Source organism: Haemophilus parainfluenzae T3T1, from assembly GCF_000210895.1.
GTDB classification, from domain to species: domain Bacteria; phylum Pseudomonadota; class Gammaproteobacteria; order Enterobacterales; family Pasteurellaceae; genus Haemophilus_D; species Haemophilus_D parainfluenzae_A.
Genome location: NC_015964.1, coordinates 1,114,665 through 1,576,037 on the forward strand (window position 1 = coordinate 1,114,665; position 461,373 = coordinate 1,576,037).

Annotated in this window: 430 protein-coding genes, 12 tRNA genes, 3 rRNA genes, 3 other RNA genes, 5 pseudogenes, 1 riboswitch and 1 other annotated feature (2 of these 455 running past the window's edge); of the genes and pseudogenes, 232 read left to right on the top strand and 221 right to left on the bottom strand. The window is 39.1% G+C overall.

The annotated features are described in order from the left end of the window. The 4 genes in view from PARA_RS05635 to iscX are tightly spaced (at most 45 nt apart) and all read left to right on the top strand, a layout consistent with a single transcriptional unit that may run on beyond the window. A protein-coding gene (locus PARA_RS05635) for a DUF2625 domain-containing protein (RefSeq protein ID WP_014064924.1) crosses the window boundary here: on the top strand, nucleotides 1-22 show its final stretch. It extends 665 nt beyond the left edge of the window; only the last 22 of its 687 coding nucleotides appear in the window; its start codon lies off the left edge, out of view; its stop codon occupies nucleotides 20-22. A 40-nt stretch (nucleotides 23-62) separates the two neighbouring features. Next, nucleotides 63-1,919, top strand: coding sequence for a Fe-S protein assembly chaperone HscA (gene hscA / locus PARA_RS05640; protein WP_014064925.1), 1,857 nt, complete (start codon nucleotides 63-65; stop codon nucleotides 1,917-1,919). 45 nt (nucleotides 1,920-1,964) lie between these two features. After that, nucleotides 1,965-2,306, top strand: coding sequence for an ISC system 2Fe-2S type ferredoxin (gene fdx, locus PARA_RS05645; protein WP_005696659.1), 342 nt, complete (start codon nucleotides 1,965-1,967; stop codon nucleotides 2,304-2,306). Then, complete coding sequence (gene iscX / locus PARA_RS05650) at nucleotides 2,306-2,500, top strand: Fe-S cluster assembly protein IscX (protein WP_014064926.1); 195 nt, start codon at nucleotides 2,306-2,308, stop codon at nucleotides 2,498-2,500. Before fdx ends, iscX begins: the two co-directional genes overlap by 1 nt. A 35-nt stretch (nucleotides 2,501-2,535) precedes the next feature. Here iscX and PARA_RS05655 read toward each other — a convergent pair whose 3' ends face one another. The 5 genes from PARA_RS05655 to PARA_RS05675 all read right to left on the bottom strand — a co-directional run bounded on the left by PARA_RS05655 (nucleotide 2,536) and on the right by PARA_RS05675 (nucleotide 8,073). Continuing rightward, on the bottom strand, nucleotides 2,536-3,192 hold the full coding sequence (locus PARA_RS05655) for a class I SAM-dependent methyltransferase (RefSeq protein WP_014064927.1): 657 nt from the start codon (nucleotides 3,190-3,192) through the stop codon (nucleotides 2,536-2,538). Nucleotides 3,193-3,267: 75 nt separating this feature from the next. Beyond that, the gene (gene mglC, locus PARA_RS05660; RefSeq protein ID WP_014064928.1) at nucleotides 3,268-4,278 is read right to left on the bottom strand and encodes a galactose/methyl galactoside ABC transporter permease MglC; all 1,011 of its coding nucleotides are present in this window, start codon (nucleotides 4,276-4,278) and stop codon (nucleotides 3,268-3,270) included. An 18-nt stretch (nucleotides 4,279-4,296) separates the two neighbouring features. Then, on the bottom strand, nucleotides 4,297-5,811 hold the full coding sequence (gene mglA / locus PARA_RS05665; RefSeq protein WP_014064929.1) for a galactose/methyl galactoside ABC transporter ATP-binding protein MglA: 1,515 nt from the start codon (nucleotides 5,809-5,811) through the stop codon (nucleotides 4,297-4,299). 78 nt (nucleotides 5,812-5,889) lie between these two features. Next, the gene (gene mglB / locus PARA_RS05670; protein ID WP_014064930.1) at nucleotides 5,890-6,885 is read right to left on the bottom strand and encodes a galactose/glucose ABC transporter substrate-binding protein MglB; all 996 of its coding nucleotides are present in this window, start codon (nucleotides 6,883-6,885) and stop codon (nucleotides 5,890-5,892) included. A gap of 180 nt (nucleotides 6,886-7,065) precedes the next feature. Then, nucleotides 7,066-8,073 carry a substrate-binding domain-containing protein gene (locus PARA_RS05675; protein ID WP_014064931.1) on the bottom strand — a complete coding sequence of 336 codons (1,008 nt, stop codon included), beginning with the start codon at nucleotides 8,071-8,073 and terminating at the stop codon, nucleotides 7,066-7,068. Between the two features lie 215 nt (nucleotides 8,074-8,288). On the opposite strand from PARA_RS05675, the gene galT reads away from it, so the two are divergent. The 12 genes from galT to murA all read left to right on the top strand — a co-directional run bounded on the left by galT (nucleotide 8,289) and on the right by murA (nucleotide 18,950). Continuing rightward, the gene (galT, locus tag PARA_RS05680) at nucleotides 8,289-9,335 is read left to right on the top strand and encodes a galactose-1-phosphate uridylyltransferase (protein ID WP_014064932.1); all 1,047 of its coding nucleotides are present in this window, start codon (nucleotides 8,289-8,291) and stop codon (nucleotides 9,333-9,335) included. Between the two features lie 54 nt (nucleotides 9,336-9,389). After that, nucleotides 9,390-10,544 carry a galactokinase gene (gene galK / locus PARA_RS05685; protein ID WP_014064933.1) on the top strand — a complete coding sequence of 385 codons (1,155 nt, stop codon included), beginning with the start codon at nucleotides 9,390-9,392 and terminating at the stop codon, nucleotides 10,542-10,544. Then, nucleotides 10,538-11,563, top strand: a complete 1,026-nt coding sequence (gene galM / locus PARA_RS05690; protein ID WP_014064934.1) for a galactose-1-epimerase — start codon at nucleotides 10,538-10,540, stop codon at nucleotides 11,561-11,563. Before galK ends, galM begins: the two co-directional genes overlap by 7 nt. Nucleotides 11,564-11,708: 145 nt before the next feature. After that, nucleotides 11,709-12,605, top strand: a complete 897-nt coding sequence (gene corC / locus PARA_RS05695; protein WP_014064936.1) for a CNNM family magnesium/cobalt transport protein CorC — start codon at nucleotides 11,709-11,711, stop codon at nucleotides 12,603-12,605. 76 nt (nucleotides 12,606-12,681) lie between these two features. After that, entirely contained in the window at nucleotides 12,682-14,214 is a 1,533-nt protein-coding gene (gene lnt / locus PARA_RS05700) for an apolipoprotein N-acyltransferase (RefSeq protein ID WP_014064937.1), read from the top strand. A 71-nt stretch (nucleotides 14,215-14,285) separates the two neighbouring features. Then, the gene (gene mlaF, locus PARA_RS05705) at nucleotides 14,286-15,080 is read left to right on the top strand and encodes a phospholipid ABC transporter ATP-binding protein MlaF (protein ID WP_014064938.1); all 795 of its coding nucleotides are present in this window, start codon (nucleotides 14,286-14,288) and stop codon (nucleotides 15,078-15,080) included. Next, on the top strand, nucleotides 15,077-15,862 hold the full coding sequence (gene mlaE, locus PARA_RS05710; protein WP_005699256.1) for a lipid asymmetry maintenance ABC transporter permease subunit MlaE: 786 nt from the start codon (nucleotides 15,077-15,079) through the stop codon (nucleotides 15,860-15,862). Before mlaF ends, mlaE begins: the two co-directional genes overlap by 4 nt. A 12-nt stretch (nucleotides 15,863-15,874) precedes the next feature. Beyond that, nucleotides 15,875-16,381, top strand: coding sequence for an outer membrane lipid asymmetry maintenance protein MlaD (gene mlaD, locus PARA_RS05715; RefSeq protein WP_014064939.1), 507 nt, complete (start codon nucleotides 15,875-15,877; stop codon nucleotides 16,379-16,381). Between the two features lie 21 nt (nucleotides 16,382-16,402). Further along, nucleotides 16,403-17,050: a phospholipid-binding protein MlaC gene (gene mlaC, locus PARA_RS05720; RefSeq protein ID WP_014064940.1), complete on the top strand. Its 648-nt coding sequence runs from the start codon at nucleotides 16,403-16,405 to the stop codon at nucleotides 17,048-17,050. A 4-nt stretch (nucleotides 17,051-17,054) separates the two neighbouring features. Continuing rightward, a complete protein-coding gene (locus PARA_RS05725) occupies nucleotides 17,055-17,390 on the top strand; it encodes an STAS domain-containing protein (RefSeq protein WP_014064941.1) in 336 nt (111 codons plus the stop codon). A gap of 13 nt (nucleotides 17,391-17,403) precedes the next feature. Continuing rightward, nucleotides 17,404-17,661: a BolA family protein gene (locus tag PARA_RS05730; protein WP_014064942.1), complete on the top strand. Its 258-nt coding sequence runs from the start codon at nucleotides 17,404-17,406 to the stop codon at nucleotides 17,659-17,661. 8 nt (nucleotides 17,662-17,669) lie between these two features. Continuing rightward, complete coding sequence (gene murA, locus PARA_RS05735; RefSeq protein ID WP_014064943.1) at nucleotides 17,670-18,950, top strand: UDP-N-acetylglucosamine 1-carboxyvinyltransferase; 1,281 nt, start codon at nucleotides 17,670-17,672, stop codon at nucleotides 18,948-18,950. Nucleotides 18,951-19,006: 56 nt separating this feature from the next. On the opposite strand, the gene PARA_RS05740 is transcribed toward murA, so the two are convergent. Continuing rightward, entirely contained in the window at nucleotides 19,007-19,711 is a 705-nt protein-coding gene (locus PARA_RS05740) for a YggS family pyridoxal phosphate-dependent enzyme (protein WP_041918231.1), read from the bottom strand. Between the two features lie 164 nt (nucleotides 19,712-19,875). Next, nucleotides 19,876-19,990: a sequence feature (Thr leader region), on the top strand. Nucleotides 19,991-20,022: 32 nt separating this feature from the next. Here PARA_RS05740 and thrA point away from each other — a divergent pair. From thrA to thrC, 3 genes are all read left to right on the top strand, one after another. After that, the gene (gene thrA, locus PARA_RS05745; RefSeq protein WP_014064945.1) at nucleotides 20,023-22,470 is read left to right on the top strand and encodes a bifunctional aspartate kinase/homoserine dehydrogenase I; all 2,448 of its coding nucleotides are present in this window, start codon (nucleotides 20,023-20,025) and stop codon (nucleotides 22,468-22,470) included. A gap of 11 nt (nucleotides 22,471-22,481) precedes the next feature. Further along, nucleotides 22,482-23,426, top strand: a complete 945-nt coding sequence (gene thrB, locus PARA_RS05750; RefSeq protein WP_014064946.1) for a homoserine kinase — start codon at nucleotides 22,482-22,484, stop codon at nucleotides 23,424-23,426. Nucleotides 23,427-23,503: 77 nt separating this feature from the next. Next, nucleotides 23,504-24,778, top strand: coding sequence for a threonine synthase (gene thrC / locus PARA_RS05755; protein ID WP_014064947.1), 1,275 nt, complete (start codon nucleotides 23,504-23,506; stop codon nucleotides 24,776-24,778). Between the two features lie 80 nt (nucleotides 24,779-24,858). Here thrC and PARA_RS05760 read toward each other — a convergent pair whose 3' ends face one another. Beyond that, complete coding sequence (locus PARA_RS05760; RefSeq protein ID WP_014064948.1) at nucleotides 24,859-26,352, bottom strand: PTS transporter subunit EIIC; 1,494 nt, start codon at nucleotides 26,350-26,352, stop codon at nucleotides 24,859-24,861. Nucleotides 26,353-26,524: 172 nt separating this feature from the next. On the opposite strand from PARA_RS05760, the gene PARA_RS05765 reads away from it, so the two are divergent. The 4 genes and pseudogenes from PARA_RS05765 (at nucleotide 26,525) to PARA_RS05780 (ending at nucleotide 31,110) form a co-directional block, all read left to right on the top strand. Continuing rightward, entirely contained in the window at nucleotides 26,525-27,235 is a 711-nt protein-coding gene (locus tag PARA_RS05765; protein ID WP_041918232.1) for a 4'-phosphopantetheinyl transferase family protein, read from the top strand. A gap of 128 nt (nucleotides 27,236-27,363) precedes the next feature. Next, complete coding sequence (gene hflK, locus PARA_RS05770) at nucleotides 27,364-28,605, top strand: FtsH protease activity modulator HflK (protein ID WP_014064950.1); 1,242 nt, start codon at nucleotides 27,364-27,366, stop codon at nucleotides 28,603-28,605. Beyond that, a complete protein-coding gene (gene hflC / locus PARA_RS05775; protein WP_014064951.1) occupies nucleotides 28,605-29,492 on the top strand; it encodes a protease modulator HflC in 888 nt (295 codons plus the stop codon). Before hflK ends, hflC begins: the two co-directional genes overlap by 1 nt. A gap of 230 nt (nucleotides 29,493-29,722) precedes the next feature. Then, nucleotides 29,723-31,110: pseudogene (locus PARA_RS05780) on the top strand (cytochrome-c peroxidase). Nucleotides 31,111-31,215: 105 nt separating this feature from the next. On the opposite strand, the gene PARA_RS05785 reads toward PARA_RS05780, so the two are convergent. The 10 genes from PARA_RS05785 to mobH form a co-directional block, all read right to left on the bottom strand. Continuing rightward, nucleotides 31,216-32,520: an MFS transporter gene (locus PARA_RS05785; protein WP_155106203.1), complete on the bottom strand. Its 1,305-nt coding sequence runs from the start codon at nucleotides 32,518-32,520 to the stop codon at nucleotides 31,216-31,218. Continuing rightward, nucleotides 32,517-33,194, bottom strand: a complete 678-nt coding sequence (gene thiE / locus PARA_RS05790; RefSeq protein WP_014064954.1) for a thiamine phosphate synthase — start codon at nucleotides 33,192-33,194, stop codon at nucleotides 32,517-32,519. The genes PARA_RS05785 and thiE overlap by 4 nt, the downstream gene beginning before the upstream one ends. Nucleotides 33,195-33,204: 10 nt before the next feature. Next, on the bottom strand, nucleotides 33,205-34,014 hold the full coding sequence (gene thiD / locus PARA_RS05795) for a bifunctional hydroxymethylpyrimidine kinase/phosphomethylpyrimidine kinase (RefSeq protein ID WP_014064955.1): 810 nt from the start codon (nucleotides 34,012-34,014) through the stop codon (nucleotides 33,205-33,207). Next, entirely contained in the window at nucleotides 34,007-34,801 is a 795-nt protein-coding gene (gene thiM / locus PARA_RS05800) for a hydroxyethylthiazole kinase (RefSeq protein WP_014064956.1), read from the bottom strand. The genes thiD and thiM overlap by 8 nt, the downstream gene beginning before the upstream one ends. Nucleotides 34,802-34,816: 15 nt before the next feature. Next, on the bottom strand, nucleotides 34,817-35,464 hold the full coding sequence (gene tenA, locus PARA_RS05805) for a thiaminase II (protein WP_014064957.1): 648 nt from the start codon (nucleotides 35,462-35,464) through the stop codon (nucleotides 34,817-34,819). A 9-nt stretch (nucleotides 35,465-35,473) separates the two neighbouring features. Then, nucleotides 35,474-36,418 carry an ABC transporter substrate-binding protein gene (locus tag PARA_RS05810; protein ID WP_014064958.1) on the bottom strand — a complete coding sequence of 315 codons (945 nt, stop codon included), beginning with the start codon at nucleotides 36,416-36,418 and terminating at the stop codon, nucleotides 35,474-35,476. Between the two features lie 25 nt (nucleotides 36,419-36,443). After that, nucleotides 36,444-37,181, bottom strand: coding sequence for an ABC transporter permease (locus tag PARA_RS05815; RefSeq protein ID WP_014064959.1), 738 nt, complete (start codon nucleotides 37,179-37,181; stop codon nucleotides 36,444-36,446). Further along, a complete protein-coding gene (locus PARA_RS05820) occupies nucleotides 37,178-37,903 on the bottom strand; it encodes an ABC transporter ATP-binding protein (RefSeq protein WP_014064960.1) in 726 nt (241 codons plus the stop codon). Before PARA_RS05820 ends, PARA_RS05815 begins: the two co-directional genes overlap by 4 nt. Before the next feature lie 75 nt (nucleotides 37,904-37,978). After that, a riboswitch (TPP riboswitch) is annotated at nucleotides 37,979-38,070 on the bottom strand. A gap of 588 nt (nucleotides 38,071-38,658) precedes the next feature. Continuing rightward, nucleotides 38,659-39,501: a tyrosine-type recombinase/integrase gene (locus PARA_RS05825; RefSeq protein ID WP_014064961.1), complete on the bottom strand. Its 843-nt coding sequence runs from the start codon at nucleotides 39,499-39,501 to the stop codon at nucleotides 38,659-38,661. A gap of 61 nt (nucleotides 39,502-39,562) precedes the next feature. Next, nucleotides 39,563-41,455, bottom strand: coding sequence for a MobH family relaxase (gene mobH, locus PARA_RS05830; RefSeq protein WP_014064962.1), 1,893 nt, complete (start codon nucleotides 41,453-41,455; stop codon nucleotides 39,563-39,565). 236 nt (nucleotides 41,456-41,691) lie between these two features. Here mobH and PARA_RS05835 point away from each other — a divergent pair, with 236 nt between their 5' ends. After that, nucleotides 41,692-42,396 carry a phosphoribosyltransferase gene (locus PARA_RS05835; RefSeq protein ID WP_014064963.1) on the top strand — a complete coding sequence of 235 codons (705 nt, stop codon included), beginning with the start codon at nucleotides 41,692-41,694 and terminating at the stop codon, nucleotides 42,394-42,396. 314 nt (nucleotides 42,397-42,710) lie between these two features. Here PARA_RS05835 and PARA_RS05840 read toward each other — a convergent pair whose 3' ends face one another. The 4 genes from PARA_RS05840 to PARA_RS05855 all read right to left on the bottom strand — a co-directional run bounded on the left by PARA_RS05840 (nucleotide 42,711) and on the right by PARA_RS05855 (nucleotide 45,160). Continuing rightward, the gene (locus tag PARA_RS05840; RefSeq protein ID WP_231844647.1) at nucleotides 42,711-43,391 is read right to left on the bottom strand and encodes an ArsR family transcriptional regulator; all 681 of its coding nucleotides are present in this window, start codon (nucleotides 43,389-43,391) and stop codon (nucleotides 42,711-42,713) included. Nucleotides 43,392-43,697: 306 nt separating this feature from the next. Beyond that, nucleotides 43,698-43,985, bottom strand: a complete 288-nt coding sequence (locus tag PARA_RS05845; protein WP_041918233.1) for a hypothetical protein — start codon at nucleotides 43,983-43,985, stop codon at nucleotides 43,698-43,700. A 580-nt stretch (nucleotides 43,986-44,565) separates the two neighbouring features. Continuing rightward, nucleotides 44,566-44,832 (bottom strand): type II toxin-antitoxin system YafQ family toxin, encoded by a 267-nt coding sequence (locus PARA_RS05850; RefSeq protein ID WP_014064966.1) that lies wholly within the window; start codon nucleotides 44,830-44,832, stop codon nucleotides 44,566-44,568. After that, nucleotides 44,816-45,160, bottom strand: coding sequence for a type II toxin-antitoxin system RelB/DinJ family antitoxin (locus tag PARA_RS05855; protein ID WP_014064967.1), 345 nt, complete (start codon nucleotides 45,158-45,160; stop codon nucleotides 44,816-44,818). Before PARA_RS05855 ends, PARA_RS05850 begins: the two co-directional genes overlap by 17 nt. Nucleotides 45,161-45,803: 643 nt before the next feature. Between PARA_RS05855 and PARA_RS05860 the strand changes: the two genes are divergently transcribed. After that, nucleotides 45,804-46,394: a recombinase family protein gene (locus tag PARA_RS05860; RefSeq protein ID WP_014064968.1), complete on the top strand. Its 591-nt coding sequence runs from the start codon at nucleotides 45,804-45,806 to the stop codon at nucleotides 46,392-46,394. 261 nt (nucleotides 46,395-46,655) lie between these two features. Beyond that, complete coding sequence (locus PARA_RS05865; RefSeq protein WP_001352368.1) at nucleotides 46,656-47,864, top strand: IS4-like element ISVsa5 family transposase; 1,209 nt, start codon at nucleotides 46,656-46,658, stop codon at nucleotides 47,862-47,864. A 9-nt stretch (nucleotides 47,865-47,873) separates the two neighbouring features. On the opposite strand, the gene PARA_RS05870 is transcribed toward PARA_RS05865, so the two are convergent. Together PARA_RS05870 and gltS are read right to left on the bottom strand one after the other, a co-directional pair. Beyond that, nucleotides 47,874-47,999 carry a LysR family transcriptional regulator gene (locus PARA_RS05870; RefSeq protein ID WP_001303004.1) on the bottom strand — a complete coding sequence of 42 codons (126 nt, stop codon included), beginning with the start codon at nucleotides 47,997-47,999 and terminating at the stop codon, nucleotides 47,874-47,876. 230 nt (nucleotides 48,000-48,229) lie between these two features. Then, nucleotides 48,230-49,435 carry a sodium/glutamate symporter gene (gene gltS, locus PARA_RS05875; RefSeq protein WP_000599533.1) on the bottom strand — a complete coding sequence of 402 codons (1,206 nt, stop codon included), beginning with the start codon at nucleotides 49,433-49,435 and terminating at the stop codon, nucleotides 48,230-48,232. A gap of 443 nt (nucleotides 49,436-49,878) precedes the next feature. Here gltS and PARA_RS05880 point away from each other — a divergent pair, with 443 nt between their 5' ends. Genes PARA_RS05880 through PARA_RS05890 form a run of 3 tightly spaced genes read left to right on the top strand, consistent with a single transcriptional unit; the run spans nucleotide 49,879 to nucleotide 51,272 of the window. Next, nucleotides 49,879-50,199, top strand: coding sequence for an antibiotic biosynthesis monooxygenase family protein (locus PARA_RS05880; RefSeq protein WP_000562370.1), 321 nt, complete (start codon nucleotides 49,879-49,881; stop codon nucleotides 50,197-50,199). Beyond that, the gene (locus tag PARA_RS05885; RefSeq protein ID WP_000460651.1) at nucleotides 50,192-50,578 is read left to right on the top strand and encodes a hypothetical protein; all 387 of its coding nucleotides are present in this window, start codon (nucleotides 50,192-50,194) and stop codon (nucleotides 50,576-50,578) included. The genes PARA_RS05880 and PARA_RS05885 overlap by 8 nt, the downstream gene beginning before the upstream one ends. Nucleotides 50,579-50,585: 7 nt before the next feature. Then, nucleotides 50,586-51,272, top strand: a complete 687-nt coding sequence (locus tag PARA_RS05890; RefSeq protein WP_001284954.1) for an ArsR/SmtB family transcription factor — start codon at nucleotides 50,586-50,588, stop codon at nucleotides 51,270-51,272. On the opposite strand, the gene tetR(B) is transcribed toward PARA_RS05890, so the two are convergent. Beyond that, the gene (gene tetR(B), locus PARA_RS05895) at nucleotides 51,250-51,873 is read right to left on the bottom strand and encodes a tetracycline resistance transcriptional repressor TetR(B) (RefSeq protein WP_000088605.1); all 624 of its coding nucleotides are present in this window, start codon (nucleotides 51,871-51,873) and stop codon (nucleotides 51,250-51,252) included. The two genes, PARA_RS05890 and tetR(B), sit on opposite strands and share 23 nt — an antisense overlap. An 81-nt stretch (nucleotides 51,874-51,954) precedes the next feature. On the opposite strand from tetR(B), the gene tet(B) reads away from it, so the two are divergent. After that, a complete protein-coding gene (gene tet(B), locus PARA_RS05900; protein ID WP_001089068.1) occupies nucleotides 51,955-53,160 on the top strand; it encodes a tetracycline efflux MFS transporter Tet(B) in 1,206 nt (401 codons plus the stop codon). 112 nt (nucleotides 53,161-53,272) lie between these two features. Here the strand turns inward: tet(B) and tetC are convergent, their stop codons facing one another. Continuing rightward, nucleotides 53,273-53,866: a tetracyline resistance-associated transcriptional repressor TetC gene (tetC, locus tag PARA_RS05905; RefSeq protein WP_000428546.1), complete on the bottom strand. Its 594-nt coding sequence runs from the start codon at nucleotides 53,864-53,866 to the stop codon at nucleotides 53,273-53,275. Nucleotides 53,867-53,953: 87 nt separating this feature from the next. Between tetC and PARA_RS05910 the strand changes: the two genes are divergently transcribed. Next, nucleotides 53,954-54,370 carry a helix-turn-helix domain-containing protein gene (locus PARA_RS05910; protein ID WP_000275180.1) on the top strand — a complete coding sequence of 139 codons (417 nt, stop codon included), beginning with the start codon at nucleotides 53,954-53,956 and terminating at the stop codon, nucleotides 54,368-54,370. A 9-nt stretch (nucleotides 54,371-54,379) separates the two neighbouring features. On the opposite strand, the gene PARA_RS05915 is transcribed toward PARA_RS05910, so the two are convergent. The 7 genes from PARA_RS05915 to PARA_RS05940 form a co-directional block, all read right to left on the bottom strand. After that, nucleotides 54,380-55,588: an IS4-like element ISVsa5 family transposase gene (locus PARA_RS05915; protein ID WP_006250222.1), complete on the bottom strand. Its 1,209-nt coding sequence runs from the start codon at nucleotides 55,586-55,588 to the stop codon at nucleotides 54,380-54,382. Between the two features lie 563 nt (nucleotides 55,589-56,151). Further along, complete coding sequence (locus PARA_RS05920; RefSeq protein ID WP_014064969.1) at nucleotides 56,152-56,913, bottom strand: N-6 DNA methylase; 762 nt, start codon at nucleotides 56,911-56,913, stop codon at nucleotides 56,152-56,154. A 103-nt stretch (nucleotides 56,914-57,016) separates the two neighbouring features. Further along, nucleotides 57,017-57,970, bottom strand: coding sequence for an ArdC family protein (locus tag PARA_RS05925; protein WP_014064970.1), 954 nt, complete (start codon nucleotides 57,968-57,970; stop codon nucleotides 57,017-57,019). A gap of 130 nt (nucleotides 57,971-58,100) precedes the next feature. Beyond that, nucleotides 58,101-58,259: a hypothetical protein gene (locus tag PARA_RS10400; protein ID WP_014064971.1), complete on the bottom strand. Its 159-nt coding sequence runs from the start codon at nucleotides 58,257-58,259 to the stop codon at nucleotides 58,101-58,103. A gap of 3 nt (nucleotides 58,260-58,262) precedes the next feature. Then, the gene (locus PARA_RS05930; protein ID WP_005687602.1) at nucleotides 58,263-58,511 is read right to left on the bottom strand and encodes a hypothetical protein; all 249 of its coding nucleotides are present in this window, start codon (nucleotides 58,509-58,511) and stop codon (nucleotides 58,263-58,265) included. A gap of 2 nt (nucleotides 58,512-58,513) precedes the next feature. Beyond that, entirely contained in the window at nucleotides 58,514-58,747 is a 234-nt protein-coding gene (locus PARA_RS05935; protein ID WP_005653503.1) for a hypothetical protein, read from the bottom strand. Nucleotides 58,748-58,831: 84 nt separating this feature from the next. Continuing rightward, nucleotides 58,832-59,188 carry a hypothetical protein gene (locus PARA_RS05940; protein ID WP_005653504.1) on the bottom strand — a complete coding sequence of 119 codons (357 nt, stop codon included), beginning with the start codon at nucleotides 59,186-59,188 and terminating at the stop codon, nucleotides 58,832-58,834. A 380-nt stretch (nucleotides 59,189-59,568) separates the two neighbouring features. Here PARA_RS05940 and PARA_RS05945 point away from each other — a divergent pair, with 380 nt between their 5' ends. The 4 genes from PARA_RS05945 to PARA_RS05960 are packed head-to-tail and all read left to right on the top strand — an operon-like array spanning nucleotide 59,569 to nucleotide 63,378. Then, complete coding sequence (locus tag PARA_RS05945; RefSeq protein WP_005687600.1) at nucleotides 59,569-60,006, top strand: TIGR03757 family integrating conjugative element protein; 438 nt, start codon at nucleotides 59,569-59,571, stop codon at nucleotides 60,004-60,006. Further along, the gene (locus tag PARA_RS05950; protein ID WP_011271853.1) at nucleotides 60,003-60,944 is read left to right on the top strand and encodes a TIGR03756 family integrating conjugative element protein; all 942 of its coding nucleotides are present in this window, start codon (nucleotides 60,003-60,005) and stop codon (nucleotides 60,942-60,944) included. The genes PARA_RS05945 and PARA_RS05950 overlap by 4 nt, the downstream gene beginning before the upstream one ends. A 14-nt stretch (nucleotides 60,945-60,958) precedes the next feature. Beyond that, complete coding sequence (locus PARA_RS05955) at nucleotides 60,959-62,959, top strand: integrating conjugative element protein (RefSeq protein ID WP_005687597.1); 2,001 nt, start codon at nucleotides 60,959-60,961, stop codon at nucleotides 62,957-62,959. Nucleotides 62,960-62,970: 11 nt separating this feature from the next. After that, nucleotides 62,971-63,378 carry a hypothetical protein gene (locus PARA_RS05960; RefSeq protein ID WP_014064972.1) on the top strand — a complete coding sequence of 136 codons (408 nt, stop codon included), beginning with the start codon at nucleotides 62,971-62,973 and terminating at the stop codon, nucleotides 63,376-63,378. 44 nt (nucleotides 63,379-63,422) lie between these two features. Here the strand turns inward: PARA_RS05960 and PARA_RS05965 are convergent, their stop codons facing one another. Further along, nucleotides 63,423-63,602, bottom strand: a complete 180-nt coding sequence (locus PARA_RS05965) for a hypothetical protein (RefSeq protein WP_014064973.1) — start codon at nucleotides 63,600-63,602, stop codon at nucleotides 63,423-63,425. A 197-nt stretch (nucleotides 63,603-63,799) separates the two neighbouring features. Here PARA_RS05965 and PARA_RS05970 point away from each other — a divergent pair, with 197 nt between their 5' ends. Next, the gene (locus PARA_RS05970) at nucleotides 63,800-64,156 is read left to right on the top strand and encodes a hypothetical protein (protein ID WP_014064974.1); all 357 of its coding nucleotides are present in this window, start codon (nucleotides 63,800-63,802) and stop codon (nucleotides 64,154-64,156) included. A gap of 25 nt (nucleotides 64,157-64,181) precedes the next feature. On the opposite strand, the gene PARA_RS05975 is transcribed toward PARA_RS05970, so the two are convergent. The 29 genes from PARA_RS05975 to PARA_RS06115 all read right to left on the bottom strand — a co-directional run bounded on the left by PARA_RS05975 (nucleotide 64,182) and on the right by PARA_RS06115 (nucleotide 88,492). Then, a complete protein-coding gene (locus PARA_RS05975) occupies nucleotides 64,182-65,678 on the bottom strand; it encodes a conjugal transfer protein TraG N-terminal domain-containing protein (protein WP_005653512.1) in 1,497 nt (498 codons plus the stop codon). A gap of 8 nt (nucleotides 65,679-65,686) precedes the next feature. Beyond that, nucleotides 65,687-66,010 (bottom strand): hypothetical protein, encoded by a 324-nt coding sequence (locus PARA_RS05980; protein ID WP_014064975.1) that lies wholly within the window; start codon nucleotides 66,008-66,010, stop codon nucleotides 65,687-65,689. Nucleotides 66,011-66,019: 9 nt separating this feature from the next. Next, a complete protein-coding gene (locus tag PARA_RS05985) occupies nucleotides 66,020-66,463 on the bottom strand; it encodes a hypothetical protein (protein ID WP_005687593.1) in 444 nt (147 codons plus the stop codon). Next, complete coding sequence (locus tag PARA_RS05990; protein WP_014064976.1) at nucleotides 66,435-69,305, bottom strand: conjugative transfer ATPase; 2,871 nt, start codon at nucleotides 69,303-69,305, stop codon at nucleotides 66,435-66,437. The genes PARA_RS05985 and PARA_RS05990 overlap by 29 nt, the downstream gene beginning before the upstream one ends. Nucleotides 69,306-69,320: 15 nt before the next feature. Beyond that, nucleotides 69,321-69,728 carry a TIGR03751 family conjugal transfer lipoprotein gene (locus PARA_RS05995; protein WP_011271848.1) on the bottom strand — a complete coding sequence of 136 codons (408 nt, stop codon included), beginning with the start codon at nucleotides 69,726-69,728 and terminating at the stop codon, nucleotides 69,321-69,323. Between the two features lie 9 nt (nucleotides 69,729-69,737). Next, nucleotides 69,738-71,138, bottom strand: coding sequence for a TIGR03752 family integrating conjugative element protein (locus PARA_RS06000; RefSeq protein WP_014064977.1), 1,401 nt, complete (start codon nucleotides 71,136-71,138; stop codon nucleotides 69,738-69,740). A gap of 10 nt (nucleotides 71,139-71,148) precedes the next feature. Then, the gene (locus PARA_RS06005) at nucleotides 71,149-72,018 is read right to left on the bottom strand and encodes a TIGR03749 family integrating conjugative element protein (RefSeq protein ID WP_014064978.1); all 870 of its coding nucleotides are present in this window, start codon (nucleotides 72,016-72,018) and stop codon (nucleotides 71,149-71,151) included. Next, a complete protein-coding gene (locus PARA_RS06010; RefSeq protein WP_014064979.1) occupies nucleotides 72,018-72,662 on the bottom strand; it encodes a PFL_4703 family integrating conjugative element protein in 645 nt (214 codons plus the stop codon). Before PARA_RS06010 ends, PARA_RS06005 begins: the two co-directional genes overlap by 1 nt. Before the next feature lie 11 nt (nucleotides 72,663-72,673). Continuing rightward, entirely contained in the window at nucleotides 72,674-73,045 is a 372-nt protein-coding gene (locus tag PARA_RS06015) for a TIGR03750 family conjugal transfer protein (protein WP_014064980.1), read from the bottom strand. A gap of 19 nt (nucleotides 73,046-73,064) precedes the next feature. Beyond that, nucleotides 73,065-73,466 carry a DUF2976 domain-containing protein gene (locus PARA_RS06020; protein ID WP_005687585.1) on the bottom strand — a complete coding sequence of 134 codons (402 nt, stop codon included), beginning with the start codon at nucleotides 73,464-73,466 and terminating at the stop codon, nucleotides 73,065-73,067. Nucleotides 73,467-73,485: 19 nt separating this feature from the next. Continuing rightward, complete coding sequence (locus tag PARA_RS06025) at nucleotides 73,486-73,731, bottom strand: DUF3262 family protein (RefSeq protein ID WP_005687584.1); 246 nt, start codon at nucleotides 73,729-73,731, stop codon at nucleotides 73,486-73,488. 3 nt (nucleotides 73,732-73,734) lie between these two features. Next, nucleotides 73,735-74,055, bottom strand: a complete 321-nt coding sequence (locus PARA_RS06030) for an RAQPRD family integrative conjugative element protein (protein ID WP_041918234.1) — start codon at nucleotides 74,053-74,055, stop codon at nucleotides 73,735-73,737. A gap of 160 nt (nucleotides 74,056-74,215) precedes the next feature. Continuing rightward, entirely contained in the window at nucleotides 74,216-74,902 is a 687-nt protein-coding gene (locus PARA_RS06035; protein WP_005687582.1) for a TIGR03747 family integrating conjugative element membrane protein, read from the bottom strand. Further along, nucleotides 74,902-75,237 carry a hypothetical protein gene (locus PARA_RS06040; RefSeq protein WP_041918235.1) on the bottom strand — a complete coding sequence of 112 codons (336 nt, stop codon included), beginning with the start codon at nucleotides 75,235-75,237 and terminating at the stop codon, nucleotides 74,902-74,904. The genes PARA_RS06035 and PARA_RS06040 overlap by 1 nt, the downstream gene beginning before the upstream one ends. Then, nucleotides 75,221-77,470 (bottom strand): type IV conjugative transfer system coupling protein TraD, encoded by a 2,250-nt coding sequence (gene traD / locus PARA_RS06045; protein ID WP_014064983.1) that lies wholly within the window; start codon nucleotides 77,468-77,470, stop codon nucleotides 75,221-75,223. Before traD ends, PARA_RS06040 begins: the two co-directional genes overlap by 17 nt. Next, nucleotides 77,467-77,973, bottom strand: coding sequence for an integrating conjugative element protein (locus tag PARA_RS06050; protein ID WP_011271841.1), 507 nt, complete (start codon nucleotides 77,971-77,973; stop codon nucleotides 77,467-77,469). Before PARA_RS06050 ends, traD begins: the two co-directional genes overlap by 4 nt. 15 nt (nucleotides 77,974-77,988) lie before the next feature. Beyond that, a complete protein-coding gene (locus PARA_RS06055) occupies nucleotides 77,989-78,747 on the bottom strand; it encodes a transglycosylase SLT domain-containing protein (protein ID WP_014064984.1) in 759 nt (252 codons plus the stop codon). After that, complete coding sequence (locus PARA_RS06060; protein WP_014064985.1) at nucleotides 78,726-79,466, bottom strand: TIGR03759 family integrating conjugative element protein; 741 nt, start codon at nucleotides 79,464-79,466, stop codon at nucleotides 78,726-78,728. Before PARA_RS06060 ends, PARA_RS06055 begins: the two co-directional genes overlap by 22 nt. Nucleotides 79,467-79,470: 4 nt before the next feature. Then, entirely contained in the window at nucleotides 79,471-80,097 is a 627-nt protein-coding gene (locus PARA_RS06065; protein WP_014064986.1) for a lipoprotein, read from the bottom strand. A gap of 98 nt (nucleotides 80,098-80,195) precedes the next feature. Further along, nucleotides 80,196-80,870, bottom strand: coding sequence for a TraX family protein (locus PARA_RS06070; RefSeq protein ID WP_231844648.1), 675 nt, complete (start codon nucleotides 80,868-80,870; stop codon nucleotides 80,196-80,198). 147 nt (nucleotides 80,871-81,017) lie between these two features. Beyond that, entirely contained in the window at nucleotides 81,018-81,614 is a 597-nt protein-coding gene (locus tag PARA_RS06075; RefSeq protein ID WP_014064988.1) for a hypothetical protein, read from the bottom strand. 92 nt (nucleotides 81,615-81,706) lie between these two features. Then, a complete protein-coding gene (locus PARA_RS06080) occupies nucleotides 81,707-82,177 on the bottom strand; it encodes a JAB domain-containing protein (protein WP_014064989.1) in 471 nt (156 codons plus the stop codon). Nucleotides 82,178-82,316: 139 nt separating this feature from the next. Further along, the gene (locus tag PARA_RS06085) at nucleotides 82,317-82,958 is read right to left on the bottom strand and encodes a DUF3560 domain-containing protein (RefSeq protein WP_014064990.1); all 642 of its coding nucleotides are present in this window, start codon (nucleotides 82,956-82,958) and stop codon (nucleotides 82,317-82,319) included. A 107-nt stretch (nucleotides 82,959-83,065) separates the two neighbouring features. Next, nucleotides 83,066-83,500, bottom strand: a complete 435-nt coding sequence (locus PARA_RS06090) for an STY4534 family ICE replication protein (protein WP_014064991.1) — start codon at nucleotides 83,498-83,500, stop codon at nucleotides 83,066-83,068. Nucleotides 83,501-84,347: 847 nt separating this feature from the next. Beyond that, entirely contained in the window at nucleotides 84,348-84,794 is a 447-nt protein-coding gene (locus PARA_RS06095) for a type II toxin-antitoxin system VapC family toxin (RefSeq protein ID WP_014064992.1), read from the bottom strand. Further along, a complete protein-coding gene (locus tag PARA_RS06100; protein ID WP_014064993.1) occupies nucleotides 84,787-85,917 on the bottom strand; it encodes an AAA family ATPase in 1,131 nt (376 codons plus the stop codon). The genes PARA_RS06095 and PARA_RS06100 overlap by 8 nt, the downstream gene beginning before the upstream one ends. Before the next feature lie 67 nt (nucleotides 85,918-85,984). Further along, nucleotides 85,985-88,030 (bottom strand): DNA topoisomerase III, encoded by a 2,046-nt coding sequence (locus tag PARA_RS06105; RefSeq protein ID WP_014064994.1) that lies wholly within the window; start codon nucleotides 88,028-88,030, stop codon nucleotides 85,985-85,987. Nucleotides 88,031-88,043: 13 nt separating this feature from the next. Next, nucleotides 88,044-88,307: a hypothetical protein gene (locus tag PARA_RS06110; protein WP_231844649.1), complete on the bottom strand. Its 264-nt coding sequence runs from the start codon at nucleotides 88,305-88,307 to the stop codon at nucleotides 88,044-88,046. After that, complete coding sequence (locus PARA_RS06115) at nucleotides 88,304-88,492, bottom strand: hypothetical protein (protein WP_014064995.1); 189 nt, start codon at nucleotides 88,490-88,492, stop codon at nucleotides 88,304-88,306. Before PARA_RS06115 ends, PARA_RS06110 begins: the two co-directional genes overlap by 4 nt. Nucleotides 88,493-88,616: 124 nt before the next feature. Between PARA_RS06115 and PARA_RS06120 the strand changes: the two genes are divergently transcribed. Continuing rightward, nucleotides 88,617-89,297, top strand: coding sequence for a hypothetical protein (locus PARA_RS06120; RefSeq protein ID WP_014064996.1), 681 nt, complete (start codon nucleotides 88,617-88,619; stop codon nucleotides 89,295-89,297). A 551-nt stretch (nucleotides 89,298-89,848) separates the two neighbouring features. On the opposite strand, the gene PARA_RS06125 is transcribed toward PARA_RS06120, so the two are convergent. The 12 genes from PARA_RS06125 to PARA_RS06180 all read right to left on the bottom strand — a co-directional run bounded on the left by PARA_RS06125 (nucleotide 89,849) and on the right by PARA_RS06180 (nucleotide 98,687). After that, a complete protein-coding gene (locus tag PARA_RS06125; protein ID WP_014064997.1) occupies nucleotides 89,849-90,367 on the bottom strand; it encodes a lipoprotein in 519 nt (172 codons plus the stop codon). A 26-nt stretch (nucleotides 90,368-90,393) separates the two neighbouring features. Further along, complete coding sequence (gene ssb / locus PARA_RS06130) at nucleotides 90,394-90,816, bottom strand: single-stranded DNA-binding protein (RefSeq protein WP_014064998.1); 423 nt, start codon at nucleotides 90,814-90,816, stop codon at nucleotides 90,394-90,396. Between the two features lie 245 nt (nucleotides 90,817-91,061). Then, nucleotides 91,062-91,535 carry a DUF3158 family protein gene (locus tag PARA_RS06135; RefSeq protein ID WP_005653583.1) on the bottom strand — a complete coding sequence of 158 codons (474 nt, stop codon included), beginning with the start codon at nucleotides 91,533-91,535 and terminating at the stop codon, nucleotides 91,062-91,064. Nucleotides 91,536-91,549: 14 nt separating this feature from the next. Then, a complete protein-coding gene (locus tag PARA_RS06140; RefSeq protein WP_014064999.1) occupies nucleotides 91,550-92,305 on the bottom strand; it encodes a PFL_4669 family integrating conjugative element protein in 756 nt (251 codons plus the stop codon). A gap of 224 nt (nucleotides 92,306-92,529) precedes the next feature. After that, the gene (locus tag PARA_RS06145; RefSeq protein WP_014065000.1) at nucleotides 92,530-93,753 is read right to left on the bottom strand and encodes an STY4528 family pathogenicity island replication protein; all 1,224 of its coding nucleotides are present in this window, start codon (nucleotides 93,751-93,753) and stop codon (nucleotides 92,530-92,532) included. Between the two features lie 149 nt (nucleotides 93,754-93,902). Then, entirely contained in the window at nucleotides 93,903-94,454 is a 552-nt protein-coding gene (locus tag PARA_RS06150; protein WP_005653590.1) for a DUF2857 domain-containing protein, read from the bottom strand. Next, complete coding sequence (locus tag PARA_RS06155; RefSeq protein WP_014065001.1) at nucleotides 94,454-96,154, bottom strand: ParB family protein; 1,701 nt, start codon at nucleotides 96,152-96,154, stop codon at nucleotides 94,454-94,456. Before PARA_RS06155 ends, PARA_RS06150 begins: the two co-directional genes overlap by 1 nt. After that, the gene (gene dnaB, locus PARA_RS06160; RefSeq protein ID WP_014065002.1) at nucleotides 96,147-97,502 is read right to left on the bottom strand and encodes a replicative DNA helicase; all 1,356 of its coding nucleotides are present in this window, start codon (nucleotides 97,500-97,502) and stop codon (nucleotides 96,147-96,149) included. The genes PARA_RS06155 and dnaB overlap by 8 nt, the downstream gene beginning before the upstream one ends. Nucleotide 97,503: 1 nt before the next feature. Further along, nucleotides 97,504-98,340 (bottom strand): ParA family protein, encoded by an 837-nt coding sequence (locus PARA_RS06165; protein WP_005653598.1) that lies wholly within the window; start codon nucleotides 98,338-98,340, stop codon nucleotides 97,504-97,506. Nucleotides 98,341-98,415: 75 nt separating this feature from the next. Next, nucleotides 98,416-98,502: transfer RNA gene (locus PARA_RS06170), tRNA-Leu, on the bottom strand. Between the two features lie 28 nt (nucleotides 98,503-98,530). Further along, a tRNA-Cys gene (locus tag PARA_RS06175) sits at nucleotides 98,531-98,604 on the bottom strand. A gap of 7 nt (nucleotides 98,605-98,611) precedes the next feature. Next, nucleotides 98,612-98,687: transfer RNA gene (locus tag PARA_RS06180), tRNA-Gly, on the bottom strand. Between the two features lie 255 nt (nucleotides 98,688-98,942). On the opposite strand from PARA_RS06180, the gene PARA_RS06185 reads away from it, so the two are divergent. Both PARA_RS06185 and trxA read left to right on the top strand, forming a co-directional pair. After that, a complete protein-coding gene (locus tag PARA_RS06185; RefSeq protein ID WP_014065004.1) occupies nucleotides 98,943-100,052 on the top strand; it encodes a methionine biosynthesis PLP-dependent protein in 1,110 nt (369 codons plus the stop codon). A gap of 117 nt (nucleotides 100,053-100,169) precedes the next feature. Beyond that, complete coding sequence (gene trxA / locus PARA_RS06190) at nucleotides 100,170-100,493, top strand: thioredoxin (protein ID WP_014065005.1); 324 nt, start codon at nucleotides 100,170-100,172, stop codon at nucleotides 100,491-100,493. A gap of 53 nt (nucleotides 100,494-100,546) precedes the next feature. Here trxA and PARA_RS06195 read toward each other — a convergent pair whose 3' ends face one another. After that, entirely contained in the window at nucleotides 100,547-101,356 is an 810-nt protein-coding gene (locus PARA_RS06195; protein WP_014065006.1) for a DNA ligase, read from the bottom strand. A 200-nt stretch (nucleotides 101,357-101,556) separates the two neighbouring features. Here PARA_RS06195 and lpcA point away from each other — a divergent pair, with 200 nt between their 5' ends. The 10 genes from lpcA (at nucleotide 101,557) to PARA_RS06245 (ending at nucleotide 109,127) form a co-directional block, all read left to right on the top strand. After that, on the top strand, nucleotides 101,557-102,141 hold the full coding sequence (gene lpcA, locus PARA_RS06200; RefSeq protein WP_014065007.1) for a D-sedoheptulose 7-phosphate isomerase: 585 nt from the start codon (nucleotides 101,557-101,559) through the stop codon (nucleotides 102,139-102,141). A gap of 149 nt (nucleotides 102,142-102,290) precedes the next feature. Further along, complete coding sequence (gene artP / locus PARA_RS06205; RefSeq protein ID WP_014065008.1) at nucleotides 102,291-103,028, top strand: arginine ABC transporter ATP-binding protein ArtP; 738 nt, start codon at nucleotides 102,291-102,293, stop codon at nucleotides 103,026-103,028. Between the two features lie 11 nt (nucleotides 103,029-103,039). Next, on the top strand, nucleotides 103,040-103,759 hold the full coding sequence (locus PARA_RS06210; RefSeq protein WP_014065009.1) for an arginine ABC transporter substrate-binding protein: 720 nt from the start codon (nucleotides 103,040-103,042) through the stop codon (nucleotides 103,757-103,759). Between the two features lie 3 nt (nucleotides 103,760-103,762). Beyond that, entirely contained in the window at nucleotides 103,763-104,434 is a 672-nt protein-coding gene (gene artQ / locus PARA_RS06215; protein ID WP_041918238.1) for an arginine ABC transporter permease ArtQ, read from the top strand. Then, complete coding sequence (gene artM / locus PARA_RS06220) at nucleotides 104,434-105,117, top strand: arginine ABC transporter permease ArtM (protein WP_014065011.1); 684 nt, start codon at nucleotides 104,434-104,436, stop codon at nucleotides 105,115-105,117. The genes artQ and artM overlap by 1 nt, the downstream gene beginning before the upstream one ends. Nucleotides 105,118-105,209: 92 nt before the next feature. Beyond that, entirely contained in the window at nucleotides 105,210-106,160 is a 951-nt protein-coding gene (locus PARA_RS06225) for a WYL domain-containing protein (protein ID WP_041918321.1), read from the top strand. Between the two features lie 58 nt (nucleotides 106,161-106,218). Then, nucleotides 106,219-107,109 carry a 5' nucleotidase, NT5C type gene (locus PARA_RS06230; RefSeq protein ID WP_014065013.1) on the top strand — a complete coding sequence of 297 codons (891 nt, stop codon included), beginning with the start codon at nucleotides 106,219-106,221 and terminating at the stop codon, nucleotides 107,107-107,109. Nucleotides 107,110-107,112: 3 nt separating this feature from the next. Then, complete coding sequence (locus tag PARA_RS06235) at nucleotides 107,113-107,823, top strand: SIR2 family NAD-dependent protein deacylase (protein ID WP_014065014.1); 711 nt, start codon at nucleotides 107,113-107,115, stop codon at nucleotides 107,821-107,823. Nucleotides 107,824-107,901: 78 nt separating this feature from the next. Beyond that, nucleotides 107,902-108,396 carry an opioid growth factor receptor-related protein gene (locus tag PARA_RS06240; protein WP_014065015.1) on the top strand — a complete coding sequence of 165 codons (495 nt, stop codon included), beginning with the start codon at nucleotides 107,902-107,904 and terminating at the stop codon, nucleotides 108,394-108,396. A gap of 14 nt (nucleotides 108,397-108,410) precedes the next feature. Beyond that, complete coding sequence (locus tag PARA_RS06245; RefSeq protein WP_014065016.1) at nucleotides 108,411-109,127, top strand: hypothetical protein; 717 nt, start codon at nucleotides 108,411-108,413, stop codon at nucleotides 109,125-109,127. Between the two features lie 57 nt (nucleotides 109,128-109,184). Here PARA_RS06245 and rhuM read toward each other — a convergent pair whose 3' ends face one another. Next, the gene (rhuM, locus tag PARA_RS06250) at nucleotides 109,185-110,186 is read right to left on the bottom strand and encodes a RhuM family protein (RefSeq protein ID WP_014065017.1); all 1,002 of its coding nucleotides are present in this window, start codon (nucleotides 110,184-110,186) and stop codon (nucleotides 109,185-109,187) included. Nucleotides 110,187-110,410: 224 nt separating this feature from the next. On the opposite strand from rhuM, the gene PARA_RS06255 reads away from it, so the two are divergent. The 5 genes from PARA_RS06255 to PARA_RS06275 all read left to right on the top strand — a co-directional run bounded on the left by PARA_RS06255 (nucleotide 110,411) and on the right by PARA_RS06275 (nucleotide 116,054). Then, nucleotides 110,411-110,611, top strand: coding sequence for a DNA translocase FtsK (locus PARA_RS06255; RefSeq protein WP_041918239.1), 201 nt, complete (start codon nucleotides 110,411-110,413; stop codon nucleotides 110,609-110,611). Further along, entirely contained in the window at nucleotides 110,608-111,441 is an 834-nt protein-coding gene (locus tag PARA_RS06260; RefSeq protein WP_014065018.1) for an SIR2 family NAD-dependent protein deacylase, read from the top strand. Before PARA_RS06255 ends, PARA_RS06260 begins: the two co-directional genes overlap by 4 nt. An 11-nt stretch (nucleotides 111,442-111,452) precedes the next feature. Continuing rightward, nucleotides 111,453-112,202 (top strand): PP2C family protein-serine/threonine phosphatase, encoded by a 750-nt coding sequence (locus tag PARA_RS06265; protein WP_014065019.1) that lies wholly within the window; start codon nucleotides 111,453-111,455, stop codon nucleotides 112,200-112,202. Between the two features lie 48 nt (nucleotides 112,203-112,250). Continuing rightward, nucleotides 112,251-113,924: a DUF262 domain-containing protein gene (locus PARA_RS06270; RefSeq protein WP_014065020.1), complete on the top strand. Its 1,674-nt coding sequence runs from the start codon at nucleotides 112,251-112,253 to the stop codon at nucleotides 113,922-113,924. 78 nt (nucleotides 113,925-114,002) lie between these two features. Next, a complete protein-coding gene (locus PARA_RS06275; RefSeq protein ID WP_041918240.1) occupies nucleotides 114,003-116,054 on the top strand; it encodes an AAA family ATPase in 2,052 nt (683 codons plus the stop codon). A 43-nt stretch (nucleotides 116,055-116,097) separates the two neighbouring features. On the opposite strand, the gene PARA_RS06280 is transcribed toward PARA_RS06275, so the two are convergent. Continuing rightward, entirely contained in the window at nucleotides 116,098-116,331 is a 234-nt protein-coding gene (locus PARA_RS06280; RefSeq protein ID WP_014065022.1) for a zinc ribbon domain-containing protein, read from the bottom strand. Nucleotides 116,332-116,534: 203 nt separating this feature from the next. Here PARA_RS06280 and PARA_RS06285 point away from each other — a divergent pair, with 203 nt between their 5' ends. The 19 genes from PARA_RS06285 (at nucleotide 116,535) to pheA (ending at nucleotide 139,410) form a co-directional block, all read left to right on the top strand. Continuing rightward, the gene (locus PARA_RS06285) at nucleotides 116,535-118,109 is read left to right on the top strand and encodes a carbon starvation protein A (protein ID WP_014065023.1); all 1,575 of its coding nucleotides are present in this window, start codon (nucleotides 116,535-116,537) and stop codon (nucleotides 118,107-118,109) included. A gap of 208 nt (nucleotides 118,110-118,317) precedes the next feature. Beyond that, the gene (gene mraZ / locus PARA_RS06290) at nucleotides 118,318-118,776 is read left to right on the top strand and encodes a division/cell wall cluster transcriptional repressor MraZ (protein ID WP_005696540.1); all 459 of its coding nucleotides are present in this window, start codon (nucleotides 118,318-118,320) and stop codon (nucleotides 118,774-118,776) included. Between the two features lie 84 nt (nucleotides 118,777-118,860). Next, nucleotides 118,861-119,829: a 16S rRNA (cytosine(1402)-N(4))-methyltransferase RsmH gene (gene rsmH, locus PARA_RS06295; RefSeq protein WP_041918241.1), complete on the top strand. Its 969-nt coding sequence runs from the start codon at nucleotides 118,861-118,863 to the stop codon at nucleotides 119,827-119,829. A 1-nt stretch (nucleotide 119,830) separates the two neighbouring features. Next, a complete protein-coding gene (gene ftsL / locus PARA_RS06300; protein WP_014065025.1) occupies nucleotides 119,831-120,151 on the top strand; it encodes a cell division protein FtsL in 321 nt (106 codons plus the stop codon). Nucleotides 120,152-120,165: 14 nt separating this feature from the next. Then, on the top strand, nucleotides 120,166-121,986 hold the full coding sequence (locus tag PARA_RS06305; RefSeq protein WP_014065026.1) for a penicillin-binding transpeptidase domain-containing protein: 1,821 nt from the start codon (nucleotides 120,166-120,168) through the stop codon (nucleotides 121,984-121,986). Nucleotides 121,987-122,000: 14 nt separating this feature from the next. After that, nucleotides 122,001-123,470, top strand: a complete 1,470-nt coding sequence (gene murE, locus PARA_RS06310; protein WP_014065027.1) for a UDP-N-acetylmuramoyl-L-alanyl-D-glutamate--2,6-diaminopimelate ligase — start codon at nucleotides 122,001-122,003, stop codon at nucleotides 123,468-123,470. A gap of 9 nt (nucleotides 123,471-123,479) precedes the next feature. Next, on the top strand, nucleotides 123,480-124,850 hold the full coding sequence (gene murF, locus PARA_RS06315) for a UDP-N-acetylmuramoyl-tripeptide--D-alanyl-D-alanine ligase (RefSeq protein ID WP_014065028.1): 1,371 nt from the start codon (nucleotides 123,480-123,482) through the stop codon (nucleotides 124,848-124,850). Then, the gene (gene mraY, locus PARA_RS06320; protein WP_014065029.1) at nucleotides 124,844-125,926 is read left to right on the top strand and encodes a phospho-N-acetylmuramoyl-pentapeptide-transferase; all 1,083 of its coding nucleotides are present in this window, start codon (nucleotides 124,844-124,846) and stop codon (nucleotides 125,924-125,926) included. Before murF ends, mraY begins: the two co-directional genes overlap by 7 nt. A 62-nt stretch (nucleotides 125,927-125,988) precedes the next feature. Next, nucleotides 125,989-127,302 carry a UDP-N-acetylmuramoyl-L-alanine--D-glutamate ligase gene (gene murD, locus PARA_RS06325; RefSeq protein WP_014065030.1) on the top strand — a complete coding sequence of 438 codons (1,314 nt, stop codon included), beginning with the start codon at nucleotides 125,989-125,991 and terminating at the stop codon, nucleotides 127,300-127,302. A 15-nt stretch (nucleotides 127,303-127,317) separates the two neighbouring features. Beyond that, on the top strand, nucleotides 127,318-128,502 hold the full coding sequence (gene ftsW, locus PARA_RS06330; protein WP_014065031.1) for a putative lipid II flippase FtsW: 1,185 nt from the start codon (nucleotides 127,318-127,320) through the stop codon (nucleotides 128,500-128,502). Nucleotides 128,503-128,510: 8 nt separating this feature from the next. Continuing rightward, complete coding sequence (murG, locus tag PARA_RS06335; RefSeq protein ID WP_014065032.1) at nucleotides 128,511-129,563, top strand: undecaprenyldiphospho-muramoylpentapeptide beta-N-acetylglucosaminyltransferase; 1,053 nt, start codon at nucleotides 128,511-128,513, stop codon at nucleotides 129,561-129,563. Nucleotides 129,564-129,635: 72 nt separating this feature from the next. Further along, on the top strand, nucleotides 129,636-131,063 hold the full coding sequence (gene murC, locus PARA_RS06340; protein WP_014065033.1) for a UDP-N-acetylmuramate--L-alanine ligase: 1,428 nt from the start codon (nucleotides 129,636-129,638) through the stop codon (nucleotides 131,061-131,063). Nucleotides 131,064-131,121: 58 nt separating this feature from the next. Then, the gene (locus PARA_RS06345; protein WP_014065034.1) at nucleotides 131,122-132,042 is read left to right on the top strand and encodes a D-alanine--D-alanine ligase; all 921 of its coding nucleotides are present in this window, start codon (nucleotides 131,122-131,124) and stop codon (nucleotides 132,040-132,042) included. Beyond that, complete coding sequence (locus PARA_RS06350) at nucleotides 132,042-132,827, top strand: cell division protein FtsQ/DivIB (RefSeq protein ID WP_014065035.1); 786 nt, start codon at nucleotides 132,042-132,044, stop codon at nucleotides 132,825-132,827. The genes PARA_RS06345 and PARA_RS06350 overlap by 1 nt, the downstream gene beginning before the upstream one ends. 26 nt (nucleotides 132,828-132,853) lie before the next feature. Next, nucleotides 132,854-134,128 carry a cell division protein FtsA gene (ftsA, locus tag PARA_RS06355; RefSeq protein ID WP_014065036.1) on the top strand — a complete coding sequence of 425 codons (1,275 nt, stop codon included), beginning with the start codon at nucleotides 132,854-132,856 and terminating at the stop codon, nucleotides 134,126-134,128. An 86-nt stretch (nucleotides 134,129-134,214) separates the two neighbouring features. Beyond that, a complete protein-coding gene (gene ftsZ / locus PARA_RS06360) occupies nucleotides 134,215-135,522 on the top strand; it encodes a cell division protein FtsZ (RefSeq protein ID WP_014065037.1) in 1,308 nt (435 codons plus the stop codon). A 41-nt stretch (nucleotides 135,523-135,563) separates the two neighbouring features. Next, nucleotides 135,564-136,481 (top strand): UDP-3-O-acyl-N-acetylglucosamine deacetylase, encoded by a 918-nt coding sequence (gene lpxC, locus PARA_RS06365; RefSeq protein WP_014065038.1) that lies wholly within the window; start codon nucleotides 135,564-135,566, stop codon nucleotides 136,479-136,481. 122 nt (nucleotides 136,482-136,603) lie between these two features. Continuing rightward, a complete protein-coding gene (gene ushA, locus PARA_RS06370) occupies nucleotides 136,604-138,244 on the top strand; it encodes a bifunctional UDP-sugar hydrolase/5'-nucleotidase UshA (protein WP_014065039.1) in 1,641 nt (546 codons plus the stop codon). Between the two features lie 8 nt (nucleotides 138,245-138,252). After that, complete coding sequence (gene pheA / locus PARA_RS06375) at nucleotides 138,253-139,410, top strand: prephenate dehydratase (protein ID WP_014065040.1); 1,158 nt, start codon at nucleotides 138,253-138,255, stop codon at nucleotides 139,408-139,410. A 67-nt stretch (nucleotides 139,411-139,477) separates the two neighbouring features. Here pheA and PARA_RS06380 read toward each other — a convergent pair whose 3' ends face one another. Continuing rightward, entirely contained in the window at nucleotides 139,478-139,804 is a 327-nt protein-coding gene (locus tag PARA_RS06380; RefSeq protein WP_014065041.1) for a zinc ribbon domain-containing protein YjdM, read from the bottom strand. A gap of 111 nt (nucleotides 139,805-139,915) precedes the next feature. Between PARA_RS06380 and PARA_RS06385 the strand changes: the two genes are divergently transcribed. After that, a complete protein-coding gene (locus PARA_RS06385) occupies nucleotides 139,916-140,476 on the top strand; it encodes a YtfJ family protein (protein WP_014065042.1) in 561 nt (186 codons plus the stop codon). Nucleotides 140,477-140,509: 33 nt separating this feature from the next. Here PARA_RS06385 and PARA_RS06390 read toward each other — a convergent pair whose 3' ends face one another. Together PARA_RS06390 and PARA_RS06395 are read right to left on the bottom strand one after the other, a co-directional pair. After that, nucleotides 140,510-140,677: a zf-HC2 domain-containing protein gene (locus tag PARA_RS06390; protein ID WP_014065043.1), complete on the bottom strand. Its 168-nt coding sequence runs from the start codon at nucleotides 140,675-140,677 to the stop codon at nucleotides 140,510-140,512. Between the two features lie 11 nt (nucleotides 140,678-140,688). Further along, the gene (locus PARA_RS06395) at nucleotides 140,689-141,237 is read right to left on the bottom strand and encodes a sigma-70 family RNA polymerase sigma factor (RefSeq protein WP_041918242.1); all 549 of its coding nucleotides are present in this window, start codon (nucleotides 141,235-141,237) and stop codon (nucleotides 140,689-140,691) included. Nucleotides 141,238-141,349: 112 nt separating this feature from the next. Between PARA_RS06395 and PARA_RS06400 the strand changes: the two genes are divergently transcribed. Continuing rightward, nucleotides 141,350-141,541 carry a hypothetical protein gene (locus PARA_RS06400; protein ID WP_005696515.1) on the top strand — a complete coding sequence of 64 codons (192 nt, stop codon included), beginning with the start codon at nucleotides 141,350-141,352 and terminating at the stop codon, nucleotides 141,539-141,541. A 60-nt stretch (nucleotides 141,542-141,601) separates the two neighbouring features. On the opposite strand, the pseudogene PARA_RS10310 reads toward PARA_RS06400, so the two are convergent. The 7 genes and pseudogenes from PARA_RS10310 to cysS form a co-directional block, all read right to left on the bottom strand. Further along, a pseudogene (locus PARA_RS10310) lies at nucleotides 141,602-141,835 on the bottom strand (integrase core domain-containing protein); the annotation flags it as partial. Then, nucleotides 141,820-142,533: a DNA-binding domain-containing protein gene (locus PARA_RS06405; RefSeq protein ID WP_014065046.1), complete on the bottom strand. Its 714-nt coding sequence runs from the start codon at nucleotides 142,531-142,533 to the stop codon at nucleotides 141,820-141,822. The pseudogene PARA_RS10310 and the gene PARA_RS06405, both read right to left, overlap by 16 nt. Next, nucleotides 142,523-143,443: a DUF692 domain-containing protein gene (locus tag PARA_RS06410; protein WP_009501044.1), complete on the bottom strand. Its 921-nt coding sequence runs from the start codon at nucleotides 143,441-143,443 to the stop codon at nucleotides 142,523-142,525. Before PARA_RS06410 ends, PARA_RS06405 begins: the two co-directional genes overlap by 11 nt. A gap of 77 nt (nucleotides 143,444-143,520) precedes the next feature. Further along, nucleotides 143,521-143,808 carry a hypothetical protein gene (locus tag PARA_RS06415; protein WP_005696509.1) on the bottom strand — a complete coding sequence of 96 codons (288 nt, stop codon included), beginning with the start codon at nucleotides 143,806-143,808 and terminating at the stop codon, nucleotides 143,521-143,523. Between the two features lie 34 nt (nucleotides 143,809-143,842). Next, entirely contained in the window at nucleotides 143,843-144,283 is a 441-nt protein-coding gene (locus PARA_RS06420) for a DoxX family protein (RefSeq protein WP_005699852.1), read from the bottom strand. 233 nt (nucleotides 144,284-144,516) lie between these two features. Further along, nucleotides 144,517-144,753 (bottom strand): annotated as a pseudogene (locus PARA_RS06425) (integrase core domain-containing protein); the annotation flags it as partial. Between the two features lie 71 nt (nucleotides 144,754-144,824). Beyond that, nucleotides 144,825-146,204 (bottom strand): cysteine--tRNA ligase, encoded by a 1,380-nt coding sequence (cysS, locus tag PARA_RS06430; RefSeq protein WP_014065048.1) that lies wholly within the window; start codon nucleotides 146,202-146,204, stop codon nucleotides 144,825-144,827. Between the two features lie 111 nt (nucleotides 146,205-146,315). Here cysS and PARA_RS06435 point away from each other — a divergent pair, with 111 nt between their 5' ends. After that, nucleotides 146,316-146,825 carry a peptidylprolyl isomerase gene (locus PARA_RS06435; protein ID WP_005699853.1) on the top strand — a complete coding sequence of 170 codons (510 nt, stop codon included), beginning with the start codon at nucleotides 146,316-146,318 and terminating at the stop codon, nucleotides 146,823-146,825. Between the two features lie 58 nt (nucleotides 146,826-146,883). Next, nucleotides 146,884-147,672, top strand: coding sequence for a TatD family hydrolase (locus PARA_RS06440; protein ID WP_014065049.1), 789 nt, complete (start codon nucleotides 146,884-146,886; stop codon nucleotides 147,670-147,672). Here PARA_RS06440 and nrdG read toward each other — a convergent pair. Continuing rightward, entirely contained in the window at nucleotides 147,669-148,136 is a 468-nt protein-coding gene (gene nrdG, locus PARA_RS06445) for an anaerobic ribonucleoside-triphosphate reductase-activating protein (protein ID WP_005696501.1), read from the bottom strand. The two genes, PARA_RS06440 and nrdG, sit on opposite strands and share 4 nt — an antisense overlap. A 127-nt stretch (nucleotides 148,137-148,263) precedes the next feature. Between nrdG and ffs the strand changes: the two genes are divergently transcribed. After that, nucleotides 148,264-148,362, top strand: an RNA gene (ffs, locus tag PARA_RS10315) — signal recognition particle sRNA small type. Nucleotides 148,363-148,388: 26 nt separating this feature from the next. On the opposite strand, the gene cydC is transcribed toward ffs, so the two are convergent. From cydC to PARA_RS06475, 6 genes are all read right to left on the bottom strand, one after another. Beyond that, nucleotides 148,389-150,119: a heme ABC transporter ATP-binding protein/permease CydC gene (cydC, locus tag PARA_RS06450; RefSeq protein ID WP_014065050.1), complete on the bottom strand. Its 1,731-nt coding sequence runs from the start codon at nucleotides 150,117-150,119 to the stop codon at nucleotides 148,389-148,391. Next, a complete protein-coding gene (cydD, locus tag PARA_RS06455; protein WP_014065051.1) occupies nucleotides 150,119-151,879 on the bottom strand; it encodes a heme ABC transporter permease/ATP-binding protein CydD in 1,761 nt (586 codons plus the stop codon). Before cydD ends, cydC begins: the two co-directional genes overlap by 1 nt. A 145-nt stretch (nucleotides 151,880-152,024) precedes the next feature. Then, nucleotides 152,025-152,978 (bottom strand): thioredoxin-disulfide reductase, encoded by a 954-nt coding sequence (trxB, locus tag PARA_RS06460; RefSeq protein WP_005699879.1) that lies wholly within the window; start codon nucleotides 152,976-152,978, stop codon nucleotides 152,025-152,027. Between the two features lie 89 nt (nucleotides 152,979-153,067). Continuing rightward, nucleotides 153,068-153,925, bottom strand: a complete 858-nt coding sequence (locus PARA_RS06465) for a co-chaperone YbbN (RefSeq protein ID WP_014065052.1) — start codon at nucleotides 153,923-153,925, stop codon at nucleotides 153,068-153,070. A gap of 119 nt (nucleotides 153,926-154,044) precedes the next feature. Then, nucleotides 154,045-155,355 carry a nucleobase:cation symporter-2 family protein gene (locus PARA_RS06470; RefSeq protein ID WP_005696495.1) on the bottom strand — a complete coding sequence of 437 codons (1,311 nt, stop codon included), beginning with the start codon at nucleotides 155,353-155,355 and terminating at the stop codon, nucleotides 154,045-154,047. Nucleotides 155,356-155,489: 134 nt separating this feature from the next. Next, nucleotides 155,490-156,887, bottom strand: a complete 1,398-nt coding sequence (locus PARA_RS06475; protein WP_014065053.1) for a DASS family sodium-coupled anion symporter — start codon at nucleotides 156,885-156,887, stop codon at nucleotides 155,490-155,492. A 247-nt stretch (nucleotides 156,888-157,134) separates the two neighbouring features. On the opposite strand from PARA_RS06475, the gene PARA_RS06480 reads away from it, so the two are divergent. Both PARA_RS06480 and PARA_RS06485 read left to right on the top strand, forming a co-directional pair. Next, nucleotides 157,135-159,138, top strand: coding sequence for an N-6 DNA methylase (locus PARA_RS06480; protein WP_041918243.1), 2,004 nt, complete (start codon nucleotides 157,135-157,137; stop codon nucleotides 159,136-159,138). A gap of 56 nt (nucleotides 159,139-159,194) precedes the next feature. After that, on the top strand, nucleotides 159,195-160,580 hold the full coding sequence (locus tag PARA_RS06485; protein WP_041918244.1) for a restriction endonuclease subunit S: 1,386 nt from the start codon (nucleotides 159,195-159,197) through the stop codon (nucleotides 160,578-160,580). An 88-nt stretch (nucleotides 160,581-160,668) separates the two neighbouring features. Here PARA_RS06485 and PARA_RS06490 read toward each other — a convergent pair whose 3' ends face one another. The 3 genes from PARA_RS06490 to grpE form a co-directional block, all read right to left on the bottom strand. Continuing rightward, nucleotides 160,669-161,250 (bottom strand): uracil-DNA glycosylase family protein, encoded by a 582-nt coding sequence (locus tag PARA_RS06490; RefSeq protein WP_014065054.1) that lies wholly within the window; start codon nucleotides 161,248-161,250, stop codon nucleotides 160,669-160,671. Between the two features lie 74 nt (nucleotides 161,251-161,324). After that, a complete protein-coding gene (gene nrdD, locus PARA_RS06495; RefSeq protein WP_014065055.1) occupies nucleotides 161,325-163,451 on the bottom strand; it encodes an anaerobic ribonucleoside-triphosphate reductase in 2,127 nt (708 codons plus the stop codon). 265 nt (nucleotides 163,452-163,716) lie between these two features. Further along, nucleotides 163,717-164,292, bottom strand: a complete 576-nt coding sequence (gene grpE / locus PARA_RS06500; protein WP_014065056.1) for a nucleotide exchange factor GrpE — start codon at nucleotides 164,290-164,292, stop codon at nucleotides 163,717-163,719. 130 nt (nucleotides 164,293-164,422) lie between these two features. On the opposite strand from grpE, the gene PARA_RS06505 reads away from it, so the two are divergent. The 12 genes from PARA_RS06505 to PARA_RS06560 all read left to right on the top strand — a co-directional run bounded on the left by PARA_RS06505 (nucleotide 164,423) and on the right by PARA_RS06560 (nucleotide 175,653). Then, a complete protein-coding gene (locus PARA_RS06505) occupies nucleotides 164,423-165,313 on the top strand; it encodes an NAD(+) kinase (protein ID WP_014065057.1) in 891 nt (296 codons plus the stop codon). 78 nt (nucleotides 165,314-165,391) lie between these two features. Continuing rightward, nucleotides 165,392-167,068 carry a DNA repair protein RecN gene (recN, locus tag PARA_RS06510; protein ID WP_014065058.1) on the top strand — a complete coding sequence of 559 codons (1,677 nt, stop codon included), beginning with the start codon at nucleotides 165,392-165,394 and terminating at the stop codon, nucleotides 167,066-167,068. 179 nt (nucleotides 167,069-167,247) lie between these two features. After that, nucleotides 167,248-168,402 (top strand): methionine adenosyltransferase, encoded by a 1,155-nt coding sequence (gene metK, locus PARA_RS06515; protein ID WP_014065059.1) that lies wholly within the window; start codon nucleotides 167,248-167,250, stop codon nucleotides 168,400-168,402. Nucleotides 168,403-168,458: 56 nt separating this feature from the next. Beyond that, complete coding sequence (locus tag PARA_RS06520; protein ID WP_014065060.1) at nucleotides 168,459-168,971, top strand: SprT family zinc-dependent metalloprotease; 513 nt, start codon at nucleotides 168,459-168,461, stop codon at nucleotides 168,969-168,971. A gap of 53 nt (nucleotides 168,972-169,024) precedes the next feature. Continuing rightward, nucleotides 169,025-169,543 carry an opacity family porin gene (locus tag PARA_RS06525; RefSeq protein WP_014065061.1) on the top strand — a complete coding sequence of 173 codons (519 nt, stop codon included), beginning with the start codon at nucleotides 169,025-169,027 and terminating at the stop codon, nucleotides 169,541-169,543. Between the two features lie 154 nt (nucleotides 169,544-169,697). Next, nucleotides 169,698-170,042, top strand: coding sequence for an ArsC family reductase (locus PARA_RS06530; protein ID WP_014065062.1), 345 nt, complete (start codon nucleotides 169,698-169,700; stop codon nucleotides 170,040-170,042). A 78-nt stretch (nucleotides 170,043-170,120) separates the two neighbouring features. Further along, complete coding sequence (locus tag PARA_RS06535) at nucleotides 170,121-170,549, top strand: hypothetical protein (protein WP_014065063.1); 429 nt, start codon at nucleotides 170,121-170,123, stop codon at nucleotides 170,547-170,549. A 104-nt stretch (nucleotides 170,550-170,653) separates the two neighbouring features. Beyond that, nucleotides 170,654-171,103: a hypothetical protein gene (locus tag PARA_RS06540; protein ID WP_014065064.1), complete on the top strand. Its 450-nt coding sequence runs from the start codon at nucleotides 170,654-170,656 to the stop codon at nucleotides 171,101-171,103. An 86-nt stretch (nucleotides 171,104-171,189) separates the two neighbouring features. Next, entirely contained in the window at nucleotides 171,190-171,585 is a 396-nt protein-coding gene (locus PARA_RS06545) for a hypothetical protein (protein WP_014065065.1), read from the top strand. Nucleotides 171,586-171,763: 178 nt separating this feature from the next. Beyond that, on the top strand, nucleotides 171,764-173,719 hold the full coding sequence (locus tag PARA_RS06550) for a TonB-dependent copper receptor (RefSeq protein ID WP_014065066.1): 1,956 nt from the start codon (nucleotides 171,764-171,766) through the stop codon (nucleotides 173,717-173,719). 118 nt (nucleotides 173,720-173,837) lie between these two features. Continuing rightward, nucleotides 173,838-174,971: a succinyl-diaminopimelate desuccinylase gene (gene dapE, locus PARA_RS06555; protein WP_014065067.1), complete on the top strand. Its 1,134-nt coding sequence runs from the start codon at nucleotides 173,838-173,840 to the stop codon at nucleotides 174,969-174,971. 1 nt (nucleotide 174,972) lies between these two features. After that, nucleotides 174,973-175,653 carry a M15 family metallopeptidase gene (locus PARA_RS06560; RefSeq protein WP_014065068.1) on the top strand — a complete coding sequence of 227 codons (681 nt, stop codon included), beginning with the start codon at nucleotides 174,973-174,975 and terminating at the stop codon, nucleotides 175,651-175,653. A 40-nt stretch (nucleotides 175,654-175,693) separates the two neighbouring features. On the opposite strand, the gene rapZ is transcribed toward PARA_RS06560, so the two are convergent. From rapZ to yjgA, 6 genes are all read right to left on the bottom strand, one after another. Next, nucleotides 175,694-176,551: an RNase adapter RapZ gene (gene rapZ / locus PARA_RS06565; RefSeq protein ID WP_014065069.1), complete on the bottom strand. Its 858-nt coding sequence runs from the start codon at nucleotides 176,549-176,551 to the stop codon at nucleotides 175,694-175,696. Between the two features lie 31 nt (nucleotides 176,552-176,582). Further along, nucleotides 176,583-177,101, bottom strand: a complete 519-nt coding sequence (gene ptsN, locus PARA_RS06570) for a PTS IIA-like nitrogen regulatory protein PtsN (protein ID WP_014065070.1) — start codon at nucleotides 177,099-177,101, stop codon at nucleotides 176,583-176,585. A 3-nt stretch (nucleotides 177,102-177,104) separates the two neighbouring features. Beyond that, a complete protein-coding gene (gene lptB, locus PARA_RS06575) occupies nucleotides 177,105-177,830 on the bottom strand; it encodes an LPS export ABC transporter ATP-binding protein (protein ID WP_005696470.1) in 726 nt (241 codons plus the stop codon). Nucleotides 177,831-177,833: 3 nt separating this feature from the next. Further along, nucleotides 177,834-178,352, bottom strand: coding sequence for a lipopolysaccharide transport periplasmic protein LptA (gene lptA, locus PARA_RS06580; protein WP_005696469.1), 519 nt, complete (start codon nucleotides 178,350-178,352; stop codon nucleotides 177,834-177,836). Then, nucleotides 178,333-178,941: an LPS export ABC transporter periplasmic protein LptC gene (lptC, locus tag PARA_RS06585; protein ID WP_014065071.1), complete on the bottom strand. Its 609-nt coding sequence runs from the start codon at nucleotides 178,939-178,941 to the stop codon at nucleotides 178,333-178,335. The genes lptA and lptC overlap by 20 nt, the downstream gene beginning before the upstream one ends. A gap of 81 nt (nucleotides 178,942-179,022) precedes the next feature. Beyond that, nucleotides 179,023-179,559 (bottom strand): ribosome biogenesis factor YjgA, encoded by a 537-nt coding sequence (gene yjgA, locus PARA_RS06590; protein ID WP_014065072.1) that lies wholly within the window; start codon nucleotides 179,557-179,559, stop codon nucleotides 179,023-179,025. Between the two features lie 88 nt (nucleotides 179,560-179,647). On the opposite strand from yjgA, the gene pmbA reads away from it, so the two are divergent. Beyond that, nucleotides 179,648-181,003 carry a metalloprotease PmbA gene (gene pmbA / locus PARA_RS06595; protein WP_014065073.1) on the top strand — a complete coding sequence of 452 codons (1,356 nt, stop codon included), beginning with the start codon at nucleotides 179,648-179,650 and terminating at the stop codon, nucleotides 181,001-181,003. Nucleotides 181,004-181,205: 202 nt separating this feature from the next. Then, nucleotides 181,206-181,745 (top strand): hypoxanthine phosphoribosyltransferase, encoded by a 540-nt coding sequence (gene hpt / locus PARA_RS06600; protein ID WP_014065074.1) that lies wholly within the window; start codon nucleotides 181,206-181,208, stop codon nucleotides 181,743-181,745. Nucleotides 181,746-181,834: 89 nt separating this feature from the next. Here hpt and PARA_RS06605 read toward each other — a convergent pair whose 3' ends face one another. The 5 genes from PARA_RS06605 to dnaQ form a co-directional block, all read right to left on the bottom strand. Further along, nucleotides 181,835-182,923, bottom strand: coding sequence for a tetratricopeptide repeat protein (locus PARA_RS06605; protein ID WP_041918245.1), 1,089 nt, complete (start codon nucleotides 182,921-182,923; stop codon nucleotides 181,835-181,837). Between the two features lie 223 nt (nucleotides 182,924-183,146). Next, nucleotides 183,147-184,667, bottom strand: a complete 1,521-nt coding sequence (gene der, locus PARA_RS06610; protein ID WP_014065076.1) for a ribosome biogenesis GTPase Der — start codon at nucleotides 184,665-184,667, stop codon at nucleotides 183,147-183,149. Nucleotides 184,668-184,778: 111 nt separating this feature from the next. Continuing rightward, nucleotides 184,779-184,855, bottom strand: a tRNA-Asp gene (locus PARA_RS06615). 27 nt (nucleotides 184,856-184,882) lie between these two features. After that, a tRNA-Asp gene (locus tag PARA_RS06620) sits at nucleotides 184,883-184,959 on the bottom strand. 87 nt (nucleotides 184,960-185,046) lie between these two features. Next, entirely contained in the window at nucleotides 185,047-185,808 is a 762-nt protein-coding gene (dnaQ, locus tag PARA_RS06625) for a DNA polymerase III subunit epsilon (RefSeq protein ID WP_014065077.1), read from the bottom strand. A gap of 59 nt (nucleotides 185,809-185,867) precedes the next feature. Between dnaQ and rnhA the strand changes: the two genes are divergently transcribed. Continuing rightward, entirely contained in the window at nucleotides 185,868-186,329 is a 462-nt protein-coding gene (gene rnhA, locus PARA_RS06630) for a ribonuclease HI (protein WP_005699219.1), read from the top strand. A gap of 24 nt (nucleotides 186,330-186,353) precedes the next feature. Here rnhA and tesB read toward each other — a convergent pair whose 3' ends face one another. The 4 genes from tesB to PARA_RS06650 form a co-directional block, all read right to left on the bottom strand. Next, entirely contained in the window at nucleotides 186,354-187,214 is an 861-nt protein-coding gene (gene tesB / locus PARA_RS06635) for an acyl-CoA thioesterase II (RefSeq protein ID WP_014065078.1), read from the bottom strand. A gap of 58 nt (nucleotides 187,215-187,272) precedes the next feature. Then, nucleotides 187,273-188,364, bottom strand: a complete 1,092-nt coding sequence (ychF, locus tag PARA_RS06640; protein WP_014065079.1) for a redox-regulated ATPase YchF — start codon at nucleotides 188,362-188,364, stop codon at nucleotides 187,273-187,275. A gap of 67 nt (nucleotides 188,365-188,431) precedes the next feature. Next, the gene (gene pth / locus PARA_RS06645; RefSeq protein ID WP_014065080.1) at nucleotides 188,432-189,016 is read right to left on the bottom strand and encodes an aminoacyl-tRNA hydrolase; all 585 of its coding nucleotides are present in this window, start codon (nucleotides 189,014-189,016) and stop codon (nucleotides 188,432-188,434) included. Between the two features lie 60 nt (nucleotides 189,017-189,076). Continuing rightward, nucleotides 189,077-189,493: an EamA family transporter gene (locus PARA_RS06650; RefSeq protein WP_014065081.1), complete on the bottom strand. Its 417-nt coding sequence runs from the start codon at nucleotides 189,491-189,493 to the stop codon at nucleotides 189,077-189,079. An 81-nt stretch (nucleotides 189,494-189,574) separates the two neighbouring features. On the opposite strand from PARA_RS06650, the gene PARA_RS06655 reads away from it, so the two are divergent. From PARA_RS06655 to miaB, 6 genes are all read left to right on the top strand, one after another. Next, nucleotides 189,575-189,901 (top strand): RnfH family protein, encoded by a 327-nt coding sequence (locus PARA_RS06655; protein WP_005696455.1) that lies wholly within the window; start codon nucleotides 189,575-189,577, stop codon nucleotides 189,899-189,901. A gap of 4 nt (nucleotides 189,902-189,905) precedes the next feature. Further along, nucleotides 189,906-191,117, top strand: a complete 1,212-nt coding sequence (locus PARA_RS06660) for a cupin domain-containing protein (protein WP_014065082.1) — start codon at nucleotides 189,906-189,908, stop codon at nucleotides 191,115-191,117. Further along, nucleotides 191,117-192,436, top strand: coding sequence for an exodeoxyribonuclease VII large subunit (gene xseA / locus PARA_RS06665; protein WP_014065083.1), 1,320 nt, complete (start codon nucleotides 191,117-191,119; stop codon nucleotides 192,434-192,436). Before PARA_RS06660 ends, xseA begins: the two co-directional genes overlap by 1 nt. A 160-nt stretch (nucleotides 192,437-192,596) precedes the next feature. Beyond that, on the top strand, nucleotides 192,597-193,220 hold the full coding sequence (nudF, locus tag PARA_RS06670) for an ADP-ribose diphosphatase (protein ID WP_041918246.1): 624 nt from the start codon (nucleotides 192,597-192,599) through the stop codon (nucleotides 193,218-193,220). 7 nt (nucleotides 193,221-193,227) lie between these two features. Further along, nucleotides 193,228-194,052 carry a 3',5'-cyclic-AMP phosphodiesterase gene (gene cpdA, locus PARA_RS06675; RefSeq protein ID WP_014065085.1) on the top strand — a complete coding sequence of 275 codons (825 nt, stop codon included), beginning with the start codon at nucleotides 193,228-193,230 and terminating at the stop codon, nucleotides 194,050-194,052. A 150-nt stretch (nucleotides 194,053-194,202) separates the two neighbouring features. Continuing rightward, on the top strand, nucleotides 194,203-195,627 hold the full coding sequence (gene miaB / locus PARA_RS06680; protein ID WP_041918247.1) for a tRNA (N6-isopentenyl adenosine(37)-C2)-methylthiotransferase MiaB: 1,425 nt from the start codon (nucleotides 194,203-194,205) through the stop codon (nucleotides 195,625-195,627). Nucleotides 195,628-195,765: 138 nt separating this feature from the next. Here the strand turns inward: miaB and PARA_RS06685 are convergent. The 5 genes from PARA_RS06685 to PARA_RS06705 form a co-directional block, all read right to left on the bottom strand. Then, nucleotides 195,766-195,841, bottom strand: a tRNA-Lys gene (locus PARA_RS06685). 18 nt (nucleotides 195,842-195,859) lie between these two features. Beyond that, nucleotides 195,860-195,946, bottom strand: a tRNA-Leu gene (locus PARA_RS06690). Nucleotides 195,947-195,950: 4 nt separating this feature from the next. Beyond that, a tRNA-Gly gene (locus tag PARA_RS06695) sits at nucleotides 195,951-196,026 on the bottom strand. Nucleotides 196,027-196,180: 154 nt separating this feature from the next. After that, complete coding sequence (gene pgsA / locus PARA_RS06700; protein ID WP_014065087.1) at nucleotides 196,181-196,738, bottom strand: CDP-diacylglycerol--glycerol-3-phosphate 3-phosphatidyltransferase; 558 nt, start codon at nucleotides 196,736-196,738, stop codon at nucleotides 196,181-196,183. Between the two features lie 91 nt (nucleotides 196,739-196,829). After that, complete coding sequence (locus PARA_RS06705; protein ID WP_014065088.1) at nucleotides 196,830-197,432, bottom strand: peroxiredoxin C; 603 nt, start codon at nucleotides 197,430-197,432, stop codon at nucleotides 196,830-196,832. Nucleotides 197,433-197,573: 141 nt separating this feature from the next. Here PARA_RS06705 and metC point away from each other — a divergent pair, with 141 nt between their 5' ends. The 3 genes from metC to PARA_RS06720 all read left to right on the top strand — a co-directional run bounded on the left by metC (nucleotide 197,574) and on the right by PARA_RS06720 (nucleotide 200,792). Beyond that, nucleotides 197,574-198,764: a cystathionine beta-lyase gene (metC, locus tag PARA_RS06710; protein WP_014065089.1), complete on the top strand. Its 1,191-nt coding sequence runs from the start codon at nucleotides 197,574-197,576 to the stop codon at nucleotides 198,762-198,764. A 91-nt stretch (nucleotides 198,765-198,855) separates the two neighbouring features. After that, the gene (mpl, locus tag PARA_RS06715) at nucleotides 198,856-200,211 is read left to right on the top strand and encodes a UDP-N-acetylmuramate:L-alanyl-gamma-D-glutamyl-meso-diaminopimelate ligase (RefSeq protein ID WP_014065090.1); all 1,356 of its coding nucleotides are present in this window, start codon (nucleotides 198,856-198,858) and stop codon (nucleotides 200,209-200,211) included. A gap of 74 nt (nucleotides 200,212-200,285) precedes the next feature. Continuing rightward, nucleotides 200,286-200,792, top strand: a complete 507-nt coding sequence (locus PARA_RS06720) for a DUF2301 domain-containing membrane protein (protein ID WP_014065091.1) — start codon at nucleotides 200,286-200,288, stop codon at nucleotides 200,790-200,792. Between the two features lie 113 nt (nucleotides 200,793-200,905). Here the strand turns inward: PARA_RS06720 and PARA_RS06725 are convergent. Continuing rightward, nucleotides 200,906-200,982: transfer RNA gene (locus tag PARA_RS06725), tRNA-Met, on the bottom strand. A gap of 192 nt (nucleotides 200,983-201,174) precedes the next feature. Here PARA_RS06725 and mltA point away from each other — a divergent pair. From mltA to rlmKL, 4 genes are all read left to right on the top strand, one after another. Next, entirely contained in the window at nucleotides 201,175-202,302 is a 1,128-nt protein-coding gene (mltA, locus tag PARA_RS06730; protein ID WP_014065093.1) for a murein transglycosylase A, read from the top strand. Next, nucleotides 202,302-203,063 (top strand): tRNA cyclic N6-threonylcarbamoyladenosine(37) synthase TcdA, encoded by a 762-nt coding sequence (gene tcdA, locus PARA_RS06735; protein WP_014065094.1) that lies wholly within the window; start codon nucleotides 202,302-202,304, stop codon nucleotides 203,061-203,063. The genes mltA and tcdA overlap by 1 nt, the downstream gene beginning before the upstream one ends. Nucleotides 203,064-203,231: 168 nt before the next feature. Beyond that, nucleotides 203,232-204,230, top strand: coding sequence for a zinc ABC transporter substrate-binding protein ZnuA (gene znuA / locus PARA_RS06740; RefSeq protein WP_014065095.1), 999 nt, complete (start codon nucleotides 203,232-203,234; stop codon nucleotides 204,228-204,230). Between the two features lie 118 nt (nucleotides 204,231-204,348). Continuing rightward, a complete protein-coding gene (rlmKL, locus tag PARA_RS06745) occupies nucleotides 204,349-206,484 on the top strand; it encodes a bifunctional 23S rRNA (guanine(2069)-N(7))-methyltransferase RlmK/23S rRNA (guanine(2445)-N(2))-methyltransferase RlmL (protein WP_014065096.1) in 2,136 nt (711 codons plus the stop codon). 35 nt (nucleotides 206,485-206,519) lie between these two features. Here the strand turns inward: rlmKL and PARA_RS06750 are convergent, their stop codons facing one another. After that, nucleotides 206,520-208,424, bottom strand: coding sequence for a monovalent cation:proton antiporter-2 (CPA2) family protein (locus PARA_RS06750; protein WP_014065097.1), 1,905 nt, complete (start codon nucleotides 208,422-208,424; stop codon nucleotides 206,520-206,522). A 167-nt stretch (nucleotides 208,425-208,591) separates the two neighbouring features. On the opposite strand from PARA_RS06750, the gene PARA_RS06755 reads away from it, so the two are divergent. The 6 genes from PARA_RS06755 (at nucleotide 208,592) to dcuC (ending at nucleotide 216,924) form a co-directional block, all read left to right on the top strand. Further along, on the top strand, nucleotides 208,592-209,044 hold the full coding sequence (locus PARA_RS06755; RefSeq protein ID WP_014065099.1) for a DUF441 domain-containing protein: 453 nt from the start codon (nucleotides 208,592-208,594) through the stop codon (nucleotides 209,042-209,044). Further along, nucleotides 209,045-209,434, top strand: coding sequence for a DUF423 domain-containing protein (locus tag PARA_RS06760; protein ID WP_014065100.1), 390 nt, complete (start codon nucleotides 209,045-209,047; stop codon nucleotides 209,432-209,434). It begins immediately after the preceding gene. Further along, nucleotides 209,431-213,345 (top strand): ATP-dependent RNA helicase HrpA, encoded by a 3,915-nt coding sequence (gene hrpA, locus PARA_RS06765; protein ID WP_041918248.1) that lies wholly within the window; start codon nucleotides 209,431-209,433, stop codon nucleotides 213,343-213,345. Before PARA_RS06760 ends, hrpA begins: the two co-directional genes overlap by 4 nt. Before the next feature lie 275 nt (nucleotides 213,346-213,620). After that, entirely contained in the window at nucleotides 213,621-214,790 is a 1,170-nt protein-coding gene (locus PARA_RS06770; protein WP_014065102.1) for an AAA family ATPase, read from the top strand. After that, nucleotides 214,790-215,233, top strand: a complete 444-nt coding sequence (locus PARA_RS06775) for a type II toxin-antitoxin system VapC family toxin (protein ID WP_014065103.1) — start codon at nucleotides 214,790-214,792, stop codon at nucleotides 215,231-215,233. The genes PARA_RS06770 and PARA_RS06775 overlap by 1 nt, the downstream gene beginning before the upstream one ends. A gap of 332 nt (nucleotides 215,234-215,565) precedes the next feature. Beyond that, the gene (gene dcuC, locus PARA_RS06780; protein ID WP_014065104.1) at nucleotides 215,566-216,924 is read left to right on the top strand and encodes an anaerobic C4-dicarboxylate transporter DcuC; all 1,359 of its coding nucleotides are present in this window, start codon (nucleotides 215,566-215,568) and stop codon (nucleotides 216,922-216,924) included. Nucleotides 216,925-216,978: 54 nt separating this feature from the next. On the opposite strand, the gene folK is transcribed toward dcuC, so the two are convergent. The 3 genes from folK to dksA all read right to left on the bottom strand — a co-directional run bounded on the left by folK (nucleotide 216,979) and on the right by dksA (nucleotide 219,513). After that, nucleotides 216,979-217,482, bottom strand: coding sequence for a 2-amino-4-hydroxy-6-hydroxymethyldihydropteridine diphosphokinase (folK, locus tag PARA_RS06785; RefSeq protein WP_014065105.1), 504 nt, complete (start codon nucleotides 217,480-217,482; stop codon nucleotides 216,979-216,981). Beyond that, the gene (pcnB, locus tag PARA_RS06790) at nucleotides 217,482-218,741 is read right to left on the bottom strand and encodes a polynucleotide adenylyltransferase PcnB (protein WP_014065106.1); all 1,260 of its coding nucleotides are present in this window, start codon (nucleotides 218,739-218,741) and stop codon (nucleotides 217,482-217,484) included. The genes folK and pcnB overlap by 1 nt, the downstream gene beginning before the upstream one ends. Before the next feature lie 334 nt (nucleotides 218,742-219,075). Then, entirely contained in the window at nucleotides 219,076-219,513 is a 438-nt protein-coding gene (gene dksA, locus PARA_RS06795) for an RNA polymerase-binding protein DksA (protein ID WP_014065107.1), read from the bottom strand. 262 nt (nucleotides 219,514-219,775) lie between these two features. On the opposite strand from dksA, the gene PARA_RS06800 reads away from it, so the two are divergent. From PARA_RS06800 to PARA_RS06835, 8 genes are all read left to right on the top strand, one after another. Beyond that, nucleotides 219,776-222,178: a DNA internalization-related competence protein ComEC/Rec2 gene (locus tag PARA_RS06800; protein ID WP_041918250.1), complete on the top strand. Its 2,403-nt coding sequence runs from the start codon at nucleotides 219,776-219,778 to the stop codon at nucleotides 222,176-222,178. A gap of 37 nt (nucleotides 222,179-222,215) precedes the next feature. Continuing rightward, nucleotides 222,216-223,979: a lipid A ABC transporter ATP-binding protein/permease MsbA gene (gene msbA, locus PARA_RS06805; protein WP_014065109.1), complete on the top strand. Its 1,764-nt coding sequence runs from the start codon at nucleotides 222,216-222,218 to the stop codon at nucleotides 223,977-223,979. A gap of 53 nt (nucleotides 223,980-224,032) precedes the next feature. After that, nucleotides 224,033-225,013, top strand: coding sequence for a tetraacyldisaccharide 4'-kinase (gene lpxK / locus PARA_RS06810; RefSeq protein WP_014065110.1), 981 nt, complete (start codon nucleotides 224,033-224,035; stop codon nucleotides 225,011-225,013). Between the two features lie 17 nt (nucleotides 225,014-225,030). Then, on the top strand, nucleotides 225,031-225,210 hold the full coding sequence (locus PARA_RS06815; protein WP_014065111.1) for a Trm112 family protein: 180 nt from the start codon (nucleotides 225,031-225,033) through the stop codon (nucleotides 225,208-225,210). Nucleotides 225,211-225,219: 9 nt separating this feature from the next. Next, nucleotides 225,220-225,984: a 3-deoxy-manno-octulosonate cytidylyltransferase gene (kdsB, locus tag PARA_RS06820; protein ID WP_014065112.1), complete on the top strand. Its 765-nt coding sequence runs from the start codon at nucleotides 225,220-225,222 to the stop codon at nucleotides 225,982-225,984. A gap of 33 nt (nucleotides 225,985-226,017) precedes the next feature. After that, on the top strand, nucleotides 226,018-226,971 hold the full coding sequence (locus PARA_RS06825; RefSeq protein WP_014065113.1) for a hypothetical protein: 954 nt from the start codon (nucleotides 226,018-226,020) through the stop codon (nucleotides 226,969-226,971). Between the two features lie 61 nt (nucleotides 226,972-227,032). Next, nucleotides 227,033-228,859 (top strand): excinuclease ABC subunit UvrC, encoded by a 1,827-nt coding sequence (gene uvrC, locus PARA_RS06830; RefSeq protein WP_041918251.1) that lies wholly within the window; start codon nucleotides 227,033-227,035, stop codon nucleotides 228,857-228,859. 69 nt (nucleotides 228,860-228,928) lie between these two features. Then, entirely contained in the window at nucleotides 228,929-229,648 is a 720-nt protein-coding gene (locus tag PARA_RS06835) for a TerC family protein (protein WP_014065115.1), read from the top strand. Between the two features lie 36 nt (nucleotides 229,649-229,684). Here PARA_RS06835 and PARA_RS06840 read toward each other — a convergent pair whose 3' ends face one another. The 3 genes from PARA_RS06840 to PARA_RS06850 all read right to left on the bottom strand — a co-directional run bounded on the left by PARA_RS06840 (nucleotide 229,685) and on the right by PARA_RS06850 (nucleotide 233,358). Next, nucleotides 229,685-230,737: an ABC transporter ATP-binding protein gene (locus tag PARA_RS06840; protein WP_014065116.1), complete on the bottom strand. Its 1,053-nt coding sequence runs from the start codon at nucleotides 230,735-230,737 to the stop codon at nucleotides 229,685-229,687. 13 nt (nucleotides 230,738-230,750) lie between these two features. Continuing rightward, nucleotides 230,751-232,271, bottom strand: a complete 1,521-nt coding sequence (locus tag PARA_RS06845) for an ABC transporter permease (RefSeq protein WP_014065117.1) — start codon at nucleotides 232,269-232,271, stop codon at nucleotides 230,751-230,753. Nucleotides 232,272-232,359: 88 nt separating this feature from the next. Continuing rightward, on the bottom strand, nucleotides 232,360-233,358 hold the full coding sequence (locus PARA_RS06850; protein WP_005697230.1) for an iron ABC transporter substrate-binding protein: 999 nt from the start codon (nucleotides 233,356-233,358) through the stop codon (nucleotides 232,360-232,362). A 206-nt stretch (nucleotides 233,359-233,564) separates the two neighbouring features. Between PARA_RS06850 and gshAB the strand changes: the two genes are divergently transcribed. From gshAB to PARA_RS06870, 4 genes are all read left to right on the top strand, one after another. Continuing rightward, complete coding sequence (gshAB, locus tag PARA_RS06855; protein WP_014065118.1) at nucleotides 233,565-235,838, top strand: bifunctional glutamate--cysteine ligase GshA/glutathione synthetase GshB; 2,274 nt, start codon at nucleotides 233,565-233,567, stop codon at nucleotides 235,836-235,838. 98 nt (nucleotides 235,839-235,936) lie between these two features. Next, complete coding sequence (locus PARA_RS06860) at nucleotides 235,937-237,025, top strand: PhoH family protein (RefSeq protein ID WP_014065119.1); 1,089 nt, start codon at nucleotides 235,937-235,939, stop codon at nucleotides 237,023-237,025. A 1-nt stretch (nucleotide 237,026) separates the two neighbouring features. After that, entirely contained in the window at nucleotides 237,027-237,491 is a 465-nt protein-coding gene (gene ybeY, locus PARA_RS06865) for an rRNA maturation RNase YbeY (RefSeq protein ID WP_014065120.1), read from the top strand. A gap of 18 nt (nucleotides 237,492-237,509) precedes the next feature. Continuing rightward, nucleotides 237,510-238,295, top strand: a complete 786-nt coding sequence (locus PARA_RS06870) for a Cof-type HAD-IIB family hydrolase (RefSeq protein ID WP_014065121.1) — start codon at nucleotides 237,510-237,512, stop codon at nucleotides 238,293-238,295. A gap of 38 nt (nucleotides 238,296-238,333) precedes the next feature. Here the strand turns inward: PARA_RS06870 and tpx are convergent, their stop codons facing one another. The 3 genes from tpx to serC all read right to left on the bottom strand — a co-directional run bounded on the left by tpx (nucleotide 238,334) and on the right by serC (nucleotide 241,096). Continuing rightward, nucleotides 238,334-238,831: a thiol peroxidase gene (gene tpx / locus PARA_RS06875; protein WP_014065122.1), complete on the bottom strand. Its 498-nt coding sequence runs from the start codon at nucleotides 238,829-238,831 to the stop codon at nucleotides 238,334-238,336. A gap of 8 nt (nucleotides 238,832-238,839) precedes the next feature. Continuing rightward, nucleotides 238,840-239,949, bottom strand: a complete 1,110-nt coding sequence (hisC, locus tag PARA_RS06880) for a histidinol-phosphate transaminase (RefSeq protein ID WP_014065123.1) — start codon at nucleotides 239,947-239,949, stop codon at nucleotides 238,840-238,842. 64 nt (nucleotides 239,950-240,013) lie between these two features. Next, nucleotides 240,014-241,096, bottom strand: coding sequence for a 3-phosphoserine/phosphohydroxythreonine transaminase (gene serC / locus PARA_RS06885; protein WP_014065124.1), 1,083 nt, complete (start codon nucleotides 241,094-241,096; stop codon nucleotides 240,014-240,016). Between the two features lie 178 nt (nucleotides 241,097-241,274). Here serC and PARA_RS06890 point away from each other — a divergent pair, with 178 nt between their 5' ends. After that, nucleotides 241,275-241,628, top strand: coding sequence for a DUF496 family protein (locus PARA_RS06890; RefSeq protein ID WP_014065125.1), 354 nt, complete (start codon nucleotides 241,275-241,277; stop codon nucleotides 241,626-241,628). A gap of 76 nt (nucleotides 241,629-241,704) precedes the next feature. Here PARA_RS06890 and PARA_RS06895 read toward each other — a convergent pair whose 3' ends face one another. Then, on the bottom strand, nucleotides 241,705-242,202 hold the full coding sequence (locus PARA_RS06895) for a YbhB/YbcL family Raf kinase inhibitor-like protein (protein WP_014065126.1): 498 nt from the start codon (nucleotides 242,200-242,202) through the stop codon (nucleotides 241,705-241,707). 10 nt (nucleotides 242,203-242,212) lie between these two features. Next, on the bottom strand, nucleotides 242,213-243,205 hold the full coding sequence (gene rsmC / locus PARA_RS06900) for a 16S rRNA (guanine(1207)-N(2))-methyltransferase RsmC (RefSeq protein ID WP_014065127.1): 993 nt from the start codon (nucleotides 243,203-243,205) through the stop codon (nucleotides 242,213-242,215). A gap of 87 nt (nucleotides 243,206-243,292) precedes the next feature. Here rsmC and PARA_RS06905 point away from each other — a divergent pair, with 87 nt between their 5' ends. The 3 genes from PARA_RS06905 to rimI are packed head-to-tail and all read left to right on the top strand — an operon-like array spanning nucleotide 243,293 to nucleotide 244,740. Beyond that, a complete protein-coding gene (locus PARA_RS06905; protein WP_014065128.1) occupies nucleotides 243,293-243,886 on the top strand; it encodes a hypothetical protein in 594 nt (197 codons plus the stop codon). A 3-nt stretch (nucleotides 243,887-243,889) separates the two neighbouring features. Continuing rightward, a complete protein-coding gene (locus tag PARA_RS06910; RefSeq protein WP_014065129.1) occupies nucleotides 243,890-244,294 on the top strand; it encodes a DNA polymerase III subunit psi in 405 nt (134 codons plus the stop codon). 5 nt (nucleotides 244,295-244,299) lie between these two features. Continuing rightward, the gene (gene rimI / locus PARA_RS06915) at nucleotides 244,300-244,740 is read left to right on the top strand and encodes a ribosomal protein S18-alanine N-acetyltransferase (protein ID WP_014065130.1); all 441 of its coding nucleotides are present in this window, start codon (nucleotides 244,300-244,302) and stop codon (nucleotides 244,738-244,740) included. 55 nt (nucleotides 244,741-244,795) lie between these two features. On the opposite strand, the gene fdhE is transcribed toward rimI, so the two are convergent. Genes fdhE through fdnG form a run of 4 tightly spaced genes read right to left on the bottom strand, consistent with a single transcriptional unit; the run spans nucleotide 244,796 to nucleotide 250,509 of the window. Next, complete coding sequence (fdhE, locus tag PARA_RS06920) at nucleotides 244,796-245,704, bottom strand: formate dehydrogenase accessory protein FdhE (protein WP_014065131.1); 909 nt, start codon at nucleotides 245,702-245,704, stop codon at nucleotides 244,796-244,798. 60 nt (nucleotides 245,705-245,764) lie between these two features. Further along, on the bottom strand, nucleotides 245,765-246,481 hold the full coding sequence (locus tag PARA_RS06925; RefSeq protein WP_041918252.1) for a formate dehydrogenase subunit gamma: 717 nt from the start codon (nucleotides 246,479-246,481) through the stop codon (nucleotides 245,765-245,767). Beyond that, nucleotides 246,474-247,409, bottom strand: a complete 936-nt coding sequence (gene fdxH, locus PARA_RS06930; protein ID WP_014065133.1) for a formate dehydrogenase subunit beta — start codon at nucleotides 247,407-247,409, stop codon at nucleotides 246,474-246,476. The genes PARA_RS06925 and fdxH overlap by 8 nt, the downstream gene beginning before the upstream one ends. Before the next feature lies 1 nt (nucleotide 247,410). Continuing rightward, nucleotides 247,411-250,509, bottom strand: coding sequence for a formate dehydrogenase-N subunit alpha (gene fdnG / locus PARA_RS06935; RefSeq protein WP_155106196.1), 3,099 nt, complete (start codon nucleotides 250,507-250,509; stop codon nucleotides 247,411-247,413). A 275-nt stretch (nucleotides 250,510-250,784) separates the two neighbouring features. On the opposite strand from fdnG, the gene fdhD reads away from it, so the two are divergent. Next, nucleotides 250,785-251,594, top strand: coding sequence for a formate dehydrogenase accessory sulfurtransferase FdhD (gene fdhD / locus PARA_RS06945; RefSeq protein WP_014065134.1), 810 nt, complete (start codon nucleotides 250,785-250,787; stop codon nucleotides 251,592-251,594). 66 nt (nucleotides 251,595-251,660) lie between these two features. Beyond that, nucleotides 251,661-252,578 carry a glycosyltransferase family 8 protein gene (locus PARA_RS06950; RefSeq protein ID WP_014065135.1) on the top strand — a complete coding sequence of 306 codons (918 nt, stop codon included), beginning with the start codon at nucleotides 251,661-251,663 and terminating at the stop codon, nucleotides 252,576-252,578. Nucleotides 252,579-252,635: 57 nt separating this feature from the next. On the opposite strand, the gene PARA_RS06955 is transcribed toward PARA_RS06950, so the two are convergent. Further along, on the bottom strand, nucleotides 252,636-253,682 hold the full coding sequence (locus PARA_RS06955) for an ABC transporter substrate-binding protein (RefSeq protein ID WP_014065136.1): 1,047 nt from the start codon (nucleotides 253,680-253,682) through the stop codon (nucleotides 252,636-252,638). A gap of 148 nt (nucleotides 253,683-253,830) precedes the next feature. On the opposite strand from PARA_RS06955, the gene uvrD reads away from it, so the two are divergent. From uvrD to PARA_RS06980, 5 genes are all read left to right on the top strand, one after another. After that, the gene (uvrD, locus tag PARA_RS06960) at nucleotides 253,831-256,008 is read left to right on the top strand and encodes a DNA helicase II (RefSeq protein WP_014065137.1); all 2,178 of its coding nucleotides are present in this window, start codon (nucleotides 253,831-253,833) and stop codon (nucleotides 256,006-256,008) included. Between the two features lie 109 nt (nucleotides 256,009-256,117). Next, nucleotides 256,118-257,122 (top strand): ABC transporter permease subunit, encoded by a 1,005-nt coding sequence (locus tag PARA_RS06965; protein WP_014065138.1) that lies wholly within the window; start codon nucleotides 256,118-256,120, stop codon nucleotides 257,120-257,122. Nucleotides 257,123-257,134: 12 nt separating this feature from the next. Further along, nucleotides 257,135-258,031: an ABC transporter permease subunit gene (locus PARA_RS06970; protein ID WP_014065139.1), complete on the top strand. Its 897-nt coding sequence runs from the start codon at nucleotides 257,135-257,137 to the stop codon at nucleotides 258,029-258,031. Nucleotides 258,032-258,040: 9 nt separating this feature from the next. After that, entirely contained in the window at nucleotides 258,041-259,024 is a 984-nt protein-coding gene (gene dppD / locus PARA_RS06975; RefSeq protein ID WP_014065140.1) for a dipeptide ABC transporter ATP-binding protein, read from the top strand. Next, complete coding sequence (locus PARA_RS06980) at nucleotides 259,017-260,000, top strand: peptide ABC transporter ATP-binding protein (protein ID WP_014065141.1); 984 nt, start codon at nucleotides 259,017-259,019, stop codon at nucleotides 259,998-260,000. Before dppD ends, PARA_RS06980 begins: the two co-directional genes overlap by 8 nt. A gap of 45 nt (nucleotides 260,001-260,045) precedes the next feature. On the opposite strand, the gene PARA_RS06985 is transcribed toward PARA_RS06980, so the two are convergent. Genes PARA_RS06985 through udk form a run of 4 tightly spaced genes read right to left on the bottom strand, consistent with a single transcriptional unit; the run spans nucleotide 260,046 to nucleotide 263,649 of the window. Beyond that, nucleotides 260,046-261,224: a sugar transporter gene (locus PARA_RS06985; RefSeq protein ID WP_014065142.1), complete on the bottom strand. Its 1,179-nt coding sequence runs from the start codon at nucleotides 261,222-261,224 to the stop codon at nucleotides 260,046-260,048. After that, nucleotides 261,224-262,414 (bottom strand): AsmA-like C-terminal region-containing protein, encoded by a 1,191-nt coding sequence (locus PARA_RS06990; protein ID WP_014065143.1) that lies wholly within the window; start codon nucleotides 262,412-262,414, stop codon nucleotides 261,224-261,226. Before PARA_RS06990 ends, PARA_RS06985 begins: the two co-directional genes overlap by 1 nt. 3 nt (nucleotides 262,415-262,417) lie before the next feature. Continuing rightward, nucleotides 262,418-262,999: a dCTP deaminase gene (dcd, locus tag PARA_RS06995; RefSeq protein ID WP_005696382.1), complete on the bottom strand. Its 582-nt coding sequence runs from the start codon at nucleotides 262,997-262,999 to the stop codon at nucleotides 262,418-262,420. Between the two features lie 8 nt (nucleotides 263,000-263,007). Further along, complete coding sequence (udk, locus tag PARA_RS07000; RefSeq protein WP_014065144.1) at nucleotides 263,008-263,649, bottom strand: uridine kinase; 642 nt, start codon at nucleotides 263,647-263,649, stop codon at nucleotides 263,008-263,010. Between the two features lie 189 nt (nucleotides 263,650-263,838). On the opposite strand from udk, the gene PARA_RS07005 reads away from it, so the two are divergent. The 9 genes from PARA_RS07005 (at nucleotide 263,839) to PARA_RS07045 (ending at nucleotide 273,827) form a co-directional block, all read left to right on the top strand. Beyond that, nucleotides 263,839-264,879: an ABC transporter substrate-binding protein gene (locus tag PARA_RS07005; RefSeq protein WP_014065145.1), complete on the top strand. Its 1,041-nt coding sequence runs from the start codon at nucleotides 263,839-263,841 to the stop codon at nucleotides 264,877-264,879. A 135-nt stretch (nucleotides 264,880-265,014) separates the two neighbouring features. Beyond that, nucleotides 265,015-266,052, top strand: a complete 1,038-nt coding sequence (locus PARA_RS07010) for an ABC transporter substrate-binding protein (protein WP_005696379.1) — start codon at nucleotides 265,015-265,017, stop codon at nucleotides 266,050-266,052. A 66-nt stretch (nucleotides 266,053-266,118) separates the two neighbouring features. Then, nucleotides 266,119-268,176 carry an ABC transporter permease gene (locus tag PARA_RS07015; protein WP_014065146.1) on the top strand — a complete coding sequence of 686 codons (2,058 nt, stop codon included), beginning with the start codon at nucleotides 266,119-266,121 and terminating at the stop codon, nucleotides 268,174-268,176. 24 nt (nucleotides 268,177-268,200) lie between these two features. Then, nucleotides 268,201-269,253 carry a ferric ABC transporter ATP-binding protein gene (gene fbpC / locus PARA_RS07020; RefSeq protein ID WP_014065147.1) on the top strand — a complete coding sequence of 351 codons (1,053 nt, stop codon included), beginning with the start codon at nucleotides 268,201-268,203 and terminating at the stop codon, nucleotides 269,251-269,253. A gap of 146 nt (nucleotides 269,254-269,399) precedes the next feature. Continuing rightward, the gene (locus PARA_RS07025) at nucleotides 269,400-271,355 is read left to right on the top strand and encodes a site-specific recombinase (RefSeq protein ID WP_014065148.1); all 1,956 of its coding nucleotides are present in this window, start codon (nucleotides 269,400-269,402) and stop codon (nucleotides 271,353-271,355) included. Nucleotides 271,356-271,469: 114 nt separating this feature from the next. Further along, nucleotides 271,470-272,399, top strand: a complete 930-nt coding sequence (locus PARA_RS07030; RefSeq protein ID WP_014065149.1) for a LysR family transcriptional regulator — start codon at nucleotides 271,470-271,472, stop codon at nucleotides 272,397-272,399. A gap of 9 nt (nucleotides 272,400-272,408) precedes the next feature. Continuing rightward, nucleotides 272,409-273,134: an azaleucine resistance protein AzlC gene (gene azlC / locus PARA_RS07035; protein WP_014065150.1), complete on the top strand. Its 726-nt coding sequence runs from the start codon at nucleotides 272,409-272,411 to the stop codon at nucleotides 273,132-273,134. Beyond that, on the top strand, nucleotides 273,131-273,460 hold the full coding sequence (locus PARA_RS07040) for a branched-chain amino acid transporter permease (protein WP_014065151.1): 330 nt from the start codon (nucleotides 273,131-273,133) through the stop codon (nucleotides 273,458-273,460). The genes azlC and PARA_RS07040 overlap by 4 nt, the downstream gene beginning before the upstream one ends. Nucleotides 273,461-273,581: 121 nt before the next feature. Then, nucleotides 273,582-273,827 (top strand): YgjV family protein, encoded by a 246-nt coding sequence (locus PARA_RS07045; protein ID WP_014065152.1) that lies wholly within the window; start codon nucleotides 273,582-273,584, stop codon nucleotides 273,825-273,827. A gap of 21 nt (nucleotides 273,828-273,848) precedes the next feature. Here PARA_RS07045 and PARA_RS07050 read toward each other — a convergent pair whose 3' ends face one another. After that, nucleotides 273,849-274,781 (bottom strand): AEC family transporter, encoded by a 933-nt coding sequence (locus PARA_RS07050; RefSeq protein ID WP_014065153.1) that lies wholly within the window; start codon nucleotides 274,779-274,781, stop codon nucleotides 273,849-273,851. Between the two features lie 182 nt (nucleotides 274,782-274,963). Here PARA_RS07050 and PARA_RS07055 point away from each other — a divergent pair, with 182 nt between their 5' ends. Then, entirely contained in the window at nucleotides 274,964-275,995 is a 1,032-nt protein-coding gene (locus PARA_RS07055) for a S66 family peptidase (protein ID WP_014065154.1), read from the top strand. 119 nt (nucleotides 275,996-276,114) lie between these two features. Here the strand turns inward: PARA_RS07055 and guaA are convergent, their stop codons facing one another. From guaA to guaB, 3 genes are read right to left on the bottom strand one after another with little or no spacing between them, the layout of a single operon-like run. After that, nucleotides 276,115-277,674: a glutamine-hydrolyzing GMP synthase gene (guaA, locus tag PARA_RS07060; protein WP_014065155.1), complete on the bottom strand. Its 1,560-nt coding sequence runs from the start codon at nucleotides 277,672-277,674 to the stop codon at nucleotides 276,115-276,117. An 8-nt stretch (nucleotides 277,675-277,682) separates the two neighbouring features. After that, nucleotides 277,683-278,093 carry a hypothetical protein gene (locus tag PARA_RS07065; protein ID WP_041918255.1) on the bottom strand — a complete coding sequence of 137 codons (411 nt, stop codon included), beginning with the start codon at nucleotides 278,091-278,093 and terminating at the stop codon, nucleotides 277,683-277,685. A 17-nt stretch (nucleotides 278,094-278,110) separates the two neighbouring features. Then, the gene (gene guaB, locus PARA_RS07070; RefSeq protein ID WP_005697778.1) at nucleotides 278,111-279,574 is read right to left on the bottom strand and encodes an IMP dehydrogenase; all 1,464 of its coding nucleotides are present in this window, start codon (nucleotides 279,572-279,574) and stop codon (nucleotides 278,111-278,113) included. A gap of 127 nt (nucleotides 279,575-279,701) precedes the next feature. On the opposite strand from guaB, the gene birA reads away from it, so the two are divergent. Beyond that, nucleotides 279,702-280,622 (top strand): bifunctional biotin--[acetyl-CoA-carboxylase] ligase/biotin operon repressor BirA, encoded by a 921-nt coding sequence (birA, locus tag PARA_RS07075; RefSeq protein ID WP_167313615.1) that lies wholly within the window; start codon nucleotides 279,702-279,704, stop codon nucleotides 280,620-280,622. A 41-nt stretch (nucleotides 280,623-280,663) separates the two neighbouring features. Here birA and PARA_RS07080 read toward each other — a convergent pair whose 3' ends face one another. Then, complete coding sequence (locus tag PARA_RS07080) at nucleotides 280,664-281,485, bottom strand: DUF5718 family protein (protein ID WP_014065158.1); 822 nt, start codon at nucleotides 281,483-281,485, stop codon at nucleotides 280,664-280,666. 376 nt (nucleotides 281,486-281,861) lie between these two features. Here PARA_RS07080 and PARA_RS07085 point away from each other — a divergent pair. The 9 genes from PARA_RS07085 (at nucleotide 281,862) to mfd (ending at nucleotide 294,526) form a co-directional block, all read left to right on the top strand. Then, nucleotides 281,862-283,401, top strand: a 16S ribosomal RNA gene (locus tag PARA_RS07085). 82 nt (nucleotides 283,402-283,483) lie between these two features. Beyond that, nucleotides 283,484-283,560 (top strand) — tRNA-Ile (locus PARA_RS07090). Nucleotides 283,561-283,613: 53 nt separating this feature from the next. Continuing rightward, a tRNA-Ala gene (locus PARA_RS07095) sits at nucleotides 283,614-283,689 on the top strand. 232 nt (nucleotides 283,690-283,921) lie between these two features. Further along, a 23S ribosomal RNA gene (locus tag PARA_RS07100) occupies nucleotides 283,922-286,819 on the top strand. A 147-nt stretch (nucleotides 286,820-286,966) separates the two neighbouring features. Beyond that, nucleotides 286,967-287,082, top strand: a 5S ribosomal RNA gene (rrf, locus tag PARA_RS07105). The 16S, 23S and 5S rRNA genes sit together here with 2 tRNA genes alongside, the layout of an rRNA operon. A 102-nt stretch (nucleotides 287,083-287,184) precedes the next feature. Then, nucleotides 287,185-288,951: an ATP-binding protein gene (locus PARA_RS07110; protein WP_014065159.1), complete on the top strand. Its 1,767-nt coding sequence runs from the start codon at nucleotides 287,185-287,187 to the stop codon at nucleotides 288,949-288,951. 3 nt (nucleotides 288,952-288,954) lie between these two features. Then, nucleotides 288,955-290,799 carry a tRNA(Met) cytidine acetyltransferase TmcA gene (locus PARA_RS07115; protein WP_014065160.1) on the top strand — a complete coding sequence of 615 codons (1,845 nt, stop codon included), beginning with the start codon at nucleotides 288,955-288,957 and terminating at the stop codon, nucleotides 290,797-290,799. Next, the gene (locus tag PARA_RS10405) at nucleotides 290,796-290,969 is read left to right on the top strand and encodes a DUF5363 family protein (protein WP_014065161.1); all 174 of its coding nucleotides are present in this window, start codon (nucleotides 290,796-290,798) and stop codon (nucleotides 290,967-290,969) included. The genes PARA_RS07115 and PARA_RS10405 overlap by 4 nt, the downstream gene beginning before the upstream one ends. Nucleotides 290,970-291,088: 119 nt before the next feature. Then, nucleotides 291,089-294,526, top strand: coding sequence for a transcription-repair coupling factor (gene mfd, locus PARA_RS07120; RefSeq protein WP_041918256.1), 3,438 nt, complete (start codon nucleotides 291,089-291,091; stop codon nucleotides 294,524-294,526). Between the two features lie 79 nt (nucleotides 294,527-294,605). Here the strand turns inward: mfd and PARA_RS07125 are convergent, their stop codons facing one another. Together PARA_RS07125 and argR are read right to left on the bottom strand one after the other, a co-directional pair. After that, nucleotides 294,606-295,490: a TIGR01777 family oxidoreductase gene (locus PARA_RS07125; protein ID WP_014065163.1), complete on the bottom strand. Its 885-nt coding sequence runs from the start codon at nucleotides 295,488-295,490 to the stop codon at nucleotides 294,606-294,608. After that, a complete protein-coding gene (gene argR, locus PARA_RS07130) occupies nucleotides 295,490-295,945 on the bottom strand; it encodes a transcriptional regulator ArgR (RefSeq protein ID WP_014065164.1) in 456 nt (151 codons plus the stop codon). Before argR ends, PARA_RS07125 begins: the two co-directional genes overlap by 1 nt. 186 nt (nucleotides 295,946-296,131) lie before the next feature. Here argR and mdh point away from each other — a divergent pair, with 186 nt between their 5' ends. After that, on the top strand, nucleotides 296,132-297,067 hold the full coding sequence (gene mdh / locus PARA_RS07135) for a malate dehydrogenase (RefSeq protein ID WP_014065165.1): 936 nt from the start codon (nucleotides 296,132-296,134) through the stop codon (nucleotides 297,065-297,067). Nucleotides 297,068-297,389: 322 nt separating this feature from the next. Here mdh and PARA_RS07140 read toward each other — a convergent pair whose 3' ends face one another. The 7 genes from PARA_RS07140 to PARA_RS07170 form a co-directional block, all read right to left on the bottom strand. Then, the gene (locus PARA_RS07140; RefSeq protein ID WP_014065166.1) at nucleotides 297,390-298,337 is read right to left on the bottom strand and encodes a ribose-phosphate pyrophosphokinase; all 948 of its coding nucleotides are present in this window, start codon (nucleotides 298,335-298,337) and stop codon (nucleotides 297,390-297,392) included. A gap of 1 nt (nucleotide 298,338) precedes the next feature. Next, entirely contained in the window at nucleotides 298,339-299,262 is a 924-nt protein-coding gene (gene ispE, locus PARA_RS07145) for a 4-(cytidine 5'-diphospho)-2-C-methyl-D-erythritol kinase (RefSeq protein ID WP_014065167.1), read from the bottom strand. Next, a complete protein-coding gene (gene lolB, locus PARA_RS07150) occupies nucleotides 299,262-299,885 on the bottom strand; it encodes a lipoprotein insertase outer membrane protein LolB (RefSeq protein ID WP_014065168.1) in 624 nt (207 codons plus the stop codon). Before lolB ends, ispE begins: the two co-directional genes overlap by 1 nt. Nucleotides 299,886-299,949: 64 nt before the next feature. Further along, nucleotides 299,950-301,194, bottom strand: coding sequence for a multifunctional CCA addition/repair protein (locus PARA_RS07155; protein ID WP_014065169.1), 1,245 nt, complete (start codon nucleotides 301,192-301,194; stop codon nucleotides 299,950-299,952). 61 nt (nucleotides 301,195-301,255) lie between these two features. Continuing rightward, the gene (locus PARA_RS07160; RefSeq protein WP_014065170.1) at nucleotides 301,256-301,864 is read right to left on the bottom strand and encodes a TIGR04211 family SH3 domain-containing protein; all 609 of its coding nucleotides are present in this window, start codon (nucleotides 301,862-301,864) and stop codon (nucleotides 301,256-301,258) included. Between the two features lie 74 nt (nucleotides 301,865-301,938). After that, complete coding sequence (locus PARA_RS07165; RefSeq protein ID WP_014065171.1) at nucleotides 301,939-303,201, bottom strand: inorganic phosphate transporter; 1,263 nt, start codon at nucleotides 303,199-303,201, stop codon at nucleotides 301,939-301,941. Nucleotides 303,202-303,236: 35 nt separating this feature from the next. Then, nucleotides 303,237-303,917, bottom strand: coding sequence for a TIGR00153 family protein (locus tag PARA_RS07170; RefSeq protein ID WP_014065172.1), 681 nt, complete (start codon nucleotides 303,915-303,917; stop codon nucleotides 303,237-303,239). A 138-nt stretch (nucleotides 303,918-304,055) separates the two neighbouring features. Here PARA_RS07170 and PARA_RS07175 point away from each other — a divergent pair, with 138 nt between their 5' ends. From PARA_RS07175 to PARA_RS07200, 6 genes are all read left to right on the top strand, one after another. Further along, a complete protein-coding gene (locus tag PARA_RS07175) occupies nucleotides 304,056-305,078 on the top strand; it encodes an inorganic triphosphatase (protein WP_014065173.1) in 1,023 nt (340 codons plus the stop codon). 26 nt (nucleotides 305,079-305,104) lie between these two features. Then, complete coding sequence (gene radA, locus PARA_RS07180) at nucleotides 305,105-306,484, top strand: DNA repair protein RadA (protein WP_014065174.1); 1,380 nt, start codon at nucleotides 305,105-305,107, stop codon at nucleotides 306,482-306,484. A gap of 81 nt (nucleotides 306,485-306,565) precedes the next feature. Beyond that, nucleotides 306,566-307,045: a leucine-responsive transcriptional regulator Lrp gene (gene lrp, locus PARA_RS07185; RefSeq protein WP_005695827.1), complete on the top strand. Its 480-nt coding sequence runs from the start codon at nucleotides 306,566-306,568 to the stop codon at nucleotides 307,043-307,045. A 2-nt stretch (nucleotides 307,046-307,047) separates the two neighbouring features. Continuing rightward, nucleotides 307,048-309,837: a DNA translocase FtsK gene (locus tag PARA_RS07190; RefSeq protein WP_014065175.1), complete on the top strand. Its 2,790-nt coding sequence runs from the start codon at nucleotides 307,048-307,050 to the stop codon at nucleotides 309,835-309,837. Nucleotides 309,838-309,873: 36 nt separating this feature from the next. Continuing rightward, a complete protein-coding gene (lolA, locus tag PARA_RS07195) occupies nucleotides 309,874-310,500 on the top strand; it encodes an outer membrane lipoprotein chaperone LolA (protein ID WP_005695829.1) in 627 nt (208 codons plus the stop codon). Nucleotides 310,501-310,553: 53 nt separating this feature from the next. Continuing rightward, on the top strand, nucleotides 310,554-311,894 hold the full coding sequence (locus tag PARA_RS07200) for a replication-associated recombination protein A (protein WP_014065176.1): 1,341 nt from the start codon (nucleotides 310,554-310,556) through the stop codon (nucleotides 311,892-311,894). A 74-nt stretch (nucleotides 311,895-311,968) separates the two neighbouring features. Here the strand turns inward: PARA_RS07200 and PARA_RS07205 are convergent, their stop codons facing one another. From PARA_RS07205 to potA, 4 genes are all read right to left on the bottom strand, one after another. Beyond that, nucleotides 311,969-313,051: an extracellular solute-binding protein gene (locus PARA_RS07205; RefSeq protein ID WP_014065177.1), complete on the bottom strand. Its 1,083-nt coding sequence runs from the start codon at nucleotides 313,049-313,051 to the stop codon at nucleotides 311,969-311,971. 134 nt (nucleotides 313,052-313,185) lie between these two features. Beyond that, on the bottom strand, nucleotides 313,186-313,956 hold the full coding sequence (gene potC / locus PARA_RS07210) for a spermidine/putrescine ABC transporter permease PotC (RefSeq protein ID WP_014065178.1): 771 nt from the start codon (nucleotides 313,954-313,956) through the stop codon (nucleotides 313,186-313,188). Next, nucleotides 313,956-314,816 (bottom strand): spermidine/putrescine ABC transporter permease PotB, encoded by an 861-nt coding sequence (potB, locus tag PARA_RS07215; protein WP_014065179.1) that lies wholly within the window; start codon nucleotides 314,814-314,816, stop codon nucleotides 313,956-313,958. The genes potC and potB overlap by 1 nt, the downstream gene beginning before the upstream one ends. Then, nucleotides 314,800-315,915: a spermidine/putrescine ABC transporter ATP-binding protein PotA gene (potA, locus tag PARA_RS07220; protein WP_014065180.1), complete on the bottom strand. Its 1,116-nt coding sequence runs from the start codon at nucleotides 315,913-315,915 to the stop codon at nucleotides 314,800-314,802. The genes potB and potA overlap by 17 nt, the downstream gene beginning before the upstream one ends. 277 nt (nucleotides 315,916-316,192) lie before the next feature. Here potA and pepT point away from each other — a divergent pair, with 277 nt between their 5' ends. Further along, entirely contained in the window at nucleotides 316,193-317,428 is a 1,236-nt protein-coding gene (gene pepT, locus PARA_RS07225) for a peptidase T (RefSeq protein WP_014065181.1), read from the top strand. Between the two features lie 165 nt (nucleotides 317,429-317,593). Here pepT and PARA_RS07230 read toward each other — a convergent pair whose 3' ends face one another. The 5 genes from PARA_RS07230 to proQ all read right to left on the bottom strand — a co-directional run bounded on the left by PARA_RS07230 (nucleotide 317,594) and on the right by proQ (nucleotide 323,218). Further along, nucleotides 317,594-318,223: an MBL fold metallo-hydrolase gene (locus PARA_RS07230; protein WP_014065182.1), complete on the bottom strand. Its 630-nt coding sequence runs from the start codon at nucleotides 318,221-318,223 to the stop codon at nucleotides 317,594-317,596. A gap of 64 nt (nucleotides 318,224-318,287) precedes the next feature. Continuing rightward, the gene (locus tag PARA_RS07235) at nucleotides 318,288-318,848 is read right to left on the bottom strand and encodes a YcbK family protein (RefSeq protein ID WP_014065183.1); all 561 of its coding nucleotides are present in this window, start codon (nucleotides 318,846-318,848) and stop codon (nucleotides 318,288-318,290) included. Between the two features lie 76 nt (nucleotides 318,849-318,924). After that, the gene (locus PARA_RS07240) at nucleotides 318,925-320,394 is read right to left on the bottom strand and encodes a L,D-transpeptidase family protein (protein WP_014065184.1); all 1,470 of its coding nucleotides are present in this window, start codon (nucleotides 320,392-320,394) and stop codon (nucleotides 318,925-318,927) included. A 78-nt stretch (nucleotides 320,395-320,472) separates the two neighbouring features. Beyond that, entirely contained in the window at nucleotides 320,473-322,542 is a 2,070-nt protein-coding gene (prc, locus tag PARA_RS07245; protein WP_014065185.1) for a carboxy terminal-processing peptidase, read from the bottom strand. Between the two features lie 28 nt (nucleotides 322,543-322,570). Then, entirely contained in the window at nucleotides 322,571-323,218 is a 648-nt protein-coding gene (gene proQ / locus PARA_RS07250) for an RNA chaperone ProQ (protein ID WP_014065186.1), read from the bottom strand. 170 nt (nucleotides 323,219-323,388) lie between these two features. Between proQ and PARA_RS07255 the strand changes: the two genes are divergently transcribed. Beyond that, complete coding sequence (locus PARA_RS07255; protein WP_014065187.1) at nucleotides 323,389-324,642, top strand: PqiA/YebS family transporter subunit; 1,254 nt, start codon at nucleotides 323,389-323,391, stop codon at nucleotides 324,640-324,642. Continuing rightward, a complete protein-coding gene (locus tag PARA_RS07260) occupies nucleotides 324,626-327,283 on the top strand; it encodes a PqiB family protein (RefSeq protein WP_014065188.1) in 2,658 nt (885 codons plus the stop codon). The genes PARA_RS07255 and PARA_RS07260 overlap by 17 nt, the downstream gene beginning before the upstream one ends. 80 nt (nucleotides 327,284-327,363) lie before the next feature. Here the strand turns inward: PARA_RS07260 and PARA_RS07265 are convergent, their stop codons facing one another. Both PARA_RS07265 and PARA_RS07270 read right to left on the bottom strand, forming a co-directional pair. Continuing rightward, entirely contained in the window at nucleotides 327,364-327,909 is a 546-nt protein-coding gene (locus PARA_RS07265) for a KdsC family phosphatase (RefSeq protein ID WP_014065189.1), read from the bottom strand. Further along, a complete protein-coding gene (locus tag PARA_RS07270) occupies nucleotides 327,909-328,844 on the bottom strand; it encodes a KpsF/GutQ family sugar isomerase (protein WP_014065190.1) in 936 nt (311 codons plus the stop codon). Before PARA_RS07270 ends, PARA_RS07265 begins: the two co-directional genes overlap by 1 nt. A 124-nt stretch (nucleotides 328,845-328,968) precedes the next feature. Between PARA_RS07270 and rnpB the strand changes: the two genes are divergently transcribed. Beyond that, an RNA gene (gene rnpB / locus PARA_RS10195) (RNase P RNA component class A) lies at nucleotides 328,969-329,345 on the top strand. Nucleotides 329,346-329,429: 84 nt separating this feature from the next. On the opposite strand, the gene dinB is transcribed toward rnpB, so the two are convergent. Together dinB and PARA_RS07280 are read right to left on the bottom strand one after the other, a co-directional pair. Continuing rightward, nucleotides 329,430-330,497, bottom strand: coding sequence for a DNA polymerase IV (gene dinB, locus PARA_RS07275; protein WP_041918257.1), 1,068 nt, complete (start codon nucleotides 330,495-330,497; stop codon nucleotides 329,430-329,432). A 109-nt stretch (nucleotides 330,498-330,606) separates the two neighbouring features. Beyond that, on the bottom strand, nucleotides 330,607-331,104 hold the full coding sequence (locus PARA_RS07280) for a hypothetical protein (RefSeq protein WP_014065192.1): 498 nt from the start codon (nucleotides 331,102-331,104) through the stop codon (nucleotides 330,607-330,609). A 107-nt stretch (nucleotides 331,105-331,211) separates the two neighbouring features. On the opposite strand from PARA_RS07280, the gene ssrA reads away from it, so the two are divergent. Both ssrA and PARA_RS07285 read left to right on the top strand, forming a co-directional pair. After that, nucleotides 331,212-331,577: a transfer-messenger RNA gene (ssrA, locus tag PARA_RS10320) on the top strand. Nucleotides 331,578-331,777: 200 nt separating this feature from the next. Continuing rightward, nucleotides 331,778-332,356, top strand: a complete 579-nt coding sequence (locus PARA_RS07285) for an NAD(P)H-dependent oxidoreductase (protein WP_014065194.1) — start codon at nucleotides 331,778-331,780, stop codon at nucleotides 332,354-332,356. Between the two features lie 191 nt (nucleotides 332,357-332,547). Here PARA_RS07285 and PARA_RS10510 read toward each other — a convergent pair. Beyond that, nucleotides 332,548-332,694: pseudogene (locus PARA_RS10510) on the bottom strand (helix-turn-helix domain-containing protein); the annotation flags it as partial. 99 nt (nucleotides 332,695-332,793) lie between these two features. Here PARA_RS10510 and PARA_RS07290 point away from each other — a divergent pair. Both PARA_RS07290 and PARA_RS10495 read left to right on the top strand, forming a co-directional pair. Then, nucleotides 332,794-333,432 carry a hypothetical protein gene (locus PARA_RS07290; protein ID WP_014065195.1) on the top strand — a complete coding sequence of 213 codons (639 nt, stop codon included), beginning with the start codon at nucleotides 332,794-332,796 and terminating at the stop codon, nucleotides 333,430-333,432. A 239-nt stretch (nucleotides 333,433-333,671) separates the two neighbouring features. Continuing rightward, nucleotides 333,672-333,806, top strand: coding sequence for a hypothetical protein (locus PARA_RS10495; protein WP_014065196.1), 135 nt, complete (start codon nucleotides 333,672-333,674; stop codon nucleotides 333,804-333,806). Between the two features lie 696 nt (nucleotides 333,807-334,502). On the opposite strand, the pseudogene PARA_RS10330 reads toward PARA_RS10495, so the two are convergent. Next, nucleotides 334,503-334,945: pseudogene (locus PARA_RS10330) on the bottom strand (IS1595 family transposase); the annotation flags it as partial. Nucleotides 334,946-335,544: 599 nt separating this feature from the next. Here PARA_RS10330 and PARA_RS07310 point away from each other — a divergent pair. From PARA_RS07310 to lolE, 11 genes are all read left to right on the top strand, one after another. Continuing rightward, nucleotides 335,545-336,834, top strand: coding sequence for a DUF2931 family protein (locus tag PARA_RS07310; RefSeq protein ID WP_014065198.1), 1,290 nt, complete (start codon nucleotides 335,545-335,547; stop codon nucleotides 336,832-336,834). Between the two features lie 648 nt (nucleotides 336,835-337,482). Continuing rightward, nucleotides 337,483-337,926 carry a hypothetical protein gene (locus tag PARA_RS07320; RefSeq protein ID WP_014065199.1) on the top strand — a complete coding sequence of 148 codons (444 nt, stop codon included), beginning with the start codon at nucleotides 337,483-337,485 and terminating at the stop codon, nucleotides 337,924-337,926. 241 nt (nucleotides 337,927-338,167) lie between these two features. Beyond that, on the top strand, nucleotides 338,168-338,704 hold the full coding sequence (locus tag PARA_RS07325) for an elongation factor P hydroxylase (protein WP_014065200.1): 537 nt from the start codon (nucleotides 338,168-338,170) through the stop codon (nucleotides 338,702-338,704). A 97-nt stretch (nucleotides 338,705-338,801) separates the two neighbouring features. Further along, the gene (gene prfA, locus PARA_RS07330) at nucleotides 338,802-339,884 is read left to right on the top strand and encodes a peptide chain release factor 1 (RefSeq protein WP_014065201.1); all 1,083 of its coding nucleotides are present in this window, start codon (nucleotides 338,802-338,804) and stop codon (nucleotides 339,882-339,884) included. Then, nucleotides 339,884-340,762 (top strand): peptide chain release factor N(5)-glutamine methyltransferase, encoded by an 879-nt coding sequence (prmC, locus tag PARA_RS07335; protein ID WP_014065202.1) that lies wholly within the window; start codon nucleotides 339,884-339,886, stop codon nucleotides 340,760-340,762. The genes prfA and prmC overlap by 1 nt, the downstream gene beginning before the upstream one ends. Then, nucleotides 340,762-341,565 carry a SirB1 family protein gene (locus PARA_RS07340; RefSeq protein ID WP_014065203.1) on the top strand — a complete coding sequence of 268 codons (804 nt, stop codon included), beginning with the start codon at nucleotides 340,762-340,764 and terminating at the stop codon, nucleotides 341,563-341,565. Before prmC ends, PARA_RS07340 begins: the two co-directional genes overlap by 1 nt. A 12-nt stretch (nucleotides 341,566-341,577) precedes the next feature. Continuing rightward, nucleotides 341,578-342,432, top strand: coding sequence for a 3-deoxy-8-phosphooctulonate synthase (kdsA, locus tag PARA_RS07345; RefSeq protein WP_014065204.1), 855 nt, complete (start codon nucleotides 341,578-341,580; stop codon nucleotides 342,430-342,432). A 67-nt stretch (nucleotides 342,433-342,499) separates the two neighbouring features. Next, nucleotides 342,500-343,447 (top strand): 2-hydroxyacid dehydrogenase, encoded by a 948-nt coding sequence (locus tag PARA_RS07350; protein ID WP_014065205.1) that lies wholly within the window; start codon nucleotides 342,500-342,502, stop codon nucleotides 343,445-343,447. Continuing rightward, complete coding sequence (locus tag PARA_RS07355; protein ID WP_014065206.1) at nucleotides 343,447-344,628, top strand: lipoprotein-releasing ABC transporter permease subunit; 1,182 nt, start codon at nucleotides 343,447-343,449, stop codon at nucleotides 344,626-344,628. The genes PARA_RS07350 and PARA_RS07355 overlap by 1 nt, the downstream gene beginning before the upstream one ends. 3 nt (nucleotides 344,629-344,631) lie before the next feature. After that, nucleotides 344,632-345,315, top strand: a complete 684-nt coding sequence (lolD, locus tag PARA_RS07360) for a lipoprotein-releasing ABC transporter ATP-binding protein LolD (RefSeq protein WP_014065207.1) — start codon at nucleotides 344,632-344,634, stop codon at nucleotides 345,313-345,315. Continuing rightward, a complete protein-coding gene (gene lolE / locus PARA_RS07365; RefSeq protein ID WP_014065208.1) occupies nucleotides 345,315-346,565 on the top strand; it encodes a lipoprotein-releasing ABC transporter permease subunit LolE in 1,251 nt (416 codons plus the stop codon). Before lolD ends, lolE begins: the two co-directional genes overlap by 1 nt. 59 nt (nucleotides 346,566-346,624) lie before the next feature. Here lolE and PARA_RS07370 read toward each other — a convergent pair whose 3' ends face one another. Both PARA_RS07370 and PARA_RS07375 read right to left on the bottom strand, forming a co-directional pair. After that, a complete protein-coding gene (locus PARA_RS07370) occupies nucleotides 346,625-347,035 on the bottom strand; it encodes a YhcB family protein (protein WP_014065209.1) in 411 nt (136 codons plus the stop codon). A 90-nt stretch (nucleotides 347,036-347,125) separates the two neighbouring features. Beyond that, entirely contained in the window at nucleotides 347,126-347,476 is a 351-nt protein-coding gene (locus tag PARA_RS07375; protein WP_014065210.1) for a RidA family protein, read from the bottom strand. A gap of 111 nt (nucleotides 347,477-347,587) precedes the next feature. On the opposite strand from PARA_RS07375, the gene PARA_RS07380 reads away from it, so the two are divergent. Beyond that, nucleotides 347,588-348,304 (top strand): YwiC-like family protein, encoded by a 717-nt coding sequence (locus PARA_RS07380; RefSeq protein ID WP_014065211.1) that lies wholly within the window; start codon nucleotides 347,588-347,590, stop codon nucleotides 348,302-348,304. 1 nt (nucleotide 348,305) lies between these two features. Continuing rightward, on the top strand, nucleotides 348,306-348,980 hold the full coding sequence (locus PARA_RS07385) for a tetratricopeptide repeat protein (RefSeq protein WP_014065212.1): 675 nt from the start codon (nucleotides 348,306-348,308) through the stop codon (nucleotides 348,978-348,980). A gap of 33 nt (nucleotides 348,981-349,013) precedes the next feature. Here the strand turns inward: PARA_RS07385 and mnmC are convergent, their stop codons facing one another. After that, nucleotides 349,014-351,023 carry a bifunctional tRNA (5-methylaminomethyl-2-thiouridine)(34)-methyltransferase MnmD/FAD-dependent 5-carboxymethylaminomethyl-2-thiouridine(34) oxidoreductase MnmC gene (mnmC, locus tag PARA_RS07390; RefSeq protein WP_014065213.1) on the bottom strand — a complete coding sequence of 670 codons (2,010 nt, stop codon included), beginning with the start codon at nucleotides 351,021-351,023 and terminating at the stop codon, nucleotides 349,014-349,016. Nucleotides 351,024-351,205: 182 nt separating this feature from the next. Between mnmC and fabB the strand changes: the two genes are divergently transcribed. The 3 genes from fabB to ilvN all read left to right on the top strand — a co-directional run bounded on the left by fabB (nucleotide 351,206) and on the right by ilvN (nucleotide 355,012). After that, a complete protein-coding gene (gene fabB / locus PARA_RS07395; protein ID WP_014065214.1) occupies nucleotides 351,206-352,426 on the top strand; it encodes a beta-ketoacyl-ACP synthase I in 1,221 nt (406 codons plus the stop codon). 370 nt (nucleotides 352,427-352,796) lie between these two features. Continuing rightward, nucleotides 352,797-354,521, top strand: coding sequence for an acetolactate synthase 3 large subunit (locus PARA_RS07400; protein WP_014065216.1), 1,725 nt, complete (start codon nucleotides 352,797-352,799; stop codon nucleotides 354,519-354,521). Continuing rightward, nucleotides 354,521-355,012 carry an acetolactate synthase small subunit gene (gene ilvN, locus PARA_RS07405; RefSeq protein ID WP_014065217.1) on the top strand — a complete coding sequence of 164 codons (492 nt, stop codon included), beginning with the start codon at nucleotides 354,521-354,523 and terminating at the stop codon, nucleotides 355,010-355,012. Before PARA_RS07400 ends, ilvN begins: the two co-directional genes overlap by 1 nt. Before the next feature lie 93 nt (nucleotides 355,013-355,105). Here ilvN and yedE read toward each other — a convergent pair whose 3' ends face one another. The 9 genes from yedE to PARA_RS07450 form a co-directional block, all read right to left on the bottom strand. Then, nucleotides 355,106-356,167 (bottom strand): YedE family putative selenium transporter, encoded by a 1,062-nt coding sequence (yedE, locus tag PARA_RS07410; RefSeq protein WP_014065218.1) that lies wholly within the window; start codon nucleotides 356,165-356,167, stop codon nucleotides 355,106-355,108. 208 nt (nucleotides 356,168-356,375) lie between these two features. Then, nucleotides 356,376-357,434, bottom strand: coding sequence for an ABC transporter ATP-binding protein (locus PARA_RS07415; RefSeq protein ID WP_014065219.1), 1,059 nt, complete (start codon nucleotides 357,432-357,434; stop codon nucleotides 356,376-356,378). Nucleotides 357,435-357,451: 17 nt separating this feature from the next. Continuing rightward, complete coding sequence (locus PARA_RS07420; RefSeq protein WP_014065220.1) at nucleotides 357,452-359,146, bottom strand: ABC transporter permease; 1,695 nt, start codon at nucleotides 359,144-359,146, stop codon at nucleotides 357,452-357,454. An 11-nt stretch (nucleotides 359,147-359,157) separates the two neighbouring features. Beyond that, nucleotides 359,158-360,228: an ABC transporter ATP-binding protein gene (locus PARA_RS07425; protein ID WP_014065221.1), complete on the bottom strand. Its 1,071-nt coding sequence runs from the start codon at nucleotides 360,226-360,228 to the stop codon at nucleotides 359,158-359,160. Nucleotides 360,229-360,247: 19 nt separating this feature from the next. Next, nucleotides 360,248-361,243 carry an ABC transporter substrate-binding protein gene (locus tag PARA_RS07430; protein ID WP_014065222.1) on the bottom strand — a complete coding sequence of 332 codons (996 nt, stop codon included), beginning with the start codon at nucleotides 361,241-361,243 and terminating at the stop codon, nucleotides 360,248-360,250. A gap of 163 nt (nucleotides 361,244-361,406) precedes the next feature. Beyond that, complete coding sequence (locus tag PARA_RS07435) at nucleotides 361,407-362,072, bottom strand: DUF484 family protein (protein WP_014065223.1); 666 nt, start codon at nucleotides 362,070-362,072, stop codon at nucleotides 361,407-361,409. 65 nt (nucleotides 362,073-362,137) lie between these two features. After that, complete coding sequence (gene purA, locus PARA_RS07440) at nucleotides 362,138-363,436, bottom strand: adenylosuccinate synthase (RefSeq protein WP_005695883.1); 1,299 nt, start codon at nucleotides 363,434-363,436, stop codon at nucleotides 362,138-362,140. A gap of 129 nt (nucleotides 363,437-363,565) precedes the next feature. Further along, on the bottom strand, nucleotides 363,566-364,918 hold the full coding sequence (lysC, locus tag PARA_RS07445) for a lysine-sensitive aspartokinase 3 (protein WP_014065224.1): 1,353 nt from the start codon (nucleotides 364,916-364,918) through the stop codon (nucleotides 363,566-363,568). A gap of 166 nt (nucleotides 364,919-365,084) precedes the next feature. Then, nucleotides 365,085-365,783, bottom strand: coding sequence for a SanA/YdcF family protein (locus PARA_RS07450; protein ID WP_041918261.1), 699 nt, complete (start codon nucleotides 365,781-365,783; stop codon nucleotides 365,085-365,087). Between the two features lie 157 nt (nucleotides 365,784-365,940). On the opposite strand from PARA_RS07450, the gene metX reads away from it, so the two are divergent. Further along, nucleotides 365,941-367,026, top strand: a complete 1,086-nt coding sequence (metX, locus tag PARA_RS07455; RefSeq protein WP_014065226.1) for a homoserine O-acetyltransferase MetX — start codon at nucleotides 365,941-365,943, stop codon at nucleotides 367,024-367,026. Between the two features lie 40 nt (nucleotides 367,027-367,066). On the opposite strand, the gene PARA_RS07460 is transcribed toward metX, so the two are convergent. Continuing rightward, a complete protein-coding gene (locus tag PARA_RS07460; protein ID WP_014065227.1) occupies nucleotides 367,067-367,621 on the bottom strand; it encodes a nitroreductase family protein in 555 nt (184 codons plus the stop codon). Between the two features lie 114 nt (nucleotides 367,622-367,735). On the opposite strand from PARA_RS07460, the gene sppA reads away from it, so the two are divergent. Continuing rightward, nucleotides 367,736-369,598 (top strand): signal peptide peptidase SppA, encoded by a 1,863-nt coding sequence (gene sppA / locus PARA_RS07465; protein WP_014065228.1) that lies wholly within the window; start codon nucleotides 367,736-367,738, stop codon nucleotides 369,596-369,598. A gap of 60 nt (nucleotides 369,599-369,658) precedes the next feature. Here the strand turns inward: sppA and PARA_RS07470 are convergent, their stop codons facing one another. From PARA_RS07470 to PARA_RS07495, 6 genes are all read right to left on the bottom strand, one after another. Then, nucleotides 369,659-370,591: a bile acid:sodium symporter family protein gene (locus tag PARA_RS07470; protein ID WP_014065229.1), complete on the bottom strand. Its 933-nt coding sequence runs from the start codon at nucleotides 370,589-370,591 to the stop codon at nucleotides 369,659-369,661. 95 nt (nucleotides 370,592-370,686) lie between these two features. Further along, the gene (locus tag PARA_RS07475; RefSeq protein ID WP_014065230.1) at nucleotides 370,687-371,490 is read right to left on the bottom strand and encodes an ATP-binding cassette domain-containing protein; all 804 of its coding nucleotides are present in this window, start codon (nucleotides 371,488-371,490) and stop codon (nucleotides 370,687-370,689) included. Continuing rightward, nucleotides 371,490-372,545, bottom strand: coding sequence for an oligopeptide/dipeptide ABC transporter ATP-binding protein (locus PARA_RS07480; RefSeq protein ID WP_014065231.1), 1,056 nt, complete (start codon nucleotides 372,543-372,545; stop codon nucleotides 371,490-371,492). Before PARA_RS07480 ends, PARA_RS07475 begins: the two co-directional genes overlap by 1 nt. A gap of 3 nt (nucleotides 372,546-372,548) precedes the next feature. Continuing rightward, nucleotides 372,549-373,436 (bottom strand): ABC transporter permease subunit, encoded by an 888-nt coding sequence (locus tag PARA_RS07485; protein ID WP_014065232.1) that lies wholly within the window; start codon nucleotides 373,434-373,436, stop codon nucleotides 372,549-372,551. Continuing rightward, complete coding sequence (locus tag PARA_RS07490; RefSeq protein ID WP_014065233.1) at nucleotides 373,426-374,391, bottom strand: ABC transporter permease; 966 nt, start codon at nucleotides 374,389-374,391, stop codon at nucleotides 373,426-373,428. The genes PARA_RS07485 and PARA_RS07490 overlap by 11 nt, the downstream gene beginning before the upstream one ends. After that, nucleotides 374,391-376,091: an ABC transporter substrate-binding protein gene (locus PARA_RS07495; RefSeq protein ID WP_014065234.1), complete on the bottom strand. Its 1,701-nt coding sequence runs from the start codon at nucleotides 376,089-376,091 to the stop codon at nucleotides 374,391-374,393. Before PARA_RS07495 ends, PARA_RS07490 begins: the two co-directional genes overlap by 1 nt. Nucleotides 376,092-376,179: 88 nt before the next feature. Between PARA_RS07495 and PARA_RS07500 the strand changes: the two genes are divergently transcribed. Both PARA_RS07500 and sodC read left to right on the top strand, forming a co-directional pair. Continuing rightward, nucleotides 376,180-377,589 carry a YcjX family protein gene (locus PARA_RS07500; protein ID WP_014065235.1) on the top strand — a complete coding sequence of 470 codons (1,410 nt, stop codon included), beginning with the start codon at nucleotides 376,180-376,182 and terminating at the stop codon, nucleotides 377,587-377,589. Nucleotides 377,590-377,698: 109 nt separating this feature from the next. Continuing rightward, nucleotides 377,699-378,259, top strand: a complete 561-nt coding sequence (sodC, locus tag PARA_RS07505) for a superoxide dismutase family protein (protein ID WP_005695896.1) — start codon at nucleotides 377,699-377,701, stop codon at nucleotides 378,257-378,259. Between the two features lie 62 nt (nucleotides 378,260-378,321). Here the strand turns inward: sodC and PARA_RS07510 are convergent, their stop codons facing one another. The 3 genes from PARA_RS07510 to PARA_RS07520 are packed head-to-tail and all read right to left on the bottom strand — an operon-like array spanning nucleotide 378,322 to nucleotide 380,053. Then, nucleotides 378,322-378,600 carry a heavy-metal-associated domain-containing protein gene (locus tag PARA_RS07510; protein ID WP_014065236.1) on the bottom strand — a complete coding sequence of 93 codons (279 nt, stop codon included), beginning with the start codon at nucleotides 378,598-378,600 and terminating at the stop codon, nucleotides 378,322-378,324. Nucleotides 378,601-378,609: 9 nt separating this feature from the next. Continuing rightward, nucleotides 378,610-378,972: a mercuric transporter MerT family protein gene (locus tag PARA_RS07515; protein WP_005695901.1), complete on the bottom strand. Its 363-nt coding sequence runs from the start codon at nucleotides 378,970-378,972 to the stop codon at nucleotides 378,610-378,612. Then, nucleotides 378,947-380,053: a transglutaminase-like domain-containing protein gene (locus PARA_RS07520; RefSeq protein ID WP_014065237.1), complete on the bottom strand. Its 1,107-nt coding sequence runs from the start codon at nucleotides 380,051-380,053 to the stop codon at nucleotides 378,947-378,949. The genes PARA_RS07515 and PARA_RS07520 overlap by 26 nt, the downstream gene beginning before the upstream one ends. Nucleotides 380,054-380,233: 180 nt before the next feature. Here PARA_RS07520 and PARA_RS07525 point away from each other — a divergent pair, with 180 nt between their 5' ends. Continuing rightward, nucleotides 380,234-381,301 (top strand): TIGR01620 family protein, encoded by a 1,068-nt coding sequence (locus tag PARA_RS07525; RefSeq protein WP_014065238.1) that lies wholly within the window; start codon nucleotides 380,234-380,236, stop codon nucleotides 381,299-381,301. Nucleotides 381,302-381,352: 51 nt separating this feature from the next. Here PARA_RS07525 and prfB read toward each other — a convergent pair. Both prfB and PARA_RS07535 read right to left on the bottom strand, forming a co-directional pair. Next, a protein-coding gene (gene prfB / locus PARA_RS07530; RefSeq protein ID WP_155106197.1) for a peptide chain release factor 2 occupies nucleotides 381,353-382,451 on the bottom strand; the annotation gives its coding sequence in 2 pieces (ribosomal slippage) (nucleotides 381,353-382,375 and nucleotides 382,377-382,451; 1,098 coding nt in all). Between the two features lie 135 nt (nucleotides 382,452-382,586). Beyond that, nucleotides 382,587-383,054 (bottom strand): hypothetical protein, encoded by a 468-nt coding sequence (locus PARA_RS07535; protein ID WP_014065240.1) that lies wholly within the window; start codon nucleotides 383,052-383,054, stop codon nucleotides 382,587-382,589. A 197-nt stretch (nucleotides 383,055-383,251) separates the two neighbouring features. Between PARA_RS07535 and dsbC the strand changes: the two genes are divergently transcribed. The 11 genes from dsbC (at nucleotide 383,252) to yciH (ending at nucleotide 392,645) form a co-directional block, all read left to right on the top strand. After that, a complete protein-coding gene (gene dsbC / locus PARA_RS07540) occupies nucleotides 383,252-383,938 on the top strand; it encodes a bifunctional protein-disulfide isomerase/oxidoreductase DsbC (protein WP_014065241.1) in 687 nt (228 codons plus the stop codon). A 103-nt stretch (nucleotides 383,939-384,041) separates the two neighbouring features. After that, nucleotides 384,042-385,766: a single-stranded-DNA-specific exonuclease RecJ gene (gene recJ / locus PARA_RS07545; protein ID WP_014065242.1), complete on the top strand. Its 1,725-nt coding sequence runs from the start codon at nucleotides 384,042-384,044 to the stop codon at nucleotides 385,764-385,766. Nucleotides 385,767-385,814: 48 nt separating this feature from the next. After that, nucleotides 385,815-386,486 (top strand): thiol:disulfide interchange protein DsbA/DsbL, encoded by a 672-nt coding sequence (locus tag PARA_RS07550; protein WP_155106205.1) that lies wholly within the window; start codon nucleotides 385,815-385,817, stop codon nucleotides 386,484-386,486. After that, nucleotides 386,486-387,175 carry a 5'-methylthioadenosine/adenosylhomocysteine nucleosidase gene (locus tag PARA_RS07555; RefSeq protein ID WP_014065244.1) on the top strand — a complete coding sequence of 230 codons (690 nt, stop codon included), beginning with the start codon at nucleotides 386,486-386,488 and terminating at the stop codon, nucleotides 387,173-387,175. The genes PARA_RS07550 and PARA_RS07555 overlap by 1 nt, the downstream gene beginning before the upstream one ends. A 10-nt stretch (nucleotides 387,176-387,185) precedes the next feature. Continuing rightward, entirely contained in the window at nucleotides 387,186-387,863 is a 678-nt protein-coding gene (gene cmk / locus PARA_RS07560) for a (d)CMP kinase (protein WP_014065245.1), read from the top strand. A gap of 96 nt (nucleotides 387,864-387,959) precedes the next feature. Then, nucleotides 387,960-389,609 (top strand): 30S ribosomal protein S1, encoded by a 1,650-nt coding sequence (gene rpsA / locus PARA_RS07565; RefSeq protein ID WP_014065246.1) that lies wholly within the window; start codon nucleotides 387,960-387,962, stop codon nucleotides 389,607-389,609. 151 nt (nucleotides 389,610-389,760) lie between these two features. After that, complete coding sequence (locus tag PARA_RS07570; RefSeq protein ID WP_005695916.1) at nucleotides 389,761-390,045, top strand: integration host factor subunit beta; 285 nt, start codon at nucleotides 389,761-389,763, stop codon at nucleotides 390,043-390,045. Between the two features lie 92 nt (nucleotides 390,046-390,137). Next, nucleotides 390,138-390,431 carry a LapA family protein gene (locus tag PARA_RS07575; RefSeq protein ID WP_014065247.1) on the top strand — a complete coding sequence of 98 codons (294 nt, stop codon included), beginning with the start codon at nucleotides 390,138-390,140 and terminating at the stop codon, nucleotides 390,429-390,431. Then, nucleotides 390,431-391,609 carry a lipopolysaccharide assembly protein LapB gene (lapB, locus tag PARA_RS07580; RefSeq protein ID WP_014065248.1) on the top strand — a complete coding sequence of 393 codons (1,179 nt, stop codon included), beginning with the start codon at nucleotides 390,431-390,433 and terminating at the stop codon, nucleotides 391,607-391,609. The genes PARA_RS07575 and lapB overlap by 1 nt, the downstream gene beginning before the upstream one ends. A 21-nt stretch (nucleotides 391,610-391,630) precedes the next feature. Continuing rightward, nucleotides 391,631-392,323, top strand: a complete 693-nt coding sequence (gene pyrF, locus PARA_RS07585; protein ID WP_014065249.1) for an orotidine-5'-phosphate decarboxylase — start codon at nucleotides 391,631-391,633, stop codon at nucleotides 392,321-392,323. Nucleotide 392,324: 1 nt separating this feature from the next. Next, nucleotides 392,325-392,645, top strand: coding sequence for a stress response translation initiation inhibitor YciH (yciH, locus tag PARA_RS07590; RefSeq protein WP_014065250.1), 321 nt, complete (start codon nucleotides 392,325-392,327; stop codon nucleotides 392,643-392,645). 47 nt (nucleotides 392,646-392,692) lie between these two features. Here the strand turns inward: yciH and PARA_RS07595 are convergent, their stop codons facing one another. From PARA_RS07595 to ettA, 3 genes are read right to left on the bottom strand one after another with little or no spacing between them, the layout of a single operon-like run. Further along, nucleotides 392,693-393,049: a SirB2 family protein gene (locus PARA_RS07595; RefSeq protein WP_014065251.1), complete on the bottom strand. Its 357-nt coding sequence runs from the start codon at nucleotides 393,047-393,049 to the stop codon at nucleotides 392,693-392,695. Between the two features lie 47 nt (nucleotides 393,050-393,096). Then, entirely contained in the window at nucleotides 393,097-393,642 is a 546-nt protein-coding gene (locus PARA_RS07600; RefSeq protein WP_014065252.1) for a hypothetical protein, read from the bottom strand. A 54-nt stretch (nucleotides 393,643-393,696) separates the two neighbouring features. After that, a complete protein-coding gene (gene ettA, locus PARA_RS07605; protein WP_041918263.1) occupies nucleotides 393,697-395,367 on the bottom strand; it encodes an energy-dependent translational throttle protein EttA in 1,671 nt (556 codons plus the stop codon). Nucleotides 395,368-395,714: 347 nt separating this feature from the next. Here ettA and zevA point away from each other — a divergent pair, with 347 nt between their 5' ends. Together zevA and zevB are read left to right on the top strand one after the other, a co-directional pair. After that, entirely contained in the window at nucleotides 395,715-396,347 is a 633-nt protein-coding gene (gene zevA, locus PARA_RS07610) for a zinc transporter binding subunit ZevA (protein ID WP_014065254.1), read from the top strand. A gap of 3 nt (nucleotides 396,348-396,350) precedes the next feature. Continuing rightward, a complete protein-coding gene (gene zevB, locus PARA_RS07615; RefSeq protein ID WP_014065255.1) occupies nucleotides 396,351-397,328 on the top strand; it encodes a zinc transporter permease subunit ZevB in 978 nt (325 codons plus the stop codon). A gap of 41 nt (nucleotides 397,329-397,369) precedes the next feature. Here zevB and PARA_RS07620 read toward each other — a convergent pair whose 3' ends face one another. The 7 genes from PARA_RS07620 to PARA_RS07650 all read right to left on the bottom strand — a co-directional run bounded on the left by PARA_RS07620 (nucleotide 397,370) and on the right by PARA_RS07650 (nucleotide 405,749). Beyond that, complete coding sequence (locus tag PARA_RS07620; RefSeq protein ID WP_014065256.1) at nucleotides 397,370-398,032, bottom strand: NAD(P)H-dependent oxidoreductase; 663 nt, start codon at nucleotides 398,030-398,032, stop codon at nucleotides 397,370-397,372. A 48-nt stretch (nucleotides 398,033-398,080) separates the two neighbouring features. Then, nucleotides 398,081-398,824, bottom strand: a complete 744-nt coding sequence (locus PARA_RS07625) for a YdcF family protein (protein WP_014065257.1) — start codon at nucleotides 398,822-398,824, stop codon at nucleotides 398,081-398,083. Next, nucleotides 398,824-399,780, bottom strand: coding sequence for a polysaccharide pyruvyl transferase family protein (locus tag PARA_RS07630; protein WP_014065258.1), 957 nt, complete (start codon nucleotides 399,778-399,780; stop codon nucleotides 398,824-398,826). The genes PARA_RS07625 and PARA_RS07630 overlap by 1 nt, the downstream gene beginning before the upstream one ends. Then, entirely contained in the window at nucleotides 399,777-401,300 is a 1,524-nt protein-coding gene (locus PARA_RS07635) for a lipopolysaccharide biosynthesis protein (protein ID WP_014065259.1), read from the bottom strand. Before PARA_RS07635 ends, PARA_RS07630 begins: the two co-directional genes overlap by 4 nt. A 134-nt stretch (nucleotides 401,301-401,434) precedes the next feature. After that, the gene (locus PARA_RS07640) at nucleotides 401,435-403,195 is read right to left on the bottom strand and encodes an ABC transporter ATP-binding protein/permease (protein ID WP_014065260.1); all 1,761 of its coding nucleotides are present in this window, start codon (nucleotides 403,193-403,195) and stop codon (nucleotides 401,435-401,437) included. Between the two features lie 64 nt (nucleotides 403,196-403,259). Then, the gene (locus PARA_RS07645; RefSeq protein WP_041918324.1) at nucleotides 403,260-405,503 is read right to left on the bottom strand and encodes a TonB-dependent siderophore receptor; all 2,244 of its coding nucleotides are present in this window, start codon (nucleotides 405,501-405,503) and stop codon (nucleotides 403,260-403,262) included. Nucleotides 405,504-405,672: 169 nt separating this feature from the next. Further along, nucleotides 405,673-405,749 (bottom strand) — tRNA-Val (locus tag PARA_RS07650). A 228-nt stretch (nucleotides 405,750-405,977) separates the two neighbouring features. Here PARA_RS07650 and pyk point away from each other — a divergent pair. The 4 genes from pyk to pgi all read left to right on the top strand — a co-directional run bounded on the left by pyk (nucleotide 405,978) and on the right by pgi (nucleotide 411,780). Continuing rightward, complete coding sequence (gene pyk / locus PARA_RS07655) at nucleotides 405,978-407,414, top strand: pyruvate kinase (RefSeq protein ID WP_014065262.1); 1,437 nt, start codon at nucleotides 405,978-405,980, stop codon at nucleotides 407,412-407,414. A 147-nt stretch (nucleotides 407,415-407,561) separates the two neighbouring features. Continuing rightward, on the top strand, nucleotides 407,562-408,968 hold the full coding sequence (locus PARA_RS07660; protein WP_014065263.1) for a replicative DNA helicase: 1,407 nt from the start codon (nucleotides 407,562-407,564) through the stop codon (nucleotides 408,966-408,968). Between the two features lie 23 nt (nucleotides 408,969-408,991). Then, entirely contained in the window at nucleotides 408,992-410,074 is a 1,083-nt protein-coding gene (alr, locus tag PARA_RS07665; RefSeq protein ID WP_014065264.1) for an alanine racemase, read from the top strand. 56 nt (nucleotides 410,075-410,130) lie between these two features. Beyond that, on the top strand, nucleotides 410,131-411,780 hold the full coding sequence (gene pgi / locus PARA_RS07670) for a glucose-6-phosphate isomerase (protein WP_014065265.1): 1,650 nt from the start codon (nucleotides 410,131-410,133) through the stop codon (nucleotides 411,778-411,780). Between the two features lie 53 nt (nucleotides 411,781-411,833). Here the strand turns inward: pgi and PARA_RS07675 are convergent, their stop codons facing one another. The 9 genes from PARA_RS07675 to PARA_RS07715 all read right to left on the bottom strand — a co-directional run bounded on the left by PARA_RS07675 (nucleotide 411,834) and on the right by PARA_RS07715 (nucleotide 421,728). Continuing rightward, nucleotides 411,834-413,006 carry an MFS transporter gene (locus PARA_RS07675; RefSeq protein WP_014065266.1) on the bottom strand — a complete coding sequence of 391 codons (1,173 nt, stop codon included), beginning with the start codon at nucleotides 413,004-413,006 and terminating at the stop codon, nucleotides 411,834-411,836. 72 nt (nucleotides 413,007-413,078) lie between these two features. Then, a complete protein-coding gene (locus PARA_RS07680; protein WP_014065267.1) occupies nucleotides 413,079-413,696 on the bottom strand; it encodes a dual specificity protein phosphatase family protein in 618 nt (205 codons plus the stop codon). 9 nt (nucleotides 413,697-413,705) lie between these two features. After that, on the bottom strand, nucleotides 413,706-415,160 hold the full coding sequence (locus PARA_RS07685) for a glycoside hydrolase family 32 protein (RefSeq protein ID WP_014065268.1): 1,455 nt from the start codon (nucleotides 415,158-415,160) through the stop codon (nucleotides 413,706-413,708). Between the two features lie 61 nt (nucleotides 415,161-415,221). After that, nucleotides 415,222-416,148 (bottom strand): aminoimidazole riboside kinase, encoded by a 927-nt coding sequence (locus PARA_RS07690; protein WP_014065269.1) that lies wholly within the window; start codon nucleotides 416,146-416,148, stop codon nucleotides 415,222-415,224. A 75-nt stretch (nucleotides 416,149-416,223) separates the two neighbouring features. Continuing rightward, nucleotides 416,224-417,411: a tyrosine--tRNA ligase gene (gene tyrS, locus PARA_RS07695; RefSeq protein WP_014065270.1), complete on the bottom strand. Its 1,188-nt coding sequence runs from the start codon at nucleotides 417,409-417,411 to the stop codon at nucleotides 416,224-416,226. Nucleotides 417,412-417,548: 137 nt separating this feature from the next. Further along, complete coding sequence (locus tag PARA_RS07700; RefSeq protein WP_014065271.1) at nucleotides 417,549-418,928, bottom strand: rhodanese-like domain-containing protein; 1,380 nt, start codon at nucleotides 418,926-418,928, stop codon at nucleotides 417,549-417,551. 17 nt (nucleotides 418,929-418,945) lie between these two features. Continuing rightward, a complete protein-coding gene (locus tag PARA_RS07705; RefSeq protein ID WP_014065272.1) occupies nucleotides 418,946-419,938 on the bottom strand; it encodes a YeeE/YedE family protein in 993 nt (330 codons plus the stop codon). A gap of 235 nt (nucleotides 419,939-420,173) precedes the next feature. After that, nucleotides 420,174-420,890, bottom strand: coding sequence for a DNA/RNA nuclease SfsA (gene sfsA / locus PARA_RS07710; protein WP_014065273.1), 717 nt, complete (start codon nucleotides 420,888-420,890; stop codon nucleotides 420,174-420,176). A 91-nt stretch (nucleotides 420,891-420,981) separates the two neighbouring features. Then, nucleotides 420,982-421,728, bottom strand: coding sequence for an SIMPL domain-containing protein (locus PARA_RS07715; protein ID WP_014065274.1), 747 nt, complete (start codon nucleotides 421,726-421,728; stop codon nucleotides 420,982-420,984). Nucleotides 421,729-421,969: 241 nt separating this feature from the next. Here PARA_RS07715 and PARA_RS07720 point away from each other — a divergent pair, with 241 nt between their 5' ends. From PARA_RS07720 to odhB, 4 genes are all read left to right on the top strand, one after another. Next, on the top strand, nucleotides 421,970-422,632 hold the full coding sequence (locus tag PARA_RS07720; RefSeq protein WP_014065275.1) for a Bax inhibitor-1/YccA family protein: 663 nt from the start codon (nucleotides 421,970-421,972) through the stop codon (nucleotides 422,630-422,632). Nucleotides 422,633-422,756: 124 nt separating this feature from the next. Next, the gene (locus PARA_RS07725) at nucleotides 422,757-423,461 is read left to right on the top strand and encodes a ComEA family DNA-binding protein (protein WP_014065276.1); all 705 of its coding nucleotides are present in this window, start codon (nucleotides 422,757-422,759) and stop codon (nucleotides 423,459-423,461) included. 149 nt (nucleotides 423,462-423,610) lie between these two features. Then, entirely contained in the window at nucleotides 423,611-426,418 is a 2,808-nt protein-coding gene (gene sucA, locus PARA_RS07730) for a 2-oxoglutarate dehydrogenase E1 component (protein ID WP_014065277.1), read from the top strand. 57 nt (nucleotides 426,419-426,475) lie between these two features. Next, nucleotides 426,476-427,702, top strand: coding sequence for a 2-oxoglutarate dehydrogenase complex dihydrolipoyllysine-residue succinyltransferase (gene odhB / locus PARA_RS07735; protein WP_014065278.1), 1,227 nt, complete (start codon nucleotides 426,476-426,478; stop codon nucleotides 427,700-427,702). A 101-nt stretch (nucleotides 427,703-427,803) separates the two neighbouring features. Here odhB and cytX read toward each other — a convergent pair whose 3' ends face one another. Continuing rightward, on the bottom strand, nucleotides 427,804-428,982 hold the full coding sequence (gene cytX, locus PARA_RS07740) for a putative hydroxymethylpyrimidine transporter CytX (RefSeq protein WP_014065279.1): 1,179 nt from the start codon (nucleotides 428,980-428,982) through the stop codon (nucleotides 427,804-427,806). A gap of 143 nt (nucleotides 428,983-429,125) precedes the next feature. Between cytX and sucC the strand changes: the two genes are divergently transcribed. The 5 genes from sucC to cysB all read left to right on the top strand — a co-directional run bounded on the left by sucC (nucleotide 429,126) and on the right by cysB (nucleotide 433,948). Continuing rightward, nucleotides 429,126-430,292: an ADP-forming succinate--CoA ligase subunit beta gene (sucC, locus tag PARA_RS07745; RefSeq protein ID WP_014065280.1), complete on the top strand. Its 1,167-nt coding sequence runs from the start codon at nucleotides 429,126-429,128 to the stop codon at nucleotides 430,290-430,292. 2 nt (nucleotides 430,293-430,294) lie between these two features. Continuing rightward, on the top strand, nucleotides 430,295-431,164 hold the full coding sequence (sucD, locus tag PARA_RS07750; RefSeq protein ID WP_014065281.1) for a succinate--CoA ligase subunit alpha: 870 nt from the start codon (nucleotides 430,295-430,297) through the stop codon (nucleotides 431,162-431,164). A 122-nt stretch (nucleotides 431,165-431,286) separates the two neighbouring features. Next, nucleotides 431,287-431,910 (top strand): L-threonylcarbamoyladenylate synthase, encoded by a 624-nt coding sequence (locus PARA_RS07755; RefSeq protein WP_014065282.1) that lies wholly within the window; start codon nucleotides 431,287-431,289, stop codon nucleotides 431,908-431,910. 40 nt (nucleotides 431,911-431,950) lie between these two features. After that, nucleotides 431,951-432,961 (top strand): 23S rRNA pseudouridine(2605) synthase RluB, encoded by a 1,011-nt coding sequence (rluB, locus tag PARA_RS07760; RefSeq protein WP_014065283.1) that lies wholly within the window; start codon nucleotides 431,951-431,953, stop codon nucleotides 432,959-432,961. A gap of 15 nt (nucleotides 432,962-432,976) precedes the next feature. Further along, entirely contained in the window at nucleotides 432,977-433,948 is a 972-nt protein-coding gene (gene cysB, locus PARA_RS07765) for an HTH-type transcriptional regulator CysB (RefSeq protein ID WP_014065284.1), read from the top strand. A 56-nt stretch (nucleotides 433,949-434,004) separates the two neighbouring features. Here the strand turns inward: cysB and PARA_RS07770 are convergent, their stop codons facing one another. Both PARA_RS07770 and prmB read right to left on the bottom strand, forming a co-directional pair. Continuing rightward, nucleotides 434,005-435,069 (bottom strand): MFS transporter, encoded by a 1,065-nt coding sequence (locus PARA_RS07770; RefSeq protein WP_014065285.1) that lies wholly within the window; start codon nucleotides 435,067-435,069, stop codon nucleotides 434,005-434,007. Nucleotides 435,070-435,167: 98 nt separating this feature from the next. Next, on the bottom strand, nucleotides 435,168-436,112 hold the full coding sequence (gene prmB / locus PARA_RS07775) for a 50S ribosomal protein L3 N(5)-glutamine methyltransferase (protein ID WP_014065286.1): 945 nt from the start codon (nucleotides 436,110-436,112) through the stop codon (nucleotides 435,168-435,170). Between the two features lie 84 nt (nucleotides 436,113-436,196). On the opposite strand from prmB, the gene smrB reads away from it, so the two are divergent. Beyond that, nucleotides 436,197-436,706 carry an endonuclease SmrB gene (gene smrB, locus PARA_RS07780; RefSeq protein ID WP_005695969.1) on the top strand — a complete coding sequence of 170 codons (510 nt, stop codon included), beginning with the start codon at nucleotides 436,197-436,199 and terminating at the stop codon, nucleotides 436,704-436,706. Between the two features lie 34 nt (nucleotides 436,707-436,740). On the opposite strand, the gene argS is transcribed toward smrB, so the two are convergent. Continuing rightward, entirely contained in the window at nucleotides 436,741-438,474 is a 1,734-nt protein-coding gene (gene argS / locus PARA_RS07785) for an arginine--tRNA ligase (RefSeq protein WP_014065287.1), read from the bottom strand. 88 nt (nucleotides 438,475-438,562) lie between these two features. On the opposite strand from argS, the gene PARA_RS07790 reads away from it, so the two are divergent. The 4 genes from PARA_RS07790 to dapD all read left to right on the top strand — a co-directional run bounded on the left by PARA_RS07790 (nucleotide 438,563) and on the right by dapD (nucleotide 440,896). Then, nucleotides 438,563-439,132 carry a VOC family protein gene (locus tag PARA_RS07790; protein ID WP_014065288.1) on the top strand — a complete coding sequence of 190 codons (570 nt, stop codon included), beginning with the start codon at nucleotides 438,563-438,565 and terminating at the stop codon, nucleotides 439,130-439,132. Nucleotides 439,133-439,136: 4 nt separating this feature from the next. Continuing rightward, nucleotides 439,137-439,436 (top strand): hypothetical protein, encoded by a 300-nt coding sequence (locus PARA_RS07795; protein ID WP_014065289.1) that lies wholly within the window; start codon nucleotides 439,137-439,139, stop codon nucleotides 439,434-439,436. 23 nt (nucleotides 439,437-439,459) lie between these two features. Then, on the top strand, nucleotides 439,460-439,924 hold the full coding sequence (locus PARA_RS07800; protein WP_014065290.1) for a glycine zipper 2TM domain-containing protein: 465 nt from the start codon (nucleotides 439,460-439,462) through the stop codon (nucleotides 439,922-439,924). Between the two features lie 144 nt (nucleotides 439,925-440,068). Beyond that, nucleotides 440,069-440,896, top strand: coding sequence for a 2,3,4,5-tetrahydropyridine-2,6-dicarboxylate N-succinyltransferase (dapD, locus tag PARA_RS07805; RefSeq protein ID WP_014065291.1), 828 nt, complete (start codon nucleotides 440,069-440,071; stop codon nucleotides 440,894-440,896). 71 nt (nucleotides 440,897-440,967) lie between these two features. On the opposite strand, the gene tehB is transcribed toward dapD, so the two are convergent. Next, nucleotides 440,968-441,828, bottom strand: a complete 861-nt coding sequence (gene tehB / locus PARA_RS07810; protein ID WP_014065292.1) for an SAM-dependent methyltransferase TehB — start codon at nucleotides 441,826-441,828, stop codon at nucleotides 440,968-440,970. Nucleotides 441,829-441,932: 104 nt separating this feature from the next. Continuing rightward, nucleotides 441,933-443,981 (bottom strand): methionine--tRNA ligase, encoded by a 2,049-nt coding sequence (metG, locus tag PARA_RS07815; protein ID WP_014065293.1) that lies wholly within the window; start codon nucleotides 443,979-443,981, stop codon nucleotides 441,933-441,935. A gap of 161 nt (nucleotides 443,982-444,142) precedes the next feature. On the opposite strand from metG, the gene apbC reads away from it, so the two are divergent. After that, on the top strand, nucleotides 444,143-445,255 hold the full coding sequence (gene apbC / locus PARA_RS07820) for an iron-sulfur cluster carrier protein ApbC (RefSeq protein ID WP_014065294.1): 1,113 nt from the start codon (nucleotides 444,143-444,145) through the stop codon (nucleotides 445,253-445,255). 73 nt (nucleotides 445,256-445,328) lie between these two features. Here the strand turns inward: apbC and PARA_RS07825 are convergent, their stop codons facing one another. The 4 genes from PARA_RS07825 to PARA_RS07840 all read right to left on the bottom strand — a co-directional run bounded on the left by PARA_RS07825 (nucleotide 445,329) and on the right by PARA_RS07840 (nucleotide 450,592). Continuing rightward, nucleotides 445,329-445,958, bottom strand: coding sequence for a histidine phosphatase family protein (locus tag PARA_RS07825; protein WP_014065295.1), 630 nt, complete (start codon nucleotides 445,956-445,958; stop codon nucleotides 445,329-445,331). 53 nt (nucleotides 445,959-446,011) lie between these two features. After that, the gene (gene tdeA / locus PARA_RS07830; protein WP_014065296.1) at nucleotides 446,012-447,379 is read right to left on the bottom strand and encodes a toxin/drug exporter TdeA; all 1,368 of its coding nucleotides are present in this window, start codon (nucleotides 447,377-447,379) and stop codon (nucleotides 446,012-446,014) included. Between the two features lie 84 nt (nucleotides 447,380-447,463). After that, nucleotides 447,464-449,395: a MacB family efflux pump subunit gene (locus PARA_RS07835; protein WP_014065297.1), complete on the bottom strand. Its 1,932-nt coding sequence runs from the start codon at nucleotides 449,393-449,395 to the stop codon at nucleotides 447,464-447,466. 18 nt (nucleotides 449,396-449,413) lie between these two features. Further along, complete coding sequence (locus PARA_RS07840) at nucleotides 449,414-450,592, bottom strand: efflux RND transporter periplasmic adaptor subunit (RefSeq protein WP_014065298.1); 1,179 nt, start codon at nucleotides 450,590-450,592, stop codon at nucleotides 449,414-449,416. Between the two features lie 223 nt (nucleotides 450,593-450,815). On the opposite strand from PARA_RS07840, the gene glnS reads away from it, so the two are divergent. The 7 genes from glnS to glgA all read left to right on the top strand — a co-directional run. Then, nucleotides 450,816-452,489, top strand: coding sequence for a glutamine--tRNA ligase (gene glnS, locus PARA_RS07845; protein ID WP_014065299.1), 1,674 nt, complete (start codon nucleotides 450,816-450,818; stop codon nucleotides 452,487-452,489). A gap of 66 nt (nucleotides 452,490-452,555) precedes the next feature. Next, nucleotides 452,556-452,996, top strand: a complete 441-nt coding sequence (locus PARA_RS07850) for a YcgN family cysteine cluster protein (RefSeq protein WP_014065300.1) — start codon at nucleotides 452,556-452,558, stop codon at nucleotides 452,994-452,996. A gap of 138 nt (nucleotides 452,997-453,134) precedes the next feature. Beyond that, on the top strand, nucleotides 453,135-455,231 hold the full coding sequence (malQ, locus tag PARA_RS07855; protein ID WP_014065301.1) for a 4-alpha-glucanotransferase: 2,097 nt from the start codon (nucleotides 453,135-453,137) through the stop codon (nucleotides 455,229-455,231). An 11-nt stretch (nucleotides 455,232-455,242) separates the two neighbouring features. Next, nucleotides 455,243-457,432, top strand: coding sequence for a 1,4-alpha-glucan branching protein GlgB (glgB, locus tag PARA_RS07860; RefSeq protein ID WP_014065302.1), 2,190 nt, complete (start codon nucleotides 455,243-455,245; stop codon nucleotides 457,430-457,432). 17 nt (nucleotides 457,433-457,449) lie between these two features. Further along, nucleotides 457,450-459,441: a glycogen debranching protein GlgX gene (gene glgX / locus PARA_RS07865; protein ID WP_014065303.1), complete on the top strand. Its 1,992-nt coding sequence runs from the start codon at nucleotides 457,450-457,452 to the stop codon at nucleotides 459,439-459,441. 16 nt (nucleotides 459,442-459,457) lie between these two features. Further along, nucleotides 459,458-460,756, top strand: a complete 1,299-nt coding sequence (gene glgC, locus PARA_RS07870) for a glucose-1-phosphate adenylyltransferase (RefSeq protein ID WP_005699011.1) — start codon at nucleotides 459,458-459,460, stop codon at nucleotides 460,754-460,756. 90 nt (nucleotides 460,757-460,846) lie between these two features. Continuing rightward, on the top strand, nucleotides 460,847-461,373 hold the 5' portion of the coding sequence (gene glgA / locus PARA_RS07875) for a glycogen synthase GlgA (RefSeq protein ID WP_014065304.1). 913 nt of this gene lie beyond the right edge of the window; only the first 527 of its 1,440 coding nucleotides appear in the window; the start codon lies at nucleotides 460,847-460,849; its stop codon lies off the right edge, out of view.

A 461,373-nucleotide genomic window follows, 5' to 3' on the forward strand; every position in this document is an offset into this window, starting at 1 on the left:
ACAAGCTTATTCAGTGGCATAACGAGCCCTTAACGAATTAATTATTAGAGATAAAAAGAGATATGGCATTACTCCAAATTGCAGAGCCAGGACAAACGGCCGCACCCCATCAACATCGTCTTGCGGTAGGGATTGATTTAGGTACAACAAACTCTTTAGTTGCTGCTGTACGTAGCGGTCAAGCAACCATTTTAAATGATGAACAAGACAGAAGCCTTGTCCCTTCGGTCGTTTATTATGGTGAAAATGAAAAACTTGTGGGTACCGAAGCATTTGCCAAAGCTGCAATTGATCCTAAAAATACGATTATTTCGGTTAAACGTTTGATTGGTCGTAGTCTTGGTGATGTGCAAGCTCGTTATACCAATTTGCCGTATGAATTTGTAGCAAGTGAAAATGGGTTGCCATTATTGATCACGCATCAAGGCAAAAAAAGCCCGATTGAAGTCTCTGCGGATATTTTATCTCGTTTAAATCATATTGCAGAACAACGCCTTGCAGGTGAGCTTTCTGGCGTGGTGATTACCGTACCTGCTTATTTTGATGATGCTCAACGCCAAAGTACGAAAGATGCAGCACGCCTTGCAGGGTTGAATGTATTACGTTTATTAAATGAACCCACTGCTGCAGCAGTCGCTTATGGCTTAGATAGCGGAAAAGAAGGCGTCATTGCTGTGTATGACTTAGGTGGCGGTACCTTTGATATCTCAATTTTACGCTTATCTAAAGGTGTATTTGAAGTTTTAGCAACGGGTGGGGATACTGCCTTAGGTGGTGATGATTTTGACCATTTAATTGCCGATTGGATTGTTGAGCAAGTAGGTATTCAACCACAAAATGTGAATGAGCAACGTGAGCTTTTAAGCTTAGCGACTCAAACTAAAATTGCCTTAACAAGTGCACAAAGTGCGGTCATTTCTTGGCGCGGATTTGAAGGTGAGTTAAGTCGTGAGCAATTCAATGAATTAATCCACCCATTGGTAAAACGCTCTTTATTAACCTGTCGTCGTGCATTGAAAGATGCGCATGTTGAAGATGAAGATGTACAGGAAGTGGTTATGGTTGGTGGTTCAACTCGCGTGCCTTACGTACGTGAGCAAGTGGGTGAATTCTTTGGTAAAACCCCATTAACCTCGATTGACCCAGATAAAGTAGTGGCCTTAGGTGCAGCAATTCAAGCGGATATTTTAGTGGGCAACAAGAATGACAGTGATATGTTGTTACTCGATGTTGTGCCGCTTTCTTTAGGTATTGAAACCATGGGCGGTTTAGTGGAGAAAATTATTCCACGTAACACTACGATTCCTGTGGCTCGTGCGCAAGAATTTACCACCTTTAAAGATGGTCAAACTGCGATGACGGTACACGTGGTACAAGGGGAACGTGAATTAGTAGATGATTGCCGTTCTTTAGGTCGTTTTACATTGCGAGGCATTCCGCCAATGGTAGCGGGGGCGGCACATATTCGTGTAACTTATCAAGTGGATGCAGACGGCTTATTAAGTGTGACAGCCATGGAAAAATCCACTAAAGTCCAAGCATCGATTCAAATTAAGCCTTCTTATGGTTTAACGGATGAAGAAGTAACGGCAATGATTAAAGCTTCTTTTGATAATGCACAAGATGATATGCAAGCCCGTGAATTAGCTGAACAACGTGTTGAGGCTGACCGTGTGATTGAAAGCGTGATTGTGGCATTACAACAAGATGGGGCGGAATTATTGACCGAAGCCGAATTCCACCACATTGAAAATGCATTGAAACAGTTAATGGATGTAAAAGAAGGTACAGATCGTCATGCTATCGTTCAAGGGATCAAAATCCTTGATGTCGCGACTCAAGAATTTGCGGCAAGACGAATGAATAAATCCATTAATCAAGCGCTTACAGGTAAATCTGTATCAGATATTGAGCAATAAAGTGCGGTTATAAATAAACGAGTTTTTTATATTGAGGAAAGTAATATGCCAAAAGTGATTTTTTTACCGAATGAAGAATTCTGTCCCGAGGGTATGGTAGTGGATGCAGCAGCAGGCGACAACTTATTAGAAGTGGCACATAATGCGGGTGTAGAAATTCATCACGCTTGCGATGGTTCCTGTGCTTGTACAACATGCCACGTAGTTATTCGTGAAGGGTTTGATTCATTAAATGAAGCAAGCGATCAAGAAGAAGATATGTTGGATAAAGCATGGGGCTTAGAAATGGATAGCCGCCTTTCTTGCCAATGTGTTGTGGGTGATGAAGATTTAGTGGTGGAAATCCCTAAATATAATATTAACCATGCGAATGAGGCGGCTCACTAATGAAATGGACTGATGCCCAACTTATTGCAGAAGAGCTTTATGATCGTAATCCAGATTTAGATCCTAAAACGGTACGTTTTACGGATTTGCATAAATGGATTTGTGAACTAGACGATTTTGATGATGATCCAATGAAATCTAACGAGAGTATTCTTGAAGCAATTTTATTGAAATGGTTAGATGAATACGAATAAGCCTGATTACACAGGCTTATTATATTTTTAATTAGTTAATCTGATAGTTTTTGTATATAAAGTTGGTAAACTGGTAACATTTGTAAAACATGGAGTTTTTGCTGATAGATATTGACATAAGCATCAACAGCAGGTTTTACTAAGTGGTAGTAGTTTTGTTTTCCATTTTCTTCTGGGCTCCATAAATAGTCATCAAAAGCAATAATCCCATTATTTTTTACTAATTTATGGGCTAAAATAGCATCGAACAGTACATCTGGGGCTTCATGAGAACCATCTACATAGATAAAATCAAATTTTCCAGCTTCTCCTTTTGCTAATAGTTCAATCATTTTAGTATGGGAATATCCTTTATGTTTGATAATGTTAAGGGATTTTCCGCATTGTTTGGCATAAATCATTAATGTTTGAATATTCTCATTGAAAGATTGCTCAACAGAACCCATATCCCACTTTCCTTGATGCTCTAATCCACCTTCCCAAGAATCAATACAATGAATCTCTATTTCATTATGGTATTTAAGCATTTCCTCAGTAAAAAAATGAGTTGAACGCCCTTCAAATGAACCAATTTCTAAGATTCTTTGAGGTGTAAATTGTTCAAAAATATAGGATAGAGAAGGGATATTATGAGTAAACCAGTCAGTACTGAAATTGACAGTTAAATTATCTTTAGTTATGTTGTTTGACATTTTAAATCCTTAGATTGATTAAATATAAACCGCACTTTATTACTAAAGTGCGGTTATTTTTATCGTTGTTTTTAATTATTTTTTCTTCGCGTATTTTAAGGAGTCGATAGCAACCGCGAGGATGATAATACTACCTTTAATGATATATTGCCAGTAAGGGTTTACGCCGATATAAGTTAAACCGTAGTTAATAACGGTGAAGATGATCACACCTGTGATTACACCGATAACAGTACCCACACCACCAGCGAAAGATACACCACCTACTACGCAGGCAGCAATCGCATCTAATTCATACATGAAACCGAGGTTGTTGGTAGCACTACCGATACGGCCTGCTTCTAACATACCACCGAATGCATAGAACATACCTGCAATCATGTAAATCACAACAAGGTTACGCGCCACGTTTACGCCAGATACTTTTGCTGCTTCAGGGTTACCACCGATAGCAAAGATATTTTTACCGAAGCGTGTTTTATTCCACATTATCCATACTAAGAATGCACAAACTGCGGCATAAATAGTGATGTAGGATAATTTGAATGAACCGAGTCTGAAGAAGCCTTGTGCGAAGTTTGAGAAAGATTCGCTGAAGCCAGCAATTGGTGAACCCCCCACGCCATCATAATAAAGTGAGTTAAAACCGTAAACGATGATCATGGTACCCATAGTTGCAATGAACGGGGTTACATTGAGGTAAGCGATAACTAAACCATTCACTAAGCCGATTACAGCACCTACCGCACAAACAGTCAGGATAACTACTGGAATAGGAATTTCACCTAAATCCGGGAATACACGGTTCATGTTTTCCATTGATTGTAAGAGGGTAGCAGAAATAACCGCTGCTAAACCTACTTGGCGACCGGCTGATAAGTCGGTACCTTGAGTGACAAGCAAGCCTGCAACACCTAGGGCGATAATAAGACGGACGGATGATTGAGTTAAAATGTTACTAAAGTTGCGAACATTCAAGAATGTTGGATCTTGTGCGATGATGATGCCAAGTAAAATCAACAACACAAAATAAATCGCATTTTGTTTTAAGAAATCGAATGATTTATTTTTTGGTAAGGCACTCATAATTTGTTCCTTTATGATTTATAAATATTTTGCGGCAAGTTGCAAAATTTCTTCTTGAGACGTTTTTGCTGTTTCAACGATGCCGGCAACACGACCATTACTCATGACCAAAATTCGGTCTGTTACGCCTAATAATTCCGGCATTTCTGATGAAATCATAATGATGCCTTTATCTTTTTTAGCGAGTTCTTGAATGAGCTGATAAATTTCAAATTTTGCCCCAATATCAATACCACGAGTTGGTTCGTCGAGCATTAAGATATCTGGTTGGGTTAAAAGCCAACGGCCGATAATGACTTTTTGTTGGTTACCACCAGAAAGCGATCCAATCGTTGTTTTGTGAGAAGGTGTTTTCACGTTCATCGCATCAATCACCCATTGTGTATCGCTTGCCATTTTTTTGTTGCTGAGCAATTTCCATGGGGTGAGATAAGATTTCATATTTGAAATCAAAGAGTTAAATTCAATACTTAGGTTTGAATAAATCCCGGTTGAACGACGTTCTTCAGTCACCAAAGCAAAACCGTGGTTAATCGCCTCAAGTGCGGTATGATTTTTCACGATTTTTCCGTTGAGCTTGATCGTCCCTTCTTTTAATTCGCGTACACCAAAAATGGCTTCCACAATATCGGTTCGTTTTGCACCAACAAGACCTGCGATACCTAAAATTTCACCTTTGCGTAAATTAAAGGAAACATCTTGAATAGAAGGTTGGTTAACTGCTGTTAAATGTTCCACTTCAAGCGTGACTTCTTTTGGTACGTTAGTTTTTTCAGGGAAACGTTGTGTTAATTCACGGCCAACCATCATTGAAACAATTTCTTCCATGGTGGTGCCTTTAACTTGAACGGTATTGATCCATTTACCATCACGAAGAATGGTGATTTCATCACAAATTTTGAAGATTTCATCCATTTTGTGTGAAATATAGATAATGCCACAACCGCGATCTTTTAATTTTTGAATAATTTTGAAAAGATGCTCCACTTCTTTTTCTGAAAGTGAGGATGTTGGCTCATCCATAATTACGATTTTAGCGTTATAAGAGAACGCTTTCGCAATTTCGATCATCTGCATTTGTGAAACGGAAAGTTTGGCCACTTTTTCTCTTGGATCAACATCAATATCCAATTCATCGAAAATCGCTTTGGTATCACGATACATTTTGGCGTGATCCACAAAAGGACCTTTAAGTGGGTAGCGACCCAACCATAAGTTATCCATTACACTAGTTTGACGCACCAAGTTAAGTTCTTGGTGAACCATTGAAATCCCATTTTCAAGGGCTTCTTTTGATGTTTTAAAATTAACAGGCTTGCCTAAGAATAAAATTTCACCTTCGTCTTTTGCATAAATTCCGAAGAGGCATTTTAATAATGTCGATTTACCCGCCCCGTTTTCGCCCATCAAGGCGTGAACAGAGTGAGAACGAACTGTTAGATTGGCGTGATCAAGGGCTTTTACACCGGGGAAAGACTTACTGACATCCGTCATCGTCAGTAGTACATCACTGTCTTGGGTTTGAGTTGTCATATCCAACCTCATCAAAAAGGGGGAAAGGGAATTTGGGTTTCCTTTCCCCCTAAAATTAAAGAAAAGCAATAGATTTTCTTATTTTAAGAATTCACTTAGGTTATCTTTATCCACACCAACATAAGGGATACGTACCACACGGTTTTCTAATTTCCATTGTGTACCTTCTGTTGCTGCTTTACCGTTAGCAAGGTTTGCAGAAAGTTGAACAACTGCTTTACCTTGGTTAACACCATCGTTTAACACAGTACCAGCAATTTCGCCTTTCTTAATTAATTGAAGTACTTCTGGTAATGCATCTACACCAAAGATTGGTAATTTTTTACCGTGTGCTTTGGTTGCTTCTAATGCACCTAACGCCATACCGTCATTGTTTGAAATAATCATTTCAATTTCGTTAGCTTTAGAGCTAGATAACCATGCATCCACTTTATCTTTAGCCATTGCTGCATCCCACATACCGGTATCAATAAATAATTGTTCGGTTTGGATACCTTTAGCATTTAATTGCTCAATTACATATTTAGTACGTGCTTCTGCGTCTGGGTGGCCTGGCTCACCTTTTAATAATACATATTGGATTTTACCATCTTTGTTTAAGTCGAAGGCTGGCATTGCTTTCCATTGTTTCGCAATTAAGTCACCTTGGATTAAACCAGATTCTTTTGGGTCTGTACCAACATAGTAAGCGTGATCGTAGCTACCAATTGCTTTTGCACCTGGGTCTTTATTGAAGAAAACAACAGGAATGTCATCTTGTTTAGCTTTCTTGATAACAGTTGAAGCTGCTGCTGGGTCTACTAAGTTAATCGCTAAAGCTTTTACACCTTTAGAAAGCAAACCATCCACTTGGTCATTTTGAATAGATTGTGCATTTTGAGAGTCATTCATTAATAACTCAATGCCACCAAGCGCTTTCGCTTCTTTATCGATTTCTTTACGCATTAATGACATGAAGTTGTCATCATATTTATAAATGGTAACACCAATGCGGTTATCGGCTGCGAAACCTGAAGTTGCTGAACCTAAACCGATTGCTAAAGCGACTGCACTTAATACTGCTGTTTTTTTCATAAAAACGCTCCTATGTAGAGAAAGAGATTTTATTGTTGATTTTTTATATATCAAATAGAGGAATGTTGCGTACATCTATTGCAACTGAATCCATCATAACGAAATCAAAACCGTTAATCTGTGATCAAACTCACATAAATGAAAACGATTACATAGCAATGTTTAAATTTGTGATCTCCATCACGGTTTTATTGCATTTTCTACGGAAAAACGTCTCACCAATGTTGGATTAAATTGAACAACAGTCGGTGTGACAATAGATGAATCGACTAAACTTAATGCCAGTTTTGCTGCATAATTTGCCATTAAATCAATTGGATAGCGAACGGTAGTGAGCTTTGGAATTAAATATCGAGCAATCGGCATATCATCAAATCCCACAATGGAAAATTGTTTCGGAACTTTGATATTGTTTTCATTTAAAACAGAAATTGCACCGGCTGCCATCGTGTCGTTATAGGCTACCACAGCGGTTAAATTGGAGTTGTAGCTCAATAAATCAATCATGGCTTTTTCACCGCCTTCAAAATCAGGTGAATTATGCACAATGGCTTGCTCTACAATGGGGAAGTTATGCGCTTCTAAGGCCTCTAAGTAGCCTTCTTTACGTTCTGTTTCATCTAAGATGCCGTGATTGGAACCAATATAGGCGATTTGCTTATGGCCATAACGAATTAGCATTTCAGTGGCAAGATAGGTACCTTGGCGGTTATCAAGGCTGACGCAACGATTTTCATAGCCTGCAATCACACGGTTAATTACCACCATACCGGGTACATTTTCTAAATAATGTTGTAACTCTTCGTCAGAAAGGGCTTTGGAATGAACAACCAGGCAGCTACAACGCTTACGTAGCAAGGTATCAATGGCTTCACGCTCTTTTTCTGCATGATGGTATCCAATGCCGATCAAAATCGTTTTTTGATGCTCTTCAGCAACTTTATCGACCGATTTAACCAAGATAGCAAAGAACGGATCCGTTACATCGGTAACCACCACGCCAATGGTATCGGTATTTTGCACGGCCAGAGCTTGTGCGTTTGCATTGGGTTGATAATTTAAGACTTCCATTGCACGTTGTACCGAATAACGGGTTTTTTCACTCACAGATGGGGAGCGATTAATCACCCGAGAAACAGTGGCAACCGACACGCAAGCTAATTCAGCAACATCTCGAATTGTAGGCATAACAGGGCTCTCATTCATTTTTTCATAGCAATTATCATAGTAAATTTGAATAAAATTGAAAGCGGTTACTTTCAAAAATGCTACATTCGTCACAAAAAAGTGATTGGATGAGCGGCTTATTTCCTGATTTTGTGATAATGATCACGGTTTATTTTTTTTAATTTGTTATCTTATGAGAAAATTTTTTGTAATCGTTTACATTTTGGAGCAAAAATATGAGCGAAACCGTATTTGAACCGACAGATCATCCGCATCGTCGTTATAATCCGTTAATTGACCAATGGGTTTTAGTCTCACCACATCGTGCTAAACGTCCATGGCAGGGGCAACAAGAAAAAGTGAGTGAGGAACAAAAGCCAAGCCACGATCCAAATTGTTATCTTTGCCCGCGTAATAAACGTATCACTGGCGAACCTAATCCGGATTACCATAAACCTTATGTATTCAAAAATGATTTCTCGGCTTTATTAGAAAATACACCCGCGCCAGAGCAATCAGCCGATCCTCTTTTCCAAATGAGCCAAGCTCGTGGTGAAAGTCGTGTTATTTGTTTTTCACCAGATCACAGCAAAACCTTGCCATTATTGACCGCACTTGAAATTGAAGAAGTGATTAAAGTGTGGCAAGCGCAATTGCGTGAACTGGGTCAAAAATATCAATGGGTACAGATTTTTGAAAACAAAGGCGCAGCAATGGGATGTTCCAATCCACATCCGCACGGACAAATTTGGGCAAATAGCTTTTTACCAAATGAAGTCGCACGTGAAGATGTTGCTCAACGAAATTATTATGAAAAACACGGTTCGGTGCTTTTAGTGGATTACGTTCAAAAAGAATTAGAGAAAAAAGAACGTATTGTGGTGGAAACTGAGCATTGGGTTGCGGTGGTGCCTTATTGGGCGGTGTGGCCGTTTGAAACCCTGTTGTTGCCTAAAGTACATGTAAAACGCTTAACAGAATTAACTGAAGCTCAAGCTAAAGATCTTGCCGTGATATTGAAAAAATTAGCAACGAAATACGATAACTTATTTGAAACCTCTTTCCCTTATTCGATGGGCTTCCATGCTGCACCATTTAATGGTGAAGATAATGAACATTGGCAGCTTCATGCGCATTTTTATCCACCGTTGTTGCGTTCTGCTACGGTTCGCAAATTTATGGTGGGTTATGAAATGTTAGGTGAAAGCCAACGTGACCTCACCGCAGAACAAGCCGCAGAAAGATTACGTGCGTTAAGCGAAGTGCATTATAAAGAACGTTAAGCAATAATTTCTCTCTTGAGTTAAGAGGGAGTGTGAAAGATAAAGGAAAATAATATGACTCCAGTCCAAAAATCCCAACACATTTTTACGCAAAAATATAACAAGCAACCTGAACTGACTGTGTATGCGCCAGGTCGTGTAAACATTATCGGCGAACATACGGATTACAATGATGGCTTTGTGATGCCTTGTGCGATCAATTATGGTACAGCCATTGCGGGATCAAAACGTGCTGATCATATTTGGAATGTTTATGCCGCAGATCTTGATCTTGAGGATACCTTTTCTCTTGATGAAGATTTCCCTCAAAGTGAGCAAAAATGGGCGAATTATGTGCGTGGTGTCGTAAAATTTATTCAAGAACGTTGCCCACAATTTAAACAAGGCGCTGATTTGGTCATTTCTGGCAATGTGCCTCATTCTTCCGGTTTAAGTTCTTCTGCAGCGCTTGAAGTGGCGACGGGTAAGTTTTGCCAACAATTGAGTGATTTACCTTTAACACATACAGAGATTGCTTTAATTGGTCAAAAAGCTGAAAACAAATTTGTAGGCGCAAATTGCGGAAACATGGATCAATTGATTTCCGCTTTAGGACAAAAAGATCATCTCTTAATGATTGATTGCCGTAGCTTAGAAACACAACCAACGCCTGTGCCGAAAGATGTTGCTGTTATTATTGTGAACTCAAATGTACCACATGATTTGGTCACGGGTGAATACAACACACGCCGCTGGCAATGTGAAAAAGCCGCAGAGTTTTTTGGCGTAAAAGCGTTACGTGATGTGTCAGTAGAAGAATTCCAAAAAAGAGAAGCAGAATTGACCGCACTTAATGCTTTAGTGGCTAAACGTGCACGCCATGTGGTGACTGAAAACCAACGTGTACTTGATGCTGTTGAAGCATTAAAACATAACGATTTAACAAAATTAGGCGAATTAATGGGGCAATCTCACGAATCAATGCGTGATGATTTTGAGATTACCGTGCCGCAAATCGATTATCTTGTTGAGCTCGCTCAATTAGTCATTGGTAAAACCGGTGGTGCGAGAATGACCGGCGGTGGTTTCGGTGGTTGCATTGTTGCCCTTGCGCCTCATGATAAAGTCGAAGCCGTGCGTAAAATCATTGCCGATAATTATGAAAAACAAACTGGCTTAAAAGAAGATTTCTACGTTTGCACTGCCTCACAAGGAGTGAGTTTATGCTAGAAAAAACGGCGTTCAATGCACCAGATGGACAGCCTTATCAACTTGTTCAACTCACCAATTCAAATGGCATGACCGTGCAATTTATGGATTGGGGAGCCACTTGGCTTTCATGTAAAGTCCCTGTGAATAGCGAGTTGCGAGAAGTGTTACTCGGCTGCAAAGTGGAAGATTATCCTCATCAAACTGCTTATTTGGGCGCAAGCATAGGACGCTATGCGAACCGTATTGCTAACGCTCAATTTGAATTGGGTGAGCGAACAATCCAGCTGGTTGCAAATCAAGGCAAACATCAATTACATGGTGGTAAAGAAGGCTTTGATAAACGCCGTTGGAAAGTCGAAGAGTGTGGTCAAAATTCTGTGCGCTTTTCCCTTGTGTCTCCCGATGGTGATCAAGGTTTTGAAGGTAATGTACAAGTTAATGTGCTTTACACACTGACTGATGAAAATAGTGTAAAAATTGAATACGAAGCAGAAAGCGATAAAGATACCGCACTTAATTTAACGAACCACGCTTATTTCAATTTAGAAAATGCTGAGCTGGGCAGTGATGTACGAAATCATACACTACGCCTTAATGCGGATTTTTATCTGCCGGTTGATGGCGAAGGTATCCCTAATTCACCACTTAAACATGTGGTGAATACTAGCTTTGATTTTCGTGTAGCAAAACCCATCGCACAAGATTTCCAACAAGGCGATCAAGTGGTGACAAAAGGTTACGATCATTCTTTTATCGTCAATAAAGCATGGCAAAAGCCTTGTGTATTATTGACTTTCCCTAATGAAGATTTAAGCCTTGAAGTGCTTACTTCCCAAGCTGCATTACAGGTTTATACGGGAAACTATCTTGCAGGTACTCCAACTCGTGAAGGTGGCACTTATCAAGATTTCAGCGGCATCGCACTTGAAACTCAATGCCTACCCGATACCCCAAACCATCCAGAATGGCAAAATTATGGCGGTATTCAAAAAGCTGGTGAACGCTATTACCAGTGGACAGAGTTTAGGTTCAAATAATTAATCTGGTAATAAAAGTGCGGTTAAAAATGTTGGTGTTTTTAACCGCACTTTATTTTCAGCTATTTAGCTTAAGTTTTTTGCGATTTTTGTCAAAATATGCTACTTTTTACACAGTCAATCCGACAGTAACACATTTAATTTTATGAACGAAGAACATTCGAGTAATCAAACTGAAACAACTAAAAAATCTTTTTTCCAATCACTTATTGGCCGATTTTTCCAAGGTGAGCTGAAAAACCGTGAAGAACTCGTGGAAGTGATTCGCGATTCAGAACAAAATGATTTAATCGATCAAAACACTCGTGAGATGATTGAAGGGGTAATGGAAATCGCCGAGCTTCGTGTACGCGATATCATGATTCCTCGCTCACAAATCGTATTTATTGAATCAAATCAAGATCTTGATGCTTGCTTGAATACGATTATTGAATCGGCCCACTCTCGTTTTCCTGTGATTGCAGATACAGATGACCGCGATAATATTGAAGGTATTTTGCACGCAAAAGATTTGCTTAAGTTTTTACGTGAAGATGCAGAAGAATTCGAGCTTTCCAAGTTGTTACGTCCAGTTGTGATTGTGCCAGAAAGTAAACGTGTCGATCGTATGTTAAAAGATTTCCGTTCAGAGCGTTTCCATATGGCGATTGTGGTGGATGAGTTTGGTGCGGTATCAGGTTTGGTGACCATCGAAGATATTCTCGAACAAATTGTTGGTGATATTGAAGACGAATTTGATGAGGAAGATGTCGCGGATATTCGTCAGCTTTCTCGTCACACTTATGCTGTGCGTGCGCTAACGGACATTGATGATTTTAATGCGCAATTTAATACGCATTTTGATGATGAAGAAGTAGATACCATTGGTGGTTTAATCATGCAAGCCTTTGGGTATTTGCCTAAACGCGGTGAAGAAATTACCTTAGAAAATATTCAATTTAAAGTGACTTCTGCCGATAGTCGCCGTTTAATTCAGGTACGTGTAACCGTGCCAGATGAGCATTTATCGGATATGGAAGGCGTGGAAGAACAAGCTGAGTAAGTTGCTCAGTTTGACCGTGTTCTTAGCCCCCCCTCTTTACTAAAGAGGGGGAATATTTTTTTGTAGTATTGATAAAATGAATAAATTAGTCGTTTATCTTATAGCCTTGATTTCTGGTGTGATTGGCGTATTTGCTTTTTCGCCGTTTGATTATTGGGGATTAGCCTATGTATCGTTGGGTGGATTGCTTTTTGTCGCAAAAAATGCCAAAAAATCAACCGCACTTTTTGCTACTTTTTTGTGGTCGATGGGCTTTTTCTGTTTTGGTGTAAGTTGGTTAAATGTCAGCATTCATCAATTTGGTGGTGCTTCCCTTGGTGTGAGCTATCTCTTGGTGGGCTTACTTTCGGCCTACCTTGCACTTTATCCAATGCTTTTCACTTATTTAGTGCAGCGTTTTCAGGTGCAAAGTGCAGTCATTTTTGCCGCGATTTGGACATTGACTGAATTCTTGCGCGGTTGGGTGTTTACCGGTTTTCCTTGGTTACAATTTGGTTATACCCAAATTGACAGTCCATTTTTCGGCATCGCGCCGATCTTTGGTGTCACGGGGCTGACATTCTTTACTGTTTGGGCAAGTGCGGTCATTTTTAATCTTATTTTTGCACTATCGAAAAAACAATGGAATTTAGTCAGTGTGAATGCATTGCTATTATTGGTTGTGGGTGGATTAAGTGCTTATGCAGGTAAGGTGAATTTTGTTCAACCAAAAGAAGATAAAGGGCTAACCGTTACACTTGCACAAGGCAATATTGAGCAAAATTTAAAATGGGATCCTGAATACCTTTATGCCACAGTGGATATCTATCAAAAACAAATTTTGGCGCATTTAGGCAAGTCTGATTTGATTATTTTGCCTGAGTCGGCATTGCCAACTTTGGAAAATGCGATTACGCCATTTTTTGAAGCTTTAGATAAAGTCGCGAAAGAGAAAAACACGGAAGTGATGATTGGCACCGTATATCGTGATGAGCAAAGCGGTAAATTATTAAATTCCATTGTAACGGCAGGGAATCCTGATTTCCCTTATGAATTAACGACAAAAAATCGTTACAGCAAACATCATCTCGTGCCATTTGGTGAGTACGTGCCGTTAGAAAGTTTGTTGCGTCCACTTAATTCCGTATTTAATTTGCCAATGTCTGCATTCCAAAGTGGCGATGCGGTACAGCCATCTTTTATGACAAAACAACATGCTTTTGCACCGGCTATTTGTTATGAAATTATTTTTGGTGAGCAACTTCGTGAAAATCTGAAAAAAGAAACCGATTATTTGCTGACTATTTCTAATGATGCCTGGTTTGGTGATAGTATTGGCCCTTGGCAGCATTTACAAATGGCTAGAATGCGCGCGCTCGAATTAGGCAAACCATTAATTCGTGCAACGAATACGGGTATTTCAGTGTTTATTGATGCAAAAGGCAACATTGAAGCGCAAGCGCCTCAATTTGAGGAAACAACGCTGACCCATAAAATGGTGCCAACAGAAGGCAAAACGCCTTATGCAGCATTAGGTAATTTACCTATTTATGTGTTGTCATTGATTTTTGTGTTATTACGTGGCTTCACGACGTTATTAAAACGTCGCTTGAACCTTTCACAAAAATAGCAGTCAAAACGACCGCACTTTTTTAACGTGAGAAAAAATAAATTTCTTCTTATAAAACCAATGAGATTTTAATGAATAAAAATCTAATCGAAGTCAAAAACCTGACCTTTAAACGAGGTGAGCGTGTGATTTACGATAACCTGAATTTAAAAGTCCAACAGGGCAAAATTACGGCCATTATGGGGCCATCAGGGATCGGGAAAACCACGCTACTAAAATTAATCGGTGGTCAGTTGCACCCTGAACAAGGCGAGATTTTGTTTGATAGACAAGATATTTGTCGTCTTTCAAATCGAGAGCTTTATGAAGTGCGTAAACGCATGGGAATGTTATTCCAATCAGGTGCATTATTTACGGATATTTCAACGTTTGATAACGTGGCATTTCCGATTCGCGAGCATACTCGCTTGCCAGAAAGTCTAATTCGTCAAATTGTGTTGATGAAATTAGAAGCGGTGGGCTTACGCGGTGCGGCAGATTTGATGCCTTCAGAGCTTTCTGGGGGGATGGCGCGTCGTGCTGCATTAGCGCGTGCGATTGCACTTGACCCAGATTTAATCATGTTTGATGAGCCATTTACGGGGCAAGATCCAATCAGCATGGGTGTAATCGTGAGTTTAATTAAACGCTTAAATGAGGCGCTGAATTTAACCTCTATCGTGGTTTCCCATGATGTGAATGAAATATTAAGTATTGCAGATTATGCCTATATTATTGCGGATAAGCATGTGATTGCTGAAGGAACATCAGAACAACTGCTCGCGAGTCAAGATCCTCAAGTGGTGCAGTTCTTAAAAGGCGAAGCGGATGGACCGGTGAGATTCCATTATCCAGCAAAAGATTATGTGGAGGAATTATTTAAATGATCGTTGATATGATTTCTTCACTTGGACGAAGCGTAATCAAATTTTTCCGTGCATTAGGCCGTTCAGGCTTTATGTTGTTTGGTGCGTTAGTCGGTAAACCACAAATTCGTAAGCATTTTCCTTTATTAGTGAAGCAGTTATACGCATTAGGTGTACAGTCTTTATTAATTATCCTGCTTTCAGGTTTATTTATTGGGATGGTGTTAGGCTTACAAGGCTATGTGGTCTTGGTGGATTTTTCTGCAGAAACCAGCCTTGGACAACTTGTGGCGCTGTCTTTATTACGGGAATTAGGCCCAGTAGTGACCGCACTTTTATTTGCGGGGCGTGCAGGTTCAGCGTTAACGGCTGAAATTGGCTTAATGAAAGCCACAGAACAACTTTCCAGCCTTGAAATGATGGCAGTCGATCCACTACGTCGTGTGATTGCCCCGCGTTTTTGGGCGGGCGTGATTGCGATGCCAATTCTTGCGATTCTCTTTACCGCGATTGGTATTTGGGGAGGCTCGCTTGTTGGCGTGGATTGGAAAGGTGTGGATGCAGGTAGCTTCTGGTCTGTGATGCAAAATGCCGTCAGCTGGAGCTATGACATTCTAAACGGATTTATTAAAAGCGTATTTTTCGCCATTGCGGTGGTGTGGATTGCGTTATTCAATGGTTATGATTGTATTCCAACATCTGAAGGTATCAGTCAGGCTACAACCAGAACGGTTGTCCACGCATCACTTGTGGTACTTGGGCTCGATTTCATCTTAACTGCCATTATGTTTGGGGCAGGCTAATAGGGTATTTTTATGCGACAAACAATTAAATATGAATTTTGGGTAGGCTTATTTTTACTACTCGGTATCTCCGCGTTAGTGTTTCTAGGCTTACGCGTAGCGAATGTACAAGGTTTTGGTGAAACAAAATCTTACACAGTGACTGCAACTTTTGACAATATTGGTGGACTAAAAGTCCGTGCACCACTTAAACTTGGTGGGGTAGTCATTGGTCGCGTGTCTGACATTACGTTAGACGAAAAATCTTACTTGCCAAAAGTCAGTATTGCGATTAATGAAGAATATAAAGAAATTCCGGAAAACAGTTCGTTATCGATCAAAACATCGGGATTATTGGGCGAACAATATATCGCCTTAAGTATGGGCTTTGATGATGGTGAAACCGCGATGTTAAAAAACGGTAGCCAAATTCAAGACACTAAATCCGCAATGGTATTGGAAGATTTAATCGGCCAGTTCCTTTACGGTGATAAAAAAGCAGACGGTAATGCTGACAAAGCAGAATCAGATGTAAAATAATAATCTTTATTTAGGAGATTTATGATGAAATTTACTCAGTTTAAAAAATGGTTTAGCGTAATGGCATTTGCAGTGACCGCACTTTTTGTGACTCAAACTGTACGTGCAGAAACAAGCCCTTATGTGTTGATGCAACAAGCATCAGATAAGTTATTTGCCGATATCAAAAACAATCAGGCAAAAATTAAAAAGGATCCAAACTATTTACGTACCATCGTGCGTAACGATTTATTACCTTACGTGCAAGTAAACTATGCAGGTTCTTTGGTGTTAGGTTCACACTTTAAATCAACCACACCAGAACAACGTGAAAAATTCTTTAAAGCATTCAGTGATTTTATCGAACAAGCTTACGCACAAGTATTAACTGCTTACACCGATCAAAATATTCAAATTGAACCGGCCAAAGAAGTAGGCGACAAAAACCTTGTGAGCATTCGTGTAAACATCATGCAAAATGGTGGACAAGCGCCAATTAAATTAGATTTCAAATGGCGTAAAAACAGTAAAACGGGCGAATGGCAAGCTTATGATATGGTTGCTGAAGGCGTGAGCATGGTTGTCACCAAACAAAATGAATGGAGCGGTATCTTACGTCAACAAGGTATTGATGCATTAACTGCTCAAATTCAAAAATCTGCTGCTGCACCAGTGACATTGAGCAAATAAGCGAATGACTGCGTTAAAGTGGGATTTAATCCAAAATAATGATAAGATAGCTCTCCAATTATCGGGGGAGCTATCCCGCAACACGTTGTTACCATTATGGCAACAACGTGCTTCTTTTTTATCAGAAAAGCAAAACAATCAAAGTCTCATTGAATTTGATTTAACTGAAATCAATCGAATTGATTCTGCCGGTTTTGCATTATTGTGTGATTTTTTACATGATTGTGAGCAGTTACCAAATAAAAAAGTGCGGTTGATAAACCCTCCAGAACAGTTATTAACCCTTGCTGATTTAGTGAATTTATCTCATTGGATTAGCACTTTTATCGACCATAATTAAAACGGAAATCCGAATGGAACTGCAAGAAATTGAACATATTTTAAAAGAAAGCCTGAATGTAGATGAAGTTTATGCTCAAGGTGAAAATGCTCATTTTGGTGTGATTGTAGTAAGTGATGAAATCTCAGCACTTTCTAAATTAAAGCAGCAACAAACCATCTACGCGCCATTAATGCCTTATTTCCAAACTGGCGAAATTCACGCTTTAACTATTAAAACCTATACCACTGCAAAGTGGAAAATGGATCGTCTATTACATCAAGCAAGCTAGGATTTTCTATGGAAAAATTTCGTGTTTATGGCGGGCAATCTCGCTTAACTGGTACTGTAACCATCTCTGGTGCAAAAAATGCTGCACTTCCTATTCTTTTTGCCGCAATTTTGGCAACTGAGCCGGTTAAATTAACAAACGTACCAGAACTAAAAGATATTGATACCACTTTAAAAATCTTACGTAAACTTGGCGTTGTGGCAGAGCGTGATGCTGAAGGTGCAGTATTATTAGATTGTTCTAAAATTGATCATTTCGTTGCGCCGTATGAATTAGTAAAAACCATGCGTGCCTCTATTTGGGCATTAGCACCTTTGGTGGCTCGTTTTCATCAAGGTCAAGTTTCTTTACCTGGCGGTTGTTCAATTGGTGCACGTCCAGTCGATCTTCACATTAGTGGCTTAGAAAAACTCGGTGCGACCATTGAGCTTGATGAAGGTTACGTAAAAGCAGTTGTCGCAGATCGTCTTGTGGGTACACGTATTGTGATGGAAAAAGTGAGCGTTGGTGCAACTTTATCTATCATGATGGCGGCAACGCTTGCAAAAGGTACAACAATTATTGAAAACGCTGCTCGTGAGCCAGAGATCGTCGATACAGCAGATTTCCTCAATAAAATGGGCGCTAAAATTACAGGTGCCGGTACCGATCACATTGTGGTTGAAGGTGTTGAGCGTTTAACAGGCTGCGAGCACAGCATTGTGCCAGATCGTATTGAAACCGGCACATTCTTGATTGCGGGTGCCATTTCTGGTGGTCGCGTGGTATGTAAAAATACTAAAGCGGATACCATGGATGCGGTGATTGATAAACTTCGTGAAGCGGGTGCCGAAGTTGAAGTCACAGAAGATAGCATTACATTGGATATGCATGGCAATCGTCCGAAAGCCGTCAATATTCGTACTGCACCACACCCAGGTTTTCCAACAGATATGCAAGCGCAGTTCACCTTGCTAAACATGGTGGCAGAAGGCACCAGTATCATTACTGAAACCATCTTTGAAAACCGCTTTATGCACATTCCAGAATTAATTCGTATGGGGGGTAAAGCTGAAATTGAAGGTAACACCGCAGTTTGTCATGGTGTTGAGCATCTTTCTGGTGCAGAAGTGATGGCAACGGATTTACGTGCGTCAATTAGTCTTGTGTTAGCAGGATGTATCGCAAGTGGTGAAACTATCGTGGATCGTATTTATCACATCGATCGTGGTTATGAACACGTTGAAGATAAACTTCGTTGTTTAGGTGCGAAGATTGAACGTTTCTCTGAAAAGAGCGAAGAAGTTTAATGAAATCCAGATAAAAAAGAGCGGTCAATTTTGACCGCTTTTTTATTTTCTATTCATTATTTTTTCGAATAATCTCTCGCCCCAAAAATGGCTGTACCAATGCGTACCATCGTTGAGCCACATTTAATGGCACTTTGCATATCATCGGTCATCCCCATTGAAAGCGTATCAATTTGTTGATGAGGAAAAGCGATTTTCAATTGCTCAAATAATTGTTCCATTTGGTTAAAAGCCGCTTCTTGTTCAGCAATATTATCTGTTGGTGCAGGGATCGCCATTAATCCACGTAAACGTAAGTGCGGTAGATTTTCGATGTGTTTTGCAAGCTCAATCATTTCACTCGGTTGAATACCTGATTTACTGGCTTCATCACTGATATTAATTTGGATTAGAACGTTCAAAGGGGCTTTATTGGTTGGACGTTGTTCATTTAAACGATCGGCAATTTTTGCACGTTCTAGCGTTTGCATCCAATCGAAATGTTCAGCCACAAGACGCGTTTTATTGGATTGCAATGGGCCAATAAAATGCCATTCAAGCTGAATATTCTGTGCTTCAAAATACTGAATTTTATCTACACCTTCTTGAACATAGTTTTCCCCAAATGCTTTTTGTCCTGCGTGATAGGCTTCTAAAATCGCTTCATTGGGTTTAGTTTTAGAAACCGCTAATAAAGTGACCGCACTTTCAGGGCGATGAGCGAGTTGAGTGGAGGTTTGGATTTGTTGATGAATGGTTTCGAGTGCTTGTTGAATTGTCATCATTTTCTTCCTGAACAATGTAAAACTCGTTTTATTCTATACCAAAGTAATGATTTTTAGAAAAAAATCTTCATTTTTTCGATTTTATGTTTGACAAGCTCGCGCTTTTTCGGTATTTCTAAACACATCTTTTTTTCAAGGTAAAAATACGATGAAAAATAACCGCACTTTCACTATTACCACCATTATTATGACCATTACGACAATTAATGGGGCGGGTTAGTGCGTAGCAAACAGGATCAGGAAAACCCGCATTCAGTCTAGTGCGGGTTTTTTAATATTTAAAAATCACAACATCTGAGGATATTATCATGCGCGTATTAAAATTTGGTGGCACTTCATTAGCCAACCCTGAGCGTTTCTCGCAAGCAGCTCAATTAATCGAAAAAGCTCATTTAGAAGAACAAGCAGCCGGTGTGTTATCCGCTCCTGCTAAAATTACAAATCATCTTGTAGCCCTCTCTGAAAAAGCCGCATTAAACCAACCAACCGATACCCACTTTAACGAAGCCATTGAAATTTTCTATAACATCATTAATGGTTTGCACGCTGAAAATAATAAATTTGATCTTGCGGGTACCAAAGCCCTCATTGATGCAGAATTTGCCCAAATTAAAGGTTTATTAGAAGAAATCCGCCAAGCAGGCAAAGTAGAAGATAAAGTTAAAGCAACCATTGACTGCCGTGGTGAAAAATTATCGATTGCCATGATGAAAGCGTGGTTTGAAGCACGCGGATACAGTATTCACATTGTAGATCCAGTTAAACAATTATTAGCACAAGGCGGTTACTTAGAATCTTCAGTTGATATTGAAGAATCCACAAAACGCGTTGATGCGAAAAGTATCGGAAAAGATAAAGTTGTCTTAATGGCTGGTTTTACTGCTTGTAATGACAAAGGTGAATTAGTGTTATTAGGTCGTAACGGTTCTGATTATTCAGCCGCTTGTTTAGCTGCTTGTTTAGACGCATCTGTTTGCGAAATCTGGACTGATGTAGACGGCGTTTATACCTGTGATCCTCGTTTAGTACCAGATGCACGTTTATTACCAAGCCTTTCTTATCGTGAAGCGATGGAGCTTTCCTATTTTGGGGCGAAAGTGATCCATCCGCGTACAATTGGCCCATTATTACCAAAACAAATTCCATGTGTAATTAAAAATACAGGTAACTCATCTGCGCCAGGTTCTGTGATCGATGGCCATGTAAAATCTGAAGAGTTACAGGTGAAAGGAATTACTAACCTTGATAACGTGGCGATGTTTAACGTTTCAGGACCAGGTATGCAAGGTATGGTGGGAATGGCCGCTCGTGTCTTTTCTGCTATGTCAAAAGCAGGGATTTCAGTCATTTTAATCACTCAGTCTTCTTCTGAATACAGTATTAGTTTCTGTGTGCCAGTGAAATCGGCAGATGCAGCGAAAGCGATTTTAGAACAAGAATTTGCTGCAGAATTAAAAGCTCATGACTTAGAACCGATTGAAGTTGCAAAAGATCTTTCTATTATCTCTGTTGTAGGCGATGGTATGAAACAAGCTAAAGGTATCGCGGCTCGTTTCTTCTCTGCATTGGCTCAAGCGAATATCAGCTTAGTCGCGATTGCACAGGGTTCTTCTGAGCGTTCAATTTCAGCAGTTGTAGCACAAAATAAAGCAATTGAAGCTGTGAAAGCGACTCACCAAGCCCTTTTTAATAATAAGAAAGTCGTTGATATGTTTCTAGTCGGCGTTGGTGGTGTTGGTGGTGAGTTAATTGAACAAATCAAACAGCAAAAAGAGTACCTTGCAAAGAAGGATATTGAAATCCGTGTTTGTGCCTTAGCGAATTCAACAAAAATGCTTTTAGATGAAAACGGATTGAATTTAGATAATTGGAAAGCTGATCTTGAAAATGCAACCCAACCTTCTGATTTCGATGTGTTGTTATCTTTCATTAAATTACATCACGTGGTGAACCCAGTCTTTGTTGATTGTACAACGGCTGAATCAGTCGCAGGACTTTATGCTCGTGCATTAAAAGAAGGCTTCCACGTGGTAACCCCAAACAAAAAAGCGAATACTCGTGAATTAGCGTATTACCACGAATTACGTCGCAATGCACAAGCGAGCCAACATAAATTCTTATATGAAACCAACGTAGGGGCAGGCTTACCGGTTATTGAAAACTTACAGAATTTATTGGCGGCAGGTGATGAACTTGAGTATTTTGAAGGCATTTTATCTGGCTCACTTTCTTTCATCTTCGGTAAATTGGAAGAAGGACTTTCTCTTTCAGAAGTGACCGCACTTGCACGTGAAAAAGGCTTTACAGAACCAGATCCTCGTGATGATTTATCAGGTCAAGATGTGGCACGTAAATTACTGATTTTAGCGCGTGAAGCGGGGCTAGAACTTGAGCTTTCCGATGTAGAAGTGGAAGGTGTGTTACCGAAAGGCTTCTCTGAAGGTAAATCAGCCGATGAATTTATGGCAATGTTGCCACAGTTAGACACGGAATTTAAAGCACGCGTTGAAGCCGCGAAAGCAGAAGGCAAAGTATTGCGTTACGTAGGCCAAATTAAAGATGGCCATTGCAAAGTGTCAATCATTGCCGTGGATCAAAATAATCCATTGTATAAGGTAAAAGATGGTGAAAATGCCCTTGCGTTCTATACGCGTTATTATCAACCAATTCCGTTGTTATTACGTGGTTATGGTGCAGGTAACGCAGTGACTGCAGCCGGCATCTTTGCGGATATTTTAAGAACATTACACCACTAAAAGGACATAATATGTTAAGAATTTATGCTCCAGCATCAAGTGCAAATATTAGTGTAGGGTTTGACACATTAGGCGCAGCCATTTCACCGATTGATGGTTCATTATTAGGTGATGTCGTACAGATTGAGTCTATTCCAAGTGGTTTCGAGCTCGAAAGTGCGGGCTATTTTGTACGTAAATTGCCAAAAGAGCCGCAAAAAAATATCGTGTATCAGGCCTATGTACTGTTTAGTGAGCAATTAAAATTACGCAATGTGAGAGTTAAACCATTGCGTTTGACCCTTGAGAAAAATATGCCGATTGGTTCGGGATTAGGTTCAAGTGCGTGCTCTATCGTGGCTGCATTAGTGGCATTAAATAAATTCCACGATGAGCCATTCTCAAAAATGGAATTGTTAGAGATGATGGGGGAGCTAGAAGGTCGTATTTCAGGTTCAATCCATTATGATAACGTTGCGCCTTGTTATCTCGGTGGTGTGCAATTTATGGTACAATCCCTCGGTAACATTTGCCAAAAACTGCCATTTTTTGATAATTGGTACTGGGTTTTAGCTTACCCAGGCATTGAGGTTTCAACCGCTGAAGCGCGTGCAATTTTACCGAAAAGCTACACGCGTCAAGATGTGATTTCTCATGGTCGTCATTTAGGTGGCTTTGTGCACGCATGTCACACGCATCAAGAAAACCTTGCAGCGATGATGATGAAAGATGTGATTGCTGAACCTTATCGTGAGGCTTTATTACCCAACTTCGCAGAAGTGAAACAAGCTACTCGTGATTTAGGTGCATTAGCGACGGGAATTTCTGGTTCAGGCCCAACGATTTTCTCAATTGCACCTGATTTACAAACCGCAACAAAATTGGCCACTTATTTAGAAAATCATTATTTACAAAACAATGAAGGCTTTGTTCATATTTGTAAGGTCGATAATGATGGCGCGAGAGAGCTAGGTTAAATAACAAATCGCTTTATCCCCTCTTTTATAAGAGGGGAATAACATTTTATTAAAACTCTATAATTAACGGATATACAATGAATTTGTACAATATCAAACACCCTGAAGAACAAGTAAATTTTGCTCAAGCAGTACGTCAAGGGCTTGGCAAAGATCAAGGTTTGTTCTTTCCCGAAACGATCCCCGCTTTAACCAATATTGATGAGTTATTAGCCTTACCATTGGTTGAACGTAGCCAAAAAATTCTTGGCGCCTTAATCGGTGAAGAATTACCGAAAGCCACTTTGGATGCAATGGTGAAAAATGCGTTCACCTTTACGGCACCATTAGAAAAAGTGGAAGACAATATTTATGCGCTTGAATTATTTCATGGGCCAACTTTAGCATTTAAAGACTTTGGCGGTCGTTTTATGGCGCAGGCGCTCGCTGCAGTGCGTGGCGATGGCAAAATTACCATTTTAACAGCGACATCTGGAGATACTGGCGCAGCGGTTGCCCACGCATTTTACGGTTTGGAAAATATCAATGTGGTGATTTTATATCCGAAAGGCAAAATCAGCCCATTACAGGAAAAACTATTCTGTACTTTAGGTGGGAATATCCGCACTGTGGCGATTAATGGCGATTTCGATGCCTGCCAAGCGTTAGTCAAACAAGCGTTTGATGATGCAGAGCTACGTCAAGCGATTGGTTTAAACTCAGCAAACTCTATCAACATTAGCCGTTTATTAGCGCAAGTTTGTTATTACTTTGAAGCTGTAGCTCAATTACCAAAAGAAAAACGTGATAACGTAGTAGTTTCTGTACCAAGTGGTAACTTTGGTAACTTAACCGCAGGTTTAATTGCAAAAACATTAGGTTTACCAATTAAACGCTTTATTGCATCAACCAATGCGAACGATACTGTGCCGCGTTATTTAGAATCAGGTGACTGGGCACCTAAAGCAACTGTAGCCACGCTTTCTAATGCGATGGATGTCAGTCGTCCGAACAACTGGCCGCGTGTAGAAGAACTATTCAAACGCAATGGCTGGAATTTAGCTGATTTAGGTTCTGGTATGTTAAGCGATGGCGAAACAGAAGAAACCTTAAAAGCAATGTATGCAAAAGGTTATTTATGTGAACCACACGGTGCGATCGCATATCAAGTATTGAAAGACCAACTTAAAGCGGATGAAACTGGTATTTTCTTATGTACGGCACATCCTGCGAAATTTAAAGAGTCTGTGGAGCGTATTCTTTCGCTCGATCTTCCACTGCCAGAAGCGTTGGATAAACACAATAAATTGCCATTACTTTCTGATGAAATGGATAACGATTTTGCACAACTACGTGCATATTTGTTGAAATAATAAAAAAGTGCGGTTGATTTTGACCGCACTTTTATTTTGTCACTCAAAAGGGCGGGATAAACGCCCTTTATTTTTAGGAGTTAATCTTCTTTTCCTAAGATTTGATTCACTTCACTCTTATAGAGAACCGCTTTAGCACCGAAAATAGCCTGTACACCACCGCCGACTTCAAGCACATCAATCGCACCTAATTTTTTCAATGTGGCTTTATCAACGGCTTTGACATCTTTAACAGAAACGCGTAAGCGAGTAATACACGCATCCACGTTTTCAATATTTTCAGCGTTACCTAATGCTGCAATAATTTTATGTGCATTTTCAGTCAGTGAACTGGTTTCTTGTTCTACATTTTCTTCGGTTTCTTCACCACGTCCTGGCGTCATCACATTAAAGATGCGAATCAAGAAAACGAAAGAGAAATAATAGAGCAGTGCCCAAGGAATACCGACGAAAATGACACGCAACCAATGGGTGTTTTCATCACCTTGTAAGATACCGAAGAGCAAGAAATCAATAAAACCACCAGAGAAAGTATTCCCGATAGAGATATTTAAATAATCGGCAATAAAGAAAGACACACCATCTAAGAATGCATGGAATACATAAAGCCATGGTGCAACAAACAAGAACATAAACTCGATCGGTTCAGTAATGCCAGTAATGAAAGAGGTTAGAGCTGCACCAAGGAACAAGCCGCCAATTTGTGCACGACGTTTTTTCGGTACACAGTGATACATGGCTAAACAGGCAGCGGGTAAGCCAAACATCATAGTATCAAAACGGCCAGCAAAGAAACGGGTTCCTTCAGTAAATAAACCATGGTGATTTGGATCAGCTAATTGAGCGAAAAAGATTTTTTGTGCCCCAACAATCATCTCGCCATTGACCATTTCCACACCACCTAATTCAGAATACCAAAACAGCGGATAAATCATGTGATGTAAGCCAACCGCACCAGATAATCGCATTAAGAAACCATATAAGAATGTTCCAAAGGTTCCCATGGATGCGATACTTTTACCTGCAGATACGAGCCATTGTTGGAAAGTTGGCCAAATGAGGAAGAAAACTAATCCAACGAAAATAGCTGAAAAAGCCGTCACGATCGGCACAAAGCGAGAACCGCCAAAGAAACCTAATACTTGTGGTAATTGAATGTTGTGATAGCGATTGTGTAATTTAACGGTAATCAAGCCCATCACCAATGCACCAATCACTCCCGTATCGATACTTTTTACATCAGGAGAGAAAATCGGAATTAATGCAGTAATGGTACCCGTCATAATGAGATAACCAACAACCGCAGCGAGAGCGGCAACGCCTTTGTCACGTTTAGCTAAGCCGATACCTAAACCAATACACAATAATAAGGCTAAATTAGCGAACACCACGCTACCAGCCGCTGACATAATCTGAAATAGACCTTGTAGTGCCTCATTATTTAAAATTGGATAAGCTTGCACCGTTGCTTTATTGGAAAGCGCCCCACCGATCCCGAGTAAAAGACCTGCAGCAGGCAAAATAGCAATCGGCAACATGAATGCCTTACCGACTTGTTGAAGTTGTTTAAACATAGAACCTCCTGTGATTACTTTTTTGAAATGTAACGTATTTGAAGGGAAAAATCTGTGAAACCGCTCACAGTTTCAATCTAACACCTTGCTTTGATGAGTTTTAGCTTATGTTGGCGTGTGGTGGATTTCCTTTTATAATGCAATCAAACTGATATGTTTATTTATTATTTGTATGACAACTTTTATTGCCTACGCCAATATTCAACAACCTTTTCCTTTTGATAAAATTTCTAGGGAACTCGTCCCTGAGAATTTGCATACGGAACCGCAGGGAAATTCTCGGATAACGCAACGTCATCAATGTCGTCGATTAGCGCATTTTTTACTTTGGCAGTTGCTAAGAGTGGCGGAAAAATCAACCGCACTTTTAGGGCAAATTTATCGTACGCAAAGTGGCAGACCACAATCTCCTGTCGAGAATATCGATTTTAATATTAGTCACTCTGGCGATTGGGTTGCCGTATTGCTGCATATTAATGAATCAGAAAAAAGTGCGGTCGGTATTGATATTGAATTTTTGAAAAAACGGAATTTTTCTGCGCTCATGGCGCATTTCGCGCCACAAGCAGAACAAGAATGGTTTGCTAAACAGCCTGATGCAGAGCTGGCCTTTTATCGTTGTTGGTGTTTGCGTGAAGCGGTATTGAAATCACAAGGCGTAGGAATAGTGAAGTTATCAAGTGTGACGCATTTGCCAGAACAACTGCAGATCTTTTCAGATTATTGCCCGAAAGGTGCGTTGATCTTTACGAATGAATTGCCTTTTTACTTTGCGGCATTTATAAATCAGTCAAAAATCCAACCGCACTTTTATCACTGGGATGGAAAAAAATTACTCGAAAAAAATATAAAAAAATCCTTGATTTACCAAGTAAATGAATAAAAGAAAATCCTTGAAAATATTCAAGGATTTTTTATTTTATAAAACTTGATTCGTCACTTGTATTTTCATAGACTAACCCCATTTATTTCGATAAACTCATTAAAATTTTTAGACAAATGGAGAACGTAATGTCGCAAAACGGTCCAGATCAAGATCCTTGGGGTAAACCGGGACAGAGCAGCGGTCCAAAACAGTCAGATAATTCATCAGATAAGCAAAATGAAAATGGCTGGGGTTCGCGAGACAATAAAAATCAGGAGCAATCACCACCAGATATTGAAGAAGTATTCAATAATCTGTTGAAAAAATTAGGTGGGGGTAATAAAAAAGGCGGTTCAAATAATACTTCGCCGAATATACCTTCATTCAATTTAGGTAAAATTTTACCGATCGCCGCGGTGATCGGGGGAATTATTTGGGGTGCAAGCGGTTTTTACACCATCAAAGAAGCGGAACGTGGTGTGACGTTACGTTTTGGTGAGTTTCATTCTACCGTTCAACCGGGTTTGAACTGGAAACCGACTTTCATTGATAAAGTGGTTCCAGTGAATGTAGAACAAGTTCGCGAGCTTAAAACGCAAGGTGCAATGTTAACCAAAGATGAAAACATGGTTAAAGTGGAAATGACCGTACAATATCGCGTGCAAAATCCAGAAAAATACTTGTTTAGCGTGAGCAATGCAGATAATAGTCTCGGACAAGCGACGGACAGTGCGCTTCGTTATGTGATCGGCCATATGACCATGAATGATATTCTGACAACGGGTCGTGCAGTGGTGCGTGAAAATACTTGGAAAGCGTTGAACGATATTATCAAACCTTATGACATGGGGCTTGAAGTGATTGACGTGAACTTCCAATCCGCACGTCCACCAGAAGAAGTAAAAGATGCTTTCGATGATGCGATTAAAGCACAGGAAGACGAACAACGTTATATTCGTGAAGCAGAAGCTTATGCTCGTGAGAAAGAGCCAATCGCTCGCGGTGACGCACAGCGTATTATAGAAGAAGCGACCGCTTACAAAGATCGTGTTGTGCTTGATGCACAAGGGGAAGTGGAACGTTTACAACGTCTTCTACCTGAATTTAAAGCTGCGCCTGATTTGTTAAAAGAGCGTCTTTATATTCAAACCATGGAAAAAGTCATGGCAAATACGCCGAAAGTGATGTTAGATGCAAATAATGGTAACAATTTAACCGTATTACCATTGGAACAATTAATGGGTAAAAAAGCGGCTCAACCGACGACCACAACGCCTGAAAGTGCGGTTAGTTCTGCACCGGTTTCAACACAGGAACGTCGTGTAGAAACGCAAACGACCCAACCAGTTCAATCAAATGAAGGCATTCGCCAAGGGAGATTTAACTAATGCGTAAATTTTTACTTCCGATTATTGTGGTGATTGCTGCGGTGCTATATTCCAGCATCGTGGTTGTAACTGAGGGCACTCGTGGCATCATGTTGCGTTTTAACAAAGTACAACGTGATGCAGAAAACAAAGTGGCGGTGTATGAGCCAGGTTTGCATTTCAAATTGCCTTTAATTGATAGCATTAAAGTGCTTGATGCGCGTATTCGTACCTTAGATGGCTCAGCTACTCGTTTTGTGACAGTCGAGAAAAAAGACTTGTTGGTGGATTCCTATGTGAAATGGAAAATCAGCGATTTCGGTCGTTTCTATACTGCAACGGGTGGTGGCGATTATAACCAAGCTTCAAGCTTATTAAGCCGTAAAGTGAATGACCGTCTGCGTTCAGAAATTGGTACACGTACAATTAAAGATATCGTTTCTGGTACGCGTGGTGAATTAATGGCGGGGGCGAAAAAAGCGTTAAATTCAGGGCAGGATAGTACCTCTGAATTAGGGATTGAAGTTGTCGATGTTCGCGTAAAACAAATCAATTTACCGGATGAAGTTTCTTCTTCGATTTACCAACGTATGCGTGCAGAACGTGATGCGGTTGCCCGTGAACACCGTTCACAAGGTAAAGAAAAAGCAGCATTCATTCAAGCAGACGTGGATCGTAAGGTGACCTTGATCTTAGCGAATGCAAATAAAACTGCACAAGAATTACGTGGTAATGGTGATGCGGCAGCAGCGAAATTGTATTCTCAAGCTTTTGCTCAAGAACCACAGTTTTATAGCTTTATTCGTAGTTTAAAAGCGTATGAAAGTAGCTTTGAAGGTTCAGGTAATATGATGATCTTGAAACCAGACAGTGATTTCTTCCGCTTTATGCAAGCGCCAAAGAAATAAACGAGAGATAATAAAACGTAAAGTGCGGTTAGAAATAACCGCATTTTTTATTGCTGAATTTTAGGGAGATCTCTATTTATAAGTTAAAAACACCTGTAATGCAATCAATCGTATCCATAGCCAAATCAAATTAAATCCACATAAAATATAAGCCAATTTTTTGGCATAATCACCTTGCTTTTTAAGCTTTTTCTTTCTTTTTATATTTTATTGATCATTTGGAGGATTAGATGAAAAAACTGATTATTGGCGGAGCAGCCATTGCAGTATTAGGTTATTTGGGTGTTGTGGGGTATTACATCAATTTGATAAAGAGAACGCGACCCAACTTTTAATGGAAAATCACTATACGGGAGAACAAGAAAAAGTGGCAAAGGCGTTGTTTGATAACAGCTGCCAATATTGTCATAGTCCAAACACACCTCTTCCATTTTATTCAAAATTCCCGATTGTGGGTGACCAAATGCAATCGGATATTCAGAATGGGCTTCGTGCTTTCCGCTTAGATCGTTTAGTTGAAGGCTTAAAAGATCCGAGCAAATTATCCCAAGCTGATTTAGCAAAATTACAACGTGTACTTGAAAATAACGAAATGCCAATTGCTAAATTCAGACATCTTCACTGGGGAAGTAAACCAGATGAGCAAGAAAAAGTGGCGTTGCTTAACTGGATTCGTGAAGCTCGTAAAATGTCTTTACCAAAAGAAACACCAAATGTTGATGCCGATCGTTTAGTTCAACCGATTCCAGACAGCATTGAGACTGATAAAGCAAAAGTCGCGTTAGGTCATGATCTTTACTTTGATGGACGTTTATCAGGCGATGGTTCTATTCAATGTCATACTTGTCACCAATTAGACAAAGGTGGTGTGGATAGACTTGAAACCTCAACAGGGATTGAAGGTAAAAAAGGTCCAATTAACGCACCAACCGTATTTAATGCTGCGTTTAACTTTGTGCAATTCTGGGATGGCCGTGCAGCAGATTTAGCGGATCAAGCTAAAGGTCCTCCAACAAATCCGGTAGAAATGGGCTCACACTCTTGGGATGACATCGTGGCACGTTTTGAAATGGATGAAGAGTTCAAAAAAGAATTCTTAAAAGAATATCCACAAGTGACGAAAGAAACCTTAACTCACGCGATTGGTGAATATGAAAAAACATTAATTACGCCAAATAGTGATTTCGACCGTTATTTGAAAGGGGATAAAACAGCCTTGACCGAACAACAAGTTCGCGGTTATGAGTTATTCAAACAACATAAATGCGATACTTGTCATACTGGCGTAGCAATGGGCGGACAATCTTATGAATACATGGGACTCTACGGCGATTACTTTAAAGATCGTGGTACGCCATTAACTGATGCGGATGAAGGTCGCTTTGCACAAACTAAAGATCCTTTCGATATGCATCGCTTCAAAGTGCCAACTTTACGTAACATCGCACTTACTGCACCCTATTTCCATGATGCGTCAGCAAAAGAGCTAAAAGATGCTGTGAGTGCAATGTTGAAATACCAAAGTAACGTGAAACAGCCTGCTCAAAAAGATGTGGAGGACATCACCTCTTTCTTAGAAAGTTTGACAGGTGAATTTAAAGGTGAAAAATTGAAATAATCCTTTGATCTGTAAATAGAAACGACCGCAAGTGCGGTCGTTTTTTTATGTGTTTTATTTTGAGATTTACTATAAAACAAAACGATGAGTTTCTTTTCCCTTATTTTATGCTAAGTGTTTATCCTTTGTTTCCGTAATAAACCAAAGTCCAATCAAACTTAATACAGCATTTAAGGTTAGATAAATTCCAACACCTTTTAAGCCATAATTTGCATTCAGTGGTAACGCAATAATTGCTGCTACACTGGCACCGAATAAGCCTGAAATATTGTAGGTCAACGATGCACCGGAATAACGAGCATGTGTTGGAAACAATTCAGGTAAGAAACTCGCAAGGGGGCCGTATCCCATGCCAATTAACCCCATTCCTATCATCAAGAACCAAAATAAACTGGTAGTTGTTCCATTATCGAGAAAATATGGCAAGGCTAAGCCGAAAATAGCCACGCCAAAGGTTGTCCAAATTAACCAAATTCTTCGTCCAACGATATCGATATATTTGCCTGAAATAGCAATTGTAATGGCTAATGAAATCGCACTGCACATTAATAAAGCAGTAAAAATTTGTGGTGAGAAACCTAATCCCATTGCATAACCGGCTTCAGATACGGTTGGGGTAGATTTTGCATAAATTTGGCTGAAAGCGATCATAATATAAAAGAGCACATAGCCTGCAATGCAGATCGACATACCTAAGAAGAATGGTTTGAAATGAGTAACAATCACTTCCATCATCGGTAAAGCTTTAGGTTTAGGCTTGTTAAGTGCTGCAATAAATATTGTCGCTTCTGTAAGTTTTAATCGAACATACAACCCAATAGCAACTAATACAAAAGAGGAAAGAAATGGAATTCGCCATGCCCAGTCAGTCATTGCGGATTGTCCAAAAAGCGCGGTAATGAGTAAAAAGACACCATTGGCAAGTAGTAATCCTAGAGGAGCGCCTAATTGTGGAAAAGTGCCATACCAACCACGTTTCCCTTCAGGTGCATTTTCGATTGCCACTAATGCAGCGCCGCCCCATTCGCCACCTAAACCAATGCCTTGCCCGATACGGCATAAACAAAGTAAGATCGTAGCCCATATTCCGATACTGTCATAAGTTGGTAATAAGCCGATCACTACGGTTGAGATCCCCATTACTAACAGGCTCATAACAAAGGTATTTTTTCTTCCTAAGCGATCGCCAAAATGTCCGAATAATACCGCCCCCAGAGGACGAGCAATAAAAGTCAGTGCTAGTGTAGAAAGCGCAGCAATTTGTCCCGAAAGTGGGTCAGCTGCGTGGAAAAATTGATGATTGAAAACGAGCACTGCAGCCATGGTATAAATATAGTTATCGAAATATTCAATAGCGGTGCCAATCATTGTTGCCATTGCTACACTTTTCAAACTATTTGGCTTATTCAGTGGTTGCATCCGCTAGCTTCCTTTAATGCTTTGGTGCTTGCCTTTATATCTTTGGCTTGACTGATTGCGGTTATTACCGCGATACCATCTGCGCCGTATTTTCGCAACGTTTTCACATGCTCCAATTTCACGCCACCAATGGCTACAAGTGGTTTTGTGATACCTGCTTTTCTCAAGGTTTGAATAAACGCCATTCCTAGAGTAGGTTTAGGATTTTCTTTTGACTGAGTCGGAAAAATTGGACCAATACCGAAATAATCGATTTCAGATAATTCCTCTCCGATTTTGGCTTCGTCTAAACGATTGATGGACCAACCAATAATGAATGGTTTATGGGTTCTTGCTCGAATCGTTTTTACAGGCGTATCACTTTGTCCAACATGAATGCCATCCGCTTCAATTTCTAAAGCTAAATCAACGTTATCATCGACAATAAATGGCACATTATATTGACGACATAAGTCTCTGCACTTAATGGCTAAGGCTCGTTGTTCTGTTGGAGAATTTTCTAATGAGAATTTGCCTTTATCGCGAAATTGAAAACAGGTAATGCCTCCTTCTAAAGCTTGTCTAAGAACAGAAAGCAAGTTATCTGCTAGATTATCACCTAAATGTCGGCAATCTTGTGTACCTGCTACAAAATAGAGCGGTAAAATTTCTTGAATATTTTTCATCTTTCACTCCTTAAAGGCGACTGTAAGCCCAATGATTAGTCGGTCCATGTCCATGACCAATATTCAATGGATGAGATATGGCTGCCGTAATAAAATCTTTGGCTGTTTTGACCACACTTTTTAGAGGTGCCCCTTTGGCTAATTCTGCCGTTAAGCAAGCTGAAAAAGTACAACCTGTGCCATGAGTATGTGGGGTATTGAAACGTGGACTTTCCAAAACAAAAAGTTCACCATCTTGTAAAAGGATCCAATCTTGGCATTGCTCACTTTGTGAATTGAGTGAATGCCCGCCTTTAATAATCACATTCTTCGCACCTTGTTTTTGCAAGTCTAATGCGGTCTGTTGAATGCTTGTAGTATCAGAAATTTTGATGCCTGTTAACGCTTCTGCTTCAGGAATATTTGGGGTAATGACATCTGCGAGTGGCAATAAATGTTTGATTAATGCGGATACCGCTTGTTGTTGCAATAATGGCGCTCCACCTTTTGCAATCATGACAGGATCGATAACCAATGTGCCGAATGGACGATTTTTTAAGAAATCAGCAACGCATTCAATAATATCTGCTGTGCCAAGCATACCAATTTTGGCACTTGCAATCTGAAAGTCATTTTTTACCGCTTCCAGTTGTGCTTGAATTGTTTTCAGTGGAATAGGGTGAATATCAAATACGCCAAGTGTGTTTTGTGCGGTGACAGCTGTAATCACTGAGGTTCCAAATACACCTTGCATTTGAAAGGTTTTCAAATCTGCTTGAATGCCAGCGCCGCCGCCACTGTCCGAACCAGCAATAGTCAATGTTTGTGGAATGTTAGACATATTTCACCTCCGCGTTTTGTTCTATTAAATCAGGTGTTAAGGCTGCCAATTCATCAAGCAAGCGAATTTGGAACTGACCGACTTGCGTGGTTAAGTTTTTAGCCGCAATCTCCCCTGCAACGGTGTAAGCGGCACAGGCTTCGATTGTTGCTAAAAAATGTTTTCCTTCATCAACGGCTAAAAATGCTGCACATACTGCACTTAATAAACACCCCGATGCGGTGACTTTGGGGAATAATGGTGTGCCGTTATGGATGGTAGCTGTTTGCTTTCCATCACTGATGATATCGACTTCGCCACTAATTAATACCATGCAACTATAGCGTTGTGCTACACGTTGAGCGACTTCTTGTAGATTCGTTTTACCTTGTCCTGCATCCACGCCTTTTGCTTGCCAGTCTTCACCAGCAATCGTAGCTAGCTCACCTGCATTACCACGAATTAAGGCAAATTTCACTTCAGACAGTAACTGACGGATAGTTTCTCGTCGGTAGCTAGTGGCCCCCACTCCTACAGGATCAAGGACGACAGGAATGCCTATTGAATTAGCGGTTTTACCTGCTAATAACATAGCCTCTCGTTCTTTACCGATAAGCGTGCCGATATTGATTACCAATGCTTGGCTGATTTTGGGCACCTCAACCATTTCCTCTATGTTCGCTGACATCAATGGTGACGCACCTAATGCAAGTAAACCATTAGCACTAAAATTTGCCGCAACAATGTTGGTTATGTTATGAATAAGCGGGTTTTGCTCACGAATTTTTGATAAATAAATAGATTTCATTTCACGCCTTTATTTTTATGATAAATCCAATCCCATTTGCCAAAATCCGATTTCCATTCGGGTAGCCGTAGTAAAAATTTGTTGGATATGAGCGAATTGGGAATCATCAAGTGGCTCACAAAGTGCGGTAAGAAAATCAACCGTTTCTTGTGCCGTTTGTTGATATTCAGGCGATGAATATGCGTCAATCCATGCTTGATAAGGATTGCTTGGTAGTTTTGGATAATTTTCTGTGATGTAGCGGGCGACTTGTGCGTAACCTAAAGCACAAGGCGTAACGGCTGCATATAGCTCTGGTAAGCCGCCCGTCATTCCACAATCAAGCAAGTAGCGTGTATAGGAAATGCATGCCGCACTTTCTGGTGTTTGGAATATTTCCTGCTCACTAATTTCCCATTGACGACAGTAATCCAAATGTAATTGGATTTCTTGGCAAAGAATGTCGAGCGTTTTACGTGGCATTTCCATATCAGTGAAATTTTTTGCCTTGAAGACGCCCAAGGCAAAAGCACGGCTGTAATGGAAAAGATAGATGTAATCTTGTTTTAAATAGTGTTGAAAACAAGCTTTTGGCAAGGTGCCTTTTGCAAGTTGTTGCACAAATTCATGCTCAACATATTGCTTCCAATAAGGTTGCGCTTGCTGAATGAGTTGTTCAATCATCATTTTCCCTTACTGTAATTCGACAGCATAGTCTTTCAATTCAAGTGCTTTTGGAATCAAGCCTTTCTGATGCATAAATTCCGCCATTTGTTGATAACGTTTGGTATCTAATTGGTGAGGTTTGGTTGCTAATAAAGGCAGAGTATCTTTCCATGCTAATTGATTTAATTCCGTATTAAGTTCTTTTGGTTTATAGCTCACAAATGCTTGCCATGCGTCATTTGGATTGTTTTGTAGGTAGGTTGTAGCTTGTTCAAGTGCGGTCAAAAAATCAGAAATTTTTTTAGAAGCAAGACTGTTTTTGTTAGCCACTAAAATCAATTCATCATAAGCCGGCACACCATATTGTTCTGGGAAAAATGCTAGGCCTTCTTGTTTTTCTAAATGGATTTGATTGAGTTCAAAATTGCGGAAAGCCCCGATGACCGCATCAACTTGTCCCGTTAAAAGAGAAGGGGAAAGTGACCAATTCACGTTTACTAATTTTACGTCTTGGTTGCTGAGTCCAATAGAACGGAGCATTGTGTCGAGCAACACATCTTCAAAGCCACTGACTGAATAGCCTACCTTTTTCCCTTTCAGATCGGCAAGCGTTTTGATATTGCTATTTTTGAGCACTACTACGCTATTTAATGGGCTGGAAATCAGAGAGCCTACACGCACTAAAGGCAATCCTTCTGCGACTTGTTGATAAAGTTGAGGTTGATAATTAATAGCTAAGTCCACTTTTCCTGCAGCAACCAATTTAGGCGGTAATGATGGATCGGCTGGTTCGATAATCTCGACCTCTAAGTTATTTTTTTCAAAAAAGCCTTTTTGTTGTGCCACGATGATTGCTGCGTGGTCAGGATTCACATACCAATCAAGCATTAAGCTGATTTTCTCTTTTGCCAAGCTGGAAAAGCTAGTGGTGAGTCCAATTACAAGGCTGAAATAACGGATGATTTTCTTCATTTTTGTCTCCTTTTGTCATGAAATGTTAAACGTGCCAAATAAAACGACGTAGTAGCCAATCGATGCTGAAATATAAACAAAGTGAAATTGCCACTAATATCAGCAACGCGGCAAACATTAAATCCACCTGCATACGAGCGTTGGCGTGGATCATTAAATAGCCAAGCCCTTCAGATGAACCCACCCATTCTCCGATTACAGCGCCAATTGGTGCGACTGAAACAGCAATGCGAAAGCCTGATGCAAATGCGGGTAAAGCGGCTGGTAAACGTACTTTAAGTAATAAACGCCAAGGGGATGGCTTGAATGTTTTGGCGAGATCAATCCAAGCTTTAGGCGTATTGCGTAAGCCATCGTAACAAGCTGCCGTTACAGGGAAATAGATAATCAGAATAGCCATAACAATTTTTGATGGCATTCCATAACCTAGCCAAAGTACGAGTATCGGAGCGATAGCAAAAACAGGAATTGCTTGAGAAATCACTAAAACTGGTAACAGTAAGGATGATATTTTAGGCGAAAAAGAGAGTAATAGGGCTGATGACAATCCAAAAAGAAAACCCAGTAGCAGCCCTAAGCCAATTTCAATTAAGGTGATTAGTGTATGTTGCCAAAGTAGTTCTGAATGAGAAGTTAATTGCAGCCATACAGCTTGCGGAGAAGGAAATATGTAATGGGGAAAATCACCGAATACACCAATAAGTTGCCAAAGACAAAGCAATATAATTCCAACAAAGAGCGGTTTAAGAAGGCTAAGTTTCATCTTTTTCCCTCTAATAACTCGTTCAATAATTGCTGTTGGAGCATCCACAAATTGTTTTGGTTTAGATCTCGTGGTGCTTTACCTTCAGGTTTTATGACATCAGATAATGCTGGTTGATTAGGCTGCGGTGAGCGTAATACAAAAATACGCTGGCTTAAGCGTAATGCTTCTTGAGGATCATGTGTAACCAATAACACTGATTTATCTTTTAATAGTTCATGGGCCAAGTTTTGTAATTGGTAACGACTAATCGCGTCAAGGGCAGAGAAAGGTTCATCAAGTAAAACTAAATCAGCGTTTTGCATTAATACTCGAGCGAGAGCCACTCTTTGTTTCTGTCCTCCAGATAATTGAGCACAGCTTTTATGAATATGTTCTGACATGCCAACTTGTTCAAGTAGTGCTTTTGCTTGAAGAGTTGTTTTTGCAGATTTATTCCCGAATAGTACGTTTTCTAATTGGACGTTATCAATAATTGAAAGCCAGGGATAAAGAGTATCTTTTTGTGGTAGCCATGCCACTCGAATATTAGGATGAAAGATGATATTACCTTGAATCTTCCCTTGTATTTCAAGCCCTGCAATTAATCTTAAAAGCGTTGATTTACCTACACCAGAACAGCCAAGTAAACTTACCCACTCATTAGGCAAAAGCGTTAAGTCAAGGTGTTTAAATAGTACCTGCTTACCAAAAGCAAGACTAAGATCCTGAATATGCACCATAGTATTAACCTTACTGATTAATAACTAAAGGCTTTGAGAAAAAAAGGATTGAAAATAGATATGAAGAATGAAAAGTATTTTGGCATATTAGTTTCCTACGTCAGTGCTAACTGTTTCAGGTTCACGGGTATTATCTCAGCCACTTTGTGGCACCCCGACTAAAGTTGAAAACGATTGTATATCTCAATGTAGAATAAAACAAGAATAAATTTCATTTTATGAGAGATGTTCTCTTGTTTAGCGCTGATAACGCATACTTAATATGCTTGAATATAAAAAAGATATAGACCGGATCAAACTTAAGTTTGATCTTTTTGGCTTGGAATGAGAAGAGCAATATAAGAATAAAATAATTATATTTTCGTAGAAATACTTTCAGTATAAGAAATAACTAATAAAATAAGTTTTTAAAAATTAAAGTGAAAAATGAGATTGGATTTGGATTTGAAATTAAAATGGTGCCCGAAGCCAGACTTGAACTGGCACGCCTCGAAAGGCGAGGGATTTTAAATCCCTTGTGTACATCATTTAAGTTTGAAAACTATTTGTTTAGACCAATTCCGTGTACCTAGCCAATACACCATGATCTACCCACTAACGCTCTGTGGATAGGTTAGATCTTACACAAAAATACTAGTTTGTAAAGCCTGAATGTACTAATTTTAAAAATATTTTTATAAGGATGAATAAGCTGAGAATGAGCGATTTAAATTTATTTTGCAAGGAACCCCTTTAGATGCTCCTTGCATACCTATCTAAAGTAATTCTGTATATTCTCTTATTGAATCAATATTATCTTCAATATAACTCAATGTAACTTTGACATCTTTATGTCCTAGTAATTGTTTGGCTATATATAGGTTTTCAGGTTTTTTCATTAGATTTGTTGCTGCTGTATGCCTAAATCTGTGAGGGGAGCTAATAATTCCTGTATATTTTGAAATAACTTTGAAGATATAGCTCACCTGGTCATTGGTCATTTTCTCTCCCTTTCGTTTAACAGCATTTGAAAATAAATTAATGTTAAATAGTTGAGATTCTACAGGCTGATTCAATTTACTTAGTTCAGTTAATAATTTCTTTAGATAAGGATAAAGTGTAGTTGATATAGGAAGTATATGATACTCGTGATTTTTATTTATCTCAGATGGAATATGAATAACTTGATTCAGCAAATCTACATCTTTAATTCTTAATTTATTTAACTGAGAGCGTCGAATTGCCGTATAGCGGAAAGTCATAATTATGGTTTTAGTAAACCATAATGGGCGAAGAATAGAAGGAAGATGCTTTGATTCAGTGATTCCAAAGCTAAGTTTTTTTAAATCTGAAGAAGTATATACTTTCCTTTTCTTCTTTCCTTCTCTAATGAACAAACTATCGAAAGGGTTCTTTGTAAATGGAAGGAGTTGTTTTTCAATTCCAAATTTGAAAATAGTCTTTAGCTGACGAATATAGCTATTCCAAGTCACTTCAATGATAGATTGTCCAACAACTCTCTTTCTCCATTGGAGTATTAATGAGTCTGATATTTCATCAGGATATTGAATACTACAATTTTTCTGTAATTGTCTAATTGCTTTTTCATAGCTTTTAATAGTATCTATACGTAAATGACGGTATAAAAAAAAATTACTAAGTAACATATCAAATGTGGTTCTATTCACTTTCATTTTCCTCAATAAGTGATAAATGCAAATTATCAATTGGAATTCTATTACCGAAAAAATAGTCAGTTTTATCAATCAAATACCCAATCAATTGAGAGGTTCTTCTTGGGCCAATAACCTTACAGCGCCAAAAATTAATACTATCGTTGTTTGATTGACGGTATTTCTTGTGTAATTTAAGTTCTTGGAAACTATATTGCAAATTTTCGATATCTTTTTTAGTAAAGTTGGTAATGCCCTTACTATTGAAAAAGAGCTGAAAGATTCCAGGTGTTACAAGGAAAAGTTTGCCTTTGACTATATGTAATTTAGCATTTGAATTATTAATAGTTAGGGTATTCCCGATAATTCCGGATTTTAGCCATTCAACAAAAATCTCTCCTGAGACAGCCTCAGTTTCCTTTGTATCATCCCCCGTTGTTATAGATGGGGTAGAGGCGATTTTATTTATTTCGCTTTCTTGAGATAGTTTTTTATCAGTAGAGTCTTGAGATTCTTCTACAGGTGAAAATAAATTCATTACCAAATCAGTCATATCCGTCTCAGTTTCAAAATTTTGAGTATTTTGAGAGGGGATATTTTCAGATAAAGCGGGTTTATTCACTGTATCAGTTATTACGGGAAGTTTTACTTCAGATTCTGTAATTATTGAGTTTTCTTCTTTAATTTCTTCACCTGAACTTAATTGTTCTTCATTTTCAATATCGACTCGACCTAAAAATATACCTGGTCTGTCATTAAGATTTTCCCAAGCTACTTCCGGTTTAATTCTGAGTAAAGAAAATGCTTTAGGTGGGCACCAGCCTGAATCAGCTTTAATTCGACAGTGCCAAATTGCCGTACCGTCATTTGTACTTTCAATAATACCTAATGATTGCATTTCACTAAATAATTTAGGATTGTCAGATGGGGCGGAGATACCTTGCTCTAGTAAATAAGCTCGTATTTGGTCTGCAGTTGGCTTGCTCATTAACCATAGAGCATCCTCTGTAAGCCAGCCATCTGAAGGGCCTTTAGGGGTGTTAATTTTAAATTTATGTTGCAGTAAATGACGTAAAGCCATAACCAGTTGCTTCGCAAATGATGTTATAGGTTTTTGAGTTAATTTTGATACATCACCACCTAAAGCAAGCGTTACACTGTTTTGGTCTGCTTTTTGTACTATTTCAGATAGTAAACCTGATTTGTCTTTATGATCAGCCATCGCATACATTAATGATGAAAAAGCTTCCGGGTATTCAGCTAACCATGCAAACGCTTCTTTTGGTATTAAATAGTTTGCAAGGAAACTTCCCATAACAGGGTGAAGATCATAATCTCGCCCTTTAATGTATTTGAATTTATAAGGTTGAGTCGGGATTCCCAACCAAGGGAACCAACGAGAACCATCTTTTAATTGTATCTCTATATCAACAATAACTTTACCAATGTCATGAACCAATGCCGCATAAATAACAGCTGCAGTCCAAGCATCACGTTGCTTAGATTGTTCTTCCGGAGCAGCATTTTGTGGCAATACATAACTTTGTCGTAATTTAGCTGAAAATGAAAGAACTTCTAGGCCATGATCAAGCATACCACCTAAATGTGAGTGATGATGTGATTCTGAGGCAGGTAATAGTTGAACCATTTCAGCGTAGCGCTCGATAGGTTTTTTATAGAGCTCATTAAACATATCTTGCGTCATTGATACTTGTTGCCAAAGTAAATTTAAGTATTTTTGGCGTAATTCAGAATTGAGTAATTCTGACGCAGTAAAGGGGGTTATCCATCCCTCATCATCCACTTTGAATGTTGATAAATTAAGATTTTTTAGAGAGGATGTGATATTAAGGGAATCTTGTTTTTTCCCTCTGATTTTATGAAAAATAGATGAAAGCATAACTCAGAACCTTTTTTGTAAAAGAATATTGATTTATGCATCGATCTCAATAAATAAATAATTCTAAATCGGAGATAAATATTAAAGCCATTTTGAAAGCCTTTTGGCCTTTTCAGGTAAGACCTTTCCCTTGGAAAGGTTACCTTTATTACATTACCCTTAATCCCGTTAGGGATTCCTTTAACCTTTTGTTTTTTTTGCTACAATAATAACAATTACAAAAAAAGAAGAAAAATATGAAGTTTGAAATTAAAGATAACCAGGTTGTTATAGCTTCTTACCCTAGCAAAGAAACAATATTAAAACATAATGGAGAAATAACTATATACTCTATAATTAGGCGTTATAAAGAACGAAGAGGGAAATGCAGACCTATCGGCGATAATTGCCCTATGTTGTATGCCATGAAAGGAGATGAAGGGTTAACAACAGATATTGAAACTATCGATGCTGTATATGAATACGCTAAAAAACTGATTGATGAATATCCATTTGAAGAACATATCGAACAACCATTTGATGTGATCATACTCATGCCATCTAAACATAGTATTGGGCGTAATTTAGCTTGTTTATTGCAGCAAAAATTTAACATAAATATTATTGATAATTTTCTCAGAAAAAAAACGCCTCAAACATTGATTGAGGATGTTATAAGTGATAACACAATTCCCTCAGATAAAAAACAGTCCTTAATTACTGCATTAAAGAGAAGCGAAGGGGTATTCTCAATAAAAGACATAGCTCCGAAGAATAGATGCTATTTACATATTTTTTGTGGTGATCATGTAAAATTACCAGCTGATGCTAAACATGTATTACTCGTTGACGATATATCTTCTTCAGGAACAACATTTGAAAGCGCAGCAGCAGTGATTAGACAATATTGCAAACAAGTTGAAATGATCTCAGCAGTTACATTATTTGCACCGATTAAATGAGTTTTAAGTAACGATTAGCTATTGTCATTAATCATAAAATTAATCATAAGAATTAATCATAAGAGTTAATCATAAGAGTTAATCATAAGAGTTAATCATAAGAGTTAAAATTAGATTGACATTTAATTAGTAAATACTTAACATTAAGCACATCTAAGAGATTAGATTGACAGGGTAAATGTCCCCTCGGTCATAAAACATAGCAGGGACCCGCAGAGTGCAACTTCGGCCAGCTTATAATGAGCAAGTAGAAGGAGTTCTAGGCAGCGGCTAGAAAAATAATGAAACAATGGGGAGCTTGGCTCCCCATCATTTTATCTATTAGGATATATCAGTTCATTATAATTTTTTAGGTAATATTGGTTAGGTAAATTAACCTTCTCTCCATTAACCTTATCGTATCCTCTATCAATTCTGCTGAGTAGTTCATTTACCAGCATGAATGATAATGTCTTTTTTATAAACCCTTTTGGAATTCCTGTTTTTTCAGTTATCTTGAGATAAGATGCCATTGAATACTTAAACTTTTTATCTCTTATTGCAGAAAAATAAATGAATAATTTTAGTGCATACAATTCAATTTGTGAACGCAACGAGAAGCTTCTACAAAATATGCCTTCTAGCTCATGAATTGGGACTTTACACCACGTTTTATCTTCATTTTGATTCACTATATATTGGTTTGTTCTTCCAATTCTCTTAATTGAAATAATATTATTGGATTCCAATACTTTTAATCCCATGCTTATAGATTGCCTACTAATACCTAGACTCTCTGAAAATTCTTTATAAGTAAAATTTGTTATCAACTCATCATTAAATTCATCTTTTTGTGCCTTACTTACGATAATTAAAAACATCATTAATGCAGCAATATTTGCTGCATTCATTTGATTTTGGTTATTAGATGAGTATCTAAATTTTTTTAGACCACCGTCAATAACCCATCTACTCGGCATTTTGGACCAATATTTCATTTTTTTTTGTACACCCATAAAAATAGACTCATACATAAGAACATAAATCCAATACCAATTGAAAGATCGGTTAATTCAGTTACAAAGGTAGATAAATGATCTAAATTGAAGTTTGATAAAACGGTCATGATTAATGATAAAAATCTCTGTATTTGCATATTGATAAACTCCCATATAAATTTTTATACGGTATATTTATCTTTATATGACCCCAATATCTAGATATAGTTTTTATAAAATTCCTACAAAAATTTAATAAAATCAAATTGTTACTTATTAAAAATTAGTCTTTATTTTAAACTAATTAGTTCATAATGGATAGATTTATTCACTATACATTTCATCCGGGCTATCATAATCGCTATATTCATTCTCTGATTCAGTTGTATCTTCGTTTAATTCTGATTCTAATGTTCTTCGGTCTTCATCACCTAAAAATTTCCAGTAGTTACAAATCAACTCCTTTTCGCCATATTTTTCCCATACTCCTGGATAAAAGTATTCTGCTTCAACGTGACAAATCCCTCCTTCGTGAGGGTCTCTTATATTAGCTATAGATTCAAGGCTTTGAGTTGCAATAATACACGTGATATAGAGTAGATGGCGTTTCATAGTTGGGTCAGTATTTTAAAAATGACCAATTCTAAACATCCTATCCAATACTAAGTAGCTTTATTTAGAAACTCTCCTGAAGATAAAAATAAATTATCAATGATGATACAGAGCTAAATCTATATTATTTGTCTAGAAACTTTGATTTTGGTTTTTAGACAGTCTAAAAACTAGAGAAGGGTAAGATTTTAGACTGGCAATATTAGGTAGTCTAAAAAGTATTAAGTTTTGAATGTATAAGGAGATGAAAGTGTAAACTAGAATTTTTATCAATAGAAAATTTGCTGAATGTGATATAAGCAACTTAGAAATTTTAGTTAAAGGTAACATCCAAAACTTGAACGTAGGAATAAATGGCAGTCAAACTATAAAAATACTCCATACCTCTATGAGTAAAGGTTCCGTAGGTCAACAAGAAATGTAAGTGGCAATGTATTTGGTTCAGTCAAAAGTATGTCTTGAAATATCCAAGTATTAGGTAATATCCAAGGTAATGCTAGTTCAATGTCGGGTTCTATTTTTATAAACTAAAACGCCCAGCAAGGAATTTTGCTAGGCGTTTTAGTCTATTTGTATGAATTTATTTGAATAAGGCTGCGTGCGTTCCTATTCTGATTAATCTAAGTTCTTTTTTGTTTTCTTTCTCCAAAATTTGATAGATAAGTACAAGATCGTTAAGTATATGACAATCTCGGTAACCGTTCATCTCACCCCTTAAGGGATGATCTAAGTAATTTTCCGGTAGAGTGAGATCTCGTTGCAGTAAATACATGACCTCAGAAAATTGTGGTGAACAAAGTTGATTTGGTGCTAATTTTTTGATGTCTTTCCTAAACTCTTTTGTCATAGCGACTTGAAGTGTCGGACGCTGATGATTGTCCAAATTGGTCTCCTTTTACTTTTTGTAAAACCTCAACAATATTCTCATTTGAGTTAGCTGAGGTGATAATTTCTAATTCTCCGCTTTCAGCTTCTTGCATCGCATTAAGTGTTGTAGCATTTGGCTGTAAGTAAGAGAGGTTTAATGGAACTGTTTTTGTATTAACAATTTCAGTTAAAAATAAATTTAATGCTTGAGATGGGGTGAAACCATAATTTTCCAGAATATTGAACGCCTCCTGTTTTAAATCCCCAGCTAATCTAAAGCTGAAAGATGATGTGTTTGTGATAGCCATGATAATCTCCTTTAAGTTACTTACAGTTGGATAACCAACTAGATATGTCTTACATTGAAAGACAGCACCTATTATATGGAAGAATGTATTTCAATGCAAGACATTTGATTGAGGGTAAAAAGATTTTTAGATGTTTATATTGTTAAGCTTAAAATACATATAAGGATAAAAAATGATTAATAACGATAATAATGATAAAAAACTAAATGTAGAATTAATGCCAGTAGTTAAAAATAATGGAGCTAAAGGTGGAGATGATTAAGCTAAAGCTGGCGGGAATTATGGTAGCGTACAGATAAAATGCAAATATACTTTCAGGCTACGAAAGGTGAAGTAAATATTGCTCCATTACCACTAGTAAGTAGCTCCTAATCTGATTTAGAAACCTTTCAGCAAGAGTTTGGGTTAATAGAATGAAACAATTTAGAGGAGAAATTTCAGGAGTCTAGGTCAGAAATAGAAAAGGGCTCGAAGTTACGAAGATAATTCTTTACTTTAGATAAAAGCGAAAATGATTGTGAAGTAAATATAGATGAAATGGATATGTTTACAGATATCCATTTAAATGATTATTTTATTTTCACGAGTCAGAAGGGTTATATAAGAATGAATGATTTCCATTTTTCTAATTAAGGTGAGTGATATGGCATTAATAGGTTTCGCCAGGGTATCAACCCAGCAGCAGGATTTAAGTGAACAGATTCAAGCATTAAAAGAATATGGCTGCAAAAAAATTTTTTCAGGGAAGCATTCCGGTAAAGCTGAGAAAAATAAAGCGCAATTAAATGAATTACTAGATTACATTCGAGAGGGGGATGTTGTTGCAGTAACTAAGCTTGATCGCTTAGGAAGGAGTCTTACTCAGTGTTTGAATACACTTGAACTATTTAAGAATAAAAATATTGGTTTTGTTGCAATACAACAAGGAATAGATACCCGAACCCAAAACAATCCTATGGGGATGGCCTTAATTCAATTGTTAGGTATTTTTGCTGAATTGGAAAGAAGTTTTATTGTCGAGCGTACTCAGGAAGGGAAGCGAACAAAACTTGCTTCAGGTCATAAAAATGCATTAGGCGGCCGTCCACCTAAAGTGACAGATAAAATACGTAAAAAGATTTATGCGGATTTTAAAGCTGGTGATTCTATTTCAACAGTAATGAAACGATATGATTTATCTAAATCAACAGTGGCGAGACTAAAAGGTATTTATAACAGAGAGAATAAGAATTAACTAATAAATTCTTTTTTATGAAGAATTTAATGTAAAATATATTGTCTAAGCAGTTAGGATTTAAATAACTAGGAGTCAATTTATGACAAATTTCATTAAACTAAAAATTGAAAAAAAAATTAAAAATGATGCAGGTGAACTTAAAGGCCTTAAGCTGATGAATCCCCTAATGATTTTGGTAAAAATCATTAAGTTAAGGTGGATACACATCTTGTCATATGATCAAATGGTTTCGCGAAAAATCAATAATCAGACAACAAGATGTGCGAACTCGATATTTTACACGACTCTCTTTACCAATTCTGCCCCGAATTACACTTAAAACGACTCAACAGCTTAACGTTGGCTTGCCACGCATTACTTGACTGTAAAACTCTCACTCTTACCGAACTTGGCCGTAACCTGCCAACCAAAGCGAGAACAAAACATAACATCAAACGAATCGACCGATTGTTAGGTAATCGTCACCTCCACAAAGAGCGACTCGCTGTATACCGTTGGCATGCTAGCTTTATCTGTTCGGGCAATACGATGCCCATTGTACTTGTTGACTGGTCTGATATCCGTGAGCAAAAACGGCTTATGGTATTGCGAGCTTCAGTCGCACTACACGGTCGTTCTGTTACTCTTTATGAGAAAGCGTTCCCGCTTTCAGAGCAATGTTCAAAGAAAGCTCATGACCAATTTCTAGCCGACCTTGCGAGCATTCTACCGAGTAACACCACACCGCTCATTGTCAGTGATGCTGGCTTTAAAGTGCCATGGTATAAATCCGTTGAGAAGCTGGGTTGGTACTGGTTAAGTCGAGTAAGAGGAAAAGTACAATATGCAGACCTAGGAGCGGAAAACTGGAAACCTATCAGCAACTTACATGATATGTCATCTAGTCACTCAAAGACTTTAGGCTATAAGAGGCTGACTAAAAGCAATCCAATCTCATGCCAAATTCTATTGTATAAATCTCGCTCTAAAGGCCGAAAAAATCAGCGCTCGACACGGACTCATTGTCACCACCCGTCACCTAAAATCTACTCAGCGTCGGCAAAGGAGCCATGGATTCTAGCAACTAACTTACCTGTTGAAATTCGAACACCCAAACAACTTGTTAATATCTATTCGAAGCGAATGCAGATTGAAGAAACCTTCCGAGACTTGAAAAGTCCTGCCTACGGACTAGGCCTACGCCATAGCCGAACGAGCAGCTCAGAGCGTTTTGATATCATGCTGCTAATCGCCCTGATGCTTCAACTAACATGTTGGCTTGCGGGCGTTCATGCTCAGAAACAAGGTTGGGACAAGCACTTCCAGGCTAACACAGTCAGAAATCGAAACGTACTCTCAACAGTTCGCTTAGGCATGGAAGTTTTGCGGCATTCTGGCTACACAATAACAAGGGAAGACTCACTCGTGGCTGCAACCCTGCTTACTCAAAATCTATTCACACATGGTTACGTTTTGGGGAAATTATGAGGGGATCTCTCAGTGCTCAGCATGTTTGAGTGCTTTACTCGCCGCGGGTTGAGAAATATGTAAAACTTCAGCCGCACGCGTTAAGGAACCACAAGTCATTACAGCATAAAAGATATCGAGATGTCTTAATTTCATTCCATGTAGCCTACTGATTATTTATTTCTACGGACTATTCTAACGAATAAAGTATAAATAATCAGATATACTCGTCATAATTCAAATTTTGGTTTAGTTGTCACGAGAATTAATTCGTAAACGTGCAAGCTAAATAGATTGACTAGGGGAATATACGGGGTAAGAAAGCGGCTCGGCATACTGCCCTATAATAAATTGTTAGGAGAAGTACGCCGAGTAGTGTGTAGCTATTAGGTAAAGTATGTACCAATTTCAATAAATATTTTAATTAAGATACTGTTTGAAATATCAACAATAAAGGCACCGACCATAGGAACGACAAGGAAAGCTTTATGTGATGGTCCAAATGCTTTTGTGACTGTTTGCATATTCGCAATTGCTGTTGGTGTTGCTCCCATACCAAAGCCACAGTGACCCGCGCTGATCACGACAGCATCATAATCTTTGCCCATCATTTTGAAGGTGACAAAGCAGGCAAATAGCACCATGACAACAGTTTGTACAGCAATGATAATTAATACTGGCCCTGCCATGCTTGCCAATTGACCAAATTTTAATGACATTAACGCCATTGCCAAGAAAAGCGATAAAGCAACGCTACCTAATACATCGACGGTCGGCTCAAACACTTCGTGTTTAAATACATGAGTCAGTGTATTACGGATAATAATACCGACAAATAAACACCAGACAAAAGTAGGCAGTTGCAGAAAAGTATCTTTAAACAATGCACTGATATAGCCACCAACAACAATACAGATAATCAGCATTGAAATGGTTTCAATAACGTTATTTGCATTGATTTTTCTTTTGACGCTTGGTTGCTCAAAAGCTTCAACGATAGTGTCGCGCTCTTGCTCGGTTGTTTTAGGAATAGAGACCTTTTTCAAAAGATGACGGGCAACAGGGCCGCCAACTAAACCACCCAACACTAATCCAAGTGTTGCACAAGCCATCGCTAATTCAACGGCGCCTGTTACACCATATTTATCAGCGAGAATAGGGCCCCATGCTCCGGCATTACCATGACCACCTGTTAGAGTAATTGAACCTGCAATTAAGCCAATAAATGGACTTTCATTCATCATGACAGCCATACTCATGCCGACAGTATTTTGAATGGCGATTAGGATCGTTACTGCAATAGTTAATAGAACTAACGGCTTTCCTCCTTTAATCAGTCGAGAAAAGTCAGAACTTAGCCCGATAGAGGAAAAGAATGTGAGCATTAATAAACTTTGCAATGAAGCATCAAAAGTAAACGAATAACCTGATGTTTTATCAATAATTAACAGAACAATTGCAACAATAAAGCCACCAACGACGGCTTCTGGTATGTGGTTTTTTTGTAGGAACGGGGTAAATTTTACGACAAACATTCCTATGAGTAGCGCGATACATGCGACTAATAATGTATAACTGGCATCTAGGATCATTTTTTTACCTCTATTAGTTTACCAGAATTTTCACTATAACAATTTAACAATAGTGAAAAATGAAGTTACTTTGGTTAACTAATCTTTAACAATGAGTTTTATTAGGGTATCCATAACTTTTAGTTAATAGGGTCATAATTTTAGTGTGATCTTAATCATGAAATATTAAAAAGATTAAAATAACAACAATGGTATTTAATGATGGGTAAACCTAAATACCATGCGGGATCCGCACTATTTTCGGTGATAGCAAAAAATAAAAAAGTATAAATAATAAACAAAATTATAAGAGAAGGAGAACATGATAAGCGCAGGCCGAGCAATTTAAAGAAGTGTGATATACAACATAAAACAGCAGCATGACCTTTCTATATTTCGTTGCTTATCGAAGTGTTAATTTTCGGGTGGATTACTCTGTTTGTTGATTAATAACGGAGAAAAATATGATTGCTGTAATATTTGAGGTGCAAATACAACCCGACCAACAAACTCGCTATTTGACTTTAGCTGAGGAGTTAAGACCACTATTAAGTCATGTAGCTGGTTTTATTTCAATTGAACGTTTTCAAAGTCTAGCTACAGAAGGAAAAATGTTATCGCTATCTTGGTGGGAAAACGAATACGCAGTTCTGCAATGGAAAAATCATGTTTTACATGCGAAAGCTCAACAAGAAGGGCGAGAGTCAATATTTGATTTTTACAAAATTAGTATTGCTCATATTACTCGCGAATATTCATTTAAAAAGGACAAGGATAATGTTTGATGTTCACGTTGTTTTAGATAATCAAATAGGACAATTAGCATTACTAGGAAAAACATTAGGTAATAAAGGTATTGGATTGGAAGGGGGAGGGATATTTACGGTTGGTGATGAATGCCATGCTCATTTTCTTGTTGAACAAGGAAAGGAAGCTAAAATAGCGCTAGAGCAAGCTGGACTGTTAGTACTTGCGATCCGGACACCATTAATTCGTAAGTTAAAACAGGAAAAACCGGGGGAACTTGGCGAAATAGCACGAGTATTGGCGGAGAATAACATTAATATTTTAGTGCAATACAGTGACCATGCTAACCAACTGATATTAATAACGGACAATGATAGTATGGCTGCATCTGTTACGCTCCCTTGGGCAATAAAGTGAACTTGCGATGGCTAATTTAATACGAAAAGAGGTTACCTTTGAGTCCTCAATAGCCGCGATAGGGGCGGCTATGTCTGACATTTCACGAGTTAAAATACTCAGTGCTTTGATGGATGGGCGAGCTTGGACGGCCACTGAGCTAAGTTCTGTGGCGAATATATCAGCTTCAACGGCGAGCAGTCATTTATCTAAATTATTAGATTGCCAGCTAATCACAGTAGTAGCTCAAGGCAAGCATCGTTATTTTCGGCTAGCAGGAAAAGATATTGCTGAATTGATGGAAAGTATGATGGGGATCTCCTTAAACCATGGCGTACATGCCAAAGTTTCCACGCCAGTGCATTTACGAAAAGCACGTACTTGCTATGATCATTTAGCTGGCGAAGTTGCCGTTAAGATCTATGATTCCCTTTGTCAACAGCAATGGATCACTGAAAATGGTTCAATGATCACATTAAGTGGTATTCAATATTTTCATGAAATGGGAATTGACGTTCCTTCCAAACATTCACGTAAAATCTGTTGTGCGTGTTTAGATTGGAGTGAACGCCGTTTCCATTTAGGTGGGTACGTTGGAGCCGCATTATTTTCGCTTTATGAATCTAAAGGGTGGTTAACTCGACATCTTGGTTACCGTGAAGTTACCATCACGGAAAAAGGTTATGCTGCTTTTAAGACCCACTTTCACATTTAAGTTGTTTTTCTAATCCGCATATGATCAATTCAAGGCCGAATAAGAAGGCTGGCTCTGCACCTTGGTGATCAAATAATTCGATAGCTTGTCGTAATAATGGCGGCATACTATCAGTAGTAGGTGTTTCCCTTTCTTCTTTAGCGACTTGATGCTCTTGATCTTCCAATACGCAACCTAAAGTAAAATGCCCCACAGCGCTGAGTGCATATAATGCATTCTCTAGTGAAAAACCTTGTTGGCATAAAAAGGCTAATTGATTTTCGAGAGTTTCATACTGTTTTTCTGTAGGCCGTGTACCTAAATGTACTTTTGCTCCATCGCGATGACTTAGTAAAGCACATCTAAAACTTTTAGCGTTATTACGTAAAAAATCTTGCCAGCTTTCCCCTTCTAAAGGGCAAAAGTGAGTATGGTGCCTATCTAACATCTCAATGGCTAAGGCGTCGAGCAAAGCCCGCTTATTTTTTACATGCCAATACAATGTAGGCTGCTCTACACCTAGCTTCTGGGCGAGTTTACGGGTTGTTAAACCTTCGATTCCGACCTCATTAAGCAGCTCTAATGCGCTGTTAATCACTTTACTTTTATCTAATCTAGACATCATTAATTCCTAATTTTTGTTGACACTCTATCATTGATAGAGTTATTCTACCACTCCCTATCAGTGATAGAGAAAAGTGAAATGAATAGTTCGACAAAGATCGCATTGGTAATTACGTTACTCGATGCCATGGGGATTGGCCTTATCATGCCAGTCTTGCCAACGTTATTACGTGAATTTATTGCTTCGGAAGATATCGCTAACCACTTTGGCGTATTGCTTGCACTTTATGCGTTAATGCAGGTTATCTTTGCTCCTTGGCTTGGAAAAATGTCTGACCGATTTGGTCGGCGCCCAGTGCTGTTGTTGTCATTAATAGGCGCATCGCTGGATTACTTATTGCTGGCTTTTTCAAGTGCGCTTTGGATGCTGTATTTAGGCCGTTTGCTTTCAGGGATCACAGGAGCTACTGGGGCTGTCGCGGCATCGGTCATTGCCGATACCACCTCAGCTTCTCAACGCGTGAAGTGGTTCGGTTGGTTAGGGGCAAGTTTTGGGCTTGGTTTAATAGCGGGGCCTATTATTGGTGGTTTTGCAGGAGAGATTTCACCGCATAGTCCCTTTTTTATCGCTGCGTTGCTAAATATTGTCGCTTTCCTTGTGGTTATGTTTTGGTTCCGTGAAACCAAAAATACACGTGATAATACAGATACCGAAGTAGGGGTTGAGACGCAATCGAATTCGGTATACATCACTTTATTTAAAACGATGCCCATTTTGTTGATTATTTATTTTTCAGCGCAATTGATAGGCCAAATTCCCGCAACGGTGTGGGTGCTATTTACCGAAAATCGTTTTGGATGGAATAGCATGATGGTTGGCTTTTCATTAGCGGGTCTTGGTCTTTTACACTCAGTATTCCAAGCCTTTGTGGCAGGAAGAATAGCCACTAAATGGGGCGAAAAAACGGCAGTACTGCTCGGATTTATTGCAGATAGTAGTGCATTTGCCTTTTTAGCGTTTATATCTGAAGGTTGGTTAGTTTTCCCTGTTTTAATTTTATTGGCTGGTGGTGGGATCGCTTTACCTGCATTACAGGGAGTGATGTCTATCCAAACAAAGAGTCATCAGCAAGGTGCTTTACAGGGATTATTGGTGAGCCTTACCAATGCAACCGGTGTTATTGGCCCATTACTGTTTGCTGTTATTTATAATCATTCACTACCAATTTGGGATGGCTGGATTTGGATTATTGGTTTAGCGTTTTACTGTATTATTATCCTGCTATCGATGACCTTCATGTTAACCCCTCAAGCTCAGGGGAGTAAACAGGAGACAAGTGCTTAGTTATTTCGTCACCAAATGATGTTATTCCGCGAAATATAATGACCCTCTTGATAACCCAAGAGGGCATTTTTTACGATAAAGAAGATTTAGCTTCAAATAAAACCTATCTATTTTATTTATCTTTCAAGCTCAATAAAAAGCCGCGGTAAATAGCAATAAATTGGCCTTTTTTATCGGCAAGCTCTTTTAGGTTTTTCGCATGTATTGCGATATGCATAAACCAGCCATTGAGTAAGTTTTTAAGCACATCATCATCATAAGCTTTAAGTTGGTTCTCTTGGATCAATTTGCTGACAATGGCGTTTACCTTACCAGTAATGTATTCAAGGCTAATTTTTTCAAGTTCATTCCAACCAATGATAGGCATCACTTCTTGGATAGGGATAAGGTTTTTATTATTATCAATAATATAATCAAGATAATGTTCAAATATACTTTCTAAGGCAGACCAACCATTTGTTAAATCAGTTTTTGTTGTGATGTAGGCATCAATCATAATTAATTGCTGCTTATAACAGGCACTGAGTAATTGTTTTTTATTTTTAAAGTGATGATAAAAGGCACCTTTGGTCACCAACGCTTTTCCCGAGATCTCATCTATTGAAACAGCTTGATAGCCTTTTTCAACAAACAATATTCGTGCTGAGTTAACCAGTGATTGATAGGTACTCTTAAAATTTTCTTGTTGATGATTTTTATTTTCCATGATAGATTTAAAATAACATACCGTCAGTATGTTTATGGTATCATGATGATGTGGTCGTGACAATCTTAAGAACATTTAGGTTATTTTATGTATATTGAACAGCATTCTCGCTATCAAAATAAAGCTAATAACATCCAATTAAGATATGATGATAAGCAGTTTCATACAACGGTTATCAAAGATGTTCTATTATGGATTGAACATAATTTAGATCAGTCTTTACTGCTTGATGATGTGGCGAATAAAGCGGGTTATACCAAGTGGTATTTTCAGCGGCTGTTCAAAAAAGTAACAGGGGTCACACTGGCTAGCTATATTCGTGCTCGTCGTTTGACGAAAGCGGCTGTTGAGTTGAGGTTGACGAAAAAAACTATCCTTGAGATCGCATTAAAATATCAATTTGATTCCCAACAATCTTTTACACGTCGATTTAAGTACATTTTTAAGGTTACACCAAGTTATTATCGGCGTAATAAATTATGGGAATTGGAGGCAATGCACTGAGAGATCCCCTCATAATTTCCCCAAAGCGTAACCATGTGTGAATAAATTTTGAGCTAGTAGGGTTGCAGCCACGAGTAAGTCTTCCCTTGTTATTGTGTAGCCAGAATGCCGCAAAACTTCCATGCCTAAGCGAACTGTTGAGAGTACGTTTCGATTTCTGACTGTGTTAGCCTGGAAGTGCTTGTCCCAACCTTGTTTCTGAGCATGAACGCCCGCAAGCCAACATGTTAGTTGAAGCATCAGGGCGATTAGCAGCATGATATCAAAACGCTCTGAGCTGCTCGTTCGGCTATGGCGTAGGCCTAGTCCGTAGGCAGGACTTTTCAAGTCTCGGAAGGTTTCTTCAATCTGCATTCGCTTCGAATAGATATTAACAAGTTGTTTGGGTGTTCGAATTTCAACAGGTAAGTTAGTTGCTAGAATCCATGGCTCCTTTGCCGACGCTGAGTAGATTTTAGGTGACGGGTGGTGACAATGAGTCCGTGTCGAGCGCTGATTTTTTCGGCCTTTAGAGCGAGATTTATACAATAGAATTTGGCATGAGATTGGATTGCTTTTAGTCAGCCTCTTATAGCCTAAAGTCTTTGAGTGACTAGATGACATATCATGTAAGTTGCTGATAGGTTTCCAGTTTTCCGCTCCTAGGTCTGCATATTGTACTTTTCCTCTTACTCGACTTAACCAGTACCAACCCAGCTTCTCAACGGATTTATACCATGGCACTTTAAAGCCAGCATCACTGACAATGAGCGGTGTGGTGTTACTCGGTAGAATGCTCGCAAGGTCGGCTAGAAATTGGTCATGAGCTTTCTTTGAACATTGCTCTGAAAGCGGGAACGCTTTCTCATAAAGAGTAACAGAACGACCGTGTAGTGCGACTGAAGCTCGCAATACCATAAGCCGTTTTTGCTCACGGATATCAGACCAGTCAACAAGTACAATGGGCATCGTATTGCCCGAACAGATAAAGCTAGCATGCCAACGGTATACAGCGAGTCGCTCTTTGTGGAGGTGACGATTACCTAACAATCGGTCGATTCGTTTGATGTTATGTTTTGTTCTCGCTTTGGTTGGCAGGTTACGGCCAAGTTCGGTAAGAGTGAGAGTTTTACAGTCAAGTAATGCGTGGCAAGCCAACGTTAAGCTGTTGAGTCGTTTTAAGTGTAATTCGGGGCAGAATTGGTAAAGAGAGTCGTGTAAAATATCGAGTTCGCACATCTTGTTGTCTGATTATTGATTTTTCGCGAAACCATTTGATCATATGACAAGATGTGTATCTACCTTAACTTAATGATTTTGATAAAAATCATTAGGGGATTCATCAGGGCCTTAAGTGGGAAGAGGTTTATGTCAATGCAGATAATATATCCCATTTCAAAAAGGTCGAAAATACGTTATGCCCAAATAATAATGTAAAAGAAATACGTTTCGCGAGTCCGAAATATAAAGATTCTACTTATTATAGTCGGTTAGAAAAGTATCTATTAAAATCAAAGACACAAGATGCATTTCTAAAAGATGAATTTAGTGACTTTATTCAAAAGTATGGAAGGGCTGATGTTAGTGCTATTTTTGCTGGGGATATTATGTTTTCTGAGGCTATTGAGGTTTACTTTAAAGCGGGGGTTCATCCATTAGATAGTTCTGATAAAGAGCCTGTTATTTCATGTTGTGGTTTAGAAGAGCTTAGGATATTGGTCCCAAAGTAGAGCAAAGCAAAGTAGAGCTTAAATCTGTATAAATAAAAAAATGCACTTACTTTTAAAGTAAGTGCATTTTTTCTAATAAAACATAGGTTCATTTTCCCAATCAATGTCAAGCGGGGGTTCTTCTACTGGTTCAGGTTCAATAACTTGATATTCTGCTTCAGTATAGGAATCTGCACTCTCCAATTTTTTGTTCCAATTCCCCAATATGTGAGCTGGTGTGTATAAATGGTAATTCACCTCATCTTTAAGGGTGTTACCAATAATGACTTCTCCCGGTATGTGTAAGAGTGTCATTTGTATATAACACATTAATGCTGCAGTAAAATCCAAATCTCTTGCTTGAGCCCACATTTGTTGCTGAGGGTTGAAGTCCTCTTCGCGCAAATAATTATAAGCCTCAATAATCATTACGCCGGAGCCACAAGTTGGCTCTTGCAATGTCAAAAAACCACGTTTTTTAATTAAACTATGACAATCTGATAGAGTTACGGCTGCCATAAAGTGGGCAATGTGACCAGGCGTGAAATATTGAGCTTTATATTGATCACCTAAATCCAACGACATGAACACTGATCCTAGGAAATCATAGGTTTTATGCTCCAAAGCCTCAACAATAATGTTGAAAAGGCGACTGAGAGCTTGTTTTTCATCTTCATTATAATGCTCGCCAGCTGTCTGATAACGTTGTCTCAACGATTCATCTGCTTGTGCACCATATATAATGAGATAGAATTCCAGGGCAAAGATTGTAATAAAGTCGTAAAACACTTCTGAGCGTCGATATTGTGGTGCTATCGATTTAAAAAGTGCGGTAAATTTTTTCTCGAAATCCATAGATTACTCCTAAAATAACGGGAGTAATCCCCTTTGAGGATTACTCCCCAAAGGGTGGTTTATGAGAGCTCTAACAAAAAACGTTAGAATGGTTTAATAGAGGCTAAGCCGCTAATTTTGCTTCTTCATTCGATGTTAATTCGAGAGCATTTAACAAGAATTGTGTTGCTTCACGTGCTTGAGAAGATGCTCGGAAAATAGCTTTTTTATCGGCTTTTAATGCGTTAATCCAATGTTCAATATACGCTGCATTTTGTGAAATATTATTGCAAACATTCACGTGCGCACAGGTAAAGGCGCTTGTGAGTTCAGCTATTAATTCTTCAAATGCATATTGTTCAGAACCAAATTTATCAAATTTAGCTACACCGTCACGATTTAATCGGTCTTTATGCCCGGTGGCATGACCGCATTCATGCAGTAGAGTTGCATAGTAGTCGTCAGCTGTATTGAATTTTTTGAAATCCGGCATCACAATGCAATCTTTTCTCGGCATATAACAAGCACGATCTTGTGCTTTGTTATACAGCTGCATACCCATTTTATTGGGTAATACATCTAAATCCGGACGAGCTTGCATTTCAGAAGATTTTTCTGGTTCAGGATATTCTTCATAGTATTTTTCTAAGCCTTCACACTGTTCAATATTAAACACGTGATGACCACGAATAAATACAGATGACTTCATTTTCGGATCACCGTTTTCATCAAGTACAATGTTTCCGCTATCGTCTTTTTCTTCAAACATATTTTGTTTATAGAAAATAATAACTGTACTTTTCTCACCTGTTCGGACTTGGCCACCTAGATGATTTGCTCCTTGAAAAGTTACCCACTTGCGTTGAGTAAAGTTTTTTCTAATGGCGCTCATCCAAAGCAGAAGTACGTTGATCCCGGAGTATTGACGACCACTTTCACCGTTGCATGGAATAGCCATTTGTGGCCATCCACTATCCCAAGGTCTCTGCCATGGCATCACACCTTGCTCTAATGCTTCGAGGATTTGGTCTGTAATTTGTTGATATAAATCTTTGGCAGGTTGAGTTCTTTTTTTCATGGTTGTTCTCCAATAAAAAAAGGGAACAACCCCCCGAATGGGAAATTGCTCCCAGTCGGGTAAAAGAAAACCTTGAACACGCCAATGGCATGATCAAGGTTTGTTGTAAAGGTTGCAGGTATTAATTCAGTTATGAATTAACACCAATGGAATGTGTTTTTTTGCTTTGTGTTTTTTGCTCTTGTTGACGTTTTAATGATCGCACGCCAATAAAAGCAACTGTTCCCATAAAAAACAGTACAAAGACAATTGCAAAGAGGAACCCATTCCAGTTTAACGTAATATTCATACGTTACGCTCCGTCTGTCTCCATTAAGTTGTTGCAATATTTAGCTAACAACACACCACAGAACCAAGCTATTCCGCCAAATATCATAATGATAATGGCAAGAAGTAGCGGAATATTGTCATTCTGAACAAACATTGCGACAAACGCAATACCTAAGATGTAAGTGCCGATTTTACGAAAATCTTCAGAAACCAGCAGCATTGTTTTTTTGTCCCAATTGGAACTAACAAGCTTGAGTAAACGCTTAATCATGTTTACCCCCTTACACTTAACAAATCTTTACGGTTTGCGTATGGCGAAACTGTAAAGAAGTGATATTTCTGTCCGTATTGACTAGGGATATTCACCATAATACGAGTAGAAGATACATCTTTTCCTCGATTTTCCCAGGCATTTAATGCTTGAGTGCGAACTTCCTCTATTAGAGATTCTGAGTCATTATGTTTGGCTAGATAAGCTAAACAACTGTTATGTAATGTCACTTTCATAAGTTTTCTCCTACAGCAAGGGAAACCTTTACCTCTAAGGGTAAAAATTCCCCTTAGGGTTGAAAATGAATAGCTTATGCAATGTTAATGCATAAGGTAGTAAAGAGTACCCACTGTACCAACAATACCGACAATCAAAAATAAAATGCTAAATAACGTTGTTCGTTTTAACCACGTTCTTTGCACATCATCAATAATTGCCTCATATTCTTCCGCTTGGCTATCTAGCATCATTTGTAATTCGCAAAGCCGACGAGCTTCTTCGTCTTCAATGCTTTGATTGATACCAGATGTCACTTGTTTGTATTTATCGGTTGCTTTGTTTTTAGCTGCAACGAAAAAACGGCCCAAGTGTTTTCCCACACGAAATGAAAATGTTGGAGTTTCAAGAGGGTTACTTGATGGAACATCATAGTGTTCCAATTGAGTGGATGAGGACATAGTCATTCTCCTAATGTGAAATAAAAAATTCCTTGGAAAAATGACATGCCCGAAGGGAATCATTTTCCCTCGGAAGGTCTTTAAGGTGGCATTCCTACGATTGCGTAGAGTATCCTTTCAGAATGCTGGATAACATTTTGGCTATGATTCTACTTGCACTAAGGCAAGGCGTTGCTTCTCAAGAATCGTGCAACTTATAAGAGCTGTTTGCACAGCGACTTATCAAGTCCAATCATACTTAATAAGGCTGTCGAATCTCTATTAAAAATTGTTTTTTGGAAATGGAGAATTTATCTCAAAATCAAAAAGAATTTTTTATATATTCCCCCCTGTCATTTCGTTAATGTTTCAACTATCCAATTTCATCGTAAGGGATGGTTATGTCTATAAAAAAATCACTGTTTCTTTTCGGTTTGTTACCACTATCAGTGTTCGCCCAGGGGCCTAATCCCATAATTACTGTTTATTCAACACAAGATTATCCAATTCTTCACGCAGAGCTTGCAAGCCAGGTGTATTTACTTGATCAAGTTGAGCAATGGGAAAATTTGATTAGTCAGCGATTGAGTGCGAATCCTAGTGTAGCAGCTCAGCAAGCATCTCAGATTTTTCAGTCTGCTGAATGGAAACAGTCTGAAGAGCAATTAAAGCGTTCTTATCAGGGCCTTATAAGTGGTTGGCAAAATGGAATCAAGAAGGTGCCTGCAGTTTTATTTCAATATCCGGGAAAAGAGGATAGTGTCATATATGGTGAAACCAATATTGCTCAGGCATTAAGTTTATGGCAACGAGAGATTACAAAAGAGGGGACAAGATGAAATTGAAAAAAATGACATTATCCGGGCTTTGTATTGCAATTGCGTTGACCAGTATTTCAGGACAAGCTTCGGAGTCCGGTCAATCTTCTTTAAACACTGCATCGATTATGGCATCAAGCGCTTCGACAAGTTGTTTAGATTATAAGGTCGTTGGTACTTGTTTTTGGCTATTTTGTACAAAATTCGGCTGTAAAATCCGGACATCTACGAAAATAAAACACTATATTCCCGAGGTAGTGGTTTCAAGTTATAACCATCAGGCTCAAAATCCTTGGGTGGAAATGAATTTCCTTAGCAATGGGGTAAAAGGTGGAGATTATCAATCACCACACAAAGACTATACGCAAGCAACATTTAAAAATGTTGATGTAATCGGTCATCCGCAGGGAGCGATTAGTCAAATGCTTAATAGTACAGGGTATTACTGCAAAAGTCAGACAACGCCTTTTGTGCCTTATTACTTGAGTGGTTTGGACTTTTTAGCGTGGCGATTTGGTGTTCCGGAAATGGTTTATCCTGAAGCGCTTATTCCAGGTATGAGAGAAATTAGAGCAAATGGAGACACTTGGGGAAATATTTATCCACGAGCGGGTACAGTAACACAAGTTCATGACTATAAAGCTTCAGCTGTAACAGCGCATCGAGTAGCAGATGTTGTGACAAATACTTTCCAACCACATGTATATATACCGATTGCGAAAAAAGATAATCAATCGAATGGTGAGTGGTTTCCCCCTCCAGTGAAAGAAGGGGATGAAAAGACACATAAATGGCAACAGCTTCACCCGGTTACTTCACAGTCTTGTGCTATTTTCCCTGATAACCCGCCAAGTATGCTATCTGAAAATGGTAGTTATGCCTGGGCATTATGGCGCCCTTACAAGTGCTGTAAAAAACGCGGACAAACATTTTTGTATAGTATTGATTGGTCTAATTAATAAAGGAATTGAGTATGAAATTAAATCATGCACTGAAAGCATCTTATATTGCTATATCGTGCGCAATCTTATCCTCAACCATGCCAGTATCAGCTTCTAATAGTAATCCGTTTGGATTTAATAAAGCCGATTCTATTTTGTCTGATATGGTGTTTTATCAAATTGGGGGCGGTGTAGGTTATATGGCTCCCCCGAGTCGAGGTACGATTCCTGCAGCTGAATTTGGGATTGGTTGGAAAGCTAACTTGATGTGCGGTAATTTTGACATTAAGACGAGTATTAAAAATCAGTTAAATGGTTTAACTGAAGGATTTAAAGATCTTTATAGTAACGTTATCGAATCAGCCACAGGAGCTGTGGCGAGTTTACCTGCAATGGTTATTCAACGAGCAAATCCTCAGTTATACGATATTCTTACGAATGGTTTATATCAAGGTAAAATTGATTTTAATAGCTTAAAAACCAGCTGTGAAGAAATGTCTAAGAAGCTTGCAGACGCAACTTTAAATGGTCGTTGGTCTCAAAGTTCGGATATGGAATCCTTTAAAGACATTACTTCAACTGAACCAGATGCTACTCGAGCTAAAAAGAGACTTGAGGAATCTCAAGGTAAGGAAGGTAAAGAGTGGGTCGGGGGTAAAAAACGCGGTGGCCAAGGACAAGAACCAATCAAAATTGTTGAGGATGTTGCAAAAGCTGGCTACAACATGCAAAACAAGCGTAATGTATTAGAATCAGGTCGAATCTCCGGTAGTAGTTGTAGCGGATTACTTTGTCAAACTTGGGATAATCCTAAAGATATGACAGATTGGTTAACGAATGTGATCGGTGAGAAGCAATTAACTACTTGTAAAACAGATTGTGGTACTGCTAGTAGCTCTCGAGCTGGTGTTGGTTTAACACCTGAAATTGAAAAAGAAAATATTAAGACGGTAACTCAATTACAAAAAGCGCTTAACATGAGCACGCCTTCCGTTGAAGTACTTGCAGAATTAAGTTCTACAACAGTTCCTGTAACTCGTGGCTTAATTGAGTCTTTACGAGAAGATCCCGATGCTCAAGTATTAGGGCAGCGTTTAGCCAGTGAAATTGCTGTAGCTAAAACAATGGAGAAAATGCTTCTTGCACGTCGAGCTGTTTTAACGGGTATGCGTGAGCCAAATGTGGCCAACAATAAAGATGCTCAAGAAGAGTTAGAAAAGATCCTCACTTTAATTGACCGAGAAATAGGTCAAATTAGAATGGAGATTGATCTACAAAAATCACTTACCGGGAATTCCGCGGTGGCGATTCTACAAAATAAAGAGCTACGTGAATATAACACTGGAACTGGAAATGTTACACGTGACAGTGTAGATAAACGGATTAGCGATTTAGCTAATGGTACGAATAGCAATGCGGCTGAATTGGCAGATGCTGACAATATCAATATTCCTCGTAACAATGTCACTTTAGAAGTGCCTCAGATGTCAAACTCCCTGTCTTACACAGGGACTGGCGGTACATCCGGAAATAGTAGAGGTAACACTTCTTATTCATCAGTTCCAGCAATTAAAGGGACTGCACTTGATCAAGCAACAGGGTTGTTGAAAAAATTTGAAGGGTTTAGTGATAAAGCATATTGGGATGTCAATGCTTATCGCACCGGATATGGTTCAGATACTATCACAAAAGCGGATGGTACAATTGTCAAAGTAACGAAAGATACTGTAGTTAGTCGTGCTGACGCAGAGCGTGATTTAGCACGTCGCACACAAGAGTTTGCAAATAGAGCAAGAAATAACGTATCATCTTCAACATGGGATAAGTTACCACCAAATGCTCAAGCTGCATTAACATCTTATGCCTATAACTACGGGTCATTAACAAAAGATGTGATTGCCGCAGCCCAAGCATCTGCGCAATCAGGCGATATGAACGCACTAGCAAATGCAGTAAGAAATCGTCAAAATAACAATAATGGTGTAAATGCTAAACGTCGTAACCAAGAAGCAGATTACATTTTAGGAAAATAAAGGATATTTTTATGAAAAAATTACTCACTATTGCAGCGGTTGCTGTGTGTGCAACACCTGCATTTGCAGCTAATAATATTTTTTCTTGTACGGCAGAGAACGGAAGCCCGGTATCTGTAGTAAAGAATGGTTCAGACTATGAATTTACTTATGGCCAAGTTTCTTTTAAAAATCCGGTAAAACAAGTTTTTGCTAATCAGGATTCTTATGTAGCTACTGGTTCAGGGTTTATTACTAGCTCATTAGAAATGAGAAATAATGGCACAAGTTACACGATTCAATTTGTGCAACCACACAATAGTAACAGTATTGAAGAGCCAATGCTTTATATCACCAATGGCAGTAAAATGGATACGGTGAGCTGTAAAGCGGGTAGTGCAACTCAAAACTTTGAACGTCGCAGTATGAAAGTTTCATAAGCGTAAATAGAGATAAAATAAGCGGGATTTTCCCGCTTATTTTTTTAGTGGTATTCACTATCTTTAAAGATTTGTATTAAATTATTTAAAATCGCTTGTTCACATTCATTTCCGTTAATGATATTCAGTTCATCATCAAGATGAGTAAGCATTTCATCAATTCCTAATTCATTAAGCGCTACTTCGTTTAAACTGACCAGCCATTTTTTAAAACTAACTTTCATATCCCCCCCTATTTGAGCTATTTATTTGCGTTGTGTTATCAAGATACATTGAGGAGATAGATAAATCAGTAAAATGAGTAAAATTTGCGACGTGGATCGCAAAAATCACATTTTTCCTGCTTAAAACGAGGTTTTAATAAAAGAATAATAAGAGTACAATGAGAGTAAGTCAGAGTATTTTTGATAGGAGAGAGAATATGGATGCTCAAAAATTTGGCCATTCTGTCGGACAATTTTTTAAGAAAATTGACCGCACTTTATCATTTCTCCCAGGAAAGCCTCGTAAAGCTGTTGTGACAGCTGCGGCTCTTGCTGCGAGTCCAATTTTGGCCGGAGTTATAATTTCTAAAGCTAAATCCTTTAAAGAGACTGATTATGGCAGTGGTGCTGAGAATAAATCCATAATGAATACGTTGTTAGAATTTGAAGAACATGAGGATGGCTATCGAGATGGCCCTGAGGGGGTTGGTTTTTATTCTTTTGGAACAAGAATTGATGTTGAGGATGACGTAGATACATTTGAACACATGAATGAGTTTTATGAGATAAAATAAAAGGGGAATATAAATTCCCCTTTTATTATTTTAACTTGCTTTGAATTAACTCTCCGCCTTTTCCCCCTGCTGAACTAGCATGATTTGAACCTTGTTTTAACGCTTGAGACATAGCCCCGCCCATATTAATACCAGCCCAAGACATAGCGCCAAACCATAATGTTGGTAAGAATATAAACATACTTCCCATCACAAAATTAGAGATAATATCGTCTTGCGCATTCTCTAAAAAATTAATATTAAATGAGTTATGAGACGGTGAGCTGTACATAATCTCAATCATATATGAGTCTAACCATCGTGCCAATTCCCACCAAAACGTTGTTGTAATAAGTGCAAAATATACAAAGCTTAGTGTCACTACAGCTTTAATTGAAAAACCACTTAAAATCGTAATGACTGGAATTAAAACTATCAGAGCCATAATCATAAAGGATTGAACCATTGGCAAGGCTTGTCGCATTGCATCGAGACCAGGAAATATCGCTAAACTTCCTACTGCAGTTCCTACAGTTGAGGTGAGTCGAGTGATGGCATTCCAAAATCCAAATTCAACACTACCACCGTAACCTTGGTACATTTTCCCTTTTGAAACATCTATGTTTTCAGAACGTAAAAGTGTTCTCAATAAAGCTTCATCTTGATTGTCGATAGAATTAAAGAAATCACTCACCTGGGCAGATAAGTTTTGACGCATATCTGTAAGTAGGCGAGATTTTAATCCAGCTCCACCTTCATCCCACCATTGATCACAGCTTGGGAAACCACCTTTTCCCGAATTAGGTAATGCCGCATCTCGATTTGCATCATAAGGGAACGTGCTAATAGGTTGCTGAGCCCTAAAACGAGGGTAGAGCTCGCTGTTATTAATAAGCAATTTACCACCTAACCAGGATGTTTCGCGGATTTGTGCCGGACTCAAGGCAATTTGGCTTGTTTGTAATTTTTGACGAGCCGGGATATAGCATTGTTGCACAAATTGCTGTACTTCAGTTAATAATGCTGGGTTAGTGATTTTTTGATGTTGCACTTCAAATCTAACTTGACGTAAATCACGCTGGCAAGGCAATACTGCAGTCATACCATAAGTTAGACCTTTATCCACTTTGTGCATCAACATCCACCAAATAGGAATTCGGGCTTGTCTGTCTCCAAATGTTGTCGTAAATGGCGCATAGCCTGATTTATCCGGGGAAGCAGGAACTTTATAGCCACATTGAATAGATGAACGTTCATTGTATTCAAGGTTATTCAATGATACCGGGATAAGAGGGGCTAATGTCAAAACAACGATAAGCATTGCTGGAAGGAGTTCGATTGTGAGCCAGCGGATTAATAAATCCCCTTTCTCACCTTCATCATCCCCTTGTTTAGCTACGTCACGCCAAATTTTAAAGATCATTCCGATAAGCGGAAGAAGCCATAACCCTGTTCCAACAAATAACGCAAAAACTCCGTTATTAAGCAACCAACCAAGTAGAGTCAGGAAATATTCAAGATAACTGTCAACTGAGAATGTCATATTTCCCCCTAAGCTAAAGTAATCTGTGTAATCGCTTCAGCAAAAATTAAAATCATCGCAATTAACCATTTTGCTTTTGCCGGCATAGAAGATGGTTGGCGACGAGAAATGGAATAGACCATCAACATAATCGCACCATATAGTAATAATCGTATTGCAAACCATATCCACTGCGTTTTAATAAACCAAGCACGAATATCAACATTCTGAAGATATTGAGTTGCAAAGATGCCAATTGCAGTAAGGGCTAAAAATAAAAATAAAAGGATAGCAATAAAACGGAGTACATTTTTAAGCCATCCTCTTGATTGTGGCTTTTCACCTTGAGACATCAGCACTCCTTATTCATTACCCACAGTCTTATCCCCAAAAACTGGGGATAAGTCAGCAGGGGATTCCCAAATTGCAGCTAATTTCCAAAGCAAATATTGAATTAACCAATATGCATCAACGTGATCGGTTAATTCCACATTAAGTCTAGCTGGCCAGTTTTCGGAAGAAAACACAGGTAATTGGAAACGCCCGGAGATATTAAATAATAAATGCACTTCACCTTTATCTCCTTTAGCGTGTACTTTCCAACTTGATTGAGTAAATACACGCTGAGGAAATGCGCTTAATTGGCAGTTTGAACCAATTTTTGTCTTAATTTTTGCAATGAAATGCAGCACGTAGGCTTTCACCTCATCAGAGGTAAAAGCAAGTGATTGGATGCGAGGCCCAATGTCAAAAATACGATGAAAAGTCATATTAGGATTAGGCTGCGATTGAGTTAAGTTCGTCATTGACTGCAATCCCCCGTTTTTTGTCTAAGTCTTTAGCAACCATCAATGCCGCATCTAACTCAGTACAGTTATGTTCCATCATTAATTGTTTACGTTGTGCTTTCTCGTGTTTTTCAGTCATCCCTAGTGCTAAGTAAAGACTAGGTGGAACAACACGGAATAAGGCTTCCATATTGGTTGCGAGCACCACACCTTCAGTATATTTCTTATCTGCTTTTTTTGCAGATAACAACATCATTTTCTGAGCTTCAGATAAACGACGGAAACGGTTTACCTGTTCGACTTCATCATTAGAAAGGTTAAGTAATTCCCACCATTCAACCATGCTGAGTAATTTATCAGATTCATCAGGGAAGTCAGCCATATTCTGTGTAGCCAACCATAACCAAATACCCAATTTACGCCACATTTTAGAACCTTTAACCAGGAACTTCGCTAGAAGTGGATTTACGGTAATGATATGCGACTCATCCGTAATGTTCACGATAGGGCGGAAACTGTGTTGATATTTTTCACCTAAGGAGTTGATATGGTTAATTAGGGAAATATACGAAATCGCTAATTCAGCTTCATAGCCATCACGTGCAAACATCGCCAAATCGACGAGTGTAATATCAGCCTCTGGCCAAATTTCCCCTTCACGGTTAAAGAATCGACCATTTACCCCGGTACAGAAAATATCCATCGCTTCAGCCATATCAGCAAGGCGAGATGCGCGCTCAGGACGAATATCCGGGCGATGGCTTAATTCCTCAAGTGCGGCTTTAACATCCCCGGTTAATACTTGACGAGGCGGGGTTTCTTGTGAGGTTTTCTCCGCAGCTAATAAAATAGCCTGGCGAATGGCAGAGCGGTCAGCACGACTCATTTTCTCATCCTCTTTCGCTTCGCCACCGGTGATCATTAAGCGTGCAGTTAATTCCATTTCCGCAAGTAAGTCTCGTTGTTCCTCGCCTTCATCTTCATTATCGTCATCATCTTGAACTTCAAGATCGATATCCATTTCCAATAAACGATGCGCTTCAGAGAAGAGCGGTAAAGCGATGTTACTACTTGGCTCAAGAGATACCCGGTTAACCGTTAAACCGTAACGCTCCGCATAATCTGAAAACAATCCAAAAGAGTTACCCGCTTCTACAATAAACAAGCGAGGACGGTGCACAGCCATCAGTTGCGCCATTTGTGCGGTTAATGTTGCCGATTTACCTGAACCTGTAGGGCCTAAAATGAGCTTATGCGCATTTTTAGTCCGGTCTTTAGGGTTTAGTGGGTCAAAATCTAATGGGCTTCCACCGCGGTTAAAATAGGTGATCCCTGGGTGTCCCGTTCCTGTCTCACGGCCAAATACAGGTAACATATTCGCAATGTGTTGCACCCAATAATACTTGGTATAAAAACGAGATTTTGCATCTAATTGAGGATTAAAATTCATCGGTAGCCAGCGTAAATAGCTATTAAGAGGCGCAACTTCGTTACCTTCTTTTACCGGCACTAAATTATTACTGAGTAAAACCGTTCTTAATTCTCTTGAGCGAATGCGTAGCTCTTGATCGTCTTTCCCTCTTACATAGAAAACCATGCCAGCTTGATAAAGCTTGTGTCCGTCTTTTAAATATTCAGTCACTGTGAGGGCATCTTGTTTTAAATAGATAGACTCATAGTTATTACCGACAGCTCGACTACTTAATTTATCTAAATGCGCCTGTAATTTATCTTGAGGATGAATGACTACAGTGATAGCCATAATGGTTGATTCCGGCAATAAATCAAATAGTGCATTAATATTACGACCTCGAGTGACTTCGCCTGTCATGTGGCCAACATCCGGCTGCTTACGAATATTATCAACTACAATGACTTCGTGAGGTTGCTCATTAAAATACCAATAGCCATTTTTACTTTCCGGTGGCGTAAAAAAGAGATTTTCACTAAAATCTTGGTCTTGTAATGGTAGAGCGGACTCATCTTTAGAGAGTGATAAAAGATCATAGCAAGCTTTGTCATCGAGTCCGTTAAAATAGCGTGATGGATTTGGATTAAACCATTCTAATAACCAACGATGAATTTGTGTTTCATTTTGGCGCTCCATGGTTAATCCAGCTGTGATAAAAGCACTTTGAACACGATCACAAGCTGTATTTAATTTCTCGATTGTATCTGTCTCATTATTTCCAGCATAACGATAAATAACCATGCGTGTTTTACGCACTTTTCCAGCCCATGCCGTACTTGTTACCCGGTCATCAACAAAAAGCCCACCTGGTTTACCTACTGCTTTTAAGTGACGCTCCATTTCACCAAGCCACTGTTCTGTAAACGCACTACCGCTCGCTTCAGGTGAAGTGGTTTTAATATACTGTCTCAGATTCTCAACATAACCGCTTAAATCCTTATCATCCTGACAATAGAATTGTACGACGTAAGGATTGGTATCAAGTTCATCGAAACTATCTTGTAAAGCATCTTTAACCAACGTGCGAACACGATTAAGATAATCGCTACTTCTCCCCTCGGTTCCTATAGGTTTAATATCAAATACTGCACCCGCACTTTTAGCATCATCAAAAAGCATTACGCCTTCTTCTTCCAAATATTCCGCATAAGGAAGGTTGGAAATAAAAGAGGGATCGCGCCCATAAAGCATTTTAACATGTTGCTCTCTGGTCATTTTTCTATTACGCATAACAGGAGTGATTTCAATCGCCTCTTCTACGTTATTGGTATCATCCGGCTGTGCTTCTTCCGGTGCAATGGATGTTAGGATAGGTTCCTTTTTAGGTTGAGGCTTATCACCCTTTTTAGCCGGGAAGAAAGCCTCTAACACGTCTTGAAATAATGCCATCGTTTCTTACCTCATCTAGTACATTCTTGTACGCTCACCCGGTTGGGCATATTGCACACGACCATAAAATGGGATAACAGAAGAATACCCAGGTACAGGCATTTGCTCTGATGAATCAGTTAAGTGAGGGTAAACATACATCACTAAATCAGGATTGGGTAAACGAGGGAAAAGGTTTTTCACCTCGTTTTCTGCTGTGCGGGTATAGGTTTGTTGCTCACGAGATGAAACGTAATTTGGTGCATCAATAAGACGACCATTTGGTGTGCGATAAGATGTAATATTGCTATCATTACCACCTCTATTCCAAATATCTTTCATCGTTGCATCGCCTGTTGGCAATAAATCACCTTGAGACGTTGAGCAGCCAGTCAAAACACTACTTGCGGCTAAAATCACGCCCATCATCATTAAAACTTTCATTATTGCTCCTTAATCCAAGTTAGATTGTCTTGAGGCTTGTCCGTATTTCACTTTTCTAGACATGCGGTCATAATCAATATCAATTTGTTTTTCGATGTGTACAGCCACTTCTTTACCCGGTGGAACATATACCGCATCAAACATTTGGCCATAACGCTGGCGGAACCAGTCTGCAGTTTCTCTCAAACCGCCACCTAACGCTTGACCAAGAATATACTTACCGTTATTACCCGTTACCGCACCAATTACTGCACCGCCATCAACCACTGTTGTTGATTGAGATGATGATAAGCCTTGTGCAGCTGCGGAAGCCCCCGTTAAGAAAAAGTTGGTTGTTAGATATTCCGGAGCATTCGTTCTGCGTTCTCCAGGAATGCAAGGCACACCGTGCGGATCAGATAACCAGCCAATTTTATTGTTAGAATCATCCGTTGAAACAATGCGCCCATCGCTAAATACAAAAGTTAAGCTTTTCACATCACCACGTACACAAGATAGCGTCCAGTCACCGCTTGCGGTTCCAGAGACAATTGCGCCTTCAATATCCGGCAGTTCAATACCATTTGCAATTAAGTTATCTCGACCGATAAGCAATTTAAACGGATAAGGCTCGGTCACATTATTATCAATCGGCACACGCCCAACAAGCGCAGTCATTGCAACAGAATTAGTTAAGGTAGAGTTAGCTGCAATTGTGAAAAATGGTGTAGCGGTATTAAATATTGCATTATTACCGGTACTAGATTGCAACCCATCATTCGATTTTCGGATGTCATTCACATTGTTATCGAAGGTTTTGGGAAAACCGATTCCTGCACCATTTACACCAATACCTTGTAGAGCATTCCCTTGGCTGTCTGTAGTTGGCATATCACTAGGGTTCACCCAATTAATTCCCCCTCGAGTTTCAACCTGAGGGCCAGTTGTTGCTCCGTTTATTGGTAGAGGAGCATTGGGATTTGCCTGGGCATTTCCATTCCCTACAACTTGATTACCAGCTTGTACAACCTGATCTTTTAACGCATTAATCTCATTAATTAACGCCCCTGTTTCTGCTTGTACCGCCTGTTGAATTTGATAATCCGTATTATTTGCTTGATTTTTTAACTGCTCATTCTCTTTTACCAAGCGGTCATTTTGTAAAATCACTTCATCAAAGCGTTTGTTATTTTCCTTCACTTTACCAATAAGTGTTCTCACCGTATCTTTAGATGTATCACCCTCAAGCCCCATTGAGCGTAGCTCTTCCGGTGATAAATCTTTGAGAGAGAGATCTAAAGCATCTTCTTTTTTGGTTTCTGCTGTAGTTGTTGAGCTACTACCGGAGAAAAGAAATCCAGCCATCAGCGTCACGACAAGCGCGGTAATCCCACCAATAACATAGAACGCTTTATTTGCTTTCATTTGCATTGTTCTCTCCTTATTTCGTTTGAGTTGTCACTGTTGTGGTGACTTTTTTCAATTTTTTCGGTTTATATGAATTTGACTGAGGGATAACAGAATGATTAGGTGAACCTTCTGTCACAAGATATAACGTTGTGGTATCTTCAGGTGTACCATGCCCCCCAAGCCAATTATGCTGAAATGTTGCTGCATAAAATCGCCCTTGCAATTCTCGAGGATCTAAATCAATGCGAGATTGCCCCTGGTTTTGCAAGCGAACCGCAGTGACAACATACCCATCAAGTTGCCAGCTGAGTAATGGAGTAGCTCGCACAGGCAATGCAGGTAAGAGCGTTTTAAGCGGTGTAGGAAGGCGATGTGAAACTTGGCGCACACCTTCCAAAGGCTCAACTGTACGTAAAGGCGCATAAAACATTTGTGCGGCATAACGTGTTAATGCAGCTGGAGCGGGGAGTGCCGGACGCGCATTTGGCATTGGTTCGTTATATGCATTTGCATCTTGGCCATAAGCAGTTGTTTGTTTTTCAACTTTATTTTCATAAACAAAACGAATTGGCTCACTTGCATTGGCAACAGAATGCTTCGCTTGCACATCAAGTAAGATTATTTCTCCGGTTGCAACATCCATAAGCTGTAAGCGTGTTTTTGGGAAATCTGCAGTTGCTTTTAAATAAACCGCACCGCCAGTTGATTGAATGCGAAGTTTGCTATCTAATTCAGGTGGATAACCTACTTTTACATTTTTATCTACGAATAGAATACGTTCTTTTTCGATTTGTAAGTCAATAGGTAACGGTTTGCGTGCCCATTTCATTAACACATCGGCAGATGCCGTCATTGGTGAAAAGATAAAAGCCGCGCTCAGTAACAAAGTGAGTTTTTTCATTATTGGTTATCCCCTTCTTTAAATTCTTTGGCTTCTAAACGTAATGGAATTGAGCTGTAGCAGTTAAATCCCAATCCCCAAGGGTTGTGTTGTAAATCTGTTTCCATGCGCACGATATTGACCGGGAAGCGGGTTAAAACACGTTTTACTGGTTCATCTTTGAAATACTCATCTACACTTAAATCAAGATTAACCGTCCAGCTATCAGGGCTATGAACAATCACACTATTATCTTTAAATCCACGTCCCACAATTTCATAAACACCACGTGCACGTTCACGTAATTCACCGTTAGATAAACGGTCATAGTAGTCTTTCTTCAAAAATTCTTGGCAACTTGGCGTAATAAAGGCTTTATTTCTTTCAATATTTAATTTGTATTCTTCCTCGCCATTCTCCATCCAGCGGTTTAACTGCTGGAAGGTTTGATAAGCAAAGGCATAAACGGTTGATTTTGGCACTTCCCACCAAGGGCGTTGACTTCCCGCACGTAAATCCGGTGGGTTATAAATCATTAATCGACTTGGTGCGGTAAAAATAATGGCACATAGCACCAAACAAATCACAAGCAATGCACCGATAGCAATTCGCCCGGTCATGATTTCGCGATTTTTTTGATGAACAATCCCTTTTAAGTTACTCATAATAAACTCTCTTATCTTTTAACTCGGCGAATAGACCAAGTGCCTTGACGGGAGATAAAGCGATTCCCCCCTAATATTCCATCTAATTTAACCTCAATCATTCGATTCAAGTAGGCTTCCGGCTTACCTCGTTTAAGGCGCGCAATAATCACTTTGCCAATCACCACAGAAAGAATGCAAAACAACATGGCAAGAGACGGAATTAACAACCAAAAATCAAAGCCTAAGGCAAAACAACAAAGGAGGCCAAGCACTGCACCTAAGATAAATCCCATTGCTGCAGCCAACATAAATTCACTTACAGATAACCCGCCATACACACTCGATTCACGATTTAATCGAGTAGGAAGAAAGGGGATCGTTTGTTCTTTATCACTTGACATCTTGACCTCACAGAGATAATTAAAACAGACCGATAGCCAATTTCACCAACCAGAGGCTGAAGAAAATTAAAATGAAACCAAGAATAAGAGCGATAATAAATGGGCCCCATCCTTTTTTGTCATTTTCGTCAGTCGCTGCGTTATAGGTTTTAATTAATGCTTTAACCACTGTCATGATTGACCATGCTGCAAATAAAATTGCACACAAGGTTGCCAATGATTTAGCAACAAGATAGATAATTTCCATCGGGTCTTTGGTATTACTATCTACGCCTGGGATTTTAAAATCAGGGATTTTAGAGGCATTGATACCATTACCACCGCCTGTAGCAAACGCATTTTCAACGGATAACCAAAGTAAAGTTACTACCGCAAGAAAACGACTTGAAACATTCTGAAAGAAGGATTTAATCAACTTCATGAGATGTCCTTATGGTTTGTTAAATAAAAAAGCTGACAACACATATAATTAATGCTGCGCCCCATAGAATCAGTTTAAAGAATGACCAAATATCACCGTCGTTCACCATGCCTTTGTAGCCATGATTAGTTGCCCACATATACGCAAGCAATAATACGACAACCAAAATAATGGCCAGCATGATTTTCAGTTTTAGCGGGTCTAAACCACTTACAGTATAAAAACTGTCTAATGGTGAAACAGAAGGGAAATTAGCGTTACTCATCTGCTATTGACTCCGAAGATTGAGATAATCTTCTTTTAAGTTACGAATAGCTTTAGGATTTCTAGGGATTGCCCGGGAAGGGTTAATATATTGCTTAATCCCTGCCTGTACCGTAGCAATATCTTGATGTGCTGAAGCGTAATCAAAATATTCACGACTTTTCGCAGAAACCTTTGCACTTGCAGCTGCTCGCTGTAATGAGAGTTTTGCTGCATCCAACTGTTTAATTGCTTGCGCTAAATGCTCTTGCTCTGTTGCTTGAGCACTTATAGCGCCAAACAATACCCCTATTGCTAGAGATAAACTGAAAATATTTTTAGTCACGGAGAACTCCTTACTTGAAACAGATTCCAAGCAAAGAGTGCCAAAGAAGAGAGGGAAATTTAATGAGAAACTCTTTTTAAATTCAAAACAGTTTTTAGTGATAAAAAAGGGCGCTTATTCTTGGAAAAATAAGCACCCATAATGACAACATAGAGGAATATTAAAGGTATTTTTTAAAGCTTGCTGCCGTTACACAGATGGATAGGCCAAATAGAAATGCAGCTGGCACCAAAATTATATTCGGGTAAATAGAAATTGGGATAGAAAGATACAATACCCATGCCGACAACATAATCGGGCCAATTAATCGACGTGCATGATGATAAAGAAAACTAGACTCTCTGCCTGCACCAAATTTACGACGGTCACGCATCATTAACCCTTCAGTAAAGCCCGCAAATGCGGCTAACAAAAAGAGTGGGGAAGTAAAAACAATCACTACAAGTCGAATAACAAAGGTGATAAAAACATAAATCACTGACTCAATATATGCTCGCCCATAATGATACACCCACAAACCTACGCCACTATGCTCACGAGGGTTGGCTAACCAATCTTTTACACCTGTTTTCACAAAAAGCCATTCATGTAATGACAAAATAAGACCTTCAGCCAGCTCTTTTGGAGAATGATAGAAAAGACCTCTCGTTAGACTATCAGAAAGCCATCCAAGCTCAGTTAGCATCATTTTTTGACTGTGTAAATGACCTTCTTCAGGCCATAAAAATGCAATACCTAACCATTCAAGAATAATGCTCAAAATCAGGGAACCCAATAAGGCGGCTAATACCGCATTAATGTAGTAAAAAAGACCCTTTTTCTTTTTTTTGACTTGTTGTTCTGCCATTACTGTAATGTTCCCGCTGGAGATAATTTACAGTGAAAGAAAAGATAACCTTTTACTTCACCGTCTAAAAAAATTTGAATTGCCTGGATGCCATTTTCAGATTTTTTTACATCATTAGCCGTCCAAAGTGAGATGCCTTTATTCGCATACTTTTTCGCAAATTCATGTGTGGTATAACGCTGATTATTCCAATCTTCCAAATAAGGCAAAAAGTAATTAAGTAATTCATCTGCATTTTCTAGCCCACAAGAACAGCTAGTGACTGAATTGAAATCTACGCTCATATCCGGAATATCAAGCAAGTTCATATCCGGCTGATTAATCATCTGTGTCATCAAAATCATCCTCATCTGTATCATCATTCTGATCAATATCTTCATCTTCCATATCTTCAGCAACTGGAGTATCAACATCCCCGAAAAGCATTTCTTCTCCTGCGTGTGAAGGTGCTCGATTTAATGACATTGACTGAAAAGCGGTTGCTATATCTTGACTTGGCGCATAATCAGAAAATGCAGATTGCCACCAATTTGGAGAAATATGGTAGTTTTTACGCATGTAAGCTGTTAATTCTTGGAGTGACTCCGGCATCACATCATCTTTATCAACCGCAGGTAAAGGCATTCTTAATTTATAAAGCGTACTTCCCTCAAGAAGGGCAAATGCCTGACCTTTTGGTAGATTTGTAATATGTGCTGGCGATAACATTGGCACCATTTTTTCAGAAATACGTTCACCAGTATTAGACGTAAACGCCTTGCCATCATCCGGATTGCTGTTATCTGTCGTACTTGATGTCACCATGCTTTGATAAATTGTGACATCGTTGAGCTGACGCGTTAAAAACTCTGCAGTGGCCGGCTCTTTTACCCGGAACATTAAAAGTGTATTGAAGTTACCTGTTGTTTGTCCCGTTTTCGCTTTACTTCCAATACGAGCTTCAATATCTGAAAGTGTTTGAGTATAGGCTGTTACCTGCATTCCCGCACCACGACCTTTATTGATAAGGGGAATAAATTCATCACCCATTAATTCATTAAATTCATCGCAATGAAGGTTGATTTTAGGTGGTTTACTTTTAGTTTTAAATACATCCGGTAAACCCTCATCTACACCAAATTTATAAATATGACCAGCCATTGATACTAAATCAGCAAACATACTATTACCCACAGCTGCAGCCACGGTCGCATCGGATAATGCATCCAATCCAACATAGACAATTCCTCTTTTGCGAATAATAGATTCCCAATCAAAGATAGGGCGCTCATCATGAATATCAGTGTAATCAGGCGAGAGAAGCTCAGCAGTTTTACCTGTTGTGAGTTTTTCAAGTAACGGTAAAAGCGATGCCACAATTTTATCAAAATAGGTTTTATCGTAACGTACCGCACTTGATAACCCTTCAAGTACAGGGTCAAAAATCTTATTCTCTAAAATATATTGGTTAATAACAGCAATCAGTGGTCTATCTTTCATCGAGAACGGTAAGTTTTTTACATCTAAGTTAGCCGCAACCGAAGCCAAAGTTGGCCATATTTTCTTATCTATAGCATCGAAATGAAGTTTGGCATAATCTAAGAAAAGCGCATCAATATTTTGCACAAAACGAGAGATTTGCACATAATCCGGGCGTTTTCCCATTTCAACCAATGCACGGGAGACAATATTCACAAAACGCCACGCAAACTCTTTAAATGCTGCGCTATTTCCCGCACCACTTAATTGCCCGGAAATACGTCCTGCCACCTCTGAAATTCGACCAAATCGACCAACCGGGTTATAACGAGCAGATATTTCAGGATGACCTAGATGAAATACATAAAATTCATTTTCACGCCCCGCACGTTTCGCTTCGGCATACATTCGTTTTAACATATCTGGGTCGCCTTTCGGATCGAAAAAGACAACCACTTCACGCTCTTCAGGTGTTTTACCTCGATGTATATCTTGTGTCACAAGCACTTCAGCAAAACGCGTTTTTCCTACACCAGTCGTACCAAATACTAAGGTATGACCGCCACGGTCGCCTAATGGAAGCATAATATCGCGTTCATTCGGCTCTACACCATGCATTACTGGAATACCGCCAACTGGCGGTAGCGGTCTTACTGGATTTAATGGAGAGTCCATTGAAGTGAGTCGAGATAACCAATTATCATGCACTTTTTCATAATCACGAGCGGCTTTAAACCACTTTCCATTTTTCCAATAAATTTGCCCATTTGCAGAGAAGCAGTCATAAAGACGTTGCGTATGCTTAGGCTCCCATTCAAAGCCTCGCCCTAAGAACAAGGCTTTTTTACTTACAGGAATTTGACGACTGGTCAAGGCATAGTGTGGGAGTCTGCGTAAATTGCGGTGATAGCGTACAATTTCCATGCCTTGACGAAAACGCATAACTCCCATACCTGCGAAAGCTGCGCCTAATCCATATCCAATAAGAGGATTTAATGCGAGCGACCAAGGCGCACCGCAACAAACAAAAGCACAAGTACCATGGACGGCAGCTGGGAAAAACTCAACTGGCGGTCTAAGCAAGCCTTCTAAAACGTGTTTTTGACTCATTGCGACAATCCTTCTGAAGTCAATAAAGCAGGGTAGTGAGCAAGATTCAATCTTGAAGCTAAGTCATCCCCTGGCGTTGGCATTAAGGTTAAATCCGGTGCTAATTGGCGTAACTCACTTAATTCGTTTGTTGTTTTAACGCTTACTACAAGTCCCATTGCACCAATTTTTTTAAGGTAATTATAATTAGCGTGTAGCCAATTTTTAGATAAGTTATCTGTTCCAATAAGAAAAATAGGCAACATTCCAGGAAGATTCATTCGAACTGGTTGTATTTGGCCCGGTGTCATTCTATGTGAGATAACAGGTAAAATATCCGCTTCGGTCAATGTTGAAGGAACGCTATTAGGGTAGGCTTGAACCATTGATTCATCCGGTTGTAATGCTTCATAAAAACGGACTGCACTTTCTCCGCCAAAATCACCAATAACTTTTAATTCAGCTTGCGCCTGAACTACTGCTCCTAAGCAGACCAAAGAAAGGAAAAAGGATTTGTACTGCATAATTCTGTTCTCGTATTAATTGGTTGGATTTTGCCAACGAATAGCTTGTTGATTTGTTTGATTTGACGCTGGCTCAACCCAACGCATAGCGGTTTCTGTTGGAGAAACCCAATGTAAATTGGCTGGTAATGGTTTATTCTCAATTTGATAACGTGGTGATACTGAAGGGCGCTGGAAGTTAGCTATTTGTTTACTGACATTAAAACGCTCACTTTGATAAACAAGAAAGCCTTGTACCGACATTCCTTTTTTCATCCCGTTGCGCTTCATGTTTAGAATATCTTCACGTGTTGCTCTACCTTGTAGCGCTCGATGTAAACCATCTATACCGATATTATGAGCAAGATATAAATTTTCATGGGATGGTTTTATGCCTCGCTCAAAAAACTGATTAATATGCCATCTCGCATAAAGTGCGGTTGCTAAAGTGTTTATCTGATTATTTTTGCGCGGGTCAAAAGGCGTATCTCGATTATAACGGGTGATCAGCGTCATCCCTAAAGCACGTCCCTCATCTGTTGTGGCAAGCCAATTCCAAGTGCCCCGGGTAAATTGCCCCACACCGGTTGCCCCGGTTGGGGAAACATTTCCATACCACCCATCTTCAATTTTTACTAACCCACGTAGCATCGCTTCATCGACTTGGTAGCGATTAGATGCATCTTTAATATAGCCATCAATATCAGTTCCAAAGCCATTAAATGCAACGGAGTGAGTCGCAACTCCAAGACCGATTAAGCTAAATACGATTTTTAATAGACGATTTGTTGCCATTGCCCATCCTGTTGAATTTGGAATGCAGCAGGCATTTTGCCATCTGCATACTGTAACCAGGCTCCATTATCATGATTAAGGGTAATTAATTTTCTATTCACTTTATTTGGGTCGATGTTATGTTTTTTCGCCCAATTATAGATTTGGTCATTATTCTTCACGCCAACAAAATAAATATCTATAGGCGTTTTATCATTCACATATTGCAGTACACGATCAGCATTCGCTTCACATTTGTCACAATTTTCTAGGCGAGTAAAATAAATCACCCGTCCAAACCGCTCTGAAATATGAGGTTCAACCTTAAATGGTTGCTCATTTGGATACATTTCAGCAAATACGCGATCATAAGTGCGCTGGAACTGCAGCTCTCGCTCCATGCGGTCGTGCATTTTTTTTGCCAGTAGTCGAGCATAACGCTCTCTTTCCTGCTCATTTCGAGACTCCACACCAAGCGAGGTTAAAGGGTCAAGTCCTGGCGACCATATACCACGAGCACCTTGATTAAGCTCTTGATAGCGCTGCCATTCTTGTTCAGTCAACCCCCATTCCTGGGATTTCGCTAATAATTCTTGTTGATTTAATTTATTTGTCACCAAGTTTTGCTGGTTTAAGGATTGAGTAGCCAGCGTATTCGCTGCTGTGACATCAGCAAATACAGCAGTAGAAAACATCCCTAATATCATCGCCACATAGGATATTTTTTTGACATGATTCATTTACTTATTCCTCGATAATTTCCGTTGTGGTTGTTGTCGTTGTCGTAGTTTCTACTTTCGGCTTTTCCCCTGTAGCACGTTCCGGTACAGCTGGGCGTAATTTAAAACAAACGGTACGAGAAACATCATTGATAGTGATTTCATAAGCTGGCCCCGCTAACATTTGAAGGGCATCACGTAAAGCCATCGGGCCAAATTGGTAATGTACTTTTGGTAATGGACGGGAATAAAGTGTAGAAAGTGTTGGTTCATTCTGACCAAAGCCATGGCAAAGTGAAAGGCCCGTATCTTTTAATGTAGTACGTAATCCTTGTTCAACAGTTGCAGTCAAGGCACGTTTCTTTTTGCCTAACATATTGACGGAGACACTTTGGTCAAGAAGATATTTTTGACCTTCTTCCGGAGAAAAATTAATTAAAGTATAACGACCTTCACGTAACACTTCTGTACGTTCAGGTTGATAGTCTGTGTAAATATCCGGACGGACTATGCGATCTTCCGGTTGTAAGACTTGATGTTGACCTTGTTGAATACTTGGATTTTCTAATGCTTGTTGTTCATCGGCTGTTTGTCTGTGCGCACAACCTGAAAGCACAACCAATGCAAACGTGGTTAATAGAATTTTTTTCATGATGAGGCTCCAATTAAGGTATTTAAATAATGTCTTAATATGGATAACTCTCACCTGAATTTGAATAATTTATTCTTCTTGAAGTAAAGATAGAAAAATTAGCTGATAAAAATATATTTTATTCCAACAATAATTGTTAAATGAACTGGGTAAAAAAGGTAAAAGAAAGCCTTAGGCATACGAGAGATTGAGAGATTACATTGACGAAGGCCTTTAGGGTGAAGAATAAATATCATTGTGCCAATTACAACAGCGACGACACTAACTGTTTCAACAATAGTTTCCCCGAAATTATCAATAAAACTGTGATTGACGAAAAGTGCGAGCAATACACAGGTTAGCATCGTAATAAGATGATATTGAGTATCTTTTGTTTGCAAAAAGAGATAACAACCAATGCAATATAAAAGCCCAGGTAAACCATAATCAGAGAGTGCGGAAAGAATAATAAAAAAGCCCAATCCCAAAAACATGACCCAGCTATTTAAGTCTTGACGGTTTTTATATACCCATATTACCCCGATTACAGATAAGAACTGAAATAGGACATTTAAACGGTCATAATTAGGCTCGAAAAGCGTAAAACTGATTTCAGATAAAAATGCGGTTGCTATCATCCAAGTGAAATAACTTTTAAAGTTCACTTTATCTCGAGATAAATTAAGCGCGATGATAAATCCAAACGCCACGTAGGAAAATCGCCCTATCACCCGACACCAAGATAGGGCCGGGTAAGCATTTGAAAAAGCCACGCCAATATGATCAATAATCATTGTAATGAGTGCTAACCATTTTAGGCATTCAGTTTGAGAAGAGGTTAAATAAGGCATCGTTATACTATTAAAAAGAGTTTTATTTATCATACCCTAAAAAGGAAAAGCCTATCTACTTTATGTAGATAGGCTTTCAAGGTAAATAGATTAATATTCATATCCGAGCATAATCGTTGTAGAGCTACGATCTGCTTCAGTGATGATAAAAACACTTTCCCCATCAATAAAATGCTGGCTCACAATGCGTTTATCCTTCTCTACGGCATGATCGTTTTCAATCCAATCTTCAACGCTGGTAGCACCCCAATCATAACCTAATTGTTTTTCAATTAAGCGATGAATGGTTGGCATTCCCAATAACTGTTTAGCGCAGATAGTACACAAAACATTCCCTAACTTAAGTGGTGTTCTTTTTGATTGGCATATATCCCAATCAAAGTGTCCTCTTTGCTCATCTTCACTTTCATCAGAAAAAGAAATCTTAGTTGTTCGATTCCCGTCATCATCTACTGAAGTAGAGAGTTGAATGGTGTCTTTACCATTATCTGCTTGATAGAAATTCATGACAATTTCTGCAAGCGGATGTGGCGGTTTTTCAATCCAATCTTTATTCCCCAGCATGATAATGCAGCCATTTTTATGCCACGAGATGACCTCATTGATCTTTTCGGTAGTTAATTCCGCTAAGATACGACGAGAGACGAAGATTTTTCCAAGTTCTAAAATACGATTTTCCTTACACATAAGTGTTTCTCCTAAATTTTTAAAATGTAAAAAGTAAAGGGGATAACACTGCCATTGAGGGTGTTATCCCCCAATGGGTGAAAGGTTGTTAGCTACATAAGATGATTATCAGTAAAGCAAAAAGACGCAGAACCAGAAACGATAAAGTGATCAAGTAATTTAATTTCCATTAATTCACAAGCTTCCTTTAATCTCTTGGTTATATATTTATCAGCATCACTAGGCTCAACATTTCCAGTTGGATGATTGTGCCCAATGATAATTGCTGATGCATTTAGCTTTAATGCCTGTCGAATAATCTCCCGAATCGACACAGAAATTTCTGAAACAGATCCTTGAAACATCACCTCAGATTTAATCAATCTGTGGATTCTATCCAAGAAAAGTACCACGAAATTTTCTCTTTCTTCATTACCTATAATGGTTTGAAAATAGAGTTTAGCTATTGATGGAGCAGTAAATTCCTGCGCACCTTGGTAAAAGGGCTTTTCTTCCATCACTTTAGTTAAAATAACCTGTGCCTGTTCTAAAATAGCTTGTTGTTGCTCGTTTAATTTAAACATTCGATATTCCTTCTAAAATAGGGAATATCGCCCATAAGGGATATATCCCCTATGGGTGAAAGTGCGGTCAAATTAACACACACTTTAATGGTACATAGTTTTAATAGAGTCCACTTTATTTAAAAAGTCTGACTTGCATTTACGCCCAAAGTAATTCGGCTAATTTTACTTTTTTCTCAAGCTCATTGACTGCTTTTTTAGCATAAGTGAGAGAAAAAGCATGTGTTCGCAATTCAGGTTTATCTTTAAGCTCTTGGTGTTTTTCTTTGGCTTTTTCCAATTCAAACTTAAAGAACTCAAGACTTTCCGGCATGGATAAATCAATTTTCCCTGCCATCTGTTCCCAATAAGCGATTTTACCGTCATAACTTTCTGCTTTACGCATTTCTTCAACAGACTTATCCATGCGCCTTGCATTACGTTCAATCAAGGCTCTATGACGTTTTTCGCTATGATGACCGATTTTAATCGGTTCCCCCAAGCGAAGAAATTCACGGCCTTCATTAGCAGCTTCACAATATTGTTCACTGCGTTTTAATGCATTATTAGCTGCGTTTTGATAACGCTCAGCTTTTTGTTCTGCACGAACTTGACTATTCACTCCATCACACCGGGTGAAGGAATAAAAATACGCATCCTCAGAGGTTTTTACGAGATTATGAATCTCCACTTCAGTCTCTTTACCGTATTTACTGGTTAAGATGATAACGTCACCTTTTTGGTGAGCATCCGGACATTTAGCAACAAAAACATTAGGGCAAAATTTAGCGTAAGTATTCATAGGTTTCTCCTCAAATAGAAATAAAAAAGGAGAAACCACCCATAAGGGGAGTTTCCCCTTCAGGGTAAAGAAAAAGCCAACAAAATTTGTTGTTGGCTTTCATCGGTTTATAGGTTAGTCATTCCTTGCTCATCTTGGCGTTTTGCTTGATATTTCAACTCACCATCAACTTTAATAAAGTTAATACGGTAGAGTCGTCCTTTAATCGACACGCCAGTATCACCTTTTTTGTGATATTCACTGTCTTTTGAATAAGTGAATGTGTCATACCACAAATCACTCATTACAAAGGAAACTAAGACTTTTTTCTTAGCTTCAACAGCTTCTTGACAGCGTTTGATTAAATTTACAGTTTCTTCACCGGATACGTTCATATCAAAAAAACGATATTCCGGAGAATCGGAAGAACCTGTAAGAGCAGCAATTCGACAAGCCCAAAATGCATCTCCTTTTTTCGGTTTGATTTCGCGAATATCGCTTAAATAACCAATGCCGGAAGTATGAAGATTGAAGTAATTTGGTTTTGCGTTTGGGTTAGACATAATGTTTCTCCTAAGTAGTAAAAAAGCGGAGAAACATCCTTACCCAACACGGGAAAAATGTTTCCCGCCAAGGGTTAAATTGTGATTAAACTAGAATAAGTAATCTTATTTTAGGTTAAGGGTGGTTTAAGGTGGCACACCTACGAATTATTCGTAGATTCTCCTTTCAGTGTGCTGGAAAAAATTTTGGCAATGATTCTACTTGCGCTAAGGCAAGGCGTTGCTTCTCAAGAATCGTGCAACTTCTTAAAGGCTGTTTTCACAGCACCTTAAAAACTGTTGTTATTAAAATCTAAAGCAAACTTTAAATGTATAAAAAATTAAAAATTCTATTTGGAGATATTTTACTCAAAAGAAAAGGTCACCCAGTTTCCTGAATGACCTTATAGTTTTTGACTATAGATTGATTAAATAAAAGTTAAGTAGGCCAAATTAATTTGATTCATAAAAATACTGATACGTTCGTTACCATATACGGATTTTTACGACTCGCCTTATCCGATTACTTTGTGGCCATTAATCGGTTATATCTGTGGCATCAAATTGACACAAAGGGCACCCATTGTTTCACCGGTGGGCTCCGGTAAGGAGAAAGTAGCAAGCCATTGCGAATTTTCAAAATGCACTTTGCAATACACTTTAAAAATCCGCAATGGCCAGCGATTTGAAAAGTCGAGAGTAAATTGGGGCGTTACTCCATCATTACTCTGATTAACTAGGTGGCACACCTCACAAGGAGCGTTAATCAATGTGAGAAATTCCTTTCAGCGTGCTGGAATCATTTTGGGCTAGTGTGAATTGATAACCGACAATTCACGAACGGTCTTACGAAGGCTTTAGTATAACATTAATTTGCTTGGCTCGCTATTAACTCGGTATGTAGTTTTTCCCAGGCTTGAATATCTGCATCATTTGAAGCAATTTTCAATCCGTGAACCTTAGCCGTTGAAAAGTGCATAATATCGAAGTTGTGTTTATCTATTTTTTTCGATTGCTCTCCTCGAGAGGCTCGGTATTTTTTTTCAAACCTAACGAGTTCTGTTGCTTTATCTGCAATAGATTTATCAATATTGAGGTTACTGATTAAAGCAAGGGTACCTTTAAACTTGGTATGATTGTTAATATTGTCCCAATCTACACCGCGTAATACTTCATAGTAAATTAAAGGCGTAATATAAATAACAAGGTCATCACTCTCTAAATAATCAGTAAGTTGCTTGTACTCTTCGCTACTAGAATCTTCTAGTGCACGAATCAAGAAGTTCGCATCAAGTAAAATTTTATTGCTACTCATGTGAACCTCTTAATAAATAAAGTAATGCTTTTTTTACATCTGCTTGGCTTGCTGCCGTTGTATTTTCAATTCTGATTTTATTTAGGTTTACTCCAAAAGCTTCTTCTAATAAATCAATCAACGCAGATTGACCCGCATTAGGAATAAGTTTAGCTGTTACACGATCGTTTTCTTTAACAAGGTTATAAGCGGCTCCATTAATCAACTGCGTTAAAATTAAAGATGAATGAGTTGTGATAATAAAATAAGTATTAGGGAAAATATTAGTTAATAGCGGTAGAATTTTAGTTTGCCATTGGATGTGTAAGTGACTTTCGATCTCATCAATAAGCACATAACCTGCCACATTCTCAATATCATCAGCGTTAGTAAAAAATGAATAGCCTGCAACGATGGCTTGTACAATTTTTATTAGTGAGGCAAAACCACTACTTAGTTCATTAAGACGACGCTCTTCGCCATCTAATTTAAAGGAAACGGTTTTTCCCCCGATAACTTTAAAATCTTTCGGATCAGCACTTATCCGAGAATCAATTTTATTTAGTACTCGTAATACAGTGAGTAACTCAACTTCACGATTATCCGCTTTATCTTGATAAGCATTAGAGGATAATGCTCGCTGAATAAACCATTCTTCAATAGGCGAATCCATGTTTAATGTAGAGAAATGTGTCCCCATACTTGAGATAATATTCTCAAAGTATTTCTTCTGCCGTTCTTTGTACTCACCTAAAGGAGTAATATAACCATAATCATTCTGTTTTATTTCCCCTCTATTTTGCGCACCCAGATAAACAACAGGGCGATCATGTATAAAGAATTCTTTTACTAGATAGTTTATTCGATATCCAGTGTTTTCATTCTGAAATTTAGACATCTCAAAGATAACATCATCATTTATGTGTGAGGAGTTAAATGAAAAATTTTTTTTATATGCATAATATTCACCGTCTCTTATCATGTCATTGGTGAACAGTAATAGTGTGTATAAGCACTCCAGTGTTTTTGTTTTCCCCACACCATTTGTACCAATTAATACACTCATTCGCTTATCTGAGAGTTGAAGATCAATATGACCTACTCCTTTCACATCAAAAAATTCGATATGTTGATTTAATAACATCGAGCACCTACTAGTTTGTAATGTCTGAATATTGATTAGTGTATCACTGAATAAAAATGTTTTGCTACTAATTCAATAAGCTTCGTAAAGATGAAATTTGCTCGCTAACACTTTTACTCGATGTTTTCTTAGAACTTTTCGCGCCCTTAGTATTCTTTTTGCTATCAAAATTTTCAATATGTTGGCAATTTGGATAAGCAGAACACCCCAAAAAAGCCCCATTTTTACCATTTCTTTTAATCATTGGTGCACCGCACTTAGGGCATTTACGAATTTCAATATTCCCCAAACTCATTCCCTTTTTAAGGCAATCAGCCATCAAATGCCGCACAAAGACTTCTTGTTTTTGCATAAACACTTCTAGCGAAAGCGTTCTTTCAGCAATTTGATTGAGCGCTTGCTCCCAAAGTGCGGTTAAACCAGGATCTTTTAACATCTGAGGTAAATTATCAATTAGCGTCATTGCTTCATCTGTCGCTAATAGTGATTTACCTTTCTTTTTCAAGAAACCTTTATCAATCAAACCTTGAATCGTTCCCGCCCGGGTGGCTTCTGTACCAAGCCCTTCAGTTTCTCGTAAGCGTTGTTTTAAACGCTCATCAGTTACAAAGCGAGCTGCATTTTTCATTGCGGTGAGCAATGTGCCTTCCGTGAAGTGATTAGGTGGTGATGTTTGTAAGGTTTTTATTTCTGAATCAGAAATCTGACAGATTTGTCCTTGCTTTAACGTCGGCAAGGCTTGAGGTGCATCATCATCTTCATCAAGTGATTTGCCAAATAGAATTTTCCAACCTGGAGCAATAAGCACATTCCCACGTGCACTTAATATATGTTGACCGCACTTCAAAATAATTTGTGTCTTATCTGTTTCAGAAACAGGTAAGAATTGAGCTAAATAACGACGACGTATGAGATCATAGAGCTTTAATTCTTCATCAGACATTTTGCTAATATCAGCTTTAATCATAGTCGGAATAATGCCATGGTGAGCAGTAATTTTTTTATCATTCCAAACTCGTGATTTTTGATTAAGGTTTAACATACCTGCAAGGGGTTGTAATCGATTATCGGATTGCAATAAACATTGGATAATTTTAGGGGCTTCAGCAAACTGAGACTCCGGTAAATAACCACAATCTGTTCTAGGATAGGTTGTCGCTTTGTGAGTCTCATAGAGTGATTGAGCTATATCCAATACCCTTTGCGCACCCAGTCCATAAAGGCGGTTAGCTTCTGATTGTAAGTCACTTAATGCAAAGCAAAGTGGAGCATTTTGTCTTTCACGTTTAGTTTCAACTGATTCCATTTTCGCTTGGCCCAATTGACGAATTTGCTGATTTGCTGCTTGTATAACTTGGGCAGACAAACAAAGTCCATCAGGATCACAATATTGCTCCGGAATAACATATTGCGTAGCAAAATGCTGATTTCCATCAGAAAGCATTACTTGCAAAGCAAAATGTTGCTTAGGAATGAAGTTTTTTATCTCACGGTCACGATTAACAACCAGGCTTAATGTTGGAGTTTGTACCCGCCCAACACTTAAAGGTTTCCCTTGATACCCTTGTTGTTGCGCTAATAAGGTATAGATACGAGAGAAATTCATACCAATAAGCCAATCTGCTCGACTACGTGCAAGTCCTGCATAGTAAAGAGGGAGAGTCTCCTCATTATCTTTAAGCGCACCCAAGGCTTTACGAATACTGGCATCATCTAGTGCAGACAACCAAAGGCGTTTTATTTGCCCTCGAAATCCTGCTAAATCCAGCAATTCTCTTGCTATAGTTTCGCCCTCTCTATCAATATCGGTTGCAATGACAACAAGTTTAGCTTGTTTGATAAGTTTCATTACGACGTTGAACTGTTTTTTTGTTTCTTTTTTAGGTGAAAGCCCCCATTTACCCGGGATAATTGGCAAGGTCTCAAAAGCCCACTTTTTAAAGGCAGGATCATATTCTTCAGGATTAAATTGCTCTACTAGATGACCAATTCCCCAGGTAACTGTAAGCTGACCATCAGGTGTTGATAAACAACCTTCACCACGCTTTGTCGCGCCTAATATTTTTGCAATATCATTACCTTGTGATGGTTTTTCACATAAGAAAAGTTTCATGATTGGATATCTCTTAATCTTCTATGCACTCTAATGAATTTCGCCAATCTGTGCAGGCACTAAGACGCCAAAATTTAATATTATCTAGATTCCATCCATTAACATAAGAATTCCAATAACGATAGTCTGAAGGCTGTGGAGCAAGTGAAGGTTTTTCTTCAAAACCGTATACTTCTCCTGTGGGCTGAGTCACCACATAACGTACCCAATCCGGTACAATATATTCTTTATCTCGATAGATTATTTTTTTCTTTTTATCAATGAATTCTATCATCATTTACTCCCTTTTTTCTGTAACGCATACTGTCTCAATTCTTCAGTAGAGATATATTGCAATCCCTTCCTAATGATTTCCTGCAAGATGTCGGTTTCCTTAATCATCACTTTAGTTTGAATAATTGTTTCAACTGTTTTTGCCTCAATCTGTTGCCAGAGTTCTGTTTCAATGTGTTTAGTTGGCATAAATCCCCTTAATCTAAATATTGAGAATAGATATTGATATTTTTGAGTTTTTAGATTAAAAATTAATAAGAAGCCGAACAATGAAAAATTGTTTTTTGTTAAGAGATAAAAAATGGGAGGTTGTATGCCTGCAGATTTTAATTTAAATGGGTTACATACTGCATATAATGAAGCCATCCGTCGTGGTGATTTTACTTTTGCTTTTGAAATTTCTATGCCACCTGGACGGTTCATTTTTTTTATGTTTTTTGCAGAAAATGATAAAAAATCTAAAGATCTTCTGTATTTATACTTACAAAATACAAATAAGTTGGAAGAAATCAAATTATACGGTAATCATCAGAATGGAAACTTCGAGATTTATTTTAATGACAAGTTAAAAGAAGCTATCAGAGCTGAATTAGAAATAGTCAACGGAAGAAATGGACCTTTTAACCTCTATAATTTTTTTGAGGAGCTAAATAGGAATATACCTCAGCATTTACCTGCTCAAGCTCAAATAGCGATTTTAAGACAATATTATCCGAATATACAGACAGGAATACCAAAGATAGTAAATGATGAAGATAAAATCTACTGGATGGGGTTTATGCGCCCTCAAGGCGGTGTGCCAAGAGAACAGACTTTAAGAAAACTCTATATTCATACCGAATGTAATCATCAGCAGATAGACCGCTTATTGAAGGCCATAGCACCTTATGGATTAACGTTGAGATGGACGGATAATCCAGACAGAGCAAAAAATGTGGATTTTGCTTCTATGATTAATGAATTAAACCAATACAGAGCTCGAAATGTGAATTAATCGGCTATGTAAAAATTAATAGAAATCATATCAGCTTGTGCTTTACGCCAATGCATAGTGTCGTTAAAAAGTTTCTCTAACAATTGAGCGGTTTCAGGAGAGGCGTAGTCAATAGCATGTATTGGCTTGCTATTACAAAACCGGTAAACCTAATAAAATATATTCACTTCATCTCTATGGGATAAATGTAAACAGAGTTGTATTTGTTAAATTAATTGTTCAAATTAAGTTTGATAAGCAGGATTTATAGTAATGCGACAATTAGTATGATTTATATGGTAAAGGTGATTTTCCATGTGGTTGGCCCTAATAGTTATTTTCCGTAATTAAATAGAAACATTTAACAGCAAATAATAACTTATTTAATAATAAACGAGGAGAATTATGCAAAAAAGCTCCTTTCATCATGGGGCGAGAATATTAGTAAGATAGAGTCCAGGAGTAACTGAAAGGTTCTCAATGGAAACTATAGTTATAAGACGGGGTTCATTATAAAAAATCCTCAAAAAAGCTCCAACATACGTTGGAGCAACAAGGAGAATTCATCATTATTATTTTATTGCTTTTATCACTTCTGATTTAACAAATTGAGCAAAATCAGATTCATTTGAGGATGCAATCCAAGAAATTCTAACCTTGCCATCCTCTTTTGCAAGCGTTATGTCAATTTTTCGACCGCCAACATAGCTATTTGCCATGTGATAATAGACACCAGGAGTAGCTTCATGAGCATGTCCTTCTTCATCTAAAAGCGATTCGTAACGTTGACGCTCATACCCGGATAGCCCACTTAATGCTTCCTCCCGCGTTTTGAATTTTAAATTACGTTTAATTTTTACGTAAAGAGAGTCAATATTTTTAGATGATGTAATTGAATCCTCTACGTTATAGCGATGAGAACGAGAACTTTGGGTGTAAGCCACACCGGAAGAACTCGATGACTTATTTCCCCCGCCAAGAACACTGCTAAGTTGACCTGCAGCATGACCAACCGCATCATTCAATGAATTTAATTCAGCACAACCACTTAAAGCAGCGACTGCAGATAAAACAAAAATTATTTTTTTCATCACGATTAACCTTAATTATATTGAATTCAGAATGGTATTGAATCATTAAAAGCATTTGCCGATGCATCTTGTTGTGGCATTGGCTGAGGATTATTTGCACCATCTGTACTTTGAGGGCGAGTACCTAACATTTGCATTACATCACCTTGGATTTCCGTGGTATAACGATCTTGCCCGTTTTGATCTTGCCATTTACGAGTACGCAAGCGTCCTTCAATATAAACTTGCGCTCCTTTCTTGAGATATTGGCCGCAAATTTCAGCTAATTTGCGATAAAAAACGATTCGATGCCATTCAGTCACTTCACGACGTTCACCGGTGTTTTTATCCGCCCAAGCTTCGCTAGTTGCTACACTGATATTTGCAACTGCTTCACCATTCGGCATGCTTCGCATTTCAGGATCATTACCTAAATGTCCCACGATAATTACTTTATTAATTCCAGCCATATTGATTTCTCCTAAATCACAAAATTAACTGTCAAGATTGTGCATTTTTTACATCTAATCCTTAAGGGTAAATTCAGTAAAAAACACAGAGATTTTTTAACACAACCACGAAAGGCAAAGGCTTTTTTTCGTTAAGGTAAGGGGCTTGTCCCCTTACCTTTAAAAGGCCTTTTAGTGAGCCGATCACAAACTATATAAATTAGCCGATTACAAACTAGAAGATCCAACGTTCACAAATGTGAATGTTATAAATGATCTTCTATCTCTTTAATTTTATCTACCGCACTTGATACCTGTCTCATCATAAAATTTAGTACGGAGACCTGCAGATTAATCAAAATGCGTTCTTTCTCAGCTGAGACAAGTTTTTGTCGTAAGTCTGAAGATAACTGAGGATTATTAAATACCGGATTTAACACAGCATCACCAGTCTTAGAGGCTTGAAAACTGCGCCAGCGTAAAAACGTCCCACCGGATGATGATGCTTTATCTCGGATCATGTGAATAGGTAATACACTAAGTTCACTTTTACGAACGTTCTGCAACATTTCATTCTGCTGCAACATTAAAGCTTCACGGACTGTAGCAAGGGATTCAGCTAGTAATTCATACTGTTGCACTGAGTCTAACTCACTGAATAACTGTTTCAGCGAGTCATTAAGTGGGGTTGTGCGTCCTAATTGTTTATACATATCAGAAGGAATGAGCACGTTATCCATAATCCCAATCTCCATTATTCAGTTTTATTTGCTGTAATTTTGACTTCAACAGAGCCATTATCATCTGATTCAGCAAGTGATGATTTTTTAATTGTTGGAGCAAATGTTGCACGTGTTGTACCGGAAAGCACATCAGGCGTTAAGGTATATTTCATACGTTTTACAGCAGCTTGATAGCGAGCGTTATTTTCAAGCGCATCTTGGCGTGTAATACCGGAATTTCTGTAATTCTCAAGCACACCAAATGCACGACGAATTAATTTAGCACCGGATTCTAACCAATCATACGCATCATCTTTTGTAAGTAATGCAATATGTGAAGCGGTCATCACTGTACGAGCTAACGAATCAAAATCAGCCAAAAGATACAATAATTGATAACCCAGCTGAGTATTCACAAAAATAGGGTATTGAATCGGAGCAATATTGGCGCAACGCTCAATTTGAAAGTTTTCAGGGATTTTCTCACTGTAGAGATTAACCATTCTCCAGGTCATATCTTGCATTTCTTTACGAAACCCTAATACTTTTTGTTCAAAACGAAGAAGATAATCATCAGCATAAGGATCATCTTGTTCGGCAGCTTGCTGAATTTGACTCAATAGAGATAGAGCATTAGGAATACTGAGAATTGATGATGTAACGACTTCCCCGGCTTCATTTTTAACTAAGTCACGACCATTCCAAAGACGTGTTGCATACTGAGTATGAAGCGTAAATGTAATCTCACTGCGTAACGGCCCAAGCTGTTGGTTGTATGTTGTTGTCATGTTATGTCACCTTTTATCATTTGGTTAAAATTTGTACTTTGTCCAGCCCCTGGACAGTGGTTAATTTTTGTTCACTGTGCAACCCTAGCACAGTGGTTAATTTTTGTTCACTGTGCAGTCCCCGCACACTGGTTAAAATTTGTACTTTGTAAAGTCCCTTTACAGTGGTTAAATTTTGTACTTTGTAGAACCCTTCTACACTGTTCACTTTTTGTATAGCTAATTTAATTGCAAATTGAAGCCTTAAATTGTCGAATGCGATCAGCTCTCGCTTTTCGCTCTTCTTCAGATTGCACTCGCATTGGTTTTATTGCGCTATCGGCTTTCACATTATTAACTAAGCTAGTTTCATCATGTTGTGATAACCGATTTTTTGATGATAATGATTGTGCTTGTGTAGCCAAAAATTGTTCATACAAATACGGTTTAAATTCACCACGGTGTGCACGTTGGATTAATGTCACTACATAGCCTTGTGGTTTTTTCACTTCACCTTTTATCACACGCTGTTCAAGCTCAAATAAAATCGCTTTACAGATTCCTAAATCAAGTCCACGCATTGCTTGCATAATTGCTGTTTTTTCCAATGATGAAAACTGAATATTAGTCGGCCAGTCAATTTCATCCGCATTACCAGTACAGTACGTATTTATATAAATACTAGTACTTGTACTGTACTGTGAAAAACCTGAGTTCCCTTTTGGAACTAAGTCTGAAATCAATGATTTATCGTTGTTTTGGGCACTGAGTTCCCTTTTGGAACTCTGTTTGATTTTGCTGAGTTCCATTTTGGAACTAAGGTGATTTTTACTGAGTTCCCCTGTTTTTTCACAGAGTTCCTTATTGGAACTTAGTAGGTTTTCTTGAATAAATGTTGATTCTTCTTGCTCTGAAATATCCATTTTTGGACGTTTTTGATAGTCTTGAAGGCGAGCTCGCATCCAGTCAATGTGAGAAATATAATGCCACTGAGTATTATCCGAGAGCAGGTTTTCTACAATATGGTTTGCTACACCTCGCACAAAGTTATCTCGATGCTGAATGGATTTTTCAAGGAGTGCGATGTAATCATGGTTTAATTGAATCGTATCAATGATTGGCATAGGTTCATCATGAAGGATGTAAAAATTACCCAATACTTGACCTTGCTCATTACGTACAGTTTCACAAAGTGTTAGCCAACGAGTTAATCTAAGTAATAACAACGTTTGGCTAACTAGCTTACGCGAGAGTTCTGCTTCATCATAAGGTTTATCTGAAAGTAATTTTGCAAGCACTTCGTATGATGGGAACATGCCTGATTGAAATTCTCTTGCTTTGTATTTTATAAGTTGCCATGCCAATTTTGCTCTTGATGTTAAATAAGGATCAAATAGCAAACGGGTTGGAACTGTTTCATGCTGGTTGCCAAAAAAGAGCAACCCATGCTTTTGTAATTTTGTTTCCATAATTTAATTCTCTCTGAGAATATTTCATTTTTATTGTTGCAATGTGCTTAAACATCTTTACAATAGCCAATGAACTTTCCCAAGTTCCTTACTAACGATATGAATAACGCCCAACTTAACGTAACGCACTAGGTTGGGCGTTATGTTTTTTAAGCTGCATTCCAGCGGCTAACAAGTTTCCAGATTTCAGTTAAATTAATACCGGTTTCTTCCGCAATTAAAATTAACAGCTCTAGTCCTTCTGTTGATTCAATTGTTTGAACATCACCTTTATGCTCTTGCCATAAGTCCCAAATTAATTTTTCTTCCTCTTCGGTTGCAGCTGGCTTACGTCCCATTGGTTCTTGTTTTCCAAGTAGGCTACGACGAGCAGATACTTTTGAAGTGGTTAAGCCGAAGTAGGAATTGAGCATTTGGATGGATGCACCTAACATTAATGCGCGATCAATAAGGCGACGTTCTTGTGACGACATGCGTACTCGAGCCACTAATCGCCAAAATGCATCGTGATTAATTTCAACTTTGGCAAAGGGAGCTTTGGTGTTAGCCAGTTCATAAACTTCCTCTGTGCTGAGTTTTTCAATTTCTTGCAATTCTTGTTTTGAGAAACCATAGTTCCGGCAAACATTGATATTGCCTTCTTGTAAATTAACCAAAATCTCATTCAATACCACTTGGTTTAAATTGCTGAACATGCTCATTATGCATCTCCTTCTGAACGAATATAGCGAACGAGGCGAATTAAACGGAATAATTTAACTAGCGTGGTATCATCAATTTCTTGAGTATTGAGTAAATATTCCGGTAATAAGGTGAAAGATGTCTGTGGGTGCACATCTGTTTGTAATAAATTTAAGAAGTCATAACACATCTGTGCTACACCGCTCACATCTTTATCTAATGGTTTTACGCGGTAAGTGTAATCAACAGGCTCTTTTACTACATGTTCAATGTAGTCAGTTAATCCAACACTTTCCGCAATATCGAGTGCTAGTGAATAAGCTTCTACTTTATGCTGACGACCAGGATAAATTTTCCAAATATCATCAACTGGTTGACGGCCTACGCAAGCAAAGCCTAATCCATTTTCTTCTGCACGTTGTTGGCGTTGCTCCTGAATGCTCATGCCTGGAGTAATACCAAATTGTTGAGTTAAATTTTTAGCAAAATCAAAAGAAAGGCCATCTGAACTAGCATTAGTTTCATTAAACTCTTCATTTTCTGTTTTATCATCTGCTTCATTCTCAAATGAAGGAGAGATTTCAACACTTGCTTGCTTTAATACTGGCGCAGGTATTGATTTTTTTTCAGGGGTAGTCATTTTTGGAGTATTGACTACGCTAGGTTGAGATAATGTGTCTAATGCGGTTTCTTGTGGCTGTGGCGTATTAAACGCTTGAACATCTTGGATGCTTTCTTGTACGCTTTGTTGTATTTCGTGTTGTTTTTGCGCCATTTTCTTGAATTTTTGCTCATCGAGATCAATTTCAAGGTAAAGGACTTCATAACTAACACGATCGCCTAACATGGATGACATTTCATCAATGAGATGGTCTTGGAATACTTTGATATGAAACGATTGGTCATCATTACAACGAGCTAGGCTGTGTCCCCAAATTTCATCAAAGGACACTTCCAATTCAAATTGATAATTTTGCCAAATGGCTAAGGCGTTATTACGAATCGCAAGCAATTTATCAATTGGCGCATTACCTAAACCGTTAAAAAGTACATCCGGGATATAAGGATAAAGATACTCAATGCAACGTCCCATCTTCGCAATCATTGAAAATTGAATGATATACCCATCTTTTTCTAACTCACTTGAAAGCTCGCGAGCAGAAAGGGATTTTCCTAACTTTTTCTCGTAGTATTCTTTGGCTTGCTGAATACCTAAGGCTTTCTCAATAAAGGTTAAGTCTGCACGGGTATCATTTTCAATTAAATGACCAATAAGCAAATCTAATTCCGCTTCTACACTATCAGCACTTTCACCTTTCCAGGGTTTATATAAGCATTCAATAGACCAAAAACGTTGATCTTGAGTCTCTGTAAATAGTTCTTTTAATGCTTGAATACGAGTATTCCCACCGTCAGCAATGATATAGAAAGGTTCACCAGGTCGTTGAGTGATATTTGGTTTATGATCAAGACCACGACGACGAATTGACTCTTTAATCATTTCAAAGTTAGGATTACGTGTCTTACGAGGGTTGTGTTCATAAGGGCGTAATTTATCTAACGTAACGGTAATGTATTTAGATTGCGCAGGATAATGTGTTGCTGTTGTTGTTTGATAAGCAGCAGACTGATTATTAATAGGTTGAACATTTAATCCTTTCGCAATCGCGTCTAATTGACTTTGTTGTTTTTTATTTTTAGCAATAAATGGATTATTCATAATATCTATCCTGTGTCGTTAAATTCTCAAAAATGCTGTATTGACCTTGAAACAGTGTTTTTACTGTGGCTAACGGGCCATTACGCTGTTTACCAATGATGATTTCCGCAATGCCTTTATCTTCTGTGTCAGGGTTATAAATTTCATCTCTATAAAGATGAATGATGACATCAGCATCTTGTTCAAGAGAGCCGGAGTCACGTAAGTCGGCATTGATTGGACGCTTATTAGCTCGATTTTCTAAACTTCGGTTTAGTTGAGATAATGCATAAATTGGGCATCCAGTTTCTTTGGCTAATTTCTTTAAATCATTGGATATTTCGGCAAGTTCTAAATTGCGATTTTCAGTTTTACTTCCGGTTCTCATTAGTTGGATGTAATCAATGAAAATCGCTTTAGGTTTGCCGTATAGACGAGTGTTTTTACGTACTTTGGCGCGTAAACAATGAGGTGTTAAAGAAGCTTCATCATCAATTAACAAACGACCTTTCCAGTCTTTTTTAATTGTCCCCATTGCATTAGCAAGGCGAGTCCATTCTTCCTCTTCAAGCTCAGTCGCTTGACGAATAGATTGCAAGCTGACGCGAGAGCGCATTGCCATAAAACGTTCTAATAGTTGATCAGCTGGCATTTCTTGACTGTAAAATTGGATAGGGCTGTCTGGAAATTTATCTAACGTACTTGCGGCAATCGTTTGTGCAAAGGTTGTTTTACCCATTGCTGGACGAGCTGCAATAATGATAAGTTCTCCTGGTTGACCGCCTGTTGTTGCTCTATCTAATTCAATAATGCCTGTTGGTGTTCCACTAACTGGATCGGCATTAATAGAGGACGTTTCCATGCGAGAAAGGATTCGCTCGAAACTTGCATTAAGATCAGCAACACCATCCGTCTCTTGTTCGATGACAATATTGGTATATTGCTTATCAACACTTTCCTCAAAAGAAGTTAATTCAATTTCATCTTTTGAAGATTGCATTTCAGTTACAATAAACTGGCCCAGGGTCAAAAAACGACGTTGTTTGCTATAACGAGAAATAATCTCAGCATAGGCAGTGATATTTGATGCAGAAGGAGTATTGTGAATAACTTCTGCTAGATATGCTAATCCCCCTATCTGCTCAATCAGTTTTTTATCTTTGAAATACTGCTCCAAAGTTAAAATATCAGCGGGTTTTCCTTGTGTTAATAGATGGCTAACACCTTCAAACAATACTTTATGAGCTGAGACATAAAAATCATCAGAGCGCAGTAAAGTTGCGATCTCATCAAATTTGTCATTATCAATAATGAGAGCACCAATGACCGCACTTTCCGCTTCAATAGAAGCAATAAGTTTATCAGTCATATTAGCCTTCCTTTTTCATTGGTTTATCAAAAAGTGTTTTAAATTGAGGGAGTAACAAGCAACACAGTTCTTTGATAACAGGATATTCAGCTTGGCTATGGCGATAAACTGGCAATGAATAAGTTGCAGCTTCTCTATATGCCACATGCGCAGGGATTGAAAAATCAAGGAAGGTTTTGCTTTCATCAAAATTGGTTTCAAAGAGTACGTGTAATTGATTGAGTACAAATTTCACGTCATTAGTATTATCAACGCAATTTGCGATAGCTTTGAGAGGTGGTAATTTGAAGCCAAATGATTCAAAGGTTTCTAAATCTTGATACATTCCGATAGTTCCACGGATAAATTCTTTCGCAGAAAGAATGTGTGGAAGAATAGGGCAGAATAGGATGTCAGCTGCTAAGACAGACATATCGACAGTAATGTCTCTAGTACCTCGAGTATCAACCACAATAACATCATAATTATCAATGTTTTTAATTAAGTGACTAAATCGAATTGCACCATCAGGGGCATTACGTAGAGTTTGACTTACATTGTTTGATGGGTCATTTGATTGAATTAAATCCAAATTTGGAATGGATGTTTTTGAAATGATATGGGAAGGTTCAATATCACGACGGGTTAAAAACTCATAAATACCACCGGGAGCTTCTTCAGTTAAAGCATAATAAGAGCTTAAGGTTGGTTGAGTATCAGTATCAATAAGAAGAGTTCTTAAACCGTGGTCAGCGCAGAACGCCCCAATATTGGCAGCATTTGTACTTTTTGCAGAACCGCCTTTAGTACAAGCGACAGTAATAATATAAGGTTTTTTAGAAATAGAAGAGAAGTCCATAATTCCTCACCTAACGATAATTAAAAATTAAAGTTAAGTATTGGACTAGGTACTGATTATTGGTTTGGAATTAGATGGTGCCCGAAGCCAGACTTGAACTGGCACGCCTCGAAAGGCGAGGGATTTTAAATCCCTTGTGTCTACCGATTCCACCACTCGGGCATCGAGTGATTAACTAACTGCGTGGTTATGGAGGCGTGTCCCGGAGTCGAACCGAGCTACATGGATTTGCAATCCAGTGCATAACCGCTTTGCTAACACGCCGTTAGTTTGGAGCGGGAAACGAGGCTCGAACTCGCGACCCCGACCTTGGCAAGGTCGTGCTCTACCAACTGAGCTATTCCCGCATACGCTGTTAGTGCGGTGCATTTTACGGGAATTTGAAATTCTGTCAATCGAAGATCTTAAAAAAAAATTCAAATGTTGAAAAAATCTTCGTTTCGGTTGAAATTACAGCAAAATTTGGCACAAGAATATAATTTTCACAGAGTTTTCAATTTCTACTTTTATCGTGAGTGGCTTTATGACAAAATTGGAGCGTTTTGCTCGCCATTAAATAAAGAAAAGTGCGGTCAAGTTTTTGCATGTTTTAGAGGTAAATTATGACACAACAATATTCTATCGATACATTATTAGCCCAAGCGGGGAATCGCAGTGATGAGCGCACAGGTGCGGTTTCAACGCCAATTTATCTTTCAACAGCTTATGGCCATCATGGGATTGGTGAAAGTACGGGCTTTGATTATACCCGCACGAAAAACCCAACGCGTAGTGTTTTGGAAGATACAGTTGCAAAATTAGAGAATGGTGATCGTGGTTTTGCTTTTGCTTCTGGTATGGCGGCAATTCAAGTGCTGATGAATTTATTTAAAGGTCCAGATGAATGGATTGTATCAAGTGATGTATATGGTGGAACTTATCGTTTATTGGATTTTGCCTATAAAAATAACAACAGCGTAAAACCCATTTATGTGAATACCGCTTCTTTAGCTGAAATTGAAGCTGCGATTACAGTGAATACAAAAGCGATTTTTATTGAAACCCCATCAAATCCATTAATGGAAGAGTGTGATGTTGCAGAAATTGCGAAATTAGCGAAAAAACACAATTTATTAATGATTGTGGATAATACCTTCTTAACTCCTGTGCTATCTCGTCCATTAGATTTAGGGGCAGATATTGTAATCCATAGTGGCACGAAATATATTGCAGGTCATAATGATAGTTTAGTTGGCTTGATTATTGCAAAAGGACAAGAGCTTTGTGATCGTATCGCCTATATTCAAAATGGCGCAGGTGCCGTACTTTCGCCGTTTGATTCCTGGTTAACCGTGCGTGGAATGAAAACCCTTTCATTACGGATGAAACGCCATCAAGATAATGCGAAGGAGATTGCAGAATTTTTACGCGAACAGCCACAAATTGATAGTGTGTTATATCCAAACAAAGGCGGTATGCTGTCTTTCCGTTTGAAAGATGAAAATTGGGTCAATACGTTCTTAAAATCAATCAAGTTGATTACCTTTGCAGAAAGCTTAGGGGGAACAGAAAGCTTTATTACTTATCCAGCAACCCAAACCCATATGGATATTCCAGAAGCAGAACGCGTCGCTCGTGGTATTACAAACACATTATTGCGTTTTTCTGTTGGTTTAGAAGATGTAGAAGACATCAAAGCCGATTTATTACAGGCATTTGCACAACTTAAATAATTAGTTTTTATCAATCGGACTAATCTGTGCAATTCAATATGCCTTGTGCTATTATGCATAACATCAATTAACGCTAGGTGTTGATTTGTCAGCACCTTATTAAATAAGGAAACAAAAATGAGCGAAGTATTACATATTAATGATGCAGATTTTGAAACTGCGGTTGTGCAATCAGATATCCCTGTATTAGTGGATTTCTGGGCACCTTGGTGTGGCCCTTGCAAAATGATTGCGCCAATTTTAGATGAAATCGCACCTGAATTCGCAGGTAAAGCAAAAATCGTTAAAATCAACGTAGATGACAACCAATTAGTGGCAGGTCAATTTGGTGTACGTAGTATCCCAACTTTACTACTTTTCAAAAATGGCCAACTTGTTGCAACACAAGTGGGTGCGTTACCAAAAAATCAATTAGCAGCGTTTATTAATCAACACCTATAATTGAGTTATCAAATATAAAGAGCGGTCAAAAATAGCGATGTTTTTGACCGCTCTTATTTTTTCTCTCGCCAATAAGTAGCAAAACGAGGTTTTCCAGAATTAGTTAATCCTCGATATTTGTAGGTAATCGTGCTACCAATAGGCGGTGGATTTTCGCGCTCACTCAGATTAAATCCTGAACCAATTTTGAATTTTCCACGATGGTTTTCACAGGTGAGCGATCCGAGTATATTCTCAAATTGTCCTTTCCCTTTGTGATGTGCTATCACGGTGCATTCTTCATCATAAGTATTTTTTAACTTTAAAATTTGTGTACTGCGTTTTCTTTCGTAAGGCGCATTAGGATTACGTAACACAACACCTTCACCTTTTTTCCTTTCAATTTCATGTAAATACTCGAATAAATGCGTTTTATCTCGTATTGGAATTTGCGGAATAATCTTGATATAAGATGTAGGGTGATCTTTCAAATAATCTTCTAAGTTTTTGAGACGTTCAAAGAGATTTCCTGAGGCATTCGGTACATCAAAAACATAAAGTGTTAATTTTGCCCAATTATCACCTTTAAAGGATTTTGTGATAGAAGCAATTTCTTCAAATTGATTACGTTCACTAAATATCTCACCATCAATGGCAAAAGGCGGAAATTGAGCGGTAAAATAGGTCGGTGCGGGCAAGGGCAGTCCTTGACGACTTAATAATGTTTTGCCATCCCAATAACCTCGTACCCCATCTAATTTTTCTGACATTACCCAACCTTGAACATCTTGGTTTTCATAAGTGTCTAATAGCATTAAATCATGCTCATTCGCCCAGGTTATTTGGCTGAATAGGAGGCAAAGTAATAAGTAAATCGCTCTCATGATGTTTCCTTTTTAAATTTATTGAGTTTAAAAAGTGCGGTCATTTTTTACAGCGTTTTTAATTGAATCTGTGATTCGTATCGCAAAATAATGAGAAGTAAGCTGAAAAATAGAGAGATAAGAAAGAGCGCTAGATTATTTGAAATGAACGCTATACAATGCCAACGCGATTTCGAATTTTAATTTTTAAGGAGAATAAAATGTATTTTGATCAAATTAAAGCTGAGCTTGTGGAAGCACAAGACGTATTAAATAAGTTTGTTTCAGATGATAACAACATCAAACTCATTGAGAAAGCGGCTAAATTATTAGCAGAAAGCTTTAAAAATGGCGGTAAAGTATTATCTTGCGGTAATGGTGGTTCTCACTGTGATGCTATGCACTTTGCAGAAGAACTCACTGGTCGTTATCGTGAAAACCGCCCAGGTTATCCTGCGATTGCAATTTCAGATGTGAGTCATTTAAGCTGTGTAAGTAACGACTTTGGTTATGAATATGTATTCTCTCGCTTTGTTGAAGCCGTCGGTAAAGAAGGCGATGTTTTATTTGGATTATCAACATCAGGCAATTCTAAAAATATCTTAAATGCGATTGAAGCGGCAAAAGCAAAAGGCATGAAAGTGATTGCGATGACAGGTAAAGATGGCGGTAAAATGGCCGGCTTAGCAGATGTTGAAATTCGTGTGCCACACTTTGGTTATGCAGATCGTATTCAAGAAATTCACATCAAAGTGATCCATATTTTAATGATGCTAGTTGAATTTGAGATGGCGAAAGAGGCCTAATTCGCGACAAGTGCGGTTAAAAATTCAATGATTTAAGGATCCCAAAAAGTTTTTTGGGATTTTTTATAAAAAATACTTGCATAAATAATCACTAAAAAGTAATATTTATTCATTCTTACAGGTCAATCAAGGATAGCAGTAAACTTAAAATGGCGATTAGTGTTAAAAATTTGAATTTCTTTTATGGTTCATCACAGGCATTGTTTGATATCAATCTTGATGCACAAGAAGGCGATACCGTGGTGTTACTCGGACCAAGTGGTGCAGGAAAAAGTACGTTAATCCGTACATTAAATTTATTAGAAGTACCAACCTCTGGTGAATTACATATTGCGAATAACCACTTTGATTTGTCTCAGGCTAATAATAATCCGAAAGCCATTCGTCAACTGCGTCAAGATGTAGGTATGGTATTCCAACAATATAATCTTTGGCCACATTTAACGGTGATTGAAAACCTGATTGAAGCGCCGAAAAAAGTGTTAGGTATTAGCGAGGAAGAAGCGAAAAAAGATGCATTAGAACTTTTAAAACGTTTACGTTTAGAAGAGCATGCCGATCGTTTCCCACTTCACTTATCTGGTGGTCAGCAACAACGTGTTGCCATTGCTCGAGCATTAATGATGAAACCACAAGTGTTGTTGTTTGATGAACCAACGGCAGCACTGGATCCTGAGATTACAGCTCAAATTGTTGATATCATTAAAGAACTTCAGCAAACGGGCATTACTCAAGTGATTGTAACTCACGAAGTAAACGTGGCACAAAAAGTGGCGACAAAGGTCGTTTATATGGAACAAGGTAAGATTATTGAAATGGGCAGTGCAGATTGCTTTGATAATCCAAAAACCGAACAATTTAAACAATATCTTTCACACTCAGAATAAGGAAACACAACATGAAAAAATTACTTTTAAGCGCAATGTTAATGGGCTCAGCTTTTGCTGCAAATGCACAAGAAATCACTTTCGCGATGGAGCCGAGCTACCCGCCATTTGAAACAACAAATGAAAAAGGTGAAATTATCGGTTTTGATGTGGATGTAGCGAATGCAATTTGTAAGGAAATCCAAGCGACTTGTCATTTCAAAAGCCAATCTTTTGATGCATTAATTCCAAGCTTGAAAGCAAAACGTTTTGATGCAGCGATTTCAGCTATTGATATTACCGAAGCACGTGCAAAACAAGTAGCATTTTCTAATGCATATTATGATAGTTCTGCAAGTTATGTTGCGCTAAAAGGAAAAGCAGATTTAGCTTCAGCAAAAACAATTGGTGTTCAAAACGGAACAACATTCCAACAATATACTGCAGCAGAAACCAAGCAATATAATGCAAAATCTTATGCAAGCTTACAAGATGCGATCTTAGACTTAAAAAATGGTCGTATTGATATCATCTTCGGTGATACTGCTGTATTGTCTGATATGATTTCTAAAGAGCCTGAAATTCAATTTGTTGGCGAGAAAGTGACTGACAAAAAATATTTCGGTAATGGTTTAGGTATCGCGGTAAATAAATCAAGCAAAGAATTGCTTGAAAGCTTGAATAAAGGTTTGGAAGCGGTGAAAGCAAACGGCGAATACCAAAAAATCTATGATAAATGGATGACTAAATAATCTATGTTTTATGATTATCTTACATTAATTGGACACGCAGCCCTAATGACCTTAGGGCTTGCTATTTGCTCTCTGATTGTCGGTTTATTACTCAGCATTGTTTTTACCGCCTTAGAAGCCAATAAATATGCATTTATTGCAAAACCAACGGCGATTATCATTGCTTTATTACGTGGTTTGCCAGAAATCTTAGTCGTACTACTGATTTATTTTGGTTCAACCCAAGTCGTAGAAATGCTAACGGGCGAATATATTGAATTCAGCGCCTTTGGTTGTGGTGTATTTGCATTGTCTTTGATTTTTGCCTCTTATGCTTCACAAACTTTACGTGGTGCGATTCAAGCCATTCCAAAAGGGCAGTGGGAATCAGGTGCAGCTTTAGGCTTAAGCCGTCCTTATACCTTCATCAATTTAATTATGCCACAAGTATGGAGACATGCTTTACCGGGTTTAAGCAATCAATGGCTCGTGTTATTAAAAGATACCGCGCTGGTGTCGTTAATCGGGGTAGATGATTTAATGCGTCAAGCAGGATACATCAATACAAATACCCATGAGCCTTTCACTTGGTATGGTATTGCAGCATTGATTTATTTAGTGATTACCTTGATTAGCCAAGCAGGGATTCGCAAATTAGAATTACGTTTCACTCGATTTGAACGGGGAGTCGAATAATGTTTCAAGAGTATTTAGCAGTGATTGCTCAAGGCATTCCGACTAGCCTGTTGCTTACAGTCGTGTCTTTGTTTATTGCCTTTTTCTTAGCGTTAGGCCTAACCTTCTTACTTTCTATTGGCAATAAATTGGTGAAAAGTGCGGTCAATTTATTCCTTGTTTTATTTACAGGGACCCCGCTTTTAGTGCAATTTTTCTTAATTTATGCAGGCCCTGGCCAATTCCAATGGTTGGTGGACAGCCCATTATGGGGATTATTTTCCAATGCATGGTTCTGTGCTGCATTAGCTTTGGCTTTGAATAGTGCCGCTTATTCAACCCAATTATTCCATGGGGCAGTAAAAGCGATCTCTAAAGGTCAATGGGAAAGCTGTGCGGCATTAGGATTAAGTCGTCTGCAGACTTTAAAAATCCTGATTCCTTATGCGTTAAAACGTGCGCTCCCGTCTTATACCAATGAAATTATCTTGGTATTTAAAGGTACAGCATTAGCTTCTACCATTACGATCATGGATATCATGGGATATGCACGTCAACTTTACGGCACCGAATATGATGCACTCACTATCTATGGTATCGCAGGTGGTATTTATCTCATCATTACCGGTATTGCTACTTTATTACTCCGTCAGTTAGAAAATAAAGTGTTAGCATTTGAACGTATTGATACCGCCAAAGCATAAAGTGCGGTCAAAAATAGAAACAAATCGGGCAGTTTGAAAATTGCCCGATTTTTTATATGATTAAAGAAAATATTTTTATTTATGAGGCAATTATGTCCGAATCATCTTCTCTAAAATTCCACCTCGAACTATTACGTTTAATTCCGAAAAACTATTCCATTAGCTCATTAGAACTGCGAGAGAAATTGCTCGCATTAGGTATTGAGCGTGATTTACGCAGTATTCAGCGTGCATTGAATACATTATGTGAGCAGTTTGAAATTGATTGCAATACCAATGATAAACCCTATAGCTATCGCTGGAAGCCTGATGCAAAAGGCTTAGATATGCCGATTTTAAACGAACAGCAATCGTTAGTGTTGATGTTAGCAAAGCAATATTTAGCTGGCATTTTACCTGCCAATATTATGCAATCGATGGAGGGGTTCTTTAAACAAGCAGATTACAATCTTGCTTATGAACCGCATAAAAAAAGTGCTTCAGAATGGCTCAATAAAGTGGCTATTGCGCCAACTAGCCAGCCATTATTGCCTGCAAAAATTGATCCTGAAATTTTTAAGCAAATTAGTACCGCACTTTATCAAAACCGCTTTTTAAAAGTTCATTATCGTAGCATTCATGGCAAGAAACATAAGGCTAACGTTAAGCCTCTAGCCCTTGTTCAGCAAGGCCCTAGCAGTTATTTGGTGGCAGAATATGAACATGGCGATATTTTACATTTAGCCTTGCATCGTTTACTTGAAGTGAATGTCAGCACAATGCAATTTGAACGTCCGAAATTTAATCTAAAAGCTTATGTTGAAAGCCAAAAATTTGGCTTTAGCTCTGGTAGAAAGATTCGTTTAACTTTCCGTATTGATAAAAAAACAGGTGGCTTTTTGACAGAAACACCATTATCAACTGATCAAACTGTAAAAGATTGTGGCTGCGACTATGAAATTTCCGCGACCGTGATTGAGAGCGCTATGCTGGAGTGGTGGATTGCCCATTTTGGTGAAGATTACCAAGAAATTGACCGCACTTATTTAGACGAAAATACCTAACGACATAAATTGTCGCTTCATCTTTTATCATTAAGCCATCAACAGAGAGGGCATTAAAATGAAGAAAATTGTTTATATTGATATGGATAATGTGATGGTTGATTTTCCGTCTGGTATTGCAAAATTAGATGAGAAAACCAAGCAAGAGTATGAAGGTCGATATGATGAAGTCGAAGGTATTTTCAGCTTAATGGAACCCATGCCAAACGCGATTTCTGCTGTCCATAAATTGATGAAGAAATACCATATTTACGCACTTTCTACCGCTCCTTGGCATAATCCATCCGCTTGGAGCGATAAAGTAAAATGGATCCAGCATTATTTCGGCGAAGAAAAAGGCTCAGCATTATACAAGCGGTTAATTTTATCTCACCATAAAAACTTAAACCAAGGCGATTATTTAATTGATGATCGCACTAAAAATGGGGCGGATAAATTTGAAGGTAAACATTTGCATTTTGGTACTGAACAATTTGCTAACTGGAACTGTGTACTATCTTATTTGGACTGTGGCCCTTTTACGCCAAGTGATATTTTGCAAGATTGCTTGAAAAAGCCAGCCGCCCTCGTGCAAGTTGAAAATGAGGAGCAAAGTCGAATCATTGGTGCTTTTGCCGATCGCTATAAATGGCAAGTGTTTAATTTGGCATGTGTTTATGCAGATGAAACAGCAACCGAACAGAAAACGGTCTATTTAATTATCAGCCCTTATCTCAGTGATGAATTTAAAATGCGTATTGAAGCAATGAGTGCTCATATTCAAGCCGAATATGACGTGTTATTACGCTCAAAATCACAGCTAAAACAATATTTCCAACGCCTTTCAGATAAGCCATTCTTGCATATTGAAAGCTATAATTATCAACCACTTTATAAAGCAGGGAATATTTTTGGCATGATGGCGAGAGATAGACAGGTTGATGAAATTTTACGACAAAAAGGAGCGTGAAAAATGACTTTGGAAAAGAAACCAATTTGCGTGGTATTAACTGGGGCAGGAATTAGTGCTGAAAGTGGTATTCCTACTTTTAGAGCGGAAGATGGCTTGTGGGCAGGGCATAAAGTAGAAGAAGTTTGCACACCTGAAGCCTTAAAGAAAAATCGAGCAAAAGTATTGGCATTTTATAATGAACGACGTCGTAATGCTCAAGCGGCAGAGCCTAATGCTGCACACTTGGCTTTGGTTGAATTGGAAGCGTTTTATGAGGTTCATATAATTACTCAAAATGTAGATGATTTACATGAGCGAGCGGGAAGTACTAACGTACTCCATTTACATGGGGAATTGAATAAAGCTCGCAGCAGTTTTAATACCGATTACATTGTTCCATGTTTGGGTGATCAACTATTAGAGGATAAGGATAATCACGGTCATCCAATGCGTCCACATATAGTCTTTTTTGGGGAAAATGTACCCATGTTTCCTAAAGCAGAAAAGTTAGTGAAAAAGGCAGATATTGTGATTGTTATTGGCACTTCATTACAGGTTTATCCTGCTAATGGATTAGTAAATCTCGCTCCATATGGTTCACTTATCTATTTGATCGATCCCAATCCCAATACAGGATTTGTCCGTAAGAAAGTGATTGCAATCAAAGAAAAAGCGGGTGAGGGCGTTCCGAAGGTAGTAGCAGAGTTATTGGAGAAAATTAAAAAATCATAGAAAACTGACCGCACTTTTCACATAAATAGCGAGTTTTATATCGCTATACTGTATGACTGATGAATTAACGAGAAACGTATGCATCCAGTAATTGAATTTTATTTAGAACAAAGAAAAAGCCAACATAATTTATCTTTGCAAGATATGTGGGCAATGCCAAAAAGAATGGTTGGTGATGCTTATTTATATATTCCTTGGCTTTTACCCGTTACTGAAAGTTCCAAATGGAATCGTTCAGTGCCAGTTTTTAATGAGAAAGACCGAATATTTTTTATTGAAAATGAAGCTATTCAAAAGAAATTTTTATATTCTATTGATTTTATTCTGGATTACTTCTGTTTATATCGTGAAGATAATAAAATATTCCCAAAACCTGAATTGAGTGAACGTAAAGTTTGGCTACGTAATATCGGGCATGAAAGTAAGAAGATTTCTCGCATCATTCGTAGTTTAAATTATTGTGGTCATCCTGAGTTGGCTAAAAGTTTACAGCAACTGGCAATAAAATTAGGTCAAGAAAAAGGCGTAATTCAAGAAGAAACCATAGGGATTTGGACAAATCTACTTAAATAATGAGGATAAGAATAATGGTAACAGAAGAATTTAAAAAAATAGCGGTGTCTTTCGCGGGAGGTGATGGTGGAAATCCTAAATCAGAAGTATGGTTTTGTGGATTAGAATGGGGAATAGGTGATGAAAACTCGCCAGATGATTTTTATGAGAAATTTAGTTTAACCCCTAAATTAATACCGCATTCTTGGGTAGAGGATGATTTTGATGGTAGTTGGACTACTCAATATAACAGAAAAATATGTTGGTTTTTGTGGTACTACTACAATTTAGATTGGAAAAATGGAGAAAGTGCGGAGCATTTTGTTAAAAAATACGATGTGCTTTACCCACAAGGTATTGGTTTCAAATTAAATATGCTACCAATCAATTTTAAAAATAGATCATCAATTAAATGGAATGATCAATTCATTAAGATGACAGGATTTGAAACATTCAATGAATATAGAGAGTGGTGCGTTGAAAATCGTGGTGCTTTTTATCGTCAACTTATAGATGAATGTAATCCTAAAGTTATTATTTGTACGGGAGTCACTGAAAAAGATAACTTCTTTAAGTTTTTTACTGGAGAGGCCGTATATGAAACTAAAGCGTTGAAAGAGTTTAATATCTTCTATCGCAAGTACAATGATACTTTAATTTGTGTTTGCCCATTTTTTGGTGGCCCAAGTGGCATTAATTCTTACGACAAAATGGAAGCATTAGTAGAGTCAGTAAAAGAATTATGTAAATAATTTTTTTGTTAAGTTTAACGTTGATAGATAAATAGCGACTTCGGTCGCTATTTATCATTACTTATCTTGCTTATGTTTAAGCATATGCATAATAAGCCTAATAAGCGTTTCTTTTTGTTTCGGATCAGATTCAGCAACTAATAAAGTGAGTGCTGCAAGCCCCGTATCATTGATAACAGGGTGTCCATCATGATCAAACAAACGCCCATTTCTATGTAAGAAATCGACAAATAAAAATGCGCCACTGCGTTTATTACCATCTGAAAAAGGATGGTTCTTGACGACAAAATAAAGTAAATGCGCTGCTTTTGCTTCAATGCTTGGATAAGCGGGTTCACCAAATACACTTTGATCTAAATTGCCTAGAATCGCAGATAAGCCATTATCTCGTTCACGTCCAAACAGATCACTTGCTTCACCTTTTGCCATCAGCTGTAATTTTAACTCTGCTAGTGCAGAACAGGCCTCAATATAAGTCGGTAACGTACCGCCTTGCTGTGTTTGTGGTTCGGTAAGTAAACCTTCATCATATTGTTGTAGCCATAAAAAGGTATGCGTATAACGGCTGACAATATCCACTAATCCACGACCACTTTCTAGCGTTAATTCTGATGAGTTTGCCGTTTTTTGAATGAGTGCAAGTGCTTGTTCTAATTCGTGAGCATTTTGCTGTAAACGTTTTTGGTTAATGGTATAGCCTTGAGTCAGATATTCTTTTAAACGTGCCGTTGCCCAGATTCTAAAATTTGTTGCAGATTTAGACTTCACTCGATAGCCTACTGAAATAATAGCATCCAAATTATAATGTTTAACCTTACGAGTAACTTGTCTTTTCCCTTCTTGTCGAACTACCGAGAAATCCTCGGTAGTTAAATTTTCATCAAGTTCTGCTTCATTAAAAATATTTTTTAAGTGTAGGCTTATGTTATCTGAGCTAGTATCAAAAATATTTGCCATCTGCGCCTGAGAAAGCCAAACGGTATCATTTTCAAATCTTACTTCCACTTGTGTTGTGCCATCTTGAGCTTGGTAAATTTCAATCGGATTTTGGTTATTCATATTCTTTTCCTTAATAAGTTATATGTATATATAAACAGATAAATATACATATTGCAATAAGGATAATCTTATTTGTAAAAGATCTTCTAAAAATAACCGCTTGTAACATTCTCCAGCGACACGAAATGTCGCTTCCTTCCATATAATTTTTTCCATAAAAGAGAGTTTTTTACCTCTTACAACACGCTTAAGCCCTTTTATAGAAACAACACAGGAGAAAACTTATGGCAATGAAAGTCACTTTTAAACGAGATCCACTTTTTGAGGATGTAAAAAAATTCGTGCAACAAGAAAAATTTACATCTGGTTCACGGATTCAACGCAAATTTAGTTTAGGCTTTAATCGAGCTGCGAGAATTGTAGCGCAGCTAGAGGAAGCTGGGGTTATTTCACCAATGAAAAATGGACAGAGAAAAGTATTATGAAAAATGACTTAAATTATGCAGTGGAACTTATCCATAAGGCTGATGGCATTTTAATTACGGCCGGGGCAGGAATGAGCGTAGATTCAGGTTTGCCAGATTTTAGAAGTGTCGGCGGGTTTTGGAATGCTTACCCAATGTTTAAAGGCCGCAATATCAATTTTGAAGATATTGCGACGCCATTGGCTTATGAAACTCATCAAGAGTTAGCTTATTGGTTTTACGGGCATCGCTTATCGCAATATCGCGCAACAATCCCGCATGATGGCTACCAAATTTTAAAACGTTGGGCAGAAAGCAAACCGTATGGTTATTTTGTTTTTACAAGTAATGTGGATGGGCATTTTCAGAAAGCAGGGTTTGAAGAAGGGCGCATTTATGAAGTGCATGGCACACTAGAGCGTTTGCAGTGTGCGCATAATTGCCGCGATTTAAGTTGGTCTGCAAAAGAATTTCAACCTGTGGTGGATAACGAAAACTTGCGCTTATTGAGTGAGCCACCTCGTTGTCCTTATTGTCAGCGTTTAGCAAGACAGAATGTACTCATGTTTGACGATTATTTTTACAGCAGTAATTATCAAAATTTAAAACGAAATAAGCTCGATTTATGGTTAAAAGAAGTGCAAAATCTCGTCGTCATCGAACTGGGGGCGGGGAAAGCTATTCCAACTGTGCGTCGCTTTTCTGAACGTACGGCGAAAGCAAAAAAGGGTGGATTTATCCGTATTAACCCACAAGATGCAGGTGTGCCGAAAATGCACTTTTTAAGTCTAGAAATGAAGGCGTTAGATGCCCTAAAAGCGATTGATCGCCTGCTAAATCCTTCTCAATAAGCGGTTGAATAATGGAAAATTTTTGCGAAATTACCTTCTGCCAACAAATTGGCAGCAACAAGCGACACAACCAAGATGCCCTTTTTAATGGTGAGGCGGTGTTTCAATATAAACTCAAAACGGCTGAAAAACGCCTTGAAAACCGACCGCACTTTATTGTGGGCGTGGCAGATGGTATTTCCAATAGCAACCGACCTGAAAAAGCGAGCAAGTTGGCAATGCAATTATTAAGCCAAATGGAAAGCATAAGTAGTCAAACGATCTACGATTTACAATCTAGTTTATCTGCAGAATTAGCGGAGGATTATTTTGGCGCAGCAACCACTTTTGTTGCGGCTGAAATTGATCAAATAACCCGTAAAGCCAAAATTCTCAGCGTAGGCGATAGCCGTGCTTATTTAATTGATGCCCAAGGAAAATGGCAACAAATTACGCAAGATCATTCAATTCTGTCTGAATTATTGACTGATTTTCCCGATAAAAAAGAAGAAGATTTTGCCACGATTTATGGCGGTGTTTCTTCTTGTTTAGTCGCGGATTATTCCGAATTTCAAGATAAAATTTTTTATCAAGAAATTAAAATTCAACAAGGGGAAAGTTTATTACTGTGTTCTGATGGATTAACAGATGGACTTTCTGCTGAAGTAAGAGAAAAAATTTGGAAACAATATGATAATGATAAATCTCGATTGACGGTGTGTCGTAAATTAGTTGCGAAGCAAGTCTTTTATGATGATTTATCGATGGTTATTCTTAAATGAAACTTTTATAATTCACTTTGTGATTTAACATTCTAATAAGGAAAAATTATGTCTTACCAAGGAATCTCCATTCGTGAAGTTTTAGATAAAATTAATGCCAATACAAACGGTTGGTATTTGCCGGAAGTGCAACGCCAGTATGTTTGGGGAAATCGCAATAATTCTGAAGATTATGTGTGCTTATTATTAGATTCTTTATTGCAAGGTTATCCTATCGGCGGGATTGTTGTATGGGAAAATTCAGCTAAAGTACCTTTCCGACTATTCTTAACTGATTACGCATCAAATAAATTCAATAAGTCGGTTGAAGAAGGTAGATGGGGGCAAAGTAAATCGTTAGTTTATGATGGGCAGCAACGATTACAAACTTTATATTCTGTACTGAAATATACATTTAATGATCGGGTTTTACATTATGATTTATTTTTTGATGCTAAAAATGCAAATGCAGATGAAACAGGTTTCTTATTTAGAAATAAGGATGCAACCCCTGAATTACGTTATTTAAAGTTGACAGAGCTTTGTTCTATATCTTGTCCAGAAGCATCGGAAGAATCGGAAGCAAAATATACTATCGAAGATAGGTTAAAACCTTTGTATGAGCATGATAAAGAAAAAAGACCTATTGTTTGTCAAAATTTTGATAGATTATGGGATGTTTTTGTAAAAGATCATAAAAAACAAATTGCTTATTTCTCAATTAAAGCAAATAGTCCTGATACGGCAAATGAGGTTTTTCGTCGATTAAATATTGGAGGAGTTTCGTTGACTTCAGTAGAATTGGTTTTAAGTAAAATAAAGGCAAAATATTATGATTTTGAAGAGAAATTATGGGAGCTTTCTAATAAAATTAAAAAATATGATATTGAATTTTCTTCAGAACAGTTATTGCAATTACTTTATCTTTTGATTAAGGGGACAATTCGCGTAGATGATCGCTACTTCAAGGGAACTGATGAGGAACTTGATCTATTTAATAGTAAATTAGAAGATGTAGAGATTCCTCTTCTTGATTTTTTTAATTATTTAAGAAGCGAGTTTAATATAAACCATAATTATATCATACCTAGATGGGCAGCTATATTGCCAATGATAATTTATTTAATTAGACGAAACGAGATTAATCATAATTATAAATGGAGTGATAATTATAATGACGAACATAAAAAGCAAATGAAAGCTGTTCATCAATACTTTTTATCTTCACAAATTTTGGATTGGAATACGCAGACAATGGTCAACGAATTTTCTCGTTTGGCTACAGAAGCAGCAAAAAATCAACATGAATTTCCTCTAAGTGAAATCAAAGCATTTGCAGTATCCAAAAATCGTGTAGGTGAATTAAATGAAAGTAACTTTACTTGGCAGCCTTGGTTTGCTTTAAAAATGTTACAACCAGGAAGAGCATTTAATTTTACGGAAAATAAACCTCATATTGATCATATATTTCCAATGAATAGAGGTATTGATGATGAGATTTATCAAAATGAAGTTGATGTCTTATGGAATTTCCAAATATTACCTGCAGGTGTAAATCTTTATAAATGGAATAAATCTCCGAAAGAATTTTTATTGTCTCATCCAGAGCTTAAAGAAAAATTTGATTTTATTCCTGATTTGGATAGTGAAGTATGGAATAATTACATAGACTTTATCCAGTATCGTAAGAACTTAATGATAAAGTATTTAAAAGAACGATATGATATTTCTTTAAATTCCTAACGACATAATCCGTCGCTCTACTTCTTAAACTATGCTCAAACCTAATAGGTTTGAGCATTTTTTATTGGAGTGATGATTATGTCTAAATTCAAACTTAACCCCCCATCGGTTTCCCCTTATACCGAAAAATTAATGTTGCAACTTTTATTGGAATATCGAGGATTTGCAGAGGTTTTTCATGAAGATGTTTGGCACTATGACAATATTGCAGCGGCTTTAGGTTTACCGAGTGAAATGGAGCGTTGCGATGATTTTCGTGCGAAAGTAAAAAAATTATTACAAGCACGAAATAAAACGTTGCCAAAATTGACCGCTCTTTGCGTAAACGAGAATCCAATTATTCAACAAAATATTGATACGCTGACCCAATTATTATCATTGAATACTACTGAGCAGACGCTTTTCCGTTTATCGGTTCAGCTACGCTTAGATGAGCCATTGAAAAAATTGAGCGAGGTATTACCAAAATCTAATTTTGTAGGGGTAAGTGAGGTATTATCAAATTTATTTGGTTTGCCAAAATCGGACATTATTTCTGCCTTAAAAGATAAGGGAAAACTATTAGGCTATGGCTTGCTTGAACGAAACTATAATCCAGATAGCCTCCATGACTATTTGGATTGGGGAAAAATGTTAGATTTTGATGAATTCATCTCAGAACCATTAAATGAGCAGGTGTTATTAAAAGCTTGTACAAAACCAGCTATTGAACCTAGTTTGAGTTTAGACGATTTTGCTTATTTAAACGAGATGAAAACAATGATGCTGGATTATCTTCAGTCCTCATTCGCTACTCATAGAAAAGGTGTAAATATTTTAATTTATGGTGCACCAGGTACAGGAAAAACAGAGTTCGCAACGTTATTAGCAAAAGCAGTGAGTGTTTCGGCACATAATATTACTTATATGGATGAAAATGAGGAAGTGATCCGAGCGGAAGAGCGTTTGAATAAATGCCGTGTTGCACAAAAGATTTTAGAAGGGCAATCTTCGTTATTGATTTTTGATGAAATAGAAGATGTTTTTCGCGCTGGTTTTTTTGAGCGTTCAGTAGCGCAGAAAAATAAAGCTTGGATGAATCAATTATTAGAAAATAACAATGTGCCGATGATTTGGATATCTAATTCTGTTTTTGGCATAGATCCTGCTTTTTTACGCCGATTTGATTTTATTTTAGAAATGCCTGATTTGCCGTTGAAAAATAAGTCAGCATTGATTACGCAACTGACTGAGGGGAAATTAAGTTCGGCTTATGTGCAGCATTTTGCGAAAGTGCGGTCATTAACGCCGGCGATTTTAAGCCGTACAATTCGGGTGGCAAAGGAACTCAACACATCTAATTTTGCTGAGACTTTGCTCATGATGTTTAATCAAACCTTAAAATCGCAAAATAAACCGAAAATCGAACCGCTTGTTTTAGGCAAAGCCGACTATAACTTGGATTATGTGGCTTGTAATGACAATATTCATCATATTAGTGAAGGGTTAAAACGGTCGAAAAAAGGGCGAATTTGTTGCTATGGCCCGCCAGGAACAGGAAAAACTGCTTGGGCAGCATGGCTTGCTGAGGAGTTAGATATGCCACTGTTGTTAAAACAAGGCTCTGATTTACTTGATTCTTATGTGGGCGGAACAGAACGAAATATTGCACAAGCCTTTGAACAAGCGAAAAATGATAATGCGTTATTGGTGCTAGATGAAGTAGATACCTTCTTATTTTCTCGAGAAGGCGCAGACCGAAGTTGGGAACATTCACAAGTGAATGAAATGTTGACACAAATTGAACGTTTTGAGGGATTAATGGTGGTTTCAACAAACCTGATTGAAGTGCTTGATCCAGCAGCATTACGTCGCTTTGATTTGAAATTGAAGTTTGATTATTTAACACTGAAACAACGTTTAGATTTTGCTAAACAACAGGCTGAAATCTTAGGGTTGCCATCATTATCGGAAGAGGATTTAAGTCAGATTGAATCGCTTAATCTGCTGACGCCTGGAGATTTTGCTGCAGTGGCTCGTCGTCACCAATTTTCTCCTTTTCAAAAGGTGCAAGATTGGCTGAGCTCATTACAAGGTGAATGTGAAGTGAAACCAGCGTTTTCTTCAACGACACGACGGATTGGGTTCTAATTAAAGTGCGGTCAAAATTTTCATTATTTTTTGACCGCACTTTTTATTCTCCTGTCAGCCAACTTGCGAGCAAAATAACGATGGTGAAAATAGCGAACCAAATAAGGTGAAGTTTAGTGCTTTTTCGATTAATTTCGGCATTATGTTGGCGTCGTTCTTCGAGTTTTTGTTTGTAAATTTCAAGATCTTCTTCTTTAAAAGAAAAACCACAATTCGGACAAAATTGAGCGGATTCGCTGATTTTTTTACGACATTCAGGGCAGCGAGTAAGAGCCATTTATGATCCTTTTTTAATTATTTGAATTTATGAGCTTATTGTAAGTGAAAAAAGCGTAATGATAAACGTGATATAGATCACAAATTTGAAACATTGTAAAAATTAAAATTTTTGATTTTGAGAATTTTAACTTAGAATACCGCCGACGAAGTCTAGCATATGGCTAGATTTCGGTATTCATTTATTCCTGAGGAGTATTTTTTATGTTGTGGTTTTTCTTCTGCGTGGCGTTATTGCTTGCAGGTTATTTCTTTTATAGTCGAGTGATTGAGCGCATTTTTGTGATCAATCCAAATCGTCAAACGCCAGCGTATACCATGAATGATGGCGTTGACTATATGCCCATGTCTAAAACCAAGATTTGGTTAATTCAATTATTAAATATTGCTGGTACAGGCCCAATCTTTGGTCCGATTCTTGGTGCGTTATACGGACCAGTTGCTATGCTTTGGATCGTCGTTGGTTGTATCTTTGCTGGTGCAGTACACGATTATTTCTGCGGAATGTTAAGTGTGCGTAATGGCGGGGCATCTATGCCAAACCTTGCAGGTAAATACTTAGGTCGTCCAGTTAAAGCATTCATTAACGTATTAGCTGTTGTGCTTTTATTATTAGTGGGTGTGGTATTCGTTGCAAGTCCTGCTCAATTAATGGGTACGATCACTATGGACGTATTCGGTGCTGCTACAGGTAGCATTTCTATTAGCAATGCGGAAGAAATCCATCAAGCAGCTGAAGCGGGTGGTATTACCGTTTGGGGTATGGACAAAGCAACTGTTATCAATGTTTGGACTGCTATCATCTTCATTTACTATATTCTTGCGACATTACTTCCAGTTGATAAAATCATTGGTCGTATCTATCCGTTCTTCGGTGCATTATTGCTCTTTATGTCAGTAGGTATGGTATATGGTTTAGTCAGTGCAGATCTTAGCTCTGCGGATCCAATTTCTTTCTATCGTTCTGTGGACGGTATGTCTTTTGAGAAATTCTTCCAAAACTTTGAAACCCGTGCAGATCTACCATTATGGCCACTCTTGTTCTTAACAATCTCTTGTGGTGCATTATCAGGTTTCCACGCAACACAAAGCCCGTTAATGGCGCGTTGTACTGAAAACGAAAAAGAAGCTCGTTTCATTTTCTACGGTGCGATGATCGGTGAAGGTGTGATTGCATTAGTATGGTGTGCGGTTGGTTTAAGTTTCTATGATTCTTTACCAGATTTATTAGCAGCGATTAAAGCGGGTTCTCCTTCTAAAGTGGTTTATGATTCTTCTATCCACTTCTTAGGTCTTGTTGGTGGTATTTTTGCAGTATTAGGTGTGGTTGTTCTTCCAATTACATCAGGCGATACAGCATTCCGTGCGGCACGTCTTGTTATTGCAGAATTCTTCAACTTAGAACAAAAAACCTTAGCTAAACGTTTAATGATTGCTGTTCCATTATTTACGCTTGGTTTTATCGTATCAAAAATCGACTTCTCAATCTTATGGCGTTACTTCACTTGGGCAAACCAAACCACAGCGATGGTAATGTTATGGACTGCAGCAGCATACTTATACCGTTATAATAAATTCCACTGGGTATGTACAATTCCTGCGGTATTTATCAGTACAGTATGTTTCACTTACCTAGCATACAACAAAATTGGTTTCGGTTTAGACTATCAATTATCTGTTTATATCGGCTTAGGTTTAACAGCACTTTGTTTAGTATTATTCTTCACACAGCTTAAACCATTAGGTGCTCGTGACGAAGAAGCTTATGTAAATAACTAGTCAAATTGAGTTAAAAATTTAAAAACCGTTTGAGGAAAACCTCAAACGGTTTTTTTGTTTATTTTATTACCAAAATTTACCAATCTTTACGTTTTAATTGCTTGCAAGTTAAGGCTACAACCGATAAACTTACACAAAGTGGTGAAAAGTGGAATTTTGTGGAGAATTCTGCTAATTTTTCTAAAAATAAACGTTTAAAGGTAGAAAAATGTTTCGTGGTGCAGCAGCGGTAAATTTAGATGCGAAGGGGCGTGTAGCGATTCCTACTCGTTATCGTGCTGAAATCATGGAAAAGAACCAAGGCCAAATGGTTTGTACCGTTGATATTCGTCAGCCTTGTTTATTGCTTTATCCTTTAGATGAGTGGGAAAAAATCGAACAAAAACTACTTTCACTCTCCAACTTTGACCCAAATCAACGCCGTTTACAACGTGTTATGCTTGGTTATGCCACTGAATGTGAAATGGATGCGCAAGGTCGTATCTTATTAAGTGGTCCATTACGTCAACACGCAAAATTAGAAAAAGGCTTAATGTTGGTAGGGCAGTTGAATAAATTTGAAATTTGGAGTGATACCGAATGGTATGCACAAATTGATGAAGATATCGAAATTGGCTCAAGTGCTGAATTCGGTGCTTCTGAAGAACTAAAAATGCTGTCATTATAGAACAGCAGCACTAGCAGGATAAGCGGTGCTTGCGCCGCTCTATCTTCTCTTTATCGATTTTGATTTAACGTTTACTTTTTACTTATGACTATGCAAAATTCCTTTTCTGCACCTGAACATATCACAGTTTTGCTTCACGAAGCGGTGAATGGTTTGGCGTTGAAAGAAAACGGAATTTATATCGATGGTACCTTTGGTCGTGGTGGTCATTCTCGTCTTATTCTTTCCCAACTTTCTGAAAATGGTCGTTTAATTGCTATCGATCGCGACCCTCGTGCAATTGCTGAAGCTGAAAAAATTCAAGACCCTCGTTTTCATATTGAACATAATAGCTTTTCTCACATTCCAGACATCTGTCAAAAACTCGATTTAGTTGGTAAAATTGACGGTATTTTGCTGGATTTAGGGGTGTCATCTCCACAGCTTGATGAAGCAGACCGTGGTTTCAGTTTTATGAAAGATGGCCCGTTAGATATGCGCATGGATACCACACAAGGTTTATCTGCGGCAGAGTGGCTAAAGCAAGTATCTGTTGATGATTTAACTTGGGTGTTAAAAACCTTTGGTGAAGAGCGTTTTGCAAAACGAATTGCCACTGCCATCGTAGAATTTAATAAAAGTGCGGTTAAAAATGGCACAGAATGTTTGAGTCGTACTTCTCAGCTCGCTGAATTAATTGCTCAAGCCGTACCATTTAAAGATAAACATAAGCATCCGGCTACTCGTAGTTTCCAAGCCATTCGAATTTATATTAATGCAGAATTAGATGAATTAGAAAGTGTATTAAATTCTGCATTAGATATGTTAGCCCCTGAAGGGCGTTTATCGATTATCAGTTTCCATTCACTTGAAGACAGAATGGTAAAACATTTCATGCGTAAGCAAAGCAAAGGCGAGGATATTCCAAGAGGCTTACCACTACGTGAAGATCAAATTCAACGTAATCAAAAGTTAAAAATCATTGGTAAAGCTATTCAGCCGAGTGAGGCTGAAATTTCGGCAAATCCACGCTCAAGAAGTGCGGTTTTACGTATTGCGGAAAGGGTGAAATAAGATGTTAGAAAATAGCGAACGTTATCCTTTACAACATATTCTCGTTGAAGATATTTTTTCTTCTAATAAATTAGTTGTCGTCTTACTTTTATTAATTTTAGCTTCTGCAATGGGCACGATTTGGATGACCCACCAAACACGAGGCTTAATTTCTGAAAACGGGCAATTGGTATTACAACACCAAGCCCTTGAAAACGAATATCGCAATTTGCAATTACAAGAAGCAACCGAAAGTGATAATACAAGAGTTGAATCTATTGCAATTGGTACATTAAAAATGCAACGTGTTCAAAGTGAACAAGAAGTGGTTATTTTTGAATAGGAATTTTGAATAAAATGGTTAGATTTAATTCCTCTAAGAAACCAGGAAAGCCAAAGAAAACAATTAGAAAATTGGCTCAACCTGCGTCAGTAAAACCAAACAAACCGAAAATGGTGTTTGAGAAATGCTTCCTTCGTGGTCGTTATCTCATTGCGACAAGTTTTATTTTCTTAGGCTTAGGCGCATTAGTGGCTCGTGCTGCTTATGTGCAATCGGTTAATTCTGAAACCCTTTCTGGTGAAGCGGACAAACGTTCATTACGTAAAGATGATGTGCTTTCTGTTCGTGGTTCAATTTTAGATCGTAATGGCCAATTATTATCGGTGAGTGTGCCGATGAGCGCAATTGTGGCTGAACCTCGTTTAATGTTAAAAGAAAATGCATTAGAGGATAAAGAACGTATCAAAGCCCTTGCTAACGAATTAAATATGACACCTGCAGAGTTGGTGAAAAAAATTGAGAAAAATCCAAAATCAGGTTTCTTGTATTTAGCACGTCAAGTAGAGGCGGGCAAAGCAAATTATATCCGTGACCTCAAAATTAAAGGTATTTCATTAGAAACTGAACCTCGTCGTTTTTATCCACGTGTAGAAGAAGCGGCTCAATTAATCGGCTTTACCAACATTGATGGTAAAGGTATTGAAGGCGTTGAGGCGAGCTTTAACTCAATGCTAGTGGGGAAAGACGGTGCACGTGTTGTTCGTAAAGACAAACGTGGTAACGTGGTTGAGCATATTGCAGATGAGAAAAAATACGATGCACAAGATGTGACCTTAAGCATCGATGAAAAATTGCAATCAATGGTGTATCGTGAAATCAAAAAAGCGGTAACTGAAAATAAAGCAGAATCAGGTACAGCGGTATTGGTAGATGTGCGTACGGGTGAAGTGTTAGCAATGGCAACAGCGCCTTCTTACAACCCAAATAACTTGGCTAATGTAAAAGATGAATTAAAACGTAACCGTGCGATTACGGATACCTTTGAGCCAGGTTCAACCGTAAAACCTTTCGTTGTTTTGACCGCACTTCAACGTGGCGCAGCGAGACGTGATGAAGTGATTAATACAGGTTCATTTACTGTGAGTGGTAAAGAAATCGTGGACGTGGCACCTCGCCCACAACAAACCTTAGATGAAATTTTAATTAACTCCAGTAACCGAGGTGTGAGCCGTCTTGCGTTACGTATGCCACCTTCAGCATTGATGGAAACTTACCAAAATGCAGGTTTGGGTAAAGATACAGAGTTAGGCTTAATTGGTGAGCAACGTGGTGTATTAAATGCAAACCGTAAACGTTGGGCGGATATCGAACGAGCTACGGTAGCTTATGGTTATGGTATTACTTCAACACCATTACAAATTGCGCGTGCTTATGCCACTTTAGGCAGCTTCGGGATTTATCGTCCGCTTTCTATCACAAAAGTCGATCCGCCAGTCATTGGTCAACGTGTCTTCTCTGAAAAAATTACGAAAGACGTCGTGGGTATGTTAGAGAAAGTGGCAATCAAAAATAAACGTGCGATGGTTGAAGGTTATCGTGTTGGTGTGAAAACAGGTACGGCACGTAAAATTGAAAATGGTCACTATGTTAATAAATATGTGGCATTTACAGCGGGTATAGCACCAATTAGCGATCCACGTTATGCATTAGTTATTTTGATTAACGATCCGAAAGCCGGGCAGTACTATGGTGGTGCGGTATCTGCCCCGGTATTCTCTAGCATTATGGGTTATACCTTACGTGCTAACGGTATTGCACCAGATGCAGAACCAACAGAAAAAACAGCAAGACGTACTGTTCGCTTAAGCGATCAAAAATTTGAAAAAATGAATTAAGAAAAGGCAAAACAATGAAAAAATTGACCGCACTTTTTGATCTTCCGGTGCTTTCAGACATTAATGTGAAGGCGATGGTGTTAGATAGCCGCAAGGTTACCCAAGGTGATTTGTTTGTGGCAGTAAAAGGGCATCGTTTTGATGCGAGTCAATTTGTTCCTCAATCCATCTCTTCTGGCGCAAGTGCGGTCGTTTTAGAAACAGATTTAGAAAACGAGCATTTGAGCATCCAATGGCAAAATAATGTGCCAGTGATTCATTACTATCATTTATCTGCCAATCTTTCTGCATTGGCAGGTAAATTCTATGAACATCCTTCCGAAAAACTGACGTTAGTTGGTGTAACTGGAACAAACGGTAAAACCACCGTTTCTCAATTATTAGCTCAATGGGCAACGCTATTCGGCCATAAAGCAGCCGTCATGGGTACTATTGGTAATGGCTTGTTAGGTCAAGTTAAAGAAGCAAAAAACACCACAGGCTCAGCCGTTGAAGTTCAAGAAAACCTCGCTGATTTTGTAGAGAAAGGGGCTGGTTTTGCTTCTATCGAAGTGTCTTCACATGGTTTAGTTCAACACCGTGTTGAAGCCCTTAAATTTAAAGCCGCTATTTTTACCAATTTAAGTCGTGATCATTTGGATTATCACGAGACAATGGAAAAGTATGCAGAAGCTAAAAAACGCTTTTTCGTTGATTTAGCCCCCGAATTACAAATTCTTAATGCTGACGATCCTATTGGAGCTGCGTGGTTAAGTGAATTACCAAATGGTATTGCAGTCAGCTGTCGCCCGGATTTTCAACCAACTTCTAAACAATGGCTTTATGCAACACAGATTTGTTTTACTCACGAAGGTGCGGTGATTGATGTTGCTTCAAGTTGGGGTAATGGCACATTACATAGCCCATTAATTGGCGCCTTTAACGTGAGTAATCTGCTGTTAGCCACAGCCGTTTTATTGGCTTTAGGTTATTCTTTTGATGAACTTATCCGTACAGTTTCACAGCTAAAAGGGGTAAATGGAAGAATGGAATTGATTAAAAAAGCAGGCAAACCAACTGTTATCGTTGATTATGCGCACACTCCGGATGCATTAGAAAAGGCATTAAATGCCGCGCGTGAACATTGTAAAGGCAAACTTTGGTGTATCTTTGGTTGTGGCGGAGATCGTGATGCAGGCAAGCGTCCGCTGATGGCAAAAGCGGCTGAGCAGTTTGCAGATTTAGTGATCGTAACCCAAGATAATCCGCGTACAGAAGACCCAAATAAAATTGAAGCAGATATTCTTACTGGCTTTAGTCGAATGGAAGATGTTGGTGTGATTCCAGATCGCGAAGAAGCCATCAAATTTACCATTGAGAATGCAGTTGAAAATGATGTGATTGTGATTGCCGGTAAAGGTCATGAAAATTATCAAATCATTGGTGATAAAACACTTCATTTCTCCGATCAAGAAGTGGCTGAAGCTTATTTAACGAAAAAATAAAAAAATAGAATGATTAAACTAACTACCCAACAGCTTGCTCAAATTTTAAATGCTGATCTTACTGGAGATGAGCAGGCCGTTGTTGAAAATATCAATACGGATACACGTAGATCGGTATCTAACTCGCTTTTCTTTGCGTTAAAAGGTGAGCATTTTGATGCCCATCAATACTTAGATAAAGCCGTTGAGCAAGGTGCGGCAGCCTTAGTTGTGCAACAAGCTAACACCGAAATTGCAACGCCACAATTGGTTGTCGCAGATACGCGCTTAGCCCTTGGTCAATTAGCAAAATGGTTACGTGAAAAAATTAATCCTCGTACCGTGGCGATGACAGGTTCATCGGGTAAAACTACGGTGAAAGAGATGACTGCATCCATTTTGCAACAAACAGCTGGCAATCCTGAAGCCGTGTTATTCACAAATGGTAATTTTAACAATGATATTGGTGTACCATTAACGTTATTACGCTTAACCGAACAACATAAATTTGCCGTTATTGAATTAGGTGCCAATCATCAAGGTGAAATTGATTACACCACGCATCTTGCTCAGCCTGAGGCCGCATTAGTGAATAATGTAGCGGCTGCACATTTAGAGGGATTTGGCTCCATTGAAGGTGTAGCGCGTGCGAAAGGTGAAATCTATCGTGGTTTAACCCAAAATGGCGTGGCGATTATTAACAGTGAACATAATTATATTGAATTGTGGCAAAAAGAAATTGGTTCCCATGCTATTCAATATTTTAATGGTCGTGATTACAAAGCTGAAAATGTAAAACATTCACCTAATGGCTCAACCTTTACGTTAGTTTCACCAAAAGGTAGCATTGAAATTAATTTGCCTTATTTAGGTGAGCATAATGTAAAAAATGCCTTGGCAGCGACCGCACTTGCTATGAATGTGGGGGCGAGTCTTGCTGATGTAAAAGCAGGTCTTGAACATCGTTCTCAAGTAAAAGGAAGATTATTCCCGATTCAAGTGAATGAAAATCTACTTTTATTAGATGATACTTACAATGCGAATGTCGATTCTTTACAAGCAGCGATCGATGTTTTAAAAGGTTACGATGCTTTCCGTATTCTACTCGTGGGTGATATGAAAGAATTAGGCGAAGATAGTCTAAAATGTCATCAACAAGTGGGCGAACATGCAAAACAAGCGAAATTAGATTTAGTGCTTTCTTACGGAATAGAAAGTGCGGTCATTTCTGAAGCTGTTTTAGGAAAACATTTTACAGATAAAGCTGAATTGACAGCTTATGCGTTAGATATTATTAAACAGAAATTACAAGAAAACCAAAAAGTCGTCGTATTAGCGAAAGGCTCTCGCTCAATGAAAATGGAAGAGACGATTTATTCATTAAAGGATAGCTTATGTTAGTTTGGCTTGCTGAATACTTAGTTCGCTATGAAACGGCATTTAATGCCATTTCCTATATTACCGTACGTGCGATTTTGGCATTATTGACCGCACTTTTCATTTCTTTATGGATTGGTCCGAAAGTGATCAAACGCCTTCAAATTTTAAAATTTGGTCAAGAAGTGCGTAATGACGGACCTGAAAGTCACTTTGCGAAAAAAGGCACCCCAACCATGGGCGGTGTGATGATTTTATTCTCCATTGGTGTGAGTACTTTATTGTGGGCCAACTTAGCGAATCCTTATGTTTGGATTTGTTTGTTTGTATTGTTTGGTTATGGTGCAATTGGCTTTGTAGATGATTTCCGTAAAATTACACGTAAAAATACCGATGGTTTAATTGCGCGTTGGAAATATTTCTGGATGTCAGTAGTCGCATTAGTGGCGATCATTTGGTTGTATTGGTTAGGTCATGATACAGATGCAACTCGTTTAGTGATTCCATTCTTCAAAGATATCATGCCGCAATTAGGTCTATTCTATATTGTGTTGTCTTACTTTGTGATTGTGGGCACAGGCAATGCGGTAAATTTAACCGACGGTTTAGATGGTCTTGCCATTATGCCAACAGCTTTAGTGGCTGGTGCATTTGCTTTGATTGCATGGGCGACTGGTAACGTTAATTTTGCAGAATATTTACATATCCCTTATATCAAATATAGCTCAGAAGTCGTGGTGTTCTGTACCGCAATCGTAGGCGCAGGCTTAGGTTTCTTATGGTTTAATACTTATCCGGCTCAAGTCTTTATGGGCGATGTAGGCTCTCTTGCACTTGGTGGCGCACTTGGTGTTGTTGCCATCCTTGTTCGTCAAGAATTCTTATTAGTGATTATGGGTGGGGTATTTGTTGTTGAAGCCTTGTCTGTAATTTTACAAGTGGGTTCCTACAAATTAAGAAAACAGCGTATTTTCAGAATGGCACCAATTCATCACCACTTTGAATTGAAAGGCTGGCCAGAACCTCGGGTGATTATTCGGTTTTGGATTATTTCCTTGATGTTGGTGTTGATGGGGCTTGTAACGCTCAAACTAAGATAATTTTTGTAGGGTGCACTTGTTGCACCCTGTGTGATCCCAGAATACGAGAGAAGAAAAACAACATGACAACTCTATATCAAAATAAAACTATCACCATCATAGGCCTCGGAAAAACAGGCCTTTCTTGCGTTGAATATCTTCAATCTCAACAAGCTAATATCCGTGTGATTGATACACGCCAACATCCAGCTGGTGCGGATCAATTACCTAAAAATGTTCCTTTACACACGGGTAGTCTAAATCAACAATGGTTACTTGAAAGCGATATTATTGTCATTAGCCCGGGACTCGCAGTAAAAACACCTGAAATTCAGACCGCACTTTCAGCTGGCGTGGAAGTAATAGGAGATATTGAATTATTCTGCCGAGCAGCAACGAAGCCAATTATCGGGATTACTGGTTCTAACGGTAAAAGCACCGTGACAACATTGGTCTATGAAATGGCAAAAGCGGCGGGAATAAAAGTAGGAATGGGGGGAAACATTGGCATTCCTGCGTTGTCATTATTAAATGAAGATTGTGATCTTTATGTCTTAGAACTTTCCAGTTTCCAACTTGAAACTACTTATAGCTTGAAAGCAGCTGCAGCGACAGTGCTTAATGTGACTGAAGATCACATGGATCGTTATGTGGATTTAGAAGATTATCGCCAAGCCAAATTACGTATTTACCACAATGCGGAAACAGCGGTAGTGAATTTAGAAGATAAACTTACTTTTGGCGAAGGTGAAAATCAAGCTAAGAAGGTTGTGTCTTTTGCTGAAAATCAAGCGGATTACTGGTTGAAAACCGAAAACGGTAAACAGTACTTAATGGCGAAAGAGGAAGTGATTTTACCTTGTGATGAAGCCACCTTAGTTGGTCGCCATAATTATATGAATATTTTAGCGGCGACAGCGTTAGCACAGGCAGTAGGCATAAATTTAGAGGCAATTCGTACCGCACTTCGTCAATTTAAAGGCCTAGATCATCGTTTCCAATTAGCCCATCAAGCGAATGGCGTTCGTTGGATTAATGATTCTAAAGCCACAAATGTAGGTAGCACCGTTGCAGCATTAGCGGGTTTATATGTTGAGGGAACGTTACACCTTTTATTAGGTGGTGATGGTAAAGGCGCAGATTTTTCTGAACTCGCCGATTTAATCAATCAACCTCATATTTCAACGTATTGTTTTGGTCGTGATGGCAAACAACTTGCGGCACTATCAAGCCAAAGTCATTTGTTTGAAACCATGGAGCAAGCCATTTCATTTTTACGTCCACATTTAAAATCAGGTGATATGGTGTTATTATCTCCTGCTTGTGCAAGTTTGGATCAGTTTGCCTCTTTTGAAAAACGTGGCGAAGAGTTTACTCGTTTAGCAAAATTAGCTTAAAAAATTAGGGTAGTAATGGAATTTATCAATAAAATTAAACGAAATTATGAACAATGGGCGAGAGTGACTCCGCAGGGATTACTTTACGATCGCGCATTGTTTTGGCTTTTTGTCGTGCTATTGCTGATTGGTTTGGTGGCAGTAACTTCTGCATCGATGCCTTACAGTGCACGCGTATTTAATGATACATTCTATTTTGCTAAACGTGATGCCGTTTATGTCTTACTTTCTTTAGCAACCTGCTATTTAACCCTCCAAATTTCTTCCTCTCAATGGGAAAAATGGCATGCCAAAATTTTCTTATTGGCAATTGTGTTGTTGATACTAGTTCTTATGGTTGGAACCTCTGTTAACGGGGCAAAACGTTGGATTTCTCTAGGTATTTTAAATTTCCAGCCGGCAGAGTTTGCTAAGCTAGCTTTAACTTGTTTCCTCGCGAGTTATTTTACGCGTCGTTATGATGAGGTTCGTTCTAAACGCGCCAGTATTGGTAAACCCTTTATTGTTGTGTTTGCATTGGGTGCTTTTTTACTATTACAACCTGATTTAGGTAGTACAATAGTTCTTTTTGTCATTATGTCAGGGATGTTGTTTATTGTAGGGGCTCAACTTCTCCAATTCATCTTTTTGATGATTTTGGGTTTGGCGTTGTTTGCTTGGTTAGTTCTTACTGCCTCTTATCGTTTAAAACGTTTTACCGGTTTCTTAGAACCGTTTAAAGATCCTTACGGAACAGGGTTCCAGCTGACTAACTCTTTGATGGCGTTTGGTCGTGGTGAAATTAGTGGGGAAGGACTCGGTAACTCCATTCAAAAACTCGATTATCTTCCTGAAGCACATACTGACTTTATCATGGCGATTATTGGTGAAGAGTTCGGTTTTATTGGTATTTTGGTGGTTGTGATTCTCTTGGGGTTATTGATTTTCCGTGCGATGAAAATTGGACGTGAATCTCTCATATTAGAACAGCGTTTCCGTGGCTTTTTTGCTTTAGGTATTAGTTTCTGGATTTTCTTCCAAGGTTTCGTCAATCTTGGCATGGCCTTAGGAATGTTACCAACAAAAGGTTTAACTTTCCCATTAGTGAGTTACGGTGGTTCAAGTATCATTATTATGTCAGCAACTGTGGGAATTTTATTGCGTATTGACCATGAAAATAGATTACAACGTGGTGGTCAAGCACGTTTGAGAGATGATTAGGGATATTTATGAGTAAAAAATTATTAGTTATGGCGGGTGGTACTGGTGGACATGTTTTCCCCGCCATCGCGGTTGCTCAAACCTTACAAAAAGAAGGTTGGGAAATTTGCTGGTTAGGCACCAAAGATCGAATGGAAGCACAGCTTGTACCAAAACATGGCATTCCGATTCGTTTTATTCAAATTTCAGGGTTGCGGGGTAAAGGCATAAAAGCTTTACTTGGTGCGCCTTTTGCTATTTTAAGAGCGGTACTACAAGCTCGTAAAATTATTCAAGAATATCAACCTAATGCGGTATTAGGTATGGGCGGTTATGTATCAGGCCCTGGTGGTATTGCTGCAAAACTTTGTGGTGTGCCAGTTATTTTACATGAACAAAATGCCGTAGCGGGCTTAACCAATGAATGGTTGGCAAAAATTGCGACGCGTGTATTACAAGCTTTCCCAACGGCATTCAAAGATGCCGAAGTTGTAGGAAACCCAGTTCGCCAAGATTTATTTGAAATGCCATCACCACAAGCGCGTTTTTCAGAAAGAAGTGGAAAATTGAGAGTACTTGTCGTGGGTGGAAGCCAAGGGGCTCGCGTACTCAATCAGACTATCCCACAAGTGGTTGCTCGTTTGGCAGATAAACTAGAAGTGCGTCATCAAGTGGGTAAAGGTTCTGTTGAAAGTGTGACCGCACTTTATGGTGAACATGCAGACTCGGTCAAAATTACAGAATTTATTGATGATATGGCAGAAGCCTACGCTTGGGCGGATGTGGTGATTTGTCGCTCTGGTGCACTAACAGTATGCGAATTAGCTGCTGTGGGGACGCCTGCGATTTTTGTACCATTCCAGCATAAAGATCAACAACAATATTTAAATGCGAAATATCTTGCCGATGTAGGCGCAGCAAAAATTATTCAGCAAAATGAATTAAATGCGGATGTGTTGGTCGATTTCTTAGAAAAAACAGATCGTGAAATATTACTAGCGATGGCGATTAAGGCAAAAGAAATGTCGGCCCCGTTGGCAGCTAAACGTGTAGCTGATGTTATCGTAGAGAACGCGAAATAAGAACAGAGAAGTTGAGGGATAGTAAATAAACCCTTAACCTAAAAGTGCGGTTAAAAATAAAGGTGAAATAATATGAAACATATTTCGGACGAAATTAGAAAGATTATCCCTGAGATGCGTCGGGTTCAACAAATTCATTTCATTGGTATCGGCGGCGCCGGTATGAGTGGGATTGCCGAAATTTTATTAAATGAAGGTTATGATATCTCTGGTTCTGATATTGCAGATGGTGCCGTGACTCAACGTCTTGCTCAAGCTGGCGCAAAAATTTTCATCGGTCACCAAGCTGAAAATGTGCAAGGGGCGAGTGTGGTTGTGGTATCAAGCGCGATCCATGAAGATAACCCAGAATTAATCGCCGCTAAACAAAATCGTATTCCCGTGATTCAGCGAGCACAAATGTTAGCTGAAATTATGCGTTTCCGTCATGGTATAGCAGTTGCGGGGACCCATGGTAAAACCACAACAACAGCCATGATTTCGATGATTTATACTCAAGCGAAACTGGATCCAACTTTCGTTAATGGTGGTTTAGTTAAATCAGCTGGTAAAAACGCACATTTAGGTGCAAGCCGTTATTTAATCGCAGAAGCGGATGAAAGCGATGCCTCTTTCTTACATTTACAACCGATGGTTTCTGTGGTGACCAATATTGAACCGGATCATATGGATACCTATGAAGGTGACTTTGAGAAAATGAAAGCCACTTATGTAAAATTCTTACATAACTTGCCGTTCTATGGCTTAGCGGTGATGTGTGCGGATGATGCTGTGTTAATGGAGCTTGTTCCTCAAGTTGGTCGCCAAGTATTAACCTATGGCTTCAGTGAACATGCTGACTATCGTATCGAAGATTATGAACAAACCGGTTTCCAAGGTCATTACACTGTAGTTTGTCCAAGTGGTGAACGCATTAATGTGTTATTAAATGTACCAGGAAAACACAATGCGTTAAATGCGACGGCAGCACTTGCTGTAGCAAAAGAAGAAGGCATTGGTAATGAAGCGATTTTAGAAGCGCTTGCTGATTTCCAAGGTGCGGGCAGACGTTTCGACCAATTAGGCGAGTTTATTCGTCCAAATGGTAAAGTACGCTTAGTGGATGATTATGGTCATCACCCAACAGAAGTTGATGTAACAATTAAAGCGGCCCGTGAAGGCTGGGGAGATAAACGTATTGTCATGATTTTCCAACCTCACCGTTATTCACGTACTCGCGATTTATTTGATGAATTCGTGCAAGTATTATCCCAAGTGGATGCATTGATTATGTTAGACGTGTATGCGGCAGGCGAAGCGCCAATTGTCGGTGCAGATAGTAAAGCACTTTGTCGTTCTATTCGTAATCTAGGAAAAGTCGATCCAATTTTAGTTTCAGATACGGAACAACTTGGTGATGTGTTAGACCAAATTATTCAAGATGGTGATTTAATTCTTGCCCAAGGTGCGGGAAGTGTAAGCAAAATTTCTCGTGGTTTAGCTGAACGTTGGAAAGCATAAATACACCGAAAAATAACCGCACTTTTGACGAAGAATAAAAAGAAAACAGGATAAAACAATGAATTTAAAACAAGAAAAAATTGCCGTGTTGTTAGGCGGCACATCAGCTGAACGTGAAGTTTCTCTTAATTCTGGTGCAGCCGTGTTAAACGCCTTAGTAAGCCAAGGTTATAATGCTCACGGTATCGATCCTAAAGAATATAATGTCGCGAATTTAAAAGCAGATGGTTTTGATCGTGTCTTTAACATTTTACATGGTCGAGGTGGTGAAGATGGCACCATGCAAGGTTTATTAGAACAAATTGGCTTACCTTATACTGGTTGTGGCGTGATGGCTTCAGCATTAACCATGGATAAAATGCGTACTAAAATGTTATGGAAAGCCTTTGGTTTACCTGTTGCCGATATGGAGATCGTGACCAAAGAAAACGCTAACGAACTAAACCCACAAGCTGTGGTCGAAAAATTAGGTTTACCTTTGATGGTTAAGCCATCTCTTGAAGGTTCAAGTGTGGGTTTAACGAAAGTAAAAGCAGTCGAAGAATTAAAAAGTGCGGTCGATTATGCACTTAAATTTGATAACACCATTTTGATTGAAGAATGGTTAGCGGGCGATGAATTAACAGTGCCTGTTTTAGGTGGAGAGGTATTGCCAGCTGTTCGCATTGTGCCTGAAGGGGAGTTTTATGATTACGATGCGAAATATATTTCAGATAACACTCAATATTTTTGCCCTGCCGGTCTTTCAGTTGAACGTGAACAAGAATTAGCGAAATTAGTTAAACGTGCTTATGACGTTGTGGGGTGTCGTGGCTGGAGCCGTATTGATGTGATGACTGATGCACAAGGTAATTTCCGTTTAGTCGAAGTAAATACGAACCCAGGCATGACAAGTCACAGTTTGTTCCCTAAATCTGCGTCAACAGTCGGTATTTCATTTGAACAACTCGTTGTGAAAATTTTGGAGTTGAGTGCGTAATGAATGTAATTAAGCGCAAAAATACACCGCCAACGCAATTTGGTCGCTCATCTAATGGAGAAGGTAAATTCCGTTTTATGCTGCAGATTAAACTTGCTTTGGTGTTACTTTGTGCGGGGCTAGGGTATTTCGTTTATTCAAACTGGCAAAATTGGCTTGAAAGCTTAGACGGTGATAGAAAAATCACTGCCTATGCATTAGTGGGCCAAAATGAATTTACTACTTATCCGGATGTGCAAGACGTATTGCTTAAAATGGGTTCACTTAAGGGCTTCTGGGGACAAGACGTTAAGCAAATTCAAGAGCAGCTTGAAACGATTCCTTGGGTAAAAGGTGCGGTAGTTCGCAAAATTTGGCCAAATCGTTTAAGTATCTGGTTATCAGAATATCAGCCAGTCGCAATTTGGAACAAAACAGAGTTCGTCACAAAAGAGGGAACTGTTTTCCAATTACCGATGGATAAGTTAAAAGAAAAAGCTTTACCTTATTTAGGTGGCCCAGATTATCAAAGCTTGAAAGTATTAGAAGCTTGGAATCAAATTTTCGCTGATTTTAAAGCCAAAAATTTAGTTGTTAAAGGTGTTCGAATTGATGATCGCGGTGCGTGGCAAGTTACGCTAGATAATGATATAGTATTGAAACTTGGGCGCGGAGATTGGAAACCCAAATTAGATCGATTTGTAACGATTTACCCACAAATTGAAGTGCCTGAAGGTAAACGAATTGATTATGTAGATTTGCGCTATGCATCTGCATCAGCTGCGGTTGGATTGACAGAGAAATAAAATAATTCATTAGGTGTAATAAGAAAATGGGAAAAGAGTTGGAACCGAAAGTAATTGTAGGTCTTGAAGTTGGTACATCAAAAGTGGTTGCTGTCGTTGGGGAGGTGCTTCCTGATGGCGTCGTAAATGTACTTGGCGTGGGTAGTTGTCCATCGAAAGGGATTGATCGTGGCAGTATTACTGATTTAGATGCCGTTGTTAACTCTATCCAACGTGCTATTGAAGCGGCTGAATCAATGGCTGATTGCCAAATTATGAGTGTGACTCTTGCAATTACAGGTGAACATATTCAAAGCCTGAATGAGAGCGGTTTTGTTGCTATTTCTGAAAATGAAGTGACCCAAGAAGAGATTGATGATGCTTTACATACAGCAAGCTCAGTAAAATTACCTGAAGGTCTTTCTTTATTACACATTATTCCTCAAGAATACGCGGTAGATAAACAAGTTAATATTAAAAATCCATTAGGTCTACACGGTGTTCGTTTGAAAGCAAATGTACATTTAATCGCTTGTCACCAAGACTGGCAAAATAACTTGAAAAAAGCGGTTGAACGCTGTGGTTTACAAGTTGATAAAGTCGTGTTCTCCGGCTTTGCTGCAACACATTCTGTTTTAACTGAAGATGAAAAAGATTTAGGCGTGTGTTTAATCGATTTCGGCGCAGGTACTATGAATGTGATGGTTTATACCAATGGTTCATTACGCTTTAGCAAGGTTATTCCTTATGCAGGCAATATTGTCACGAATGATATTGCTCATGCATGTACTGTTTCTCGTGCAGAAGCTGAACGTATTAAAGTGAACTATGCAAGTGCATTGTATCCAGCTCGCCTACATGGCGATAAAAAAATTGAAGTGGCAAGTATTGGTGGTCGAGCGCCGCGCGCTTTAACAAAAAGTGATTTATCTTTAATCACTTCAGCAAGATATATTGAACTATTAGGCGTTGTTAAGGACGAATTAGATAAGCTTAAAGCAGATTTAGAAAGCAAACATATTAAATTTGAATTGATTGCTGGTGTCGTTATTACCGGTGGTGGTGCACAAATTGAAGACTTAAAAGATTGTGCTTCGAATGTATTTGGTTGCCAAGTGCGTATTGGTAGTCCATTGAATATTACAGGCTTAACGGATTATGTAAATCGCCCGCAATATTCAACTGTAGTCGGATTACTACAATATCATCATCAAAATAGTGATAATGATCCTGTTGATTCTGGTTACAGTGAAGAGGCGCTTTGCAAAAAAATCTGGAAAGGTGTAAAAAGTTTTTTCAATAAAGTGAAATCAGAATTTTGATAATTTTAGCGTTTTAATTTACAATAGAAAATATTTAACTTTTATTAATATGCTAACAGAGTATTAGCAGTAACGGAGAACAGCAAATGTTATACCCAGAGTATGGTGATTTTGAAGAGCAAACAGGTGCACTGATTAAGGTTGTCGGTGTTGGTGGAGGCGGCGGTAACGCAGTTAACCATATGGTTGCTAACATGGTGCAACAAGAATTCAATGGTAATTTCTTGGGCGAAAGTGCAATTGATAGCGATGAGCACGGTAAGATCGTATTCTATGCGGTGAATACCGATGCACAAGCATTACGCAAAAGCCAAGTTCAACAAACTGTACAAATTGGTGGGGCAACAACTAAAGGTCTTGGTGCGGGCGCAAACCCAAATGTAGGTCGTAAAGCGGCTGAAGATGACCAAGAAGAAATCCGTAAAATGCTTGAAGGTGCAGACATGGTCTTTATCGCTGCCGGTATGGGTGGTGGTACAGGTACTGGGGCGGCACCAATCGTTGCTAAAGTAGCGAAAGAATTAGGCATTTTAACTGTTGCTGTTGTTACTAAGCCATTTAGCTTTGAAGGCAAAAAACGTATGCAATTTGCTGAATTAGGGATTAAGGATCTTTCACAATATGTGGATTCAATGATCATCATTCCTAACCAACAAATTCAAAAAGTTCTCCCGAAAAATGCAACATTAATTGATGCTTTTGCTGCTGCAAATGACGTATTACGTAACTCTGTTATGGGCATCTCCGATATGATTACCTCTCCAGGTTTAATCAACGTGGACTTTGCTGACGTAAGAACCGTTATGTCCGAAATGGGCCAAGCGATGATTGGTTTTGGTTCTGCTCAAAGTGAGCCAGGTGCGGGTCGTGCGGAAGAAGCAGCACGTCTTGCAATTAAAAATGATTTATTAGAGAAAGTCGATCTTTCTAATGCTAAAGGTATCCTTGTTAATATTACCTCAGGCATGGATCTTGGCTTTGACGAATTTAACGTAGTGGGTGACACAGTAGGTAGCTTTGCATCAGAAGATGCGACTATCGTAGTAGGTACCAGTTTAGTTCCTGAAATGAGCAATGAAATTCGTGTAACGATCGTTGCAACAGGTTTAGGTGATGTAGTTTCAGCAGAGCCTGTAGTGATTGCTCGTCCTCAAGCGACAGTGCAACAAGCTCAAGTTCAACAACCTGTAGCGCAAGAAACGATTCAACCACAACCGCCAGTTGGTTTACATGGTTTAGATGCATTAAGACATAATCCACAACCAGAACCAGCACAGGAACAAAATTCGCAATACGGTAACTTAAATAAACCGCTTGATCCAAGTCGTTTAGAACAGTTAAGAAACAATCCTAATTTCTTCAATCCGGCATCATTTGGTCGTGATGAGAAATAAGAGTAAAAGTAATCTTGTTGTAAAGCAATAAGGTAAAAGAGATGATTAAACAAAGAACATTAAAACAAAGCATTAAAGTCACAGGTGTAGGCTTACATAGCGGTAAAAAAGTAACATTAACGTTGCGCCCGGCTATGCCGAATACTGGCGTGATTTACTGCCGTACTGATCTTAATCCGCCAGTGACTTTCCCTGCGAATGCGGATTCAGTGCGCGATACAATGCTTTGTACTGCACTTGTGAATGAACAAGGTGTGCGTGTTTCAACCGTAGAACACTTAAATGCAGCATTAGCAGGTTTAGGTATCGATAATATCATTATCGAAGTTGATGCACCTGAAATTCCAATAATGGACGGTAGTGCAAGCCCATTCATTTACTTGCTTTTAGACGCAGGTATTGAAGAACAAAATGCACCGAAGAAATTTATTCGTATTAAGAAAAATGTACGAGTAGAAGACGGTGACAAATGGGCAGAATTCAAACCTTATAATGGTTTCCGTTTAGATTTCACCATCGACTTTGATCATCCTGCGATTAGTAAAAATGTACGTAATTACGTGATGGATTTCTCAGCACAAGCATTCGTACATCAAATTAGTCGTGCAAGAACCTTTGGTTTCATGAAAGATATTGAGTATCTTCAATCTCAAGGTCTTGCATTAGGCGGTAGCCTAGATAATGCCATCGTATTAGATGATTATCGTATCTTAAATGAAGATGGGTTACGCTTCAGAGATGAATTGGTTCGTCACAAGATGCTTGATGCGATTGGCGATCTTTATATGTGTGGCTATAACATCATCGGTGATTTCAAAGCTTATAAATCTGGTCACGGTTTAAATAACAAGCTACTCCGTGCTGTACTTGCCGATCAGGAAGCGTGGGAATTTGTTACCTTTGAAGATAAGAAACAAGTTCCACAAGGTTATATTGCGCCTGCGCAGGTACTCATCTAACAATGTTTTGTTGAAAAGCTATACTTCTTTTGGGAGTATAGCTTTTTTATTTCCCATCTTGCTCTGTTATTTTTGTTTTCTGCGAAGGTAAAGAGCGGTCAAAAATAGAGGTGTTTTTTATTATGAAAAAATTATTTACCGTGCTTCCTCTTGTGCTAGCAACTTCTGCGGCAATGGCATATGAACAAGATAAAACCTATCAATTTACCATATTGCACACCAATGATACGCACGGACATTTTTGGCCGAATGCAAAAGGTGAATATGGCTTTCCAGCACACAAAACAATTGTTAATCGTGTAAAAGCAGAAGTGGAGCAAAAAGGTGGCTCACTCGTTTTATTAAATGCAGGTGATTTTAATACTGGTGTACCTGAGTCAGATATGCAAACGGCAGAACCTGATATTAAAGCAATGAACGCAATGGGCTATGAAGCAACCGTATTAGGTAATCACGAGTTTGATAATCCATTACAAGTGCTTGATATGCAAGAAAAATGGGCGAATTTCCCATTCTTATCTGCAAACGTGATTAATACTAAAACAGGTAAAACCTTAGTTAAGCCTTATACCATTTTAAATAAACAAGATCTTAAAATTGCCGTGGTAGGTTTAACCACCGAAGATACCGCAAAATTAGGTAACCCAGAATACCTTCACAATGTGAAGTTTGAAGATCCAACAACATCAGCAAAAGCCACATTAAAAGCGCTAAATGAAAAAGTTAAGCCCGATGTAAAAATCGCTTTAACACATATGGGCTATTACTATGATGCGAAACATGGGTCAAATGCGCCTGGTGATGTAAGTCTTGCACGTAATTTAGATAAAGGCGCATTCGATATGATTATCGGTGGTCACAGCCATGATCCGATTTGTGTGGATGACAAAGGTGTATGGATTAAAGATTATCAACCAACTCAGCCATGTAAACCAGATTTCCAAAATGGTACTTGGATTATGCAGGCCTTTGAATGGGGCAAATATGTTGGTCGTGCAGACTTTGAGTTCAAAAATGGTGAATTAAAATTAGTGAATTATCAATTAATTCCAGTGAACTTGAAGAAAAAAGTGAAAAAAGAAGACGGTAAAACAGAATATGTGAACTATGCCGAAGAGATTCCACAAGATCCAGAAATGGAAAAACTTTTAAAATCTTACCAAGATAAAGGTGATGCTTTATTAAGCCAAAAAGTGGGGAAATTAAACGGTAAGTTAGAAGGTGATCGTACCATTATTCGTTTTGAACAAACTAACCTTGGTCACTTAATTGCAGAAGCACAACGTCAAAAAGCGAAAGCAGACATTGGTATCATGAACTCAGGTGGTATTCGTGATTCTATCCAAGAAGGTGATGTAACTTATAAAGACATTTTAAAAATCCATCCATTTGGTAACATTGTGAGTTATTTCGAACTAACTGGTAAAGAATTACTGGATTATTTAAATGTGGTGGCATTGAAAGAAGTAGATTCTGGTGCCTATGCGCAATATTCAGGTATCAGCATGACAGTGAATCGTGCAGATAAGAAAGTTGAAAATGTGAAAATTCAAGGCAAACCATTGGATTTAAATAAAATTTACCGTATTTCTGTACCAAGCTATAATGCAGCAGGTGGAGATGGTTATCCAGTCATGACCAAAAATCCAACTTTTGTTAACACAGGTTTTATTGATGCGGATGTTTTAAAAGAATTTTTTGAGAAAAATTCACCTATTAATGCTGAAAAATACATCCCTCATAATGAAGTAACCTTTAAGTAAGGAATGAAATGGCATTAGATTTATCAGAAATTCGTCAGCAAATTACGCAAATTGATCGCAGCTTGTTAAAGCTGCTTTCAGAGCGTCATCGCCTGGCATATGATGTAGTAAGAAGCAAAGAAGTGACGCAAAAAGCGTTGCGCGATCTAGAGCGTGAGCAACAACTCTTACAAGAGCTTGTGCAATTTGCTGAAAGTCAAAATTATCAGCTTGAACCACAGTATATTACGTCAGTCTTCCAAAAAATCATTGAAGATTCTGTATTAACACAACAAGTGTATTTGCAGAAAAAGCTCAATGAGCAACGAGAAGAAACGTTACATATTGCTTTCTTAGGCAAGCGTGGTTCTTACTCTAATTTGGCTGCGCGTAATTATGCGGCTCGCTACCATCAACAATTTGCTGAAATCAGTTGTGATTCCTTTGCTCAAATTTTTGAAAAAGTTGAAAGTGGAGAAGCTGATTATGGTGTACTTCCTTTAGAAAACACCACATCTGGTGCAATTAATGAAGTTTATGATTTGCTTCAACATACCACCTTATCTTTGGTAGGCGAGTTGGCTTATCCTATCAAGCACTGTGTTTTAGTGAATGAGCAGGATGATTTAAGCAAAATTGATACACTTTATAGCCATCCACAGGTGATCCAGCAGTGTAGTCAATTTATTCAAAGTCTTGAGCGAGTGCATATCGAGTACTGTGAAAGTAGCTCTCATGCAATGCAGCTTGTATCAAGCTTGAATAAACCGAATATTGCGGCACTGGGCAATGAAGATGGCGGCAAGCTTTACGGCTTACATGTGTTAAAACATAATATTGCGAATCAAGAAAACAATATTACTCGTTTTATTGTAGTGGCAAAACAAGCTCGAGAAGTTTCACCGCAAATTCACACGAAAACTTTATTGTTGATGACAACATCGCAACAAGCGGGTTCTTTGGTGGATGCTTTACTTGTGTTTAAAAAGCACGGTATTAATATGACCAAGCTTGAATCTCGTCCTATTTATGGCAAACCTTGGGAAGAAATGTTCTATTTGGAGATTGAAGGAAACATTCATCATCCAGATACCCAAATTGCCTTAGAAGAGCTTAAGCAGTTCAGTAATTATCTGAAAGTGCTTGGTTGTTATCCAAGTGAAATTGTGAAACCTGCGAAGGTATAGCGAAAATAAAAAAGAGCGGTCAATTTTAAAGTTTTTTTAAATCGACCGCTCTTTTTATTGGGAATTCTTAAGCTTTTTTCAAGAACTCTGATTTCAACATGATTTTGCCACAATCGACATTGTGATCTCCGTTAACTAAACGGATATTTTTGAATTTCGTGCCTTTCTTTAACACTTCAGATGAACCTTTTAATTTTAAATCTTTAATTAAAAGCACATCATCACCATCGGCTAATAAATTACCGTTGCTGTCTTTAACAATCAGTTGATCTTCATCGGTTTCAACTGCTTCGTTACCATTCCACTCATTGCCACAATCAGGGCAAACAAAATTCACAGAATCGTGATAAACATATTCGCCTTTACATTTTGGGCAAGCTGGCATTTGATCCATTTCTTTTTCCTTCTTTATCTGATTTAAGCAAAGTATAATGCGCACGGAGTATAACAAAAAAGTGACTATTCGCCAAAAAATGGGCAATTTCACGGAATTTATGAGGTATTTATGAAAAAAATTATGTTTTTGAGTGCAGTGATGGGGAGTTTAATCTCAGTTAATGCATTCGCTCACAATATCCAACCTAACCAACTTTTAGCGAACGTAATGGTTTCAGATAAGGGCGAAATCACTTTAAATGGCAATGATGTGGCGTATAAATCATGGAGCTCAACAGCATTACCTGGCAAAGTACGAGTGATTCAACATATTGCAGGCAGAAGTGCAGCAAAAGAGAAAAATCAAGCGATGATTGAAGCTATCAAAGCAGCTCATTTTAACCAAGCTAAATATCAAACCACAACCATTATTAATGCTGATGATGCTGTTGTGGGCACGGGCATGTTTGTGAAAAATAGCGCAGAAAAAGGCAAAAAAGAAAATGCCCATAGCCAAGTGATTTTAGATGATAAAAGTGCGGTCAAAAATGCATGGGGATTACGTGAAAAAGACAGCGTGATTATTTTGCTTGATAAAACCGGCAAAGTGCAATTTGTGAAAGAAGGTAAATTGACGGATGATGAAATCAAAGAAGTCATTTCTCGTGCAACAGCGTTAATTGCGAAGTAATAGAGTAATAAGCGGAAGTTCTCTTCCGCTTTTTTATTCTCTGAAATCCTTCATTAATTTTCTCAATGTGCCACAATTTCGTTGAAATTTACGGCAATGTGTACAAATAGCAAGATGCACATTGAGCCCAATTTTTTCTTTAGTCATTAATGGGCGTTCTTGAGCATCTGAAATAAGTCGAGTCGCTTGACGACATTTCATAAAGTCACTCCTTAAAGTTTATGAGATAAGCAGTTTTGAAGTTGTAAGCGGGCACGATAGAGTGTTGTGTGCAAGTTACTTATGCTTAGTTGATTTTCTTGGCAAATTTCTTCAGAAGATAATTCCAAAAACTCTCTCATCATAAAAATCTTGGCTTGTTTGGCAGGTAGGCAAGTTAAGCAAGTTTCAAAAATCAGCCAAAACTCTTCGGAATAGACCGCACCTTCGCTCAGTTCGAGATCGAGTGGAGAATGTTCAGCTTTCCAGTGTCCCCCTTCATCAAAGAAATGATTGGTTTGTTCTTCATCTTCTATTTCGGTTTCAAGGACAAATTTGCCTTTCTGGCGAAGAAAATCGATGATTTTATTTTTTAAGATAGCAAAGACCCACGTTTTAAATGCGGCTTGTCGCTTAAAGTGCTCGAGATTGTTAAATGCACTCAAAAAACTTTCTTGAACCAAATCTTCAGCTAATACAGGATTACTCACCTGTAATGTGGCAAACTTCAGCATTTGCTCTCTAATTTGTATCAGTTCTTTATCGGAAATTCCGGTTTCCATATTTTTTCCTTGGAAAATGTGTAAGAAATAGGTTCTCATTCGTCTAATGATAATGAAAGGAAAAGACCTTTCTAGATCACGCTAATTATTCACAAATTAAGGAAGATTCAAAATGAAAAATATTACTGTAAAAACAACCTTTACTGCTATTGCTGCACTTTTCTTTGCAACCAGTCTTTATGCGATAGATATGAAATCCAATGAGATGTCAATGACAAAAGCTCCCATGCCTATGACCAAAGAGTCGATGCCGATGCAAAATGATAAAATGGCGGTATTATGTAGCAGTTGCACAAAGGTTTAACCGATTGAAAACCTTAAAATTACTATTGAAATTTTAACTCAATAGGGATGGAGTGATCAGCTAATTCAACAGTTCCCGATAGGTTGTTTTTGTTAAAACAGGTGGCAAACCTTGATTGTAACGATGTGGGCGAACAAAATTGTAATACATCACATAAACTCTCACATCGTCCATCGCTTGCCTCAAGGTTATATAGTCGCCCTCTTGCATCCATTCATATTTAAAGCTGCGAAACCAACGCTCCATTGGGGCATTATCCCAACAGTTACCTCGGCGACTCATACTTTGGGATAAAGCACTTCAGCATTAATCCAATTCACCCAGGTGTTTTCCAATAATGGAATTAAGGGAGTGCTATCTTCAACAACTGTATTTAAGGCAGATAATACCTCTTCTAAAGACGAAGGTTGTTCTTGTATATAACTTAATAGCCAAAAGTCAAGTTCAGATAAGCGTTGTTGCAGAATATTAAAATCGCTATCCCGCCATATAACAGCTTGCATAGGGTTTTCATCAAATTGTTTAAAATCGCTTGATAAAAAATCGACTTCATAGCTTTTTAAATAAGCGGCATCAGATAACTGCATTACGCTATACTTATTCCACTCAAATTTTTCAGGTACTTTTGCTAAAGAAACTTCTGCAAGTAATTGAGTATTTTCAAAATCCATCAATGCCAGTATATTGGCGTCAAAACTCTCTTTTTCTTGACAAAATAAGAGAAATTCTCCAGCAATATCTTGAAAATAAGGCGAATGTGATTTTCCTTTTAATACAAAAAATTCTTTTGTCTGAGACCAACTCTCAGCAGAAACGTGTTTAGGCGCTTCAACAAAACAACGGTCAATAAAACCAAAGATGTTATTTCGAACTAAACGAGCATAAACAGCAAGGCGATTCGGAGCATAACCATTTAGAGGTTGAGCATTAGCCAATCGAACTGCTGTGGCAAGTGCTTTTTGTGTTTCAATAAGCGAAGGTTTAGGCTGCATAGGATATTACCTCTTTTTGAGCATATTTTTGCTGTAGTTGTGCAATATGTTCAACTTCAGCATAAAGTTCTGCAAATGGAGGGAAATTGAAATCACGCTCTAATAATGTTGGCGGAATGACAGGTAGTCGTTGATAGGCATATTCTAATAAATCCCACACAGTACCTTTTACTGCCTCACCGTGCGTATCAATTAATAACTCTGGTAAATAGCGATATGCCCCTTTTATTTTATTAAATGATTCCCCTTCTAAATCCTCCACAACTTGTGCCGCAGAATGTTCTTCGTCGTGTCCTGCAATATGAATGTAATTGACACGTTTCACATCTACTTGATCTAAAAAAACATAAGGATCAAGTAAACCGTGATTGATGCCATTTACATAAATATTATTCACATCTAAATGAATACTACAATCCGCTTCTTGTGCAATAGCATTTAAAAATTCTACTTCATTCATTGTGCTGGTGGGAGAGTGTAAATAATAAGAGGTGTTTTCTAATGAAATTTGCAATCCTAAAAAATCTTGCACATAGCGGATTCTCTGTGCTACGTGTTTTACAGCTTCTTCAGTAAATGGCATAGGTAATAAATCATATAAATGCCCTTCACATTCACAATAACTCAAATGTTCAGAAAAAAATGTCGAATTATATTGAGTCATTAATGCTTTAGTATTTTTTAATAACTCGCGATCAAGTGGTGCTTGCCCGCCTAATGAAAGTGATAGTCCGTGTACCGCAAGTGGATATCTTTCAGCGGCTTGATCAAATTTATAACGAGCAGCTCCTCCCATTTTTACCCAATTTTCTGGAGCAACTTCCATAAACTGAATCGCATTATTTGATGATAAATTCAAAAAATCATCTGCTAAATCTCGACGATACCCTAATCCTGCACCTTGTAACATAATTATTTACTCCTTTTAATACAACACTGGCGTAAATTTACACCAGTGTTATGTATGGCATCTAGATTTAAATACGATTATTTAGAGCCACATTTACCTTCACCACATTTACCTTCTGCAGCTTTTGGTTTGCTCGCACCACATTTACCTTCACCACATTTACCTTCTGCGGCTTTCGTTTCGTTTGCACCACATTTGCCTTCTCCGCATTTACCTTCTGCAGCTTTTGTTTTCACACATTTATCACCTACACAAGGTGTTGCAGCTTTATCTGTACTGCTTGATTTTGGCTCAGCGTGTGCAACAGTAGCTACTGTCATCGTTAATGCTCCTGCTAATGCGGCTAAAGTGGATAATTTTTTCATTTAAATCTCCTAGAATTTGATATTGAATATATAGTTAGAGGAATTTCAACCAGCTTTTAGTTGGATAAACCTTCTTAATAAGCGTGTCTAAAGAGAGTTTCCCTGCTCCCTGCGTAATTAAGATTAATAAAGTTACCACATAAATTAAGGGTAATTTATAACCATTATCACAAACGTTATAACCTGAATCGGCGTGAATGCTATACCACGCGACAGAGATTAAAATCGTTAAACTTAATGCACTAAAACGTGTTAGCACCCCAAATATCAGCAAGAATGGGAAAATTAATTCAGATCCCATTGCAACGTGCCAATTAATATCGGCTGGAATAAGATTAAATGGAAAAGGAAAACGATCTTGTATTTCAGTAAACCAATTTTGACCATTCCATTTTTCTAACCCTGCCTCTAAAAATTCCCACGCAAGAAAAAAGCGTAGAATCAATAAACTCACGCCGCTGCTGATACCTTGCATCTTACAATCTTTCATTTTTTCCTCTGATTGATTACCTATTTTATGAAACTATTTAGTTCATTATGGTAGGAAATGCTTCCTAGTTATTCTATTAGTCGGAGATAAGCTTTTTTTCTTACACTTTTTTTCAAAAATTGAAAATATTATTTTTTGTAAAAATGCAGATAACATTAAGGGCAAAGATTCTAATAATCTTCGCCCTTTTATCTTTTACTGATTAATGTAGTGATCAGCTAATTTAACAGTCCCCGATAGGTTTTTTTTGTTAAAACAGGCGCCAAACCTTGATTGTAACGATGTGGGCGAACAAAATTGTAATACATCACATAAGCTCTCACATCGTCCATCGCTTGCCCCAAGGTTATATAGTCGCCCTCTTGCATCCATTCATATTTAAAGCTGCGGAACCAACGCTCCATTGGAGCATTATCCCAACAGTTACCTCGGCGACTCATACTTTGAGTTACCTGAATGAAGGTTGAGCGGAATAGCTACACCTTGAGTTTGAAAAAATGGAAAATTGATGTGAAAAATTGCGAGGTTATTGTTTACGCCACGTCGTGCCGTTAGGGCCGTCTTCTAACACAATTCCCATTGCAGTGAGTTCATTACGAGCCGCATCTGCAGCAGCCCAATCTTTAGCAGCACGCGCTTCGTTTCGTTGTTTGATAAGCGCTTCAATTTTTGCGACTTCATCATCGTCAGAACCAGCTTGTAAGAATTTTTCTGGATCTTGTTGAAGTAAACCTAAGATACCCGCTAATTCACGTAAACGAGCAGCAAGACCATTGGCTTTTTCTGCATCTTCAGTTTTCAATTTATTGATTTCACGCGCCATTTCAAATAAGACAGAAAGGGCATTCGGTGTATTGAAATCATCATCCATTGCCTCACGGAAGGCTTCCACAAAATTTTCACCGCCCAAAGCAACCGCACTTTGATCGGTGCCACGTAAAGCGGTATACAAACGTTCTAATGCACCTTGTGCTAAATTCAGGTTTTCTTCACTATAATTGAGTTGGCTACGATAGTGTGCCGTTAGTAAGAAATAACGCACCGCTTCTGCATTGTAGTGGTTTAATACATCACGAATAGTGAAGAAGTTGCCGAGGGATTTCGACATTTTTTCTTTATCTACCATGATCATGCCGGAATGGATCCAATAATTCACATATTGGCCGCCATGAGCACAGCAAGATTGCGCAATTTCATTTTCGTGATGCGGGAACATTAAATCAGAACCGCCACCATGAATATCAAAATGTTCGCCAAGTTGTTTGCAGTTCATTGCCGAACATTCAATGTGCCAACCTGGACGACCTGCGCCCCATGGTGATGGCCAGCTTGGTTCGTTTTCTTTTGACATTTTCCAAAGCACGAAATCCATTGGGTTTTTCTTGATTTCATTAATTTCAATACGTGCTCCAGCTTGTAATTGGTCGAGATCTTGGCGTGATAATTTGCCGTATTCCTTAAAGCTTTCTACATCAAACATCACGTCGCCATTGTCTGCAACATAAGCATGACCACGTGCAATCAGTTTTTCCACAATCTCAATAATTTCTGGAATATGATGCGTCGCACGAGGCTCAAAATCTGGACGTAGTACATTTAACGCATCAAAATCTTTATACATTTCTTGCACCATGCGATCTACAAGTTGATCGCAGGTTTCTTTGTTTTCTAATGCACGTTTAATGATTTTATCATCCACATCCGTGATATTACGCACATAAGTTAAATCGTAACCTAAAGAACGTAAATAGCGGGCAATCACATCAAAACATACAAAGGTACGGCCATGGCCAATATGGCATAAATCGTAAACGGTCACGCCGCACACATACATACCCACTTTTCCTTCATGGATAGGTTTGAATACTTCTTTTTCTCGAGTGAGGGTATTAAAGATCTTTAGCATATTTTTTCTCTTAGAACTGGTTGGAAAACGACCGCACTTTTTCTGCTCATTGTGGCACTTTCTCGCCATTTGTGGAATAATGAATGCCTTAATTTTCAAGAGGAAAACAACATGGTTACATTACACACAAATTTTGGCGATATTAAAATTAAACTTGATTTTGATAAAGCGCCAATCACTGCAGAAAACTTTTTAAATTATTGTAAAAACGGTTTCTATAATAACACAATTTTCCATCGTGTTATTGATGGATTTATGATCCAAGGCGGTGGTATGGAAAGCGGAATGCGTGAAAAAGCAACAAACGCACCGATCCAAAATGAAGCTAACAATCGTTTAAGTAACAAACGTGGCACAATCGCCATGGCGCGTACCTCTGATCCACATTCTGCAACGGCACAATTCTTCATTAACGTGGCAGATAATGACTTCTTAAACTACCGTTCAAAAGAGATGTTTGGCCGTGAAGTTGTGCAAGAATGGGGATATGCCGTATTCGGTGAAGTGGTTGAAGGCATGGATGTGGTTGATAAAATCAAAAAAGTAAAAACCGGTAATAAAGGTTTCCACCAAGATGTTCCAACAGAAGATGTCGTGATTACATCGGTGTCTGTAGAATAATTAATTCGGTGTGTGGATGCGTAATCTACACACTTTTTTTCTTAAGTGAAATAACGCAATGCCTTTCTTCGATACTCATACCCACCTCGATTATCTTCATCATGACACGGGAGAGCCATTAGCTCAGCTGGTGGATAATGCTAAGCAAGTTGATGTGCAAAAAATCTTGATTGTGGCGGTAAAAGAGCCGGATTTTAAAACGATCCAAAATATGACCGCACTTTTCCCTGAGCATCTTTATTGTGGGCTTGGGTTGCATCCTCTTTATATCAAAGAGCATCAAGAGCATGATTTAGAGATATTGGATGCGGCATTATCTGTTCGTAATCAAAATTGTACAGCCGTAGCAGAAATTGGCTTAGAATGTGCAATTCCTGATTTATTGACTGATGAATTATGGCAAAAGCAACAGCACTTTTTAGAAAGTCAGCTTTATTTAGCGAAGAAATACAATCTGTCGGTCAATTTACATAGTCGGAAATCCCACGAGCAATTATTCCGTTTTTTGAAACAGGCTAATTTGACAAAATGTGGCGTGGTGCATGGTTTTTCTGGAAGTTATGATCAAGCAAAACGATTTGTGGATTTAGGCTATAAAATTGGCGTAGGTGGTACCATCACTTATGAACGTGCGAATAAAACGCGCCAAGCAATTGCGAAGTTACCATTAGAGGCATTGGTATTAGAAACGGATACACCAGATATGCCGGTGTTTGGCTTTCAAGGACAACCTAATCGACCAGAGCGGATAGTTCACACCTTTGAGGCGTTATGCCGTTTAAGAAGTGAAAATGCTGAAGTGATTAAAGAAACGGCTTGGCAGAATAGCTTAACCTTATTCGGTTAAACCTTAAAACGATAAATCACTTGATTGGCTGAACCACGCCAAACCAAGCTTGGGTCAGCCTGTTCTTGTATAAATTTTCCATCAATAAGCACATCAATATAAGGCAACATTTGACGTTGATAATCATCAAGTTCATCCAGTTTATAACCCGTCCACACCCAAATATCCTTATCAGGGCATTCTTTTTTTACACGCTGTACAAAAGGAAGTAAGGCTTCAACATTACGAGGATGCATCGGATCTCCACCTGAAAGCGTGAGCCCTTGACGTTTAATGCGCGTATCTTTTAAATCATTGATGATCTGTTGTTCCATCGCTTCATCGAATAATACGCCATTATCAAAAGACCAGCTCTTTTGATTGTAACAACCACGGCAACCATGCGTACAGCCGCTCACGAAAAGGGTGCAACGGGTGCCTTCGCCATTTACAACATCTGTCGGGTAGTATTGGAGATAGTTCATGGTTTTGCCTTAAAAGTGCGGTTGATTTTCTCGTCAAATTCACCGAATTGATAAATTAACCTTTGCAATACAGGGCCAATTCTTGCATAATAGCCCACCTAATCGCATTGCGATATCAATGGAAATCTTCTCGGTCTCTCGCAACGGTGTCCGGTTTACTCGGTCAGGTTCGGAAGAAAGCAGCCAAAGTCGGAATTTCTGTGTGCCGAGAATCAGCTGGGAAGATTTCCACCCAACTTATCCTTTCTTATTTTACACTCGCTCAACTAATTGTTTGAAGAACCCTTTTTCTAATTGCAATAATTCTGCGTAAGTGCCTTTTTCAATTAGCTTCGCTTCATCAATCACACAAAGTTCATCAAATTGCTCAATCGCCGTTAAGCGGTGAGTCACCATAATTAAGGTTTTATTTTCAGCATGGGCAAGAATTAAACGCAGAATTTGGCGTTCAGTTTCGCGGTCTAAACCTTCGGTTGGCTCATCTAATAATAAAATTGGCGCATCATTAAGCAAAATACGTGCTAAGCCTAAACGACGTTGTTCTCCACCAGATAGTGGACGGCCGCCATCGCCTAGCCAAATATCTAGGCCTTGTTCTTGTTCCAACAATTTTCCTAAACCAACCTGATTTAACACCTCGATCATTTTTTCATCTGAAATATTGACCGCACTTGCGAATTGCAGATTTTGACGAAGCGTATCACTAAATACATGAACACGTTGTGTTAAAAAGCAGAATTGGCTGCGTAATGTGTCTTCTGCATAATCAGCAATTGGCTTGCCAGCAAGGAATAATTCTCCTTGGTTGGCATCATAATTACGCACTAAAAGCTGTAATAAAGTGGATTTTCCGCTACCTGTTTTACCTAAAATCGCGACTTTTTGGCCTTTTTGAATGGTTAAATTCAAACTCTCTAAAGCACGATTTTGACGTTCAGGATAAGTAAAAGAAAGATCTTTCGCTTCAATTAATGTTGTGGTGTTTTGATCGAATTCCGCTTTGCCATTAAAGGTCACTAATGGTTGCTGCTCGATAATATCTGTCACGCGTTCAGCTGAAGCAATTACTTGCCCGATATGTAAGAATGCCGAGCCTAATGGCATTAAGATTTCAAATGAAGCTAAAGCAGCAAAAGTGAAAAGCGCAATAAACGCCATACGGTATTCATCGTTGCCAAATTCCGCTTGTGAGCTAAACCACAACATGGCGGCAATAATCAAACCATTTAAGAAGAGTGACAGTGCGGTTGAAAATCCGCTTAAATTGGCTTCTTTTTGTTGGTCTGCTTGCCAGTTAGCTTCGGTTTTTGCCATGTTATTTTTCAATTTATCTTCGGCATTAAAGAGCAATAATTCCGCTTGTGCTTGGATAAATTCTAAGAATTGGGTGCGATAAAGCGCACGTGAATGCACAAGTTTATCGCCAAATTTTTTACCCAGTTGGTAGAAAACGGTTGGAATAACGAATACCAATAAAAGCAGGCTCGCACCTAGACCTAAGGCTAAAGGTACATTGACAAAACTTAGGCCAATACACATAGCTAGAATCACAAAAATAGCCGTAATAAATGGCGCAATTAAGCGAAGATAAAGGCTATCGAGTGTATCTACATCAGACACTAAGCGGTTTAATAAATCGCTGTTACGGTAGCGATTTAACACAGCTGGACTTAAGGGAATAATCTTCTCAAACACTTGTACGCGTAATTTAGCCAAAATACGGAAAGTCGCGTCGTGCGTCACCAACTTTTCAAAATAACGGAAAAGGGTGCGGCCAATGGCAAGCCCACGCACAGAAGCAGAAGGATAGAAGAAATTAAATAACGTGCCAAGACCCGCAATTGCTGTTGCAGCTAAAAACCAACCCGATGTGGTCAGCAAGCCTATGCTAGATGCAAGGCCGGTAATCATTAAAACCAAGCCTAAAAATAAAGACAACTTGGCGAATTTAAATAAACGTAAAAAGGGAAGTAAAGCACGCATTATTGAATATCCTCTTTTCGTTGAGCCAATAATTCGGCAAAGAAGCCTTGATCTTTTAATTGGTTGAAATGCCCTTGTTGAATAATTTCACCTTCTTGCATCACAAAAATATTGTCACATTGTTTTAGATCTTCAATACGGTGTGTGATCATTAAGGTCGTTTGGTTATGGCTCATTTCTGCAAGGGCTGCAAGTACCAGATTCTCTGACTGAGCATCCAGGCTAGCGGTTGGCTCATCGAGTAATAATAAATTGCCTTTGCGTAGTAAAGCGCGTGCGATAGCTAAGCGTTGAGCTTGACCTACGGATACTCCAATCCCACCATCTTTAATTTCGCTATCTAAGCCTAATTTCTCGGTAAACTCTTTCGCTTGCGCAGAAATCAAGGCTTGCTCAATTTGCTCATCAGTTGCTTGAATATCACCTAAAAGTAGATTTTCTTTGATGCTACCTTGTAGTAGTAATGGGTTTTGACCGACCCACGCAATTTGTTTACGCCAGTCGCTTAAACGGCTTTGATTAAGTTCTACACCGTTAATTTTTAAGCTACCTTCATAAGGCAAGAAACCGAGTAATACATTGATTAAAGAGGTTTTTCCTGCGCCACTTTGGCCGACAAGAGCAATATGGCTTTCTTTCGGAATATGGAACGAAAGAGGCTTCGTTAATGGTTGACCTTGTGGAGAAAGTGCCACTAAATTTTCAGCCTGAATTTCGACCGCACTTTGTGCTGGAATTTGTTCATTGCCTTGATGTGCAATTAAATAATCTGCTTCTAAGAAATCGACAATGGCATCAGCAGCACCAATACCTGCTGCACGATCGTGATAGTAAGTCCCGAGATCACGCAATGGTTGATAAAATTCTGGTGCAAGAATTAAGCAGAAAAAGCCGGTAAATAAGGTCAGCATGGTGCCATAAGTACCAAATTCGACTTGGCCTAAATAACTAAAACCAAAGTACACCGCCATTAAAGCAATGGAAATGGACGTGAAAAACTCTAACACGGCAGAAGAGAGAAACGCCATTTTAAGTACTGTCATGGTTGTTTCACGGAAGTCTTCTGTTGTATTTTCAATATGTTGTGTTTGTTCTGAAGTGCGGTTGAAAAGGCGCAAGGTTTCTAAACCGCGTAAGCGATCCAAGAATTGAGCACTTAAGCGAGAAAGGGTGGCCATATTTTTTTGGCTGCTATCTGCAGCTGCAATTCCTACTAGAATCATAAAAATAGGCACAAGCGGAGCCGTGACCATCAAAATCAATCCAGCCGCCCAGTTGAGTGGGAATACAGCAATTAAAATCACCATTGGTACAATGGCAGACAAACTTTGTTGTGGTAAGAAACGCGCATAGAAGTTATGCAGATTTTCCACTTGTTCAAGCATGATACTTGCCCAGCTTCCGGCGGGTTTGTTATTGATGGTTGCGGGACCAACTTGATGGATTTTGTCTAAGATCTTTTGGCGCATATGGTTGCGCAGTAATCGACCTGCTTTAAAGCCAATTTTTTCGCGTAGCCATAAAATAACCGCACGCAAAGCAAAAGTAATGATTAATGCAATAAAATATGGAACCAGCTCACCGCGATCGACATGTTGCATAATGAGCTTGTCGAGCAATGTCGCAAGAAAATAGGTTTGAGCCACAAGAATTAAGGAAGAAAGTGTGGCAAGGGCAACATTGGTGCGCATTAATTTTTTAACAGGTTGTTGCTGCGCACGAAGCCATTTTTGTAAATATTTTTGGCGAAGTTTGTCCATAGATTTGTAGAGTTAATATTTAAAAAGTTCTCCCTCTCTATTGAGAGGGAGTTTGAAGGGTGAATTTATTGATTCAGCATTGATTCTTTAAAATCTCCCTTACCCCCTCTTGGCTAAAGAGGGGAAAATAAATAAGGAAATTTATTTATTCTTGTGCATCTAAATAACGTTCAGCATCTAATGCAGCCATACAGCCTGTTCCAGCTGAAGTAATGGCTTGACGATAGTTGTGATCCATCACATCACCTGCAGCAAATACACCTTCCACAGAGGTCGCTGTTGCATTGCCTTCAAGACCAGATTTCACCACAATATAACCGTTATTAAGTTCAAGCTGACCTTGGAAGATTTCAGTATTTGGCGCATGACCGATGGCAATAAATAAACCGTCTAATTTCACGTCTTCTTTTTCGCCGGTTTTCACGTTTTCTAAACGTACACCGGTTACGCCCATATTATCGCCTAACACTTCATTCAAAGTGCGGTCAGTATGAAGCACGATTTTGCCTTCTTCGACTTTTTTGTATAAGCGATCGATTAAGATTTTTTCTGCACGGAAGCTATCGCGACGGTGGATTAAGTGCACTTCAGAAGCAATGTTAGCCAAGTAAAGTGCTTCTTCCACTGCGGTATTTCCGCCACCGACAACGGCAACCGGTTTATTGCGATAGAAGAAACCATCACAGGTTGCACAAGCTGAAACGCCACGGCCTTTATAAGCGGTTTCAGATTCCAATCCGATATAACGTGCTGATGCCCCTGTTGCGATGATTAATGCATCACATGTGAAGGTTTGCATATCGCCATAAAGTTTGAATGGGCGAGAAGATAAATCGACTTTATTAATATGATCAAACACGATTTCCGTTTCAAATTTTTCAGCGTGTTGCAACATACGTTGCATTAAACCTGGACCAGTGGTCATTTCAAAATCACCCGGCCAGTTTTCAATTTCGTCCGTGGTAGTAAGTTGGCCACCTTGTTGAAGACCGGTCACTAAAACAGGTTTTAAGTTTGCACGTGCGGCATAAATAGCGGCAGTATAACCTGCAGGGCCTGAACCTAAAATTAATAATTTGCTGTGTTTAACATCTGACATAAAGAATCCTTTGTTTATAAAATAAAGCATGAGGCTTTTGGAATTCGTTCATTATAAAGCCTTCATGCATAAAAAAATAGTTGATCGTATTAGTAAAGCAATGAATACAGCAATCGGCGATATTTATTGGTGATAGGATCCGCATTGCCAATGGCTGATAAAATAGATAAAAACTGTTGTTTCACTTCACCATTTTCCGCAGAAAGATCTTGTTTAAGAATGCTAAATAATAAATCCAATGCTTCTTCGTTTCGATTGGCTTGATGTAGCTGAACTGCCAATTTCAACGCAATTTCAGGTGTTGGATTTTTCGCATAATCCGCTTGTAATTGCTGAATTTCTGGCGTATCAGCCGCTTTAATTAAAAGTTCGATCTGTGCCTGTAAGCCATGCCAACGACTGTCACGATCCTGAATAGGGATTTGCGCTAAAATATCTGCCGCAGGTTCCGTTTTCTTCATGGCAATATAGGTTTCCGCATAAAGTAATGCGACATCGCTGTTTTTCTTATCTGAAAGTTCCCAGGCTTCTTTCAGTAATGGAAGGGCAGAGTCGTAATCTTCTACTTGTAAAAAATCCAAGGCTTTTTGGAATTTTAAATCTTCTTCTTTTGGCAAAATTGCACTCAAACGTTGTAATAAACTGGCTTCATCTAATGCACCAGGGAACGCATCTATTGCTTGAGCCTCTTTGAAAAGATAGGTCGTAGGCAATGCTTGAATACGAAATTGAGCAGCAATCATTTGTTCGGTTTCACAATTGACTAAGCCGAGAATAAATTGTCCTTGGTGTTGTTCAGCAACACGTTGGAGAACTTTTGCAAAATCAGCTGATTCTTTATGGCTTGGTGCATAAAAGTTAATGACAAGTGGTGTTTCCACCGAACGTTGCAACGTTTCAGTAAGATTTTGTTCGTTGAGCTCAACGAAGAAAGGTAAATCTGCCATTTTTATTCCTTCATAAATGGAAAATGATGCCTGATTTTAACAAAGTGCGGTCAGTTTTAGAAATGTTTTACAGGAAAAGAAAAGGGCAGCGTTAATCTGCCCTTAGTTGAGATGCATTTTTATTCTTTTGTTTCTTCCACTTTATCTTCTGGAAGGACTAGGTTAAGAATTAAGGCAAGTAATGAGCCTACTGTGATGCCTGAACCAAGCACCTCTTTGAAAAAGTGCGGTAATTTATCAAGCAATTCTGGACGAGTTGTCACCGCTAAGCCACAGCCAATAGAAATGGCGATGATTAAACCATTGCGTTTACTACGTGCGACTTTATCCAACATTTGAATACCCGCAGCGATAATCATCGCGAACATCATTAAGCCTGCACCGCCCAATACCGGTAATGGAATTGAAACAATTAATGCACCGAATACAGGGAATAAGCCCGCTAGCGCTAGAAGCACACCGGTTAGCGCAACCACGTGACGGCTTGCTACGCCAGTTAAGGAAATCACGCCGATATTTTGTGAGAATGACGAGAATGGCGTAGTGGACATAATGGCCGCTAAGGCAGATCCTAAACCATCGGCTAAAACCCCGCCGCGTAAATGTCTGCCAGTGATTTCGGTTTTGGTGGCATTACCTAGTGCTAAGAAGTTACCGCTTGATTCAACGATCGTCACTAAATAGGCGATAGACATACCGATAATGCCTGAAATAGGGAAGGCTAAACCAAAGTGTAGAGGTTGTGGAATCGCAAAAGTTTGTGCTTGTTTTACACCTTCAAAGCTCACCCAGCCCATCGCTAAACAGACGATATAACCAGTCATCATCCCAATAACGATGGCGGCTGCAGAGAAAATACCTTTACCCCATTGCACGAGAGCGACCACGATCACTAAGACAAAGCTCGCCATCATTAAATTTTCTGGCGTCGCATAATTCGCATCACCACGTTGACCACCTGCAAACCAGTCAACCGCAACTGGAATCAGGCTTAAGCCGATCATCATGACAACAGTCCCTGTCACAAGTGGTGGGAACAATTTACGAATATATGGCATGAAGAAACTGCCGATAATCATCACTAAGGAACCAATGAGAGAAGAGCCTAATATACCAGCGATGCCATATTCACTGAAACCGATGGCAAGTGCAGCAGCAACGAAAGTAAAACTGGTCCCCATTACACTTGGTAAACGAATACCCACAGGTCCTAATCCTTTACATTGGATAACCGTTACCACACCAGAAATCAAGAGTGCAGCATTCACTAGCGTAATGGTGTCTTCGGTAGGTAATTTTAAGACGTTACCAATGACTAATGGTACGGCAATAATTCCCCCTAGTGCGGCAAGTAAATGCTGTGCGGCAAGGAGTAAACTCAATCCGAAAGGTGGTTTGTCTTCCACCGTATAAAGCAGGTTGTTATTCATTTGGTTTCCCTAAGTAAAAAAATTGTGCGAATTATACGTTAATTTTTATTTCAGGCAAACGTTTGCGTAAATAAAATAAAAAAGTGCGGTTAAAAATCATCTTGTTTTTAACCGCACTTTTTCGGTTTTAAAGGTTACATCCAGAAGATATAAGCAATTGTCCCGATAATTAGCATACAGGTTAAATCAATAAATTTACCCACGCGGATCATTTCGGATTGTTTCACAAAACCTGTCGAGTACACAATCGCATTTGGTGGTGTCCCGACCGGCATCATAAAGGCACAAGATGCCCCTAGGCCAATAATCATCGCAAAACCAAGTGGTGGCATATTCAGTGCATTTGCAATAGAAATAAAGATTGGAACCAGTAAAGCAGCACTTGCTGTGTTTGAGGTAAACTCAGTTAAGCAGACAATAAAGGCGGCAACAATTAATGCCATCACATAGTAGTGCCCGCCTTCAATGATGAAGACGATACCATCCGCCATGATTTTGCTTGCACCAGAATGGGTAAGCACAGAACTTAAGGTTAAGCCGCCACCAAAAAGGAATAACACGCCCCATTCCGTATTGTCTTGTACTTCTTTCCAGCTTGCGATACCAGTTACACAAATGACGATTGCAGCCGATAGAGCAACCATACTGTCAAAACTGCCAATGGGTTTTGGTAAACCTAATAATTGAGAAAGAATTGGATTGATGTAACCACCAAAAATCCAAAGAATTGCCACGGTCACAAAGATAGTTAAGGTTAAAATACGTTTTTTCGTCATGTGAATTTTGGCAAATTCCGCATCAAAACGAAGGCCAAGTTTGGGTTTAAAAACAAGGTATAACCAACCAATAATTACAGGGAACAAAATTAACATGACTGGCGTACCATACATTAACCAGTCAGCAAAACCTAAATGAAGCTGAGAGGCAGCGATGGCATTAGGAGGGCTTCCCACAAGCGTACCCATCCCCCCAATAGTGGCACTGTAGGCAATACCCAATAACACAAATACATAAGTATTGTGATCTTTATTGCGGTCTAACTGACTTAAGATAGTCATTGAAAGTGGGATCATCATTGCAGCAGTAGCGGTATTGCTCATCCACATGGACAAAAATGCTGTTGCGACGAATAAATAGAGTACAGCAACAGATAACCGACCCCGCGCTAACTGCATGATTTTATTTGAAATCATTTGATCTATTTTTTGTACATTTAATGCGGTTGCAAGTGCAAAACCACCAAAGAATAAGAAAATGGTCGGATCCGCAAAGGCAACAAGCGCTTCACGACTATTAGCCAATCCTAACAGGACAGATAAAATGGGCACGAACAATGCAGTGATCGTTACACTGACGGCTTCGGTAAGCCATAAAATAGCTACAAATGCGAGTAAAGATAATCCTTTGTTTGCCGCAGGTTCAAAAGGAAGGGTATTAAGTAAAATAAAAAATAGCGCGACATCAAAGAGGAATATAATGGTTTGTTTATTCCATGCTTTTCGTTGAGAATTGGTGACGGGGATTGATTGCATATTTCTCCTTATATTTTTTATGGCCGCCGATTGTAGCACAAGAGTAATTAATCAGAAAATAATGCATACTAAAAATTGATTAGTATTAAAGCAAAGTGCGGTCAAGGTGAGGCGATTTTACATGATGATTTAATAGAGAGTTTTTTTAGTAAAATTATGCATTAAAAATTTGGGATGAGTATAAAACACAGTAGTAATTTGTTAGAATCTGAACAATCTTCTTATATAACTTCTAACGGACAATACAATGGACAATCAAGCAATTAGCCTAAGTGCAATCCTAAAAGATTCTAACTACAAACTTTCTCAATTTAGCCCTGAACAAGTGGCTAAACTTGAATCTCAAATCAGCGAAAAAATTGTTAAAGGCAAAACCCACTATTATCTGAATTGCCGCATCCGCAATAAAGAAATCAAGCTAACACCTGAAGAAATCGTCCGTCAGCTGTATTTGATGATTTTGATGGATGACTACGGTTATCCGGCAGAGCGTATTCAGTTGGAATATAGTGTTACCTTTGGTCGGGACGACAGTAAACGAGCAGATATTGTTGTATTTGATAAAGACAATCCGAATTCTGCCTATATCATTGTTGAGCTCAAAAAACCTAAACTCAAAGACGGTAAAGAACAGCTCAAATCCTATTGCAATGCCACAGGCGCACCAATCGGTGTATGGACGAACGGCGATTCCATTTCTTTTTATCATCGAAAAGACCCAAATTACTTTGAAGATATTCCCGCATTACCGAGAGTATCGGAAAAATTGTCTGATGTATTGAATGAAAAATACACTATTGATGATTTAATCCGAAAAGATAAGCTCGTCAATGAACGCAAGTCATTGAAAGATTTAATTTTAGAAATGGAAGATGAAGTCTTGGCAAATGCTGGCGTGGATGTATTTGAAGAGCTCTTTAAGCTGATCTTTACCAAACTCTATGACGAAATGGAGAGCGGCCGGAATAAAAAACGCTATTTAGTATTCCGTAATAGTGGTGATACCGAAATTGAATTAAAAAATAAAATCCAAGATTTATTTGAAAAAGCTTGTGAAAAATGGGAAGGGGTATTTTCCGAAGACAGCAAAATCCAGCTTACCCCTTCGCATTTGTCTGTCTGTGTTTCTTCACTGCAAGATGTTAAGCTGTTTAATTCCAATTTGGATGTGGTGGATGAAGCTTTTGAATACCTGATTAACAAATCCAGCAAAGGCGAAAAAGGACAATATTTCACGCCGCGCTATGTGATTGATATGTGCGTAAAAATGCTCAATCCGGCTGCGGATGAAACCATTATCGATACAGCTGCAGGCAGTTGTGGCTTTCCTGTTCACACAATCTTCCACGTATGGGAACAGATTCTAAAAGAGCAAGGCATGGAAAAAAGCCATTTGTTTACCAGCGAAGAAAAGCCTATTGAATGTACTGATTACGTTATCAAGAAAGTTTTTGCTATCGATTTTGATGAAAGAGCTGTACGCGTTGCACGTACGCTAAATCTGATTGCAGGCGACGGGCAAACCAACGTATTGCATTTAAACACGTTGGATTGGGAGCGCTGGGATGAAAAAACTAAAGACGAAAACTGGCTCGATACTTATGGCAACGGTTGGAAAGGTTTGCGCAAACTCAGAAAGCAAAAAGACAGCAACCGCGATTTCGGTTTCGACATTCTGATGGCGAATCCGCCGTTTGCAGGTGACATAAAAGAAAGCCGTATTTTGGCGAAATACGAACTGGGGAAGAAGCCCAACGGCAAAGCCCAAACCAAAGTTGGGCGCGACATTCTCTTTATCGAACGCAACCTGGATTTCTTAAAAGACGGCGGACGCATGGCAATCGTGTTGCCGCAAGGTCGTTTCAACAATAGCTCCGATAAAGCCATCCGCGAATTTATTGCAGAACGTTGTCGTATCCTTGCAGTAGTTGGTTTGCATGGGAATGTATTTAAACCACATACTGGCACCAAAACCAGCGTTTTATTCGTGCAAAAATGGCATGATGAACTTTGCCCGAAAGTCGAAGACTACCCGATTTTCTTTGCCACAATGCAGGAGCCGAGTAAAGACAACAGCGGCGATAAAATCTTTGTCCGTAATGAAGATGGTTCACCTGTACTGGATAGTCATGGACATTTAATCGTTAAGCACGACCTGTTTAACCACGACGGCAAAACTCAAGATGGGATAGCTGAAGCCTTTTTAGAATTTGCTAAAAAAGAAAAATTGTCTTTTGTGGGAAAGCCCTAAGCCCCTTTGATGCTGCGAAATACCAGCGACTGTTGGAGGGGCTGGAGGTAAAAGAAGTGCTATTTTCAGAAATCATATTAGATAATGAAAAGTTTAGAATAGATGATGAATTTTTTATGAAGGAATATATTTCCGCTTATAGAAAAATTAAATCTATTCCTAATATCGTACTAAAAGATGAGATTTCAGTATTGACTGATTTTCATGCAAATGGAAGTTATGAAGCTATATCTGAAGTTTTTGAGCTGTTAGATGAGCCTAATTTTGCTTATATGGTTAGAACGACAGACCTAGAAACAAATAATTTTTCAGATAATGTTAAATATATAACAAAAAAAGCCTATAACTTTTTATCTAAAAGCCAAGTTTTTGGTGGTGAATTGCTTATAAATAAGATAGGAACGCCAGGTAAATCTTATTTAATGCCATATTTAAATAGACCAACATCATTAGGAATGAATTTGTTCTTAATTAGAACAAATGAAAATTCATGTATAAATGAAAAATTTCTTTATATTTACTTTAATACAAATTTTGGTTTAAAAATTATCAATAGAAAAATTAATGGGACAGTTCCTTTAACAATTGATAAGGCTGCAATTAGAAGTTTATATGTTCCTAAATTTGAAAGTGACTTTATTTATGAAATTTCATCATTAGTAGATAAAGTATTTGATTTAGAACTTGAAGCTAAAAGTATGTATAGACAAGCAGAACTACTGCTACTAGACACTTTAAAATTAAAAGACTTCAATCCACCTTCACAAACGATCAATATCAAATCCTTTGCCGACAGTTTTGGTACATCGGGTAGGCTGGATGCGGAGTTTTATCAGGAAAAGTATGAAAAATTGATAGATAAAATCAAGAGCTATCCTAAAGGATATAATACCTTAGATTATTTTATTAAAGATTTTTCAACTGGTTTTGCTTACAAAAGTGAGACATATACAGAAACGGGAATCCCTTTAATCCGAATTAATAATATCGGGAATGGCACATTAGATATATCTAATGCTATGTTGATTCCACAAGGAGATATTAGTTTAAGTCCTAAAGATGTTGCAAATGAAAATGACATACTAATATCAATGTCCGGTACTATTGGAAACTCTTGTAAAGTGCCTAAAGGTGTAAATGCGGTAGTAAATCAAAGAATCATGCGAATCTCTCCTCAAAATATTAATGTCGAGGTATTGCCGCTCATCATTAATTCGATTATCGGAAAATATCAATTAGAGCGTATGGGAACTGGTGGCGTTCAAACAAATATTTCTGCAAACGATATTAAACAAATTGTTATTCCAAATGTAGAAGAGAAAATTCAAACCCAAATCGCTGATTTAATTCAACAATCTGATCGCTTGCGACAAGAATCCCAAAACTTGTTGGAAGAAGCGAAGTTTAAGGTGGAACAAGCAATTGAATCATGTCTTTTTTGATAGTTTAAATTTTTATAACTTTAATTAAAGCAAAGTGCGGTCAAAAACCTCCTGATTTTTGACCGCACTTTATGGGTGGAATATTGGTTTAACTAGATAAAATCGCTTTCACTTGCTTTTGCAATGTTGGCACAATCTCTTGTTCAAACCATGGATTTTTCTTGAGCCAAATTTGGTTGCGTGGAGATGGGTGAACAAGCGGAAGAAAGTGAGGAAGAAAATCACGAAAATGGTGAACTGTCTCAGTGACATTAAGGTTATTTTCTGGCAAATAGTATTTTTGTGCATATTGTCCAATAAGAATCGTCAGCTCAATATTAGGCAAATTAGCGAGAATTAGCGGATGCCATTTTTCTGCGAAGCCTTTGCGCGGTGGTAAATCACCGGATTTGCCTTTTCCAGGGTAATAAAAGTCCATCGGGATGACCGCAAACAAACCAGAATGATAGAAGGTATCGCGATCCACACCGAGCCATTCACGTAGGCGATCACCGCTTTTATCATTCCAATATAAACGACTTTCTTGGGCTTTAATTCCAGGGGCTTGTCCGACAATATTAATACGAGCGGTAGTTGGCGCAGCAAAAAGCGGTTCGATACCCTTTGCAGTAAAGGATTGATTATCGGGATCTTGCATGATGGATTGCGTGATTTGTGTAAGTGTTGGCATGGTACTTCCTTATTTATTGAAATAAAAATAGCTCACTTTTGATGAGCTATTTTATCATAATCAATGTTGCGACATTATAGGTGTTTCACTCGACGTTTTACTTCTTCCTGTTTGCCCGCATTGAATGGACGAGCATCAGGACTGCCGAGATAACCACAAACCCGTCGGGTTACGGAAACTTTTGCACTGTCATGATTACCGCATTTCGGGCAGACAAAACCTTTACTTGTACAATTGAATTCTCCTGTGAAACCACATTCGTAACATTCATCAATTGGCGTGTTGGTGCCGTAATAAGGCACGCGATCATAGCTATAATCCCACACATCTTCGAGTGCTTTGAGGTTATGTTGAATGTTAGGGTATTCGCCATAACAGATAAAGCCGCCACTCGCTAATTCAGGATAAGGCATTTCAAAGTCTAATTTATCGTATGGATTCACTTTTTTCTCTACATCTAAGTGATAGCTGTTAGTGTAGTAGCCTTTATCGGTAACGCCTTCAATCACACCAAATTGTTTGGTATCTAAACGACAGAAACGATCGCACAAGTTTTCACTTGGTGTGGAATAAAGGCTAAATGCATAACCCGTTTCTTTCTGCCATTGTTTTACCGCTTCATTTAAACGACGCACAATCGCGATGCCTTTTTCACGCAGTTGTTCATCGTCAAAAATATGTCCTTTTTTATACAGCGCATTGATGGTTTCATGAATACCAATATAGCCTAAAGAAATTGATGCTCGTCCATTTTTGAAAATATCGGCAACATTATCATCGGCTTTTAAGCGAACGCCACAAGCTCCTTCCATATAGAGAATTGGCGCAACACGAGCTTTGGTATTTTCTAAGCGAGCAATACGGGTAAGTAAGGCTTTCTTCGCAAGGGCTAGGCGTTCATCTAAAGTGCGGTAGAATTTTTCTTCATTTCCTTGTGCTTCAAGGGCAATACGAGGCAGATTCAAACTTACCACACCTAAATTGTTGCGCCCATCATGCACTTCATGACTGTTTTCTTCATAAGCACCCAAGAAGCTACGACAACCCATTGGCGCTTTGAATGAACCGGTGACTTTGACCACTTGATCATAGTTTAAAATATCTGGATACATGCGTTTTGAGGCGCATTCTAATGCCAGTTTTTTAATGTCATAGTTTGGATCTTGTTCGTTTTGGTTCACACCTTTTTTAATGGTAAAGACCAGTTTAGGGAAGACTGGCGTTTTGTGATTTTTACCTAAGCCACGAATACGGTTTTTCAAGATTGATTGCTGAATTAAACGTTCTTGCCAACTTGTGCCTAAGCCAAAACCAAAGGTAACAAACGGCGTTTGACCATTGGACGTATGGAGTGTATTAACTTCATATTCAAGGGATTGAAACGCATCAAAACATTCTTTTTCAATTAGCGCTTTCGCATAATCTTCAGCATCAGGAATTTGCCATTGGGCGGCATTTTTCAAATGTTTTTCAAAACTGAGTTGGACATAAGGTGCAAGCACTTCATCAATGCGATTAATGGTTGTACCGCCATAAATATGGCTGGCTACTTGAGCAATAATTTGTGCGGTAACTGCTGTTGCTGTGCCGATAGATTTAGGCGGTTCAATTTCGGCATTACCCATTTTAAAGCCATGCGAAAGCATGCCTTTTAGATCAACCAGCATGCAGTTGAACATCGGGAAAAATGGCGCGTAGTCTAAGTCGTGATAATGGATTTCGCCTTTTTCATGGGCTTCAACAACATCTCTTGGCAGAATGTGACGTTTGGCATAATGTTTGGCCACAATACCTGCCAGTAAATCACGCTGGGTAGGGATCACTTTCGCATCTTTATTCGCATTTTCATTAAGCAATTCCACGTTGCTTTGTTCAATCAGCCCTTCAATTTCTTTGGTTAATTGGCTGCGTTTTTCACGAGCAAGATCACGATCGTGACGATATTCAATATAGGCACGTGCAATTTGGGGATACTTGCTTGTCATTAAGTGATCTTCAACGATTTTTTGAATCTGGTTGATATCAATTTCATGCTGATAGTGACTAAAAATCTCGGTATTAATTCGCTGGCTCAGATCATGGATATACATTTCATCAACAATATTGACCGCACTTGCCGCTTTTCTGATTGCATTAGTAATACGTTGTAGGTCAAACCCAATTCGTGAACCATCACGCTTAATCACGAAGAAAGCATTCATTTTATGACTCCTATATAGGCTAACTTAAAAAAAACGAAAGCACTATATATAGTTTTATTTAATAGATCAACACACAATATGTAGTGTTATTTGTCAATTTTTGATGATTGAAATTGAGTTGAAACCTTGCTAGATCTGGAAAGCAAGAGTGTTTTTGTTGAGAATTATTCTCAAATTATTTTTTAATAAATTTGATCTAAATCAAGATTTTTGGCAATAAAAAACGGACGAAAAATCGTCCGCTCTTTAAGTTATAGAAAAGAAATTAAGCTGCAACCATTACCATAGCTGGGCGAATCACTCGACCATTTAATGTATAACCTTTTTGTAAAACGGTGGTGATTTGATTCGTTGTAAAGCCTTCTGCTGGTTGCATAGAGATAGCTTGGTGAAGATCCGGATTAAAGGTATCACCTACTGCACCAACAGGCTCGACACCAAAGCGAGAAACCGTTGAGAGTAACTCTTTTAAAGTCAGCTCGACGCCATCGAATAGGGCTTTGATGTTTTCATCTTCCTTATTGGCTGGTGTGGCAAGCGCACGCTCTAAGTTATCAATGGTATTTAAAATGTCTTTTGAGAATTTTTCGAGCGCAAATTTATGTGCTTTTTCGATGTCTTGTTCGCTACGACGACGCATATTATCAATTTCTGCACGCGTACGGAGCAATAAATCTTGCTCTTTTTTAGAGGTTTCTTCTACTTGTGCTTTTAATTGTTCTTCAAGTTCTTGTACACGGGCAATCGCTTCTTCTAACGGATCTTCCGTTGCGGTGGTTTCCTGCTGAACTTCTTCAACAAGTTCTTCATTTTCATTTAAGTTTTGTGCTTGTTCTGACATCTTTTTCTCCATTTATCAAAAATTAGTGCTATTTTAGCAAAACTGAATTGCTATGTAATATAATGGCTAAAATTTTAAATTCAAGTGCGGTCAAAAATCAGGAAGTCTGTACTTGGGAGCAATCATAGTTATGGATGAATTAGTCAAATCATTTAAAACCATCGCCTTGATGGGAAAACCACGTCGCGACATTAATTTGCAAATGCATAAAAACTTGTATCAATGGCTGAAAGAGCGAGGATATCAAGTTTTAGTGGAAAAAGAAGTGGGGGAAAAATTCGGTTTACCGGAAGAGGTGTTAGCAACGGTTGAAGAAATTGGAGAGCAAGCTCAACTCGTGATTGTAATCGGTGGTGATGGCAATATGCTAGGGCGTGCTCGCATTTTGGCTAAATATAATATTCCAATGATTGGTATTAACCGAGGCAACTTAGGCTTTTTGACTGATATCGACCCCAAAAATGCTTATGCACAGCTTGAAGCGTGTTTGGAACGCGGCGAGTTTTTTGTCGAAGAGCGTTTTTTATTGGAAGCTAAAATTGAACGCAATGGCGAAATTATTTCTAGTGGTAATGCAGTAAATGAGGCGGTGATTCACCCCGCCAAAATTGCGCATATGATTGATTTCCATGTCTATATCAATGATAAATTTGCCTTTTCTCAACGTTCAGATGGCTTGATTGTTTCCACTCCCACAGGTTCAACCGCTTATTCGCTTTCCGCAGGCGGCCCAATTTTAACGCCAAATTTAAATGCGATTGCCCTTGTGCCGATGTTCCCACATACACTTTCTTCTCGACCATTAGTAATTGATGGCGATAGCAAAATTTCAATTCGTTTTGCTGAACATAATACTTCACAGTTGGAATTAGGCTGTGATAGTCAAATTGCGCTAGATTTTTCTCCTGATGATATCGTTCATATTGAAAAAAGCCCGCATAAACTGCGCCTATTACACCTAAAAAATTATAATTATTACAATGTATTAAGCACAAAATTAGGCTGGCTTAAAAATTTCTAATCCCAAAAGTTTAAAAATCTCTTTACTGTATATTGTAACAGTTATAATATATGGATATACAGTTAAGGAGATTTTTTTATGCTAACCCAACTTACCATCAATAATTTTGCAATTGTTCGTCAATTAGAGATTGAATTTGCGAAAGGAATGTCTGTGATCACGGGGGAAACTGGCGCAGGAAAATCCATTGCTATTGATGCATTGGGGTTATGCTTAGGGCAACGTATTGAAACGTCTATGGTTCGAGAAGGGCAGGAAAGAGCCGAAATCTGCGCCACCTTTTTTATTGAACCAACGAACCCCGCTTATCAATGGTTGCAAGAGCAAGAATTGCAAGATCCTGATAATCCCTCTGATTGTATTTTACGCCGTGTCATTAATGCAGATGGGCGTTCTAAAGCCTTTATTAATAGCACGCCTGTATCAGCTTCTCAATTAAAAGAAATTGGTCAATATCTTATTCATATTAATGGGCAGCACGCTTCGCAGTTATTATTGAAAAATGATTATCAGCTTCAGTTGGTGGATACATTTGCACATCACCATGATTTGCTCGCACAAATGCGGGAAGATTATCGCACGTGGAAAAATCTTCAAACGCAAGTTAAAACCTTCCAACAAAAAGTTGCTGAAAATGAAGCGAAGAAACAGCTTTTACAATATCAGGTTGAGGAGTTGGATGAGTTTGCCCTTCGTCCAAATGAATATTTGGAGTTGGAAGAGGATCAACGCCGTCTATCAAATAGCGAACAGCTGACACAGTTATCACAATCAGCCTTACAGCTACTCAGTGAAAATGAGACCGTGAGTATCGATTCTATGCTTTATCGTGCGACGCAGTATATTGATGAATTAAGTGAGTTAGATCCTCGCTATGCCTCCGTTCAAACAATGTTGAATGATGCACTTATCCAAGTACAAGAGGCGACAAGTGAAGTGCAGCATCTTGCTTCTCATATTGAGCAAGATCCGATGTTGTTACAAGAGATTGAGCAGCGTTTAGGGCAAGCTTTACAACTTGCACGTAAGCACAATGTGAAACCAGAAGAATTGGTGGATTGGCATCAAAAATTAAAAGCAGAATTGACCGCACTTTTAGATTTTTCAGAAAGTGAAGAGCGTCTGATTCTAGAAGAAAAAGCAGCCTTTGAGAAAATGCAACATACGGCCAAACAATTACATGAAAGCCGTTGCCAAGCTGCAGGAAAATTAGCACAGCTGGTTACACATTCTATCAAAGGGCTTGCAATGGAAAATGCAGAATTTTTCATTGAAGTGAATTCGGATTTAACTAAAGTTGCGTCAAATGGGGCAGATAATATTGTCTTTACTTTACGCAGTAATTTAGGACAACAAGCACAACCGCTAGCAAAAGTGGCATCTGGGGGGGAGCTTTCTCGTATTTCATTAGCGATTCAAGTCTTAACGTCCGATCAATCGGCGATTCCGACGCTGATCTTTGACGAAGTCGATGTTGGGATTAGTGGTAAAACCGCGAGTGTAGTGGGTAAATTATTACGTCAATTAGGCGATAAATGCCAAGTACTTTGTGTGACCCATTTACCACAAGTAGCATGTCATGGGCATCAGCAATTTAATGTAGAGAAATTTACCGTTGATGATAAAACAGAAACTAAAATGACCGCACTTTCTCAAGAAGAGAGAGTTCCAGCTCTTGCAAGATTACTGGGTGGCAGTGAAATTACAGAACTAGCCTTGGCGAATGCGCAAGAAATGTTGGATTTAGTGAAGTAAAATCAGGTAAATAAATGGGCGCTTGTCGCCCATTTAATGCATTAATGAGCTGAATTTTGTCGTAAAGCTTAGATTCTTCTTGTCACATTTTAAAAATACTTGATAGGAATGCTTGCTTATTAGTCAAAAAAGCGTATTATAGACGTCTATACGTCAATACATCCAAAAGAAGAGAACTTATGTCTAGCTATTTATTTACTTCTGAATCGGTTTCAGAAGGACATCCAGATAAGATTGCCGATCAAATTTCTGATGCGGTACTTGATGAAATTTTAAAACAAGATCCTAAAGCTCGTGTGGCTTGCGAAACCTATGTAAAAACAGGGATGGCGTTAGTCGGTGGTGAAATTACGACATCAGCATGGGTTGATATTGAAAATCTCACTCGCCAAGTCATCTGTGATATTGGTTACAAACACTCAGAAATGGGGTTTGATGGCAATTCTTGTGCGGTATTAAATGCGATTGGTAAACAATCATCTGATATTAACCAAGGTGTGGATCGTGAGAATCCATTAGATCAAGGTGCGGGTGACCAAGGGATCATGTTTGGTTATGCGACAAATGAAACGGAAGTCTTGATGCCTGCGGCGATTACTTATGCGCATCGTTTAATGGAAAAACAAGCTGAAGTGCGTAAAAGTGGCAAATTAGCATGGTTACGCCCTGATGCGAAAAGCCAAGTGACCTTAAAATACGAAGATAACAAAATCGTGGGTGTAGATGCAGTCGTCCTTTCTACACAACATAGTGAAGAAGTCTCACAAAAAGAAATTTATGAAGGCGTGATGGAAGAAATCATCAAGCCAATTTTGCCAAGCGAATGGTTATCTCAACAAACAAAATATTTCATTAACCCAACCGGTCGTTTTGTGATTGGTGGCCCAATGGGTGACTGTGGCTTAACGGGTCGTAAAATCATTGTCGATACATACGGTGGCGCGGCTCGTCATGGTGGTGGCGCATTCTCTGGTAAAGATCCATCAAAAGTAGACCGTTCAGCTGCTTATGCAGCACGTTATGTGGCTAAAAATATTGTTGCAGCAGGTCTTGCAGATCGTTGTGAAATTCAACTTTCTTATGCAATTGGCGTGGCTGAGCCAACCTCTATCATGGTGGAAACCTTCGGTACAGGAAAAGTATCAAACGAATTATTGGTTAAGTTAGTGCGTGAATTCTTCGATTTACGTCCTTATGGTTTAATTAAAATGTTAAATTTAATTCAACCAATCTATCGCCAAACTGCGGCGTATGGACACTTCGGTCGTGAACAATTCCCATGGGAAAAAGTAGATCGTGCAGAAGAATTGCGTGCAGCAGCCGGTCTTAAATAAGTAAATAAAGTGTGTATGATAAAAACCGCTAATCTAGCGGTTTTTGTTTACTTAACATGATGATGTCATCTCAAACTCAGTTTCGGCATGTAAAAATGCAGGTACAGCGCAAACTTGCAGAAACATTACAACTCGCTGAAAATTACTTTCAACGGAAATTTCCTATTCCGACAATCAGTTATGACTTGCGAGGTGTAAAGGCTGGCGTTGCATACTTGCAGAAAAATGAGATTAAATTTAACCGCACTTTACTACTCGAGAACTCAGATGAATTTATTCGTCAGGTGGTTCCTCATGAATTAGCCCACCTTATTGTGTATCAAGTATTTGGGCGAGTGAAACCGCATGGACAGGAATGGCAAGCGGTGATGACACAGTTATTTAATCTTCCGGCTGATACTTGTCATCAATTTGATGTAGAGAATGTACAAGGCAAAATGTTTGCTTATCAATGCGAATGTCAGACCCATTATTTAACGATTCGTCGGCATAATAGCATTCAACGCGATAAAATTGCCTATTTATGTCGAAAATGTCAGGGAAAATTGGTTTTTCATAGTGAAAATTAATGAGTGCTGTGATATATTCGTAATGTTTTCAATCAAATAACAGGGGTTATCCAATGAAAAAATCATTATTAGCTATCGTTGTCGGTGCATTAGCGGTTGCTTCAACAGCAAACGCAGGTTTATATGCAGAAGGTGATCTAGGTCTTTCAAAAACTAAATTAAGCAATGGTGGTTCAAGCAAAACTAAAGTTGAACCTCGTGTTGCAGTAGGTTACAAATTAGGTAATATGCGTGTAGCAGGTGATTATACTCATCACGGCAACTTCCAAGGTACTAAAGTTCAAGGTTTAGGTGCGACAGTATTCTATGACTTCGATACCAATTCTCAAATTGAACCTTATGTTGGTGCTCGTCTTGCGGCAAACCGTTTCAAATTTGAAGAGCGTGCGGATCAACGCTATAAAAGCTCTTCTGAAACCAAAGTGGGTTATGGCGTAGTCGCGGGTGCTAAATATAAATTAGCAGAAAAAGTGTATGCAAACGGTGGTTTAGAATATAACCGTTTAGGTAGCTTTGACGATACTAAAGTGAATAACTATGGCGCTAAAGTGGGCGTAGGTTACGAATTCTAATTTCCCTTTTGAAAAGTGCGGTTGATTTTTACCGCACTTTTTCTTTTGGATGTGAAAATTTGTATCGGGCTAATCTATTTGTGATTTATTCATGTAGCAGTTAAAATCCTCGTTCTAAATGAATTGAGGATTTTTTGTTTTTAGAGGTGAGAATATGATTATCGTTTATGGCATTAAAAACTGTGATACGGTGAAAAAAGCATTGAAGTGGCTAACTGAACATAATATTCAACATAAATTACATGATTATCGTGTGGATGGATTAGATACTCAATTCTTACAACAAGCAGAAGCCCAATTTGGTTGGGAAAATTTAGTCAATAAACGCAGCACAACTTGGCGTAATCTTGATGAAAATGTGAAAAATACACTCTCGAAATCTACCGCACTTTCCGTATTAGCTGAAAATCCAACGTTAATCAAACGCCCGATTATTTTGCAAGATGGTAAGGCATTGATTGGCTTCAACGAAAAAGAATATATTGCAGCATTTAAGTAGTATTAAAGTAGGGAATTTATTTTTACTTGTTTATCTACTTCTTAGAGCTATTAATTTTGTTTAAAAGGAAATATAAAAATGAATAATGAACAACAAAGTGAACAGCAAAAAGCTATACGACGTTTTTTTATTGGGAGTTTTTTTATTGCATTATTGTGCGCTGCTGTCGTTGATTTATTTATTGCTTCAATGGATCACGGCCCAGATGACGTGGTATGGATATTTTTTTATACTTTTTTTATCGTATTTATACCTAGTGCGATTACAACGTTTGTTTTTTACATCACTCAGGAAAAAGCAAGTAGCTACTATTCGCGGTATTTGTTACTGGCACTTTTGATGCCACCCTTTTTAATTCCACTCCTGGCCACATTATTCGATTTGATTTATTTAAACAGTTGGCATGATGCTATTGATACGCTTGTAGAGTATTATCTAACGCACGGTATTTTGGCTTGTATATTGGGAGTAGTTCAACTGGTATTGGCAGCAATATGCTTGCCATAAATGCATAATGCACAATAATTTTTTAACCTTGCCTTTTATTAAAGGCTGGAGACTTTCTTACTGCTTATTAGAGTTATTAATTTTATTTGAAAGGAAATATAAAAATGAATAATGAACAACAAAGTGAACAGCAAAAAGCTATACGACGTTTTTTTATTGGGAGTTTTTTTATTGCATTATTATGCGCAGTCGTCGTTGATTTATTTCTTGCTTCAATGGATGGCAGCTCATCAGATGACGTGGTATGGGTATTTTTTTATACTTTTTTTATCGTATTTATACCTAGTGCGATTACAACGTTTGTTTTTTACATCACTCAGGAAAAAGCAAGTAGCTACTATTCGCGGTATTTGTTACTGGCATTTTTGATGCCACCCTTTTTAATTCCGATCCTGACCACATTATTCGATTTGATTTATTTAAACAGTTGGCATGATGCTATTGATACGCTTGTAGAGTATTATCTAACGCACGGTATTTTGGCTTGTATATTGGGAGTAGCTCAACTGGTGTTAGCACAAGCGTGTTTTATAAAAATATGGGACACACAGTAACCTCTTAACCTTGTTCTTTATTAAAGCTGGAGGCTTTCTTATCTGCTTATTAGAGTTATTAATTTTATTTGAAAGGAAATATAAAGATGAATAATGCATTACAAAAGACTATACCACGTTTTTTTATTGGGAGTTTTTTTATTGCATTATTATGTGCAGTCATTGTTTCTGAATTTGTTGATGAGGCATTTTTTCTTTCTTTTCTTATTTCATTTGTACCTGGGGTGATGACAACACTTATCTTTTTTGTTACTCGGGAAAAAGCAAGTCGCTACTATGGGCGGTATTTATTGGTGGCATTTTTTATGCCTTTTTTAATCCCTATTATCGTCGGATTATCTTTGCATTTTGTTGATTTAAACTGGGATAGCACTATTGATACAATTATAGGAGCTTATTTTTTATTAGGTCTTCCTTGCACTATTTTGGCGTTAGCTCAATTAGTGCTGGCAGTAGTATGTTTACCAGAAATGCATAAGTAAATAGCCATCTTTTAACCTTGCCTTTTGCACTTAATAAGAATAATATTCATTACAGTATTGTTACAATCTCAATCATTAATGTGATAAATGTTTCATAACGGTTGCGTATTTGTTTGAAAGATTTTATGTGGTTGAATTGTGGTTTTTATGACTCAAGTGCCAAAACAAGGGATTGATTATGCATAACAAATCTTATTTTGCCCTCCTTCCTCTTTCATTTTTTATATCTAATGCTTTTGCTGAGGATACGCAGTCTGTAACATTACTGGATCCTATTGTGGTAACAGGTGTTACTCAGACGAATACCAATTCGGTCAAACTTAATCCTAAAACAACGCTTCAACCTTTACCTGCTGGTGATGGTGCAGATTTATTGCAATCTGTGGCAAATATGAGCGTGATTCGTAAAGGTGGGAGTTCTGGCGATCCGTTATTTCGCGGGTTAGGTGGTTCTCGCTTGAATATTCAAGCAGACGACCAATTCATTTATGGTGGATGTAGCAACCGAATGGATCCGCCAACAGCCTATATTTTCCCATCAGCTTATGATGAAGTTGTCGTGACCAAAGGTCCCCAAACTGTAACTGAAGGTTCTGGCTTGGTCGCGGGCGCAGTTCGTTTTGTTCGTAAAGAGCCTGAATTTGATACTCAAAATACCTATTTAAACGGCAGTGTAACGCTTGGCGGAAACAAACGTAGAGATGCTTATTTCGATGCGATGGCGGGTGGTAAATATGGTTATTTACGCACAAGTATGTCACACAATGAGGCGGGTAATTACAAAGATGGCGATGGCAATCGAGTTCATTCCTCTTTTGAGCGTCGTAATCAAATGTTACAGCTCGGTTTCACACCGACAGAAAACACCTTATTGACTGGAACTTATGAACGTAGTCGAGGCGAAGCAGCTTATGCAGATCGAATGATGGATGGGAGTAAGTTTGATCGTGATGCGTGGAATGTTCGATTTGTACAACGTAATATTACACCATGGTTCACTGAACTTGAATTACGTTATGGTCAAAGCAAGATTGATCATGTGATGGATACTTATAGTATGCGTTATTTAAGCATGATGGGAAATCAAGTTAAAAAAGCAATGAATCCAAAACGTGAAACCAATACAGGGCATTTGAAAGCAACCTTTGATTGGTCGGATATTAATTTGCAAACAGGCATTGATTATATGCGCGATAAACACCTTTCACGTATGGAAATGCATGGTGAGGGCTATAGACACAAGCCTTATCAACCACAGCAAAACTTTACTCAATGGGGCGGATTTGTTGAGGGGGCCTGGACGGCAAGCGATAGTCGTAAGTTTATTTCGGGTTATCGTTATGATGAAGTGAAAGCTGAATACGACACTTTAATGGCAAATCACCCAAATAAACACCATACGTATGCTTTACATTCAGGTTTCTTCCGTTGGGAAGAAGAAATCAATGGCATTAAATATTATGCCGGTGTAGGGATTGCAGAGCGAGCGCCAGATTATTGGGAACGCCGTGCAAGCCAAGTTTTAGATAAAGAGCAAAACCGTCAAATTGATACGGGATTGATGTGGAAGAATGACACCTTTGATTTTTCTGTGTCGCTATTTGGTAGTGATGTCCGCGATTTCATTATGTTAGAACGAGTAGGCAAAGATGTTTCGGCTCGTAATATCAAGGCAACTCGATTAGGTGGCGAAATTGAAGGTAAATGGAAATTTGCACGCCACTGGGAAATCGGTAGTAGTTTGGCTTATACCTATGGTAAAAATCGCACGGACGACCGTCCACTCGCTCAAACACCGCCATTAGAATGGAAAAACTCATTAACTTGGGATAATGAAACCTTGAGCGCGGGAGTATTATGGCGAGTAGTTTCGGCACAAAAACGCTATGCAACAGGACAAGGCAACATTATTGGGCAGGACATCGGTGCTTCAGCAGGCTTTAGAACGTTATCCTTTAATACAGGGTGGAAAATTAATAAATATGCCACTTTGCAGGGCGGAATTGATAACTTATTTAATAAATCCTATGCAGAATTTGTGAGTAAAGGCGCAGATCCTTCAGCGGGGCTTCAAACTGTTCGAGTGAACGAGCCAGGACGTCAATATTGGTTACGTTTACAAGTTCAATTCTAGGATTCTTCATAAACTAATAAAAACGGATAACGAGGTTATCCGTTTTTTATTTGAACGGATTTAAATTGAAGGAAAATTTTGTTAAATTAGACCGCACTTTTAGTCGTCACTTAATATTATGAAACAAAAAACTATTGAGCTTGCACAAGCATTAATTCGTCGCCCCTCTATTAGCCCGAATGATGAGGGCTGTCAGCAATTAATTGCGGAACGTTTAGAAAAACTCGGCTTTCAAATTGAATGGATGCCTTTCAACGATACGTTAAATTTATGGGCGAAGCATGGTAGTGGTGAGCCCGTTATCGCTTTTGCAGGGCATACCGATGTGGTGCCAACGGGAGATGAAACACAATGGACTTATCCGCCATTTTCTGCCGACATTGTGGATGATATGCTTTATGGTCGTGGTACGGCAGATATGAAAGGCTCATTAGCAGCAATGATTGTGGCGGCAGAAGAATATGTGAAAGCCAATCCGAATCATAAGGGAACGATTGCTTTGTTGATTACTTCTGACGAAGAGGCAGCCGCGAAAGATGGCACCGTACGTGTTGTCGAAACCTTAATGGCGCGCGGTGAGAAAATCACTTATTGCATGGTGGGGGAGCCATCTAGTTCAAAAACATTAGGCGATGTAGTCAAAAATGGTCGTCGGGGTTCGATTACAGGTAACCTCTACATTCAAGGTATTCAAGGTCATGTGGCTTATCCTCATTTAGCGGAAAATCCAATTCATAAAGCCGCACCTTTCTTGCAGGAATTAACCACTTATCAATGGGATAATGGCAACGAATTTTTCCCGCCGACCAGTTTGCAAATTGCCAATATTCATGCAGGCACTGGGAGTAATAATGTCATCCCTGGTGAGCTTTATGTGCAATTCAATTTACGTTATTGTACGGAAGTGACTGATGAAATTATTAAGCAGAAAGTGGCAGAAATGCTCGAAAAGCATGGTTTGAAATACCGTATTGATTGGAATTTATCGGGTAAACCATTTTTAACGAAACCGGGCAAATTATTAGATGCGTTAACGACGGCTATTGAGCAAACAACCGGAGTTACACCACAAGCAGAAACAGGCGGTGGTACCTCTGATGGACGTTTTATTGCATTGATGGGCGCTGAAGTGGTGGAATTTGGGCCGCTTAATGCGACGATTCATAAAGTGAATGAATGTGTCAATGTAGATGATCTTGCCAAGTGCGGTCAGATTTATCATCAAATGTTAGTGAATTTATTGGACAAGTAAGATGAAATTAACGCCTGAAATGTTAACTGGCAAATCTCGTGAACATTTGATCAATTTGCCTACACCCCATTCTCCGAATCATTTTTTGCAAGCAGAGGCAATGAAAGCCTTTCAAGGATTGCAGCAAAGTGCGGTCAAAAATGGCTTTAATTTGCAGCCCGCAAGTAGCTTTCGTGATTTTGAACGTCAACAACTTATTTGGAACGGTAAATTTAACGGCGAACGCAAAGTGCATGATGATGCGGGAAATCCATTAGATTTAGCGTCGTTCGATGATTGGCAAAAAGCACAAGCCATTTTACGTTGGTCAGCGCTTCCAGGAGGAAGTCGTCATCATTGGGGAACAGAAATCGATATTTTTGATCCTGATCTTTTGCCGCAAGGTCAATCATTACAACTTGAACCTTGGGAATATGAAAGCGGTGGCTATTTTTTTGAGCTAAGTGAATTTCTCACTGAAAATCTACCGCACTTTGAGTTTGCTTTGCCGTTTATAAGCCAACCTGAAGGTAAAAAAGTGGGTCGAGAGCCTTGGCATATTAGCTATTTACCTTTAGCTGAACAGGCCTCACAATTATTTACGCCAGATGTGCTATTGCAAGTTTGGCAGAATGAAGCCGTGGCGGGAAAAGAAACGTTAATTGCGCATTTACCCGAGATTTTTGAGCAATATGTGGTTTAATAAAAAACGCAGCAAGTCGCTGCGTTTTTTTATGGTTTGATTAATTCTTTTTATTCTTTTCCAAGGATTTATGTTGAATTTTCACATTCTTGCCTTTGGCTTGGAAATATTCACCAATTTGTTGAGCAATGTAAACAGAACGATGTTTACCGCCTGTACAGCCGATGGCAATAGTGAGATAGCTTCGGTTATTTTGCTCTAACATCGGTAACCATGTTTCGATGTAATTACGCGTTTGGTAGATAAAATTATTCACTTCATCATGCGCGAGTAAAAATTGTGCAACAGGTTCATCAAGCCCCGTCATTGGACGAAGTTCTGGGTTCCAGTGCGGATTAGGTAGAAAACGTACATCAAAGACATAATCGGCATCAAGCGGAATGCCGTATTTAAAGCCAAACGACTCAACCACGATTTTAAGTTCTTTATCCGTATTACCCCGTAAAACTTCTCTTAAACGTTCAGATAACGAATGGGTAGAAAGTGGTGCGGTATCAATAATAAAATTAGCATGTTGAATTAAAGGCTCAAGTTGCTGATATTCTAAATCAATCGCTGATTCAAGCGGGAGATCTTGTGCTGAGAGTGGGTGAAGACGACGTGAATCGCTGTAACGACGAATAAGTGTACTACGATCGCTATCTAGAAAGATAATTTTGACGGAATAAGTAGCTTGAATATCTGTCAGAATCTTGTCTAAATCAGCACTGGAATGGGGAAGATTTCGAATATCGAGGCTGATGGCAACAGCCGTTTGAGTTTTGGCGAGAATATTGGTGAGTTGAGGAAGTAAGTCGAGTGGGAGATTATCCACGCAATAATAGCCCATATCTTCCAAAGCTCGTAATGCGACAGATTTCCCCGCGCCGGAGCGACCGCTGATAATAATAATTTCCATCTGCGTGATTCCTTATGGTTAGTTGGTTAGGTTATACCTCTTGAGGTTCAATATTATCTAAATTTGTGTCGTCTTCAGATTCCTCTGAATGATCAGCACATTCAAAAATTTGCCAAATTTCATCCGCACTTTGTGCTGAACGAAGTTGTTTAATTAAGTTTTTATCAGTTAATTTTTCATTGAGTTCTGCCAGAACAGGAATATATTCTTGGCAGTGATTTTCGGGTACGAGCACTGCAAAAACGATATCTACCGGTTTATTATCAACAGCATCATATTCGACAGGCGTTTCTAATTGCATAAATACCGTTAGGATCTTATCTGATACAGTAGCAGGTAACTTGGCTTTAGGCATAGCGACACCATTGCCTAATCCTGAATTACCTAATTTTTCCCGCTCAAATAAACATTCAAAACAAGCCTGTTCACCATTTTCGCAGTGAAGTTTTTCCACAACGAAAGCGGCAATAGATTCAAATAATCGTTTCTTGCTAGAAAAAGCAACCCCCTGACGAATATCATCAGGGGAGAGCAATGTCGTAAATTTCATAGGTTATAGTTTAAATTGTTCGCCTAAATAGACACGTTTAACGTGCTCATCATTCATGACTTCTTCCGGTGTGCCGGTCGCGATAATTTTTCCTTCGCCAACAATATAAGCTCGTTCACAAACATCAAGGGTTTCGCGTACGTTATGGTCGGTAATTAACACGCCTAAACCACGATTGCGGAGATCTGTGATGATTTTCTTAATATCCGTAACCGAAATTGGGTCTACACCTGCAAAAGGTTCATCTAATAAAATAAATTTTGGATTTGCCGCTAATGCGCGCGCAATTTCCACACGACGACGTTCGCCACCTGAAAGAGATTGCCCCAGGCTATCACGAATATGGCCAATATTGAACTCATCAATTAACTCATCCGCTCTCTCTCTGCGTTGTTCTGCCGTGAGATCTTTACGAATTTCTAATACCGCCATAAGGTTTTCATATACGGTTAAACGACGGAAGATAGAAGCTTCTTGTGGTAAATAGCCAATTCCTCTGCGTGCACGTTCATGCATAGGTAATACGCTAATATCATCGCCATCAATGGTGATTTTTCCCTGATCATGACGTACTAAACCGACGACCATGTAGAAAGTAGTGGTTTTACCTGCACCATTTGGACCAAGTAGGCCAACGATTTCATTGGAGTTTACGGTTAAACTCACATCAGAAACCACTTTTCGGCTTTTATAGCTTTTTGCGAGGAATTCAGCTTGTAATACAGACATCGGTTATTTTTTACCTTTTTGTTGTAATTGGGTTGGAATTAAGACGGTTTGCACACGCGATTTTCCATTACCATTGGCTTTTAACTGTTGTTTTTTCACATCATAAGTGATGCGTTCACCATTAATTTTGCTATCTAATTGTTTTAATTCAGCATTACCGGTCAATGTTAAGAATTCAGTGCCTAAATCGTAGTGAACTTTATTCGCTCTACCGTCAACAGGTTTACCATCATCAAGTTGCTGGTGGAAGGTAACAGGGCTACCAAATGCTTCGACGGTTTCTTTTTTACCTGAATTTTCTGGTGGGCGAGTAATGACTACTTTATTGGCTTTAATCAAAATGGAACCTTGCGTAATTACAACGTTATCCGTAAAGGTTACGACGCTGTTTTCCATATCTAAAGATTGATTATCTGAGACAATATTAATCGGTTTATTGGTATCGTCTTTTAACGCAAAAGCAGACAAAGATGTCATCATTAATGCCGTTAAAAGCAGAATTTTATTGTTTGTTGATTTCATAATATGTTTTTACCTGTTCCTTTAGAGTTGCAACTTGCTGACGTAAATTTCCGACTAACTTCAATCCACTTGAGTTAAAGTTTAATCCGTTAATTTTTACTTGCGTATCGGAAGTAATGTCTTGTGTCTTTAAATTAATCACTGCGGCTTCGGTCTCAACACGTTGTAGGCGAGATAAAGGATCAAGGCTCTCGGCAACCACACCACCTTCAAGATAGAGCATTTGATCTTTAGTTAATTTTGCCTTTTTCGCGCTAAGCTTCCAATTTTGTTTTTCTAATTGAATTTTATCGGTTTTCGTATCTTTGTCTTTATTATCTAAAGAGACATCAAAAAGATAGACTAATGGCGAAATAAAATCCGTATGACCGTCTTGTGTGTAATATTCCACCTTATCGGAAATCGCGAGATATTGTTTTTTTCCTTCTGGCGAGAATACAGTGGTTTCCATTTTATTACCGACGTATTCTGGGCTATCAGGCTTTTTGATTAGGCTTTGTAAATCGCCATGATCTTGATTAAGCGAATAATACCAGCCTAATAAAGCCAAGGCGATGACACCTAAAATAATATTCCAACGAATATTCATAAATAACGTTCTTTCCTTCTTAAAAGGGTAACTAATCATAGCACTTTTTTGCCACAAAGTGCGGTCAAAAATAGCCGTATTTTAGTCTTCTAAAATGAGTGTTTTTAAGATCTGATAAATCTCGCGATAAGCTTTTGATGGCTTATTTTGTTCCTTCTCTTTCTGTGCTGCACGAATCAAATTACGTAATTGTTGGCGATCTGCAGAAGGATGTTCATTTAACAAATCAGTCAGTGCTGCATCACCTTTCGCAACTAATTCATCACGTAAGATTTCCAATTTATGCAACATCGCTTGCTGCTGATTATGTTTATTTTCAATTTTTTCTAAAGCTTCACGAATAGGCTCTGCATCAATTGAGCGTAAGAGCTTACCGATGTATTGCAATTGGCGACGACGCGCCTCTTTTTGTAGACGTTGCGCTAATTCAATGGCATCTTTCAAGCTATCGTCTAGTGGAACCTTAGTCAGATTTGCTTTGGTTAAGTTCACCAATTTCTCGCCGAGCTGTTTTAAATCCTCAGCGTCGCGTTTGATTTCACTTTTACTTACCCAAATAATCTCTTCTTGGTCTTCATCTTCCCAATCAAAGGCTTCTTTTTTCTTACGTTTTGCCATTCTGTTACCTTATGAAAAATTTGGTGCATTTTAGCATAAACTTTCAAAATAAGATAAAATGGCGCAAATTTTTAATAGGATTATCACCATGAAAACAGCAGAAAATTTAACCGCACTTTTAAAATCTCAAGAGCAAACATTGCGAGATGCAGTCAGTTTTGCTATTGAAACCGCCCAGAAAGCGGGCGCCACCGCGGAAGTCGGTGTGACAAAAGTGAGTGGTTTATCGGTTTCAACCCGTCTGCAAGAGATTGAAAATGTTGAATTTACTAACGATGGGGCATTAGGTATTTCTGTTTATTTAGGCCAACAAAAAGGCAATGCCTCTACTTCAGATTTAAGTGAAGAAGCGATTAAAAACACCGTTGAAGCCGCACTTGCCATTGCAAAATATACCTCACCAGACGATTGCACAGGGCTCGCCGATAAAGAATTAATGGCTTTTGAAGCACCCGATTTAGCACTTTATCATAGCGCAAATGTTGATGTTGAACAGGCTACCAAATTAGCTTTAGAGGCTGAAAAATCAGCGTTGGAATACGATGCTAAAATCGTGAATAGTAACGGTGCAAGTTTTAATTCACATACTGGCGTGCGTGTTTATGGCAATACACACGGCATGCTACAAAGTTACTTATCTAGTCGTTATTCTTTATCTTGTTCGGTGATTGGTGGCGAGCTAGATCAACTTGAAAATGACTACGAATATACGGTTTCACGTGAGTTTGATGCACTTTCTTCAGCGGATTGGGTAGGGCAGAATTGTGCGAAAAAAGTGATTGCGCGTTTAAATCCACAAAAATTAACGACACGTGAAGTGCCGGTGATTTTCTTAAATGATGTGGCAACAGGATTAATTTCTCATTTAACGGGCGCGATTAGTGGCGGCAGCTTATATCGTAAATCCAGTTTCTTGCTCGATCATCTTGGAAAACAAGTATTGCCAGATTGGTTCCAAATTAGTGAGCGTCCGCATTTGTTAAAACGTTTAGCCTCCACGCCTTTTGATAGCGAAGGGGTTCGTACACAGAATCTTGAAATTATTCAAGATGGCGTATTGCAAACCTATTTGCTCACCAGTTACAGTGGTAGAAAAATGGGCATGCAAAGTACTGGTCATGCAGGTGGTATTCACAACTGGCTTGTAAAACCAAATTTAACGGGGGGATTGACCGCACTTTTACGCCAGATGGGCACTGGTTTATTGGTTACCGATGTCATGGGGCAAGGTGTAAATATTGTGACGGGGGATTATTCCCGTGGTGCAGCGGGTTTTTGGGTGGAAAATGGTGAAATCCAATATCCAGTTGCTGAAATTACCATTGCCGGTCAATTACAGGATATGTTGAAAAATATTGTGGCAGTAGCAGATGATATTGAACATCGATCCAATATTCAAACAGGTTCAATCTTGTTAGATAAGATGAAAATTTCAGGAAATTAATAAATTTTTAAAAATGATAATAATTCTTATTGACATGTATTTTCTTTCTGCTACTATACGCACATCTGTTTCGTAGCGATTGCAGGTTGCTTCAACAGGTAGAGTAGAAAGTAAATTCGTTAGGGTTAAAAAGGCTGAAGGTTTAAACTTCAGCCTTTTTTATTGTAGAATACGCAAACGATTAAATTAAAAAGGAAAGACCATGAAAAAACACCATGTCGATATTATGATTTCAGAAGCGGATGTCCGTAGTCGCATAGCTGAACTTGGCGCGGAAATTACGCGTTTTTATCAACAAAAAGCCATTGATAAACTGATTGTTGTCGGGCTTTTACGTGGTTCATTTATGTTCATGGCCGATCTCGTGCGTGAATTAAAATTACCAGTAGAAGTCGAGTTTATGACGACTTCAAGCTATGGTTGCGGAATGACAAGTAATCACGATGTGAAAATTACGAAAGATCTTGAAGGGGATATTCGTAATGAACACGTGCTAATTGTTGAGGACATTATTGATACGGGTTACACCCTTGAAAAAGTGCGTGGCATTTTAAATTTACGCGATCCTGCAAGCTTAGCGATTTGTACCTTGTTAGATAAACCTTCTCGCCGAGAAGTGGAAGTACCTGTTGAATGGATTGGTTTTTCTATTCCGGATGAATTTGTTGTCGGCTATGGCATTGATTACGCACAACGTTATCGCAATTTAGGCTATATTGGCAAAGTGGTTATAGACGAATAATTTAGTCATATTTTAAACATAAAAGTGCGGTCAGATTTTCAAGCAAATTGCTTTTAAAATCTGACCGCCTTTTTAATGCTTGTTAACGATTAATCCTTGCGCGGTGGCCAATATATGTCTTCTTTTTTGACAATACCGCGTTTGAGAATATCGGCAGCAAGGGCGGCGGTGTCAGGCGGATTTTGGTAGAACGCTGCGTCTTCTTTACTCATTGCGGAGTAGATGCCTTTCCAATGGGTTTTGGCTGGTGGAAGAGGGAGGACTTTGTCTAGGCGTGGGAAGGTATAGAAGGTGTTGCCACTTTTGGTACCTGTCCCCATAAGGGCTTTTTCCAACTCGGCATAAGCTGCTTCGCGGACAGGATCGGCAGGGGTCGCAATAAATTTATCCATAAGTGCCTTATTTTTGGCATAAACCATTGTCAGATTTAAGGCAGCCTTACCTCCACTTTCACTACCTTGTCGTACCGCATTGTGCATCAGCAACAGTGATTCTTTTAGATTACCATAGCGGATTTCCTTAATCATGGACAATTCTCTCATGGCAGCAGAAAAACCCTGCCTAGCTGCGCAATCAAGCAGCAGTTCACGCGTGTTATAATCTTTAAATCGTTTATCGTAAATCTGCGCCAAATCATATTGTGCCAGCGGCACACCTAAATCTACTGCTTTTTGCAAGTAGGCAAGTCCAAGTTTGGGATTATGGCTATAGCCTGCATTACCTTCATACAAAGCGTCAAACAGCCAATAGTTTGCCATTGCCCAATTTTTGTCCAGACCATAATGCAGCCATTTACGTGCTCGTTTCTGCAAAGGATCAAACAATGTACCGCTTGCACCTTGTACGTGAGTGTAGAGTAAGTAGAGGTTGTTAATTGCCTGATAATGTCCTTTTGATGCAGCCGCTTCGTACAAGATAATCATATTCTGCAGCTCCTGTTTATTCCTGCGTCCATCTTTGGCATGAATCAAAGTGGCAGCACGATACCAAAGATGGGATTCGGCATCGGGCGGGGAAGGTGGTGTCCAGGTTTCACAACTATATTGTGTGCGTTTGGGGTCAAATGCTTTGGGTGCAGAAAGCTTTTGAGTATCGTTACGGTCTGATGCTGAAAATGAATTTACTCCGCAAGCAGTAATTAGCGGGATAAGTAAGAAAATGATATTACGTTTTTTCATATTTGAATGTGCTTTGGATGGATTAAAATTTAGTCTAAACATTCTTTTAAATAATGTAAATTATATTTTAATAATACCACCTTAAAATTAAAACTTTCATCAAAAAAAACAAATTGATAACTTTATATTACTCATTTTTTAATGTGGTTTTTATGTTGTTTTTACAATAAAAAAGAGCGGTCAAAATTCACAGTGATTTTTGACCGCTCTTTGTTTGTTAAGATTAGCGTTTCGCTTTTTTGATAAACTTCATCAAGCGTTTACGTTTACGTAATTGGTTTGGTGTGAGTTTATTTTTTCTACCCGCGAATGGGTTTGAACCTTCTTGGAATAGCAAGCGGATTGGCGAACCAATAATTTTCAAACTCTTACGATAATAATTAGATAAATAACGTTTGTATGAATCCGGTAATTTATCCATTTGGTTACCATGCACCACGATAATTGGTGGATTATAGCCACCTGGGTGAGCGTATTTTAATTTAATGCGACGCCCGCCAATCATTGGTGGCTGATGCTCATCCGTTGCCATTTGTAAAATGCGGGTGAGAAGGGACGTCGTCATTTTTTGCGTTGCACAAGCATAAGCTTCTTTAATCGAATCAAAAAGATTCCCCACGCCACTGCCGTGTAAAGCAGAAATAAAATGCACACGGGCAAAGTCGATGAAATCAAGACGGCGATCTAATTCAGATTTGACGCGATCTTTCACATCTTGATCTAAGCCGTCCCATTTATTCACGACGATCACGAGTGAGCGTCCTGCATTTAAGATAAAGCCAAGTAGAGAGAGATCTTGGTCTGAAATGTTTTCACGCGCATCAATTGTGAGTAACACCACGTTTGCATCTTGAATCGCTTGTAATGTTTTAATGACAGAGAATTTCTCAACGGCTAAATGCACTTTTCCACGTTTACGCACACCCGCTGTATCAATCAAGGTGTATTGTTGCCCATCGCGTTCCATCGGAATGTAGATACTGTCACGCGTTGTGCCTGGCATGTCGTAAACCACCACGCGATCTTCACCTAAAATACGATTGGTTAATGTGGATTTACCGACGTTTGGACGGCCTACAATCGCAATTTTGATATTTTTATCTTGTTCTTCTTCAAGCTCTTCGTCTAATGCGTCATCAATTAATGACGTATCTTCCTCTGAATCGAAGTCAAATTCGTGATCCCATTCATCTTTTTCTTCTTCATCAGAAGTGCGGTCATTTTCTGCTTCGTTTTCTTGTAATTTTTCCGCTAAAGGGGCAAGTACTTGCTCCATTAACTGGGTTACACCACGACCTTGTGATGCGGCAATTTGTTCAATTTCACCTAAGCCTAATTGATAGAATTCCGCACAGTGTGAATCTGCATCAATACCATCAGTTTTGTTTGCCACCACGACGGTTGTTTTATTCGTACGTTGGCGTAAGTAGTTGGCAATACCAATGTCTGCAGCCGTTAAACCTGCGCGCGCATCCACTAAGAAAAGCACGACATCGGCTTCTTCAATCGCTAATAAGGATTGTTCTGCCATTTTTTCTTCAACGCCTTCTTCTGTGCCATCAATACCGCCGGTATCGATCACAATAAAATCATAGCCAGAAATATTGGCATGACCGTATTTACGATCTCGGGTTAAGCCAGGAAAGTCAGCGACAAGTGCATCGCGAGTACGGGTTAAACGGTTGAATAGGGTGGATTTGCCTACGTTTGGGCGACCCACTAAGGCAACGACAGGAGTTGTCATAAAAATATCTCTGTAAAATGTAAATTTGGTTAATTATAGCGAATGTTGGCTGGCAGGTAAAATTCGGGCATAAAAAAAGCACCTTCTGGTGCTTCATTATCTCGGCTTAATTGGCGGAATGGACGGGACTCGAACCCGCGACCCCCTGCGTGACAGGCAGGTATTCTAACCAGCTGAACTACCACTCCGTGAGTATATTAAGACAAGTTTTAAATTGGCGGAATGGACGGGACTCGAACCCGCGACCCCCTGCGTGACAGGCAGGTATTCTAACCAGCTGAACTACCACTCCGCTAAGTGCTGGGTATAATAATGATGAACGTTAAAACCGTCAATCTTTTTTTTCTTTTTTATGTTTATCTGATTAATAGATAACCGATTAATGTGAGGTTTCGTCACTCGTACGAATAGACCAAAAACATTTGCCGTCGCTTTTTTTATTGACCAATTTAAGGAAATCCAAATGGGCTTGGATTTCATCATCAGTGGGTTGTAACACTTTTAAATTTTGCGAAAAATTGACCGTACTTTGACGATCTTGCATATTGGCACCAGCTTGGATAATTGAAATATCCGCATGATCTTCATCAAATAGACTGGTTTGCCCGCCCGTCATGGACAAATAAACGTCGGCTAAAATCTCCGCATCCAGTAACGCACCGTGGAGTGTTCGTTTGCTGTTATCAATGCCTAAACGATCACACAAGGCATCTAAGCTATTACGTTTTCCCGGGTACATTTGGCGCGCCATTTGCAACGTATCAGTGACGAGGCAAATGTCGGTCGTTTTGATATCTAACCCGAGTTTACGGAATTCATAGTCCATAAAGCCCACGTCGAAGGGGGCGTTGTGAATCAGCAGTTCGGCACCACGAATATATTCAATAAAGTCCTGTGCAATCGTTTTGAAATCCGGTTTATCCGCAAGCATTTCATCCGTAATACCGTGAACTTTAATGGCATCAGGATCAACCAAACGATCCGGCTTAATATAAATGTGAAAATTATTGCCCGTATATTTGCGGTTGATCATTTCCACCGCGCCAATTTCAATAATGCAATGTCCTTCGTAATGTGCGCCAATTTGGTTCATACCGGTGGTTTCAGTATCTAGTACAATTTGGCGATCCGGATTTATCATTGTTCTACCTATTTGTTTCCTTTAAAATACTGCCTATTTTACACAAGCTCGAATTAGTTATGCAAAAACAGATTGAAATTTTTACGGATGGATCTTGCCTAGGCAATCCGGGAGCCGGTGGCATAGGGATTGTCCTGCGCTATAAACAGCATGAAAAACATATTTCAAAAGGGTATTTCAAAACCACCAATAATCGCATGGAATTACGAGCTGTGATTGAGGCTTTAAATAGCTTAAAAGAGCCTTGCCATGTAACGCTTTATAGCGATAGCCAATATATGAAAAATGGCATCACGCAATGGATTTACAATTGGAAGAAAAACAATTGGAAAGCCAGCACGGGCAAAGCGGTAAAAAATCAGGATTTATGGATTGCGTTAGATCAGGCGATTCAAACCCATAACATTGATTGGCAGTGGGTGAAAGGCCATTCAGGCCATCGTGAAAATGAAATTTGTGATGAATTAGCCAAACAAGGCGCAGAAAATCCGACCTTCGAAGATATCGGTTACGAAGGCTAGTCTGCACCTTATTTTAAAGTGTGGTTATTCTTGATAACGAATTAAACCTTCCTGCTGTGTGGTGGCAATTAATGCGCCATCTGCAGCAAAAATTTGTCCTCTCGCTAAACCACGCCCTGCAAAAGCATTGTTACTTTCAATGGCATGTAAGTGCCAATTATTTAAATTGAAAGGGCGGTGGAACCAAATACTGTGGTCGATCGTGGCCACTTTCATCCCTTTCTGTAAAAAGCCTTTCCCGTGTGGGTGAAGTGCGGTCAAAATACAGTGGAAATCAGAAAAATACGCTAAAAGACATTGTTGCGTCTGCAAATCTAATGGTGCTTCTCCATTGGTTTTAAACCAAGCATATTGTTCTGGCGGCAGTTCTTGACCATCAAATGGATTGTTCAAATATCGGCTATGAATCTGAAATGGTCGCTCTTGAGCAAATTTTTCACTCAAGCTTTCAGGTAAAGTTTGCGCTACTTTTAACATGATTTCGTGTTCATCAATACATTGCTCAGGGCCTGGCACTTCCGGCATAGCTGATTGGTGGTCAAAGCCTTCTTCAGGTACTTGAAATGAGGCGGTGACGTGGCAAATCACATTTTTATGCTGAATGGCTTTTACGCGTAATGCAGAAAAGTTGCGTCCTTCACGTAAGGTTTCTACATCATAAATAATCGGGTATTGACTGTCGCCAGGCGCTAAAAAGTAAGCATGGCAGGAATGGAGTACGCGCTCCGGCGGGGCAACTTGCATTGCAGCAGAAAGAGATTGTGCTACAACTTGACCGCCAAACACTTGACGAAAACCTAAGTCTTCACTTGCACCACGAAAGATAAGATCATCAATTTTTTCTAGTTTTAACAATTCGATGAGTTGATTTAATTTATCCGACATTGTTTTTTTCCTTTTATAAATACAAAAAGACCGCATAATCATGCGGTCTGAAGTGTTTTTATACGTTAAAGCGGAAGTGCATGACATCACCATCTTGGACGATGTAGTCCTTACCTTCTAAGCGCCATTTACCCGCTTCTTTTGCACCGTTTTCACCTTTGAATTGGATGAAGTCATCGTAAGCAATCACTTCTGCACGGATGAAGCCTTTTTCAAAGTCTGTGTGGATTACAGCGGCCGCTTTAGGGGCGGTTGCACCAACAGAAACTGTCCATGCGCGCACTTCTTTCACACCTGCAGTGAAGTAGGTTTGAAGATTTAATAAAGCATAACCTGCACGAATTACACGGTTTAAACCAGGTTCATCAATGCCAAGATCCTGTAAGAATTCGATTTTTTCATCGTCATCAAGCTCAGCAATTTCTGCTTCAATCGCCGCACATACAGGCACCACAACAGAGCCTTCTTTTTCTGCAAACTCACGTACTTTGTCTAAATACGGGTTATTTTCAAAACCGTCTTCATTTACGTTCGCAATGTACATGGTTGGTTTTAATGTGAGGAAGTTATAGCTTTTAATTGCTAATAACTCATCTTTATCTAAAGGAACAGAACGAATCATGCCTGCTTCAGAAAGTACAGGAAGGATTTTTTCCATCACAGAAAGCTCAAATTTTGCGTCTTTATCGCCACCTTTAGCACGTTTTTGTAAACGTTGGATGGCACGTTCGCAGCTGTCTAAGTCAGCAAGGGCTAATTCGGTATTGATGGTTTCGATATCGCTTAATGGATCGATTTTACCTGCAACGTGCACGATGTCATCATTTTCAAAGCAACGAACAACATGACCAATCGCATCAGTTTCACGGATGTTAGCTAGGAATTTATTTCCTAAGCCTTCACCTTTACTTGCACCCGCAACTAAGCCAGCGATATCCACAAATTCCATGGTGGTTGGCAACACACGTTCAGGTTTAACAATTTCCGCTAACGCATCTAAACGCGGATCCGGCATTGGTACCACGCCAGTATTTGGTTCGATGGTACAGAACGGATAGTTTGCCGCTTCGATCCCGGCTTTGGTTAATGCATTAAAAAGGGTAGATTTACCGACATTTGGCAAACCAACGATACCACATTTAAATCCCATGATGTTTTCCTTATTGTGAGCGTAAGTGCGGTTAAAATTTATGGTGTTTTTTCACTGCACTTTTGAGTTAAATTTTAAAACTGTTTAAGCGATTGGTGGCTTTCACCATGCCTTCTTTGAAAAGCAATTCAATGCAATCGGTGGCTTCGTCTAAAGCTTTATCGAGCGCTTCTCTTTCTGCTGGTGCGGGTTTGTTAAGCACAAAACCTGAAACTAAATCACGGTGTCCAGGATGGCCAATGCCAATGCGTAAACGATAGAAATTGTTGCTGTTACCAAGCTGAGCCACGATATCTTTTAAACCATTGTGACCGCCATGTCCGCCACCTTGTTTGAGTTTTACGGTGCCCGGCGGTAAGTCTAATTCATCGTGTAGCACTAAAATTTCTTCTGGTTTGATGCGATAAAAATTAGCAAGAGCCCCTACGGCTTTTCCGCTCAAATTCATAAACGTCGTTGGCACTAAAAAACGGACTTCTTTGCCGTTAATCAGTGTTTTTCCTACATAACCGAAGAATTTATTTTCTGCATTAAGCGAAACATTAAAGCGACGAGCCAAACGCTCAATCAGCCATTCACCTGCATTGTGGCGGGTTTCCGCATATTTATCGCCAGGGTTTCCCAGCCCCACGATGAGTTTAATTTCAGACATAGTTTTCTGCTTGAATAAAAATAGTGGCGTATTGTAGCGAAAAAGGGCTAATTTCTCAATCTATAAGGCTAAGACTAAAACGCCCGAGAGAATTAATAGACTTCCTATGACTAATTTCATACTTAAGGGTTCACCTAACAATACCACGCCTAAAATAATGGCTATCACCACACTGAGTTTATCAATGGGCGCAACCCAAGAGGCGGGCGCCATTTGTAACGCGCGATAATAACAAAGCCAAGATAGGCCCGTAGCAACACCTGAAAGAATTAAAAAAGTGAGTGGTTTTGCCGCAATATGTTGTGGTAGTTGCCATTCATTGCGGGCGCTAATGATACCCGCTGTAACGAGTAAAACCACAATCGTACGGATAAAGGTCGCGAGATTGCTGTTAATGCCTTCAACGCCTAATTTGCCTAAAATAGCGGTAAGTCCAGCGAAAAAGGCTGAACCAATGGCAAAAAATACCCAATTCATGATGAACTCCTGATTTTATCGTTAATATTGACCGCACTTTTCCGCTATAATAACGGAAAACTCATTAAGACAGAATAAGACATGAACCAAATTAATATTGAAATCGCTTATGCCTTGCCGGATCGCTATTATTTAAAATCCTTCAAAGTGGATGAAGGCACGATGATCCAAACGGCTATTTTGCAATCAGGCATTTTACAACAGTTTACAGAGATTGATTTGCGCGAGAATAAAGTCGGGATTTATTCCCGTCCTGCAAAATTAACGGATCAATTAAAAGATGGCGATCGTATTGAGATTTACCGTCCATTATTAGCGGATCCTAAAGAAATTCGTCGTAAACGTGCAGCAGAGCAAGCCAAAGCCGCACAAGAAAAAGCCCAACAAGAAAAACAGGAAAAGGAGTAAAAAAATGACCGCACTTTCCAACCAATATTGTCTGCCTGAGGGCATTACCCCTGAAATTTTCCTGCGTGATTATTGGCAGAAAAAACCATTGATTATTCGTAATGGCTTGCCTGAAATTGTTGGTCAATTTGAGCCTGACGATATCATCGAATTAGCACAAGGCGAAGAGGTGACCGCGCGTTTAGTCAAAACTTTTTCAGATGATAATTGGAAAGTGTTTTTCAGTCCGTTATCTGAAGAAGATTTTGCAGATGTACCCGAAAAATGGTCGGTGCTCGTTCAAAATCTAGAACAATGGAGTACAGAACTCGGTCAGCTTTGGAATAAATTTGGCTTTATCCCACAGTGGCAACGCGACGATATTATGGTGTCCTATGCACCTAAAGGTGGTTCCGTTGGTAAACATTATGACGAATATGATGTGTTCTTAGTACAAGGCTATGGTCATCGCCGTTGGCAACTAGGTAAATGGTGCGATTCTTCCACTGAATTCAAACCGAATCAGCCCATCCGTATTTTCGATGATATGGGCGAATTGGTGATTGATGAAGTGATGAATCCGGGCGATATTCTTTATATTCCGGCTCGTATGTCGCATTACGGTGTGGCAGAAGATGATTGTTTGACCTTTTCTTTTGGTTTGCGTTACCCGAATTTAGCAGACATTTTCGATAACGTGAACAAAGCGTTTTGTCATCAAGATCCTGAATTGAATTTAAGCGAATTCCAATTACCGTTACGCTTAACACAATCAGAGCAAAGTACGGGCAAATTGGCGGATGAAAATATTCAGGCGATGAAAAAACAATTCTTAGCGAAATTGGCAGAGTCAGAAGCCTTTGATGCCTTATTTAAACAAGCAGTAGCAGGTACAGTGAGTTCACGTCGTTATGAAATGTTAGTATCGGATGAGATGTCCGATCCTGACGAAGTGCGGTCAATTTTAGAAGAGGAACAAGGTGTATTAATGCAGGACAATAACTGCAAATTGCTTTACACCGAAAATCCGCTCCGCATTTATGCGAATGGCGAATGGTTGGATGAAGTGAATGTTATTGAAGCGGAAGTATTGAAACGTCTTTCCGATGGTGAAGCGCTAGATTGGGCATTCTTAAATAATTTAGTGAATGATACAGAAGATCCTGAAAGTACAATGGAATTATTGCTCGATTCGATTTGTAACTGGTTAGATGACGGTTGGGTGTTGATTGAATAATGTCTGAAAACATTTACTCCGTTTCCCAGCTTAACAGCGCCGCTCGCCAAATGCTAGAAGGGAGTTTTTCACAGATTTGGCTTACAGGGGAGATTTCTAATTTCACTCAACCTGTGTCAGGGCATTGGTATTTAACGCTTAAAGATGAAAATGCCCAGGTTCGCGGTGCCATGTTCCGCATGAAAAATTTGCGGGTGGGATTTCGTCCGCAAAACGGCATGCAGGTCTTGGTGCGGGCGAATGTCAGTTTATATGAATCTCGCGGTGATTATCAGCTGATTATTGAATCTATGCACCCTGCTGGCGAAGGATTATTGCAACAGCAATTTGAAGCGCTAAAAATGAAATTGGCGGCTGAAGGGTTGTTTGCACAAAACTTAAAGAAAAGCTTACCGGAATTTGCTAAAGCAGTAGGTATTGTGACCTCTTCGACTGGTGCCGCATTGCAAGATATTCTGCATATTTTGGCTCGCCGAGATCCCAGTTTAAAAGTGGTGATTTATCCAACGGCAGTGCAGGGCAAAGAAGCAACGGCTGAAATCGTCCAAATAATTGAACTCGCTAATGCGCGTCAAGAAGTGGATGTATTGATCGTCGGTCGAGGTGGTGGTTCCTTAGAAGATCTTTGGTGCTTTAATGAAGAAGAAGTGGCACGTGCGATTTTCCGTTCTAATTTACCGATTATCAGTGCAGTCGGTCACGAAACGGATGTTACCATTGCAGATTTTGTAGCTGATTTACGAGCGCCGACGCCGTCTGCAGCGGCAGAGTTAGTGAGTCGCAATCAGCAGGAATTACTTCAACAGTTAGCCTATAAACAACAGCGTTTGGAGATGGCGTTAGATCGTATTTTTAGTCATCAACAACAACGTTTACAACAGTTACGTTTACGTCTGCAAAATCAACATCCGCAAAATCAATTATTGATGCAGAAAGCCAGAACAGAACAATTACATCATCGTTTAGTTTTGGCAATGCAGCGCCAAGTGGATAAAACGCAGCAAAAATTGACCGCACTTTCAGCACGCTTAAAACAAAATCCGTTGCCTTATCGGTTGCAAAAACAATCCCAATATTTAGCTCAGTTACAAGTGCGGTTAAATTTAGGGGCGAATCGTCAAGTCACGGAACGTCAAAATAAATTGGCAACATTGTGTGGCAAGTTAGATGGATTAAGTCCATTAAAAGTATTAGCGCGAGGATATTCCATCGCGGAAGATGTCAAAGGACATGCCATTGTGAGTGTGAAGCAAGTCAAAACAGGTGACACCATTAAAACGAAGGTAGCAGATGGGGAGATAACCAGCCGCGTTTGTTAATTTAAATAAATTTTTAATGTAAACCTATGATGAATAAGAAATCATCATAGGTTTTCTTTTTTTGTGACCGGCTTCAAAGTTTCGACAAAAAAATAGAGGGTTCAGTTTTTTTTATTTTTTTATGGGAGTATTATGCGACCTCGATACTAGGAGAGTAATGATGTCAGAAATTCAACAGTTTAGTCAGCATGATATAGAAGTTCTTAATGAAGAAACTGTTTATAAAGGTTTTTTTACACTTAAGAAAGTACAGTTCAAACACAAACTTTTTGCCGGTGGCGAAAGTGGTGTCGTAACACGAGAGTTGTTGGTAAAAGGTGCCGCCTCTGCCGTGATTGCTTACGATCCGAAAGAAGATTCGGTGGTTTTGGTGGAACAAGTACGCATTGGTGCATATCAACCTGGTTCTGCTCGTTCTCCTTGGTTATTAGAATTGATCGCCGGGATGGTAGAAGAGGGGGAACAACCTGAAGAGGTCGCTTTGCGTGAAAGTGAAGAGGAAGCAGGCGTATCTGTTCAAGATCTTACACATTGTTTAAGCGTGTGGGATAGCCCGGGCGGTATCGTCGAACGTATTCATTTGTTTGTCGGTCGAGTAGATAGCTCAAAAGCCAAGGGACTTCATGGTTTAGCTGAAGAGAATGAAGACATCCGTGTTCATGTGGTGAAACGTGAGCAAGCCTATCAATGGATGTGTGATGGCAAAATTGATAATGGCATTGCAGTAATGGGCTTGCAATGGCTTCAATTAAATTACGCCCAATTGCAGCAACGCTGGCAATAGGAGTCCCATGAACAATAGATTTGAATACGAACCTGCGAGTGAAGTTGTCAAATTATTACAAATTACCGATCCTCATTTGTTTAGAGATACAAGCAAAGACTTATTAGGTATCAACACGCACGAAAGTTTTTCTCAGGTGTTAAAAGAAATTCAGTTGGAGCCTTTTGAGTACGATGTCGTGCTTGCAACAGGGGATTTGGTACAAGATAGTAGCGACGAAGGCTATCTGCGATTTGTTGAAATGGTTAAACCGTTAAATAAGTCAGTATTTTGGCTTCCGGGTAACCATGATTTTCAACCTAAAATGGTCGAGCATTTAAGCCAATCGCCTATTAATGCGTCAAAACATTTACTTCTAGGCAAACATTGGCAAGTGATTTTGTTAGATAGCCAAGTATCCGGTGTGCCTCATGGTGAATTGAGTGCTTATCAGTTAGATTGGTTAAAAACAAAATTAGCGGAAAATCCAGCACGTCATAGCTTAGTCGTATTGCATCATCATTTATTACCAACGAATTCAGCATGGCTTGATCAGCATAACTTGCGTAATGCACATGGCTTCTCAGCCGTTCTTGCTCAATTCAACAATGTAAAAGGGATTTTATACGGGCATATTCATCAGCAGGTTGATGGCTATTGGCAGGGTTATCAAACCATGGCAACGCCAGCGACTTGTATTCAATTTAAGCCGGATAGCAATCATTTTGCGTTAGATACCTTACAACCAGGTTGGCGTGAAATTGAGCTACACCCAGATGGACGAATTGAAACGAGAGTAAAACGAATCAAACAAAAAACATTCCTACCCAATATGGAGGAAGAAGGATACTAAACAAAGTGCGGTTAAAATTTAGATGATTTTAACCGCACTTTTTCTATACCGAAATAGGTAAAAGTCCATTTTACACTAGCCAGAATTGCCACAAATCTGTACAATAGCCGACCGATTTTATCTTTTTACTAATCTTTATTTTTAAGCAATATGACGCAAAAATTACATATTAAAACATGGGGCTGTCAGATGAATGAGTATGATTCATCAAAAATGGCCGATCTTCTCTTAAATACACATGGTTTGGAATTAACTGATATTCCAGAAGAAGCAGATGTGTTACTTCTTAACACCTGTTCTATCCGTGAAAAAGCACAAGAAAAAGTGTTCCATCAGTTAGGTCGTTGGAAAGAATTAAAAAAACAAAATCCAAACTTAGTGATTGGTGTGGGCGGTTGTGTGGCTTCACAAGAAGGTGAGCATATTCGTCATCGTGCGCCTTATGTGGATATTGTATTTGGTCCGCAAACTTTACATCGTTTGCCTGAAATGATTAACCAAATTCGTGGCGGTAAAAGTTCGGTGGTGGATGTGAGTTTCCCTGAAATTGAGAAATTTGACCGTTTACCGGAACCTCGTGCAGAAGGTCCAACTGCGTTTGTGTCCATTATGGAAGGCTGTAATAAATATTGTACTTACTGTGTGGTGCCTTATACCCGTGGTGAAGAAGTGAGCCGTCCTGTTGATGATGTGTTATTTGAAATTGCGCAGTTGGCAGAGCAAGGTGTACGTGAAATTAATTTATTAGGCCAAAACGTAAACGCATATCGCGGCCCGACATTTGATGGTGGTATTTGTACATTTGCAGAATTATTACGTTTAGTGGCATCTATTGATGGTATCGACCGTTTGCGTTTTACCACCAGCCACCCAATCGAATTTACTGATGATATTATTGATGTGTATCGTGATACGCCTGAGTTGGTAGACTTCGTACACTTACCAGTACAAGCTGGTTCAGACCGTATTTTAACCATGATGAAACGGGGTCATACCGCGTTAGAATATAAATCAATCATTCGTAAATTACGTGCAGTGCGTCCAAATATTCAAATCAGCTCAGATTTCATTGTTGGCTTCCCAGGTGAAACCAAGGAAGAGTTTGAACAAACGATGAACCTGATCGCGCAAGTGAATTTTGATATGAGCTTCAGCTTTATCTATTCTGCACGTCCAGGCACACCTGCAGCAGATATGCCAGATGATGTTACTGAAGAAGAGAAAAAACAACGTCTCTATCTTTTACAAGAGCGTATCAACCAACAAGCTGCACAATATAGTCGCCGTATGCTTGGTACAGAGCAACGTGTATTGGTAGAAGGGCCGTCTAAGAAAGATATTATGGAATTAACAGGACGTACTGAAAACAATCGTATTGTGAATTTCCAAGGCTCACCAGATATGATTGGTAAGTTTGTCGATATCAAGATTACCGATGTTTATACTAACTCTCTACGTGGTGAAGTGGTGCGTACTGAAGACCAAATGGGATTACGTATTGCACAATCTCCACAAGAAGTGATGAACCGTACTCGTAAAGAAGATGAATTAGGTGTAGGACGTTATCACGGCTAATCATTTAAAGTGAATATGGATAAGTAACCGTACGAGAGTGCGGTTATTTTTTTATATGTTTTTAGAAAAAGAGAGTAGGAAAGTCTTTATCCTAAATTTTAGGCATAAAAAAACACCCGTTAAGGTGCTGATTTAAAGTGGTGGGTCGTGAAGGATTCGAACCTTCGACCAACGGATTAAAAGTCCGCTGCTCTACCGACTGAGCTAACGACCCACTGGTACAATTTTGAAATGGTGCCCGAAGCCAGACTTGAACTGGCACGCCTCGAAAGGCGAGGGATTTTAAATCCCTTGTGTCTACCGATTCCACCACTCGGGCAAATTGGAGCGGGAAACGAGGCTCGAACTCGCGACCCCGACCTTGGCAAGGTCGTGCTCTACCAACTGAGCTATTCCCGCGTTTGCTTGTTGCCAAACAACGGGGCGTATTTTACGGATTTATCGTATTGTGTCAAATAAAATTCGTAAAAAAGTTTTTGATTGGTTAAAAATAATTCAAAAACAAAAGGTGCGATTAAAATAACCGCACCTTTCATTTAAAATTTAGCCAATTCTATAATTCAATGTTATCTAACAAGCTGCCTTTGGCTGCTTTTAAGTATTGGAGCATAGACCAAACCGTTAAAATCGCAGCTAAATAGAGCAATATAATTGCCAGCGTTTCCATATACACATTATATCGCCAGAGTAATCCACCTAAAGCGAGCATTTGAGAGGTGGTTTTCACTTTTCCTAGCCATGAAACGGCCACTTTATTACGTTCACCTAATTCAGCCATCCATTCGCGTAAAGCAGAGATAATGATTTCACGAGAAATCATGATAATCGCTGGAATAGTAATCCAGAAAGAATGTTGATATTCCACAATTAATACAAGTGCGGTAATAACCATCACTTTATCAGCTACAGGATCAAGGAAAGCACCGAAACGGGTTGTTTGTTTTAATTTTCGTGCGAGATAGCCATCAAACCAGTCGGTGACACCGGCAATAAAGAAAATGAGCGTTGTAATAAAAGGAGCAGAAGGGATTGGTAAATAAAATGCCACGACGAAGAATGGGATTAAAATCACTCGGAGAATCGTCAGAAAAATAGGAATATTATATTTCATAAAAAATAACCGCACTTTGGTTAAAGATACGCTCATTCTAAAGGATCTACAAAAATAAAAAAAGCCACTTAATGTGGCTTTTTCTTAAAAATTAAAGTTTGTCAGCGTTTTGTTTCAAGTATTTAGCAACACCTTCAGGGCTGTCTTTCATACCTTCTTTGCCTTTTTCCCATTGAGCAGGGCAAACTTCACCGTGTTCTTCGTGGAATTGTAATGCATCTACCATACGTAACATTTCATCGATGTTACGACCTAATGGTAAGTCATTAACCACTTGGTGACGAACAACGCCGTTTTTGTCAATTAAGAATGAACCACGTAACGCAACACCTTCTTCAGGGTGTTCGATACCGTATGCTTTAGCGATTTCGTGTTTAACGTCGGCAGCTAATGCATATTTAACTGCACCGATACCGCCGTTTTCAGTTGGGGTATTACGCCATGCATTGTGAGTGAATTCTGAGTCGATAGATACACCAACAACTTCAACACCACGTTTTTTGAACTCTTCGTAACGGTGGTCGAATGCGATTAACTCAGATGGGCAAACGAAAGTAAAGTCTAATGGATAGAAGAATAATACTGCCGCTTTACCATTGATGTGTTTCTTGAAATTGAAGTTATTAACGATTTCTCCGTTGCCTAAAACTGCAGCGCAAGTAAAATCTGGAGCTTGACGAGTTACTAATACCATAGTCATAATTCCTATATGAAAGTTAATAAAAATTTTGCGGATGCAAAAAGTCGCCGATTATTTTAAGAAAATTAACCGCACTTTAACAGCTGTTTTTATCTATTGAATTAATTAATATTGTCTAAGTTACAGGTGAAATATATGTCAGAACATCATACCTTATCGACCACACTGGTTCATGCAGGGCGTAAAAAGCGCTTTACTCAAGGTTCTGTTAACCCCGTGGTTCAGCGTGCATCTTCTTTAGTATTTGAAACTATTGCAGATAAAAAACATTGTACAAAAAATCGTTACAAGGGTGAACTTTTCTACGGTCGTCGTGGCACGTTAACACACTTTGCACTTCAGGATTTAATGTGTGAAATGGAAGGCGGAGCTGGTTGTTACCTTTATCCTTGTGGCGCTGCAGCGGTAACAAATGCTATTTTATCCTTTGTGGAAACAGGCGATCATGTCTTAATGACAGGGGCTGCCTATGAGCCGACACAAGATTTTTGTAATGTAATTTTGAAAAAAATGCATATTGATACGACCTATTATGATCCCATGATAAGCGCAGATGTTGCCAAACTCGTGCAGCCAAATACGAAAGTTTTATTTTTAGAGTCGCCAAGCTCTTTAACGATGGAAGTACCTGATATTCCTGCGATTGTTAAAGCGGTTCGAGAAGTAAGCCCTGAAATCGTCGTTATGATCGATAATACATGGGCAGGGGGCGTACTATTCAAAGCGTTAGAACACGATATTGATATCTCTATTCAAGCAGGGACCAAATATTTAGTGGGGCATTCTGATATTATGATTGGTACTGCTGTGGCTAATGCACGTACTTGGGATAAATTGCGCGAGCATTCTTATTTAATGGGACAAATGGTTGATGCAGATTCCGCTTATACGACAGCTCGTGGCATTCGCACCTTAGGTGTACGATTAAAACAACATCATGAAAGTAGTTTAAAAATCGCCAAATGGTTGAGTGAACAACCCCAAGTTAAAGCAGTGTATCATCCTGCGTTACCAAGCTGTCCAGGTCATGAAAACTTTAAGCGTGACTTTACCGGCGCAAGCGGTTTATTCTCTTTTGAATTACATAAACGTTTAAACGATGAAGAGCTTGCCGCCTTTATGGATCATTTTGAGCTTTTCACAATGGCTTATTCTTGGGGGGGGTTTGAATCGCTCATTTTATGTAATCAACCAGAAGAAATTGCGAAAATTCGCCCAGGTATTGAGCGTAAATTAACAGGTTCATTAATTCGTGTGCATATTGGATTTGAAGACACGGATGAATTAATTGCCGATCTTCAAGCAGGCTTTGACCGAATCAAATAAGAAAGAGGGCTGTTTATGTAAACAGCCCTTATTTACTCAATCTTTGAGTTGATTTATCATAGTCAGCATTTTTAGCAACTAGAGAAGAACAATGAAACATATTCATATTTTAGGCATCTGCGGGACCTTTATGGGCGGTGTCGCGATGATTGCCAAACAAATGGGCTATAAAGTAACAGGTTCCGATACCAATGTTTACCCACCGATGAGCACTTTTTTACAAGAGCAGGGCATTGAAATTATTCCCAATTATGATGTGGCTCAACTTCAGCCTGCACCCGATATGGTGATTGTCGGAAATGCCATGAAACGTGGTAATCCTTGCGTGGAATATGTTTTAGATAATGCCTTGCCTTACACATCAGGTCCACAATGGTTACACGACCATTTATTGCGTAATCGTTGGGTGTTAGCAGTTTCAGGTACACATGGTAAAACCACAACAACGGGTATGTTGGCCTGGATTTTAGAACAAAATGGGTTAAAACCAGGTTTCCTAATCGGTGGTATTGCGGGGAATTTTGGTACATCTGCTCGTTTAGGGGAAAGCGAGTTCTTCGTGATTGAAGCGGATGAGTACGATACGGCGTTCTTTGACAAACGTTCTAAATTTGTACATTACAATCCGAAAACTTTGATCATTAACAATATCAGCTTCGATCATGCTGATATCTTCGATGATCTTCATGCGATCCAGCGTCAATTCCATCATATGATCCGAACTATTCCTTCTACAGGACGTGTTCTTTCTTTTGCTGATGAGCAGAGTGTAAAAGAAACGCTCAATATGGGTTGTTGGTCAGAACAGCAATTTATCGGTAAAGATAAAGAATGGTTTGCGGAACGTATTACCAATGATTGTTCAGAATTTGCTGTATTCCATCACGGTAAAAAAGTGGCTGAAGTGAAATGGAATATTGTCGGACAGCACAATATGCACAATGCGTTAATGGCGATTGTGGCGGCTTACCATGCGGGTATCAAAATTGAAGATGCATGTCAGGCATTGGGCAGCTTTATCAATGCAAAACGTCGTTTAGAAGTGAAGGGGGAAGTAAACGGTATTACGGTTTATGATGACTTCGCTCACCATCCAGAAGCCATTCTGGCGACACTTACTGCGTTGCGTGATAAAGTAGGTGGTGGCGTACGTATTCTTGCCGTATTAGAGCCTCGTTCAAACACCATGAAAATGGGCGTACATAAAGATGAAATTGCGCCAGCGCTTGGACGTGCTGATGCGGTATTTATGTTACAACCAGATAATATTCCATGGGATGTGGCTGAAATTGCGGGACAATGTGTACAACCGGCACATTACACTGGAAGCGTTGATAAATTAGTCGATATGATTGTGGCAGAAGCGAAACCAAGGGATCAGATTCTTGTGATGTCAAATGGTAGCTTTGGTGGAATTCATCAAAAGATTTTAGATCGATTAAAATAATCTCAATGCAAAGTGCGGTCAAAAATGAGGGTGTTTTTGACCGCACTTTTTATCATCAAAAATAAGGAAATAGCATGGCTGATCCACATATTCAATCTCCAATGGATGTTTGGGATAAACTCACCGTCATTATTTATCGTACAGGTTTTGTCATTGCGGCATTTAGCATCTTGACTTTAACTTGGTATCCTCAACAGGCTCAAATTGCCGTGTTGATTGCGGCAACTTGTTGTGCGTCATCCCTTCATATTTATTTAAAACATTTCCGCTTAACATTCCAATTTGCCACCTGGCTTGCACTTTTATGTGCGCTTTTAGGTTGGCATGAATTAGCGTTAGGTGGCGCATTGGTCACACTGGGCGGTTTATGCTTTAAAGAATACTTCTGTTTTAGAGTACCGCTATTAAATTTACAACCTGCATTTGTCGCTGCACTTTGGTTTGCTTGGGTATTTGAAGGAGGTTGGATTGCCCGAATTTTGTCGGTGATCGTTGGGGGATTATTATTGATTCTTGCGGTTCAAAAATGGCGAATGCCATTGCATTTTGATATTGGCGATAAAACAAAGTATCAAATCTAATAAGATTGATAGATAAAGGCATAATGTTTCACGACATGTGCCTTTTTATTTCGATTCAATTTTATCTTTATCTAAAAACGAAAAAAGCACCGAAATTTCGGTGCTTTGTAATTTGGTTGCGGGGGCCGGATTTGAACCGACGGCCTTCGGGTTATGAGCCCGACGAGCTACCAAGCTGCTCCACCCCGCGTCTGATGGCGCGTAATATACTCGTTTCAAAAATTATTGCAAGATTTAAACTGAATTTGACTTTCCGTTTGTTAAGAAAATAAACAAAATGAATATTAATTAACCATTTTATGAAATAGTGCTAGTCCTCAAAGGGAATTTTTGATAGCGTATGCAACTTTGTATTGAGTTAGTTTAATTTAGGAAAATAAGAATGAAATTTCGTCAAAATCTCGCTGTAAAAATGCTCTCTGTAATGGCGGCAGTTTCGGTGCTTGCGTCATGTGGTTCAGCACCAAGTAAAGTCTCTTCTAAAAATAATTCTAGCTTGCCGCGTACAGCAACGGGCGATGATCCACAAAAATTTGGGGCAAAGTATAGCGGACGTACTTATCAACAAGCTATTTTAAGCCCTGTGGCTTCTGTGGATAACAAAAGTGCGGTTGTAAACCAAGGTGATTTTTTAACACAGCTCTCTAACGTGCGTGGCTACTCAAGCTCAATTACCAATCGCTTTGCTGCGAATTATGGCAAAATCACAAACTGGGTGCTTGCAGGAGCAAATGTAAATGAATTAGCACAATACGGCATTAACCCTCAAATTATGAAAGGTTTTGATGGTTATCAAAACGTCTTGATGACGGGATATTATTCGCCGGTTATTCATGCTCGCCGCACTGCACAAGGCAAATACCAATACCCAATTTATGCGATGCCAAGTTATAAACGTTATAGTCGTGCGGAAATTTACAATGGTGCATTGGCAGGGAAGGGCTTAGAGCTTGCTTATAGTGATTCAATGATGGATAACTTCTTACTTGGCGTACAGGGGAGTGGTTATGTTGATTACGGCGATGGTAATTTAAATTATTTAGCCTATGCGGGGCAAAATGGTTATAAATATCAAGCGGTTGGTCGTTTGTTAGTAGAAGATGGTGAAATTCCAAAAGAAAAAATGTCTATTCAAGCGATTCGTGAATGGGGGAAAGCAAACCCATCTCGCGTACGAGAATTGTTAGAACGTAATCCATCTTATGTTTTCTTTAAAAACGATCCAACAGGTAAAGTGAAAGGTTCTGCAGGTGTGCCTTTAGTGCCAATGGCTGCTGTTGCTTCTGATCGCAATGTCATTCCTTCTGGAACCGTATTATTGGTTGAAGTACCTGATATTGATAATGAGGGTAACTGGATGGGCACACACAAATTACACTTAATGGTGGCACTTGATGTGGGCGGAGCAGTAAATGGTCACCACTTTGATTTATACCGTGGTATTGGCGATCAAGCGGGTCACATCGCTGGTTTATCAAAACACTATGGACGCGTTTGGGTTCTACAATAATGGCTCGTGTCGATAACTACGAACAACGTTTTGGCGGCATTGGTCGCCTTTATACACCAGAAGGCTTGGCGCGTTTGCGTCAGGCTCATGTGTGCGTCATTGGTATTGGCGGTGTAGGTTCGTGGGTGGTGGAAGCGCTTGCGCGAAGTGGCGTAGGGCAGATCACAATGATTGATATGGATGATATTTGTGTCACTAATATTAATCGTCAGCTTCCTGCGTTGAGTGGCAATATTGGCAAGCTTAAAACAGAAGTGATGGCCGAGAGAGTTAAGCTGATTAATCCAGAATGTGTGATAAATGTCATTGATGATTTCATCTCACCGGATAATCAAGCCGAATATTTAAATCGTGGCTATGATTATGTCATTGATGCCATTGATAATGTGAAAACCAAAGCGGCGATGATTGCCTATTGCAAACGTAATAAAATCAAGATTATTACTATTGGTGGCGCAGGTGGTCAGACAGATCCATCCAAAATCCAAATTGCGGATTTAAGCAAAACGATCCAAGATCCATTATTGGCGAAAGTGCGGTCAGTTTTACGTAAGGATTTTAATTTTACCCAAAATCCACAACGTAAGTTCGCAGTTGATGCGGTGTTTTCCAGTCAGCCTCTGATTTTCCCTAAAATGAGCGAGGGCTGTGAAGTATCAGCCACCATGAATTGTGCAAATGGCTTTGGTGCAGCAACCATGATCACCGCAACCTTTGGATTCTTTGCCGTTTCTAGGGTAATAGACAAGTTATTAAAATAAAGAAATGGAGCAACGTGAAAACGTTGCTTTTTCTTTATGAATAAAAGTATTTAATAAGATGAAGAAATATCACTTCATTTTTTTAATTTGAAATGTTGCAATTTTATCAAAAAAGCGTAGTCTATGTTGGCTTTGAGAATAATTCCCAATAAAAGTAAGGAAACAAAAATGAAACAAGTATTAAAAATGAGTGCAATTTCTACCGCACTTTTAACACTTCCAATGATGGCAAATGCAGATGTATTGGCATCCGTAAAACCCCTCGGTTTTATTACATCGTCTATTGCTAATGGTGTAACGGATACGCAAATTTTAGTGCCTGCTGGTGCTTCTCCACATGATTACAGCTTAAAACTTTCAGATGTGCAAAAAGTGAAATCGGCGGATTTAGTGCTTTGGGTTGGTGAAGATATTGACGCTTTCTTAGCAAAACCAATTAGCCAAATTGATAGCAAAAAAGTCATCAATATTTCTGCGATTCCAGAAATTAAACCACTTTTAAGTAAAGTTCATCATGAACATTACCATGAAGGTGATGAGCATGAGCACGGACATAGCCATGATCACAAACATGGACACGACCATAAACACGAACACGGTCATGACCATGATCATGATCATCACCACCACGATGTTGATGAAAATGGGTTAAGTGTGAACTGGCATTTATGGTATTCACCCGCCATTAGCCAAATTGTGGCACAGAAAGTCGCGGATAAATTAACAGAACAACACCCAGATAAAAAAGAGCTCATTGCGAAAAACTTAGCCGATTTTAACCGCACGTTGACCGAGCAAAGCGACAAGATCAAAGCACAATTAGCGCCACTTAAAGATAAAGGCTTTTTTGTGTTCCATGATGCTTATAGTTATTTCAATGATGCTTATGGTTTAAATCAAACCGGTTATTTCACCATTAATCCATTAGTGGCACCAGGTGCAAAAACCATTGCTCATATCAAAGAAGAGATTGAAGAACACCATGTAAATTGTCTTTTTGCTGAGCCTCAATTCACACCAAAAGTGATTGATTCGCTAGCGCAAAGCACAAAAGTCAATGTAGGTCGTTTAGATCCTATTGGCGATAACGTACAGCTTGGTCCAAATTCTTATGCGAATTTCCTTCAAGCCACCGCTGATAGCTATGCTCAATGTTTAAGTAAATAATTAAAATCTCCCCCTCGCCCCCTCTTTACAAAAGAGGGGGAATATTCTTCAAATATCCCCAAATTTAACCGCACTTTCGTGCTATAATCCGCCCAATTTTTCCCTATCGAGAAAACGCATGAAACAACTATTTGCCACAACTGCCCGTGGTTTTGAAGAACTATTAAAAGTCGAACTGACAGAGCTTGGTGCAACGGAATGTAAAATTGTACAAGGCGGCGTACATTTTCAGGCTGATGATGAAACACTTTATCGCAGCTTATTATGGTCACGTTTGGCTTCGCGTATTTTGTTACCGATTGTAAATGGAAAGGTATATAGTGATTTAGACTTGTATTCAATTGTGACAGGGCAGGATTGGTTAAGTTATTTTGATGAGAAAGCTACATTTTTTGTTGATTTCAACGGAACAAACCAAGAAATTCGTCACACCCAATTTGGTGCGATGCGTGTAAAAGATGCCATTGTGGATTATTTTGAACGCCAAGGGAAAGCGCGTCCAAATGTGGATAAAGACTATCCAGATGTGCGAATTCATGTTTATTTAAATAAAGAAGAACTTGTCGTTTCACTCGATTTAAGTGGCGAAGCATTGCATTTACGTGGCTATCGTGAAGATACAGGGCAAGCGCCTTTACGTGAAACCTTAGCCGCTGCGATAGTGCTTCGTTCAGGTTGGAAAAAAGGGACACCATTAGTGGATCCAATGTGCGGTTCGGGTACTTTGTTAATCGAAGCAGCACAGATGGAAGCACAAATTGCACCGCAATTACATCGTTTACATTGGGGCTTTGATTGCTGGAAAGGGCATAATCAAGATGCTTGGGATAAGGTGAAAGCAGAAGCGGTACAGCAAGCTGAAACTTATTTTAATCAAAATCCAAAACCGCATTTTTATGGCTTCGATCTCGATCATCGCGTACTGAAAAAAGCGCAAAAGAACGCACAAAATGCAGGCGTAGCACACTTAATTCAGTGGAAACAAGGTGATGTCGCCGCATTAAAAAATCCAAGTCCAGATGAAGTGGGAACAGTGATTTGTAACCCGCCTTACGGTGAGCGTTTAGGTACAACTCCTGCTTTGATTGCACTATATTCAGTCTTTGGACAACGTCTTAAAAATGAATTTGGTGGTTGGAATGCGTCGATTTTCAGTAGTGAATCTACGTTGCTTGATTGTTTGCGTATGCGTTCACATCGTCAATTTAAAGCAAAAAATGGTCCGTTAGATTGTGTTCAAAAGAATTATCAAATTTCAGAACGTAAAGAAAGTGCGGCTGAAAATCCGCTTGAATTTGACCGCACTTCAACGGTAGCGGTGGATTTTGCGAATCGTTTGCAGAAAAATATCAAGAAAATTGAAAAATGGGCGAAGCAGCAAGGCCTTGATGCTTATCGTTTATATGATGCCGATTTACCAGAATATAACGTAGCGGTGGATCGTTATGGTGATCATATCGTGGTGCAAGAGTATGCCGCACCCAAAAATATTGATGAAAATAAAGCGCGTCAACGTTTATTGGATGCAGTGACTGCAACCTTGCAAGTCACCGGTATTGAAACCAATAAACTGATTTTGAAAGTGCGTCAAAAACAAAAAGGCACGAATCAATATGAAAAATTGGCTAATAAAGGCGAATATTTCTATGTGAATGAATACGGCGCTCAGCTTTGGGTGAATTTGACGGATTACTTGGATACAGGGTTATTCTTAGATCATCGTTTAACCCGTAAAATGGTTGGCGAAATGGCAAAAGGCAAAGATTTCCTTAATCTTTTTGCTTATACCGGTTCCGCAACAGTGCATGCGGCATTAGGTGGGGCAAAATCGACGACGACCGTGGATATGTCGAACACCTATTTAAACTGGGCAGAGCAAAACCTGATTTTAAATGATATCGAAGGCAAACAGCACAAGCTCATACAAGCAGATTGTTTGCAGTGGTTAGAGAAATGTGATCGACAGTTTGATTTGATTTTCGTGGATCCGCCAACATTCTCGAATTCTAAGCGTATGGAAGATAGCTGGGATGTACAACGTGACCATATTAAATTGATGCGTAACCTCAAACGTATTTTACGCCCTAACGGCACCGTCGTGTTCTCGAACAATAAACGTGGTTTTAAAATGGACTTTGAGGCGTTAGATGAATTGGGATTAAGTGCGGTCGAAATTTCAGCGAAAACTTTACCGCTTGATTTTGAGCGTAATAAACAAATCCATAATTGCTGGATTGTAACACTGAAAGCCTAATAAAAAGCCCGATAATGATTTATCGGGCTTTTTTATTATTCAACTTCTTTTTGTTTTTCGGTTTCAGAATCATCATGAAGAAGGGTTTCAACCGCTGCTTCGTCATTGGTGTCATCTTCTTTTTCTAAGATCTCAGCCGTTTCCTCATTGAGTGCTTCAGCATCAGAATGTGGTTTAATGAAAGGTTTTGGCATCCAATATTTTCGGATGATGTCTGTAGAAAAACCATGTAAAACTTCTTCATTCAATCGTTCTTGATCTAAGTAACGAACTTCTGCAATGACCTCGTCAGCTTCAATTTTATTGATACCTAATTGCATTAGTGTTGCATGACTGAGCGTGAGGGCAGACTCAAAGGTCTCACGTACAATAAAGTCCACATCTTGCTTGATAAGATTCACGGTTGTTCTGCGGTCATAAGTTCGCGCCAAAATAGGGAGTTTCGGATAAGCATCTTTCAAATTCTGAACGATGTTTTCAATACGTTGTGTATCATTAATCCCAATGACGACACATTTAGCTTTTTCGATACCGGCAGTGCGTAATACATCAAGACGAATACCATCACCGTAATAAACTTTAAAACCGAATTTCGCTGCCGCACGGATGTTCTCGATGTTGCGGTCAATCACCGATACGTTAATGCCACGAACAAGAAGCGATTGACACACAATTTGGCTGAAACGACCAAAACCAATTACGAGCACGCTATCTTCTAAATCCACAATTGGATCAAGATCGCTAGTATCGATTTTTTCCTCTTGATTTGCTGATTTGCGTTGGTTGATTTTACGCATTAATAAACCAATTAATGGGGAGAATAACATCGAGATAATGACTGCAGCGGTAAAAGTCGCATTTTGATCTTTTGTCATCACGCCTGCAGTGGTTGCAGCAGAGAAGAGTACGAATGCAAATTCACCACCGTGCGCCATAATGGTCATTCGCCCAACAGATTCGGTGCGGTCTAGTTTTGTAATACGCGCCACGGTATAAACGGCTAAGGCTTTGCCGACGATGTAAAGGCATACGATACCTAACAACCAAACCGCATCATTGAAGACTAAACTGAGGTCAAGCGACATTCCCACGCCCATAAAGAAGAGACCGAGCAATAAACCACGGAATGGTTCAATATCGGCTTCTAATTGGTGGCGGAATGCGGATTCTGAAAGCATCACACCCGCAACGAATGCGCCCATCGCCATTGAAAGGCCACTCGCTTCCATCGCTAATGCCGCACCTAATACGACAAGCAAGGCGGCGGCTGTCATCATTTCACGAATGTGAGCTTTTGAAATTAAGCGGAAAATAGGGTTCATTAACCATTTACCGGCAACCACTAAACCGACAACGGCGCCGAGTGCAATAGCAATAGATGTCCAGTTGGTTTGATGTTCAATGTGTTTGGTTTCAGGCGTTAAAAAGGCAATAGAAGCCAATAATGGCACAATGGATAAATCTTCAAAAATTAAGGTTGAAATCACCCGTTGGCCTTTTGGTGTATTCGTAATGCCGCGTTCTTCTAATACCTGCATTACGATAGCAGTAGAGGAGAGCGTAAAGCCCATACCTGCAATAAACGCGACTTCTTTAGGAAGATTTAATATATAGATACCGGCAAAGGTAAGCAGTGCACCACATAGCCCTACTTGTAGAAAACCTCGCCCAAAGATTGCTTTTCTCATTGCCCATAAGCGTTCGGGATGCATTTCCAAACCGATAATGAATAAGAACATCACCACGCCCAGTTCCGCCATATGGAGAACTGATTCCGCATCTTCTATCATGCCAAATACCGAAGGACCAATTAAACAACCTGCCACTAAATAACCCAACACGCTACCTAAGCCAATACGCTTGAAAAGCGGCACGATAGTGACACTGGTAGCAAGCAGGACAACAGTTTTAATTAATTCAGGGCTGACGGCATTCGACATAGGGCAAAAAACCTTAGTAAAAACAGGAAGTATGAGAAGAAAGTTGACTTGTATTCTAGCCTTTTTTCACTAAATAAAAAACACAGAAAAGCAAGAAATTGGTATAATTTACAAAAACTTTACACGCATAAAAATGGTCAGTTTTTTGACCGCACTTTAGAGGTATTATGACATTACAATTCAATATGGTCGCGTTGTTATTGGTTTTCTTAATTGTTTTAGGCTTAATTAGCCAAAATAGCGCGATTACCATCTCAGCCGCCGTGCTGTTAATCATGCAGCAAACCTTATTATCCAAATACATTCCTATACTCGAACAATACGGTGTCAAAATTGGGATCATCATCTTAACGATTGGTGTGCTTGCGCCGCTAGTGTCGGGAAACATTCAACTGCCCGATCTCAGTTCATTTTTAAACTGGAAAATGGGCGTTTCTATTTTAACAGGGGTATTCGTCGCATGGCTTGCAGGGAAAGGCGTCCCATTAATGAGTGAACAACCTGTTTTGGTGACAGGATTATTAATTGGTACGATTATTGGTGTGTCTTTCTTAGGTGGGATTCCGGTAGGTCCACTCATCGCTGCCGGTATTTTAGCGGTATTACTAGGAAAATTTTAAATGAAAAACAAATGGTTATTTATCGCGGGATTAAGCGGTTTTTTATGTGTGGCGATTGGCGCTTTTGCCGCCCACGGATTAAGCAAAGTTTTAGAGCCTAAAGAATTAGCGTGGATTGAAACAGGTGTGAGATATCAAATGTTCCACACCATTGCAATTTTTGCGATTGGCATTTTGCAATTATGCCGTGAAGCATTGGTTACCAACAAAATGGCTAATTTCGCTGCAGGGACTTGGGCTTACGGTATTCTTCTTTTTAGCGGTAGTCTTTATGCACTTGCCCTTGGCGCTAGCAAATTCCTTGTTTGGGTGACACCGATTGGCGGAACGTTATTTTTAATTGGTTGGCTTTGCTTGGCTTACGGTAGTTTTAAAAGTAAATCAGTATGAAGAACAAATCAGTCAAACGTGAATTAAATCCGATACAACAATCTCTCTTTTCGAAACTCAACGGTATTATGCTGGTGGATCAACGTCGTTTATCCGCTCGTATTCATGGTATTGGAAAAATTAAAAGCCAAGAAGCTCAACAAGCTGTGGCTGCTGAAATTCAGCAACAGATTGAACAGGTTCAATTACGTGTAGAAAATCGTAAAAGTGCGGTTAAAAATCCGATTGTTTTTCCAGAGAGTTTGCCCGTTAGCCAACGCAAAGCAGAAATTCAAAAACTGCTTTCTGAACATCAGGTCATTGTGGTGGCAGGGGAAACCGGTTCAGGTAAAACCACCCAATTGCCAAAAATGTGTTTGGAATTAGGTTTCGGCAATTTGGGCATGATTGGTCATACTCAGCCTCGCCGTATTGCCGCTCGTTCAGTGGCAGCGCGTATTGCAGAAGAGCTGGAAACAGAGCTTGGTGGTTTAGTTGGTTATAAGGTTCGTTTTAATGATCAAATCAGTGATGATACACAAATCAAATTGATGACCGATGGGATCTTATTAGCAGAAATTCAAAACGATCGTTTTCTCAATCAATATTCTTGTTTGATTATCGACGAAGCTCACGAACGCAGTCTGAACAATGATTTTATTCTTGGTTATCTGAAACAGCTTTTACCACGTCGTCGTGATTTAAAACTTATCATCACTTCTGCGACCATTGATGTGGAACGCTTTTCCAAACATTTCAACAATGCCCCGATTATTGAAGTCTCAGGCAGAACCTATCCTGTTGAAGTACGTTATCGTCCCGTAGTAGAGGAAGACGATCAAGATCAGCTACAAGGCATTCTTAATGCGGTGGATGAACTGCAGGCGGAAGGTCGTGGCGATATTTTGATCTTTATGAATGGTGAGCGAGAAATTCGCGATACTGCCGAAGCCTTACAAAAACAAAATCTAAAACATACGGAAATTCTACCGCTCTTTGCACGCCTTTCTGCGCAAGAGCAAAATAAAATTTTCCACCCAAGCGGATTAAATCGCATTGTATTAGCGACTAACGTCGCGGAAACCTCATTGACCGTGCCGGGCATTAAATATGTGATTGACCCAGGTACAGCACGCATTTCCCGTTATAGCTATCGCACCAAAGTGCAACGTTTACCGATTGAACCTATTTCACAGGCATCTGCTAATCAGCGTAAAGGTCGTTGTGGTCGTGTAAGTGAAGGGATTTGTATTCGTTTATATTCGGAAGAGGATTTTAATTCTCGTCCGGAGTTTACCGATCCTGAAATCCTGCGCACCAATTTAGCCTCCGTTATTTTGCAAATGACGGCATTGGGCTTAGATGATATTGAAGCTTTCCCGTTTGTTGATGCGCCAGATAAACGCCATATTCAAGATGGTATAAAACTGTTGGAAGAATTGGGTGCGTTTGAAATGGTTCGCACTAAAGCGGGCGAGAAACGTCAATTAACGGCAGTAGGCCGTCAATTAGCTCAACTCCCTGTGGATCCTCGTTTAGCGAAGATGTTGCTGACTGCTGTCTCACAAGGTGCGTTGCATGAAGTGATGATTATTGTCGCCGCGTTATCCATTCAAGATCCTCGCGAGCGCCCACAAGAAAAACAACAAGCTTCCGATGAAAAACATCGTCGTTTTGCCGATAAAAAATCGGATTTCTTGGCGTTCTTAAATCTTTGGCGTTATCTACAAGAACAACAAAAAGAATTGAGTAAAAACCAATTCCGTCGTCAATGCCAAAAGGATTTCTTAAATTATTTACGTATTCGTGAATGGCAGGATATTTATCATCAAATTCGTTTAACCGTGCGTGAAATGGGCTTGCCGATTAATTCTGAAAAAGCAGAATATCAGCAAATTCATACCGCACTTTTAAGCGGCTTGCTTTCTCATATTGGTCTAAAAGAATCGGAAAAACAACAATATCTTGGCGCGCGTAATGCCCATTTTGCAATTTTCCCCAATTCTGTGCTTTTCAAAAAACAACCGAAATGGGTGATGGCGGCAGAGTTAGTGGAAACCTCCAAGCTATGGGGGCGTATGGTGGCGGAAATTGAGCCAGAATGGATTGAGCCACTTGCCGAGCATTTAATTAAAAAATCCTATTCAGAACCGCATTGGTCGAAATCCCGTGGGGCGGTAATTGCCGATGAAAAAGTCACGCTTTACGGTGTGCCGATTGTGGCTGCGCGACCGGTGAATTACGGTGCTATTGATCCGACGGTAAGCCGCGAGATCTTTATTCAATCAGCCTTAGTGGAAGGGGATTGGAATACCAAACATAAATTCTTCAAAGAAAATCAACGACTCGTTCGAGAAGTAGAGGAGTTGGAACACAAAAGCCGCCGCCGTGATATTTTGGTGGATGACCGCACGCTTTTTGAATTTTACGATCAGCGTATTGGCACAGAAGTAGTTTCCCAAAAACATTTTGATACCTGGTGGAAAAAGGCGCAGCAAAAAGATCCTGAATTGCTTAATTTTGAACGTTCATTCTTGATTAATGATGATGCGGAACAAGTGAGCAAGCTGGATTTCCCGAATTTCTGGCATCAAGGTAATTTGAAACTCAAACTGACGTATCAATTTGAACCAGGTACCGATGCGGACGGGGTGACCGTGCATATTCCGTTGCCATTGCTCAACCAAGTGGAAATGACCGGCTTTGATTGGCAAATTCCAGGCTTGCGTGAAGAGCTGGTGATCGCGCTGATTAAATCGCTGCCGAAATCTTATCGTCGTAATTTTGTGCCGGCACCTAATTATGCTCAAGCTTTTTTAAGTCGAGCAGTGCCGCTGGAGAAACCATTATTAGATACGCTAATTTATGAATTACGTCGTATGACGGGCGTCACCGTAGAAGCAGAACATTGGAATTGGGAACAAATCCCAAGCCATTTGAAAATGACGTTCCGTGTGGTGGATGAAAACGGCAAGAAAATCGCGGAATCCATGAATTTGGATGAGCTGAAATTCAACTTAAAAGATCGTGTGCAGGAAAGTATTTCTGCTGTAGCAGATGATGGCATTGAGCAAAGCGGATTGCATATTTGGAGTTTTGCAGATTTACCACAATGTTACGAACAAAAACAGCGTGGTTTTAGCGTCAAAGCGTTCCCGGCTATTGTAGATGAAAAAGATGCCGTAGGTATCAAACTGTTTGAAACAGAGTTTGAGCAAGCAGTGGCAATGCAACAAGGTTTGCGTCGATTGTTGCTACTCAATGTGCCATCACCAATTAAGTATCTGCATGAAAAATTGCCGAATAAAGCTAAATTGGGGCTGTATTTTACTCCGTTCGGTCGAGTGTTGGATTTGATCGATGACTGTATCGCTTGTGCGGTGGATAAACTTATTGCCGATTTTGGCGGTTTTGTATGGGATGAGGCAGGCTTTGAAAAATTGCGTGATTTCGTGCGGGAAAATCTGAATGAAGTGACCGTAGATATTGCACAAAAAGTGGAGCAAATTCTCTCCCTTAACCATGCCTTAAACCAACGTTTAAAAGGCAAAATGGATTTCACTATGGCCTTTGCCTTTTCCGATATTAAGGCGCAGTTAAGCGGACTGATTTATCCAGGTTTTGTGCAAAAGAGCGGTTATGATCGCCTACCGGATTTACAGCGTTATCTGCAAGCCGTTGATAAACGTATTGATAAGTTGGCTCAAGATGTAAATCGAGATCGTGCTGCGATGCTACGCGTGGAGCAGGTTCAACAGGCTTATCAACAATTGCTCGCTAAACTGCCAAAATCCAAACCTATTTCTGATGAAGTGGCGGAAATTCGCTATATGATTGAAGAATTAAGGGTGAGTTTATTTGCACAGCAACTAGGGACGAAATATCAGGTATCGGAGAAGCGGGTTTTAGGGGTTATTCAAAATATAGAGTAAGATATCACCAAGGTATTATAGTGATCAACCACAGTATTATAGTGATCAACCACAGTATTTTTCCCCTAATCAAGCCTTAGTTTATCGTGGGAGAAAGGCGGTGAATGTGGTGTTGTGGGGAGATGCTTTATTAATATTGTTTAGTTAACTAAGGAAAAGTTAGCAGATGAGCTATAATGAAAGATAGTATTTTATGTTGATCAGAATAAGAATGGTTGTATTTGGTAAAGTGAAAAATTACCTAAGAAATATTTGCTTTAAAGAGGACATTGCAGATGAATAATATATTGCATTTAAAGAAATTTCATTTTGAGCAAGTCAAAGGCGTCGGCACGATTGAAGCGGAATTATTTCCTAATCAACGGGTTTATACTTTTATTGGGGAAAATGGGATTGGAAAGACAAAGTTTTTAGAAAGTCTGTTTGCTATATTGCTATTTACGAACAAACAAGCAATGAAAACAGATTCTTATATACAGCATTCATTAATTCCTTTTAAATCTGCTACTATCAATGATATTTCTTTCAGTTTTAATGAGAATAGTGGTTTTTCTTTGGGTAATCATAATTATGCATTTATTTCGGCTATGCATTCTTATCCGGTCGTTTATTTATCTGCACAACATCGCGGTGCAATAAATGAGAAAATCTATGAGTATGAAAGAGGAAACGTTTCTAAATTAGGTAATAAATCTAAACGGCAAAAAGGGTATTTAGAGTATTTATTGACAAGTTTTAATGGAAATCCACAACATCTAAAAAATTTGAATATGGATTCTAATATTGAAGAATGGATTGTTCAGCGTGCTTTATCTTCAAATCCTTATCAGTCTAAAGAAGATAATCGAGAGATTGAAATTAAAACATTATTGTCTTTATTAAATAAAGTAGATCATAGAATTGATAAAGATTTCCTCGAAATATCAGGCGATAATCGAGTTTTTCTAAAAATAGAAAATCAAAAACGAGAAATTTCAGAGCTTTCCAGTGGTTTTACTTCTATTTTAAAAATTATCCAATCAATTATTGCTGGATACAGTTATTTCACTAATGAGCTACAGATTGCAAATGTTCCCGGTATAATCTTAATTGATGAAATAGAAAGCCATTTACATAATAAGTGGCAAGTGAATATTGTTCCTTTATTAAAAGAATTATTCCCTAAAACAATCTTTTTTATTACCACTCATTCACCTATTGTAATTAGTCAATTAAAGACCGGTGAAGCCTACCGCTTGAAACGTTGTGAAAATGATGGTGTTGTCTATGCTGAACTTATTGATTACCCAAGCAAAGTTTCTTTCATTGATTTATTAAATGATGCTTTTGATGTAAATTTAAATCGATTAAAAGTTCAAAGAGCTCAAGAAGAAGGGCAACAGGAGGCGAAACAAACCTTGTTAAAATTGGTTCAACAGGAATTAGCTAATTTGGAGACTAAATAATGAAAGGTTATTTATTAGATACAAATTATTTAATTTATTTAGTGGATCCAAATGCAAACTCAAGTAAAAAAGCGGAAGTATTACAAGATTTAGCATTAAAACTTAAAGATCCTGAAACTTTATTGTTTTTGACACCATTAATTCGTTATGAGGTTTTACGTGGTGTAGAATGGGATAATATTGAAAAATTAAATACGTTAAAAAATGCTTTAAAAGCATTTCAGGTAATTGATATTAATGATGATATTTCTGATTTAGCTCGGAATTTATTTCGTTTGGATAAAGCAAATCAAAAAACAGGAAGCACAAAGGTTATTGAAAAGTATCAATTTGATATGTTTCACTTTGCAGCAGCAAAAGAAAATAATTTAGAAATTTTATCAAAAGATCGTGATATGAGTGCAATCGAAAATCTATTTCAGAAAATTCAAGCGATAAGATGATTTCTATAATCTCCTCGATAGCACTCAGATGGCTCACATCTCCCTACGTGTGCTTGTATATTCAATTTAAGGGGCTCGCACCCTAGATAGTGCAAGCATCCACTCTTGTGCTTATTTGGGCCAAGCGAGGGCGCTTGAGCCATCGTTCTGCTTTAAAAAAGTGCGGTCATTTTCTCAAATGTTTTTAACTTCAAAAATTCTATCAAAACCGACCGCACTTTCCCTCCAAACTCTTTTTGTGATCTACCTCAAATTTTCGTATTGAACTGATTTACAACTGCCAATTCAATCGCTATCTTGCTGATATTATTATTTTAATAAAGAGGTAAATTATGGATCTGATTATAGGTTTGATTGCCATTGTTTTGGTGGCATATTATATCGTGAAAGGCTATTCAGCGACCGGTGTGTTGATGTTCGGGGGCTTGGTCTTGTTATTCATTTCAGTGCTGATGGGACATTCGATTTTACCAGAAGGCGTGAAAAGCACCGGTTCCACCTATTTTGATATTTTAGAATATGTGAAATATCTACTCGGTAATCGTGGCGGCGGCTTAGGCTTGATGATTATGGTGTTATGTGGTTTCTCCGTGTACATGACTCATCTTGGTGCTAATGATGTGGTGGTGAAATTGGTTTCAAAACCACTGAAAAATATCCGTTCACCTTATATTTTAATGGTGTTTGCTTACTTCCTTGCATGTTTGATGTCTTTTGCTGTGTCATCTGCAACAGGTTTAGGCGTGTTATTAATGGCGACATTATTCCCTGTCATGGTAAACGTGGGGATTTCACGTGGGGCTGCGGCAGCAATTTGTGCATCGCCAATTTCGATTATCCTTTCCCCAACTTCGGGTGATGTGGTGCTTTCTGCTGAAATTTCAAAAATTCCTTTAGGTGAGTTTGCTTTTAGCACCGCATTGCCGGTTTCGATTTTTGCGATTTTAGGGATTGCTGTCGCACACTTCTTTTGGCAGCGTTATTTAGATAAAAAAGAAGGCGTGCAAGTAGAACGTTTGAATGCAGATGAAATTAAAACCACAGCACCAAACTACTATGCGATTTTGCCATTATTACCCATTATTGGCGTATTGATTTTTGACGGTAAATGGGGCTTACCAAATTTACACATCGTTACTGTGATGGTGCTTTGTTTTATCATTACTGCTGCGGTAGATTTCTTACGTAGCTTTAACGCAAAACAAACGTTTGATAATCTCATTGTGGCATATCGCGGTATGGCAGATGCCTTTGCAGGTGTGGTGATGCTTTTAGTGGCGGCAGGTGTATTTGCACAAAGTTTAAGTACAATCGGCTTTATCACTAATTTAATCGACTCAGCACAATCCTTCGGCGGTTCAGCATTCTTTATGATGTTAGTGCTTGCGGTGATTACCATTTTAGCCACCATGGCGACAGGTTCAGGTAACGCGGCGTTCTATGCTTTTGCAGAATTAATTCCAAAATTAGCCACTCAAATGGGCGTCAATCCAGCGTTCTTAACCATTCCAATGTTACAAGCCTCTAACTTAGGACGTGGTTTATCACCGGTTTCTGGTGTGGTTGTGGCGGTATCCGGTATGGGAAAAATCTCACCATTTGAAATCGTAAAACGTATGTCTGTCCCAATGTTGGTTGGTTTTATTTGTGTGATTATCGGCACAGAAATCTTTGTTTCCGTTGCCGTCTAGATTGATAGGTAAAAAAGAAGGGCTGATAGTAAATATCAGCCCTTTTGTTTTGAGTTAAGTGCGGTCAATTTTCTCGCTGTTTTTGATTTTATGCATTTGATGATTTTCAAAAGCTTTCACCAAATCGGCGACTTTTTCGCCTTCAGGTAAAACCAAATCTTGTGCGATATCATTAAGTGGCACAATCACGAATTCGCGGTTTTTCATATCGTAATGAGGAACCGTTAAGCGTTCATTTTGAATGATTTGATCGCCATAAAGCAGAATGTCCAAATCCAGTGTACGCTCACCCCAACGACGTAAACGCACGCGACCTTGTTCATTTTCGATACGTTGCAATTCATCGAGTAAAGCTAAAGGTGGGCGAGTGGTTTCGATCATCGCTACTGCATTTACATAATCCGGTTGATCTTGCGGGCCTAATGGTTTGCTTTGGTAAAATCCGCTCACCGATTTTAATTCAGTATTAGGTAGCGCAGAGATTGCCTCTAATGCCGAATTTAATTGTTCAGTAGGCGTATTTAAATTACTGCCTAGGGCGATATACACTTGAACCATTAGTTAGCCGCCTTAGGTTTACGTCTGCGATAATATTTTTTCTTTGGCGCTGGATGCAATTTTTGTTGCTCTTGAACCAACTGGCGACGTTGTTCTTGATTGCTGAGTTGGTACTCATGCCACCATTTTGCGAGTTCAACGGTTTCACCGCCTTCCACTTCAGCACGCATCGCCAATAAATCAAAGGCTGCACGGAATTTTTGATGTTCCATCGTGCGAGCAGGGTGAGAACCCGTGCGTTTAAGCAATTGTAATTGCAACATCCAAATATCACGAATAACGGATGTATGACGACGAGGTGCGGCTAATGATCGGCATAATTGATCAAGCACTTCATTTGCCGCAAGGGCATAGGCATCGTGATTGTTTAAGCCACCTTCATTTTTCAGCACATCCACTTTTTCGCGTAATGGATACCAGAAGAATGCCGCAAATAAAAAGGCTGGATTGATACGTAATTTATCGGCAATACGTTCATCAGTTGAATTTAACGAAGTTAAAATCATACGTTCCGCAAGGCTGTCTTCTTTTTCGGTGAAATAAGGCGTTAAGCTTGGGAAAAGCTGTTCAAATAAGCCATATTGACGAAGTAATTTATAGGTTTTTACACCATTGCCAGACTGCAATAATTTTAAGCTTTCATCGAATAAACGCGCCGGTGGAATATTTTTCAGCAATGGTGCAAGCTCACGAATTGGCTGTTCACTTGGTTTTTCCAAGAACATATCCAATTTCGCCATAAAGCGCACAGAACGTAACATACGCACAGGATCTTCTTGATAACGGGTAACGGGATCGCCAATCAGACGTAGTTTTCCGTTTTTCAGATCATCAATTCCGTTGAAGTAATCACGAAGCGTATTATCTTGCGGATTGTAGTAAAGCGCGTTTACCGTGAAATCACGGCGTTCGGCATCTTGTTCAATGGTGCCGTACACATTATCACGCAGTAACATCCCTTCATCGCTTTGTTTCGCTTGATTTTCGCTGCGTGCATCCGAATGGCTGGCACGGAATGTGGCCACTTCGATCACATCGCGACCAAACATAATATGCGCAAGGCGGAAACGACGACCGACTAAACGACATTGACGTTGGAATACCGCTTGAATTTGGTCGGGACGCGCATTCGTTGCCACATCAAAATCTTTTGGATGCTTACCCAACAATAAATCACGCAAACACCCCCCAACGATATAAGCGTCGTAACCTTGACGTTGCAATTTTTCTACCACGGTAATGGCATTACGGCTAAACATACGTGGGTTAATACCAAAATGAGAGGCTTTAACGATATGTTTGTCGTGACGATGCGCTTGGGTGTTCGTTTTTTTGTGGTGAGAAGAGGACGGGGCGATCTTGGGTTGTGAACGCTCTGTTTTTGAAACGTTTGGTTTTTCAGTTTTTGGCGCTGTTTTTGGGACAGGCGAATTTATATTGGTTTCAGTTTCTTTTTTAGTTTTTTTACCAAATAAATTTTTTATATAAGTAAGAATAATTTACTCCATTCTCTATGTTAAATGCGCATTTGATAAAAACACGAAAAGTGCGGTTGTTTTTGACCGCACTTTTTCGTTGGGTTATTTGAATCAATTAACCTGCGACTTGTTTTTCACGAATTTCAGCAAGGGTTTTGCAATCGATACAAAGATCAGCAGTAGGACGTGCTTCTAAGCGACGAATGCCAATTTCTTCCCCACAAGAATCGCAGTAACCGAAATCATCGGTGTCCAATTTTTTCAATGTGTATTCAATCTTTTTCATTAGTTTACGCTCGCGATCGCGGTTACGTAATTCAAGACTGAATTCTTCTTCTTGGGTCGCACGGTCAGCTGGATCCGGGAAGTTTGACGCTTCATCTTGCATATGAGCAACAGTTCTTGATGCTTCTTCCACAATTTGCTCGTGCCATGCAGTTAAAATTTTTCTGAAATGAAGAATTTGATCTTCATTCATGTATTCCTCATCTTTCTTAGGTTGATAAGGTGTAACACCGGCTAAATCCAGCAAACTTAGAGATGCCTTAGACATTGATAACTCCTAATAATAGTACAGAATTTAATGACGTCCTGTCTTGTTTTTGTGATTAGTTCTTATTGCTAAAAATAGCTGACATAAGAACCTAGTTATTTTAAGGGCGATATAAATAGCAGAACTTCATCTATTTAGCAAATAAATTTAGCCTGGAAATTTAAATTTTGCGATCGAGATCGCAAAAAATGGCGTAATTATTTGTTTATTTATGAGGTTAAGGCTAGGTTGCCTTATTTTCTCGCTATAAATCACACTCCAAATGAAACTCACGTTATTTCAACTGTGCATCATGCTCATCGTTTCAGCCTTTTCTTTGCTTGTTGTGCCCGATTTTTTACTGTTTACCTGGCAACGAGCGGGGCTGAGCATTTTATTGTTGGTTATGACCGCATTTTGTTTCCATTGGTTCAATTATTTTAAAGTCAGAAATTTTTGCATTAACGGCATTTGGTTTTTGCTTACCTTAGCTTACGTGCATTCACAAGCCTTATCGTTATTGACCCAAGCCGAAAAAATTTCAAGTTTACCGAATAAAATCACGTTAGATCTTCACATTTCAGAAATTCTTCATCAGCAAGATTATCAAACGTTAGTTGCGACGACGTCTTTATTTGATGGGAAAGAACAACAAATTTTTATTAATTGGAGAGCACCAGAAAAACCACAACTTGGTGAAATTTGGCGGGCAGATGTAAAGCTTCGTCCTATTTCGGCGAGATTAAATCATGGTGGATTTGATCGACAACAATGGTATTTTTCCAAAAGGATTATTGCCGTAGGGAATGTGAAAAGTGCGGCCAAAATTGGGGGCGATTTTTCTTATCGCACAGATTTTCTACAGAATAGTCTCAAACAGACGGAAGGACTTTCTTTGCAAGGCTTGCTTATCGCATTGGCATTTGGTGAGCGGGCTTGGCTGGATAATAAAACATGGCTGATTTATCAACAAACGAATACAGCACATTTAATTGCCATTTCAGGACTCCATATTGGTTTAGCCATGGGGATAGGCTTTTTCTTTGCTCGATTATTGCAATTTGTATTGCCAACACGCTTTATTTCACCCTGGTTTCCGCTTTGCTTTGGCGTGTTGATTGCTTTAGGTTACGCCTATTTAGCTGGATTTAGTTTACCGACCTTTCGTGCAATGATGGCATTGCTTTTTATTGCAATCCTTCAATTTTCGCGACGATATTACACGCCTTTGCAAATGCTTTGTTTAGTGGTAGCGTTTTTACTGTTTTGTGATCCACTTATGCCACTTTCGGTGAGCTTTTGGCTTTCAGTTGGTGCTGTTACCTGTCTGATTGTGTGGTACCGATATGTTCCCTTATCAATCATTGAGTGGCAGCATCAAAAATTATCCGGCAAAGTGCGGTGGATTTTGGGCTTGTTTCATTTGCAGTTGGGGCTGCTGATTTTATTCACACCTATTCAGCTTTTCTTCTTTAATGGCTTGGCGTTAAATGGATTCTTGGCGAATTTAATTGCAGTGCCCTTATATAGCTTCGTACTTGTACCCTTGATTCTCTTTGCGATGTTAACGAATGGCGCATTTTCTTCTTGGCATTTTTCAAATGCGATTGCTCAAGGTATTACACAATGCCTCAGTTTTTTCCAAGGCTCGTATATGCCGATTTCGATTAATTTATCCCTCATTCTGACCGCACTTTTAAGCTTTGTTTTTGGTGTGATGTTAGGGGGATTGTATTTTGCATCTCAAGGGAAAACAAAAAACACACCGCTAAAATCAAGTCGATTTTTCACATTAAACAGCACAAAAATCTTATCGCCAGAAGCTTATAAACAAGCGCTTCGAGATGTTATTTTTATTTTTTGTGTTTGTATGGGGACTCTAGGATATCGATATATCACGAAACCCAAATGGCAGTTAGATACCTTAGATGTTGGACAAGGTTTAGCAACCTTAATTGTGAAAGAGGGAAAAGGCGTGTTGTATGATACGGGGCCCGCTTGGCAGAGTGGAATAGGGGCTTCTTCCATGGCGGAATTAGAAATATTGCCTTATCTTCAACGGGAAGGCATTGAACTTGAAACCTTGATTTTAAGCCATGATGATAACGATCATTCGGGTGGCGCTAAAGCGATTTTAGCCGCATATCCAGAGATTGAACTGATTACACCTTCTCGCAAAAACTATGGTGAAACGCACCGCACTTTTTGTCTTCAGGGAAAACAATGGCAGTGGGGAGGACTTGATTTTAAAATTCTTTCACCAAAACAAATTACAGACAGGGCGGAGAATCCTCAATCTTGCGTGATTGTATTAACGGATGGACAGTATCAGATCCTTTTAACCGGTGATGCTGATGTGGCAACAGAAAAATCTTTTGCTGAAAAACTAGGCAAAATTAATGTGTTACAGGTAGGACATCATGGCAGTAAAACCTCAACAGGCGAGATTTTACTGGGACAGGCGAAACCTGATCTTGCCTTAATTTCAAGCGGACGATGGAATGCGTGGAATTTTCCTCATCCAATCGTGATTGAACGATTAAATCGTTATCAAAGTGCGGTCGAAAATACGGCTATTTCAGGTCATATAAGGTTAAATTTTACTGAAAAAGGCATTGAAATTGAAAAAGTGAGAGGGGATTTTTCACCTTGGTTTGCCCGTGTAATTGGATTATCCCCGAAATAACAGGTACAATGCAGCCAATTTTTATTAAGACAATGTGATGCAAGAACAAACTATGCAAGATAAAGATTTCTCAACCTCGCAAACTTTTAAGCGTTTATGGCCGATGATTTCACCTTTTAAATCAGGGTTATTTGTCGCTGCTGTCGCTCTCATTTTTAATGCATTGGCTGATTCAGGCCTGATTTATATGCTTAAGCCTTTGCTTGATGACGGGTTTGGGAAAGCAGATCATTCCTTCCTAAAACTGATGGCGTTTGTTGTGGTTGGTATGATTATGTTGCGTGGAGTGACTAACTTTATTTCCAGCTATTGTTTGGCTTGGGTATCAGGCAAAGTGGTGATGATTATGCGCCGCCGCTTGTTTAAGCATTTAATGTTTATGCCGGTGAGTTTCTTTGATCGTAATTCAACGGGGAAATTGCTTTCTCGTATTACTTACGATTCAGAAATGATTGCCAATTCTTCCTCTAATTCATTAGTGACCATTGTACGTGAGGGGGCCTATTTAGTTTCATTGCTCGTGGTGATGTTTTACACCAGTTGGGAACTGACGTTGGTTCTTTTCGTCATCGGGCCAATTATTGCAGTGCTTATTCGCTTTGTATCGAAGATCTTCCGTAAGCTTAGTAAAAACATGCAAGATTCCATGGGGGAATTAACTTCTGCGACGGAACAAATGCTAAAAGGGCATAAAGTGGTGCTTTCTTTTGGTGGTCAGTTAGTGGAAGAAGAGCGTTTCGATAAAGTCAGCAATGATATGCGCCGTAAAGGAATGAAGATGGTGACTGCTGATGCCATTTCAGATCCGGTTGTGCAAGTTATTGCCTCTTTGGCGTTGGCGGCAGTGCTTTATTTAGCAACTACACCATTAATTGCAGAACATAATTTAACCGCAGGTTCTTTTACTGTCGTCTTTTCTTCCATGTTAGCGATGATGCGCCCATTAAAATCCTTGACGAATGTAAACTCACAATTCCAACGAGGCATGGCGGCCTGTCAGACATTATTTTCTATCTTAGATTTAGAAACTGAAAAAGATAATGGCACGTATAAAGCAGAACCCGCCAAAGGTGATTTAGAATTTAAAAACGTGAGTTTTGCTTATGAGGGGAAAGAAGAGAGGGCCTTAAATAATATCTCTTTTTATGTGCCCGCAGGCAAAACTGTGGCATTAGTGGGACGTTCAGGTTCGGGTAAATCAACCATTGCCAATTTGGTAACGCGTTTCTACGATATTGATGAAGGTGAGATTTTATTAGATGGCGTGAGAATTCAAGATTATCGTCTATCTAATTTACGTGAGAATTGTTCTGTTGTTTCTCAACAAGTGCATTTATTTAATGATACGATTGCCAATAATATTGCCTATGCGGCAGAAGATAAATACACGCGTGAGCAAATTATCGAAGCAGCAAAAGCGGCTTATGCCTTAGAGTTTATCGAGAAACTTCCACAAGGTTTTGATACCGTTATCGGTGAGAATGGAGCAAGTCTTTCTGGTGGTCAACGTCAGCGTTTAGCCATTGCTCGTGCGTTATTACGTAATTCACCTGTCTTAATTTTAGATGAGGCGACTTCTGCACTCGATACCGAATCTGAACGTGCGATTCAGTCCGCATTAGAGGAACTGAAAAAAGATCGTACGGTATTGGTTATCGCCCATCGTTTATCAACCATTGAAAATGCCGATGAAATCTTAGTTATTGAACACGGTGAAATTAAAGAACGTGGTACACACCAAGATTTATTAGCACTTGATGGTGCATATAAACAATTACACAGTATGCAGTTTAGCGGATAAAATAATAAGGGCGAACCAATGTGTTCGCCCAAAATCAATATAGGATAAATGAAATGCCTTTTTGGTACTCAAATTCAAAGCTAGCTTGGTTGCTCCTGCCTTTTTCTCTGCTATTTTGGTTGATTAGCCAAATTCGCCGAGCATTATTTTCCCTAAATATCTTATCTTCTTATAAATCCCCGAAACCTGTCATTATTGTTGGTAATCTTTCTGTTGGTGGAAATGGTAAAACCCCTGTCGTGGTGTGGTTAGTGGAAGAGTTACAAAAACAAGGGTTGCGTGTAGGCGTGATTTCTCGTGGCTATGGTAGCCAATCTAAAACCTATCCTTTACTTGTTACACCTGAAACAGATCCCGTTCAAGGGGGCGATGAACCTGTTTTAATCGCCAAAAGAACAGGTGTGCCAGTGGTGATTTCACCGAATCGTCAACACGCTATCGAATTACTTTTGAAAACACAGGATTGCGATCTGATTATTTCGGATGATGGATTACAACATTATAAGTTGCAGCGTGATATTGAAATTGTGGTGATGGACGCAGAACGTACTTTAGGGAACGGCTTTGTATTACCAGCTGGGCCTTTACGTGAATTACCAAGTCGTTTAAAAAATGTGGACTTTGTGATTACTAATGGCGGAAAAAATGCTTATTCTGATGCCATTATGACGTTAGTTCCTCACTATGCGATTAATTTAGTGACGGCAGAAAAACGCTTACTAAGTGAGTTTACCCAAGGTTCAGCCATTGCGGGAATTGGCAATCCTCAACGTTTTTTCACGATGTTGGAAAATTTAAATATTCGTTTAGCCAATACGAAAGCTTTTCAAGATCATCAACATTTTGAATCACAATTATTAGAAAAACTTGCTGAAAACCAACCGCTCTTTATGACCGAAAAGGATGCCGTAAAATGCCAAGCTTTTGCTAAAGAGAATTGGTGGTATGTCCCAGTTGATGCGGAGATTGTTGAGGCTGAAAACCAAGGCCAAAAACTTCCACAATTGTGGGAAAAAATCCGTCATTTAGTTTAACTCTATTCGAGTGAAATATGCATGAGAAACTTAATCCTCGATTATTAGAAGTGATCGCTTGCCCGCGATGTTTGGCAAGATTGAAATACGATCAAGAAAATCAACGGCTCATTTGCCCTTTTGAGCAAGTGGCGTATCCTATTGAAAACGGCGTGCCGGTTTTGTTGGCAGAGAAAGCCGAAACACTGAAAGAATAAGGAATGATTATGTCATTTACAGTTATTATCCCTGCTCGTTTTGCATCGAGCCGCTTACCAGGTAAACCTTTAGCAGATATTGCCGGTAAACCTATGATTCAACATGTTTTTGAAAAAGCTCAACAATCAGGTGCGAGCCGAGTGATTATCGCCACAGATAACGAACAAGTTGAGAAAGCAGCAAAAGCTTTTGGGGCAGAAGTGTGTATGACATCAGAAGCGCATAATTCCGGTACAGAGCGTTTAGCAGAAGTAGTGAGTAAGCTTGGTATTGCTGATGATGAAATTATTGTAAACATCCAAGGGGATGAGCCGTTAATTCCTCCCGTTATTGTGAGTCAAGTGGCAGAAAATTTAGCGAAGTTTAACGTGAATATGGCGACGCTTGCGGTAAAAATTCACGAAGCGGAAGAGTTATTTAACCCAAATGCCGTGAAAGTCGTTACGGATAAAGATGGCTACGTTTTATATTTTTCCCGTTCAGTAATCCCTTACGATCGTGATCAATTTATGCAATTAGCAGATACCTCCAAGGCACAACTGGCTGATGCGTATCTTCGTCATATCGGTATTTATGCTTACCGTGCAGGCTTTATTAAGCAATATGTGCAATGGGCACCAACACAATTAGAAAACTTAGAGAAGTTAGAGCAACTCCGTGTATTATGGTACGGTGAGCGTATTCATGTGGAATTGGCGAAAGAAGTCCCGGCTGTTGGTGTGGATACGGCTGAAGATTTAGAAAAAGTGCGGTCAATTTTAACTGCAAATTAAGATCAGTACGTTCATTAAATCAAGGACGAAGAAATGAAAAAATTTAACTTATTAATGATATGCGTCTTCGTGAGTCAAATCCCACAAATAGTACAAGCGGAAGAACAGAAATGGGTAGATAAACAACATGACAGAATCAAAGAAACCTTAAATAGTTGGGCTAAGAGCATTGATAACTGGATAAGTGATCCCGATCCTGAGAATCCAGCGGGTGCCAAACTACGAGTGATGCTAGATAGTCAATGGAATCATTACGATCATTTGTCATTTAAGCCGCGTGTACGAGGTAAAATTCGCTTACCGGGTGTGAAAAAACAGTTAAGCTTGGTATTTGGTGATGAAGATGTTGAAAACCAAGAGAATGATAAAAACTATATTGGAAACATTTATAAAAAACCGTTAGAAAATAAGAAATATTATAATAGCAGTCAAGCACGCAATGATAATGCATCTATTGGCTTACGTTGGTCTGATAGCATTAAAAGCTTAGGAGTAAATACTCATTTTGATCTTGGTATCCGCTCTGGGGTAGATATTTTTGTCCGTTTTAAAGCTTATAAAGAGTGGCAAATTAATGATGAGCTTTCTACTCGGTTAGAACAAATTTATCGTTATGGTAGCAATAGTAAGCATTACGTGCGTACTAATTTCGAAACGAAATACCAACGTACCCCAAATATTTTTATCGGAAACAACTTGTATCTACAATATGCACATGACATTGATGAAGAGATTTCATGGGGAAATAGTATTTATCAGGAACATGATTTTGCTAATAATAAACGTTTAAATTACGGTATCTTTGTTGGTGGTTATTTGGATAATAAAAAATTTGATATTAATCAATATGGCCCATTTATAAGTTGGCGTCAGCCAATTTGGCGAAAATGGCTATTTATTCAACCAGAATTAAGCTATTACAATGATAGAAAGAAAGACCGTAGCCATCATGTTGGTGCATTTTTACGATTAGAAGCAGTTTTCTAATATTTGATGTTTTTCAAGTAATGTAAATCTTGTTTTCTGTTTGGAAACAAAAATCTTATTTATGTTTGATTCTAAAAAGTTTCTCTCAGACGTTTCTCATGAACCTGGTGTTTATCGTATGTATGACGATAAAGATCAGGTTATTTATGTGGGCAAAGCGAAAGATCTTAAAAAGCGCCTTTCCAGCTATTTCCGAAAAAACTTAAGTAGCAAAAAAACAGAAGCCTTGGTGTCGTCAATTCATCATATTGATACGACGATTACTTCTTCTGAAACAGAAGCATTATTGCTTGAGCATAATTTCATTAAGCTTTATCAACCTCGTTATAACGTATTATTGCGAGATGATAAATCCTATCCTTTTATTTTATTGACGAAAGAACGTCATCCTCGTATTACTTCTTATCGTGGAACGAAAAAAATTGCAGGTGAGTATTTCGGACCTTATCCTCATGCAGGTGCAGTACGTGAAACCTTGTCGTTAATGCAAAAATTATTCCCTGTTCGTCAATGTGAAAATTCGGTTTATAACAATCGTTCCCGCCCTTGTTTGCAATATCAAATCGGGCGTTGCTCCGCACCTTGTGTGCCAGACTATGTGACTGATGAGGAATATAACCAACAAGTGGAATTAGCGCGATTATTTTTACAAGGGAAAGATCAGCAAGTATTAGATTATCTCATTGGCAAAATGGAGCAGGCGAGCCGAGACTTGGATTTTGAAGGCGCGGCACGTTATCGTGACCAAATTCAAGCGGTTCGTGCGGTTATCGAAAAACAATTCGTGTCCAATGAACGTTTGGACGATATGGATATTATGTCCATTGCGTATCAGCACGGTTTAGCTTGTGTTCAGGTAATGTTTATTCGTCAAGGCAAAGTATTGGGCAATCGCAGTTATTTTCCGAAAGTGCCTGCTAATACAGATTTATCCGAATTAACAGCAACGTTTGTTGGGCAGTTTTATTTGCAAGGCCATCAAGGCAGAAGTATCCCTAATAGTATTATTGTGGATCATAAATTAGATGAAAAAGCGGAGCTTGAAGCCTTATTAACGGAACAAGCTGGCCGAAAAGTGGTGATACAAGAATCCGCTAAAGGCGATAAAGGTAAATATCTACAACTAGCGCAAATTAATGCCAAAGCGGCGTTAGCGACTCAACTTAAACAATCTTCCCGAATGCACGAACGTTATCAAGCCCTTTGCGAATTGCTCGATATGCCTGAAATTAAACGTATGGAATGTTTTGATATTAGTCATACGATGGGGAATCAAACTGTGGCATCTTGCGTGGTATTTAATCAAGAAGGACCACTGAAATCAGATTATCGCCGTTTTAATATTGAAGGTATTACGGGTGGCGATGATTATGCCGCGATGGAGCAAGCCTTAAAGAAACGTTACGATCGTGATCTTGATGAAGATAAAATTCCCGATATTATTTTTATTGATGGTGGTAAAGGACAGCTTAATCGCGCCTTAGAGGTTTTTCATCACCTCAACGTAAAATGGGATAAAAATCGACCGCACTTAATCGGTGTGGCAAAAGGTGTGGATCGTCGAGCAGGACAAGAAGTGTTGATTATCAGCAAACAAGATCGTGAGATTCACTTGCCGGATGATAGCCTTGCGCTGCATTTAATCCAACATATTCGAGATGAAAGCCATAATCATGCGATTAGCGGTCATCGTCAAAAACGTCAAAAAGCCTTTACCCAAAGTGGCTTAGAAACCATTGAAGGGGTAGGCGCCAAACGACGCCAAGCCTTGTTGAAATATTTAGGTGGATTACAAGGTGTCAAAAATGCCACATTGGATGAAATCGCCTCTGTACCCGGTATTTCTAAAGCGTTAGCGGAAAAGATTTTCGAGACCTTAAAAAGTTAGGAAAAATCTTGATTTTCTACGCGAACTGTCTATGATTCAACCTTTCGGATTTTATTATAGGAACATATTATGTTTGAATGGCTTGTTGATCCTGAAGCATGGATTTCATTGCTCACTTTGACCGCACTTGAAATCGTCTTGGGTATCGATAACATTATTTTTATTAGTATTTTAGTGGGACGTTTACCCGCAAATCAACGCCAATCTGGTCGTATTATCGGTCTTGGATTAGCGATGATTACCCGTATTTTACTTCTTGTTTCCCTTTCTTGGATGATGAAATTAACGGAGCCGTTGTTCACGTTAGTCGGTCAGGAAATTTCGGGTCGCGATTTGATTTTATTCCTTGGAGGCTTATTCCTAATAGTGAAAAGTACAGGCGAAATTAAAGAAGCGATGCATCCTGAAGCACATCATGAAGAAGAGAATAACAAGAAGAAAGTCAGCTATTTGGGCGTGTTAATCCAAATTGCAATTTTAGATATTGTGTTTTCTTTAGACTCTGTGATCACAGCAGTAGGGATGGCAAATCACCTTCCTGTGATGATCTTGGCAATTATGATTGCAGTTGGTGTGATGATGTTTGCCGCGAAACCAATTGGTGATTTTGTGGATACTCATCCGACATTGAAGATTTTAGCCTTAGCATTCTTAATTTTAGTTGGAGTAAGTTTAATTGCCGAAAGCTTGGATATTCATATTCCAAAAGGCTACATTTACTTTGCAATGGGCTTCTCAGCCGTAGTTGAAATGCTCAACATCAAGATGCGAAAATCACTTGGTCATTAAATCATATAAAAAGGCGGAACAATATGTTCCGCTTTTTTAGTCATTATAGAATACCCCTTTCCCATATAAATACAGCGTGACTTGTTCGCCAGTATGATATTCGTTAATGAGATCTTCATTGATATTCAATTCATAACCGCTAACATCAATACAAATATTGATCGCTCGTCCTCTTGATTCTATCCGCTTAATCTCACCGTTAAAAGAAGCGGTCGGATCTTGGATTTTTTTCGCAAGAGAGAATTGCTCAGGGCGGAATAACACTTTCCCTTGTGTATGACCACTTCCTTTATTTTCGACGGCAATTTCACCTAATTGACAGGTTGCGATGCCATCGCTTTTTAATGTTGCAGGAAGAATAATGCTTTCCCCAATAAATTTAGCAATAGACAAATACTGAGGTGACCAATAGAGCGTTTTAGGTGTCGCAATTTGGAGAATTTTCCCTTCTTGAATCACTGCGATTTTGTCTGCATGACATAGTGCTTCATCACGATCATGGGTCACAAATACAGCAGAGGAACCACTTTCTCTTAATACTTGTAACATATCGTAACGAATTTGATTTCTAAGATGCTCATCTAACGCACTAAATGGCTCATCAAACAGGATTAATTCAGGGCTTGGTGCAAGTGCTCGAGCAAGTGCGACACGTTGCTGTTGACCACCAGAAAGCTGATGTGGGAAACGGTCAGCTAAGCTGCTAATGCCCGTCAGTTTCATCACTTCCTGTATGCGTTGTTTTTCCTCTTCCGTTTTCCCTTTACCATCACCTAAGCCATAAGCAATGTTGCGGTAAACATTTAAATGAGGAAATAACACGCCTTCTTGTACCACATAGCCTAATTTGCGCTGTTGGGTTGGCACATTGAGGTTTTCTTTAAAAATAGGTTGATTCTTTAACCAAATCTCACCGCTTGTTGGTTGTTCAAAACCAGCAATACTACGCAATAAGGTGGTTTTTCCACAACCAGATGCACCAAGAAGAAACAGAATTTCACCTTTCTCTAATTGCAGAGAGATATTGTGTAGAACCTGGTATCCGTTAAAGGATTTATTCAAATTTTTAATGTCGAGTAATGTTGTCATTTTTATTTTCTCGTTATTTAAAACCGTATCGTTTCAGGAAAAACACAGGAATCCCTGAAAATAGCACTAACATAATGGCATAAGGCGTTGCAGCTGCATATTGTGCATCAGAGGTATATTCCCACACCGCGGTTGAGAGCGTTTTAATGTCATTAGGGGTCAATAATAGGGTAGCGGTGAGCTCTTTCATTAAGTTTAAGAACACTAAAGCAAACGCAGCGGCAATCCCTGGTAACATGGCCGGAATGACTAAAGTACGGAAAATATAAAAGTTGCTACGGCCTAAGCTTTGTCCTACCTTTTCAATGTTACTAGACATTTGTTCAAGTGAGCTACGCAAGGTCGTTTGTGCCATGGGAAGATAAAGCATAAAGTAGGCGACGACAACCATGGCAAAGGTTTGATAAAGCGAATACGCATAGTTGATAGTAAAGAAGACCAACGATAATGCGATAACAAGCCCTGGTACAGCGTGAAGTAGATAAGGGATTCGATCAAGCCAAATCGTCAATTTACTGCGATAGCGTACCGCTGCCCATACCAATGGTAGTGCACAAATAACGGTAAGTGTTGCACCCAGTGTTGATATAGTCAGTGAATTTGTGAAGGCGGTAAAAAATTCCCCAAAATCGACCGCATTTTCAATGGAACTTCCCACGGTTAGCCAATAAATCAGCATAGTAATTGGTACACCAATACTAAGCACAAAAATGGTAGTAAAAAAGCTAACGACTAAAATTTGTTTTCCTGCTGAGAGCATTTTCAACGGATAGGGGCGTATTACGCCTTTGCCGCTTTGATAGAGTGTTTGTGTGCCTCTAAAACGAATTTCCCCCATCACAACAAAGATACAGATCACCATTAATACACCAGAAAGTAAGGCGGCGGTGTTGTTATTAAAGGCCATTTCATATTCTTGGAAAATTGCCGTAGTGAAGGTTTGGTAATTTAAAATAGACACAGCTCCAAACTCTACTAACATATGAAGCGCAATTAATAATACGCTGCTACCGATGGCGGGTTTGAGTTGCGGAAAAATCGCATGCCAAAATGTGTAAGCATGGCTTTTCGCCAGTGAAAGGCTCACTTCTTCTAAAGAGCGGTCGAGTCTTTTTAAGGTCGCCGCGACAGGGAGATAAGCAAGCGGGAAAGAACTCAGCGTCATAATGCCGATGGTTCCCCAGAAGCCTTCCACTCTGAAGGTGAGACTGATCCACGTAAAACAACTGACAAAAGCCGGAATACAAAGAGGGAGCGTCATGGCTACTTGGAAAAAGCCTTTTCCCCAAAAGCGATAACGTTCTAATAAAAATGCACATAGTGTGCCGAGAATAATGGCAAAAAGTGTAACAAATACCATTAAAAGTAGGGTGTTACTGAGCAATTCCCACATTCTTGGGCGCCAAAGTAATTCAATGCTGCGAGCCAATCCGACATCTGCAGCACGCTCAATAACATATAAAAAAGGGAGTAATAATGGCAAACTAATCAGCACGATTAAGGCTATAAGCCAGCGAGGTGGGCGATTAGACACAGAAAAATCCTTTAAAAAGTATAGAGTAAGTCGAGTAAATAACAGAAGGGCGTGTATTACACGCCCTATATTGCATAGTAAATTAAACTTATTTCAAACCAGCTTCTTCAATAAGTTTGTTTGCGTTGTCTTTGTCTTCAGAAGTGGTTGCTGAAACAACAGGCGCTTCTAATTTTGCATAAGGTTCCATGTTAAATGGAGAAACCACATCGGTACGAAGTGGGTATTCTGCACGTACTGAAACAAACGCTTGTTGTCCTTCTTTACTTGCTAAGAAATCAACGAATTTTTTCGCTTCTTCTTTATTTTTAGACCCTTTTAATACAGCAGCACCAGAATAAGTCACTAATGCACCAGGATCTTGATGACGAATAAAATAAAGACGTGTTTTGAGGTTTTCAGCACCTTTTTCTTTTGCCAGAGTATACCAGTAATAGTTGTTAATTAACGCTGCTGGTACTTCACCATTTTCAACCGCTTGAAGGGCAACACTGTTTTTCGCATAAAGTTTGCCGTTTTCTTTTAAGCCTTTTAACCATTTAAGAGCGGCATCTTTACCTTTTAATTTGGTAATCGCAACAACTTGCTCTAAGAATGCGCCTGAAGTTGGAACGTAACCAATTTTATCTTTCCATTTTGGTGTTGCATAATCTAACACGGATTTTTCCATGTCTTTTTCAGATAATTTAGTGTGATCGTAAACCACAACACGAGAACGACCGCTTAATGCGACCCAGTCTTTTTTCGGTGCAACAGGCACACCTTTGTGTGCAGTTTGTTTAATAGTATCTGCAGAAAGCGGTTCTAATAAGCCCGCATCAGACAGGGCAGCGAAAGGTGCAGTTTGTTCAGAAAAGAATACGTCAGCAGGGGTTTTATCGCCCTCTTCTTTTAATTGACCTGCAAGTTGATCACTTTTAGCACTGTTTAAGGTCACTTTAATGCCCGTTGCTTTTGTAAATGCATCAGCAACAGCTTGAGAACCTTCTTTGTGCTGTCCATTGTAAACAGTAATATCTGCAGAAGCGAATCCTGCAAACGCCATTAAGCCGGTTAGTGCGGCAATTTGGAAGTGCTTAATTTTCATGAAAACTCCTTTATGTTATCGGGCAAATCGCCCATTTTCTGAAAATAAAATTCGTCCCATTCTAATATATTTAAAAGAGATAATGCAAATAATTCTCAGATGTTTTTCTCTTATATCAAAATTTCATATCCCATTCTATTTTTTTACTTCGTCCTATGTTAATTTTTCTCCATAATGTCTAGTAGAAATTTCTAATAAGGACGGATATGAATATTCAGCAAATCATTAAACAACATCATTTAGAGCTCTTATTCCAGCAAGGGTCGTTTGGGATTGAAAAGGAAAGTCAACGGGTATATGCAGATGGTTCAATTGTGACGTCACCGCATCCTAAAGCTTTTGGTAATCGTCGTTTTCACCCTTATATTCAAACTGATTTTGCAGAAAGTCAGTTGGAATTGGTGACTCCCCCTATGAAAAAGTTAGAGGATACACTACGTTGGCTTTCAGCCATTCATGAAGTGACTTTGCGAACTTTACCGGAGGATGAATTTATTTTTCCTTTTAGTATGCCTGCAGGATTACCGCCAGAAGAACACATTAAGGTTGCACAATTAGATAATCAGGAAGATGTGGCTTATCGGGAGCATTTAGTCCAGTCTTACGGTAAATATAAGCAAATGGTCAGTGGTATTCATTACAATTTTCAAATTGACCCTAAGTTTATTGATGCTTTATTTCATGCACAAAATGAAATACAAAGTGCGGTTGATTTTCAAAATAATTTTTACCTAAAAATAGCGAAGAACTTCTTACGCTATCAATGGATTTTACTTTACTTGTTTTCTGCAACACCGACGGTAGAGGAAAAATATTTCAGAGGCAATTCACCCCTTAAACCGCATCAATATGTGCGGAGTTTACGTTCAGGGAAATATGGTTATGTGAATAATCCGAAGATCCACGTCTCTTATGACAGTTTGCAAGAGTATGTTGAGACGTTAGAACACTGGGTGAAATCGGGTGATTTGATTGCGGAAAAAGAGTTTTACTCGAGTGTACGTTTGCGTGGTGCTAAAAAAGCGCGAGATTTACTTGAAAAAGGAATTCAATATTTAGAATTTCGTTTGTTTGATCTCAATCCGTTTGCACCTTATGGAATGGAACTCGCTGATGCGAAATTCATTCATTATTTTATTTTGTTAATGGCATGGCTTGAGGATACCGCTGATCAAGAAGGTATAAAATTAGGCAAAGCACGTCTTGCTGAAGTAGCATGGGAAGATCCAAGAGAGCAAAGTGTTTATGCGGTAGAAGGCGAATTAGTCCTCCTTGAAATGCTCAAGATGCTTGAACAACTTAATGTGAGTGATGAGATAAAAACGATTGTTAAAAACAAATTGGAGCAATTTGCGGATCCAAGCCAAACGCTTTGTGCAAAAGTGGTTGCGGCAATTGAACAGGTCGGTAGTTACCAACAATTAGGGGCCGATATTGCGCAATCTAATAAAGCAAAAGCCTTTGAACGTTTTTATGCATTAACTGCGTTTGATAATATGGAACTGTCCACACAAGCGTTATTGTTTGATGCAATCCAAAAAGGGCTAAAGATTGAGATTTTAGATGAACGCGATCAATTTATCAGTCTTCAATTTGGCGATCATTTGGAATATGTGAAAAACGGTAATATGACTTCTCACGATAGCTATATTTCTCCACTCATTATGGAAAATAAAGTGGTGACGAAGAAAGTGTTAGCGAAAGCAGGATTTAATGTACCGCAAAGCATCGAGTTTACCGATGTGAAAAGTGCGGTCGAAAATTTCCCACTTTTTGAAAATCGAGCTGTCGTGATTAAGCCAAAATCAACGAATTTTGGTTTAGGGATCAGTATTTTCCAACAAGGTGTAACGGATAGAGATGATTTTGCAAAAGCAGTAGAAATTGCTTTCCGTGAAGATAAAGAGATCATGGTTGAAGATTATCTACTTGGCACCGAATACCGTTTCTTTGTGTTAGGCGATCAAACGTTAGCTGTCTTATTACGTGTTCCAGCAAATGTCATTGGAGATGGTGTACATACCGTTGCTGAATTAGTTGCGGCTAAAAATGATCATCCTTTACGGGGCGATGGTAGTCGAACACCATTGAAAAAAATTGCATTAGGGGATATTGAGCAGTTGCAGCTTAAGGAACAAGGCTTAACTGTGGATTCTATTCCAGCGAAAGATCAACTTGTCCAATTACGTGCGAATTCCAATATTAGTACAGGCGGCGATTCTATTGATATGACGGATGAAATGCATGCCAGTTACAAAGAAATTGCGGTCGGGATTAGCAAAGCAATGGGGGCGGCAGTGTGTGGCGTGGATTTGATTATTCCTGATTTGAAAAAGCCGGCAGAACCGAGCCTACGTTCGTGGGGTGTGATTGAGGCAAACTTTAATCCTATGATGATGATGCATATTTTCCCATTTAGTGGACAATCTCGACGATTGACAATGAATGTGATTAAGATGCTTTTCCCAGAATTGCCTTAATTTGGTTATCGGGCTTCATCAGTTGGTGAAGCCCGTTTTACATTCATCGTAATTAGGCTAAAATGGAGACAGTATTCACAATTCTAAAATGAAATTTAATGACAACTTTTACCTTAGAACCTCAAGAAAATGATCGTCTGCAATCCCTTTGCGGTGCATTTGATGAAAATATCAAACTGATTGAAAAAGAATTTAACCTCAATATTTCCCGTAATAATTTCACTTTCACCGTGAAATCAAATGATGAAAATCCCAAATCTCACCATGAACAATTAATTGAGCGTGCGGCGAAATTAATCCAAACATTATATGTGGAAACTGCACCAATTAAAGGGAAAGTGAAAGAACTTGATTTAGAAGATGTGCATATTGCCTTGCAAGAGAGCAGAATGTTATCTCAAGCGGGAAGTGAGTCACGCAGTGAAAATCACGTTTATAGCACCACAATTAAAACTAAGCGTGGTTTGATTAAACCGCGTGGTGAAAATCAAATTCAGTATTTACACAATATTCTTACGCACGATATTAGTTTTGGAATTGGACCCGCCGGAACGGGGAAAACTTTTTTAGCCGTAGCAGCAGCTGTAGAGGCATTAGAACGCCAAGAAATTCGTCGCATTTTGCTGACTCGTCCTGCGGTGGAAGCGGGCGAAAAATTAGGTTTCCTGCCGGGTGATTTAGGACAGAAAATTGAACCTTATTTACGACCGCTTTATGATGCGTTATTTGAAATGCTTGGCTTTGAACGCGTACAAAAATTGATGGAGCGTAATGTGATTGAAATCGCGCCATTAGCTTATATGCGTGGGCGAACACTTAATGATAGCTTTATCATTCTAGATGAAAGCCAAAATACGACGGTCGAACAAATGAAAATGTTTTTAACCCGTATTGGTTTTAATTCTAAAGCCGTGATTACAGGGGATGTAACCCAAATCGATTTACCGCGCAGCACCAAATCGGGTTTACGTCACGCCATGGAAGTGTTAAGTAAAGTATCGGAATTAAGCTTTAACTACTTTGAAAGTAAAGATATTGTGCGACATCCTGTGGTGGCAAAAGTAGTGCAAGCTTACGAAGAATGGGAAGCCCAAGATGAAATCCGCCGTCAAGAAATCGCAGCGCAGCGTCGAGCTGAACGTGAGCAAAAAGTGCGGTCAGAAAATGAAACGAATTTAGGAGAATAACATGGGCAATATGATTATCGATTTGCAACTGGCGAGCGAAAATACTGAAGGCTTGCCATCAGAAGCGCAAATTCTGCAATGGGCAACAGCCGCAGTGCAACCAGAAAGTGATAATGTGGAAATGACCGTGCGCATTGTTGATGAAGCAGAAAGTCATGATTTAAATTTGACTTATCGTGGAAAAGATCGTCCAACTAATGTGTTGTCTTTCCCTTTTGAATGCCCTGATGAAGTGGAATTACCGCTGTTGGGCGATTTAGTGATTTGTCGTCAAGTGGTGGAGCGTGAAGCTATCGAGCAAGAAAAGCCTTTAATGGCACATTGGGCGCATATGATTGTGCATGGCAGCTTACATTTGTTGGGGTACGATCACATTGACGATGATGAAGCTGAAGAAATGGAAAGTTTAGAAACTGAAATTATGCAAGGTTTAGGCTTTGCCGATCCTTACCTTTCAGAAAAATAATAACAATTTGGAGCAATTATGTATAAAGCCGTATTCAGTGATTTTGATGGTACCTTATTAACGTCGGATCATCGAATTTCGCCTAAAACCTTAGATGCAATTCAACGCATTACAAAACAAGGTATTCCATTTACACCAATCTCTGCGCGTTCGCCGCTGGGTATTTGGCCTTATGCGAAACTCATTGAAAATTACAACATCATTGTGGCATTTAGTGGCGCCTTGATTTTAGATAAAAACGCTACGCCTATTTATTCAGTACAAATTGATCCCGCTGATATTCAAGCCATTAATCAAGTATTAGCAGACCATCCTGCGTTGGGTGTGAATTATTATACTTATGATGATTGTGTCGCTCGTGATTTAGATAATAAATGGGTGATTTATGAACGTAGCGTGACAGGCATTCAAATCGATCCTTATGATGAAAGTGCGGTTTATTCTCCGCATAAAATCCAAATCATTGGTGAAACAGACGAAGTGATTAGTATTGAGAAAATCCTAAAAGAGAAATTCCCACATTTAAGCATTTGCCGTTCTCATGCGAATTTCCTTGAAGTGATGCATAAATCCGCGACAAAAGGTAATGCAGTACGTTTTCTCGAAGATTACTTCCATGTGAAGATGGAAGAATGTGTTGCTTTCGGCGATAACTTTAACGATTTAGATATGCTAGAAAGTGTGGGATTGGGCGTTGCAATGGGCAATGCACCCGATGAAATTAAACAAGCCGCAAATCGTGTCACGGCTTCTCATAATGATGATGGAATAGCATTGATATTGAATGAGATTTTCCCTGAATAAATAAAAAGGCGCTTTCTATGAGAAAAGCGCCTTATTCATTATAGTGCGGCTAGCGCAGCTTCATAATTTGGTTCATCTTTAATTTCAGATACCAATTCACTATGTAACACATTGTTGTTTTCATCTAAAACAATCACTGAACGAGCAGTTAAACCTGCGATTGGACCAGTTTTGATGTTTACCCCTAAGTTTTCATGGGCTTCTTTATGACGGAAAGTAGAAAGTGTTTCTACCTTCTCAATACCTTCCGCACCGCAGAATCGTGCTTGTGCAAAAGGTAAGTCTGCTGAAATGCAAAGTACCACGGCATTCTTTAAATTAGCTGCCTGTTGATTGAATTTACGAACAGAAGTTGCACATACACCTGTATCAATACTCGGGAAAATATTTAAGACCTTGCGTTTTCCTGCATAAGCATCAAGCGTCACGTCAGCAAGTTCTTTATTGGTGAGTATAAGTGCGGTCACTTTTTCCCCTTTTTTGGGAAAGTTGCCACTTACTTCAATGGGATTGCCCATCATTGTTACTTGTGTCATAAAAGCTCCTATTTTTTATTTCCTAAATTAAGCACTTTTTTAAGTGCAGTAAAAAATTTGTCATTTTCTTGCGGTAAGCCAATACTGATGCGTAAGTGATTTGGCATACCATAACCTGCAATAGGACGAACAATGACACCTTCACGTAATAATGAATCATAAATTGGTGCAGCAGGCTGTTTAAAATCAATGGTAATAAAGTTACCTTTAGACGGAATAAAGTCTAAGCCATATTGTTGACAGAAGGCTTCATAACGTTTCATTTCTTGGCGATTATTTTCAGCCACTTTTTCCACGAAAGCATCATCATTCATCACTGCAATCGCACTGGTCAAAGCAAGACTATTACAGTTAAATGGCTGACGAACACGGTTTAATAAATCTGCAATTTCAGGATTAGAGACCGCGTAGCCAATTCGTAAACCCGCCAATCCATAAGCTTTTGATAGGGAGCGAGAAACGATAAGGTTCGGGTATTTATCTAGTAACGCAAAAGAATTAACCCGTTCACTAGGATGGGTAAATTCAGTATACGCTTCATCTAATACCACAATTACGTTTTCAGGTACTTTGGCCAAGAAAGCATCCAATTCTGCTTCCGTTAAGAAATTCCCCGTTGGGTTGTTTGGATTGGCAATAAAAATCAGCTTGGTTTTATCTGAAAGTTCGGTCAAAAATCCGTTTAAATCGTGTCCCCAATCTTTAGCAGGAATTTCTTTTGCGACAGCGTTAATGGCTTTGGTCACTAAAGGGTAAACAATAAAGGCGTATTGTGAATAAATCACTTCATCATACTCACCCGCAAAGGTATGAGCAAAGAGCTCTAATAAATCGTTAGAACCATTGCCAAGGGTGATTTGGTTTGGTTGCACACCAAATTTTTTTGCAATAGCCGCTTTAAGTTCAAAACCATTCGCATCAGGATAGCGAGTTAGATGATCAAGTTGGGCTTGAATGGCTTTTTTAGCACTTTCAGGAAAACCGAAAGGGTTTTCATTTGAAGCAAGTTTAACGATATTAGTAATACCTAATTCACGTTCGAGTTCTTCGATGGGTTTTCCTGCTTGGTAAGGTGAAAGAGATTTTACGCCTTGATTGGCGACGTTGATGTATTGCATATGCTTTCCTTATAAAAACGAGCGGGCCTTTCAGCCCGCACGTTGAGTTTAATAAATCAGATAATTAGCTATTTTCAGCTTCAAATTTTTTCATGAATTCAATGAGTGCTTGCACGCCTTCTAATGGCATCGCATTATAGATAGAGGCACGCATACCACCTAGCACTTTGTGACCTTTTAAAGCTTGAAGACCGGCAGCTGTAGATTCTGCAACAAATTTAGCATCAAGTTCAGGATTGCCTGTCACAAATGTGACATTCATGGTTGAACGGTTTTCTTTAGCTACGACGTTACGATAGAGTTTGCTGCTATCAATGTAGTCATAAAGGGTTTGTGCTTTCACGGCGTTACGTTTTGCAATTTCTTTTAAGCCGCCAATTGCTTGAATGTGTTTGAAAACCAATGAACAGAGATACCAAGCAAAGGTTGGTGGGGTATTGATCATGGAATCAGCATCACGCTGTGTTGCATAATTCCAAATTGATGGAGTGGCTTGGCGAGCATGACCAATTAAATCATCGCGAATAATTACAAGTGTAATCCCTGCTGGACCAAGATTTTTTTGTGCACCCGCGTAAATGACACCAAATTTGCTAATATCAATTTCGCGAGAGAGCACATTAGATGACATATCGGCTACAAGTACCGCATTGCCCACATTAGGTACATCAAAAATTTCAACACCGCTGATAGTTTCATTTGGGCAATAGTGAACGTAATCGTATTGTTCAGCGATTTTGCTGAAATCAAGATTGGTGATGTGAGTGTGATCACCATTTTCCACAATGGTAATTTCATCAATTTCAGCAAAGTTACGCGCTTCTTTTGCTGCGGTTGCAGACCAATGTCCGCTATTTAAGTAAAGTGCTTTGCCTTTCTCACCAATTAGGTTCATTGGTAATGCCGCAAATTGACCACGAGCCCCACCTTGTAGGAATAACACACGATAGTTATCTGGAATGTGATATACCTCGCGTAGATCTTTTTCTGCTTGAGCAATCAATTCCATAAAATATTTGCCACGGTGACTGACTTCCATTACCGATACACCTTGACCAAGCCAGTTGGTTAGCTCAGCTTGTGCTTTTTGTAGAACCTCAGGAAAAATCATGGCTGGACCAGCGCTAAAATTAAAGACTTTTGACATTGTGTTTCCTTATTTTATTTTGAATGGATTCTTCATTTTTACCACTACCGACTAGGATAATCAACTAAATCAAACAGTTTTTTGATCTAATCCATCAATTTAAATTTAAGCTTTTGACGGGAACGAAAAAAAAGGCTACATTACTCCGAGTTTGTTTTTAACTTTGAGAGAGTAGATCATGGGAAATGTAAGTAAATCCTTCCAAGAAGTATTAGAGTATGTGCGTTTATATCGTTTAAAAAATAAACTTAAGCGCGACATTGAAGACAACAACCGCAAAATTCGTGATAACCAAAAACGTGTCTTATTATTAGATAACTTAAATCAATATATTCGTGATGATATGAGCATTGAAGATGTTCGTGCGATTATCGAAAATATGCGTGATGACTATGAAGGCCGTGTGGATGAGTACAACATTCGCAATGCGGAACTTTCAACTTTACGCCGTGAAACGAGCAATAAGATGAAAGAACAGAAAAAAGCGCACTCGAAATTAGTCAAAGACTCATCAAATAAAATCACATTATAAACCCTCAAAATAAATGACCGTACTTTATCGAAGTGCGGTCATTTTTTATGGTATTTTTAGGATGAGCTATAAATGATTAAACATCATAGGTGCCCATTATCACAGCTTGATCCAAAATATGCCCTTGCATCGCAAAATGTAGATCATTAAAACGGAATCCCGGTTTGAGGTTTAGTTTGGTATCGAGTGCATACACAATAAGCTCGTAACGATGTAAACAGTTTGGTGGTGCCATACCACCATAGAATGAGGCTTCTTCAATATCAAATTGACCTAATTTACTCGCCCAAGTGTTTGCACCCTGTACATAATCTGTTGCGGTTTGGCTTTCATTTTCTTGAATAACCATACGTTCAAGATCTGCAATGAGCCAATGAATCCACACAAAGCCACTTGCCGTAATTGCGTCTTTATCTTCTAAGACAACTGCAAAGGATTTAGTGCCTTGAGGGGCATCGTGAATTTCAAAGGGAATAGAGTAGGTCGGCATACCATTTGGGCTAAATTGTGTGCCGCGTTTACCATATTTGTCTTCAAAGGCACCATTTTGAATAGCTGAACTGGTTACAAACATTGTTTTCTCCTTAATTTCTCACGGAATACACTTTAAATTTGGTGGTTTGAGCAAGGACTTCAAACTTACCGAAATGTTGCGCTAATAAATCGGGATAGGGCAGAAATGCATTAGCAACAATACGAAGTTCACCACCGGCCGTCAAATGCCATTTTGCTTGTTGAATAAGTTCTTTCACTGCACGATAAGCAGTATCGACTCCATCGTGGAAAGGCGGGTTTGAAATGATCAGATCAAATTTCCCTTCAATATGGGAAAACACATCGCTTGCGATAACCCGGCCTTCAAGTTGATTTTCAGCAAGCGTTTGGCGAGCAGATTGAATTGCCATTGCATGAATATCAGTCATTGTGACATCCGCTTTAGGGTGATGTTTTTTGATCATTGAACCAATGACACCCGCACCACAACCAACGTCTAATACTTTGCCTTGAATTGGTGACGTTAAGGTAGAAAGTAGAAGTGACGTTCCATTATCAAGTTCATTGGCACTGAATACACCCGGCAAGCTGAAAATACGGAGATCGCCTAATGCATCATTTTGGTAGCATTTCCAATAAGATTGAAGATCAAAGTGCGGTTGTTTTTGTAAGGCAAAATGGTATAAACCGCAACGACGCGCAGAGTCGATTTTGCCAATTTCACCATAAGGTTCAAGCAGTTTTTCAGCTGAACGGACGCCACAACGATTTTCACCGATAATCAACACTTCTTGACCAATTTTACTTTTGGCGAGTAGTTGCATCAGCTGAAAATTCACTTCTTGTTTATTCTTCGTCCAATAATAAATAATCAAATCGGCTTGCGGCTGAAATTCAACCTCAAAATTGACCGCACTTTGGGTTTTTGCATAATCAAAATACCAACTCCAAACCTGCACAGATTGGCAATGTTTTTGCAATATTTGAGGGAAATCATCATTAATGCTGCCGGCAAGAAGAATTGATTTACCGCTAAAAAGGGGAAGATGGCGTTGTAAAACTTCGCTTTCGAGAGAAATCACGCTTTAAATCCTGTGGTTTATTGGTTAAAATTACGTGTTATTCTAACAAAAGAAAACGATTTAAACGTATTTATTAAGGAATTATTTATGAAAAAAATCATCACCGCAGTCGCAATGGCAAGTTTATTGTCTGGCTGTCAATTAATCGAACAACTTCAAGGTAGCAAACAAAAAACTTCAACCTTACCAACAACAAGCTCAAAAGTTGAATTACCTGCTGCACAAGCGCAAAGCTTAGATGCGCAGTTTGAGCGCATCAAAAAAGGTAATCAAGAAGTAACATTCAACGGCGAGAAATTCTATAAACAAACAAAAGCCTTTGATAAATCAGAAGATCCGCGTTTCTTAAGTGGTGCATCTAGTGTAGATCGTAGTAACCGTAAATTTATCACTAGTGAAACTTACTACCTGAAAGATGTTTCTCACGTTCCATCATTAACGACAAAATATCTTGATACAAATAAAAAAGTATGTGATTTAAAAACGATTGGTAACGCTTCAGATGTTTACTATGCTTGTGATGGTAAAGATTTCCAACGTTTTATCGCCGTGATTTATCAAGCAAAAAACATTCTTTCTTTCCGTAGCTTAAAAGCGTATCAAGAAAAACCAACAGATGCGCAAGAAAAAGCAATTGTTAAAGGTTTAAGAGATTATCCGCTAGATACTATCGCTCGTTAATCTATGGATAGACGCAATCTTCTTTTAAATGAAATGGGAATAACCCGTTGGCAGCTTTATCGCCCAGAAGTATTGCAAGGGGCGGTAGGTGTGAGTGTTTCAGAACAAGTGAAATTTATTGTGGTGGTCAATGATAATCTCTCAAGTTCACCGCTTTTTGCAGATATTCGACTTGCGCTAGAGCTCAAAAAAGAAGATTGCCTTTGCCTGAATTTCGATCAAATTCAACATATCACGTTACAACATTCTGTACGGTATTGGTTATTGGCTGAAAATGCTGATGAAATCGACCGCACTTTGCCTTATTGCCTAAATGCAGAGCGAGTTTATCGCTCTGTTGATTGGCAACAATTCCAGCAAGATAGCCAAGCTAAACGTGAGCTTTGGCAACAAATCCAACAAATTTAATCATTATGCCTTCTCTTTTTTCTATTGAAGAATGCGATATGAATCGCTTATATGAAATTGAACAAGCAGCACACCTTGTGCCTTGGTCATTGGGAACATTGAAAAATAATGTCGGCGAGCGTTATCTCAATTTGAAATTAGTGGAGAAGGAGCAAGTGCTTGGTTTTGCTATTTGCCAAACGGTATTAGATGAAGCGACATTATTTAATATTGCGATTGAACCAGCTCAACAAGGAAAGGGCTACGGTTCGTTTTTATTGCAAGGTTTAATGGATAAGCTTAAAGAGAAAGGTATTCAAACGCTTTGGCTTGAAGTGCGTGAATCGAATCCTGCTCGTTTCCTTTATGAAAAGCTGGGATTTAATGAGGTTGATATTCGTAAGAATTATTATCCGAAACCAGATGGTGGACGAGAAAATGCTGTCGTGATGGCATGTTATCTCTAGCATGAAAAAGTGCGGTCAATTTTGACCGCACTTTGTTTACCTGAAAAGTAAGACATTACACTTCTTCTGCTGGGAAGACAAATGGATTTAATCCACTGCGTGCGAAGCCTTTTTCTTCCATTTCAATATCTAAGAAAATTGATGCTAAATCATCGGCTACCGCTTCAACATTCGGATCTTTTTCTTGGAACATGATTTTTAAGTAGCTTTGGCAATCGCCGCAGGTTTCTGCACGAACAAGAGCAAGCTCTTCATTTAATGACCACATTTCAAGATTTTTGTGTTCATTGCAGTTTGTACATTGTGCGCGCACTAAATTCCACTCACTTTCACAGAGATTGCAGTGCAAATAGCGTAAACCTTGTGAAGTACCGATATGGACAACACTTGACACGGGTGCAGAACCACAAACAGGGCAGTAATGTAGATTGTCAGTTCCTTCTTGGCGACTGTTATGAGGAATTTGTTGAGCCAGTTGTAACCAATAAAGAGAAAGCGCAGCCCAAATAAAGACGGCTTTATCGGTGCTCACTAAATTAAATTCTTGGCTTAAAAGATGGCTAGCCATTTCTTCAAGCTCTTTATCAGAGGCCTTTTCAAGATTCTCAATCGTAGCAAGAACCTGTTCATTCGCTTTTGGTTTAATGCTATGTAAAATTTCTTTGAGATATTCAATCCAAATGCTTGAGCGTTTAAATGTTTTAGTATTTAACGGTTCAAGTTCATCTAAATTATCGAAATGCTGTTTTTCTAATGGATTTTTTTCAAATACGCTTAATTGGCTTTCCACAACATCTGCAGCAAAGAGTAAATAATCAGCCAATGGATGATCTTTCGCTAATTCTCTTAAACGTTTTGCACGACGTTGATAAAGATTTTTAGGGTTAGCAAACAAAACAGGGGGAATATCGTATGAATTCGTTTTTTGTTTGATTTCGTCTGCAGATAAGATTTTGATACTCATAATTGTCTCTTAAGTATTTATAAGAAAAAGTGCGGTCAATTTTAACCGCACTTTTTGATTTTAGCCATTGATACCTTTGAACAATGCTTTGGTTTTTACTTTTTTACCTTCAGCTTCGTTTTTAAGGTCTTCTTCTAGCTTAGGAAGTACTTCTTCGTTATACCATTTCGGGTGGTGTTTTTTCGCCCAGCGAACGGTTACCCAGCCTTCCACGATACCACGAATGGAGCCTTTTACCCAGAATGCCATGTACATGTGTACCAAGATACCGGTGAACAACATGAATGCACTTAAAGAGTGAAGTAAAATCGCAAAACGTAATACCGGAATAGAGAAGTAGTGCGAGAAAAATTGACGCCACATAATGACGCCAGTTACAAGCAAGGTAACCATTGCCAAGTTCAATGTCCAGAATAACATTTTTTGACCAAGGTTATATTTACCGTTATAAGCAACAGCGTGTTCATTTCCTTTCAATACTTCAAGCATGCCTTTTAACCAACGGATATCGTTTTTCTCTGGAATGTTGTGATCCCAGTAAAGATAGCCAAGGAAAATAAAGGCAACAAACATAATGATACCGGTGAACGGGTGAATTGCTCGCGCCAGTTGCGGGGTACCTAAAATCTCAGTTAACCACGCAAAATCTGGGAAGAAGAAAGCCACACCAGTGAACATCGTCATAAAGAAGCAGATTACGAGTAGCCAGTGGCTAAAACGAGCAGGCGTTCTATGACGAATGATTCGAGTATCATTGCTAATCTCAATCTTACTCATCTTTGCCCCCTTTTCTATCTTCTTCTTCAAATTTGTGGTGATGATCTTCCACATCTTCTTCTACGTTTGGACCTACAGCTAAGTAGTGACCAATTTCAGCAAGTGCTAAACCACCCATTGCCACAGCTGCTACCGGTTTCAAGATATCTTTCCACACAGTGACAGAGAGGTCAATTTGTGGATCTTTAGGAAGACCGGAATAAAGCTCTGGTTTATCAGCATGATGTAATACATACATTACGTGTGTACCGCCCACGCCTTCAGGGTCATAGATGCCCGCATTTTCGTAACCACGTGATTTTAAGTCTGCAACACGTTGTTCTGCGTAGAGTTTCATTTCTTCTTTAGAACCAAAACGAATTGCACCAGTTGGACATGTTTTCACACAAGCCGGTTCTTGGCCTACAGAAACACGATCCACACAAAGGGTACATTTGTACACGCGGTTGTCGTCTGGGTTCATACGTGGAATGTTGAACGGACAACCTGCGATACAGTAACCACAACCGATACATTTATCAGATTGGAAATCCACGATACCGTTCGCATATTGGATGATTGCACCTGGTGCAGGACAAGCTTTTAAACAGCCTGGTTCTGAACAGTGCATACAACCATCTTTACGGATTAACCATTCTAAACGATCATTTTCTTCTACTTCGTTAAAGCGCATTACCGTCCACGCTTTTGCATTGAGATCTACAGGGTTATCGTAGATCCCCACACATTTTGCATTGACGTCAGAGCGGATATCATTCCATTCTGAACAGCCCACCTGACAGGCTTTACAACCGATACAGGTGGATACGTCGATTAATTTTGCTACTTCAACTTTATGATCTCGCGCTTGAGGTGCCGGCGTAAAACCAGACGTAGCGGAGACCTTGATAATGTCTTGCGATTGAACGCCTTGACCATTTCCTGCCATATTATGCCTCCGCCTTCTCGATATTTACCAAGAATGTTTTATATTCTGGTGTTTGTGTAACCGACTCACCCCAAGATGGTGTTAAGGTATTGGTTGAGAAACCACGATTACCTTTACCATTTAAGGCTTTCATACCCCAGTGAATTGGAATACCTATGTGGTGTACGGTACGTCCGTCGATTTCTAAATCTTTTAAACGTTTTGTTACTACTGCGACGGCTTTAATGTAGCCACGGCGAGAAGTAATTTTCACCATATCACCTTTTTGGATACCTTTTTCTGCAGCTAATTTTTCACCGATTTCCACGAATTGTTGTGGTTGAGCGATGATATTTAACGCAGATTGAGCTGTCCAACTGTGGAAGTGCTCGGTCAAACGATAAGTCGTTGCCACATACGGGAAGTCTTTGTTTGAGCCGATAAATTCGCGGTCTTCTTTATAGATACGAATTGTCGGATCAGAGACTACTTTTGGATGCAGTGGGTTAGTATCAATTGGGCTTTCAATTGGTTCATAGTGCTCCGGTAGTGGACCGCTTCCAATTTTATCTACTGCAAATAAACGGCCTACACCTTCTGCAGACATAATGAATGGACCCGCATCAGAACCTGGTGGCTGTGTACCATAGTCAGCCACATCATGCCAGTTCCAGTTTTTACCGTTCCATTTGATTAATTGACGGTTCTTATCCCAAGGATTACCGTTAATATCTAGTGAAGCGCGGCTATAAAGGACGCGGCGGTTTGCTGGCCATGCGAAGCCCCAACCTAATGTACAACCTAAACCTGAAGGGTCAGAATTGTCACGGTTTGCCATTTGGTTACCTTTTTCAGTCCATTGACCTACGTAGATCCAGTTACCAGCAGAGGTGGTACCGTCATCACGTAAATGAGCGAATCCGTTAAGTAATTGACCTTTCTTATAAACCACATTACCGTTAGCATCTAAAAGATCTTCAAGGGCATAACCATTTAATTCTTTTGCTAACTCTGCGGAGCTTGGTGCATGCGGTTGTGCATAGTTCCAAGTCATCGCTTCGAAAGATTCTAAACCTTTTGGTTGAATACCTTTTTTCAAGTCTTCTTGATAGAGATGATGCATCTCTTCACGAATCATAGAAAGAATTTCAACATCTGGTAGTGCTTCACCTGGTTGGTCACAGCCTTTCCAGTGCCATTGTGCCCAACGACCAGAGTTGGCAATAGAGCCATCTTCTTCTGCGAAACAAGTAGTTGGTAAACGGAATACTTCAGTTTGAATATCAGCTGGATTTACATCGTTTGATTCACCAAAGTTTTTCCAGAATTCAGAAGATTCAGTTTGAAGTGGATCCATTACGATTAAGAATTTCAATTTGCTCATACCTGCAACAGTTTTGTTTTTGTTCGGTAATGAGTTTAATACGTTGAAACCTTGTAAAATCCAACCGTTCAATTTGCCATCATTCATTAACTTAACATGAGTGATAGGATCGTATAAACGATCTGCTTTTGGTAAGAAATCGAAGCCCCAACCATTTTCTTTGGTTGCTTTATCACCATAGAACGTTTTCATCAAACTGACGAAGAATTTCGACGTATTACGATAGTAGTTTACTTGGTTCGGTACGATATCTTTTGGCGTAATTGCGTTGATATACTGCTCATAAGAGGTATCTTTATCATTTGGTAGACGCATATAACCTGGTAAAGACATCGGCAATAAGCCCATATCTGTTGTACCTTGAACGTTTGAGTGTCCACGCAATGCATTAATACCACCGCCTGGCATACCCATATTACCTAAGAGTAATTGGATCATTGCCATTGAGCGAATGTTTTGTGTACCAATTGTATGCTCAGTCAAGCCTAACGCATATAAGTGCGTCATAGTTTTATTTGGAGCAGAGGTTTTACCAATCTCTTCACAGATTTGTAAGAAGGTTTTTTGTTTGACACCTGTGATACGCTCAACCATTTCTGGGGTATAGCGAGAGACGTGATCTTTCAAGATATTAATCACACAACGTGGATCTTGTAAGGTCATATCACGTTTAGCAAAACCATTTTCATCAAATTGGTAATTCCATTTTGATTTATCGTAAGCATGTTTTTCTTCATCAAAACCTACAAATAAACCATCTTCAAATTTGAAGCCTTCATCAATTAAGAATGAAGCATTGGTATAGTGTTTAACGTATTCGTGTTGGATTTGATTGGTTTCCAATAGGTAACGGATCACACCCATTAAGAATGCGATATCAGTACCAGAACGAATTGGCGCATGAAGGTCAGCTACAGACGCTGTACGGTTAAAGCGAGGATCAACTACGATGATTTTTGCACCGTTTTTCTTCGCTTCGATCGCCCAACGGAAGCCAACAGGGTGAGCTTCAGCAGGGTTACCGCCTTGAACGATAATAAGATTGGCGTTTTTGATGTCAACCCAGTTGTTTGTCATGGCACCGCGACCAAATGATGGAGCAAGACTTGCTACCGTTGGTCCGTGTCAAGTATTCGCTTGGTTACACATCGGCACTATGCCCATCATTCGAACCCATTTTTGGGTAAGAAGTGCGGCCTCATTACTCATAGCAGAGGCGGTCATAATACCTGTAGTTGTCCAACGGTTAACAGTTTTGCCACTTGCATCTTTTTCAACAAAGTTGGCATCACGGTCATCTTTTAGTAAGCGAGAAATGCGTTTGATTGCATCTTTCCAAGAAATACGTTCCCACTTGTCAGAACCTGGTGCACGATATTCAGGATATAGTACGCGACTTTTACTATTAACATAGTCTAACGCACCTGCACCTTTCGGACACAACGCACCACGGCTTACCGGATGGTCTGGGTCACCTTCAAGGTGGAATAATTTAGAACGGGTATTGGTACCTGTGTGGCTGCTTAAGGAATCGTAAGGTTTACCTGTGCTATATAGCAACATACCACAGCTTACAGAACAATATGTACAGGTGTTACGGGATTCAAATGCCCGTAATAATTTGTACTCACGTGGCGCTGCTAAAACAGATGATGGTGCAAAGCCCAACATTGCCGCAGACGTCCCCGCCATACCACCTGCACAGATCTTAAAGAACTTACGTCTAGAGACCTGCATAATCACTCCTTCATAACGGCGAACCGTTAAGATATTTCGATAGTATAAATTCGTATAGATAATTTATTTGATTTCGTTAAAATAACGTATCAACCATTAAATCGGCTATAACAATGACCAATTTAAACAGGGATAATTTTAACTATTTTTTAACCTGAAATCTATAATCAAAACTTGTTATAATCGTTTCAAAACTTGAGCTAGATCACAAAATAAACATTTTTTGTTAAAAAAAAGTAACATTTTTACAAGAGTCATTTTATTGGGAAAAAATAATGCACTGGATAATCCAAAAAACAATCAATTTTTTTAAAAAAACACCTGAAAATCCGACCGCACTTTTCATTGAAAAACAAGATAGTCTGGCTGCGGAAGTCCCTGTTTCTCTTGTCTATAATGGTATTGCGCATACCGTCATGATGTGTTCTCCACAAGATTTAGAGGATTTTGCTTTAGGCTTTTCATTGGCAGAAGGTATTATTGAGAAAAAAGCGGATATTTATGGCATTGATGTGGTGGAAGTATGCAATGGCATCGAAGTGCAAATTGAATTATCTAGCCGCCAATTTGTGGCATTAAAAGATCATCGCCGAACATTAACAGGCAGAACAGGATGTGGCATTTGCGGCACAGAACAAATCTCACAAGTTTATAAAAAATTGCCAAAATTAGACCGCACTTCCCAATTTAATTTAAATTTATTAGATGGTTGCTTAGAACAATTACAAGCCAATCAAGAACTCGGGAAAGAAACAGGGGCTACACATGCAGCGGCCTTTTTTGATTTATCCGGCAATTTACTGGCGATTCGAGAGGATGTAGGGCGGCATGTCGCGCTAGATAAATTAATCGGCTGGCATGCTAAACAGAATCAACCGCAAGGATTCGTACTTGTTTCAAGCCGAGCTAGTTATGAAATGGTTCAAAAATCGGTCGCTTGTGGCATCGAGTTACTTGTTGCGATTTCTGCTGCAACAGATCTTGCTGTCAATATGGCCGAACAACACAATCTTTCCCTTATCGGCTTTGCTCGTCCTGGAAAAGCGAATATCTATGCAGGAAAAGAGCGGTTGGTTTTAGCTTAGTTGTTATAAGGAATTATAATCCTTTGATGATGTTCTCAGAAGCTTTAACTGTAAAATTGGAATAATATGACAACAAATAAAATAAATATTGCACTTTGTGCCGATAAAAATTATCTAGAACCACTTGAAACCTTATTAAAATCTATTTGCTACCATAACTCTCAGGTGCATATCTATATTATTCATACAGATATTCCGGAAGATTGGTTTATTAAACAAGCTCAAAATCTCGCGAAGTTTAATAATCAACTTTCATCTATTTGGTTAAGTGAGGCTAATCCGGCTATTCAGCGTTTAAACCAAAAAATAATGCCTAATTCATTCGCTATTAATGAAATCATAAAAAAACTGCCTAATAAATTAAAACATGTTAATGAACTCACTTATGCTCGATTCTTCATTCCAGAATTAATTCAAGAAGATCGGGTACTTTATTTGGATAGCGATATCATTGTAAATTCATCATTATCAAATTTATTTCATGCTGATATGAAAGGCTGCCCGATTGCGGCTATTGATGACTATAATTTATCAAATGAAAATACACCTCACTGGTATGTTTTAAACACGCCTAAAGAACTAGAATCATGTATTTCTTACCAAGGTGGAGAAAATTTCAAACCTTATTTTAATGCAGGTGTAATATTATGGGATTTAGTGAAATGTCGAGCAGAAAATATGACGAGTAAACTGTTAGTTACAGCATTATATTATTCAGATGTACTCTATGCAGATCAAGATATTTTGAACTTTGTTCTATTTAATCGCTGGCTAAGAATTGATGTTCGCTATAATGTTCAAGCTCACTATAACTTCACATTTTTACCATTCGTAACTAAATCTCCATGGATTATTCACTATATAACAGATAGAAAGCCTTGGATACCTGAATATAAAGATGAAACAATTTTCCATCCAGTGTACCACCATTATAAGAATTTAACTTGGCAAAGTATTCAAGAGTATTGTTCATCTAAGAATTAATAAAAACAAGTGCGGCCAAAAACATTCTTATTTTTGACCGCACTTTTTTTATTCTGTTTATTCTTTTGGTGATTTACCCTCTAAGAGTACTTCAGAAACCCAACGTTGGGTAAGGCGTTTGCCTTCTTGATCTGTACCGAATTTCATAAAATCAATATCCACCAGTTTTAATTTGCTAGCCGGTAAGAAACCAGGCGCTGGTTCAGCATGAATATTGGTTGGAAGTTGATAAGAATCAGATTCTCTCCACGGAATTTCTTGGGCTTCTTTGCTTAGCACGAAATCCATAAACAGTTTGGCATTATCAAGGTTTCTAGATCCTTTAATGATGCTTGCTCCGCCTAAAGAATAGCCCACGCCTTCGCATGGTAAAATGCCTTCAACTGGTGCACCATTTTTCTTCTCACGCGGATAAACCAACATAAAACCTAAATCAATCGCTACGGTACCATTAGCCAAATAGTTGCTTGCAAGACCTGTTTTGGTATGTTGCATGAGATTGGGTTCTAGTTTTTTCAGATAGTCGAAGGCTTTTTCTTCTCCCCATAATGTGGAAAACGTACTGATAAGCGAGTAGCCAGTACCAGAAACACGAGGGTCAGGGTATTGAATGTATCCTTTATATTCTGGTTTTATTAGATCTGCATAACATTTTGGCGCAGGAATATTCAATTCTTTTAATTTTTTAGTATTTACCCCAATGCCAAGTTCCATTAAGTAAATCACAGAGGTGAAATTGCCGCGTTGATCCATTAAAGATTTAAACTGCGGCATGATATCTTTTTGTAATGGGGAACGGTAGGATTCAAGCAAGCCTAATTCTGCGGCTTGAAGATGCGGTTCAATGGTGCCGCCAAACCAGAAATCAGCTTGAGGGTTTTCTTTTTCAGCTTTAATTTTGCCTAATACGACGCCTGTACTATTACGTACAAATTGTGCATCTACATTGTATTTTTTACTAAAGGCTTGCGTGACTTTTTCACATACGACATTTTGTACACTGCAATACACGGTGAGTTTGCCTTCAGCCTGTGCGTGAGAGGTGTACGCGAGGGCGGTTAGGGCTGAAAGTGCGGTTAATTTTAACGTGGTTTTTATTGACATTATGTCTCCTTTTTCTTCGTCAATATTTAGTAATTATTTGATATTGCTAATATAAGCGGGCAGAGGAAATTTGTAAATATTGGGATTGTTTAAACGTATAATTCCCACTATAATCCCCTGTAAATTTAACCAGATTAAAATAAGAGCAATGGATATTTCAGAATTACTTGATGGCTTGAATGATAAACAACGTGAAGCAGTGGCAGCACCGCTTGGCAATTACCTTGTGCTCGCGGGGGCTGGAAGTGGTAAAACTCGCGTACTGACTCACCGTATTGCTTGGTTGATTGCTGTAGAAAATATTTCTGAAGGCAGCATCATGGCGGTAACCTTCACCAATAAAGCCGCTGCTGAAATGCGTCATCGTATTCAAGATACCTTATCTAAACATGCTCAATCGAATCTATTTGGTATGTGGATTGGCACATTCCATAGCATTGCCCATCGATTATTACGTGCTCACCATTTAGATGTGAACTTGCCACAAGATTTCCAAATTTTGGATTCTGAAGACCAACTTCGTTTAGTAAAACGCTTGATGAAATTGCACAATTATGACGATAAAGCGTTTCCACCTAAACAAGCGTGCTGGTATATCAATAATAAAAAAGATGAAGGTTTAAGACCGCAAGATATTGATGATTTCGGTGATCGTCAGGAAAAAGAGTGGATTAAGATTTATCAAATTTATCAAGATACTTGTGATCGTGCGGGCTTGGTGGATTTTGCGGAATTGTTAATTCGTGCGTATGAATTATTTGCTAAAAAGCCGGTGATTTTGCAGCGCTATCAGCAACGTTTTCAGCATATTTTGGTGGACGAGTTTCAAGATACCAATAAAATTCAATATGTCTGGATCAAAATTCTTGCCGGCAATACGGGCAAAGTGATGATTGTGGGCGATGATGACCAATCCATTTATGGATGGCGTGGTGCACAAGTCGAAAATATTCAAAAATTCTTAAAAGATTTCAACGCTGAAACTATCCGTTTGGAGCAAAACTATCGTTCTACCGGCAATATTTTGAAAAGTGCCAACCAACTTATTTCGAATAATAGTGATCGTCTCGGTAAGAATTTATGGACCGACGGTGAAATGGGTGAGCCAGTAGGTATTTATGCCGCATTTAATGAATTAGATGAGGCAAAATTTGTGGCTTCTCAGATTCAAAACTGGGTAGATGACGGCGGAAAATTAGATGATTGTGCCGTTTTATATCGTAGTAATAGCCAATCTCGTGTTATTGAAGAAGCGTTGATTCGTTGCCAAATTCCATACCGGATTTATGGTGGGATGCGATTCTTCGAACGCCAAGAAATTAAAGATGCGTTGGCGTATTTACGCTTAATTAATAATCGTCAAGATGATGCGGCATTTGAACGTGTAATTAATACGCCTACACGTGGCATTGGTGATCGTACTTTAGATGTGTTACGAAATTTAACCCGTGAGCGTCAAATTACTTTATGGCAAGCTGTTCAAGTAGCCATACAAGAAAATATGCTAACAGGGCGAGCTTCAACCGCATTGTTGCGCTTCCAAGAGTTGATTAATTCTTTACAGGTGGATACAGCCGAGATGCCATTGTTTGCACAGACCGATTTCGTGATTAAACATTCCGGCTTATACGATATGTATAAACAGGAAAAAGGCGAAAAGGGTGAAGTCCGTATTGAAAACTTAGAAGAACTGGTGACGGCAACCCGAGAATTTATCAAACCTAATGAAGCAGAAGACATGACCGATCTTACCGCCTTTTTAACTCATGCTTCTTTAGAAGCGGGAGAAGAGCAGGCATCCCCTCATCAATCTTGTGTAGAAATGATGACCTTACACTCAGCAAAAGGTTTGGAATTCCCACGCGTGTTTATGGTGGGAGTAGAAGAGGGCATATTCCCAAGTTTCCGTTCATTTGAAGAACCAGGTCGTTTAGAAGAAGAACGCCGTCTTGCTTATGTGGGCATTACACGTGCTAAGCAAAAACTGACGATTTGTTATGCAGAAAGTCGTCGTGTTTATACAAAAGAAGAACGTCATTTGCCTTCACGTTTTATTACCGAATTGCCATCAGAATGTATTCAGGAAATCCGTTTGCGCGGAACAGTGACTCGAGCATTAAACCAAGCGAAAGTAGGGAGTTTAAGCACGAGTTTGCCTGAAAATGAATGGAAAATGGGACAAAAAGTGAAACATGAAAAGTTTGGTTTTGGCACAGTGATAAACGTTGAAGGCTCAGATAATAACACCCGTTTACAAATCGCTTTCCAAGCTCAAGGCATTAAGTGGTTGATTGCGCATTTGGCAAAATTAGAAAAAGTGCGGTAGAATCGGGAGGATTTTATTGCAGCGGGCATGAATATTGATGTTTGTGCTCAAGGTGCCAAGTGCGAAAGCATTCGAAGAAATGACCGCACTTTTATCATGTGGGAAGTAGATGTTTAAATTTATTTTAAAACGTATTTTAATGGTGATTCCTACCTTTATCGCCATTACTTTTGTGACTTTTGCGCTCATTCATTTTATTCCAGGCGATCCTGTGGAGATTATGATGGGAGAGCGAGGTTTAACACCCGAAGTTCATCAACAAATGATGAAGCAACTTGGTCTCGATTTACCGTTGTATCAGCAATATTTCAATTATATTGGTAATGTAATACAAGGCGATTTTGGTGAATCATTCCGTACTCGACAACCTGTTCTGACTGAGTTTTTTACACTTTTTCCAGCCACGTTTGAATTAGCTTTCTTTGCACTATTTTGGTCGTTAATTGCAGGTATTTCGCTCGGAACGATTGCGGCCGTCAAGAAAGATAGTTGGATTTCTCATACCGTGACAGCCATGTCCTTAACGGGTTATTCCATGCCAATTTTCTGGTGGGGATTAATTTTGATCTTATATGTTTCGCCTTGGTTTGGTTTGCCACAAGGAGGACGTTTAGAAGACAGTTTCTGGATCGACACACCAACCGGTTTTATGTTAATCGATACTTGGCTTTCTGGTGTACCAGGTGCTTTTGAAAATGCAGTTAAGTCATTGATTCTCCCTGCTGTTGTGCTAGGTACCATTCCACTTGCGGTGATTACCCGAATGACTCGCTCCTCAATGTTGGAAGTATTAGGGGAAGATTATATTCGTACGGCAAAAGCTAAAGGCTTAAGCTATACCCGAATTGTAATTTTTCATGCACTACGCAATGCGCTTATCCCTGTTGTGACAGTCGTGGGTTTGATTGTCGGGCAGTTATTATCTGGTGCCGTTTTAACCGAAACGATTTTCTCATGGCCGGGTATTGGTAAATGGATTATTGATGCGATTTCCAATCGTGATTATCCTGTCTTACAAGGCGCCGTGTTGATTATTGCTACAATTATTATTGTGGTGAATTTAACGATCGATTTACTTTATGGCGTGGTAAACCCACGTATTCGCCATCAATAAGGAGCCTTATTAATGACGGAACAAACTTTACCTATTGAAACCTTCGCACCTCGCACACCGCTGCAGGAGTTTTGGTTTTATTTCAAACAAAATAAAGGGGCAGTGATTGGGCTCGCTTTTATCCTTGCAGTGGCATTAATCAGTATTTTTGCACCTTGGATTGCACCTTTTGATCCTATCGAACAAAATCGTTCGGCTTTATTGTTACCGCCAGCTTGGTATGAAGGCGGTAATTCTGCTTATTTACTGGGTACAGATGACATTGGGCGAGATATTCTTTCTCGTATTATTTATGGTACGCGCATTTCTGTTTTTGCGGGTTTCATTATTGTGATTTTATCTTGCATTTTAGGGACGAGTCTTGGCTTGCTCGCAGGCTATTATGGTGGACCATTAGATACATTAATTGTTCGTTTTATTGACATCATGTTGGCTATCCCAAACTTGCTTTTAACCATTGTGGTGGTATCAATTTTAGAGCCCTCTTTAACCAATGCGACGTTGGCGATTGCCGTGGTTTCGATTCCAAGTTATGTGCGCTTAACACGTGCAGCGGTATTAAATGAGAAAAACAGAGATTATGTCACCTCTTCGCGTGTAGCGGGAGCAAGCGTATTACGCTTGATGTTTATTGTCATTTTACCGAATTGTCTTGCACCGCTTATCGTACAAATGACAATGGGCATTTCTAATGCCATTTTAGAATTAGCGACCTTAGGTTTCTTAGGTATCGGTGCAAAACCACCAACGCCAGAATTGGGGACCATGTTATCTGAATCACGTAGCTTTATGCAGGCGGCCAACTGGTTGGTTACGATTCCAGGTTTAGTGATTTTATCGCTTGTTTTAGCATTTAACTTAATGGGCGACGGGTTGCGTGATGCGCTCGATCCAAAATTAAAACAATAGAGGGGCAGAATGGTATTATTAGATGTAAAAGAACTTTCTGTTCACTTTGGTGATGAAAAAACACCTTTTAAAGCGGTCGATCGCATTAGCTACCAAGTTAATCAAGGTGAAGTCTTAGGCATTGTTGGCGAGTCTGGCTCGGGGAAATCCGTGAGTTCCCTTGCCGTGATGGGCTTAATTGATTTTCCAGGGCGTGTATCAGCGAAAGGCTTATCGTTTGAAGGAAAAGATCTTTTAAGTTTAGCACCAAAAGAAAAGCAAGAATTGATTGGCGCAGATATTGCCATGATCTTCCAAGATCCGATGACAAGCTTAAATCCTGCTTATACGGTGGGTTTCCAAATTATGGAAGCCATTAAAGCGCATCAAGGCGGTAGTAAAAAAGAACGCCGTGAGCGCACCTTAGAGCTATTACGCTTAGTCGGTATTCCTGATCCTGAATCACGTATTGATGTTTATCCGCACCAGCTTTCTGGCGGGATGAGCCAACGCGTTATGATTGCTATGGCGATAGCTTGTAAACCGAGATTGCTGATTGCAGATGAACCAACCACCGCACTGGATGTGACTATTCAAGCACAAATTGTAGATTTGTTGCTTGAGTTACAGCAAAAAGAATGTATGTCGTTAATTCTGATCACGCACGATCTTGCGCTAGTCGCAGAAGCGGCACATCGCATTATTGTGATGTATGCAGGACAAGTAGTAGAAGAAGGGCGAGCAGAAGATATTTTCCGTGAACCAAAACATCCTTACACTCAAGCGTTATTACGTTCTTTACCTGAATTTGCCGAAGGTAAATCTCGTTTGCAATCTTTACCCGGTGTGGTGCCAGGTAAATACGATCGTCCACAAGGTTGCTTGTTAAATCCACGTTGTCCGTATGCGACCGATCTTTGTCGAACAGTTGAACCAGAATTACGTCACGTAAGAAATCGACAAGTAAAATGTCACACCCCATTAAATGCCCAAGGAGAACCAAGCAATGTCTAATGTCGCACAAGAGAATGCTCCATTGCTCAATGCTATCGGGCTGAAAAAATATTACCCAGTGAAAAAAGGAATGTTTGCGAAAACACAGCAAGTGAAAGCGTTAGATGGGGTGTCTTTTTCTTTAGAACGTGGTAAAACCCTTGCAGTGGTTGGGGAGTCTGGTTGTGGGAAATCCACACTTGGTCGTCTTTTAACCATGATAGAAGAACCTACTGAAGGTGAATTGTATTACAACGGGCAAAACTTCTTAGTGAATGATCACGAAACGAAAGCATTGCGTCGTCAGAAAATCCAAATCGTGTTTCAAAACCCTTACGCATCACTGAACCCGCGTAAGAAGATTGGCACAATTTTGGAAGAGCCCCTAGTCATTAATACCAGTCTATCGGCTAAAGAACGTAAAGAAAAAGTATTGTCCATGATGGCAAAAGTGGGGTTGCGTGCCGAGTTTTATAATCGCTATCCACATATGTTTTCAGGTGGGCAACGTCAGCGTATCGCGATTGCTCGTGGTTTAATGCTTAATCCTGATGTGGTTGTAGCGGATGAACCCGTTTCTGCGTTAGACGTATCCGTTCGTGCGCAAGTGCTGAATTTGATGATGGATTTGCAAGCAGAGCTTGGTTTATCTTACGTATTTATTTCCCATGATCTTTCGGTGGTTGAGCATATTGCTGATGAGGTGATGGTGATGTATTTAGGCCGCTGTGTTGAAATGGGCACAAAAGCACAAATCTTTAATAATCCTCAGCACCCTTATACACAAGCGTTGCTTTCAGCGACACCAAGATTATCGCCTGAATTACGTCGTCAGCGGATTAAATTAAAGGGCGAATTACCAAGCCCGATTAATCCACCAAAAGGTTGTGCATTTAATCCACGTTGTTGGAAAGCGACCGATAAATGTCGAAATGAACAGCCTAAATTGGAAAAATATCCTGATGGTAAGTTAATTGCTTGTTTCCATCTCGATTAGAAAGAGAAAAGAAAATGACCGCACTTGAGTAAGTGCGGTCATTTTTTAGGCATTTTGAGTACGATAGCGGAAATTAAAGAAGACAAAGATGCCGAGTGCAATCATCGCTAATGCTGCGCCACTAAAGCCTATATATTCAAGACCAATGTGACGTGTTATTTGGTTACCAAATAGTGCGCCTGCACCAATACCTGCATTAAAAATACCTGAATAAATGGCGCTCGCTACGTCTGTTGCATCGGGCGCAAGTTGCAGTACACGCATTTGTAATGCGAGTCCGATACAAGAGATTCCTATACCCCAAACAAAGGCCAAGGCAAACATTGTTGCGGTATAACCTGCCGAAGTAAGCATAAAGCCTAAGGAAATAGCTAATAACAGAATTGCATGGATAATAAATTGTGTGGCGCCAAAACGGTATAATCGGTTAAAAATCACACTCGCTGTCACACCTGAAATACCAAAAACTAAAAGAATCATCGTGGTAAGATTAGGATCCATTTGTCCGATTTGAACCATAAATGGCTCAATATAGGTATAAGCGGTAAAGTGTGCTGAAACGATAAGTACCGTTGTGGCATAAAGTCCAATGAGTAATGGACGTTTTGCCAAAATCGGTAGACTAGAAAGTGAGCCGGCATTTTTACTTGGTAGATTTGGTAATAAACGCATAATCAATATCATCACCACTACAGCTAATGCAGCAATGATTGCAAAAGTAATACGCCAGCCAACTAATTGACCAACTACACGTCCTAACGGTAAGCCCAAAATAGTTGCAAGGGATGTACCAATGGCGAGCATACCAATTGCTTGTGTTTTCTTATTCTTCGGTGCCACACGCATGACTAATGATGCTGTAATCGCCCAGAAGAGTGAATGCGCTACCGCAATACACATACGAGCAATAAGAAGAATCCAGTAATTCCAAGCGATGACCGAGATAATATGGCCGATAATAAAAATCACGAAAAGTTTCAGTAACAAACCTTTACGTTCCATATCACCTGTCGCGAGCATGGCGGGTAAAGACATAATCATGACAGTCCAAGCATAAACGGTCATCATTAACCCCACATCGGAGCTTTGCATATCAAAACTTTGTCCGATATCGGTGAGTAACGCAACGGGCACAAATTCTGTGGTATTAAAAATAAAAGCGGCGCAAGCCATGATAACTACGCGCCAAAATTGAGTTTTTTCTGCTTTTTGGTAAAACGACATTATTTTAATTTCTCTTTAATTAATTCCTTAAGTTGATGACGGAAATTTTTATCAATATTTAACTTGTATTGTGGTGCATAGCAGCTATCGAAAAAGCGAATAGGCAATGCCAGTTTTTTGTATTTTTCGTCAGTTGATCTTAAAGTTAAATTGACGTCGCATTGTACATTATCTAAATCAATGGCTCCAGAACCTTCACCTAAAAGTGCGGTTGTTTTTAAGCTTATTTTATCGACTTTGAGTAAGTGGTTTTCAAGCGAAAGATTTGACTCAAAACGCTCGTAAGGCGTATTCATATTTCTGCTTGCAGTTAAATCACTGTTGTAATTAATTGGTAAATACTGTGCCGCCATATCTAATAAATTCAATCCTAAAAGCTCTCCATCACGCGCATTAAAATCAAATTTCCCTTCGATTAATTCTGAGTTTGTAAAGGCTAATTGAGTGTTAAAATCACTCGTACCTGTCATGGTTTGCGGGAAATTAAGTAAAGCTAACAACTGCGTTAAAGGAAAATTTTTACCAGAAAAATTGACCGCACTTTTTTGTAGATAGCTATCAAATTTGAGTACGGCAAGACAATTTGTGGTACATCTAGGTTTAATGTAAGCAATGGCACGTTTCTGTGGCTTTGTTAAATCTGTATGAATTTCAATATAGCCCAGGTCTTGCTGATTGAATTGAACATCATCAAATTGAATAAGTGATTCACTTTCCCGACGGAGGGTAACATGACCTTTGATAAAACGAAAATTAAAGATTCTATTACTGCCATAAAGTGGTTTTGCTAGTTCAACAGTAATGAGAGTTGTTGTGCTAAATGGAATATCATCACTAGTAATATAATTAAGTGGGAAACCGTTGAAATGTACTTGAACATTTGCTGAGTTTTGTGCTTTTGGGGATAACTTGATATTTTGAGCAACTAATTCTTGTAGTTGAGCATTACCCAAAACTAATGATGGCAGAGAAAATTTTCCAGTTATTTTTTCAATACTTATTTGATTATGTTGAACTTTGTCAAAGGAAATATACGGCTCAGGGAAAATGCCCACATTAAACTCTTGGAAGGTAGTTTCATGCTGAGCTAGTGCGGTAGTAATCACTGTTTCCAGTTTTTGAATTCGTGCATAAAAAAAAGCAAAGATCGCAAACAGCACGATCAACAGGCTAATTGCGATCTTTTTCATTGATTAATCCTCATTAATTCGGCTAGCCACCGCATTTTGCTGATGTTTATATTTGGCATCTTTACGGCTAGTGTAAGGGCGCGCTGCCGGGCCGCTTAACACCTCAAAACTCAATGCTCCAATCACCATATTTGGACGCAATGCTAAAGGTAATTTGCCGGAGTTGTAGAATTCCAACACAATTTTGCCTTCCCAACCTGGATCGATACGATGTGCGGTTACATGTACCATTAAACCTAAACGAGCAAGTGAAGAGCGACCATCTAACCAACCGATAATATTGGCAGGGAGTTTCACTGACTCCAATGTGGTTGCTAACGCCAACATACCAGGGTGTAAGAAGAAGGCTTCATCATCACCGATAATAATTTCGTCACTCATCACTGATTCAAGTTGAGCAGAGACTTCTTCTTTCGGGCCACTTAAATCAATATAAGGTGCGGAATGTTCACGAAATACGCGAAATGAATTGCCTAAACGCACATCAATGGTTGCCCCATTGATTTTGTCATTTTCAGGACGAGGCGTTAAAGAAATAATGCCATCATCTAGATAGCGTTCGATATCGGTATCGCAAAGGCGCATGATTTTTCCTATTTTTCGTTTAATAAATGAAGAATTTGAGCTTTTAACATATTAATCGCAATACGGTTTTTACCGCCACGAGGAATTACGATATCCGCATATTGTTTTGATGGCTCAATAAATTGTAAGAACATTGGACGAACGGTTGCGCGGTATTGGTCAATAACAGATTGTAATGAACGACCACGTTCTTCCATATCACGTTGTAAACGGCGGATAAAACAAATGTCTGATGGCGTATCCACGAAGACAGAAATATCAGCTAATTGGCGAACTCGCTCATCAGTGAGCAATAAGATGCCTTCTAAAATGACAATTTTTTTCGGCGTGAAGTGTTTGGTTTCGCCTGTTCTGGTGTGATCAACATAACTATAGACAGGAATATCTACGGCGGTTCCATTTTTTAAGTCTTTTAAGTGTTGAATGAGTAAATCTCTATCCATTGAATTAGGGTGGTCATAGTTTGTTTTTATGCGCTCACTCATCTCTAAATGGCTTTGATCTTTATAGTAGCTGTCTTCAGCAATAATCCCAATTTCTTGGCATCCTAACTCGTTGCAAAGTTCTTTATGAACGGTAGAAGCGATGGAACTTTTGCCTGAAGCGGATGCACCCGTGATGGCGATGATAATACAAGATGAGTTTGACATGGAACGTCCTCAAAAACGGAAGGTAAAAATTACTGGGATTATAAAGAAAAATCAGCTTAAATTCACCTTTCTTTCTTTTTTTATTTTAATTTTTTAAATTTGTGAAGTACTTCACGGAAATTTTTTTCGTTTTCGCTTACGCTGTGCTCGTTTTTATTATTTCATCTGTGTTATTTATGAGGAGCTACAATGAAAATGAATAAAATTTCTCTCTCAATTTCAACCGCACTTTTAGCTGCTGGTTTCATGACATCATCTGCTGTTAATGCTCAAGGGCGTTTGGTGGTGTATTGTAGTGCGACCAACATTCTTTGTGAAACGACAACGAAAGCGTTTGGCGAAAAATATGATGTGAAAACCTCATTTATTCGCAATGGTTCAGGCAGTACTTTCGCAAAAGTTGAAGCAGAAAAAAATAACCCGCAAGCAGACGTATGGTTTGGTGGTACATTCGACCCTCAAGCACAAGCGGCTGAATTAGGCTTAATCGAACCTTATAAATCTAAACACATTGATGAAATCGTAGAACGTTTCCGTGATCCAGCGAAAACCAAAGGACATTATGTCTCTGCGATTTACATGGGTATCTTAGGTTTTGGTGTGAATACCGAGCGTTTAGCAAAATTAGGTATTAAAGAAGTACCAAAATGCTGGAAAGATTTAACTGATCCTCGCTTAAAAGGCGAAGTGCAAATTGCTGACCCACAAAGTGCAGGTACAGCTTACACTGCATTGGCAACTTTCGTTCAGCTTTGGGGCGAAGAAAAAGCCTTTGATTTCTTAAAAGCATTACATCCAAACGTATCTCAATACACCAAATCAGGTGTCACCCCGTCTCGTAATGCGGCACGTGGTGAAACTGCGGTAGGTATCGGTTTCTTACACGATTATGCACTTGAAAAACGTCAAGGTGCGCCGTTGGAATTAGTGGTGCCTTGCGAAGGTACTGGCTATGAATTAGGTGGCGTGAGTATCTTAAAAGGTGCGCGTAACATCGATAATGCAAAATTATTCGTGGATTGGGCATTATCTAAAGAAGGTCAAGAGTTAGCATGGAAACAAGGTGATTCTTTACAAATCTTAACCAACACCACAGCGGAACAATCGCCAACCGCGTTTGATCCAAGTAAACTTAATCTGATCAATTATGACTTTGAAAAATACGGTGCAACCGAACAACGCAAAGCCTTAATTGAAAAATGGGTTCAAGACGTTAAATTAGCGAAATAGTAGTTAAAGTGCGGTTGAAAAACATGAGATTTTTGACCGCACTTTTGCCATTTTAGCCCCACTAAATAGTTTTTACGTGGGTTTCTACGATGAGCGTATCAGCTCATCTTCTTTTATAAACACAGGAGTGAACCAATGAAAATGTCTAACGTTGCTTTAGCACTTTCTGGTGTTGTATTTGGTGGCGTGTTACTGAGCTCTCACGCATCAGCAGCAGAAGGCCGTTTAGTTGTTTATTGCAGTGCACAAAACACGATGTGCGAGCAAGAAACCATGGCTTTTGAGAAAAAATACGGTATTAAAACCAGTTTTATCCGTGGTGGCACAGGCACAATTTTAGCCAAAATTGATGCTGAGAAAGACAACCCTCAAGGGGATGTGTGGTATGGCGGTACGCTGGATCCTCATTCTCAAGCGGGTGAAATGGGCTTACTTGAAGCGTATAAGTCACCAAATCTCGCACAAATTCCTGAACAGTTTAGAGACCCTGCTAAAATTAAAGGCAACTATTCCTCCGCGATTTATCTCGGTGTATTAGGCTTCGGTATTAACCCAGAACGTTTGAAAAAGCTTAATTTACCGACACCAAAATGTTGGAAAGATCTAGCCGATCCTGCGTATCGTAATGAGATCCAAGCAGCCGATCCTCAAAGTTCAGGAACAGGTTATACTCAGTTAGCGACCTATATCCAACTTTGGGGTGAGGATGAAGCGTTCAAATATCTCAAAGAACTCAATAAAAACGTTTCCCAATATACTAAATCCGGTAACACCGCAACCCGTAATACAGCGCGTGGTGAAACCGCAATCGGAATTGGTTTTTTACATGAATATTCTTTAGAGAAAGCAAAAGGCGCACCGGTTGAATTAGTTGTACCTTGCGAAGGTACAGGCTATGAAATTGGTGGCGTGAGCATTATTAAAGGTGCAAGAAACCTTGAAAATGCGAAATTATTTGTGGATTGGGCGTTATCAAAAGAAGCGCAAGAGTTAACCTGGAAAAAAGGGGAAGCGTATTCTATTTTAACCAATAGCACTGCTGAGCAATCGCCTTATGCGCTCGATTTTAAATCCATCAATTTAATTAATTATGATTTTGACAAATACGGCTCAAGTGATTTACGTAAACGTTTGATCACAAAATGGGTTGATGATGTTAAATTAGCAAAATAATGATGTATACATAGCGAAATAATAGCTATTATATTATTTCGCTTTTTTTCTTTTATGCGAGGTTGTATGAACGCAAATAAACTTCCTATTATCCAATCCGCTAATTTTTGGATAATTCTTGCAGTGATTGCATTTCTTCTTCTGCCTTCCCATGCTTTAGATTATGGCTTGTTTGAAAGCACAAGCGATGAATACCTAGGTGCAATGGGGTGGTCTTCATTAAATATTACGGTATTATGGTTTTTACCGGTTCTTTTATACGGTTTGATGCCGCTTCTTAAATTACCGAAGGATACACAAGCGAAAGCAGAGCTTTATCTTGTTGCTGCGGCGGCATTGTTTATCTTTGTCAGTGCGACAATTTATAAAGTCAGCATGGGTTATTCTGTGATTGTATTAATCTCGAGTTTAACCGCATTGGCGACGTTTTCTTTCGCCAAATTAAAAGTGATGCAAGGGGATAAATTTATTATTGCCTCTTTACTTTGCATTATCTTATTAATTTTCTTCTTCATCGTTTATCCAACATTGGCTATCTTTGTTTCAATGTTCTATGACGGTGATACTTTTGCACCGCAACAAGTGATGCGAATTTTAACTCAAAGCTATATTGTACGTGTTATTAGTAACTCGCTATTCTTGTCTGGCTTTGTAGGAATCGTATCAACGATTTTCGGTTTGGCATTTGCGCTTTATACCACCCGTATTGCACGTAGAACGGCATTTATTGGTAAAATTTTCTCTATTTTACCAATCGTCACACCGCCATTCGTTGTGGGCTTAGGGGTAACATTAATGCTTGGCCGTTCTGGTTATGTGACAGAGTTCTTATCCACAACATTTGGATTTGAGAACCATAACTGGTTATACGGTTTCAACGGGATTGCCATTGCACAGATTCTTGCTTTTGCGCCGATTTCATTCATGATTTTAGATGGGGCATTAAAATCGGTTCATCCATCAATTGAAGAGGCGTCTTACACCTTACGTGCAAATCGTTACCAAACTTTCTTCAATATCATCTTCCCATTATTACGTCCGGCATTGGCAAACTCATTCTTAATCGTGTTTATCCAATCCTTAGCGGATTTTAGTAACCCATTAGTATTGGGCGGTAGCTTTGACGTCATCGCGACACAAATCTACTTCTATATCGCAGGCTCACAATTAGATTATGCTTCAGCAAGTACGTTAGGTTCGATGCTTTTAATCTTCTCATTAGCCGTATTTATCATCCAATATATTTGGATTGGTAACCGCTCTTATGTGACCGTTTCAGGTAAATCCTATCGTGGCGATGTACAAGATTTACCAACTGGTTTGAAATATACCATCATTTGTATGCTTGGTTTCTGGGTATTCTTTAACTTAGCGTTATACGGCAGTATTTTCTATGGTAGTTTCACTGTAAACTGGGGCGTGGATTATACTTTAACCTTCAAAAACTATGCGATGTTATTCGGACAAGGCTTAAGTGATGGGGCATGGCCATCATTGATTAATACCTTAATCTATGCAGGAATTGCCGCACCATTGACCGCACTTTTCGGTTTATTAATTGCATATATTGTGGTGCGTAAAGATTTCCAAGGTAAAAAATCTCTTGAGTTCTTAACTATGCTTTGTTTTGCGGTACCAGGAACCGTTGCAGGGGTATCTTATATTTTAGCCTTTAACAATGCGCCACTTTACATTACGGGTACCAGCATTATCGTGATCATCTCAATGGTCATGCGTGATTTACCAATCGGTATGCGAGCAGCGATTGCAGGTCTTGGTCAATTAGATAAATCACTCGATGAAGCATCTCTTTCTTTAAAAGGCAGCTCATGGAAAACCTTATGGTTTATCGTTTTACCATTGTTAAAACCAGCGTTACTTTCTGCATTGGTCACCAGCTTCGTTCGTGCGATGACTACCGTAAGTGCGATTATCTTCTTAGTCACTGCTGATACACGTGTGGCAACAGCCTATATTTTAAACCGTGTAGAAGATGGTGAATATGGTGTTGCTATCGCATACGGTTCAATTTTAATCATCGTGATGATGGCTATTATTTTATTCTTTGACTGGATTGTGGGTGATACCCGAATTTCCCGTTCTAAAGCGAAAAAAATGAATTAACTCGTTAAGTTGTAGGTAAATATTATGAGTAATAATGATTTCTTAGTATTAAAAAATATCACCAAATCTTTTGGTAAATCCACAGTCATTGATAATTTAGATTTAACCATTAAACGTGGCACCATGGTGACCTTATTAGGGCCATCTGGTTGTGGTAAAACCACTGTGTTACGTTTAGTGGCAGGCTTAGAAAACCCAACTTCAGGTCAAATTTTTATTGATGGTGAAGATGTAACCAAATCGTCTATTCAAAATCGTGATATTTGTATCGTATTCCAATCTTACGCATTGTTCCCGCATATGAGCATCGGTGATAACGTCGGTTATGGTTTACGTATGCAAGGCGTGGGTAAAGAAGAGCGCGCTAAACGTGTAAAAGAAGCGTTAGAATTGGTTGACTTAGCGGGGTTTGAAGATCGTTTTGTGGATCAAATTTCGGGTGGTCAACAACAACGTGTGGCATTAGCACGTGCGTTAGTATTAAAACCAAAAGTATTACTTTTTGATGAACCATTAAGTAACTTGGATGCAAACTTACGTCGTTCTATGCGTGAAAAAATCCGTGAATTACAACAAAGTTTAGGTATTACCTCACTTTATGTGACTCACGACCAAACTGAAGCATTTGCGGTATCCGATGAAGTTATCGTCATGAATAAAGGTAAAATCATGCAAAAAGCACCTGCAAAAGAGCTTTATTTGCGTCCAAACTCTTTATTCCTAGCAAACTTCATGGGCGAATCGAGTATCTTTGAAGCTAAATTGGAAAATAACACTATTGATGTTAATGGTTACAAATTACCATTAAGTAATGCCGCGCAATTTAATTTACCAGATGGCGAATGCTTAGTGGGCGTGCGTCCTGAAGCGATTTATTTAAAAGCCGAAGGTGAAGCTGCACAACAATGTGAAATCAAGAGTGCAGTCTATATGGGTAACCACTGGGAAGTGGTGGCAATTTGGGCAGGCAAAGAATTGCTCATTAACACCAAACCAGAAGACTTCAATGCTGATCTCAAACAAGCTTATGTGAACTTCTCTGAACAAGGTATTTTCTTGTTGAAGAAAGAGAAATAATATCAATTTAAGGGCGTATGGAAGCATACGCCTTTTCTTTTAAAATCCTTTCAAAATTGACCGCACTTTTCCGCTCATTTTTACTTTATCTAACAGAGCTGTATAATGTCTCGCTTTTGAATATAAATGATAGAAGGAGAAAGCTCATGATTAAAACCGATACCTTACCGCAATTTTTGCGTAACAAAGTGGCGGAAAATGATGCTTTTGGTCTTGTAGAGGGCTTGTGCCAATTATTACGTAGCAGCCCCACAGAAAAAATTTCGCCGACCTTGCATTTATTTAAGTTTATCTTAAAGAACGATAAAGAATTAGGCTATTCTGTTTCGAAATTATTATGCGGTTGGTTATGTGGTTTACGTCTTTATCCCTTGTTTATTAGCAGCGGAATTCTTACGCGTGGCGGTTTTGGACAAGAAATGAAAACGCGTATTTATGAGCGTTTTAACCCGTCTTTTAAAGATATTAATGATTTACGTGATATTTTTTATTTATTGTTCAGTGATAAAAATGATGCCCGCTGGATTGATGCCGTCCCATTAAAAACATGGCGAGGCGTATTTGGTGTTTTAACCCGTTATACAGAACAAAAAGATCGTGAGCGTTTAAAAAATCATATTGAAAGTGAAGGGCTATTTGCCATTGAAATGCTTTCAATTTGGATTGCCGCTGAAGATATGGATCCTGAGCTGATGCGAATGGAACCTTCTCTGTTGAATGCAGATTCGCCTTTTGTGGCTTTACACCATGAAGTGGTTGATTGGGTAGAGGCGCGTCGCCAATCAACGGTTTTTGATGATAGCCATTTACAGGTAATGTTTGATCAATGTAAGGCATTGATTATTGGCTTACAGAAACGTGGGGCGGTAGTGGGATCATCCTTAAATACGGCGTATTTATTGGAACGTCTTTCCCAGACTTTAGAACGATTAGAAACCTTGATGGCGATTTTTGTTTCAAATCGCTATTTGCCGCGTCGAATCTTATTATTAACCGGTTGTTTTGCTCGTGCAGCAGCAGAACGACATAGTATTTCGCGACTATGGAAACAAAGCTCAGGATTGATGGCTCGTAGTGTTACGCAGAATGCCGGCGATCATGGTGAGCATTACATTACTCGAGATAAAAAAGAGTATTGGGCAATGTTTTATTCTGCAGCGGGTGGTGGTGTATTAATTGCACTGATGGCGTTATTTAAAACCTATCTAGGTAGCATCATTGATGACAAAGTCTGGAAAGGGATTGCCGAAGGCTTAAATTACGGCTTAGGTTTTATGGTGATCTTTATGTTGCATTTCACAGTTGCAACCAAACAGCCAGCCATGACTGCAGCCCGTTTTGCTGAGGCTGTTGAGAAAACGCCTCAAGGTAAAACCGTCAATATGAAATTAGCCCAATTATTAGTGGATGTATTTCGTTCTCAAAGTATTGCTGTGCTAGGTAATGTGCTCATTGCGATGGGCTTAGCCGCATTGATTGCGTTTGGTTACCAATATAAAACGGGTGAGCCATTGATGAATGCCGATCAAATCGCGTATCAGTTGCATAGCATTGATCCTTTTGCAGGAACCTTATGGTTTGCCGCCATTGCGGGTGTATGGTTATTCTGCTCAGGGATTATTTCGGGCTATTTTGATAACCGCAGCAATTATTTGAATATGCGCATGCGTTTAGCCCAACATCCATTATTGAAAAAATTAATGTCTGAGAAATCTCGCGTTAAATTTGCTAATTATATGCATGAGAATTATGGCTCGCTTATCGGTAACCTTTGCTTTGGTATGCTGCTTGGTATTACCGGTGTGGTGGGTTACTTAACGCACCTTCCGTTAGATATTCGTCATGTGGCATTTTCATCTGCGAATGTGGGTTATATTGCAGTGAGCGGACAATTCACCTATTCATTGCTTTTACAATGCATTGGTTTTGTATTATTAATTGGTTTAGTGAATTTAATTGTCAGTTTTTCATTAACGCTTTGGGTTGCATTGCGTTCTTTGAATGCGGAAATTGATAGCTGGTGGCCAATTTGGTATGAAGTTTGTCAAATTGTGAAAAAACGTCCATTGAGCTTATTTCTTCCTGTTCAATTAGATAAATAATCGGCCTAAGTGCGGTCAAAAATATCAACGTTTTTGACCGCACTTTCTTTTCGACAAATTTAATTTGCGTTATCATGTTGCTCATCTAATGCTATAACTTTATGAATTATTCTAATGAAACCCACATTTCTTGAACTTCGTCACCTAAGAACCTTGCTTGCTTTAAAGGAAACAGGCAGTGTTTCAATGGCGGCAAAACGTGTGTATTTAACACAATCAGCACTTTCTCATCAAATTAAGTTAATGGAAGAGCAATTCGGTTTACCTCTATTTGAGCGTAAAAGTAATCCATTGCGTTTTACCGCAGCAGGCGATCGTTTGATTCGTCTTGCCAATGAAATTCTTCCAAAAGTAGTTGATGCAGAACGTGAGCTCGCACGCGTAAAACACGGTGATGCAGGTCAGTTAAGAATTGCAGTAGAGTGTCATACTTGCTTCGACTGGTTAATGCCGGCGATGGATGAGTTTCGTCAGCATTGGAGCCTAGTAGAATTGGATATCGTCTCAGGTTTCCATACCGATCCTGTAGGATTGTTGTTGTCTCATCGTGCAGATTGGGCGATTGTGTCAGACGTTGAACAAAATGATGATGTTTTATTTAAGCCGCTGTTTTCTTATGAAATGGTGGGGATTTGTTCTAAAGATCATCCATTAGCCAATAAAGACGTTTGGCAGGCGGAAGATTTTGCTGAAGAAACTTGGGTAACCTATCCCGTGCCTGATGATATGTTAGATTTATATCGTCAAGTGTTGAAACCGAAAGGCATTAATCCGCCGCGTCGTACAACAGAGCTAACGATCGCCTTGATCCAGTTAGTGGCAAGTCATCGGGGAATTGCCACTGTGCCTTATTGGGCGGCATTGCCTTATTTAGAAAAAGGGTATGTGGTGGCACGCAAAATTACAGAAGAAGGGTTGTACAGTAACCTTTATGCGGCAATTCGTAAAGAAGATGCCAATTTAGCTTATATCGAAGATTTCCATCAAACAGTAAAAGCACAAAGTTTTTCGACCTTACCTGGTTTGTCTGTTTTAGAGTTGTAGTAGGTCAATATGTCAGAAGTAGTGACAGAAAATCCCATCAAAGCCGCAGCAAAAGCGGCATTTCCTTACAGCATGCCAATGCTTGCCGGATTTTTATTTTTAGGCATTGCATATGGCATTTACATGAAAGCACTTGGATTCGGTGTTTGGTTCCCTGTTGCAATGGCAGCACTCATTTATGCGGGCTCCGTGGAGTTTATTGCTGCTGCAGCATTAGTCATGCCTTTTTCGCCTTTAAGTGTCGCATTAGTTACGCTGATGGTAAGTGGTCGTCAGATTTTTTATGCCATTTCCATGTTAGAAAAATATGGTGCTCAAATTGGGAAAAAACGTTGGTATTTAATTAGTACTCTAGTAGATGAAAGTTTTTCCCTTAACTATATGGCGAAGATTCCCGATCATTTAGATAAAGGCTGGTATATGTTCTTTGTCAGTTTTTATCTCCATCTTTATTGGGTCGTTGGAGCGGGATTAGGTAATCTATTTGGTTCAATCATTCCTTTTGATTTAAAAGGGGTAGAGTTTGGTATGACCGCGCTTTTCCTGGTGATTTTTGCTGAAAACTGGCTCAAAGAGAAATCTCATGAAAGTTCATTATTAGGTTTAGGTGTGGCTTTTGCATCGCTGTTAATTGTTGGGAAAGAACACTTTTTAGTGCCAACACTCATTAGTATTTGGATTCTGTTAACCGTAAGACGCCCGAAACTTTCATCTAAATTGGAGGCACTAAAATGACATTGATGGAACAAATTATCACTATTGTGATTTGTATTGTGTGCGTGCAATTTACTCGATTATTGCCCTTCTGGATCTTTCCCGCCAATCGCCCGATTCCAGACTATATTCGTTATCTTGGCAAAGTATTGCCTGCGGCGATGTTTGGGATGTTAGTGGTGTATTGCTATAAAAATGTGGATGTGTTGAGTGGTTATCACGGCTTACCCGATTTCATTGCGGGTGCTTTGGTATTAGGGTTACATTTCTGGAAAAAGAACATGTTTCTTTCTATCTCAGCAGGCACAATTTTTTATATGTTTTTAGTGCAAAAAGTCTTTATCTGAGCGAATGTTGAGTGAAATAAAAATTTCTTGATATTGCAATCGGTTGCCTTTATTTCGCCTCTTTTCCTGAATTCCAAAATCTTTTATGATGCCGCCTCAATCATTGTTGACGGAGAGATTTATGGAATTTAATTTCATCGAATTATTAGGTTATTTGGCAACATTCTTTGTGGCTGCGTCTTTTTTATTTAAATCGATTGTTCACTTGAGAGTTGTTAATGCAATTGGAGCGGTACTTTTTGTCGTTTACAGTTTGATCATCAAATCTTATCCAGTTGCGCTTCTAAACGCCTTCTTAGTTTTCGTTAACTTATATCAACTTTATCGTTTGAAAAAAGAGCAGCCGGCATCAAAAGTGCTTAAATAATTGACCGCACTTTTCCACGATTTACCCCCATATTTGATATAAGGCAATCACCAGTGGCATAGTAAACATACAAAGCAGCGTCGTTACACCATAGATGGCGCTGGCTTTCTGTGGATTGTTGTTATAAATCACTGCCATTTGTGTCACGGTTGAAGCAGATGGGCTCGTGGTTGCTAAAAAGCTAATCAACACAATAATTTCGCCTTTTTCAGCCCAATGCACAAACCCAATCAGTTTTATTAATACCAATAATGCAATCGGAATAAGTAACAAGCGCAAAAGTGTGACTAAATAAATGCGTTTGGATGATACGATGCTCCGTAAAGGAATTGCCGCAATCAGCATACCCGCAACAAGCATGGCATTTGGACCAATAAATAAGCCAATCGAAGAGAGTGTACCATTGATAATACTTGGTAATTTTATTTGAAAAGCAAATAAAAATGCTCCGACGAGAATTGACCAAATATTGATGTTTTTGGCAATCATCTTCAAGGATAAATTTCCTTTTCCTACAATAATCAAACGGCAATGCGTCCAAAATAGAAAGGTTTGAACCACAATAAAACAGCTGGCGTAAATTACCCATTCTTTGCCAAATAACGACATCACAATTGGAATAATTAAGTTACCAGAATTGGAATAAATGGAAGTGGCATGTTCAATAGGATCAAGGTTTAATAGGCGCTTTAACAGACTGCCAATAATAATCAGAATAACCTGAAGAAACACCGCCATAAGCAGTGAAAGCTGTAAACCTTGCAAAATTTCAGGCGTGTAATCAATTTGAAAGGCTTCAATCATCACTGCAGGACTGATGACATAAAGCCCAATAACGGAAAGCGTCTTGCTATCTTCAGATTTTAATAATTTTGATTTAACCAACCCATAGCCAATAAGCACAATAAGTGTCAGTTCAATAATTTTAGTGCCGAGTAAAAATGCGATGTCCATAGTGAATCTTGCTTGGAAAAGTTGTAGATATTAAACAATAGATAAAAGAAAAAACAAAATAACTTTTATAATTATTCATCACATAGTATTGTGTTTTAGATGTAAGTCTTTGGTCGTTACAAATCTAACAGAGAATATGAAAAATAGATGTTGTAAGCGATAGGATAATTGAGAGAGGAAATATGAGAGTCAAAAAAATTGGTATTGTTAGTTTATCGAGCGGCATTATGGGGGAAGGCTTTATTCAACATGAACTTAATATCGGGTTGGAGAGATTAAAACAATATGGTATTGAAGTTGAGTTTCTGCCTAATGCGCTTAAGGGGATGGAATTTATAAAAAATCATCCTGAATGCAGAGCTCAAGACTTATTGACCGCATTTATGGATGACTCGATTGATATGATTTTGTGTGCGATTGGTGGTGAAGACACTTATAGATTATTACCTTATCTTTTTGATAATAATGAGTTAGAAAAGGTCGTAACACAGAAAATATTTTTAGGCTTCTCGGATACCACGATAAATCACTTTATGTTGCATAAAGTCGGCATTAAGACTTTTTATGGACAAGCATTTTTACCTGACGTATGCGAGCTTTCCAAAGATATGTTGCCATATACCAAACAATATTTTGAAGAACTGGTGACTACAGGGAAAATTAAGGAAATACGCCCAAGTGATGTATGGTATCAAGAAAGAGAGGATTTTAGTGAAAATACGGTTGGGGTAGAAATGTGTAGCTATCCAAACAAAGGCTTTGAATTATTAAAAGGGCAATCAATATTTAAAGGGAAGATATTGGGCGGGTGCTTAGAGTCAATTTATGATATTTTTGATAACGCTAGATTTGAGGATACCGTTTCTTTATGTGAAAAATATAACCTTTTTCCAAAATTAGAGGATTGGAAGGGAAAAATTCTACTTTTAGAAACGAGTGAAGAGAAAACAGCACCTGAATTATTTAGAAAAATGATTAATGTGCTGAAAGACTATGGGCTATTTGATGTTCTGACAGGTGTTTTAGTTGGAAAGCCACAGAATGAAACATATTATGACGAATATAAATCAATTTTGCTGGAAGAGCTTTCAGATAAAAATGTGTCAATCGTTTACAATGTGAATGTTGGGCATGCTACACCGAGATGTATCATTCCTTTTGGGGGTAAGGCAGAAGTCAATGTAAAAGAACAAGTAATAACGTTCAATTATTAAAATCTATATTGTTTTTAAATGCGTTGATTAGTAATTATGGTGAAATAAATAAAGCCTTGATATGCAAGGCTTTATTTGGTGTATTGAAATAATTAGGAAGTATCTGAAAAAGTGATTTTTTATTCCCACTCGATAGTTGCTGGGGGTTTTCCACTGATGTCGTACACCACGCGGGAAATACCATTCACTTCGTTGATAATGCGGTTAGACACTTTGCCTAATAAATCATAAGGCAAGTGAGCCCAATGTGCGGTCATAAAGTCGATGGTTTCTACCGCACGTAGTGAGATAACCCAATCGTATTTACGGCCATCGCCCATCACACCAACAGATTTCACTGGTAAGAATACGCTGAAAGCCTGACTGGTTTTTTCATACCAACCGCTGTTGCGTAATTCTTCGATAAAGATTGCATCCGCACGGCGTAATAAATCGCAGTATTCTTTTTTCACTTCGCCTAATACACGCACGCCTAAACCTGGGCCAGGGAACGGGTGGCGGTTGATCATTTCAGCTGGTAAGCCTAATGCTAAACCGATTTTACGCACCTCATCTTTAAATAATTCACGTAAAGGTTCAACTAAGCCAAGTTTCATATAGTCTGGTAAGCCACCTACGTTGTGGTGTGATTTAATTACATGTGCTTTACCGGTTTTGCTTGCTGCGGATTCGATGACATCAGGGTAGATCGTACCTTGTGCCAACCATTTCACATTAGTGAGTTTTTTCGATTCATCATCGAACACATCAACAAACACTTTACCGATAATTTTACGTTTTGCTTCAGGATCCGATACACCTGCAAGCTCACCTAAGAAACGGCTTTCCGCATCAACACGGGTAATGTTCAAGCCGAATTTATCGCCAAACATTTCCATGACTTGATCGCCTTCGTGTAAGCGGAGTAAACCGTTATCCACGAATACGCAGTGTAAGTTTTTGCCGATAGCACGGTGTAAAAGTAATGCAACCACAGAAGAGTCGACACCACCAGATAAACCTAGAATCACTTCATCATCACCCACTTGCTCTTTAATGCGAGCAACGGCATCTTCGATAATGTTTTCTGCTGTCCATTTTGTTTCGCAACCACAAATGTTTACCACGAAATTCATTAATAATTCCAAGCCTTTTTTAGTATGGGTCACTTCTGGGTGGAATTGTACGCCGTAGAAACGACGGCTTTCATCAGACATCGCGGCAATTGGACAGGTTGGAGTCGTACCAGTAACTTGGAAGTTTTCAGGTAAACGAGTTACTTTATCGCCATGGCTCATCCATACATCCAATTTGCTATCGCCATCATTTAAATGAGCGAAAAGTGCGGTCGGATTATCCATTAAAACAGAAGCATAGCCGAATTCACGATGCTCAGAGGTTTCAGTTAAACCGCCAAGTTGCATCGCCATTGTTTGCATACCGTAACAAATACCCAATACAGGCACACCTGCATTAAATACATATTCAGGTGCACGCGGGCTGTTTTCTTCAGTGGTACTTTCTGGACCACCAGAAAGAATGATACCGTCTGGATTAAATTCACGGATTTGTTCTTCAGTTACATCCCACGCCCAAAGTTCGCAGTACACACCGATTTCACGTACACGACGTGCAATCAGTTGAGTATATTGTGAACCGAAGTCGAGGATCAGGATTTTATGATTGTGGATGTTTGTCATTTTTTTCTCTAAATTGTATTAATTTTCTTTAGTGGAAAGATATATACTTTGCGGTTATTTCCATTTTTATCTTTCTGAGTTTTCTTAATAATCGGCCCCGCTAATGTAACAACCCCTTCATAAATATATGAATTAGGTGCGTCGTTTTCGAATAAGTGTAGAGTAACATTGTTACTATCTGATTCCGATAAAGTTTTATTTTGAGAGCTTAGGGTTTGATTGCCAGTTAATCCCATCCCTGTTAAGTATAAAATATCATTTTCCCAGTAATTGATATACGTCTGTTGTCCATAAGTTTTGGTAACTAAAACAAGAGTTTTAGTTTTTAGAGATCTTCTCATACCACCTTGAGTTGAACATTTAAAAATATCGCATAATTCTTGGTTAGTTATTTTTTGTTTAACATTAGGGAGATGCATATAAAATACCTTTTATTTTAACCCATACGATAGTTTGGCGCTTCTTTAGTAATGGTTACGTCATGAACGTGGCTTTCTTTAATACCCGCACCACTGATGCGAACGAATTCTGCTTTTGTACGTAATTCTTCGATAGTTGCGCAGCCAGTTAAGCCCATGCAAGAACGTAAGCCACCCATTTGTTGGTGGATAATTTCTTTTAAGTAACCTTTATATGGAATACGACCTTCGATACCTTCTGGTACGAGTTTGTCTGCCGCGTTATCTGATTGGAAGTAACGATCTGATGAGCCTTTTGCCATCGCACCTAATGAACCCATACCACGGTAAGATTTAAATGCACGACCTTGATAAAGTTCGATTTCACCCGGTGCTTCTTCAGTACCGGCAAACATTGAACCCACCATTACACAGCTTGCACCTGCAGCGATAGCTTTTGCAATATCACCAGAGAAACGGATGCCACCGTCAGCGATAACTGGAATACCACGATCTTTTAATGCCGCAGCTGCATCAGCGATAGCGGTGATTTGTGGAACACCTACACCAGTCACGATACGAGTGGTACAAATAGAGCCAGGGCCGATACCTACTTTCACTGCGCTTGCGCCTGCGTCTGCAAGTGCGATAGCACCTTCAGCAGTCGCTACGTTACCCGCAACGATAGGTAAGTTTGGATATTTTGCACGAGTTTCACGAACACGTTGTAACACACCTTCAGAGTGACCGTGAGAAGAGTCGATTAACAACACATCTACGCCGGCTTTCACTAAAGCATCAATACGTTCTTCGTTACCTGGGCCTGCACCTACAGCCGCACCAACACGTAAACGACCGAATTCATCTTTACATGCATTTGGTTTTTGTTCCGCTTTTTGGAAGTCTTTAACGGTGATCATGCCTTTTAATTTGAATGCATCATCTACTACAAGTACTTTCTCTACGCGGTTTTGATGCATTAATTCTAAAATCGTTTCACGGCTTGCACCTTCTTTTACGGTGACTAAATCTTCTTTTTTTGTCATTAATTGTGAAACAGTTTTACTTAAATCTTTTACGAAACGCGTGTCACGGCCAGTGATGATACCGATTAAGTTATTTTCAGCATCGACAACAGGGTAGCCTGCGAAGCCGTTTTTCTTCACCATTTCAGCAAGTGCTGCAAGGGTTAAATCTGGCGAAACTGTCACAGGTTCAGAAACGATACCACTTTCGAATTTTTTCACTTTACGAACACGATCCGCTTGGCGTTCGATCGTCATGTTTTTATGAATAAAGCCGATACCACCTTCTTGTGCTAAAGAGATTGCTAATTTGGTTTCTGTGACAGTATCCATTGCAGCAGAAAGCATAGGAATATTTAAGCGAATTTCTTTGGTGAGTTGAGTTGAGAGGTTGGCTGTGTTCGGAAGAACAGTTGAATGAGCGGGGACGAGTAGAACGTCGTCAAAAGTCAGAGCTTCTTGTTTGATTCTAAGCATGGCAATATCTCGCGGTTAAAAATTGTGTCAAAAAATATTGCGGCGGGATTATACAGATTTTTCATGTGGTTGAAAATGAATTTTTTCGCTTTTATGGTAAGATTTGCCAAGGTTTTTATGAGAAGGAATGAATATGTCATCGCTATTGGATTGTTTGTCTGATTGCCAACCTAAAGTGCAGTCAGATTTGATGTCGTTTTTAAATATTACGTCGAATGAATTGACGCAAGAAATAGCATTGTTGAGAGAAGTGGGATTGAATATTCAAGAAGAAAATGAGGTTTATCAGCTTGTGCCAGAAATGCCCTTGTTAAATCCGCAAGCAATTTCGACCACACTTTCACCTTATTCCGTGCATTATCATCGAACCATTTCTTCAACAAATGAATTTATATCAAGACAAATTGAGCAATTAAAAAAAGGTGATTTGTGTTTGGCAGAATATCAAACAGCCGGGCGTGGTCGTCGTGGTCGCCAATGGCTTTCACCGTTTGCAGGGCAGTTAATTTTCAGTTTTTATTGGACGATAGATCCTAAAAAAGCATTGGATGGATTAAGTTTAGTGATTGGTTTGGCTATTGCAGAAGCGTTAAATGTGAAAGTGAAATGGCCAAATGATATTTTGCTTTCAGGGCGAAAACTAGGTGGCATATTAGTAGAAATTATTAATAATAAGAATGGTTTATTAAACTTAGTGATTGGTATTGGAATTAATGTGAAGTTACCCCAATCAACCGAAATTAGTCAGCCGTATGCGCAGCTAACCGAACAGGATCCAAATATAGATCGTGAGACGATCCTTATTAAAGTAATTCAGCGCATTTATTCTCGATTAGCTAAATTTGAAGAAAAGGGCATTGATGAGGAATTCATGCAACAATGGATAAACCATAATGAATTTTTTGGTGATGAAGTGAATGTCTTTACTGAACAAGGTGCGATTTCAGGTATAGAGCAGGGAATTGATAAACGTGGTTATTTAAAAGTCATAACCGATGAAGGAGAGCGGTATTTTAATGCTGGAGAAGTTTCTTTAAGAAGAAAGTAAAAAAAGTGCGGTCAAAATTAACCGCACTTTTTATATGTATGCTAAACCACTTCCTGAATAAGCGTTGAAATGTCATCCGCAAATTTTTCATCTCTTGCCATTTGCTCAATTTCCTCTGCAGAATATTTTTCACCATTATACACAGCAACAATACTGAGATCATTAGGCTGCAAGAAATGCGTTTCACCAAACTCGGTATAACGGGTGGCGCCAATACTAATAATAGCCTGTTTCGGATAGTTTGCTTGTTCTAATAAAGAAGCAATATGATTCATTGGTCCCTCATCGGGTTGATTATTCATTCTATCGACGATCCAATCTAATAATTGTTGGTGGAAATAGCTATAACCGATAGCGGGGCTGTCAATACCATACGTATTGAGCTCGCTATTTCTTTTATGGAAGCAAGCGATACGATATTGATCAATTTCACTTCCCTTAATAAAGGAAGAAAGAGGAATTAGTTTGGTAGAAATACCTTTACTTGCCGCTCCCCAGTTTTTCTTTTCACAAATTTTTTTCGCATTAGGTCGACGAATAGAGCAGTCATTATAGGCTGCAAAATAGCACGGAATAATTTTCTCAACTTGCTTTTCTTTATAGATAAGATCACAAATAAGTGCAATTTCAGGCTCAATTTGCAGATTATCAGCACCTTGTGGAAAATTAATTTGATTGTGACTTAAAGGAAAGGTAGAAAGAAAGCCGGCTTTTTCGCTTGGCACATAAAACGGGAAAATCGCTTTGGGTTGAATGGCATTTTCTGTTTTTACTTGAGTGAAATCAGCCGCTTCGCCGGCTTGCTCTAAATGACCTGCGAAATTTCCTGCCACACCGAAACCAATCATTTGTTCAAAATTCATAAAGACCTCATTAGATTGCTTACTCTTTTTGGGGTAATTTACCTTGAATGTTGAACAAAGACAATTCGCTTTGATGATTAAATCATCAGACAGTAAAAAAATTGAATTTTTTTATAAAAAAGCACTTGCAAAGAATTCTGAAAGTCCTATAATACGCCCCACACAACGACGCGCTGTTGTGAATCTTTAATAAAACCAGTGCGTCGTTGTTTTTTGCTCTTTAACAATATATCAGACAATCTGTGTGGGCACTTGTTGATTGACTTGTTTTAAAAATATTTTTTAATTTTGAAGTCTTAATAGGTGCTAACTAGAAATTCATAATACTTTTTTAAGTAGTGACATTTTATGTCAGCAGTATTGAGCGATTGAACTTGAATTGAAGAGTTTGATCATGGCTCAGATTGAACGCTGGCGGCAGGCTTAACACATGCAAGTCGAACGGTAACATAAAGAAGCTTGCTTCTTTGATGACGAGTGGCGGACGGGTGAGTAATGCTTGGGAATCTAGCTTATGGAGGGGGATAACTACGGGAAACTGTAGCTAATACCGCGTAATATCGAAAGATTAAAGTGTGGGACCTTCGGGCCACATGCCATAGGATGAGCCCAAGTGGGATTAGGTAGTTGGTGAGGTAAAGGCTCACCAAGCCGACGATCTCTAGCTGGTCTGAGAGGATGACCAGCCACACTGGGACTGAGACACGGCCCAGACTCCTACGGGAGGCAGCAGTGGGGAATATTGCGCAATGGGGGCAACCCTGACGCAGCCATGCCGCGTGAATGAAGAAGGCCTTCGGGTTGTAAAGTTCTTTCGGTAGCGAGGAAGGCATTTAGTTTAATAGACTAGGTGATTGACGTTAACTACAGAAGAAGCACCGGCTAACTCCGTGCCAGCAGCCGCGGTAATACGGAGGGTGCGAGCGTTAATCGGAATAACTGGGCGTAAAGGGCACGCAGGCGGTGACTTAAGTGAGGTGTGAAAGCCCCGGGCTTAACCTGGGAATTGCATTTCATACTGGGTCGCTAGAGTACTTTAGGGAGGGGTAGAATTCCACGTGTAGCGGTGAAATGCGTAGAGATGTGGAGGAATACCGAAGGCGAAGGCAGCCCCTTGGGAATGTACTGACGCTCATGTGCGAAAGCGTGGGGAGCAAACAGGATTAGATACCCTGGTAGTCCACGCTGTAAACGATGTCGATTTGGGGGTTGAGCTTTAAGTTTGGCGCCCGTAGCTAACGTGATAAATCGACCGCCTGGGGAGTACGGCCGCAAGGTTAAAACTCAAATGAATTGACGGGGGCCCGCACAAGCGGTGGAGCATGTGGTTTAATTCGATGCAACGCGAAGAACCTTACCTACTCTTGACATCCAGAGAACTTTCCAGAGATGGATTGGTGCCTTCGGGAACTCTGAGACAGGTGCTGCATGGCTGTCGTCAGCTCGTGTTGTGAAATGTTGGGTTAAGTCCCGCAACGAGCGCAACCCTTATCCTTTGTTGCCAGCGATTAGGTCGGGAACTCAAAGGAGACTGCCGGTGATAAACCGGAGGAAGGTGGGGATGACGTCAAGTCATCATGGCCCTTACGAGTAGGGCTACACACGTGCTACAATGGCGTATACAGAGGGAAGCGATAGTGCGAGCTGGAGCGAATCTCACAAAGTACGTCTAAGTCCGGATTGGAGTCTGCAACTCGACTCCATGAAGTCGGAATCGCTAGTAATCGCAAATCAGAATGTTGCGGTGAATACGTTCCCGGGCCTTGTACACACCGCCCGTCACACCATGGGAGTGGGTTGTACCAGAAGTAGATAGCTTAACCTTCGGGAGGGCGTTTACCACGGTATGATTCATGACTGGGGTGAAGTCGTAACAAGGTAACCGTAGGGGAACCTGCGGTTGGATCACCTCCTTACCAAAAACGAGAGACAATAAGTGTCCACACAGATTGATTGATGTATTGTAGGCAATATCGAGCAGAAAGCCGTTATTCCCTTGGGTCTGTAGCTCAGGTGGTTAGAGCGCACCCCTGATAAGGGTGAGGTCGGTGGTTCAAGTCCACTCAGACCCACCACTCAAACTGAGTGAGTGATGAAGGTGAATAAGGTAATAAATAAACGATGACATGGGGATATAGCTCAGCTGGGAGAGCGCCTGCCTTGCACGCAGGAGGTCAGCGGTTCGATCCCGCTTATCTCCACCACTTATCATCGTTAAGTAAATTGAGTTTTTATACTTAGTGAGTTTATTTAACGATGATAACTGAAAATGTTATTTCTGTTCTTTAACAACCAGGAAACAAGCTGAAAAACTGAAGAGACTTTCAAGTCCTTTAAAGGATAAGAAAAAGTCTGAGTAAGAAGAAAATCTTGATTGAACAAAAGCAATCAAGTGTTTAGTTGAAAACACAACATCAAGAATTTTTGAGGTTGTATAGTTAAGTGACTAAGCGTACAAGGTGGATGCCTTGGCAATCAGAGGCGACGAAGGACGTGCTAATCTGCGAAAAGCTTGGATGAGTCGATAAGAGGCGTTTAATCCAAGATGTCCGAATGGGGAAACCCAGTAGATGAAGAATCTACTATCACTTACTGAATCCATAGGTAAGTGAGGCAAACCGGGAGAACTGAAACATCTAAGTACCCCGAGGAAAAGAAATCAACCGAGATTTCGTTAGTAGCGGCGAGCGAACGCGAAGGAGCCTGTTAGTGATAATGACAGAGACAGAGGAACAAGCTGGGAAGCTTGGCGATACAGGGTGATAGCCCCGTACTCGAAGTCCAGGTCATGGTACTAAGCTAACGATAAGTAGGGCGGGACACGTGATATCCTGTTTGAAGATGGGGGGACCATCCTCCAAGGCTAAATACTCCTGATTGACCGATAGTGAACCAGTACTGTGAAGGAAAGGCGAAAAGAACCCCGGTGAGGGGAGTGAAATAGAACCTGAAACCTTGTACGTACAAGCAGTGGGAGCCCTTTAAGGGTGACTGCGTACCTTTTGTATAATGGGTCAGCGACTTATATTTTGTAGCGAGGTTAACCGAATAGGGGAGCCGAAGGGAAACCGAGTCTTAACTGGGCGTCTAGTTGCAAGGTATAGACCCGAAACCCGGTGATCTAGCCATGGGCAGGTTGAAGGTTGGGTAACACTAACTGGAGGACCGAACCGACTAATGTTGAAAAATTAGCGGATGACTTGTGGCTGGGGGTGAAAGGCCAATCAAACCGGGAGATAGCTGGTTCTCCCCGAAATCTATTTAGGTAGAGCCTTGAGCGGACACCTTCGGGGGTAGAGCACTGTTTCGGCTAGGGGTCCATCCCGGATTACCAACCCGATGCAAACTACGAATACCGAAGAGTGATACTCAGGAGACACACGGCGGGTGCTAACGTCCGTCGTGGAGAGGGAAACAACCCAGACCGCCAGCTAAGGTCCCAAAGTCTATATTAAGTGGGAAACGAAGTGGGAAGGCTTAGACAGCTAGGATGTTGGCTTAGAAGCAGCCATCATTTAAAGAAAGCGTAATAGCTCACTAGTCGAGTCGGCCTGCGCGGAAGATGTAACGGGGCTCAAATATAGCACCGAAGCTGCGGCATCAGACGAAAGTCTGTTGGGTAGGGGAGCGTTCTGTAAGCGGATGAAGGTGGCTCGAGAGGGCTGCTGGACGTATCAGAAGTGCGAATGCTGACATAAGTAACGATAAAACGGGTGAAAAACCCGTTCGCCGGAAGACCAAGGGTTCCTGTCCAACGTTAATCGGGGCAGGGTGAGTCGGCCCCTAAGGCGAGGCTGAAAAGCGTAGTCGATGGGAAACGGGTTAATATTCCCGTACTTGGATAAACTGCGATGTGGGGACGGAGCAGGTTAGGTTATCGCACTGTTGGATATGTGCGTTTAAGTTTGTAGGTGTGAAGTTTAGGCAAATCCGGACTTCTTTAACACTGAGAGATGATGACGAGGCTCTACGGAGCTGAAGTAACCGATACCACACTTCCAGGAAAAGCCACTAAGCTTCAGGTTTATCTAAACCGTACTGAAAACCGACACAGGTGGTCAGGTAGAGAATACTCAGGCGCTTGAGAGAACTCGGGTGAAGGAACTAGGCAAAATAGCACCGTAACTTCGGGAGAAGGTGCGCCGGCGTAGATTGTAGTCCCTTGCGGGCGAAGGTTGAACCGGTCGAAGATACCAGCTGGCTGCAACTGTTTATTAAAAACACAGCACTCTGCAAACACGAAAGTGGACGTATAGGGTGTGATGCCTGCCCGGTGCTGGAAGGTTAATTGATGGTGTAATCGAAAGAGAAGCTCCTGATCGAAGCCCCAGTAAACGGCGGCCGTAACTATAACGGTCCTAAGGTAGCGAAATTCCTTGTCGGGTAAGTTCCGACCTGCACGAATGGCATAATGATGGCCAGGCTGTCTCCACCCGAGACTCAGTGAAATTGAAATCGCCGTGAAGATGCGGTGTACCCGCGGCTAGACGGAAAGACCCCGTGAACCTTTACTATAGCTTGACACTGAACATTGAATTTTGATGTGTAGGATAGGTGGGAGACTATGAAGATGATACGCCAGTATTGTTGGAGTCGTCCTTGAAATACCACCCTTTAACGTTTGATGTTCTAACGAAGATTACGAAACGTGGTCTCGGACAGTGTCTGGTGGGTAGTTTGACTGGGGCGGTCTCCTCCCAAAGAGTAACGGAGGAGCACGAAGGTTTGCTAATGACGGTCGGACATCGTCAGGTTAGTGCAATGGTATAAGCAAGCTTAACTGCGAGACAGACAAGTCGAGCAGGTACGAAAGTAGGTCATAGTGATCCGGTGGTTCTGAATGGAAGGGCCATCGCTCAACGGATAAAAGGTACTCCGGGGATAACAGGCTGATACCGCCCAAGAGTTCATATCGACGGCGGTGTTTGGCACCTCGATGTCGGCTCATCACATCCTGGGGCTGAAGTAGGTCCCAAGGGTATGGCTGTTCGCCATTTAAAGTGGTACGCGAGCTGGGTTTAGAACGTCGTGAGACAGTTCGGTCCCTATCTGCCGTGGGCGTTGGAGAATTGATTGGGGCTGCTCCTAGTACGAGAGGACCGGAGTGGACGCACCACTGGTGTTCCGGTTGTGTCGCCAGACGCATTGCCGGGTAGCTAAGTGCGGAAGAGATAAGTGCTGAAAGCATCTAAGCACGAAACTTGCCAAGAGATGAGTTCTCCCTGTCTTTAAGACAGTAAGGGTTGTTTAAGACTAAGACGTAGATAGGTCTGGTGTGTAAGCGGTGCGAGCCGTTGAGCTAACAGATACTAATTGCCCGAGAGGCTTAACTATACAACGCTCAAGGGTTTTGGGTGTTGAGAAGACGAAACAAACTCAGAGAAGAAAGAGAAAGTTTTGAAGTTAAATCAGCTTGTTTGGTTGTGAGCACTAGAGATAGTGAGAGCAGAAAGAGATAGAAGAAGTTATTAAAGGAATAATCCTGGCGGCGATAGAGCGGTGGTCCCACCTGACCCCATACCGAACTCAGAAGTGAAACGCCGATGCGCCGATGGTAGTGTGGGGCTTCCCCATGTGAGAGTAGGACACCGCCAGGTACTGAATGTGAACCCCGAGCTGAATGGCTTGGGGTTTTTGTTTATGGATTTTTATTAAAAACTCTATAGAATGATCTCAATTTTTATTTCTCAATACAAACAATGAAAAACTTTAGATATTTTGCTCAACGCTATGTTGACTGGGTTATTCGATTAGGTCGAGTTCGCTTCTCTTTACTTGGCATTGCTATTCTTGCGATTTTGGCTCTTTGTATACAAATCTTATTAAGTACACTGTTTAGTGATGGTATTCACTGGAGTGATATTGTTCGCTCGATTACTTTTGGTTTATTTACCGCTCCTTTTGTTATTTATTTCTTTACGCTACTTGTTGAGCGATTAGAGCGTTCCCGTTTAGAGCTCTCTAAAACGCTCGCTCGATTAGAAAAAAATAATCGTGATAAAAGTACCTTACTGGCTACCATTAGCCATGAGTTACGTACCCCATTAAATGGAATCATTGGCTTAAGTCGAATTTTATTAGATGATAAATTAACCGAACAACAACAGAATTATCTGAATACGATTAATCTAAGTGCAGTCAGTTTAGGTCATATTTTTAGTGATATTATTGACTTAGATAAGATCGACTCTAAACGTATTGAATTAAATATCCAGCCTTGTGATTTCCATTCACTACTTAATGATTTCTATAATTTTGGTACCTTAATGGCAGAACAAAAGGGGCTAAAGTTTTCTTTAAATCAGGATAAGAATTTACCTAATTGGCTTTATCTCGATCGTGCTCGGATCAGCCAAATTCTTTGGAATCTAATTGGTAATGCGGTGAAATTTACTGATAAAGGTGAAGTTATCCTAACAGTACAGAAAATCCAAGATAATCAATATCAATTTAGTGTTGCAGATACGGGGGCAGGTATTGCTTCTTGCGAACTGGATAAGATTTTTACCATGTATTATCAAGTTAAAGATAATATTCACCGTTCCGCAGGAAGTGGCATCGGTCTTGCGATTTCTAAGAATCTTGCGCAGTTAATGCAAGGGGATTTAACCGTTGAAAGTGAGTTGGATAAAGGTTCTACTTTTTATTTAACGATTATTGCGGATAAAGCTCAAGCTAATGATATGAATGCTGAAACAGCCATGCAGCATCTGTCTATTTTATTAGTTGAAGATGTTGAATTGAATGTGGTTGTGGCCAAAAGTATTCTTGAAAAGCAGGGGCATTACGTTGATGTTGCCATGAATGGTGAACAGGCGATCCGATTATTTGAGAAAAACACCTATGATATTGTTTTTCTTGATATTAAATTACCAGATATGTCAGGTTTTGATATTGCACAATATTTGCGTAAAAACTACGAAGAAGGGATTTACGATTTTCTCCCGCCTTTAATTGCCTTTACAGCGAACGTGATGCACAGCGAAGAAGAATATCAAGAACAGGGTATGGATGGGGTATTACGCAAGCCACTTTCTTTGGTTGAATTACGTCAGTGCTTTAAAACCTTTTTAGGCGATGATATTGAATGTATTTCTGATGAAGAAGAAACTCCTCAGGTTCAAGAAGGCATCAATATTTCACTTATTGAGTTAATCGGAAAATCTCAAGCTAAAGCTAATGTGGCGTTATTTAAACAATGGATGCCGATTTATTTAGATGAATTAGAAACAGCGTATGACGATTATCTTGCAAATTCAGATATGCAACAAACGGTGTCAGATGTCGCACATAAAATTAAAGGTGCAGCCGCGTCGGTAGGACTTGTTAATGTTCAAAATATCGCAAAACAGGCTCAAGATACCTTATTACCAAATTGGACATCCGATATTGCTTCATGGATAAAGCAACTCAGAAATGAATGGCCTCAAAATTTAGCTGAATTAGAAGCGTATTTAGAAAAGTAATTCATGACACGTCATTTTCAAATTTTGGTCAGTGAGAATGTGCCGTCTAATTTGCCGGCAAATACCTTGATTATTAATGAGTTTTCTAAAATTCAAAATCTTCTTGGGCAAGAGTTTGAGACGATCTTGTTTGATGCACGAAAAGGTATCCATTTAGAGGCGCTCGCCATTGCGGCCGGTACATTGAAAATGAATGGTGCCTTAATTGTCTTGCTATCAAATTGGGAGAAACTTCATTTCCAAATAGACGAAGATAGTCTTCGTTGGTCAGGTTCGCTTGAGGCAATTACGACGCCAAGATTTATTGCATATTTTAAGCATTGTATTCATAAATATGGCTTCCCTGTCCTTTATCATCAAAATGATTTAAAATTTGACCGCACTTTTCAACGAGAATTTGTAAATCACAACGCGACCTTAGATCAGCAGAAAATTATTGAGCGAATCTTACAAAAAGAATCTGAACTTTACTTTCTTACGGCTAAACGAGGAAGAGGGAAATCAGCTCTAGCAGGCTTATTAGCGAATCAACTGGATACTAAAATTTACCTTACAGCTCCAAATAAAAGTGCGGTCAATATTTTGGGTGAATTTTCACAAAAAGAGATTATCTTTATTGCACCAGATGCGCTTTTCCTTGTTTTGCAAAATGATCCTTCTTTTTCTGAAAATGCTTGGCTTTTTGTTGATGAGGCGGCAATGTTGCCGATTGCTCAACTTACTGCTTTTTCCCATCATTTTAAGCATATTTTATTTACGACAACTATTCATAGTTATGAGGGAACCGGGCGAGGCTTTGAGCTTAAATTTAAGCAAAAAATTAACCGCACTTTCTCTGACTTTGAGCTTATTGAACCGCTACGTTGGTCGAAAGATGATGCTTTAGAGGCATTTATCGATGAGCTTTTATTATTGAATGTAGAGGATGAGTTTAAACAAACGGTATACGATAAAAGCAAGTTCTGTCAAATTACTGAACGCTCACAAGAGGAAATACTTTCTTCATTGTCTCAATTCTATGGGTTGATGACATTAGCTCATTATCGTACATCACCATTAGATCTACGGCGATTATTTGATGTCAATTCACAGTGTTTTTTTACCGCTGGAAGTGAGCAAAATTTACTAGGCGCTGTTTGGGCATTAAAAGAAGGCGGGATTGAAGATTCAGCCCTCATTGAAGCAATTCAACAAGGGATTAGACGCCCGAAAGGCAATCTCGTGCCTCAAGCACTTTGTTTTCATGCTCAACAACAAAAGGCTTGTGAATTGCATTCTTTACGTATTTCGAGAATTGCGGTCCAGCCTATGTGGCAGCAGCATGGTATTGGTACACAACTTATTGAATACATCACACAAAATGCCGATCTGGATTATTTATCAGTGAGTTTTGGTTATACCAAAGAACTGGCTCAATTTTGGCAGAAATGTGGTTTTTCTCTTGTTCATTTAGGCGAGCATTTAGAAGCGAGTAGTGGTTGTTATTCAGCTATCGCTCTAAAGGGGCTTTCTGCACAAGGGATTGAATTAGAAAAAGAAGTAATGAAATCTTTTCAACGAAATATACCTTTGTCTTTCCATCCGCTCGTTCAGGAATTTAATAGCATATCAGTAGATTGGGAATTGATTGACGAAGATTGGCTCAGCTTAAAAAATTTTGCTTATTTTCACCGCACTTTAGCTTCCGCTTTGCCGGCAATTCGTCGATTTTTAATGAATTTAGATGAAAAAGATTGCCCTTTAATGAGAGATTATTTCATCACAAAACAGATACCCTATAATAAGAAAAATGGGTTAAAATTATTACGTTCGGAAATTGCACAAAAATTAAAAAAGGAGGCAAAATGAGCGAACAAGAAAAAAAAGGTTGGTTCCGTAAAGCGGTAGATGAATACAATAAATTTTGCAGTGAGCTTGGTTTAGATAAAGGTAGTTGTCGAGGTTGTATGCCACGCATTGAATTTGATGATGATGGTAAGGTAAAAAAAGAGAAACCACTAGAACCGCTCAAAAAATAAAAGAAAACAGGGTTAATTTAACCCTGTTTTTTTATACAGATAATTATTGAAAAGTAGAGTGAATTTGCTAAACTAATCAACTGTTCAAGCAAAAAATGAGATAAAAATTGACCGCACTTATGAAAACAACCTATTTTAATTTTGATATTCCAACTCAGCCCAATGACCATAAAATTCTTGGCAATGTATTGGCGAGTGCTGATGCACTTGCGGTTAGTGAAATTGCAGAGCAATACGATGGATTGACGGTGGTTGTGACACCGGATACCAAAAGTGCGGTTCGTTTATCACAAGTTTTACCGGATTTAACTTCTCAGCCCGTTCAGTTTTTTCCTGATTGGGAAACGTTGCCTTATGATTTTTTTTCTCCTCATCAAGAAATAATTTCTTCTCGTTTAAGTGCGCTGTTTCATTTACAAAATACTAAAAAAGGCATCTTTGTTTTGCCGATTAGCACATTAATGCAACGTGTGTGCCCGCCGAAATATCTACAGCATAATGTCCTTTTGATTAAAAAAGGTGATCGTCTAGTCATTGAAAAATTGCGATTACAATTAGAGTCAGCAGGATATCGTTCTGTAGAACAAGTGCTAGAACATGGCGAATATGCCGTACGCGGATCACTTTTAGATCTTTTCCCGATGGGAAGTGCGGTTCCATTTCGTTTAGATTTTTTTGATGATGAAATTGATTCGATTCGTACTTTTGATGTCGATACGCAGCGAACGTTGGATGAAATTCAATCCATTAATTTATTACCTGCACACGAATTTCCAACAGATGAGAAAGGTATTGAGTTTTTCCGTACACAATTTAGAGAAACTTTTGGAGAAATTCGTCGTGATCCAGAACATATTTATCAGCAAATCAGTAAAGGCACATTAATTTCAGGGATTGAATATTGGCAGCCGTTATTCTTTGATGAAATGGCAACGTTGTTTGATTACTTGCCAGAAAAAACGTTGTTTGTGGATATGGAAACAAATCAAGCACAAGGAGAACGTTTTTATCTTGATGCAAAACAGCGCTATGAGCATCGAAAAGTCGATCCAATGCGCCCTCTTTTGCCGCCAGAACGTTTGTGGCTAAATATTGATGCGGTAAATCATGCATTAAAAAATTATCCTAAAATTAATTTTAAAGCAGAAAAAGTGCGGTCATCTGTTCGTCAGAAAAATTTAGCGGTGTCCGCATTACCTGTCTTGACCATTCAATCACAGCAAAAAGAACCGTTATCGCAACTTCGTCAGTTTATTGAGCATTTTAAAGGAAATGTTTTATTTTCAGTTGAAACTGAAGGACGACGTGAAACTTTACTGGATTTGCTTTCAGCATTAAAAATTAAACCTAAACAGATTAAAACCTTATCTGAAGCCAATCAAGACAAGTTTAATCTGTGGGTCAGTCGTCTTGAGCAAGGTTTTATTCTTGATGAGGCCAAATTAGCTGTCATTACTGAACATGAAATTTTAGGTGAGCGAGTACAACAACGTCAGCGTGATAAACGTAAGGCGGTGAATCCTGATATCTTAGTGCGTAATCTGGCTGAATTAAAAATTGGTCAGCCTGTGGTGCATTTAGATCATGGTGTTGGGCGTTATGGTGGGTTAGTCACGCTTGATACAGGGGGCTTAAAAGCAGAATATTTGCTGATCAATTATGCGAATGAGTCCAAGCTTTATGTGCCAGTTGGTTCTCTTCATTTGATTAGTCGATATGTAGGCGGCTCAGATGAAACAGCGCCATTACATAAATTAGGTAATGAATCATGGTCGAAAACGCGTCAAAAAGCCGCAGAAAAAATTCGTGATGTGGCTGCGGAATTACTTGATGTGTATGCTCAAAGAGAAGTGAAAAAAGGCTTTGAATTTAAATATGATCGTGAGGAATTCCAGCAATTCGCTGCAACCTTCCCTTTTGAGGAAACGCACGATCAAGCCATGGCGATTAATGCCGTCATTTCGGATATGTGTCAACCCAAAGCAATGGACCGTTTAGTTTGTGGTGATGTGGGCTTTGGGAAAACTGAAGTGGCGATGCGAGCCGCATTTTTGGCGGTCATGAACCATAAACAAGTGGCTGTATTAGTCCCTACAACCTTGTTAGCTCAACAGCATTACGAGAATTTTAAAGATCGTTTCGCTAATTTGCCGGTTAATGTGGAAGTACTTTCTCGCTTTAAAACAACCAAAGAGCAAAAACAAATCTTAGAAAATTTAGCCGAAGGAAAAGTCGATATTCTGATTGGAACCCATAAATTAATTCAATCCGATGTTAAGTTTTCTGATCTTGGCTTACTCATCATTGATGAAGAACATCGCTTTGGTGTGGGACAAAAAGAGAAAATTAAACAACTTCGAGAGAATATTGATATTTTAACACTTACTGCAACGCCAATTCCTCGTACTTTGAATATGGCGATGAATGGTATTCGCGATCTTTCTATTATTGCGACACCACCGGCTCGTCGAGTGAGTATCAAAACATTTGTTCGCCAGAAAGATGATTTAATCATTCGTGAAGCCATCCTGCGTGAGATTTTGCGTGGTGGGCAAGTTTATTATTTGCATAATGATGTGGCTAGTATTGAAAATACAGCAGAAAAACTGACCGCACTTGTACCAGAAGCTCGTGTCGTGATTGGTCATGGGCAAATGCGAGAACGTGAACTTGAACGCGTGATGAGTGATTTTTATCATCAACGTTATAACGTATTAGTTTGTTCCACCATTATTGAAACAGGGATTGACGTACCAACGGCAAATACGATCATCATTGAACGCGCAGATAATTTTGGTTTAGCTCAGCTTCACCAGTTGCGTGGTCGAGTAGGGCGTTCCCATCATCAAGCTTATGCGTATTTGCTTACACCTCCACCGAAATTAATGACGAAAGATGCGAAACGTCGTTTAGAGGCATTAGAAAGTTTAGATAACTTAGGTGCAGGGTTCATTCTTGCAACACATGACTTAGAAATTCGTGGTGCAGGTGAATTATTGGGTAATGAACAAAGCGGGCAAATTGAAAGTATCGGTTTTTCACTCTATATGGAATTACTTGATGCGGCAGTTAAAGCCTTAAAAGAGGGAAGAGAACCTTCATTAGAAGAGATTACACATCAGCAAGCTGAAATTGAGTTACGTGTTCCAGCTTTATTGCCAGATGACTATCTTGGTGACGTGAATATGCGTTTGTCATTCTATAAACGCATTGCAGCAGCGGAAAGTAAACAAGAGTTAGATGAATTAAAAGTTGAATTAATCGATCGCTTTGGCTTATTACCTGAAGCAACGAAAAATCTTTTACAAATTGCTGAGATGCGTTTAATGGTGAAACCATTAAAAGTACTGAAAATTGATGCAGGGGCTCAAGGGGGCTTTATTGAATTTTCACCTTCAGCAAAAGTTGATCCTGAAAAATTCATCAAATTAATTCAACAAAATCCAATTGTTTATCGCTTTGATGGTCCACTAAAATTTAAGTTTGTGAAAGCACTTCCAGAAAACAAAGAGCGGCTAGAATTTGTGATGGATTTGGTGAAGACGCTTACTGAGTAGGGGATAAATCGTGATAGGTCAAATTCAAAGTACAGGAAGATGACCTATAAGTGTTTTCAATCGCTCTTTCAAACATTAATTAAAGGATGTGATTAAAGTAATCTTTTAAGCTTTCATATTGGAATGTAAATCCGCAATCTAACAAGTGTTTTGGATAGGCATTCTGGCTGTCTAAAAGAATGCAAGCGCGCTCGCCTAGAATAGTAGTTAATAAAAACTGAGGCACTTGAGCAAAATAAGGGCGATGTAATGCCTTACCTAATAATTGGTTAAAGGTCTTGTTTTTAATGGGATGTGGCGCAGTAAAATTAAATGTACCTTCACAATCATTATGATCAAGTAAGAAGAGAAGTCCTTTTACCATATCCTCTAATGCGATCCAGCTCCAATATTGCTCACCATTCCCTAATTTTCCGCCTAGTCCAAAGCGATAGAGCGGTAGAATTTTTGCCAAAGCGCCGCCTTTTGGAGAAAGTACTAATCCGGTTCTCACTAAACAGACTCTTGTATTGGCTTGTTTTGCTGCATTTTCCCAATCAATACAAAGTTGAGCGGTAAATTGAGTACTTGGATTTGTGTCTTCGGTAATCAGATCTTCGCCACAGTTTCCATAAATTCCAGTTGCGGAACCTGAAATCAGGGCTGGGGGATATTCACTTTGATTAATAAGTTGAACAAGCTGTTGTGTTAAATCAATGCGACTATGACGCAGTTTCTCTTTTTGCTGAACTGTCCATCTTTTATCGAAGATTGGCTCACCGGCAAGATTAATAACCGCATCAAAGGAATTTAAATCTTTGAGTGTTGAAAGTGCGGTCAAAAATTGAAGTGTTTTTTCAGGAAAAACAGATTGGGCTTTTTCAATAGAGCGAGTCAATACGGTAACGCTATCACCACGAGACAGTAGTGCCGTAACTAAGGCTTTCCCAACAAATCCTGTTCCACCGGTTACTAAGATATTCATTATAAGCTGCTTTCAAAAAGCGCTTGAATTTGTGCTAAAAGCGCTTTAATTGTTGTATTTTTGGTTGGGGTGACAAATATTGTGTCATCCCCCGCAATCGTGCCTAAAATGCCTTCTGGTTTACCAATGGAGTCCAATAAACGGGCAATTAGCTGTGCGGCACCTGGAGAGGTTTTGATGACGATGACGAAATCATTGTGATCAATATCCAAAACCAGATTTTTTAATGGACTGCTAGTGGCAGGTACACTCAATTCACTTGGTAAGCAATACACCATTTCCATTTTGGTATTTCTTGCTCGAACTGCACCAAATTTGCTTAACATACGTGAAACTTTAGATTGATTAATGGTTTGGAATCCTTGATTCTTTAAGGCTTCAACGATTTCACTTTGAGAAGCAAATCGCTCTTGGTGTAGCAGTTCTTTAAAGGCTTTTGTTAATTGATCAGACATAGTTATTCTCGCACAGGGGAATTTGCATAAGAATTGCATAAAAATTCATTTTAATCAATTGAAATGAATTTGTTGTTTGAAAAGTTTGAGCTAGATCGCATAATTGAACTTCTCTGTTTGTAATTTAACGGCTAAGACTTTAGAATTCTACCTAGTTAGGATTAATTAATACATGAGGAGTATTTTATGAAAGTTGTAGTATTAGGCGCAGCAGGCGGCATTGGTCAAGCATTAGCCTTATTACTTAAATTACAATTACCCGCTGAAAGTGAATTAGCACTTTATGATATTGCACCAGTGACACCAGGTGTGGCTAAAGATGTGAGTCATATTCCAACAGCGGTGAAAGTAGAAGGTTTTGCGGGAGAAGATCCAACACCAGCACTTAAAGGTGCTGATGTCGTTTTAATTTCTGCAGGGGTAGCACGTAAACCGGGTATGGATCGTTCAGATCTTTTCAACATCAATGCTGGGATCGTGCGTAACTTAATTGAACATGTTGCAAAAACTTGTCCAAAAGCTTGTGTAGGTATTATCACCAATCCTGTGAATACGACTGTTGCGATTGCTGCAGAAGTGTTGAAAAAAGCAGGTGTTTACGACAAACGTAAATTATTCGGTGTCACCACTTTAGACGTATTACGTTCTGAAACATTCGTTTCTGAATTAAAAGGCTTAAATGTTTCTCGTACAAGCGTACCAGTAATTGGTGGACACTCAGGTGTAACCATTCTTCCATTACTTTCACAAGTTCAATATGCTGAGTGGAAAGAAGAAGAAATCGCACCATTAACAAAACGTATCCAAAACGCAGGTACTGAAGTGGTTGAAGCAAAAGCAGGTGGCGGTTCTGCGACACTTTCTATGGCTCAAGCTGCAGCACGTTTTGCTCGTTCATTAGTGAAAGGCTTAAGTGGTGAAACTGTCGTTGAATGTACTTATGTAGAAGGTGATGGCAAATATGCACGTTTCTTCGCTCAACCAGTACGTTTAGGTAAAGAAGGGGTAGAAGAAATTTTACCAATCGGTACCTTAAGCAAATTTGAACAAGAAGCTTTAGAAGCAATGTTACCAACATTGCGTGCTGATATTGAATTAGGCGAAAAATTTATTAACGGCTAATTTAATTCTATTTCTGGAGAAGGGGAGCTATATGCTCCTCTTTTTTATTCGTAAACGATTAAAAATAAAAAAGTGAAGAAAAATCGTGATTTAGCTCACAAATTTGAAAATTGTTATTTGCAATAAAAAGTACTTTGCCGTATTCTTAAGCCACTAAAAACAAGTGCTATTTTTAAATAGCCGACATCTATTTTGCTTTCCGAGTAGTGCCCCAATGGGGCACTTTTTTTTTGCCTTATTTTTAATAGAAGCATAAAAAAGTGCGGTCAAAAAACACAAGGTTTTCTGACCGCACTTTTAAAATGAATGTTAAGTAAAAGAATTATTCAAACATTGCTGAGATAGATTCTTCATTGCTGATACGACGAATTGCTTCAGCCAGCATACTTGAAAGGGTAAGCACTCGAACTTTGCCAAGCGCTTGCATTTCAGGTGATAGTGGAACAGTATCTGTTACCACGATTTCATCAATGGCATCGCTTGCTAAATGTTGTGCTGCTAAACCAGAGAATACCGCGTGAGTCGCATAGGCAAACACGCGTTTTGCACCACGTTCTTTCAATGCTTCAGCCGCTTTACATAATGTACCGCCTGTATCAATCATATCATCTACAAGGATACAATCACGATCTGCGACATCCCCGATAATGTGCATAACTTGTGATACATTCGCGCGCGGACGACGTTTATCGATGATCGCCATTTCGGTATCATTTAATAATTTCGCTACCGCACGAGCACGAACAACACCACCGATATCCGGAGAAACAACGATAGGATTGACAAGATCTGTTTTCTTCAAGATATCATCAAGTAAAACCGGTGAACCGAATACGTTATCAACCGGTATATCAAAGAAACCTTGGATTTGTTCTGCGTGTAAGTCACAGGTTAATAATCGGTCAATCCCTACGGTTGAAAGTAAATCAGCCACTACTTTTGCGGTGATTGGTACACGAGCAGAACGCACACGACGATCTTGACGAGCATAACCAAAATAAGGAACAACGGCAGTAATACGACCAGCAGATGCACGACGTAAAGCATCGACCATGACAATCAATTCCATCAGGTTGTCATTTGTTGGCGCACAGGTAGATTGGATAATAAATACGTCTGCACCACGCACATTTTCATTAATTTGCACTTGGATCTCACCATCGCTAAAGCGTCCAACAGTGGCATCGCCTAATGAAATGTAAAGACGTTCAGAAATCTTTTTCGCTAGCTCAGGCGTAGCATTTCCAGCAAAGAGTTTAATGTCTGGCATTTTATATAACCTCAGGTTGAGTATAGATAGATTGGTTGGTCGAGAGTTGTTTCAACATCGCATGTAATGGTGAAACGTTTAATCCTTTAGCAACAAAGCCGAAAAATTCCTTCGGTTTTTGTTGGAAAACAGCTTGTGCTGATTTTTCATCATCAAATTCAGCAAAAACACAAGCTCCGGTTCCGGTTAATCTGGCTGGTGCATATTGTAGCAACCATAATAGGGCTTTTTCAACTTCTGGATATTGAGTTCGTACGACTTTTTCGCAATCGTTTGCAAACGGGTGATTCAGAAGTTCAGCAAGAGATCTTTTTTCTGTATTGCGAGGCAAATCGGGATCGCTAAAAACCACCGCAGTAGAAATCGCAGTTTCAGGTTTTAGTACCACATAATATTTTTCTAGTGGTTCACAGTATTGGATTTTTTCACCTACGCCTTCTGCAAAAGCGGCTTGACCATGAACAAAGATGGGGACATCTGCACCAAGTTTTAGTCCGAGCTCAGCAAGTTCATCAATAGATAAATGGGTTTGCCATAAATAGTTTAAAGCAAGGAGGGTAGTTGCCGCATTGGATGAACCGCCACCAATACCACCGCCCATTGGCAGAATTTTATCTAAATGAATTGTGGCACCGAGCGTACAGCCTGTTTTTTCCTGTAGTAGTGTCGCTGCACGATAGATTAAATTTTGTTCTAGAGGTAAGCCAGGAATTTCTGGTGTGATGTGGATTTGTTTATCTTGGCGAATATCAATGGTGAGCCAATCGCCGAAATCAAGAAATTGGAAAAGCGTTTGTAATTCGTGGTAGCCGTTTGGCAGTTTACCGTTTATATAGAGAAATAAATTGAGTTTTGCGGGGCTTGGAAAGCGGTTAGGCTTTCCAAGAGAAGTTGAAAGTGCGGTTGAAAAGTGATGTGTTTTCATTAGAACGCCCATTCATCCACACGAATTTTTAGGGTTTGTGATGTACTTTTATTCTTTAACAGAATATTTTCAGGCATCGAATTATCCGGATGATAGCTTAGGTAATCAGCTGTCCAAATCGAACCATCAAGTGGGTAGCTAAATTCAGATAAAAGATGATTCGTTCCGACTTGGTAATCTGAGTTATCCGCAGGCTGACCTTTTAACCAATAAGATAAATGCTCTAATGGCACATCCATTCCGATGATTTCACGTAACAATAATTTGGCATTTTTATCAGATTGCTGATTGCCTTTATTATCCGAAATTGTCATCCCATTTGGATGCATTTCCATGGTCAACGTTGTTTTGCTGATCAGAGAATAAAGTTTTAACTTATAGGCTTTCGGGTTTTGATATTGCCATTCAAAGCGACTAGAAAAACGCTCTTGTGGACTGATGTAACCAATTTGTCCTTTTGTGCTATAAGATTGAATTTGTTTGATTTTTTTGAGGTGCTGTTGCCACGTAATATCGTTTTTATCGATATGCTGAACATCTGTTGGGCGCTCTGCATCAAGTGTACAAGCAGACAAGATCACACTTGCAAATACAGGTGTGAGAAGAGATTTTAATAATTTCATAACAAAATATTTACTAAAAAATTGCACATATTGTAAGGGTTAGTTGACTTTTAGTAAAGCTTGATTAAGCATTTAAGCGAGTTTTCTCGGCTTTCACTGCTGCAATTCTTCGACGCGTTAATTCATCTCGAATACCTTGTTTTTCAAAACCATCTGCAATGACTTGCTGTACATCAGCAGCAAGGGCAGCTTGATAAAGCGCTTTGAGATAATCAATTTGCGGATATTCTTTATTTTCAAAGCTCGTTCGCCCGCGAGTATCAGATAAACATACTAATAGAAATTCTTCGAAGCGCTGAGGTTTACGCCAAACATCAAACGTATTAAAGAGTTTCACCACTGTTTCAGGGCGAAGTTCTAAGGCTTTATGCACATGCGTGTGATATTCACAAGTTAATTCGGCTAATTCTTGAAGATAATTAGGCACTCTAAGGCGTTTACATAATGAACGAGTCGGTTTAATCCCCGCTTTTTCATGACCATGATGACTTGGCCAATTTTCTTTTGGTGTAAGGGCTTTTCCAAGATCATGACAAATCGCTGCAAAACGAACCGCACTTTTATTCAAGTTGGTATTTTCTGTGAGTTTAACCGCTTGTTGCAATACGAGCATGGTATGAATAAAGCTGTCAATTTCAGGATGGTATTTGGCTGGGTTCGGTACACCGTCTAAGGCGGCAATCTCAGGGAAAAGTACTTTGAGTGCGCCGACTTGATGTAGCGTTTCAAAATAAATTTCAGGATGCGGTTCGTTTAATGCTTTTTCTGTTTCCATCCAAACTCGCTCAGCCGTTAGGTGGGCGAGTTCACCTTGTTCAGTGAGTTCAGCCATTAATTTAAGGGTTTCTCCGGCAATAGAAAAACCTAAATGATGAAAGCGAGCCGCAAAGCGTGCAACACGTAATACACGAAGTGGATCTTCAGCAAAAGCAGGCGAAATATGACGTAAAATACGTTGATGAATATCTTCTACGCCATGATAAGGATCGTGCAGTTTGCCATCTTTGTCTTGGGCAATAGCATTAATGGTGAGATCTCGACGAATTAAATCTTGTTCAAGCGTAATATCATCTGAAAAATCACAAATAAATCCAGTGTAGCCTTTGCCTGATTTTCGTTCTGTACGGGCAAGCGCATATTCTTCATGGTTTTGAGGATTGAGAAAAACAGGGAAGTCTTTGCCAACTTGTTGGTAACCTTGAGCCAGCAACATTTCTGGTGTTGCTCCCACGACAACCCAATCACGATCTTTCACTGGCAAACCTAAAAGTTGATCACGTACAGCACCACCGACAAGATAAATGTCCATTTTACTCTCCCGTCAAAATATAAAGAAAAGGTAGGCAAATGCCTACCTCAATGATGAATCATTACCAGCTATCACGACGTTTACGTCTTGGTAAAATGTGAGGTAATACTAAGCCAATTAATAAACCTACACCTAATACTGAACCGCCATAAATAAACCATTGGATCGCAATTTCGCGTTTATTCGCATCAAGCATTGCTTCTAAATCACGGTTTTTATTTTTCGTCATTTCTAGTTCACGTTTAAGTTGTGAATTTTGTTCAAGCAATTCGCTGCTTTGTTGTTCCGCTTGTTTGCTACGGCGTTGAATTTCGTTTGTACGTTGCTGCCAATCTGAATCGACGCGACTCAGTTTCAACGTCAGTTCTTGAACCTGTGCTTTTAATTTTGGATTTTCTTCGCGGCTACTTGGCGTAGAACTCAGTTCAGAGGTTAAAATCCAAGCCTCGCGATTTTTATTATCACGAATTAGGGTATATTTTCCTTCTTGTCCTAAGACTGTTACCGCTTCGCCAGATTGGATTGCACCCGCGATCTTAAACTGATCGCCTGCACCTTTGCGTAAATAGGTGTTCAGATTTTCTGTCACATATTGCGTTTCAGCTTGTACTGTCCCAATGGTTGAGCCCAGTAAAACACAAGAAAATAAAAGTTTGCTCACTTTTGACATAATACTTCCTAGATTCATGAAGGAAGTGCGGTCAGAAAATACAATGAAAAATAACCGCACTTTTAATAATTATACTAGTGGAAAATCGCGCGAAGGATGTAGAAAATCACAATCGCAAAGAATGCACCAGCAGGTAACGTCACAACCCATGAACTAATGATGTTACGGATAACCGTTAAGTTAAGTGCTGCAATACCACGTGCGAAACCGATACCTAAGATTGCACCCACTAAAGTTTGTGTAGTAGAGATTGGTAAACCAGTACCAGATGCTACTACTACGGTCATCGCTGTTGCAAATTGTGCAGCAAAACCACGGCTCGGGGTTAAATCGGTAATACCTGATCCTACAGTTGCCATCACTTTTTGTCCCATTGCAATCAGACCAACTGCGATACCTAATGCACCTAAAGGTAAAATCCACCAAGCTAATTTTCCACCGCTAAGGATTTGTCCCCCATTTTCCACAATTGAGACCACAGAAGAAAGCGGACCAATTGCGTTAGCTACGTCATTAGACCCATGTGCGAATGCCATTGCACAAGCGGTTAAAAGCATTAAGATACTAAAAATCTTTTCTACCGAACCGAATGCACCTTTTGACGCTTTTTCAGTGAATCTTTTACTGCGGAAGTAGAAGTGGCAGAAAATCATACCAATGATGCTAATTAGCAATGAAATACCGAGCGTTTCATTTGTTGAAAGATTTAAACCAACGTGTTTTAAACCTTTTGCCATAGTCACGATACAAAGCACAAATACAGTAATAGCCATGTAATAAGGACCATATTTTTGTGCATTTTTTAGTGGGTTCTCAGTATCAAATATGAGTTTTTGGATGCTTGCAAAGATGGTATAAGCTAAAAGTCCTGCAATTACTGGCGTGATAAACCAGCTACCAACAATCCCACCAATTGTGGACCAGTCAACAGAACCTGGACCAATCGTAATACAAGCAAAACCGATTAAAGCTCCAATGATAGTGTGGGTACCAGAAACAGGCCAGCCCATTTTAGTGGCGATAAATAACCAAGCGCCTGATGCAAAGAGCGCTGAAAGCATCCCTAATGCTAAGAGATCGGGAGCTTCGATAAATTGAGTAGGATCGATAACACCGCTTTTAATGGTTTCAGTTACTTCACCGCCGGCCAAATAAGCCCCAGCAGATTCAAAAATGAGGGCAATAATGATCGCTTGTTTGGCTGTAATGGTCCCAGAACCAACTGAGGTGCCCATTGAGTTTGATACGTCGTTGGCACCAATACCAAATGCCATAAAAAAACCGAATACCGCGGTAATTAAGACTAACCACGAACCGTATGCATTAATAATTTCCATAGTGATTTCCTATGTTGTAGTTAATGTCGTCAAAATTAGGAACGGGCTAGCATCAATTCAATGCGAGATCCAACACGTTGAGCTTGATCGGCTAATACGCCAACCCATTCGATGATTTTATATAAGAACATCACATCAATAGGGTTATAACGGCTTTCAATCGTGTAGAGCAGTTTACGCAATTTAATTTGCATTTGATCCGTATCATCTTCAATGCTGTCTAGCTCTTGAATCATATGGTTCACTAAATTTAATTCACGGCCTTTAAAACCGGTTTCAAGTAGTTTATCCATTTCTTCAATCACTAAATGAGCTTGATGAATAGAATCTAAACTACGTTTCACATAGTGCAAAAATTCTTCCTGCATTTCTTCAGGAATTCCAAATTGGCGACCAATCATACGACCAGCAATGTCTTTAGCATAGTTAGCTAATTTGTCTTGTTGGGTAACTAATTCGAGTAAGTCGGTACGATCAATGGGTAAAAATAAACCGCGAGGCAATTTCAAACGGATTTCGCGTTTTAAACTATCTGCTTCACGTTCACATTGAGAAATATCTAGACGTGTTTTTTCTGCATCATCCCATTGTTTTACAAAGGTATGTTGGAAGAATGGAATTAATAAATCACAACATTCAGTCACTTTGTCAGAATGTTTCTGCAGTGGTTTTAAAGGAGAATGGGCAAATAATCCGAGAATATTGTTCATTGCCATAGGTGTTTTACTCCATAACAAGGGTTAAAATTTCCGTTGCATATTACCTGATTTTATAGGGAAATACACGAAAAAGATCTTGATTTGTATAAAATTATCTGTATATTTAAACAGTTAAAATTGATAAGGAAAAATAAAATGAGTAATGAAGTTGAATTAAAGCTTGCAGTTACCCCTGATGCTTTCGATACCCTAAAAACACATCTTAATCAATTCAATATTTTAGAACAAAATACTGTCTTCCTAGGAAATACCTATTTCGATTATCCCGATCATTTTTTAGCTAAACAAAAAATGGGATTGCGTGTCCGTCAGGAAAATAGTGATTTCACACTCACCTTAAAAACAGACGGAAAAGTGGTTGGCGGATTGCATAGCCGTCCAGAATATAATTTATCTATACCTGATGATTCAGTACCTACATCGGCACAATTAACGTCGTTGTATCCATTTGAAAATTTGCCTTCCGCAGCATTACAGCCAATTTTCTCAACAGATTTTAACCGCACTTTTTGGTTGGTTGCGTTTGGTGCATCAAAAATTGAAGTGGCTTTTGATCAGGGGAAGATTTCGTCAGGAGAGAAAACACAGCCTATTTGTGAAATTGAATTTGAATTAAAAGAAGGGCTTGTTTCAGATCTTTTCTATTTTGTCTCACTTTTACCTTTTGAACAGGATGTGTATTTTAGTTCAGCAAGTAAAGCAAAACGAGGCTATCAATTAGGTAGCAAACCACTTTTAATTGATTGGCTAAACAAATGGCGTGATTTCTTAAAAGAGGAAAGAGAGGGAAGTGCGGTAGATTCTCGCCAGAAATTGAGTGCGGTTATGAAAATGGAACAACAATTAATTGAAGAAACGCTTTCATTCCCAACAGATGTGTTTGCTTTCGATTTTATGAAGACCGTTGAACGTGTCGGCGCATTTTTCAATCTTTATCATTATTATGATGACAATAAAGCTCTGTTTGAAAAACTGGAAGAAAATCGATCAGCTGAGTTATTAGCTAGTAATCAATTTTTCCTTAATGAAATAAAAGGCTTGATTACCTTTCATAGCGAAACAAAAGATAATTTTCAAACCATTGAGAAGTTAAAAGCGTTATTAAAGAGTCGTGCGTATTTTGAAAGAATGCTTGGCTTAATGATGTTGATGGCGTAAAACGGGTTCTCTAAAGGATAATAAAAATGGCAAAAGCTCCTAAAACCGCTTATGTATGTAATGATTGTGGCGCTGAATTTTCACGCTGGCAAGGGCAATGTTCTGCCTGTAAAGCATGGAATACGATCAGTGAAGTGCGGTTAATTTCAGCCTCAAATTCCATAAAAAATGATCGTTTCAGTGGTTATGCAGGAGAAACCCGTGCAAAAATCCAAACACTTTCTGAAATTAGCTTGCAAGAGACACCGCGTTTCACCAGTGGATTTAAAGAATTAGATCGCGTGTTAGGCGGCGGGATCGTACCGGGGAGTGCCATTTTAATTGGTGGGCATCCTGGTGCGGGGAAAAGTACCTTGTTACTTCAAGTGATGTGTGGATTAGCAAAAAATATGACCGCACTTTATGTAACAGGGGAAGAGTCGCTTCAACAAGTGGCCATGCGAGCTAATCGCTTAAATCTGCCAACTGATAAATTAAATATGCTATCTGAAACATCGGTTGAGCAAATTTGTAATTTAGCAGATCAGTTAAAACCTCAAATTATTGTGGTGGATTCGATCCAAGTTATGCATCTTTCGGATATTCAATCTTCTCCAGGAAGCGTGGCACAAGTGCGTGAATGCGCCTCTTTTCTGACTCGTTATGCGAAAACCCGACAGGTCGCGATCATTATGGTTGGACATGTTACGAAAGATGGCACCCTTGCAGGTCCGAAAGTATTGGAACATGCCATTGACTGTTCATTATTGCTAGAAGGGGAGGCTGATTCCCGTTTCCGTACGTTACGTAGTCATAAAAACCGTTTTGGTGCGGTGAATGAGCTGGGTGTATTTGGTATGACAGAGCAAGGTTTGCGTGAGGTGAAAAATCCATCGGCGATTTTCTTAAGCCGGGGAGATGAGCAAACACCAGGTAGTTCCGTGATGGTACTGTGGGAAGGAACGCGTCCGCTTTTGGTGGAAATTCAAGCGTTGGTGGATCATTCCATGCTCGCTAATCCACGCCGTGTGGCGGTAGGGCTAGAACAAAATCGTCTAGCCTTATTGCTTGCGGTATTACATCGTCATGGTGGATTACAAATGTCGGATCAAGATGTTTTTGTGAATGTCGTTGGTGGGGTAAAAGTCGGGGAAACAGGCGTAGATCTTGCGTTATTACTTGCATTAATTTCCAGTTTCCGTAATCGCCCATTACCACAAGATTTAGTTGTCTTTGGGGAAGTCGGGTTAGCGGGTGAAATTCGCCCGGTGACCAGTGGTCAAGAACGTATTAGTGAAGCCGCAAAGCATGGTTTTAAACGTGCGATCGTCCCTTTTGCCAATAAGCCGAAAAGTGCGGTTGAGAATATGGAAGTTTTTACGGTGAAAAAACTCGCTGATGCACTTGCCATTTTGGATAATTTCTAAAAAACGTTGTCCTATTGTTGTCTGATTACTGAAAGTTTTTGATAAATTAGATAGAATATGCGCCGTACATAAGGAAAGGTTATGGAAAAGAAATTAAATAAAGCGTTGGATAGCATTGATATCAAAATCTTAAATGAATTACAACGCAACGGTAAAATCTCTAATATCGATTTATCAAAGAAAGTGGGGTTATCGCCAACGCCTTGTTTAGAAAGGGTAAAACGCCTAGAGAAACAAGGTGTGATTATGGGCTATCGTGCACTACTAAATCCTGAATTACTGGATGCACCTTTATTGGTGATCGTTGAAATCACGCTTGTGCGTGGTAAACCGGATGTTTTCGAAGAGTTTAATGCTGCGATTCAAGCGCTTGATGAAATTCTCGAATGTCATTTGGTATCAGGTGATTTCGATTATTTACTCAAAACACGTGTAGCAGATATGGCGGCATATCGAAAATTATTAGGTACCACATTATTGCGCTTACCCGGTGTGAATGACACCCGAACTTATGTCGTCATGGAAGAAGTGAAACAAACTAATTATCTCGTACTAAAATAAAAATGATTAAACAAATTACAAAACGATTTACACCGAAACAATATTTAGCAGAATTATTACTCGGATTGACCGCACTTTTAGGTTTATATTTAATCGTGGCATGGTCAAGCTATACACCATTAGATAACTCTTGGTCTACAGCAAGTTTTCAAACTGAAACCATCAATAAAGCCGGTGCTTTTGGTGCCTGGTTAATTGATGCATTTTTTGTTTTTCTCGGCTATGTCGGTCATCTCATTCCATTTGTCATTTTTATCGTACCGATTTATTTACTGAAAACCAAAGCGGTTCATTCTCTCTCGGCCACCCGCATTGCATTACGTTCCTTTGGCTTTATTGCTCTCATCGTGGGCTTAACCATGATGTCCACATTGTTGCTTTCAAATACGAACTACTATTTAGCTGGCGGCGTGTTTGGTGGCAGTTTAGTAGTGAACTTATATCCTACACTCGGCAAGTTTGGCTGTATTTTAGTCGGCTTTATCTGTGCGGTAGTGGGCTTTATTTTCTGTTCTGGTGCATCATTAATTCGTTTAATTGTGAAATTCTACCATTGGCTAACCATGAAAAATCAGCCGGCAGAAGAGGAGCATGCAGAGCATACTTCTGTAGATGATCTTGAACAAATTGTGATTGAGGCTCCTCAACAACTTGCTTTTTCTGATTCTCAATTGGAAACAGAATCTACAGAAAATGAAAAAGAGGAGGCGACTGAGAATACCTTTGTTAAGCCTGAGCAGCTAATTAATATCAGCGGACTATCCTCACCGAGTGCCTCAGAGCCTGCAGATGTTGAAAAATTAGAAGATAAGTTTAAAGGTTTCACGGTTGAATCAGACAATTTACCGAATGTGTCTATTTCTGCCTCTTCTTCCGTTGAATTACCAACAAAAGAAGATTTTTCAGCAACATGGAAAAATACACAATTGAATCCTCAAAGTGTGGATGATTCAGATGATATTTTTGAAGAAAATGTCATACCAAAAGTGTCACTAAAAACACCTGAAAATACGACCGCACTTTATCCAACTTATGATGAATCTTTAGAATCAGAAAATGATGGTTTAGAAGATGAATTAGCTCGTCAGTTTGCTGCGCAAGAGCAAGCTCGTATGCAAGAAATGGAAGTGCGTGCAAAAGCCTCAAATGCTGAAGATGCATTAAAAGTGATCTTGAATGAGTCGACAGCTTCACCAGTTAAAGCGCGTGAAATTCATATTGAGAATGCAACTGAAACAACCTATAAGCCGTATTCTGATACGCTTATTCATCCCGCATTCCAACAACCAACGAATAAACGTGAAAAACCAACGACACCATTACCAAGTTTAGATTTACTTGAGCATCGCCCAACGCAGGCTCAAGACATTACGCGTGAAGAAATTTTAGACACATCCGCACGCATAGAACAACAATTAAAGAATTTTAATGTCAAAGCAACGGTACAAGATGTGTTAGTTGGCCCAGTGGTGACTCGCTATGAACTTGAATTACAGCCAGGTGTAAAAGCATCAAAAGTAACAAGCATTGATACCGATTTAGCACGTGCGTTGATGTTCCGCGCGATCCGTGTAGCAGAAGTGATTCCTGGCAAACCTTATATTGGTATTGAAACGCCAAATGCACACCGTCAAATAGTGCCATTGCGTGATGTGCTCGATAGTAATGAATTCCGTTCCTCAACATCATTGCTTTCAATGGCTTTGGGGAAAGATATTAGCGGAAAACCCGTTGTGGTTGATTTGGCTAAAATGCCTCACTTACTTGTTGCGGGTTCAACAGGCTCTGGTAAATCTGTTGGTGTGAATACCATGATTTTAAGTTTGCTTTTCCGTGTGACACCGGATGAAGTAAAATTTATTATGATTGACCCAAAAGTGGTTGAGCTTTCTATTTATAACGATATCCCGCACTTGCTTACTCCTGTGGTGACGGATATGAAAAAAGCGGCGAATGCACTGCGTTGGTGCGTAGATGAAATGGAACGTCGTTATCAATTATTGTCAGCTTTACGTGTGCGTAACATTGAAGGGTATAACGAAAAAATTGAAGAATATGAAAAACTCAATATGCCAATTCCAAACCCAATTTGGAAACCTGGCGATACAATGGATAAGATGCCGCCTCCATTAGAAAAATTGAGTTATATTGTTGTGATCGTTGATGAGTTTGCAGACTTAATGATGGTTGCAGGTAAACAGATTGAAGAGTTAATCGCTCGCTTAGCACAAAAAGCCCGTGCGATTGGTATTCACCTGATTTTAGCCACACAACGTCCATCAGTAGATGTGATTACCGGATTAATTAAAGCTAATATTCCAAGCCGTATTGCCTTTACTGTGGCAAGTAAAATTGACTCTAGAACGATTCTGGATCAAGGCGGTGCAGAAGCCTTATTGGGCCGAGGTGACATGTTATATTCAGGTCAAGGTTCTTCGGATCTTGTTCGGGTACATGGTGCCTTTATGAGTGATGATGAGGTGGCCCGTGTAGCAGATGATTGGCGTGCACGTGGTAAACCAAATTATATCGATGGCATTTTAGACGGCGCGGATGATGAAGACTCAGGTGAGAAATCAACGGCAAGCAGTGGCGATCTTGATGCATTATTTGATGACGTCGTTGAGTTTGTCTTAAGCACAGGCAATACCTCGACTTCTTATGTTCAACGTAAATTTAGTGTTGGGTTTAACCGAGCGGCTAGAATTATGGATCAGCTCGAAGAGCAAGGTATTTTAGGCCCAATGAAAAATGGAAAACGAGAAATTTTAGCTCGACGTTCCGAATATTAATTCTCTTAAGTTTCACTTTACAAAAAGGAAAGTAGAATGAAAAAAACATTATTAAAAATGACCGCACTTACTGCACTTTTAAGCGCAAGTAACTTTGCTTTTGCTGATGCTGCAGATGAGCTGCAAAATCGCTTAAATCAAGTAACGGTATTAAGTGCTGATTTCTCGCAAACCGTGACTTCTGCTGGTGGTAAAAACGTTCAACAAGGAAGTGGGAAACTTCAAATTAAACGTCCAAATCTTTTCCGTATGGATACCAAATCACCGCAAGAAACACAAATTATTGCAGATGGTAAAACCCTTTGGTATTACGATCCATTTGTGCAACAAGTGACAGCTCAATGGGTGAAGGATGCAGTAAATAATACCCCTTTCGTGCTTTTAACCAGTAACGATAAAAGTCACTGGAATCAGTATTCAGTGACGCAGAATGTGGATACCTTTGTGTTAAAGCCAAAAGCGAAAAATAGCAATATTAAACAATTTGATATTCGCGTAGATGCAAATGGTGTGTTAAAAAATTTCAGTACCACAGAAAAAGATGGTCAAACCAATCTTTACGTATTGCGTAACATTACAAATCAAACCTTAGCTGATAGCTTATTCCAATTTAGCGTACCGAAAGGCGTGGAATTGGATGACCAACGCAAAGGTAAAAAATAATCCATAAGGTGTGAATGATAATCTTCACACCTTTTGCTTATTAAGGAAAGAATATGTCTAATCTGGATTTTGATTTTGCTGAAAATGACTTTCGCCCTTTAGCTGCCCGTATGCGTCCAACAAATTTGGAACAATATTATGGGCAGACACATTTAATTGGGGAAGGAAAGCCGCTTCGTAAAGCAATTCAAGCAGGGCATGTTCATTCTATGATTCTGTGGGGACCGCCAGGTACAGGTAAAACGACACTGGCGGAAATTATTGCTAATCGTATCAATGCGGAAGTTGAACGAATTTCGGCTGTAACAAGTGGCGTAAAAGAAATTCGAGAATCAATTGAGCGCGCGAAACAAAATCGACTTGCAGATCGCCAAACGATTTTATTTGTGGATGAAGTGCATCGCTTTAACAAAAGCCAACAAGATGCATTTTTACCCCATATTGAAGATGGCACGATTATTTTTATTGGTGCGACAACGGAAAATCCTTCCTTTGAATTAAATAATGCATTGCTTTCTCGTGCGAGAGTTTATCTCCTTAAGTCATTGACAATTGCTGAAATCGAACAAGTTCTAAAACAGGCGATTTCTGATCCGGAGCGAGGATTAGGTAAAGAGCGGTTAGTTTTAGAAGAAAATTTACTACAGGTATTAGCCGAATATGTGAATGGTGATGCTCGCCTGGCTTTAAACTGCCTTGAATTGATGGTGGACATGGCTTCTGAAGCTGAAAATGGTAAAAAATTAGACCGCACTTTGTTGAAAGAAGTATTAGGTGAACGACAAGCACGTTTTGATAAACAAGGCGATCGTTTTTATGATTTGATTTCTGCTTTGCATAAGTCTATTCGAGGCTCAGCAGCAGATGCGGCACTTTACTGGTATGCGCGAATTATCACTGCAGGCGGCGATCCTCTCTATGTTGCACGACGTTTATTAGCGATAGCTTCAGAAGATGTGGGTAATGCGGATCCTCGAGCAATGCAAGTGGCTCTAGCGGCTTGGGATTGTTTTACGAGAGTTGGCGCTTATGAAGGAGAGCGAGCTATTGCTCAAGCTATTATTTATTTAGCCGTAGCACCGAAGAGTAATGCCGTTTACAACGCATTTAATGCAGCCAAACAACATGCAAAAGAGTTTCCTGATTTCGATGTGCCACCTCATTTACGTAATGCGCCAACGGCTTTAATGAAAGAATTAGGTTATGGAGCTGAATATCGTTATGCACATGATGAACCTAACGCTTATGCTGCTGGAGAAAATTACTTCCCACCAGAACTGAAAGATACTCAGTATTATTTCCCAACTAATCGTGGTATGGAAATTCAAATTAAAGAAAAGCTTGACCGTTTACAAGAGCAAGATAAAAACGCATCAAAAAAACGCTATAAATAGTTTCTTCTCAAACGGTAAATATAAAAAAGTGCGGCTAAATTTGGCCGCACTTTTTGTTATCACTTAAAAACGCATTATTTTGCTGCTTTTAACTCTTGGTAATACTGTTCGTAATATTGAATCGCATCACCTACATCATCTTGCCAGTGGCTTTTTTGAAGAATTTCAGCTGTTGGATAAATAGATGGATCTTCAGTGATTTCTTTTGGAAGTACTTTTTTCGCTTCAAGGTTAGCTGTTGGGTAACCGATCGCTAAAGTCAATTTTTCCGCTGCTTTTGCACCTAATAAGTAGTTAATTAACTTGTGTGCTCCATCTGGATTTTTAGAAGTTTTAGGAATCGCTAAAGTATCAACCCAAAGAACAGGGCCTTCTTTTGGGAACACCATATTTAATGGCGCTTGTTCTTTTTTCGCGATACGTACAGAACCATTCCATAACTGACCTAATTCTACTTCACCAGAGATGAAAGAGTTTGCAGGGTTATCAGAATTGAAAGAAAGTACGTTTGGACGTAATTTCAATAACTCTTCATAAGCTTGCTTGATAATTGCTGGATCTTTGGTGTTTGGATCTTGACCAATTTTTAATAACGCAATATTGAATACTTCACGCGCATCATCCAATAATTGGATTTTGTTTGCATATTCAGGTTTCCAGAAATCGCCCCAGGAAGTGAAGTCAGAACCTTTATAGGTATTGGTATTAAATGCAATACCTGGCGCACCTAACAACTGAGGAAGCGAGTATTTATTGCCTTTGTCATAAGGTTTGTTGAGCCAATCAGGGTCTAATTCTTTGATAACAGGTAATTTACTGTGATCTAATTCTTGTAGCATGCCTTCTCGTGCCATTTTAGATACGAAGTAGTTAGATGGTGCAATCACATCATAACCGCCTGCATCACCTTGGGTTTTCATTTTGGCATACATAGTCTCATTAGATTCGAGACTTGCTACGATAACTTTGATACCAGTTTCTTTTGTGAAGTCATCTAAAAGACCATCTGGTACATATTCAGTCCAAGTATATAAGTACACAGTATCATTTGCTGGAGCCTGTGCTTTTGTTGCATCAGACTTGGCTTCTTTGTCGTTACAAGCAGTTAATGTAGCGGCAACTAAACCGGCAGTAAGCAAACCTGCAAATTTTTTCATTTTTCTTTGTTCTCCGTAAAAGAGGGGGTAAAAAACCACCTGCATTACTGCAGGTATAAAAAACGCCTTGATTGTGCGTCAAGGCGTATTTTATTTGATCTTAAAAGATTTGTGAAACCTTTTTATATCAATGTTTAATGATTATTTTTGCGTGTAATTAATTGACTTAAAATGACTAATCCTAATGAAAGCACAATCATAATCGTTGCTAACGCGTTTACTTCTGGTGTTACACCTGTTTTTACAAGTGAGAAGATACGCAACGGTAGGATTTCATAGCTAACACCACTTACGAAAGAGGATACAACAACATCATCTAATGAAATAGTAAAGCTTAATAACCAACCTGATACCACTGCAGGTAAGGCAAGTGGTAGGATAATTTTACGCAAAATAGTGACTTCGCTAGCACCTAAATCTTTCGCCGCTTCAAGCATTCTTGCATCAAAGCCATTTAAGCGAGAGAAAATCGTCACGGTAACATAAGGTAAACAGAACGTTACGTGCGCCAATAATAATGACCAGAAACCTAACGAAATCCCTACAACCATGAATAAGGCAAGTAGAGACACCGCCATAACGATATCAGGTGACATCATGACGATAAATAACATACCGCTTACTGCTTGTTTACCACAGAAACGATAGCGATAAAGTGCAATCGCGGTTAAACCACCCACAATAGTTGCTAAGGTTGCTGCAAAGAAAGCAATAGTGACAGAGTGGAACGCAGCTTGGATTAAGGTATCATTATTAAATAAACGTTCATACCAGTTCCAACTAAAGCCTTTCCAACTTAAACCATAACGGTCTTCGTTAAAGGAGTTAGTTACCAAGATAATAATTGGGATATACAAATAAGCGTATACCACAAACATAAAAATATTACGTAGTAAACGACTCATTATTCTAACTCCACTTTCTTATTCAATAATTTATTTGCACGATAGTAAACGAAAATCAATAATGCCATTAAGATGGTTAAGCCAATACTGATTGCAGAACCAAATGGCCAGTTACGAGAAATTAAGAATTCACTCTTAATCACGTTACCAACTAATAATACTTTCGCACCACCCAGTAAGTCCGCTACGTAGAACATACCCATTGCAGGTAGTAATACTAATAAACAACCCGCTACGATACCTGGCATGGTTAATGGCAAAATCACACGGAAGAAACGTTGAACCGCATTCGCGCCTAAATCTCTTGCCGCTTCTAATAAACGTCCATCTAATTTTTCAATAGCAGAGTAGAGCGGTAGAATCATAAATGGTAAAAGGAGATACACTAAACCAATGATTACAGCTACTTCGGTATTTAAAATACGAATAGGCTCACTCAAAATGCCCATATCCATTAACATGGTATTTAGCACACCTTTCACACCAAGGAAGACTTTCATTCCATAGATACGAATAAGTGAGTTTGTCCAGAATGGCAATACCACGAGGAATAATAAAAATGGACGATATTTTGGATTAATTTTGCTGATCATAAAGGCAAATGGATAGCCAATGAGTAAGCAAATAATCGTCGCGATGCCAGACATATACAATGAATTCCACACAACCTGTGCATAAAGCGGATTAAACAGGTTAGTGTAGTTATCTAAAGTAAATGGCAAAGCATAAAAGTCGCTACCATCTCGGGTTAAAAAACTTACGGTTAAAACCAATAAGTTTGGAATTAGCACAAAGAAGATTAACCAACTGAAGATAATTGCAACAGTAATTTTCTGAAATTTATTATTGATTATCTTCATCGTTGAGTACAACCTCCCAACCTTCGTGCCATGTAATACCTACACGTTGACCAACGCTGTGATCCATATGTGGGTCATCTTCGTTAAAGAATTCGCTCACTAATACGCGTTTACCGTTGTGATCAAATTCGACCGTAGACTCAAGTGTCATCCCTTTATAGGTACGATCCACAATGCGACCAATAATGGCATTTGAGTGCTCATTTTCGTCAAGCTCTTCAATCACAATATCTTCAGGACGTAATAAAACTTGTAGTTTTTGACCTTTTTCAGCAGAGATACTGGTGTGAATATCACATACACGACCTTCTACGTTGGCAAGTAGCTCATCGTCAGATTTACGTTCAATCACAGTTGCATCAAATACGTTGATTTCACCAATGAAGCGAGCGACGAATAGGTTGGCTGGATCTTCATAGATTTCACGTGGTGAACCATCTTGTGCAATTTTACCTTTACGTAACAAGACGATACGGTCAGACATGGTGATCGCTTCTTCTTGATCGTGAGTAACGAAAATAAAGGTAATGCCAAGTTGACGCTGTAATTGTTTAAGTTCATTTTGCATTTGTTTACGCAACTTATAATCCAGCGCAGATAAAGATTCATCAAGTAGCAACACTTTTGGCTTATTCACAACAGCACGAGCAATCGCGATACGTTGTTGCTGACCACCAGAAAGTTGAGCAGGTTTACGGTCGGCCATTTCTTCTAATTGCACCATACGCAATGCATCCAGAACGCGAGGTTTAATTTCGCTTTCTGCCACTTTTTGCATACGCAAACCAAAAGCCACGTTATCAAAAATAGTCATATGCGGGAATAATGCATAACTTTGGAACACGGTGTTAATGTGGCGTTTTTCTGCCGGAACATTAGTAATATCTTCACCGTCCAAAATAATATGACCTTCATCTAACTCTTCTAAACCCGCTAATAAACGCAATACTGTCGTTTTACCACAGCCTGATGGGCCAAGAATTGTGACGAATTCACCATTATTAATGGTTAGATTAAAATCATTAATAATTGTGTTAGAACCATAGGATTTTTTGATTGAACGAAGCTCAATAATAGGCTTTTGAACCAGATTTTCCACTAGCTTTGGTTTTCTCCCTAATTTCACCAATTTAATCGGTACTGAGTAGAAATGAACCTGCAAAAATGATGCAGGGGCGACATAAAATTGAACGGATATGATATAGCGAATTGTTAATGATGAAAAGGATTTAATCGCGTTTTTAGGAAAAATTTTATTGAAATATTGACCGCACTTTTTTCAGAAAATTTTATAACTCTTCACTTTCTTGTTATATATCAAGAACTGCAAGGATTTTTGGGATTAGACTAGCAGCAAAACAAAGGAGAATTTCAAAATGGAAGAACAAGATAATAATAAATTATTAGAGCGATTTTTAACGTATGTCGCGTTTGATACGCAATCTAAATCTTCTGCAAAACATTCACCAAGTTCAGCAGGGCAAATGAAGTTGGCTTTGCATTTGCAGAAAGAATTGATTGAACTTGGTTTACAAGATGTCAATGTGACTAAGCATGCCGTCGTGACGGCTTATTTACCCTCAAATCATCCCGAGTTAACACAAACCATAGGTTTTATTTCCCACCTAGATACCTCCCCTCAATGCAGCGGTAAAAATGTTCAACCTGAAGTGATCGAAAATTATCGGGGAGGAGATATTGCATTAGGTTTAGGGGAAGAGTTTATTAGCCCTGTGTATTATCCATTTTTACATCAGCTTATTGGCAAAACCTTGATTGTGACAGATGGAACCACTTTACTTGGTGCAGATAATAAGGCCGGAATCGCAGAAATTATGACCGCACTTTCTGTCTTGCAACGGGAAAATATACTACATTGTAATATTCGGGTTGCATTTACGCCTGATGAAGAAATTGGTTTAGGAATGCATTATTTCCCATTGGAGGATTTCCCTTGTGATTGGGCATATACCATCGATGGAGGAGAAGTGGGCGAGCTCGAGTATGAGAATTTTAATGCAGCAACGGCAAAAATAACCTTTAAGGGACGAGGTATTCATCCAGGGTATGCTAAAAATAAATTGGTGAATGCGCTTACCTTAGCTTGTGAGTTTCAACAAGGTTTTCCAAAAGATGATGTTCCCGAAAAAACATCAGGAAAAGAAGGTTTTTTCCATTTAGAGGATTTTAAGGGGGATATTGAGAAAGTTGAATTACATTATCTCATTCGAGATTTTGACCAAGCTAATTTTGAGCAACGTAAGGCATTTATTTATCAACTTGTAGAAAAATTTAATAGAGATAAAAGCCTGAAAGAGCCCGTGGAATGTGTCATTGAAGACAGTTACAAAAATATGTATGACACTGTCAAAAATGTTCCACAGGCGATTAAACTTGCTGATGCAGCAATGAAAGCTTGCGGTATTACTCCAAATCATAAACCAATACGCGGTGGAACGGATGGGGCATTTTTAGCAGAAAAAGGATTGGCTTGCCCAAATATCTTTACTGGTGGCTATAATTTCCATAGCAAGCATGAATTAGTTACCCTCGAAGGGATGGAAAAAGCCGTCGAAGTGATTATAAAAATAGCAAACTGTAAAGAATTGTAAATCTGTGTAAAGAAAAAGCTTGCATTTGTCAGAAAGTGTCAATATAATCGTCAGTGTTTTATCGAGATTCCTTTGATAAAGCTAAACTTTAGAGATTTTATTCATAAATTCCTTTTTGGTGCTCCTAAGAAATTAGGAGCTTTTTTTTACCCAAAATTCAGATCTTTACTTCAAAAACGGGTTGCTTCGTTTTTCTTGTCCAATAGTTGTGTAAGGACCATGTCCTGCAATAACAACCATATCATCATTTAATGTAAATAATTTATTTTTGATTGATGAGATTAATGTATCGAAATCCCCACGAGGGAAGTCTGTACGACCAATACTGTTTTGGAAAAGTACATCGCCAGTAAAAGCAATATTTTTTTCATGCTCAATAAAACCAATGTGGCCAGGTGTATGGCCAGGAAGATGAAGAATTTCAAAGGTAAATGCGCCAATTTGAATTTTTTCGCCTTCTTGATTAAACCAGCGATCCGGCGTAAATGCGGAAATATAAGGTAAACCAAATTGTTGAGATTGTTGTGGTAGACTTTCAAACAGAAAGCGATCTTCTTCCTGTGAGCCCCAGATTTCAATGTTAAAATGATCACGAATTGCTTCAGCGGCACCCACATGATCAAGATGGCCATGTGTTAATAAGACTGCTTTTAGGTTTAATTCTAATTCCTCAATGCGTTGAATAAGATTTTCCGCATTGCCACCAGGATCGATAATTGCCGCATTTTTTTCATCATCCCAAATAAGAGAGCAATTTTGCTGAAAGGCTGTAACTGGAATAATTTCAATATTCATCTTTTTTCCTTATTATTTATAACAAAAAACCGCACTAAAGTGCGGTCTAAAATTAAACTGTTTTTTATGCACCACGCCATGTTCTTACAGGGCCGGTATCCACGTGAATAAAATTACTGTAAGGATAATATCCCACACCACCGTTCTCTAGATTTTCAGCTGCTTGGCGTAATCTTGCTAAAGACACACCGGGGATTCTAAAATCGATAGCCTGGCCTTTGATATGATAGCTATTACTTGCTACACCTCGGCTTTGGCGATGACGCATAGCATTTGTTGCCGCACTACGATAGCCACAAATCACATCAATTTGTGCAGTACGTAAGCCCAAATCACTTTGTAAATGATAAAACTTCATGAAGAGATTGGGATCCATACGACGCACTTGGTCTGTACGGCGATCTCTCATAAAATAATCAAGTTTACCAAGTAGTGAACGAGTAAACCCTGTGGTTGCAGAGAATTCACCACTTAATCGTTCATTTGTGTTGACATTATAAAAGCTGAGAATGCGAGGTTTGGGTGTAGAGACCATGGCTAATACCGAAGTTGGCATCATGCTTGCACCTAAAACAATGCCGCCTAACGAAAGCCATTTGCGACGATTTTTGTCAATATTACCCATTTTATAGTCTCTTTTATTACCTATCCTTCACACTAGACAATTTTTGTATTAAAAAGTTCCCTAGTGTAAACCATTTTTAAAGATATTTTTTTACAACCGCCCAATCAATGTCGCTAAAGCTTGCTGCATCATCGTATTTATAAATGTCTGGTAAAACGTGTGTTTGACCGTTTTCTACCCATGCAGTTACATAATATAAGAATACAGGGTCATTTGTACGAATGTTAGCCGATACCGTTTTTTTACTCGCTAAAGCATTACGTTTTTTATCTTCTGACCAGCCAGCTTCTTTTAACAAGATAGAGGCAAGTTGATCTGATTTCTCTACACGCACACAACCAGAGCTTAATGCACGATCTTTTTTGCTAAATAAGCTATGATTTGGGGTGTCGTGAAGATAAATCGCATCAGAGCTTGGCATATTAAATTTATAGTTACCTAATGCACTATCTCCCGCAGCTTGACGAATTCGGTATGGGAATTTATTACCAATACTACTCCAATTAATAGAATGAGGATTAATGGTGTTGCCGTTACTATCTAAAATAGAGTAGTTGTGGGCAGTAGCATAGCTTGGGTCACGTTTTAATTTCGGTAAAATATCCTCATTGATTAAACGTGTAGGGGCATTCCAAGGTGGATTCACCACCACGTTACTCAAACGGCTGTACATCACTGGCGTACGGCGTTCATTTTTACCCACAATGACGCGTGATTCTAGAAGAACTTTACCATCACGATAATATTTCAATTGATAGCTTGGAATATTAACGAAAATCCCATTTTCAAAATCAGGAATAATACGTAAACGCTGAGCATTGAGAGCGAGTTTTTTACCTATCGCAGAAATACCTGAAGGTGAAATCATTGACGGGAGTGATTGTACAGTTTCACGGTATAAACGGTTATGGTTGGATAATCCATTCACAAAGTCAGAAACCGCATTGTTTTTAACCGCACTTTGCCATTGGTCAATAATTTCTTGATTTGGTAATTCTGGTTTATAAGCATTCGTTGCATATAACCAACGTTGTGCTTGTTGATTTACGTTCTTGCTGTAATACAAGTAATCAAGGAAAGCATCACTTAACAATACATCATAGGTGAGGCCGCCAGTTTTTTCAGCGTTATGTAAATTGATTAATGATTGCGCCGAACGTTTAGAAATACCAGACGCAACCATGGCCGCATATTCACGTAGGAATTGTTTTTCCGCAGCCTTGTCTTTCCACATTAAGTCATATTTATTATCGGCATATAATTTTGCCAAAATTGGTTTGAACTGCAGATTTTGTTCGCCAATTTCATGAGTTAATGACATCTCTAGCATGGTTTGCTTTTCAGCTGCTAGGCGAGCTTGGTCTTCTTTGATTTCCGCTTCAAGTTTTGCACGCTCTTCAGGGCTTAATTTAGACATATCAACGCCTTTATTTTCGGCTTGTTGAGGTTGCCCAACTGTTTTTGCCCAGTCTGCTAACGCACAACCTGACGTCATCATTGATAATGATAAGACTAATGTGCTTAATTTCATTGTTCCTTTTAACATTACTATACCTTTAAAAATATTCATAAAAATAACCGCACTTCAGTTTTTTTATCTGCTAAAGTGCGGTCAAAATAATCGTTATTTTGTTGCTTTTGCCGCTTCTTGTTTTATTTCAGCATCCACTTTTTGTTGATTAGCATTGAGTTTCACTAAATCAGCTGCCATTTTTTCCGCTTCTTTTAAGAAGAAATCTGGCGCTTCATAGTCTTTTGGTAAATCATCAATATCTTTTAATGCTTTTTTACCTTCACGTTTAAAACGATCATTTAAATCTTTTAAACGTCTCGCATCATCTTTATCATTTTCCGCTTTGCGCTCTTGGAAATTCAATGATAAGAATTTGCGCTCACGACGTTCATCACGAATTTTAAGATCTTCATTTAAAGCAATAAACTCAGGATCTTTTGCAATACGCTCAAGATGTTTTTCATTTAATGGTTCAACATCTTTACGCGCTTTGTTGGTTTCAGAATAAGTCGCCGGTGGAATTTTATCCCAAGGTAATGCGTTATCTTCTTTTTCTTCCCCAATTTCTTTTGCATCAATAATTTCAGGGAAATTAATATCTGCTGATACACCTTTTAATTGGGTTGAACCACCATTAATTCGATAGAATTTTTGGATAGTATATTGCAGCACGCCAAGTGGTGTTTGGTCTAAATCATAAACAAAGTTTAATGAACGACTTTGTTGTACTGTACCTTTACCAAAGGTATTTTGCCCAATAATGATACCACGATTGTAATCTTGCATTGCGGCAGCAAAAATTTCAGAAGCAGACGCACTGAAACGATTAATCATTACCAGCAATGGCCCTTTATATTGCTGAGCATTGTCGTCATCTTCGTGTACACGAATGCGTTGATAAGCATCACGAACTTGTACTACTGGACCATCAGTGATGAATAAACCACTCAATGCAACGGCTTCCGTTAACGCACCGCCGCCATTTTCACGAAGATCCACAATTAAAGCGCCAATTTTTTTCTTCTCAGCATCTACTAATAATTTTTTCACATCATCAGTTAAGCCAATATAGAAACTTGGAATTTTAATGACCCCAACCGTTTCCTCTTCTACTTTAGAAACGGTGAGTTTGGCTGCTTGGTCTTCGATACGTACTTTATCGCGAACTAGGGTCACAATACGGCTTTTTCCACCTTTTGCAGGTTCAATTTCAAGACGAACTTTTGTCCCTTTTTTACCTTTGATTTTGTCAACGATATCTTCTAAACGCCAACCGATAATATCTTCGATTTCGCCTTTTTCTTGGCCAACACCAATGATTTTATCGCCCGCTTGTAATTTTTTACTGCGTTCAGCCGGTGCACCTGGCACTAAAGACTTGATGCTGGTTTCGTCATCTTCCGATTGTAATGTTGCACCAATTCCTTCTAAGGAAAGATTCATACTTTCATTGAAGCTTTTTGCAGTACGCGGCGCAAGATAGCTTGTATGCGGATCGATTTCTCGAGCAAAGGCATTAATATAAATCTGAACAATGTCATCCGCTTTGGTTTGAGTTAATCGACGAATGGCTAAATTATAACGTTTAGTCAGTTTTTCTTTAATTTCAGGCCATTTTTTATCTTTTAACTTCAGACTGATTACATCATTTTTGACACGTTGTTCCCAAAGCTTGTTTACTTCTTCTTCGCTTGTAGGAAAAGGTGCTTTTTCACGGTCGATCTCAATTTGATCATTACCTTTTAAATCAGGTTCTTGATCTAATAAAGATAACGCATAAGCATAACGTTCATAGCGACGTTTCATCATCAGATCGTAAATCGCAAATGCAGCTGAAAGATCGCCCTCATTAAGTTGATCATCTAATTTAGAACCATATTTAGCACGTAAATCATCAATATCTGATTGTAAAAAGGTGTTATGGCTGTAATCTAAGCTTTTAATATAACGATCAAAAATCTTTTCGGAAAAGGCGTCATCAAGCTGGAATTTACGATAATGTGATTGTGTTAAACGTGTCGTTGCACGCTTTGTTGCTAACTGGTTTGCGTCAGTTGCGGAAGGAATCGTAATATCGCTTTGCTTTAATTTCGGCTGCACTGCAAATGTGTCAGACGAATGAAGAAATAACGCACCTAAAATTGCTGTAGCAATAAGACTTTTGGTTGTATGTAATTTCATTTAACCTTTCCCGATAAGAAATAAATTATTAGGCAAATAAACGATCTGCGGTGACAGTCATCACTAAACCATTCTCAAGTTCTACGCGTGCGCCATCTTTTTCCACATTTAATACGGTCGCATTTTTCGCTTGTTCTGCTACTTTCACTTTCACTTTGCTACCTGCAGAAAGTGTTGTGAAATCAACCGCACTTAGTTTTACTTGTGGGGCTTTTGGTTTGCGAGTTGCTTGATTTGCATTGGGTTTACGAGCAGGTCGTTTTTGTTGTGCTTTTTTCGCTGCTAATTCTGCTTTGCGTTTTTCTGCAAATTTTGCTTTTGCTTCAGCTAATTGCTGAGCGGCATGAGAAACGTGTTCTGCATCTAATATACCAGCAGGATTGCCGTATAAATCCACACGCTCAGCACCTTCTCGGCAGCCGTGTAAATAGCGCCAGTTGGAGGTGTATTGACGTAAAGCCTGACGTAATTGAGTTTTGCTGACACGTTCATCATCTTTTAATGCTTCAGCAAGATCTTGGAAAAGACCAATTTTTAATGGTTTAGCTTCACCTTCTGCAATAAAGCAAAGTGGGAATTTTTCCACAAGATATGCAATGATCGCTTTTGTATCAGTTAATTTTTGAACGCCTTCAGCATTATTTTCAACTTGGGCTTCAACTTGAGAATCTGTCATTTCTGAGTTTTCCTAGGATAAAAAAATAAAAACTTGCACAGTTTACCGCACTTTTATAAGGATTGACAATGGTTGGACAGAATAATTCCGTTTCTAACTCTAATGAATAACTTCACAAATTCCCTTAATTCAGGCTAAAATAGTCCACTTTTATAATTTCTGAAAACATAATGACAAAAACACCTGATTTTACTCATGCCACTTATAAACTCGTGCGTTGCATAGGATGCGATGCAACGGTGTCTGTTTGTCGTCCGCAAGAAGGGGAGCACGCGCAATGTCCGCGTTGCCATCATAAATTGCAATCAGGAAGTCGTTGGTCACTTAAACGTTGTTCATTAATCGCCCTTTCTATCTTAATTTTAATGCCATTTGCTTTAGGTTATCCATTATTGAGCTTAGATTTGCTGGGTACTAAAATTGATGCTTCTGTTTGGAAAGGAATTTGGAAAATGGCAGTGGAGGGATATTCCTATACTGCATTTATGATTTTTATCTGTGCTGTTTTAATGCCTGTATCTTTTGCGATTTTAGTCATTATGTTGCAGCTTTCTAAATTACTCAAAATTAAGCCTCGTAATGTCTTATTATTTGTGGGATATATTAAGCCTTGGGTCATGTTTGACGTATATTTAGTTGCACTGGGTGTCACCATGTTTAAAGTGCGTGAATATGCCACATTAGAAGTAGATGTGTATTTAATTGCTTTTGTTTTTACTGCACTTTTAACCACGTTATTATTCATTAAAATTAATTTAGATGACTTGTGGCATGATTTTTATCCCGATCAGAAACCAGTTACCAAAAGCGATAAACCTTTAGAACTTTGTACAGCCTGCGATTACACTTTTTTAAAAGAAGATCAAGAATACGATCACCGTCATCGAGCAATTTGTCCACGTTGTGCATCGCTTATTGAAATACCAGAGAGTGTAAAATTACAACGCGTTTGGGCGACATTAGTGGCAGGGATTATCATGCTTTTCCCGGCAAACTTGCTCCCAATCTCTGGCGTTTATTTAACAGGAAGTTTGTCACAAGATACCTTGATGTCGGGCGTGATGTCATTTATAAGCATGGGCAGCTATTTTGTTGCTTTCGTGGTATTCTTCGCCAGTATTTTTGTGCCAGTAAGCAAAATCCTCATTATGTTGTATTTACTGGCAAGCGTGCATTTTAAATGGCGACATTCAATTAAATGGCAGATGCGGCTATTACATATCGTACACTTTGTAGGACGTTGGTCAATGCTGGATCTTTTTGTGTTAGCCTTGATGATGTCTCTAGTAACACGTGGACAGATTATTAATTTTACTGTAGGCCCTGCTGCATTTTATTTCGGTGCAGCAGTGTTTTTAACTATGATTTCAACTTCTCAGTTTGATAGTCGATTAATTTGGAAAATTTATGACAGAAAACAATAAACCAGAATCTCAATCTATTGATGAGCAATATAACAATGTAGAAGCGTTATTACGTAAGAATAAACGCATCTCACCATTTTGGTTGTTACCTTTTATTGCATTATGTATTGGTGCGATTTTATTTTTCCAAATTGTGCAAGAACAAGGAAAGATGATTACGATTACATTTTCTAATGGTGCAGGGTTGGTTGCAGATAAAACACCGATTCGCTATCAAGGTTTGCAAATTGGCGTTGTGAAGAAGGTTAACTTTACTGACAATATGCAAAAAGTGAAAGTTGAGGCAAGTATTCATTCTGAAGCCACCGATGTGTTAAAGGAAAATACTAAATTTTGGCTTGTGCAACCGAGCGTATCACTCGCGGGGATTTCAGGTTTAGACTCTTTAGTTTCAGGAAATTACATTACGCTTCAACCAGGTGATGGTGATTCAGAAGATGAATTTATTGCGGAAGAACAAGGGCCTATTGCACAAGTAAATCCTGGCGATTTATTAATTCATTTAATTTCGGATGATTTAGGTTCGATTTCGATAGGGGCTTCTGTTTACTTCAAAAAAATGCCGGTCGGGAAAATTTATGATTACCGCTTCAATAAAGAGAATAAAGTTGAAATTGATGTGGTGATTGATAAAGCCTTTGCTCGTTTTGTGAAGAAAGATTCACGCTTCTGGAATATCAGTGGTATCAACGCTAACATTAATGCATCAGGTGTGAATGTAGAGATTGATAGTTTAAATTCAGTGGTGCAAGGTGCGGTATCATTTGATTCACCGCCAGATAGCCCGCAAGCTGTGACTAATAGCCACTATACACTTTATTCTAACTTGCAAGCGGCTAAACGAGGTATTGAAGTTGAGGTGACTATTCCAGTGACTGCAGGTTTAGATGCTGGGCAAACCTCTGTTTATTATGGTGATGAGCAAGTAGGGCTTCTTTCATCTTTAAGTGCGGACGAAAATAATGAAGAAATTTTAAAAGGCACATTATTAATCGATCCAAACCAAGCTAACCTCTTAAAAACGAATACACGTATTGTGTTAAAAAATCGTAAGTTAGATTTGGGTGATGTGGCTAATCCGAAAAAATTCTTCCGTGGAGATTATTTTGAAATTATTCCAGGTAGCGGAGAAAGCAAAACACAATTTGATGTGATTCGAGAACATGAGTTATTACTCAAAGCACCGAATACTTTGATTTTAACCTTAACCGCACCAGAAACTTATGGTATTGCTGAAGGACAATCGGTGTTTTATAACAATATTGCTATTGGTCAAATTGTGAAGCAGCACTTAAATGTTGATGGTGTGAAATTTGAAGCGGCAATAGCTGCAGAATATCGCAATCTTATTCATGAAAATACTCAATTTGTGGCTGCCTCTAATTTCGATGTAAGTTTTGGTATTGATGGCTTACGTTTTGAATCTGCAACACCATCAAAATGGTTGCAAGGTGGGGTGAGAGTATTACCTAAAAAAGGAAGTGGTGCTCCACATTCAAGCTATCCACTTTATAAAGATATCAGTAGTGCAGAAACGGGTATTACGGGTAACTTAGTGAATCCAAGTATTGTGCTACATTCCACTAATTTGCCAAGTATTAGCAAAGGTTCTGTGGTGCTTTATCGTCAGTTTGAAGTGGGTAAAATTATTAACGTAAGACCGAAAGCCAATAACTTTGATATTGATGTGTATATTTATCCGGCTTATCAAAATCTTCTTACAGATAAAAGTGTATTCTGGGTAGAAAGTGCGGCACAAATTGATATTACGCCGAAAGGCATTAGTATCCAGGCATCACCGGTTGCGCGATCATTAAAAGGCGCAATTAGTTTTGATAATACGGGTTCAGGCAAAAATAAAACACTTTATCCAAGTGAACTAAGAGCAAAATCAGCGGGGCAAGTGATTACGTTACTCACAGATGATGCAACATCTTTAAGTAAAGGAATGAGCTTGCGTTATCTTGGTATGAATGTGGGTGAAGTTGAGCAGATTGCCCTTGATCAAAAAACAAATCGTATCACAGCAAAAGCATTAATTAACCCAAGTTATATGGGGATGATTGCAAAAGAGGGTACCGTATTTAAAGTGATTTCCCCACAAATTTCAGCGGGTGGGATTGAAAACTTAGATAGCCTTTTACAGCCTTACATTGATATTGAGTTAGGCAATGGACCATCAAAAACACAGTTTAATTTAGCGCAAACCGCACAGCCTCGAAATAAATACAGCAATGGCGTGCCATTTATTTTGGAAACCAGTGATGCGATGAATTTAACAGAAGGATCACCTGTGCTTTATCGAGGCGTTGAAGTGGGCACCGTGCGTAAGTTTGAATTGAATTCTTTAGGTGATCGTGTGTTGGTACATATTGCGATTACACCGAAATATCAACATTTGGTACGTAAAAATTCAGAGTTCTGGGTTTCATCAGGTTATGATTTCAACCTTGGTTGGAAAGGCGCAGAATTTAATACCGGTAGCGTACAGCAATTGTTGAAAGGTGGCATTTCGTTCTCGACCCCATCGGGTACGATTGTTCAACCGCAAGCAACGGCAAATCAGCGCTTTATGTTGCAAGTGAAGAAACCAGCTGAAGCACCAACTTGGAATTCGGGTGCTTTACCGGCAAATCAATAAAACATAAAAAGAAATAACCGCACTTTTGAATCATCAAAGTGCGGTTATGTTTTTAGATATTTTGAATAGTGTTATAGGTGTTATTGCCCCATATTTTTGACTGATTTTAAAAAGCCCTTGGCTGAAGTATAGACTTCATCTTTGCCCTGAGCATGTAAAATCATATCGGACATTTCACGGAATGCCCCTTTACCACCACCAAGGGCAAGCACATAATCTACAGCATTTTGCACATAAGGTGCAGAGTCAGCAACGGCAAAAGAAAGGCCACAGGTTGCAAAAGCAGGGAGATCGACGCTGTCATCACCAATATAGGCAGTTTGTTCTGCGGTAACACCTGCTTGTTTCATGAGATCCAAACAAGCGCTTTCTTTTTCAAGTTTGCCTAAAAAGAACAATTTAATTCCGAGATCATTAATTCGCTTACGCAGAATCGCAGAATCTCTGCCCGATAATACGGCTACCTGAATACCTGCATCCATCAACATTTTGACACCAAGTCCATCGCGCACATGGAAGCTTTTAATGGCTTCGCCATTTGCATCATAATGGAGTAGTCCGTCAGTTAATACGCCATCAACATCGGTGATGACCAATTTAATTTTCTTTAATTTTTCGTTAATCATTAGCTTGAGAACTCCACTAAACCAACAACATTATTTTCATCATTGACCACAACAAGAGAGTGGATTTTCTTCTCTTTCATCAAGTCTTCCGCTTTCGCTAAGAATTCATTTTCATGAATAGTTTTCGGTGAAGAGGTCATCAATTCTTTCGCGGTTTTATTAAGCGTATCAGCACCATTAGCTGTTAATGCTCGGCGCACATCACCATCGGTAATAATGCCTTTAAGTTGTTGGTTTTCCATGACTAATGCCACACCCATACGACCTTCATTCATAATAGTTAAGCAATCAGTGAAGCTGGTATCTGGTGTGGTAATCGGTAATCGAGTTTGCATTTGATCTTTTACTTTGCATAACAAACGACGGCCAAGGCTGCCACCCGGATGGAATTTCGCAAAATCAGCCGGTTGGAAATGACGCGCTGTAATTAATGAAACTGCAAGTGCGTCGCCTAAGGCTAAAGTCACTAACGCAGAAGTGGTTGGTGCAAGGTTGTTTGGACAGACTTCGCGTTCGACAGTGATATCTAAAACATAATCCGCATGGCGAGCAAGCGTTGAGTTTTTATTGCTGGTTAATGCAATAATTTTATTGCCAAAGTTTTTCAAACTTGGAATGAGTTTATTTACATCATCGGTTTCACCGCTATAAGAAATCAGCATCACAATGTCGATCGGTTTTAACATACCTAAATCGCCATGAAAGGCTTCAGTCGGGTGCAGGAAGAAACTTGGTGTTCCTGTAGAGGCAAAAGTCGCCACCATTTTTTTGCCAATTAGCCCCGATTTACCAATACCACCGATGACCAAACGGCCTTCGCAAGCAAGGATAAGATCCACAACTTGAGAAAACTCATCATCCAAGCGTTGGCTTAGTTGTTTGAGCGCTTGGCTTTCAACAGAAAGCGTTTCTCGTGCGATTTGTAAATAATTCATAGGAGATCCTTATGATAGAAGTGCGGTTGAAAATAACCGTGTTTTATGGGGCTATTCTAACGGAAGTTATTAAAAATAAGAATGAAAATTTGACCGCCCTTTGAATTCCCCCTATACTACGCCGCGAGTTGGTTAGACAATCGCTGGTTTATTGAAGCCCTTAACCGTGTTCGCACGACCTAGTGGGACAAGTAAACGAGAGGAAAGTCCGAGCTACAAAGGGCAGAGTGCCGGATAACGTCCGGGCGGCGTGAGCCGACGACCAGTGCAACAGAGAGCAGACCGCCGTGAAAACGGTAAGGGTGAAAGGGTGTGGTAAGAGCACACCGTGCCGTTGGTAACAACGTGCAGCAAGGTAAACTCCACTCGTAGCAAGACCAAATAGGAACTCAATGGGTGGCCCGTCCAGAGTTCGGGTAGGTTGCTTGAGCGGCAGAGTAATTTGTCGCCTAGAGGAATGATTGTCCACGACAGAACTCGGCTTATCGACCAACTCAACAAATTCATCAAAAATGACCGCACTTTTGTTTTTTCACATCTCATTAAGATAGAATGAATAAAAGTGCGGTCATTTTCCTTTGTGTTTTACCACAAGCTCATTTGTTCTAAATGGTTTTCTTCCGGTAACGTCACGTGTAATCCCACAAGACGAATAGACTTCCCCTGGCTACGTTGCCAAATTTGTTCCAGTAATTGCTGAAAGCTTTTTATTGATAAAGGTAATCCTGTCTTTTCTAAGGTCGTCACCTGAAAATCTTCAAACTTTAATTTCACCCCAATTTTGCGAAAAGCTGTTAAAGGGATATTCGGCGCGCTCCGTTCAATGCGACGAATAAGCTCGGCATAGAGATTATCTAGCAATGCTATACCTTGTTCGAGATGACGAATATTTTCGGATAAAGTGCGTTCTACACCGATAGATTTTCTTTCTCGATGTGCTTGGATTTCTCGCTCATCAATGCCATGGCTAAAATCCCAAATTCGCTTGCCCATTTTCCCGAAGATATTCAACAGAATAGATTGATCGAGTTTTTGCACATCTTCACAAGTTTCTAACCCCATTTTCAATAAACGTTCAGAGGTGACTTTGCCCACACCTGGGATTTTCTTCAATGGTAGCGTTTTTACAAACTGTTCAACTTCATGAGGTTGAATCACAAATTGTCCGTTCGGTTTATTCATATCGGAGGCAATTTTGGCGAGAAATTTAAGGGGCGCCACACCGGCAGAGGCAGTCAGTTTTAACTCATCAAAAATGGCTTGACGAATTTCTTGTGCGATCCAGGTGGCGGATCCTGAACATTGTGTACAATCCGTGACATCTAAATAAGCTTCATCTAAGGAAAGTGGCTCAATGATAGACGTATAGCGCTGAAAGATCTGATGAATTTGTGCGGATACCTGTTTATAAAGTGGCATATTAACAGGCACTAAAATCAGATTAGGGCATTTTTTGATGGCTTGTGCTGTTGGCATTGCACTGTGTAGCCCAAATTTTCGTGCTTCATAATTACAGGTGGTAAGCACACCACGTTGTCGAGAACTACCACCTACTGCGACAGGTTTTCCCTGTAGCGTTGGATTTTCACGGATTTCAACAGAGGCATAAAAGCAATCCATATCAATGTGAATGATTTTTCGGGTGGAATTCATGCGGTAAGTGCGGTCAAAATTAGGCGTGTTTTTAGTATATCGAAAAGAAAATAACTGTTCAACCATACAGTTATTAAAAAGCCCACATTACGTGGGCTAGATAAGAAAATTAACGATCTGAGAGAACGGTTTTATCACCAAACAGGATAACGCGTTCAATAGGATAAACATCAATTTTTTCTTGTTGGTTCATAAAGACTTTACGTGCATCTTCAGCCAATTGAACAAACGGAATTTGTAAATTAATATTGATGGATTTACCCGGTTGTAATGGGGTTTCTAAATTGATTTGCATATCTTGGCTGTAAATAACTTTACGGTTATTCACATATACGCCCACCCATTGAATATTTTTGATTGGTTTTTGACCAATGTTAGTGATTTCATGTTTGAATGCACTTAATGCTTGGCCATTTTCGTCAACCACCATTTCACGATTACCAATATTGATGGCAAGGTATTTGTCGATGTTATCACTCGCTTTTGCCACTTGTTGAGTTGCTTGTGATGCTTTTGCAGGTATTGCTTCTTTTGCAATAACTTGTGTGTTAAATGCTAAACATAATGCACCTAATGAAAGTGCGGTCAGAGATTTTAATGTTTTCATTATTCGATTCCTTATAAAAAAGTGGCAAAATTTTACCCTAACTTCTCTGGTTAATAAATAGCTTCTTTTCCTTTCTTGGATTTTTTGATAAACTGCCGAACGATTTTGGGGCTGATTCTGGATTCGACGGGATTAGCGAAGCCCAAGGTGCACGTCGAGGTGCGGTAGGCCTCGTAAATAAACCGCAAAAAAATAGTCGCAAACGACGAACAATACGCTTTAGCAGCTTAATAACCTGCTCATAGCCTTCGCTCCCCAGCTTCCGCTCGTAAGACGGGGATAAAGCGGAGTCAAATCAAAACGAGATCGTGTGGAAGCCACCGTTTGAGGATCGAAGCACTAAATTGAATCAAACTAGCTTAAGTTTAGCGTGTCTGTCCGCATGCTTAAGTGAAATTAAAGACGAGACTAAACGTGTAGTACTGAAGGTAGAGTAATTTCGGACGCGGGTTCAACTCCCGCCAGCTCCACCACAAAATAAACCTATCAAGTCCTATGAAAGACTTTAAAGCCTTGAAAATAATGACTTCAAGGCTTTTTTATTGCGCTTTTAACTTCTATCAAACTCTCGAATTTGAGTAGTGTATTTAATAGTTGGCGCTTATTGATTGGTTAAATTGTTGCATTAGTAAAGTGCTTAGTAATCGGTAAATTATCAGCTAAAGGAGAAAAAATGAATATTTTATTATTAGATGGTGGTAAAGATTTCGGACATTCGCATGGTGAGTTAAACCACACACTTCATAAAAAAGCGAAAGAAGTTTTGACCGCACTTGGACACAATGTAAAAGAAACCGTGATTGATGCCGGCTATGATGTTGAGGCAGAAATCGAAAAATTCTTGTGGATGGATGCCGTGATTTGGCAGATGCCAGGTTGGTGGATGCACGAACCTTGGACAGTGAAAAAATACATAGACGAAGTATTAACCGCTGGACACGGCAAGCTTTACCACAGTGATGGCCGCCATCGTGTCAATCCAACCGAAGGCTATGGCACAGGTGGCTTGTTGCAAGGTAAAAAACACATGCTTTCGCTTACTTGGAATGCGCCGATTGAAGCGTTTACTCGTGAAGGCGATTTCTTCGAAGGCAAAGGCGTGGATGCTTTATATATGCACTTCCACAAACTCAATGAGTTCATCGGCTTGACCCGTCTGCCGACATTCTTATGTAACGATGTGATCAAGAATCCACAAGTAGAACAATACTTAGCAGACTACCAAGCACACTTGGAAAAAGTATTTGGCTAATTGATAATTGAGAAATATTTGTTTAGAAGGTGAGCATTTTAGCTCACCTTTTTTATTTCAAACGCTTATCAAACTTTTTGATAGGGAGAGGAAGAGGAATAGACTGAGTTTAGATCAAACAAGCGGTTTTAATTTTGAATTGAATTTGCAAAAACATCTAAAAATCTGACCGCACTTTAAAATAAAAAGATCTAAACATCCTCAATTTGAAACTGCTTACGCCAGCGATTCGGTGAAATCTTATGTTTTTTCAAGAAGTGCTGACGCAAGGCGGTATCGCTATGAAATCCACTTTGTTCTGCAATATCAGTAATAGATAAATCTGTGCTATCAGATAGTCACGTCGCTGTTGTTACTGATAGCAATAGTGAGTATAGTTATCCATATGTAAGTACGTACGGTGAGGATTATTGGATTTTACCTAAGGGGAAATGTTCATGTTAATTAAAAAATTTCTTTTTACATGTTTTATTGCCATTGTTTTTGCCGATGCTAATGCTTGTACCCGCACTATTAACGAGGGTTGTGAGAAGACTATTCAATTTACAATGGATGATAATATTACCGTTTCCAATGTGATACATTGGGAAATCATGCCTGGAAAATATGTTCTGAATTTTAGACATTATCGAGCATCAGACTCAGAAGGGGCGGTTCATCGGTTGACTGAAGATCAGCTCATTAATGCCATTAAGTACTCCATTGCGCAAATCGATAAAAATAAATTGTATGAAATACAGTTAAACTGGAGCAGCAGCGAGACATCAAGAAAGTCGGTTGAGAAAGCGCTTAAGGAAAATACTTTGTTGGGCGGCAGGTATTCGGCATTCGATAAAAAGATTCAAAAGATTACAACAAAATCTTTTGTTCAAAGCCCGTTCATACAGAAGTTGTGCATGCAGATTGATAATCTGAAGATGAGCTGTAATTTCAAATCATATTTCTTGGAGCCCATTTTATTTAAGACGGGCGAGTATAGCTCCGGAAAAACTATTCGCTCAGATGAAAATGCAAATATCGACTGGATTGGTTTAGCTTCATATGAACTGTGGTTTGGTATTCCTATTAGTCAGTAAGCAAACATAGACTAAGTTGAACACCCAACTTTCAAAAAGGTCGTCTGAAAAACTTTCAGACGACCTAAAATACATCCTCCTCAGGCGATAACAAAAGTTAGTCTCTACAAGACGGCTGTCCCTGTCATAAAAATACCGAGAAGAAGCCTAAGCTGCATCAGCACCGAAGATTAAAGAGGTGGCAAAATGTCCAGATTACTTTAGACCTTGCGCGCATATGTACGCGACCATTGAATGGTATGCCATTTGATTTTAGAACTTCAGGTTGGACCGGTTTAGATTTGGGCATCTTCCATGAACATATTTTCTTTGATGATGGTACAAATATTGGATTTACAACTACAGGGCCATTTTCTGAAACAGCCCTAAAATAATTGCCAAATATAAATGCTCAGGAAAACATTATGATGATTTGAAAATGAAAAAAGCAGTAAATCAAGTGGAAGAAATGAGGGTGGTTTTACCTAAGAGTTCAAATCGACATGACGGAGTAGTTATTGGAAAAAATATGGGAATAACACATATCATGTTGTGTCCAATAATTGCCAAGATTTTACTTCTGATGCCAAAAAAGCTTACAAAAACATTAAATAATCTAGGATTGAAGAATGAATTTTTTTATAAAAAACTGTCTGGTAGTATATTATACTCTAATATCTTTATCATTCTGTATACTTTAATATTATCTTTTTTTTTGCTTCTCTGAAATATTTGGTATTAAAAGGCTATGGTTTTATTTTTTATGGGTGATACATGGAGATGATTTAATTATAATGTATGTCCCAATTTTATTTTTTATAACACAAATATTTTTTACTTTAAGAAGCAAAAGGGAAATAATAAGAAAAATTATCTTGCAAACTCTAAATCTTATTTTTATTTATACAATTAGTTATTTTATATTTTATATAATATTTTTTAGTTTTTTCTACAATGGGGAATAGCTATAAATTCTCCTATCAAGTTATCTAGAAAGAAGTTTTTACGCATGTTAAAAGCAGACGAAAGTAGACAAATTTAGCAAATATTGCAGCTTTATATATTTAAGTAGGGGCTGTACTAGATTAGCTCTAAATTCCACACCAATCCCGCAGGATTTTAAGCTGTTGAGACGGTGTGCCGAAGTTAAATCGAAATTCGCATTCTTTCAAGAAAAGCGGGAAAGATTTGCGATCGATTCCGTTGTATTTTTGCAAGACGCATTTTGCCTGATTCCAAAATTCTCAATCCCGTTGATGTGGTTCTGATGGTCTGCAAGCGCTTTGGAATGGTTGAAGTGGTGATGGATAAAACCGCTGACGCCCGGCTTGTCATAGCTGCTCAGGCTATCCATGTAAACAATGCAGTCCGGCATGATTTTCTGTTTGATAACAGGCAAAGCATCGGACTTGGCATTATCTACGGCAACGATATAGACCCGTCCGTTACGTTTCAGAATGCCGAAGACGACAACTTCCCCTGATGCACCGCGACCGTGTCTGCTCCTGCAGCGTCCGCCGAAATAGCTTTTATCCATTTAGATCAAACAAGCGGTTTAATTTTGAATTGAATTTGAAAAAACATCTAAAAATCTGACCGCACTTTGCCATAAAAAGCCGTCTGAAATTTCAGACGGCTTTTATGTCAAAATTAATTATTATGCCAATTTTTTTAATTCTAATTCACCAATGCGCTCACAGGCTTTACGGTAATATTCGTTGAACCTTTTTATTTCCGCACACCTTATTGTCTGGTAGCATTGCATATTCTATAATTATTATCAAAGGTAGATATATGGGTTATCATTAAAAATGTAAATAATTTAGATATCTATGTAAAAACGGAGAGAATTCTTTTGAATTTAACGATTAGGAACCTAGAAAAATTTAAATGGTTGGTAATATGGAATATATGATATTAAGTCTTCAGGTGCTTTGGGAGGAAATTGGCAAATACGCATTCTTTTTGATAGTCAATGCCTACTGCATTATCAGAATGTATCAAAACCGTCATTGGAAATATTGTGCAGTTGTTTTCATTCTGCTCAATGTCTGGGTAATTTACGGATACTGGATTGATATCATTAATTCGTATCTTTATTGGAATCAATAAGATAGTCAAAAGGCCGTCTGAATGAAACACAAGAAAACAAATATCCTTTTAGGAATAGTAGCAGCAGGTTACCTCAGCATTGTATTGGCAAACATAGGATTAAATAGAATGATTGAAGGCAACGGCAATCCCGAACAGGCAAAAGGCATGGCTTGGGGTGTTAAGATGGCGGAGGCTATATTGGTTAACGCCACACCGGAAAATTCTTCATATTTGACGTTGGGAGCATATGCGGTAGACGTATCTAATAAGTACAGTTCTGATTTTTATTTGCAGAACGGAACGGTCTTGCGAAACTTCTTTGGTACAGGCTCTATCTGGGGGCGAGGAGGATACTTAGGAAGAACGGCAGAGTTTGATTTACTTCCCGAAAGGTTAACTTTTACCTATTTATCCCAGTTTGAAAATAAATTTTATCAGCTGGACGAAGCTCTTCCTACAGACAAGATACGTCCTATGATGGCAAAAAGTTACAGGGTATTTAATAATGCAGTAGAGGATACTGAAACTCCGCGATATGAATCTCCCAATAATTTTGAATTAGCTGTTGCTCCTGGTGGTTGGGTTACGTTGAATTTGACCAGCACTTTTATTCATAAGGAATTAATGTCCTGGCAAGCAAGAGAAATTGTACCTTCTTTAGAAGAGGCTGCTAAACACCACTTTAATGAAATGTGGTATTACGATGTTGAGTTTTATCATGACCCTAAAAGAAGGGCTGAATACTTAGATAGAGTAAGTAAAGAACACCCCGATTTCTATCACACTTATATAGCTGGATCCAAAAAGGTCAGTGCAGAATGGTATAAACAAATGCAAACAAAATATCCATGGAATTTGGAAGTTGAAGTGGATGGAGGAGAATGGAATGGCGAATATTATATGGAATTCGCTAATACGGAGCGCTGGACGGCCATCGGTAAGGAGAGGATAGAAGAAGAGAAGAAGGCAATGAAGGCGATGCCAACTTACATCAGGATATGGTTAATAGACAAAGAAACGGGTAATCGGTGGGGCATCAGATTGCATCCATTTAAGACTGAAGAACAAGAACAGAATGATTATAAAATCATATACGATGATGCCCGACTAAACGGGTTATACAAGATATTTCAACAGGCGTTCCCCGGAAGGAATCAAGCGCACAATATCAGTACACCTTTAATAAATCAGTTTGCCACGTTGAAATTGAAATTTGATGATCATTTTGAATTAACCGAAGCGTATCTTCAAAAAGATGGACAAAAATTTGTATTGCCAGATGCTAAGCTCCATCAACGTTATGAAATCAACAATACTGCTTATTACTAATATTATTAGGAAAATACGGCTTTGATAACTTTATCGGTCATGAAAACCAATCAGTCGAGGAGAACTTCTGCCTGCCGAATAGGTCAGGCCAAGAGGGATGAGAACGGCAATCCTATTTTTCGGGAAGATACGTTTAGCGGCTACTCAAGTGTGAAGATAAAGGTCAAGTCCGCTTTGGTGAAAAAGAATTGGAAGAGCTTCAAAAGTAAAATAGAAACGAAACGATAAAAAGGTCGTCTGAAATCATATCGGGTTTTCAGACGGCTTTTTGCAAACTACACCGTGAAACCGAACGTGCCTCTGGCAAACATATCCGCCAACAAACACAATACGACCCTATGGGCAGAATCCTGCAGCAAATCCACAACCGCAGCCGGCGCGAATACGGCTACGATGTCGCCGGACAACTGACCCACATCCAAAGCAGAGGAGGCCTTTAGAAGGTGAGCATTTTGGCTCACCTTTTTTATTTAATACAGTAAAATACGTGATTTGATCGCCACCGTATGTAATCGTTGAGCTAATATCTAAATAGCAATATTGTCAGCATAGTCTGGTACTTATCACAGAAAAGTAAATGCAATGTTGATACAAAATTTTTGGAAAAGAAAAAATCTGCTTCTGATATCTTATTAAAGGAATTAAAAAATGTTGAGATCTAATTCTTCACTTCTTTTTATTGTCATGTTTCTGACTTCCTGTGCTTCTTATGATTATGAAGTAGAATTTAAAAATTACTCTATTAATAATAGCTTAGATGAAGTACAGGCAGATGTTCATTTTGTTGATACCGATCATATTCTTCAAAAACATTTACTACAACTCCCTGGAAGTGGGATTGATTGTAAAAATGAACTGGGAGAAGTCGTGTTGGTTGAAATTGGAAGAGAGAGTGAAAACAAAGAAACTAAAGGCATGGTTCAATTATGTGGTAACAGTGATCAAGTAAATTGCCAACCGGTTAAATTTAAATTAAAAAGATACACATTTAAGTGTAACTCTTCTTTTACCGATATGTTTCATGATTTACACAAGGCTAGAAAACCTTTTCTGATAGATTTTGATACACGAACACTTCAGAATAAGTTATAGATCGGATAGTCAGCGAGTATTGGGATAAAAAATCCAATATTCGTTGTTGTTTTCCCAAGACCGTCTAAAAAATTCTTTCAGATAGCTTTTGCTTCATTATTCTATCCGTTTGCCGAATGTATTATCCAAGCGAGGATATCTCCTTTTTTATTATTCAACCAGATTTTGTGAAAAACATTAAAAATGAGATAATTCTCAAACCTTTTAAGAGGCTTTATTGATAAAAATATTTGGAGAAAGCATGGAACATAAACTTGAGGACATCATTGCGATTTTTAATCAATGTTTTGAAGAAGAATATAATACGCGATTGGTTAAAGGTGGGGATGAGCCGATTTACATTCCTGCAAATGATGATGTGCCTTATAACGCGATTTACTTTGCGAGAGGCTTTTACAGCAGTGCATTACATGAAATTGCCCATTGGTTAGTGGCGGGGAAAGAGCGCCGTAAATTAGAAGATTTTGGCTATTGGTATGAGCCAGATGGTCGTTCTGAAGCACGTCAGCGTGATTTTGAAAAGGTCGAAGTGAAGCCTCAAGCGTTGGAATGGATTTTAGCCACAGCGGCAGGATTCCGCTATTTTGCGAGTGCGGATAATTTGAATGGCAATCCAGGAGATACGCAACCATTTAAGCAAGCGGTATATGAACAAGTAAAAACCTATGCAGAAAAAGGCTTACCAAAACGCGCAGAAACCTTGCGTCATGCATTGGCTCAATTTTATGGCACTGAAGATCGAATTGATTTAGCGAAATTTGATGTTACTCGCATCTAAAGCGCGGTCATTTTTAGGCAGATTTTGCGTCTGTCAATTTTCCTTAAAATCGGCTAGAATAGGCCGATTTTATTTTTGGCTTTAACTTTATAAAAATATGAAAGATTCTATTATTGCAAAACTTGAAAGTTTAAAAGAACGTTATGAAGAATTAGAGGCATTGCTAGGCGATGCGTCGGTGATTTCGGATCAGGATAAATTCCGTGCGTATTCTAAAGAATATTCACAACTTGAAGATGTGGTGAAATGTTTTAATCGTTGGAATCAGCTTAATTCTAACATTGCTGAAGCAGAGTTGATGTTAGATGATCCTGAAATGAAAGAAATGGCAGAAATGGAAATTGAAGAATCCAAAGTCGAAATTGAAGACGTGGAACAACAACTTCAAATTCTTTTATTGCCGAAAGATCCAAATGATGAATATAACTGCTATTTAGAAATTCGTGCGGGTACAGGTGGGGATGAAGCGGGTATCTTTGCCGGTGATTTATTCCGTATGTACAGCCGTTATGCAGAAAGTAAACGCTGGCGTGTTGAAATGCTCAGCGCAAATGAAAGCGAGCAGGGCGGTTATAAAGAAGTCATCGTTAAAGTAAGCGGTGATGGCGTATATGGTCAGTTAAAATTTGAATCAGGCGGCCACCGTGTACAACGTGTACCAAAAACAGAAAGCCAAGGTCGTATTCATACCTCTGCTTGTACTGTTGCGGTTATGCCTGAATTGCCTGAATCTGAAATGCCGGAAATCAATCCTGCAGATTTACGTATTGATACCTACCGTTCATCTGGTGCAGGTGGTCAGCACGTTAATACGACTGATTCTGCGGTACGTATTACCCACATTCCAACGGGTATTGTGGTGGAATGTCAAGATGAGCGTTCACAACATAAAAACAAAGCCAAAGCGATGTCTGTCTTGGCTTCACGTATTGTTCAAGCGGAGCAAGAACGTCAAGCGGCAGAGCAAGCAGATACCCGCCGTAACTTATTAGGTTCAGGCGATCGTTCTGATAAAATTCGCACTTATAACTACCCACAAGGTCGTGTAACGGATCACCGTATCAACTTAACGCTCTATCGCTTAGATGAAGTGATGAACGGCAAAATTGACGAGCTTATTCAGCCGATTATCACTGAATATCAAGCGGATCAATTAGCGGCGTTATCTGAGAATAATTAATGACCTATCAACAATGGCTTGCCGATGCTGCGCAAGCCTTAAATCAGGTAAATCCGACAGAGAATGGTAAAGTTGATGCGTTAGTGCTATTGCAACACGCAACGGGTAAATCGAGAACACAAATTTTAGCTTTCGATGAAACGGAAATTGATGAAAAAGTGCGGTTAAAATTGACCGCACTTTTAGATCGTCGTTTAAAAGGCGAACCTATCGCTTATATCCTCGGCGAAAAAGAATTCTGGTCCTTGTCTTTAAATGTGTCTGAAGGAACATTAATTCCTCGCCCCGATACTGAAATTCTCGTAGAAAAAGCATTGCAAATTGCGTTAGAAAAACTGGAAGAAAATCCACCGCACTTTCGTATTCTCGATCTTGGAACCGGCACTGGCGCCATTGCGTTGGCGTTGGCTTCTGAGCTTTCTCCTATTTGTCAAAAAAAGAATATTCAATTAGATGTCATCGGTGTGGATTTAATGCCAGAAGTCGTCGAGTTAGCACAATCCAATGCCGAAAAAAATCAGCTTAAGGTGCAATTTTTGCAGAGTCGTTGGTTTGAACATGTTGAAGTGCAGTTTGATATTATCGTCAGTAATCCGCCTTATATTGATGAAACCGATGAGCATCTTTTCCAAGGTGATGTGCGTTTCGAGCCTCGTTCGGCGTTGGTGGCGGGCGAAAACGGTTTAGCTGATTTACGTCATCTTATTGAGTATGCACCAGGACATTTAAATGATGGTGGTTATTTATTGTTAGAACACGGTTGGAAACAGGGCGAAGAAGTGCGGTCAATTTTCTGGCAAAATCATTGGCAAGGGGTTGCAACCATACGGGATTATGGCGACAATGAGCGCGTAACGTTGGGATATTGGAAGCGGTAATGAAATACGATCAAAAAGTCTTATATACTGAGCTAACTCATTTTTATCTGAGCATTTGTGAGAAAGAGCAAATTGATGAGCCTCGTATAAGAGGGCTCGTGGGAAGTTTAGTGCGTAAAGCTCGCCAAGCTATTCCTGAAGAATGGGATGATAAAGCTAAAATTCACCAATTATTACAGCTATTTTACGGTGATTGGGGCTTTCATTGCGATGCGGATAATTATTTCTATGCTCGTAATTTATACCTTCCGTATATTTTAGAAGAACGTGAAGGCATGCCAGTGAGTCTTGGCGCTTTAGTACTTTATCTCGCCGCAAGTTTAAAATTGCCGATTTATCCCGTGAATTTCCCGACGCAACTGATTTTACGTGCAGAAGTCGATGGTGAAGTGGCGTTTATTGATCCTTGGAGTGGAAAATATATTTCAGTGGATGAATTGAAAAAACTCTATGAAGGCGCCTTTGGTTTTGGGGCTACAATTCAACCTGAAGATTTAGCTCGAGCAGATATTCCGATGCTTACCGCACGTTTTCGCCAGCTCGCCAAAAATGCCTTAATTCGTGAAGAACAAAACGATTTGGCTTTTAATTATATCCAATTCTTGTTAGCGGGAAGAAAAGATCCTTACGATATTCGCGATCGTGGCTTAGTGTTGGCGCAAATGGGCGCTTATCCTTCAGCCATTGAGGATTTGGAATATTTTGTTGATCAATGTCCGAATGATCCCACTTCTTCTCTGTTAAAAACTCAACTTTTAGAACTGAAAGGCGAAGCATTGAAAGATGCCAAGTCCATCCATTAAAAAGGAAATATTATGCAAAATAAAATTGTAAAAATTGGCAATATTGATGTCGCAAATGACAAACCCTTTGTGCTTTTCGGCGGGATGAACGTGCTTGAAAGTCGCGATATGGCAATGCAAGTTTGTGAAGCTTACGTAAAAGTGACTGAAAAGTTGGGCGTTCCTTATATTTTTAAAGCATCTTTCGATAAAGCTAACCGTTCTTCAATTCATTCTTACCGTGGTCCAGGCATGGAAGAAGGTTTAAAAATTTTCCAAGAGATAAAAGAAACCTTTGGTGTGAAAGTGATTACCGATGTGCACGAAATTTATCAATGTCAGCCTGTTGCTGATGTGGTGGATGTGATTCAGTTACCGGCATTCTTAGCTCGTCAAACTGATTTAGTCGAAGCTATGGCAAAAACCGGTGCGGTAATTAACGTGAAAAAACCACAATTCTTAAGCCCAGGTCAAATGGGTAATATCGTGGATAAATTTGAAGAATGTGGTAACGATAAAATTATCCTTTGTGATCGCGGTTCAAACTTCGGTTACGATAATTTAGTAGTGGATATGTTAGGCTTCGGCGTAATGAAAAAAGTGTCGAAAGGCAGCCCAATTATTTTTGACGTGACTCATTCATTACAATGCCGTGATCCGTTTGGTGCTGCTTCAGGCGGTCGTCGTGAACAAGTGACCGAATTAGCCCGTTCTGGTTTAGCAATTGGCATTGCAGGCTTATTCTTAGAAGCGCATCCAAATCCAAATCAAGCAAAATGTGATGGCCCTTCTGCATTGCCACTTTCGGCATTAGAAGGTTTTGTCTCACAGATGAAAGCCATTGATGATTTAGTGAAGTCTTTCCCTGAATTGGATACGTCTATCTAATTGAGAAGTGCGGTTGAAAAAAGCATTGTTTTTGACCGCACTTTTGTTCTATTAAAAGGAGAAAACAATGAATATCGTATTTTTAGACAGCACCGCAATTCCAAAACATATTTCTATTCCTCGTCCAAGCTTTCCGCATAACTGGGTAGAGTATAAATATACTTCCGCAGAGCAAACCATTGAGCGAGCAAAAGACGCGGATATTATTATCACCAATAAAGTGATTTTAAGCCGCGAGGTATTGCAACAATTACCGAAATTAAAACTCATTGCTCTCACCGCAACAGGCACCGATAACGTAGATTTAGACGCAGCAAAAGAATTGGGTGTGACGGTTAAAAATGTGACGGGTTATTCTGTCACGACTGTACCTGAGCACGTATTGGGGATGATTTTTGCGTTAAAACACAGCTTGGCTGGTTGGCAGCGTGATCAAATCACTGGCAAATGGACTGAGAGTAAACAGTTCTGCTACTTTGATTATCCCATTACAGATGTTAAAGGTTCAACGTTAGGCGTGTTTGGAAAAGGCTGTTTAGGTACAGAAGTAGGGCGTTTAGCAGAACTTTTAGGCATGAAAGTCCTGTATGCTGAACATCAAAACGCGACAACTTGTCGTGAAGGTTACACGCCTTTTGAAGAGGTGCTAAAACAGGCTGATATTCTGACATTGCATTGTGCATTGACTGAAACAACTAAAAATTTAATCAATCAAGAAACCTTGTCACTTTGTAAGAAAGGTGCGTATTTAATCAATACTGGTCGTGGTCCATTGATTGATGAGCAAGCGGTTTGTGACGCATTAAAATCAGGACAATTAGGTGGTGCCGCATTAGATGTGTTAGTGAAAGAACCACCAGAGAAAAACAATCCACTGATTGAATTAGCGAAAACGATGCCGAATTTAATTATCACACCTCATATTGCTTGGGCGAGTGATAGTGCGGTAACCACGCTAACGAAAAAAATGATGCAAAATATCGAAGATTTCGTTCAACAATTAAATCAAAAATAATGAATTTACCTATTTCTTTATACGTCGCTCTGCGATATTGGCGTGCAAAAAGCGCCGATCGTTTTGGGCGACTTGTTGCTAATTTGGCAAGCTTTGGCATCGTACTGGGTGTGATGGCATTGATTATTGTGCTTTCTGTCATGAATGGATTAGAAGGCTATCAAAAACAACAGGTGCTTTCGAGCATTCCACACGCGATTGTTAGTCAAGAAGCGCCTATTTCGGCAGAAAAACCGCTTGAAAATACACCGCACTTTGTGCAAAAAGCTGTGCCGATTAATACCACAAATGTTGTGTTTCAAACGGCAAAAGGCGTGAGCGCAGGACAAGTGATTGGTATTCAGTCTTTTTCAGATGATCCTTTATTAGAGGACATCGATCCTAGCCAGTTTAACCAACTTTTACCGCAAGGTGAGTTTAAGTTAATTATGGGCGATAAATTGGCACAAAAATTAGGCTTAGCGGTGGGCGATAAAGTTCGCTTAATGATCACGGAAAATAGCCAATATACCCCATTTGGTCGCGTGCCGATGCAGCGTTTATTTACGGTGAGTGAGCTTTACTATGATTATGGCGAAGCGTCAGGTTATGAAGTTTTTGCTAATTTAGCCGATATTGGTCGCCTAATGCGTATTCAACCAGGTGAGGCACAAGGCTATCGTTTATTCCTAGATGATCCTTTCCAAATCACAGAATTACCAACCTATTTTAAAGATAGCCATATCAGCGATTGGCGTGTCCAAAAAGGGGAGTTTTTCCAAGCGGTTCGTATGGAAAAAAATATGATGGGCTTGTTGATTAGTTTAATTATCGTTGTTGCGATTTCCAATATTGTGACCTCATTAAGTTTAATGGTGGTAGATAAACAAGGGGAAATCGCCATTTTGCAAACGCAAGGTGTGACTAAATCACAAGTACGTTCGATCTTTATTTATCAAGGTTTATTGGTTGGGCTAGTGGGCACGTTGATTGGTGCCGTACTGGGCGTATTAATCACCTTGAACCTTGGGGCAATTTTAAGGGCGGTCAATCCGAACGGTGTTTTCTTGCCAACATCCATTGAGCCTGTGCAAGTCATTATTGTGATTGCCTTTTCTTTATTGTTATCTTTATTATCAACCATTTATCCCGCTTATCGCGCGGCAAAAACAGAGCCGGCGGAAGCATTACGTTATGAGTAAAATATGAATAACTACTTATTAGAATGCCAAAATATTAATAAATTTTACCAAGAAGGCGAGAACCAAACCCAAGTATTAAAAGGCGTAAGCTTTGCCATGAAACCACAAGAATTAGTGGCGATTGTGGGGAGTTCTGGTTCGGGAAAAAGTACTTTATTACACACTTTGGGTGGTTTAGATCAGCCAAGTAGTGGGGAAGTCTTTATTAAAGGGCAATCTTTGCAAAAAGCGTCTGAAAGTGAATTGGCCAAATTACGCAACCAAAATCTAGGTTTTGTGTATCAATTTCACCATTTAATGGCGGATTTTACCGCGTTAGAAAATGTGATGATGCCGATGTTAATTGGTCGTCAGAATAAAACAGAAGCAAAAGATCGTGCTGAAAAAATATTGGGTGCAGTAGGCTTAAGTCATCGCATTACCCATCGTCCATCTGCTCTTTCAGGTGGTGAACGTCAACGTGTGGCAATTGCTCGTGCATTGGTGAATAATCCCGCTCTCGTCTTAGCCGATGAACCAACCGGGAACTTGGATCATAAAACTACAGAAAGTATTTTTGAGTTGATTCAAACCTTGAATGCGGAACAAAATATTGCGTTTTTATTGGTGACACATGATATGTCATTAGCACAAAAACTGTCTCGTTGTTTAACGATGCAAGATGGCATTTTGAAGGAAGGTGCATAATGAGTACGCCTTTTTTCATTAGTTGGCGTTATCAACGGGGTAAGCAAAAGAATCCGTTGGTGGCGTTAATTTCAAAATTCTCTGCTATCGGTATCGCCCTTGGTGTGGCAGTATTGATTGTGGGATTAAGTGCGATGAATGGTTTTGAGCGTGAGTTGAATTCACGTATTTTGGCTGTCGTGCCACATACGGAAATCATGGTAAATCCACATGCCAATGAAGCCACATTAAACCATTGGCAGAACCTTGCGGAACGTCTAAAAACGAACAAAAAAATTACCGCACTTTCACCTTTTGTGAGTTTTACTGCCTTAGTCGAAAATGGCAATAAACTTAAAGTTGTACAAGTGAAAGGGGTCGATAAGCAAGCTGAAGATCAAGTGAGCTCTCTTGGTCAGTTTGTGGAAGGTGATGGCTGGCAAAAATTCGCAGAAGAAGGCGGATTGGTGCTGGGCTCTGGTATTGCCAAAGAGTTAGATGTCAAAGCAGGCGATTGGGTGTCGTTATTAATCTCTCAACCGAATGGCGAAGATCAAATGGCTCAACCTAATCGTGAGCGTGTTCAAGTGACCGCTATTTTACGTTTAGATGGTCAGTTAGACCACAGTTATGCCTTACTGGCATTACCTCAAGCGCAAGAGTTAATGGGGTATCGCGAAGATCAAATTACCGGTGTTGAATTGAAAATTGATGATCCATTCAAAGTACAAGAAATGGATTATTCGATGCTGAATGATTATCCTCAACTGCTTTATATCCAAAACTGGGTGGCAAAATTTGGCTATATGTATCGTGATATTCAGCTTATCCGTACGGTAATGTATATCGCCATGGTGCTTGTAATTGGGGTGGCGTGTTTTAATATCGTTTCAACCTTAATTATGGCGGTAAAAGATAAGCAAGGTGATATCGCGATTATGCGAACCCTGGGGGCGAATAATGGTTTTATTAAGCAGATCTTTATTTGGTATGGCTTGCTTGCAGGAATGAAAGGGTGTTTGATTGGTATCGTATTAGGTGTCGTACTCGCACTGAATCTCACGCCGATTATTCAAGGCATCGAGGCATTACTTGGTAAAAAACTGTTATCAGATGGTATCTATTTCGTTGATTTCTTACCAAGCGAATTACATTGGTTCGATGTTGTATTAGTTCTCGTGGCGGCATTGGTATTGAGTTTACTCGCCAGTCTTTATCCAGCCAGTCGGGCAGCAAAATTACAACCGGCTCAAGTATTGAGTAATCACTAATAAAAAATCAGGGATTAAGTATTTAATCCCTGATTTTTTTATTGTTCAACGATTAATCATTATTGGTTTTCTTTATCTGTTTTTAATAAGCCAGATGAACCTTCAGAATAATCACGCGGTGGCTCTTCAGATTTGCTTTCTGATGAGGCAGTCACTAATTGCTGGGTAAATAAACCTTTGTCGGCGGGTTTATTACCAAGTAAGGTTTCAGATGAAACGGCATAGTGACGATAGAGTTTTTGATAATCACCAATTAAGGTTTTAAATAATTCAGCACTTTCCGCGAAATGTTTTTCAAGTTGTGCTTGTTTATCGCTTAATTGTGTTTTTACTTCTTTTAGTTCAGCTTCGGTTTGAACTTGTTTTTTGACTGAACCTTTTGTTAAACGTAACAGCAAATAGCCTAAGATTACGCCAACCACAAGCCCAATCACAGCGGCTTGCCATATTTCTGGTATCCATGATTGCATACATTACTCCTTCTTTTGAATTCAGTGTCTAGTGTAAAGGAAAATCGAAAAATTTTCTTTGCGGTTGATCACATTTTGAAAAAGCTGTGTTTACACGGCTGCAATAATAACGATTTCAACTTTCCAATCAGGATCTGCAAGTTTCGCTTCTACTGTTGCTCGGCTTGGTGGATTTTGACTATCGACCCATTCATCCCATGCTTGGTTAAGTTGAGCATAATCTGCCATATCAGCAAGGAAAATTTGCGTGGTAAGAATTTTACCTTTTTCAGAACCAATTTCAGCCAATAATTTATCGATCAGTGAAAGAACTTCTTTGGTTTGCTCGTAAGCATTTTGCTTAACGGTTTTTTCCGGTACTTGGCCTGCAAAATAGGCAGTATTGTTATGAATGACCACTTCAGAAAAGCGTTTGCTTGGTTGAATGCGTTGAATCGACATAATAGCTCCTTTTTGATGAAGATAATTCCATTCTAAAGGTGGTTTTAGACTTTGTAAATCAAGAAATTGTGAGATAAAATAATTGAGAATTTTTATCAACTAAAGGAAACTATGAAACTCCTGATTTCGAATCAATATGGCGCCATTGTGATGGCATTATTGCCTTTTGTTTACGGTATGTTATTAGCTTCACCTGTTTGGGCGCATTTCTTTTTGCTGTTAGCTTGGTTCACCATGTATTTGCTGAGTTACCCAATGCTGAGTCTCTTTAAAGGCAAAAATATGGCGGAATATAAAAAGTGGACAATCATCTATGGTGTCGCAGCTTTTTTATTTGCGCTTCCTGCCATTTTTTATAACTGGCAAATTCTTTTCTTTATTGCAGCCATGTTTCCTTTTGTGTTGGTGAGTATCTATTACACCAAGAAAAAAGATGAACGTAATCTTCTCAATGATTTAGCGGGTATTGCGATTTTTGCCCTTGCAGGTATGGGATCCTATTATTTTTCTGACCGCACTTTTGATGAAAAAATCTGGTGGGTAGCACTGTATCCAAGCTTATTTTTTATTGGCACGACGCTTTACGTCAAATCAATGATGCGTGAACGTAAAAATCCGCTTTATCTCAAAGCCTCTATTATTTTCCATATGCTTTGCGTGCTCGGTTGTTTATTTACCCAACAATATGTCTTATCACTTGCTTTTGTGCTGGCGTTAATTCGTGCCATTTATTTACCCACCAAGAAACTTTCGGTTAAGCAAGTCGGTCTAATAGAATTCGGAACATCCGCCATTTTTTTGATTATTTTATTGATAGCGACATTATAAGATGAAGACATTAGCCAAACTTTTACTCCTTGCCACGCTTACCTTAAGCAGTTCAGCATTTGCGATGAAAACCATTGATTTGGTCGATAAAGCGCAAATGACGGATCAGCAAAAAATGGATCTGGCGCAAAAACTGGCTGAGAAACAAGATTGGAAAGCCGTTTTTGAAATTATGTATCCTCTTGCGTTGGAAGGTAATTTACAAGCGCAAAGCAATTTAGGGATGCTTTATAATTTAGGCCGTGGAGTGGATGAAAATAAAGAGTTGGCTTATTGGTGGTTTAGTGAAGCTGCTGAGCGAGGCAGTATTAAAGCTATCAATAATTTGGCGGTCATGTATTTCAACGGCAATAACTATGTAAAACAAGATACCGCTCAAGCGATTAAATTATTTGAAACCAGTGCGACAAAAGATCCTGATGCCATGCTTACATTAGGGGAAATTTATACCAATCAGAAAGAATTCACCAAAGCCTTTGAATGGTTCCAAAAAGCCGCGAATGCGGGTAGCAATGAGGGGCGATTCCGTTTGGCTCGTTTGTATGAAGAAGGGATTGGGACACAAGTGAATATTGGTTTGGCTAAATTGCTTTATTTGGAAATTATGAATACGGCGAAAAAGGATGAAATCAAAGAAATCGCCAGACAGCGATTACAACGTTTAAGCTTGTATTAAGAAAAAGTGCGGTTGATTTTAACCGCACTTTTTTTATTTCACCTCTGCACCTTTCAACCAGCGTCTGACCCAACTGCGGTTTGGCATTAAGTTATGAATCAGATCTTCACTCATCGGTAAGGGCTCACCATAAATTAAGGAAGCCAGTGTTTCTCCTAAAAACGGTGCAGAGGTTAATCCTCGTGAGCCTAATGCGCCGATTAAATAGAGGTTTGGGTAGTTTTCGGCTTGTTCTATTGGCTGTTTACGGCGGCGTAAATTAAATAAGTTTTGATATTGTGTTTGCTGCGCTGAAAAATGAGGAACAGCCCCCATCATTGGGGTGAGATCTCGTACCGAACAACGCACCCCGATTCGAGCAAGATTGCCCGATGTATCCACTTCTTTTGTCCAGTCTTCAGGTATATTTTGCTGAATTTTTTGTTGGTTTTCTTGTTGTTCAGTTAGGCTAAATTCACGAGTCGCATTATCACGAACATGACTTGCACCAATACAATGACTGGCTTTCGCTTGATCGACTGGAGTCAGATAGCCGTCATAGCACAATACGGTTTTGAGTTTAAGTAAGTTTTCCGATGTCGGAATTTGGCTCACTTGCCCGCGAACAGGGTAGAGTGGGAGTTTTTGTGTTTGTTCAAAATCAGTGAGTTTATGCCCGTTTGCCAAAACAACTACTTCATGGTTGAACGTTTTATTTTCAGCTGTGGTGATTTGCCAACCATTTTCTGCTTGCGAAAGTGCGGTTACTTTTTGTGATGTTTTAATCTGGACACATTGTTTCTCTAAAAAGGCAAAAGTGTGTTGAACTAACTGACGAGGTGCAAGCCAAGCGCCTTGAGGGATAAAAGCGCCACCAAAAGGTAACGGTAAGCCCACTTTTTCACTTAATTCAGTTTGGTTTAGTGACTGATATAAATCAGAAGGCAAATTCAGCTCAGCGATTTTATTTAATTTACTTTCTGTTTTCTCATTGTAAGCACAAAGTGCAACACCACAGAACTCATGTTCAAATTCGATTTGTTGCTGAATTGCCCATTGTAGAAATTGATGACCATAGGCGAAGGCATGAATATAAAAACGAATATTACGCTCGTTATCATCGCTCAGTTGCGGATAAAAAGCGCCTTGTTTATTGCCAGATGCATTCAGGGCAGTTTGCTCATTTTCGCAATAAATTGTGATTTTAGCCCCACGTTTAACCAATGAAATGGCTGTACAAAGCGAGGCTATCCCGCCACCAATAATGGCAATATCTTGTTCTTTGAGATTGGCTGGCTGACTATGAAACCAGGGCGTAGAAAGTGCGGTCAGTTTTTCGTGCGTTTTTTGACCAGAAAGACATTCCCGTTTTTTACCAAAGCCTTTGCGTTTCTTAATATTAAAGCCCGCATTTTCTAAGCCTTTTCTAACCGCACTTGCCGCAGTAAAGGTCGCAAAGGTGCCTTGTGGCTTGGTAAAACGAAACATTTGCTGATAAAGCTGCTCATTCCACATGTCGGGGTTTTTACTCGGCGCAAAACCATCTAAAAACCAGGCATCAATTTTACCATTCATATAATCGCCAAGCAGTGGCAGATTTTCAGCGACATCGCCAAACCAAAGATCTAACGTGCTTTCATCAAAATGAAAACGATAGCAACCTTGAACGGGATTAAGCCAATGCTGTTGCAAATGCTGAGCGAGATGAGAAAATTGCGGATAGGCTAAATGGGCTTGTTGTAATGCATCAAGTGGCAAAGGGTATTTTTCAAAAGAGATAAAATAAAGGCGTTTTAAAGGCGAATCTGGGTATTTTTGACGAAATTCACGGAATAGCGAGGTCACTGCAAAGAAATTTAATCCTGTGCCAAACCCCGTTTCAGCAATAACAAAATGGACTTCTTGATAATTAACCCAACGTTCCCACAACTGATTGCCTTCTAAAAACACGTAATGCGTTTCCGCTAAGCCATCTTGATTAGAAAAATACACGTCATCAAATTTATCCGAAACAGGCGTATTCTCTTCGTTAAAATGAATTTTTGCGTGCTGAATGGTGAACATGTGTTAGCCCTTTTTTGCCTTATCAAATTCTTTTATAATAGCACGGAAATTTTGAGTCGGTTAAAACTTAACTGGTCGAACAAATGAATTATTGCTTGCAATATTTTCATTTCATAGTAAATTGCGTTCAGCTAACAACTGTAAGTTGAATTAAATTTCCCCTAACTCATAAGGAATAAAGAATGAAAAGAGCTGTAATTACTGGTTTTGGTATTATTTCAAGTATCGGTAACAACAAAGAAGAAGTTTTGGCTTCATTAAAAGCAGGTAAATCTGGTATTGAAGTCGTGCCTGAGTTTATTGAAATGAAAATGCGTAGCCATGTTGCCGGCACAATCAAACTTGATCCAAGCGAGCACATCGATCGTAAAGTGTATCGTTTTATGGGGGATGCGGCAGCTTATGCATACCTTTCTATGCGTGAAGCGATTGAAGATTCAGGTTTAACAGAAGATCAAGTTTCAAATGACCGTACCGGTCTTGTAATCGGTGCAGGTACCGGTTCTGCACACAACCAATTAGTCGCTTGTGATGCAGTGCGTGGTCCACGTGGTGTGAAAGCAATTGGTCCTTACGCAGTAACTAAAACTATGGCATCAAGTGTGTCAGCTTGTTTAGCAACCCCTTACAAAATCCGCGGTGTGAACTACTCAATCAGTTCTGCTTGTGCAACGTCTGCACACTGTATCGGTCACGCAGTTGAATTAATCCAATTAGGTAAACAAGATGTGGTTTTCGCTGGTGGTGCGGAAGAATTATCTTGGGAATGTGCAACAGAATTCGATGCAATGGGTGCGGTTTCAACTAAATATAATGATACCCCAGAAAAAGCGTCTCGTGCTTACGATGCAGACCGTGATGGTTTCGTTATCGCTGGTGGTGGCGCAGTTGTTGTGGTTGAAGAATTAGAACACGCATTAGCACGTGGCGCAAAAATCTACGCAGAAATCGTGGGCTACGGTGCAACCTCTGATGGTTACGACATGGTAGCGCCAAGTGGTGAAGGTGCAGAGCGTTGTATGAAACAAGCAATGGCAACGGTAGATACCCCAATTGATTATATCAACGTACACGGTACATCAACACCAGTTGGTGACGTGAAAGAATTAGGTGCAATCAAAAATGTATTTGGTGACAAAATCCCCGCGATTTCTTCAACCAAATCAATGACCGGTCACTCTTTAGGTGCTGCTGGTGCACACGAAGCAATCTATACCTTATTAATGCTACACAATGACTTCATTGCACCAAGCATTAATATTGAAAAATTAGACGAAGCGGCAGAAGGCTGCAATATCGTGACTGAAACAAAAGAAAATGCAGGCTTACAAACTGTCATGTCAAACAGCTTTGGTTTCGGTGGTACAAATGCGACTTTAGTGTTCAAACGCTATAAAGGCTAATTAAAAACCTCTTAAATTCTAACCGCACTTTGGGGTTTCCAAGTGCGGTTTTTTCTTGTCATCGATTCTTTTCCCTCCACTCATAAGAGAAAACAACATTTAAAATGTGATCTAGTTCAAATTTCTGAACAAAAGAATAAAATTTTTTTATTTTTATAAAACTCTATATAAAAATGCAATTCTCTTTGTTTTTTCGTTTTAATCTTTATTTAAAACTTTATTTTTTAACTTTGCTAGATTTTAATGCTTTTAAATTTGTTTTTTTAGACTTTTGCAATGCTAGACAAGTTGTTTTCTTTCGGTATGATGGTTCCATTGTTTTGACACGAATCGTAACAAATAAAAGTGCGGTCAGTTTTAGGAGTAAAATATGAAGAAATTATCCGGTGCGGAAATGGTGGTTCAGTCTTTGCGTGACGAAGGCGTTGAGTATTTATTTGGTTATCCAGGCGGTGCCGTATTGGATATTTATGATGCAATCCATACTCTTGGTGGGATTGAGCATATTTTAGTTCGTCATGAGCAAGCTGCGGTACATATGGCAGATGGTTATGCACGTGCGACCGGTAAAGTAGGTTGTGTGTTAGTGACATCAGGACCAGGTGCAACCAATGCGATTACGGGTATTTTGACCGCTTATACTGATTCAGTACCAATGGTGATCATTTCAGGTCAGGTCATGAGTAGCTTAATCGGTCGTGATGCGTTCCAAGAATGTGATATGGTGGGGATTTCTCGCCCAGTGGTTAAACACAGCTTTATCGTTAAAAAAGCAGAAGACATTCCGGGGATCTTGAAAAAAGCCTTTTATATCGCATCAACAGGCCGTCCAGGTCCCGTTGTCGTAGACATTCCAAAAGATACCGTAAATCCAACTTTAAAATATCCTTACGAATATCCAAAATCTGTTGAGCTTCGTTCTTATAATCCAACGGTAAATGGTCATAAAGGTCAAATTAAGAAAGCGTTAAAAGCATTATTAGTAGCTAAAAAACCGGTTTTATTCGTGGGTGGCGGGGCAATTGCGGCAGGTTGTCATGAAGAATTAACGCAATTTGCACAACGTTTAAATTTACCGGTCACCTCATCATTAATGGGGTTAGGCGTGTACCCAAGTACGGACAAACAATTTTTAGGCATGCTTGGGATGCACGGGACTTATGAAGCCAATACAGCGATGCATGAAAGTGATTTAATTCTTGGTGTTGGGGTTCGTTTTGATGACCGTACCACTAATAACTTAGATAAATATTGCCCGAATGCAAAAGTGATTCAAATTGATATTGACCCAACCTCTATTTCTAAAAACGTCCCTGTTGCGATTCCAATTGTAGGTAACGCGAAAAATGTATTGGATGAGTTCTTAAGCTTATTAGGTGAAGAAATTGGTTCGCGTCCGCAAAATCACTTGGAAGATTGGTGGAAACAAATCGATGAATGGAAAGCGAAAAAATGCTTGGATTTCGACCGTACTTCAGGCGTCATCAAACCACAGCAAGTGATGGAAGCCGTATATCGCATCACAAAAGGCCAAGCGTATGTGGCATCGGATGTAGGGCAACACCAAATGTTTGCCGCATTACATTATCCGTTTGATTTACCGCGTCGTTGGATCAATTCAGGTGGTGCGGGTACCATGGGCTTCGGTTTACCGGCTGCATTAGGGGTAAAACTTGCGCATCCTGAAGCAACCGTGGTTTGTGTAACGGGTGATGGTAGTATTCAAATGAATATCCAAGAGCTTTCAACAGCAACGCAATATGGTATTCCTGTTGTGGTAATTTGTTTGAACAACCACTTCTTAGGCATGGTAAAACAATGGCAGGATTTGATTTACTCTGGCCGCCATTCTCAAACTTATATGAATTCTTTACCGGATTTCGTGAAGTTAGCCGAATCTTATGGTCATGTGGGAATTCAAATTTCGACACCTGATGAATTAGAAAGCAAATTACAAGAAGCCTTCAGCATTAAAAATAAATTGGTCTTTGTTGATATTAACGTTGATGAAACCGAACACGTTTACCCAATGCAAGTTCGCGGCGGGGCGATGAATGAGATGATTTTAAGCAAACCACAAGAGGAGAATGAATAATGCGTAGAATTTTATCTGTTTTATTAGAAAATGAATCCGGTGCATTATCTCGAGTGGTCGGCTTATTTTCCCAACGTGCATTTAATATTGAAAGCTTAACCGTGGCACCTACGGACGACCCAACCCTTTCTCGTATGACGATTGAAGCGGTGGGGGATGAGCAAGTGCTTGAGCAAATTGAAAAGCAACTTCACAAATTAGTGGACGTGTTTAAAGTCATCAATTTGAGTGAACATGATCACGTAGAGCGTGAAGTGTTGCTAGTGAAGGTGCGTGCAACGGGTTCATCGCGTGATGAGTTAAAACGTTTAGCCGACATCTTCCGTGGTCAGATTGTGGATGTAACAACAAAATCCTACACAATTCAATTAACAGGTACAAAAGACAAATTAGATGCTTTTGTTGAGGCTGTGAAGGAAGAAAGTACATTACTTGAGATTGTTCGTTCAGGCTTAATTAGCCTTTCCCGTGGTGAGAAAAATATTCTCTAATGATGTAGAAAGTGCGGTTAAAAATGACCGCACTTTTGAAAACGAAAAAAGGAAGTCATGATTGACTTCCTTTTTGTTTATTTTGAATGAATGTTAAGCTTCCGATTTATTGGTTAATGCGATATATAAACAAACTGCAAAACCGGCAAGTAAAACATAAGGCGTAAAGGTTGGAACGCCAGTAGGAGCGGCTGCGAAACCAAAGTTATGTGCCGCTGCTGCACCCAGTAGCATACCGAGCACAAATAATGCAGAGTCATTGTTCCCTTCACCAATATTGACTAATTGCTTACCTGGACAACCACCGCCTAATGCAAAGCAAAGACCGCAAAGCGCCATAGAAAGGAAATTGTAGAGATAGTCATTATGCGCGATAGGTTGTTTTTCAAAGCCTAAATGGAATTGACCTAATAAGGCATTAGTTATTGCTGCAAAGACAATCAATGCAATCACACCGTTTAATAAATGTGCATCACGGAAGAGGACAAAGTTTCGGAATGCCCCAATGGTGCAAAAACGCGATTTTTGCATCAGCACACCAAGAAGTAATCCGCCAGCAAGTGACATCCAAATAGCCGCATGTTGTGCGCCAGGCCCTTTTTCAGAGGTGTAAATCGCGAGATTTTCACCAAATTTAAATTGGGTTAAGGCTAAAACAAGCAAAATTACAGCAAAGATTGGACCGATTAAGCCAGAAGATTGGCTTTGTTCCTTAGATTTACCTAATGAGAATCCTCGATTAGCGAAGAAAATACCGCCTAATACACCGGCAAACAATCCTACGATACCGGCAATTGCAGTGAGATCACCGCCACCTAATCGTAAATAAGCACGCCATGGACAACCTAAGAAAATGAGTGCACCAAGCATCGCAAAAAAGCCTAAGCTAATACGAGCGAGTGGGGCAGAGCCACCACGAGGTTTAAATTCCTTAGATAAGAATGCACTGACGAGTGCACCTAAAACTAATCCAATGAGTTCTGGGCGAAGGTATTGTAATGGGGCGGCGTGATGTAATCCAAGCGAACCTGCTGTATCGCGTAAGAAACAAGCTGCACAAAATCCCATATTACCAGGATTGCCATTGTAAGTGAGAAGTGGCGCAACGATACCAAGTGCAGCACCTGCAACCACAGGCCAAGTTAAAATTTTCATAATTAGACCCTTGTGATATCTGAAGTTAAATTTAATTGTTTGTTTTTAATAATAAAAACAAAGATATTGTAAAAAGAGTTGAAAAATAAAGAAAGTTTATTTTCTTGAAATTGTGAGCAGGATCAAAGATTAGTTGATAATTAGGATAGCTTGTTTAATTATCACAAAAAATAAAAGTGCGGTTAAATTTAACCGCACTTAGGATATATTATTCAGCTGGGTACCAATGCAGATGTTCAAAGGCTATCTGACATGTTTCCCCTTCTTTCGGGCCAGTATCTCGTCGTCCAATTTGAACACGAATATCTTGATCACCAACTTGGATATTATAATCCGTCACTTCACCAAGATAGGAACGACGTTTTACGACACCAGGAATTCCACCTTGTTGAACAAATTCAATGTCAGATGGACGGCTTGCTAATATGGCTTTCCCTTGTGAAAGTAAGTCATTATTTGGCATTTCTGGAAGATTGAAAATACCATCAACTTTATCAATATGAATACCTTGTGATGACAGGTTTACATTTAATTGATTTGATAACCCGATAAAATTGAAGACAAACTTGTTAGCGGGGTTGTTATAAATATTTAATGGGGTATCAATTTGTTGTACCGCCCCTTTCTTCATAACCATAATACGATCTGAAAGTGCCATCGCTTCAGATTGGTCATGCGTCACATAAATAATTGAGAACCCAAATTTTTTCTGTAATGCCTTAATTTCAAACCGCATTTCTTCGCGAAGATGTGGGTCTAAGCTTGATAATGGTTCGTCTAGTAACATGACGTCTGGGTTAATTGCTAATGCTCTAGCAAGTGCGACACGTTGTTTTCCGCCACCAGATAAATCATCAGGGCTTTTCTTGGCAACACTAAGTAAATTAGTGTGTCTTAGCGCATCGGTTGTTCGTTTTTCAATTTCTTGGGCTGAAATATTTTTGAGTTTTAACGGAAAGGCAACGTTATCATATACCGTCATATGTGGCCATACCGCAAAGGCCTGAAAGACCATGCCAAAATTGCGTTTCTCTGGCGGGAGATAGAAATTGTTTTTCTTCGATGACAGTAATTTATCACCGACTTTAATCTCCCCACCATCTAAGTCTTCAAAGCCTGCAATCATTCGTAGGGTAGTTGTTTTTCCACAACCTGATGGCCCTAGCATAGAGAAACATTCGCCTTTTTTGATAGAAAGGTTAAGATCTTCAATGGCAATAACATCACCAAATTTTTTCATGACATGATTTAATTGAATATAGCTCATCTTTTACTCCTAACCTTCTATTTTTGAGTTTTCTTTTCAGCATAACGTTTAATAACAGTTTGGCCTAACACAATGATTATTAGGGCAATACCCGCTAATGCTGCAGAATAAACCGTTTCACCGTCTTCATTTAGAGTATAAATTGCGACACCGATGGTTCGTGTAGAAGGACCATATAACATAACAGAAACAGTCAATTCACGTAGAGCAGGAAGGAAAATCAGGAAGAAAGCGGCAATCATCCCTGGTCTTACGAGTGGGATAACAATATCTTTTAAAGATTGCCACATACTTGCTCCACATGCTCGAGAAGCTTCAACTAATGAATCATGCACTTGCTCAAGTGCAGCAGAGTTGGCTTTGAGTGAGAAAGCCATATAACGAGCGATATAGGCAATTAAAATAATCCAAACTGTGTTGTAGAGATTGATGCCAAATTTACCACTCCAGGCAAGGATTACCCCAAGAGCAATTACAGAGCCAGGTACGGAGAATGGTAACATCCCTAAGAACTCAAGGATGCCTTTTCCGCGAACACGCATTTTAACGATAACATAAGAAATCATTACCCCTGCAAACATGGTAATCAATGCTGCAGCGAGACCGAGAGTCACACTATTGCGAATTGCATCTTTTGTTAACTGCCATTCAAATAAGATGAATTTATAGTTATCTAATGTGAGATTTTCCCATGTAATTGGCAATCCATAGGTTTTTAATCCGCCAACAAGGAAAATCGTGACTGTAGGCAATACGATAGTAAAGGCGATGTAGAGTAAGCAAATAACAAGCAACGGTTTTCTCAAACCACGAAGTTTTACTTCGATAGGTCTAAAGCTTTTACCTGCAATAATTTGGAATCGACCTTTATTTAAGATTTTGTTTTGTAACCAAATAATCAGTGCCGCAGTGAATACTAAAACAGTTGCAAGTACAGTACCGGTACGAATGGCTTCAAAACTACCCGCACTTTGGTGAATACGTTCATAAATGAGGGTTGGAATGTTAAAAATACCATTTTCTACGCCTAGTACGGCAACAGTACCAAAGTGAGCCATAGAATAGAGCATAATGAGTAATGCACCAGAAAGAATACTTGGCATGACGAGTGGAATGGTAATTTTACGTGTAATGGTAAAGAGGCTTGCGCCTGAGATTCTCGCTGATTCTTCTAATGTAGGGTCCATACGCTCTAATGCACCACAGACTTGGATAAAGACGAATGGGAAAAGATACATCGTTTCTACGGCCATAATACCGGCATAGCTATAGATATTAAAAATAGGCCCATCAAATCCTAAATCCATGAAGAATTGGTTAATGTAGCCAGAACGTGGTGAAAGTAACATTTTCCAAGCTAATGCCCCAATGAAAGAAGGAAGCATAAAAGGTACAAGGAACATCACTTTCATAAAACCTTTATAAGGTAGATCTGTTCGAGTCACTAACCAAGCAAAAAATGTACCAATAATCGTACTCATCACAGTTACGCCAGATGCGATAAAAAGTGAATTGAGTAATGCTTCATAGGTTTCTTCTTGCTTAAGAATATTCACCACATCAGTGATATTAAATTGTCCATCAACCCAAAAAGAATTAAGGAAAATAAGTAAAACAGGAACCGCAACAACGATAACTAAGATACCGATAGATAAGGCTAGAATAACGTTAGCAATATTGAATGGATGATTATTTTGAATAGTTGTAGCCATAATAAACCCCTCTAGATTTCTTTAGCAGAATCAAACCAAAGCAAATCATGAAAACTGATAAAGCAATTTTCACCTTCATTGAACATTAAATTATTACGTAATGCTTTATTAGTTGGGATTTCTGTTCGTAGTGTTACACCATCAATCTCTACCATATAATCCATTACTGCGCCAAGAAAGCTGGCCCTTGATATTTTTCCTAGTAAACCTTCATTGTTTTTGCTTAGTATGATATCGGAAGGTCGACATCCTAATTTCCCTGAGTTAGGTGGCAAGTTTTTCCAGTTTAAAATTTGATTACCTTCTCCAATATAATGATGATTATTTTGGTATCTCACAGGAATGAAATTTGCGAGGCCCATAAATTTAAACACCATCTCATTTTCTGAACGCTCATAAATGTCCCATGGTGTTCCAACTTGTTGGATATCGCCGTGTTCATTCATAATGGCCAAACGATCTGATATTGCGAGGGCAATTTCTTGGTCATGTGTTACGTACAGAATAGTAATGCCAAGTTTTTTCTGTAATTCTTTAATTTCAAAACGCATTTCCTCTCGAAGATTGGCATCCAAATTATTGAGAGGTTCGTCCAAGAGCATTAAAGACGGTTTAGCAACTAACGCCCTTGCGAGAGCAACGCGCTGTTGTTGCCCTCCTGATAATTGAGAAGGTAAACGTTCTTCTAAACCAGTCAAATTAACTAATTCGACCACTTCCATCACTTGTTTATGGAGAGCTTGTTTTTCAATATTCTTTAATTTAAGAGGGTAGGCGATATTGTCAAAGACTGTCATATGCGGCCAAACAGCATAATCTTGGAAGACCACACCTAAACCGCGTTGATCTGGTGGAATATCCGTGTTTGTAGCGGGATCGGCAACAACCACATCATCAATTAAAATACGGCCACTATCTGGCACATCAAATCCTGCAAGCAGGCGTAATAAGACAGTTTTCCCACAGCCGGATGGGCCAAGAAGCGTAAAACATTCTCCATCTTGTACAACTAAGGACAGATTTTTTAACACTTCATTTGAACCGAATTTTTTGGATACATTTTCAAATGTAATTGTTGCCATAATCACTACTCCTTACTGATTAACGACCTTGAAGAATTTGAGTGAAATGTTTAATTGTTTCTTCTTTTTCTGACATTAATTTTTCATAGTCAATAGGAATTGCTCTTGATACCGCATCCTCTAGAGATGGCATACCAAATTTAGCATCAAGTTCAATACCTTTTCTAACTGGTAATGTTCCTTCATTTGCAATGATTTTTTGTCCATCTTCAGAAAGTAAGAAGTCAATAAATTTTTGTGAAGCAGCAAGGTGTTCAGTACCTTTTAAGATCGCTGCAGGGCTAGGGATGACAAGCGTTTCTTTTGGATAAACCAATTTTAATTGCGCGCCTTTTTTGATTTTATCGTTGGTAATATAGTCAACAGCGAGGGAGGCTAATAAATCACCAGATGCGGTATCGTCGATAACTTGTCCTGCGCCTTTACCCACTTTAGCTTTATTTGCTTTTAATTTTTCAAAGAATTCCCAACCAAATTTATCCTTTAATAAAGACACACTCATATATGAAGTACCCGATAATGCAGGGTTTGCAATACCAAACGCACCTTTATATTCAGGTTTTAAGATATCAGCCCATTCAGCAGGCGGGTTATCTTTAACGAAGCGAGTATTGTAGGCTATTGCTAGTGTACCGAGGCGGATTGGGGTAAAGGAACCATCAAAGTTAGGGATAGGGTTAACAATATTGGCAGTTTCAGGAGAAACATAAGCTTCAAGCATGCCGTTTTTTTTCATTTGGAAGAAGTCAGGTACTTCACTTGTCCAAATCACATCGGCCATAATTTTCCCGGATTCTTTTTCCGTTGCAATTTTAGCCATCAATTTTCCGGCGCCGGCAGACTGATAATCCATTTCAACATCTGGATGTTTTTCAGTAAATTTTGCTTTTAATGCACCAATTAATGATTCTTTCATTGATGTGTACACAATTAATTTTTCTTGTGCCGCCGCCATATTACTAAGTGACATACCTAGTCCAATGGCAATCAATGTTAAAGACATTTTTTTATTCATAATGAAACCTCACTGAGATAGGGATAAAATCAGTAAATGAGATCAAACTACGATCGACATTTATACCAAAACATCTAACCTACAAAATACGCTTAAATATTTGAATATAAAAGTCTAAATTTAAATAATTTTCAGATTTGTGATAGAGATCACTTAATACCGTTTAAAGCCATCTTCCCAAATGTAATTCCACAATATCGACTAAATGTCGAAGAAATGTGGTGTCTTGGTCGTTGTGAAAACGGTCAGTGTCGCGAGATTTGAAGAGTAAAAGTGCGGTTGGTTTTTGCGGTGTTCCACCCAAACGGCAAATCGCCACAGAGCCGATAGGGAGCTCTTCTGGAAGGAACATGAGGGCTTTTTCTTTATTGGAGAGATCGCCTAAATAGAATTGGCGTAACCCCATACGCTCTAGGCGAATGAGTTCAAAGGCTTTTCGGTCTAACCAATGTTGTTCAGGAATAGAATTATTTTTTTGCCAGCTGTCAGTGAAAAGTAAGATTTTAGCACCTTCTAGTTCATAGCCTTTTGCCCAGTCATCAAGCTTTTCATTGATGGCAATGAAGTCTTCTGTTTGAAATAGTTTTTTCTGCAAAGGTAAGAGAGCAAAGAAGATATCCGCTTCTTGATGAGCAAGTTGATGAAATTTTTCGAGGAGTTGAGTAAGCGTTTTGATTTGTTCTCGTTGCTGAGCAAGTTGTGCTTCGACTAACGAAATCGTCCCTTCTTCATGGCTATGCGGAATACTAAGCTGTTGAAGTAGCTCAGGGCGATGGGTAAAAAAATCAGGGTGATTTTTTAGGTAGTCAGCAATATCTTGTTCAGTCATCAAAAACTCCTTAAAAAAATAACCGCACTTGGTTGTGCCAAAGTGCGGTTTATTTTTATGCTGTTTTAGGCTGCAAATGGATCGCGTAAAATCATTGTTTGAACACGATCTGGACCTGTTGAAAGGATAGCTACTGGCACACCAGTTACTTCTTCGATACGTTTGATGTAATCACGGCAAGTTTGCGGTAGTTTATTTACATCAGTCACACCGAAGGTGTTTTCTTTCCATCCTGGTAAGGTTTCGTAAATTGGCTCTACGCCTTCCCAATCTTTCGCTGCTAGTGGTGCATATTCAACGATTTCGCCATTTGGCATTTTGTAAGCGGTACAGATTTTCACTTCATCGAAACCATCTAATACGTCTAATTTGGTCATACAGAAGCCAGAAATAGAGTTAAGTTGAATCGCACGGCGAATGGCTACGGCATCAAACCAACCACAACGACGAGGACGACCAGTTACTGCACCAAATTCATTACCTTTGCGAGCAATTTCAGCACCAGTTTCATCGAATAATTCTGTGGTGAATGGACCGCCACCAACACGTGTACAGTATGCTTTGATGATACCTAACACATAATCAAGGTTACGAGGACCGAAACCAGAACCAGTTGCTACGCCGCCTGCTGTGGTGTTCGAACTGGTTACATACGGATAGGTGCCGTGGTCGATATCAAGCATGGTGCCTTGTGCACCTTCGAATAAAATGTTGTCGCCATTTTTGCGAGCGGTATCTAAGATGGTTGTAATATCCGCCACCATGCCGGTAATAATATCAGCTACCGCGAACACATCGTCTAATGTTTTTTGATAATCAACAGGTTCTACTTTGTAGTAGTTCACCAATTGGAAATTATAGTATTCAAGGATATTTTTTAATTTTTCAGCAAAGGCTTCGCGATTGAATAAATCGCCCACACGTAAACCACGACGAGCGACTTTATCTTCATAAGCGGGGCCGATACCACGACCGGTTGTACCAATGGCTTTTTTACCTAATGCGGCTTCACGAGCGTGATCCATTGCAACGTGATAAGGTAGGATTAATGGACAAGCTTCTGAAATTAATAAACGTTCACGTACTTTTACGCCACGGCTTTCTAATTCGCCCATTTCTTGCATTAATGCGGCAGGAGAAAGCACCACGCCGTTACCGATTAAACAGGTCACGTTATCACGTAAAATACCCGATGGAATTAAGCGTAATACAGTTTTTTCACCATTAATAATTAACGTGTGACCTGCGTTGTGACCACCTTGGTAACGCACCACATATTTGACTCGATCCGTTAATAAATCAACGATCTTGCCTTTCCCTTCATCGCCCCATTGAGCGCCAAGAACAACAACACTTTTTCCCATAATTTCCGCCTTAAGTTTGCGTAAGTTTATAAATCAGACAAACGATTACTTTACTCTTTTTTTGCCGTAATCTCAAATTTAAAACGTAAAAAAGTGCGGTTATTTTTAACCGCACTTTCCTTAAATTTATTATTCAAACAACGATTTATGTAATGAACGTACTACATCATCCGCTTTGTCGCTATGTGCTAGCATACAAATGTTATTCGTGCTTGCACCATAGCTAATCATGCGAATGTTATAACCTTCGAGCGTGTCGAAAATGCGTTTTGCTACACCAGAAGCAAGGTGTAAGTCATTTCCAATTAATGCGACAAGTGATAATCCGGTATCGACCTTCACGGTGCAATATTGACTTAATTCTTCTAATAATTCTGGTGAAAGTAATTCAACACCAGATGAAGCAGAACCTGTTTTATCTAAAGTTAATGCAATACTCACTTCAGAAGTGGTAATGGTGTCCACCGAAATTTTATATTTGGCTAAGATATTGAATACATTCGCAAGGAATCCTTGGGCGTGTAACATGCTTAAGCTTGAAAGCGTCAATAAAGTTTGATCACGGCGAACTGCAATTGCACGGAATGTCGGACGTGGTTGTGGATCGCGTGTTACCCAAGTACCACCAGCATCAGGCGCTTTACTTGAACCTACATAAACGGGAATATTACTGCGTACAGCTGGAAGTAATGTTGCTGGGTGTAATACTTTAGCGCCGAAAGTTGCCATTTCAGCAGCTTCAGCAAAGCTCATGGTATCAATACGTTTTGCTTCAGGGACGACACGCGGGTCTGTGGTGTAAATTCCCGCCACATCCGTCCAAATTAATACATCTTTTGCGTTTAATACTTCCGCTAAAAGTGCAGCAGAGTAGTCACTACCACCACGACCTAAAGTAGTCGTTTTACCGCCTGGTTCACGACCGATAAAGCCTTGAGTGATGACTAATTCGCCACGGTCGATTAATGGTTTTAATAAATTATCGCAGTTCGCTTGAGTTTGCGCATCATCGGGTGCGGCTTTACCAAAGTTATCATTAGTCGCCACTAAAGTACGAACATCCACCCAAGTCGCAGAGGCTTGTAATTCTCTTAATACTTCAATGAAAATCTGTGTTGACATCATTTCACCTTGACTGATGATTTCATCAGTTAAAGCAAGTGATGTCGCAAGGCTAGCCGCTTCAGAAAGTGCGGTAATATTTTCTAAGTATTTTTCGATGATAGGGCGAACACGGCTGTCGTCTTTTAATTCATTTAAAATGTTTTCTTGAATTTGGCGGACTTCACCAATTAATTTCGCGCGCTCTTCAGCTTCGACACCATTGGCTAAGGCAACTAATAAGTTTGTTACGCCAGCAGAGGCAGAAAGCACGACAACGCGAGTATTAGGATCTGCAATAACGATTTTGGCACAAGCTTGCATCGCGGAATAGTTCGCGACGGATGTACCACCAAATTTTGCTACCGATAAATGAGACATAAGATAATCCTCTAAAATAAAAAAGTAAGATGTTGTGTTTTATGATGGCTATTAGAAATAGCGATTTAAGTAAAAATTGTCAAATAAATATGATAAAAAATCGTATAAAAATCTTTTTATTTAGATGTTTTTTGATTAAACAGGGTAAAAATTAAAGAATAGTTAACTATTCAGCAGGCATTGGTAGCGGTTCTGGTGTACCAAGAAAGTAGGGTTTTACCCCGATAATTAAGTCTAATACAGCTTTCACACGAGCAAACATTTCGCGGACACGTGTCCCAAAATAAACTTCTGGCTGTTTAGCGGTGAAACAAATGGCATCAATATCGTAATGTTTAGCAATAAGTAGCGCGCGTTCACAATGGAATTTTTGACTGATGATCGTAAAGGAAGGAACTTGGAAAACTTTATTAGCTCGCACAACAGAGTCTAAGGTGCGGAATCCTGCAAAATCTTTAAACATGACGCTTTCAGACACGCCCATTCTACGTAGGTCCAAAAACATGGTACGAGGTTCGTTATATTGAAGCGTGCGGTTATCACCACTTAGCAGTAAATAATCAACTTTATTTTGATCGATTAAGTATTTTGATGCTTCTAAACGGTAGTCGTAATATTTGTTGGTTTTACCTTTGGCAACATATTTGGATGTGCCCAATACTAATGCATAGTGACGATGTGGGAGTGTTTCAACGTCTTCATAAACGCGATCCTGGACATAGAAACTCACAGCGCGATCAATGGTGAAACAACCAATCAAGACGAGTAAACCTAACCCCAAAGCGTAGCCGAGGAGTTTTTTCAGCGGAAGGCGAGAGAGCCATGAAAGTGCGGTCATTTTTGACAGCATTTTGGATAGTTGCATATGGCTAACATACTGAAAAAGCAAAATAATTTCAAGTGTAATTTGTTTACTAAATTGATAAGGAAATATTTAGACGTCTAAACGTCTAAAATTTCTTGACAAAAAACATGAGCTGTTGATAATTGGTAAATCATCAACGTAAAAGGTTATCATTTTAATGGCTGTGCAAAATGTCGTGCTGTTTCAAGACAATCCCCTCCAATTAACATTGGGTGGGCAGCTTTCGCCTATTAATGTCGCATATCAAACTTACGGCACTTTAAATGCAGATAAAAGCAATGCTGTATTGATTTGTCATGCCTTAACAGGAGATGCCGAACCTTATTTTGATGAACCGAATAAAGATGGTTGGTGGCAAAACTTTATGGGCGAAGGTCTAGCCTTTGATACATCTAAGTACTTTTTTATTTGCTCAAATGTATTAGGCGGGTGTAAAGGGACAACGGGACCAAGCTCAATTAATCCCACTACAGGAAAACCTTACGGTAGCCAGTTCCCCAATATTATTGTTCAAGATATTATCAAAGTACAAAAAGCGTTACTTGAGCACCTTGGTATCCCACATTTAAAAGCAATAGTGGGGGGCTCTTTTGGTGGTATGCAAGCCACACAATGGGCAATTGATTATCCAGATTTTATGGATAACATTGTGAATCTTTGTTCTTCTATCTTCTTTAGTGCGGAAGCCATAGGGTTTAACCATGTCATGCGCCAAGCGGTGATTAATGATCCGAATTTCAATAATGGTGACTATTATGATGGGATACCGCCAAATCAGGGCCTTTCCATTGCGCGCATGTTGGGAATGTTAACGTATCGTACCGATGTGCAGTTGGCTAAGGCATTTGGTCGTGCAACTAAATCTGAAGGGCAATTCTGGGGCGATCACTTTCAAGTAGAATCCTATTTGAGTTATCAAGGTAAAAAATTCTTAGATCGTTTTGATGCCAACACTTATTTGCATTTATTACGAGCTCTCGATCTATATGATCCAAGTGTTGGTTATGCGGATGTAAAAGAAGCTTTATCTCGAATTAAAGCACGTTATACGTTAGTATCCGTCACGACAGATCAACTATTTAAATCCATTGATTTACATAAAAGTAAACAGCTTTTAGAACAAGCGGGAGTCGATTTAAAATTTTACGAGTTTCCGTCGGATTATGGTCATGATGCCTTTTTAGTGGATTATACGGCGTTTGAGCACAAAATCCGAAGCGGGATAGAAGGCGAGTTAGAATAAAAGGAACAGAAAAGGCGGAAATATCCGCCTTTTTTGATTTTTATAAATGGCTCACGAAACGTGATAAATCTTTTGGTTTACACTCTTTTTCTAATTTTTCAGCCGCTGTACCAATTTGTAATAAGGCAACAATCTTATCATTTTTACCACAGCCAAATGCTTCACGTAATTCACGTCCTTCAATAAGTGGCCCCGTTGCCCAAAAGCTCTCAAAGCCTAGCGCATTACCAGCAAGTTGAAGAGCATAAGTTGCTGCACCTGCAGTAAGCATTTGTTCCCAACCAGGAACTTTGGCGACTTCATGATTAATTTTAGCAATGACAGCAATAACCATCGGTGCGCGGCGTGCAAAATTCTCTGCTTTTTTTAGTCGCTCTTCACCTAAATTAAATTCAGTCACCGCTACTTTGAGTAAGTTCTCTAATTTACTTAAACCAGTGCCTTGCATCACGACAAAATGATAAGGTTCGAGTTTACCATGATCGGGTGCACGTAAAGCTGCTTGAAACATTTGTTCTAATTGCACTTGGCTAGGTGCTGGCGCCGTTAATTTTTTATTGGATTTGCGTTGTGTTAAAAGAGTTAATGCGTCCATAGTGTTTTTCCCTTTTTTAGTTTTAAGTGCGGTTAATTATAACATAGTTTTTCACTAAACTTTATGATAGGCTACGCACAATTTTTATTTCTGTTTTTAAAGGTTTAATTTCACATGAATACCATATTAAGCGTATTGAAATTTTGTTGTAAAGCGCTCAATTTTATCCGAAATCTTGTGATGAATTTTGTGTTTTTATTATTTGTTTTAGCGTTGATTTTTCTTGTCGGCCTTTTTGGTGATGGTAAGAAAAGCCAAGTATTATCAGGTGATCAAGGTGCATTATATTTAAATTTAACGGGCTATCTTGCGGATAACACGGAAGATATGTTGAGTTGGGAAAAGGAACTCCAACGTTTAAATAATGAAAAAGTCTCTTATAAATATTCAACCTTTGATGTGGTGCAAAGTATTTTATCTGCGAAAGATGATGAACGCATTCGTGGTTTAGTGTTGAATTTAAATGACTTTGAAGGGGGGGATCTTCCATCATTAGAGTATGTAGGAAAGGCCATTCAAAGTTTTAAAGAATCAGAAAAGCCAGTTATTGCTTATGCTGACAATTACACACAATCACAATATTTTCTTGCGAGTTTTGCGGATGAAATTTATCTCAATCCGATTGGACAAGTCGGTATTCAAGGTTTACGTTATGAAAATCTTTACTTCAAATCCATGCTCGAAAAACTTGAAATTACGCCGCATATTTTCCGAGTGGGGACATATAAGTCCGCGGTAGAACCTTTCTTGCGTGATGATATGTCACCAGAAGCACGAGCGAATATGCAGAAATGGCTTGGGGGGATGTGGCAAAACTACATGCAAACGTTAATGGTTAATCGTCATATTACCGCTAATGATGTATTACCCAATGCACAAAAATATATTAGTGATTTAAAAGCGTTAAAGGGTGATGAAACGGCTTATGTGAAAAAACGTCAGTTAGTGACACATTTTGCGACAAGATTGGATTTAGATAAAAAATTGACCGCATTTTTTGGTCAAGATGCAGAGGGAAATACTAAATTATTAGATTTTGAAGATTATTTATCTGATTTAGGTGATCGTTTCTCTGTTGATCCAAATGAAAAAAATATCGTTGCTGTAGTTAATGTCGAAGGGACAATTATTGATGGGGAAAGCAATGAAGAGTCTGCTGGTGGTGATACCATTGCGAGATTATTAAGACAGGCTCACGATAATGAGAAAGTGAAGGCAGTTGTTCTCCGTGTTAATTCTCCGGGCGGTAGCGCTTTTGCATCAGAAATTATTCGTCAGGAAACTGAAAATCTTCAAAAAGCAGGTAAGCCTGTTGTGGTATCTATGGGCGGTATGGCTGCATCTGGTGGTTATTGGATTTCATCTACTGCAGATTATATTGTGGCAGATAAAAATACGATTACGGGTTCCATTGGGATCTTTGCATTATTCCCAACCTTTGAAAACACGATTAAAAAAATGGGAATGAGTACCGATGGGGTAGCGACAACAGATCTCGCGGAAACATCAGCTTTAAGCCCTCTGAATAAAAATACTCAAGATATCTATCAACTTGGTATTGAAAATGGTTATGACCGCTTCTTAGAGGTCGTAAGCCGTGGTCGTCAGTTATCAAAAGATAAAGTAGATAAAATTGCTCAAGGCCAAGTTTGGTTAGGGCAAGATGCACATAAAAATGCTTTGGTGGATGAATTAGGTGATATAGATGTAGCCATTGAGAAAGTAGGAGCCCTAGTAAACCAAAATCCGGATAAATATATGGATAGCTTTAGTGTGCAATGGTTGGTTGATGAAGATAATAGTTTCTTAGCTCAATTAGATCGTAAGCTTAAACAAAAAGGTCAAGCCTTACTGACAAATTGGTTGGGATTGCCACAAGAAGTGCATCAAGTAAAAAAACAACTGAATGTGTTAACCAAATTTAATGATCCAAAAGGGCAGTATTTGTATTGTTTAAATTGTGGTTCGGTTAAGTAAAACAGTAAAATACAAAAAGGGCGGAATGTAATTTCCGCCCTTATTTTTTACCCAAATCGCTTATTTTTCATTTTTGATATTAGAGAAAATATTTGCCAAAATTGGACCCGATACATTGTGCCAGAAACTAAATAAAGCACTTGGTACCGCTGCAATTGGGTTAAAATGAGCAGCAGCTAATGCCGCACCTAAACCTGAGTTTTGCATACCGACTTCAATTGCCACCGCTTTACTATCCGCCGTATTAAGTTTAAATAATTTTGCCGCAAAGTAGCCAATTAAATAGCCTAAGCAGTTATGTAAAACCACTACGCTGAAAATTAATAGGCCAGATTCTACGATCTTATCTTTACTTACTGCTACGACGGCTGCAAGGATTAATACAATAGAAATAACAGACACTAATGGCATAGTTTGGCTTGCTTGTTCCACCTGTTTTTTGAAGAGTGCACGAACAACTAAACCTAAGAAAATTGGGAATAATACCATTTGTAATACAGACATAAACATCGCGCCCGCATTAATATCTAACCATTGACTTGCTAACACATAGAAAATAGCAGGCGTTAATAATGGTGAAAGTAAGGTTGAGATTGTTGTACATGCGACAGAAAGCGCTGTGTTACCTCTCGCTAAGTAAGTCATTACGTTTGATGAAGTACCACCCGGGCAAGCCCCCACAAGAATGACACCGACCGCTAAATCAGCTGGCAAATCGAAAGCTTTCGCTAATCCGAATGCGATAGCAGGCATAATGATAAATTGACCTGCCACACCAATGAATACAGATTTAGGATGTTTAGCCACTTCACTGAAATCAGCAAAGGTTAAGGTAATCCCCATACCAAACATGACTAAACCTAAAAGGTAAGGAATGTATGGCGCAAAAATTTTAAATTGTGCAGGGAAGAGAAAGGCGAGAAGAGCAAAAACAATCGCCCATAATGCGAAAGTTTTACTCACAAAGTTAGTGAGTTTTAATAATGCTTGCATAATTGCTTTCCTATTTTGTTAAAAAGAATGAAAAGAGCGGTCAATTTTAAAGACGTTTTTTTGAGATGTCTATGCCTAACTTATTTTAAAGAGAATTAGGAAGTCGTTGTTTGCCAAGCATTTTCATCAAGCAATTGACCAAAATGGCTTTCTACAAGTAGGCGAGTAATATTATTTTGAGGATTAGAAAAGATTTCTCTTGGTGTACCAGATTCGATAATTTCACCATCATCCATCACCAAAACTTGATCTGCAATATGTTTGATAATGCCTAAATTTTGTCCAATATAAATATAGGAAATGCCTAAGTGTTCTTGTAAATCTAAAATTAGATTAAGCAATTGAACGCGAACGGAGGCATCTAATGTACCAAGTGCATCATCAATAATAATCACTTCAGGCTGAAGAATGAGTGCGCGAGCCAAAGCGATCCGTTGTTTTTGACTGACAGAGAGATGTTTAATTTTAAGGTTGGTGTAATCAGGATAAAGCCCTACCAACGAAAGCGTTTCAAAGATCTTTTGATTGCGCGTTTCTTCATCCCAATCGGTAATTAATCGCAGCGGTGCATCTAAGGCTTGACCAATATTTAAGCGAGGGTTAAACGCTGAATTCGCATCCTGGAAAACCATTCGGATATGTTGCGCGCGATAGTGAAAATCTTCAAATTGGAGTGGTAAATCATTAAATAAGATTTTTCCCGAAGTCGGGGACGTAATCCCTGCAATCATTTTCACTAAGGTTGATTTTCCTGAGCCATTTTTACCAATAATCGCAAGCGTTTCTTTCCGACTAAGCGAAAAGCTGACGTCCTTTACCGCATAAAACCGCTCAGAGCCAAAAAGTTTGGCTGGACCATCAAAGGTTTTACTGAGATTTTCCACTTTTAATAATGGCATTATTCGTTTCCTTTTGATTCAGTGTTGAGCGTAAGCGGTGAAGCTGCCACTTTATCTTTAAACTGCCGTTCTCGAAGATTAATCGGATGATGGCAGGAGAACTCATGCTGTTTAATACGATAGCGGCTTGGTTTTTGAATACATTCACGTTGAGCGAAAGGACAACGAGGCCCTAAACGACAACCAATAGGCATTTGTTCCAAAATTGGTACGGTGCCTTCTAGTGTTCCTAATTTGCTTTTAAAACTTAAAGGACGACTAAAATCTGGCACAGAGTAGAGCAAGGCTTGCGTATAAGGGTGATGAGGCGTTTCCAATAATTGTTCAGTTGGTCCTGATTCCGTATTTTGCCCACAATAAAGGACGGAAATGCTATCACACCATTCACTTATACTTTTAAGATCGTTACTTGCTAATAAAATCGTTGTACCTTGGTTTTGGTTCATACTTGAAAGCAAGCGGAAAATCTGCAAAGCCGTAATGGATTCCAAAGAATTAGTGGGTTCGTCCGCAATTAATAGGCGAGGTTGATTCGCCACTGCTACAGCGATCATCACTTTTTGCCCTTCACCTTCAGTGAGGTCATCTGGATAACTTGCCATAATGTCTTGGTGATCTTTGATACCTACGCGGTGTAGTAGTTCAATTGCGCGACGTTTTTTCCAACCAAACCATTGCCACCAACGGCCTTTAAAGGTCCAATTGGGAATACTTTGGATAAGCTGTTTGCCGATTTTTCGACTTGGGTCTAGGCAGCTTAATGGATTTTGGAAAATCATTGAAATTTCTTTTCCAACGATTTTTCGACGTTGATTCGGAGTCAGTTTAAGCAATTCAACATCATTAAAACGAAAACGGTCAGCGGTGACAATCCAGTTTTCCTTGATAGAATTACTGATCACTTTAGCGATTAAGCTTTTACCTGAACCTGATTCACCGACGAGCCCTAGAATTTCCCCTTCATTAAGCGAAAGATTGACGCCGTCCACAATTTTTATGCGGCCGTTTGGTGTTTGAATTTCAATATTAAGATTGCGAATATCTAACAGCGCCATGGGTTACTCGTAATATTTATTGATTGCTTGACACAATCCGTTAGTAAAAATAATGCTTAATAAAATGGTAAAAATAATAGCAAAACCAGGTAATAAAACAGTCCAAGGCGCAAGATAAATTAACTCCAGTGAGTCTTTGATCATCGCCCCCCATTCTGGCATAGGGCGTTGCGCACCAAGAGAAATAAAGCTTAATGCTGTGATATCTAAAATTGCCACCACAAACGCACGGGCGATTTCTTGCGTATAGATAGCACTAATATTAGGCAAGATTGTAGTTTTTAGTAGCTCCCAATTTGAAATGCCATCTAATTTGAGTAGGAGAACATAGTCTTTCTTCAGCTCTTGTTGAATGGCTTGATAAATGGCATGCACAAAATACGGCAAAATAGCTAATAGGGTAGCAAACATCGCATTCATTAAGCTCGGTTCCATTAACGTGGAAATGATAATGGCAATCAGCAAAATAGGAATCGATAAAAAAGCATCGAAAAAATGACCTAAAAAACGCGCTTTAATCCCGTCAGACATGCCCGCAAGAATACCTAGTGCGCCCCCAATAATTGCCACAGCGATAACCACCAAAAGGGATGAACCAAGAGTGTATTGTGTCCCCATTATTAATCGACTGAGTACATCTCGGCCAAGATCGTCCGTGCCAAAGAAAAAGGCGATACGACCTTTTTCTACCCAAGATGGCGGCATCAATTCTTCTCCCACAAACTCCATGCTTTCGCTATAAGGCATGATGAGTTTCGGGAAAATAGCGACCAAAATCAGGATAAAAAATAAATAGAAACTAAATAATGCCACACGATTTTGGCGGAAAAGCAACCAAATTTGAAAGAAGGAGGTGCTTTCACGAAATTCATCAGGTTCTCTATCTTGCATACCAGCCCTTCTTATTAAATGGATCTAACATAAACATCAGCGACTTGGCTAAGGTATCAATAATGATGATGCAAACACCGATCACTACGACACCGGCAGAAATACTGTTGTAATCTTGTTGGGTTACGGCATCAATCAGCCAACGTCCTATTCCTGGCCAACCTAAAACGTTTTCTACCAACATACATTGTGTTAATACTAAGGTAAATACGCGAGTAAGCTGTGGAATCAATAATGGAAATGTATTACGAAAAACGTAACGTTTTAAAATTGTCCATTTCGACCATCCACGTGTTACAGCCGCTTTGGCATATTCTTGTTGAAGTAAATAATCAGCTCGTTGCTGAATGATGCGGATAAATTCCATTGTCGGCAGAATACAAAGCACTAATGTCGGTAAGGCTAAATGCTGTAAAACGTTTTGTACGATTTTGGTTCGGTAAGGGATATCAACAAACCACATGTCAATGGTAGGGAAACCTGTGATAGGTTTGATTTCATACAGCAAATTATACTGCCCGATGGCTGCAATCTCCCAGCTTTGAATCGCTGCTACATAGAGTAAAATCGGGGCAAACCAGAAAATAGGAATAGATAAACCAACATTAGAGATACTTTGCAATGCGCGTGCACAAGGACGCTGATTATAGACCGCACTTAATACGCCGAGAGGAATACCTAAGATGCAAGCCAATAAAAGTGCGGTAAAACAGAGCTCTAATGTAGGTGGTAATACAGTAAAAATTAAATCTTTTAACGATTCTCCGCCGTTATAGGTAATTCCTAAATCGCCCTGTAACAATGATGTAAGGTAATGATAATAAGCACTATAAATGTTACTTGTGACAAGATCAGCATTGAGCGGATCTCGCATTAAAATCACAAAACTTAATACGGATAAAATCAATAATAAAATGCTTACCCAAATGACGTAACGAATTGCTGAAAAGAGCATTATTTTTTCTCCTTATTTTTCATGAAATACAAGGTAGAAAAATTGATGCTACCAAATGGAGTCATTTCAATTCCTTTTACATTACCACGTGCGACTAAAAGTCGTTTTACGTTTGCAATTGGCACAATAGGTAATTCGTTCAAAATGAGCTCTTGCGCATTGTTATACGCTTTAGACCGTTCATATAAATGATTAGTGGATAGTGCGCGATCCATCATCTTATCAAATTCAGGGTTACACCAATTGGATAGATTAGTGATTTCCTTTTGTGTATCACAACTTAAAATCGGGCGCATAAAACCGTCAGGATCAAGGTTTCCAGCAAGCCAACCTGTTAAGATTAAATCATAATCTTCTGTGCCTTTTCGCAATTGTTCGATTAAAAACGTGCGTGTTACTGACCGCACTTTAACATCCACTCCCGCTTTGGCTAAATCCCATTTGATGAGCTCTGCCATTTTAATTGGTGCAGGGTTATATACTTGTTCTTCGTTTATTACCCACATCTTTAACGCGAGTTTTTTATCACGTAATGTTTTTTCCGCTTCTGAGGGTTGATAATCATAAGAAAAATCAGGCGTATTAATCGCAGAAGCCCAAGATATATCAGGGATAATGTTATTCGCTACGGTTGCTGTATTATGGTAAATATTTCGCACAATTCTAAAACGATTTAAGCTTTGTGAAATGGCTTGGCGAATGGTTTTATCCTGCATTAATGGCTTTTGGAAATTGAAAGCCAAATAGGCTAGGTTCATTCCATCTGTAGATTGCAGATAATAACGATCATCTTTTTCGCTTAACAAACCGAGTTGACTGACTTCAGGATAAGACGCGATTTGACATTCATTATTAAAGAATTTAATTAAACGTCCTGTACGATCCGCAGAAAGATCCACAATAATATTTTTAATTTTGGCTTCTTTTTTCCAATAATCCTCATTGCGAACCAAGCGAACATATTGGTTATACACGTAATCTTTTACTTGATAAGGGCCCGTGCCAACAGGATGCGTATCCAATTGGGTGAGGTTATCATCCGCACTTAATTGATACGCATATTCTTGCGAGAAAATAATAGAGTATTGACTGGCAAGATGTGACAGAATTGAAGCATCGGGTTCAAATAGATCAATTTTGACCTGATAAGGGTTCGTTGCTGTGATGCTTTTAATTTTTTGGTTTAATTTAATACTTTCAAAATACGGAAAGTGAACCTTCTTAGCCTGCTCATGGAAGATTCTATATTGTGGATTTTTGTAGGTGACCACATCATCAGAAAGTGTAGGCAGGTAAGTATCGTGTCCTAAAACACGATTAATCGAAAAGACCACATCTTCTGCATTAAAGTCACGCGTAGGCGTAAACCAAGGGGTATGATGGAATTTCACCCCTTTACGAAGGTTAATGAGAATTTGTTTTCCATCAGATGAAAGAGAATAAGATTGGGCTAACACAGGAACAAGCGCAGCACTATGGTCTTTAATATCAAACAATTTGTTATAAATTTGCTCCGTCACTACATTCATACTAGTGCCGGCATCAGCGGTTTGCGGGTTAAAGGAAAAGCCCGATGCATTCGTGCAGTAGGTTAAGCCGTTTTCTGTCAGCATTTTGGGTATGCTTGGTGCGGCTTGTGCCAGATTAATTTGGCTCAACCCACACAATAAAAAACAAAAAGTGACATTTCGACGTAACATAGCTTTATTATTAAAGACCGTTTTGTGATAAATTGAGTGAATTGTAAAATATCTTGGCAAAAATGGCTAGTTATTGGATTTTTAGGATATGTTTAAATCAATTAATCGGGAAATTAATCAAATAATCAATCGTGGATTTGACCGCACTTTGCGTCTGGCTGTGACAGGGCTAAGTCGAAGCGGTAAAACGGCTTTTATTACGAGTTTGATTAATCAATTGTTACATATTAATCAAGAGGGAAATGCTCATCTTCCTTTATTTGAGGCTGCTCGAAATCAATCTATTTTAGCGGTAAAACGTGTTCCTCAGCAGGATTTAAGTATTCCACGTTTTGATTATGAAGCGAATCTCAATGATTTAATGAATAATCCACCACAGTGGTGCCAATCTACTCGAGGCGTAAGTGAAACACGCCTTGCTATTCGTTTTGAACGCCAATCGGGCTTACTTCGCCATTTTAAAGAACGTGGCACATTATATTTGGATATTTTTGATTATCCTGGTGAATGGCTATTAGATTTACCTTTGCTGAATTTAGATTTTCAACAATGGTCATTTGAACAAGCCAAAATTACATCAGGTATTCGCCAGCAGTTTGCTCAAGATTGGTTGGATAAACTGAAAAAGCTCGACCTAAGTGCGGTCGTCAATGAAGATGTTTTAGCGCAGATTGCAAAATCTTATACCGATTATTTGCTTGCCTGCAAAGCAGAAGGAATGCAATTTATTCAACCTGGCCGATTTGTCTTGCCTGGGGAATTAGAAGGCGCACCTGTATTACAATTTTTCCCGTTATTGCATTTGTCGGAAGAACAATGGTCAAAACTGAAAAGAGAGGCGAAATCCAATAGCTATTTTGCCGTGTTGAATAAGCGATATGATTATTATCGTAATAAGGTGGTGAAAGGCTTTTATGAAAATTATTTTTCTACTTTTGATCGCCAAGTGATTTTAGCCGATTGCTTAACTCCACTAAATCATAGCCAACAAGCTTTTATCGATATGCAAACAGGGCTTAATCAGCTTTTCAAAAATTTCCATTATGGGAAGCGCAATTTACTTAATCGTTTGTTTTCCCCGAATATTGATAAGTTAATGTTTGTGGCAACAAAAGCCGATCATATCACAACCGATCAAATTCAAAACTTAATTAGCCTTATGCGTCAATTGGTGCAAGAGGGCGGTCGTCATGTTGAATTTGAAGGGATTGATACAGAATACACGGCAATTGCTGCGATTCGAGCGACAAAACAAGTTTTAGTTAATCAAAACGGTAAACAAATCAAAGCTATTCAAGGAGTGCGTTCTGTAGATAAGCAACTTATTACGCTTTATCCGGGGTCTGTACCAAGTAAACTACCTAGTGCAGAGTTCTGGTCAAAACAATCTTTTGATTTTGATTCCTTTGAACCTCAAGTTTTACAACAGGGTGAAAGCATCCCGCATTTAAGAATGGATGCAGTTTTACAGTTTTTATTGGCGGATAGGTTTGATTGATAGAAAAATCAAATCGATTTAATTGTCAAATACTTAATATAAACCACTATTTTTTTATTGGTATTTAGGTAGAATTAATTTGAGTCTTTCTAAAGTAAAGGAGCTTATGATGAAAATGAAAACTCTCTTAGCATTAGCAATCAGCGGAATTTGTGCTGCTGGCGTGGCAAATGCACATGACCATATGGCAAAACCAGCAGGTCCTTCAATCGAAGTAAAAGTACAACAATTAGATCCTGCAAATGGTAACAAGGATGTAGGGACTGTAACCATTACTGAATCAAATTATGGTTTAGTGTTTACACCAAATCTACAAGGTTTAGCTGAAGGTTTACATGGTTTCCACATTCATGAAAATCCAAGCTGTGATCCAAAAGAAAAAGACGGTAAATTAACAGCAGGTTTAGCGGCTGGCGGTCACTGGGATCCTAAAGGCGCAAAACAACACGGTTACCCATGGCAAGATGATGCTCACTTAGGTGACTTACCGGCTTTAACTGTATTACATGATGGTACAGCAACTAACCCTGTTTTAGCGCCACGTCTTAAAAAATTAGATGAAGTTCGTGGTCATTCTATTATGATTCACGCGGGCGGTGATAACCACTCAGATCATCCAGCTCCACTTGGCGGTGGCGGCCCACGTATGGCATGTGGCGTGATTAAATAAGTCGATTCTTAAAGATAAAAAAGTGCGGTCAATTTTGACCGCACTTTTATTTTTTTACCACTTTACTTAACTACTTCCGCCGTATATTCCAATTTATGAATCGCATGAATCAATTGCTCATCAGAAACTTTCGGATCTTCTACAACAGTCACAGTTCTATCTTTAATGGAGGCTTTAGTGGAAATCACGCCATCAATATTACGTAATTCTTTATTCACCAAATAAGCACAAAGCTGGCAGTTCATTTCATTCACTTTTAGCACAACTTGCTTTGTTTCTTCCGCCTGAGCGGCAGAGAAGATGAATAATGAAAGCAAAAGTGCGGTCGTTAATTTCTTCATTTTTTGTTCCTAATTAGAAAGCTCTAAAATCCACGGTAAAATGGTTGGATAAGTTAAGAAAAAGAGCATGACGATAAATACAATCCAGTACAAAACAATAAGCTTTTTACGGGAAATGTATTTGCTGCAAATGATTTTTTTGGAAAACATCAATAACCAAAAGCCGTAGGCAAAGGCGCATAATGAAACGATAAGCATAGGAATGCGTAAATAATCATATTCACCCAAGCCAATCAACCATGTAGATGACACGCCAAATACTAAATAGATTAAAGGCGCAATGCAGCACAAAGTTGATGCCACCGCAGCACTTAGCGCGGTGGCAATCGCAACCCAAAAAGATTTATTAGAGCTTTTTAGAGATGTAGTCATATTTAAATTCTTTCGGATCAAAGGAATTTAGCGGGTCACCACCGACTTCGGCATACGGATAGCCAAAGTTGTTGAGTGGGGCAAGTTCTGGCTGTGGATATAAATCGAAGTCACGCGCATGATTAAATCCTACCCAGTTTGCTTCCCAGTTACCGAATAAGTATTTGGCAACGGCTTGTGTATCCTGATCATCAACCGATTTTTTCTCTGCTAAACGCATTTTTGCCACGTCTGCAGAATCAACAGGCACCCAGCCGAATCCCGCAAGATAGAACTCAGCACGACAATGCTGACCACCACTTACGTTTGCTACGCCATGTTCGTCCGCACTACCGAATGCACCTTTGGAATATTTGCCCATTTTATCCGCTGCACCTAAACGAATACCGAAAATTTCACGAGCAGGAATACCGCTGGCACGAGCAAGAGCAACGAAAACAGAGTTAATATCGGTACATTTACCTTTTAACACACCAGTGGTTAGAATTTTTTCTACATCGCCATCACCACAGCCTAGAACAGAATTGTCACGTTCCATATTGTTGACGATCCATTGGTGAATCAACTCAGCTTTTTTCAATGGATTGGTTTCAGTGCCCACAATTTTATCGGCGAACTGTTTCGCAATGCCATCAGTTTTAATATGTTGAGTCGGTTTTAAATATTCTTGTACATCAACAGAATAGTGAATGTCTTTTGGTGGCTTGTAATTCGTCAACGCACCTTTAACCATAGGTTCACGATCTTTGGTTTCAATCACCATAGTGATTTTTAAATCGCGTTTTTGTGCATCTTTATCCCAAGTCGCAAAGAGCGTTTTAGCACCATATTTGTTGTTTTCTGTTACATAGGCATCCAAATAGTTACCTTCAAAATGGATAGATTTTACCTGTTGATACTCGCCATTAAACGGTAAAGGCACCCACAGGTTCGTTTGTCCTTGCGAACCTTTTGGTGCAACTAAGTCATAAGTTTGAGTGAATTCATACAGATGAGAATCGGTATTGTAGTTTGGAATGTCGGTATTGGCATAAGCCATGGAACATGCGGAGAGCACCGCAGTGGCGATAAGTTTCTTCATGAAAAGATCCTTCTAGTTAGTTAACAGTTAAAACTTAACACATTAGATAAACTAATTGTGGACATGACTATAGTAGCTCATTTTATTTTCTAGTCAATATTGCTTTTTTATTTCAGCCATTTAAGATTTGCTAAAGAAATTCGAAGTAAAATACCATTTCTATTTTTATTGGAAAGAATAATGACAAAACAAATTTTCACACAATCTCAACAACCAGAAGAACAAGAAATTCTGCCTAAGCAGGAATTTTATAATGTTGAAACAACCATCGATAATGAACCTTTAGAAGGAGAGTTGTTGGACGAGCAATTTGAACAAATAGTGAAGCCAAAAGCGAGTGGTTGGAAAACAGCTTTAAAATTGACCGCACTTTTGTTTTTAGGGGCGACGGTTGCGCAATCTGTTCAATGGATTTGGGATAGTTATCAAAACCAACAATGGATTTACCTTGCTTTCGCCTTGGTGAGTTTTGTTGTGGTGATGTTTGGTTTATCTGAAATCATCGCAGAATGGCGACGTTTGGTGAAACTCAAAAAACGGTTGAATCTACAAGAACAAAGTCAGCGATTAATAGGTGAAAGTGCGGTTAAAAATCATCAAGTTTTTTCAGAACAGGATAGTGAGCAAGGAAAAGCCTTGTGTTTATCGATTGCCGATACCTTAAAATTGGATTCGCAACATCCCTCAATTGTCCAATGGGAAAAACAGCTGAATGAAAGTTATTCTGCTCGTGAAGTTACTCATTTATTCAGTAAGACAGTGTTACAGTCTTTTGATCAAAAAGCGAAAAAACTGATTACGAAAATGTCGGCAGAATCCGCTGTGATTGTGGCAATTAGTCCTTTAGCTGTGATTGATATGTTTTTTATTGCTTGGCGCAATATTCGTTTAATCAATAAAATTGCAGCGATTTATGGGATTGAGCTTGGGTATTTTACCCGTCTTCGTTTGCTCAGAATGGTATTGGTGAATCTTGCTTTTGCCGGTGCGACTGAAATCGTGCAAGATTTAGGGATGGATTGGCTTTCGCAAGATATTACCGCAAAACTTTCTGCACGAGCAGCACAGGGAATTGGCGTGGGATTATTGACAGCTCGATTGGGTATTAAGGCTATGGAGTTTTGTCGTCCACTGGCATTTGAAAAGTCGGAAAAACCAAAACTTTCTCATGTGCAAAAAGAATTGCTGACGGTGATGAAAGATACAGTGCTAGGCAAGAATAAAATGAAAGAAAAAGAAGAGTTGTAATAAAAAAGTGCGGTTAAAATTGACCGCACTTTTTTTGTATAAAAGAGATGATTAAAGCCCTGCTTTCAAGCTTGCCTCAATAAAGCGATCGAGATCGCCATCTAGTACGGCTTGTGTATTACGATTTTCAACGCCTGTGCGGAGATCCTTAATGCGCGCATCATCTAGTACATAAGAACGAATTTGGCTGCCCCAACCGATATCCGATTTATTATCTTCCATCGCTTGTTTATCCGCATTTTTCTTTTGTAACTCAAGCTCATACAATTTCGCTTTTAACTGCTTCATGGCTTGATCTTTATTTTTGTGTTGAGAACGATCGTTTTGACATTGCACGACAATTCCACTTGGCATGTGAGTAATACGCACCGCACTTTCAGTTTTATTGACGTGCTGACCACCCGCACCAGATGCACGATAAACGTCAATACGTAAATCGGCCGGATTGATTTCAATATCAATATCGTCATCAATTTCAGGATAAACGAAAGCTGCTGCAAATGATGTATGGCGACGGTTATTAGAGTCAAATGGGCTTTTGCGCACTAAACGATGGATACCGGTTTCTGTGCGTAACCAACCGAAAGCGTATTCACCACTGACACGAATCGTCGCTGATTTTAAACCCGCCACATCACCATCGGATACTTCCATTAATTCAGTTTTAAAACCTTTACTTTCAGCCCAACGAAGGTACATGCGAAGTAACATTTCCGTCCAGTCTTGTGCTTCTGTACCACCTGAACCGGCTTGTAAATCGACATAGCAATCGCACGCATCGTGTTCACCGCTAAACATACGGCGGAATTCTAATTTTGCGAGTTGTTGTTCAAGCTCATCTAATTCGGCAACAGCTTCATTGAAGGTCTCTTCATCCTCAGCTTCAACGGCTAATTCAAGAAGCCCTTCAACATCTTCTAAACCTTGTTCTAAATTTTTGATGGTATCAACCACTTGTTCAAGTGAAACGCGTTCTTTCCCAAGCGCTTGGGCTTTTTCGGGTTCGTTCCACACATCAGGTTGTTCTAATTCGGCATTAACTTCTTCTAAACGCTCGACTTTTGCGTCGAAGTCAAAGATACCCCCGAAGCACAGAAGTGCGCTCGGAAAGGTTGGTGATTTTGCTTTTGATTGGATTGATTTCGAACATAATAACTAAGTTTTTAAGCTAAATGGGAGATGGATTATAAAGGATATGCTTAGGGTTGGGTAGATTATAGAGAAACAAAAAACCTTATTTATTTCTGAAATAAATAAGGTTTAAGTATGATTAAAAAGAATGAAATTATTCAGCAGGGAATTTTTCTTCTAATTGTTCTGCTAATTTGTCAATTGCATCATCCTTTTGGTTTGCTTTTGCGACAGCTTCAGGAACTTTACCAGCATTGTCAAGAGATGGTGATTTTACTTGAGACAAAATTAGTTGGGCCACTTCTTTTTCAGCATCTACGTATTCTTTATACATAGAAACAAGTGGTGAAACTTCTTCACTTTTAATTCCCAATGCTTCCAATTCTGCCACATTTTCTGCTGCTTGTTTATCAAATGCTGCAACAGCCGCTTCAGTTTCGGTCGCATTGCTATTTGCAGATGCAACAGAAATTGCATCAAAACTTGCTTCAAGTTTTTTACTTGCTGTTTCTTCCCACGCTTGAAACTTTTTCACTTCTTCAGCTTGTTGAGATGCAGCAAATGCACTGATAGAAGTGAAAGTTAATGCTGCGATAGCTGTCATTTTTAATAAATTTTTCATTGAGATAACCTCTTTTGAATAAAATAAAATTTGTACCCCTACATGGGTACGTTGCGCATTGTAAAAAAAATGTAGTGATTTCGTCAACTATTTAATTGAGGTTTTTAGTTGGTTATTTTTAGGAATAACAATTTTGCATAAATTCTCAATTACTTTATAATTTGCGCTTATTTTCATAAATTTAGGAACAAAGAAATATGAAGAAATTACTGACCGCACTTTTAATCACAGCTTCTGCCACTGCAATGGCGACTGATGCTGAGATTAAATCGAAGCTACAGGCATTAGGTGCGAAAAATATTGAAGTGAAAGATTCACCGGTAAAAGGCCTTAAAACAGCCGTGACTGATCAAGGCATTTTATATGTGAGCGAAAATGGTCAATATGTTTTGCAAGGCAAAATGTATGAATTAACAAATAAAGGCCCAGTTGATGTGGCAGGTAAACTTTTAGCGGATAAAGTGAATGCGTTAAAAAACGAAATGATCATTTATCCGGCAAAAAATGAAAAATATGTTGTGACCGTATTCATGGATATTACTTGCCATTATTGCCATATCCTTCATCAACAAGTGAAAGAATATAATGATTTAGGTATTACTGTTCGTTATCTTGCATTCCCACGTGCCGGAATGAATGAAACTGCTCGCCAAATGGAAGCAATTTGGACATCGAAAGATCCTGTATTTGCATTGAACGAAGCAGAAAAAGGTAACTTACCGAAAGAATTGAAAACGCCTAACATTGTGAAAAGACACTATGATTTAGGTGTACAACTCGGCGTACAAGGTACACCAAGTATTGTGACTTCAACAGGTGAAGTGCTTGGCGGATATTTAAAACCTCATGATTTATTAGCTGTGTTACAAGAATCTGCACAATAATTGTTAGTAGTGGGGGCGTATGATATACGCCCTTTAAATATTCATATCATCAAAGCACATATCAAATGTTCCTTTAGGTGATAATTTTAAATAACAAAACACCGTGAAAAAACTCATCAAACGTCGTGAAATTCCTGCCGGAAATTCTGTTTCAGATAATGCATTACTCGATCGTCTCTATCGTTCTCGCCATATTAAAAACAGCCAAGAATTAGACCGCACTTTGCAATCAATGCTGAATCCCAATCAATTACACGGCATTCAACAAGCCGTAGATTTATTGGTTAATGCTTATCAACAGCAACAAAAGATTGTTATTGTCGGTGATTTTGATGCAGACGGGGCAACCAGTACGGCACTTTCAGTATTAGCTTTGCGTATGCTTGGCTTTACTGATGTGGAATACCTTGTACCGAATCGTTTTGAGCAAGGCTATGGTTTGAGTGTACCCGTTGCTGAAATGGCAATGGAAAAAGACGTGCAGTTATTAATGACGGTGGATAACGGGGTATCGTCTTTTGAGGGAGTGGCATATTTAAAAGAGCAGGGTGTGAAGGTGTTGATTACCGATCATCACTTGCCACCAGAAATACTGCCGAATGCTGATGCCATTGTTAATCCAAATTTGCAACAATGTGGTTTCCCTTCAAAATGTTTAGCCGGTGTAGGCGTAGCGTTTTATTTAATGCTCGCTTTGCGTGCCAAATTTCGCGAGTTGGGCATTTTTACGGCAGAAACACAACCTAATTTTACTGAATTACTGGATTTAGTTGCGCTCGGCACGATTGCAGACGTTGTTCCCCTTGATCAAAATAACCGTATTTTAGCCCATCAAGGGTTGATGAGAATTCGTGCGAAACGTTGTCGACCAGGAATTATTGCTCTCGCTGAAGTGGCTAATCGAGAAGTCGAAAAACTTTGCTCGGCTGATTTGGGCTTTGCGATTGCACCACGTTTAAATGCTGCGGGCCGATTAGATAATATGTCTGTTGGTGTAGAGTTATTACTTGCAGAAAGTATGCAAGAGGCAAGAGCACAAGCCTTGGATTTGGACAGCTTGAATCAGGCTAGAAAAGAAATTGAGCAAGGCATGAAGTTAGAAGCCTTAGAAATTTGCCGAAATCTCACCGCACTTTCTGATGAATTACCGATGGGGATAGCTTTATTCCAGCCAGATTGGCATCAAGGTGTATTAGGTATTGTGGCTTCTCGAATCAAAGATCAATACCATCGACCAGTCATTGCTTTTGCACAAGATCAAGAAGGCATTTTAAAAGGTTCTGCTCGTTCAATTGAAGGCTTGCATATGCGCGATGTATTAGAGCGTATTCATTCCCAACATCCGGATATGATTTTAAAATTTGGCGGTCATGCCATGGCAGCAGGATTAAGCATTAAAGAAAGCTTTTTCCCTGATTTTCAAAAGATTTTTAATCAAACGGTGCAAGATTGGTTAAATGAAGATCAATTACAAGGTGTGATTTGGACGGATGGCGAACTTCAAGCAAATGAATTTAGTATTGAAACAGCAGAAGTGATAAAATCTGGCGGGCCTTGGGGACAAGCTTTTCCTGAGCCTGTTTTTGATGGCGAATTTAAAATTTTTGAGCAACGTGCAATCGGACAAAATCAAAATCATTTAAAAATGCTTGTTGAGCCTAAAAATGGTGGTCCATTATTAGATGCCATTGCGTTTAATATCGATACTCGGTATTATCCCGATTTGTCGATTAAGCAGGCAAAATTTGCTTATAAGTTAGAAATTAATGAGTTTCGTGGAAATCGAAACCTCCAATTATTAGTCGATTATATTGAACCAATTGGTTAATTTATGAAAAAAGTTTGGCAGAATAAATTATTAAAAGGATCCTTTGCAATGATATTGCTGAGTGTGACAAATGTCGCATTCGGTGAAGTCAATGCAAAGGATTTTTCTGCCAAAAATTCACCGCACTTACCACCAGCAAATGTGGCACAGTTTGAAGATGGTCGAGATTATTTTTCATATCAAGAACCCATTGAACAAGCTAAAAGAAATGATCGTAAAATTCCTATCCAATTTTTCTTTGATTACGATTGCCGAGTTTGTTCTTCAGCTCAAGATATTTTGCAACTTTATAGCCAAATTCGTCCAAATAAAGTGGCATTAGAAGAACATCCCGTTGCTACAAATGAAGCTAAATTTTCAGCCACAATATTCTATACATTACAGCGTTTAAAAGTGGGTGAGTTATCAGATGTGTTGTTATTTGAAACCTCTGAAAAAGCACGCTATACCGAATTATCCACATTAGATAAGATGCGTGAATGGGTTGTCTCACAAGGGATTAGTAAAACTGAATTTAATAAAGTTGTCCATTCCAAAGAAGTGAAAGAGGATGTGAGTAACGCCATTTATTTGACAGAAGAATATGGTGTCTTTACTTTCCCTTATGTGGTTGTGGGCGGAAAATATGTTCTCACCGCGAGTACGCTCTATAACGATGATTATGGCGTAGCAGTATTAGATTTCTTAGTGAGTAAACTCGAACAAGAAAGGAAAAAATAATGAAAATCGGGATTGTTGGTGCAATGGCACAAGAAGTGGAAATTTTATCCCAATTAATGACAGATAAAAAAGAAACAAAAGTGGCAAGTGCGGTCATTTTTGAAGGCAAAATTAATGGTAAAGAAGTCGCATTATTGCAATCAGGGATTGGTAAAGTTGCGGCAGCTATTGGCACTACCGCTTTATTACAATTAGCTAAACCTGATGTGGTTTTAAATACAGGCTCAGCAGGTGGTGTGGCAAAAGGCTTAAAGGTAGGAGATATCGTTATTTCCGATGAAACCAGCTATCACGATGCTGATGTGACGGCATTTGGCTATGAAAAAGGTCAGTTACCTGCGAATCCAGCGGCTTTTCTTTCAGATAAAAAATTAGCGGATTTAGCAGACGAAATTGCCCAATCACAAGGGCAAAATGTGAAACGTGGTTTAATTTGTTCGGGCGATAGCTTTATTAATAGCGAAGAAAAAATTGCTCAAATTAAAGCGGATTTCCCCAATGTGACAGCAGTAGAAATGGAAGCCACAGCAATTGCACAAGTTTGTCATGCCTTTAACGTACCGTTTGTAGTCGTTCGAGCCATTTCAGATGCAGGCGATGGCGAAGCGAGTATGTCATTTGAAGAATTTCTCCCACTTGCAGCTAAACAATCCTCGGCATTAGTGTTGGGCATGATAGAAAGATTATAAGAGGTAATATATGGGGATAATCATCACCGTTGATGGCCCAAGCGGAGCAGGGAAAGGAACACTTTGTTACGCGTTGGCAGAAAAGTTAGGTTTTACCTTATTAGATAGTGGCGCTATTTATCGCGTGACGGCATTGGCTGCACTGAAACGCCATGCAGACTTAACCGATGAAGAGGGATTAGCGGAGTTAGCGCGTCATTTAGATATTCAGTTCATTCCAAAGAATGGAGAAGTCAATGTGCTTCTTGGAGGGATGGATGTGAGTCATTTAATCCGTACGCAAGAAGTGGCGGAAGCCGCCTCAAAAGTGGCGGTTTTCCCAAAAGTGCGGTCTGCTTTACTGCAACTTCAGCAGGATTTTAGCAAAAATGATGGCCTGATTGCTGATGGGCGAGATATGGGGACCGTGGTTTTCCCAAATGCACAAGTTAAACTGTTTTTAGATGCAAGTGCGGAAGAACGTGCAAAAAGACGCTATAAACAGTTGCAAAATAAGGGAATTAATGGTAACTTTGCACAGATTTTAGCCGAGATACAAGAACGCGATTTTCGCGATAGAAATCGTGAGGTTGCGCCATTGAAACCGGCTGACGATGCTTTATTGTTAGATAGTACAACATTGAGTATTGATGAAGTCATTGCTCAAGCGTTGGATTATATTCAACAAAAAGCGTCAATTTCGATTTAACTGTTTATTCAAGGAAGAATAGACATTTATCCTCAACCCCGCATTTTATGGATCTTAATGTGGATGTTATTAACTTAAATTAAGAAGATTATTTATATGTCAGAATCTTTTGCTCAACTCTTTGAAGAATCATTAAAAGGCCTTGAAACCCGTCAAGGTTCAATCGTTAGCGGTACTGTTGTTGCTATTCAAAAAGGCTTTGTACTTGTTGATGCAGGCTTAAAATCTGAATCTGCAATTCCTGTTGCTGAATTCCAAAACGCTCAAGGTGAACTTGAAGTTAAAGTTGGCGACACAGTAAACGTAGCTTTAGATGCAGTTGAAGATGGTTACGGCGAAACTAAACTTTCTCGTGAGAAAGCTGTTCGTCACGAATCTTGGATTGAATTAGAAAAAGCTTACGAAGAAAAAGCGACCGTTATCGGTTTAATCAACGGTAAAGTGAAAGGCGGTTTCACAGTTGAGTTAAACGGTGTTCGTGCATTCTTACCTGGTTCATTAGTTGATACACGTCCTGCGCGTGAAGCTGATCACCTACTTGGTAAAGAATTAGAATTCAAAGTAATCAAATTAGATCAAAAACGTAACAACGTTGTAGTTTCTCGTCGTGCAGTGATCGAATCTGAAAACAGCCAAGAACGTGAACAAATCCTTGAGAACCTAGCTGAAGGTTCAGAAGTTAAAGGTATCGTTAAAAACTTAACTGACTACGGTGCATTCGTAGATTTAGGTGGCGTTGACGGTTTATTACACATCACTGATATGGCTTGGAAACGTGTTAAACACCCAAGCGAAATCGTGAATGTAGGCGACGAAGTAACTGTTAAAGTATTAAAATTTGACAAAGATCGTACTCGCGTATCTTTAGGCTTAAAACAATTAGGTCAAGATCCTTGGGTTGCTATCGCTGAAAACCACCCAGTAAACAGCAAATTAACTGGTAAAGTAACTAACTTAACTGACTACGGTTGTTTCGTTGAAATCTTAGATGGTGTTGAAGGTTTAGTTCACGTTTCTGAAATGGATTGGACTAACAAAAACATCCACCCATCTAAAGTTGTAAGCCTTGGCGATACAGTTGAAGTAATGGTATTAGAAGTTGACGAAGAGCGTCGTCGTATTTCTTTAGGTTTAAAACAATGCAAACCTAACCCATGGACTCAATTCGCTGAAACTCACAACAAAGGCGACAAAGTTACTGGTAAAATTAAATCAATCACTGATTTCGGTATCTTCATCGGTCTTGAAGGTGGTATCGACGGTTTAGTTCACTTATCTGACATTTCTTGGAATGTTGCAGGTGAAGAAGCAGTTCGCAACTACAAAAAAGGTGATGAAGTATCTGCAGTAGTATTAGCAGTAGATGCAGTGAAAGAACGAATTTCTTTAGGTATCAAACAACTTGAAGATGATCCATTCAACAACTTCGTAGCAAACACCAAAAAAGGTGCTGTAGTTTCTGCAACTGTTGTTGAAGCTGACGCTAAAGGTGCTAAAGTTGAATTAGCAGGTGGCGTTGAAGGTTATATCCGTGCAGCAGACTTAACAAACGAAGTTGCAGCAGGTGATGTAGTTGAAGCGAAATACACTGGTGTTGATCGTAAAGCTCGTATCGTTCACTTATCTGTAAAAGCGAAAGATCAAGCTGAAGAAGCAGCTGCAGTTGCAAACGTGAATAATAAACAAGAAGATGTTGCTATTCCAAACGCAATGGCTGAAGCTTTCAAAGCAGCTAAAGGTGAATAATTAATTCACATGAATAAGGCTGGGTCATTGACTCAGCCTTATTATTACCAGCTATAATTAACAAGGATTTAGCGGTAATTTATTATGAACTAATGCATTACCTGTAAGTCTTAATAACAAGTTTAAGTACAAATTTAAAGGAGAGTTGACGATGACTAAATCTGAACTAATTGAAAATCTATCAACAAAGCACCCAACTTTATCCGCAAAAGAAGTAGAAGGTATTGTAAAGGATATTCTTGAACTCATTGCACAATCTTTAGAAGAAGGTAATCGTATTGAAGTACGTGGTTTTGGTAGCTTCTCTTTACACCATCGTCAACCGCGAGTGGGCCGTAATCCTAAAACTGGTGATTCTGTAAAATTAGATGCTAAATCTGTACCGCACTTTAAAGCGGGTAAAGAATTAAAAGATCGCGTAAATGTTTTTGCTTAAACATTCAATCGATATCAATAAAACGACACTTAGGTGTCGTTTTTTATTACAAATTTTGGCATAATGAAACTATTCTTAACAAGGAGATTGTGATGATTAAATATATTCTCGGACTCATTATTGTGCTAGCTATCGTAATCGTTGCGGTAACTATAGGGGCGAATAATGATCAAGTAATCACCTTTAACTACATTGTTGCTGAAAGCCAATTCCAACTTTCAACGTTAGTCGCGATTTTATTTGGTTTTGGATTAATTTTAGGTTGGTTAATTACCGGATTCTTCTACTTAAAATTAAAATTCAAAAATATGTCGTTAGCGCGTCAAGTTAAACGTCAAACATTACAAATTAACGAATTAACGACTACTCGCGATAAGGCAGCATAATGCTTGAATTACTCTTTCTGCTTCTGCCAATAGCCGCCGCTTACGGTTGGTATATGGGGCATCGGAGTGCCAAGAAAGATCAGGAAGATGTTAGTAATAAACTCTCCCGTGATTATGTCACGGGGGTCAATTTTTTGCTTTCTAATCAAACGGATAAAGCTGTTGATTTGTTTCTTGATATGTTGCAAAAACAAGAAACAGAAAATGAAATTGAAAGCAACTCACAATTTGAAGCTGAGCTAACACTCGGTAACCTTTTCCGTTCTCGAGGCGAAGTGGATCGTGCCTTACGGATCCATCAAGCGCTCGATCGTAGTCCCAATTATTCTTTCGAACAAAAATTATTAGCTAAACAGCAACTTGCCAAAGATTTCATGACGGTGGGTTTTTATGACCGTGCTGAAGCCCTTTATATTATTATGGTAGATGAGCCAGAGTTTGCAGAAAATGCACTGCAACAGCTTTTGGTGATTTATCAAAAAACAAAAGAATGGAAAAAAGCCGTTAATATCGCAGAGAAGCTTGCCAAGATCTCACCCAAAGAAAATAATGTGGAATTAGCACAATGTTATTGTGAATATGCCTTAAGCGGTGAACTTGAAAGTGCGGACGAAAAACGCAGTATTTTACAAAAAGCGCTGAATGTATCTCCAACCAGTGTGAGAGCATCAATGTTGCTTGCTGATTTAGAAATGGCTAATAAAAACTATCGTCAAGCCATTCAGTTTTTAGAGAATATTCTTGATCAAAATCCAATTTATATTGGTGAAGTGCTGAAAACGCTCAAATATTGTTATGATGAATTAGGGGAGAGAGATAACTTTGAGTTATTTCTAATTAGAGCCAGTCAGCAGGTTAACAATACAAAAGTCGATTTAATGTTAGCAAGCGTGATTGAAGAGAAAGATGGCAAGAGTGCCGCTCAATCAAAGCTTTATCAACAACTAACCAAAAATCCAAGTACATCTATTTTCCACCGTTTTATTCAATTCCAAATTGATGATGCAGAGGAAGGGCGAGGTAAAGAAAGCTTAATTTTGCTACATAAAATGGTCGGTGAGAGAATTAAGCAAGGCTTTGGTTATCGTTGCTCAAATTGCGGTTATCAAACCCATAAATTAATGTGGAATTGTCCTTCTTGCAAACAGTGGGAATCCATCAAACCAGAACATAATTAATTGACACAGTGAGGTAAAATTATGAATAGCAAAGTAATCGTTGCATTGGATTACGAAACGGAAGCGCAAGCGCTATCCCTCGTGGATCAAATTGATCCAAGCTTATGCCGCTTAAAAGTGGGTAAAGAAATGTTTACCACACTGGGAACAAATTTTGTTAAGCAATTACACGAGCGCCAATTTGATGTTTTCCTCGATCTTAAATTTCATGATATTCCTAATACTGTGGCAAGAGCAGTGCGTTCTGCGGCTGATTTAGGGGTATGGATGGTTGATGTCCATGCTAGCGGTGGTCTGAAAATGATGGAAGAGGCGAAGAAAATTCTTGAACCTTATGGAAAAGATGCGCCTTTATTAATTGCTGTAACGGTATTGACCAGTATGGAAGATTTGGATTTATTACAAATCGGTATTAACTCTTCACCACTTGAGCATGTATTACGTCTTGCGCATTTAACACAGCGTGCGGGATTAGATGGAGTTGTTTGTTCACCACAAGAAGTGGAGATTTTACGTAATACTTGTGGTCCTGATTTTAAATTAGTCACGCCAGGGATTCGTCCAATTGGAAGTGATTTTGGCGATCAACGTCGCGTTATGACACCTGCAGCGGCTATTCGTTCTGGTTCTGATTATTTAGTAATTGGTCGCCCAATAACTCAAGCTGAAAATCCAGCAGAAGTGCTTCGTTCAATTAATTCATCACTTTCGTAATATGACAGAGAGTACTTTAGTTTATTCTACCGAAATCGGTCGAATTAAAGCGCAAAAACAGCCGGTACAACGCCCTAAAGGTGATGGTGTGGTTCGCATCCAAAAACAAACCAGTGGTCGAAAAGGTGCGGGCGTCTCAGTGATTACTGGGCTCGATTTATCTGATGATGAATTGAAAAAGTTAGCGGCTGAACTTAAAAAACGTTGTGGTTGTGGTGGTTCAGTTAAAGACGGCAATATTGAGATTCAAGGCGAAAAACGTGATTTACTAAAACAACTTTTAGAACAAAAAGGGTTTAAAGTAAAATTAGCGGGTGGCTAATATAAAACAAAAAATCCATCTTCAATTGAAGATGGATTTTTTTATGATTAACTTTCCATGAAGTCTGGTTGGTAAGCAAAGAAAATTGCACCCAAGAAACTTAATACAGCAAATGCCAGAAATGCATTGTTTGGATTGACTGCTTTACGACTAAAATATTTAGCTGAGAAGAAGATATAAAGCACAAGCATGATGATTTTCATGATGAGCCAGCTTTGTAACTGATAACCGACCAAGAAGAAAATCGTTAAGCCACTTGCAATTAAAAGTGTATCCACTAAGTGCGGTAAAATTTTTAGTAGTTTAATCGCTCGCCAATCTTTCCCACTTAATTGCATTCCCCCACGGATAATTAATAATCCCAAACTTAAAAATGCACAAACAATGTGCAAATAAACTAACATAGTCACTCCTGAATAAAAATGTGGTAGAGATACCGTATTTTTATATTTTATTTAATTTCATAAAGACTAACACCACATTCTCTATCAGAACTTATTGGCGCAACTTCATAATTTTTACCAGCCTCAGGAATAAAACTAATCATGTTACCTTTACAGCTTTTTCCTTTTATTATAGTTGTAATTTTTTCAGTAGTTGTATAGTGAGTATGCGAATGATCTAATGGAATAATTTCATTTTGAACAGTTACTTCACTATTAGCAGGGATAACAAATTCTTTGAAAAATATACCAGATAAAAATTTTGAATGAGCAGAAGGATCTTTGCTTAATTCTGTTGCTGGCATACCTATACTTTCGTTGCTTTTTGCTCCAACCATTGAACTAAATGCTTGTCCTAATCCGCCACCAATAGTAACTTTTTCCTTTTTACCATCAATATTTACAGTTAAATAAGAAGGTCTACCATTTTGCCCGTATAATCGAATACGAGCATCTTTTGAGGCGTCATAAGGCTGATTTTGATTTGATAATTCGGTCGAAACACAAGCAGTTAAGCTAAGAATAGAGGCAGAAATCAAAAATAATTTTTTCATATATTTTCCTTGAGGATATTTAAATGCGGTCAAAAGTGACCGCACTTTAATTTCTTATTTTGCAATACGCTTATATTTAATACGATGTGGTTGTGCTGCGGCTTCACCTAAGGTTTTCTTTTTCCACTCTTCGTAGTCTGAGAAGTTACCTTCGTAGAACGTCACTTTACCTTCATCACCGTAATCTAAAATATGAGTTGCAATACGGTCTAAGAACCAACGGTCATGGGATATCACCATTGCACAGCCTGGGAACTCTAAGATCGCATTTTCTAACGCACGTAAAGTTTCAACGTCTAAGTCATTGGTCGGTTCGTCCAATAACAGCACATTACCACCACGTTGTAGAAGTTTAGCCAAGTGTAAACGACCACGCTCACCACCCGATAATTCGCCAACACGTTTTTGTTGATCTACGCCTTTGAAGTTGAAGCGTCCAACATACGCACGGCTTGGAATTTCAAAGTTGCCAATAGTAAGAATATCTTGTCCGTTAGACACTTCTTCCCACACGGTTTTCTTATCATCCATTGAGTCACGGAACTGATCGACAGAGGCAAGTACAACCGTTTCACCCATCGTAATTGAGCCACTATCTGGTTGTTCTTGACCTGAAAGCATACGGAATAGGGTCGATTTACCCGCACCATTTGGCCCAATAATACCTACGATAGCCCCTTTTGGAATGCTGAATGATAAATCATCAATTAAAGTGCGATCGCCGTAAGATTTAGTGAGATGTTCTACCTCAATCACTTTATCACCTAAACGTGGACCAGGTGGAATAAAGAGTTCGTTAGTCTCGTTACGTTTTTGGTATTCGCCAGAGTTCAACTCATCAAAGCGCGCCATACGAGCTTTGCTTTTCGCTTGACGGCCTTTCGGATTTTGGCGAACCCATTCTAATTCTTTCGCAATTGATTTTTGACGCGCGTTTTCAGTGGCTTGTTCTTGCTCTAAACGTTTCTCTTTTTGCTCTAACCAAGAAGAGTAGTTACCTTCCCAAGGAATACCTTCACCACGGTCAAGCTCTAAGATCCAACCTGCTACGTTATCTAAGAAGTAACGGTCGTGGGTAATCGCCACAACAGTACCTTCGTAGTCATGTAAGAAGCGTTCTAACCATGCTACCGATTCTGCATCTAAGTGGTTGGTTGGCTCGTCTAATAAGAGCATGTCTGGTTTTTCGAGTAATAAACGACAAAGCGCGACACGACGACGCTCACCACCAGATAAATGCTCAATTTTGGCATCCCAATCCGGTAAACGTAATGCATCTGCAGCACGCTCTAATTGGTTATCTAAATTATGGCCATCGTGTGCTTGAATAATGGCTTCAAGGTTTGCTTGTTCTGCCGCGAGTTTATCGAAATCCGCATCAGGATCAGCATAAAGCGCATAGACTTCATCTAAACGGGTTAGTGCATTTTTCACTTCAGAAACGGCTTCTTCTACTGCTTCACGTACAGTTTGTTGCGGATCAAGTTTTGGTTCTTGTGGAAGATAACCAATCTTAATACCAGGTTGTGGACGAGCTTCACCTTCGAACTCTTTATCCACGCCCGCCATAATGCGTAAAAGGGTTGATTTACCCGCACCATTTAAGCCGAGTACCCCGATTTTTGCACCAGGGAAAAAGCTTAAAGAAATATCTTTCAAAATATGACGCTTCGGTGGCACCACTTTGCCGACACGGTGCATCGTATATACAAATTGCGTTGACATAGTTTTCTCGATGTTATGAATAAAAGTGCGGTTATTTTACTTGATGTTTAGGGAATAAGCTATTTGAAAGGCAAAAAAAACCACCCATATAGGGTGGTAGGAAAGTAGTTTAGCTATATTTATGATTATTTTATTTAGGAACTTTATGAATATCAAGCAATCACTTGACGAGACAAATAGTACATAAATTTCAGTTATAATGGAAATGCGAATGAATAATTTGTTGATACAAATCAAGAAAATCACAGGATTTTTTACGTTTAGATTGATTTTTATTCGATTTTGATTAGGAACTGCTTGTGATAAAATCTGTCTATTCAATTATTTAGCCCACTTTATTCTTATTTATGTTTAAAAAATTACTCCTAGGATTATCGCTAATTTCTCCTTTTTCGGTTCTCGCACATCCTCATGCCTTTATTGATATGCAAACCAAACCATTAGTGAAAGATAATCAATTAATTGGTTTTTCGACTCAATGGTTACTAGATGAAGCCAGCTCTTCAGCCGTATTGTATGACATGATGCAGACGAAAGGGGATAAAGCTGCTCAACAGAAATTAGTTGATGAGGTAATGGCAAACGTTGTGAATGAACATTACTTTAGTTATGTCTTTGATAAAGAAAATCACAAGATCAAATATAAAAAACAGCCTGAAAATTATGGCATGCGTGTTAAAGGGAATGAGGTGGAATATTATTTTGATTTCCTTTTAGCACAGCCACAGGCTTTGCAAAATAACGAATTTACGCTGATGACTTATGACAGTACCTATTATGTGGCAATGCGTTATGCTGAAATAGGTAAAAGAGCGGTTGATTTTTCAGCACTTCCTGCAAACTGCAAAGGGGAGGTGCTCGAACCTAATGTCGATGAAAAAATTAAATCCTACGCTTCATCATTGGATAAATCTCAAAAAAATGAAGATGATTCTCTTGGTGTATTGTTTGCGCAGAAAGTAAAAATTAAATGTGAATAAAAAATGAAGTTAAAATTGACCGCACTTTTTATCGGCTTATTGGTGATTATTTTCGCCTTGCTACCTTGGCTTTTTGTACAAGTAGCCGATTGGCAAAAAGCCTTTAATCAGCTGATTTCTGAAAATCTACACCAGATTCAAGCACATTCATCAACTGCAGGATTGTGGTTGATTTTCGCCGCTTTTTCTTATGGTGTATTACATGCATTAGGGCCTGGGCATGGAAAATTTATTATTGCTGGTTATCTTTCTACTCACGAAAGCCAACTTAAAACCAGCGTACGCTTAAGTTTGCTTTCCTCTCTCATGCAAGGTTTTGTCGCAGTCGCAGCAACCTCCATTGTGGTGGTGATACTTAATCTTTCCTCTAAATATTTTAAACTTAGCCAGTTATGGCTGGAACGTAGCGCACTCATTTTATTATTGCTATTAGGACTTTATTGGATTGCTCAAGGTTTGAAAGGCTTAAAGAAAAAACAATCTTTTCGTATTACATCGATCCAATCATTACCAAAACAGATTGGAACAGCTTCTCCATTTCGATATGAACAAGGAAAAGTAAGCCAAACGCAATGTAGTTGTGGGCATCAACATCTACCTAATAATCAACAGCTTAAGCAATCAGGTGATTTAAAATCTCAGTTCTTAGTGATTTTGACTATTGGTATGCGACCATGTAGTGGCGCTATTTTTGTGCTCTTTCTCGCTTATATGCTGGATCTTTATTGGTGGGGAATTGTAGCTACGTTTGCCATGTCTCTCGGCACAGGATTAATGCTTTCACTTTTTGCTGCGTTAGTACGCTATGCGAGAAATGTCGCAACGCGATTAGGCCATTGGTACGGTTTAACTGGTTCTAATCAAAAAGGCGAGGCCATGATCAAATGTATTGCGGGCGCAATTATGATCTTTTTTGCACTAAGCTTGTTATATGGCACGATGGGGGCTGTAACAGGTGGAGCCGCCTTATTTGGTGGCTAAAGAAAAGGGCAGCGTTTGCTGCCCATTTATTTGAAAATAGATTATTCAACCCAAGTGACGATTTCTTCAATTGGTCTACGAGATTTTTTGGTAATGTCTCTCGCGCGATAACCAAATGTTGCTGCCACAGATACGCCCCATTCATTTGGATCAAAGAGACCTTCAGCGGCTAAAACCTCATTCATTTTATCGTAGTTAAAGCCTTCAATAGGACAAGAATCTACGCCGATAGCCGCGGCACCAGTTAGCATATTGGCTAATGCAATGTAGGTTTGTTTGCTTGTCCAGTCAAATAATGCACGCTCGCTTTCTGCGGTTTTCATTTCAACTTCTTGTAAGCCTTTATATTTTTCCAAGGCTTTTTCTAATTGCTCGCCTTGTAAACCTCTACGCACCGCCACATCACGGAAGAAAGGCGTGTCATATCGAGCATTTTTCTTCGCAAGAATGATCACTAAATGACTACAATCATCTAATTGATATTGCATGCCCCAGCTAAAAGGTTTGAGCTTATCGCGTAATGCTTTATTTTGAATCACTAAGAACTTCCATGGCTCGGAACCGACAGAGCTTGGTGATAAACGAGCAAATTCTAAAATTGCCGCGAAATCTTCTTGGCTAATTTTTTTATTCGGATCGTAATAACGAGTGGAACAGCGATTTTCGAATACCTGAAGCATTTGTTCGCGTGTAATTTGACTCATGTTTTCTTCCTCTTAACATTATCTAATTTGTGATCTTTTGACCGCACTTTAGCGTTCTTTCCAATATCCAATCCACTCTTTGAGTAATTGCATATTTTTCGTAATCGCGCCACCTTGTGGAATAAAATGCATCATATTGAGTCCATAACTGTCAGGCGTAATGCCTTCACCTACACTTGCAGGTAACACATCAAAACCTTGTTGTTGGAATAATAATTTTGCACGTTGCATATGCCATTCATTGGTGACTAAAATAATTTTGTGAATACCTTCTTTTTCCAACATTTGTTTGGTGAAAAGCGCATTTTCTTTAGTAGTAAGTGCTTTAGGTTCAATCCATTTAGTTGGCACATTAAAGAAGTTTTGGAGTTCTTCGGCGGCGATTTTGGCCTCAATAGCGCCTGTTGGACTCGCCCCTGTAATTAATAGTGGCAAGTGTGTTTCTTTTTGTAAGAAAGCGGCATAACGTAAGCGTTCAAGTTGAATAGCAGTTGAAGCTAATGGCGCATAAAGTTCTTTGCTATCACGCAAGCCACCACCCAGTAAAACGATCGCTTGAGCTTGTTGGTAATCTTGCAGTGTTAAATGATCTTCAGTAATGAGACTATCTTTAAGTACTTGTGCAGTGTAAGGAATGCTTAAAAGATAGAGTAGTGAGAAACCAAGTGCGGTCGAAATTCGGCTTAATTTTTTGAAATTGAATTTAGCTAGAATAAGAGACAGCCCCCACAAAATTAAAATATTAAATGGGGGAAGAATCATAGCGGTAATGAGTTTTTTTAATTCAAACATTATTTATCCAATTCAACAAAATCTAGCTCTTTGGTCCATAATTTGGCATAGCTACTATTTTTGCCATAAGAGTTATCGCAAACACGATTTGGAATTTCTAACAAGCAAGAGAAAATATGACCATGTAAGCGAGTTGTGGTGACTTTATCATTCGCTAAGAATACTTGTGCAACACGTTTTACAATACGTTGAGTATAGGCATACCAGAATTGATGGCAAAGATCTTTCAGCCAACCCAGACCAAATTTATTGGCCATTTTACTCATTCGCCAGCTTAATGCTAAAACTACATCATCTTCTGTTGAAAGGATATCTTCCCAGTCTTTTACATTACTGTTGGCAGGTAATTGCGCGAGGATATTTTTCTCGATATCACTCGCTTCAATATCTTTACGTAGGAAGTAAAGCTGCTCACCCGTTGTGCCTTGTTTCGTTTCCATGGTGCCATAAAGCTGATGAGCCATGTCCGGTGACAAATAAACATGATTTGAAAATTGTGCAAATAGGTTCGCCGTTCTTTCGTCACGCGCCAATAAATGGCAATCACTGTGGCTACGGAAAAGTGCGGCTGATTTTTGCAGATTTTCTTCGTGTTTAAAATAAGCAGTTTGTGGCAACACAATAATGCGATTATTCGGGAAATTCGTCACCATTTCTTCACGGATCTTTTGGTGCTGCGGATAAAGATCACCAAAGTTGCCGCCACCATGTAAAAGGATGGTGGTGTTTGGTGTGATTTTCGCTTTGACTTCTTCAAGATCTAAATCATATTCGCAACGTTTTAAGGTCACGTTAATGTGGTGATCTTTGAAAAATTGTTCTGTGCCGTGATAAATCAATAAATCGCCCACATTCAAATGAAGTGGGTAGTCGAAATAAAATACGTCGTTTTTATCTTTGATCAGTTCAACAATAGGATTCAGTTTGTTTTTTAAATCAATAAGAAGTTGATTCATTTTCTTACTCTTTTCTTTAAATAGCTAAACAAGAAATTTTTTTCTGCGGTGTTTAATCCAAAGATTAAAATGACACAGATTAATACCATTTCTAAGATGATGGATTGCCCAATAAATTCCAATAAAGAATAACTGCGGGTGGTATCTGATATATAGATGATACCTAATAGTAGACCAAACACCACGCCAACATTCACTAAATATGAGACAAATTCTTTTTGGTTAAATTTAATTTTTTTATTAATAAAATATAATCGATAGATTTGTGAGATGACCATCGTACTAAATTTACCCACAAAGGCAAATACTGGATTATAACCTAGTGTGAACAAATAATAAGCTAATGGCACCGTACAAAGATCGATTAACGCTACGATGATATTGTATTGTTTTACGGTAGATGTGCCAATGGCTAATGCACTCATCCAAAATGCTCCTGCCATCGCACTGATCAATAAGCAAGCAATAATAGCTTGTACAAGTTGTTCAGTATATTGCGGAAGATGATCGCCTAGCCAGAATGTCAGTAAGGTATGGGTGAAATATAATACAGGCGCAGAGAGAATTGCCATTAAATAAAGTGAATATTTTGAAATACCAAGAATTAATTGGCGATTGCGATCATAATCTTTTGCTGCATAAGACTGAACCAACTGCGGATTAGCCGCCATTTGGAAATTATTCACAAAGCTATAAACCGCACCTTCTACTTGTGTCGCAATGGCAACAGCAGCATTGACCGCTACGCCAAAGAATAAGTTAGACACCATATTTAAGCCTTGTGTTGACCCCACATAAGCAACTTGCCCCATAAGCATCCAACCTGAAAAACTCACCATTTCTTTGGTTTTGCTTAAATCTTTATATAAACGGAAACGTGCGGCCTCTTTGAAGTAATATTTAGTGAATAGCACATAAAGAGAGAGCACAATTAAACTGACTGAAAGCAATAAGCAGCCATAAGTAATCAACTTATCGTAATGTGTGATGTGGCTTAAGATAAAGACAGAGGTCAGTTTTAAAATGGTTTCACCTAATCCCAACCACGCATAGAATCCCATTTTCTCGTGTGCAACAATCATGGCATTGAATGGCACTTTGATAATTTCAATGAGGGCAATAATTAATGCTAATTGGTAAACGATGTTCGCAGCTTGCAAGCGTTCAGCGGGAATCACTAATTTGTGATTTAAAAACCATAAACCAACAGTTTCAGCTAACACGAATACGATAAAAATAATGAGTAGGTGATTTAAGATGCTAATATTAAAGACTTTATTGACACGTTGAATGTCATTCGAGGCTTTTTCTACGTTAATAAAACGCTGAGTGGTGGCGGTCATTGTGCCATTAAAAAAGGAAAATAAGACCACAACGCCCATCACAATGTTGTAGATACCAAAATCTTCTACTCCCAAAACCTGTAATACCACACGAGAGATATACAGCATGGCCCCCATGTTGAAGAGCATTCGGATATAAAGAAATAGCGTATTTTTAGCAATGGTTTTATTTGACATTGTGAAAATGAAATTAGAAAAATTGGGGGAATTATAGGGGGGATTGGGGTGTGTAGCAAGCATTGTGCAAGTTCTAGGTAGCAGTATAGGCCTTATAAAAAGAAAAGGCTAAATATAATTTAGCCTTTTGCGATTTAGACGATGCAGACAGCCAAATCCAATTGCTTGTTATGGAACTGATGCAATGTGCCACGATGGCCCACGCTCAGAATGATCATATTGGGTAACTGCTCTTTAATTGTTTTATAAAGGAGATACTCGGTTGGCTCATCAAGTGCTGATGTGGTTTCATCCAAAAAGACCACTTCAGGCTTCGTCAGTAAAATACGAATAAATGCCACACGCTGTAATTCACCCGGTGACAAAATTGCTTGCCAATCGTTATCTACATCAAGGCTATGAAGATATTTATCTAAACAGCAATCAGTCAGTGTTTTTTCCAATTCAGGATGATAAGGATCAATATCTGGATAGCAAATCGCTTCACGTAACGTGCCTTGTGGCATATAAGGACGCTGCGGTAAGAATAAACTGGTCACACAAGGATGTTCCACCAGACCAACTGTTTCAAAAGGATAAATCCCCGCCATCGCTTTTAATAGCGATGTTTTCCCTGTGCCAGATGGACCTTGAATTAATAAAGCATCACCATTTTTTAGTTCAATATTTAAGTTATTAAGCAACAATCTGCCTTGCTCGTCTTTAATACCAAAGTTTGACAATGCAACACGGTTAGAACATTTCATGGGTTGATGAACCTCTGAATGATCTAATTCATCCAACTTCGTCATAAAACCATAAAGACGATTTAAGCGCGCTTGATAGAGCGTAAACTCTTCATAGAACAAACGGAAGAAGGAAAGTGCGGTCATTAATCGGTTAAATGCTTGCACAGTTTGGTGCATATCACCCAGTTTGATTTGTCCAGTGAAAAAACGAGGCGCTTGCAGCATTAACGGTAAAAGTTTTGCAACACGCGTGACACTTCCATTAAAGCCATCTAATCCCAACATTCTCAACACAATTGCCCAACGGTTATGAATGATTTCGGCAAATTTGTTTTTCAGTAAATGCTGTTCTTGCTGTTCACCTTGATAGAACGCGATACTTTCCGCATTATCTCGCACTCGAATTAAAGAATAACGGTAGTCACCATTGAGTTTTTCTTTATTGAAGTTCAGTTTGATCAACGGATGACCAATCCAAACAGACATCAGTGTTGCGAGGATAATAAAAGCATAAATAAAGAAAACGACGCCTTTTTCGATATTCAAGCCAAAAAGACTTAATATTCCAGAAAGTGACCAAAGAATGATAGTGAATTCAATGGTAGTCAGAATAGAATTAATCATACCGCGCACAATTTTCACAGTACTACTGATAAATTCACGGGCATCTTGTTCAATACGTTGATCAATATTATCGGGCAGATCTTTTTCGTATTTGAGGCGATAGTATTTTTTATTTTCTAACCATCGTTTAACAAGGACTTTATTCAAGCTTTCCAACCAACGGATTTCAAATACTTGTTGCAAGAAATAATCGGCGATGGAGTGGATAACTTGTACCAATACTAAGAGTGCATTGAGTTTTGCAAAGAACCAAAACTTATCCGCATCTAATTCCTGCATCGAGCTATAAAGCCCGTTATAGAAAAAAGAGTTGAGTACGCTAAAGCGCACTTCTAACAAAATCATGGTAAACAACACCAGTAGCATAATGATGATTTTGATGCTATTACGGCGATTAATCGAAGGGGATGCGATATGCCAAAACTTCTGACCGAATGTGGTTTGTTTGAGTGCAAGTGTCGTCACGCTAAAGCATACAATCACCCAGAAAAGTGCGGTCAAAATCCAGCTTAAACTTGAGTTAAGTTCAGTTTGCCAATTCATTGATTATCCATAAAGTAAAAAACGAAAAAGGGCGAAATGATTCGCCCTCGTATTGTGCGCTCAATTAAAACTCAACTTTCGTGTTGAAGATAAATTCACGTCCATAACCTAATGCAACAGGGATTAACGTGTTTGTTGCGTTACCAGAGGTGGATGGATAGTAAGTTTTATCTGCTAAGTTTTTACCGTTAAGTTGGAAAGAGACTTTCTTGCCAGAGATTTTGGTATCGTAAGCAATAAAGGCATCATATACCACGGCATGAGGTAATTTGTATGCTTTTGTGTAATCACTGTTATAAGCATGCCAAGAACCTAAATAACGAGCACCACCACCAACACGGATGTTACCAAAATCAAATTCACCTACGTTATAAGCTAAGAATAGAGAAGCTTGATGTTTTGGTACACCAGAAAGTTGTTGATTTACTGCATCAGGATAAAGTTCATTTTCAAGTGATTTTACCTTGGTGTAGGTATAGTTAGCCGCTACGCTTAGACTATCCGTAATTTGACCATTAAGATCAAATTCCACACCACGAGAACGTTGTTTGCCGACGATATTCAATTGCGCATTTGAACCCGAACCAACGGCTTCAGCCACATTACGTTTGCTGATATTGAATAATGCAAGTGTCGCATTGAAGCCAGAGTTTTCGTATTTTGCACCAATTTCAAAAGATTTACCTTGTTCTGGTTTTAAATCGCCGCTAACAGGTGTTGCAACACTCATTTGTGGACGGAAAGACTCAGCGTAGTTAGCAAATGTCGCAATATGTGGCGTAAATTTATATACGGCACCTAATTGATACAATAATTTACCATCGTGCTGATCAGTATTTCCTGTTCTTGTTATATTTTGGCCTTTTTTACAGTTTGCAGCATTTAAACAATGACGTCCCGCAAATTGATCAAAGTACTCATAACGTAAACCACCTGTCATGATAAAGTTATCTGTAAAGTAAGCGGTATCTTGAATATAAACACCAACGGTTTTGAGATGGTTATATTGGTAAGCGTTGCCGTTACCGTTTTTATGTTCAGCAACCGGATTGGTATAATTTGGATGATCGATATTGATATCAGAACTCATGATACCTTGGTTATAAATAGGTCCAATATCGCGGATATTACGCATAACATCCACACCGGCTACAAAACGGTTAGCAATATCACCAATACCAAATTCACCGACGATATTTAATGTGCCACTATGAACACGTTGATCGCCTTGTTGTTGCTCAATAGCTCGGCGTACATGACGAGCGCTTAATTCTGGAGAGGTAATCTCGCCCTTTTTATTTTTAATAGCAGGGATCGCAACATCTTTAACATTGATATTTGTAATACGTGCTTGGTTATAGAAATATTTATAACGAGCATAGCTGTAACCCGCATTTAATTTCCAACCGTCACTTAATTTGTGTTCAATTTTGAAATCGATATTATCGGTTTTTGCGGTTGTTTCATTATTCGGCTCATCTAAACGACGCGATACAGGAATGTCCGGTAAGGCATTCGTCGCCGTTAAAAGATTTGTACCACGATCAAATGGCTCAAGAATATCTTTGTGTTCATAAGAAAGAAGTACTTTAGTTTTATCATTTTCCCAAGAAAGAGATGGTGCGTAAGTCGTGTTTTTCACTTTGCCAAAATTACGCCAGTAGTCTTTTTCTTGTTTGTCATAGATAAAGCGGTAAGCAAAACCATTTCCTAAACCACCAGTAAAATCTAATTGTGTTCCCCACAGGCTATGATTACCTAAGGTTCCACCAACGACATAACGTGGCGTTTGTTGCGGTTTTTTAGTAATGATATTAACCACACCACCTGGATCTTGAATACCATAAAGTACAGATGCAGGTCCTTTTAAAACTTCAACGGTTTCAGTTGTTGCGCTAAAGTTTTTAGCTGGGCCAGCTTGTAAACCGTTACGCATAATTGAGTTGTCACGGTTTCCACCAAAACCACGTTTTTGAATAGAGTCAAACATACCACCTAATGTATTCGCTTGACTCACACCGCTGACGTTATAAAGTGCATCAATGAGTGATTCAGGTTTACGATCTTCTAGTAGTTTGGTCGAAAGAATATTTACTGTATTTGGCGTGTCAAATACTGGCACTTCAGCTTTTGATACGACAGATGTCCCTGTCGTTTGATAACCATTTTGCTTAATCCCCGTATCTTGAACGTTAATTTGCTCAAGCGTCTCGGTGTTTGTATCTACGGCTTGCTCAGTTTCTGCAAACGTAGAAATGGAAAAACTGGTTAAAAGTGCGGTTGAAATAAGGCTTAATTTAAAATTCATAGTCGCTTCCCAATAGATAATAAAGGAGCTGCAAGTATAGCGAAAACGTTTACGTCGATCAATGCAAATTATTTTCATTTGCTTATGCGGTTTATTCAGAAAAGATTTATTCAAATTAAGCAGGGGATAAAAAGAAAAATCCCAAGCTAAAAAGCTTGGGATTGCAAGATGGTGCGACTAGCTGGACTCGAACCAGTGACCCCCACCATGTCAAGGTGGTGCTCTAACCAACTGAGCTATAGTCGCGTAAAAGATGTGGCAGATGATAAACAGTTTTAAGGATGAAAACAAGAGGATTTGTTTTAAGTTAAATTTAGCTGCTAAAAAAATAACCAAAATCTGATTTAAAAAGTCTCAGTAGTTATTTTGATTTTGTACAGGTTTAAGCGTATAATGCGCAACGTTTTTTATCTCGGATGAGCCGAAATTTAAAAAAGTTTTAAGTAAATTGTAACCATTTGTGGAGTTTAGATAATGTCTAGAAAATTAAGAAGAACGAAGATTGTATGTACAATGGGTCCAGCAACAGACCGCGATAACAATCTTGAAAAAATTATCGCAGCAGGCGCTAATGTTGTACGTATGAACTTTTCTCACGGTACACCAGATGATCATATTGAGCGTGCTGAGCGTGTTCGTGCGATCGCGAAAAAATTAGGTAAAACCGTAGCAATTTTAGGTGACTTACAAGGTCCTAAAATTCGTGTTTCTACTTTTAAAGATGGCAAAATTTTCTTAAATGTTGGTGATAAATTTATTCTTGATGCGGAATTACCAAAAGGTGAGGGTAATCAAGAAGCCGTTGGTTTAGACTATAAAACTCTTCCACAAGACGTTGTTCCTGGCGATATTCTTTTATTAGATGATGGCCGTGTTCAATTAAAAGTCCTTTCTACTGACGGTGCAAAAGTATTTACTGAAGTGACAGTTGGTGGTCCATTATCAAACAATAAAGGGATCAACAAATTAGGTGGTGGTTTATCTGCAGACGCATTAACTGAAAAAGATAAAGCCGATATCATCACAGCTGCACGTATCGGTGTAGATTACTTAGCTGTATCTTTCCCTCGTTCAAGTGCAGATTTAAACTATGCGCGTGAATTAGCAAAACAAGCAGGTTTAGACGCGAAAATCGTTGCTAAAGTTGAACGTGCTGAAACTGTTGTTGATGAAGCAGCAATGGATGATATCATCTTAGCTTCTGATGTCATCATGGTTGCACGTGGCGACTTAGGTGTTGAGATTGGTGACCCAGAATTAGTTGGTGTACAGAAAAAATTAATTCGTCGTTCACGTCAATTAAACCGTGCGGTTATTACTGCAACTCAAATGATGGAGTCAATGATCAGCAACCCAATGCCTACTCGTGCAGAAGTGATGGACGTGGCAAATGCGGTATTGGATGGTACTGACGCGGTAATGCTTTCGGCAGAAACTGCTGCAGGGCAATATCCAGCTGAGACTGTGGCGACAATGGCTCGCGTATGTTTAGGTGCAGAAAAGATGCCAAGCATCAATATTTCTAAACACCGTTTAGATCGTGAGTTTAGAGATATTGAAGAATCTGTAGCGATGTCTGCCATGTATGCAGCAAACCACTTAAGCGGTATTGCAGCAATCATTACCTTAAGCCACTCTGGTCGTACACCACTATTAATGTCACGTATCAGCTCAGGTTTACCAATCTTTGCACTTTCTCGTGTTCAAGAAACATTAAACCGTTGCGCATTATACCGTGGTGTGACACCCGTTCATTTTGATGGTGAATCTCGTAGCTCTGCAGGTGCTAAAGCAGCGATTAACCTATTAAAAGAAAAAGGTTATTTGGTTTCTGGTGATATTGTATTATTAACTCAAGGTGATGAATCAGCAGGCTCAACTAATGTTTGCCGTACCTTAATCGTTGAGTAATCAATATTTCTTATAAAAAGAGCGGTGGATTTTTCCACCGTTTTTTTATGTCTAAAATATTGAAAATATTGACCGCACTTTTTTCTTAAAACCACCTCGTATTTGCGGTATCATAAGCACAGTTTTTTAGTTTAAATTGAAATCCTTATGGCCTCACAACGACAAATCCAATCTCCTGATCAGAAAACTGAACAAGTTAGCATCCCGCCTCATTCCACTGAAGCTGAACAAGCCGTACTCGGCGGCATTATGTTGAGTAATCAACATTGGGATGGTATTGCAGAAAGAGTCATTGCTGAGGATTTTTATACTTTTGCGCATAAAGCAATCTTCCAAACCATGGAAGAATTAATGCGTAATCAAACCCCGATTGATTTAATCACCCTTGATCAAGCCCTTAAAGCGAAAGGTATTAGTGATTCTGTAGGCGGTTTTGCTTATTTAGCGGATCTTTCTAATAACACCCCAAATGCCATTAATATTTTGGCTTATGCCGAAATCGTGCGTGAAAAAGCGATTTTGCGTGAGCTTATTGCAGTAGGGAATCGTATCGCAGAAAACAGCTATTCTCCGAAAGGCAAAGACATCAAAATGGTGTTAGATGAAGCTGAAAGAGAAGTGTTTGCTATTGCTGAAAAACGCAGTTCTTCAACTGAAGGGCCACAAAATGTGATCAGCGTGTTGGAAAGTACTATTGCTCGAATTGATACCTTAAGTAAGCTTGAAAATCATAGCGGTGTGACAGGGGTCACAACGGGCTTTGTTGACTTAGATAAGAAAACAGCAGGTTTACAGCCTTCAGACCTCATCATTGTCGCTGCACGTCCTTCTATGGGTAAAACCACGTTTGCGATGAACCTTTGTGAAAATGCCGCCATGGCAAGTGATAAGCCTGTGTTGGTATTCAGTTTAGAGATGCCTGCGGAACAAATCATGATGCGTATGATTGCCTCTCTTGCTCGCGTGGACCAAACCAAAATTCGTACTGGTCAAAATTTGGATGAAACGGAATGGAGCAAAATTGCCAGCGTGTTTGGGATGTTTAAGCAAAAAAACAATCTTTATATTGATGACTCATCTGGTTTAACCCCAACAGAATTACGTTCTCGCGCGCGTCGCGTGTATCGCGAAAATGGGGGCTTGAGTATGATTATGGTGGATTACCTTCAATTAATGCGCGTGCCTGGATTTTCAGATAACCGTACCTTAGAAATCGCTGAGATTTCCCGTTCTTTAAAAGCATTAGCGAAAGAATTAGAAGTTCCTGTCATTGCACTTTCCCAGCTTAACCGTACTTTGGAACAACGTGCAGATAAACGTCCGGTAAACTCAGACTTACGTGAATCAGGCTCTATTGAGCAGGATGCTGACTTGATTATGTTCATTTATCGTGACGAAGTGTATAACGATAATTCCGAAGATAAAGGGGTTGCTGAAATCATTATTGGTAAACAACGTAACGGTCCGATTGGTCGTGTACGTTTAGCATTTAACGGTCAATTCTCACGCTTTGATAACCTTGCCGAACAGCGTGAATACAGAGATGATTATTAGGCAAGAGATAACGGACTAGAAAAATGAACGTAAAACCGGCAACAGCGAAAATCAGTTCGCTTGCCTTAAAACATAATTTACAAGTTATTAAAGAAAAAGCACCACATAGCAAAATTATTGCCGTGGTAAAAGCAAACGCATATGGTCATGGCGTGGTATTTGTCTCATCCGCTTTAGAAAGCATGGTCGATTGCTTTGCCGTAGCACGTTTAGAAGAAGCGTTATCTTTACGCTCTAACGGTATTATTAAACCGATCTTATTGCTAGAAGGCTTTTTTGATGAAAAAGATCTGCCTATTATTGCAGTAAATAACATTGAAACGGTGGTTCATAACCGTGAACAGCTTGAAGCATTAAAACGAGCTGTAGTACCAAGTCCAATCAAAGTTTGGTTAAAGATTGATACTGGTATGCACCGTTTAGGTGTGTCGCTTGATGAAGTGGATTATTTTTATCAAGAGCTGAAAAAACTGCCTCAAATTCAACCGCACTTAGGTTTTGTGAGTCATTTTAGCCGTGCTGATGAGTTAGATTCAGATTACACTCAAGTTCAGTTAGATCGTTTTCTTCAAGCTACAAAAAATAAAGAGGGAGAGCGAACCATTGCCGCATCAGGTGGGATTCTATTTTGGCCTGAAGCCCATTTAGATTGTATTCGCCCAGGGATTATTATGTACGGTATTTCACCAACGGATACTGTCGGTGCTGAATTTGGTTTAACTCCCGTGATGAATTTAACGTCATCTTTGCTTGCTGTACGTGAACATAAAAAAGGTGAACCTGTTGGCTATGGCGGTATTTGGACCAGTCCGAAAGATACTAAAATTGGTGTCGTCGCTATTGGTTACGGTGATGGATATCCGCGTGATGTGCCAGAAGGTACGCCAGTTTATTTAAATGGTCGTATTGTTCCTATTGTCGGTCGCGTCTCAATGGATATGCTAACGGTAGACTTAGGCGAAGATAGCCAAGATAAAGTAGGTGATGAAGTGATTTTATGGGGTAAGGAATTACCAATTGAAACGGTAGCTAAATACAGTGGTATTTTAAGCTATGAATTGATTACAAAATTAACCCCGCGTGTTATAACAGAATATGTCGATTAATTGTTTTTGCAAGAAAGCAAAAATGTAAAGAATTCAATTTTAAAAAGGAAATATTCATGAAAAACATCAATCCAACCAATACACAAGCGTGGAAAGCGCTTGAAGCTCACCAATCTCAACTGGCTCATACCACGATTGCTGATTTGTTTAAGCAAGAAGAAAATCGTTTTAATGACTATTCTTTAACTTTTGAAAATCAAATCTTAGTAGATTTTTCAAAAAATAAAATTAATCAAGAAACCCTCAAATTACTTCGTCAATTAGCCAAAGAGTCTGCATTAGATGAAGCGATTAATGCCATGTTTACAGGCGAAAAGATTAATCGTACAGAAAATAGAGCTGTATTACATACCGCACTTCGTAACCGTTCAAATACACCTGTCTATGTAGATGGCAAAGATGTGATGCCAGAAGTGAATGCCGTATTAGCGAAAATGAGTGCGTTCTGTGAGCGTGTGATTTCAGGTGAATGGAAAGGTTATACGGGAAAAGCGATTACTGATGTGGTGAATATTGGTATCGGTGGTTCGGACTTAGGTCCTTACATGGTGACTGAAGCGCTTCGTCCTTATAAAAATCACTTAAATATGCACTTCGTTTCAAACGTAGATGGCACACATATTGCTGAAACATTGAAAAAAGTGAATCCTGAAACGACACTTTTCTTAGTGGCTTCTAAAACCTTTACCACCCAAGAAACTATGACCAATGCGAACTCTGCACGTGATTGGCTATTAGCTGCAGCGAAAGATAACAGCGCGGTGGCAAAACACTTCGCCGCACTTTCTACCAATGGTAAAGCGGTAGCAGAATTTGGTATTGATACCAATAATATGTTTGAGTTCTGGGACTGGGTTGGTGGCCGTTATTCTTTATGGTCTGCAATCGGTCTTTCTATCGCACTTTCAATCGGCTTTGATAATTTTGAAGCGTTATTAAGTGGTGCGCATGAAATGGATAAACATTTCCGTACCGCGCCATTAGAAAAAAATATCCCTGTAACATTAGCATTAGTCGGTTTATGGAATACCAACTTCCTTGGTGCACAAACTGAGGCAATTTTACCTTATGACCAATATTTACATCGTTTTGCGGCTTATTTCCAACAAGGCAATATGGAGTCAAACGGTAAATATGTCGATCGTAATGGCAATGTTATCCGTGATTATCAAACCGGCCTAATTATTTGGGGGGAACCAGGTACAAATGGTCAACATGCATTCTACCAATTGATTCACCAAGGTACGATGTTAATCCCTTGTGACTTTATCGCACCTGCGCAAAGCCATAATCCATTAGGTGATCACCACAGCAAATTGTTATCAAACTTCTTTGCACAAACTGAAGCACTTGCTTTCGGTAAAACCAAAGAAGAAGTAGAAGCCGAGTTTGTGAAAGCCGGTAAATCGTTGGATGAGGTAAAAGACATTGTGCCATTTAAAGTCTTTACCGGTAATAAACCGACCAACTCTATTTTAGTGCAAAAAATTACACCATTTGTTCTTGGCGCGTTAATTGCGATGTACGAACACAAAATTTTTGCACAAGGTGTGATTTTCAATATCTTTAGTTTCGACCAATGGGGCGTGGAATTAGGTAAACAATTAGCGAATCGAATTCTTCCAGAATTGGCAGACAAAGAGAAGGTTTCAAGCCATGATAGTTCAACTAATGGATTGATTAATCAATTCAAAGCATGGCGCTAAAATAATATAAAGTAAAAAGTGCGGTCAAAATTGACCGCACTTTTTTATTTTCATTAAACTGATTTGACTTTCCACATACAAGCTACGCTGATAAAAATTAGTGCCACAGCGACATAAAAAACAGAGTTGTAATGCCAAATTTCTGCAATAATACCCGCAATAGGTCCTCCGATAATCCAACTGCTTTTTGCTGCATTACTAAATAGCGTAGTGGCTGTGCCCATTTTAGTCGGCATTAAGTCTTGGAAATACACCATCCCAATGGTAGCGGTGATACCGATAAAAATCGCATTAAGCATTTGTAATCCGATAAGCTGCCAAGTTTGCTCCGCGAATAATAAACTTGAATAGAAGGCGAGACCTGAAACTAAAGCAATCATCATCAAGCGCTTTTTACTAAAATATTTGGTGAGATAGCCCGCAAAAATCATCACAGGGATTTCCAATCCCGCAGCCGTCCCCATTAATGTTCCCGCCAGTTCTTTGTTTAAATGTAATTCATTAATCACAAATAATGGCATATTAATGAGATACATGCTGTTACAGGTCCAAAGCAATAGGTTAGCGATGAACAAGTAAATCACACTTTTTCTTGGTGGCGTATTGTCTAAAATCTCTTGATTTTTAACCTTACTTTGACGAGGAATTTTCGGCAATAATTTGCTGACGCCTGCACAAAGTAAGAAGGCAGAACCCGCCACCAAATACATGTAATCAAAGCCCCAGTTTAACGCAATGAAAAAAGAAAGCGGTGGCCCAACAATCCAAGCCAATGAGATTTGAGTTCGCATAATCGTGGTGAACATCACTGCTTCACGATGGCTGCTTTCAGCATATTCTCGTGCTAAAGCAAAAGATTGCGGATTAGCGGATGAACCTAACCCTAACAGCGTGGTACCGATAATAATCAGCACATAATAATTCTGGCTATAAGCAAAAATTAGACAGCCAAGCACGGCAATCAAACAACATACAATCATCACTTTTCGACGGTCATCTTGCTTATCAGAATATTTCGCCAGAATTTGGCTCAAGATAATGCCAATAATGGCATTGACTGAATAGAATAGGCCCACAAAAAAAGGTGAAACTTGAATCTCTTGAGAGAGATATAAACTCAAGGTCGGCGTTTGAAAGGCTGAGGCAATTCCTGTTAAAAAGGCAATCAATAGAAAATTGAACGCCACAATATTGGATGGTGTTGCGTTTTGTTGTTGAACAAACATAGTCATTAATTTTAATAAAAGATCGTCGTTGGAAATAAAAGTGCGGTTAATTTTAACCGCACTTTCATGTTTCTATTTTGTTGTGTTAGAACGTTTATCTAATTCAGCTTTGATTTTAGCCATATTTTCTTGCGTGAAGAAATTATCAATATTTTTCCAAACAGAATGATAGCCGTAAGGACCTTGTTGCATTTCACGTTTGGCTTCATTGAGATCCCAATTTTGATAAATCACACGGTAGCTTGCAACAATTAAGCCTGTTCTGTCAGCACCATGATAACAATGCACTAAAACCGCACCGTTTTTTTGATGTTGTTTGATTTGCCACAGAATATCAGCTACTTCATCAGGGCTGATTGACCAAGTAAGTAATGGGGTATTAATCAAATTGATCTTAGTATGACCAAATGCTTGTTTATCATCATTACGGTCAAAAAAGCGTAAATTCACAATCGTGTGAATATTCAATTTATTTAATAACGCTTCAGATTGTGCTTCTAATTGCTCACTACGGTAAAATTTATCATCAATCTGATATAAATTTTCCTGTTCGCTGATTAGCGTTGCCCAATGTTCTGTATTTTTTGGCGGTTCACTAGGCGTCGTCGTACAGGCGACCAATGAAAAAGCCGTTAAAGCAAAAAGGACATTTTTGCTCATCTTGTATAAATTGAAATGAGTTTGTTGCATAAAAACCTTTTAAATATATTGAATAGCCGGTAAATAACCGATCATTAAATTTAACGGACGATTGCTGGCTATTGTATTCTCTCTGTTCTCAATGAAAAATCTTGATGTCATGGCTTTTTCACCGTGATTCAAGAAAATTTCAATAATTGAGCAATCAAAGAAGATTTCAACCGTCTGCAGATTTTCAATTTCGCAGAAACGTTTCGTATCGAATTTCTCCATTAATTCCGTTTGTTCGCTTTGACTGCGATCTAAGCAAATCAAACCATTTTCGTAAGATAGACGCAGTGATTGTCCTTTTTCATTTTGGAAGAAGGTTAAGTCAAAGGCTTGGTTATTTACCTCAAATTTAAGATACGCACGATCTAAATTAGCAATATCCGTTTTTCCATTGAGATGAAACGCTGAAAGTGCGGTCAGATTTTCGCATATTTTAGCAATCGGACGTTGATAAATTTTCGTCCCTTCTAAACGCAATTCTCTTGGCAAAGTTAAAGCTGAATGCCATTTAAATTTATCTGTTGGGTAAGTTAAATCTGGCAAACCAATCCAACCGAAAAGCACGGCATGAGTTTGGTTATCTAAGCCAGCAAATGTTTGTGATGCGTAGAAATCAAAGCCCTGATCTAATTCGCCGATATATTCTGCTTCAAAGGTTAAATCTGTTAATTTACCCACAGCGTAAGTCGCATGATAATTATTTTGGAATTGATGAGCTTCTCGATCTTTACCTTGTGGCGACCAAATAAAGACATCTTTATCACCGATCTTCAATAGGTCAGGGCATTCCCACATAAACACGTTTTTGTTGTCAAAAGCAGGTAAGGAAAGCTCGCCTAATAAACGAGGCGTATCTTCAAGATTGTCCATTTCAAAAATAATAGCTGTTCCTGTGAAGTTTTCTCGCTGTGCACCACAGATAAAACGGATTTTTCCGTCTTCAGTAAAATACGGTTTAGGATCACGAACATGCTCTGTATAACCTTCAGGTGCATTTTCAATTAATGGACGTTTGCTAAGCAATTTTCCATTAAGATCAAAAATCGCTAAATTTTGATAAGGCACGCGTTGATTATCACTTGGGCGACGGGTATTGCCGGTATAGAACATAGCCAATTTGTCACCAACTTTTAAAGCGCCACCAGAATAACAGCCGTGAGACTCAAAAAGCTCGCAAGGAATCAGATCATCTGCTGATTGATAATGTTGGAAATCTTTCGTGATTAAATGCTTCCAATGTTTCATCCCGTGAATGGCGTCGAATGGAAACCATTGGTAGAACAGATGATACTTTTCATCATCAAAAATCAGACCATTAGGATCATTCATTAAGCCAGTTGGTGGAGCAATATGATAGTGCGGTCGAAAATCGTTGTCTTTTTGCACGGTTTCAGCAATTTCTGCGAGCTCGCCTTTTTCTGCGGCTAGGATGCTTTTGTATTTGCCATTATTGAAAATAATCATCGTGATCGTGCCTCGTTAATGTGATTGGGTCAAAAGGTGCAATAATTTGCACCTTTGCTCCTTAGTTGGCTAGGAAGGCTGCTAATTGTGCTTTATTGGGTAGCGCAGACATCGCCCCTTTTGCTGTCGTAGCCAGGGCTCCGCAGGCATTAGCCTGACGGATGATTTGCACAAGCACATCATTTTCTTTCCAGTTTGGATGCTGTGAAAGTCCTGCAAGCAGGCCACCAACGAAAGCATCGCCAGCACCTGTTGTATCAACAGGTTGTAAGGCTTTTCCAGAAATCACATCTTTCTTACCTTCTAAGTGATAGAGTGCACCATCTTTACCCAAGGTCACGATAATCAATTTTTCAGGATAAAGTGCGGTCACTTTTTCAAAGGCTTTTTCAAGGCTGTCAGTATTGGTTAAAAGCGTTAATTCTTCTTCAGAGAATTTCAATACGTCAGCTAAGGCAACGGCTTCCATTACCACGGTTTTCATTTCTTCTAAGCTTGACCAAAGAGACTCACGTAAATTAGGGTCGAAAGAGAAGAAACCACCAGCAGCTTTAATACGACGAATAGCTTCGAACGTCGCTTCGCGTGATGGATTATTAATTAGCGCGATAGAGCAGCAATGCAGCCATTCACCTTGTTGGAATGGCGGTAAATCGCTCGCTTGTAAGAACTGGTCCGCACTTGGGTTTACCATAAAGGTAAAGCTGCGTTCGCCATTATCTAAGCCGACGATAACGGTAGAGGTGCGATGCTGCGGATCTAAAATCATATGTTGTGTATTCACATTTTCCGCATTTAAGGTATCTTGCATAAATTGGCCAAGCGGATCATTACCTACACGACCAATAAAGGCACTTGGGCTGCCTAAACGTGCGACACCAACAGCCACATTTGCTGGCGCACCACCGGCACAGCGTAAATAATGATTTTCACCGTCAGGAATAAGATCGACAACCGCATCACCGGTTACCCAGATTTTTTGGCTCATATTATTTTCCTTCTATTGTGGATATCAGTTAAAAAATAACCGCACTTAAAAAGAGCGGTCATTTTCATAGGTGTTTTATGCGATGGTTACGCGTGCGAATTTACGTTTACCGACTTGGTAAACATTCGTGCCTTTCGGTGCGTTGGCTTTCATGTCTTCGACTTTTTCACCATTGATTTTCACACCACCTTGTTTCGCTGAGCGAATCGCTTCAGAAGTAGAAGGAACCAGTCCTGCTTCTTTTAACAAGGTTGCTAAACCAATTTCGCCTTCAAAGGTGAATTCAGGCATTTCATCCGGCATTGCACCTTTTTGGAAACGGTTAATAAATTCTTGCTCAGCCGCCTCTGCAGCTGCTTCATCATGGAAACGAGCGATGATTTCTTTGGCTAATAAAATCTTCACGTCACGTGGGTTTTTACCATTTGCCACTTCAGCTTTTAATTCCGCAATTTCAGTGAGTGGGCGGAAAGAAAGTAAGTTGTACCAATCCCACATTAATTCATCCGAGATCGACATGATTTTACCGAACATATCGCTTGGTGCATCTGTCACGCCGATGTAATTACCTAATGATTTAGACATTTTCTTCTCACCGTCTAAACCAACAAGTAATGGAAGCGTAATCGCTACCTGTGGTTTCTGACCGGCTGATTTTTGTAACTCACGACCAACAAGTAAGTTAAATTTTTGGTCTGTACCACCAAGCTCCACATCTGCTTCCAAAGCAACAGAGTCATAACCTTGTAATAAAGGATAAATAAATTCGTGAATTGCGATAGGTTGGTTGTTACCAAAACGTTTTTTGAAGTCATCACGTTCTAGCATACGCGCTACGGTGTAGTTGCTTGCTAAACGGATCATCCCTTCAGTACCTAATTTACCCAGCCATTCAGAGTTGAATACGATTTTTGTTTTTTGAGGGTCTAGAATTTTGTAAATCTGTTCTTTATAGGTTTCCGCATTGCGAAGCACGTCTTCACGGCTAAGCGGTGGGCGAGTGGTGTTTTTACCAGATGGGTCACCGACCATACCAGTGAAATCACCGATTAAGAAATAGACTTCGTGGCCTAATTGTTGGAATTGACGGAGTTTGTTTAATACCACGGTATGCCCTAAGTGAATATCTGGAGCAGTAGGGTCTGCACCAAGTTTAATTTTAAGTGGGCGATTTTCTTTCAGTTTCTCGATTAAATCTGCTTCAGAAAGAATCTCATCAGTACCGCGTTTTAGTTCTGCGAGAACGGTATTAATATCAGTCATTCTATTTCCTAATGTTATTTCAATATTAAAGGCTACATTATAGAGATTATTCGACAAATTTGAATGCCTTGTTGTAAATTAAATGGAAAAAGGCCGCATAAATATGACTATTCTGCGGCCTTGTTTATCTTGATATATTAACTTTTACAAGAGTTACCTTTTTTCTGAATCTTGCCAAAATCATTATGTGCATCAGGTTTACTCATATTATTAGGGGCGCCTTTCTGTACTGGATATTTTGAATCCATTTGCCAAGCATTCCAACCACCATCATAGACATAAGTATTTTTCCATCCCATCATATTAGTCATAAACCAAGGTACACTAGCACGCCAGCCCGTACCGCAATAGAATGCAAGGTAATCATCTTTATTAATACCTTGTTGTTTCCAAAGTTCGACGATTTCTAACGGATTACGCAATGTATGATCGGGGTCGTAGTAATCGGCTAGATTCGATGAATCTGTACCCGCAAATCCCCATATTGCACCATAGGGTTCACCTTTTCCGGGAATGTAATCATAACCACTTATTTTTCCGGTGTATTCATCCCATGAACGATTACTGATTAGCTTCAAGCCATTTTCCTTTTGCGCTTTAATAACATCATCAGGCATTGAAAGGTTGATTTCAGGATGTTGAGGAATGGTTGTGCCGAAACTTGCGACAGGAGTGGGGATATTTACTTGAGTTTCGGTAGGTAAATTCGCATCGACCCAACCGGTTAAACCACCGTTTAGGAAACGGACATCTTCTACACCTGCCCATTTTAACGCCCATAATACTCGTAAAGCAGCAAGTTGATTTTCTGAGTACAGTACAATCGTTTTGTCTTTAGTAATGCCGTTTTTAATTAAGTTTTGTTCAATAACTTTTGGTGTAGATAAATTCCAAACAGGATCGTTTTCAATCCAATCCGTATTAAAATGGTACGCCCCAACAATATGTTGAGTGTAGGATTTCGCTTTTTCCAAATCGCCCCAAGATACTTCAAATACCATGAGTTTATCATTCGTATAAGTTTCTGGTTTTTCTCCATGAATGACTGCATTCAGCCATTGAGGTGATACGCTTAATTGATAGTTTGTAAATGACTCAAGCGGGTAGTCGGCATTGGCATAATTAATAAAGTCTTTAAAGACTTTTACCTTATAACCTTTAGCAGCAAATTCAGTGCTGATACGTTGTAAATCATCCAAATTGCTGTCATAGAAAACAATCGTTTTATCTTTACTAATTCCTTTGTCTTTAGCAAAGCTTTCGAATTTATCATCAGCAATATAATCTAACCATGCTGTCGTAAATTGAATCGCACCTTTAATATGTCCACCTTTGGTGGCGTTTTGATCTTTAAATCCGTTGTACAGACTGTCGTGACGAGTATCTACAATCAAATAAGTGGGATTATCGATATTTTTGAGAAGTTCTTCCGTGCTAATTTCGGTGACTTTATTTTGTTCACAAGCCGTTAATAAGGCTAGTCCTCCAAGTAATAAAACAACTTTGTTTTTTTTCATCATATCCTCCTTAAATATTAAATTCGACATTGTGTTGTTTTGAAAATAAAGGTGCTGAGCCAAACCCCAATAAGTATCATCGCTGTAGCGATCCATCCTTGGGCAGAAAAATAAGCAGTAGCAACTAATGAATTTGTCACTGTGCAACCTCCAGCTAAACTAGCACCGATACCCATTACCACTCCACCTAGTAAACGGCGGAATAGCATATCTGGTGGTGGAAGAGTTAATTTGAAATCAGCACAAACTTTAGCACTGACAAAGGAACCTATGATAATACCTATAACAAATAAGCTTCCCCAGTTTAGATAGCGCTGTTGACCCGTCACAATATATTGAATGACATTGGCGGTAGGTACAGCAATACCATAGCCATAATTACGTCCGGTTTGTGCACTTAAATACCATGCTAGCACCCCAAGCATGCCTATCAATGCTGCACCAGTGAATGGAGATAAGTATTTGAAACGTTTATTAGGATCTTGAAATTGATAGCGAGGATGTCGTATTTGATATATAAGCAGTAGTACCGTAATAAGGCATAAAGAGATGACTAGCCACCATGGGCTTATTTGCAGTTTTTGGTAGAAGTTATCGGTCACCATATTTTGTTGAAGCAACGGCGCAAGCCAATGTTTTAGTATGCCACTTTGTGCAGAAGCCACCGTTAGTGCAAAACTAAACAATGCCAACCAAGCACCTACAATGCCTTCACCACTACGAAACCATGTCCCACTACCACAACAACCGGCAGATGCCATACCGAGACCAAAGAGAAGTCCACCCAATACAGTCGCAGATAGAGAAAATTCCCCATTGGGCAACTCAATAAGCTCATAATGTTGTAGTGTGAAAAATCCTATGGATTGAATAGATATTGCAATACAAAGTGCGGTTGGAAAGCGGAAGTTTTTTTGCGTAAAAATATTCCGAAAGCCAGAAACAAAGCAGAATTGAGAACGTTGCAATAGAATGCCAAAGAGCATTCCGATGATGATACCACTTAACATAGATTAAACCTTAATACATATAAGAGTGACGATGATTAGAGCACAAAATTGTATCAAATAAAATATCTTAAGCTATTTTTTATACATATTTTTGATTTAGATAAAAAAAACGCCTATTTGTGGGGAAATAGGCGTGAAGTTGGAGTGATTATCTGTTTGTTTTTGGAATAATTAGATGATAACCATTCTCAAATACGTTGTCAATAACAAAATGCAAATAATTCTCAATTATTTTTTAATCGATGTAAGGTACACTTTCTGTGAGAGAAAGTGCGGTCGGAATGCCATCTGAAATTTCAAATTTTCCCGCATAAGCATAAGCTTCAACGCCTTGTGATTTGGCGTCCTTTAAAAGACGATCATATTCAGGATCTACAAACTCAGCGATTTTAAAACGATCAAAGCCATCATGTAGTCCGGCAAAGAGAACAACGGCGCGATGTCCTTGTTTTTTCATGGCTAAAAGCTCACGAACATGTTTTTGTCCTCGAGTGGTAACGGCGTCGGGAAACATGCCTAATGTACCTTTTACAAAGGTGATTGATTTCACTTCAACATAACAATCTGGCAAGCCTTCACCTTTAAGCAAGAAGTCGATACGGCTATTTTCTTCACCATATTTCACTTCAGGATAAATTTCATCGTACATAGCCAGTTCTTTGATTTGTTTGTTTTGCAAGGCTTCAAAGACTAGCTGGTTGGATCTGTGCGTGTTAATACAAACAAGTTGGCCATTTGCTAATTGTGTTAATTCCCAACTATGCGGATATTTGCGAGTTTGGCTATCAGAATGAGAGTACCAAACGGTATCACCTTTTTCACCACAGCCAGTCATTGCACCGGTGTTTGCACAATGAATGGTGATCATTTCGCCATTTGGTAATTCAATATCAGTCAAAAAACGTTTATAGCGACGAATTAATTTCGCGGCTTGTAGGGTAGGGAGTTGCATAGCGTATTCCTTGTTAAAAGAAAGTGCGGTCAAATTTTATGACGAAATTGACCGCACTTTGTTCTTATGAATGTTGGGTAAATATTAAAAATTATTCAATGGCATATTCAATAGTGACGACCAAGCGCGCTTTTTTCTCAATAGTGCTTGTGTCGTAGCTACCAGTGTAATCGCTAGAGTCATCTGCATCGGGATTTGGCGCTTGAATGTAGAATGGCCCTTGTGAAGCTGATTTTAATACGCCAACTTTTACGTTACTGGTTTTCGCGAACTCTTCAGCGCGAACATGCGCATCTTGGGTGGCTTTTGAAATTAACTCACGTTTAATTTGTTCAAGATTTTCTAAGTAGTAATTTGGATCACCAAAACTAATATCTTGGTTGTTAGCTACTAATTGGTGAATATTGGTGAGGGCTTTTTGTAACTTAGTCAATTCTTTAGTTGAAATTCGGATTGATCTTGATGCATCAAAGCCATTCTCTCTACTTTTGGTTTCCCCTTTTTCATTCTCATAATAGTCAGTATGAGTAGATACATCTAATTCTGTGATTTCTCGATTTTCATCAGTGAAACCTTGTGCTTTAAGGAAACGAACGGCTTCATTTAAGTTTTTCTGATTCGCTGCCATGGCATCATTATAAGTTGCTCCCCAACCATTTATGCGGATAACCCATGTGCCTTGTGTTGACGTATAGTGGCTTTCTGCTAATCCCTTAACTGAAATAGAACCAGTTTGACGTAAATTTTTAAATTGATTACCTAGGATAAATGCTGAAGCCATCAATCCGACGGCAAGAATGATGCCAAAAATAGCGAGATAAGATTTTTTACTGTTCATATAATGTCCATGATGTGGAATAAAGGAGTGCTTATTATAATGTAATTCATCTTATTGAGTAAGTTAATTTATTCACTATAACGCATATAAAAGATAACTTTAAAAGTTGACCGCACTTTTACCTTCTTAAATTTAAAAATTAAAACAAATTCTTGATTTACCATTGACTTTTTGACCTATAGCCCTTACTTTACGGATTGATGTTTCATCAACTTTATTCTTTATAAAATAAGGAGCTTTTATGCAATCTCGCATTGTTGTTAATTCACAGGAAGAATCACTACTTAGCACACATAAAGTGCTACGTAATACCTATTTCTTATTGGGATTAACGATGGCATTTTCGGTAGTTGTTGCTTATATCTCTATGAGCTTAAACTTGCCTTATCCAAATCTTATCGTATTGCTCGTGGGCTTTTACGGTTTACTTTTTGTGACAAACCGTTTAGCAAATAGTGCTTGGGGGATCTTAGCTGCATTCGCGTTCACTGGGTTTATGGGTTATACCATTGGGCCAATTTTAAACATGTATGTGGCGAGAGGAATGGAAGATTTAATTATGCTTGCATTCGCAGGTACAGCAATCGTCTTCTTTGCTTGTTCAGCTTATGTGCTAACAACAAAGAAAGATATGTCTTTCCTTTCTACCGCGATTTTCTCATTATTTATCGTGTTATTGTTAGGGATTGTGGCAAGCTTCTTCTTCCAAATCCCAGCACTAGCGGTAGGGATCAGTGCATTGTTTGTGGTGTTCTCAACAATGACAATCCTCTATGAAACCAGCAATATTATTCACGGTGGCGAAACAAACTACATTCGTGCAACAGTGAGTATTTATGTGTCAATTTACAACTTATTCATCAGCTTATTAAGATTACTTTCTATCTTCTCAAGCGATGATTAGTCAGTATTAAATTTAAAGACGCTCCTGATTAGGGGCGTTTTTTGTTTTGAACTAATTTTCTTAAGATAAGTCTTAGCATACAGGTTCGCTTGTCGAGCCTATTAATAACAAAACAGGAGTTTTTATGAAATCTTTAAAATCACTTTTAACATTAACATCACTTGCATTAGCGGTATCAGGTTCTGCATTAGCAACGAATACATCTGTATTACCAACAAAAGAATCAGTCGTAACTAATTCAAAATCAATGGTTGAAAGTACAAAAGCTGACGTGAAAAATGCGGCAAATGATAAGCTTAAATCAATGACTGATAGTGCGAGTTCAACGAAATCAAATGCATTAGATAAAGTAACTGAAGCTAAAGAAAAAGCAACATCTGCGAAAGATGCAATGAAAGATAAAGCGACTTCTGCAAAAGATGCGGTAAAAGAGAAAGCATCTGCTTTAAAAGAAAAAGCGACTGAGAATAATCAACCGTCCATGAAAGACAAAGCCACTGAAAAATTAAATTCAGTTAAAGATAATGCGAAAGAAAAAGCATCTGAAGCAAAAACAAAAGCCGCAGATAAAGTAAAAGAAGTGAAAGATAAAGCGACTTCTACAAAAGAGTCAGCAAAAGACAAAGTGGCCTCTTCAGCAAAAGTAAACATCAATAAAGCTGATGCAGAAACTCTACAAAAACTTTCAGGTATTGGTGAGAAAAAAGCACAAGCGATTATTGATTACCGTAACAAAGTGGGTAAAATCAAAAGCGCTTCCGAGCTTTCAAATATTGATGGTATCGGTGAAGCTACAATTGAAAAAATTTCTCCATACTTAAGTTTCTAAGAAAACTCAGATAAAACAGACCGCACTTTATGTGCGGTTTTTTTGTTGAAGTAGATCACAAAATTGTAACAAAGTGTGATTTGAGGATTATTTCTTTTTTTATCCTATGTATAATGGGCGGACAACATCATGTAATACAAGGGGTAGATATGCAGCATTACAATGCCTTTGATGAATGGTTGGCTTCAACCGCTTTGGGTGGTTCTAATCAATCGTATATTGAGGAATTATACGAACGTTATTTAGAAAATCCATCTTCAGTCGATGAAAGCTGGCGTGCCACGTTTGATGCATTGCCGAAAACAACCGCAGTGGAGCAACCACATTCACCAGTCCGTGATTATTTCCGTCGTTTAGCGAGAGAAAATACAACAGAAGCCGTGACGGTTATCGATCCAGAAGCCAGTGCAAAATTAGTCAAAGTCCTCCAATTCATCAACGCTTATCGTTTCCGCGGTCATTTAGAAGCAAAACTAGACCCAATCAATTATTATCGTTGGAAAGTCTCCACCGTACCTGAATTGGATTACCGTTATCACGGTTTTACCGAGCAGGATCTCAATGAAACCTTCAATATTAATCACTACGTCTATCATCGCGATAACATCAAATTAGGTGATTTAGCTGAAATGCTGAAAGAGACCTATTGCGGCTCAATTGGTCTTGAGTTTATGCATGTTCAGGATATGGAGCAAAAAAGTTGGCTACAAAGCAAATTAGAAAGCCAATTAAATAAACCGCTCTTTACCAAAGAAGAAAAAATTAATTTATTAAGTGAATTGACCGCTGCAGATGGCTTAGAACGTTATCTTGGTGCGAAATTCCCGGGGGCAAAACGTTTCTCTTTAGAGGGAAGTGATGCCTTTATTCCATTGATGAAAGAAATTATTCGCCATGCGAGCAAACAAGGTGTACAAGATGTGATGTTTGGTATGGCACACCGTGGTCGTTTAAACATGTTAGTAAACGTGCTCGGTAAGAAACCCGAAGATCTTTTTGACGAGTTTGCGGGTAAACATTCAGGCGAGCGTACAGGTGACGTGAAATACCACCAAGGTTTCTCTTCTGACTTCGCAGTCGGTGATCGTCGCGTGCATTTAACCCTTGCATTTAACCCATCCCATTTAGAAATTGTTAGCCCAGTAGTGATTGGTGCGGTACGTTCTCGTCAAACCAAAAAGAATGATACAGAGCGTAATCAAGTATTAGCGGTTACTGTTCATGGGGATTCCGCGGTAGCGGGACAAGGTGTTGTACAAGAAACCTTGAATATGTCGAATGCGCGTGGTTATACCGTTGGTGGCACAATCCGTATTGTGATCAATAACCAAATTGGTTTTACCACCTCTAACCCAAATGACACACGTTCAACAGAATACTGTACAGACATCGCGAAAATGATTCAGGCACCGATTATTCATGTGAATGGTGATGATCCTGAAGCAGTGGCTTTTGCGGCGAGAATGGCGGTGGAATATCGTAATTTATTCAAACGCGATATTTTCATTGATCTGATTTCTTATCGTCGTCATGGTCATAATGAGGCTGATGAACCATTAGCCACTCAACCAATGATGTATAGCATCATCAAAAAACATCCAACGCCACGTAAAGTCTATGCAGATCGTTTAATTGCTGAAGGGGTAATTACCGAAGAAGAAGCCATTGAAATGATGAATCTCTATCGTGATGCCTTAGATAATGGCGATCGCGTAGTGAAAGAATGGCGAGAAATGGATATCGCCCAAATGGACTGGTTGCAATATCTCAACTATGACTGGACATCCCCTTACGAAAGTAAATTCCCACAAGAACGTTTCCAAACTTTAGCAGAGCGTGTCAGTGAATATCCAGAAACCTTGCGTGCACATCCTCGTGTCGAAAAAATCTATGCTGATCGCCGTGAAATGGCAAAAGGCGAGAAATTGCTCGATTGGGGTATGGCAGAGACTATGGCATACGCAACCTTATTAGATGAAGGTACTAATGTCCGTTTATCGGGTGAAGATGCAGGACGTGGAACGTTCTTCCATCGCCATGCAGTTGTGCATAATCAAAATGACGGGACAGGCTATGTGCCATTAACACATTTACATGCCAACCAAGGTCGTTTTGAGGTGTGGGATTCAGTATTATCCGAAGAAGCCGTATTGGCTTTTGAATATGGCTATGCGACAACAGATCCAAAAACATTAACCATTTGGGAAGCACAGTTTGGTGACTTCGCAAATGGCGCACAAATCGTGATTGACCAATTTATTAGTTCTGGCGAACAAAAATGGGGCAGAATGTGTGGCTTGGTGATGTTATTACCACACGGTTATGAAGGCCAAGGTCCAGAGCACTCATCAGCTCGTTTAGAACGTTATTTACAACTTTGTGCTGAACAGAATATGCAGGTGTGTATTCCATCTACACCAGCACAGGTTTACCACATGCTACGTCGCCAAGCGATCCGTAAAATGCGTCGTCCATTAATTGGTATTTCACCAAAATCCTTATTACGTCATCCACTTGCCGTGTCAAGTTTAGATGAATTAGTAAATGGTACATTCCAAACGGTGATTGGTGAAATTGATAACATCGATCCGAAACAAGTTAAACGCGTGGTCCTATGCTCAGGTAAAGTGTATTACGATCTCTTGGAACAACGTCGTGCGAATAACCAAACAGATGTGGCGATTATTCGTATTGAACAGCTTTATCCGTATCCACATGAAGATGTGAAGAAAGCGTTAGAGCCTTATGCTCATGTGACGGATTATGTATGGTGTCAAGAAGAGCCATTAAACCAAGGCGCTTGGTATTGTAGTAAACATAACTTTGACAGCTCGCTTCCTGAGCATGTGAAGTTAAAATATGCAGGTCGTCCAGCCTCAGCTTCACCAGCGGTAGGTTATATGTCTTTACACACCAAACAACAAAAACAATTGGTAGAAGATGCGCTGACACTGTAAAAGTGCGGTCAAAATTTCAGTAATTTTTAAAGAAAGAATAATTTAAAGGAAAATAAAATGACAATCGAAATTCTTGTTCCAGATTTACCGGAATCCGTTGCGGATGCAACTGTTGCAACATGGCATAAAAAAGTGGGTGAGACAGTAAAACGTGACGAAGTTTTAGTGGAAATCGAAACAGATAAAGTGGTACTTGAAGTGCCAGCATTAAGTGATGGCGTAGTGGCTGAAATTCTTCAAGAAGAAGGCGCAACCGTAGTAAGTAAACAGCTTTTAGGTAAACTTTCTACTCAACAAGCGGGCGATATTTCATCAGAGACAGTGAAAGGCAATGAGCCAACACCAGCAGATCGTCAAAAAGCAGCCATTGAAAATAGCCACAATAATTCAGCAGATCAAGGTCCGGCTATTCGTCGTTTATTAGCTGAACATGATTTAGATGCAGAGAAAATTCAAGGTTCTGGTGTGGGTGGCCGTATTACTCGTGAAGATGTTGCACGTGAAGTAGCAAAACGAGATGCTCAAAAAGCGAAACAAGATGTAGCGACAGAGCAAAATACGGTTAGCACTGTGGCATATAGCTCTCGTTCAGAAAAACGTGTACCGATGACTCGTTTACGTAAACGTATTGCAGAACGTTTATTAGAAGCTAAAAATACCACCGCAATGCTCACGACATTCAATGAAGTGGATATGCAGCCGATTATGAAATTACGTAAAACATACGGCGAGAAATTTGAAAAGCAACATGGTGTACGTTTAGGCTTTATGTCTTTCTACATTAAAGCAGTCGTTGAAGCATTAAAACGTTATCCCGAAGTGAATGCTTCAATTGATGGTGATGACATTGTGTATCACAACTATTTTGATATTAGCATTGCCGTTTCAACCCCGCGTGGTTTAGTGACACCAGTATTACGCAACTGCGACAAACTTAGCATGGCTGATATTGAGAAACAAATTAAATCACTAGCAGAAAAAGGCCGTGATGGTAAATTAACCGTTGAAGATTTAACGGGAGGTAACTTCACCATTACTAATGGCGGTGTATTTGGTTCTTTAATGTCCACACCAATTATCAATCCACCACAAAGTGCGATTTTAGGTATGCACGCCATTAAAGAACGCCCAGTTGCGGTAGATGGCCAAGTTGTGATTCGTCCGATGATGTATTTGGCATTATCTTATGACCACCGCTTAATTGATGGTCGTGAATCAGTAGGCTTCTTAGTGGCGATTAAAGACTTATTAGAAGATCCAACTCGTTTATTATTAGAAATCTAAGCACATAGGCTTTTCTCTTTTGAGGGGAAAAGCCTTTTTTACATTGATGTGAATAAAAGGGCGGGAATAATGCCCGCCTTTCTATAGTTAAAATCCAATCTTTATTTAGCTATTTTGCGTACTAAGATTGCTAAGATAAAGGTAATGATGATAACAGGGAAAGTTAGACCTAAATCGGTTTCCCAACCTTTTGTCATAAGGAAACGATAGAGTACGAAGCCGACAAACCAAACACCGAGTCCAACACTATCAACTGATTTTTTAACATCATGCTGTTTAAGCACAAAGAAATCAGCGATAAGCACAGCGATCATTGGCGCGAATACTGAACCAATAAAGAACAAGAAATGTTCGTATTCTGTCACTGGTAAGGTTGAGGCTAATATAATGCCCACAATCACGGTAAGTACGGAGATTGGCGTGACTTTTAATTGGGGGAAAATATTGTTTAAACTCATGCCGGTGGAATAGGCGGGAAGTGCAGTGTTAATCATGGTAGAGGCGATGACAATTAATACACCAATAACACTTACACCAGCAAGAGAAAGAATTTGTGAGATTTCAGATTTACCGGTCACTAATGCTGCACCTAAGCCGAGAGCATACATCCAGCAGCTGGTCGCGGTATAAGTTAGCGTTGAAAGTGCGGTCGTTTTAAATGGTGTTTCGCTGTTCTTCGTGTGGTCAGATACTACTGGTAACCAAGAAAGTGGCATGACGGCAGCAATTTCTACAGCAGTACCAAATTTAATATTTTGTGCAACGTCCATGGCAATAAATGGTTTATTAGCTACTTGAATACTTAGCCACAGCATCAGTAAAAACATGGTGACAAGTGAGAGGCTTTTGAAGATACCTAATTTAGTGAAGCCGAGTAGTAGCCAAAGTATGATGAGTATGCCTAAGCCAAGTGTAAGGAATGGAAAGATGGAAGCATCAGCTGTTTGATTTAAGATAGAAATGACTTCAGCCCCCATATAAATCATGACAGCAGTCCATCCCATCAGTTGCATGGCATTGAGTAAAGAGAAAAGGGCAGAACCTTTTTCACCAAATGATATTTGTACCGTTTGCATGGCACTTTTTTGGGTTTTTGCACCGATGTAACCTGCACAGAAAAACATCGAACCACCAATAAAGTGCCCAACGACGATGGCAATTAAACCTTGTTGCCACCCTAGTGGCGCAAACCAAGTACCAGTGAGAATTTCTGCCATTGAAATAGCAGCAGTAAACCAAATGAGCGCAATCGCAAGATTGCTTGATTTTTTTGTTTGCATGTTGTTATCCTTAACATGGATTGTGGTTATTCTGGCTCAGTATATAACTCAATATGTAAAGAGCAAGCCCAGAATTTAAAATAAAACAAAGTGCGGTCAAATTTTGTTTGTTTCGCTAAACAACATCAAAATAGGAAGGAAATATGAATTTACATGAGTACCAAGCCAAGCAACTTTTTAAGCAATATGATCTGCCTGTGAGTGAAGGTGTCGTATGTCAAACAGCAGACGAAGCTGAAATGGCGCTCTTTCAGCTGAATGGCGATGTTTGGATAGCGAAATGTCAAGTTCACGCTGGTGGACGTGGAAAAGCCGGTGGGGTGAAGCTTGTTCATAATACAGAAGAAGCGCGTGCTTTTGCGGATAAATGGCTTGGCCAGCATTTAGTGACCTTCCAAACCGATAAAAAAGGCCAACCCGTTAATAGCATTTATATTGAAGAAACTTGCCAGATTGATAAAGAACTCTACTTAGGTGCGGTGATTGATCGTGCTTCACAGAAAGTCGTTTTTATGGCATCTTCAGCGGGAGGTATGAATATTGAAGATGTAGCAAGGGAAACGCCTGAACTAATCCATAAAGTCGCCATTGATCCTTTGGTTGGTGGTATGCCATATCAAGGTCGTGAATTAGCCTTTAAACTTGGCTTAAGTGGCGAGCAAAATAAACAATTTGCTGCTATTTTTGTGAAATTATCGCAGCTTTTTATCGAAAAAGATTTTTCTTTAGTTGAAGTGAATCCGCTCGTGGTGACAAAAGAAGGTAACTTAATTTGTTTGGATGCGAAAGTAGGCATTGATGATAACTCACTTTATCGTCATCCTGATTTGTTAGCCTTGCGCGATTTAAGCCAAAGTGATTCACGTGAAGCAGAAGCTGAAAAATATCAGCTTAACTATGTTGCCTTGGAAGGCGATATTGGCTGTATGGTTAATGGCGCAGGGCTTGCCATGGGAACCATGGATATTGTGAAATTATATGGTGGTAATCCCGCCAACTTCCTTGATGTTGGCGGTGGTGCAACAAAAGAACGTGTGGCGGAAGCCTTTAAAATTATTCTCACGGATAAAAATGTGAAATCAGTCTTAGTGAATATTTTTGGTGGAATCGTACGCTGCGATCTTATTGCTGAAGGGGTGGTTGCAGCGATCCAGGAAATAGGGGTAAAAGTGCCTGTTGTGGTTCGATTAGAAGGAACCAATGCCCCACAAGGCAGAGCAATTTTAGCGGAAAGTGGTGTGAATTTAATTGCAGCACATACTTTACAGGAAGCTGCTCAAGCGGCAGTGAAAGCGGCAAAAGGAGAATAATCATGGCGATTTTAATTAATAAAGAAACAAAAGTAATTTGCCAAGGTTTCACTGGTGCGCAGGGGACATTTCATTGCGAGCAAGCATTGGCTTATGGCACAAAGTTAGTCGGTGGGATTTCACCAAATAAAGGCGGAACAACGCACTTAGGTTTGCCGGTATTTAATACAGTACGTGAAGCAGTGCAAGCTACAGGGGCTACGGCAACCATGATTTATGTGCCTGCGCCATTTTGCAAAGATGCCATTTTAGAAGCTATTGATGCTGGTATTCAGCTAGTAGTCTGTATTACAGAAGGCATTCCAACATTGGACATGTTGTTGGTAAAACAAAAATTAAATGAAACGGGTGTTGTGATGATCGGCCCAAATTGTCCAGGTGTGATTACACCGGATGAGTGTAAGATTGGTATTATGCCGGGCAATATCCATAAAAAAGGCAGAGTAGGCATTGTTTCTCGTTCAGGTACTTTGACTTATGAAGCGGTAAAACAAACGACAGATGAAGGTTTTGGTCAATCTACTTGTGTCGGGATCGGTGGCGATCCTATTCCAGGATCCAACTTCATTGATATTCTCAAACGTTTCCAAGAAGATCCTGAAACTGAAGCTATCGTGATGATTGGTGAAATCGGTGGCTCAGCAGAAGAAGAGGCTGCTGCGTTTATTAAGTCCCATGTGACAAAACCTGTGGTGGCTTATATCGCAGGTGTGACGGCACCAAAAGGCAAGCGTATGGGACATGCGGGAGCCATTATCAGTGGTGGAAAAGGAACGGCGGAAGATAAAATTGCTGCTCTTGAAGCGGCAGGCGTGAAAACGGTGAGAAGCCTAGCTGAAATCGGTTCAGCCCTTCGTGAATTGTTGAAATAAAATACCTAAAAAATTGACCGCACTTTGGATGAGTTTTCAAAGTGCGGTCGTTTTTTATAACAAATTCTTATAACTATATCTAAATCGGTGTATAATCTCGTCAGTTTTTTAAGGACAAAATTATGAGCCAATTTTTCTATATCCACCCTGAAAATCCGCAAGCGCGTTTGATTAATCAAGCGGTAGAAATTTTGCGTCAAGGTGGCGTCATTGTGTACCCGACGGATTCAGGCTATGCCTTAGGCTGTATGATCGGCGATAAACATGCGATGGATCGTATTGTTGCGATTCGTAAATTGCCGGAAGGGCATAATTTTACGTTGGTATGTAGCGATTTATCCGAGCTTTCAACCTACGCAACGGTGAGCAATTCGGCTTATCGTTTAATTAAAAACAATACGCCGGGACGTTATACTTTTATTTTGACGGCAACGAAAGAACTTCCACGCCGATTAATGACCTCAAAACGCAAAACGATTGGCTTGCGTGTACCAGATAATCAAATAGCCTTAGATTTATTGAAGGCATTAGGTGAGCCGATTCTATCTTGCTCACTGATGTTGCCTGATAATGAACATATGACTTATTCCGATCCAGAAGAGATTCGCGAATGTTTAGAACGCCAAGTAGATTTAATTATTCATGGTGGCTATTTAGGTCAAGAGCCAACAACAGTGGTGGATTTAACGGAAGAATCACCAGTGATTTTACGTGAAGGAAGTGGTAGTACCGATCCTTTCATTTAACTTATTTTAGACGCTTGGGAAAGCGACAAAGGAAAAACAGATGAAACCTATTCAAAAACCAGTCAGACAAGAACGTGAAAAACAAGCGGGAAAACAACCGCACTTTGATCGTAAAGATCGTAAAAGTGCGGTCAATTCTGACATCAAATCAACCCCTAAAGCTAAGGTAGCTAAACCATCTCGTCAATCTACTGTAGAAGGTGAAAAATTACAGAAAGTGCTTGCGCGTGCAGGGCAAGGCTCTCGTCGTGAAATTGAAGCGATGATTGCTGAAAATCGTGTAAGTGTTGATGGCAAAATGGCGACTCTTGGCGATCGTATCGATGTACATTCTGGTGTAAAAGTGCGTATTGATGGTCGCATCATCAACCTTCAACAAGCACAAAAAGAAGTGTGTCGTGTGTTAATGTATTACAAACCAGAAGGTGAACTTTGTACTCGTAGTGATCCTGAAGGCCGTCCGACCGTATTCGATCGTTTACCACGTCTAAATGGCGCAAGATGGATTGCGGTAGGTCGTTTGGATATTAATACTTCAGGCTTATTACTTTTCACAACAGATGGTGAATTAGCTAACCGTTTAATGCATCCAAGCCGTGAAGTTGAGCGTGAGTATTCTGTGCGTGTATTTGGTCAAGTGGACGATGCCATGTTAGCGCGTTTACGTAAAGGCGTGCAGTTGGAAGATGGTCCAGCCAATTTCAAAGAAATCAAATTTGCCGGTGGTGTTGGGATTAACCAATGGTACGATGTGACTTTAATGGAAGGTCGTAACCGTGAGGTGCGCCGTCTGTGGGAATCACAAGGTATTCAAGTGAGTCGTTTAATTCGTATTCGTTACGGCAATATTAAGCTGATGAAAGGTTTACCGCGTGGTGGCTGGGAAGAAATGGATCTGGAAAACGTCAACTATCTACGTGAGTTAGTGGGCTTACCACCAGAAACCGAAACCAAATTAGACGTAACCAAACCTCGTCGTCGACCAAAATCAGGTCAAATTCGTAAAGCAGTAAAACGTTATACTGAGTTAAGTAAACGCTATAAAAAATAATAGGTGGTATTAGCGATGAAAATGCAGCAACTTCGCTATATTGTTGAGATTGTAAACCAAAATTTAAACGTGACAGAAGCGGCTAACGCGCTTTATACCTCTCAACCTGGTATCAGTAAACAGGTTCGCTTGTTAGAAGATGAATTAGGTTTAGAGATTTTTGAGCGTAACGGCAAGCATATTAAATCCATTACCCCTGCGGGTAAAAAGATCGTGGCTATTGCTCGTGAGCTTTTGGTGAAAGCGCAAAGTATTAAATCGGTTGCTAATGAATACACTTGCCCAAATCATGGCGTGTTACGCATTGCGACAACCAATACACAAGCGCGTTATATGCTACCAGCTGTGGTAGAACGTTTCTCTAAACAATATCCGGATGTGAGCCTGCATATTCATCAAGGTTCACCGACCCAAATTCACGATGCGTTGATTTCTGGCGAAGTGGATTTAGCGATCACGACAGAAGCGCCGTACCTTTTTGATGATTTGATTCAATTGCCTTGCTATTTGTGGAATCGTTCGGTGATTGTTAAACCCGATCATCCTTTAGCAAAAGTGAAAGAGCTTACCGTTGAAGAATTAGGTAAATATCCGTTAGTCACTTATACCTTCGGTTTTACTGGTGTGTCTGATTTGGATTATGCGTTTAACCGAGCTGGTATTTTGCCGAATATTGTGTTCACTGCAACGGATGCTGACGTGATAAAAACCTACGTGCGTTTAGGATTAGGTGTGGGCATTATGGCATCTATGGCGCATACGCCAGCCGATACGGATTTAGTGGCGATTGATGCAGGGCATTTGTTCCGTGCGAGTATGACGCAAATTGCCTTTAAACACAGCACTTTTTTACGCAATTATATGTATGATTTTATCGAATTTTTCTCACCGCACTTAACGCGTCCAATGGTTGAAAAAGCCGAGAGATTGCGTGATAACAATGCTGTGAAGAAATTGTTTGATAATGTCGAATTAGATGTGAAGTAAAATAGCAAAAATAAAAGGGCGGTCAGAATTTAATCCGAATTCTGACCGCTCTTTTTTTACAATAAAAATAAATGTGGCACTAAGTTCATGACGATAACTGTCGCGATAGAAAGCAATAATCGTGATGAGCCAAAGATAAAGCCTCGGTTGGTACCGTTATCAAATTTTACTAATAAATTCGCCATTGCTGTTAAGGCATAGACTTCAATCACCGTGAAGATGACTAAGTAAATATAAGCGGAAACCACAGAAATATATTTCAACGTAATAAACCAAGGCAAGATAATACCAACAGCCAAGATTGGTGCCACCCATAAGGTTTGTTTAATCGTTAAATTAATTTTTCGAGAAAAATAACCTTGTAGCGACACAGTCAACAAACCATTTACAAAAAGTGCAATGGGAGAGTGTTCTGGCATCCCTAATTTGTTATCAAAAAGAAACGGGAAGATCACAAAGAATGAGGTTGCAATGGAAAGAGGAATAAACAACATTAAATGCACAAATAAAAATTCTTTGGTGATGATTTCTTTAATTTGAGCAAAGCGAAACTTCACTAAGGTCTGCAAGGTTTGGATTTGATAAAACGGTTTTACCATTAAGGCAAAGAGAACCGCTTCCATCGCAAAGCAGACCCAAATCAACCATTCAATGTGATTGTATTTGATAAATGGAATCACCAATAAAGGCGCAAACATAGACGACATGGAAGTGACTTTCAAATATTTTCCCTGTAATCGGGTTTTCTCTTTGTATTCTCCACCCGCGAGCACCAATAGGCAGGCTTTTGCATTGGTACCAAACAAACAGCTACCTAATCCAAAACAGGTGGTGGCAATTAAAAGTAGAATGTAATTGTCCGCAGAGAGAAAGAAAATATAGGCGATGACATCTAAAAAGCATCCAAGTAACATCATTTTGGCCAGTCCAAAACGATCACCCCAGATACCGGCTAAAATAGCCAATGCTTGGTTGCAGAAAAAAAGCAACGAGAGCGAAAAGGCAATTTCACTGTTGCTTAATCCTTTTCCTTGTAAATAGATGAAAAATACCGTTTGCATGGAAAAGAATGCAAGGGTAGAAAAGAAACGACGAGTCAGTAAAAGTTTTTGTAAATTCATTGTTTTATTAAAAAAAAGAAAAGCACGCGTTTAGAACGCGCGCCAGTAATTGGTTAAGTGCGGTTAAAATTTATGACGATTTCTAACCGCACTTGAGATTAAAAAGAATCGTGATATTTCACTAAATCTTCGCGGCTAATGGCAAATACACCCAGGCCACCATTTTTTAGTTCAACCCATTCAAATGGCACATCTGGGTATTGTTCAATGAGACTTACCATGCTGTTGCCCACTTCACAAACGAGCATGCCATTTTGTGTTAAATAATCTGGCGCTTGTTTTAAAATTTGTTTTGTAATTTCTAACCCATCAACACCTGAACCTAAGGCTAATTCAGGTTCATAGTGGAATTCTTCCGGCATATCTGCTAAGTCTTCTTCATCCACATAAGGTGGATTGGTCACGATTAAATCATATTGTTGACCGAAGAGATTTTGGAATAAATCTGATTGAATCGGGAAAACACGATGTTCTAATTGGTGACGCGCAATATTGATTTCTGCCACATTTAACGCATCCACAGAAAGATCGACCGCATCTACCTCAGCTTCAGGAAAGGCTTCAGCCGTCGCGATTGCGATACAACCACTGCCAGTACAAAGATCCAAAATTCGTTTTGGCTCAGATTTTAAAAGCGGAGCAAATTTATCTTGGATTAATGCACTAATTGGCGAGCGAGGAATAATTGTGCGCTCATCTACATAAAATTCTAATCCGCAGAACCACGCACTATTCGTTAAATAAGCGACGGGCACACGTTGCTCAATACGGCTTAAAACTAATTGTACTAAGGTTTCTTTTTCTGAATGAGTCAGTTTACTGTTAAATAAATCTTGCGGTAAATCGAGTGGTAATTGAAGTCCAGCAAGCACTAATTGAAGGCTTTCATCCCATGCATTGTCATGGCCTTGCCCGTAATAAATATCAGAACGGTTGAATGTGCTGTATGTCCAGCGTAAAAAATCTTGAATGGTTGTTAATTCACTTGCTACATTATCTTCTAAGATTGTTGCAACAAGCTCTTGATTGTGTAAGGTTTCCATTTTCTGCCTCAATAAAAAATTTGGCTAGTTATACCATAGAATAGATGTGCTATCATTAAGCAAAATAACAAATTGAGAAAAATAATGACAGAACCAGATGATTTCGATCTTTTTCGGGCTGAAACTAAAGGGATTAAACCCATTAAGCAAGATACCTTTGTAGCGCCGCGTCAAAAGAGCGGTCAGAAAAAATCCCATTTACGTGATATTCGAGAAAAAGAGGATACGCTTTTCTATTTTTCTGATGAGTATGAACCATTGCTAAATGAACATGATGGTGTCATCAAATATTTACGCGAAGGGGAAGATAGCCATTTATTGAAACAACTTCGTCGTGGCGATTTTTCACCTGAATTATTTTTGGATTTACATGGTTTAACCCGTGAGCAAGCCAAAATGGAATTGGCAGCACTGTTGTTAGCTTGTGAAGATGAGCATGTTTATTGTGCGAGCATCATGACGGGCTATGGAACCTTTACGTTGAAAAAACAAATTCCACGTTGGTTAGTTCAGCACCCTAAAGTCCGAGCGTTACACCAAGCGCCCAAAGAATGGGGCGGAGAAGCGGCGATACTTATTTTAGTGGATGTATAAAGAAAAAAGTGCGGTCAAATTGACCGCACTTTTTTTACATTTTTTCGATTGTCTTAATGCCTAATAACGCTAAACCTTGTTTTAAGGTTTTCTCTGTAAGAGAAGCGAGTTTTAAACGGCTTAATTTTACGTTTTCATCTTCTGCATTTAAGATTGGGCAGTGTTCATAGAATGAAGAGAACGCACCTGCTAATTCATATAAATAAGCACAGAGTACATGCGGTGTCCCTTCTTTACCCACCGTTTGAACGGCTTCTTCAAATTGAAGCAATTTGATCGCTAATGCACGTTCTTTTTCATCAGAAAGCTGAATCTTCGCTTCTGCAAGTGCGGTTGGATTCACGTTTGCTTTATTGAAAATTGAACGAATACGCGTATAAGCATATTGCATATAAGGCGCGGTATTACCTTCAAAACTGAGCATATTATCCCAATCGAACACATAGTCAGTGGTGCGGTTTTTGGAAAGATCCGCATATTTCACCGAGCCAATACCTACTGCTTCAATAACCGCAGTTTTTTCTTCATCAGATAAGTTGGTATTTTTCTCATTGATTAATACAGTGGCACGCTCAATCGCTTCATCTAATAAATCTGCTAATTTTACGGTGCCGCCAGTACGAGTTTTGAATGGTTTACCATCTTTACCCAACATCATACCGAAGTTTTTATGTTCAAGTGAGAAACTGTCTGGCACATAACCGGCTTTACGCGTAATTAACCACGCTTGTTGCATGTGTTGGCTTTGGCGTGTATCAGAGAACACTAATGCGCGATCCGCTTTTAAGGTTTCATAACGATATTTAGCCGCCGCGATATCGGTAGTGGTATAAAGGAAACCGCCATCTTTCTTCTGAACGATTACCCCCATCGGTTCGCCTTCTTTGTTTTTGAATTCATCAAGATAAACAACCAATGCACCTTCATCTTCAACCGCTAAACCTTGTTTTTTCAGATCTTCAACGATAGCAGGTAACATCGGGTTATAAAGGCTTTCACCCATCACATCTTTTTCAGTCAATGTGACATTCAAACGATCGTAGTTACGTTGGTTTTGTTGCATGGTAATATCGACTAATTTTTTCCACATTGTGCGGCAATATTCATCTCCACCTTGCAATTTCACTACATAGTTACGCGCTTTTTCAGCGAAAGACTCATCTTCATCGTAATGTTTTTTCGCTTCGCGATAGAATGCTTCAAGATCTTGAAGTTCCATTTCGCTTGCGTGTTCATTTTCCATTTTTTCAAGATAAGCAATAAGCATACCAAATTGCGTACCCCAGTCACCTACGTGGTTCGCACGAATAACGTTATGACCTAAAAATTCAAGGGTACGAACAACAGCATCACCGATAATGGTAGAACGTAAGTGACCTACGTGCATTTCTTTTGCAACGTTTGGTGAAGAATAATCAATCACGATGGTTTGTTTTTCATTTGCGCTGACACCAAGATTTTGATCTTTTAATGCAGCAGAAACATTATTCGCTAGCCAAGTTGGATTTAAGAAAATGTTGATAAAACCCGGACCAGCAATTTCCGTTTTTTCAGCGATATCAGAAAGATCAGCATGATCTAATACTTTTTGTGCAAATTCACGAGGATTTAAACCTAGTTTTTTAGCCGCAGCCATGATGCCGTTTGCTTGGTAGTCACCAAATTGTGGTTTACCAGATTGACGAATAAGCGCATCACATTGCTCATCTGCACCAGCTGCAATCATCGCCTGTTTAATTTTATCGGATAAAATAGATTGAATATTCACGGTTTTTCCTAATCTTGAAATTGAATAATGAAAATAATCGGCTATGATACCGTTGTTTAGTGATTTCTCAAAGTAAGAGCAGGAGAAAATGTCAAATTTAATGGAAAAATCGACCGCACTTTATCAAGAATTACCTTTATTTCAGGAAAAAATTCAGCAATTAGCCGCCGTTATGAAAGTAAATTTGGACGATTACCAAATCGATCATTTAGCTTTAAGAGCAAATAGTGAAGAAAAAGCAAAAAATTGGCTGACAGAGTTATTAAAGTGCGGTAGAATTTTAAGCGATAATATCGTCAATGGGCGTCCTATCTATTTGATTGAATTAGATGAGCCAGTTGATTTCATTGGTCAGCCTGTCGATGTTATTGAATTACCGTTTCCTAAAAATAAACAATATCCCCAAGAAACTTGGGAACATATTGAAATTGTAATGCCGTTTTTATCTCATGAATCTGTTGAGGATTGGGTTAATCGGATTTGCAATACGTTTTTATGGAAGGAACTAACTCAATTAACCATGAAGGTGAGCGAACCTAAGGTGGAAGGGGAGCAATTGCCCAATCCATCAATTGCAGTGAGTTTTGTTGATAAAACAGAAAATCATGTTTGCATAAAGGTTCATCCTTATACAATAAAGAAAATACTCGAGGTTTAGTGTAATGAAAAAAATTACCTTAGCATTAACTGTCTTATTAAGTTTAGGTTTATCAGCTTGTTCATCTCAATCACAAAAAGATGAAAGCGCTTATAAAGGTCAAGTTATTTTCACCGAATTACAAGGTGACGATGTAAAATTAACCGTTCGTAAAAATGACTGTTCATACAAACAAGAAGGTGAAACTGAAGTGATCGTTCACAAATATGATTCAACTTTAGTAACTGGTGCTTGTGTGAAAGTATCTGACAACGGTCAAGGCGCGAAAAACGTTTCTACTTGGTCTCCAAGAAACCCAATCTAATTTATTTTTAGAAGGTTAGTTTTATGAAAAAAGTAACAGTAGCATTAGCTCTTATGATGTCTATTGGTTTGACTGGTTGTGCAAATACCGATGTTTTTAGCGGTGATGTTTACTCAGCAGATCAAGCGAAAGAGGCTCGTTCAATTAGCTACGGTACAATCGTGTCTGTTCGCCCAGTTAAAATCCAAGCAGATAACAATGGTGTAATTGGTTCTGTTGGTGGTGGTGCTTTGGGTGGTATCGCTGGTAGCACAATTGGTGGTGGTACTGGCCAAGCTATTGCAAGTGTTGTTGGTGCGATTGGTGGTGCCATTGTAGGTAGCAAAATTGAAGAAAAAATGAGCCAGGTTAATGGTGCAGAGATTGTTATCAGAAAAGATAACAGAGAAGAAATCGTTGTGGTTCAAAAAGCAGATCCAAGCTTCCAAGCAGGTCGTCGCGTAAGAATCGTTGGCGGTTCATCATTAAATGTTTCTGTTATTAACTAACTAAACGAAAAATAGAAAAAGCGAGCCATTAGGTTCGCTTTTTTTATGCTTAAAATCAAAAGAAAGTGCGGTTGTTTTTTGCTTGAAAGTCAAAAATATGATAAAACTATCAATCGTTATTTCACATCGACAATAGGAAGCAAAATGTCAAATTTACAACAAATTATTGAAGCTGCATTTGAAAAACGTGCAGAAATCACGCCTAAAACAGTTGATGCACAAACTCGTGCAGCAATCGAAGAAGTAATCGAAGGACTAGATAGCGGTAAATACCGTGTTGCAGAAAAAATTGATGGTGAATGGGTTACTCACCAATGGTTGAAAAAAGCAGTATTATTATCTTTCCGTATCAATGATAACCAAATCATTGATGGTGCAGAAACCAAATATTACGACAAAGTAGCATTAAAATTTGCTGACTATACCGAAGAGCGTTTTGCTCAAGAAGGTTTCCGTGTCGTACCTTCTGCAACAGTACGTAAAGGCGCATACATTTCTAAAAACTGTGTATTGATGCCTTCTTATGTCAATATCGGTGCATATGTGGGTGAAGGTACCATGGTTGATACATGGGCAACTGTTGGTTCATGTGCGCAAATTGGTAAAAATGTACACTTATCTGGTGGTGTAGGCATCGGTGGTGTATTAGAGCCATTACAAGCAAACCCAACCATTATCGGCGATAACTGTTTTATCGGTGCACGTTCTGAAGTGGTTGAAGGCGTGATTGTTGAAGATGGTTGTGTGATCTCTATGGGCGTATTCATTGGTCAATCAACTAAAATCTATGATCGTGAAACGGGTGAAGTGTTCTACGGTCGCGTTCCTGCGGGTTCTGTGGTTGTTTCAGGTAGCCTTCCATCAAAATGTGGTAAATACAGCTTATACTGTGCAGTGATCGTGAAAAAAGTTGATGCAAAAACTTTAGGTAAAGTAGGTATCAACGAATTATTACGTTCTATTGAAGAGTAATTAAAATACCATAAAAAATGACCGCACTTTATCTAACAAAGTGCGGTCATTTTCTTTTCTAAATTAGCGAATTATTTTTTTCTTGCTAACATCGTCGCAAATTTTAATTTAATGCGATTGCCGTTTTCGTCGGTTTTATGTAATTCACCCATATTTTCGTTATATTCTAAGAATTCCCAATCTTTGTAATATTCTTTTAATTCACCTTCAGAGAATGTAAATGAGAACGGAAGTGGACAAGGCACTTCAGGCGTGGACATGGCTGCAACAATTAAGTTATAACCACCTGGGTTGGTGTGTTCTTGCATATTCTTAATAATGGCTGGAATTCGCTCACGGTTTAAGAACATAAATACCACGGTTGATAAAATGAAGTCGTAGTTTTCTTGAATATTGGCGGTATTAATATCATAAACAGCGGTCTTAATATTCAAGTTTTCTTTGTCTTTAGTTTCGTTCAAGAAGGCGATGCTATTTTCGTTGTGATCCCAAGAGGTCACATCGTAGCCTTTTAAGCTTAAATAAAGGGAGTTACGACCTTGTCCGCAGCCTAAATCTAGCACTTTACAAGGCTTGATAATTTTAGCTGCATCAACCACATCACCATGCGTTGCAGTCATATTATATTTTTTGCTGAAGTAATCTTCTTTTGTGCAATAGAAACCAAGCGTACATTCTAAGTCATCAGAAAGGGCTTCAACTCGGTGCCAGGCTTGTGGCTCGACGAACGGAATATTACTTTCAGGCGTGAAAATATGTTCAGCAATAACATCACCATCTTCAGTTAGCTCATAAAACTTAAGTTTACCTTTTAGCACCGTAAGTTTGCCCCAAGTGCCCACTTTAGTATTGTGCTTTTCTTGGAACATTTTAGGTAATTTATCTTTTGTCCAAACTGGCATTTGTTTATAACAGATAAGTTCGTTTGTCATAATGAATTCCTTTTAATTTGCGTAATAAATAGCTGATTGCTATGGTAGGTTATTTGATTCTATTTGGCAATAAAAAAGGCGACCTAAGTCGCCTAAATATTAAATTATTTTACTTGCATACCTGCAGTGACACCGCTATCAGCAGAAAGTAAGAATAAATCACTTCCACCAGTACCAGCGGAGAGAATCATTCCTTCTGATACACCGAATTTCATTTTGCGTGGTGCCAGGTTCGCAACCACAATAACAAAACGACCTTCCAATTCTTCAGGTTTGTTGTAAGCCGCTTTAATGCCAGAGAACACTTGGCGAGTATGGTCACCTAAATCTAATTCAAAACGTAAGAGTTTATTTGATTCTGGTACGGCTTCGCATTTCAGCACTTTTGCCACACGCATATCGATTTTAGCAAAATCATCAATGGTAATAGTGTCAGCAATAGGTTCAATGTTTGAAAGTGCGGTTGGTTTTGCCGCAGTTTTTTCTGTCGCTTTATTTGTCTCAGCAAACAGTGCTTTAGTTTCTTCTACAACAGCATCAATTTGTTTTTTCTCTAAACGAGAGAAAAGGGCTTTAAATGGGGTAAGCTGATGACCCAATAATGGCTGTGCAATATTATTCCAAGTGAGTTCTGTTTGTAAGAACGCTTCTGCACGTTCAGCCAGTTTTGGAAGAACCGGTTTTAAGTAAGACATTAATACACGGAAAAGCTCGATACCCATTGAGCAAACTGCTTGTAATTCAGCCTCTTTGCCTTCTTCTTTCGCAATGACCCAAGGTGCTTTTTCATCAATATATTTATTGGCTTTATCAGTTAATGCCATGATTTCACGAATCGCTTTGTTGTATTCGCGGCTTTCATAATAAGCAGCGATTTGTTCAGCTTGTACAGTAAATTCAGCAAAAAGCGCTTCGTCTTCTAATTTATCTGCTAATTTGCCTTCAAAACGTTTTGTGATAAAGCCCGCATTACGAGACGCTAAATTGACTAATTTATTAACGATATCTGTATTGACTCGTTGAACGAAATCTTCCAAATTGAAATCGAGATCTTCGATACGATCGTTTAATTTCGCCGCGTAGTAATAACGCAAACATTCCGGATCAATGTGATTTAAATAGGTACTGGCTTGGATAAATGTACCGCGTGATTTTGACATTTTGGCGCCATCTACGGTGACATAACCGTGAGCAAACACATTGGTTGGTTTGCGGAATTCGCTCCCTTCTAACATAGCCGGCCAGAATAGACTGTGGAAATACACGATATCTTTACCGATAAAATGATAAAGTTCTGCATCGCTGTTTTCTCCCCAGAATTCATTAAAATCAATGCCTTCACGCTCGCAGAGATTTTTGAAAGACGCCATGTAGCCAATTGGGGCGTCTAACCAAACATAGAAGAATTTATCTTTTGCACCTGGAATTTCAAAACCAAAATAAGGGGCATCGCGAGAGATATCCCATTGTTGTAAACCACTTTCAAACCATTCTTGCATTTTGTTTGCAATTTCCGGTTGAAGCGAGCCAGAGCGAGTCCATTCTTTTAACATGCCTTCAAAAGCAGGCAAGTCAAAGAAGAAGTGTTCAGACTCTTTGACTATTGGTGTTGCACCTGACACTGCAGAACGTGGATTAATCAAATCCATTGGGCTATAAGTAGAGGCACAAACTTCACAGTTATCGCCGTATTGATCTTCGGCTTTACATTTTGGGCAAGTCCCTTTAACGAAGCGATCCGGTAAGAACATATTCTTTTCAGGATCGAATAACTGAGAAATCACTTTCGTTTTAATGAAGCCTTTTGTCTTTAATTTATTGTAAATGTCAGCGGTGAGTTGTTTATTTTCTTCACTGTGAGTAGAGTGGTAGTTATCAAAACTAATATTGAAACCAGCAAAATCACGTACGTGATCCGCTTTTGCTTTTGCAATTAATTCTTCTGGTGTAATGCCTAATTTATCGGCATTAAGCATAATTGGTGTACCGTGTGCATCATCAGCACAGACAAAATGAATTTTATTGCCACGCATACGTTGGAAACGCACCCAAATATCCGCTTGAATATGTTCTAACATGTGGCCTAAATGAATGGCGCCATTTGCATAAGGTAATGCACAAGTGACTAAAATTTTACGAGGTTGAGTTGTCATTATTTTTCTCTTATTCTTTTTGCAAAAATTGCGAGTATGTTACCCGATTAATGCGATTTTTTCTAGTTTAGTTATACTTTTAGCTTAACATTTGAGGTGTAAAAAGGGTAAAATATCCCTGACAAATTTACTCTACTACCTACTACTATTAAAGGAATATTATGGCAACTGCTTTTTCTGAAAATTTAACGGCAGAACAACAATCTCAAGTTCTGCAAGTTTTCCAACAATTTCAACATCCAAGTTTGCAAAAAGACTTAATCGCATTAAATACTTTGAAGAAAGTAGAAAAAGGCGGTGACGTATTACGTATTGAATTACAATTGCCTTTTGCATGGAACACTGGCGTGGAGCAAGTGAAACAGCAACTTTCTGATGCCTTATTAAAAGCAACAGATAGCAAAGAAATCAAATGGGTGGTGAATTATCAAATCGCAACCTTAAAACGTGCGAATAATCAACCCGCTGTAAAAGGCGTGAAAAACATCATCGCGGTGACTTCAGGTAAAGGCGGGGTTGGGAAATCTTCTGTTTCGGTTAACCTTGCCCTTGCTTTACAAGCTCAAGGTGCTCGCGTGGGTATTTTAGATGCGGATATTTACGGTCCATCTGTTCCGCATATGTTAGGTGCACCACATCAACGCCCAACTTCACCAGATAACCAACATATCACCCCAATTAAAGCACATGGGTTATCAGCCAACTCGATCGGTTTCTTAATGGATGAAGATAATGCGACTATTTGGCGTGGTCCAATGGCAAGTAGTGCATTAAGCCAGCTTTTAAATGAAACCTTATGGGATAGCTTAGATTACTTAGTAATCGATATGCCTCCGGGTACAGGTGATATCCAATTAACCCTTTCACAACAAATCCCTGTAACGGGTGCGGTTGTGGTCACAACACCACAAGATATTGCGTTATTAGATGCGGTGAAAGGTGTATCGATGTTTGAACGTGTGTCTGTCCCCGTGTTAGGTATTGTGGAAAATATGTCTATGCATATTTGTAGCAACTGTGGACACCACGAAGCAATTTTTGGCACTGGTGGTGCAGAAAAAATGGCACAAAAATACAATGTGAAAGTATTAGGTCAGTTACCGTTGAATATCCAAGTTCGTCAAGATTTGGATGCGGGTAAACCAACCGTAGTTGCAGCGCCAGACAGTGAAATTGCGAAATCTTTCTTAGATTTAGCAGAAAAAGTATCAACTGAGCTTTACTGGCAAGGTTCTGTGATTCCAAGCGAGATTTTATTCCGCGAAGTGAAATAAATCACAAAAACACTATAAAAATTAACCGCACTTTAGATCATCCAAAGTGCGGTTATTTTTTATCTAACTTTGCTTATTTTAAATGATCCGCATCATTCATTTTCTCAACGCGAAAACCGTTCTCATCGTCATAATGTACAACACTAATTGATGTATTAATAAGCGATACCGATTTATCTTCATCGCGGTGATTTTGCCACGTAGCACCGTTTAATAAGGCAAGCAATAAACGTAGAGTATGGCCATGCGACACAATGAGAATATTGCCTTGATTGTGGATCTTAATAATGTCGTGCAATGCTTTCATGGCTCGCTCGCCCAATTGTTCGAACGTTTCGCCGCCATTTACTTGAGCTTTGTAATTGGCAGGATCTTTAATGAGTTGTTTGAACTCTGGGTGTTCTCTTAACGTATCAACAACTTTGCCTTCCCAAGAACCAAAATACTGTTCATTTAAACCTTGATGATGGAAAAGGGGAATATCACGTTTGCCGATAATGTGAGAGGCAGTTGCGATAGTACGTTTTAATACGCTGGAATAAGCGGCAATGAAAGGAATATGATTAAGTGCAACACCTGTTTTTTTCGCACCATTAACGCCTTCTTCTGTTAAAGGGGAATCGCCATGACCTTGCATCAAACCTTCTGTATTCCAAACGGTTTTACCATGTCGAATAAAATAAAAAGTCAGCTGTTTTTTCATTTTTCATGTCCATAAAAAAGATTAAGGAAGCCGAAACTTCCTTAATCATGATTTTAACGAGAGTAATAACCTGCCATTGAACTATATACGGCATTTTCTGCCTGAATGATGTTGTATTTTGCATTCAAGATAGAAAGTTGAGAGCTTTTCTCTGTGTTTGCCGCAGCGAGCCATTCACGTAATTCAGATACACCTGCATTGTAACGGTCACGATAGTATTTAGTGATACGTTGGTTATAGCTGTGTGTTTTTTGCAAGTTAGCAAAAGCACTTTGTGCTTGTGTGTAGGCGAAGTAGTTGGTATCTACATCGTTCAAGGCTTTAGTAATGCTTTGCTCGTAGTTTAAACGTGCGGTTTCATAATCGGCTTCAGAGATTTTCACGTTCCATTTCACCGTATTCCAGTTGAGGAATGGTAGGCTAATGCCAATTAAACCTGTACCAACTGGATTGTGCAATGCGTTACCGACTTTAGTGCCACTTGATGTTAAGCTGCCGCCTAAAGTCACTTCTGGGAACCAACCTTTTTCGGTTGCTTTCGCATTTTTGAATGCACTGCTTAAGCGATATTGATAGCCTTTCACATCAGGACGATTCGCAATGACAGAAACAGGCACATTTAAATTTACGCCCACATTTTTCACATTAAGAATGTGTGGGAAGTTGATATTTAATGCTTCTTCCGGTTTTAAGTTTAGTAAGTTACGTAAAGTTTGTTCCGCTGTTTTACGTTGTGTTTGATAGTTGATCAAGTTGTTACGAGCGGTTAATACAGCTTGTTGTGATTGATCCACACTAGCGCTGTCAGCGACACCTTGCGATAAACGACGTTGCATAATGCTGCTAATGTCGTTGTAGTATTTAATGGTTTCCTCAGTTGTGCTGATAGCGTCATTTAAATAAGCAATTTGATAATACGTTGTCACAACAGAGTTGATGAGTGAAAGTTTCGTTGCTTCTAAATCTTCAGCCGTTGCTTTGTGTGACCATTCTGCCGCATCAGCCGTATCCGCTAAACGTTGCCATAAATCTAACGTATAACTCACATTTAATGCACCTTGATGGCTTACTGCTGAGTTGCCACCGGTTTTCACATTTTTACTTGCGGAAGATTGGGTTGAACCACTAAATGCCGGAATTAAATTTGCGCCTGCAAGGTTTGCATTATATAGAGCACGGTTTACGGCAACAGACGCTTTGGCTAAATCTTTGTTGTTAACTAATGCTTGTTCTACCACACGATTTAATTGTGAATCATTGTAAAGTGCCCACCAGTTTTCTTTTACATTAAATTGTTTGGTGATTTCCGCATAATTTTGGTAATCCTGCTGGCTCGCTTTATAAGAATCGCCGATGTTAGCACAACCTGCTAGCGCAGTTGCCATCGCGATTGCTAAGGTTAATTTTTTCATTTTTAACATGGATTTTTTCCTTTCTTTTTAATTAAAGTGCGGTCAAAAATTAGTAAGAATTTTAACCGCTCTTTTGTGTTTTACAAAATTTCTTTATTCTCGAGCAAGAGCTGTAATTGGATCTAATTGCGCTGCACGTTTTGCCGGCATATAGCCGAAGATCACACCAATCAGGGTAGAGAAGACCACTGCAGCAACAATTGAGCCAGTTGAGAATGCCATCGTAAAATCAGTCATAAATACGTTAAATAGCAGACCGATTAAGCCCGAAAGCAGAATCCCCGTCACGCCGCCAATTAAACAAATTAGTACGGCTTCAATTAAAAATTGTTGCAGAATGTTAAATTGTCTCGCACCAATAGCCATGCGCACACCAATTTCTTTGGTTCGTTCAGTGACAGAAACCAACATGATATTCATCACACCAATACCGCCTACAATCAATGAAATAAAGGCAATGGAAGAAATAAGCAATTTCATTGTGCCAGTGGTACTTTCAATGGTTTGTTTAATAGTGTCACTATTCATGATGAAGAAATCTTTTTTACCATGACGCATGGTGAGCAATTCAGTAATCCCTTTTTCAGCGACAGTAGTATTCACGGAATCATCCACTTTAACGGTAATCGAACCAATTTTTTTACTGCCCGAAATACGATTCATCACGGTAGTGTAAGGCGCATAGAGATTAAGTGAACTACTTGCCCCGCCCATTTGTTTATCAGATACCACGCCGATAATACGTAATGGACGTTTATTAAACATCACAATTTTGCCGATGGGGTTTTCATCTGGGAAAATGGATTTTTTTGCACTTTCATCGATTAAGGCTACTTGGTTGTTATCAGCAACATCTTGAGCAGAAAATAAATTACCGGATTTTAGTTTTAAGCCATCTACATCAAAATATTGTTCGCCTACACCTTTTAAACTGGTCGAGGAGAAAGTCTGATTACCATAAATCAATGTGCCACTTGATGAGCTATTCGGCGTGACACTTTGTACATAGCTTTGTTGATTTAAGGCAATGGCATCATTAATTGTGAGATTCTGCATTTGTTCAGCACGACGATCACCAAAGCCTGTACCATTAAAGATGGTCATAGTACTTGTACCAATACCTTTAATATTCTCTAAGATTTTTTGTTGTGAACCATTTCCCAATGCTACGACAGAAACTACGGAGGTAATCCCGATAATAATCCCGAGCATGGTTAAAAGAGAACGCATTTTGTGGGCAATAATAGCACTCACAGACATACGAAAGGCTTCAACAAATTGATCTTTGCTGAACCCAAAGTGTGGTTTAGATTTGGTTGGATTTTCGACCGCACTTTTTACCGCTTCTTTTTGTGTATCGCCAATAATTTCACCGTCTTTAATTTCAATCACGCGATTCGCACTAGCAGCAATTTCACGATCGTGGGTTACCATAATAATGGTGTGGCCTTCTGCATGTAATTGACGCAGAATTTCCATTACATTTTGACCGCTTTGTGAATCCAATGCACCAGTGGGTTCATCGGCTAAAATAATTTCGCCACCATTCATCAACGCACGCGCAATACTCACACGTTGTTGCTGACCACCGGAAAGCTGGCTTGGTTTATTTTGCCATTTATCGCCTAAACCTAATTTTTCTAAAAGTTGTTTCGCACGAGAAAGACGTTTTTCTTGCGATATCCCCGCATAAATTGCAGGCAAGGCGACGTTTTCTGCTGCGGTTAAACTCGATAATAAGTTATAGCGTTGGAAAATAAAGCCGAATTTTTGGCTACGTAAATCTGACAGCTGATCTTTGCTTAATTCAATGGTTTCCTTGCCATTAATTTTGTAAGAGCCATTGGTTGCCGTATCCAAGCACCCGATGATGTTCATCAAGGTCGATTTACCCGAACCCGATTGCCCAATAATCGCGACGAAATCGCCTTTTTCAATATTTAAAGAGACATTCTTTAAAATGTGAATGCGGTTTTCACCTTCACCGAAGTAACGGTTGAGATCTTTAATTTCAATGATATTCATTAATTTTCTGCCGCACTTTTAGAACATTCTTGGACCACGAGGCATAGAGCCAACTTTTTCACCATTTGCGACTTGCGACACAATGACTTTTTCACCTTCGTTTAAACCCGATTTGATTTCAGTTTTGAAATCATTTTGAACACCGGTTTCAACTTCGCGAGGTTCAGGTTGATTTTTGTCATTCAATACATTGACAAAGCTTTTGCCATCACGTTTTTGAATAGCCATATTGGAAACCAATAACACATCTTTCGCGTTGGCAATTTTGATGTTGTTTTCTGTCGTCATCCCGATGCGTAAAGTACGATCAGGGTTATCAATTAAAACATTAGCGTAATAGTAGATCGCACTGGTCGTGGAGCTGCTTGAGCTACTTAAAGATGATGTTGAAGAACTATCACTTGTCGTGGTATTGGCTGGATCAACAGAATCAATGACGGAGTGATATACAGTTTGACTATCCGATAAAATAGTAAAGCTAACTTCTTGACCTGCTTTAACTTTCGTAATATCGCCTTCTGAAATTTCAGGCTTAATTTTCATTTTGCTTAAATCAGCAATGGTTACAATTGTTGGAGTCGTTTGGTTGGCATTAACGGTTTGACCTTCAGAAACGGGTACGGAAATAACAGTACCGTCCATTGGTGCGGTGATTTTGGTATAACCCACATTGGTTTCTGCGGTATTCACTTCAATTTCAGCTTGTTTGATATTGGCTTCAATGGCTTCCATTTCCGCTTTCGCATTATCAAGGGTGCTTTTAGCTGTATTCACACTATCCAAAGAGGTGGCTTTTTGTGTATAAAGTTTTGATAAGCGGTTATAGCTTGAAAGGGCTACATCGTAAGCGGTTTTCTTCGCTTTTAATTGTGCTTGATAGCTAACCAATGCCGCTTTTTTGGTATTTAAGGTATTAATTTGGGTTGTGGAATCAATATCAGCGATCATTTCGCCTTTTTTGATTTCTTGCCCTAATTTGACATAGAGTTTAGTGATTTTACCCGAAGCTTGGGCGCCGACATCGACTTCATTCACGCTTTCAACTGAACCAGACGCGACAACTGTTTTTTCCACATTGCCACGAGTAACCGATTCAGTCAGATAGGTCGTTTCTTGTTTGCTATTGCTAGAGAAAAAATAATAAGCTGTGCCAGCAGCAACGAGTAATCCGAGTAAAATAAAAAAGCGTTTTTTCATAAAGACTTTGTCATCCTAAATAAAAAAATGAACGTTTGTTCAGTGGGAGTGTATTCTAAAGGTAAACTTTTCAGTTTGCACGAAAAATCTTCAAGTTAGACCTAAAAATCCTAAAAAATTCAGTCTTAATTTAATGAAAGTGCGGTTAGTTTTGGGATCAAATTCACAACGTCAGACTTTTCGTATAGAATGGGGTAATTATTTTCAATTTATTGAGAAATTTATGAGCAATACAGAACACACTCTAGAAAATGCGGAAAATACCCGCACACACAATTTCATTACTCAAATTATTGATGAAGATTTAGCTTCGGGTAAACACAAAAGTGTTCATACTCGTTTCCCGCCTGAGCCAAACGGCTATTTGCATATCGGTCACGCCAAATCGATTTGTTTAAACTTCGGCTTAGCAAAAGAGTATAACGGTTTATGTAACTTACGTTTTGATGATACCAATCCGGTGAAAGAAGATGTGGAATATGTGGATTCCATTAAAGCCGATGTGGAATGGTTAGGCTTTAAATGGGAAGGCGAACCGCGTTATGCGTCTGATTACTTCGATGCACTTTATGGCTATGCCATTGAGTTAATCGAAAAAGGTTTAGCCTATGTTGATGAACTTTCACCAGACCAAATGCGTGAATATCGTGGTACTTTAACCGAGCCAGGTAAAAACAGCCCATATCGTGATCGTAGTGTTGAAGAAAACTTAGCGTTATTCGAAAGAATGAAAAACGGTGAGTTTGCGGAAGGTACATTAAGTCTTCGTGCAAAAATCGACATGGCTTCACCATTTATGGTCATGCGTGATCCCGTGCTTTATCGTATTAAATTTGCCAGCCATCACCAAACCGGTGACAAATGGTGCATTTACCCAATGTACGACTTCACTCACTGTATCTCTGATGCGATTGAGCGTATTACACACTCTCTATGTACATTAGAATTCCAAGACAACCGTCGTTTATACGACTGGGTGTTAGAAAATATTAGTATTGAACGTCCATTACCGCATCAATATGAATTCTCACGTTTAAATTTAGAAGGCACGTTAACGTCTAAACGTAAATTATTGAAATTAGTGAATGAAGGCATTGTGGATGGTTGGAACGATCCGCGTATGCCAACGATTTCAGGTTTACGTCGTCGCGGTTATACACCGGCTTCATTACGTGAATTCTGTCGCCGTATCGGTGTGACGAAACAAGACAACGTCGTAGAGTATTCAGCACTTGAAGCGTGCATTCGTGAAGATTTAAACGAAAATGCACCACGCGCAATGGCAGTGATTGATCCTGTTCGCGTAGTGATTGAAAACTTTGAAGGCGAAGAAACCTTAATGGCACCAAATCACCCAAATCGTCCTGAATTAGGTGAACGCCAATTACCGTTTACGAAAGAGCTTTATATTGATCGTGCAGACTTCCGTGAAGAAGCGAACAAACAATATAAACGTTTAGTATTAGGTAAAGAAGTGCGTTTACGTAACGCTTATGTGATTAAAGCAGAACGTGTAGAAAAAGATGCAAATGGTGAAATCACCACGATCTTCTGTACTTACGATCCAGAAACCTTAGGTAAAAATCCAGCGGATGGTCGCAAAGTGAAAGGGGTAATTCACTGGGTATCTGCCGTGCATAATCACCCAGCGGAGTTCCGTTTATACGAGCGTCTTTTCACTGTACCAAACCCAGGTGCAGCAGAAGAAATCGAAAGCGTGTTAAATCCAACCTCTTTAGTGGTGAAACACGGTTTTGTAGAACAAAGCCTCGCAAATGCAGAACCAGAAAAAGGTTACCAATTTGAACGCGAAGGTTATTTCTGTGCGGATAACAAAGATAGCCGCCCAGAGCACTTAGTGTTTAACTTAACCGTAAGCTTAAAAGAAGGCTTCTAATTCTAAACAACAAAGTGCGGTCAAAAATCACGTAAATTTTGACCGCACTTTTTTATTGGTTTCACTATGCAATTTGAATCTCATTTTTGGCAAACAAAATCGCTCCTTGAAATGACGGAATCCGAATGGGAAGCCTTATGTGACGGCTGCGGAAAATGCTGTTATCGGAAATATATTCAAGGGCGGGGCAAGCGTGAAAAACTCTATTACACGCGTATTGCTTGCAATCTATTAGATGTGGAAACAGGAAAGTGTCGTAATTATCCTGAACGTTTTAAGATTGAGAGTGATTGCACCAAATTAACTAAAAAGAACCTGCCTGATTTTGGTTGGCTGCCGAATACTTGTGCATATCGTTTATTGTATGAAGGGAAACCTTTGCCAGAATGGCATCCATTAGTCAGTGGCGATCCTGATTCAGTGAAAAAAGCAGGTGTTTTAATTCAAGATGGTGTGCATGAAGAAGATGTGATTGATTGGTTTGAATTTGTAATTGAAACTGAATAATTCTGATTTAGGTGCTTTTTTATTCTCTTCAAACTTCGTTTTTTGATTTAGGTCACAATTTGCGAGATTGGCAATTGTAATTCAACTGTGCTTACCTATAATACTTAATAAGTATTATGTAGATATGTTATCAGTTGTATGCAAATGACCTCATCCATTAAACAATCCGCTGAAAAACTTGGCATTTCCCTTTCCCATTATGATATTGACGGGCATTTAATTTATGCCTCGCCAAGCTCTATTGATTACTTTATCGAGCAGTTGCAATTTCCGCCGAATATTGGAAAAAATCAGCCGTTCCAAGATGTAATTTGTGCCTTTGAAAACGAACCGATTCATTATGATTTAACCGCGTTTTCTTTTCCTCATGATGCTTCTTTGCGTTATCAATTGCTCGACGAGCAAAACCAAATTCAGTTTGAAAAAACAATTCCATATTCAACCGCACTTTCGTTGCCTGCTTTGCCTTTTGGCTATTATCGTTTGGTGATTTTTATCGCCCAACAAACTTTCTCGGTTCAAATTTTGGTTTCACCAAGAACAGCATATCAACCGCCTTTATTAGAACAACAAAAAGCCTGGGGTGTGAATGTTCAGCTTTATAGCCTCCGTTCCAAGCATAACTGGGGTATTGGTGATTTTTCAGATTTAGCGTATTTGATTGAGAAAAGTGCTGAGCATGGCGCGGATTTTGTCGGGATTAATCCGTTACATTTACTTTATCCATCTGTACCAGAATGGGCGAGTCCTTATAGCTCTTCTTCTCGTCGTTGGTTGAACTTTATTTATCTTGATATAACGGCATTGCCAGAATTTAAATTGGCAAAATCGGTACAAAATTGGGTTAACTCTGCGGATATCGCCAACTTAATTCAATCTTTACGCGATCAAGATACGGTCAATTACAGTGCGGTAACTGAATTAAAACTAACCGCACTTGAGCAACTCTTTGCCTTTAGTCAACGCAGTAAATCTGCTGCAATTATCAAACGTCGTGAAGCGTTTGCAGCTTATCAAAAAGAGCAAGACGAGGCATTGGTTTTACAAGGCTTATTTAATGTTTTAGACAAAATTGAACATGCCGATCAACAAGCTGAAGAAAACACTATCGGTTGGTTAGGTTGGCGTGAAGAATGGCAACATCTCACTGCTGCAAAACGCAAAGCATTAATTAAACAACATAAATCGGAAATTGACTTTTTCGCCTGGTTGCAATGGCTAACCGAACAACAATTGAATGACCTAAAACATCTTTGCCAAAAAGTAGGCATGCGTTTAGGCATCTATGGTGATTTAGCCGTAAATAGTTCACGCGGTAGTGTAGATGTATGGTCGCAACCTGAGCTTTACTGTGTGAAAGCCTCGGTAGGTGCACCACCAGATCCACTTGGTCCAGTTGGTCAAAACTGGAATTTACCGCCTTACAATCCAAGCCAATTAAAAGCCACAGGCTTTGCTGCAGTGATTACAATGCTTCGTGCAAATATGCAGCATTTCGGTATTTTGCGTATCGATCACGTAATGGGCTTGTTCCGTTTATGGTTAATTCCAGAGGGTAAAACAGCAGCTGATGGTGTTTATGTGCATTATCCGTTTGATGAGTTGATGGCAATTCTAGCCATTGAAAGCCAACGCAATCAATGTTTAATCATTGGTGAAGACTTGGGTACGGTACCAGATGAAGTGCGGTGGAAATTAAACGAGTTTCGTATTTTCTCGTATTTTGTGTTGTATTTTGCTCAACGCAATCGCCAATATCCACATGCGAATGAATTCCCACGTAATGCTTATGCGACGATTGGTACACATGATGTGCCTTCCTTGCAAAGTTTCTGGCATTGCCGTGATTTAGCGTTGTTTGATGAACTCAATATTTTAAAAGGCGATGTGCTAAAAGAAAAATATGATCAACGGGTCATTGATAAACAAGCCATGATTGATAGCTTACATCGAGATGGCTATTTACCACCAGATTATCACGGTGATGCTTTAAGTATGGCGATGCACGATAATCTTAACCGCCAGATTCATCGCTATTTGGCTAACAGTCAAAGTGCTTTAATAGGTGTTCAATTAGAGAACTTAATCGGACAAGAAATTTCATTCAATCTGCCAGGGACTTCAACAGAATATCAAAACTGGCAGAAGAAACTCGGACAATCCTTAGAGCTGATTTTTAATGACGAAAACTTAAAGACATTTTTTGCTCAAATTAATCAAGCTCGCAAAGCATAAAGGAGTATGTAATGACGAAATTAGTCGCCCAATCAGTAATCAATTCATTTTTTGATGGCAAACAGGCTGATCCTTTTGCTGTATTAGGCATGCATGAAACCCACAATGGTATTGAGATCCGCGCTTTATTACCTGATGCGGATAAAGTGGAAGTGATTGATAAAGAAACTCAATCCATGGTGGTTGCTTTAGAAAGAGTGGATGAGCGTGGCTTTTTCTCCGCTATTGTGCCAAATGTGAACCACTTTTTTGCTTATCAATTTAAAGTGTATTGGGGCTCGGATGTACATCTTATTGAAGATCCTTACCGTTTCCATCCAATGATTAATGATTTAGACCAATGGTTATTGGCTGAAGGTTCGTTATTACGTCCTTATGAAGTATTAGGTGCACACTTTACCGAATGTGATGGTGTACCAGGCGTAAATTTCCGTGTATGGGCTCCGAATGCGAAACGTGTTTCGTTGGTTGGTGATTTCAACTATTGGGATGGTCGCCGTCATCCAATGCGTTTCCATCCAGCAAGTGGTGTGTGGGAGTTATTCTTACCAAAAGCTAGCCTTGGTCAACGGTATAAATTTGAATTAATTGATTGCTATGGCAACCTTCGTTTAAAAGCCGATCCTTATGCATTTAGCTCTGAATTACGTCCGGATACCGCATCAGAAATCAGCATGTTGCCTGATGTAGTAGAAATGACAGAGGAGCGTCGTAAGGCGAACCAACGTAACCAACCAATTTCCATTTACGAAGTACATTTGGGATCATGGCGTCGTAATTTAGAAAATAATTTCTGGCTTGATTACGACCAAATTGCCGATGAGCTTATCCCTTATGTAAAACACATGGGCTTTACCCATATTGAGTTTTTACCAATTTCCGAATTCCCATTTGATGGTTCTTGGGGTTATCAACCGATCGGTTTGTATTCTCCAACTAGCCGTTTTGGTACACCAGAAGGCTTTAAACGCTTAGTCGAAAAAGCCCACAAAGCAGGTATTAATGTGATTTTAGACTGGGTACCAGGACATTTCCCAAGTGACACTCATGGTTTAGTAGCCTTTGATGGTACTGCCTTATATGAGCATGCTGACCCTCGTGAAGGCTATCACCAAGATTGGAATACTTTAATTTATAACTATGGCCGTAATGAAGTGAAAAATTTCTTATCCAGTAATGCATTGTATTGGTTAGAACGCTTTGGTGTGGATGGTATTCGTGTAGATGCGGTAGCGTCAATGATTTATCGCGATTACAGCCGTGCTGAAGGGGAATGGATCCCAAATCAATATGGCGGCCGTGAAAACTTAGAAGCTATTGAATTCTTAAAACATACCAACTGGAAAATCCATTCTGAAATGACCGGTGCTATTTCCATTGCGGAAGAATCTACTTCTTTCGGTGGCGTAACCCATCCAACAGAAAATGGCGGGCTTGGATTCAATTTCAAATGGAACATGGGCTGGATGAACGACACCCTAAGTTATATGCAACTTGATCCCGTTTATCGTCGTTATCATCATGACAAAATGACCTTCGGGATGATTTATCAATACAGCGAAAACTTTGTGTTACCACTTTCTCACGATGAAGTCGTACACGGGAAATGTTCGTTACTCGGCAAAATGCCGGGTGATGCATGGCAAAAATTTGCTAACTTGCGCGCTTACTACGGTTATATGTGGGGCTATCCAGGCAAAAAATTATTATTCATGGGTAATGAATTTGCTCAAGGTCGTGAATGGAATTATGAAGAAAGTTTGGATTGGTTCTTACTTGATGAAAATCATGGTGGTCCATGGCATAAAGGCGTATTGCAATTAGTTAAAGATTTGAACGGCGTTTATCAAAACAATACACCGCTCTTTGAATTAGACGGCGAACCTGAAGGGTTTGATTGGTTAGTGGTGGACGATGCGGAAAATTCAGTCTTTGCTTTTGAACGTAAAAGCAGTAATGGCGAACGCATTATTGTGATCAGTAACTTCACACCTGTGCCACGCGAAGGTTATCGCATTGGGGTTAATGCAGCGGGTGAATACGAAGAAATTTTGAATACTGACTCAATGTATTATCAAGGTTCAAATGTAGGTAATTTCGGCTTGGTAGAAAGCGAAGTGATCGCAAGTCACGGACGTGACAATTCGATTAGCGTGACCATTCCGCCACTCGCAACAATCTATTTAAAATATAAAGCATAACAATAGCGAAGAACACGATGTTTAGTATTTATAACAATGGTAAACCTTCCCCAATGGGATATTCGCAAACGCTGGAAAACGGAGTAAAAATTTCTAATTTTGCGCTGTTTTCTAGTGCGGCGGATGCTATTGAACTTTGCTTGTTCCGTGATGGCAAAGAAAGCCGTTTTGCTATGAGCAGAAGCGATGATATTTGGCATGTGGCAATTAAAGGCGTTGAGTTAAATGATGAGTATGCGTTCAGAATCACTGGCAAAAATGACCGCACTTTAGCTAATCCGCAAAAGTTAATGCTTGATCCTTATGGCAAAGCAGTAAGCCATAAACCAGATTTAAGTTCATCAGAAGCCCGTTCGATTTTTTTATTAAATGATGAACGAGATAATGCAACAGTTGCACCTAAAGGTCGCATTGTGGATGAACATTTTGATTGGTCAGGGGATTGCAAACCGTCTATTCCTTGGGCTCAAACGATTGTATATGAACTAAATGTTAAAGGGTTTAGCCAATTAAATTCCTGTATTCCAGAAAATATTCGGGGCACTTATGCGGCGTTAGCTCACCCTGAAAATATTGCGTATTTTAAATCATTGGGTATTACCAGCCTTGAATTGCTTCCAGTGAACTTCTTCATTGATGAACCGCATTTGCAAGAAAAAGGATTACGTAATTATTGGGGCTACAATCCACTAGCCATGTTTGCTTTAGAACCGAGTTACGCAGCTGATCAAAAACACCCGTTGAACGAGTTTAAGAGCATGGTGAAAGCCTTGCATCAAGCGGGCATTGAAGTGATTTTAGATGTCGTATTTAACCATACGGCTGAATCGGAAAAAACATTTCCGACATTTTGTCAGCGCGGTATTGATGATAAAACCTATTACTGGCAAAACGAGCAAGGTGATTATACGAACTGGACAGGCTGCGGCAATATGCTCAATCTTGCCAATGATGTCACTCGCAAATGGGTATTAGATTGCTTACGTTATTGGGTAACTGAATGCCATGTAGATGGTTTCCGTTTTGATTTAGCCACCGTGCTTGGTCGTGAAACACCTGATTTCAATCCGAATGCACTATTGTTTGCGGAAATGGAACGGGATGACGTTCTACAACAAATTAAATTAATTGCTGAACCTTGGGATATTGGTCATTACGGCTATCAAGTCGGGTATTTCCCCGCTTATTTCTCTCAATGGAATGATCGTTTCCGTGATGATATGTGCCGTTTTTGGTTATGGCAAAGTGGTGAAGTGGGCGCCTTTGCAGAGCGTTTTGCGGGCTCTAGCGATATCTTTAACCGCGAAGGTCGATTACCACATGGCAGCTTGAATTTCATTACAGCCCATGATGGTTTTACGTTGCGAGATTTAGTGAGCTATAACCATAAACACAATGAAGCTAACGGTGAAGAGAACCGTGACGGACGGAATGAAAATTATAGTTACAATCATGGAATTGAAGGTTCTCAACTCGATTTAGCAGATGAATGGCAAAGTGCGGTCGAAAATAACCGTGTTTTATCAGAAAAAGGCTTGTTAGGCTCTTTATTACTGGCAAATGGTGTACCCATGCTGCTTGCTGGAGATGAGTTCGGCAATAGCCAATATGGCAATAACAATGCCTATTGCCAAGATAACGAAATTACCTGGTTAAAGTGGGATGATTTTAACCAAACCTTATTTGACTTCACCAAGCAAACCATTGCATTACGAAAAAAAATTCAAAGTTTGCAGCAGGACGCTTGGTGGTCGGATGAAAATGTCGCGTGGTTGAATTGTGGTGGAAACCCGATGACCCTAGACGATTGGCATAATCGGGAAAGAAAAGCCTTACAAGTGATGTTGGATGGTCGCTACCTTTTCTTAATTAATGCAAAAACTGAAGCGCAATCTTTTTATTTACCAAATGGAAGATGGAAAAAGATTGCAGAAATTGGAAACAGAGTGATTCAACAATGTGATGTGAGTGGTGTGGCATTTGAAGTGTTGGAACATATGGAGGATTAAAACTATGGAGTTTGTTATGAAAAGTGATCTTAATAAATATGAATTGGTTAAAGATACTTTAGTGCTTATTTTAGCCGGTGGTCGTGGTTCTCGTTTACATGAATTAACAGATAAACGTGCGAAACCTGCATTATATTTCGGCGGTAATCGTCGCATTATTGACTTTGCGCTTTCCAACTGTATTAACTCCGGTCTTAATCGCATCGGTGTCGTGACTCAATATGCCGCTCACTCTTTATTACGCCACTTACAAACAGGTTGGTCATTCCTACCACAAGAGCGCGGTGAGTTCGTTGATATGTTACCGGCTCGTCAACAAATTGATGATTCTACTTGGTACCGTGGTACAGCGGATGCGGTGTATCAAAATATGGCGATTATTCGCAATCACTATCGTCCAAAATACATTTTGATTCTTGCAGGCGACCATATTTATAAACAAGATTACAGTGTCATGTTGATGGATCACGTGAGAAGTGGAGCAAAATGTACAGTAGGCTGTATTGAGGTACCACGTTCTGAAGCCAGTGAATTTGGTGTCATGGCGGTAAACGAAAACCTTAAAGTGAAAGCCTTCGTTGAAAAACCAAAAGATCCACCTGCCATGGTGGGTAAACCAGATACGTCGCTAGCCTCTATGGGGATCTACGTGTTTGATGCTGAGTATCTCTATAAAATGCTTGATAGAGAAGTGAATACCCCTTGCACATCTCATGACTTTGGTAAAGATGTTTTGCCAAAATGCTTGGAAGAAGGCGTGCTTTATGCGCATCCATTTAGCCGTTCTTGTATGGGCCGAAACACTGAAGGTGAAATTTACTGGCGTGATGTGGGTACACTCGATAGTTTCTGGCAAGCGAATATCGATTTAGTTTCAGAGCATCCACAATTAGATATTTATGATCAAAGTTGGCCAATTCGTGGTAATCCAGTGCAGGCTTATCCATCTAAATTCTTCTATAAAAAAGCGAATGTCAAACCGGTAGATAACTCGCTTATCGGTGGTGGCTGTGTGATTACGGATGCATCTATTAGTAATTCAGTGTTGTTTGATAGAGTCAAAATTGATGAAGACTCTTCTGTGGATCACTGTGTCGTGTTACCGCAAGTACAAATTGGTAAAAATTGTACATTAAAAGATTGTATTATTGATCGCCATTGTATTATTCCAGATGGTATGGAAATCGGTGTGGATAAAGCCCTTGACAGTAAACGCTTCCGTGTGAGTTCTACCGGTAAAGTTGTACTTGTAACCTCAACGATGTTGAAAAAATTGCAAGGCGAAGAAGTCACTAACGAAGAACATTTGGATTAAAGTGCGGTCAATTTTGATAGTATTTTAAGTGAAGTAAAAAGATTGTGCTGTTATCAATGACAGCACAATTTTAAGTATAAAAGGAAAATTATGAGAGTTTTACATGTTTGCTCGGAGCTGTATCCCTTACTCAAAACTGGCGGACTTGCCGATGTTTTAGGGGCATTGCCTTTTGCACAAAAAGAAATTGGTATTGATGCACGTATTTTATTGCCGGCTTATCCAAAAATTTCAGCGGGTATTGAGAATACACATGTCGTGACAGAATTTGATAATTTTGCAGGCCATGTTGTATTACGTTATGGCGAATACAATGGCGTGGGGATTTATCTGATTGATGCACCACATCTCTATTGGCGAGAAGGGAATCCTTATCATGATACCGATTACAACGATTATGCTGATAACTATAAACGCTTTGCTTTATTAGGCTGGGTGGGGGCAGAGCTTGCGACAGGCTTAGATAGCTGGTGGCGAGCTGAAGTAGTGCATGCTCATGATTGGCATGCTGGCTTAGCCGCCGCTTATCTCTTTAATAAAGGTCGTCCTGCAAAATCAGTATTTACGATTCATAACCTGGCATATCAAGGACAATTTGCCCACCGTCATTTACATGA

What these genes read in the sequence shown, in the direction of transcription:
- rsmH (WP_041918241.1), top strand. Translation starts at nt 118,861, where the DNA reads ATGACTATGCAAAATTCCTTTTCTGCACCTGAACATATCACAGTTTTG.
- dnaB (WP_014065002.1), bottom strand. Translation starts at nt 97,502, where the DNA reads ATGACTGATAAACTTATTGCTTCTATTGAAGCGGAAAGTGCGGTCATT.
- tpx (WP_014065122.1), bottom strand. Translation starts at nt 238,831, where the DNA reads ATGACACAAGTAACAATGATGGGCAATCCCATTGAAGTAAGTGGCAAC.
- PARA_RS05730 (WP_014064942.1), top strand. Translation starts at nt 17,404, where the DNA reads ATGGAACTGCAAGAAATTGAACATATTTTAAAAGAAAGCCTGAATGTA.
- birA (WP_167313615.1), top strand. Translation starts at nt 279,702, where the DNA reads ATGAATATGTCATCGCTATTGGATTGTTTGTCTGATTGCCAACCTAAA.
- glgX (WP_014065303.1), top strand. Translation starts at nt 457,450, where the DNA reads ATGTTTAGTATTTATAACAATGGTAAACCTTCCCCAATGGGATATTCG.
- PARA_RS07430 (WP_014065222.1), bottom strand. Translation starts at nt 361,243, where the DNA reads ATGAATAAAAAAATGTCTTTAACATTGATTGCCATTGGACTAGGTATG.
- rlmKL (WP_014065096.1), top strand. Translation starts at nt 204,349, where the DNA reads ATGAAACAACTATTTGCCACAACTGCCCGTGGTTTTGAAGAACTATTA.
- PARA_RS05725 (WP_014064941.1), top strand. Translation starts at nt 17,055, where the DNA reads ATGACTGCGTTAAAGTGGGATTTAATCCAAAATAATGATAAGATAGCT.
- PARA_RS06005 (WP_014064978.1), bottom strand. Translation starts at nt 72,018, where the DNA reads ATGAAAAAACTCACTTTGTTACTGAGCGCGGCTTTTATCTTTTCACCA.
- PARA_RS07425 (WP_014065221.1), bottom strand. Translation starts at nt 360,228, where the DNA reads ATGGCAACAATTACATTTGAAAATGTATCCAAAAAATTCGGTTCAAAT.
- PARA_RS07230 (WP_014065182.1), bottom strand. Translation starts at nt 318,223, where the DNA reads ATGAATATTGAAATTATTCCAGTTACAGCCTTTCAGCAAAATTGCTCT.
- radA (WP_014065174.1), top strand. Translation starts at nt 305,105, where the DNA reads ATGGCAAAAGCTCCTAAAACCGCTTATGTATGTAATGATTGTGGCGCT.
- PARA_RS06210 (WP_014065009.1), top strand. Translation starts at nt 103,040, where the DNA reads ATGAAAAAATTACTTTTAAGCGCAATGTTAATGGGCTCAGCTTTTGCT.
- dksA (WP_014065107.1), bottom strand. Translation starts at nt 219,513, where the DNA reads ATGTCTAAGGCATCTCTAAGTTTGCTGGATTTAGCCGGTGTTACACCT.
- metK (WP_014065059.1), top strand. Translation starts at nt 167,248, where the DNA reads ATGTCTAGCTATTTATTTACTTCTGAATCGGTTTCAGAAGGACATCCA.
- artQ (WP_041918238.1), top strand. Translation starts at nt 103,763, where the DNA reads ATGTTTTATGATTATCTTACATTAATTGGACACGCAGCCCTAATGACC.
- PARA_RS06015 (WP_014064980.1), bottom strand. Translation starts at nt 73,045, where the DNA reads ATGTCAAGTGATAAAGAACAAACGATCCCCTTTCTTCCTACTCGATTA.
- PARA_RS07045 (WP_014065152.1), top strand. Translation starts at nt 273,582, where the DNA reads ATGGAATTTAATTTCATCGAATTATTAGGTTATTTGGCAACATTCTTT.
- cpdA (WP_014065085.1), top strand. Translation starts at nt 193,228, where the DNA reads ATGAACAATAGATTTGAATACGAACCTGCGAGTGAAGTTGTCAAATTA.
- PARA_RS07010 (WP_005696379.1), top strand. Translation starts at nt 265,015, where the DNA reads ATGAAAATGTCTAACGTTGCTTTAGCACTTTCTGGTGTTGTATTTGGT.
- PARA_RS07155 (WP_014065169.1), bottom strand. Translation starts at nt 301,194, where the DNA reads ATGGACATTTATCTTGTCGGTGGTGCTGTACGTGATCAACTTTTAGGT.
- PARA_RS07570 (WP_005695916.1), top strand. Translation starts at nt 389,761, where the DNA reads ATGACTAAATCTGAACTAATTGAAAATCTATCAACAAAGCACCCAACT.
- PARA_RS06815 (WP_014065111.1), top strand. Translation starts at nt 225,031, where the DNA reads ATGCATGAGAAACTTAATCCTCGATTATTAGAAGTGATCGCTTGCCCG.
- PARA_RS07370 (WP_014065209.1), bottom strand. Translation starts at nt 347,035, where the DNA reads ATGCAATCATGGATACCAGAAATATGGCAAGCCGCTGTGATTGGGCTT.
- znuA (WP_014065095.1), top strand. Translation starts at nt 203,232, where the DNA reads ATGAAACAAGTATTAAAAATGAGTGCAATTTCTACCGCACTTTTAACA.
- PARA_RS05985 (WP_005687593.1), bottom strand. Translation starts at nt 66,463, where the DNA reads ATGACGAACTTAACTCAATCGCAGCCTAATCCTAATATGACTTTTCAT.
- PARA_RS06905 (WP_014065128.1), top strand. Translation starts at nt 243,293, where the DNA reads ATGAAAAAAATCATCACCGCAGTCGCAATGGCAAGTTTATTGTCTGGC.
- PARA_RS07165 (WP_014065171.1), bottom strand. Translation starts at nt 303,201, where the DNA reads ATGGAAATTATTAATGCATACGGTTCGTGGTTAGTCTTAATTACCGCG.
- azlC (WP_014065150.1), top strand. Translation starts at nt 272,409, where the DNA reads ATGTCAGAAGTAGTGACAGAAAATCCCATCAAAGCCGCAGCAAAAGCG.
- PARA_RS06035 (WP_005687582.1), bottom strand. Translation starts at nt 74,902, where the DNA reads ATGGCAGAACAACAAGTCAAAAAAAAGAAAAAGGGTCTTTTTTACTAC.
- PARA_RS07355 (WP_014065206.1), top strand. Translation starts at nt 343,447, where the DNA reads ATGAATTTACCTATTTCTTTATACGTCGCTCTGCGATATTGGCGTGCA.
- PARA_RS06660 (WP_014065082.1), top strand. Translation starts at nt 189,906, where the DNA reads ATGACCGCACTTTCCAACCAATATTGTCTGCCTGAGGGCATTACCCCT.
- murC (WP_014065033.1), top strand. Translation starts at nt 129,636, where the DNA reads ATGAAACATATTTCGGACGAAATTAGAAAGATTATCCCTGAGATGCGT.
- PARA_RS05885 (WP_000460651.1), top strand. Translation starts at nt 50,192, where the DNA reads ATGTTTGATGTTCACGTTGTTTTAGATAATCAAATAGGACAATTAGCA.
- PARA_RS07435 (WP_014065223.1), bottom strand. Translation starts at nt 362,072, where the DNA reads ATGACTGAACAAGATATTGCTGACTACCTAAAAAATCACCCTGATTTT.
- ushA (WP_014065039.1), top strand. Translation starts at nt 136,604, where the DNA reads ATGAAAAAATTATTTACCGTGCTTCCTCTTGTGCTAGCAACTTCTGCG.
- PARA_RS07160 (WP_014065170.1), bottom strand. Translation starts at nt 301,864, where the DNA reads ATGTCAAAAGTGAGCAAACTTTTATTTTCTTGTGTTTTACTGGGCTCA.
- PARA_RS07190 (WP_014065175.1), top strand. Translation starts at nt 307,048, where the DNA reads ATGATTAAACAAATTACAAAACGATTTACACCGAAACAATATTTAGCA.
- PARA_RS07140 (WP_014065166.1), bottom strand. Translation starts at nt 298,337, where the DNA reads ATGCCAGACATTAAACTCTTTGCTGGAAATGCTACGCCTGAGCTAGCG.
- lpxK (WP_014065110.1), top strand. Translation starts at nt 224,033, where the DNA reads ATGCCTTTTTGGTACTCAAATTCAAAGCTAGCTTGGTTGCTCCTGCCT.
- PARA_RS06910 (WP_014065129.1), top strand. Translation starts at nt 243,890, where the DNA reads ATGGATAGACGCAATCTTCTTTTAAATGAAATGGGAATAACCCGTTGG.
- PARA_RS06105 (WP_014064994.1), bottom strand. Translation starts at nt 88,030, where the DNA reads ATGAAACTTTTCTTATGTGAAAAACCATCACAAGGTAATGATATTGCA.
- murD (WP_014065030.1), top strand. Translation starts at nt 125,989, where the DNA reads ATGACAACTCTATATCAAAATAAAACTATCACCATCATAGGCCTCGGA.
- gshAB (WP_014065118.1), top strand. Translation starts at nt 233,565, where the DNA reads ATGAATATTCAGCAAATCATTAAACAACATCATTTAGAGCTCTTATTC.
- thrB (WP_014064946.1), top strand. Translation starts at nt 22,482, where the DNA reads ATGTTAAGAATTTATGCTCCAGCATCAAGTGCAAATATTAGTGTAGGG.
- PARA_RS05930 (WP_005687602.1), bottom strand. Translation starts at nt 58,511, where the DNA reads ATGATTAAGCGTTTACTCAAGCTTGTTAGTTCCAATTGGGACAAAAAA.
- PARA_RS06280 (WP_014065022.1), bottom strand. Translation starts at nt 116,331, where the DNA reads ATGGCTCTTACTCGCTGCCCTGAATGTCGTAAAAAAATCAGCGAATCC.
- PARA_RS07285 (WP_014065194.1), top strand. Translation starts at nt 331,778, where the DNA reads ATGAATATTTTATTATTAGATGGTGGTAAAGATTTCGGACATTCGCAT.
- PARA_RS06100 (WP_014064993.1), bottom strand. Translation starts at nt 85,917, where the DNA reads ATGTTATTAAATCAACATATCGAATTTTTTGATGTGAAAGGAGTAGGT.
- PARA_RS07575 (WP_014065247.1), top strand. Translation starts at nt 390,138, where the DNA reads ATGATTAAATATATTCTCGGACTCATTATTGTGCTAGCTATCGTAATC.
- rapZ (WP_014065069.1), bottom strand. Translation starts at nt 176,551, where the DNA reads ATGGAAATTATTATTATCAGCGGTCGCTCCGGCGCGGGGAAATCTGTC.
- pepT (WP_014065181.1), top strand. Translation starts at nt 316,193, where the DNA reads ATGGAAGAACAAGATAATAATAAATTATTAGAGCGATTTTTAACGTAT.
- lrp (WP_005695827.1), top strand. Translation starts at nt 306,566, where the DNA reads ATGGAAAAGAAATTAAATAAAGCGTTGGATAGCATTGATATCAAAATC.
- PARA_RS07510 (WP_014065236.1), bottom strand. Translation starts at nt 378,600, where the DNA reads ATGAAGAAATTAACGACCGCACTTTTGCTTTCATTATTCATCTTCTCT.
- mpl (WP_014065090.1), top strand. Translation starts at nt 198,856, where the DNA reads ATGAAACATATTCATATTTTAGGCATCTGCGGGACCTTTATGGGCGGT.
- PARA_RS07415 (WP_014065219.1), bottom strand. Translation starts at nt 357,434, where the DNA reads ATGAGCTATATTCAATTAAATCATGTCATGAAAAAATTTGGTGATGTT.
- hrpA (WP_041918248.1), top strand. Translation starts at nt 209,431, where the DNA reads ATGAAGAACAAATCAGTCAAACGTGAATTAAATCCGATACAACAATCT.
- PARA_RS07310 (WP_014065198.1), top strand. Translation starts at nt 335,545, where the DNA reads ATGAAACACAAGAAAACAAATATCCTTTTAGGAATAGTAGCAGCAGGT.
- ftsZ (WP_014065037.1), top strand. Translation starts at nt 134,215, where the DNA reads ATGTTATACCCAGAGTATGGTGATTTTGAAGAGCAAACAGGTGCACTG.
- PARA_RS07235 (WP_014065183.1), bottom strand. Translation starts at nt 318,848, where the DNA reads ATGGGTAATATTGACAAAAATCGTCGCAAATGGCTTTCGTTAGGCGGC.
- iscX (WP_014064926.1), top strand. Translation starts at nt 2,306, where the DNA reads ATGAAATGGACTGATGCCCAACTTATTGCAGAAGAGCTTTATGATCGT.
- PARA_RS05965 (WP_014064973.1), bottom strand. Translation starts at nt 63,602, where the DNA reads ATGAAAGTTAGTTTTAAAAAATGGCTGGTCAGTTTAAACGAAGTAGCG.
- fbpC (WP_014065147.1), top strand. Translation starts at nt 268,201, where the DNA reads ATGAGTAATAATGATTTCTTAGTATTAAAAAATATCACCAAATCTTTT.
- PARA_RS06125 (WP_014064997.1), bottom strand. Translation starts at nt 90,367, where the DNA reads ATGAAAAAAATAATTTTTGTTTTATCTGCAGTCGCTGCTTTAAGTGGT.
- PARA_RS06020 (WP_005687585.1), bottom strand. Translation starts at nt 73,466, where the DNA reads ATGAAGTTGATTAAATCCTTCTTTCAGAATGTTTCAAGTCGTTTTCTT.
- lolD (WP_014065207.1), top strand. Translation starts at nt 344,632, where the DNA reads ATGAATAACTACTTATTAGAATGCCAAAATATTAATAAATTTTACCAA.
- metG (WP_014065293.1), bottom strand. Translation starts at nt 443,981, where the DNA reads ATGACAACTCAACCTCGTAAAATTTTAGTCACTTGTGCATTACCTTAT.
- nudF (WP_041918246.1), top strand. Translation starts at nt 192,597, where the DNA reads ATGTCAGAAATTCAACAGTTTAGTCAGCATGATATAGAAGTTCTTAAT.
- PARA_RS07265 (WP_014065189.1), bottom strand. Translation starts at nt 327,909, where the DNA reads ATGATTAACGAAAAATTAAAGAAAATTAAATTGGTCATCACCGATGTT.
- lpxC (WP_014065038.1), top strand. Translation starts at nt 135,564, where the DNA reads ATGATTAAACAAAGAACATTAAAACAAAGCATTAAAGTCACAGGTGTA.
- cytX (WP_014065279.1), bottom strand. Translation starts at nt 428,982, where the DNA reads ATGCAAACAAAAAAATCAAGCAATCTTGCGATTGCGCTCATTTGGTTT.
- PARA_RS07625 (WP_014065257.1), bottom strand. Translation starts at nt 398,824, where the DNA reads ATGTTTGAATTAAAAAAACTCATTACCGCTATGATTCTTCCCCCATTT.
- PARA_RS06400 (WP_005696515.1), top strand. Translation starts at nt 141,350, where the DNA reads ATGAAAAATATTACTGTAAAAACAACCTTTACTGCTATTGCTGCACTT.
- PARA_RS07500 (WP_014065235.1), top strand. Translation starts at nt 376,180, where the DNA reads ATGTTTAAATCAATTAATCGGGAAATTAATCAAATAATCAATCGTGGA.
- PARA_RS05920 (WP_014064969.1), bottom strand. Translation starts at nt 56,913, where the DNA reads ATGGATTTCGAGAAAAAATTTACCGCACTTTTTAAATCGATAGCACCA.
- PARA_RS07755 (WP_014065282.1), top strand. Translation starts at nt 431,287, where the DNA reads ATGAGCCAATTTTTCTATATCCACCCTGAAAATCCGCAAGCGCGTTTG.
- kdsA (WP_014065204.1), top strand. Translation starts at nt 341,578, where the DNA reads ATGCAAAATAAAATTGTAAAAATTGGCAATATTGATGTCGCAAATGAC.
- recN (WP_014065058.1), top strand. Translation starts at nt 165,392, where the DNA reads ATGCTAACCCAACTTACCATCAATAATTTTGCAATTGTTCGTCAATTA.
- PARA_RS06230 (WP_014065013.1), top strand. Translation starts at nt 106,219, where the DNA reads ATGAAGAAAATTGTTTATATTGATATGGATAATGTGATGGTTGATTTT.
- PARA_RS06010 (WP_014064979.1), bottom strand. Translation starts at nt 72,662, where the DNA reads ATGAGTAACTTAAAAGGGATTGTTCATCAAAAAAATCGCGAAATCATG.
- PARA_RS06505 (WP_014065057.1), top strand. Translation starts at nt 164,423, where the DNA reads ATGGATGAATTAGTCAAATCATTTAAAACCATCGCCTTGATGGGAAAA.
- PARA_RS07480 (WP_014065231.1), bottom strand. Translation starts at nt 372,545, where the DNA reads ATGGCGCTGTTAGATATTCGCAATCTTAATATTGAAATTCAAACACCA.
- lapB (WP_014065248.1), top strand. Translation starts at nt 390,431, where the DNA reads ATGCTTGAATTACTCTTTCTGCTTCTGCCAATAGCCGCCGCTTACGGT.
- PARA_RS05765 (WP_041918232.1), top strand. Translation starts at nt 26,525, where the DNA reads ATGACAACTTTTATTGCCTACGCCAATATTCAACAACCTTTTCCTTTT.
- PARA_RS06410 (WP_009501044.1), bottom strand. Translation starts at nt 143,443, where the DNA reads ATGTTACAAGGTGCAGGATTAGGGTATCGTCGAGATTTAGCAGATGAT.
- PARA_RS06440 (WP_014065049.1), top strand. Translation starts at nt 146,884, where the DNA reads ATGCCTTTCTTCGATACTCATACCCACCTCGATTATCTTCATCATGAC.
- PARA_RS06390 (WP_014065043.1), bottom strand. Translation starts at nt 140,677, where the DNA reads ATGAAATGTCGTCAAGCGACTCGACTTATTTCAGATGCTCAAGAACGC.
- tyrS (WP_014065270.1), bottom strand. Translation starts at nt 417,411, where the DNA reads ATGACTGATATTAATACCGTTCTCGCAGAACTAAAACGCGGTACTGAT.
- PARA_RS07040 (WP_014065151.1), top strand. Translation starts at nt 273,131, where the DNA reads ATGACATTGATGGAACAAATTATCACTATTGTGATTTGTATTGTGTGC.
- PARA_RS06110 (WP_231844649.1), bottom strand. Translation starts at nt 88,307, where the DNA reads ATGATGATAGAATTCATTGATAAAAAGAAAAAAATAATCTATCGAGAT.
- ptsN (WP_014065070.1), bottom strand. Translation starts at nt 177,101, where the DNA reads ATGAAATTTACGACATTGCTCTCCCCTGATGATATTCGTCAGGGGGTT.
- galT (WP_014064932.1), top strand. Translation starts at nt 8,289, where the DNA reads ATGAGCGAAACCGTATTTGAACCGACAGATCATCCGCATCGTCGTTAT.
- PARA_RS07170 (WP_014065172.1), bottom strand. Translation starts at nt 303,917, where the DNA reads ATGGCAATGAACAATATTCTCGGATTATTTGCCCATTCTCCTTTAAAA.
- xseA (WP_014065083.1), top strand. Translation starts at nt 191,117, where the DNA reads ATGTCTGAAAACATTTACTCCGTTTCCCAGCTTAACAGCGCCGCTCGC.
- mglB (WP_014064930.1), bottom strand. Translation starts at nt 6,885, where the DNA reads ATGAAAAAAACAGCAGTATTAAGTGCAGTCGCTTTAGCAATCGGTTTA.
- PARA_RS07280 (WP_014065192.1), bottom strand. Translation starts at nt 331,104, where the DNA reads ATGAAAACATTAAAATCTCTGACCGCACTTTCATTAGGTGCATTATGT.
- PARA_RS06085 (WP_014064990.1), bottom strand. Translation starts at nt 82,958, where the DNA reads ATGAATACTTACGCTAAATTTTGCCCTAATGTTTTTGTTGCTAAATGT.
- PARA_RS07385 (WP_014065212.1), top strand. Translation starts at nt 348,306, where the DNA reads ATGAAGACATTAGCCAAACTTTTACTCCTTGCCACGCTTACCTTAAGC.
- PARA_RS05850 (WP_014064966.1), bottom strand. Translation starts at nt 44,832, where the DNA reads ATGACAAAAGAGTTTAGGAAAGACATCAAAAAATTAGCACCAAATCAA.
- PARA_RS06775 (WP_014065103.1), top strand. Translation starts at nt 214,790, where the DNA reads ATGAAAGGTTATTTATTAGATACAAATTATTTAATTTATTTAGTGGAT.
- PARA_RS06060 (WP_014064985.1), bottom strand. Translation starts at nt 79,466, where the DNA reads ATGAATCATGTCAAAAAAATATCCTATGTGGCGATGATATTAGGGATG.
- PARA_RS07525 (WP_014065238.1), top strand. Translation starts at nt 380,234, where the DNA reads ATGACAAAACAAATTTTCACACAATCTCAACAACCAGAAGAACAAGAA.
- PARA_RS06490 (WP_014065054.1), bottom strand. Translation starts at nt 161,250, where the DNA reads ATGCCAACACTTACACAAATCACGCAATCCATCATGCAAGATCCCGAT.
- PARA_RS06650 (WP_014065081.1), bottom strand. Translation starts at nt 189,493, where the DNA reads ATGAATTGGGTATTTTTTGCCATTGGTTCAGCCTTTTTCGCTGGACTT.
- artP (WP_014065008.1), top strand. Translation starts at nt 102,291, where the DNA reads ATGGCGATTAGTGTTAAAAATTTGAATTTCTTTTATGGTTCATCACAG.
- PARA_RS06415 (WP_005696509.1), bottom strand. Translation starts at nt 143,808, where the DNA reads ATGAAAAAATTATCCACTTTAGCCGCATTAGCAGGAGCATTAACGATG.
- PARA_RS07065 (WP_041918255.1), bottom strand. Translation starts at nt 278,093, where the DNA reads ATGCATCTCCCTAATGTTAAACAAAAAATAACTAACCAAGAATTATGC.
- kdsB (WP_014065112.1), top strand. Translation starts at nt 225,220, where the DNA reads ATGTCATTTACAGTTATTATCCCTGCTCGTTTTGCATCGAGCCGCTTA.
- PARA_RS07725 (WP_014065276.1), top strand. Translation starts at nt 422,757, where the DNA reads ATGAAATCTTTAAAATCACTTTTAACATTAACATCACTTGCATTAGCG.
- cysB (WP_014065284.1), top strand. Translation starts at nt 432,977, where the DNA reads ATGAAAATGCAGCAACTTCGCTATATTGTTGAGATTGTAAACCAAAAT.
- PARA_RS06385 (WP_014065042.1), top strand. Translation starts at nt 139,916, where the DNA reads ATGAAAAAAATTATGTTTTTGAGTGCAGTGATGGGGAGTTTAATCTCA.
- PARA_RS07420 (WP_014065220.1), bottom strand. Translation starts at nt 359,146, where the DNA reads ATGGCTACAACTATTCAAAATAATCATCCATTCAATATTGCTAACGTT.
- PARA_RS07270 (WP_014065190.1), bottom strand. Translation starts at nt 328,844, where the DNA reads ATGAATTATTTACAAATCGCACGAGAAACGCTTTCTGTTGAAAGCCAA.
- guaB (WP_005697778.1), bottom strand. Translation starts at nt 279,574, where the DNA reads ATGCTTAGAATCAAACAAGAAGCTCTGACTTTTGACGACGTTCTACTC.
- artM (WP_014065011.1), top strand. Translation starts at nt 104,434, where the DNA reads ATGTTTCAAGAGTATTTAGCAGTGATTGCTCAAGGCATTCCGACTAGC.
- PARA_RS06025 (WP_005687584.1), bottom strand. Translation starts at nt 73,731, where the DNA reads ATGAGTAACGCTAATTTCCCTTCTGTTTCACCATTAGACAGTTTTTAT.
- der (WP_014065076.1), bottom strand. Translation starts at nt 184,667, where the DNA reads ATGACAACTCCTGTCGTTGCCTTAGTGGGTCGCCCAAACGTAGGCAAA.
- ybeY (WP_014065120.1), top strand. Translation starts at nt 237,027, where the DNA reads ATGGGCAATATGATTATCGATTTGCAACTGGCGAGCGAAAATACTGAA.
- PARA_RS07705 (WP_014065272.1), bottom strand. Translation starts at nt 419,938, where the DNA reads ATGTTAAGTGGTATCATCATCGGAATGCTCTTTGGCATTCTATTGCAA.
- PARA_RS07490 (WP_014065233.1), bottom strand. Translation starts at nt 374,391, where the DNA reads ATGCTCTTTTCAGCAATTCGTTACGTCATTTGGGTAAGCATTTTATTA.
- hpt (WP_014065074.1), top strand. Translation starts at nt 181,206, where the DNA reads ATGAAAAAACACCATGTCGATATTATGATTTCAGAAGCGGATGTCCGT.
- ettA (WP_041918263.1), bottom strand. Translation starts at nt 395,367, where the DNA reads ATGTCAACGCAATTTGTATATACGATGCACCGTGTCGGCAAAGTGGTG.
- mlaF (WP_014064938.1), top strand. Translation starts at nt 14,286, where the DNA reads ATGAATAAAAATCTAATCGAAGTCAAAAACCTGACCTTTAAACGAGGT.
- PARA_RS06090 (WP_014064991.1), bottom strand. Translation starts at nt 83,500, where the DNA reads ATGTCTAACCCAAACGCAAAACCAAATTACTTCAATCTTCATACTTCC.
- PARA_RS06165 (WP_005653598.1), bottom strand. Translation starts at nt 98,340, where the DNA reads ATGGACTTCTCTTCTATTTCTAAAAAACCTTATATTATTACTGTCGCT.
- PARA_RS07850 (WP_014065300.1), top strand. Translation starts at nt 452,556, where the DNA reads ATGCAATTTGAATCTCATTTTTGGCAAACAAAATCGCTCCTTGAAATG.
- msbA (WP_014065109.1), top strand. Translation starts at nt 222,216, where the DNA reads ATGCAAGAACAAACTATGCAAGATAAAGATTTCTCAACCTCGCAAACT.
- udk (WP_014065144.1), bottom strand. Translation starts at nt 263,649, where the DNA reads ATGTCAAACTCATCTTGTATTATCATCGCCATCACGGGTGCATCCGCT.
- cydD (WP_014065051.1), bottom strand. Translation starts at nt 151,879, where the DNA reads ATGGACAAACTTCGCCAAAAATATTTACAAAAATGGCTTCGTGCGCAG.
- lolB (WP_014065168.1), bottom strand. Translation starts at nt 299,885, where the DNA reads ATGAAATTATTAAAATCTCTTCTCACACCTGTATTTGCAAGTGTGATC.
- PARA_RS05960 (WP_014064972.1), top strand. Translation starts at nt 62,971, where the DNA reads ATGAAAAAATTACTCACTATTGCAGCGGTTGCTGTGTGTGCAACACCT.
- glgB (WP_014065302.1), top strand. Translation starts at nt 455,243, where the DNA reads ATGACGAAATTAGTCGCCCAATCAGTAATCAATTCATTTTTTGATGGC.
- dapD (WP_014065291.1), top strand. Translation starts at nt 440,069, where the DNA reads ATGTCAAATTTACAACAAATTATTGAAGCTGCATTTGAAAAACGTGCA.
- PARA_RS05860 (WP_014064968.1), top strand. Translation starts at nt 45,804, where the DNA reads ATGGCATTAATAGGTTTCGCCAGGGTATCAACCCAGCAGCAGGATTTA.
- fdx (WP_005696659.1), top strand. Translation starts at nt 1,965, where the DNA reads ATGCCAAAAGTGATTTTTTTACCGAATGAAGAATTCTGTCCCGAGGGT.
- PARA_RS07485 (WP_014065232.1), bottom strand. Translation starts at nt 373,436, where the DNA reads ATGCAAGATAGAGAACCTGATGAATTTCGTGAAAGCACCTCCTTCTTT.
- ilvN (WP_014065217.1), top strand. Translation starts at nt 354,521, where the DNA reads ATGCGTAGAATTTTATCTGTTTTATTAGAAAATGAATCCGGTGCATTA.
- sodC (WP_005695896.1), top strand. Translation starts at nt 377,699, where the DNA reads ATGAAAATGAAAACTCTCTTAGCATTAGCAATCAGCGGAATTTGTGCT.
- PARA_RS07555 (WP_014065244.1), top strand. Translation starts at nt 386,486, where the DNA reads ATGAAAATCGGGATTGTTGGTGCAATGGCACAAGAAGTGGAAATTTTA.
- PARA_RS06120 (WP_014064996.1), top strand. Translation starts at nt 88,617, where the DNA reads ATGCCTGCAGATTTTAATTTAAATGGGTTACATACTGCATATAATGAA.
- trxB (WP_005699879.1), bottom strand. Translation starts at nt 152,978, where the DNA reads ATGTCAGATGTTAAACACAGCAAATTATTAATTTTAGGTTCAGGCCCT.
- PARA_RS07320 (WP_014065199.1), top strand. Translation starts at nt 337,483, where the DNA reads ATGTTGAGATCTAATTCTTCACTTCTTTTTATTGTCATGTTTCTGACT.
- thrC (WP_014064947.1), top strand. Translation starts at nt 23,504, where the DNA reads ATGAATTTGTACAATATCAAACACCCTGAAGAACAAGTAAATTTTGCT.
- tenA (WP_014064957.1), bottom strand. Translation starts at nt 35,464, where the DNA reads ATGATTGAACAACTCATTCAGCAAGCGCAACCTTATTGGAAGCAATAT.
- PARA_RS06560 (WP_014065068.1), top strand. Translation starts at nt 174,973, where the DNA reads ATGAAATTAACGCCTGAAATGTTAACTGGCAAATCTCGTGAACATTTG.
- PARA_RS06275 (WP_041918240.1), top strand. Translation starts at nt 114,003, where the DNA reads ATGTCTAAATTCAAACTTAACCCCCCATCGGTTTCCCCTTATACCGAA.
- PARA_RS06800 (WP_041918250.1), top strand. Translation starts at nt 219,776, where the DNA reads ATGAAACTCACGTTATTTCAACTGTGCATCATGCTCATCGTTTCAGCC.
- hflC (WP_014064951.1), top strand. Translation starts at nt 28,605, where the DNA reads ATGCGTAAATTTTTACTTCCGATTATTGTGGTGATTGCTGCGGTGCTA.
- PARA_RS05740 (WP_041918231.1), bottom strand. Translation starts at nt 19,711, where the DNA reads ATGACAATTCAACAAGCACTCGAAACCATTCATCAACAAATCCAAACC.
- PARA_RS07015 (WP_014065146.1), top strand. Translation starts at nt 266,119, where the DNA reads ATGAACGCAAATAAACTTCCTATTATCCAATCCGCTAATTTTTGGATA.
- PARA_RS05760 (WP_014064948.1), bottom strand. Translation starts at nt 26,352, where the DNA reads ATGTTTAAACAACTTCAACAAGTCGGTAAGGCATTCATGTTGCCGATT.
- PARA_RS06720 (WP_014065091.1), top strand. Translation starts at nt 200,286, where the DNA reads ATGGCTGATCCACATATTCAATCTCCAATGGATGTTTGGGATAAACTC.
- PARA_RS07800 (WP_014065290.1), top strand. Translation starts at nt 439,460, where the DNA reads ATGAAAAAAGTAACAGTAGCATTAGCTCTTATGATGTCTATTGGTTTG.
- PARA_RS06705 (WP_014065088.1), bottom strand. Translation starts at nt 197,432, where the DNA reads ATGGTATTAGTAACTCGTCAAGCTCCAGATTTTACTTGCGCTGCAGTT.
- PARA_RS06135 (WP_005653583.1), bottom strand. Translation starts at nt 91,535, where the DNA reads ATGGATAACGTGCTCATTCCTTCTGATATGTATAAACAATTAGGACGC.
- miaB (WP_041918247.1), top strand. Translation starts at nt 194,203, where the DNA reads ATGACGCAAAAATTACATATTAAAACATGGGGCTGTCAGATGAATGAG.
- PARA_RS06890 (WP_014065125.1), top strand. Translation starts at nt 241,275, where the DNA reads ATGGGAAATGTAAGTAAATCCTTCCAAGAAGTATTAGAGTATGTGCGT.
- PARA_RS06140 (WP_014064999.1), bottom strand. Translation starts at nt 92,305, where the DNA reads ATGACAACAACATACAACCAACAGCTTGGGCCGTTACGCAGTGAGATT.
- alr (WP_014065264.1), top strand. Translation starts at nt 408,992, where the DNA reads ATGAACGTAAAACCGGCAACAGCGAAAATCAGTTCGCTTGCCTTAAAA.
- PARA_RS06925 (WP_041918252.1), bottom strand. Translation starts at nt 246,481, where the DNA reads ATGAGTAAGATTGAGATTAGCAATGATACTCGAATCATTCGTCATAGA.
- PARA_RS07175 (WP_014065173.1), top strand. Translation starts at nt 304,056, where the DNA reads ATGAGTAATGAAGTTGAATTAAAGCTTGCAGTTACCCCTGATGCTTTC.
- pgi (WP_014065265.1), top strand. Translation starts at nt 410,131, where the DNA reads ATGAAAAACATCAATCCAACCAATACACAAGCGTGGAAAGCGCTTGAA.
- ssb (WP_014064998.1), bottom strand. Translation starts at nt 90,816, where the DNA reads ATGGCTGGAATTAATAAAGTAATTATCGTGGGACATTTAGGTAATGAT.
- PARA_RS06255 (WP_041918239.1), top strand. Translation starts at nt 110,411, where the DNA reads ATGGCAATGAAAGTCACTTTTAAACGAGATCCACTTTTTGAGGATGTA.
- odhB (WP_014065278.1), top strand. Translation starts at nt 426,476, where the DNA reads ATGACAATCGAAATTCTTGTTCCAGATTTACCGGAATCCGTTGCGGAT.
- PARA_RS06990 (WP_014065143.1), bottom strand. Translation starts at nt 262,414, where the DNA reads ATGAAAAAGATCGCAATTAGCCTGTTGATCGTGCTGTTTGCGATCTTT.
- PARA_RS06380 (WP_014065041.1), bottom strand. Translation starts at nt 139,804, where the DNA reads ATGGATCAAATGCCAGCTTGCCCAAAATGTAAAGGCGAATATGTTTAT.
- PARA_RS06750 (WP_014065097.1), bottom strand. Translation starts at nt 208,424, where the DNA reads ATGTCGAATGCCGTCAGCCCTGAATTAATTAAAACTGTTGTCCTGCTT.
- PARA_RS05870 (WP_001303004.1), bottom strand. Translation starts at nt 47,999, where the DNA reads ATGAAATTAAGACATCTCGATATCTTTTATGCTGTAATGACTTGTGGT.
- prmB (WP_014065286.1), bottom strand. Translation starts at nt 436,112, where the DNA reads ATGGAAACCTTACACAATCAAGAGCTTGTTGCAACAATCTTAGAAGAT.
- pth (WP_014065080.1), bottom strand. Translation starts at nt 189,016, where the DNA reads ATGTCTGAAATTAAACTCATCGTGGGGCTGGGAAACCCTGGCGATAAA.
- PARA_RS06525 (WP_014065061.1), top strand. Translation starts at nt 169,025, where the DNA reads ATGAAAAAATCATTATTAGCTATCGTTGTCGGTGCATTAGCGGTTGCT.
- PARA_RS05840 (WP_231844647.1), bottom strand. Translation starts at nt 43,391, where the DNA reads ATGGGTGTACAAAAAAAAATGAAATATTGGTCCAAAATGCCGAGTAGA.
- PARA_RS07110 (WP_014065159.1), top strand. Translation starts at nt 287,185, where the DNA reads ATGAAAAACTTTAGATATTTTGCTCAACGCTATGTTGACTGGGTTATT.
- uvrC (WP_041918251.1), top strand. Translation starts at nt 227,033, where the DNA reads ATGTTTGATTCTAAAAAGTTTCTCTCAGACGTTTCTCATGAACCTGGT.
- ispE (WP_014065167.1), bottom strand. Translation starts at nt 299,262, where the DNA reads ATGAAAACACATCACTTTTCAACCGCACTTTCAACTTCTCTTGGAAAG.
- PARA_RS07515 (WP_005695901.1), bottom strand. Translation starts at nt 378,972, where the DNA reads ATGACTACATCTCTAAAAAGCTCTAATAAATCTTTTTGGGTTGCGATT.
- PARA_RS07660 (WP_014065263.1), top strand. Translation starts at nt 407,562, where the DNA reads ATGGCCTCACAACGACAAATCCAATCTCCTGATCAGAAAACTGAACAA.
- ftsA (WP_014065036.1), top strand. Translation starts at nt 132,854, where the DNA reads ATGGGAAAAGAGTTGGAACCGAAAGTAATTGTAGGTCTTGAAGTTGGT.
- PARA_RS07535 (WP_014065240.1), bottom strand. Translation starts at nt 383,054, where the DNA reads ATGAAAAATTTATTAAAAATGACAGCTATCGCAGCATTAACTTTCACT.
- PARA_RS06965 (WP_014065138.1), top strand. Translation starts at nt 256,118, where the DNA reads ATGTTTAAATTTATTTTAAAACGTATTTTAATGGTGATTCCTACCTTT.
- yjgA (WP_014065072.1), bottom strand. Translation starts at nt 179,559, where the DNA reads ATGGCAAAACGTAAGAAAAAAGAAGCCTTTGATTGGGAAGATGAAGAC.
- PARA_RS07825 (WP_014065295.1), bottom strand. Translation starts at nt 445,958, where the DNA reads ATGAAAAAACAGCTGACTTTTTATTTTATTCGACATGGTAAAACCGTT.
- PARA_RS07125 (WP_014065163.1), bottom strand. Translation starts at nt 295,490, where the DNA reads ATGAATATCTTAGTAACCGGTGGAACAGGATTTGTTGGGAAAGCCTTA.
- PARA_RS07595 (WP_014065251.1), bottom strand. Translation starts at nt 393,049, where the DNA reads ATGTTAGTTTATTTGCACATTGTTTGTGCATTTTTAAGTTTGGGATTA.
- PARA_RS10405 (WP_014065161.1), top strand. Translation starts at nt 290,796, where the DNA reads ATGAGCGAACAAGAAAAAAAAGGTTGGTTCCGTAAAGCGGTAGATGAA.
- PARA_RS06950 (WP_014065135.1), top strand. Translation starts at nt 251,661, where the DNA reads ATGACAACAAATAAAATAAATATTGCACTTTGTGCCGATAAAAATTAT.
- PARA_RS07470 (WP_014065229.1), bottom strand. Translation starts at nt 370,591, where the DNA reads ATGCAAGCATTATTAAAACTCACTAACTTTGTGAGTAAAACTTTCGCA.
- PARA_RS06955 (WP_014065136.1), bottom strand. Translation starts at nt 253,682, where the DNA reads ATGTCAATAAAAACCACGTTAAAATTAACCGCACTTTCAGCCCTAACC.
- mraY (WP_014065029.1), top strand. Translation starts at nt 124,844, where the DNA reads ATGTTAGTTTGGCTTGCTGAATACTTAGTTCGCTATGAAACGGCATTT.
- PARA_RS06150 (WP_005653590.1), bottom strand. Translation starts at nt 94,454, where the DNA reads ATGAGCATGTTCAGCAATTTAAACCAAGTGGTATTGAATGAGATTTTG.
- yciH (WP_014065250.1), top strand. Translation starts at nt 392,325, where the DNA reads ATGACAGAGAGTACTTTAGTTTATTCTACCGAAATCGGTCGAATTAAA.
- PARA_RS06050 (WP_011271841.1), bottom strand. Translation starts at nt 77,973, where the DNA reads ATGCAGTACAAATCCTTTTTCCTTTCTTTGGTCTGCTTAGGAGCAGTA.
- ftsW (WP_014065031.1), top strand. Translation starts at nt 127,318, where the DNA reads ATGGAATTTATCAATAAAATTAAACGAAATTATGAACAATGGGCGAGA.
- thrA (WP_014064945.1), top strand. Translation starts at nt 20,023, where the DNA reads ATGCGCGTATTAAAATTTGGTGGCACTTCATTAGCCAACCCTGAGCGT.
- PARA_RS07005 (WP_014065145.1), top strand. Translation starts at nt 263,839, where the DNA reads ATGAAAATGAATAAAATTTCTCTCTCAATTTCAACCGCACTTTTAGCT.
- PARA_RS06770 (WP_014065102.1), top strand. Translation starts at nt 213,621, where the DNA reads ATGAATAATATATTGCATTTAAAGAAATTTCATTTTGAGCAAGTCAAA.
- mlaD (WP_014064939.1), top strand. Translation starts at nt 15,875, where the DNA reads ATGCGACAAACAATTAAATATGAATTTTGGGTAGGCTTATTTTTACTA.
- PARA_RS06115 (WP_014064995.1), bottom strand. Translation starts at nt 88,492, where the DNA reads ATGCCAACTAAACACATTGAAACAGAACTCTGGCAACAGATTGAGGCA.
- PARA_RS07675 (WP_014065266.1), bottom strand. Translation starts at nt 413,006, where the DNA reads ATGTTTGTTCAACAACAAAACGCAACACCATCCAATATTGTGGCGTTC.
- PARA_RS05950 (WP_011271853.1), top strand. Translation starts at nt 60,003, where the DNA reads ATGAAATTGAAAAAAATGACATTATCCGGGCTTTGTATTGCAATTGCG.
- PARA_RS07030 (WP_014065149.1), top strand. Translation starts at nt 271,470, where the DNA reads ATGAAACCCACATTTCTTGAACTTCGTCACCTAAGAACCTTGCTTGCT.
- PARA_RS07790 (WP_014065288.1), top strand. Translation starts at nt 438,563, where the DNA reads ATGTCAAATTTAATGGAAAAATCGACCGCACTTTATCAAGAATTACCT.
- folK (WP_014065105.1), bottom strand. Translation starts at nt 217,482, where the DNA reads ATGGTTCAAGTGTATATCGCCCTAGGCAGTAATTTAAATACGCCTACT.
- PARA_RS05855 (WP_014064967.1), bottom strand. Translation starts at nt 45,160, where the DNA reads ATGGCTATCACAAACACATCATCTTTCAGCTTTAGATTAGCTGGGGAT.
- mlaE (WP_005699256.1), top strand. Translation starts at nt 15,077, where the DNA reads ATGATCGTTGATATGATTTCTTCACTTGGACGAAGCGTAATCAAATTT.
- PARA_RS06535 (WP_014065063.1), top strand. Translation starts at nt 170,121, where the DNA reads ATGAATAATGAACAACAAAGTGAACAGCAAAAAGCTATACGACGTTTT.
- PARA_RS06240 (WP_014065015.1), top strand. Translation starts at nt 107,902, where the DNA reads ATGCATCCAGTAATTGAATTTTATTTAGAACAAAGAAAAAGCCAACAT.
- PARA_RS07325 (WP_014065200.1), top strand. Translation starts at nt 338,168, where the DNA reads ATGGAACATAAACTTGAGGACATCATTGCGATTTTTAATCAATGTTTT.
- hisC (WP_014065123.1), bottom strand. Translation starts at nt 239,949, where the DNA reads ATGCAATACATCAACGTCGCCAATCAAGGCGTAAAATCTCTTTCACCT.
- uvrD (WP_014065137.1), top strand. Translation starts at nt 253,831, where the DNA reads ATGGATATTTCAGAATTACTTGATGGCTTGAATGATAAACAACGTGAA.
- mglC (WP_014064928.1), bottom strand. Translation starts at nt 4,278, where the DNA reads ATGAGTGCCTTACCAAAAAATAAATCATTCGATTTCTTAAAACAAAAT.
- PARA_RS07205 (WP_014065177.1), bottom strand. Translation starts at nt 313,051, where the DNA reads ATGAAAAAATTTGCAGGTTTGCTTACTGCCGGTTTAGTTGCCGCTACA.
- PARA_RS06350 (WP_014065035.1), top strand. Translation starts at nt 132,042, where the DNA reads ATGAATGTAATTAAGCGCAAAAATACACCGCCAACGCAATTTGGTCGC.
- PARA_RS06245 (WP_014065016.1), top strand. Translation starts at nt 108,411, where the DNA reads ATGGTAACAGAAGAATTTAAAAAAATAGCGGTGTCTTTCGCGGGAGGT.
- PARA_RS07115 (WP_014065160.1), top strand. Translation starts at nt 288,955, where the DNA reads ATGACACGTCATTTTCAAATTTTGGTCAGTGAGAATGTGCCGTCTAAT.
- PARA_RS06345 (WP_014065034.1), top strand. Translation starts at nt 131,122, where the DNA reads ATGAATTTAAAACAAGAAAAAATTGCCGTGTTGTTAGGCGGCACATCA.
- nrdD (WP_014065055.1), bottom strand. Translation starts at nt 163,451, where the DNA reads ATGAATGCTTTCTTCGTGATTAAGCGTGATGGTTCACGAATTGGGTTT.
- malQ (WP_014065301.1), top strand. Translation starts at nt 453,135, where the DNA reads ATGCAAATGACCTCATCCATTAAACAATCCGCTGAAAAACTTGGCATT.
- PARA_RS07495 (WP_014065234.1), bottom strand. Translation starts at nt 376,091, where the DNA reads ATGTTACGTCGAAATGTCACTTTTTGTTTTTTATTGTGTGGGTTGAGC.
- hflK (WP_014064950.1), top strand. Translation starts at nt 27,364, where the DNA reads ATGTCGCAAAACGGTCCAGATCAAGATCCTTGGGGTAAACCGGGACAG.
- lolA (WP_005695829.1), top strand. Translation starts at nt 309,874, where the DNA reads ATGAAAAAAACATTATTAAAAATGACCGCACTTACTGCACTTTTAAGC.
- mlaC (WP_014064940.1), top strand. Translation starts at nt 16,403, where the DNA reads ATGATGAAATTTACTCAGTTTAAAAAATGGTTTAGCGTAATGGCATTT.
- PARA_RS06420 (WP_005699852.1), bottom strand. Translation starts at nt 144,283, where the DNA reads ATGCAAGGTATCAGCAGCGGCGTGAGTTTATTGATTCTACGCTTTTTT.
- thiE (WP_014064954.1), bottom strand. Translation starts at nt 33,194, where the DNA reads ATGAAAAATATTCAAGAAATTTTACCGCTCTATTTTGTAGCAGGTACA.
- PARA_RS07200 (WP_014065176.1), top strand. Translation starts at nt 310,554, where the DNA reads ATGTCTAATCTGGATTTTGATTTTGCTGAAAATGACTTTCGCCCTTTA.
- PARA_RS07240 (WP_014065184.1), bottom strand. Translation starts at nt 320,394, where the DNA reads ATGTTAAAAGGAACAATGAAATTAAGCACATTAGTCTTATCATTATCA.
- PARA_RS07680 (WP_014065267.1), bottom strand. Translation starts at nt 413,696, where the DNA reads ATGCAACAAACTCATTTCAATTTATACAAGATGAGCAAAAATGTCCTT.
- murG (WP_014065032.1), top strand. Translation starts at nt 128,511, where the DNA reads ATGAGTAAAAAATTATTAGTTATGGCGGGTGGTACTGGTGGACATGTT.
- PARA_RS06870 (WP_014065121.1), top strand. Translation starts at nt 237,510, where the DNA reads ATGTATAAAGCCGTATTCAGTGATTTTGATGGTACCTTATTAACGTCG.
- PARA_RS06850 (WP_005697230.1), bottom strand. Translation starts at nt 233,358, where the DNA reads ATGAAAATTAAGCACTTCCAAATTGCCGCACTAACCGGCTTAATGGCG.
- PARA_RS07600 (WP_014065252.1), bottom strand. Translation starts at nt 393,642, where the DNA reads ATGAAAAAATTATTTTTGATTTCTGCCTCTATTCTTAGCTTAACTGCT.
- PARA_RS06605 (WP_041918245.1), bottom strand. Translation starts at nt 182,923, where the DNA reads ATGAAAAAACGTAATATCATTTTCTTACTTATCCCGCTAATTACTGCT.
- serC (WP_014065124.1), bottom strand. Translation starts at nt 241,096, where the DNA reads ATGTCAAAAGTCTTTAATTTTAGCGCTGGTCCAGCCATGATTTTTCCT.
- PARA_RS05945 (WP_005687600.1), top strand. Translation starts at nt 59,569, where the DNA reads ATGTCTATAAAAAAATCACTGTTTCTTTTCGGTTTGTTACCACTATCA.
- dinB (WP_041918257.1), bottom strand. Translation starts at nt 330,497, where the DNA reads ATGAATTCCACCCGAAAAATCATTCACATTGATATGGATTGCTTTTAT.
- PARA_RS07400 (WP_014065216.1), top strand. Translation starts at nt 352,797, where the DNA reads ATGAAGAAATTATCCGGTGCGGAAATGGTGGTTCAGTCTTTGCGTGAC.
- cysS (WP_014065048.1), bottom strand. Translation starts at nt 146,204, where the DNA reads ATGCTAAAGATCTTTAATACCCTCACTCGAGAAAAAGAAGTATTCAAA.
- yedE (WP_014065218.1), bottom strand. Translation starts at nt 356,167, where the DNA reads ATGAAAATTTTAACTTGGCCTGTGGTTGCAGGTGCTGCACTTGGTATC.
- mnmC (WP_014065213.1), bottom strand. Translation starts at nt 351,023, where the DNA reads ATGTTCACCATTCAGCACGCAAAAATTCATTTTAACGAAGAGAATACG.
- murE (WP_014065027.1), top strand. Translation starts at nt 122,001, where the DNA reads ATGAAAAAATTGACCGCACTTTTTGATCTTCCGGTGCTTTCAGACATT.
- PARA_RS06055 (WP_014064984.1), bottom strand. Translation starts at nt 78,747, where the DNA reads ATGGCAACAAATCGTCTATTAAAAATCGTATTTAGCTTAATCGGTCTT.
- PARA_RS07640 (WP_014065260.1), bottom strand. Translation starts at nt 403,195, where the DNA reads ATGAATTGGCAAACTGAACTTAACTCAAGTTTAAGCTGGATTTTGACC.
- PARA_RS07080 (WP_014065158.1), bottom strand. Translation starts at nt 281,485, where the DNA reads ATGAATTTTGAACAAATGATTGGTTTCGGTGTGGCAGGAAATTTCGCA.
- rnhA (WP_005699219.1), top strand. Translation starts at nt 185,868, where the DNA reads ATGCAAAAACAGATTGAAATTTTTACGGATGGATCTTGCCTAGGCAAT.
- mobH (WP_014064962.1), bottom strand. Translation starts at nt 41,455, where the DNA reads ATGCTTTCATCTATTTTTCATAAAATCAGAGGGAAAAAACAAGATTCC.
- PARA_RS06265 (WP_014065019.1), top strand. Translation starts at nt 111,453, where the DNA reads ATGGAAAATTTTTGCGAAATTACCTTCTGCCAACAAATTGGCAGCAAC.
- PARA_RS06465 (WP_014065052.1), bottom strand. Translation starts at nt 153,925, where the DNA reads ATGGCAGATTTACCTTTCTTCGTTGAGCTCAACGAACAAAATCTTACT.
- PARA_RS06405 (WP_014065046.1), bottom strand. Translation starts at nt 142,533, where the DNA reads ATGCAGCCTAAACCTTCGCTTATTGAAACACAAAAAGCACTTGCCACA.
- PARA_RS07380 (WP_014065211.1), top strand. Translation starts at nt 347,588, where the DNA reads ATGAAACTCCTGATTTCGAATCAATATGGCGCCATTGTGATGGCATTA.
- PARA_RS07630 (WP_014065258.1), bottom strand. Translation starts at nt 399,780, where the DNA reads ATGAATCAACTTCTTATTGATTTAAAAAACAAACTGAATCCTATTGTT.
- PARA_RS07550 (WP_155106205.1), top strand. Translation starts at nt 385,815, where the DNA reads ATGATATTGCTGAGTGTGACAAATGTCGCATTCGGTGAAGTCAATGCA.
- PARA_RS05990 (WP_014064976.1), bottom strand. Translation starts at nt 69,305, where the DNA reads ATGGCATTATTTCAAGACGTGTTAGAGGCTTTCTTCCCGGCTAAAAAG.
- gltS (WP_000599533.1), bottom strand. Translation starts at nt 49,435, where the DNA reads ATGATCCTAGATGCCAGTTATACATTATTAGTCGCATGTATCGCGCTA.
- apbC (WP_014065294.1), top strand. Translation starts at nt 444,143, where the DNA reads ATGGCAACTGCTTTTTCTGAAAATTTAACGGCAGAACAACAATCTCAA.
- PARA_RS07720 (WP_014065275.1), top strand. Translation starts at nt 421,970, where the DNA reads ATGCAATCTCGCATTGTTGTTAATTCACAGGAAGAATCACTACTTAGC.
- PARA_RS06305 (WP_014065026.1), top strand. Translation starts at nt 120,166, where the DNA reads ATGGTTAGATTTAATTCCTCTAAGAAACCAGGAAAGCCAAAGAAAACA.
- PARA_RS05980 (WP_014064975.1), bottom strand. Translation starts at nt 66,010, where the DNA reads ATGTCTCAAGGTGAAAAGCCACAATCAAGAGGATGGCTTAAAAATGTA.
- zevB (WP_014065255.1), top strand. Translation starts at nt 396,351, where the DNA reads ATGAAGTTAAAATTGACCGCACTTTTTATCGGCTTATTGGTGATTATT.
- PARA_RS05675 (WP_014064931.1), bottom strand. Translation starts at nt 8,073, where the DNA reads ATGCCTACAATTCGAGATGTTGCTGAATTAGCTTGCGTGTCGGTTGCC.
- lptA (WP_005696469.1), bottom strand. Translation starts at nt 178,352, where the DNA reads ATGAAATCAACAAACAATAAAATTCTGCTTTTAACGGCATTAATGATG.
- PARA_RS06860 (WP_014065119.1), top strand. Translation starts at nt 235,937, where the DNA reads ATGACAACTTTTACCTTAGAACCTCAAGAAAATGATCGTCTGCAATCC.
- purA (WP_005695883.1), bottom strand. Translation starts at nt 363,436, where the DNA reads ATGGGAAAAAGTGTTGTTGTTCTTGGCGCTCAATGGGGCGATGAAGGG.
- PARA_RS05815 (WP_014064959.1), bottom strand. Translation starts at nt 37,181, where the DNA reads ATGAAACTTAGCCTTCTTAAACCGCTCTTTGTTGGAATTATATTGCTT.
- PARA_RS07055 (WP_014065154.1), top strand. Translation starts at nt 274,964, where the DNA reads ATGAGAGTCAAAAAAATTGGTATTGTTAGTTTATCGAGCGGCATTATG.
- metX (WP_014065226.1), top strand. Translation starts at nt 365,941, where the DNA reads ATGGCTGTGCAAAATGTCGTGCTGTTTCAAGACAATCCCCTCCAATTA.
- PARA_RS05845 (WP_041918233.1), bottom strand. Translation starts at nt 43,985, where the DNA reads ATGAAACGCCATCTACTCTATATCACGTGTATTATTGCAACTCAAAGC.
- PARA_RS07635 (WP_014065259.1), bottom strand. Translation starts at nt 401,300, where the DNA reads ATGTCAAATAAAACCATTGCTAAAAATACGCTATTTCTTTATATCCGA.
- dsbC (WP_014065241.1), top strand. Translation starts at nt 383,252, where the DNA reads ATGAAGAAATTACTGACCGCACTTTTAATCACAGCTTCTGCCACTGCA.
- PARA_RS05915 (WP_006250222.1), bottom strand. Translation starts at nt 55,588, where the DNA reads ATGTGCGAACTCGATATTTTACACGACTCTCTTTACCAATTCTGCCCC.
- PARA_RS06435 (WP_005699853.1), top strand. Translation starts at nt 146,316, where the DNA reads ATGGTTACATTACACACAAATTTTGGCGATATTAAAATTAAACTTGAT.
- PARA_RS07260 (WP_014065188.1), top strand. Translation starts at nt 324,626, where the DNA reads ATGACAGAAAACAATAAACCAGAATCTCAATCTATTGATGAGCAATAT.
- rhuM (WP_014065017.1), bottom strand. Translation starts at nt 110,186, where the DNA reads ATGAATAACCAAAATCCGATTGAAATTTACCAAGCTCAAGATGGCACA.
- PARA_RS07255 (WP_014065187.1), top strand. Translation starts at nt 323,389, where the DNA reads ATGACAAAAACACCTGATTTTACTCATGCCACTTATAAACTCGTGCGT.
- PARA_RS10400 (WP_014064971.1), bottom strand. Translation starts at nt 58,259, where the DNA reads ATGAATATTACGTTAAACTGGAATGGGTTCCTCTTTGCAATTGTCTTT.
- fdxH (WP_014065133.1), bottom strand. Translation starts at nt 247,409, where the DNA reads ATGGCAGGAAATGGTCAAGGCGTTCAATCGCAAGACATTATCAAGGTC.
- grpE (WP_014065056.1), bottom strand. Translation starts at nt 164,292, where the DNA reads ATGTCAGAACAAGCACAAAACTTAAATGAAAATGAAGAACTTGTTGAA.
- murF (WP_014065028.1), top strand. Translation starts at nt 123,480, where the DNA reads ATGATTAAACTAACTACCCAACAGCTTGCTCAAATTTTAAATGCTGAT.
- PARA_RS06185 (WP_014065004.1), top strand. Translation starts at nt 98,943, where the DNA reads ATGACACAACAATATTCTATCGATACATTATTAGCCCAAGCGGGGAAT.
- PARA_RS06145 (WP_014065000.1), bottom strand. Translation starts at nt 93,753, where the DNA reads ATGGAAACAAAATTACAAAAGCATGGGTTGCTCTTTTTTGGCAACCAG.
- mglA (WP_014064929.1), bottom strand. Translation starts at nt 5,811, where the DNA reads ATGACAACTCAAACCCAAGACAGTGATGTACTACTGACGATGACGGAT.
- glgC (WP_005699011.1), top strand. Translation starts at nt 459,458, where the DNA reads ATGAAAAGTGATCTTAATAAATATGAATTGGTTAAAGATACTTTAGTG.
- fdhD (WP_014065134.1), top strand. Translation starts at nt 250,785, where the DNA reads ATGCACTGGATAATCCAAAAAACAATCAATTTTTTTAAAAAAACACCT.
- PARA_RS05970 (WP_014064974.1), top strand. Translation starts at nt 63,800, where the DNA reads ATGGATGCTCAAAAATTTGGCCATTCTGTCGGACAATTTTTTAAGAAA.
- cydC (WP_014065050.1), bottom strand. Translation starts at nt 150,119, where the DNA reads ATGCGTGCTTTACTTCCCTTTTTACGTTTATTTAAATTCGCCAAGTTG.
- lolE (WP_014065208.1), top strand. Translation starts at nt 345,315, where the DNA reads ATGAGTACGCCTTTTTTCATTAGTTGGCGTTATCAACGGGGTAAGCAA.
- PARA_RS07685 (WP_014065268.1), bottom strand. Translation starts at nt 415,160, where the DNA reads ATGATTATTTTCAATAATGGCAAATACAAAAGCATCCTAGCCGCAGAA.
- PARA_RS05975 (WP_005653512.1), bottom strand. Translation starts at nt 65,678, where the DNA reads ATGACATTCTCAGTTGACAGTTATCTTGAATATTTCCTGACTCTACTT.
- hscA (WP_014064925.1), top strand. Translation starts at nt 63, where the DNA reads ATGGCATTACTCCAAATTGCAGAGCCAGGACAAACGGCCGCACCCCAT.
- dcd (WP_005696382.1), bottom strand. Translation starts at nt 262,999, where the DNA reads ATGCGCCTTTGCGATACCGATATCGAACGCTATCTAGATGATGGCATT.
- PARA_RS07375 (WP_014065210.1), bottom strand. Translation starts at nt 347,476, where the DNA reads ATGTCGATTCAACGCATTCAACCAAGCAAACGCTTTTCTGAAGTGGTC.
- metC (WP_014065089.1), top strand. Translation starts at nt 197,574, where the DNA reads ATGTCAGAACATCATACCTTATCGACCACACTGGTTCATGCAGGGCGT.
- potC (WP_014065178.1), bottom strand. Translation starts at nt 313,956, where the DNA reads ATGAGTCGTTTACTACGTAATATTTTTATGTTTGTGGTATACGCTTAT.
- PARA_RS07715 (WP_014065274.1), bottom strand. Translation starts at nt 421,728, where the DNA reads ATGAACAGTAAAAAATCTTATCTCGCTATTTTTGGCATCATTCTTGCC.
- PARA_RS05955 (WP_005687597.1), top strand. Translation starts at nt 60,959, where the DNA reads ATGAAATTAAATCATGCACTGAAAGCATCTTATATTGCTATATCGTGC.
- mfd (WP_041918256.1), top strand. Translation starts at nt 291,089, where the DNA reads ATGAAAACAACCTATTTTAATTTTGATATTCCAACTCAGCCCAATGAC.
- PARA_RS07290 (WP_014065195.1), top strand. Translation starts at nt 332,794, where the DNA reads ATGTTAATTAAAAAATTTCTTTTTACATGTTTTATTGCCATTGTTTTT.
- PARA_RS06000 (WP_014064977.1), bottom strand. Translation starts at nt 71,138, where the DNA reads ATGCAAATGAAAGCAAATAAAGCGTTCTATGTTATTGGTGGGATTACC.
- PARA_RS05910 (WP_000275180.1), top strand. Translation starts at nt 53,954, where the DNA reads ATGTATATTGAACAGCATTCTCGCTATCAAAATAAAGCTAATAACATC.
- tehB (WP_014065292.1), bottom strand. Translation starts at nt 441,828, where the DNA reads ATGACAAACGAACTTATCTGTTATAAACAAATGCCAGTTTGGACAAAA.
- lnt (WP_014064937.1), top strand. Translation starts at nt 12,682, where the DNA reads ATGAATAAATTAGTCGTTTATCTTATAGCCTTGATTTCTGGTGTGATT.
- proQ (WP_014065186.1), bottom strand. Translation starts at nt 323,218, where the DNA reads ATGACAGATTCTCAAGTTGAAGCCCAAGTTGAAAATAATGCTGAAGGC.
- PARA_RS07620 (WP_014065256.1), bottom strand. Translation starts at nt 398,032, where the DNA reads ATGAGTCAAATTACACGCGAACAAATGCTTCAGGTATTCGAAAATCGC.
- PARA_RS05835 (WP_014064963.1), top strand. Translation starts at nt 41,692, where the DNA reads ATGAAGTTTGAAATTAAAGATAACCAGGTTGTTATAGCTTCTTACCCT.
- rimI (WP_014065130.1), top strand. Translation starts at nt 244,300, where the DNA reads ATGCCTTCTCTTTTTTCTATTGAAGAATGCGATATGAATCGCTTATAT.
- rpsA (WP_014065246.1), top strand. Translation starts at nt 387,960, where the DNA reads ATGTCAGAATCTTTTGCTCAACTCTTTGAAGAATCATTAAAAGGCCTT.
- pgsA (WP_014065087.1), bottom strand. Translation starts at nt 196,738, where the DNA reads ATGAAATATAATATTCCTATTTTTCTGACGATTCTCCGAGTGATTTTA.
- PARA_RS06980 (WP_014065141.1), top strand. Translation starts at nt 259,017, where the DNA reads ATGTCTAATGTCGCACAAGAGAATGCTCCATTGCTCAATGCTATCGGG.
- lptC (WP_014065071.1), bottom strand. Translation starts at nt 178,941, where the DNA reads ATGAATATTCGTTGGAATATTATTTTAGGTGTCATCGCCTTGGCTTTA.
- PARA_RS06155 (WP_014065001.1), bottom strand. Translation starts at nt 96,154, where the DNA reads ATGAATAATCCATTTATTGCTAAAAATAAAAAACAACAAAGTCAATTA.
- lptB (WP_005696470.1), bottom strand. Translation starts at nt 177,830, where the DNA reads ATGTCTGTATTACAAGCTGAATTCCTCGCAAAAAGCTATAAAAGCCGA.
- PARA_RS06040 (WP_041918235.1), bottom strand. Translation starts at nt 75,237, where the DNA reads ATGACACAGATGATTAATCAGCCGGATATGAACTTGCTTGATATTCCG.
- pyrF (WP_014065249.1), top strand. Translation starts at nt 391,631, where the DNA reads ATGAATAGCAAAGTAATCGTTGCATTGGATTACGAAACGGAAGCGCAA.
- PARA_RS06985 (WP_014065142.1), bottom strand. Translation starts at nt 261,224, where the DNA reads ATGTCGTTTTACCAAAAAGCAGAAAAAACTCAATTTTGGCGCGTAGTT.
- PARA_RS05820 (WP_014064960.1), bottom strand. Translation starts at nt 37,903, where the DNA reads ATGGTGCATATTCAGGATCTTAGTCTTGCTTTTGGTAAGCAGGTACTA.
- zevA (WP_014065254.1), top strand. Translation starts at nt 395,715, where the DNA reads ATGTTTAAAAAATTACTCCTAGGATTATCGCTAATTTCTCCTTTTTCG.
- pmbA (WP_014065073.1), top strand. Translation starts at nt 179,648, where the DNA reads ATGAAAACAGCAGAAAATTTAACCGCACTTTTAAAATCTCAAGAGCAA.
- potB (WP_014065179.1), bottom strand. Translation starts at nt 314,816, where the DNA reads ATGAAGATAATCAATAATAAATTTCAGAAAATTACTGTTGCAATTATC.
- sppA (WP_014065228.1), top strand. Translation starts at nt 367,736, where the DNA reads ATGAATACCATATTAAGCGTATTGAAATTTTGTTGTAAAGCGCTCAAT.
- PARA_RS05880 (WP_000562370.1), top strand. Translation starts at nt 49,879, where the DNA reads ATGATTGCTGTAATATTTGAGGTGCAAATACAACCCGACCAACAAACT.
- PARA_RS06080 (WP_014064989.1), bottom strand. Translation starts at nt 82,177, where the DNA reads ATGTTTAAATTAAACGAGCAACAACAAGCTATTTTAGAACAGGCACAG.
- sfsA (WP_014065273.1), bottom strand. Translation starts at nt 420,890, where the DNA reads ATGCAACTCCCTACCCTACAAGCCGCGAAATTAATTCGTCGCTATAAA.
- tetC (WP_000428546.1), bottom strand. Translation starts at nt 53,866, where the DNA reads ATGGAAAATAAAAATCATCAACAAGAAAATTTTAAGAGTACCTATCAA.
- PARA_RS06195 (WP_014065006.1), bottom strand. Translation starts at nt 101,356, where the DNA reads ATGAGAGCGATTTACTTATTACTTTGCCTCCTATTCAGCCAAATAACC.
- dppD (WP_014065140.1), top strand. Translation starts at nt 258,041, where the DNA reads ATGGTATTATTAGATGTAAAAGAACTTTCTGTTCACTTTGGTGATGAA.
- PARA_RS06520 (WP_014065060.1), top strand. Translation starts at nt 168,459, where the DNA reads ATGATGATGTCATCTCAAACTCAGTTTCGGCATGTAAAAATGCAGGTA.
- PARA_RS06760 (WP_014065100.1), top strand. Translation starts at nt 209,045, where the DNA reads ATGAAAAACAAATGGTTATTTATCGCGGGATTAAGCGGTTTTTTATGT.
- PARA_RS07350 (WP_014065205.1), top strand. Translation starts at nt 342,500, where the DNA reads ATGAATATCGTATTTTTAGACAGCACCGCAATTCCAAAACATATTTCT.
- PARA_RS06825 (WP_014065113.1), top strand. Translation starts at nt 226,018, where the DNA reads ATGAAAAAATTTAACTTATTAATGATATGCGTCTTCGTGAGTCAAATC.
- pcnB (WP_014065106.1), bottom strand. Translation starts at nt 218,741, where the DNA reads ATGTTTAGCCGTAATGCCATTACCGTGGTAGAAAAATTGCAACGTCAA.
- fdhE (WP_014065131.1), bottom strand. Translation starts at nt 245,704, where the DNA reads ATGAGTATCAAAATCTTATCTGCAGACGAAATCAAACAAAAAACGAAT.
- PARA_RS07520 (WP_014065237.1), bottom strand. Translation starts at nt 380,053, where the DNA reads ATGAAGAAACTTATCGCCACTGCGGTGCTCTCCGCATGTTCCATGGCT.
- PARA_RS06895 (WP_014065126.1), bottom strand. Translation starts at nt 242,202, where the DNA reads ATGTTTGTAACCAGTTCAGCTATTCAAAATGGTGCCTTTGAAGACAAA.
- PARA_RS07340 (WP_014065203.1), top strand. Translation starts at nt 340,762, where the DNA reads ATGAAATACGATCAAAAAGTCTTATATACTGAGCTAACTCATTTTTAT.
- argR (WP_014065164.1), bottom strand. Translation starts at nt 295,945, where the DNA reads ATGTCTGATCAATTAACAAAAGCCTTTAAAGAACTGCTACACCAAGAG.
- galK (WP_014064933.1), top strand. Translation starts at nt 9,390, where the DNA reads ATGACTCCAGTCCAAAAATCCCAACACATTTTTACGCAAAAATATAAC.
- PARA_RS05810 (WP_014064958.1), bottom strand. Translation starts at nt 36,418, where the DNA reads ATGAAGAAAATCATCCGTTATTTCAGCCTTGTAATTGGACTCACCACT.
- PARA_RS07835 (WP_014065297.1), bottom strand. Translation starts at nt 449,395, where the DNA reads ATGAATATCATTGAAATTAAAGATCTCAACCGTTACTTCGGTGAAGGT.
- PARA_RS06540 (WP_014065064.1), top strand. Translation starts at nt 170,654, where the DNA reads ATGAATAATGAACAACAAAGTGAACAGCAAAAAGCTATACGACGTTTT.
- PARA_RS06470 (WP_005696495.1), bottom strand. Translation starts at nt 155,355, where the DNA reads ATGAATAACAACCTGCTTTATACGGTGGAAGACAAACCACCTTTCGGA.
- tdeA (WP_014065296.1), bottom strand. Translation starts at nt 447,379, where the DNA reads ATGTTAAAAATGAAAAAATTAACCTTAGCAATCGCGATGGCAACTGCG.
- PARA_RS05655 (WP_014064927.1), bottom strand. Translation starts at nt 3,192, where the DNA reads ATGTCAAACAACATAACTAAAGATAATTTAACTGTCAATTTCAGTACT.
- sucA (WP_014065277.1), top strand. Translation starts at nt 423,611, where the DNA reads ATGCAGCATTACAATGCCTTTGATGAATGGTTGGCTTCAACCGCTTTG.
- PARA_RS06260 (WP_014065018.1), top strand. Translation starts at nt 110,608, where the DNA reads ATGAAAAATGACTTAAATTATGCAGTGGAACTTATCCATAAGGCTGAT.
- sucD (WP_014065281.1), top strand. Translation starts at nt 430,295, where the DNA reads ATGGCGATTTTAATTAATAAAGAAACAAAAGTAATTTGCCAAGGTTTC.
- galM (WP_014064934.1), top strand. Translation starts at nt 10,538, where the DNA reads ATGCTAGAAAAAACGGCGTTCAATGCACCAGATGGACAGCCTTATCAA.
- PARA_RS07690 (WP_014065269.1), bottom strand. Translation starts at nt 416,148, where the DNA reads ATGAGCCAAAAAATCTGGGTAACCGGTGATGCGGTTGTCGATCTTATT.
- PARA_RS06070 (WP_231844648.1), bottom strand. Translation starts at nt 80,870, where the DNA reads ATGATTATTGATCATATTGGCGTGGCTTTTTCAAATGCTTACCCGGCC.
- trxA (WP_014065005.1), top strand. Translation starts at nt 100,170, where the DNA reads ATGAGCGAAGTATTACATATTAATGATGCAGATTTTGAAACTGCGGTT.
- PARA_RS07050 (WP_014065153.1), bottom strand. Translation starts at nt 274,781, where the DNA reads ATGGACATCGCATTTTTACTCGGCACTAAAATTATTGAACTGACACTT.
- PARA_RS07025 (WP_014065148.1), top strand. Translation starts at nt 269,400, where the DNA reads ATGATTAAAACCGATACCTTACCGCAATTTTTGCGTAACAAAGTGGCG.
- ftsL (WP_014065025.1), top strand. Translation starts at nt 119,831, where the DNA reads ATGTTAGAAAATAGCGAACGTTATCCTTTACAACATATTCTCGTTGAA.
- PARA_RS06970 (WP_014065139.1), top strand. Translation starts at nt 257,135, where the DNA reads ATGACGGAACAAACTTTACCTATTGAAACCTTCGCACCTCGCACACCG.
- murA (WP_014064943.1), top strand. Translation starts at nt 17,670, where the DNA reads ATGGAAAAATTTCGTGTTTATGGCGGGCAATCTCGCTTAACTGGTACT.
- mdh (WP_014065165.1), top strand. Translation starts at nt 296,132, where the DNA reads ATGAAAGTTGTAGTATTAGGCGCAGCAGGCGGCATTGGTCAAGCATTA.
- PARA_RS06395 (WP_041918242.1), bottom strand. Translation starts at nt 141,237, where the DNA reads ATGGAAACCGGAATTTCCGATAAAGAACTGATACAAATTAGAGAGCAA.
- PARA_RS07645 (WP_041918324.1), bottom strand. Translation starts at nt 405,503, where the DNA reads ATGAATTTTAAATTAAGCCTTATTTCAACCGCACTTTTAACCAGTTTT.
- nrdG (WP_005696501.1), bottom strand. Translation starts at nt 148,136, where the DNA reads ATGAACTATCTCCAATACTACCCGACAGATGTTGTAAATGGCGAAGGC.
- PARA_RS07450 (WP_041918261.1), bottom strand. Translation starts at nt 365,783, where the DNA reads ATGCAACTATCCAAAATGCTGTCAAAAATGACCGCACTTTCATGGCTC.
- mraZ (WP_005696540.1), top strand. Translation starts at nt 118,318, where the DNA reads ATGTTTCGTGGTGCAGCAGCGGTAAATTTAGATGCGAAGGGGCGTGTA.
- PARA_RS07795 (WP_014065289.1), top strand. Translation starts at nt 439,137, where the DNA reads ATGAAAAAAATTACCTTAGCATTAACTGTCTTATTAAGTTTAGGTTTA.
- PARA_RS05865 (WP_001352368.1), top strand. Translation starts at nt 46,656, where the DNA reads ATGTGCGAACTCGATATTTTACACGACTCTCTTTACCAATTCTGCCCC.
- lysC (WP_014065224.1), bottom strand. Translation starts at nt 364,918, where the DNA reads ATGTCTCATTTATCGGTAGCAAAATTTGGTGGTACATCCGTCGCGAAC.
- cmk (WP_014065245.1), top strand. Translation starts at nt 387,186, where the DNA reads ATGGGGATAATCATCACCGTTGATGGCCCAAGCGGAGCAGGGAAAGGA.
- PARA_RS06545 (WP_014065065.1), top strand. Translation starts at nt 171,190, where the DNA reads ATGAATAATGCATTACAAAAGACTATACCACGTTTTTTTATTGGGAGT.
- PARA_RS06065 (WP_014064986.1), bottom strand. Translation starts at nt 80,097, where the DNA reads ATGAAAAAAATTCTATTAACCACGTTTGCATTGGTTGTGCTTTCAGGT.
- PARA_RS06475 (WP_014065053.1), bottom strand. Translation starts at nt 156,887, where the DNA reads ATGCAATCAATCCCCGTCACCAATTCTCAACGAAAAGCATGGAATAAA.
- PARA_RS06270 (WP_014065020.1), top strand. Translation starts at nt 112,251, where the DNA reads ATGTCTTACCAAGGAATCTCCATTCGTGAAGTTTTAGATAAAATTAAT.
- PARA_RS06285 (WP_014065023.1), top strand. Translation starts at nt 116,535, where the DNA reads ATGTTGTGGTTTTTCTTCTGCGTGGCGTTATTGCTTGCAGGTTATTTC.
- PARA_RS06755 (WP_014065099.1), top strand. Translation starts at nt 208,592, where the DNA reads ATGACATTACAATTCAATATGGTCGCGTTGTTATTGGTTTTCTTAATT.
- PARA_RS06530 (WP_014065062.1), top strand. Translation starts at nt 169,698, where the DNA reads ATGATTATCGTTTATGGCATTAAAAACTGTGATACGGTGAAAAAAGCA.
- prmC (WP_014065202.1), top strand. Translation starts at nt 339,884, where the DNA reads ATGACCTATCAACAATGGCTTGCCGATGCTGCGCAAGCCTTAAATCAG.
- PARA_RS05935 (WP_005653503.1), bottom strand. Translation starts at nt 58,747, where the DNA reads ATGAAAGTGACATTACATAACAGTTGTTTAGCTTATCTAGCCAAACAT.
- prfA (WP_014065201.1), top strand. Translation starts at nt 338,802, where the DNA reads ATGAAAGATTCTATTATTGCAAAACTTGAAAGTTTAAAAGAACGTTAT.
- glnS (WP_014065299.1), top strand. Translation starts at nt 450,816, where the DNA reads ATGAGCAATACAGAACACACTCTAGAAAATGCGGAAAATACCCGCACA.
- PARA_RS06480 (WP_041918243.1), top strand. Translation starts at nt 157,135, where the DNA reads ATGGACAATCAAGCAATTAGCCTAAGTGCAATCCTAAAAGATTCTAAC.
- pyk (WP_014065262.1), top strand. Translation starts at nt 405,978, where the DNA reads ATGTCTAGAAAATTAAGAAGAACGAAGATTGTATGTACAATGGGTCCA.
- mltA (WP_014065093.1), top strand. Translation starts at nt 201,175, where the DNA reads ATGAAATTTCGTCAAAATCTCGCTGTAAAAATGCTCTCTGTAATGGCG.
- dcuC (WP_014065104.1), top strand. Translation starts at nt 215,566, where the DNA reads ATGGATCTGATTATAGGTTTGATTGCCATTGTTTTGGTGGCATATTAT.
- fabB (WP_014065214.1), top strand. Translation starts at nt 351,206, where the DNA reads ATGAAAAGAGCTGTAATTACTGGTTTTGGTATTATTTCAAGTATCGGT.
- prc (WP_014065185.1), bottom strand. Translation starts at nt 322,542, where the DNA reads ATGAAATTACATACAACCAAAAGTCTTATTGCTACAGCAATTTTAGGT.
- PARA_RS07840 (WP_014065298.1), bottom strand. Translation starts at nt 450,592, where the DNA reads ATGAAAAAACGCTTTTTTATTTTACTCGGATTACTCGTTGCTGCTGGC.
- PARA_RS05940 (WP_005653504.1), bottom strand. Translation starts at nt 59,188, where the DNA reads ATGTCCTCATCCACTCAATTGGAACACTATGATGTTCCATCAAGTAAC.
- PARA_RS06225 (WP_041918321.1), top strand. Translation starts at nt 105,210, where the DNA reads ATGTCCGAATCATCTTCTCTAAAATTCCACCTCGAACTATTACGTTTA.
- traD (WP_014064983.1), bottom strand. Translation starts at nt 77,470, where the DNA reads ATGAGTCAAAAACACGTTTTAGAAGGCTTGCTTAGACCGCCAGTTGAG.
- PARA_RS05925 (WP_014064970.1), bottom strand. Translation starts at nt 57,970, where the DNA reads ATGAAAAAAAGAACTCAACCTGCCAAAGATTTATATCAACAAATTACA.
- PARA_RS06835 (WP_014065115.1), top strand. Translation starts at nt 228,929, where the DNA reads ATGTTTGAATGGCTTGTTGATCCTGAAGCATGGATTTCATTGCTCACT.
- pheA (WP_014065040.1), top strand. Translation starts at nt 138,253, where the DNA reads ATGGCATTAGATTTATCAGAAATTCGTCAGCAAATTACGCAAATTGAT.
- thiM (WP_014064956.1), bottom strand. Translation starts at nt 34,801, where the DNA reads ATGAAATCTATTTATTTATCAAAAATTCGTGAGCAAAACCCGCTTATT.
- PARA_RS06655 (WP_005696455.1), top strand. Translation starts at nt 189,575, where the DNA reads ATGAACCAAATTAATATTGAAATCGCTTATGCCTTGCCGGATCGCTAT.
- lpcA (WP_014065007.1), top strand. Translation starts at nt 101,557, where the DNA reads ATGTATTTTGATCAAATTAAAGCTGAGCTTGTGGAAGCACAAGACGTA.
- tesB (WP_014065078.1), bottom strand. Translation starts at nt 187,214, where the DNA reads ATGTCGGATAAATTAAATCAACTCATCGAATTGTTAAAACTAGAAAAA.
- ychF (WP_014065079.1), bottom strand. Translation starts at nt 188,364, where the DNA reads ATGGGATTTAAATGTGGTATCGTTGGTTTGCCAAATGTCGGTAAATCT.
- rluB (WP_014065283.1), top strand. Translation starts at nt 431,951, where the DNA reads ATGAAACCTATTCAAAAACCAGTCAGACAAGAACGTGAAAAACAAGCG.
- dnaQ (WP_014065077.1), bottom strand. Translation starts at nt 185,808, where the DNA reads ATGATAAATCCGGATCGCCAAATTGTACTAGATACTGAAACCACCGGT.
- PARA_RS07700 (WP_014065271.1), bottom strand. Translation starts at nt 418,928, where the DNA reads ATGAAAAAAAACAAAGTTGTTTTATTACTTGGAGGACTAGCCTTATTA.
- PARA_RS06550 (WP_014065066.1), top strand. Translation starts at nt 171,764, where the DNA reads ATGCATAACAAATCTTATTTTGCCCTCCTTCCTCTTTCATTTTTTATA.
- thiD (WP_014064955.1), bottom strand. Translation starts at nt 34,014, where the DNA reads ATGTCTAACATTCCACAAACATTGACTATTGCTGGTTCGGACAGTGGC.
- dapE (WP_014065067.1), top strand. Translation starts at nt 173,838, where the DNA reads ATGAAACAAAAAACTATTGAGCTTGCACAAGCATTAATTCGTCGCCCC.
- PARA_RS06095 (WP_014064992.1), bottom strand. Translation starts at nt 84,794, where the DNA reads ATGAGTAGCAATAAAATTTTACTTGATGCGAACTTCTTGATTCGTGCA.
- PARA_RS07770 (WP_014065285.1), bottom strand. Translation starts at nt 435,069, where the DNA reads ATGAATTTACAAAAACTTTTACTGACTCGTCGTTTCTTTTCTACCCTT.
- PARA_RS05890 (WP_001284954.1), top strand. Translation starts at nt 50,586, where the DNA reads ATGGCTAATTTAATACGAAAAGAGGTTACCTTTGAGTCCTCAATAGCC.
- sucC (WP_014065280.1), top strand. Translation starts at nt 429,126, where the DNA reads ATGAATTTACATGAGTACCAAGCCAAGCAACTTTTTAAGCAATATGAT.
- PARA_RS05995 (WP_011271848.1), bottom strand. Translation starts at nt 69,728, where the DNA reads ATGAAAGTTTTAATGATGATGGGCGTGATTTTAGCCGCAAGTAGTGTT.
- PARA_RS07460 (WP_014065227.1), bottom strand. Translation starts at nt 367,621, where the DNA reads ATGGACGCATTAACTCTTTTAACACAACGCAAATCCAATAAAAAATTA.
- PARA_RS10495 (WP_014065196.1), top strand. Translation starts at nt 333,672, where the DNA reads ATGCCATTTGATTTTAGAACTTCAGGTTGGACCGGTTTAGATTTGGGC.
- PARA_RS06075 (WP_014064988.1), bottom strand. Translation starts at nt 81,614, where the DNA reads ATGTGTAAGGAAAATCGTATTTTAGAACTTGGAAAAATCTTCGTCTCT.
- PARA_RS07475 (WP_014065230.1), bottom strand. Translation starts at nt 371,490, where the DNA reads ATGCCATTATTAAAAGTGGAAAATCTCAGTAAAACCTTTGATGGTCCA.
- PARA_RS06840 (WP_014065116.1), bottom strand. Translation starts at nt 230,737, where the DNA reads ATGACAACATTACTCGACATTAAAAATTTGAATAAATCCTTTAACGGA.
- tcdA (WP_014065094.1), top strand. Translation starts at nt 202,302, where the DNA reads ATGGCTCGTGTCGATAACTACGAACAACGTTTTGGCGGCATTGGTCGC.
- corC (WP_014064936.1), top strand. Translation starts at nt 11,709, where the DNA reads ATGAACGAAGAACATTCGAGTAATCAAACTGAAACAACTAAAAAATCT.
- PARA_RS06235 (WP_014065014.1), top strand. Translation starts at nt 107,113, where the DNA reads ATGACTTTGGAAAAGAAACCAATTTGCGTGGTATTAACTGGGGCAGGA.
- smrB (WP_005695969.1), top strand. Translation starts at nt 436,197, where the DNA reads ATGACAGAACCAGATGATTTCGATCTTTTTCGGGCTGAAACTAAAGGG.
- guaA (WP_014065155.1), bottom strand. Translation starts at nt 277,674, where the DNA reads ATGACAAACATCCACAATCATAAAATCCTGATCCTCGACTTCGGTTCA.